The organism is Burkholderia sp. 8Y (genome assembly GCF_902506145.1).
Classification (GTDB): Bacteria; Pseudomonadota; Gammaproteobacteria; order Burkholderiales; family Burkholderiaceae; genus Caballeronia.
The window spans coordinates 974270-1432806 of sequence record NZ_LR733520.1; the positions used below are offsets into that span (position 1 = coordinate 974270).

Consider the following 458537-nt stretch of genomic DNA (forward strand, 5'->3'; position numbering starts at 1 on the left):
CTGCGGCCAATAAATGAATGACCAATAGGCTTTACGTTCCATGCGGATTTTTTTTTCAGGCAGCGCCGAAGCGTTCAGTCGCGCGGCAGTGCGTTTGCGCTCACGGCCTGCCTGAGCTCCGCCGGAAAAAAGTCTGTTGGGGCTTGACGGGGCGCGCCGGTGCGGACAAACAGGCAAGTCCCGGCCGGTAACACGCATTGGCGTCTGTTCGGGGAATGACGCAAGACACGGCGAAGGCTCTCTATTCGCAAACGGGGTGTACGGGGTGTACGGGGTGTATAGGCGATGCATGACGACCGAGTGGTCGATGCCACACTCGGTTAGCGATGCTGCGCGCCTAGTTCCGTTTTTTGTGTTTTCCTTTGAACGTGGATGCGCCCTTGCCGTCTGAGCATGCTGCACATGGCGATATGTGGGTTACCGACCATTGATAACGACAAGACCGCTGTTCTTCTCCATTGCGATTGCCGCGGGGCGCACGGCAATACGCTATTCGAAGAGTCAAATATGAAAGAGATCGTCCATATAACAGAAGCGTTCGGAGGCGGGGTTCTCTCGATGCTCACCCAGCTTTCGAATCGCGCAGCGGCCGCAGGAGTCGGCGTAACGATCCTTCATTCCATCAGGCAGGAAACCCCAGAAAACTTCGAGAAGCTGTTCCACCCGGCGGTCAGACTCCGGCACGTCAGCATGTGCCGCGAAGTGCATCCGAAGAACGACTGGATCGGCGTGCGCGATCTGTCCCGCGCGCTGCGCGAATGCGATCCGTCGGTCGTGCATCTGCATTCGTCGAAGGCCGGCGTGCTCGGACGCGTCGCCGCGCGCATTGCCGCGCCGAAAGCGCGCGTCTTCTATTCGCCGCATGGTCTCTCGTTCTTGCGTCGCGATGTCTCGCCCACCAAGCAATTCGCGTATCTCACGTTCGAGCGCATCGCGGCGCGCATGGGCGGAACCATCGTCGCGTGTTCGACGAGCGAGTTGCGCGAGATCGAAACGAAGGTCAACCCGCCTGACGCGCGAATGATCGAGAACGGCGTGAACGTGGCCGAGATTCCGCCTCGCATCGAGAAGACGGGCGGCGAGCTCGTCATCGGCATGAGCGGGCGCGCCTCGTACCAGAAGAATCATGAAGCATTTGTGAAGCTGGCCACAGACTTGCACGCGCCTTCGGTTAAGTTCTTGTGGATAGGCGGCAATGTCGAAGAACTGCCGGGCCAGTCGCGCGGCGACGTGACATGCAGCGGATGGGTGACGCGCGAGCGCGCGCTGGAACTGACATCGGAACTCGACATCTATGTGCAGACATCGCGCTGGGAAGGCATGCCCATCGCGCTGATCGAAGCGCAGGTGGCCGGCATCCCGGCCGTCGTCACCGATGTGGTCGGCAATCGCGATGTCGTGCAGCACGGCGTGACGGGCTTCGTCGCGAAGAGCGCCGAAGAGATGGAAGGCTATATCGTGCGTCTGCGGGATGATGCCGAGTTGCGCAAGCGCATGGGCGCCGTCGCGCGAGCGTCGGCATGCAAACGGTTTTCGATGGACGCGATCTTTCGCCAATGGCTTTCGATGTATGAGTTCGGCTCCGACCGACATTCGCGCGAACCGCTCGGCACGAACGAAGTCGCATCGTATGAGACCAGCTCCGATTCACAGTTCTGACGCGTAAGACATGGATACTTCCTTCGCCCCCAACAAGCTTGTCTACAACGGCCGCTTCACGAGCCAGAAAACCACCGGCGTGCAGCGCGTCGCGCGCGAGCTCGTTGCCGCGTTGATGAAGCTGCCCGAAGGCTCGCACGTGACGCTGGCCGTGCCGCCGCAAGCCGGCCTCGTGCCGGTGGACGGCGTCCCGACCGTCGAACTCGGTTTCGGCAAGGGCGTGTTCTGGGAGCAGATCGTACTGCCGCTTTTCGCAGGGCGTTCGCGCATCGTCAATCTCAGCAACTCAGGCTCGATCTTCCGGCCGAACCAGATCATCTACATGCACGATGCCGCGGTGTTCGACACCCCCGCGCATTTCTCGTGGAAGTTCCGCATGTGGTATCGCGTGATGTTCTGGATTCTCGCGCGCACGTCGAGCTGCGTGATGACGAACTCCGAGTTCTCGCGTGACCGTCTTGCGCATCATGTCGGCGTCGATCCGCGGCGTATCGGCGTGGTGCCGCTCGCGGCGGATCATCTCGATCACATCGTGCCGGATACATCGGTCATCGGCGATCTGAAGCTCACGCCGAACCGCTACGTTCTCGCTGTCAGCAGCATGAATCCGACGAAGAACTTCAAGCGCCTCGTCGAAGCGTTCATGCGACTGAACGATCCGTCCATCGATCTCGTCATCGTCGGCATGAAGAACGCGACGATCTTCGGCAAGGCGCAGGACTTGTCGAGCGCGCCGAATATCAAGCAGGCGGGCTACGTGAGCGATGAAAAGCTCAAGGCGCTCTATCAGCATGCCGCCTGCTTTCTCTACCCTTCGATTTACGAAGGCTTCGGCATTCCGCCTCTGGAAGCCATGCGCAACGGCTGCCCCACGCTGGTGGGACGCGCAGCCGCGCTGCCGGAAACGTGCGGCGATGCGTCCGTTTACTGCGATCCTTTCTCGGTCGAAGACATCGCCGCGAAGCTGCGCGAACTGCTGGACTCGCCGCAACTGAGCGACGAACTCAGACGCCGGGGACTCGCGCATGCAGAGCGGTACCGCTGGACCGAAAGCGCGCGAATGCTGATGCAGTTCATAAATAGACGATGAAGCCCGCAAACGCGTGCGACAGGGGAAAGACAGTGAACGTTGGAATTTATTGCGACTCAGGCATCAACGGTGGGCACGAGGAGATGCTCAAGCGTTTCATGCTCGCGCTCATTTCGAGCGGTAACGTCGATACGATCCAGATACTCGTGCCGAAGGGCAACGCGGCGCTTTATCGCTACGTGAGCGATCTGAGCCGCCAGAATGCGAAGGTCCGCACGATCGGCCTCGCTTACACGGCGGAATCGATTCGTGGCGACCTCTTCGCGCTGCTGCGCGCGATTCGATCGACGGCGGCGACGCTGCGCACGCTGCATCTTTCAAAGCTGCTGATTGCGCAAGGCACGATTGCGTCGGGTATCGCCGGGCTTCTGGCGGCGCGTTATGCGCGCGTGCCGACGCTGAGCTATCTGCCGCTCGTGGACGAAGTGCCCGAGAACCCAGGCGTTACCGGCAAGATCAAATGGCTCATCAAGCGCGTGCTGCACCGCATGCCCGATGAATTCGTCACGCTCAACGAACATCTGCGCGGCAAGTTGCGCGCGCTCGCGCCGCAGGCGCGCACGATGATTCTCGAGAACTATGTCGACGACCGCTTCAGCCGTACGATGCTGACCAAGCCCGAGGCCCGCGCCGCGCTCGGTTTGCCGGACGATGGAACCACGATCATCGCGCATATCGGCCGCATCAACTTCAAGCAGAAGCGTCAGGACTTCCTGATGGAAGCCATCGAGCGGCATGCGGACGCGTTCAAACACACGATCGTCCTGATCGTCGGCGAAGGACCGGATGCGGCGCGCCTCGCCCGGATGGTCGATGCAAGTCCGGTGCTGTCGGCATGCGTGCGGATTGTCGGGCCGAAGAACGACGTGCTGCCCTACATCGTCGCGAGCGATACGCTCGTGTTGCCGTCGGCCTTCGAAGGCGTGCCGCTCGTGATGATCGAAGCGGTGCTCGCGGAGCGGCCTATCGTCGTGTCGCGTATTTCGGGTCTCGATTCGTACCTGCCCAATACGCTCCTCTTCCGTCCTGGCGACCACGGCGCGTTCGTCGAGCGCATCTTCGCCGCACGCGATGTCCCGATGACCGCGCTTGCCAGCAGCTTCCGCCGCCGCTTCTCGCGCGAAGCGTTCGATGCTCAGGCGCAAAACGTGATGATGCCCGCAATGCCGTGCCGCGGCGCATTCGAACCGGCATCGCCGCAACGCTCCGATGTTCCGGGCTGATCAGGCTTTCTCGTGAGGGATGAATGTTGAAGCGAAGGCTGTGGGTGGCGATCTCGTTTGTCGGCGTGCTGTTGTGCGGCTCGTCGGTGGTGCAGGCGCGAACCGGCGCGGTGCAGTCCGCACCATCCGATGCGCCGAAAGTGCAATGCGGCGACCGCACGAAGGGCGTGTTTTACGGCGTTGTCGGCCATCTCGAACATCGCGGCGCGTATCGCACGACCGACTTCGATCTGCAGATTTCGCAACTGCGCGATCTCGGCGTGACGATGTACGCGCAGGACGTATCGAGTGAAGACAGCGCGCATCTCGTCGCCGATTTCGCGCGGCGGGCCGCGAAATCCTGCATTGGCGTGCTGGCGCTCGTGACGCCGTTCGAACCGCAGAAGCGCGCGAACGAGCAGGAAACTTTCGAGCGCGGCTATGCGCTCGGCAAGACGGCGGGCCGCGTGCTGAAGGGTCTCGTCACGTACTACCAGGTCGGCAATGAGTACGACAACTGGACCATCCTGGGCTCCGACCGCAGCGGTGAGCATCCCTCGGACTATGACAACGCGCGGTTCATGAAAGCGCGCGGGTCGATACTGGGTCTGATCAAGGGCATACGCGAAACTAACCCGGACGCGAAGATTCTGCTCACGTCCTTCGGATGGCTGCATTACGGCTTCACGGACATGCTCTTTGCCGGCACGCAGCCGGACGGCACCAAGGGTCATCCCATTCCGCGCTGGGACATCACCGCGTGGCACTGGTATTCGAACATGGGCTCGATCACGGCGGCAGGCCCGCAAAAGGTCAATGTGCTCGAACGCCTGCGCGACAGCTACGGCAAGCCGATCTGGATCACGGAATTCGGCGTGCGCCCGGATCACGCGGACCCCGGCGGCTATTTGACCGGCAAGGATGCGCTTGCCGGCTTCGTCAAGGCGGCTAAAACGTACGACATTCAGAACGTCACGCTTTACGAACTCTACGACGACGAACGCTTCGGCGGCGACGGGAATTACGGCGTGATTCACGACGACGGGCAGACGCGCAAGCCGCGCTTCGGTGTCGTGCGCGACTTCATCAAAGCAAATCCGATGCCGTAGCGGAAAAAAGGTTAGGTATGAGGAATGGCGTTCGAGCCGAATCAGTAATTATCGCTTCAAACGCCTTTCGTGCAAGTGCCATAACCGCCACTTCGCAGTGTATTTCGTTCGCTACTTAACAGACGTAAGCACTTCGAGGCTGGAAGATTAGTCTGACGCTAAATAATTTTTGGGCGTATGGTGTCGATTCGCACACGCACGTGGGGCGAACACCCTTCCGTTGCAGATCGATAGAGCGCCGCGCCGATTCGCGCTCTCCTCGTTCGAGCGCAACTCGACGAGCCACACCGCCTGAAGCCTTGGGTCTCCCGGCCACGCCGGACACACAACACGAACGACGTAACGCGGCCAACCGCGCGGGCTTTGCGTTCCTGTCTGGCCCGGAAAACCACGCTCAACATTCGAACAGAGGATGCCGCCTTTGAACACGCTATACGTCAACTCTGGATCTTCGCGTCCTGGCAAGGACGACAATGAATTCACTGCGGGCGACATGATCAAGCTGCTGCGCGATCACATCGGCATGTTGCTGATGTTCATCGCCGCAGCCGCCGCGCTTGCCGCCGCCTATGCGTTCCTCGCGGAACCGATCTATTCGGCCGACGTCGTCGTGCGCGTCGATCCTCCCGATCCCAACGCACTCGGCATCGCGCCGCAGAATCAGATGCAGGGACAACAGGAGCAAGTGTCGCCCACTCAGCTCGCGCCCGCCGAAATCTCGGTGATGAAGAGCCGCTCGGTGCTGGAGCCTGTCGTCAACCAGTTCCATTTCGACGTCAAGGTCAAGCCGCATACGATGCCGGTGCTCGGCTGGATCGCGGGCATGTTCGCCAAGCGCGGCCAGCTCGCGCCCGCATGGTTCGGCATGAACTCGTACGCGTGGGGCGGCGAAGACCTGCGCATCACGCGTCTCGACGTTCCGCCCTCGCTCGAAGACGCGAAGCTCGACTTCACGCTGCTCGACAACAATCAGTATCAGCTCGAAGACCCGGACGGCAACGTCCTGTTGCGCGGCACGATCGGCAAACCCGCATCGGCGCACGGCGTGTCGATGCTCGTGGATGGCGCCGTCGGTCATCCGGGCGTGCACTTCGCGGTGACGCGCTACAACACGCTCGACGCCATCGATCTGCTGCTCAAGTCCATCAAGGTCGCGGAGTCCACGAAGGACACGGGCATCGTGGAGATTTCGTATAACGGCGACGATCCCGATCAAACCGCCGATGTCGCGAACGCGCTGGGCCAGGCTTATCTCGCGGCGGCTGTCGCAAGCCGTCAGGCCAACGACACGAAGACGCTCGAATTCATTCGCTCGGAACTGCCGCGCCTCGAACGCGACCTGAAGGACGCCGAGGGCCGCCTGAGCGCCTTCCGCGCGAAGTCGCAGTCGGTGCAGCCGATCAACGAAGCGCAGGCGTATCTGCAAGGCAGCATCACGTCGATGCAGCAGCTCGCGATGCTCCAGTTGCAGCGCACGCAAGCGTTGCAGCGCTTCACGCCGGACAGCCCGCAAGTTCGCAACCTCGACCAGCAGATCTCGCAATACGAGCAGACCAACAAGCAGATTCAATCGCGCTTCGACAGCATGCCCGCTTCCGAACGCCAGAGCGCCGAACTCACGCGCGATGCGCGCGTCGCGGAAACGGTCTACCTCGGCATGATGAACAAGGCCGAAGAGCTGTCGATCCGTCGCGCGAGCACGAGCGGCGGCGCGCATATCGTCGATAACGCGCTGCGTCCGCATCGTCCGGTGAAGCCGAACAAGCCGCTCGTGATCGTCGCGGGCACGGCGCTGGGCTTCTTCGTCGGCACGTTCTTCATCTTCCTGCGTCGTCACGCGATGATCGGCGTCACCGATCCGATGTTCGTCGAACGTACCCTCTCGGTGCCGGTGCTCGGCGAGGTGCTGTTCAGCCGCCAGCAGCAGTTGCTCGATCACGAAATCTCGGTTTCGCCGGTCGGACACGCGCTCGGTCACTCGGGCACGCAAGCGGGCAACGCGCCGAAGGCGTTGCCGCACATCAAGCGGGAAGCGCACGACGACATCACGATGCCGAATCTCGGCGATACCGACCGCGACGCCTTCGTGCTCGCGACGCGCTATCCGCACGATCCGGCCGTCGAAGCACTGCGCGCGGTGCGCACGGAGCTGTATCGCGATCTCGTGAATGCGCCGAACAACATCGTGATGCTGACCGGTCCGATTCCGTCGGCGGGCAAGAGCTTCGTCGCGGCTAATCTGTCCGTGCTGCTTGCGGAAATCGGCCTGCGCGTGCTCTTGATCGACGGCGACTTGCGCCGCGGCCATATCGCGTCGTTCTTCAAGCAATCGAATCCGGGCGGTCTCGCCGAAGTGCTGAAGGGCCAGGTGAGCACGGCCGACGCGATCCGTCAGGTCGGCGTGCCGGGGCTGTCGTTCATGTCGTGCGGCAGCTATCCGGAGAATCCTTCCGAACTGCTGATGATGCCGGGCTTCCGCGACATGCTCGCGCGCCTGAGCGACCAGTACGATCTCGTCATCATCGATACCCCGCCCTTCCTCGCCGTCACGGATGCGGCCATCGTCGCAAGCGATGCGGGCTCGACGGTTCTGGTCCTGCGCTCGGGCATCCAGAGCGAAGAGGAGATCGAAGAGACCGTCAAGAAGGTGCATCGCGCGGGCGGACGTCTGGTCGGCTCGGTGTTCAACGCCATTCCGAAGCGCCGCAGCAACCGCCGCACGTACGGCTATGCGGCGGCCTACACGAGCACCTTCAAGTCGGTGAACTGATGCACGTCTCGAAGCACCCGGCATGATTGCCTGAGCGAAGCGCCGCGTGCCTGTCACGCGGCGCTTCGTTTCAGGGTACGGCTTTTCGCGGCATCGCAATCATCGTCGCCGGCACGTTCGCGCGATGCGACAGCCACGCAAAACAAAAGACGCAGCAACCACTCTCTACGATGAAAGACAAAGCAACGCTGATCGACTCGTACTACCGCATCTGGGCCTTCGCGATGCCGGTCACGTCGTTCCTCGTGATTCCTTCCATTCAGGGCACGACGATCGGCTATCTCATGTGCTTCCTGTCCGTGCCGCTCGTGCTGCTGTTCGGCGGACGGTCGCGCAAGAGCTGGATGCACTTCGTGGGCGCGGCCATCTTCGTCTGGCTGCTGATGCTGTGCACGACGCAGCTTGCGGACGTGATGGCCCCGTTCGATCCCGACTTCAGCAAGATCGCGCTCGTTGACGACAAGGACCCGCTCACGTTCATCCTGCGCAAGAGCATGTTCACGCAGTCCATTTACGTGGCGGCGGTCGTGCTGTATGCGGCTTACGTGTACTACTACTATCGGCCGACGTGGGATCAGTGGATCTTCGCGGCGGTGACGCTCTTCGCCCTCTACGGCATCTATGAAGTCGTCTTCTACGTGCTGACGGGCTCGCCCGGCGACTTCATCTCGAACCGCGCGTTCGGCGACCAGTTCGGCCGAGGCATCGTGCGTTCGGACGGCACGGTGAACGGCAGTTCGTTCCAGACCGTGAGCGCGGGCGGCCTGTCGATACAGCGTCTCAAGGCGCTGACCGGCGAACCGTCGATGTACGCCATGTCCATCTTCCCCTTCTGGATCTACTTCAACGCGACGGCGCGCGTGCGCTGGCCAGTGTGGATCATCGGGCTGTCGCTCCTCATGAGTACGTCGTCGACGGTGCTGATCGGCTATGCGGTCTTCGCGCTCATCCGCATGCGCAAGCTCGGCATCAATCCGATCAAGGCGCTCATCGGCGTGTTTCTGCTCGCGGTGGTCGCGTTCGTTTTGCAGGACTACATCGCCGACCTGTTCCAGCAGATGGTGATGGACAAGCTCGAAGGGAAGAACGAGTCCGGCTCGGACCGCGCCATGCTGTTCTTCGAATCCTTGCGCTTGTGGGTGCATGCCTCGCCGCTCAACCAGCTATTCGGCATCGGCTTCGGCTATATCCGCTCCACTGACCTTTTCTCGACATTGCTCGTCAACACGGGCGTCGTCGGTCTCGTCGGCATCAGCGTGCTCATGCTCTACCCCGCGTTTAAGCTCGACTGGGACGCGCGCGGCATGGCGCTGCGCCAGTGCTGCGTGGCCACCTGGACCATGATGATGGTGTCGGTGCCCGAGTTCGCGTATCTCGCGCCGTGGACGTTCATCGCCATGGCGTACGTTCGCGTGCGCGCGCTCAAGCTCGCCAGAAAGGACACGCGCGAGGCCGTGCCGGGCAATGCGATGGAGTCCTCGTATATCAGCACCGACTTCGGCGTCAGCGTGAGTCCGAATGCCGGCGCGCGGCTCGGTTCGCCGATGAGCGCGAAGCGGCCGCGCATCCGCAGCCGCATGAATCCGCCCGGCCGTCACACCTGATCGCCGTGACTCGCTTCGTTGCCACGCTCTACAATGGTGGTTTCGACCATCGGCGTAGAGCCGTGCAACCAGGAGCAAGCAATGTCGACAGTCACGACCGATTCCGGTCTCAAGTATGAAGACGTCACCGTCGGCGAAGGCGCCGAAGCCGTCGCGGGCAAGACCGTCAGCGTGCATTACACCGGCTGGCTGACGGACGGCCAGAAGTTCGATTCCAGCAAGGACCGCAACGATCCTTTCGCCTTCGTGCTCGGCGGCGGCATGGTCATCAAGGGCTGGGACGAAGGCGTGCAAGGCATGAAGGTCGGCGGCGTGCGCCGTCTCACCATTCCGCCGCAACTCGGTTACGGCGCGCGCGGCGCGGGCGGCGTGATTCCGCCGAACGCCACGCTCGTCTTCGAAGTGGAATTGCTCGACGTCTGAGCATCGCGCATGAACGCGCCGGTCCATCGCCCTACCGTCTCGCTGCGCCGCTATGAAGCGGTGCAGGCGTCCGACGAGCACGACTTTCATCAGATCGTGCTCGGTTTCGATGGCGCGATGGGCATGGCGGTCGAGGGCGATGAATCGCATATCGACCGTCATCGCGCGTGGATCATTCCCGCCGGCGCGCGTCACGAGTACTGGGCCGAAGGCTTGAACCGCCAGCTCGTGCTCGATCTCCCCGCTTCATCCGTCGCGGTGCCGGCGCGCTTTTTCGAGCGTGCGCGCACCGTCGATCTCGATCCATCACTCACGCAGCTGGTCGCGAGCGTCGCAGTGCGTCTCGATAGCGGCGATAGCGCCCTGCCCGCGCACCTCGGATGGCAGGCGGCCACGCATCTGTGCGGCGCGTTGATGGCCGACGCGGGAGCATCGCTGACTGCGGACTGGCGCGGCCTCGACTTCGCGCGCATCGACCGATGGCTGCGCGCGCATCTCGGCGAGCCGCTGCGCATCGCGGACCTCGCCGCGCATTGCGGCTTCGGCATGCGGCGCTTTCACCAGTTGTTCAGCGAAGCGTTCGGCGAGACGCCGCATCGCTATCTGCTGCGCTTGCGCCTCGACGCCGCGCTGACCTTGCTCGCCGATCCGCGTGCGTCGCTCACGCATGTCGCGCTCGAAGTCGGTTTCGCGGACCAGAGCGCGTTCACGCATGCGTTCTCGAAACGCTTCGGCATCGCGCCGGGACAATGGCGAAGCGGCGGTTCCATGCGCGAGCAACAGACGCAAAAAAGCCCGCTCGTCTGATCGACCGAGCGGGCTTCTTCCAGCCAACCGCGAAGGCTTATTCCACCGACAGTTGCAGGTGCAATTGCGAACGCGCGGGACCGCCCTCCAGCGCCTCGCCCGCGATGTCGCGGTCCGTCTGCTCTTGCGGCGCGAGACGCGCGGTCTCGATGCGGTCGAGATAGTCCGTGGTGACGTCGCCGGTGATGTAGTTACCGTCGAAGCACGACGCCTCGAAATCCTTCAGCGCCGGATTGATGTCGCGGATCGCGCTCTTGAGGTCTTCGACGTCCTGATACACCAGATAGTCCGCGCCGATCATGCGCGCCACTTCCTCGTCGCTGCGGCCATGCGCGACGAGTTCGCCGCGCGTCGGCATGTCGATGCCGTACACGTTCGGAAACTTCACCGGCGGCGCAGCGGACGCGAAAATGACCTTGTTCGCGCCCGCGTCGCGCGCCATCTGCACGATTTCGTGCGAAGTCGTGCCGCGCACGATGGAATCGTCCACGATCAGCACGTTCTTGCCCTTGAACTCGATGCCCATTGCGTTCAGCTTCTGGCGCACGGATTTCTTGCGCACCGCCTGGCCCGGCATGATGAACGTGCGGCCCACGTAGCGGTTCTTGAAGAACCCTTCGCGGTATTCGACGCCGAGCTTCGCGGCCACCTGCATCGCGGCGGGGCGCGACGAATCGGGAATCGGCATCACGACGTCGATCGGCACGTCCGGCAGCACGCGCTTGATCTTCTCGGCGAGATAGTCGCCCATGCGCAAACGCGCGTTGTAGACCGGCACGCCGTCGAGGCACGAATCCGGACGCGCCAGATACACGAGCTCGAAAATGCACGGATTGAGCACCGGCTTTTCGGCGCATTGATGACTGTGCAGATTGCCGTCGGCGTCGATGAAAATGGCTTCGCCCGGCTCGATGTCGCGCACGAATTCGAACCCGATGCCTTCGATCGCCACCGATTCCGACGCCACCATCCACTCGACGCCCGTTGATGTTTCGAGCTTGCCGAGCACGAGCGGGCGGATGCCGAACGGATCACGGAACGCGACCAGCCCGTAGCCCGCGATCAGCGAAACGATCGCGTACGACCCCTTCACGCGCCGATGCACGCCCGCGACCGCCTTCCACAGCGCGGCTTCGTCCAGTTCCAGCCCGGAGCTGGCCAGTTGCAGTTCGTGCGCGAAGACGTTGAGCAGCACTTCGGTGTCGGAAGCGGTATTGATGTGCCGGCGATCGATGCGGAACATCTCGTCCTTCAACTGCATCCAGTTCGTGAGATTGCCGTTGTGCGCGAGGATGATGCCGAACGGCGCGTTCACGTAGAACGGCTGCGCTTCTTCCTCGTTCGACGCGGAACCCGCCGTCGGATAACGCACCTGGCCGATGCCGACGGTGCCCGGCAGGCTGCGCATGTTGCGCGTGCGGAACACGTCGCGCACCATACCGTTGGCCTTGTGCATGTGGAAGTTGTTGCCGTTCGCTGTCGCGATTCCCGCCGCATCCTGCCCGCGATGCTGCAGCAACAGCAGGCTGTCATAGATCAGCTGATTGACGGGGCTTTGGGAAACTACACCTACGATGCCGCACATGGCATGGTCCTTCAAAGAGTCGAAACGGTAGAAAGGCGTGCCGGCATTCACGCCGTGTCGAACGAGACCCGCGAACGGGCGCGTTCGGCGGCGACTGGCCGTCGCGCGTTCCTCGTGTAGCCTGCCGTTCGTCTATTGTGCGGCGCTTGGCGCCGTGTCGCCTGATTGCGGTGCGACGTGCACATACGCGGCGAGCGTATCGGGGAGGAGCGGTTTCAATTCGCGCACGCCTTGCTCGGCCGTGGGCCGCAGCAGCGCGTTACGCCAAAAATCCTTCTGCGGCAATTCAGTCAGACCTGCGAGCGCGACCAGAATCACCACCAATATAGCGCCTCGGACGAGGCCGAACAGCAAGCCCAGCGAGCGATCCACGCCGCGCAGGCCGGTCACTTCCGTGATGCGCGTGAGCAGCGCCGACAGCACGCTCGACAGCAGCAGCACCGCGCCGACCACCAGCAAAAACGCGACGAGCCATTGAGTCAGCGCGCCGCCTGGCCAGCTTGCCGGGATATATGGCACCACCACGCCCACGAAGCGGCCCGCGACCAGAATGGCGGCGATCCATCCGACCAGCCCGAACGCCTCGGCGAGCAGTCCGCGCCACATGCCGCGCAATGCTGACAGGCCGATCACGGCCATCACGGCGTAGTCGAAACTCGTGAACATCGGCGCTTAGTTCGACGCCGACCGCTTGCCGCCGGCAAGACCCGCCTGCCGCACCTTGACGAGCGCGGCGGACGCCGACGCGCGATCCGGGAACGGCCCCGCACGCAACAGCGCGCGGGAGGAACCATCCGACTGCTGACGATGTTCGAGATATGCGGGCACGCCCGCGGCTTTCAACTTGTTGACCCAGTTCTGCGCGGCGGTGTCGTCGTCGAACGTGCCGATCTGGAGCACGAAACGACTTCCTGCGGGCGACGCGGGCGTGTTCGCCGCGCTCGATGCCGGGCTTGCCGTGCTGTCCGTTTCCGGCGCCGGTTGAGTCTGCGGCCTGGCGGTTTGCCTGGCGACCGCCGCCGGTTTGCTGTCCGGCTTCGCTTCGGGCTTCGCTTCTGCCTTCGCTTCGGGCTTCGCTTCTGCCCGCGCTGCGGGCTTAGCCTGCGCCGCCGTAGCGGGCGTCGAGGCCGACGGTGTCGGCTGCGTCACGCCTGCGGCCACGTTGCCGGTGTCGGCAGCCGCGGCAGCGGGCGCGTCATGCGCGACGCCTGCTTGCGTGTCGGCGTCGTTGGCCTCGCGCGATGGCTTCGCGCTGGGCGTGGCGCGGCTCGGAATATCGATGGAAATATCGTCGGCGACCGGCTTCGGACGCGAATCCAGCACCATCGGCAGAACAATGACCGCCGCCAGCACCAGCGCGATGGCGCCAACCAGCCTGCGGCGTGCGCGCTGCTTCTCGGGAAGCGTGGGGTCGAGCATCATGGCGTCGGCATCGGGACGCTCGGTACGGCGCGTGCGGCGCTCAGTGCGAACGGTATGACGCGAGCCGCGCGGGGAATCCGAGTATGCGTCGCTCGCGGCGCGTGCGTCGTCTTTCTTGCCCAACGAGAAAAGTCCCATGTATGGCTTAATGCGAAAAGCTCAGACGGCCAGCCGTCTCAGTGATGCTGCGATTTGCGGTAGGCCATGACGCCAGCCACCGTATAGAAACTACCGAAAACCACGATTCTATCATTTTCGGACGCCCGGCTTAACGCATCTCGAAATGCATCGGCCGGGGTGTCGAATCGTGCAACGCTGCTGTCGGGGCCGTCGTTGACACCGGCATCGCGCAGAACGGCTTGAAGACGGTCGGCTGCGGCCGCACGCGGCGTCGGCAGCGCGGTCACGTTCCAGTGGTCGATTTCGCCCGCGAGCTGCTTCACGATGCCCTCGATGTCCTTATCGCCCATCGCGCCGAAAACCGCGTAGGTGTACGGGAAATAGCCCATGTTGCCGAGGTTTTGCGCGAGCACGGCGGCGGCGTGCGGATTGTGCGCGACATCGAGGATGATTTGCGGCTTGCCCGGCAGCACCTGGAAGCGTCCGGCCAATTCCACGTTCGCGAGCCCGAGACGAATGTCCTGCGCGGAAACCGGCAGCCGGTCGCGCAGCGCCTCCAGCGCGGCCAGCGCCGCCGACGTATTGATGAGCTGGTTCGCTCCGCGCAGCGCCGGATACGCGAGCGCCGCGCGCCGCTGCGTGCGGCCGATATAGCTCCACTGCTGACGTTCGTTGCCCGGTTGCGCTTCGTAGCGAAAATCGCGGCCGACGAGCCACAGGTCCGCGCCCACGGCCTCGGCGTGATCGATCAGACTTTGCGGCGGCGAAGGATCGCCGCACACGGCCGGCTTGCCGGGACGGAAGATGCCCGCCTTCTCGAAGCCAATTTTCTCGCGCGTGTCGCCCAAAAAATCCGTATGGTCGATGTCGATGCTCGTCACCACGGCGCAGTCCGTATCGACGATATTGACGGCGTCCAGCCGCCCGCCGAGACCCACTTCCAGAATCACGGCATCCAGTCCGCGCGACGCGAACAGATGCAGGATGGCGAGCGTCGTGAACTCGAAGTACGTCAGCGAAACGGGATCGGGCAAGCTGGCGCGCGCCTTCTCCACGGCTTCGAAGTGTTCGAGCAGATCGGCATCGGCGGCGTCCTCGCCATCGATGCGAGCGCGCTCGTTGAACGACAGCAGATGCGGCGACGTATGACAGCCCACGCGATAGCCCGCGCGCAGCAGAATGCTTTCGAGGATCGCGCACGTCGAGCCCTTGCCGTTCGTGCCGCCGACGGTGATCACCGGGCAGTCGAAGCGCAGGCCGAGCGCGTCCTTCACGCGGCCGATGCGCGCCAGGCCCATGTCGATGCCAACCGGATGCGCCGCTTCCAGATGGGCGAGCCACGCGTCGAGAGTGGGAAATGTGGTCATGTTCGGTAGTCGGAAAAGCAAAAACGCCGCGCGGAACCTCGCGGTTCACGCGCGGCGCGGCGCGGGCAAAAGCGGCGTCAAGCCACCGAATCGGCCGGCTGTCGCGTCATCAGCGCCATCAGTTGGGCAATTTCCTCGCGCATCTTGCGGCGATCCACGATCATGTCGACCGCGCCCTTTTGCATCAGGAATTCCGCGCGCTGGAAGCCTTCGGGCAGCTTCTCGCGCACCGTCTGCTCGATCACGCGCGGGCCGGCGAAGCCGATCAGCGCCTTCGGCTCGGCAATCACGACGTCGCCGAGAAACGCGAAGCTCGCGGACACGCCGCCCATCGTCGGGTCGGTGAGCACGGAAATGAACGGCAGTTTCGCGTCGGCGAGCTTCGTCAGCATGGCCGTGGTCTTGGCCATCTGCATCAGCGAAAGCAGGCTTTCCTGCATGCGCGCGCCGCCCGACGCCGTGAAGCAGATGAACGGCACGTTCTGTTCGAGCGCGTTGCGCGCGCCGCGAGCGAAGCGTTCGCCGACCACCGAGCCCATCGAGCCGCCCATGAACGAGAACTCGAAGCACGCGACCACGCACGGCAGCGTATGGATCGCGCCGCCCATGACGACCATTGCGTCGGTCTCGTCGGTGTCTTCCATCGCTTCTTTCAGGCGGTCCGGATACTTGCGGCTGTCCTTGAACTTGAGCGCGTCGACCGGCACGATTTCCTGGCCGATCTCATAGCGGCCTTCCGGGTCGAGCAGGCGGTCGAGCCGTTCGCGCGCGCCGATGCGCATATGGTGGCTGCACTTCGGGCAAACATGCAGATTCGCCTCGACGTCGTTGCGGTACAGCACCGCCTCGCACGACGGACACTTCACCCACAGCCCTTCCGGGATGCCCTTGCGGTTCTTGGGATCGGTTTGCTTGATCTTGGGCGGCAGCAGTTTGTCGAGCCAGCTCATCGTTGTTCCTTGACTGATCGGGGCAGCGCCGCGCACCGTCGACGACGGCGGCGGCGGCGAATGTTATTTGACGGAATCGAGCGCCGCGCGAATCTCCGCGATGAAGCTCGTGAGCGACGCGGCGGCCGTTTCCGGCGGCGCCTCTTCGAGCAACTGCACGAGCCGGCTTCCGATGACGACCGCGTCTGCGACTTCCGCGACGGCGCGGGCCGTCTCTGCGTCGCGAATGCCGAAACCGACGCCGACCGGCAGGGGCACATGCGACTTGATGGCCGGGATTTTACTCGCGATGCTGGAAACGTCCAGATTTGCCGCGCCCGTCACGCCCTTGAGCGACACGTAGTACACGTAACCGCTCGCGATCTCGCCGACCGCCGCCACGCGCTCATCGGTCGATGTCGGCGCGAGCAAGAAAATCGGATCGATGCCGGCCGCGCGCATCGACGCGCCGAAATCGCCGGCTTCCTCGGGCGGGTAATCGACGACGAGCACGCCGTCCAGGCCCGCCTGCTTCGCGGCTTGCGCGAACGCGTCCGCGCCCATGCGCTCGATCGGATTGGCGTAGCCCATCAGCACCACGGGCGTGTCGGCGTCCGTTTCGCGAAAGCGCGCGACATCGGCGAGCACGCGCTTGAGCGTGACGCCGCGTGCGAGCGCGCGCTCCGACGAACGCTGAATGACCGGGCCATCGGCCATCGGATCGGAAAACGGCACACCCAGCTCGATGACGTCGGCGCCGCCCTTGGCGAGCGCATGCATGAATTCGACGGTCTGCTCGGGGTTCGGATCGCCCGCCGTGATGAACGGGATTAGCCCTTTGCGGCCTTGCGCGGCGAGCGTCGCGAAAGTGTTCTTGATACGGGACATGAGAATTCTCGTAAGCGTATTCGTTAGCGTCGATCATTCGACGCAATCAGCGACGAAACAGGACTCGCGCGTTATTCGGCGGTTTCGGTTTCGGCGGTCAGCGGCGCATCCAGCTTCGCGAGGCGGTTTTCCGCGATGGCGCAATAGTCCGCGTTGATTTCGAAGCCCGTGAAAGATCGACCGTGGCGCGCGCAGGCGACAGCGGTCGTCCCGCTGCCCATGAACGGATCGAGCACGCGGCCGCCCGGCGGACAGCTCGCCAACACCATGCGCTCGACGATTTCCAGCGGCTTTTGTGTCGGATGATCGACGCGCTCCGCGTGCTGCCGGTGCAACCGCGAGACGGACCAGACATCTTTCGGGTTGTAGCCCATCTCGAGCCACTTGCTGCCTTCGAAAATCTTGCGCGAGCGCGCCTTTTTCGTCGCTGCGTCGTAGGGAATGCGCACCGGATCGAGATCGAAGTAATAGTCCTTTGATACCGCGAAATAGCCGATGTTGTCGTGCACCGAGGTGAATTTACGCGTCGTTCCGCCCATGCTCGGCACGCGCCGGTCCCAGACGATCTCGTTGACCATCGTCATCCGGCGCTTCAGGAACACGAACAGTTCGGGCGAATACTGCCAGGTGCAGAAGATGTACATCGACCCGCTTCTCTTGAGCTTCGGAATCGCGATGTCCAGCCAGCGATACGTCCACTCAAGAAACGCCTCGCCGGACAGCATGTCCGAGTCGTTCCCGTAGTCCTTGCCGAGTCCATACGGCGGGTCCGCGACGATCAGATCGATCGACGCATCGGGAACGGAAGCGGCATCGGCGAGAAAATCGCGGTTCCGAATATTTATGCCAGCGCCTTGCAGCGCGCCGGCGGACATCGGTTCGTCGATAACGGTGCGCATCGGCGGCTTAGAACTGGATACCCGATCGCTCGGCGACCGTGTGCATGTCCTTGTCGCCCCGGCCCGACAGGTTGACGAGCAGCACCTTGTCGCGCGGCAGCGTCTTCGCGAGCTTCGCGCCGAACGCCAGCGCGTGACTCGATTCCAGCGCCGGAATGATGCCTTCGATGCGGCAGCAGTCGTGGAAAGCTTTCAGCGCCTCGTCGTCGGTAATGCCCACGTACTCCGCGCGGCCGGCGTCCTTCAGCCACGCATGCTCCGGACCGACGCCCGGATAGTCGAGCCCCGCGGACACCGAATGCGTCTCGATGATCTGGCCGTTGTCGTCCTGCAAGAGATACGTACGATTCCCGTGCAGCACGCCGGGGCTTCCGCCCATCAGCGAAGCCGCGTGGCGTCCTGTTTCGATGCCGTCGCCCGCAGCCTCGACGCCGATCAAACGCACGGCTTCATCTTCGATGTACGGATAAAAGATGCCCATCGCATTCGAACCGCCGCCCACGCACGCGATGACGGCATCGGGCTGGCGGCCCGTCATTTCGGGCATCTGCACGCGGCATTCGTCGCCGATCACGCGCTGGAAGTCGCGCACCATCATCGGGTAAGGATGCGGCCCGGCCACGGTCCCGATGATGTAGAACGTGTTTTCGACGTTCGTCACCCAGTCGCGCATGGCCTCGTTGAGCGCGTCCTTCAGCGTGCGGGAGCCGGATTCCACCGGCACGACGGTCGCGCCCAGCAGCTTCATGCGGTAAACGTTCGCCGCCTGCCGCTTGACGTCTTCCGCGCCCATGTAGACGACGCACTCCATGCCGAAGCGCGCCGCGATGGTCGCGGTCGCCACGCCGTGCTGTCCCGCGCCGGTTTCAGCGATCACGCGCGGCTTGCCCATCTTGCGCGCGAGCAGCGCCTGCCCGATAACGTTGTTGACCTTGTGCGCACCGGTGTGATTCAGGTCTTCGCGCTTCAGATAAAGCTGCGCGCCGCCGAGCATCTCGCTCCAGCGTTTCGCGTGATAAATCGGGGAAGGACGGCCGACGTAATGCTTCAGTTCGTAGTCGTATTCGGCCTGGAATGCGGGGTCCTGGCGGGCCGCGTCGTAGGCGCGGCGCAGTTCGTCGAGCGCGTGAATAAGCGTTTCGGAGACGAACACGCCGCCATATTGGCCGAAGTGGCCTCTTTCGTCAGGCAAGTTGTACATTGCGTCACTCTCTCGGTGGCAGGCCGCTTTCGGGCCTGCGGTCGGAATCAGTTCTGAATCAGCCGGCGTCCGCTTCGCGCACTGCGCGCACGAACGCGGCCATTCGGGCAGGATCTTTCACGCCCTTCGCGCCCGGCACCTCGATGCCGCTAGAGACATCGACCGCGAACGGGCGCACGCGCCGGATGGCGTCACTGACGTTTTGCGCGTTCAACCCACCACTCAAAACGGCCCGATGCCCGAGATCTGTTGGAATAAGTGACCAATCGAATACCTTTCCACCGCCGCCGAAGCCCTCGACGAGTGCGTCGAGCAAAATACCGCCCGCAGCCGCATAGTTAAGCGACGATTCTACCAAATCGCTTGCAGCCGCATCAGGCCCTACGCGCACCGCGCGCCACCAGGGCAAACCCGCAATCGCGGCGAGTTCGGCGCATTGCTCGGGCGTTTCGTCGCCGTGAAATTGCAGGAGCGACAGCGGCACGTTCGACGTCACTTCGCGCACCCATTCCGGCGTCGCGTTGACGAACAGGCCGACTGCCGAGACAAGCGGCGGCACGTACCGCGAGAGTTCCACGGCTTCGGATACCGTCAGCGAGCGCGGGCTCGGCGGATAGAAGACGAAACCCACGGCGTCCGCGCCCAGCGCGACGGCGTGCTTGACATGCTCAGCGGTCGACAGCCCGCACAGCTTGATTCTGGTTCGATGCAAATCGGAATGGTTCATGGCTGATCGGCCCAAACGGCGCTCCACGGCATGCTGGCGATATGCGGCGGCGGGACCGCGAAACGCTCCGGATAACCGACTTGCGCAAGATAGAGCCCATCGGGCATGAAGGTCGGCGCGGCGGCGCGACGGTCGCGCGCGTCGAGCACCTCGGCCATCCACGATGCGGGATGCCGGCCGCGCCCGATCGCGACGAAGCAACCCATCAGATTGCGCACCATGTGATGCAGAAACGCATTCGCCCGAAAGCGGAAGTGGACGAAATCGCCCTGCTCGCGCACGTCGATCTGATGGAGATGCTTGACCGGCGTCTTCGACTGGCAATCGGCCGCGCGAAACGACGAAAAGTCGTGCTCGCCGATGAGGCAGGCGGCGGAATCGCGCATGGCGGCGACGTCGAGCGGCGTGTGCACCCAGCCCGCGCGTTTCGCCAGCATGGGTGAACGTACCGGATTAACGTACAAAACGTAGAAATAAGTCCGTTCGAAGGCCGCAAAACGGGCGTGGAAGTCGTCGGGCATCGCCTTCGCCCACTGCACGGCGACGGAATTCGGCAAGAAGGCGTTCGTCCCGCGCACCCATGAGAAATCCGTGCGGTCGAGCGCCGTGTCGAAATGCACGACTTGCCCGAGGCCATGAACGCCCGTATCGGTGCGCCCGGCGACCACCGTCTGAAGCGGCGTCTGCGCGAATTCCGCGAGCGCCCGCTCCAGTTCGTTCTGCACCGTATTGCCGTGCGGCTGCGATTGCCAGCCGCAAAACGCGGCTCCGTCGTACTGAACGCCTAGCGCAATCCGCATATCAGGAATGCGGCGCGAGCGTCGACAGCAATCCGGCCGCTTGCTGGCGCGTCGCCTGATCGTTCGATGCAATCACTTCCTGCAGCAAGGTGCGCGCGCCCCCAAGATCGCCCAACTCGATGTATTCGACGGCCAACTCCAGCTTATTTCGCGCGATCGTCGCGAGTTGCGCGGCCGTTAGCGCGGGCAACGGCTCGGTTTGGCTCGACGGCAGGTCGAGATTGAAGTCGAGGCTTAGCGGCCCGAACTGCGTTGCGCCCAGCCCCGCGACCGACGGTGCGCCTGCCGTCCCGGCTTCGATTCGCGCCGCAGCGGACGACTGGTTCTCGTCGGCGACTGACGGCAGCGCGAACGCTTGCGCCTCGTGCGCAATATCCGTCTCGGCAATCGGCTGCGGGACGAAAGGCGCCTGCCCGACCGATGCCGGCGCTTCGTGCTGGGCGGCATGGTCATCGGAAGGCGGCGTGAGCGTCAGTTCCATGCGCGGCGGCAGGCCCATGTCCAGCGAATCCAGCGCCTGAACGGCTTCGGTCGGGAATTTCGGCATCGGAAAGCGATGCGTGGACGTCGGTTCGTCCTCCTGGGCGGCTGCGTCGTGCGGCTGCTGCGCGTCGCGCGCGGCTTGCTCTTCAACGGCCCGCTGTTCCGCTGCGCGCTGCTCCGATGCTTCCTGCTGGGCAGCCAGCGCCTGCGCTTCGCGCAACTCGGCTTCACGGGCGATGATCTCGCGCGCCGCCGCCTCGCGGGCCTGATGCGCCTGCGCTTCCTGTTGCGCGGCTTCCCTCGACGCCTCGTCGCGTCCGGCCAATTCGCGTTCCAAAGCTTCGCGCGCCGCCGCTTCGCGTGCGCGGACTTCGCGCTCCTCCGCTTCTCGCGCGGCGGCCTGCCGCGCGGCGGCTTCGCGCTCCTCGGCTTCCCATTTTTCGGCTTCACGTGCTGCGGCTTCGCGGGCGGCGATTTCGCGCGCGTGGGCCTCCTGCGTCTCGTGTGCTTGCGCTTCGGCCGTTCCCGCATGGGAGAGCGGCGGAACGAACGCGGCGTGGGCCGCTGCCGGCGGATTCGGCATCAATGGCGCGTTGGGTTCCGTCCGATTCGGATGGTCAGCGTGCGTCTCGCGCGCTTCGACCGACTGGGGCGTGTCGTCATCGGACGGCGTGGCGAACGACTGCGCCGCCTCGTAGCTTTCGAGGCTCGCGGCGACGGCGTTCAATTCGGACTGATCGCGCTCGACCGCGTTGCCTTCGAGATTGGCAGCGGATTCGGGACTCGGCGCGACCGGCGCTGGATACGGCGCGCGGGGATGCTGGTCGGCTTGCGTTTCAGTGTCGGCCTCGGCGCGCCGGCGCTTGCTGCGGCGGCGGAGCATGAGAAGCAGCAGCACGACGATAACCGCGGCGACCAGCGCGATCAGCATCGGATCGACGCCGGCGCGGGCTCGCGGTGCGGTCCCGGTCGTGGGCGCGCTGGCCACGGGCGCGACAGCGGGCGTGGCCTCCGGTGCCGCTTGCGATGCCCCCGAAGCCGTAGCCGCGTCGCTCGCGGCCGGTTCGACGGCGGACGCGCCCGGCTGAACCGGCGTCGTTTCAGCGCCCGGCGCCGACTGTGCCGAACTTGCGGCATTCGCCGCCGGCGCGCTCGGCTGTGCAGCCTGCGGCGCAGGCGCGGAAGCCGGCGCAGCGTCGGGCGAAGCGCCCGTATCGGCGCCCGGCACGTTCAGCACCGCCCCCAACTTCAGCCGGTTGATGTCGTGGCCCGCGAATGCGTTCGGATTTGCATCGAACAGGGCGCGCGCCATCTTCTCCTTGACGGCGCGTTCTTTGGAGCCGGTGAGCTCGCCCGCGATGTCGCTCAGGGACTGCCCCGGCTTCACAGCGTATCGCTGCGCCGGCGCGTCGGTGGATGTCGTGGTGGCGGCGGCATCGGCTGTCGCGCCGCTGGCCTGCGCGAGCGCCGCGCCGGAGTTCGTCCAGAGCGCCGCGCACAGGGCGACGCTTGCCACGGCCAAGGCCGCACGCGATGACGGGATGAAGGACCGGCGGGGTCGTCGAATCATTGAAGCTCCAGAGTACGGCGAAGGTTGAAACAGATACCAAGACTGGTGCGCGCCGGCGATCGTATGACCGGCCGATTCGCTCGCAGTCCCAAAAAAGCGGCCCCATAAACAAAAAGCGCCGCGATAACGCGACGCTTTCTGGGCGAGGTGCGCGCTCTCAGGCGCGTAGTTTACTTTACTTGTCCAGCAGAATGCGAAGCATGCGGCGCAACGGCTCGGCCGCGCCCCACAGCAACTGGTCGCCGACGGTGAACGCCGACAGATATTCACCGCCCATCGCGAGTTTGCGCAGACGGCCGACCGGCACCGTCAGCGTGCCGGTAACGACCGCCGGCGACAGATCGCGCATCGACGCTTCGCGTTCGTTCGGCACGACCTTCACCCAGTCGTTCGCCGAAGCCAGAATGCCGTTGATCTCGTCGAGCGGCACGTCCTTGTTCAGCTTGATGGTCAGCGCCTGCGAGTGGCAGCGCATTGCGCCGATACGCACGCACAGGCCATCGACCGGAATGGAACCCGGCTCGCCCATCGCTGGCTTGCCGAGAATCTTGTTGGTTTCCGCGCCGCCCTTCCATTCTTCCTTCGACATGCCGTTGCCGAGATCCTTGTCGATCCACGGAATTAGCGAGCCGGCGAGCGGCACGCCGAAATGGTCGGTCGGCATGGCGTCGCTGTTCATTGTCGCGAGCACCTTGCGGTCGATATCCAGAATGGCCGACGACGGATTCGCCAGATCGCCCGCCACCGACGCGTTGAGCGCGCCCATTTGCGACAGCAGCTCGCGCATGTTCTGCGCGCCCGCGCCCGATGCGGCCTGATACGTCATGGCCGTCATCCAGTCGACGAGGTTTTCGCGGAAGAGGCCGCCGAGCGCCATCAGCATGAGGCTCACAGTGCAGTTTCCGCCGATGAAGTCGCGCCCGCCCTTGACGAGCGAATCCTTGATGACATCGAGATTCACCGGATCGAGAACGATGACCGCGTCGTCCTTCATGCGCAGCGCCGAGGCCGCGTCGATCCAGTAGCCCTTCCAGCCCGCCGCGCGCAGCTTCGGATACACGTCGTTCGTGTAGTCGCCGCCCTGGCAGGTGATGATGGCGTCGCACTTCTTCAGGTCGTCGATGCTCGTCGCGTCTTTGAGCTTCGTCTCGTTTTTGGCGAACGACGGCGCGTTGCCGCCCGCATTGCTGGTGCTGAAAAACACCGGTTCGATCAGGTCGAAATCGCCTTCCTGCTGCATGCGCTGCATCAGCACGCTGCCGACCATGCCGCGCCAACCCACGAGACCTACGTTCATGACTAACCTTATTTGTTGAGGCTTCCCCGCATCCTTACCCGGCGTGGCCGCGCGGGGAAGACGCTCGGACACGAGGGACGATCAGCGAATCGTGATCGCTTTGATGGAGATTTTCGTAATGCGCGTTTTCGACGTGCGGATAACGCCCGGGGTGGCGATGCCGTCGATGCGCGTGACGATGGCGAGACCGGTCGCGCGAGCGTCGATGCCGCGGCCGATGCAATCCGTAGAGAATTGGAAGTTCTTCGCCATGACCAAAGAATATACACGAATTGCGGCGTTTTCGTCGGAAGTACCGTCTTTCCGGCGAAATCGCCGCGAACTGCGCGTCAACCGTACCGACTCGGGCGATCCCGATCCCGAGATGAGTACTAAAGCGCCGCGAGCACCGCGTCGCCCATGTCCTTCGTGCCGACGGTCTTGCCGTCCTGCGTCGCGATATCGCCCGTGCGGTAGCCCTGTTCGAGCACCTTCTTGACCGCAATCTCGATGCGATCCGCCTGCTCCGTCTTGCCGAGCGAATAACGCAGCATCATCGCGGCGGAAAGAATGGTCGCGAGCGGATTGGCCACGCCCTTGCCCGCGATATCCGGCGCGGAACCGTGCGACGGCTCGTACAGACCCTTGTTGTTCTTGTCGAGCGACGCCGAGGGCAACATGCCGATGGAGCCGGTCAGCATCGCGGCTTCGTCCGAGAGAATGTCGCCGAACATGTTGCCGGTCACGACCACGTCGAACGCTTTCGGCGCCTTGACGAGCTGCATCGCCGCGTTGTCGACGTACATGTGCGACAGCTCGACATCCGCGTATTCCTTGGCGACGTCGATCATCGTGTCGCGCCACAGCTGCGACGTTTCCAGCACGTTGGCCTTGTCGACGCTCGTGAGCTTCTTCTGGCGCTTTTGCGCGGCCTGAAACGCGACGTGCGCGATACGGCGCACTTCGGGCTCCGAATAGCGCATGGTGTCGAAGCCCTCGCGCGCGCCTTCGAACGGGCCGTCCGGCGCTTGCCGCACGCCGCGCGGCTGGCCGAAATAGATGTCGCCGTTCAATTCGCGCACGATCAGAATGTCGAGCCCCGACACGATCTCCGCCTTCAGCGACGAAGCGGCCGTCAATTGCGGATAGCAGATCGCCGGGCGGAAGTTCGCGAAGAGTTGCAGATGCTTGCGCAGGCCGAGAATGGCCTGTTCCGGACGCAGCGCGCGTTCGAGCGAGTCGTATTTCCAGTCGCCGACCGCGCCGAACAGAATCGCGTCCGCCTCTTTCGCGAGCGCGAGCGTCTCATCGGGCAGCGGATGCCCCTTCGCCTCGTAACCCGCGCCGCCGACAGGCGCCTCTTCCAGCTCGAACTTCTCGCCGAGCGCGTTCAGCACCTTGACCGCTTCAGCCGTGATTTCCGGACCGATCCCGTCGCCGGGGAGCACTGCAATCTTCATGTCGCTTCCTTCTACGTGTGCGTGTTTCGTTTATCCGATGACGCGATTGTTCAGCCACGGCTGCTTCGCGAGCCGCTCCGCTTCGAACTGCCTGATCTTGTCCGCGTGGCGCAGCGTGAGACCGATGTCGTCGAATCCGTTCAGCAGGCAATACTTGCGAAAGCCGGGTACGTCGAACGCGTACTCGGTGCCGTCGCCCGTGCGAACGACTTGCGCTTCCAGATCGACCGTGAGCGTGAAGCCGACGAACGCGTACGTCTCGTTGAAGAGCTTGTCGACCTGTTGCTCCGAGAGCACGACCGGCAGCAAGCCGTTCTTGAAGCAGTTGTTATAGAAGATGTCCGCGAAGCTCGGCGCGATGATCGCGCGAAAGCCGTACTGCTCCAGCGCCCACGGCGCATGCTCGCGCGAGCTGCCGCAGCCGAAGTTCTTGCGCGTGAGCAGAATCGACGCGCCCTGATAACGCGTCTGGTTCAGCACGAAGTCCGGATTCAGCGGACGGTTGCTGTTGTCCTGACCGGGCTGGCCGACATCGAGATAACGCCATTCGTCGAACGCGTTCGGGCCGAAGCCCGTGCGCTTGATCGACTTCAGGAACTGCTTCGGGATGATCGCGTCGGTATCGACGTTCTCGCGGTCCAGCGGCGCGACGAGGCCGCTATGCACGGTGAATTTTTCCATGATCTGTCTCTGTGTCCCGTTGGATTACGCGAGCTTTCGCACGTCGACGAAATGACCTTCGATGGCCGCCGCCGCCGCCATCGCGGGGCTGACGAGGTGCGTGCGGCCGCCCGCGCCCTGACGCCCTTCAAAATTGCGGTTCGACGTCGATGCGCAGCGTTCGCCCGGCTCCAGACGGTCCGCGTTCATCGCGAGGCACATGGAGCAGCCCGGCTCGCGCCATTCGAAACCAGCGTTGGTGAAGATCTTGTCGAGCCCTTCGCGCTCGGCCTGCGCCTTCACGAGACCCGAACCCGGCACGACCATCGCCTTGCGGATATTCGACGCCACCCGCTTGCCGAGCGACTTCACCACGTACGCGGCGGCGCGCAGGTCTTCGATGCGCGCGTTCGTGCACGAGCCGATGAAAATCTTGTCCGGCTTGATCGATTCGATGGGCGTGTTTGGCTGAAGCGCCATGTAATGCAGCGCGCGCTCCATCGCATCGCGCTTCACGGGGTCTTTTTCGCGCTCGGGATCCGGCACGCGGCCGTCGATGGACGTCACCATTTCCGGCGACGTGCCCCACGTCACCTGCGGCACGATGTCCGCCGCCTTGATTTCGACGACGCGATCGAAGTGCGCGTCCGGGTCCGACTTCAACTGACGCCAGTACTCGACCGCCTGGTTCCACTCGACGCCCTGCGGCGAGTACGGGCGATCCTTCAGATAGTTGATGGTGGTGTCGTCGACGGCGACCATGCCCGCGCGCGCGCCCGCTTCGATCGCCATGTTGCACACGGTCATGCGGCCTTCCATGGTGAGCGCGCGAATGGTGGACCCGCCGAACTCGATCGCGTAGCCGGTGCCGCCCGCCGTGCCGATCTTGCCGATGATCGCAAGCGCGATGTCCTTGCCCGTGCAACCGCGTGGCAGCGGACCTTCCACCTTGACGAGCATGTTCTTGCTCTTCTTTTGCAAGAGCGTTTGCGTGGCGAGCACGTGCTCGACCTCCGACGTGCCGATGCCGTGCGCGAGCGCGCCGAACGCGCCGTGCGTGGACGTGTGCGAATCGCCGCAGACGATGGTCATGCCCGGCAGCGTCGCGCCTTGCTCCGGCCCGATGATATGCACGATGCCCTGGCGCACGTCGTTCATCTTGAATTGCGTGATGCCGAATTCGTCGCAATTGGCGTCGAGCGTGTCGACTTGCAGCTTCGACACCGGATCGGCGATGCCGTGCGAGCGGTCGGTCGTCGGCACGTTATGGTCGGACACGGCCAGATTCGCGCTGATGCGCCAGACGGGACGCTGATGCAGCTTCAGACCTTCGAAGGCTTGCGGGCTCGTCACTTCATGCAGCAGATGACGGTCGATGTAGAGGATCGAGGTGCCGTCCTCTTCGGTGTGGATGACGTGCGAGTTCCACAACTTGTCGTAGAGAGTCTGGGACATGGTGAACGCTTCTCAGATGACTGCGGGGTGGTGCTGCTTCGCTTCGTCGGCAGCTTGTTCGACGATTATGCCACCTCCGCAGCCGCGCGGGGTACTACCCAGACACAAAAAACCTTGTGAAAACATAGGCTTAGGGTAGTGGCGCCAGTACCCGGATGCGCACTACCAGCCTGACCGTCTTGGCGCCTTCAATGCTGAAGCATCGCATTGACACCGAGTTCTTCGGCGACTTTGTGCAAGCGTTTATCACGCGTCCAGATCTTTACGCCAGACCGCAAATGAGCCGACGCCAAAAGCGACGTATCGACATACCCGATTCCGCGATTGAAGAGCCGTTGCCGCTCGATCAGGAAGGACACTTCTTCCGGTGTCGCCACAGGCGCAAGCGGCAGATCGTTCAGCGCGCCCAGCACACCAGTCCGATCGCGGAGACTGCCGAGCGAGATTTCCGCAATGACGAATGGGTGAGCCAGTACGCGGTCCTCGCCGAGCAGATTTACCAGCAAAGGTTCCGATGCGTTGATGTGGTCGATCCACACCGAGGTATCGACAAGAATCATTCGCTTTCCTGGCGACGACGGGAAGCGCCTTCGATGCCCGGCTGACTGCCGCCGAGATTCGCGAGTCGACGAGCTGCTTCGCGTTGCACAAGCGCCTTCAGTGCCTCGCGAACGAGCGCCGATTTTTCCGTCAGGCCGGTATAGGCTTGGGCTTTCTCCAGCAAATCGTCATCGAGCGCAATAGTCGTACGCATATCATGATTCCTCTTTGGTTGACGCATTAATTTTAGCATCAAACGATGCCTGATTTGATGCCTCACATGCGCTCTCCCCAAATGCAAAAAGCCCCGGCAGTCACCCGCCGGGGCCTTCGAAGCGACCTGCAACCGTGAATCGACTTACCGCTGATCGAGCGGCTTTGCCTCACGCGGCGTCTGGCCGATAAACAACTGACGCGGACGGCCAATCTTCTGCTCGGGATCGGCAATCATCTCGTTCCACTGCGCGATCCAGCCGACGGTACGCGCCATCGCGAAGATGCAGGTGAACATGGACGTCGGAATGCCCAGCGCGCGCTGCACGATGCCCGAGTAGAAATCGACGTTCGGATACAGCTTGCGCGACACGAAGTATTCGTCTTCCAACGCGATCTTTTCCAGTTCCATCGCGAGCTTGAAGAGCGGGTCGTCGTGCAGGCCGAGTTCGTTCAGCACTTCGTGGCACGTCTCGCGCATGAGCTTGGCGCGCGGATCGTAGTTCTTATACACGCGGTGGCCGAAGCCCATCAGCTTCACGCCCGAATTCTTGTCCTTCACCTGCTTGATGAACTCGGGAATGTTGTCGACCGAGCCGATCTCTTCCAGCATGTTCAGCGCGGCTTCGTTCGCGCCGCCGTGCGCCGGGCCCCACAAACACGCGATACCCGCCGCGATACACGCAAACGGATTCGCGCCCGACGAGCCCGCGAGCCGCACCGTGGACGTCGACGCGTTCTGCTCGTGGTCCGCGTGCAGGATCAGGATGCGGTCGAGCGCGCGCACCAGCACGTCGTTGACCTTGTACTCTTCGCACGGGTTCGAGAACATCATGTGCATGAAGTTCGCGCTGTACGAAAGCTCGTTGCGCGGATACACGAACGGCTGGCCGATGCTGAACTTGTACGCCATCGCGACGAGCGTCGGCAGCTTCGCGATCATGCGGATCGCGGAGACTTCGCGGTGACGCGGGTCGTTGATGTTGAGCGAATCGTGATAGAACGCCGACAACGCGCCGACCGCCGCCGTCAGCACGGCCATCGGATGCGCGTCGCGACGGAATCCGCGGAAGAAGAAGTGCATCTGCTCGTGCACCATCGTGTGACGCGTGACGGTGTCCACGAATTCCTTGTTTTGCGCGGCGTTCGGCAGTTCGCCCTTCAGCAGCAAGTAGCAGGTTTCGAGGAAGTCGGCGTTCACGGCCAGCTGTTCGATCGGGTAGCCGCGATACAGCAGCTCGCCCTTGTCACCGTCGATATACGTGATAGCGGAATTACACGCCGCCGTCGACATGAAGCCCGGGTCATACGTGAACTTGCCGGTCTGACCGTACAGCTTGCGGATGTCGATCACGTCCGGGCCCATCGTGCCCTTGTAGATCGGCATTTCGACGCTCGGCGAGTTGTCGCTGAACGATAGCGTGGCTTTAACATCTGACGGGGTCATAGCAGATCCTCAATCGAAGTATGGATACAGGTTTTCGATAATTTGCACGACGGAAGCTGCGCGGCACGCTTAAGTAGCGCCGCGGGTGCTTTGGCTAGTTCGTCGCGTGGGTTCCGGCCCGGTTCGTACGCGTATTGTGCAAAACTCCCCGGATCTTTGCCGAAATCACGCCGAGCGCAGCCACTGCAGCAGGCGCAGCACGTCCGGCGTGGCGAGATCGCCTTCCGGTTCGGTGCGCGCGAGCAGCAGGTCCATCAGTTCGTTGTCGCTCAGCTCCAGCAGGCGGGTCAAAGCGGCCACGTCGGCGTCGCTGAGGTCATGCTCATATCGGCTGAAAAAACGCTCGAAGATCAGATCGTTTTCCAGCAAGCCGCGCCGCGCGCGCCAGCGAAGACGCGCACGGCGAAGAGGGTCGGACTGATGCGAGTCGTCTTGCTTGTCGACCATGTCATCGTCCCTTGTCAAACCGCCCGCCGCACCAGCATTTCCCTGATCTTGCCGATGGCCTTGGTCGGGTTGAGACCCTTCGGGCACACATCGACGCAGTTCATGATCGTGTGGCAGCGGAACAGGCGATACGGGTCTTCCAGGTTGTCGAGACGCTCGCCGGTCGCCTGATCGCGGCTATCGGCGATAACGCGGGCATTCGTTCGAGGGCGCGGCGGGTTGTGCGGCGGTCTGCGCGGGTGCTGATGCAGCGGTCTGAGCGGGCGCCGAAGCAGCGTTCTGCGTGGGCTCGGGCGCGGGCGCGGCGATTGGCGACGGCGCTTGCGTCACCGGCATCGGCGCGGGCTTCGGCTCGATTTTGGGTTTGACCTTCGGCTGCGGCTGCGGCTGCGGCTTAGGCTTCGACACGGGCTGCGGCGTCGGCGGCGATTGAACCGCGACCGGCTGCGGCGCGGGCTGCGGCGTCTCGCTGATCAACTGGGCGGTGATCGCCCTGGCTTCGACGGGACGCGGCGGCGGTTCGTGGCGCATCGTCAGCGCGACGCCGAGCAGCCCCGCATGAATCGCGATTACAACCGCGCACGCGGCCGCCACGCGGGGATTCACGCTCGATGACGGCGTGGGCGGAAAAGCGGCGGGAGACGTGGTCGGGGACTGCATTCTTGGACGTTATTTGAGAATCTGCTTGCCTGACGGCCCGTTTCGCTGACATCCCGAGCATGGGCTGAGCCGGGAAGGCGGCGGGCGAAGTCATTTACGAAGAAATCAAGAGCGCAATGAACAGGGGAGCCGCGCCATCTCATTCCCCTTGCGACAACGTTCGATGGCTGACAGACGGTACTCCAGTTGGCTACCGGCGCGGCGCGGCCCAATGGCGCGGATGCGTCAGGCCGCTTGCCGCTCGTAGAACGTGACCGGCGCCGCCTGCACGCCGCAATGCGAGGCGCAGACGCCGCTTTGCGCCATGACATCGCGCACCGTTTCTTGGCATTTCCCGCAGCACATGGCGACGCCGAGTTCGAACTGCAGTTCGTCGAAAGTATCGACGCCGTCCGCGATGGCGGCGCGAATCTTCCGGTCGGACACTGACTTGCAGACACAGACGATCATGATTTCTCGCGATAGCTTCCGTTAATGCGAATTATTATCATTCGCGGAAGCGCGCTTGGCAAGTGGAGGTCGGTGTTTTTTGTAACTGGATGCGGCAGTTAGCCGGTTCGTTCTTCCGAGCCTTGCTGGGCGGGGCAATGCGGCGTTTCGGGACCGCAGGCAATGGAAGAACCCCTGGCGCGCTGTGGTTTTTGGACGAGCGAGTTACGCCGACGCGATGTCGACGTGCCGCACCTTCGCGTCGATTTGCAGCAGCGAGGCCGCGAGCTGCCGCTGGGATTCGCCGTCGGCGGTCGAATAGAAGCGCGGAGCCGTTTCCAATGACGGATCAGCGTTGCGCAGCCCGCTGGCGTCGAGCAGACGTTCAAGCTGCCGCGCCACGGCAACGCTCGTATCGACGATATGGAGGCGCTCGCCGGCGATTTCGCGGATCGCGCGGTCGAGAAACGGGTAGTGCGTGCAGCCGAGCACGAGCGTGTCGGCGCCCGCGTCGAGCATGGGCTTCACATAGCTTTCGAGCAGCGCCATGAGTTCGGGCGACGACGTGTCGCACCGTTCGACCGCCTGCACCAGTCCGTGCCCCGGCTGGCAGATGAAGCGGCAATTGCCGGCATAGCGGTCCAACAGGGACTGGAAGCGCGCGCTGCGCAGCGTCACCTGCGTGGCGAGCACGCCGACCACGCCGGTTTTCGACACCGCCGCCGCCGGCTTCACGCCCGGCTCGACGCCGACGAGCGGGATCGAGAGCCGCTCGCGCACGTGCGCGATGGATTGCGCCGTCGCCGTGTTGCACGCGACGACGAGCGCCTTCGCGCCTTGCCCGACGAGCCATTCGCCGATGGCGGTCGTGCGCCCGGTGATGAACGCGTCGTCGCGCTCGCCGTAGGGCGCGTGCAGCGAGTCGGCCACGTAGATCAGCCGCTCGTGCGGCAGCACGGCGCGCACCGCGCGCAGCACGGACAGACCGCCCAGACCGGAATCGAAGATGCCGACCGGGGCGCTGGCGCGAGCCGGCGCGCGCACGGGCGAGGCAATAGGGGATGCGACGACAGCGGACATCGGTTACTGGCGGCTTATTGCTCGCCCATCATGCTTTGCTGATAGTTCTGGATGCCGACCTTCTCGATCAGGTCCAGCTGCGTTTCCAGCCAGTCGATGTGCTCTTCCGTGTCGTTCAGGATCTTGTCGAAGATATCGCGCGAAACGTAGTCGCGCACCGACTCGCAATACGCGATGGCTTCCTTGCACGTGGACTGCGAAATCTGCTCCAGCTTCAGATCGCACTCCATGATTTCCTTGGTTTCTTCGCCGATCAGCAGCTTGTGCAGGTCTTGCAGGTTTGGCAGGCCGTCGAGCATGAACACGCGCTGGATGAGCCAGTCGGCATGCTTCATCTCGCCGATGGACTCGTCGTATTCGTGCTTGTTCAGTTGCTCGAGGCCCCAATGCTTGTACATCCGGGCGTGCAGGAAGTATTGATTGATCGCAGTCAGCTCGTTCTTCAACTGCGTGTTCAGATATTCGATGACTTTCGCGTCGCCTTGCATGAGTGTCCTTGTTCCGGGCGTGTGAGCATGGGGGAAAGATAAACCTTGGGCATCGGCCTGCCAAGGTTGAGAGGAAATTTTTGTTCCGCCCGAAAGCGAGCGTGAAACGCTTTCTCCGAGCGCGGCGTTGCAAAGAAAAAGCCGGGCGCGGCCCGGCTTTCCGACCGCACGGCGCCGATCACGGGCCGAGCACGCGCCGATCACGCGCCATGCGGTCCGCGTCCGATGCCTACGCCGTGGCGACCGGAATCTTGCCGATCTTCGCCTGCCATTCAGCGGGGCCGGTCTTGTGAACCGACGTGCCGTTCGAATCGACGGCGACCGTCACCGGCATGTCCTTCACGTCGAACTCGTAGATCGCTTCCATGCCGAGGTCTTCGAACGCGAGCACCTTCGCCCCGCGGATCGCCTTCGACACGAGATACGCCGCGCCGCCCACGGCCATCAGGTACGCGGCCTTGTGCTTCTTGATCGCCTCGATGGCGACCGGGCCGCGCTCCGCTTTGCCGATCATCGAGATGAGGCCGGTCTGCGCGAGCATCGTCTCGGTGAACTTGTCCATGCGCGTGGCCGTGGTCGGGCCTGCGGGGCCGACGGCTTCGTCGCGCACCGGATCGACCGGGCCGACGTAGAAGATCACGCGGTTCGTGAAATCGACCGGCAGCTTTTCGCCCTTGGCGAGCATGTCGGCGATGCGCTTGTGCGCCGCGTCGCGCCCCGTCAGCATCTTGCCCGACAGCAGCAGCGTCTGGCCCGGCTTCCACGACGCGACTTCTTCCGGCGTCAGCGTGTTCAGGTCGACGCGCTTGCTCGTCTCCGTGTTCGGCTGCCACGTGACCTTCGGCCATGCGTCGAGCGGCGGCGCGTCGAGCTTGGCTGCCCCGGAGCCGTCGAGCGTGAAGTGCGCGTGGCGCGTCGCGGCGCAGTTCGGGATGATCGCGATGGGCTTGCTCGCCGCGTGCGTCGGTGCGGCCATGATCTTGACGTCGAGCACGGTGGACAAGCCGCCGAGACCCTGCGCGCCGATGCCGAGCGCGTTCACTTTCTCGTGCAGTTCCACGCGCAGTTCCTCGATCCAGTCCTGCGGCCCGCGCGCGATGATGTCCTGAATGTCGATGGGGTCCATCAGCGATTCCTTCGCCATCACCATCGCCTTTTCAGCCGTGCCGCCGATGCCGATTCCGAGCATGCCGGGCGGACACCAGCCCGCGCCCATCGTCGGCACGGTCTTGAGAATCCAGTCGACGATCGAATCCGACGGATTCAGCATCGCGAACTTGGATTTGTTCTCGGAGCCGCCGCCCTTCGCCGCGACCTGCACGTCGACCTTGTCGCCCGGCACGATCTCGTAATGGATCACGGCCGGCGTGTTGTCCTTCGTGTTCTTGCGCGCGCCTTCGGGCGGGCTCACGATCGACGCGCGCAGCACGTTGTCCGGGTTCAGATACCCGCGGCGCACGCCCTCGTTGATCATGTCGGTGACGCTCATCGTCGCACCGTCCCATCGCACGTCCATGCCCACCTTCACGAACACCGTGACGATGCCCGTGTCCTGACAGATCGGCCGCTTGCCTTCGGCGCACATGCGGCTGTTGGTCAGGATCTGCGCGATCGCATCCTTCGCGGCGGGGCTTTCTTCCAGCTCGTACGCGCGGCCGAGCGCCTGAATATAGTCGAGCGGATGGTAGTAGCTGATGTACTGCAGAGAATCGGCGATGCTCTGAATCAGGTCTTCTTGCTTGATGACGGTCATGGCTTGGGCTCTGGGGGACGAAAGACTGCCTGCGTTCTCTTTGACGCTCTAGTGGAGTGCGCTTCTGGGTATGGCGTTTCGGGGCAAGACGTTCTGCGCGACGCTCAGACCGAAATACGGCGGCACCGGCAACCAGCGGCTCATGAAGATGAATCTCGACAGCGCCTTCATCGTGCCGGATTGCGCGGGCGAATCGGGGAAGTGCTTGGGAGCGGACATGGGCAGCGTGTCGGTCGAACGGTCGGCTATGAATCGGGTCTTGTGAGCGTGCAACGGGCTGTTACGGGCTGCTGGCTGTTCCCGGCGCTTGACGGGCGCTTGATAGGCGCGGACACCGTGCTCGTGCGGGAAAGCCCGGTATTGTAGCGCGTCGCGGGGTGCCGCTGCCCGAACGCAGCGACGGCCAATGCGCGCGGCTACACGCCGCTTTCGCGACTCTCGCGTGCGTCGTGCTTCTCGCGCTTGTCGCGGCTCGCGGGCGTCCGGCGCTTCAGGCTCGCCAGAACGATGCCGGCCATCACGCACGCGAGCGCCACGCCATGCGCGATCGTCGGCCGTTCTCCGAGGAACGCGATGCCGTAGAGCGCCGCCGCGATCGGCAGGACGGCGGAGAAGACGCCCGCCAGGCTGCCGGCCACGTGGCGGATGCCCTTCATCCAGAGCCAGAACGAGAACACGCTCGCCGAAAGCGCATACCAGCCGACGAGTGCCCACGTCACCCAGCCGACGCCGCGCCAGTCGAACGCCAGTGCGGACGGCAGCCCGAGCGGCAGCATCAGAAGAAAGCCCAGGCCGTGCGTGTACGCGCAGATGTCGATGGCGGGCAGCGTCTGCGTGAGCCGCCGCGACAGGATCACGTAGAGCGATTCGCAGCACACCGCGCCGACCACCATCAGATTGCCCGAGAGCGACGCGCCGCCACGATCCGCGCCGCCGCCGCTTTGCGCGACGTTGATGACGACGACGCCGGCCACCGCCAGCGCGATCGAAACGAACGCCCGTCCGCCCGGCTTTTCTTTGAGGAAGACCCACGCGAAGAGCGCGACGACGGCGGGCATGGTGCTCGTGATGACGCCGGCCGCGACCGCGCTCGTGCGCGCGACGCCGTTGAGCATCAGGAGCGTGAAGCCGAAGGTGCCGAAGAGCGCCTGCAGGAAGAGGTTGATCCACTCGGCGCGCGCCACGCGCTTCATCTTCGACGGACGCAAGAGCGGCCAGAGCACCGCGAGCGCGATGACGAAGCGCAGCAGCGCGAAGAGCGGTACCGGCACCGACGCGACGATCGACTTGCCAATGCCGACGTTGCTTCCGACGAGCAGCATCGACGCGATGAGATAGAGGGCGTAGCGATTCAAGCTGTGATTTCGTCGGCGGACGCACGACAAGCGCGCGGCGAGTTCAGTTAGGATTGTGGGGACGCATTGTAGAAGCCGTGCCGACTCCGTGTATACCCCGTGCCGCAGCACGCGGCCGCGTAAGAAGCGGGTAAGTTGAGCGGCATATCTTGATATTCATGCGGGCTGCAATGGGTCGGCGAGCGCGGTCTTCCAACGAAGCGCGCTGGCAAGTATGAAGGACCGGAGTTCCGCCGCGTAGCGGGTCCGGTGAAAGGAGACAGGGTTCGGCGAAAAACGCTTCGCGCGTTGCGCTTTCGAACCTCAATAACATGCGGCGTGCCCGCCTCGAGCGTCAAGCGCGCCGCCGGCTTTTGGAATCACCATCGGAGGGGTTGTCGATGTCTGCGATCGAATCGGTTCTTCATGAAAAGCGTGTGTTTGCGCCGTCAGCCAGGGCTTCGTCCGGCGCGGCGATTTCGGGCATGGACGCGTACAAGGCGCTCGCCGCCGAAGCCGAACGTGACTACGAAGGCTTCTGGGCGCGGCTCGCACGCGAGACGCTCTCGTGGCACAAGCCGTTTTCCAGCGTGCTCGATGAAACCAACGCGCCGTTCTATACGTGGTTCGCGGACGGCGAGCTGAACGCGTCGTACAACTGCCTCGACCGGCACGTGGAAGCGGGGCGCGGCAACGAGAACGCGATCATCTTCGAAGCCGACGACGGCACCGTGACGAACGTCACGTATCAGGACCTGCTCGAGCGCGTGTGCCGCCTCGCCAACGCGCTCAAGAAGCGCGGCGTGAAGAAGGGCGATCGCGTCGTGATCTATCTGCCGATGTCCGTCGAAGGCGTCGTGGCCATGCAGGCTTGCGCGCGCATCGGCGCGACGCATTCGGTCGTGTTCGGCGGCTTCTCGTCGAAGTCGCTCAACGAGCGGCTCGTCGATGTCGGCGCGGTCGCGCTCATCACAGCCGACGAGCAGATGCGCGGTGGCAAGGCGCTGCCGTTGAAGAGCATCGCAGACGAAGCCCTCGCGGCGGGCGGCTGCGACGCGGTGAAGGATGTCATCGTGTATCGCCGCACGGGCGGCAACATCGCGTGGAACGAAGGGCGCGACGTGTGGCTGCACGAGATCGTCGAGAACGAAGCGACGCAATGCGAGCCCGAATGGGTGAGCGCGGAGCACCCGCTTTTCATCCTGTACACGTCGGGTTCCACCGGCAAGCCCAAGGGCGTGCAGCACAGCACGGGGGGCTTCCTGCTGTGGGCGGCGCAGACGATGAAGTGGACCTTCGACATGAAGGCGGGCGACGTCTTCTGGTGCACCGCCGACATCGGCTGGGTCACGGGGCACAGCTATATCGCCTATGGGCCGCTCGCGATCGGCGCGACGCAGGTCATGTTCGAAGGCGTGCCGACGTATCCGAACGCGGGCCGCTTCTGGGACATGATCCAGCGCCACAAGGTCACGATCTTCTACACCGCGCCGACGGCCATCCGCTCGCTCATCAAGGTGTCGGAGGCGGACGCGAAGGTGCATCCGAAGAGCTACGACCTGTCGACGCTGCGCATTCTCGGCACGGTTGGCGAGCCGATCAATCCGGAAGCGTGGATGTGGTATCACGAGAATGTCGGCGGCGGGCAGTGCCCGATCGTCGATACGTGGTGGCAGACGGAAACGGGCGGCCACATGATCACGCCGCTGCCGGGCGCCACGCCGCTCGTGCCGGGCTCGTGCACGCTGCCGCTGCCGGGCATCATGGCGGCGATCGTCGATGAAACCGGCCAGGACGTGCCGAACGGGCAGGGCGGCATTCTGGTCGTGAAGCGGCCGTGGCCGTCGATGCTGCGCAACGTCTGGGGCGATCCGAACCGCTACAAGACGAGCTACTTCCCGGAAGAACTCGGCGGCAAGCTGTATCTCGCCGGCGACGGCGCGGTCCGCGACAAGGAGACCGGCTACTTCACGATCATGGGCCGCATCGACGACGTGCTCAACGTGTCCGGCCATCGTCTGGGCACGATGGAGATCGAGTCGGCGCTGGTCGCCAATCCGATGGTCGCGGAAGCGGCCGTGGTCGGACGCCCCGACGACACGACGGGCGAAGCCGTGGTCGCGTTCGTCGTGCTGAAGCGCGCGCGTCCGGAGGGCGACGAAGCGAAGCAGGTGGCCAACGATCTGCGCGCGTGGGTCGGCAAGGAGATCGGGCCGATTGCGAAGCCGAAGGACATCCGCTTCGGCGAGAACCTGCCGAAGACGCGCTCGGGCAAGATCATGCGCCGTCTCTTGCGCTCGCTCGCGAAGGGCGAGGAGATCACGCAGGACGTGTCCACGCTCGAGAATCCCGCGATTCTCGATCAACTGGGCGAGGCGCGCTGAGCCTGCCGCACGCGACCGCCGCCAGATAGGCGGCGGTCGATCCCCGGCGGTCGATCCCGATTGCCGATGCCACGCGGTTTTGGTACATAACCGCATGGTCACGCCGCCCGCCGATCCGCTCACTTCCACGCTTGCCTCGCCGCCGCGCGTGTCGGCGGCAGCCGCGCGCGCGCATCGCGCGTACTGGCGCTTCAATGTCGCGCTGATCGCGGTGCTGCTTGCCGTCGGATTCGTGGTCTCGTTCTGCGTGCCGCTTTTCGCGCAACGGCTGCAGCACGCGCGCATCGTTGGCTTTCCGCTGCCGTTCTTCTTCGGCGCGCAGGGCGCGATCCTCGTCTACGTGACGCTGATCGCCGTCTATATCGTGTTGATGCAGCTTGCCGATGCGCGCCTGCTGCGCGCCGTCGGCGAGGCGAGCGCGGCCGATGGCCCGCCCGACGACGCGCCGCGATGAAGCTCACCAACCGGCTGATCGTCAGCTACGCGCTCTATACGCTCGGGTTCCTGCTGTTCATCTTCGTGATGGAGCGCATCGAGCGCACGGCCGGCGCGGGCATGTGGGTCGGCTATGTCTTCCTGTTCGTGCCGATCGCGGTGTATGCGGTCATCGGTCTGCTGTCGCGCACGTCGGATCTCGTCGAATACTACGTCGCCGGGCGGCGCGTGCCGTCCGCGTTCAACGGCATGGCGACGGCGGCGGACTGGCTGTCGGCGGCGTCCTTCATCGGACTCGCGGGCTCCATTTACGCGAGCGGCTACGACGGCCTGGCCTACATGATGGGCTGGACCGGCGGCTATTGTCTCGTCGCGTTCCTGCTTGCGCCGTACGTGCGCAAGCTCGCGCGCTACACCATTCCCGACTTTCTCGGCACGCGCTTCTCCAGCAACCTCGTGCGCGGACTCGCGGCCATCGCGGCAATTCTCTGTTCGTTCGTCTATCTCGTCGCGCAGATCCAGGGCATCGGGCTGATCGCGTCGCGCTTCATCGGCATCGAGTTTTCGATCGGCATCTTCTGCGGGCTGGCGGGCATTCTCGTGTGCTCCTTCCTCGGCGGCATGCGCGCGGTGACGTGGACGCAGGTTGCGCAGTACATCATCCTGATCAGCGCGATGCTGATTCCGGTGTCGATGATCGCGCATCGCGAAGGGCTCGGCTGGTTCCCGCAGTTCGACTATGGCCGCGTGACGCAGCGTGTGGAGACGCTCGAACGCGCGCTCGCCGTCTCGCCCGAAGAAGCCCGCGCCCGCGCCGATCTTGCGCGGCAGGCGGCGCGCGCGCAGCAGCGTATCGATGCGCTGCCGCAGTCGTTCTTCGATGAGCACGCGCGTCTTGTCGCCGAGATCGCCGATCTGCGGCGGCACAACGGCCCGCTGCGCGAGATCAGCGAACGCGAACGCGAGCTCGCGTCGTTTCCGCGCGATCCCGCCGATGCGCAGGCCCAGTGGTCGCGCGAACGCGATGCCTTGAGCGAGCGCGTCGCCGCGCCCGTGCCGATGACCGACGCGTTCGCGCCCAAGCCCGGCGATAGCAACGCGCGCGCGCATCGGCTGAACTTTCTCTCGCTGATTCTTTGCTTGTCGATCGGCACGGCGAGCCTGCCGCACATTCTCACGCGCTATAACACGACGACCTCGGTGGCTTCGGCGCGGCGCTCGGTCGGCTGGACGCTCTTTTTCGTCGCGCTCTTCTATCTGACGGTGCCGGTGCTTGCGGTGCTGATCAAGCACGAGATCTTGACGGGGTTGGTCGGACATCGTTTCGCGGATTTGCCGCAATGGGTGACGCAGTGGCGGCGCATCGAGCCGTATCTGATCCGGATCGGCGATATCAACGGCGATGGCGTGGTGCGCTGGGCCGGCATCCAGATGCAGCCGGACATGGTGGTGCTTGCGGCGCCAGAGATCGCGGGCTTGCCGTACGTGATTTCCGGCTTGATCGCGGCGGGCGCGCTGGCCGCGGCGCTTTCGACGGCCGACGGCCTCTTGCTCACGATCGCCAACGCGCTGTCGCACGACGTGTACTACTGCATGGTGGATCGCCGCGCGACGAGCCAGCGCCGCGTCACCATTTCCAAAATAGTGCTGCTCGGCGTTGCGCTGCTCGCGTCCTACGTCGCGTCGCTCAATGCGGGCAACATCCTTTTTCTGGTGGGCGCGGCGTTCTCGCTGGCGGCGTCGAGCCTGTTCCCGGCGCTCGTGCTCGGCGTGTTCTGGAAGCGCACGACGCAGCGGGGCGTCGTCGCGGGGATGATCGCGGGCTTGCTCGTGTGCGTGTACTACATCGTGTCGACGTATCCGTTTTTCACGCATCTGACCGGATTCGACGGGCGGCGCTGGTTCGGCATCGAACCGATCAGCTCGGGCGTGTTCGGCGTGCCGGCGGGGTTCGCGGTGGCGATCGCGGTGAGCCTCTTCGATCGCAAGCCGGACGAGTACACGCGCGCGCTCGTCGATTACATTCGTCACCCGTAGGGACTAGGCGGGCGGCGGGAACTTGGTATAATCGCAGTCTTCCGGAGAGATGGATGAGCGGTTTAAGTCGCACGCCTGGAAAGCGTGTATAGGGTAAAACCTATCGGGGGTTCGAATCCCCCTCTCTCCGCCAGGAAAGCCCAATATGAAGCCTCGTGAGTTCAAGGACTTACGGGGCTTTGTCGTTTTTATTTCAAAGATCAGCCGTAGCGGGCGAGGCGGGCCAGTCTCGCCTGTTTCGATTACGCGCGCTGCGTTGGCAACGTACTGCGCGGGTCAAGCCAAAGCCCCTTTCCCACGCAACCACGGGCTGGACTGCAGGAGCATGACAAATCGTGCCTGCTCGGTAGCCGCCGCAGGGCAGCACAATCATTGATGCCGTGACACTAAGACAGGCACCACGGGTCAATCTTCCCTCCTTCGATGACGAAATGCTTGGTATCAGTGCCCGGCTCAAAGAAGCGCCAGTCTTCTTCATCTGGCACGCATCCCGAGATGATGTCTAAGCAGAAGTGGTTCGACATTGCAAGTTGTACGGCTCCGGAACCACTTGCGGATATGCTGCTCACAATCGTCGGCCCATTTGTCACCAACTGCGCGTTAAGCCAGTCCGCAGCTTGATGGGCATCATCGTCAGGTTGACTAAGCATGAATTGAGTCGCTACGATTGATTCTTCTTGCTTGAGCTGCCAAGGACACTGGACATGTAAAGCCCATGCACCGCCTTCTAACACGGTGCCTCGGCGCGATCTGAAGTGCTTTTGGGGGCCGAAATGCAAGGTAAGCATATCTGCCGCATGGCTGACTCCGCTCACATCAAGTCCAATAAGAACTGAGAGGCGCCGAATAATCTCTGCTTTCGTATCAGTCATTCAATCTCCAAACATGTCGAGCGCGCGCTCCATGATTTCGTGATACCCGAGCCCTTGCCTGCTGATTTCCATGTGAAGTTCCTGAGCTTGATCTTTATTGAGTCCCAACGCCTTCACTACTGCTTTGGACTGTTTGTTCTGTGCTTGATTATTGCCCGGCGTCCCTTCGCCGCCAGCCAAGAGATCAACGGCTCCCGCCAAGATCGTCAGGAACATAATCGAATGGCTGCGCGTCACTAAATAGCGATCCGTCGTTTCCTGAATCTCCGAAGCTCTCAAGCACAGAACTGCTTTCGGCGTCCGTGCTGCCTAGCGCAGCCCCGGCGAGCGCGCCGCCAACCGCGTCAATGACGCTCAACCACTCGAAACTACCGCCATCGCTGACGCGAGAAGTGAGATTCCCCACGTCGCTTGATTCGGGCTTGTCAAGCAGGTGAGTGCGGAGACTTGTCTCGCCGTTGGCCATTTTGAGCGCCGCGAACTCTCGCCAAGTGAGAACATCCCGCGATGCTCGCGCTCCGCCGTCCGTGGCCGGCCACTGTTGCGGCGCGTAAAGCTTGGAAACGCGCTGTCCACCGTGCCAGCTCCGCGCAATCACAGGGGTGATAGAGCCGTCTCGAACGGCGGCGCGCTGCACTCGTGTGACGCCTTCGCCGTTGAGCAAATCCCAGTTCGATGCACGCAAATGACGGCTGATGAACTCAACATAATGGCGAAACTCACTGCACGCGCGCGCACCCCGCGAGTCGATACGCATTCGAAACAGCCGGTCGAAGTCTTGGCGATCCTGCTCGATCAGTTCCTTTTGTTCCTTCCTCTTCCTTTGTCGCTCCTCAAACGTCAATTGCCAAGTGCGGTCAACTTGTTGAACTTCCCGCGCGGGCATCAGCGCGCTATGCCATCCTCCCGCCAACGGAACATACAGCGCATTATAGGAGTCTCCCATTCGGGAAATGCCATGCCACCTCCTCTTATTGAATAGGACTGCTGATCTTAGAGCGCGGCGAGACATTGTTAGCGGAGGCGCATCGATTTGTTACGAAAGAAGAGCGGGTTAGTGCGCTCGTGACCATTGCATGAGCGTGTACATCGCGATGGCGAACCGATCAGCGGTCTGCGTTACCTAACGCACATGCAAACATTCATCCAAATCCGCCCCGTTTTGTCTCAATCGGTCAACTTAGGAGCCACCTCACGTTAAAGTCCGACATTCATCGCCGCCTTCGGTCCCTCACCGACAAGCGGCCAGCACCTCCAGTAGCCCAACTCGCAAAAGGACACAAACATGAGCATCTTCGGTGACATCGTGGGCAAGATCTTCCACAAAGCTAAACCCGCCGACCCGGCTCCCGTCGCCCAGCCTGACCCGGCGCCGGCCGCTGCCGTCGACGTGGCGGCTGCCGCGCCCGCGCCGCTGTCCGACATTGACGTGGCCGCCGTGATGGATCAGCTCGCGAGCGAAAGCAGCCAGCAGCTGAACTGGCGCGTCTCCATCGTCGACATGATGAAGCTGCTCGCCGTGGACAGCAGTCTCGAGCACCGCAAGCAGCTCGCCACTGAACTCAAGTACAGCGGCGATATGAACGACTCGGCGTCGATGAACATCTGGCTGCACAAGCAACTGATGCAGGCGCTCGCCGCAAACGGCGGCAAGTTGCCCGCCGACCTCGTCGACTAAGCGCGCAAGAAAGAAAGAGCCCGCGACCAGCAGTTCATCGCTGGTCGCGGGCATTTTCTTTTGCACGTATCGAGGGCGCAATGCATCGTGCACATGTGCGACCGCACGCGAGAATCCTCAGTGCGCGAGGCTTGGTTTCTCGCTGCGGCGCGCTTCGAAACGCTTCATAGACGGTTCCGCTTGGGTCGAGGACGCGCGAACTCGGCAATCGGATCGTCGGCGAACGCGGCGATCGGGTCGGCATCGAACGGCGAAGCGGTCAACGACGATTTCCCACGGCTCGGCTGCGAACCCGCTCGCGTGACCGCCGCGTCCGCCGTCGCGCTTGCCTTCTCGCTCGCGCGCGGCGCCGCCTGCGCGCGCGCGACGTTGGCGCTTCCCAGCCACTCTTCGGTGTACTTCGCAACGGCAGGCGTGGTCAGGGTCGAGAGCGTGAGCAGAAGCACAAATGCAAAACAGGCGTTTCGTACGACCATCATTTCTTTTTGTCGTTATGGATTTAAAACGCGGGACCGCAATGGCGACGCCGCGTGCGTTTTCCGCGCGTCGCCATTGCGGCGTGAGTATCCCCGATGGGAAATGCGCGTTCGACGCGGCAAACCGTCGCTCAGTGCGCGATAACCATCTGTTCCGGCTGGTGATGTTCGGCGTCGAAGTGCAGCGCGGAATTGGCTGCCTGTTCCTGCACGAGGAACTCGCGTGCGGCCTGCATGCCGCGATCGTACGACGCCCGCGCGGTGTGCTCTTCCAGCGCCGCGATCAGCGGCATCTGTTCTTCGGCGACCGAGTGCAACAGGCTCAAAATGTCCCGACGCATGGATTCGGGATACGAGCAGAAGTGTTCGAAGCCGCCGGGCGCCGCCACGATATTGACGAGCGACGTCAGCAGGCGCGCGCGGTTCACGCAATGCTCCTTGATGTGCAGCGAATGCGACATCGTGGCGCGACCGTTCGCGTCGACGGAAATGTGCAGGTCTTTCATGTTATGAGCCTCGTGTGAATAGGAAAATGCGGGAGAACGCGGCATTTAATCGGTTCGCCGGCCAAAATACAGCCGGACTATTCCTATTCGTGCAGTCGGCAACGATCCTTTACGTTTCCCGTCGATGCGTCAAAGAACCGGTTTGAGACAGGCGCGAGCAGCGACGCCGGCCTGTCATCCGGCGTCGCGTCGCAGCCTTGCCAGGCGCGAAGCGCGTTACTGCTTCATCGTTCCAGTCGACTTCGAACCGTGCGCCGGCGGTTGCGACGTATCGGGCGACATGCCTTGTTCGCGCTTTTGCATGAGCGTCCCGCTGCCGGAAGTTCCTGAAGGCGTGCCGCCTTGCGACGCATCGTTCGCGCCGCCCGGCGAGGCGCTTTGTCCTTGCTGCTGCGTCTGCGGGCGCTGGTTCAACTGGTCGCGCGTCATGTCCTGCGCGAAGGAGGCGGTGCTGGCAAGCGCGAGAATGGCGCCTGCGATCGCTGCGGTCGCTTTCATGGCTGTCTCCTGGTATCGGGCGCGAGTTGCGCCGCTGCTATCGATCTAGCATCGGCTGTGCCGCGCGCTCAAAGCGGACATGGCGCTTGTGTCTGAAAACGGTCTACGATAAATATTGGTGCCGCCGATTGGATGCCGGATGCCGATTCATTACAATTCGCGCTCCAAATGAACTTGAGCCGCCCGGATTCGATTCAATGGGCCCAATGCAACGGAGTGTTTCATGTCGATCACACTGAACGATTTATTGGCATGGAGCGAAAGCTTGCCCGATCGCAATAGCGACGAAGCCAAGGTACTCGCCGCGCTTATTGAAAAACGCGAAACCGAATTGCGTTCGCGCATCGCCGATCTGATCGCGGCCGTGAGTCAGCGGGAAAACTGGAAGCTGCATCGATGTGCGGCTACGGCGCGGCGCGTCGAACGAACTTCGACCGCGCATCTCGAAGCGGTTTTCGACTATTTTTGCGATCGCAATGAAGGGCGTTTGCATTTCGAAGCGCGCGAGATTCTCGCCGATTCGTCCATCGACGGCGAGGCAGGCCCCGACCGGCTGTGCGCGCCCGCGATGACGAACGGCGACGCGAATTATGCTATCACCCAAACTTCGCCAGTTGAGCCCATCGTCAACTTGTACGGGCGGATGAAGAATCTGGAGGCGCGGCTCGCCGATACGCCCGGCATCGCATGCGGGATTCAAGGTATCCGAATCATGCGGATGGTGGCGTTGATGTCGAAAGCACGTTCCGCGCAAGTCGCCAATCTCCGCATCAGTGGTATTCAGGCTATCTACCGGCATACGTAATTTTTTGTCGTGCATAAAACGAAAGACGACGTCACGCACGATTTGGCTAATAGATGTGCTTCGGACTTTGTTCTTTGCACGGCTGCGATTGCATCTGAAAATCGCTCGGCTATACTGGATTTCGTCAGCCGAAATTCGTTAGATTGTCATTAACCGCTCGTTCGCCATCCACAATAATCGGTGCCGGCATTGAGAAAACTGAACGCGATTAACGGACACTCGCGCTTTCGGGGACATCGAAACGTAGCGGTCAGTCAACCTTGGAGTCATCGTGAAAAGCCTGCTGAGCAGACGAGGCACATTGCTCGATAACGCGCCGTCGTTTCTTCTCCGCCAGAAGGCGAATGCTCCGGTTCGCTTCGCTGCCCAAAATCAGTCTGACGAACAGGAGTCGTCCGAGAATCCCGCAGCCGTCGCGACGGCTTCGCCCGCGACGCGTGTCACGCCGCTGCGTCCGATAGGCGCGTCGACGCCATCGGCCACGCACGCCTTGCAGGCGGCACAGATCGCGGAAGTCGAGTGGCTCATTCAGCAGTCCTCGCTCGCCGTTTTCCGGACTTTCCAAAGTTTCGCGTATAGTGCGAGCCTGCTTTTCTATCCGCGCGATCTCACTTACTATGCCGTGCTCTATCACGAGGACGCCGTATGGCGCGTGCTGAAAGCGGGCGATATCGACGCTGCGGAGCCCGCGTTCCGTCATTTTGTCGAGCAAGCCGGGCGGCTTGCGGAAGCGGAATTGCGGCGCGCGCACTTGCAGGCGCAAAACGAGCAGTTCGCACGGCTGATTGCCGAGTCGGAAGCGCAGGTGGAGCGATCACGCGTCGATCTGCAGCGCGGCAGCATGCAGGATCAGGAAGTCGCGCTCAGGCAGCAAGAGGTGCGCAAGGATCTCGCGCAACTGGAAGCCCGCCGCGTCGCGGCGCAGGCGCAACTGAACAAGCTGCAACGACAAATGCACCAGCTCACCGCGACCAGCAACGAAACCGTGCCACATCTGCCATCGGGGCGTTGAGGCAGAATCTCGGGCGCTCTCGCGCCGTCGGACGTTCAGCGATCGTCCGTCAATCGTGCCGTCGGTCGGTCTTGTCGGCGTACGGGACGTGAGTTTGCGAAATGTAGCTGCTGAGCCCGCGGCCGGCGCGGGCGCGTTGTTTCATTTGCTCGACGTGAGTGCGTCCGGACTCGCGATAGGTGTAGAGATACGTCCGCCCATCGGCGAAGCGTACGCGAATGCCGTCGCGCAGGATCTCGAATGCCGTCACGCCGGAATTACCCGCGACGTTCCGATATGGCTGCATAAGCGTTTCTCCGCACGTTCCTGCCGCAGGGGCGGGCGGCACGAATTCAAACAAAGCCGGTACTAAAGATTTCTCGATCCCGGCCGATATCGTTGTCATGTATCAGCGGCCGGGGCCAGAAGGGTGTCATGGATAAAGAACAACTGCCGTTTCTCGATTCGAATGATCCGCACTTCCAGCACGCGCGCGCGCTGAGTCTGTCCGTCGGCGCGATCCGCCGCGCGCAGGGCAAGTGCAGTCCCAACGACTTTCCGGTCGGATCGCTCGAATGGCATTTCGCCGTCGAAGAGTTCGCGACCGATGTCCTGCGCGTGCTGATGGGCGACGACGACGCGCAAGATGTCGATCTGCCGCTCGGCGAGCGCCCGCTCGACTGAGATCCGCTACGCGGGCGCGTCCGGCGCTTAAGTGCTACAGCTTCACGCCGCCGGATTCCGGGGCGTCGACGCCGCCGGGCGGAATCGCGCCGGTGCCGGTGACGTCGTTGCTCGTCGCGGCGCTGGACCAGTAGGGCTCGCGGCCGTAGTGCTGATGCACCGTCGTCGCCCAGACGCGATCGGCCATCGACGGCCACGCGTCCTTATCGAATCCCGGCGAATTGCGCACCTGATCGGCCGTCGCGGCGAGGCGAAAGCACCGGTTGTCCGTGTCGAGCGTGAGCGCGCTCCACGGCACGGCCAACAGCTTGTCGCCGATGCCGAGAAAACCGCCGCTCGACAGCACCGCGTACGCCACGCGTCCGCTGGTCACATCCAGCATGATTTCCTTGAGCGAGCCGACGTCATGTCCGTCGCTGCTCAACACCGAATTGCCGTCCAGCGTGCTTGCCGCCATGACGTCCGGGCCCGGGCCCGCGGCCGTCGCCGCACCCTTGCCGATAATCGTTGCGCCACCGGAAGATGACTCCATCGGTCGGTTCATGATCTGCTCCTTGATGGTGACAGGCGTCTGTCTGGCTGACGGTTTGATCGACTGCATGGCAGGCAGCGGACGAACGCCTGATTGACTGCGTCTGCTCTTGTCCGGGCTCTTCTGTGCGAGCAATTCGCGTACCCGTGACCGCGCCCGGTTCTGCTAAGCTGCCGGTTCGTTCATTCTCCACACGGCCCATGATCGAATTCGAGGAACTGCTCGCCGTCGCTTACAAGAAGGAGCGCATGCAGAGCCGCCGCCTCGTGAGGAGCGCGGCGTTTTCCGAGCATGCCGCGTTGGTGAAGACGCTGGAGAAAGCGGCGGGCGCGCAGTCCTTGCGCGAATTGGTGGATGCTCGGCGCGCCGCCCATGCGAGAGCCGCCCATGCGCTGCGCGTGCGCAAGCTGGAACGCGCGAACCGGCCGGCGCAGCGACCGGCGTCAGAGCCGCGTCCCGACGATGACGACGCGTGGATCGGCTGGTTCGACGGCTCCGCGCTGCCGAATCCTGGCCGCATCGGCATAGGCGCGGTGCTGAAGCGTCCGCACGGCGGCTCGATCGAGATCAGCACGACGGCCGGACACGGCGACAGCAGCATGGCCGAGTATCTCGCGCTGACGGCGCTGCTCGAGGCGGCGCAGCGCGAAGGCGCCGCCAAGCTTGCGATTTATGGCGACAGCCGCGTCGTCATCGACGACGTTCTCACTAGCGAAGGCACAGGGGTCCGCTCGCTCGCGGGCCATGCGGCGCGCGTGCGCGCGCTCATCGCGCAAATCGGCGATGTCCGCCTGCAATGGATCCCGCGCGCCCGCAACGCTCACGCCGACCGGCTATCGCGGCAGGCGCTTACGGTCGCCGCTGCGCCGGACTGCGCGGTATCGGCGGCCTGACGTTCAGCCCAGTTTGCGGACATCCGCGGTCGGCACGCCGCCGAAAGCATCGCTCAGCAGATAATCGACGAGCTTGCCCGCCGACTGCTCCGGCGTCGCGAGGTGGCCTTCGCGTTTGAGCGCGTCGAAACGCTCGCGCAGCGGGAAGCGGCCCAGCTCCGTACCGCGGATTTCGGCTTGCATATCGGTATCGACGACGCCCGGCGCGACGCTGCAGATGCGCAAGCCGCCGTTGTCGTCGAGCGCGACGGCACGCGCGTGGTGATCGAGCGCGGCTTTCGTCGCGCAGTAGATGCTCCAGCCGGGGTACGCGTTGCGCGCCGCGCCGCTAGAAACATGGAGGACGCGCCGGTCTGCCGCATGCGCGCTCGCGGCGGCGAAAGCGGCGGCGAGCATCAGCGGCGCCGCCACGTTCACGCTGACTGCGCGGGCGACCGCACCGGCATCCTGATCCGCGAGCGGTCCGACCGGCGCGAGCATCCCCGCATTGTTGATGAGCAGCGCGCGCTCCGCGCCAGCCAGAAAACGGCCGAGCGCGCCGTCCGCGAGCCATGCGCCGAGAGCGGGCAAATCGGCGAGATCGAGTTCCACCTCGTGCAGCCGGCCGGGATACCGTGCCGCGAGCCCAACGTTGCGTTGGCGCGAGATCGCCAGAACGTCGGCGTCGCGCGACAGTAGCGTGTCGGTTAGCGCCGCGCCGAGGCCGCGCGTATGACCGGTGACGATGGCGAGAGTCTTGTGTGGCATGGAGATGTCCGGTGCGTGAAGGAGTCGATGCGCTCTGATTCTATCGGCCCGCGCCGCATGGCGTCTCTCGCATCCCAATAGCGCCGAAAAGCGGAAATGGGAAGGGGTAACACGCATCCGTTGGAAATGGGTCACACACGGGGTCGCGCACACGAACGGACCGCTTTTTTACCTGACAAGATGGGCCGCAAAATCGACAATCGTCAGCCGCGAATCGAATCTGGAGTTTTCCCATGCGCATCCGTCCAACCGCACGCACCGTCGCGCCCTCCGCCGCCAAGGCCGCGCGCTTGAGGCCGCCCGCCGCCGCGCGGCCGAACCTGGCGGCGGCGCTCGCGGCGTGCATCGGATTCATCGGCGTGCCGGGCGCGGCGTGGGCGCAGAGCTCGGTCCAGCTTTACGGCGAGCTCGATGCCGGCCTCGCGTATGTCAGTAACGTCGGCGGCCATGCGCAGTACCGGCTGACGACCGGCACCATCGACGGCAGCTACTGGGGACTGCAAGGCACCGAAGACCTGGGCGGTGGTGCGCGGGCGATTTTCCGGCTCGAACACGGCTATGCGGTGTCGACCGGGCAGGGCCTCAACGATCACCCGATGTACGTCGGCCTCGGCACCGACGCGCTCGGCACGATCACCCTCGGCCGTCAGTACGATTCGATCCACGACTACTTCGCGCCGTTCACGCTGACGGGCGGCACGGGCGGCACGGCCTTCGCGCATGTGCTCGACAACGACAACGCGAACAATTCGTTCCTCGCGGCGAACTCAGTCAAGTACACGAGCGCGACCTACGGCGGCTTCAGCTTCGGCGGCCTTTACGCGTTCTCGAACGCGGCGGGCGGGTTCGCCGACAACCGCGCGTACAGCGTCGGCGCGAACTACACGCTCGGCTCGTTCAGTGCGGGCGCGGCGTATCTGCACAACGACGGACGCGGCAACACGACCGGCGGCGCGTACGACGCGCTCGCGCTGCCCGGCAACGCGCCGGGCGCCGTCGTCGCGGCCAATGTGCAGCGGCAGAACACGTTCGGCGTCGCGATGAGCTACGGCATCGGCGATTTTCAGCTTGCCGGCGCGTTCTCCCGCTCGATCAATTCGGGCGTGAGCGATGCCGATACCGGCGATGCCCTGTCATCGCTCGCGCTCAACAACTACGAGATCAACGGCATCTACAAGCTGACGCCCGCCATTTTGCTCGCCGGCATGTACGTCTACACGAACGGCGGCGGCGCGCACTGGCACGAAGGCGCGTTGCAGGTCGATTACCTGTTGGGCAAGCGCACGGATGTGTATATCGAGTCGATCTATCAGCGGGCGTCGTCCGACGCGCCGGCGGTCATCAATACGAACGACCCGTCGAGCGGCCGCAATCAGTTGATGTTCACGACGGGGATTCGTCACCGCTTCTGAGTCTGCTAAGTTGGCAATATCTGCACGCTCGCCTGGAAGGTGTCCCATGTCGATTCAGACGTTTTCGTTGTTCGTGCCGGCTTGCTTTGCCATCAACATGGCGTTCGGGCCGAACAATATGCTTTCGCTTTCGAACGGCGCGCGCCAGGGCGTGCGCGCGTCGGTGCTCGCGTCGTCTGGACGGCTCGCCGCGTTCGCCATCATGATCGCGATAGCGGGTCTCGGCCTCGGCGCGTTGCTGCTCGCCTCGCAGACGCTTTTCACGGCGCTCAAGCTGGTCGGCGCGGCTTATCTCGTGTGGATCGGAATCAAGCTGATTCGCTCGGGGCCGCAATCGGCCACGCGCGAGGAGGGCGCGGCGCCCGCGGGACTCGCGCGGCTGACGAAGCAGGAGTTTCTCGTCGCGGCCGGCAATCCGAAGGCGATTCTCGTCTTCACGGCTTTCTTTCCGCAATTCGTCGACCGCAGCGCCTATGCGACGAGCTTCGCGATGCTGGGCGCGATATTTCTGCTGCTGGAACTCGTCGCTATCGTCATTTACGCGGCGCTCGGCGCGCGAGTCGGGTCGCTTTCACGCGGCGCTCGCGGCTTCAAGTGGTTTAATCGCGTGAGTGGCGCGCTGATGGTCGGCTTCGGCGTGATGCTCGCGTTGGTGCGGCGTCCGGCGGCCTGAAACGCGGCTGTTCCGGGCAGAGCCGGTCTGCATGCGCGCGTTCTCGTCATTCTGATTCCGACGGTCTTTTCTACTCGCGCCTGACGGGCTCACTAAAAAGCCGCGCGCCTTGATTCGGAATAAGTCGTTGCAGCTTATGCACGCTTCCTCGGGCAGCGATAAGCGATAATCACGTGCTTTTTGCACAGTCGCCGTCCTTTTAGGACGAGTTCGTTTCAATCTCCATGCGTTTTTGAAAGCGCGGTACCGCTTTTGTGGTTGAAGGATAGTCCCATGAATAATCAATCGCCCGCCGCGTCGCAGACGCGCGCGTTTGCGACCGTCTTCCTGATCGAAATGTGGGAGCGTTTCGGTTATTACGGTATGGCCGCGCTGCTCGTGCTGTTCATGATCGATAAAGTCGGCTTTCCCGACGATTACGCCAATCTCACATGGGGCGCGTTTTCCGCGCTCGTGTTCTCGGCGCCTTCGATTGGCGGCTGGATCGGCGACAAAGTGCTCGGTGCGCGCCGCACGATGACTTTCGGCGCAATCGTGTTGTCGCTTGGTTACTTCATGCTCGCGCTTCCGTACGACGCGCTCGGCTTCATGTATGCGTCGCTCGGCGTGATCGTGGTGGGCAACGGGCTTTTCAAGTCGAACGCGGCAAATCTCGTGCGGCGCATTTACGAAGGCGACGACGCGCGCATCGACAGCGCATTCACGATTTATTACATGGCGGTGAACATCGGGTCGACTTTTTCGATGCTCGCGACGCCGTGGATCAAAGACCACTGGGGCTGGCATGCGGCGTTCGCGGTGTGTTGCGGCGGCATGGTGCTAGGCATCGTCAATTTCGCGCTGATGCGCCGCACGCTCGCGCATGTGGGCTCCGCACCGGACGATCAGCCGATCCGTTGGGGCCGCTTCCTCGCCGTGGTGGCCGGCGGCATCGCGCTCGCGGCGGCGACGGTTTTTATCCTTCAGCATCAGGCGGTGGCGAGAGCCTGCGTCTGGGCCGCCGCGCTCGGCATTCTCGCGATCTTCGGCTACATGCTCGTCCGATGCGATCGCAGTGAGCGCGCCGGCCTGCTCGCCGCGCTGATCCTGACGCTGCAGGTGATCCTCTTCTTCGTGTTCTATCAGCAGATGTCGACGTCGCTCACGCTGTTCGCGCTGCGCAATGTCGATCCCGCATTTTCCATTGCCGGCGCGCAACTTTTCACATGGAGCGCGGCGCAGTTTCAGGCGCTCAATCCGATCTGGATCATGATCTTGAGTCCGCTGCTCGCCGTCGCGTATGCGGGCCTCGCGCGGCGCGGCCGCGACGTGTCGGTGGCGGCAAAGTACGCGCTCGGCTTCGTGGTCGTCGCGGTGGGCTTCTTCGTGTTCGGCGTGAGCGGACGCTACGCGGTGGAGGGCCGTGTGTCGTCGTGGTTCATGGTGGCGGGATACGGCCTGTATTCGCTCGGTGAACTGCTGGTTTCCGGACTCGGGCTCGCGATGATCGCGCGCTACGTACCAGCGCGCATGAGCGGCTTCATGATGGGCGCGTACTTCGTTGCGACGGGCGTTTCGCAATATCTCGGCACTGTCGTGGCGAACTTCGCGCGGGTGCCGCCCGGCCATCTCGATCCGATGCAGTCGTTGCCGCTGTACACGCATCTTTTCGTATCGCTCGGCTGGCTCGCGACGGGCGGGGCGGTGATCGCACTCGTGCTGTTGCCGCTGCTCGGCAGGCTGTCGCGGGCGCATCATCGGGCGGCACGGGCAGGCACCAGCGCCGATGCCGCGCAGATGCAGCCGGTTTCGGCATCGTGACATTGTGATCGAAAGAGTGTTTGACTACGTAGAGCAGTCCGGTCTATAATCTTTTTCTTCAGACGCGGGGTGGAGCAGTCTGGCAGCTCGTCGGGCTCATAACCCGAAGGTCGTAGGTTCAAATCCTACCCCCGCAACCAGATTCAAGCACGTTTCCAGCGGCAACCGTAATAAGCCGCTTGGGAACGCTGTCTTCTGCGGCGCAAGCCGTATCTAATTCTCGGGCCTTCGCGCGTCCAGACAAGGCAGCAACAATCATCCTTGCTTCTTCGATAGTACTTCTTAGCAGTTCTCCTCGTTTCCCGGTGTTCCGACGCATGTCGCGCAGCGTGGCTTTAGCCAAGTTGTCGTCTGTTATAACGTGAGAAGCGCGTCTAGCTCACGCTTAGTGAAGCCGCTCGATCAGCCCAGTCGGCTCGGCTCGGCGTGAGCGCCTTGAACGCAACGAACCTTCATCCGTCAGCCCGCCTTCCCGAGTCGAAGCCGTTCGTCTTTGATCGCGAATACTTGTCCATTGCTCGCGCGCGTCGTCTCCGCAAAAGCATCGACAGTTACGTCAACAGCCCACTCCCCAAACACGAAAAGCCTGCATGAGCACCAACTCATGCAGGCTTTCTGCGAATCCCTCAATCATCGTCCGATGGGGCGCACGCGCTAGACGTGCTATCCGCGAGCTTTCGCGCTTGGCGCATCGAGCGCCGATTCAGCGAAACCGCGACCCGCTTGAACTCAGATTGCCGACCGCCACGCAATGCCGAACGACGAGGGCATCAAACCCTACGCCGATAGCTTCTTGCGTCGATCAATAGAATTTCTTCGGCAATTGCGCGCGGCGGATCTGCTTGCGAAGACGGGCGACAGCAGCAGCTTTCTTGCGCTTGCGCTCGGTCGTCGGCTTTTCGTAGGCCATGCGCGACTTCAGTTCTTGAATCAGGCCCGTGCGTTCGACGGTACGGCGAAAACGTCGCATGGCGACGTCGAAAGGCTCATTCTCTTTCAACAGTACTTTAGTCATTGAAATCTCGGTTGATCTGGCCCTGCCAGAATTTGGGGCAAAGCGCAATTGTACACTTTCTGAGAGGCGCGCTGCATCATCTTTCCACGCGAATCTGTGCGGCGCGGCTCGGGATTCACATCCTAGGTCGTTGAATCGAGACGACAAATCCTGACTTACCCGGCCTCCCTCATCCCTAGAACCCGCGCGATCGCGCCGGGCGATTCTCTGGCTCGCGCGGTTTTGCTTCCGGCTGATGGATGACCACATCCGAGCGCGCGACGGCCACGCACGGCAGAATCCAGCCGTCCGCCTTTTCCTCCGCCGTGAGCCCCGGCCAGTCGATGCGATATGCCACTTCACCGGACCGCAACCGGCACATGCACGTGCGGCACGTTCCGTTGCGGCATGAGCGCGGCAGCGACAGCCCCGCGCGCCATGCCGCTTCGAGCAGGGTCGCACCCGGCTGAACCTCGACGACATCGCCGCCAGGCTCGACCGTCATCGTGAAAACACGCGGCTCGCTCACGTTCGCACCTCCGCGTTCGCGCGCCCGTGCGTGAGATCGCGCAGTTCGGCGGCGGCCGATTCTCGCGCGGCGGCGGCGATGCGCACGACGAGCCGCACCGTCATCCCATACGCGCTGTCGACGAGTTCGGCTTCGTGCTGCTCGATCCACCGGCGCACGCGCGCTTCGTCGGCGTAGTCGATCTCGATGCCGAGCAGGGCGCGCTCGATGCGCTCGACGCGCTCGGCCGACTGCATCGCGGTGGCGATGGCGTCGGTGTATGCGCGCACGAGTCCGCCCGCGCCCAGCTTGATGCCGCCGTAGTAGCGCACGACCGCCGCCAGCACGCCGTCCACCTCGTGATGGCGCAGCACTTCGAGAATCGGGCGGCCCGCGGTGCCGGAAGGCTCGCCGTCGTCCGACATGCCCGACTGGCCGCCCGCGAGCAGCGCCCAGCACACGTGCGTGGCCGTCGGGTGCTCGGCGCGCAGGCGTTCGAGTTCCCGCATGGCGGCGTCGCGGTCGGAAACCGGAATGGCGAGCGCGATGAAGCGGCTTTTGCGCACGTCGATTTCGGCGCGGACGGAAGAGGCGAGCGTGTAAGTGGGCAAGGCAGGCGCTTCGAAAAAAGACGAAAAGAAGTCAGGCTGACGCGCGAAGGGCGCGCTGCATCAGCACGGTATCGACCCATTGGCCGAACTTGAAGCCGACGTCGCGCAGCACGCCGACATGTTCGAAGCCGAGCCGTGCGTGCAGCGCGATCGATCCGGCGTTGCCGCTATTGCCGATCACCGCGATCATTTGCCGCCACGGGCCGCGCTCGCATCGCTCGACGAGTGCCGAGAGCAGCGCGAGTCCGATGCCGCGTCCGCCGAAGCCATCGGCGACATAGACGGAATCTTCGATCGTATGCCGATACGCCGAGCGCGTGCGATACACCGAGGCATACGCGTAGCCCGCGACCTCGCCATCCAGTTCCGCGACGAGATAAGGCAGGCCCGCCGCGACGATCGCGGCATGGCGCGCACGCATCCCGGCGACTGTGGGCGGCGCTTCTTCGAATGTGGCGAGCGCATGAAGCACGTAGTGCGAATAGATGCGCGCAAGGGCGTCGAAGTCGCCGGGCGCGGCGTCGCGGATGATAGGCGCTAACGTGCTGCTGGCGGTCATGTCGGTTCCGGAAGGCGGGACGATGGAAGCCCGCACGCGCGTGCTTCGAAGCGGGGATTTTCGCACGTCGCGCCGAGGCGGAAAAATCGCATTCGGCCCGTGCGCCAGCCCACTCAACCTGCGAGTTTTAGCCTAAATAAACGTTGAGTCGCGTCATGGGCGCCCTCTACACTAGGCGCCTGTCGAGCGAGCGGCGTTCGCGCGCCGTTTGCGCCGGCACGCGCGATGATTGCTTCTCACGGCCCGGTTCGCCGCTTTTGCGATCAGCCGTCGCAACGCAATGACGTCAGCGCGAACGAGCGCAACCCTGGCCAGCAACGCGCCCGAGCTTTTCGCCTCGCGGCGCGCGACCACAACACGAAATGAACAAACTCCAACGCGGGGCGCTGGCGGCGCTCCTGATCGTCATCGTGATGATTGCGGCGCTCGCGCCGGCGGGAATCGGCTTGACGCTGGCGGCTCGCAACGAGCGGCAGGCGCGCGTCGAGCGGCTCGGCAGCGTCGCCGACGCGGCGCTCGTTCGCGCGGAGGATTTGACGCGCCGTCTGTCGGGCGCGCTCGGCGAGATCGGCCAGGTGAGCGACGCGCCATGTTCGACGACCTACCTTCGCGCGCTGCGGCGCATCGCGCTCGCCCATGCGCAACTGCGCGACGCCGGCGCCTACGACCGCGACGGCCGTTGGCAGTGCTCGTCGCTGCTCGGCGCGGTGTCGGCGGGAGCGCCCGACGGCCTCACGTTGCCGCCGCCCGACTGGCGCTCAGGCGATGGCGTCAGCGCGTGGTACGGCCTCGCGCGGCTGCCCGGCGGCAAGGACTCGCTCGTGATGGGGCGCGACGGCGTGTACATCGCCGCCGATCCGTCGCTCTATGTGGAGGGCATCGGCGCCGAGATTGCGCGCGCGGGCGATGTCGCCGTCATCAACACCGAAGCGCGGCGCGTGATCGCCGGCACGCCCGCCACCGATGCGTCCGCGGTCCTCGCCGCCTATCGCACGTCGCCGTCGGTGCTCGACTGCGCGTCGGTGGCCGTGCGCCGCTCGGCGACGATGCCGCTCGCCGTCGTCGTCAGCACGCCGCGCGAGACGTGGCGCGCGCGCGCCCGCACGCTGCCGTGGGCGTGGCTGCTCGCGGGCATCGCGACCGGCCTCGTGTGCGCGGGCTGGGCGGCGTACTTCATCGTGCGCAGGCTGTCGCCGCGCGGGCAGTTGAGCGACGCCGTGCGCCGCCACCAGTTCATCGTCGCGTATCAGCCGATCGTCGATCTGGCCACGCGCCGGTGTGTGGGCGCGGAGGCGCTGGTGCGCTGGAAGCATCACGACCGCATCGTGCGGCCGGACCACTTCATTCCGCTCGCCGAGCATCGCGGCCTCATTCAGGCGATCACCGATCAGGTGCTCGACACCGTGCTGCTCGAACTCGGCGACTTTCTCCGGCGCTACGCCGACTATTACATCTCCGTGAATCTGTCCGCGCCGGATCTGACGACGCATCGCTTTCTCGGCGTGCTCAGTCCCGCGCTCGCCCGGCACGGCGTGCGGCCGCAGCAGATTCGCATCGAGGCGACCGAGCGCGGCTTTCTCGACGCCGATGCCGCGAAGGACGTCATCAGCGCGTTTCGCGCGGCGGGCCATGCCGTGTATCTGGACGATTTCGGCACGGGCTATTCGAGTCTGTCGCATTTGCAGAGCTTTCGCGTGGACGGTCTGAAGATCGACAAGTCCTTCGTCGATACGGTCGGACAGGACGCCGCATCGAGCAGCGTCGCTTCGCATATCATCGAGATGGCCGCGACGCTCGGCGTGCAGGTGATTGCCGAAGGCATCGAGCGCGAAGAGCAGGCGGCGTATCTGCATGCGCGCGGCGCGCAGTTCGGGCAAGGCTGGCTCTTTTCGCCGCCGCTCACGGCCGCCGAATTCATCCGCTACGCGGGCACGACACGCGCCCGCTAAAGCCGCAACCGGATCTCTCCATGGACGATCAGACCGCCGTTTCCTTTCTCCGCGATGTGCGGCATCCGCTGCTTGCGCTGCATCGCGCGGTGCTCGCGCATTTGCGTCACGCGCACGAGGCCGAATTCGGGCCGGTATCGCCCGGCGAATTCCTGCAGATCGTGATCAACGGCAGCGGGTATCGCTGGCTTTCGCCGCTTTCGACGCTCATTGCCGCCCTCGACGACGTGCTCGAGGACGACGAAGCCACGCCCGATGCGCGGGTCGCGCACGCGAAGGCGGTCATCGCCATGTTCCGCGCCGAAACACGCGATGCCGCCTTCGCCGAACGCTTCCTGCCGCTCTTGCAGGAAAGCCCGGAGATCGCGGTGGCCAACGGCCATGTCGTGCAGGTGGTCCGTGCGGTGTCTTCGGCCTGACGCCGCCGTGTCGTCCGCTATCGAAAAAGCGACGCAAAAACACGAATTCCGCACGACGCGCCCATGCGGGTTTTCACGGCTGTCGCGCGGGCGCGACGTGGCCACGCGGGCGCACGGACCGCGCGCTTCATCGCAGCGACGAATGGTGCGTCGCAGCAAAACAAGCCATCTTCTTTGAGCGATTGATTTTCGCTTGCGACTATCCGCGCCATTCCAGGAGGCGCGCGCATCGGCAGGACACGCCGCCTCTCATCGACGAAACGACAGGAGGCGCTCATGTCGCTGTACGGCTTCGGCCCGCTGCTTTGGGCGGGCGCAAAGGAAACGCTCGCGCTCGCGATGCTCTCGCTCGCGGTGTCCGTCGTGCTCGGGCTGATCGGCGCATCGGCGAAGCTCTCGCGGCACGCTCTTTTGCGCGGCATCGCGACCGCCTACACGACGCTCATCCGTTCCGTGCCCGATCTCGTGCTGATGCTGCTGCTGTTTTACAGCATCCAGATCGCGATCAACCACGTCACGGACAGCTTCGGCTGGGAGCAGTTCGACATGGACCCGTTCACAGCGGGCGTGCTGACGCTCGGCTTCATCTACGGCGCGTATTTCACCGAAACGTTTCGCGGCGCGTTTCTCGCGGTGCCGCGCGGTCAGCTGGAGGCGGGCAGCGCGTACGGCATGAGCGGCATGCGCGTGTTCGGCCGCATCATGTTCCCGCAGATGATGCGCTTCGCGCTGCCGGGCATCGGCAACAACTGGCAGGTGCTCGTGAAGGCGACGGCGCTCGTGTCGATCATCGGCCTCGCGGATGTCGTCAAGGCCGCGCAGGACGCGGGCAAGAGCACGTTCAACATGTTCTTCTTCATTCTGGTCGCCGCGCTGATCTATCTCGCGATCACGACCGCGTCTAACGTCGTGCTGATGGCGCTGGAGCAACGCTATTCCAGCGGCGTGCACCACGCCGATCTCTGACCCGGAGCCCGACCATGATCTCGATCTTCGCCGAATACTGGCGTCCCTTTCTGTATTCCGACGGCATGCGCGCCTCGGGCCTCGTCGTGACGCTGTGGCTGCTCGCGGCGTCGATTGCGATCGGCTTTTGCGCCGCCGTGCCGCTCGCGTGCGCGCGCGTCTCGAAGCGCCGCTGGCTCTCGACGCCCGTGCGGCTCTACACGTACGTCTTTCGCGGCACGCCGCTCTACGTGCAGTTGCTGCTGCTCTACACGGGCATGTACAGCCTGGAATTCGTGCGTACGCAGTCCTTGCTGGAAGCATTCTTTCGCAGCGGCTTCAATTGCGCGGTGCTCGCGTTCGCGCTGAATACGTGCGCCTACACGACAGAAATCTTCGCGGGCGCGATCCGCGCGATACCGCACGGCGAAGTCGAAGCCGCGCGCGCCTACGGCATGGGCACCTTCACGATGTATCGCCGCGTGATCCTGCCGTCCGCGCTGCGCCGCGCCTTGCCTTTGTACAGCAACGAAGTGATCCTGATGCTGCACGCGACCACCGTCGCGTTCACGGCGACCGTGCCGGACATACTCAAAGTGGCGCGCGATGCGAATTCCGCCACGTATGAATCGTTCGGCTCGTTCGGCATCGCGGCGCTTTTATATCTGGCGATTTCGTTCGCGCTTGTCGCGGCGTTTCGGCGCGCGGAACGTCGCTGGCTCGCGTATCTGAGCCCGGTGCGCGGCTGACGAGCGGTAAAATTCGAAGCGTGCGGAGCATCATGTCATCACCCGAGGAGAATGCGTTGGAGCCGAAAGCCAAAGACGTCGCGACGAAGCTCGTCGCCGAGGACATTCACAAACGCTACGGCGATAACGAAGTGCTCAAAGGCGTGTCGCTCGCGGCGCGTGCGGGCGATGTCATCAGCATCATCGGCGCGAGCGGCTCCGGCAAGAGCACGTTTCTGCGCTGCATCAACTTCCTGGAGAAGCCGAACGCGGGGCAGATCGTCGTGGATGGCGAAGCCGTGCGGACGAAAACCGACCGCAACGGCGCGCTCGAAGTCGCCGATCACAAGCAGCTTCAGCGCGTGCGAACGAAGCTCGCGATGGTCTTTCAGCACTTCAATCTCTGGTCGCACATGACGGCCATCGAGAACGTGATGGAAGCGCCCATCCATGTGCTCGGCATCTCGAAGAAGGAAGCCGAGGAACGCGCACGCGAGTATCTGGAGAAAGTCGGCCTCGCGCCGCGTGTCGAGAAGCAGTATCCGTCGCATCTGTCGGGCGGGCAGCAGCAGCGCGTCGCGATTGCACGCGCGCTCGCCATGCACCCGGACGTCATGCTCTTCGACGAACCCACGTCCGCGCTCGATCCCGAACTCGTCGGCGAAGTGCTCAAGGTCATGCAGCGGCTCGCCGAAGAAGGCCGCACGATGATCGTCGTGACGCACGAGATGGGCTTCGCGCGCAATGTGTCGAACCACGTGATGTTTCTGCATCAGGGACGCACGGAAGAAGAGGGCGCGCCGTCGGACGTGCTGAGCGCGCCGAAAAGCGAGCGCCTGAAGCAGTTCCTGTCGGGCAGTCTCAAGTAACGTGGCGAGTGCTTCGGGCCCGGCGCGCGGGCCGCTGCAAGTGGCGATCGTCGCGCTCCCGCCGGTGTCGATGAGCGGCATCGCGCCGATCATCGACAGTCTCGCGCTCGCCAACGACATCGACGGGCATCGTCTCTACGACTGGCGCATCTGTTCGTGGGACGGCCGTCCGGTGCCGCTTTCGGGCGGCGCGCAGCTTCCCGCCGATTGCGCTTTCAACGACGCCGTCCATTGCGACTGGCTGATCGTCCTTTCCGAACGCTACCAGCAGTTCGCCGACTACCGGCTCTTTCTCGCGAGTCTTGCGCGCGTCGCGCCGCGCACGCCGCTCGTCTCGGGCATTCATCACGGCGTATGGTGGCTCGCGATGGCCGGGCAACTCGCGCAGTATCGCGTGGCCGTGAACTGGGAGACGTATCAGCAGTTCACCGAGCAGTTCGAGCGCGCCATCGTCTCGCAGCAGATCTTCGAAATCGACCGCGATCGCGCGACGTGCGCGGGCGGCCAGGCGAGCATCGACTTCATGCTCGCGATGATCGCGCGCGATCACGGTCAGGATCTCGCGGAGCGCATCGCGGATTCGCTCGGCGTCGGCGCGTTGCGCGCGGGCACCGAGCGGCAGCGCATTCCGTTCGTGACCGCGCCGGGCGAGCGGCATCCGCGCCTGAACGACGCGCTGCAACTGATGGAAGCGAATATCGAAGACCCGCTGTCCACAGATGAAATCGCCACGCTCGTCGATATTTCGCGCCGGCAACTGGAGCGGCTCTTTCGTCAGTATCTGGGCGCGATGCCGTCGAAGTACTACCTCAATCTCCGTCTGACCAAGGCGCGCACGCAGTTGCAGCGCACGAGCAAGTCCGTGGTGCAGATCAGTCTCGCGTGCGGGTTTTCATCGGCGGCGCACTTTTCCAACGCGTATCGCGACCGCTTTGGCGTGACGCCGCGCGAGGAGCGGCGCAACTGGATCGAAAAGCAGCGCGGCGCGCTCGACGAACCGCGCGGCGGCGCATTGATCGAGCCGCCGGAAGGGCGCTAAGTCTCGCTGAATCGGCGCGTGAAAGCGCATGAAAGCATGTCGCGAACGCGCAAGACGGAACGCACGCAATTGCCTAATATCGAAAGCATTGCAATACGACTGCAGCAAGAACCCGTAGAGGAGTGGCACATGACCGACATCAATGTGAATCGCGGTACGTTCGACGAAGTAATGGTTCCGGTTTTCTCGCCCGCCGATTTCGTCCCGGAGAAGGGCCGCGGCTCGCGCGTGTGGGACACCGAAGGGCGCGATTACATCGATTTCGCCGGCGGCATCGCGGTGACGGCGCTGGGCCACGGACACCCGGAATTGCTCAAGGTGCTGCACGAGCAGGGCGAGAAGCTCTGGCACATCGGCAACGGCTACACGAATGCGCCGGTATTGCGTCTCGCGAAACGCCTGACCGACCTGACTTTCGCGGACCGCGCGTTCTTCGCGAATTCGGGCGCCGAGGCGAACGAAGCGGCATTGAAGCTCGCGCGCCGTTATGCCATCGACAAGTTCGGTCCGGAGAAGATCGAAATCATCTCGTTCACGCAGTCGTTTCATGGCCGCACCTTCTTCACGGTGAGCGTCGGCGGCCAGCCGAAATACGCGGAAGGCTTCGGGCCGCAACCGCAAGGCATCCGCCATCTGCCGTACAACGATCTCGCGCAGGCGCTGGAAGCCATCGGCGAGAAGACGTGCGCGGTCATCGTCGAGCCGGTGCAGGGCGAAGGCGGCGTGCTGCCCGCCGATCCCGCGTTCCTGAAGGGCTTGCGCGAAGCCTGCGACAAACACGGCGCGCTCCTGATTTTCGACGAAGTGCAAACCGGCGTTGGCCGCACCGGCACCTTCTACGCGTACATGCAGTACGGCGTGACGCCCGACATTCTCACGACCGCGAAGGCGCTCGGCAACGGCTTTCCCATCGGCGCGATGCTGACCACCGATGACATCGCGCAGCACTTCAAGGTCGGCGTTCACGGCACGACGTACGGCGGCAATCCGCTCGGCGCGTCCATCGCGGAGAAAGTGGTCGAACTGATTAGCGATCCGAAAGTGCTGGAAGGCGTCGGCGTGCGCAGCGAGGCGATCAAGACGCATCTCGCGCGCATCAACGAGCGGTTCGGCATGTTCACGGAGATTCGCGGCCGTGGTTTGCTCATCGGCGCGGAACTCACCGACGCCTACAAGGACCGCGCGAAAGACGTGCTCAACGCGGCGGCGGCCAACGGCGTCATCATGTTGATCGCGGGGCCGAACGTGCTGCGCTTTGCGCCGTCGCTCATCATGCCGATGGCCGATCTCGACGAAGGCTTCGCGCGCATCGAGAAGGCGATCGAGCAGGTCGCGGGCGCGACGGCCGTCGCACGCTGAGTTCATCGTTGACCACCGCTTTACAGGAAACGGCGATGCTATTCGTTCGTCCGGCAAGACTCTCCGATCTCGACGAGCTGGAACGCATGGCGCGCTCGGCGCTGCCCGTGCTGCACTCGTTGCCGCGCGACCGGCGCGCACTGGAGACGCGCGTCGCGCTCTCCGAAGACTCGTTTCGCGCCGAAGTCGACTTTCCCGGCGAGGAGTTCTATCTCTTCGTGCTGGAAGACGCGCAGACGGGCAAGCTCCACGGCACGTCGAGCATCGTCGCGTCGGCGGGATACTCCGAGCCGTTCTACACGTTTCGCAACGACGCGCTGATTCACGCGTCGCGCGAACTCAAGGTGAACCGCAAGATTCACGCGCTCACCATGTCGCACGAACTCACGGGCAAGAGCCGGCTGACGGGCTTTTATATCGATCCGTCGCTGCGCACGCCGGAAGGCGAAGCCACGGCGCATCTGCTGTCGCGCGCCCGCATGATGTACATCGCGGCGAACCGCAAGCGTTTTTCGAGCGAAGTGTTCTCGCTGATGCTCGGCGTCACCGACGACGCCGGCGTGTCGCCGTTCTGGGAAGCCGTCGGCCGCAAGTTTTTCGGCCGCGACTTCGAGCAGGTCGAACTGGAATCGGGCGGGCGCAGCCGCACGTTCATCGCGGAAGTCATGCCGACGTATCCGCTCTACGTGCCGCTTCTGCCCGGCGAGGCGCAGCGGGTGCTGGGCGAGCCGAACGCGAGCACGCTGCTCGCCTACGACATTCACCTGGAAGAAGGCTTCGAGCCGGACCGTTTCGTCGATATCTTCGACGCCGGTCCGGTGCTGACCCTCGCAGTGGACAAGAGCGCATCAGCGACTTCGGGCGAATTGCGCCCGGTGCGCGAGGGCGCGGACACGAAGGGCGCGGCGTATCTGATCGCGGCGGGCGGGGCGCACGAGTTTCGCTGCGTCGTCGCGGAATTGACGGGCACGCGCGCCGACGGCGCCGCATTGAGCGCGCAGGCGTGCGGTGCGCTCGGCGTCGCGGAAAAAGACACGGTGCGCTGCGTGCCGCTGCATCAGGCTTCGGGAGAATTGCAATGATCGTCGTGCGCTGCGTGCAGCCTGGAGATGTGGACGCGCTCGTCGCGCTCGCGCTGGAAACGGGCCCGGGGCTCACCACGTTCAAGCCGGATCGGGCCGCGCTCGCCGGGCGCGTCGAGCGTGCGCGCCGTACGCTTGCAGGCGAGGTCGAGCCGTTCGAAGCCGGCTACTTCTTCGTGATGGAAGACACCGCCACCGGCGATGTCGCGGGCGTGTGCGGCATCGAAACGGAAGTCGGGCTGGAGCAGCCGTTCTACAACTATCGCGTCTCGACGGTCGTCCATGCGAGCAAGGACATGGGCGTGTGGACGCGTATGTCGCTGCTTAACATATCGCACGATCTCACGGGTTACGCGGAAGTCTGTTCGCTCTTTTTGAGCCCGCGTTATCGCACGGCGGGCGTGGGCGGGCTGCTGTCGCGCTCGCGCTTCATGTTCATGGCGCAATTCCGCGAACGCTTTCCGCAGCGGCTCTGTGCAGAATTGCGCGGCCACTTCGACGACAACGGCGAATCGCCGTTCTGGAACGCGGTCGGCTCGCACTTTTATCAGATCGATTTCAACGAAGCGGATTACCTCAGCTCGCACGGCAAGAAGTCGTTTCTTGCGGAACTGATGCCGCGCTTTCCGGTGTATCTCGACTTGCTGCCGGAGTCCGCGCAGCGGACGGTCGGCGTCACGCACCGGGACACTGCGCCCGCGCGCAAGATGCTCGAAGCCGAAGGGCTGCGCTATGAGAATCACGTCGATATTTTCGACGCCGGTCCGGTGCTCGAATGCCACGTCGCGGACTTGCGCACGGTGCGCGAGAGCGTGCTCGCGACCGTGCGCATCGGCGAGCGCGACGACGCGCAGAGCGATGCGAAGAGCCTCGTGTCGAACACTTCGCTTGGCGACTTCCGCTGCGGCGCAATCACCGGCGCAACCACCGGCGCAATCACCGGCGCAACCACCGGCGCGGTCGAAGACGGCACGTTCCTGCTGAGCGCTGACGAAGCCGCCGCATTGCGCGTGAAGGACGGCGACACCGTGCGCGTGCTGACATCGCAGCGCGCCAGATAATCGAGAGACGTCATGGATATCCGAAACCAGTTGTATATCGGTGGTGAGTGGCAGGACGGGCGGGGCGCGGCGTTCGCATCGCGCAACCCGGCAAGCGATGCAACCGTATGGCAAGGCGCAAGCGCATCCGCCGACGACGTGGATCGCGCGGTGTCGTCGGCGCGGCGCGCGTTCGCGACGTGGTCCGCCGTGAGCTTCGATGAGCGCGTCGCGGTCGCCAAGCGTTTCGCGGCGCTCTTGAACGAGGACAAGGAATCGCTCGCGCACGCCATCGGACGGGAAACCGGCAAGCCGCTGTGGGAAGCGCGGACCGAAGTAGCGTCGATGGCCGCGAAGGTCGACATCTCGGTGCAGGCCTATCACGAGCGCACTGGCGAAAAGCGCGCGCCAATGGCCGAGGGCGTCGCGGTGCTGCGTCACCGGCCGCATGGCGTCGTCGCGGTGTTCGGGCCATACAACTTTCCGGGACACTTGCCGAACGGCCATATCGTGCCCGCGCTGATCGCGGGTAACGCGGTCGTGTTCAAACCTTCCGAACTTGCGCCGGGCGTCGCGGCGGCGACCGTCGCGCTGTGGATCGAGGCAGGGCTGCCAGCGGGCGTGCTCAATCTCGTGCAGGGCGAGAAGGACACGGGCATCGCGCTCGCCAATCACCGGCAGATCGACGGCCTGTTCTTCACCGGCAGTTCCGACACGGGCACGCTGTTGCATCGCCAGTTCGGCGGGCGGCCGGAAATCGTGCTGGCGCTGGAGATGGGCGGCAACAATCCGCTCGTCGTCGCGCCCGTCGCGGACATCGACGCGGCCGTGCATCACACGATTCAATCCGCGTTTCTCTCGGCCGGCCAGCGTTGCACGTGCGCGCGCCGTCTTTTCATTCCGGACGATGCGTTCGGCGAGCGTTACCTGCGGCGCTTCACGGAAGTGAGCGCGGCGATTCGCATCGGCGCCTACGACGACGAGCCGCAGCCGTTCATGGGCGCGGTGATTTCGGCGCGGGCGGCGGCGCGCCTCGTCGCGGCGCAAACGCAGTTGATCGAAGCGGGCGCACGTCCCTTGCTGGAGATGACGCAACGCGCGGCGAATCTCGGTTTCGTCACGCCCGCGATCCTGGATGTGACCGACGCCCGCGACGTTCCCGACGAGGAGCACTTCGGCCCGATGGTGCAGCTCACGCGCTACACGAGCTTCGATGAAGCGATCGAGCGCGCGAACGATACGGCCTACGGCCTTTCCGCCGGCCTGCTCGCCGACGACGAAGCCGCCTGGACGCACTTTCAGCGCACGATTCGCGCGGGCATCGTCAACTGGAACCGGCCGACCAACGGCGCGTCGTCGGCGGCGCCGTTCGGCGGCGTCGGGCGCTCGGGCAATCAGCGGCCGAGCGCGTACTACGCGGCCGACTACTGCTCGTATCCGATGGCGTCGGTCGAAAGCGCGCAATTGCAGATGCCCGCGAGCATATCGCCGGGTCTCACGTTTTAAGCACCGGAATCCGACATGCAGGCACAGCAAGCCAATCAGACCCAGGACGCGCGCGCGGCGAGCGAAGCGAATTTCGACGGCCTCGTCGGACCGACGCACAACTATGCGGGGCTGTCGTTCGGCAACGTCGCGTCGCGCAACAACGAGAAATCCGTCGCGAATCCGAAGGCGGCGGCGAAGCAGGGCTTGCGCAAGATGAAGCGGCTCGCGGACCTGGGCTTTCATCAGGGCGTGCTGCCGCCGCTCGAACGTCCGTCCATCCGGCTCTTGAAGAGTCTCGGCTTCACGGGCTCGGACGCCGCCGTGATCGAGCGCGCCGCCCGCGAAGCGCCGGAACTGCTCGCCGCCGCGAGTTCCGCTTCGGCGATGTGGACCGCCAACGCCGCGACCGTGAGCCCGTCGGCCGATACCGCCGATGGCCGCGTCCACTTCACGCCCGCGAATCTTGCCGCCAAGCTGCATCGCGCGATCGAGCATGGCGAAACGCGCCGCTCCCTTTCCGCGATCTTCCCGGACGAAGCGCGTTTTCGCATTCACCACGCGCTGCCGGGCACGCCCGCGCTCGGCGACGAAGGCGCGGCCAATCACACGCGGTTCGCGCGGGAATATGGCGAGAAGGGCGTCGAATTCTTCGTATATGGCCGCAGCGAATACGCCCAGGGCCCGCAGCCGCAGCGTTTTCCCGCGCGGCAGACGCTCGAAGCCAGCCGCGCGGTTGCGCGCCTGCACGGACTGTCGGATGCCGCGACCGTGTTCGCGCAGCAATCGCCCGATGTGATCGACGCCGGCGTGTTCCATAACGACGTGATCGCGGTCGGCAATCGCACGACGCTTTTCTGCCACGAGCGCGCGTTCGTCGAGCAGCACAAGGTCTACGACGAACTCGCCGCGAAGCTCGCCGCACACGGCGCGACGTTCGCGGCGCTCGAAGTGCCGCAGAGCGAAGTGAGCGTGGCGGATGCGGTCTCGTCGTATCTGTTCAACAGCCAGTTGCTGTCGCGCGCCGACGGCACGCAGGTTCTCGTCGTGCCGCAGGAATGCCGCGAGAACGAGCGCGTCGCGGCGTATCTGGATTCGCTCGCCACGCGCGCGACGCCCATCGACGAAGTGCTGGTCTTCGATCTGCGCGAGAGCATGAAGAACGGCGGCGGTCCGGCGTGCCTGCGCCTGCGCGTCGTGCTCAACGTTGCGGAGCGCGCGGCCGTGAACCCCGGCGTATGGATGAACGACGCGCTTTTCACGCGCCTCGACGCATGGATCGACACGCATTATCGCGATCGGCTCGCACCCGCCGATCTCGGCGATCCGCAACTGCTGGATCAGTCGCGCACGGCGCTCGACGAACTGACGACGCTTCTCGGACTGGGCGCGATCTATGACTTCCAGCACTGAGCTTCTCGACGACTTTCTCGCGTTCTGTCTCGCGGGCAAGGAGCCGCCGGTCCGGTCCGGCACGGCGGTATCCGGCGTGCGCTGGACGTGGCAAGGCGAAGGCGTCTTGCTGTTGGAACCCGCCACGCAACCCGCGACGCACAGCGTGATTGCGTCTGCCGGCATTCACGGCGACGAGACCGCGCCGATCGAAATGCTGTCGCGCCTTGTCGCCGATACCGCGAGCGGGAAGGCCGCGCTTGCAGTCCGCGTGCTGGTGATTCTCGGCAACATCGGCGCGATGCGCGCAGGCGTGCGCTATGCCGACGACGACCTCAATCGCCTCTTCAGCGGCCGTCACGCGAGCCTGCCTTCGAGCGTCGAAGCGCCGCGCGCCGCCGAACTGGAACGCGCGGCAACCGGGTTCTTCGATAGCGTCGCGCATCCGAAGTGGCATATCGACATGCACACGGCCATTCGCGCGTCCGTCTTCGAGCAATTCGCGCTGTTGCCGCACACCGGCGCGCCGCTTTCCCGCGCGATGTTCGACTGGCTGCGCGATGCGCGTCTGCAAGCGGTGCTTTTGCATCGGGAGAAGGGCAATACGTTCACGCACTTCACCGCCGAGCAGTGCGGCGCGCTCGCGTGCACGCTGGAGCTCGGAAAGGTACGGCCGTTCGGTGCGAACGATCTCGCGCGTTTTGCGGCATCGGATGCCGCTTTGCGGCGGCTCGTCGCAGGCCGCGCGCCGGCTGAGCGAGGACCGCTGCGCGTGTTCACCGTCGTCGCGCAGATCGATAAGCATAGCGAAGCATTCGCGCTGAACGTGGCCGCCGACGTGCCGAACTTCACCGCGTTCCCTCAAGGCGCGGAGCTCGCGCGCGACGGCGATTACACCTATCGAGTGACGCACGACGAAGAGCGCATCGTGTTTCCGAATCCGAAGGTGAAGCCCGGACTGCGCGCCGGCCTCATGGTCGTCGATACCACCGACGCGACGCTCGCATCGCTCGAATGAGCTTTCTCGTCGCGCTCGAACTTGCATGAGCGCGACATCCGCTTGCCTGTTTTCATTCCGCTCTTCCCGGAAACACCGCGCGGGCGCGCGCTACAATCGCGGCCCTGTGCATGATGCGGCGCATCAAAACTCTGCGCATGGTTTGAGCGTTTTTATTGACGCCGCGATGCTGGAATGGCCGGCGTTGTGCCGCATCGGACGACAGATCACGAAACATACTGGAAGGAGATGGCAGTAGATGAAATCGCAATGGATCAACCGCAAGCTCGCCGCGCTCGCCGTGCTCGGCGCCATGACCGCCGCGGGCGCCGCGTCGCTTGACGCGCAGGCCGCCGATAACATGAGGGAACTGCGCTTCGGCGTGGAGGCGTCGTACGCGCCGTTCGAATCGAAGACGCCGGCCGGCGCGCTGACGGGCTTCGACATCGACATCGGCAACGCGGTCTGCGCGAAGCTCAAGATGAAGTGCGTATGGGTCGAGAATTCGTTCGACGGGCTGATTCCGGCCTTGCAGGCGCGCAAGTTCGACGGCATCAATTCGGACATGACGATCACCGACAAGCGCAAGGTCGCGATCGATTTCACCGATCCCATCTACTCGATCCCGAACCAGCTCATCGCGAAGAAAGGCAGCGCGATTCTCCCGACCGTCGATGGCCTGAAGGGCAAGCGCGTCGGCGTGCTGCAGGGTTCGATTCAGGAGACGTACGCGAAGGCGAAGTGGGCCCCCGCGGGCATCGACGTCGAGTCGTATCAGGCGCAGGACCAGATTTACGCGGACCTCGCGTCGGGGCGTCTGGATGCGGCGTTCCAGGATGCCGAGGCGGCGTCGAAGGGCTTTCTGAAGCAGCCGCAAGGCGCGGGTTTCGCCTTCGCCGGTCCGGCAGTGAGCGATGACAAGCTGCTCGGCTCGGGCGTGGGCTTCGGCGTGCGCAAGAACGACCACGCGCTGAAGGACGCGCTCAACCGCGCGCTGAAGGAGCTGAAGGACGACGGCTCGATCGACCGGCTCGCCGCGAAGTACTTCGATGTGAAGGTGGTGCTGAAGTAACGTCGGCGCTCACGCACAGCCCGCTCCGGTCGCGGCCGGAGCGGGCTTTTCTGCGTCTTCCAATCGATCACATCGACGGCGCGATCACCACCGTGCACGTCGTCCCGGCCGCGAGCATGACGCCTTGCGGCACGTCGTCGATTCGCACACGCACCGGCACGCGCTGCGCGAGCCGCACCCAGTTGAACGTCGGGTTCACATCGGCGAGGAGTTCGCGGCTTTGCGGATTGTCGCGGTCATAGATGCCGCGCGAAATGCTCTCGACGTGTCCCGTCAGCTCGCCGCCGCTCATCAGGCGAATCTGCGCGCGGTCGCCCACGCGCACGTGCGGCAGCTTCGTCTCCTCGAAGTAGCCGTAGACCCAGAACGAATGGCTATCGACGATGGCGAGTTTCGCCGTGCCCGCCATCGCGTAGTCGCCGCGATACACGTTCAGGTTCGTCACGTAGCCGTCCACCGGCGAATAGACCTTCGTGCGCTCCAGATTGAGCTTGGCCGCATCGAGCGCGGCCTGCGCCTGCTGAAGCTGCGCCGCCGCCGTCGATGCGGTCTGCATCGCGTTTTCCTGCGCTTCCTTCGAGACGACGAGGCTGTCCATGTCCGCGCGCCGCGCCGCGTCGGAGCGGCGCATGCGCAATTCGGCGGCGCGCGCCGCGACATTGGCCTCGGCCTGCTCGACCGCGATCCGGTAATGCGACGGATCGATCTCCATCAGCAGATCGCCTTTCTTCACGAACTGGTTGTCGCGCACCGGCATCTGCACGACCGCGCCCGACACATCCGGCGCGACGTTGACGACATCGGCGCGCACGCGGCCATCGCGCGTCCACGGCTCGTCCATGTAGTGAACCCACAGCATGCGGCCGATGACGAGCGCAGCCGCGAAAATGACGATCGTCATGACGAAGCCGATGATTTTTCTGAGAACCATGATGCAACTCTTATGAACGTGTGTGAGCGTGTGTGGGCGTGAGTGAGCGAATGCCTGCTTTCAGCGATACACCGCGAGCCCGAGCGCGCCGCAGACGCAGACGAGCAGGCTCGCGCGAAACAGCGCCGGATGCCACACCACGCGATAAATGCCCGTCAGCCCGAGCGCGCGGTCGATCGCCCATGTGATGAGCGCGCCCGCCACGAAGATGAGCAGCAGCGTCGGCACATAGGCTTCGAGAATGGCGGTGTCACGCGGCATGGGGCGCTCCTTTGGGCGAATGAGATTCGAGCGTGGCGAACGGCGACTGGCGATCGAGCAGCGCCGTGCGGATGAAATGCAGATGACTCGCGATGCGCTCTAGCCGATGCCGCTCCTCGCGCGGCCGCTCCGACGCGGCGATCAGGCGCTGCACTTCGCCGATGGCCGTTCCCGCGCAGTCCAGCGCGGCATCGAAGCGTTGCGCGTCCGGGCGATCGAAAAGACGCGCGACGGCGTCGAGCGTGGCATCGATCGCGCGCCGCCACGGCAGCGAGGGCGCGTACTCCGGCGAGTCGGTGAGCGCGGCGATTTCCCGCCGCAAGTCGATGACCGCGCGGCCGACTTCCAGCACCGCGAAGAGCCATTGCAGCGCCTCGCGTTGCAGCGCGGGCCGGCCGGCGGCGAGCGCGTCGATCTGCGAGAGCACGTCGCGCGTGCGGCTCTCGAAGCGCGTCGCCACGCTCGTCAGGCGGCCGCGCCGCGCGAGCACGACTTCGCGGCGCAGGTCGCCGAGCAGGAGACGCCGCAGCCACGGCGCATCGGTCGGCAGAATGGTCGCGAAGGCGACGGCCGAGACGATCATCGACAGCACGAGCGCGATGGCGTCGTTCATCAGGCCGGCCGGGTTGTAGTGAACGAGGTTGTCCGGCCCCGCGAGAAAGCAGAAGAAGATGCAGTAGCCGATGCCCACGCCCGCGACCGCGCGCCGCGTGCTGAGAAACGTGCCGAGCAGGAGCGCGGGCACGAGCGCGACGCACATCAGCACGAAGCCGTCCATGTGCGGAAAGACGCCGAACACGACGATCATCCCGACCACCGCGGCGAGCGCCGTGCCGATGGCCATTTGCGCCGACATGAGCGTCGGGCGCGGCGAGGACGACGCGAGCGCGCAGACGGCCGCCGCGTTCAGCACCATCGTGCCGCCGCTCGGCCACGCGGTCGCGATCCAGAACGCGCTCAGCACGAACATCACGATCGCGCCGCGCACGCCGGAGATCGCGGCGGCGACGAGGTTGGTCTTCGGCACGTAGCGCGCGGCCCAGCGTTCGCGTTCATGCGACGGCGACGCCAGCGATGCGTACGTCTCCGCGTAGGCCAGCATGTCGTCGATGAAGCGGTACAGCAGTTCCGTCGCGGTATCGAATTCGAGCGGCGCGAACGCCGGATCGCTCGCGAGCGTCTCGCGCACCGAGCGCACGCGCTTCGGCAGCGCGGCTTTGAAGTCGCGCAAGCGCGCGGCGGCGTGCGCGGCATCGGCGGCATTGCGCACGGGCTCACCGGCGTCGAGAAACAGCGGCGGGACTTCGTGGATGAACGGCGTCAGCGCGGCGATCGTCGTCGCGGAGGCGCTGTCGCGCAGGCGATTCATCAACTGATGCAGCGCGTGAAAGCGCGTCGACGCGGTCATGAATTCGCTGTTGAGGCGCGCGAGCCGCCCGCCGCGCCGCCGCGATTCCGGATGCTCGAACATCGCGACACTGCGCGCCGCCTCGAAGCCGACGATATCCGCGACGAAGCCGAGATTCGCCCGCTCGATCTGCGCGGGCTCCATCTGGCCGGACATCGCGCGGCAGACGTAATCGACGAATTGCGTGAAGCGGCGGCGCACGGTCGCGCGAATCTGCTCGCCCGCGTGCTGCGGAAAGACGAGCGCGCTCACCGTGCCCGCGCAGACGATGCCGAGCGTCACTTCGCCCACGCGTGTGAGCGCCGACAGATATGCGCCGTCCGGATGCTGCGCGGCCGGAATGCCGATCAGCGCCGCCGTGTAGCCCGCGAGCACGAAGCCATACGAGCGGAAATTGCGGTTGCGCGCCGCGCCCGCGGTGCAGACGCCGACCCACAGCGCCGTCGCCGACAGGAAGAGCACCGGCTGCTGCGCGAAGAGGCCGATCAGCGCGAGCATGACGACGAGACCGACCATCGTGCCGCAGAAGCGATAGAAGCTCTTCGCGAGCACCATGCCGCTTTGCGGCTGCATCACGACGAAGACCGTGGTCATCGCGGTGCGCGGCTGCTGCATGTCGAGCCGCATGGCGATCCAGAGCGCGAGCAGCGCCGCGAGCACGGCCTTGAAGATGTAGATCCACGCGAGGCCGTCAGTGCGCGCCCAGGCGGCGAAGGCTTCCATCGGCGATCCGTGCGCGGGTTTGGCAATTGAGGATGACATGGGCGTTTCTCTCTACTTCTCGCCGGCGCGGGCGAACGGCCCGATGTGCTTCGACGGCGCGAGCTTCGCTTCTTCTGGCCCGTTGGCGGGATCATCGATGCCGCCGCCGAGCGCCGCCGTGAGCGTCGCGTAGGCGGCGAGCCGCGCTGCCCGCACGCGCGCCTCGCCGTCCTGCGCGCGCAGCAGTTGCGCCTGAGCGATCAGCACGTTGACGTAGTCGGTCAGGCCGCGTTTGTAGCCTTCGTTGGCGAGGTCGTAGTTCTTGCGCGCGGCGGCGACCGAGCGGCCCGACGCGTCCAGTTGCGTATCGAGCGATTGCACGCGCACGACCTGATCGGCGATGTCCTTGAGCGCCGCGACGAGCGTCGCGTTGTAGTGATCGACCGCCTGATCGTATTGCGCCGACGCCGCGCCCAGTTGCGCGCGCAGCCGGCCGCCTTCGAAGATCGGCAGCGAAAGCGCCGGGCCGAACGCGTAGCCCGTCGCCTTGCTCGTCAGGAAGCTGAGGAGCGCGCCGCCCGCGAACATCTGCGTGACGGACGCCGCCAGATTGATGTTCGGATAGAACTGCGCCTTCGCGACGTCGATGCCGCGCGCCTGCGCCGCGACCATCCAGCGCGCCGCGACAATATCCGGCCGGTGCCCGACCAGTTCGGCCGGCAAGGAGGAGGGCAGCGGCAGCGGCGTCGCGAGCGACAGCGCCGGGCGCGTGAGGGCTTCGCCCGCGCCGGGGCCTTCGCCTGCGAGCGCGGCCAACTGATGGCGCGCGAGCTGAATCGCTTCCTTGTACAGATCGACCTGGCGTTCGTACTCGGGCAACGGCGCTTCCGCCTGACTCACTTCGAGCTGCGTGCCGAGGCCGCCTTTGAGCCGACGCCGCGCCAGTTCGGCAATGCGCTCCTGCTGCGCGTACGTTTGCTGCGCGATGTCGAGCAGCGCGAACGACTGCGAAAAGCCGATGTAGGCGCGCACGACGTTCGTTTCGAGTTCCAGTTGCGCGGCCCGCGCGTCGGCGGCGCGCACGTGGGCGACATCCAGCGCGCGGTCGGCGGCGTGCTCGTCGCGGCCCCAGAGGTCGAGGTTGTAGGAGAGCGTGAGACCGGCGGTGTTGTCCCAGGTGGTCGTATCGGCATAAGGGCCGGGGCCGTAGAACGCGTTGTCCGGCCAGTTCTTGCGCGTGACGCTCATGTTGCCGTCGACATGCGGAACGAGCGCCGAGTGCGCGACGCCCGCCTGTTCGCGCGCCTCGCGCACGCGCGCCGCGGCCATCGCCAGCGTCGGATTACCGGCCGTCGCGCGGGCGATCCATGCGTCCAGTTGCGGGTCGCGATAAGCGCGCCACCATTGCGCGTCGGGCCACGCGGCATCGGCGTCGGCGGCGCGCGTGGCGGCCTCGATCGCGCGGCCGGCGTCGAGCGTCGAAGCGTCTTTCAGCGAGTCCTGCGGCGCGATCTTGCCGGTGCTTGCGCAGCCGGCCATCGTTAGTATTGTTGTAAGCAACGCGGCGCAACTCGCGCTTCTGAACCCCCGGCCTTCCACGTTTCGCTCCCAACCCTCGAGTCGATCAAGCGGCGATTATATTTTTGCAACGATCCGCGAATAACCGGCGCTAACGCAAAGCATTCTTGCAATCCGTGAGAAAGTGCAATCTTGCAGCGCATGCAACAATGCTTAGACGGTCGGACAAATCAGACACGACGGACAAGCACAGTTCAGGGTTGAACAACGTTATGGACACGCTCCAAAACATGCGCGTTTTCGTGCGCGTGGTCGAGGCAGGCAGCTTCACCGGCGCCGCGCAACATCTCAATACGACGACGGCTTACGCGTCGCGGGCGGTATCGGATCTGGAAGCGCATCTGCGCACGCGGCTCTTGAATCGCACGACGCGCCGCATCGCGCTGACGGAGGCGGGCGAGCGTTATCTGCAACGTTGCGAGCAGATTCTGGCTTACGTCGATCAGGCCGAAGCCGAAGCGAGCGATGCTCACGCGCGCCCGGCCGGCCGCCTGAAAGTGCATTCGATGACGAGCTTCGGCCAGCATTACGTCGTGCCGATGATTTCGCGCTATCAGGAGCGGCATCCGTCGGTGCAGGTCGATCTGACGCTCTCGCAACGCATGCCCGATCTGCTCGACGAAGGCTACGACGTTTCGCTCGTGCTTGCCTCCGAGTTGCCCGACTCGGGCCTCGTGTCGGCGCGGCTCGGCACGGTGTTCAGCATCGCGTGCGCGTCGCCGGCGTACATCGAAAAACACGGCGCGCCGCACGTCTTGTCCGATCTCGTGAACCACACCTGTCTGCACCTGATCACGCCGGTGTTTCCGCCGGGCCGCTGGGTCTTCGACGGCCCGAACGGGCAGGAGACCGTGACGCTCGGGCCGTCCACCTTCACGGTGAACGTCGCCGAGGCGATGGTCGTTGCGATTCGCGAGAGCATGGGAATCGGCGTGCTGCCGACTTCCTCCGCGCTGCCCGCGCTGCGCGCCGGCATGCTGGTGCGGGTGCTGCCGCACTACACGATGCAGGAGTTGAGCGTGTATGCGCTCTATCCGTCGCGTCAGTATCTGGACGCGAAGATTCGCACGTGGGTCGAGTTCCTGCGCGAGGCGCTCCCCGCGACGCTTTCCGCCGACGAAGAGTCGCTCAAGGAGTTCGTGGTGACTTGATGGAACGCTGCGCGTCTTTCAGTTACCGAATAAAGCGCGGTGCAACACTTGCTTACTCCCGGAACGCCCGCAGCTTGCTAAGGTCACAGCTCCCCTCAACGCCTCTTTTCGGGAAAACCGTCGAATGAGCACGCCTCTTTTATTCGCCCTTGCCGCGCTTCTGGTGTTGATCGCCGTGCCTGCCTCGCGCGATCTCTTTCAGGCGATGCGCGCCCAGTCGGAGCGGGAAGCGAAGCGCCGCCTCGTGCCCGTTCGCATGGACGACGAGCGCGAGCGTTACCGCCGCTAGGCCGCTTCCAGCGGCTCGATGAGCCGCGGTTCGTCGTTTACCGTGCGGTTGACGTCGGTCGTCACGCGATGCCAGGCGAAGTGCGCGGCAGGCACGCCATCGGTTTTCACGAGCGAATGAAGATCCGCGGGCGTCGCCGTGGCGTCCAGCCAGCGTCTGCCCGCCGAGGGCGAGAAGACGAGCGGGCGGCGGTCGTGGACATCGACGAGGCCTTCGTCCGCCTTCGACGTCACGATCACGAAGCCCGCGCCTGGCATGGCGGCGTCCACGTCGCGAACGATGCTCGTCAGCGCGGCGAGGAACATCGGCTCGCCATCCGCGCGGCGGATGAAGTAGGGCTGCGGGAAGGGCATGTCCGCGCGGTCGCCCGGGCGCCGCTCCACGCGCCACTCGAACCAGCCGTCCGCGGGCACGAGGATGCGCGCGTTGCGCCACAAGTCCCGGAAATACGCGCTGGTCGATGCCGTCTCGACGCGCGCGTTGATCGTCTGCGGCAGCTTCTTTTCTCTAGCCCACGGCGGGCAGTAGCCCCAATGCACGGCGCGAATGGTTTCGTCGGGATACACCGCGAGCGGATGCGTGCCGGGCGAGAGGTTATAGCCGGGGCGGCGGTCGGCGGCATCCACGAGGACGAACGGATTCTTCAGATGCAGACGCTCCGCGTAATGCATCGGCAGTCGGTACTGGCTGATTCGGCCGCACATGGCGTTCCTCCGCTTCGGCGTCAGATTTCGACGACCTTGTCCCACGTGAATTCCGGGTTCTCCCATCGCTGCGTGCGCTTGTCGAAGTAGCCGCGCGGATTGCACACAACGTGCGTGCCGTTCACCGTGTAGTCGAAGGCAGTATGCGTGTGGCCGTGAATCCAGAGCGCGACGGGCGCGCGGGCGAGCGTCGGCATGTGGTTGATGAAGCCGGCCGACACGATGTCTTCCGCGTAGCGCGGCGCGAGGCTTTCGCGCATCGGCGCGTGATGCGTGACGACGATCGTCTGCCCCGCGAACGGCTTCGCCAGTTCGCTTTCCAGCCACGCGCGCGCCTGCACGTGCAGCGCGACCGAATCGTCAGGCGTGAACGCGTGTGGCTCGCCGTCGGGTTCGGGCCAGGCCAGTTGAATCAATCCGCGATAGTCGAGCATCGCCTTCGTGCAGGCGTGCTTCGCTTTCTCGATCTCGTCCGCGCCCGCGCCGAACAGCGCGAAATCGGTCCAGAGCGTCGTGCCGAGCACGCGCCACGCGCCTTTGCGGTCGACGAGCGCCGCGTTGTTCAGATAGTGCACGTTGTCGACACTGCGCGCGGCATCGTGCATCGCGGCTTCCATCGCGCCGAATTCGCAGTCGTAATACTCGTGATTGCCGGGCACGTAGACGACGGGCGCGCCGTTGTCAAAGTTCTCCGCTGCCCAACGCAAGCCTTCGGCGTGGTTGTGAATGTCGCCCGCGAGCACGACGAGATCGGCCTCCGCATACGGAATGGCGAGCGGCTCGTCGCACTCCAGATGCAGGTCCGACAGCACACGAATCTTCATGCGATGTTCTCCTTGCGTGCGTCCGCATTCCAGCGCACGACCTTGCCGGGGTTCATCAGATTGTCGGGATCGAGCGCGGCCTTGATGGTCTGCATCAGCCGCACTTCCACGGGCGATTTCAGGCGCATGGCTTCGTCCACTTTCAGTTGCCCGAGCCCGTGTTCCGCGCTGATGCTGCCGCGATGCCTGTGCACCTGTTCGTACACGAGCGCGTTGATCGGCGTCTGGAACTCGGTGAGGAACGCCTTCTGATCGACGCCTTCGGGCGCCTGCACGTTGTAATGCAGATTGCCGTCGCCAAGGTGCCCGAACGTGACCATGCGCGCGCCCGGCACCGCTCTCGCGATGATCGCATCGGTTTCGTCGATGAAGCGGCCGATGCTCGAAATGGGCACCGCGATATCGTGCTTGATGTTCAGCCCTTCCTGAGCCTGCGCGAGCGGAATATGCTCGCGCAAGTCCCAGAACGCCTGCGACTGCGCGAGATTTTCCGCCACGACCGCGTCTTCGACGATGCCTTCTTCGATCGCCTGTTCCATCAGGCGTTCGAAAAGCGCGCGGGCGTGCTCGTCGCTTTCGCTGTCGGAAAGTTCCAGAAGCACGGTCTGCGCGTGCGGCTCGCCAAACGGGTAGCGCAATTGCGGAAAATGCCGTCCGACGAGACGCATGGAGAAGTCGGACATCAGCTCGAAGCCGGTCAGAAGCGGGCCGGCGTGCTGCTGCGCCATCGCGAGAAAGTCGAGCGCGGCATGCGGCGACGCGAGACCGGCGAGCGCCGTGACCTTGGCGACGGGCGCGGGATGGAGCTTCATCACGGCCGCGGTGATGATGCCGAGCGTGCCTTCCGCGCCGATGAACAGATCGCGCAGATCGTAGCCCGTGTTGTCCTTGCGCAGTCCGCGCAGGCCGTCCCAGATTTCGCCTTGCGGTGTCACGACTTCGAGCCCGAGGCACAGCTCGCGCGTGTTGCCGTAGCGCAGCACGCCGGTGCCGCCCGCGTTCGTCGACAAATTGCCGCCGATCGTGCAGCTGCCTTCCGCCGCGAGACTCAACGGAAAGAGACGTTGCGCGCTTTCGGCGCGCGCCTGGATTTCGGCGAGCACGACGCCCGCTTCGACGGTGATCGTGTTGTTATGCGGATCCACGCCGCGAATGCGATTCAGCCGCCTCAGACTCACGACGGCCTGCGCGCCGCTCGCATCCGGAGTCGCGCCGCCCGCGAGTCCCGTGTTGCCGCCTTGCGGCACGATGGCGACGCCATGTTCGCGCGCGAGCCGCACGACGCCGGCGACCTGTTCCGTGTCGCCGGGCAGCAGCACGGCGCAGGCGTCGCCGCGATACCGCTTGCGCCAGTCGACGCGATACGGCTCGGTGTCATGGTCATCCGTCAGGACGTGCGACGCGCCGATCAGTTGTACGCAGGCGTCGATGAAAGTTGCGGCAGAAGCGGTCATGGGCGAGAGGGATGGGCTGGAATGAAGCGACAGTATCGCGCAGCCGGGCGATGTGCGAACCATCGGCCAAATGGCATAGGCACGCGCCTTCGCTGCGCTTCGCGCCGGGTTTCGTGCTACAAAGCCTCAACCGCAAGCACGAAGCGGCGCGACAGCGGTCATGCCTGGCGTTTCCTTTCACGCGCCTGCGCTCGGGCGGCGCGCTTGAAAGGCGCGACGTACGCCATCGCGCAGCCGAAGAATGCGAGCGCAAGCAACGCTTCGAGCCAGGCGAGCCGCGCTGAGAGGCCGGCGTCGGTCATGCCGCGCACGATGCCTTCAGCGAGGTAGAGCAACACGAGCATGGACGACCATTGCAGCGTGTAGACGTTGCGCTTCGCGACGCCGGGCAGCGCGCACGCGAGCGGCAGCGCCTTCAACGCGAGCACCCACGCGCCGGGGCGCAGCGGCGCGAGCCACAGCTCCCAGAGCAAGGCGAGGACGATCAGCGCGCCGAGGCTCGCGGCGGCGCCGAGTGCGAACGCGCCGTGGTTTCGGTTTTCGTCGGCGGAAGGCGCGTGCATGGCGGGCTCAGTTCGCCTGTGCGCCGCGGGCGAGGTCGCGCGCCGTGCGGGCAAGCCGGGCGCCGAGCGCAATGGCGAGCGCCTTTTCGTCGGCGGAAATGCCTTGCCGCGCCGCCTCGTCGCCGGTGCGCGCATGATGCGACGCGCCGTAGGGCGTGCCGCCGGTTTGCGTCGTGGTGAGCCGCGACTCGGTGTACGGAATGCCGACGATCATCATGCCGTGATGCAGGAGCGGCAGCATCATCGAAAGCAGGGTGCTTTCCTGGCCGCCGTGGAGACTGCCGGTCGATGTGAAGACGCTCGCGGGCTTGCCGGCGAGCGCGCCGGAGAGCCATTGCGGCGTGGTGCCGTCGAGGAAGTATTTGAGCGATGCGGCCATGTTGCCGAAGCGCGTCGGCGAGCCGAGCGCGAGGCCCGCGCATTCCTCGAGGTCGCGCAGTTCGGCGTAGGGCGGCCCTTCTGCGGGAATGTCGGGCTGGGTGGCTTCGCAGACAGTGGAAACTGGCGGCACCGTCCGCACGCGAGCCTGCATGCCGGGCACGCTGTCGACGCCCTGCGCGATGGCGAGCGCCAGCTCGCGTGTCGCGCCGTGGCGGCTGTAGTAAAGCACGAGGATGTCGTTCATATGAGCTTTTTGGTGAACGGCTATTATAGGGATTGGGTCGCCGTCCGTGGGTGAGGCGGCTTGGTGGATGGTGCTGGTTCGCGGTGATGGCTTCGGGCAAAGCGACTACGGTCGGCCGCATAGGAGAAAAGGTTTGCAGCGTCTTTCAATCGATCTCGCGGCAGTGAAGCGCCTCGCCGGTTTCGTCGCGCGGCGCATCGGCGAGGATCGCGTCGCGCAAGTCGCGGGCAGCCTCACGTTCACGAGCGTGCTCTCGCTCGTGCCGCTCGCCACCGTGGCTTTCGCGCTGTTTACGGCGTTTCCGATCTTCGGGTCGTTTCAGGCTTCGTTGCAGGACTTCCTCGCGGATCACCTGATGCCCGCGCAGATCAACAGCCAGATCTTCAAGTACCTGAACGAATTCGCTTCGAAGGCCAAAGGACTCACGACGGTCGGGATGATCATCCTTCTGGTCACGTCCGTCATGACCATGATGACCGTCGAATCCGCGTTCAACGTCATCTGGCGGGTGAAAAAGGCGCGTCCGCTCGCGCAGCGCGTGCTCGTCTACTGGTCGATCATCACGCTCGGGCCGATTCTCTTCGGCTGCAGTCTGTCGATTTCCTCGTACGTCTTCGCGCATTCGGTCGCTTACGCGGGCTCGCACAATCTGATGCCGCCCGTCGTCGAATGGCTGCTCACCGGCGTTTCCCTGCCGCTCACGGTGTTCGGCTTCACGATCACCTACGTGTATATGCCGAACTGCAAGGTCGAATGGCGCGATGCCGTCGTGGGCGGGCTGATCGCGGCGGTCGCCTTCGAGATCGGCAAGCGCGCCTTCGGGCTCTACGTGCGCAGCATTCCTACTTACACGGCCGTCTACGGCGCGTTCGCCTCGCTGCCCGTGTTTCTGCTGTGGGTTTATCTATGCTGGATGATCGCGCTCGTCGGCGCGATGCTGACCTCCGCGCTGCCCGCTATTCGCATCGGGCAATATCATCGGCGCGCGTTTCCGGGCAGCGACCTGCTCGATGCGCTCGAAATTCTCGCGCGGCTCGTCGAGGCGCGCGAGGAGGGCAAGCCCGGCTACACCGCGCTCGAACTGTCGAAGATGGTGCGGTGCGATCTCGATACGTCCACGCGCATCATCGCGCGGCTCGACACGCTCGGCTGGATCGGCAGGCTGGAGGACGCGCGCATGCCGCGCTATGTGATGATCGCCAATCCGAACCAGATTACGCTCACCATGCTGTTTCAGGAATTCGTGATCGACCGCGAAGAGCTGGATTACCAGCTGCGTCTCGATGCAGCGCGGATCGAGCGCGATGTGCTCGTCAACGCGCTCGACAACGAAAAGCTGGAAGCGACGCTCGGCGCGCTGATCGCGGCGCGCACGCAGGCGCAAGCGAGCGCGCCGATGCGCGAGCCTGCGCGTTCGCCGATGCCGCGACAAACGGCGTGATCGCCGCTCAAAGCGAGATTCTGCCGATGCAGATGTCCTTGAACATCACCCAGTCGCCCATCAGGCTGTAGAGCGGATGGCGAAAGGTGGCGGGGCGGTTCTTCTCGAAGAAGAAGTGTCCGATCCACGCGAAGCCGTATCCGCATACGACGGCCGCCGGGAGCCAGAGCCAGTCGCCGGTGGCGAGCGCCATCGCAAGACAGCCGATCACGCCGAGCGAGCCGATGAAATGCAGCCTGCGCGAGACCAGGTTGCGATGCTCTTCGAGGTAGTACGGATAGAACTCGGCGAAGCTCGCGAAATGTTCCCCGTGTGCCGTGTGCGCCATGATGGCCTCCGGTTTTCCGACGATCGCGTCGGCAACATTGATTCTGCGACCGGCAGGGCGAGCATGCAAGCCGCCTTTCAGCGGCTTTCGGCGCACTCCAGCGCAAACGCGAAGAGCGCATCGAGCACGGCGTCCGGCTGTTCCGACATCAGCGCGTGGCCGCCGTCCAGTTCTACCGTGCGTACCCGCGCGCCGTGTTTTCGCAAGGCATCAACAAGGGCGCGGGCGGCGCGCGGCGGCGTCATCACGTCGCGCTTGCCGTAGAGCACGCAGACGGGGCAACGCACGGACGCGGCGCGGTCGAGCGCCTCCGTGTAACCGTTGCAGGCGCTGAAATCGGTGTGGAAAAGCTGCGCTTCGCCCAACGCGCTGACGCGTTCCATCAGCCGTTGATTCACGCCTTGCAGCCAGAACCCGGGCGCGGGACTGGAAGGCTTGGCCGCGATGGTCGAATGCGACCATTGATTCACCATGCCGATGGCCTGCGGCTCGTGCTCGCGGGCGGCGTCGAGAAGGGCGTCGGAGACGGTCATCGGCGCGGCGGTCGCGATCAGCGCGAGCCCGGCGGCGCGGTCCGGATAGCGCGCGGCGGCGTCCAGTGCGATCAGCGAGCCCATGCTGTGGCCGACGAAGATGGCACGGCGCACGGCGGCGGCGTCGAGCACGCGCATCACCCAGTCGGCGAGCGATGCGATGTCGCGTCGCGCGGGGCCGTCGCTGCGGCCGTGGCCGGGCAGATCGAGCGCCAGCACGCCGAAGCCGTGATGCGCAAAGTAGCGCGTTTGCAGCGCCCAGACGCTGTGGTCGTGCTCCGCGCCGTGAAGGAAGACGATGGCAGGGCGCGCCGGATCGAACGGCTTGCCGCCGGTGTAGGCGTAAGCGCGGTGGCCGTCGAGATCGAGGATCATGCGCGGCCCCCGAGCGGCGTCGTGTTCGCGCCGTCGCCGCCCCTCTCGGCGGCCTTTTGCGCCGCCTTCAGGCCGCGCTTCAAGTCGTCGATCAGGTCGTCCGGATCTTCCAGCCCGATCGACAGGCGAATCCGTCCCGGCCCGATGCCCGCGGCGGCGAGCGCGGCGGCGTCCATGCGAAAGTGCGTCGTGGAAGCCGGATGGATCACGAGCGAGCGCGCGTCGCCGACGTTCGCCAGATGCGAGAACAGCGTCAGCGATTCGATGAACGTGCGCGCCGCCGGCACGCCGCCGCGCACATCGAAGCTGAACACCGCGCCCGCGCCGCGCGGCAGCAGCCGCTCGGCGAGTGCATGATCGCGATGCGTCGGCAGTTCGGGATAGGCAACGCCCTCGACCGCCGGCGAACTCAGCAGGAAGTCGATCACCTTGCGCGTGTTGGCCACATGCCGGTCCATGCGCAACGGCAAGGTTTCGATGCCTTGAAGCAGTTGCCACGCGGCCTGCGGATGCAAACACGCGCCGAAGTCGCGCAGCCCCTCGCGCCGGGCGCGCAGCAGGAACGGCGCGACCGTGCTTTCCTCGGCGAAGACCATGCCGTGAAAGCCGTCGTAAGGCTCGGTGAACTCGGGGAAACGGCCGCTTTCGGCGAAGTCGAAAGTGCCGCCGTCCGCCAGCACGCCGCCGATGGTCGTGCCGTGGCCGCCGAGAAACTTCGTCGCGGAGTGATACACGAGGTCCGCGCCGTGCTCGAACGGCCGCAGGAGGTAGGGCGTCGTGAAAGTGGAATCGACGAGCAGCGGCGCGCCGTGGGCGTGGGCGATTTCCGCGACGCTCGCAATATCCAGCACGTCCAGCCCCGGATTGCCGAGCGTTTCGCCGAAGAAAAGCCGCGTGTTCGGCCGGGCGGCCGCGCGCCACGCGTCCAGATCGTGCGGCGGCACGAACGTCGTCTCGATGCCGAAGCGCCGCAGCGTGTAATGCAGCAGGTTGTGCGACCCGCCGTACAGCGCGGCCGACGCGACGATATGCGAACCCGCGCCCATCAACGTGGCGATCGCCAGATGCAGCGCCGCCTGACCGCTCGCCGTGCCGATCGCGCCGACGCCGTTCTCCAGCGCCGCGACGCGCTCCTCGAAGACCGCGACCGTCGGATTCGAAATGCGCGAATACACATGGCCCGAGCGTTCCATGTTGAAGAGCGCGGCGGCGTGATCGGTATCGCGAAAGGAGAACGAAGTGGTCTGATAGATGGGCGTGGCCCGCGCGCCGGTGGCGGGATCGGGCGCGGCGCCCGCGTGCAGCGCGAGCGTATCGAAGCGGTTGGCGGGCATCGTCGGCGGCCGGCGCGGCATGCGTCCGGCGAAAATGTCGGTCGGTCATCCTATCATCGCGGCGGCTCGCGCAAACCTAGGGCGAACGCCTGCGGTCTTGCCGCGAAGCCTTATCCGAAAGGCTAACGCGGGCCTCGTTCGCTTTCCTTTTGCAGGCCTTTCCGATAGCATCGACCCATGGTTTCACAAACGCTTCGGCATCTGAACAGGCATTTCGCGAGGAGAAAGTCATGCGAGTGAGCGACATCTTGAAGGTGAAGGGCAATGCGCTATTCACCGTTACGCCCGATACGCCGCTCTCCGACGCGATCAACGTGATGGCGGCGCACGATATCGGCTCGCTCGTCGTCATGGAATACGGCGATCTGGTCGGCATGCTGACTTTCCGCGAAATCATTGTGACGCTGCGCGACAACGGCGGGGGCGTGGGCACCACGACCATCCGCAAGGTCATGGACGACCATCCGCTCACCTGCACGCCGGAAACCGACGTGAACGAAATTCGCCGCATGATGCTGGAGCATCACGTGCGTTATCTGCCGGTCATGGAAAACCGCGCGCTCATGGGCGTCATCTCCTTCTACGACGTGGCGAAGGCCGTCGTCGAGGAGCAGGGCTTCGAGAATCGCATGCTGAAAGCGTATATCCGCGACTGGCCGGAGGAACCGCAGGGCCAGCAGGAGCAGCAGAACGTTCGCTGAATTTTTAGTGCCGTGCCGCGCGCGTCGTCGTGCGGTAGCCGAACTAAGTGAGATCGAATTAACGAAGTCTCGCCGGACCAACGCAGCGCGCCGAAGGGCGCGTTTTTTTTCGCCCGGCGCTTGAGCACACAAAGACACAATTCTTGCCGAGAACACATGAGTGACAATCCGTTGGGCGCCGAGAACGACGCTGGCGCGCGTGCTTCGCGCGGCTCGCATGCCGCTGGTGAAAGCCAGTTCGGTTTGCTGCGGGAACGCCGCTTCGCGCCGTTCTTCTGGACGCAGTTTCTCGGTGCCATGAACGACAACGTCTTCAAGGTCGGCTTCACGTCGCTGGTGACGTTCCAGGCCGCGCGTTTCTCGGGCGTCGATCCGAAGACGGCGGCGTTCCTGATTTCCGCCGTCTTCATCGTGCCGTTCGTGCTGTTTTCGGCGACTTCCGGGCAGATCGCCGACAAATACGACAAGGCCGTGCTCGCGCGTCTCGTGAAGACTTTCGAGATCGTCGTGATGCTGATCGGCGGCGCGGGATTTCTGCTGCACAGCGCGCCGTTGCTGTACCTCTGCACCTTTCTGATGGGCGTGCATTCGACGGTCTTCGGGCCGGTCAAATACGCTTATCTGCCGCAGCATCTGAACGCAACCGAGCTCGTCGGCGGCAACGGACTCGTCGAAATGGGCACGTTCGTCGCCATTCTGATCGGCACGATCATCGGCGGGGCGGCGGCCGGGGCGGCGAACCGCAGTGCGCTGTTGCTCGCGGCGGCGTGTCTCGCGTTCGCGGTCGTCGGGCGCATCGTGTCGGGCTTCGTGCCGACGTCCGAAGCCTCCCAGCGCGACTTGCGCATCAACTGGAATCCGGTGTCGGAGACGTGGCGCAATCTCAAGCTCGCCCGCTCGGACCGCACGGTCTTTCTGAGCCTGCTCGGCATTTCGTGGCTCTGGTTCGTCGGCGCGACGTTTCTCACGTCCTTTTTTAATTTCGCGAAAGACGTGCTGTCCGCGAATCCCGATGTCGTCACCATCCTGCTTGCGACGTTCTCGCTCGGCATCGGCACCGGGTCGCTGCTGTGCGAACGGCTCTCGAAGCGCCGCGTCGAAATCGGGCTGGTGCCGCTCGGATCCATCGGCATCAGCGTCTTTGCAATCGATCTCTTCTTCGCGAGCCACCGCATCGCGCCGGCTACGCATCTGCTGAACGTCAGCGAATTCCTGCTCGTGCTGCGGCACTGGCGCATTCTCGCCGACCTGTTTCTGCTCGCGATGTTCGGCGGCTTCTACAGCGTGCCGCTCTACGCGCTGATCCAGGCGCGCAGTCAGCCGACGCACCGGGCACGCATCATTGCCGCCAACAACATTCTCAATTCGTTCTTCATGATCGTCTCGGCGCTGATGGCGCTCGCGCTCACGTCGATGGGCGTCGGCATTCCCGGCCTCTTTCTCGTGACGGCGCTGCTGAACGTGCTCGTCGCCGTCTATATCTACTCGCTCGTGCCCGAGTTCCTGCTGCGTTTCATCGCGTGGATTCTGGTGCACACGTTCTATCGCATTCGCCTGGTCGATGCCGCGCGCATTCCCTCGCACGGCGCGGCGGTCCTCGTGTGCAATCACGTCAGTTTCGTGGATGCGGTCGTCATCATGGCCGAAAGTCCGCGTCCGATCCGCTTCGTGATGGATCACCGCATCTTTCGCACGCCGTTCGTCGGCTGGCTGTTCCGTCACGTGAAGGCGATTCCGATTGCGCCCGCGCACGAGGACGCGGAGCTGCTGGAACGCGCGTATGAGTCGTGCCAGCGCGCGCTCGACGACGGCGATCTCATCTGTATCTTTCCCGAGGGCAAACTCACGCGCACGGGCGAGATGAACCCGTTCCGGCACGGAATCTCGGAGATTCTGCGGCGGCATCCGGCGCCGGTCGTCCCGATGGCGCTGCGCGGGCTGTGGGGCAGCGTTTTTTCGCGCGATCGGAATGCGCAGTGGCCGCGTCCCATTCGGCGGGGCGTGATGACGCGCCTCACGCTCGCCGTCGGCGAGCCCATCGCGCCGGAAGACGCGACGCCGCAGCACCTTCAGGACCGCGTGACGGCGCTGCGCGGCGCGCGACGATAGACGGCGCTGGCATAATAGCGGTCTCCCCCCGACACTCTCTTCAGGTCGACGCTCATGTCCGGCAACACCCTTGGCACGCTCTTCACCGTCACGAATTTTGGCGAATCGCATGGACCGGCGATCGGCTGCGTGATCGACGGCTGCCCGCCCGGCATGGCGCTGACCGAGGCCGACATCCAGGTGGAACTGGACCGGCGCCGTCCGGGCACGTCGCGCCACGTGACGCAGCGGCAGGAAGCCGATCAGGTCGAGATTCTGTCGGGCGTGTTCGAGGGCGTCACCACCGGCACGCCCATCGCGCTTCTCATCCGCAATACGGATCAGCGCAGCAAGGACTACGGCAACATCGCCGAAACGTTCCGTCCCGGTCATGCCGATTACACCTACTGGCAGAAGTACGGCGTGCGCGACTATCGCGGCGGGGGGCGGTCGTCGGCGCGGCTGACTGCGCCGACGGTCGCGGCGGGCGCGGTCGCGAAGAAATGGCTGCGCGAGAAATTCGGCATCGAGACGCGCGGTTACATGAGCGCGCTCGGCGAGGTGCCTATTCCGTTCGTCGACTGGAAGCACGTGCGCGAAAATCCGTTCTTCGCGCCGAACGCGGATGTCGTGCCGCAACTCGAGGCTTACATGGACGGACTGCGCCGCGACGGCGATTCGGTAGGCGCGCGCATCGACGTGGTGGCGAGCGGCGTGCCGGTCGGTCTCGGCGAACCGCTGTATGACCGGCTGGATGCCGACATCGCCCACGCGATGATGGGCATCAACGCCGTGAAGGGCGTGGAGATCGGCGCGGGTTTCGCGAGCGTCGCGCAACGCGGCTCGCAGCACGGCGACGAGATGACGCCCGAAGGCTTCGCCACCAACCACGCGGGCGGCATCCTGGGCGGCATTTCGAGCGGGCAGGACATCACGGTGTCCATCGCCATCAAGCCGACGTCGAGCATTCGCACGCCGCGTCAGTCCGTCGACAAGACGGGCGCGCCCGCGACCGTCGAGACGTTCGGGCGCCATGATCCGTGCGTCGGCATCCGCGCGACGCCCATCGCGGAGGCACTGCTCGCGCTCGTGCTGATGGATCATGCGTTGCGGCACCGCGCGCAATGCGGCGATGTGGCCGTCTCCACGCCGAAGATCCCCGCGCACGTTCCGGGCAAGTAACGCCGCATGAAAAAGGGCGCCGGTGCTTTCGACCGGCGCCCTTTGTCGTTTACCGCGCAGGCGTCACATGTTCGGATAGTTCGGCCCGCCGCCGCCCTCCGGCGTCACCCAGACGATGTTCTGCGTCGGATCCTTGATATCGCACGTCTTGCAGTGGACGCAGTTTTGCGCGTTGATCTGCAAGCGGTCGCTGCCGTCGTCAGATTTCACGAACTCATAGACGGCGGCGGGGCAATAGCGGCTTTCGGGACCGGCGTAAGTCCGCAGATTCACGTTGACCGGCACGCTCGCGTCTCTCAGCGTCAGATGCGCCGGCTGATTCTCTTCGTGATTCGTGTTCGAAATGAACACGGACGAAAGGCGGTCGAACGTGAGCTTGCCGTCGGGCTTCGGATAAACGATCGGCTTGCATTGCGACGCGGGCTTCAGCATCTCGTGGTCCCAATGCTGATGATGCAGCGTCCACGGCACGTTGCCGCCCATCACCTTTTGCTCCAGCCCGACCATGAACGAGCCGAGGTACAGGCCCTTGCTCATCCACTGCTTGAAGTTGCGCGCCCGGTGAAGCTCCGTCTTGAGCCAGGAGTTTTCGAATGCTTCCGGATAGGTCGTCAGCTCGTCGCCTTGACGTCCGGCTTGCACGGCGTCGAACGCGGCTTCGGCGGCCATCTTGCCGGTCTTGATCGCCGCGTGGCTGCCCTTGATGCGCGAAGCGTTCAGGAAACCGGCGTCATCGCCGGCGAGCGCGCCGCCCGGGAACGTCAGCTTCGGCAGCGACATCAGGCCGCCCGCGGTGATCGCGCGCGCGCCGTACGACAGGCGCTTGCCGCCTTCCAGAAACGCCCGGATCGACGGATGCGTCTTGTAACGCTGAAACTCCTCGAACGGCGACAGATACGGATTCGAGTACCCGAGCCCGACCACGAAGCCGACGACGACCTGGTTATTGTCCATGTGGTACAGGAACGACCCGCCGTACGTATCCGGTTCCAGCGGCCAGCCGGCGGTGTGAATCACGAGCCCCGGCTTATGCTTGACGGGATCGATTTCCCACAATTCCTTGATGCCGATGCCATACACCTGCGGATCGGCATTCTGATTGAGCTTGAACTTGTCGATCAACTGACGCCCGAGGTGGCCGCGCGCGCCTTCGCAGAAAAGCGTGTATTTCGCGTGCAGTTCCATGCCGAGCTGGAAGTTCTCGGTCGGTTGCCCGTCCTTGCCGACGCCCATGTTGCCCGTCACGACGCCGCGCACCGAGCCGTCGTCCGCATACAGCACTTCCGCTGCCGGAAAGCCAGGGAAAATCTCGACGCCGAGTGCTTCGGCTTGCTGCCCCAGCCAGCGCGTGACGTTGCCCAGGCTGACGACGTAGTTGCCGTGATTCTTGAAGTTGTCAGGAAGCAGCCAGTTCGGCACCTGCTTCGCGCCCGTCGGCGAAAGGAACAGGAAGCGGTCCTCGGTCACTTCGACATCGACCGGCGCGCCTTTTTCCTTCCAGTCAGGGATGAGTTCGGAGAGGCCGCGCGGGTCCATCACCGCGCCCGACAGGATGTGCGCGCCGACCTCGGAGCCTTTTTCCAGCACGCAGACGCCAATTTCGACGCTTTTTTCCGCCGCCAGCTGCTTCAGGCGAATCGCGGCCGACAAACCGGCTGGGCCGCCGCCGACGATCACGACGTCGTATTCCATCGATTCGCGGGGACCGTATTGCTCGATAAGGCTCGCCGGGGTCATCAATGCTCCTCTCTACCGTTAGAATGGCCTTCTAAGATCGCGTATTGTCAGCGAACGTCAGGCGGGCTGCAACCGAAGGTGTCTTGATCCGCACGATCGTACTATTTTTCGTGATACCGTGGTATTGGTGTCTACGCCAAGTGGCGCGACCGTGCGCCTCGCGCTGCCCGCGTCCCTCGCAAGGCTGAATCAACCGTACAAGAAGGAAGCACAATGGGCCGTTCGATCAACCTGGAAGGCAAGGTCGCGCTGATCACCGGCGCGTCCAGTGGACTCGGAAAGCGTTTTGCGCAGGTGCTGTCGCAGGCGGGCGCGAAAGTCGTGCTCGCGAGCCGCCGCATCGAGCGGCTGAAGGAATTGCGCGCCGAAATCGAGGCGTCGGGCGGCGCAGCGCATGTCGTATCGCTCGACGTGACGGACTACCTGAGCGTGAAGGCGGCGGTTGCGCACGCGGAGACGGAAGCCGGTACCATCGATATTCTCGTCAATAACTCGGGCGTCTCGACCACGCAGAAGCTGACCGAAGCGACGCCGGCCGACTTCGAATTCGTCTTCGGCACGAACGTGCGCGGCGCGTTCTTCGTCGCGCAGGAAGTCGCCAAGCGCATGATCATGCGCGGCAACGGCGCGTCGAAGCCGGCGTACCGCATCATCAACGTGGCTTCGGTGGCAGGACTGCGCGTGTTTCCGCAAATCGGCCTCTACTCCATGAGCAAGGCCGCCGTCGTGCAAATGACCAAGGCCATGGCGATGGAATGGGGCCGCCACGGCATCAACGTCAACGCCATCTGTCCGGGTTATATCGATACCGAGATCAATCACCACCACTGGAAGACCGAGCAGGGCCAGAAACTCGTGTCGATGCTGCCGCGCCGGCGCGTCGGCGCGCCCGAGGACCTCGACGGCCTCTTGCTGCTGCTCGCGGCGGACGAATCGCAGTTCATGAACGGCTCGGTCATTTCAGCGGACGACGGTTTTGCACTGTGAGAATCGCGCGCACGAGCTTTTGCCGCGCGCGGTGCGATGTTTTCAGACACTGGAAGGATGAATGAGCGACACCAATACGCCCACGAACGCAAACCCTGAGTTTCACACCGTTTTCGAAATGTCCATGCCGATCCGCTGGGGCGACATGGACGCCTTCGGGCATGTCAACAACACGGTGTACTTCCGTTACATGGAGCAGGTCCGCATTTCGTGGTTCGAGCAGATCGGCGCGGCGGGCGGTAATGGCGAAGGCCAGGGGCCGGTCATCGTCAATGCGTCGATGGAATTTTTGAAGCAGCTTCACTATCCCGGCGACGTGATCGCGCGGATGTCGGTCGGCAAGCCGGGGCGCAGCAGTTTCGACACGCGCTTCGAGCTGTATCGCGCCGACGCGCCGGGCACGCTGTACGCGCGGGGCGCGGCGAAAGTCGTGTGGGTGGACTACGCGGCGGGTAAGTCGATGCCGATTCCCGATTTGCTGCGCCAGATCATCGAAACGGCTGCGCCCGTCGCGTCCTGACAGCGCGGGTCAATTGCCGAGCAGCCGCTGCAGAAGCTCCGTCGCGTTGCCGGTGTCGTATTTGCGCATGAGCCGCGCGCGGTAAATGTCCACGGTGCGCGGGCTGATATCGAGCACGCGGCCGATCTGCTTGCTCGTTTTTCCCGTGACGAGCTGCGCGGCGATTTCCCGCTCGCGCGGCGTCAGTTCGATCGCGACGCGTCTCGTCGCGCTCAGGTCCTCGAAGGTCCAGACGCCCGCCGCATGGGGCGCGTCACGGTCGAGCGCGCGGCCGGTCACGTGGCACCAGAAGAGTTCGCCGTTCGCGCGTTTCATGATGCGGTCGTCGCTATAGGTGCCGCGGCTGCTGATATGTGCCGCGATGCGTTCGCCGATGCGCGCGAATTCATCCGGCGTCGGATACAGCACCTCGAACGACCGGCCGATGAGCGTCTCGCGCGCGGCGCCGAAAATCGCGCAAAGCTGCTCGTTGCAGTCCTCGATGGTGCGTTCTCGCGACAGCACGAGCCCGACGGGCGCGAGATGAAACGCGGTTTGATAGTCCAGTTCACGCATGTCGACTCGGGCGCCCGGCCGGGCGTCGCAGGCAACGACCGGGCGCGGGCAATGACTTATGTATTTTTGCGTATTGTGCAGGATGGACCGCCCAGCGTACGCTTTTGCCCAGATCAAAACGCCGCTGCACGCTGTCCGGCGGCGCGAAAAACGGTTCTCAGTCGGGTTTACACATGGAAGGGACAAACAGATGAACAAGGTCTATCCCAGCGCGAAGGCGGCGCTCGATGACATCGTCAAGGACGGCCAGACGTTCGCCGTCGGCGGATTCGGGTTGTGCGGCATTCCGGAGGCGCTGATCGCCGCGCTGCGCGATTCGGGCGTGAAGGACATCACGTGCATCAGCAATAACGCGGGCGTCGATGGCTTCGGCCTCGGGCTGCTGCTCGAGACGCGCCAGATCAAGAAGATGATTTCGTCCTACGTGGGCGAGAACAAGGAATTCGAGCGGCAGTATCTGGCCGGCGAACTCGAACTCGAATTCACGCCGCAAGGCACGCTCGCCGAAAAGCTGCGGGCGGGCGGCGCGGGCATTCCGGCGTTCTTCACGAACACCGGCTACGGCACGATCATCGCGGAAGGCAAGGAAACGCGTCAGTTCGGCGAAAATCACTACGTGCTGGAGCATTCGCTGACGGCGGACGTCGGGCTCGTCAAGGCGTGGAAAGCCGACAAGTCGGGCAATCTGATCTATCGCCGCACCGCGCGCAACTTCAATCCGATGTGCGCGATGGCCGGCAAGATCACCGTCGCGGAAGTGGAAGAGATCGTCGAAGTCGGCGAACTCGATCCGGACGCGATCCACACGCCGGGCATTTTCGTGCAACGGCTCGTCCTGAATGCGCAGCCGGAAAAGCGCATCGAACAACGCATCGTCCGCGCGAAAGGAGAATGACCATGGCTTGGACTCGTGACCAGATGGCCGCCCGCGCGGCGAAGGAATTGCAGGACGGCTTCTATGTGAACCTCGGCATCGGCTTGCCGACGCTTGTCGCCAACCACGTGCCGCCGGGCGTCGAAGTGTGGCTGCAATCGGAAAACGGGTTGCTCGGCATCGGGCCGTCGCCGACCGAGGAAGAAGTCGACGCCGATCTCATCAACGCCGGCAAGCAGACCGTGACGACGCTGCCGGGCTCGTCGATCTTTTCGTCGGCGGATTCGTTCGCGATGATCCGCGGCGGTCACATCAACCTCGCGATTCTCGGCGCGATGCAGATCAGCAAGAGCGGCGACCTGGCCAACTGGATGATCCCCGGCAAGATGATCAAGGGCATGGGCGGCGCGATGGACCTCGTCGCGGGCGTGAAGCGCGTCGTCGTGCTGATGGAGCACGTCGCGAAGGGCGACCAGCACAAGATTCTTGAAGAATGCACGCTGCCGCTGACGGGCGTGGGCGTCGTGGACCGCATCATCACGGATCTCGGCGTGATCGACGTCACCGAAAACGGCCTGAAACTCGTCGAACTGGCCGATGGCGTGACGGTCGAGGAGATTCAGCAAAAAACCGGCGCGTCGCTCGACGTCAGCGGCGTGAAGTAAACAAGCGGTAGACGGCGGTCCGAAAGCGGGCGGGGCGGAAGGCTTCGCCCGCTTTGCTTTTGGATCGCGCGAAGCATCGTCCGTTCGGCTAACGGCGCTCGGCCGCGCGCCGAACGCTTTAGAATCGTTCGGACATCTTCCACGAGGACTATCAATGAGCGCATCCATCGTCGTCGAAGCATCGCATTCCACGCTCACCGCGCCGCGCCAGCGTTTCGTGCAGTGCGCAAGTCCGGCGGGGCTGCATCGCATGGCCTACACGGAGTGGGGCGATCCGGCCAATCCGCGCGTGCTGCTGTGCGTACACGGCCTGACGCGCTCGGGCCGCGATTTCGATCAGGTCGCAGAGGCGTTCGCGAGCGACTATCGCGTGGTGTGTCCGGATGTGGTCGGCCGGGGACTGTCGGACTGGCTCGCGGATTCCCGGTACTACGGCGTGCCGCAGTACGTCGCGGACATGGTCACGCTGATCGCGCGGCTCAACGTGGAATCGGTCGACTGGTTCGGCACCTCGATGGGCGGGCTGATCGGCATGGTGCTCGGCGGAATGCGCCATACGCCGATCCGCAAGCTGCTGTTGAACGACGTCGGCCCTCACATCGAGCCCGTGGCGCTCGAGCGTATCCGCAGCTACCTCGGCAAGCCCGCGCGTTTTGCGTCGCTCGATGAAGGCATCCGGCAGGCGGCGGCGCTAGCGGCGTCGTTCGGGCAGCTCACCGACGAGGAGTGGGCGAGCATCAACGCGCCGCTCCTGCACGAGCGCGACGGCGCGTGGACGTTCCGCTACGACCCCGGCATCGCCGCGCCATTCGCTGCGGCCACGGACGAGCAGAACGCCGCTGCCGAAGCGTTTCTGTGGCACTCGTTCGCGTCGATCGCCACGCCGGTGCTCGTGGTGCGCGGCGAGAGCTCGGACTTGCTGTCGCGCGCGACCGTGGCGCAGATGGTGGAAAAGGGACAGGCGGTATCGAGCGTGGAAGTGCCCAATGCCGGCCATGCGCCCGCGTTTCTCGACGGCGAGCAGATCGCCGTCGCGCGACGCTTCTTTCTCGAAAACGAGGCTCGCGGGGCATAATATCGGGCTGAGCGCGTGACGCTCTGTCTCGTTTTTGAACCCTTCACAGGACTGGATAAGCACATGGCAGTTACTCGTCATCACGTCGGCGCACGCCTTTCCGAGATCGCCATTCATAACGGCACCGTGTATCTCGCCGGGCAGATCGCGGAAGACACGGAGCAGGACATCACCGGCCAGACGCGCGAAGTGCTGGGCCACATCGACCGTTTGCTGGAAGAGGCGAACAGCGACAAGTCGCACCTGCTGTCCGTGCAGATCTACATCTCGGACATGGTGCACTTCGCCGGCATGAACGCCGTCTGGGACGCGTGGGTCGCGCCGGGTCACACGCCGCCGCGCGCCACGGTCGAAGCGAAGCTCGCGAATGCGGCCTGCCTCGTCGAAGTCGTCGTGGTGGCCGCGCAGCGCAGTTGATCTGACCAGCCGCGCGTCTGTCGCGGCTTTAACGTATGACCGAGAGCACCGTCCCCGCTGACACGCTGCCCGAGCCGTCCTTCGACGACGCGCTCGCCTTCGTGCGCGAGCACGCGAAGGACGCGCGGCTCTCGACGGGCGAACTGCTCGCGGATCACGCGGCGGGCACGGCGCGCATCGTGCAGACGCTCAACGTCGACCCGCACGCGGTCGCCGCCGCCGCGCTGTTTGCGCTCGCGCCGCATCTGGATGATCCCGAGACTTTGATCGCCGAACACTTCGGGCCCGAAGTGCAGCGGCTCGTGAGCGATGTGCGCAAACTGTTGCGGCTCGGCTCGGTCAGTTCGCGTGCGACGCTCGCCGCCTTGCCCGACAACACGCGCGATGCGCAGGCGGCGCGGCGGGCGCAAGTCGAATCGCTGCGCAAGATGCTGCTCGCGTTCGCGCAGGACATTCGCGTCGTGCTGATCCGGCTCGCTTCGCGATTGCAGACGCTGCGCTATCACGCCGCGCAGAAGATCGATCCGTCGCCCGACGTGCCGCGCGAGACGCTCGACATCTACGCGCCGCTCGCGAACCGCCTCGGCATCTGGCAAGTGAAGTGGGAACTGGAAGACCTGTCGTTCCGCTTCGAAGATCCCGCCACTTACAAGCGCATCGCCAAGCTGCTCGACGAGAAGCGTATCGAGCGCGAATCGTATGTGACCGAGGCTATCGCGCGGCTGCGAAAGGAACTGGACACGGCCCACATCGCGGCGGAAGTGAGCGGCCGGCCGAAGCATATCTACAGCATCTGGAAGAAGATGCGCGGCAAGCATCTCGACTTCTCGGAACTGAACGACGTGCGCGCGTTTCGCGTGATCGTCGGCGATATCAAGGATTGCTACACGGTGCTTGGCATCGTGCATAACCTGTGGCAGCCGGTGCCGCGCGAATTCGACGACTACATCTCGCGGCCGAAGCCGAACGGCTACAAGTCGCTGCATACGGTGGTCGTGGGCGACGACGGGCGCGCGTTCGAAGTGCAGATTCGCACGCACGACATGCATCAGTTCGCGGAGTACGGCGTGGCGGCGCACTGGCGCTACAAGGAAGCGGGTGCGCGCGGCTATGCGGGCCAGGTGATGGCAAGCGAGAAGTACGACGAAAAGATCGCGTGGCTGCGCCAGCTTCTCGCCTGGAAGGACGACGTGGAAGGCGATCGCCCCGGCTGGCAGCAACTGCGCGACGCCACGCTCGACGACGACCACATCTACGTGCTGACGCCGCAGGCGCGCGTGATCGCGCTGCCGCACGGTTCGACGGCGGTCGATTTCGCGTATCACCTGCATAGCGAACTGGGGCATCGCTGCCGGGGCGCGCGAGTCGATGGCGCGATGGTGCCGCTCAACACGCCGCTCCAGAACGGGCAGACGGTTGAGATCGTCGCGGTGAAGGAGGGCGGGCCGTCGCGCGATTGGCTCAATCCGCAGCTCGGTTATCTGCATAGCCCGCGGGCACGGCAGAAAGTGCGCGCGTGGTTCAACGCGATCGACGCCGCCGAGAATGTCGCGCAGGGCCGCGCGATCGTCGAGAAGACGTTGCAGCGCGAAGGCAAGACATCTGTCAATCTGGATCAACTGGCGGCCAAGCTCGGCTTCAAGGCGCCGGAGGACTTGTACGCGGTCGTCGCGAAGGACGAGTTCAGCCTTCGGAACATCGAGCAGGCGCTCTCGGACGCGCCGCCGCCGGAGCCGGAGCCCGAGGCGCCCGCGCACTTCGAAAAGCGCAGCAGCGGGCAAAGCGTCGCGCACGGCGCTTCGACGGGCGTGCTGGTGGTCGGCGTCGACGCCTTGCTCACGCAGCTCGCGCGCTGCTGCCGTCCCGCGCCGCCCGATCCCATCGCGGGTTTCGTCACGCGAGGCAAGGGTATGTCGATCCATCGCACCGACTGCGCGACGTTCCAGCGCATGGCGCAACGTTCGCCGGAGCGCGTGCTGCATACGACGTGGTCCGCCGAGGTCATGAACGGGCGCGGGTCGTCGGTGTATCCAGTCGATCTGTCTGTCGAGTCGGCGGACAGGCAGGGGCTTCTGCGTGATATTTCGGAGGTGTTCGCGCGCGAGAAGATGAACGTGATCGGCGTCAAGAGTCAGAGCCGGCGGAACGTCGCGTTCATGCAGTTCACAGTCGAGGTGTCGAACGCGGCGCAGGTCCAGCGTGCGTGCACGCTGCTCGGCGAAGTCCCGGGCGTCATCCGGGCATCGCGGCGCGCGTAAGGCTCGCTGCGCGAGAATTTGAATGGATCGGCGAAGAATTTCGCGATTCATGTACAGAAACACTTGCCAAGATCCGAAACGCTCCATATAATCTCACTTCTTTCAGGCTCGTAGCTCAGCTGGTTAGAGCACCACCTTGACATGGTGGGGGTCGTTGGTTCGAGTCCAATCGAGCCTACCAACGAAAACGAGACTTCGGCGAATCATCGGTTCACGGAGTTTCACTCCGCAAGAAGCGCGAAGGCGCAAAAGGCGAACAAAGAAATGGCACTTCGAACGTTGACCGAAACACATTCGGAGCGACGCTAGTCGAGGACCTCTTTCGCCTTCTGCCCTTTTGTTTCGCGGTATGTGTGAAAAGTGAATGCGGCCCCTCGAAAGCGGGGCCGCATTTTTTTCGTCCCTCGGTTTCTGCTTGTCGATACCGCGAGACAGTGCTTTATTCGAACTCGCTCGGCGTGCGCCGGCGTCCTGGAGAACGAAATGGTTTCGGTACGTTTGCCTGATGGGTCGGTCCGTCAATACGACCACCCGGTGACCGTCGCGGAAGTCGCGGCATCGATCGGCGCGGGCCTCGCCAAGGCGGCGCTCGCCGGCAAGCTGAACGGCGAACTCGTCGATACGTCGTTCTTGATCGACCACGATTCGTCGCTGGCCATCGTCACCGACAAAGACCCGGAAGGCGTCGATGTCGTTCGCCACTCCACCGCGCACCTGCTCGCCTACGCGGTCAAGGACCTGTTCCCGGAAGCGCAGGTAACCATCGGGCCGGTCATCGACAACGGCTTCTACTACGACTTCTCCTACAGCCGCCCCTTCACGCCCGAAGACCTCGAGAAGATCGAGAAGCGCATGCAGGAGATCGCGAAGAAGGACGAGCCGGTGTCGCGGCGCGTGGTCTCGCGTGACGAAGCGGTGGAGTACTTCAAGAGCATCGGCGAAGAGTACAAGGCCGAAATCATCTCGTCGATTCCGCAATCCGACGAGATTCGGCTCTACTCGCACGGCAATTTCATCGACCTGTGCCGTGGCCCGCACGTGCCGTCCACCGGCAAGCTCAAAGTCTTCAAGTTGATGAAGGTCGCGGGTGCGTATTGGCGCGGCGATTCGAAGAACGAGCAGTTGCAGCGCATTTACGGTACCGCCTGGACCAAGAAGGAAGATCAGGACCAGTACCTGCATATGCTGGAGGAAGCGGAAAAGCGCGACCATCGCAAGCTCGGCAAGCAACTCGATCTGTTCCACCTGCAGGACGAGGCGCCGGGCATGGTGTTCTGGCATCCGAAGGGCTGGTCGCTGTGGCAGCAGGTCGAGCAGTACATGCGCCGTCGCGTGAACGAAGCCGGCTATCTGGAGATCAAGACTCCGATGGTCATGGACCGTTCGCTCTGGGAAGCCTCCGGTCACTGGCAGAACTATCGTGAAAACATGTTCACGACCGAATCGGAAAAGCGCGACTACGCGATCAAGCCGATGAACTGCCCGGGGCACGTGCAGGTGTTCAACCACGGCCTGCGCTCGTACCGTGACCTGCCGTTGCGCTACGCGGAGTTCGGCTCGTGCCACCGCAACGAGCCGTCGGGCGCGCTGCACGGTCTCATGCGCGTGCGCGGGTTTGTTCAGGACGATGCCCATATTTTCTGCACCGAAGACCAGTTCATCGCCGAGTCGATCGCCTTCAACACGCTCGCCATGAGCGTGTATAAGGATTTCGGCTTCGAGCACATCGACATCAAGCTTTCGCTGCGTCCCGAGCAGCGGGCGGGCACCGACGAGACCTGGGATCGCGCGGAGCAGGGGCTGCGTGAAGCATTGACCGCCTGCGGTCCGAAGTGGGAAGAACTCGCGGGCGAGGGTGCGTTCTACGGTCCTAAGATCGAATATCACATCAAGGACGCACTCGGCCGGTCCTGGCAGTGCGGCACGCTGCAGCTCGACATGGTGCTGCCGGAGCGTCTCGGCGCGGAGTACGTCGGAGAGGACAACAGCCGACGCCGCCCGGTCATGCTTCACCGCGCGATCGTCGGTTCGATGGAGCGGTTCCTCGGTATTCTGATCGAGCACCATGCCGGTGCAATGCCGCCGTGGCTCGCGCCCGTGCAGGCAGTCGTGCTGAATATTGCTGAAAGTCAGGCCGAATACGCTGCATCTCTTGTCCAATCGTTGCAAAAACAAGGGCTTAGAGTAGAGGTCGATTTGCGCAACGAGAAGATTAGCTATAAAATACGCGAGCACACGCTGCAAAAGGTTCCGTATTTGCTGGTCGTCGGGGACAAGGAGCGTGAAGCGCAAACCGTGGCCGTGCGTGCTCGTGGCGGTGTCGATCTCGGCGTCATGCCGGTCGACGCATTCCTCGAACGTCTGCAGCAGGAAGTGCGGGCGTTCAAGTAAGTCACTCGCAGCGCGGCTTGTTTTTTCACTTTTAGAGGAAACGTAACATCGCTACTGATAAGTCGTCACATCGCATCAACGGTGAAATCACTGCACCGGAAGTGCGCTTGGTCGGAGTGGACAACGAGCCGCTCGGAATCGTGAAACTGGCCGAGGCGTTCCGTCAATCGGAACAGCTCGACGTGGATCTCGTCGAAATCGCGCCGCAGGCCTCGCCGCCTGTCTGCCGTTTGATGGATTACGGCAAGTTCAAGTACTCGGAAGCGAAGAAGCAGCACGAGGCAAAACTGAAGCAGAAGATCGTGCAGGTGAAGGAAGTCAAATTCCGCCCCGGCACGGATGACGGTGACTACAACGTCAAGCTGCGCAACCTCACGCGCTTCCTCGAAGACGGCGACAAGACGAAAATCACGTTGCGTTTCCGCGGACGCGAAATGGCGCACCAGGAAATCGGCATGCGCATGCTCGAACGCCTGAAGGCCGATCTGGATGAAGTCGGCCAGGTCGAGCAGATGCCGAAGATGGAAGGCCGCCAGATGATCATGGTTCTGGCGCCGAAAAAGAAGGCGAAGCAAGCATAGGTAGTCAGGCGATGGATCGCGCGCCGCCCGGTCTGTGAACAGGGCGGCCAGCGCGGCATTGCCGGTGGTTTCAGAAGCGCGCCGGTTGAGTGGCGCGGTTCATGAAAAGCGGCGGTCTCGAAGACCGTTCGCATACAAGTGGCGCGTGGGTTTCGAAGGGCGGGAAGGGATCTTGGCCAGTACGGGCGGATCAGCCGCACACCCATGACCATCTAATAAACTGGAGTAGTTTCATGCCGAAGATGAAGACCAAGAAGAGTGCTGCGAAGCGCTTCGTGGTGCGTCCGGGCGGTACCGTCAAGCGCGGTCAGGCCTTCAAGCGCCACATTCTTACCAAGAAAACCACCAAGAACAAACGCCATCTGCGTGGCGCCACGGCCGTTCATGATTCCGATCTGAACTCCGTCCGCGCAATGCTGCCGTTCGCCTAACCTCATCTAACTTAAGGAGCGCAACATGCCTCGAGTAAAACGTGGGGTTACCGCACGGGCCCGTCACAAGAAAATCATTCGTCTGGCCAAGGGTTACCGCGGCCGTCGCAATAACGTCTATCGCATCGCCAAGCAGGCGGTCATGCGCGCTGGGCAATACGCCTATCGCGATCGCCGCAACAAGAAGCGTGTGTTCCGCGCATTGTGGATCACGCGTATCAACGCGGCGGTGCGTCAGCACGACATGACCTACAGCGTGTTCATCAACGGCCTGAAGAAGGCTTCGATCGAACTCGACCGCAAGGTTCTGGCTGACATGGCTGTGTTCGACAAGGCTGCTTTTGCTGCGATCGTCAAGCAGGTGAAAGCCGCCGTTGCAGCCTAATTGCAAAATTAGTACTGCGTGGTTCGCCTGAGCGTTGCCGTGACGTAGACGGCTGCGCAAAGGCAGAAAACGGGGCTCTCACCGAGCCCCGTTTTTGTTGGCCGGACGGTTTTGCGCATGACTTGATTGTTCGCAGGTCACGCCCAAAACCGTTAATCAGAATAGAACTTTCGACGTTGAAAAGATGGGATCAATGGATCTGGACCAGATTGTCGCCGACGCGAAAAGCGCCTTTGAAAACGCCACCGATGCCACGACGCTCGAAAACGAGAAGGCCCGCTTTCTCGGCAAGTCCGGCGCGCTGACGGAACTGCTGAAGGGCCTGGGCAAGCTCGATCCCGAGGCGAAGAAAACTGAAGGCGCGCGCATCAATCTCGCCAAGCAGCAGGTCGAGGCCGCGCTTAACGCGCGCCGTCAGGCGCTGGCCGATGCGCTGTTGAACCAGCGCCTCGCCGCTGAAGCGATCGACGTCACGCTTCCCGGGCGCGGCGCGGGCGCGGGCACGCTGCATCCGGTGATGCGCACGTGGGAACGCGTCGAGCAGATTTTCGGCTCGATCGGTTTCGACGTGGCCGACGGTCCCGAGATCGAGACCGACTGGTATAACTTCACCGCGCTGAACAGCCCGGAGAACCATCCGGCGCGCTCGATGCAAGACACGTTTTACGTCGATGGCAAGGACGCCGAAGGACGCCCGCTCTTGCTTCGCACGCATACGAGCCCGATGCAGGTGCGCTACGCGCGCATGAACAAACCGCCGATCAAGGTGATCGTGCCGGGCCGCACGTATCGCGTGGACAGCGACGCCACGCACTCGCCCATGTTCAATCAGGTCGAGGGTCTGTGGATCGAAGAGAACATCAGCTTCGCGGACCTCAAGGGCGTCTATACCGATTTCCTCAAGAAGTTCTTCGAGCGCGACGACATCCTCGTGCGCTTCCGCCCGTCGTATTTTCCGTTCACCGAGCCGTCCGCCGAAATCGACATGATGTTCGAACACGGCAAGAACGCGGGCAAGTGGCTGGAAATCTCCGGCTCGGGTCAGGTGCATCCGACCGTCATCCGCAACATGGGTCTGGACCCGGAGCGGTATATCGGCTTCGCATTTGGCAGCGGCCTCGAGCGTCTGACCATGCTGCGTTACGGCGTGCAGGACTTGCGCCTCTTCTTCGAAAACGACCTGCGTTTTCTGCGCCAGTTCGCCTGACGCCGCACAGCCCGCGACGCCCGGTCTTCACGGAACATCGGGCGAGAGACACCCCCTCATTCGAACGTAGACACACATGCAATTCCCCGAATCATGGCTCCGTAGCTTCGTCGATCCCAAGCTCTCCACCGACGAACTCGCTCACGCGCTGACGATGGCCGGTCTCGAAGTCGAAGACCTGCGCCCGGTCGCGCCGCCGACCGCGAAGATCGTTGTCGGGCAAGTGCTGGAAGTGGCGAAGCATCCGAACGCCGACAAGCTCAACGTCTGTCAGGTCGATGCTGGCACGGGCGAGCAGTTGAACATTGTCTGCGGCGCGCCGAATGTGTCGCCGGGCATCAAGGTGCCGGTCGCGCTGATCGGCGCGGTGTTGCCGCCGGTGGAAGCGGGCGGCGAGCCGTTCGCCATCAAGCCGACGAAACTGCGCGGCATCGACAGTCAGGGCATGCTGTGCTCGGCGCGCGAACTGAAGCTGTCGGAAGATCACAGCGGTCTGCTGATTCTCCCGGCGGACGCGCAAGTCGGCCAGGACATCCGCGAAGCGTTGAATCTCGACGACACCGTCTTCGAAATCAAGCTCACGCCGAACAAGGCGGATTGCCTCTCGGTGTTCGGCGTCGCCCGCGAAACCGCTGCCATCACCGGCGCGCCGCTCAAGACGCTCGACATGCCGCCCGTCAAGACGACGCTCGACGAAAAGCTGCCGGTCAAGGTGCTGGCGCCGGACTTGTGCGGCCGCTTCTCGGGCCGCGTGATTCGCGGCGTGAACGCGCACGCGAAGACGCCGCAATGGATGGTCGAGCGCCTTGAGCGCGCGGGCCAGCGCAGCATTTCCGCGCTCGTCGATATCTCGAATTACGTGATGCTGGAACTCGGCCGCCCGACGCACGTGTTCGACCTCGACAAGATTCACGGCGGCATCGAAGTGCGCTGGGGCAAGAAGGGCGAATCGCTCAAGCTTCTGAACGGCAACACCGTCGAACTGGATGAAACCGTCGGCGTGATCGCGGACGATCGCCACGTTGAGAGTCTCGCGGGCATCATGGGCGGCGACAGCACGGCCGTCTCGCTCGATACCACGAACATCTATCTCGAAGCCGCGTTCTGGTGGCCCGACGCCATCCGCGGCCGTGCGCGCAAGTACAACTTTTCGACGGACGCGGCGCACCGCTTCGAGCGCGGCGTCGATTACTCGACGACGGTCGAGCACATCGAACGCATCTCGCAACTGATTCTCGATATTTGCGGCGGCGAGGCCGGTCCGGTCGACGATCAGATTCTCAACGTGCCAGAGCGTCGTCCGGTGACGATGCGCGTCGAACGCGCGCATCGCATCATTGGCGTGAAGATCGGCGCGGAAGAGATCGCACAGATTTTCACGCGCCTGAACCTCGCGTTCGAACGTGACGGCGACACCTTCAAGGTCACGCCGCCGCCGTATCGCTTCGATATCGAGATCGAGGAAGACCTGATCGAGGAAGTCGCGCGCATCTACGGCTTTGAGAAGATTCCGGCGCGGCCGCCCGTCGCGGCAAGCGAAATGCGGCGCACGAACGAGACGAGCCGCTCCATTCACGTGCTGCGTCATGCCGTTGCCGCACGCGATTATTCCGAGACGGTCAACTTCAGTTTCGTGGACGCCGAGTGGGAGAAGGACTTCGCCGGCAATGAGAATCCGGTGCGGCTCATCAACCCGATCGCGAGCCAGCTTTCGGTCATGCGCACGACGTTGTTCGGCAGCCTGATCGACGTGCTGCGCTACAACCTGAACCGCCGCGCAGACCGTATTCGCGTGTTCGAAGCGGGGCGCGTGTTCCTGCGCGACGCGTCGGTGAAGGCGGGCGAACTCACGGTCGAGGGATTCGCGCAGCCCAAGCGCATCGGCGGTCTCGCGTACGGTCCCGCGCTCGACGAGCAGTGGGGCGTGGCGTCGCGCCAGGTCGATTTCTTCGACGTGAAGGGCGATGTCGAGGCGTTGTTCGCGCCGGTCGTGCCGCGCTTCGTCAAGGCCGAGCATCCGGCGCTGCATCCGGGGCGCAGCGCGCGCATCGACGTGGCGGGGCGCGCGGTCGGCTGGATCGGCGAACTGCACCCGCGCTGGCTGCAAAAGTATGACCTGCCGCACGCGCCGATTCTCTTCGAGATCGACGCCGAAGCACTGATGGACCGCGCGTTGCCGACGCCGTCCGACGTATCGAAATTCCCGCCGGTGCGCCGTGATATTGCCATCGTCGTGGATCAGGCGGTGCCCGTGCAGGCGCTGCTCGACGAGCTGGAAAACGCCCGTTCCGAGCCCCCCTGCAAGCACGTCACGAGGGTTGCGCTTTTCGACGAATTCCGTCCAAAATCAAACACTTCCGGCGGTTTGGGAGCGCATGAGAAAAGTCTTGCCTTCCGTGTAACGTTGCAAGATACTGGCGGCACGCTTCAGGACGAAACGGTCGACACGGCCATCAAAACGCTGGTGGATCGCCTGGCTCGAGTACACGGCGCGCGGTTGCGCGGATAGCCCGCAGTTGGCCCCTCCGTCTCAATTGCATTTGCCGTTTTACCGATATGAACCAAATGAACTCGAGTGATTTCGAAGCCCTTCTTTCGGCGCAGCGTAGCGCCATGACCCGAGACAACACCACTTCGGGCGCGTTGTCGAATGACACGCCGACGCTCACCAAGGCCGAACTGGCGGAAATGCTGTTCGACCACGTCGGTCTGAACAAGCGCGAAGCGAAGGACATGGTCGAAGCGTTCTTCGAGGTCATCCGCGACGCGCTCGAAAGCGGCGACAGCGTCAAGCTGTCGGGCTTCGGCAACTTCCAGTTGCGCGACAAGCCGCAGCGCCCGGGGCGCAACCCGAAGACGGGCGAAGCCATTCCCATTGCAGCGCGGCGCGTCGTCACTTTTCATGCAAGTCAGAAACTGAAGGCGCTGGTCGAAACAGGAGCGGAGACGAGTCTGACTCGCTGACGCTTATCTCGCGCCGATAGGCGCATCCCGCTGTCCGACCGCCGCGCTTCATCGACATCACTCACCACGATGGTTGATCGACGATGGAAAAAGTCGTCTTGCCTCCGATCCCGGCCAAGCGTTATTTCACGATTGGCGAAGTCAGCGAGCTGTGCGGTGTCAAGCCGCACGTGCTGCGCTATTGGGAACAGGAGTTCACGCAGCTGAGGCCGGTCAAGCGGCGCGGCAATCGCCGGTATTATCAGCATCACGAAGTCTTGCTGATCCGGCGCATTCGGGAGCTGTTGTACGAGCAGGGCTTCACGATCAACGGCGCGCGCAATCGGCTCGATGCGCAAGGACGCGCCAATGGCGACGACGCCCTGTCCGCCGAGTCGTCCGCGGCGGGAGAAGCACAACAGCCGGCGGTCGATGTGGATCAGCTTCGCAAGGAGATCATGCAGGTGATCGATCTGCTCGGCGAGTGAGCGCCCGTCTCTCGGACACGAAAAAAGCCGCGATCGCGTATCGCGGCTTTTTCTTTTGTATCGAGCGTGCGCTCAACGCCGGCTGTACGATAGTCGCGTCTCTTTCTCGTTCTCTTCCAGGAGGGCTTATGCGAGTGTTGATCGTGGGCGCGACGGGATTGCTGGGCTCGGAGATCGCGCGGATTTTGGCGCCCGAGCACGAAATCATCACGGCGAGCCGCAAGGGCTCGGAGGTCGCCGTGGATGTGTCGGACAAGGCGAGCATCGCGGCGATGTACGCGAAGCTGGGCAATGTGGGCGCGGTGCTATGCGTTGGCGGGACGGCGAAGTTCGCGCCCCTCGACTCCCTTTCCGACGACGACTACGCGTTCAGTCTCGCCCACAAGCTGATGGGGCAGGTCAACCTCGTGCGCTGCGCGATCGGACACGTGGGCGAGGGCGGCTGCATCACGCTGACGAGCGGCACGCTCGCTCAACAGCCGATGGTCGGCAGCGCGGCCGTGAGTATCGTCAATGCGGGCGTCGAAGGATTCGCGCGTGCGGCGGCGTTGGAATTGCAGGGGAAGATGCGCGTCAACGTGGTGAGCCCGGGATGGGTCGCCGAGACGCTTCAATCGATGGGCAAAGATCCGTCTGGCGGCATCCCGGCTGCGGATGTGGCGAGGGCGTACAAGCGCACGATCGACGAACCGATGACCGGACAAGTGCTGCTCGCCGCCAAAGGATGAGCGGTGTCAGCCCGGTGCGGCCTCGACGCTTTTCGACGAGGCCGCGACGGACGAATACACGATGCTTGGCCCGATTCCGGGTGGCGGATAGATGCGCCAGTCGTTCGCGCCGTGGTGGAAGAAGTAGAGCGCATAGAAGCCGCCGCGCTCGATGTCCGGCGCGCTCACGCAGACGTAGCGGCTTCCGCCGAAATAGATGCGGCCGAAGCGCGTGACGCGCGCAGCACTTCTCGCATCGAACCTTCTGGCGATCTCAGTGCGCAACGAGGATGGGGTGTAACCGGGCCGGGCGCGCCGTGCATGGACGGGCGTGCAAGCGGACAGAGGCATTGCGGTGCCGCTCCTTAAGTGTCAGGTGAACATTAGAGCTTAAGTCGCTGTTACGCAAGTGAATTCTGCGCACGGCAACGGTTGGGACGTGGCCTTGGCCGAGCGGCGGCGTAGCCTCGGGCGGTTGAGTTCTGAACCGCCAGAAAGACAAAAGGCTCTCCGGCCAGAAGCCGGAGAGCCTTTTGAATTTTGGTCGGGGCGAGAGGATTTGAACCTCCGACCACCTGCATTCCATGCAAATTCGCGAGCTTTGTCCCACATTCTTTGTTGCTTCTCGTGCGTTCCATGAAGCGGCATGAAATGTCGGTTACTTATGCCGTATTTTCCTTCTCGCGTTTGTCGCTCGTGCTTGGGCGAGATCGGCTCGTGTTGGGGAATGGAATCGGTGAAGCGAGGTAATGAGGGGTGCCTGTCATTATTGAGATGACTCTCCGGTGCAGAGTTTCCAACCCGCTACGATTTGCACTCCAGTCAAAGACGGAGGTGACATGTCGTTTCCCGAATGGGGGCATTCAACCAACGCGCTTTATGTGCCGTTGCGGCAATGGGGTTGGCAATGCGCGCTAATGCCAGCGTGTGAAGTGAAAGAAAAAAGCAGCTTCAACGGATCACTGTCGTTCGACGAGCGCGAGAAGAAGCGGAGAGAACGGAAGAAGCAGATGGGGCAGGATAAGGAAGACTTTATTCGACTGTTCAGGGTGGATATCGATCCACGCGACGCAGCAGGCTCTTTCGAAGTCAGACACTACGCGGACTTCATCCGCGACACGCGACGGGCGTCGGATGGAGGCTTGCGCGATGGCGACGGCATCACGCGCGTGCTGCGCAATGCCGCGCGTGACGGCCGTATCATCCCCGTGATTAATCGCGCGTGGTACGGCAGCCAGCGGGTGTTTAGGCACTACGCTCCGCAAGATTAGTCGCGCGACGGCAGCGGTGTTTCATTTTTCGCTAGCACCGGCGGGGCGAATGCGCCGACAGGTCGGTTCACTGGCCCGTTCGCAGCCGCCATGCACGCGGCAGACACAGTGATGAATAGCAGACTCCCCGGCACCAGTCGCGTCTTTAGCGGCGCGGGAGCCGGCGGTAGCGGTAGTGGCGGATTCGACTGGCTTGGCGCTGCGAAATCGGTTGCCGGAGCGGTATTCGGCGGCGAAGATTCGAGAGACGATAGCGGCGGTGATTCGATGCTCAAGAGCTTGTGCGAATCCGATGACGACGGCTCGTTGCTTGGTGATGCGCAGCCGTTCGAGTATCAGCCGGACATGCCAGACGGTAATGTATTCGACATTGCCAAGACGCCAAATGACGGTGAGTCGGGAACTTGGTACACGAATTCGGGCAGTGGCCAGATGCGATTGTACAGAAGCGACGGTCAGCCTGTTGTGGATTTCGACTTCGATCACGATCATGGGCAAGGCGTACCGCACGCCCACAATTGGAGCGTTAACCCGCTCACAGGAAAAAATAATCGCGGCTCGGGCGTTCCGTTCTCGATTCTTCCATAGGCTTCAAGATGAAAACTCCCAATTACGCATGCGTTAAAGATGGCGCTGTGCTTCCTAGCTTCCACGATGCCGAACTCATCTCGCTAGAACACGATCCGGGCGCAAGGTCTCTTGTTCTTCGATTGAAAAGAGCGTCTGGTCCGGTCGAAACGCTATTGTTCTCTGGAGTTGTTGCCCAACGAATGATTGACTTTGCGGATCAGAATGTCGCCTCTCGGCTATTGATTTCTCCGATGCGTAACTTCTCCATTGATGATTTATCTGTGTGGGTTCGCTGGATGTACAGCCGGGACGACGCCAAGGCACCAGAACCGAGTCGCGCAATCATCGAGCAATTTCATCGGGACGTTATAGACGGACGCAAAGCGCTCTTCATTCTCGACCCTTCGTGTGGCGCGGAAATGGCGGTGCTGTGTGAATCGATCTCGATCCTGACTTGACCTGAAGGACACGGAGCGCTACAAGACGAGCGGCGGTGGCAGATCGAACAACGCGCCAGCGCAGATAAGAAAGATTCGGACAAAAAGAAGGGCCAGCACGAAAGACCCAAGTGGGAATGTGCAGCGATCACAACCTTCGTTCGTCGCTCCATAAGGGAACGCAAGGTTGGTGCGCGCGGCTCCGGTAGCGCTCTCCGTCCTTGACCACGCGCGCAACGCCTTGTGAGGGCGCTGTGAGGGTCATGGCCTTGAATGCGAAAAAGGACTTAGCCCGGTTAAGAGCTAAGTCCTTTAATTCTTTGGTCGGGGCGAGAGGATTTGAACCTCCGACCACCTGCACCCCATGCAGGTACGCTACCAGGCTGCGCTACGCCCCGAAAGAGCGAAAGTATATCAGAGCGAAACGAATAGTAGAACTGCTTCAGCGATTTTTACGGCAAACATCGAAGAATCCACTTCTGCCGCTCAAGGTCTCACGACGCCGCAGCCGTCGATCCCTCGGCGCTCGACATTTCCGTCGCCGCAACGCGCGAATTGGCGCTGCGTTGCCGCCGGCGGAAGCGCAGCGCCAGCACCAACGACACCGCGCACGGCACGACATAACTCAGCAGCCGCGTGCTCCATGCCGTGCGCGACCCGACGGCCTCGTACTGCGTATGCGCATGGAAGCTCGCGGATGCAAACACCATCGTCAAGGTGAAGTCGAGCACCATTGCCAACAGGCAAAAGACGAAGTAGATCAGTGCGCCGTTCCAGACCGCTTCGCCAATCGCAGCATTGGCCGTGCGGCACGCGAAGAGCACGACGCCCATCAATAACAGATTGAAAAACAACGGAATCCAGGGGAAGTCCATGTGCGGGATGCCTCATGCGCTGAAGTAATCGACGGTCCGCCTACCGGACGCCGGCGCGATCTTCACACGCAGCCCTGTTTCGCTTGAATAAGAGTATTCCTAATCAGTTTGGCCGATCCGCCAGCGACTCGGAGACAAAATCGATGAACGTGCGGACCTTCGTCGTCATGTACTTGCGGCTCGTGTAGACCGCGTAGACCGCTGGCGCAAAGGCCGCGTAGTTCGGCAGCACGCGCACGAGCGCGCCGGAAGCCAGTTCCGGTTCGACGATCCACACCGGAAAATACGCGAGCCCGATGCCCGCCTTCACGAGCTGAAGCGCCATCGACGTGTCGTTTGTTTTCAACACGGCTTGATTTTTGACGGTGAACGCGCCGTCCGGTCCGGTCAGCGTGACGGACTCGATGTTCGTATAGGTCGGCAAGACGATGCGATGCCGCGCGATATCGTCCGGGCGGCGCGGCTCGCCGTGACGTTCCAGATAAGCGGGTGAGCCCGCCAGCACGAACGGCATCGTGCACAGCGGCCGCACGATCAGCGAAGGCGACGGCTCCGAGGTCGCGCGCAACGCCATGTCGTAGCCTTCCTCGACCAGATCGACGAAGCGGTTCTCGAGCCGCAAGTCCACCAGCACGCCGGGATAGCGCGCCTGATAAGCGACGAGCAAATCCGCAAACCGGCGATTCGCGAACCAGCCGGGCGCCGTCACTTTCAGCACGCCCTGCGGCTCGCCGCGCTGCGCGCCGACCGCCGCCTCGGCCGCCTGCAATATGTCGAGCGCCTCGCGGCACTGTTCGTAATACACGCTGCCAGCTTCGGTCAGGCTCAGGTGCCGGGTTGTACGATTGAGCAGCCGCACGCCGAGTTGACGTTCGAGATTGGCGACGTGCTTGCTCGTCATCGCCGTCGAAATGTCGAGGCGCTCGGCGGCCTTCACGAAGCTGCCAGCTTCGACCACTTCACGAAACACGCGCAGGCTGGTGAGCGCATCCATCGGTCAGATTCCGCGGGAAAGCAAAAGCGCGATCTTAGCCCGATCACTTCGGCCATTCATCGAGCGCGTCGTTGAAAAGCGAGGCGACGACGCCGCGCAGCCACGTCGTGCGCGGATCGTTGTGATATTTGCGATGCCAGTGCTGCCTGAGATCGAAGCGCGGCAGCGCAAGCGGCGGCTCGGCGAGCGTGATCGACGCGTGTTCGGCGACATACGCGAAGCCGATCGCGTGCGGCACGGTCGCGATGAGATCGGTGCGCGACAGGATGAACGGCAGGCTCATGAAGTGCGGCGTCTCCAGCACGGCGCGCCGCCGCACGCGCTCCTTGTCGAGATAATTCTCAAGGATCTCCTGGCTGCGCCCTTCGGCGCGCACGACCGCATGGCCGCATTCGATGAAGCGTTCCAGCGTGAGCGGCGCGTTTGCAAACGGATGATCGCGCCGCATGAGACAGATGAAGCGATGCGAGAAAAGCCGCTGCTGGAAAAAATTGTTGCCGTGCAGATCGGGGAAATAGCCGACCGCCAGATCGATGTCGCCGGACGTGAGCCCGCGTTCGACTTCGCCGTGCGATGCCGACACCGAGCGCAGATTCGCGTGCGGCGCCTCCTTCGCGAAAGCCTGCAACAGACGCGGCAAGAACACGATCTCGCCGACATCCGAGAGGGCGATGGCGAAGGTATCGGTGCTGGAGGACGGATCGAAATGCTGCGTATCCAGCAGGCCGCGCTCGATGCGGCTCAGCGCCTCGCGCGCGGCGGGCACGAGCGCGAGCGCACGCGGCGTCGGTTCCATGCCGCGCGACGTGCGCACGAAAAGCGGGTCGTTGAAGTACTCGCGCAGCCGCCCGAGCGCCGTCGAAACGCGCGGCTGGCTCACGCCGAGCCGTTCGGCCGCGCGGCTCACATTGCGCGTCTCCTCGATGGCGACGAGAAACGGGATGAGGTTCAGGTCGAGGTCGTTCATGGATGTGACCGGCGTCCGCCGTCAGCCGCGTCGCGCGACCATCTCGGACACGCGCTGCGCCGCCCTTTGCAATGGGTCGAGAAACGCCTTCGCCATTTGCTTCGCGTTCTTGCGCTGCGCGTTGCCGCTGATATTGAGCGCGGCGATCACGCGGCCCTGCCGGTCGCGAATCGGCGCGGACATGGAAATCAGACCTTCCTCCAGTTCCTGATCGACGATGGCCCAGCCCTGACGGCGCACGAGCGCGATGGCGTCCTTCAAGGCGTCGCGGTCGGTGATCGTATGCGGCGTCCTCGCGACGATGTCGCTGGCGTCGAGCGCCGCGTCGAGCTGCGCGTCGTCGAGCGCGGCGAGCAGCACGCGGCCCATCGACGTGCAGAACGCGGGCAGGCGGCTGCCGATCGACAGATTCTGCGTGATGATCTTGTGCGTCGGCACGCGCAGCACGTAGACGATCTCCGCGCCGTTCAGCACGGCGGCCGAGCAGCTTTCGTGGACCTGTTCGACGAGGTCTTCCATCACCGGCTCCGCCAGATTCCAGAAGGGCATCGAAGTGAGATACGCGAATCCGAGATCGAGAATCTTCGGCGTCAGTTGAAAGAGCCGGCCGTCGGCTTCCACATAGCCGAGCGACTGCAGCGTAAGCAGAATGCGCCGCGCCCCGGCGCGCGTGAGGCCGGTCGCGGCGGCGACATCGGTCAGCGTCTGCGCCGGGCGGTTCGCGTCGAACGAACGGATGACGGCCAGGCCGCGAGCGAACGATTGCACGTAGGCGTCGCCGGGACGCGACGGCGCGTCCTGCACATCGGTGTCGGAGGAGGACACTGGAAGATTCTTCATGGCGTTTCGAAAACGGACGCGGGCTCCGTACAAACCCGCGAATTGCACAGGCTTCGTTGACACTGCAACGAACGCGGGACTACCATTCGGCTGTTCGCTAAACGAATCCATGTTCGCATATCGAACATGCTCACGCAAGCGTCACCGACGCAGGTAAACCCGAAGTTCGACAGCAGGCGCAGCGTTTGCCCGCTCGGACGGGACCGGAGAAGAACGGCAATGATCAACAAGATTTTCGAATCGCTCGCGCCCGCAGTCGCGGATGTTCACGACGGAGCGACCATCATGATCGGCGGATTCGGCACGGCGGGCATGCCGTCCGAACTGATCGACGCGCTCATCGAGCAGGGCGCGCGCGAACTCACCATCGTGAACAATAACGCGGGCAACGGCGACACCGGGCTGGCCGCGCTCCTGAAGGCGAAGCGCGTGCGCAAGATCATCTGCTCGTTCCCGCGCCAGACGGATTCGCATGTGTTCGACGCGCTCTACCGCGCGGGCGAAATCGAACTGGAACTCGTGCCGCAGGGCAACCTCGCGGAGCGCATCCGCGCGGCGGGCGCGGGCATCGGCGGTTTTTTCACGCCGACCGGCTACGGCACGAAACTGGCGGAAGGCAAGGAAACGCGCGAAATCGACGGCAGGCATTACGTGCTCGAAGCGCCGCTGCACGCGGATTTCGCGCTCATCAAGGCGTTCAAGGGCGACCGCTGGGGCAATCTGGTCTATCGTAAGACGGCGCGCAACTTCGGGCCGATCATGGCGAGCGCCGCGAAGACGGCCATCGTGCAGGTGTCGAAGGTCGTGCCGCTCGGCGAACTGGACCCGGAAAACATCGTGACGCCTGGCATCTTCGTGCAGCGCGTCGTGGAAGTGCCGCAAGCGGTGCATGCCGCCGAACTCGCCGCCGAAGCTCCATAAAGGACACCAAGCCATGAAGAAACTGACTCGCGACGAAATGGCCAAGCGCGTGGCCGCGGACATTCCCGAAGGCGCGTACGTGAATCTGGGCATCGGCGTGCCGACGCTCGTCGCCAACCATCTCGCGGCGGACCGCGAAATCTTCCTGCACAGTGAAAACGGACTGCTCGGCATGGGCCCGGCGCCGGAGAAGGGCTGCGAAGACGACGAACTCATCAACGCCGGCAAGCAGCACGTGACGCTGCTGACGGGCGGCGCGTTCTTCCATCATGCGGATTCATTCGCGATGATGCGCGGCGGCCATCTCGACTTCTGCGTGCTCGGCGCGTTCCAGGTTTCGGCGAAAGGCGATCTCGCGAACTGGCACACCGGCGCGCCCGACGCGATTCCGGCTGTCGGCGGCGCGATGGACCTCGCCATCGGCGCAAAACAGGTCTACGTGATGATGGAACTGCTCACGAAGCAAGGCGAAAGCAAGCTCGTGGCCGAGTGTTCGTATCCGGTGACGGGCGTGCAGTGCGTGGACCGCGTCTACACGGACCTCGCCGTGTTCGACGTGACGCCGAATGGCTTCGTCGTGCGCGAGATCGTCGACGGCCTGTCGTTCGAGGAATTGCAGAAGCTGGCCAACGTGCCGCTTCAGTACGCGCCCGTTTCCGAGGCAGCCTGAGAGACCTAAACAGCATTGGAGCAAGCGATGAAAGATGCATTCGTATGTGACGCGATCCGCACGCCGTTCGGCCGCTATGCCGGCTCGCTGTCGTCGGTGCGCGCGGACGATCTGGGCGCCGTGCCGCTGCGCGCGCTGATGGAGCGCAACAAGGAAGTGGACTGGGACGCGGTCGAGGAAGTCATCTACGGCTGCGCGAATCAGGCGGGCGAGGACAATCGCAACGTCGCGCGCATGTCGGCGCTGCTCGCGGGCCTGCCGGTCGGCGTGCCGGGCTCGACGGTGAATCGCCTGTGCGGCTCGGGCATGGACGCCATCGGCATCGCGGCGCGCGCCATCAAGTCGGGCGAGGCGGGGCTGCTCGTCGCGGGCGGCGTCGAAAGCATGAGCCGCGCGCCGTTCGTGATGGGCAAGGCGACGAGCGCGTTCTCGCGTCAGGCCGAGATCCACGATACGACCATCGGCTGGCGTTTCGTGAACCCGCTGATGAAGAAGCAGTACGGCGTCGACTCGATGCCCGAGACCGCCGAGAACGTCGCGGACGACTACAAGGTGAGCCGCGAAGATCAGGACGCGTTCGCGCTGCGCAGCCAGCAAAAGGCGGCGCGCGCCCAGAAGGACGGCTCGCTCGCGCAGGAAATCACGCCGGTCACGATTGCGCAGAAGAAGGGCGACGCCATCGTCGTCGATCGCGACGAGCATCCGCGCGAAACGAGCCTCGAAGCCCTGGCGAAGCTCAAGGGCGTCGTGCGGCCGGAGGGCAGCGTGACGGCCGGCAACGCGTCGGGCGTGAACGACGGCGCCTGCGCGCTCCTCATCGCCGATGAAGAGAGCGCGAAACGCCACGGCCTGACGCCGCGTGCGCGCATTCTCGGCATGGCGACGGCCGGCGTGCCGCCGCGCGTGATGGGCATCGGTCCCGGCCCCGCGTCGCAGAAGCTGCTCGCGCGTCTTGGCATGACCATCGACCAGATGGACGTGATCGAACTGAACGAGGCGTTCGCCTCGCAAGGGCTCGCGGTGCTGCGCATGCTCGGCGTCGGCGACGACGATCCGCGCGTCAATCCGAACGGCGGCGCGATCGCGCTTGGCCATCCGCTCGGCGCGAGCGGCGCGCGGCTCGTCACGGCGGCGACCTATCAACTGGAACGCACCGGCGGCCGCTTCGCGCTCTGCACGATGTGCATCGGCGTGGGGCAGGGCATCGCGATGGTCATCGAGCGCGTCTGACGACATGTTCGGACGCCTGACCGACCTCATCTGCGGCAACGAAGCGGCCAACGCGGTGTGGTCGCCGCGCGCCACCGTGCAGGCCATGCTCGATGTGGAAGCCGCGCTCGCGCGCGCGTCGGCGCAAACGGGCGTGATCCCGGCGAGCGCCGTCGATGCAATCGTCGCCGCGTGCGACGCCGACAACATCGACGCCGCCGCGCTGATGGCGGGCGCGGCAGCCGGCGGCAATCTCGCGATTCCGCTCGTCAAGCAGCTCACCGCCGTCGTCAAGGCGCGCGATGCCGAAGCCGCGAAGTACGTGCATTGGGGCGCGACGAGCCAGGACGTGATCGACACGGGCGTGGTGCTGCAATTGCGCGCGGCGCTCGATCTGCTCGACGCCGATTTGCAGACGCTCGCCCACGCGCTCGCGGATCAGGCGGACAAGCATCGCGCGACGCCGATGATCGGCCGCACGTGGCTCCAGCAGGCGCTGCCGATCACCCTCGGCCTCAAGTTCGCGCAATGGCTCGATGCGGTGACGCGTCATCGCGCGCGTCTTGCCGATCTGCGCGAACGTGCGCTCGTGCTGCAATTCGGCGGCGCGGCGGGCACGCTCGCGAGCCTGCGCGACGAGGCACTGCCGACGGCGCGCGCGCTCGCCGACGACCTGCGCCTCGCGCTGCCCGCGCTGCCGTGGCATACGCAGCGCGATCGGATCGCGGAAGCGGCGTCGTTCCTCGGCATGCTGACGGGCACGCTCGGCAAGATCGCGCGGGACATCTCGCTGATGATGCAGACGGAACTCGGCGAAGTGGCCGAGCCGTCGGCGGCGGGCAAGGGCGGCTCGTCGACGATGCCGCACAAGCGCAATCCGGTCGGCTGCGCGGCCGTGCTCACGGCGGCCACGCGCGCGCCGAATCTCGTCGCGACGATCTTCGCGGGCATGGTGCAGGAGCACGAGCGCGCGCTCGGCGGCTGGCAGGCCGAATGGGAAGCGTTTCCGGACCTCGCGCGGCTGACGGCGGGCGCGCTCGCGAACGTGAAGGACATCGTGCCGGGGCTCGAAGTGAACGTCGGGCGGCTCTCGGCGAATCTCAACGCGACGAACGGTCTCGTGCTCGGCGAAGCCGTGATGCTCGCGCTCGGCGACGCGATCGGCCGGCTCGACGCGCACAAGCTGGTCGAAGGCGCGTCGAAGGCGGCGGTCGCGAGCGGTCAATCGCTCTTTAACGTGCTCTCCGCGAACAAAACGGTCAGCGCGCATCTCTCGCCAGAGCGCCTCGAGCAGTTGCTCGATCCGGCGAACTACGTCGGTCAGGCGCAGGCGTTCGTCGATGCCGCGCTCACGCAGCATCGAAAGTATCAAGACACGGAGCACTAACAGCATGCCTTTCGCCGCTATCAACCAGACCCGCATTCACTACCGGATCGACGCCACCGCCGGCAACGACGCGCCGTGGCTCGTGCTCTCGAATTCGCTCGGCGCGGACGTGTCGATGTGGACGCCGCAAATCGAGGCGTTCGCGAAGCACTACCGCGTGCTGCGCTACGACACGCGCGGTCACGGCCATTCGGACGTGCCCGCCGGTCCGTACACCGTCGATCAACTGATCGGCGATGTCATCGCGCTGATGGATCATCTCGGTATCGAGCGCGCCAGCTACTGCGGCCTCTCGATGGGCGGGCTCACCGGCATCGGCCTCGCCGCGCGTCACCCGGAGCGGTTTTCGCGCGTCGTGTTGTCGAACACGGCCGCGAAGATCGGCTCGGACGCCGTCTGGACGCCGCGCGCCGCGAAAGCGCGCGAGACGAACGGCATGGCCGCGCTCACCGATAGCGTCATCGCGCGCTGGTTCACGGCGCCGTTCATCGACCGCGAGCGGCTCGTGCTCGCCGCGATCCGCGATGTGTTCCGCCATACGTCGGGCGACGGCTACGCGTCGAATTGCGAGGCGATCCGCGACGCCGATCTGCGCGAAGAAGCGAAGACCATCGCGTTGCCGGTGCTCGTGATCGCGGGCACGCACGACATGTCGACGACCGCCGAGCAGGGCCGCGAACTGGCGGGCGCGATCGGCGGTTCGCGTTACCTCGAACTGGATGCCGCGCATCTGTCGAATATCGAGAAGCACGACGACTACACGCACGCCGTGCTCGACTTCCTCGGAGAACAGCAATGACCGACGACGAACGCTACGAAGCGGGCTTGCAGGTGCGCCGCGCGGTGCTGTCCGACGCGCACGTGGACCGCTCGCTCGCGAACCGCACCGAGCTCACGGCCGAATTCCAGAACTTCATCACGCGCTACGCGTGGGGCGAAATCTGGACGCGCGAAGGCTTGCCGCGTCACACGCGCAGTCTCATCACCATCGCGATGATGGTGGCGCTCAACCGCAGCGAGGAACTCGCGCTGCACCTGCGCGCCGCGAAAAACAACGGCGTGACGCAGGATCAGATCAAGGAAGTGCTGTTGCAGACCGCGGTGTATTGCGGCGTGCCGGCAGCCAACTCGGCGTTCCACCTCGCGCAGAAGATTTTCGAGGAGGAGGCGCGCGCGGGCGGGCAGTAATCGCGCGACCTTCGATAACGCCGTCTCCGATCTGCCGGAGACGGCTTTTGCGTTTCTAGAACGCGTAGTACGGCCCGTTACCCGCCGGCGTCGGGCGGGCTTCCAGCGCGGTGAACACGCGGCGGCCGTAGAAGAACGGCAAGCCCCAGTCGAAGAAACCGCTCGCGGGTCCGGCCAGATCGCTGAATGCGTAGTTGCCGCTGGACAAAAGCGTCGTCGACTTGCCGACGGAAAACGACACGCCCGCCGACGCGCCCGTCGTGGAACTGAGCGTCGCGCTCAGCGATTGCGTCGTCGCCGGGCAGTACCACACGCCGCAGGACGTGAGCGTCGTCGATGGAAAGAAGAGGCCGTTCGATCCGCTGTCGATGAAGCTCGAGCCGTAGTCGCTGCCGCCGAAATTCGTCGAGACGTAGCCTGTGATGGAGTTGGATTTGAGCACCGTCGCTGCACCAAGGCCATTATTCGCCTGCGATCCGATGCCGAACGTCATCGTTCCCGCGACCGTGGATGCGCCTTCGGGCGGCACCGCCGGCAGTTCGATCAGCACGCCGTTGTTGTCGGTGGAAAAGCGCGCGATGGGATTCGTCACCTGCTGCGCGACCGCGACCGTGCTCGCCGAACACGCCGTCGGCGTGCAGTTGTAGTACCAGCGCGGCATCGCGGACACGGCGCAGCCGCCGCCGCAATCGGCGGTGAACGGTCCGACGCCCAGAATGCCGTTGCCGCGCAGGTTGGCTGCGGTGAGCATCGGCAGGCCGGACTGCGTGCAATCCGTGGCTGCGGCCGGGACGGCGGAATCCGCGATCAACTGGACGGACGTCGTGCTCGCCACCTGTCCGGCGAGCCGCACGTCGGCCTGGCGCACCGCGCCCCACGTGTAGCCGGACCCCAAGACCGCGCATTCCGCGACCACGGAATTGCCCGCGTTGCCTCCGACGAGCGGCAGCGCAATGGACGGATCGAGCGCGGACGCGAGCACCCGCAGCCCTTGCGATCCCGTATCGACCTGAATGTTGTCGATGGTCTGACACGTGTTCGTGCCGGGCACGCACAGCGTGACGCTCGTTCGCAGCATGTTGCGCGTGCCGGTGGCGGTTCGCGTGACCTGAATCGGCTGCACGTTGGGCGTCGTGGATGGGACGACGACGTTGCTCGCCGCGCCCGGTGAACTCGCGGCGACCGGGGCGCTCGCCGGTGTCGGCGTGCTCGCGGCCGATGGCGCGGGCGCAGGCGGCGAAGCGGTGGTGCTTGCGGAGCCACCGCCGCCGCATGCATGAAGCAGCACGCAGAGTGCGAGCACGGGTAGACGAAAGAACGTGCGAATGGTCATGGCGGGTCTCTCGCGCTTTATTGGATATCCGCCGCCGACACGCCCGCCGGCAATGCGCTCGCGAGCCACGCGCGCCCGCTGAATTCGCGCAGCCGGGTGCGATTCTCGACGATCAGGTCCCCGTCCGAGACGCGCGCGGTGTGCAGGCCGGCATCGCCCGCCGTCGCGCTCGCGCCCTCGCGAAAGCGCGGAAAGTACGCGCCGAGCAGCGCCTCGACGTTCGGCATCGCGGGCCCGCGCCACGACACGGCGTAGACGGTGCCCGCCGGATCGACGTATTCGCGCAGCACGATCCCGTGCGCGTCGGTTGTTTCGCGATAGGTCAACAGCCCGCTTTGCGCCCGATGGATCACCGCGCCGTCCGAAGCATCCGGCGCGCGTTTGGTGGCGCCGAGTTGCGCGTGGCAGAGCGTGCTGACGCCGAGCGCGAGAAATATCGCGGCGGCGAGGTACTGAGGATGTCTTATGTTTCGCATCGTTCTCTCGATTGGTATAGGAGCAGTCCTATTTTTGAGACCGAATTTTAAGATGAATGCGAACGCGGGCGATATGGGAGCGGGGCAGCCCGTAAGAGCGCCGAAGAAAGGCGATTAGCGCCGCAGAAACAAGAGGTTGCGAAAACCGTCAAGGCGCATTGACGAATTGCGCGAGTGTCATAAATTGTCAAATGTGGGCCGGAGCGGTCTAACAGTCATGGCGCTCGACGCGATTTTCGCGCGGCATTTTCTTGGACGGCGGTCCGCAATGCGATGCGGAATGCGGACGGTGCGCAGCGACCACCGAGCGTCCCCGACGGGCCGCTCACGCCTGTTTTTGCACGGGGCTGCGCCGGACCGGTAAAATGCTGGGTTGATCCACGGACGACCCCGTGGCGTAGCGGAAGGACTTTCCAGACATGACAGATTTTCGTGTAACGAAGCGGATGGCTGCGCTTTTGGCGGTGGCCGGAATCGTGGCGGGTTGCGGCACTTCTTCGCCCACCGCGATCAACTACAAGAGCGATCAACGCTCGAAGCAATCGTCGCTCGCCGTTCCGCCGAACCTTCTCGACGAAGCCGTCGACCAGCGGTCGCTGCCGCCGCAAGGCGGCCAGGCGTCGCTCTCGGATCTCCAGCAGGTTCAGAAAGTCGCGCCGAGCGCCCCCACGGTGGTGCCGCCGGTCTCCGGCATGCATATCCAGCGCGACGGCGCGGAGCGTTGGCTCGTCATCGACAACAAATCGCCCGATCAGGTCTGGCCGCAAATCCGCCGCTTCTGGCAAGAGCAGGGCTTTCTGCTCGTCGTCGATTCGCGCGACAAGGGCGTGATGGAAACCGACTGGAACGAAACCCATCCGCAGATTTCCGACGGCCTGATCCGCGACACGCTCGCCAAGGCCACCGGCAACTCGTATGTCACGGCCGAGCGCAACAAGTACCGCACGCGTCTCGAAGGCGCATCGAACGGCGGCACGTACGTGTTCATCAGCCAGAAGGGCATGCGCGAGGCGCTGACCGGCATCAACAACGACACGAGCCAGTGGCAGGCCCGCCCGAACGATCCGGCGCTCGAAAACGAATATCTGAAGCGGCTGATGTCGTCGCTCGCGCTGGCCGATTCGCGTCAGACGGCAGGCGTCGCCGGCGCGGCTGATACCGCTCCCTCCGCGAACACGCAGCCTGCGAAGGGCGGCGATACGAAGGCGGCTGCGGCCGCCGCGCAAAACGTGGCGAACGCGGGCAACAGCCCGATTCGCAACGAGACCGTGCCGCAAGCTGAGTCCGCGCAACTGACGTTGCCCGAGGCGTACGACCGCGCGTGGTTGCGCGTGGGCATCGCGCTCGACCGGGCGAACTTCACGGTGGACGATCGCGACCGGGCGCGCGGCGTGTACTTCGTGCGTTATGTCGATCCGAACGACAAGTCGGCGCGCGAACAAGGCTTCTGGAGCCAGGTCTTCCACGGCCGCAAGGAAATTGCCGTGAAGCAGTATCAGGTCAACGTGCGCGCGATCACGGAAGGCGAGACGCGCGTGGCGATCCTCGACGACAAAGGCCAGGTCGATTCATCTCCGCAAGCGCGGCAGATCATGGCGCTGCTGGCGGGTCAGATCAGCTAACCGGCATCAACCGCGCGACCGCATTTCACGCGATGCAAACCGCCTCTTCACGAGGCGGTTTTTTTTCGCCGTTCAAGCCGCGCCGCGCGAACTCCGCGACGCGATGAAAAGTGCGCCGCCAGACGAATCGCGTGCGAAATACACGCTTATATTGCGCAGAGGATTCTTTTCATCGCGCAATGTGCGCAATAGCTTATAAAAGAATGCGCGGGGACAGTACATTGCGTTCATGGCGCGATTGACACACCGCGCCGGTCAGCCAAAGCAGCAAAGCGCCCGCAACAAGACAACAGATAACGGCTCGCGGCACGCGAGCCCCGATGGCCCCGTCGCCTATCCTCGTAGGGCGACGGCTTTTGCCCGCGTTCCACCCGGATCGCGGGTTTTTTCTTTGCGCGATTGATTCGTCACCGGCGCGATTTTCGGCGTGCGTTTATGCTTCGCTTTTAATCGTTTATTGAAGTCAGGAGAGTACGCGTATGTCAGAAGTCGCCGTCGTCGCTATTTTCGTCGCCAAGCCGGGCAAGGAAGAAGAACTGAGGCATGTGCTGGAAGCCAACGTCGGACCGACGCGCCAGGAACCCGGCGCGCTGCAGTACGACCTGCATCGCGACATCAAGGAGCCGCGCCGCTTCATCTTTGTCGAACGGTGGGAAAGCGAAGCGGCGCTCGCGGAACACGGCAAGACGCCGCACATTCAGGCCTTCAGGGCCAAGTCGCCGGAACTGTGCGAGCACGGCGACGTGCACGTGGCAAGCAAGCTGGTTTAGCCAGGCTCACGTGCGGCGGCGGGCATCAATGCGTTTCGTGCGGGACATCCAGAATGAGAATGATGGTCCAGTCCGCTTCGCCGTCATGGTGATACTGACGTTCCGCAACGATAAACGGCTGTTGCTTGCCTGCCGGCCCGAGGAACAGCACATCGCCTTCCATCGGCAGGCATTCGACCGGCGGCAGCGCCAGAAACGCGTCCTTGTTGGCATTGCGCGGCATTAGTTTCTCGATCTTGCGCGATGCCGCGTCCGTCCATTCGATATCGAGTTGGATATTGCTCATGCTGTCGTTCGCACCGGAGTGCGCTCCACGGTTGAATCGTTGAAAAAGACGATGCGCAATGTAGCACACGCCATGCGTTCCCCGAGATGCGCCTGCAATGCGAGAACGGCCCGCGGGCGTGAACCCGCGAGCCGTTCTTCATACCGCGATCAACGACGCAAATCAGATTTCTTCGTACAGCGGCAGCGTGAGAAATTCGGTGAATTGCTCGGACGTCGACATCGTTTCGAAGATCTTCGCCGCGCGTTCATACGGCTTCGTATCGCCGCCCGCGCCGCCAACGCTTTTCTTCACCTTCTCCAGTTCGTCGATGATGATCTCGCGCACCATCGCGGCGGTGACCTTGCGGCCGTCTTCGAGCTTGCCCTTCGGCGAGCGAATCCATTGCCAGACTTGCGAACGCGAGATTTCCGCGGTGGCGGCGTCTTCCATCAGGTTGTGGATCGGCACGCAGCCATTGCCCGCAAGCCACGATCCGAGGTAATGGATGCCGACGTTCACGTTGTTGCGCAGACCCGCTTCCGTGATCGGCGCTTCGGGGCGGAAGTCGAGCAGATCGTGCGCGGTCACTTGCACGTCGGGGCGCTGCTTGTCGATCTGATTCGGCTTGTCGCCGAGCACCTTGACGAACTCTTCCATCGCGACCGGCACGAGCCCCGGATGCGCGACCCAGCCGCCGTCGTAGCCGTCGGTGGCGTCGCGCGCCTTGTCGGAGCGCACGCCGCCCATCGCTTTGTCGTTCGCGGCGGGATCGTTCTTGATCGGAATCAGCGCGGACATGCCGCCGATGGCGGGCGCGTTGCGCTTGTGGCACGTCTTCAGCAATTCGAGCGCGTAGGCGCGCATGAACGGCACGGTCATCGTGATCTGCGAACGGTCCGCGAGGCAGAAGTCCGGATCGTTCTTGAACTTCTTGATCGCGGAGAAGATGTAGTCCCAGCGGCCGGCGTTCAGACCGGAACTATGTTCGCGCAGCTCGTAGAGAATCTCGTCCATCTCGAAGGCGGCGAGAATCGTCTCGACGAGCACGGTCGCGCGAATCGTGCCGCGCGCGATGCCGACGCCTTCCTGCGCCGCGATGAAGACATCGTTCCACAGACGCGCTTCGAGATGGCTTTCCATCTTCGGCAGATAGAAGTACGGGCCGCTGCCGCGAGCGATCAGTTCCTTCGCGTTGTGAAAGAGATAGAGCGCGAAGTCGAAGATGCCGCCCGACACGCGCTGTCCGTCGACGGTGACGTGCTTCTCGTCGAGATGCCAACCGCGCGGACGCACGATCAGCGTCGCGATCGTGTCGTTGAGCGTGTACGACTTGCCGTTCTGCTCGAGCGCAATGGTGCGGCGCACGGCTTCTTTCAGGTTGATCTGGCCGACGATCTGGTTTTCCCACACGGGCGCATTCGAATCCTCGAAGTCGGTCATGTAGGAATCCGCGCCCGAATTCAGCGCGTTGATGATCATCTTGCGCTCGACCGGGCCGGTGATTTCGACGCGCCGGCGCTGCAGGTCTTTCGGCAGCGGCGCGACGGTCCAGTCGCCTTCGCGGATCGCCTTCGTTTCGTTCAGAAATCCGGGTCGCTCGCCCGCGTCCAGACGCTTGGTGCGCTCGACGCGCGCGGCGAGCAATTCCTGGCGGCGCGGCTCGAACCGGCGATGCAGCGCGGCGACGAGCGCGAGCGCCTCGGGCGTCAGGATGGCTTCGAAGCCGGGCTTGATCTCGGCCGAAATGGCCATGCCCTCGGGCAGCGCGATCGGGTTCGAAGGGTGCGTCATGTGTTTTCTCCTTGGTCGGTCAGACGGTTTTGCTTTTGGGGTTGAATTGTGTTCGTGCGCTGACGGCCGTGTTCACGCGCCCGCGCGGCGGCGTGCGGAACGTGCGCGATCGGCCGCGAGCGCAATGGGCTGCTGAGCGCATCCGCCTTCGATGAACGCGACGAGTTCGCTCATGCCGCGCCCCACCGCGCGCGGCGCGACGCCGAGTTCCTCAACCGGCAGGCCCGCGCGATCGAGCCAGAACGTCGCGTAGCCGAACCACGTCGCGCCCGCGACGTCCCATCCGTTCGACGACACGAATACGATCTCGCGCGCCGCCGCGCCGAACGCGCGCGGGCCGAGTTCGTACGCGGCGGCGGCCGGCTTGTAAGCGCGCACGGCATCGACCGACAGCACGTGATCGAAGAGGCCGGTCATGCCGGCGCTTTTCACGGCGATATCGAGCATCGGCGGATTGCCGTTCGAAAGAATCGCGAGCGGCACACTGTGGCGTTCGCGCAGTGCTCGCAGCGCGGGAAGCGTGTCGGGGAACGCGGAGAGGCAGGCGTATTCGTCCATCAGACGCTTTTCGGCGGCGGCTGTCAGCGCGTCGGTCAGACCGAGGCGCGCGGCAGCGTGGCGCAGCGCATCGATCGTGATATCCCAAAAGGGCGTGTAATGGCTGCCGGATGGATCGGCGAGCGTGCGCAACTGCGTGTATTCGATCTGCTTTTGGCGCCATAGTTGAGACAGCGCCTGCCCGTTGCCGGGGAAAAGCTGCTCGGCTGCGGCGATCACCGAGTGAACGTCGAAGAGCGTGCCATAAGCGTCGAAGATGACTGCGCGGGGAACGAGCGAGGGTGTGGACGATGCGTGTGTCGTTATGGCCGACATAGCCGTGCGCTCCAGGTAGAGGTCGGGGTCGATTCTATTGTTGATCGAACTGATGGAAAAAGCCTCGCTCGATCACTTGATCTTTTACTTTTTCGTACCTAATCTGTGCGGCAGTTCCCGGCATTGACGAGCAAAGCGCATGGATCGGTTCAAGCAGATAGAGACGTTCGCGTCCGTCGCGGCGAAAGGCAGTCTTTCGGCGGCGGCGCAAGCGGAGGGCATCGCGCCGGCGGTCATCGGCAGAAGGCTCGACGCGCTGGAAGAGCGCCTCGGCGTCAAGCTGCTCGTACGCACGACGCGCAAGATCACGCTCACGTTCGAAGGCTCCGCGTTCCTCGAGGACTGTCAGCGCATCATCAACGACATGCAGAACGCGGAGGCGAGCGTGTCGGCAGGCGGCGTGAAGGCGAGCGGACATTTGCGCGTGTCGGCGCCCGCGGGCTTTGGCCGGCGTCACGTCGCGCCGCTTCTGCCGGCGTTCACCACGCTGCACCCGGATGTCTCCGTGAGTCTCGATCTCACCGACCGCATGGTCGATCTCGTCAACGAGGGATTCGACTGCGCAGTGCGGCTCGGCGAGTTGCCGGATTCGTCGCTGGTGTCGCTCAAGCTCGGCGAAAACCGGCGCGTGTGCGTGGCGTCGCCCGCGTATCTGGAGAAGCGCGGCAAACCGGCCACGCTGAGCGCGCTCGCCGATCACAACTGTCTCGCGCTCGGCGCGTCCGCCAATCAGCAGCGCGGCTGGGTCTTTCAGCAGGACGGCAAGGTCGTCACCATCAAGGTTTCCGGCACGATGGAATGCTCGGACGGCGCCGTGCTTCATGAATGGTGTCTCGAAGGACGCGGCCTCGCCTGGCGGTCGTGGTGGGAAGTGGGCGCGGATATCGGCGCGGGACGGCTCGTGAGCGTGCTCGACGTTTTCGCCGCGCCGCCGATCGGCATTCACGCCGTGTTCCCGCAGCGCCGGCACTTGCCGTTGCGGGTGCGGCTGTTTCTCGATCTGCTGAAGCATACCTATGCCGCTCCGGGTTACTGGGAGGCGCTCGCGCCCTGAGAAGACTCGCTATGGAATCCTACTTAACAGTCAGCGACGAATCGTCCGAGCCGCCGCCCGCGTACTGACTACAATGAATGCGTGCCCCGCCGTTCAAAGGAGGACGCGATGTTCAAGCACATCCTGGTACCCACCGACGGCTCCGAGCTGTCGCAGAAAGCCATCGACGGCGCCATCGATCTCGCGCAGTCCGTCGGCGCGCGCATCACCGCTTATGCGTGCCTGCCGCAGTATCCGTACTCGCCGTTCGCGGATGTCGCCGTGGAGCCGCCCGACGACTTTCACGCCCGCGCCGAACGCGAGGCGCGCGAACATCTGCGGGCGGTCGAGCGAGCCGCCGAGGAGGCGGGCGTGCCGTGCGACAGCGTGACGAGCATCGAAGCGGCACCGTATATCGGCATCATCGACGCGGCGGAGCAGAACGGCTGCGACGTCATCCTGATGGCCTCGCACGGCCGTCGCGGGCTTGGAAGCCTGCTTATCGGCAGCGAAACACAGCGCGTGCTCACGCATACGCGCATTCCGGTCATCGTTTATCGGTGAGAATCGCGGCGGCCGCGACGCGCTTGGAATGCGCGCCACGGCCGCCGCTCTTTTCACCGCTCTCCCTGATTCAGCCTGCCCTCGGGCGTTCGTCACGCCACTTTCTTGTCGAAGAACTGCTCGTCTTCGGTCGATCCGTGCAGCGCGGTCGTCGACGCTTCGCGCTCGACCGTCTGCGTGACAGCATCGAAATAGCCCGTGCCGACTTCGCGCTGATGCTTGACGGCCGTGAAGCCCTTGTCGGCGGCGGCGAACTCCGCCTGCTGCAACTCGACGAACGCGCTCATCTGCGTGCGCGCGTAGCCGTGCGCGAGGTTGAACATCGAGTAGTTCAGCGCGTGGAAGCCCGCGAGCGTGATGAACTGGAACTTGTAGCCCATCGCGCCCAGTTCGCGCTGGAACTTGGCGATGGTCGCGTCGTCGAGATTCTTCTTCCAGTTGAACGACGGCGAGCAGTTGTACGAGAGCAGCTTGCCGGGGAACACCTTGTGGATGGCCTCGGCGAATTTCTTCGCGTATTCGAGGTCCGGCTTGCCGGTTTCGCACCAGACGAGATCGGCGTAGGGCGCGTAAGCGAGGCCGCGCGAGACGGCCTGATCGAGACCGGGCCGCGTGCGGTAGAAGCCTTCGACGGTGCGCTCGCCGGTGAGGAACGGCTTGTCGTTGTCGTCCACGTCGGAGGTCACGAGATCGGCGGCTTCGGCGTCGGTGCGCGCGACGAGCAGCGTCGGCGTGCCGCAGACGTCTGCGGCCAGACGCGCGGCGACCAGTTTCGCGACGTTCTCGCGCGTCGGCACGAGCACTTTGCCGCCCATGTGGCCGCACTTCTTCACGGAGGCGAGCTGGTCCTCGAAGTGAACGCCCGCCGCGCCGGCTTCGATCATCGCCTTCATCAGCTCGAACGCGTTGAGCACGCCGCCGAAGCCGGCTTCCGCGTCCGCGACGATCGGCGCGAAATAGTCGATATAGCCTTCATCGCCCGGATTCTTGCCTTCGGACCACTGGATCTGGTCCGCGCGCGTGAACGTGTTGTTGATGCGCTTCACGACGAGCGGCACCGAGTTCGCCGGATACAGCGACTGGTCCGGATACATTTCGCCCGCGATGTTCGCGTCGCCCGCCACTTGCCATCCGGACAGGTAGATGGCCTTCAGGCCGGCCTTCACCTGCTGCATCGCCTGATTGCCGGTCAGCGCCCCGAGCGCGTTGACGAACGGCTCTTCCTGAATTAGCGACCAGAGCTTCTCCGCGCCGCGCCGCGCGAGCGTGTGCTCGACGGGCACCGAGCCGCGCAGACGCACGACGTCTTCGGCCGAGTAGCCGCGCTTGATGCCTTTCCAGCGCGGATCCGTTTCCCATTGCTGACGGAGTTGCTGGGCTTGTTGTTGACGTGACGTCATGGCGTTTCTCCTTGAGATCGGGCTGTACGACGAAACGATGGCTGGTTTTGGTCGCGGTGCGAGCAGTGCGCAACTCTTATATAAGAGTGTAGGCCGGTCGGTTTCGGAGTAGAAGCCGTCGCAAGCAGTTTTAACGATAGAGAATTCTGTGCAAAATCAATAGTGTATCAGCGATATTTCATAAAGCGGAAGGTGCTTTTCCATGCTGCAATCGGTTTCGTTGTGCCGCGCAGCAAGGCTTTTGCGACGCGCAAGACCGTTGCACATTATGAAATGCAGCGATGGGCGAAAAAAAACCGATGCACGCGGCATCGGTTTTCTTGTCCTTCGGCGAAAGGCGGCATAGACACGCCGCTCATGCACTTACATCAGTTGCCGCGACGCGGTGCGCGCGGGCCGTCGTTGCGGCGTGCGCTGTAGCCGTCACGTTGGCCGAAACCGCCGTCGCGATTGCCGCCACGATAGCCGCCTTCGCGATCGCCGCTGCCGGCGTTGCCGCCGCGATAACCGCCTTCGCGATAGCCGCCTTCACGCGCGCCGGCGCTCGGCTTGTTGCCGTAGCCGCTGGCGTTGGCCGCGCCGTAGCCGCGTCCGCCGCCATTGCCGCTGCCGAAGCGCCGGCCGCCGTTACTGCCGCCCGGACGGCCGCGGCCGCCGAAGCCACCCTTGGGCGGCGCCTTGCGCGGCTCGAAGCCGACGACGACGTTCACCGGCAGCGGTGCGTGCACGAAACGCTCGATGCGCTTGAGCGCGCCCATTTCGGCATGATGCACGAGGCTCACAGCCGTGCCGCTGCGTCCCGCGCGGCCCGTGCGGCCGATACGGTGCACGTAGTCTTCGGCGAACTTCGGCAGGTCGTAGTTGAACACGTGTGTGATGCCCGGGATGTCGATACCGCGTGCCGCGACGTCCGTTGCCACCAGCACGCGCACGCGGCGCTCGCGCAGCGCGCGGATCGTGCGGTTGCGCGCGCCTTGCGGCAGGTCGCCGTGCAGCGCGGCCGATTCGAAGCCCGCATCCGACAGACGATTCGCGATCAGATCGGCGTCGCTCTTCGTGGCCGTGAACACGATGGCCTGATCCAGATCGGTATCGCGCAGCAGGTGATCGAGCAGGCGATCCTTATGATCGCGGTCATCGACGTAATGCACGGTCTGCGCGATGTTGCTGCGCGCTTCCAGCTTCTGCACGATCTCGATACGCTCCGGATCCCTCAGCAGGCGACCGGTCAGCGACGCGATCTTGCCGTCGATGGTGGCCGAGAACAGCAGCGTCTGGCGCGTGGCCGGCGTGGCGGCGACGATCGTCTCGATGTCTTCGATGAAGCCCATGTCGAGCATGCGGTCGGCTTCGTCGAGCACGAGCATGTTAAGGTTCGACAGGTCGATGCGGCCGCGCTCCAGATGGTCGATCAGACGGCCCGGCGTCGCGACGAGGATTTCAGGGTTCTTCGCGAGCAGCATCAATTGCTGGCCGTACGCGACGCCACCGAGAATGCTGACCGTGCGCAGGCGGCGCAGATGGCGGCCGTACGTGGTCGCGGCGGCGGAGACTTGCATCGCGAGTTCGCGCGTCGGCGTGAGCACGAGCAACTGCGGGCGCGCGATGGGCTGCGGACGGCGGCCGGGACGCGCGTTCGGATCACGCGGCTGACGCGGCTGCTGCGCTTGCAGCTTCTCGAGCTGCGCGAATTTTTCGATGGCCGGCAGCATGAACGCCGCCGTCTTGCCGGAGCCGGTCGGGCTCGAAACCAGCAGGTCGCGGCCGGCGAGCGCGGCGGGAATCGCGCGCTGCTGCACGGGCGTCGGCGACTGGTAGCCGGCGTCGGTCAATGCGGAGACGATATCGGCGGAGAGGCCGAGGGATTCGAAACTGGGGCCGGCGGGTGCGGCGGGTGCTGCGGCTGCGGCCGGTGCCGTCTCGGCTGCGGGTGCGGCCGTGTCAGCGTCGGGGGAAATGCCAAGCGTTTGTGCTGCGATGTTGTCCAACGGGCTGGGGGTGAAGCTCGAAGTCATGTCGATCCTTGAAACGGGAAATAAGGCGTCGGCGCCAATCGGCATACCCAAGTCGTTGGATTCAGCGAGCGAAGAAACAGCGAGCAAATCGAAAAACGGGGGCAACTCGCGCAAACAGACGGCGAGCATCGTTGTTAGAAGCTGTATCGGATACGTCAGGGCGCTTAAGCACTGACGTCAGCCTGGATGACGGGCCGCGAAATGATTAGCGCACAAACGATGCGCTACGGCCTGGCAGGGAAGGGACAGTTTCTAAACTGGATTGGAGCGAAACGCTACGAAGCACTTTGATAGCTGCTTGGCGAGCAGTATATCGGAATTTGCTGCACCGCGCCACACTTTGACGCATGCGCGCGCCATCAGAGAGCATCGACGGCGCGCGGCAGGTGCAGCGTCGATCACCCCGCTTCGCCGCGTTTGAGCGATTCGACGAGCTCGACATAACGGGCTTTGGCGGTGTCGCCCGGTGTGCCTTTCAGCGCGGCCCAGGCTTCGTGCTTGTACTTGCCGGCGATGTCCGTGAAACCGGGCGCGTCGTCTTGCACATCGCCGACGCTCGCCTGTTTGTAGAGTGCGTAGAGACGCAGGAGCGTGAGATTGCCGGGGCGCTCGGGCAACTGCGTGGCGTCGGCTTGCGCCTGGGCGAATTGCTGGTCGATGTCGGTCATGCGGGGCGTCCTTTGCTTTTTGAGATGCGGGCGATCTTAGCAAGCCGACAGGGGCGGCCCGTGGAAGCATTCTTCGAATCGCAAGCCGCGACGAACGCGGCGCATGATCGCGAAGAGAAGTCCGCCGACGAACGCCGGATGTCACGCGAGCCGCAAAAGCCGGCGCAGTCCCGCATTACAATACCGGCTATGACACGCACCGTACTGCTCGCTCTCGATACCTCGACGGAATTCTGCTCCGTCGCGCTCCTGCTCGACGATTCCGCGACGAAGCCGTCGTCTGCTGCCGCGCCTGCTTATGTGAGCGGCGATACATCGGTCTGGTTTCGCCACGAAGCAACGGGCGCGGTGTCGAGCACGCGCCTCTTGCCGGCGGTGCGCGAACTGTTCGACGAAGCCGGGCTCGCGCTCGCCGACTGCGACGCGATTGCGTTCGGCGCAGGGCCGGGGTCGTTCACGGGCCTGCGGACCGCGACCGGCGTCGCGCAAGGACTCGCGTTCGGCCTGAACGTGCCGGTGGTGCCGGTGAGCACGCTGCTCGCCTGCGCCGAAGCGGCGCGGCTCAACGATGAGTCAATGCCGGCCCGCGTGCTCGTCGCGCTCGATGCGCGCATGGACGAAGTTTATTGGGCCGAGTATGAGTATGACGCGACGCTCGGTGCAGACGCAGACGCAGACGCAGACGCAGACGCCAGCGCCAACGCCGACGCAAAGGCCGACGCCGACGCAAAGGCCGACACCAACGCAGACGCAAACGCAGACGCAGACGCCAACGCAGACGCAAACGCAGACGCCAACGCAGACGCAAACGCCAACGCAAACGCAAACGCCAACGCCAACGCCAACGCCAACGCCAACGCCAACGCCAACGCCAACGCCAACGCCAACGCCAACGCCAACGCCGATGCCAACGCCAACGCCGATGCCAACGCCAACGCAGCCCGACCCGGCGACTGGCGCGAACTCCACGCCGCATCGCTCGATGTGCCCGCCGCGCTGCCGCTTCCTGCTGCGCTGTTCGCGCTCGCGGGCAACGCGGCGGCGGCGTTCGGCGATCGGCTGCCGGCGCTCGCAGCCGCCGCGCATGTGGATCGCGCTGCGCTGCCGCACGCGCTGCCTGTCGCGCTGCTCGGCTTGCGCGCGTGGCGGGCGGGGCGCGCGGTCGCGCCTGAGCTTGCCGCGCCGGACTACGTGCGCAACAAGGTCGCGCAGACCACGGCCGAGCGCACCGAAGCCCGCGCCGCCGGCGCCCGATCCGCCGTCGATTCGGCCAGCGCGGAGGCGCTTCGGTGAGCGGCGTATTGCTTGCGGATCGGTATCTGACGCCGATGACCGAAGCCGACCTCGACGAAGTCGCCACCGTCGAGAAGCTCGCCTACGAGTTTCCGTGGAGCCGCGGCAATTTTCAGGATTCGCTGCGCAACGGCTATTACGGCGTGTGCCTGCGTCATGTGACCGGCACGCTGATCGGCTATTGCGTGCTGATGCCGGTTGTCGATGAGATGCATCTGCTGAATCTGTGCGTCGCGCCGTCCGCGCAGCGTGCGGGCGCGGGTCTGACGCTGCTGCGCGAAGCCGTGCGCGTCGCGCGTGCGGAGAAGCTCGAAGGCATGCTGCTTGAAGTGCGGCCGTCGAATCCGCGCGCGATTCAGCTCTACGAGCGGTTCGGCTTCACGGCCATCGGGCGCCGCAAGAATTATTACCCCGCGCGGCATCGGTCGCGCGAGGACGCAATCGTCATGCGTCTGTCGTTCAAGGAGAGTGCGCATGGCGCTCGATGAATCGCTGATCGAGGAACTCGGACTCGGGCTTCGTTGGGTGAGGAGAAAGACGAGCGCGCCGGCGCCGGATGCGGTGGAGGCGACAGCACGTGCCGCGACCGCGCCGCAAGTTGACGCGTCTCAAGCGGTGGCGCCGGATGCCGTGGATACGACGCCGCACGCTGACCCGGCAGTCGCCGCGAGCAGCTTGCAAGCGCCGATGCCGCCGTTCGACGCGTCTCACACGGCGGCGCCGGATGCCGACGCGGCCCGTGTCGGAAGGCGCCCACAATCATCGACGCCGCCGTTCGACGCCTCTCGCCCGGCGACGCCGGATGCCGCGAATTTGGCACCGTACGCAGAACAGGTGAGCCGCCCACAGTCATCGATGCCGCCGTTCGACGCCTCTCGCCCAGCGGCGCCGGATGCCGCGAATCTGGCACCGTACGCAGAACAGGCGAGCCGCCCACAGTCATCGATGCCGCCGCTCGACGCCTCTCACGCGGCGGCGCCGGATGCCGCGAATTCGGCGCCTTACGCAGAACAGGCGAGCCGCCCACAGTCATCGACGCCGCCGCTCGACGCCTCTCGCCCAGCGGCGCCAGATGCCGCAAATATGGCACTGCACGCCGAGCCGGCGAGCCGCCCACAATCATCGGCCTCGCCGTTCGACGCCGCTCGCGCGCAGCCGGAGCCCGCAGCCGCATCCGCGAAAGCACGCACCGCGCCGCCGTCGCCAGCCGATACGCAGCCTTTCGATACCGTGCCGTTCGATGCCTACGACGACCTCCCGTGGACCGACGACGCGCCATCGCCCGCAACGCCCGTCGCGCCGGCCGTCCCCGACGACGTCGGCACGCTCGACTGGACGACGCTGGCCGACCGCGTTTCGGCTTGCGAGCTGTGTCGCCTGTGCGAGCGCCGGACGAACGCGGTCTTCGGCGTCGGCGATCGCGAGGCCGACTGGATGCTGATCGGCGAAGCGCCCGGCGAGAACGAGGACAAGCAGGGCGAGCCGTTCGTCGGGCAGGCGGGCAAACTGCTCGACAACATGCTGCACGCGCTCGGCCTCTCGCGCGAATCGAACGTCTACATCGCGAACGTCATCAAGTGCCGGCCGCCCGGCAACCGCAATCCCGAACTCGACGAAGTCGCGCGTTGCGAGCCGTATTTGCAGCGTCAGGTCGAACTGGTGAAGCCGAAGATCATCGTCGCGCTCGGGCGCTTCGCCGCGCAGAGTCTGCTGAAGAGCGAAGCGAGCATCGCGGCGTTGCGCGGGCGCGTGCACGAATATCGCGGGGTGCCGGTCGTCGTCACGTATCACCCGGCGTATCTGTTGCGCAGCCTGCCCGACAAGGCGAAGGCCTGGGCCGATCTCTGCCTCGCGCGCAAGACGCACGCCGATGCGCTCGCCGCGCTCGGGGTCCAGCCGGGAGCCGGGAAGGGCGCGCGCGGATGACCGCCCTGTCGCGCCTCGTCGATCGTTTCGAGGACGCGACCGTGCGGGATCTGGCGTGGCTGCTTTTCTCGCCCGATCTTCTGCGTGAGCGCGCGGCCGGCGCGCCGCTTGCCCAGCCGTTCGAATCCGCCGATGCGCGCGATGCCACGCTCGCCTGGCTCGCCGCGCTCGACGCCGCGCCGGACGCGCTGCATGTCCGCTCACGCAATCCCAAATCGACGCGCCTCGGCATTTACGCCGAAAGCCTGCTCGAATTCTTTCTCGCGCACGGGCCGGCGGCGCGGCTCATCGCGGCGAACGTCCCGCTGCGGCATCAGCGCCGCACCATCGGAGAGTGCGATTTTCTGCTAGAGACGGCGACCGGCGCGCGGCTCCACTGGGAACTGGCGGTGAAGTTTTATTTGCACATCGGCGATGGCGTGGAGCGGGCGGCGCGTCTGTCGGATTACGTCGGGCCGAATCTGCAAGACCGCTTCGATCTGAAGCACGCGCGCCTCCTGACGCATCAGCTCGGCCTGACGTCGCGACCGGAGTTCGCCGCGCTCGGGCTGGAGGGGCCGTGGCATCCGCAGGTGTTCATCAAGGGGCGGCTCTTTTACCACGACGAAGGCATCGTGCCCGCGCCGGAAGTGGGCGAAGCGCACATGCGCGGCTGGTGGCTGACGGCGACGGGATGGCGCGAGCGGCACGGAGGGAAAGGGCAGCACGAAACCCACGATACTCGCGCATGGGTCATCCAGCCCCGGCTCGCGTGGCTCGCGCCGCGCCGCCTGAGCGCATCGGATGCGCAATCGCTGATGTCCGAAGCCGCCGCCATTCATACGCGTCTTGCGGCCATCACCGCGCCGACGATGGTCGCCGCCTACGTGCGCGATGCGGCGGGCGGTTGGACGGAGGAATCGCGCGGCTTCATCGTTCCGGACGACTGGCCCGAGCGGGCAAGGGCGTTCGCCGCTTCCGCGCTTCCGGCGCTTCCCACCCCCGCGTGACTACCACCAGCGATAGAAGTGATGCACCGGCCCGACGCCGTGGCCGACTTCCAGGCGCGCGCTCGCCTCGATCGCCCCGGTGAGATACCGCTTCGCTTCGGCGGTGGCGCTCGCGAGGTCCCCGCTCTGGGGGATCAGCGCGGCAATCGCCGCCGACAGCGTGCAGCCCGTGCCGTGCGTATTCTTCAGCGCCACGCGCGCACCCGACAGCCGCAGCGCGCCCGTCGTTTCGATCAGCCAGTCAGGACTGTCCGAGGAGGCCAAATGCCCGCCCTTCATCAGCACGGCGCGAGCGCCCGACGCGAGCAAGGCTTCGCCCTGACGCACCATCGCGTCTTCATCGGCGGCAGGCTGCGTGCCGAGCAGCGCCGCGGCTTCAGGCAGATTCGGCGTGACGAGCGTGGCGAGCGGCAGCAGTTCGTCGCGCAGCGCGGCCACCGCTTCCGGCGCGAGAAGCGCGTGGTTGCTCTTCGAAATCATCACGGTATCGAGCACGACATGCGCCGGGCGATGCCGCCTGAGCGCGTCGGCGACGGCGCGCACGATGCCCGCGTTGGCCAGCATCCCGATCTTCACCGCGTCGATGCGGATGTCGTCGAACACGGCGTCGAGCTGCGCCGCGACGAACGCGGGCTCCGGCGCATGCACGGCCGTGACGCCGCGCGTGTTCTGCGCCGTCAGCGCCGTGATGACGCTCGCGCCGTAGGCACCGAGCGCGGAAAACGCCTTGAGATCGGCCTGAATGCCCGCGCCGCCGCCCGAGTCGGAACCGGCGATCGTGAGCACGTTGGGAATGGGTTTCGTCAAAGGCATGAGAAAAGTCAGGATTGAGCGCGGGTGAGAGTCTCGCGCAGCGCGGCTGACGCGTCGCGCGGATTCGCAGCCTTGCAGATCGCCGAGACGACCGCGAGTCCCGCAGGTTTCGCGCGCATGACGTCGGCGGCGTTATGCGCCTGGATGCCGCCTATCGCCACGGTCGGGAAGCGCGCGCTCGCGCACATCGCCGCGAGACCGTCGATGCCGCAGGGCGCGGAGGCGTCCGTCTTGGTCGGCGTCGCGTAGACCGGTCCCGCGCCGACATAGTCGATGACGCCGACAAGCCGGTTCGCGTCGGCGACTTCCGCGAGATCGGACACCGACAGGCCGATCAGCGCATCCGGCCCAAGCAGCCGCCGCGCGTGCTGCGCCGGCAGATCGCGCTGGCCGACGTGAACGCCGTCCGCGCCGGCCGCGAGCGCGACATCGACATGATCGTTGATGACGAGCGGAACGCCGCGCGCACGCGTCAGCGGCAGCAAGTCAAGGGCGAGCGCGAGCCACGCTCGCTTGTGCCACTCGGGCGCGCGCAGTTGCAGCAGCGTCACGCCGCCGTCCAGCGCCGCGCGTGCGACGGCAAGCGCCGCGTCATGGCCGCCGCACTGCACGGGATCGAGCACGAGGTAGAGCGAAAGATCGAAGGCGCGCCGCATGGTCAGGAGAGCGCGACGTCGCGCTGCACGAGCGTCGCGTCGAACGCGTGCGAATCGACCGACGCGAGGCGGTCCAAATACGCGACGGCGAAGCTCCCCGGCCACGCACCGTCGCGGGCGGCGAGTTCGCCGGCCACGGTCGAATACGCGATCGCGGCGATCGTCGCGGCCCAGTGTTCATCGCGCGATGCGGCCGCGCCGACGAACGCCGCGACCGTCGCCGAGAGCGCGCAGCCGACGCCTGTCACGCGGGTCATGAGCGGCGAGCCGTTGGACAGCGCGACGACGCGGCGGCCGTCGGTGATGTAGTCGGTCGCGCCGGTGACGGCGACCACGGCCCCCGTTTGCAGCGCGAGGATCTGCGCGGCGTCGAGCGCGGCGTCGGTGGCGGCGGTGCTGTCGACGCCGCGCCCGCTTGCCGCGCCGCCCGACAGGCTGATGATCTCCGACGCGTTGCCGCGAATCACGGCGGGCTTCGCGTCGAGCAGATCGAGGGCGAATTCAGTGCGAAACGTGAGCGGGCCGACCGCGACCGGATCGAGCACCCACGGCGTGCCCGCGTCGTTGGCGGCATCCACGGCGGCGCGCATGGCGCGCATCTGCGGCACGTCGAGCGTGCCGAGATTGACGAGGAGCGCATTGGCGAGCGGCGCGAATTGCGCGACTTCCTCGCGCGCGACGACCATCGCCGGAGCCGCGCCGATGGCGAGCAGCACGTTGGCCGTGAAATTGGTGACGACGAGATTCGTCAGGCAGTGAACGAGCGGCGCGCGCTCGCGCACGCGCGTGACGAACGAGAAAAGATCGGCAGCAAGCATGATGAAGAAAGATTAGCCCGATCGGCCAATGAGCGCAGCCGAAACGGAAGCCAAAACGGCAGCGTCAGTGCCGCGCTTCGCCGATCAGCGCAACCGAATCGAACGCGCGCTGGTTCGCCTGATGGCGGCGCATGACGAAGTACATCATCAGACACACGAACGAGCCGAACATCACGATGACGAACTGGATCGGCATGTCGAGCCAGACGAGCACGGCGTACAGGCAGAGCATGATGAGCACGGACAGATTCTCGTTGAAGTTCTGCACGGCGATCGAGTGCCCGGCCGAGAGCAGCACGTGCCCGCGATGCTGCAAAAGCGCGTTCATCGGCACGACGAAAAAGCCCGAGAGACCGCCCACGACCATCAGGAACAGATACGCGATCAGCAAATAGCCCGGAAAGTGCATCCTGCCGAAGTAGACGCCCCAGTGCGCGGGAAAGAGATGCCGCGTGTAGAACGCCATCAGCATGACGGCGAGCCCCATCGCGATGCCCACCGGCAGCACCGAGAGCGAGCGCTTGAGCGGCACGCGCGCCGCCGCGAGCACCGCGCCGACCGCGACGCCCACCGCGATCACCGCCTGCAGAATCGCGGCCTGCGAAAGCGTCATGCCGAGCGACACTTCGGCCCACTTGAGCACGATGAACTGCAGCGTCGCGCCCGCGCCCCAGAAGAGCGTCGTGACCGCGAGCGAAATCTGGCCGAGCTTGTCGCGCCACAGCGTGAGAAAGCAGTCGGCGAAATCGGTGATGAGCTTGACGGGCCGGTGTTCCTGCTTCGGATAGCGCGCGCCGGTATCGGGAATGCGCAGGTTGAAGATCGCGGCGATCACGTACATCAGCATGATGACAAGCATCGCGGCTTCGGCGGCCGTGTGGATGCGCGGTATGTGCAGCGTCAGCAGGTGGCTCGCGATATGCGGGCTGATGAGCGCGCCGCCCATGACCGTGCCGAGAATGATGGAGCCGACCGTCGTGCCTTCGATCCAGCCGTTCGCCGCGACGAGCCGGTCGGGCGGCAGCAGCTCGGTGAGAATGCCGTACTTCGCGGGCGAATACGCCGCCGCGCCGAAGCCGACGATGCCGTATGCGAGCAGCGGATGCGCGCCGACCAGCATGGTCACGCAGCCGACCACCTTGATGGAATTGGTCACGAACATCACGCGGCCCTTGGGCCGCGAATCCGCGAAAGCACCGACGAACGCCGCGAGAACCACATAGGAGAGCACGAAGAACAGCTTGAGCAGCGGCGTCATCCAGTTCGGCGCGTGGAGGTCTTTCAGCAATGCGATGGCAGCGATCAGTAATGCGTTATCGGCCAGCGATGAGAAAAACTGCGCGGCCATGATGGTGTAAAAACCTTTTTTCATCTGATCCGAAGCTTTCCTCACTGCCGGGAATCCGCCCCCGCCGCCGCCGGTGCTGCCGGTCGCGCGTTCGGGCTTATGCCGTTCGAAATGGGTTGTGCGCACGGCTTTATAACACGAAAATAGGCACATTCTGACTAGCAGTAATCTCGATTACGCGCGCGACACCACGTCCGCATGCGTGATTCGTCATAAGGTACTGATTCGCAAGGTGTCTCGACCGGCGAACCGGCTGCTCGCCCCGTTGGCGTATGCTTGCCTTTCCGCCTGAACCGCATTTCTGACCAAAACTCATGCCGCGCCCCCTTTCCGCAACGATTCACACCGCCGCTCTCGCCAACAACCTTGCCATTGCGCGCAAGTACGCGCCGAAATCCAAGATCTGGGCCGTCGTGAAGGCCAATGCGTATGGCCACGGTCTCGCGCGAGCGTTCCCCGGACTTCGCGCAACGGACGGTTTCGGTCTTCTGGACCTCGAAGAAGCGGCGAAGTTGCGCGAACTCGGCTGGGCGGGTCCCATTCTGCTGCTCGAAGGCTTCTTTCGTCCGACGGACATCGACGTGATCGACCGCTACAGCCTGACCACGGCGATCCACTGCGACGAGCAGTTGCGTATGCTGGAAATGGCGCGGCTCTCGAAGCCGGTCAACGTGCAGTTGAAGATGAATAGCGGCATGAACCGGCTCGGCTACACGCCGGAGCGGTTCCGCGCGGCGTGGGAGCGGGCGCGCGCCTGTCAGGGCATCGGGCAGATCACGCTCATGACCCATTTCTCCGACGCCGACAGCGAACGCGGCATCGCGCATCAACTCGAGGCGTTCGAGCGCGGGGCGGAAGGCATCGCGGGCGCGCGCAGTCTGTCGAACTCGGCGGCGGTGTTGTGGCATCCAAACGCGCATTTCGACTGGGTGCGCCCGGGCATCATTCTCTACGGCGCGTCGCCGTCAGGCGTGACGGCCGATATCGCCGATACCGGCCTGAAACCCGCGATGACGCTTTCGTCGGAACTGATCGCCGTCCAGACGGTCCAGCCGGGCGACAGCATCGGCTACGGCTCGACTTACACGGCGGGCCGGCCGATGCGCATCGGCGTGGTCGCGTGCGGCTACGCGGACGGCTATCCGCGTGTCGCGCCCGAGGGCACGCAGGTCATCGTCGATGGCGTGCGAACGGCGCTCGTCGGCCGCGTCTCGATGGACATGCTCACCGTCGATCTGACGCCGTGCCCCAACGCGGGCGTCGGCTCGCGCGTCGAATTGTGGGGCCCGAACCTGCCGATCGACGACGTGGCGGCCGCGTGCGGCACCATGGGCTATGAGCTGATGTGCGCGATCGCGCAGCGCGTGCCGGTCCGCGCGGAATGAGCGCATCGGAATCGCGCCGGCATCGCGCGAGAAGCAATGAATCTTGAAAGGCAATACGTGGCAAAAGCAGCGAAGGCAAAGACGCTTTACATCTGTAGCGAATGCGGCGGACAAGCGCCGAAGTGGACCGGGCAGTGTGCGGCGTGCGGGGCGTGGAACACGCTGGTGGAATCGGTGGAGCAGGCGCCGTCGGCGCATCGTTTTCAGGCGCTCGCCAAGAGCTCGCCGGTACAGCGCCTCGCCGACATTGAAGCGGCGGACGTGCCGCGCTTCACGACCGGCGTCGGCGAGTTCGATCGCGTGCTGGGCGGCGGCCTCGTGCCGGGCGGCGTGGTGCTGATCGGCGGTGATCCGGGCATCGGCAAATCGACGCTCCTCTTGCAATCGCTTGCGGAAATCGCGCGCGAGCGGCCGTCGCTGTACGTGAGCGGCGAGGAATCCGGCGCGCAGATCGCGCTGCGGGCGCAGCGGCTCGGGCTGCTCGGCGGCTCCGCGAGCGCGGCGGCGGACCTCGCGCTGCTCGCCGAAATCCAGCTCGAAAAGATTCAGGCGGCCATCGACGAGCAACGTCCGGAAGTCGCCGTCATCGATTCCATCCAGACCGTCTATTCCGAGGCGCTCACGTCCGCGCCGGGTTCGGTCGCGCAGGTCCGCGAATGCGCGGCGCAACTGACGCGCATCGCCAAGCAGACGGGCACGTCGATCATCATGGTCGGTCACGTGACGAAGGAAGGCAGCCTCGCCGGCCCGCGCGTGCTCGAGCATATCGTCGACACGGTGCTGTACTTCGAGGGCGATACCCACTCGTCGTTCCGGCTCGTGCGCGCGTTCAAGAACCGCTTCGGCGCGGTGAACGAACTGGGCGTCTTCGCGATGACCGAGAAGGGCTTGCGCGGCGTGGCGAATCCGTCGGCGCTTTTTCTGTCGCAGCATGAGCAGAGCGTCGCGGGCTCGTGCGTGCTCGTGACGCAGGAGGGTTCGCGGCCGCTGCTCGTCGAAGTCCAGGCGCTCGTGGATACGGCGCACGTGCCGAATCCGCGCCGGCTCGCGGTCGGGCTCGAACAAAACCGGCTTGCGCTGCTGCTCGCGGTGCTGCACCGGCACGCGGGCATCGCGTGTTTCGATCAGGACGTGTTCCTGAACGCGGTAGGCGGCGTGAAGATCACCGAACCTGCCGCCGATCTCGCGGTGCTGCTCGCCATTCACTCGTCGATGCGCAACAAACCGCTGCCCAAGGGCTTGATCACGTTCGGCGAAGTAGGGCTCGCGGGCGAAATCCGGCCGTCGCCGCGCGGGCAGGACCGCCTGAAGGAGGCGGCCAAGCTCGGCTTCTCCGTCGCGCTGATTCCGAAGGCCAATGCGCCGAAGCAAGCGGTGGATGGTCTCAAGGTGATTGCCGTCGACCGCATCGAGGAAGCGATCGACCGCGTGCGGGATCTCGAATGAACGGATCGGACCCTCGGTAACGGACCGTAAGAATGTCGCGCGCCGCTGTAACCTGGCGCGGGCGCGGTTTTCATATCCTTTCGGGACCCAGGACCGGCGGATGCGCCATGAGGTGCTATCACGCGCTATCACGCGCCGCCGCGCCGAAGTGACTGAAGGATCAAGAGGATCACGCTTTGAAACATCTCAAAACAGCCCGGCCCGCGCCTGCGTTTCACCTGCGCGGCTGCCGCGTTTCGGCGCCCCTGCAGCAGCCTTTTGGCAGCGGATGCCGGATTGTCGAATGGATCGATGGCGAAGGGCAGATTTCGCGGCGCGTCGTATCCGCGGATGTGACGGAGGCGGAAGTCGTCGCCACCATTCGCCGTCACGTCACAGGCCGCAAACACGTGCTTATCGACGACGAACGGCAGCCGCGCCAGACCTTGCCACGACGCTAGTTTCCCTCGCCGCGAAAGAGCGGATGCACCGCCGCTTCCGCCGGCGTGAGCACCGGCGCGACGCAACAATCGAGCGGTTCGAAGAGCGCCATCCATTCGTCGCGCGTGCGCTCGCGCAAGCACGCGGCGAGGTGCGCCGTGAGTTCCTTCGCGTCCGCGCCGCCGATTGCCTGCCCGAGACTCCAGTGCCGAGCGGCCCAGTCCGGGCGTCCGAGCGCGGTGCACAGCGTCTGCCAGAACTTCAATTCCAGCGCGCCGACGGCCACGAACTTGTCGTCCAGTGTGCGGTACACGTTGTAGCAGGGCACGCCGCCGTTGAGCAGGCCCGCGCCCGCGCGCGTGGTCGCATCGGCCGAATTGGCGAGCGCGACATGCGCCATCACGTTGTGGTCATGAACGGCGTGCGTCATGGAGACATCGAGAAACCGGCCTTCGCCGCCGCGCGCAACGTGCCACAGCGCCGCGAGCATGTGCGTGACGGCAGCGAGTGCGCCGCCGAGCAGGTCCGCGAGCTGAAAGTTGGGCACGATCGGCGTACCGTCCGCAGCGGCAAGCTGATTCAGCACGCCCGCATACGCGACGTAATTCAGGTCGTGCCCCGCCTTGTCGGCGAACGCGCCTTCACTGCCGAAGCCCGTGATCGCGCAGTAGACGAGCTTCGGATTAGCCTGCCGAAGCACGTCGTAACCGACGCCGAGCCGCGTCATCACCGATGGCCGGAAGCTCTCGACGAGCACGTCCACATCGCGCGCGAGTTCGATCAGTTGCGCGCGGTCCGCTTCGGTCTTCAGGTCGAGCGTCAGCGACCGCTTGCCGCGATTCACGATCCGATAGAAGGCGCTCGGCGTGCCGCTCGCGCGGTCCGCGTCGCTTTGCAGCATCGAGCGGGCGTAGTCGCCAACGCCGGGCGGCTCGATCTTCAACACGTCCGCGCCGAGTTCGGCGAGGCGCAGCGTGGCGACCGGACCGGGCAAGAGCCGCGTCAGATCGAGGACGCGAAGACCGGCGAGAGCGGGGGGTGTCGTCAAGTCGTCGGTCTCCGTGAGTTGTTACAAGCCGGGTTAGGAGCCGAGTTGCTCCAGTTCCTCGTGCGCGTCGAGCCACTCCAGTTCCAGCGTCTCGAGCCGCGCGTTGACTTCGCCCTGACGGCGGATCGTGTCGGTGAGCTTCGCCTTCAGCGCGGCGTCATAGCTTGCGGGATCAGCGACGAACGCATCGAGCGTCGATTTCTCGGCGTTCAGCGCGTCCATTTCCTTCTCGATCTTCGCGATGCGCGATTGCAGCGGCTTGCGCAGATGCGAGAGCTTTTGCCGTTCCTGCGCCTCCTGCCTGCGCTGCTCCTTGCGATTGAGCGCGCTGTCCGGAGCGTTGCCGTCAGCCGACGCGGCGCCGTTCGCCTCCTTCGCCGCCGCCCGCGTGTCGGCGGCATGTTGCAGGAGCCAGTCGCGGTAATCGTCGAGATCGCCGTCGAATGGACTTAGCCGGTGCTTCGCCACGAGCATGAACGTGTCGGTGGTGGCGCGCAGCAGATGCCGGTCGTGCGACACGAGAATGAGCGTGCCTTCGAATTGCGCGAGCGCCATGGTCAGCGCGTGGCGGGTTTCGAGGTCGAGGTGGTTGGTCGGTTCGTCGAGCAGCAGCAGATTCGGCTTCTGCCAGATGATGAGGGCGAGCGCGAGCCGGGCCTTCTCGCCGCCTGAGAACGGCGCGATCTTCGCGGTGGCCATGTCGCCCGAGAAGTTGAAGCTGCCGAGAAAGTCGCGCAGTTCCTGCTCGCGCGTATCCGGCGCGAGGCGCGCGAGATGGGCGAGCGCGGAATCGTCGGGGCGCAGCGTTTCCAGTTGATGCTGCGCGAAATAGCCGATCTGCAAGCCCTTGCCTTGCCGCGCCTGACCCGACAGCGGTTCGAGCGTGCCGGCGAGCGTCTTGATGAGCGTGGACTTGCCCTGACCGTTCGCGCCAAGCAGTCCGATGCGCTGCCCGTTCTGGATGGACAGCGTCACGCCTTCGACAATCGGTATCTCGACGCCCTCGTCGGTCGTGTAGCCGCAGCGCACGTCTTCCATCACCATCATCGGATTGGGCGCGGCATCCGGCGTGCGAAACTCGAAGGTGAACGGCGAGCTGGCATGCGCGGGCGCGATCAGCTCCATCTTTTCGAGCGCCTTCACGCGGCTTTGCGCCTGCTTGGCCTTGGTCGCCTTGGCCTTGAAGCGGTCGATGAAGCTTTGCAGATGCTGCATCGTCCTCTGCTGCTTCTCATAGGCGCTTTGCTGCAACGCGAGTTGTTGCGCGCGCAGCACTTCGAACTGGCTGTAGTTGCCGCCGTAACGCTTCACCTGCCGGTTCTCCAGATGCAGCGTGACGTTGCAGACCGCATCGAGGAATTCGCGGTCGTGCGAGATCACGACGAGCGTGCCCGGATAACGGCCGAGCCAGTCTTCGAGCCAGACGATCGCGTCGAGGTCGAGGTGGTTGGTCGGTTCGTCGAGCAGCAGCAGGTCGGACGGACACATCAGCGCCTGCGCCAGATTCAGGCGCATGCGCCAGCCGCCCGAAAAGCTCGCGACCGGCTCGCGCGTCTGTTCGAGCGTGAAGCCGAGCCCGAGCAGGAGAGTTTCGGCACGCGCGGGCGCGGTGTAGCCGTCCGCATCGGCGAATGCGGCGTGGGCCTCGGCTTCGGCCGCGCCGTCGTGTGCGGCGGAGGCCGACGCGATGCGCGCTTCGATGGCGCGCAAGTGCGTGTCGCCGTCGAGCGTGTAGTCGAGCGCAGTGCGATCCACGGCGGGCGTTTCCTGCGCGACATGCGCGATGCGCCACGATGGCGGCATGGAGAAGTCGCCGCCGTCCGCGTGAAGCTCGCCGCGCAGCACGGCGAAGAGCGTGGACTTGCCCGCGCCGTTCGCGCCGACAAGACCGGCTTTCTCGCCCGGATTGAGCGTGAAGCTCGTCTCTTCGAAGAGCGGCTTGGTGCCACGGGACAGGCTGAACTGGTTGAAGCGAATCACGTCGGAGGGCGGCGGCAGAGCGCGGACTGGAGGAAACCGCTATTTTAGACCGGGCGCGCACCCGGCAAGGGGTCGTCCGTTTGGCTAATGGCGGGCAAACGCGCGGGGGAGTAGCATCGCCTGACTTTCACCACTTCAATGCGCGGAGCACGGCATGAATTCGACCACCGACAGCATCTACGGCTTCACGGCAGCGCGGCTCGACGGCACGACCGTCAGCCTCGACACCTACCGCGGCAAGGTGCTGCTGATCGTGAACACTGCTAGCGAATGCGGTTTCACGCCGCAATACAAGGGCTTGCAAGAGCTCTACACGCTCTACGCGGGGCGCGGCTTCGAGGTGCTCGGTTTTCCGTGCAACCAGTTCGGCAAGCAGGAGCCCGGCGACGCGGCGCAGATCGGCAGCTTCTGCGAGACGAACTACGGCGTTACCTTTCCGATGTTCGCGAAGATCGACGTCAACGGGCCGAACGCGCATCCGCTCTTCAAGTACCTGACCGAAAAGGAGCCGGGCGTGCTCGGGCTGGAGGCCATCAAATGGAACTTCACGAAGTTCCTGATCGACCGCAACGGGAACATCGTGAAACGCTACGCGCCGATCACGAAGCCGGAGTCCATCGCGGACGACATCGAAAAGCTGCTCTGACGCGCTCAGAGGATCGGGGAAAACAGCCGGGCGACGTGCATCGCCATGCGACGCCAGAACGCGGCGCCGCGATAGTCGTCGCCGTCGATTTCATAGGCATGCGCGAAGTCCACGAGCAGCATGCTTTCCACTTCGCGGGCAAAGTCGTGGTCGACGGTCAGCACCGTGATCTCGAAGTTCAGCCGGAACGAGCGGTTGTCGAGATTTGCGCTGCCCACCGACGCGGCGATGTCGTCGACGAGCACGACTTTCTGATGCAAAAAGCCCGGCTTGTAGCGGAAGATGCGCACGCCCGCCTGCACCAGGTCGTACGCGTACAGCTTCGAAGCCGCGAACACCACGCGGTGATCGCGCCGGCTCGGAATGAGAATGCGCACGTCCACGCCGCGCATCACGGCGAGCCTGAGCGCGGAGAACACCGCTTCGTCGGGAATCAGATACGGCGAGGTGATCCAGATCCGCTCGCGCGCCGCGTTGATCGCCTCGACAAAGAAGAGCGAGCAGGTCTCCTGTTTGTCGGCGGGGCCGCTCGAGAGCACCATGCAGTGCATGTTCTCGTCCGTGTGCGGCGCCGGGCCGAGTTCGGGCAGGCGCTGCGTCGCCCAGTACCAGTCTTCGGTGAAGACGAACTGGATGCTCGCGATCGCCGGCCCGCGCACTTCGACATGCGTGTCGCGCCACGGCGAGAGCCGCGGATTGCCGCCGAGATACTCGACGCCCACGTTGTGCCCGCCGACGAACGCGCGCTTGCCGTCCACGACCACGATCTTCCGATGATTGCGGAAGTTGATCTGAAAGCGGTGCACGAACTTGCGCTTGGTCGCGAAAGGATGCGCCTCGACGCCGCCCGCGCGCAGCGCGTGCACGTAGCGATGCGGCAGGTCGAAGCTGCCGATGCTGTCGTACAGGAAATAGACGCGCACGCCGGCTTTCGCTCGGGCGATGAGCGCGTCCTTCAGCATCTCGCCGAGCGCGTCGGCGCGCACGATGAAGAATTGCACGACGACATACTGTTCGGCGGATTCGATGGCTTCGAGAATGGCGGAGAACGTCGCGTCGCCGTTGACGAGCACGCGCACCGCGTTGCCACGCAGAAACGGCATGCCGGAGAGCCGTTGCAGCGTGCGGATGGTCGGATTGCCGAGGTATCGCGCGGGTCCGGTGTCGAGTTCGCCGCGCGCGCCGGCAGCATCGACAAGCGCCGTGTTGGCCGGCGATGCGTCGCTGCGGTCGGTCGAGTCCCACTCCATCGGCTTCGAGCGGTTGCGCAGGATTTCGGTTTCCAGCCGGCGTTCGTCGATATAGCCGGCAAATTTGCTGCGCCCGAGGAAGAGGTACGGAATGAGCGTGAGATAGGGCATCGCGACGAGCGAAACCGCCCACGCGACCGCGCCTTGCGAGGTGCGTGTATTGATGATGGCGTGCACGGCTGCGATCACGCCGAGCACATGCGCGGCCATCACGAGCGTGCCGACGTGGAGCCAGTCTGCTGCTTGCATAGAGATGCGTTCGGTTCGGAGCGTTTCGCGCGTGATCGGCACGCGAAGCCAGACGACGAACGCCACCGCGAGCGGCGGCGATGCGTCATCTTACCTGCGCGGCGTCGCGTCCCGTGCGACGTCTGTGCGCGCCTCGTGCTCTCCTCGTGCGATTCAGGCGGGAAGATCGGCGGCCTGAATCAGGAACACGTTGTCGTCGCCGGCGCTGGTCGACAGCCAGACGAGATCGAGCCCGCCGAGCGCGGCCTCGACGTTTGCCCGCTCGTTGCCGATCTCGACGACGAGCACGCCGTCTTCGGTCAGCCACTTGCCTGCATCGCGCACGATGCGCCGCACGACGTCCATGCCGTCGGTCCCGCCCGCGAGCGCGAGTTCCGGCTCGTGACGGTATTCCTCCGGCAGCGCCTGCATCGCGGCGGCGTTCACGTAGGGCGGGTTGGTGATGATGACCTCGTAGCGGGCGGCGCCAAGCGGCGCGTACAGGTCGCCTTCGTGGAGCGTGATGCGCTCCTGCAGCCCGTAGTCGTCGACGTTGCGGCGCGCGACCGCGAGCGCATCGGCGGAAATGTCGACGGCATCGACATCCGCGTTTTCGAAGGCTTGCGCGGCGAGAATCGCGAGGCAGCCGGAGCCAGTGCAGAGTTCGAGCACGCGCGTGACGTGATCGGGATCAGGCACGTACGGTTGCAGGCCGTCCTGCAACAACTCGCCGATGAACGAGCGCGGCACGATCACGCGCTCGTCCACATAGAAACGCCGGCCGTGCATCCACGCTTCCTGCGTGATGTACGCCGCCGGCACGCGTTCCTTGGCGCGTCGCTCGATCACCTGCATGACGGCGTCGATTTCGGTGTCGAGCAGGCGGGCGTCCAAGAACGGTTCGAGCGTGTCGAGCGGCAAGTGCAGCGTATGCAAAATGAGATACGCGGCTTCGTCGTAAGCGTTGGTCGAGCCGTGACCGAACGACAGGCCGGCTTCGGTGAAGCGCGAAACGCCGAAGCGCAGCAGGTCGCGGACGGTGGTGAAGGGTAGCGCCATCGAAGGCTCCTTGTTTTTTACGGGTAAAGATTTATGCGATCAGTTCTTCGAGCACGCGCCGGTAGACGTTCTTGAGCGGCTCGATGAAGCGCACTTCGACATGTTCGTCGATCTTGTGGATGCTGCCGTTCGGCGGACCGAATTCGACGACCTGCTCGCAGATGCGCGCGATGAAGCGGCCGTCCGACGTCCCACCCGTGGTGGACAATTCGGGACGCACGCCGGTTTCGTCGTGAATGGCTTGTTCGAGCGCGTCCGACAGCGCGCCGCGCGGCGTGAGAAACGGCAGGCCGCTCACCGTCCACGTGAGATCGTAATCGAGCGCGTGTTCGTCGAGAATCGCGTGGACGCGGCTTTGCAAGCCTTCCACCGTGCTCGCCGTCGAGAAACGGAAGTTGAACATGAGCTCGGCGTGGCCCGGAATGACGTTGGTCGCGCCGGTGCCCGAGCGCAGGTTGGACACTTGCCAGGTCGTCGGCGGGAAATACTCGTTGCCGTCGTCCCAGCGTTGCGCCACGAGTTCGGCGAGCGCGGGCGCGAGCAGGTGGATCGGATTGCTCGCGAGATGCGGATACGCGATATGCCCCTGCACGCCCTTGACGACGAGCTTGCCGGACATGGAGCCGCGCCGCCCGTTCTTGACCATGTCGCCGAGCGTTTCGTTCGACGTCGGCTCGCCGACGATGCAGTAATCGAGCCGCTCGCCGCGCGCCTTCAACGCTTCGACCACCTTCACGGTGCCGTCGGTGGCGGGGCCTTCCTCGTCGCTCGTGATGAGCAGGGCGAGCGAGCCGCGATGCTCCGGATACTTCGCGATGAACTCTTCGCTCGACACGACGAACGCCGCGAGCGACGTCTTCATGTCGGCGGCGCCGCGCCCGTAGAGCTTGCCGTCGCGATGTGTCGGCGTGAAGGGCGGCGAGGTCCACTGATCGAGCGGGCCGGTGGGCACGACATCGGTATGTCCGGCGAACGCGAGCAGCTTGCCCGACGCGCCGTCCGTTCCGCGCCTGAGCGCCCACAGATTCGTCACGCCGCCCGACTCGATGGTTTCGCACTCGAAGCCGACGGCCGACAGACGCTCGATCATCAGCGCCTGGCAATGGCGGTCGTCGGGCGTGACGGACGCGCGCTCGATCAGGGCTTCGGTAAGGGACAGGGTGCCGGACATGGTTTCAGCCTGCTTTTCTTTTCGACAGCGATAAAAAATGCCGGCGCGGGGCCGGCAAGCGGTTTGGCGTGATGCGACGGCGTGAGGTTCGCAGCCATCGCACGGACGTCACGCGAACAGCGTCTCGTATTGCTCGGCCGAGAAGCCGAGCGTCTTCACGCGGCCATTCACGACGACGACCGGCCGCTTGATGATCGACGGCTTGTGGATCATCAGCGCGATGGCGCCGGAAGTCGTGTCGGCTTCGGCCTTGTGCACGTCCGAGAGGCCGCGCCAGGTCGTGCCGCGCTTGTTGATGAGCTGGTCGAGCGGCACGTCCTTCAGCCAGTCCTCGACCAGCTTCTCGTTCACGCCGGCCTTCTTGAAGTCGTGGAATTCGAACGGCACGCCGTGCTCTTCCAGCCACACGCGCGCTTTTTTCACCGTGTCGCAATTCGGAATGCCGTAGACGACGGTCGTGGCAACAGAGCCGCGCGCCACGATCAGTCGCCTCGCAGCAGTTCGTTCAGGCCGACCTTCGCGCGGGTCTTCGCATCGACCTTCTTCACGATCACCGCGCAGTACAGGCTGTGCGAGCCGTCCTTCGAAGGCAGGTTGCCCGCGACGACGACCGAGCCCGCCGGAATGCGGCCGTAGCTCACCTGACCGGTTTCGCGGTCATAAATCTTCGTGCTCTGGCCGAGGTAGACGCCCATCGAGATGACCGAGTTTTCCTCGACGATCACGCCTTCCACCACTTCCGAACGCGCGCCGATGAAGCAGTTGTCCTCGATGATGACCGGGTTCGCCTGCAACGGCTCCAGCACGCCGCCGATGCCCACGCCGCCCGACAGATGCACGTTCTTGCCGATCTGCGCGCACGAGCCGACGGTGGCCCACGTATCGACCATCGTGCCTTCGTCGACATACGCGCCGATGTTCGTGTACGACGGCATCAGCACCACGTTCTTCGCGATGAACGAGCCACGGCGCGCGATGGCCGGCGGCACCACGCGAAAGCCGCCCGCCGCGAAATCTTCGGCGGTATAGCCGGCGAACTTCGAGGGAACCTTGTCGTAGAACTGGCTGTAGCCGCCCGCGGGCATCGGCACGTTGTCTTCCAGACGGAACGACAGCAGCACCGCTTTCTTCAGCCACTGATTCACGACCCAGTCGCCGTCGCGTTTTTCCGCGACGCGCAGGGCGCCGCGGTCCAGTTGCTCGATCGCGTGCGCGACGGCTTCGCGGACTTCCGCGGGCGCGGCTTTCGCCGACAGCTCGGCGCGGTTTTCCCAGGCGTTGTCGATGATGCTCTGAAGTTGTTCCGACATAGTGATATCAAGAATGGAGAAAGGGACCGGCAGCGCGTTTCAGGACCGTTCAGGCCGCAAGCGTGCGGCAGAATTCGACGATGCGGCGGGCGCCTTCGATACATTCCTCGGTCCCGGCAACGAGCGCGATACGCACGAACCCTTCGCCGGGATTCGTGCCATGCGCGGGACGAGCGAGATAGGAGCCCGGCAGAACCGTCACATTATAGTCGGCGTACAGGCGCGCGGCGAACTCGGTGTCCGTGAGTCCGGTGCGCGAAACGTTCGCCCAGAGATAGAACGCGGCGTCGGGCAGACGCACATCGAGCACCTCGGCGAGCATCGGCGTGACCGTGCGGAATTTGCTCACGTAGAGCGCGCGGTTCTCGCGCACGTGCGCTTCGTCCTGCCACGCGGCGATGCTCGCGCGCTGGAACACGGTCGACAGCGCCGCGCCGTGATACGTGCGATACAAGAGGAAGCTCTTGAGCACGGAAGCGTCGCCGGCGACGAAGCCCGAGCGCATGCCCGGCACGTTCGATCGCTTCGACAGACTCGACAGCATCACGAGGCGCTCGAAGCCGCGGCCCAGCAGGCGCGCGGCTTCGAGACCGCCGAGCGGCGGCTCGGCTTCATCGAAGTAGATCTCGGAATAGCATTCGTCGGAGGCGATCACGAAGCCGTGCTTGTCCGACAGCGCGAAGAGTTCGCGCCAGTTGTCGAGCGTGAGCACCGCGCCCGTCGGATTACCGGGCGAGCAGACGTAGAGCAGTTGCGTGCGCGCCCAGATGTCGTCGGGCACGGCCCAGTAATCGCACGCGAAGTTGCGCGCCGGGTCACTGTTCACGAAGTACGGCTCCGCGCCCGCGAGGAGCGCCGCGCCTTCGTAGATTTGATAGAACGGGTTCGGGCAGAGTACGATCGGCGGTTTCGCGCCCGCCAGTTCCGCCGTGCTGCGGCTGTCGATGACCGTCTGCGCGAGCGCGAACAACGCTTCGCGCGAGCCGGCGACCGGCAGCACTTCGGTGGCCGCGTCGATAGACGCGAGGCCGTAGCGCGCCTTCGCCCACGCGGCGATGGCTTCGCGCAGCGGCTCGCTGCCGAGCGTCGCCGGATAAGCGGCGAGCCCGCCGAGCGCGTCGATCACCGCGTCGCGGATCAGCGCAGGCGTAGCATGTTTCGGCTCGCCGATGCCGAAGCTGATCGGCGTGAATCCGGCGCGCGGCTCGATGCCCTTGAACAGCACGCGCAGCTTTTCGAAGGGATAGGGCTGGAGTTTCTGAAGAAGTGGATTCACGGCGTGTCGATTGGGCGATGAACGTCGGGCGGCGGCAAGCGCCATGCGGCCGCAGCGACTTGCGCGGCGGCATGAGAAAGACATCAGAAAACGGGCGATTATACCGCGCGCCTTTGCGCTCCACGGCGCGCGGCGGCAAGGACAACAGACGCATGACACGTAGCGAAACAGCATCCGAACAAAACCGCGGAACCCGCGCCGGAGCGCCGCGATGACGCGCCGCCTGCACGACGCGCTGCCCACGCTCGCCATCATGATCGGCGCGTCCGTCTGGGGCTTCGTCTGGTATCCGATGCGCCTGCTGGCGTCGATGGGACTCACCGGCACGGCCGCGAGCGCGACGACGAGCGGTGCCGCGTGTCTCTTCGTGCTGCTGCTCAAGCGCCGCTCGATCCGCACGGTGTCCTGGCACTGGTTGCTCGTGGGCTTGGGCCTCGCGGCGGGCATGACGAGCGTGGGCTTCGTCTGGGGCGCGATACACGGGCAGGTCATGCGCGTGCTGCTGCTCTTCTATCTGACGCCCGCGTGGACCGCCGGGTTCGCGCATTTCATTTTGCGTGACCGCCTCACGCGCGCCGACGCCGCGCTGTCGCTGCTGTCGCTCGCGGGCGCGGTCACGATGCTCTGGTCGCCCGAACTCGGCGTGCCGCTGCCCGCGAATCTCGCCGAATGGGCCGGGCTCATGGGCGGCATGGGCTTCGCGATGAGTAACGTGCTCGTCGTCAAGATCACGCGTGTCATGCCCGCCATGAAGCCCGAGATGCGCACGGCCGTGATCTTCGGCGGCGCGGCGATCGTCGCGTCGCTCGCCACGTTCTTCGAGCCGATGCCCGCGCCGCCCGCCGCGTCGCAAATGGGCACGGTCGCGTTCATCGTAATCGCGCTGGGCGTGGTGCTCGCGGTGAACAACGTGATCGTGCAGATCGGGCTCGCGCGCGTGCCGGCCAATCGCGCGTCCATCATCATGCTGTTCGAACTGGTCGTCACGGCGCTGTCGTCGTGGCTCATCGCGAACGAGGTGCCGGGGCCGCGCGAGTGGGCGGGCGGCGCGTGCATCGTGGCCGCGTGCGTGCTGTCCGCATGGGCGCACAGGCAGGGCCGCGAAGCACCGCAAAGCCCGCCGGACGAGGCCGAACCCGGAAAGAAATCGACACGCGCGATGGTATGATGGTGTCCGCTCGCGCCGCGGCAGGCGGCTTCAGGCGCGCATGAGACGCTCATCCGCGACCGGCCGCGCTGCGGCTTGTCTGCCGTTCATCCTCCGTTATTCACTTCAAACAGCGATATCGCCGTGCGTCTGACTTCGATCAAACTCGCTGGTTTCAAGTCCTTCGTCGATCCCACGCATTTCCAGGTACCCGGCCAACTCGTCGGCGTCGTCGGGCCGAATGGCTGCGGCAAGTCCAACATCATCGACGCCGTGCGCTGGGTGCTCGGCGAATCGCGCGCGTCCGAATTGCGCGGCGAGTCCATGCAGGACGTGATCTTCAACGGATCCACCGCGCGCAAGCCGGGCAGCCGCGCGAGCGTCGAACTGATTTTCGATAACGGCGACGGCCGCGCCGCCGGTCAATGGAGCGCCTACGGCGAGATCGCCGTCAAGCGCGTACTCACGCGCGACGGCACCTCCAGTTACTACATCAACAACCTGCCCGCGCGACGCCGCGACATTCAGGACATCTTTCTCGGCACGGGTCTCGGCCCGCGCGCCTACGCGATCATCGGACAAGGCATGATCGCGCGCATCATCGAGGCGAAGCCCGAAGATCTGCGCGTATTTCTCGAAGAAGCCGCGGGCGTGTCGAAGTACAAGGAGCGCCGGCGCGAGACGGAGAATCGTCTGCACGATACGCGCGAGAATCTCACGCGCGTGGAAGATATCGTGCGCGAGTTGACGGCCAATCTGGAAAAGCTGGAAGCGCAGGCCATCGTCGCGACGAAATACAAGGCATTGCAGGCTGAAGGCGAAGAGAAGCAGCGTCTGCTGTGGCTCTTGCGCAAGAACGAAGCGGGTAACGAAGCCGAGCGCCAGCAGCGCGCCATTCGCGACGCGCAAATCGAGCTCGAAGCGCAAACGGCGCGTCTGCGCGAAGTGGAAGCGCAACTGGAAACGCTGCGCGTCGCGCACTACAGCGCAAGCGACGCGATGCAGGGCGCACAGGGCGCGCTCTACGAAGCGAATGCCGAAGTGAGCCGGCTCGAAGCGGAGATCCGCTTCATCGTCGAGTCGCGCAATCGCGTGCAGGCGCAGATCGCCGCACTCGCCGCGCAGCGCGAGCAATGGCAGATGCAGGCGCAGAAGGCGCGCGACGAAATCGAAACGGCGTCCGAAGCATTGGCCGAGGGCGAGGAGAAGGCCGCGATCGCGCAAGAGAACGCCGCCGCGAAGCACGACGCGTTGCCCGCGCTCGAAGCCCGCTGGCGCGACGCGCAGGCGAAGCTGAACGAAGAACGCGCGGGCATCGCGCGGGCGGAACAGGCGCTGAAGCTCGAAGCGGCGCATCAGCGCAACGCGGATCAGCAGCTTCAGCAATTGCAGCAGCGTCAGGAACGCCTGAAGAACGAAGCCGGCGGCCTCGATGCCCCCGACGAAGCGCAACTCGAAGAACTGCGCATGCAGCTTGCCGAGAACGAAGAGATTCTCGCCGAAGCGCAGGCGCGTCTCGCCGAGGCGCAGGAAACGGTGCCGCGCCTCGACGCCGAGCGCCGCGCCGCGCAAGAGCGCGTGCAGGCGGAAAGCGCGCAGATTCACCAGCTTGAAGCGCGCCTCGCCGCGCTGAAGGCGTTGCAGGACAGCGTGCAGACCGAAGGCAAGATTCAGCCGTGGCTCGACAAGCACGAACTCGGCGGACTGCCGCGTCTGTGGAAAAAGCTGCACGTCGAGGCCGGCTGGGAGCCGGCGCTCGAAGCCGTGCTGCGCGAGCGTCTTGCCGCGCTCGAAGTCTCGAATCTCGACTGGATCAAGGCGTTCGCGAGCGACGCGCCGCCCGCGAAGCTTGCGTTCTTCGCGCCCGCCGCAGGCAAGCCGCTGGACGCGCCGCAGGGCTTGCGGCCGTTGACTTCGCTTCTGCGCATCGACGACCCTGGCATCCGCGCGGTGCTCAACGAATGGCTCGGCAACACGTTCATCGCCGACGACATCGCGCAGGCGCTCGCCATGCGCAACCAGTTGCCCGAAGGCGGCGCGTTCGTCGTGAAGGCGGGTCATACGGTCACGCGCGTCGGCGTGCAGCTCTATGCGTCCGATTCCGAGCAGTCAGGCATGCTGGCTCGCGCGCAGGAAATCGAGAACCTTGCGCGGCAAGTGCGCGCGCAGGCGCTGCTCGCCGACGAAGCGAAGGCCAACGCCGTGCGCGCCGACGCGGCTCACACGCAGGCATCGCAGCTTCTTGCGGACGCGCGTTCCGCCGCCGAGCGGGCGACGCAGCGCGTTCACGCGTTACAGATGGACGTGCTGAAGCTCACGCAGGCGCACGAGCGATACACCCAGCGCAGCACGCAGATCGGCGAGGAACTCGAAGAAATCGCCGCTCAGATCGACGAACAGCGCGCGCTGCGGGCCGAATCCGAAGCCGCGTTCGAGCAGCACGACGCCGAAATCGCGCAATTGCAGGCGCGCTTCGAAGAGAACCAGCTTGCGTTCGAATCGCTCGACGAAGCCCTCACGAACGCGCGCCACGAACTGCGCGAACTGGAGCGCGCGGCCAGCGACGCGAACTTCGCGGCGCGCGGTCTCGCGGCCAAGATCGAGGAATACAGGCGCAGCATCGACACGGCGCACGAGCAGAGCGAACGCGTCGAAGGCGCGCTCGAAGATGCGCGGGCCGAACTCGAAACCATCAACGCGCAGACGGCGCAGACCGGCTTGCAGGACGCGCTCGAAGTGCGCGCGGCGCGCGAAGAGGCGCTGCACGCGGCGCGCGTCGAACTGGACGATCTCACCGCGCGGCTGCGTCAGGCCGACGAGCAGCGTCTTCAGACCGAGCGGTCGCTCCAGCCGCTGCGCGACAAGATCAACGAATTGCAGTTGAAGGAACAGGCCGCGCGCATCAGCGGCGAACAGTTCGTCGAGCAGTTGCAGGCGGCGGGCGTCGATGAAGCCGAGTTGCAGGCGAAGCTCACGCCCGACATGAAGCCGTCGTATCTGCAGGGCGAAGTCACGCGCCTGAACAACGCCGTGATCGCGCTCGGGCCGGTCAACATGGCCGCGCTCGAAGAACTCGCGGCGGCGACCGAGCGCAAGCACTTCCTCGACGCGCAATCGGCCGATCTGAACGACGCCATCGGCACGCTGGAAGACGCGATCCAGAAAATCGATCAGGAAACGCGCGCCCTGTTGCAAGGCACGTTCGACGAAGTGAATCGCCATTTCGGCGAACTGTTCCCGCGCCTGTTCGGCGGCGGCCAGGCGAAGCTCATCATGACCGGCGACGAAATTCTGGATGCCGGCGTGCAGGTCATGGCCCAGCCGCCCGGCAAGAAGAATTCGACGATTCACCTACTTTCGGGCGGCGAAAAGGCGCTCACCGCGACGGCGCTCGTCTTCGCGATGTTCCAGCTCAATCCCGCGCCGTTTTGCCTGCTGGACGAAGTGGACGCGCCGCTCGACGACGCGAACACGGAACGCTTCACCAATCTCGTGCGAGCCATGTCGAGCAAGACGCAGTTCCTCTTCATCTCGCACAACAAGATCGCGATGGAGATGGCGCAGCAACTGATCGGCGTCACCATGCAGGAGCAGGGCGTGTCGCGCATCGTCGCGGTGGATATGGAAGCCGCCGCGGGCTTCGCCCAAAACGGCTGACGCGGTTTTAGAAGCCGGTTTTAGATGAATGGAGGCCGGACGTGGAGCCGGCCAGGCGCGCAGGCGCGGAGTGGCGCGCATCGGCGAGGCGGCGGGAACGCCCGAACGCCTCGGATGCGCGCGACAGATCGCGCGGCGCTTCGTAACTCAAAAGAATGATGGAGCGTGCATGGACGAGTTGACACTCGGATTGATCGGAGCGGGAGCTGTCGTGGTGGGCGGCGTGGTGGTGTACAACGCGTGGCAGAGCGCCAAAGTGCGGCGCAGGATGCCGCGCCCGATGCCCGACGAAGCCGCCGATGCGCTCGCGCGCCAGGAAACCGACGACGAGCAGCCGTTCATTGAGCCGGTGCGCCCGGCGCGGCGCGAGCCGGTCGCGGGCGATGCGCAGGAAGATGCACGCGTCGAACCCAGCTTCGGCGGTGTCCCTGTATCGACCGAACCTGCGGCGGTAGCGCCAGCCATCGCGCCTGCGGATACGCCCGTCGATCTGCAGGCGGAAGCGACATCCGCGAACGGCGTCGCCGACGAACCCGCGCTCATCGAGGAAGACGAGCGCAGCGAGCCGGTCATGCCCGCCGCCACGACCATTTCTTCGACGCCGCCCGCGGTCGTCGACCGGCGCATCGACTGCGTCGTGCCGATCCGGCTCGCCGCGCCGGTGGCGGGCGACCGCGTGATTCCGCTCGCACAGCGGCTGCGCCGCGCGGGCACGAAGCCCGTGACCATCGAGGGCAAGGCGGAAGGCGAGAACACGTGGGAGCTGCTGCGCCACGGCGTGCGCTACGAAGAACTGCGCGCGGCCGCCCAGCTCGCGAATCGCAGCGGCCCGCTCAACGAACTCGAATTCTCGGAATTCGTGACGGGCGTGCAGCGCCTGGCGGACGCCATCGACGGCGCGCCGGAATTCCCCGACATGATGGAAACCGTGGGCATGGCGCGCGAGCTCGACGCGTTTGCCGCCCAGTGCGACGCGCAGTTGTCCATCAACATTCTCTCCGACGGCGCGCCGTGGTCCGCGAACTACGTGCAGGCGGTCGCGTCGCAGGACGGCCTGCTGCTCTCGCGCGACGGCACGCGCTTCGTCAAGCTCGACGCGAAGCAGAACCCGGTGTTCATGCTCCAGTTCGGCGACACGAATTTCCTGCGCGACGACCTCACGTACAAGGGCGGCCAGATGATCACGCTGGTGCTGGACGTGCCCGTCGCCGACGAAGACATCCTGCCGTTCCGCTTGATGTGCGATTACGCGAAGTCGCTGTCCGAGCGCATCGGGGCGCGCGTGGTCGACGATCAGCGCCGGCCGTTGCCTGAATCGGCGCTGCTCGCCATCGAAAAGCAGTTGATGACGCTGTATGCAAAGCTGGAGCAGGCGGGCATGCCGGCCGGCTCGCCCGCCACGCGCAGGTTGTTCAGCCAGTAACGCCTTCGCTTCTAGCCTGAATTCGATGCTTCGATCGCGCCCCTTACCGGGGCGCTTTCCGTTGGTGCGCGCCGCCACATGGCCATCTGGCCTAGACCGTTCGGCCGATGCCGCGATGACCGATCTTCTGAGACAATCGAACGACCGGTTGAACTGACTCATCTCATTTCTCGAAAGCCGCATGTCCGCAAAAACTAAAGCCGAATCCGCCGCTACCGCCAAGTCGTTCGCGCCCGTGCCCAGCGCCGACCGGCCGGAGGAGCGCGCCGCCTGGCTTCGCACGGAACTGGAACGCGCGAACTACGCGTACTACGTGCTCGATCAGCCGGATTTGCCCGATGCCGAGTACGACACGCTGTTCAAGGAATTGGAGCGCATCGAGGCTGCGCATCCCGAACTCGTGACGCCGGATTCGCCGACGCAGCGCGTGGGCGGGCAGGCGGCAGAAGGCTTTGCGCCGGTCGTGCATGACGTGCCGATGCTTTCGCTCAACAACGGCTTCGCGGACGAAGACATCGCCGCGTTCGACAAACGCGTGTCCGACGCGCTCGGCCACGCGCCGGTGCAGTACGCGTGCGAACTCAAATTCGACGGCCTCGCGATTTCGCTGCGCTACGACGACGGCCGCTTCGTGCAGGCCTCGACGCGCGGCGACGGCGCGACGGGCGAGGACGTGACGGCCAACGTGCGGACCATCCGCTCGATTCCGCTCACGCTGAAAGGCGCGCACGTGCCGAAGCGTCTCGACGTGCGCGGCGAAGTGCTGATGTTCAAGCGCGACTTCGAGCGCCTGAACGCCCGCCAGCGCGACGCCGGCCAGCGCGAGTTCGCGAATCCGCGCAACGCGGCGGCGGGCAGCCTGCGCCAGCTCGATCCGAAGATGACGGCTCAGCGGCCGCTGTCGTTCTTCGCGTATGGCATCGGCGTGCTGGAAGGCGCGGACATGCCCGACACGCACGCGGCGTTGCTCGACTGGTATCGGGACATGGGGCTGCCGGTGAACGCGGAGCGCGGCGTGGTCGAAGGCGCGGAAGGCTTGCTCGGGTTCTTCCGCAAGACCGGCGAGAAGCGCGAGAAGCTGCCGTACGACATCGACGGCGTCGTCTACAAGGTCAACCGCCGCGAGGAACAGGACAAGCTCGGCTTCGTTTCCCGTGCGCCGCGTTTCGCGCTCGCGCACAAGTTCCCGGCGCAGGAGGCGCTCACGCAGCTCCTGGCCATCGACGTGCAGGTCGGCAGAACGGGTGCGATCACGCCGGTCGCGCGGCTCGCGCCGGTGTTCGTCGGCGGCGCGACGGTCACGAACGCGACGCTGCATAACGAAGACGAAGTGCGGCGCAAGGACATTCGCATCGGCGATACGGTGACGGTGCGCCGCGCGGGCGACGTGATTCCCGAAGTCGTCGGGGCGATACTCGAACGCCGTCCCCCCGACGCCCGCGAATTCGTCATGCCGACGCAATGCCCGGTCTGCGGCTCGAAGATCGAACGCCTGCCGGACGAAGCCGTAGCGCGCTGCACGGGCGGGCTCTTCTGTCCCGCGCAGCGCAAGCAGGCGCTGTGGCATTTCGCGCAGCGCCGCGCGCTCGACATCGACGGTCTCGGCGAGAAGATCATCGACCAGTTGGTCGAACAGAATCTCGTTCGCACGCCCGCAGACCTGTTTAATCTCGGTTTTTCGACGCTCGCGGCGCTCGACCGCTTCGCCGACAAATCGGCGCAGAACCTGCTGGATTCGCTCGAAAAGGCGCGTCACACGACGCTGCCGCGTTTCATTTATGCGCTCGGCATCCGGCACGTGGGGGAATCGACCGCGAAAGATCTGGCGAAGCATTTCGGCTCGCTGGACCCAATCATGGCGGCATCGGTCGAAGAGTTGCTGGAAGTCAATGACGTCGGCCCGGTCGTCGCCGAGGCCATTCACAACTTCTTCAGCGAAGCGCATAACCAGCATGTGATCGAACAGTTGCGCGTCAAGGTGTCGTGGCCGGAAGGGCCGCCCGCGCCGAAAGCGCCGCAAGGCGCGCTCGCCGGCAAGACCGTGGTGCTGACCGGCACGCTGCCGACGCTCTCCCGCGAGGAAGCGAAGGAAATGTTGGAGGCGGCCGGCGCGAAAGTGGCCGGTTCCGTCTCGAAAAAGACCGACTACGTGGTGGCGGGCGCCGAAGCGGGCAGCAAACTCGCGAAGGCGGAGGAACTCGGGGTTCCCGTCGTCGACGAAGACGGCATGAAGAAGCTTTTGGAAGGAGTCACGCCATGATCCGGGAAATTCTCAAGATGGGCGATCCGCGTCTTCTGCGCATCGCCCAGCCTGTCGAACATTTCGACACGCCGGAACTGCACACGCTCGTGCAGGACATGTTCGACACCATGCGCGATGCGAACGGCGCGGGGCTCGCCGCGCCGCAGATCGGCGTCGATCTGCAGGTGGTCATCTTCGGGTTCGGACACAACGAGCGTTATCCGGACGCGCCGCCCGTGCCGGAGACCGTGCTCATCAATCCGATCATCACGCCCAACGGACATGACATGGAGGAGGGCTGGGAAGGGTGTCTCTCCGTGCCGGGACTGCGCGGCGCGGTGCAGCGGTTTTCGATGATCCGCTACCAGGGCTTCGATCAGTACGGCAACGCGATCGAACGGCTCGCGGAGGGCTTTCATGCGCGCGTCGTGCAGCACGAGTGCGATCATCTGATCGGCAAGCTCTATCCGATGCGCATCACCGACTTTTCGAAGTTCGGCTTCACCGACGTGCTCTTTCCCGGACTCGATCCGGCGTGCGACGACTGACTCAGGCGACGAAGGCGCGCTGAAGGAGAAAACCCGCGTGCTGGTAGACGCGGGTTTTCTTGTTCAAGCGAACGTTTCCGGGTCGCGGGTCGTATCGGACTGGCGAAAGAGCGCGACGTGCCTGGGATTGGCCGAGCCTTGGAGACGTCCGTCGGGCAACCGTGCAAACACCATTTCGCCGATGCCGGGGCTCGTCACGACGACTTCATCGCGCAGGGCGAGCAGGGCTTCGAGCCGTCGTCGGCCGCTCACGATTTCAAGACCTGTTTGGGTCGCACGAACAATGATCTCAACTGACATGGCCATTTCTCCTCGAAGCCGTTGATTGCTGATTGCCGTTATTCCGATGTCCCAGCGCCCGCGAGCCGCACGCGTCGCCGTATGTCAAAAGTTCTCGGACATTCCGTATCTAACGGACATTTGACCGATTTTCTTTAGCCTAAATGCGGACAAAAAAAACGGCGCGATCGATGAGCGATCGCGCCGTTATTCGTGCTTCGAATGTCGCGTTTTCGCGACGTCTGCTGAATCAGAAGTTCTCGTTGGGTGCGAGATAGCGCCACTGGCCCGGCGGCAGCGCGCCGAGCGTCACGTGTCCCATGCGAATGCGCTTCAGGCCGACGACCTCCAGCCCGACGAGTTCGCACATGCGACGGATCTGGCGCTTCTTGCCTTCGCGCAGCACAAAGCGAAGCTGCTCGCCGTTTTGCCAGCTGACCTGCGCCGTTTTGAGCGGCACGCCGTCGAGTTCCAGGCCGTGACGCAGCAGCGCGAGCTTCTCCTCGGGCAGGTGCTGGTCGACATCGACGGCGTGCTCGCCGTAACGCACGCGCACGAGATACTCCTTGTCGACTTCGGAATGTCCGCCAATCAGTTGCTTCGCGATGCGGCCGTCCTGCGTCAACACGAGCAGGCCGGTCGAGTCGATATCCAGACGGCCGGCCGGCGCGAGCGTGCGCAGATGTCCGGGCGAAAAGCGAATTCCCGAACGATCCTCGTCCCAGTGATTCGACGGATTGATGAGGGTCACGGCGGGCTCGTAGCCGTCTTCGGCCTGACCCGAGACATAGCCCACCGGCTTGTGCAGAAGGATCGTGACCAGTTGCGACTGCGCCGAGCGCGCGGCGGGCAGGACTTCGATGTTCTGATCTGGACGGATGCGGGAACCGAGCGTGTCGATCACTTCGCCATCGACGAGCACCCAGCCCTTCTCGATCCACTCGTCGGCTTCGCGGCGCGAACACAGGCCGAGCTCCGACATGACTTTCGACAGGCGCACGAGGTTGTCGCCGTGGGCGTGGGGTTTCTTGTGCGCGTCGGGGCTCGCTGAAGCGCGGTCGTCTTCCGCGCGATGCCCGGCGTGTCCGGGATCGCGGCGCTCGGGTGCGGAAGCGCGCGGGCTGCGGCTCGGGCTTTCGGCCGAGCGTGCTTCGGATGGCTTGCGTGGGGCGCGTTCGCTGGACGCGGCTCGGGGAGCATCGCTCCTCGGTTTGGATGGGCGACGGTCGTCGGGGCGGGAGTCGTGCTCGCCGCGTGCTTCGGTCGTCCGACGCGGACCGCGATCACCGAACGCAGGGCGTGAGTCGTCGCCGCTTGGTTTGAATGCACGCCGCTGGTCGGTGCGGGAATCGCGCTCGCCGTGCGCTTCAGGCGCCCGACGCGGACCCCGATCGCCAAACGCAGGGCGCGAGTCGTCGCCGCGTGGTTTGAATGCGCGCCGCTCGTCGCCACCGGGACCGCGCTCTCCGCGTCCTTCAGGCGCACGACGCGGACCGCGATCACCGAACGCAGGGCGCGAGTCGTCGCCGCGTGGTTTGAATGCGCGCCGCTCGTCGCCACCGGGACTGCGCTCGCCGCGTGCTTCCGCCGCCCGACGCGGACCGCGATCACCGAACGCAGGGCGCGAGTCGTCGCCGCGTGGTTTGAACGCACGCCGCTCGTCGCCACCGGGACCGCGCTCTCCGCGTCCTTCAGGCGCACGACGCGGACCACGATCGCCGAACGAAGGGCGCGAGTCGTCGCCTCGCGGTTTGAACGCGCGCCGCTCGTCTCCACCAGGACCGCGCTCTCCGCGTCCTTCAGGCGCACGACGCGGACCGCGATCACCGAACGCAGGGCGCGAATCATCACCTCGCGGTTTGAACGCGCGCCGCTCGTCTCCACCAGGACCGCGCTCTCCGCGTCCTTCAGGCGCACGACGCGGACCGCGATCACCGAACGCAGGGCGCGAATCATCACCTCGCGGTTTAAACGCGCGCCGCTCGTCTCCACCAGGACCGCGCTCTCCGCGTCCTTCAGGCGCACGACGCGGACCGCGATCACCGAACGCAGGGCGCGAGTCGTCGCCGCGTGGTTTGAACGCACGCCGCTCGTCGCTACGGGGATCGCGCTCGCCGCGTCCTTCGGTCGTCCGACGCGGACCGCGATCACCGAACGCAGGGCGTGAGTCGTCGCCTCGCGGTTTGAACGCACGCCGCTCGCCCGACGCATCGCCGCGTCCAGTTGAAGCCGCCCGCGCGTCAGCGGGCTTGCCGCGCTTGACGAGCGCCTTGTCGGGCGCAGCGTCGCGCGAAGGCTTGCGCCCGGTGGTCGTTCCGGAGCGAACCGGCGATCGCGTCGCCGACGTGGGACGCGGATGTTTGGCTGTCAGTTTGACGCGCATAAAGTCTCAGGCTGCGATCGCGCGCAGCAGTTCGGTTTCGACCTGGATCTGGGTGCGGTTCGACGACAGGCCTTTGCCATCGAGCAGAAACACGTCTTCGACGCGTTCGCCGAGCGTGTTGATGCGCGCCGCCTGCACGCCGATCCGGTGTTGCGCCAGCACGCGCGCGATCGAATAAAGAAGGCCCTGCCGGTCGTTCGCCGACACGGACAGGATGTAGTACTGGCCACGCTCGTCGGGGCGCAAATCCACGCGCGGCGTGACCGGGAAACTGCGCACGAGCCGCGAGACGCGGCCCTTCGACGGCTCCGGCAGAATGCTTTCGTCCGTCAGGCGCGCGCTCAATTGCTGCTCGACCAGATTCGCGATATCGCGATAACTCCCGTCGTGATCGGGATGCGCGACCAGGAAGTTGTCGAGCGCGTAGCCGTGGCGCGTCGTCGTGATGCGCGCATCGAGCACGGACAAGCCGTTTTTGTCGAAGTACGCGCAGATGCCGGCGAAGAGATCCGGCCGGTCGCGCAGATAGACGAGCACCTGCAGCGCCGCGCCAATAGGCGAGGGGCGCGCGCGCACGATCGGCGCGTCGCTTTCCACGTGCCGGTACAGCACGCGCGTCTGCCAGGCGATATCCGCCGGATCGTGGCGCAGGAAATAGCCGACATCGAGTTGATCCCACAGCCGCTTTTCCGCGCCTTCCGGCACGGTTTCGAGGCGCAGCAGCGCGAGCGCGGACTCGCGCCGCGACTTGAGTTCGGAATGCGCGTCGGGCCGCGCGCCGCCGAGCACGGCGAGCGTCGCGCGGAACAGGTCTTCCAGCAGCTTGCCCTTCCAGTTGTTCCAGACCTTCGGGCTCGTGCCGCGAATGTCGGCGACGGTCAGCAGATAGAGCGCGGTCAGCCGCCGCTCGGTTTGCACCACCGACGCGAACTGCTTGATGACTTCAGGATCGCTCGTGTCCTGCTTCTGCGCGACGTGGCTCATCGTCAGATGCTGCTGCACCAGCCACACGACGAGTTCGGTGTCGTCCGCGCCGATCTCGTGCTCGCGGCAAAAGCGGCGCGCGTCGACCATGCCGAGCGTCGAATGATCGCCGCCGCGTCCCTTCGCGATATCGTGAAACAGTGCGGCGACGTAAAGCACCCACGGCCGCTCGAAATTGCCCATCAACTGGCTGCAGAACGGATACTCGTGCGCGTGTTCGGCAATTGCGAAGCGGCGCAGATCGCGCAGCACCATCAGGATGTGCTGATCGACCGTGTAGACGTGATAAAGGTCATGCTGCATCTGTCCGACGATGCGCCGGAAATTCACCAAGTAGCGCCCGAGCACGCTCGTCTGGTTCATGAGTCTCAGCGCGTGCGTGATGCCTTCGGGCTGCTTCAGGATCTCCATGAAAAGACGCCGGTTTTCCGGGTCGCGCCGCCAGTTGCGGTCCATCAGTTCGCGTGCGTTGTAGATGGCCCGCAGCGTCCGCGCAGACAAGCCCTTGACGCCGCGCGTCTGCTCGTAAAGCAGGAACGCTTCGAGAATGGCGTGCGGCTCGCGTTCGAAGACGTCGTCGCGGGCGATTTCCAGCATGCCTTGCTTCTCGACGAAACGGTCCGACAGCACGCGCGTGATGCCCGACGTCGACGGGAAAAGCTGCGCTTCGACGTTCTGGATCAGAATGGTCGCGAGCTGCGTGACGGCCTTGGCCGCCCAGTAATAGCGGCGCATCAGCTGTTCGCTCGCGCGCTTGGCGGCGGTCGCCTCGAAGCCGAAGCTCTCGGCGAGCGGCGTCTGAAGATCGAAAACGAGAATATCTTGTCGCCGCTTCGCAATCACATGCAGGCGAGCGCGCAGCGTCTTCAGGAAACCTTCGTTGCGGCGCAGTTCGCGCGCCTCCCGCTCGGTAATGAGATCGCGCGCTTCCAGTTCGCGCCAGCTCGAGCCGAACCCCGCCGCTCGCGTGATCCATAGAATCAGTTGCAGGTCGCGCAGCCCGCCCGGGCTTTCCTTGATGTTTGGCTCCAGGCTGTACGGCGTGTCCTGGAATTTGGCGTGACGCTGGCGCATCTCCAGCACTTTGGCCTGGAAGAAGGCGCGCGGATCGAGCGTCTCACGGTAGCGTTCCATGAAGCGCGAGAACAGCGCGGCGTCGCCGCACAGGCGCCGGGCTTCCAGCAGCGATGTCAGCACGGTCACGTCGTTGCTCGCTTCCGCGATGCATTGCTCGACGGAGCGCACGCTGCTGCCGATATCGAGCCCGAGATCCCACGCCATGCCGATGAAACGCTCGACGCGTTCGTTTAGTCCGCTGTCGTCCCGGTCCGGCTCCGGCGCGGCGTCCGGCAGGAGCACGAGAATGTCGACGTCGGAGTAGGGCGCGAGTTCGCCGCGCCCGTAGCCGCCGACCGCGACGAGCGTGGCATTCGCGGGCATGTCGGAGGCTGACCAGGCGCCTTTGAGGGCGTCGTCGGTGATGCGGGCAAGCGCCTGCATCAGCAATTCGACGTTCGATGCCGTCTCGAAGCGTTCGATGAGTGCCGCCTTCGCCGCCTTGTAGGCGGCGCGCAGCGTTTCGCAGGGCGAGGCGACGGCGGCAGTGACGCTCATGGGACGGATCGGCGAGAGTTAAAAAGAACGGCGGAAGACGGATCGGAGAAGCGGCTGCGCGCGGCATGCGCAGCCCTTGGGCGCGCCGCTCAGGCCGTGGCCGCGATGAGTTGCGACGGCGCCTGCGTGCCGGCGGACACCGTCAGCACGTCGTAGCCGGTCGGCGTCACGAGCACCGTGTGCTCCCATTGCGCGGACAGACTGCGGTCGCGCGTCTTGACGGTCCACTGGTCCGGCATTGTGCGGATGTCGCGGCGGCCGGCGTTGATCATCGGCTCGACGGTGAAAATCATGCCCGGCTGCAACTCGATGCCCGTGCCCGGCCGCCCATAGTGCAGCACTTGCGGCTCCTCATGGAACACCGTCCCGATGCCGTGGCCGCAGTATTCGCGCACGACGCTGTAGCCTTGCGCCTCGGCGTGCTTTTGAATGGCGTGGCCGATGTCGCCCAGATGCGCGCCCGGACGCACCTGATCGATGCCGAGCCACATGCAGTCGAAGGTCGTCTGCACGAGGCGCCTGGCGAGAATCGAACCTTCGCCGACGATGAACATGCGGCTCGTGTCGCCGAAATAACCGTCCTTGATCACCGTGATGTCGATATTCAGCGCGTCGCCGTTCTTCAACACCTTTTCGCCGGGAATGCCGTGGCAGATCACGTCGTTGACCGAGATGCAGGTCGCCTTCGGATACGGCGGGTAGCCCGGCGGCTGGTAATTGAGCGGTGCGGGAACCGTGCCCTGTTCCTTCACCATGTAATCGTGACAAAGGCGGTCGAGTTCTTCCGTGGTCACGCCGGGTACGATATGCGGCGTGATGAAGTCGAGCACTTCGCTCGCGAGCCGGCAGGCGACGCGCATCTGCGCGATATCGTGTTCGTTTTTCAGCGTGATGGACATGACTGGCTCTGAATGCGCGGTTTTGGCGGGAAGGCGGGCGTGAGCCGCGAAAGCCGGCATTATCGCACCTTAGGAAACGCGCCGCAGCGCGATTCTGCGGCGGCGAGAACGCGCGCGCCGGTTTCCGCGCCGGTCTCGCGGCCATCGGGCGGCTTGAGCCGTGTAATCGTAACATGCTATACTCATGGGCTAAGTCTTAGTCCGCTCGGTATGGCAAGAGGATGTGGCAAGACTTAGGGGCGTTCGCGGTTCATCGAGCGGCGCTTGTTTCGAAACTCAAGCCGGCGCACCCAGGGTGTCCGGCGTCCGGAAAGCGAGGAATCGCTCAAAACCGGGCGCGGGATGCGGCAGCCGGCTTAAGACCCAACCCTCGCGGAGAATTTTCATGGCAGTCACGATGCGTCAAATGCTGGAAGCCGGTGTCCACTTCGGTCACCAAACGCGCTTCTGGAACCCCAAGATGGCCCCGTATATCTTCGGTCATCGCAACAAGATTCACATCATCAACCTCGAAAAGACGCTGCCGCTCTACAACGACGCGCTGAAGTACGTGCGCCAGTTGGCAGCGAATCGCGGCACGATCCTTTTCGTCGGCACGAAGCGCCAGTCGCGCGACACCATCGCGCAAGAAGCGGCGCGCGCCGGTATGCCGTATGTCAACGCGCGCTGGCTCGGCGGCATGATGACCAACTTCAAGACGCTGAAGGTTTCGATCAAGCGCCTGAAGGACATGGAAGCGGCGCTGGAATCGGGTGAAACCGAGCGCATGAGCAAGAAGGAAGCGCTTCTGTTCGAACGCGAAATGGTCAAGCTGCAAAAGTCGATCGGCGGCGTGAAGGACATGGGCGGCATTCCGGACGCGATGTTCGTCATCGACGTCGGCTACCACAAGATTGCCGTGACCGAAGCGAAGAAGCTCGGCATTCCGGTCATCGCCGTGGTCGACACGAACCACTCGCCGGAAGGCATCGACTACGTGATCCCGGGTAACGACGACGCGTCGAAGGCCGTGGCTCTCTACGCCGAAGGCGTCGCGGACGCGATCCTCGAAGGCCGCGCGAACGCGGTGAACGACGTCGTTCAGGCCGTGCGCAACGGCGAAGGCGACGAGTTCGTCGAGGTCAACGCAGAGGCGTAATCGAGCCCTGTGGCCGACAAAAAAGGGGGCTTTGCGAAAGGCCCCTTTTTTTTAGTCGGCGCGATGGCTCAACCAATTTTTGCCGTGGGTGCAGTTGCCGGCGGCACGTATCAAACAGACTCAAGGAGCGAATGATGGCGGCAATTACCGCAAGCATGGTGGCAGAACTGCGCGCGAAGACCGATGCGCCGATGATGGAATGCAAGAAGGCGCTGACCGAAGCCGACGGCGACATGGCGCGCGCCGAAGAGCTCCTGCGCGTGAAGCTCGGCAACAAGGCGAGCAAGGCGGCATCGCGCGTGACGGCTGAAGGCATCGTCGTGGCGCACGTCGAAGGCGGCGTGGGCGCGCTCGTCGAGCTGAACTGCGAAACCGACTTCGTCGCGAAGAACGACGACTTCATGGCGTTCGGCAAGGGCATCGCCGCGCTCGTCGCGAAGAGCAACCCGGCTGACGTCGCCGCGCTGTCGGCCATGCCGTTCGAAAGCAACACGGTTGACGCCGTGCGCCTCGCGCTCGTCGGCAAGATCGGCGAAAACCTGTCGATCCGCCGTTTCGTGCGTTTCGAAACCACGAACAAGTTGGCGTCCTACCTGCACGGCACGCGCATCGGCGTGCTGGTCGAATTCACCGGCGCGGACGAACAAGTCGGCAAGGACGTCGCGATGCACATCGCCGCGATGAAGCCGGTATCGCTGTCGTCGGACGAAGTGCCAGCCGATCTGATCGCCAAGGAACGCAGCATCGCCGAGCAGAAGGCCGCTGAATCGGGCAAGCCGGCTGAGATCGTTGCGAAGATGGTCGACGGCAGCATCCAGAAGTATCTGAAGGAAGTCTCGCTGCTGAACCAGCCGTTCGTGAAGAACGACAAGCAGACGATCGAACAGATGCTGAAGGCAGCCAACGCGTCGGTGCAGAAGTTCGCGCTGTTCGTGGTGGGCGAGGGCATCGAGAAGCGCCAGGACGACTTCGCAGCCGAAGTGGCAGCGCAAGTCGCGGCGGCCAAGCAGTCGTAAGCAGTATCCGCGGCGCCTGCGCCTGAATGGCGCGGCGCCGCGTCGAAGCGAACACCCGCGGCGGATCGCGTCCTGATCGCATCTGCCGCAAGATTCAAGGCGTTTCCGGTTCGCATTCCGTGGCGGGCGCGGTGGGTTCGGGTTAACCCGTGCGTGCCGCGCCCGTCGTTCCGATCCGGTCCGCTTGCGGTAAGTATTGTTTCACCCCTACAGTTCTACGTTGTTGCAACCCTCCTCGGCGCGATCGGAACCTCATATGCCCACAGCCTACAAACGCGTACTCCTCAAACTCTCCGGCGAAGCCCTCATGGGCGACGATGCGTTCGGCATCAATCGCGCAACAATCGAAAGGATGGTGGCGGACGTCGCTGAAGTGGTGCGCATGGGAACGCAGCTGGCCGTCGTGATCGGCGGCGGCAACATTTTCCGCGGCGTCGCGGGCGGCGCCGCCGGCATGGACCGTGCGACGGCCGACTACATGGGCATGCTCGCCACGATGATGAACGCACTCGCGCTGCAAGACGCCATGCGCCACGCGGGCATCGAGGCGCGCGTGCAGTCGGCGCTGCGCATGGACCAGGTGGTCGAGCCGTACATTCGCCCGCGCGCCATCCGCCAGTTGGAGGAGGGCAAGGTCGTGATTTTCGCGGCCGGCACGGGCAATCCGTTCTTCACGACGGATACGGCCGCCGCGCTGCGCGGCTCAGAAGTCGGCGCCGAAGTGGTGTTGAAGGCGACGAAGGTCGATGGCGTATACTCCGCCGACCCGAAGAAAGACCCGAGCGCCACGCGCTACAGCACGATCAGCTTCGACGAGGCGATCGGCCGCAATCTGCAGGTGATGGACGCCACGGCTTTCGCCCTGTGCCGCGACCAGAAACTGCCGATCCGCGTGTTCTCGATCACCAAAGCCGGCGCGCTCAAGCGCATCGTGCAAGGCGACGACGAAGGGACGCTCGTCCACGTGTAAACTCTCGCGTAATCGGGCGCCGCGCGCACCCCGGCGTGAACCGCGCCGGGAGAGGGCGAAGCGGGCGCCTGCATCGCCAGTAAATCAGGTTTTGGAGGTTCAAATGAGTGTGGCTGACATCAAAAAGGGCGTCGATCAGAAGATGCAGCGATCGATCGAAGCATTCAAGGCCGATCTCGCCAAGATCCGCACGGGCCGCGCGCACACCGGCCTGCTGGATCACATCCAGGTTGACTACTACGGCTCCAACGTGCCCATCTCGCAAGTGGCGAACATGACGCTCGTCGACGCCCGCACGATCGGCGTGCAGCCGTGGGAAAAGAAGATGGTCGCCGTCGTCGAAAAGGCGATCCGCGAATCGGATCTCGGCCTCAATCCCGCCACGCAAGGCGATTTGATCCGCGTGCCGATGCCCGCGCTCACCGAAGAGCGCCGCCGCGAGCTGACCAAGGTCGTGAAGAGCGAAGGCGAAACGGCTAAGATCGCTGTGCGCAACCTGCGCCGCGATGCGAACGAGCAACTGAAGAAGCTCGTGAAAGACAAGGAAATTTCGGAAGACGACGAGCGCCGCGCAAGCGACGACGTCCAGAAGCTCACCGATAAATTCGTGGCAGAAATCGACAAGCTCGTTCAGACGAAAGAAGCCGAAATCATGACGGTGTGAGGCCGAAAGCCGGTCCTGCCAGCCTCGGTGACAGACACTCGGGCTGGCGTTTCACTTCCCGTCGATTACAAGATTCAGCGGCCATGACCTATACCAGCTCTACCGTTCGCGTGCCCGATGTCGCGGCTGTCCCGCGCCACGTCGCGATCATCATGGACGGCAACGGCCGTTGGGCGACCGAGCGGCGTTTGCCGCGTGTCGCCGGTCATACGCGCGGCGTCGATGCGGTGCGCGCGACCGTCGAAAGCTGCGCGAAGCGTGGCGTCGAATTCGTCACGCTGTTCGCGTTCAGTTCCGAAAACTGGCGTCGTCCGACGGAAGAAGTATCGTTTCTCATGCGGCTGTTCGTTACCGCGCTCGAACGCGAGATCGGCAAGCTGCACGCGAACGGCATTCGTCTGCGCGTAGTCGGCGATATTGCCATGTTCGACGACCGCATCCGTGCGTTGATCCAGCGCGCCGAAACCAAGACGGCGCGCAACACGCGCCTCACGCTGACCATCGCGGCGAATTACGGCGGCCGCTGGGACATCATGCAGGCGACGAAGAAGCTCATCGCGCAATCGCTCGAACAGGGCACGCCGGCCCGCGTGGACGACGAGTCCTTCGCCGAGCATCTCGCCATGGCTTACGCGCCGGAGCCCGACCTCTTCATTCGGACGGGCGGCGAGCAGCGCATCAGCAATTTCCTGCTGTGGCAGCTGGCGTACACCGAGTTCTATTTCACCGACACCTATTGGCCCGATTTCGATGCCGACGCCCTCGACCGCGCGATCGCGTCGTATGGCGGCCGCGAGCGGCGTTTCGGGCGCACCAGCGCTCAACTCGCGTCACAATCGCAGAAGGCCGACACCCTTTCATGCTAAAGACCCGGGTCATCACGGCCATCGTGCTGCTGGCGGTTCTGGTGCCGGTCACGCTGTTCGCGCCGATCGGCGCATTCGGCGCGCTGATCGGGTTCGTCGTCGTGTTCGCCGCGTGGGAGTGGGGGCGGTTGCTGAAGCTGAACGGCGCGGGGCCGGTGGCGTACGCGCTGGTCGCGGGGCTCGCGCTCATTTTCAGCACCTACCTCGGCGTCGCACCGAAGGCGCTTTTCCAGATGGCGGTGATCTTCTGGGTGCTCGCGGGCCCTTACGCGCTGTTGCGCAAGCCGGTTCTGGCGGCCAGCGTGTGGCGCGCGTTCCTGCTCTTCGCCGGCATTATCGTGTTGGTCGCCTGCTGGCATGCGGTCGTCGCGGCGCGCACCGTGGGCGTGGCATTCGTGCTATCGCTTCTCCTAGTCGTCTGGCTGGCTGACATAGGCGCATACTTCGCCGGAAAAGCATTGGGCCGCCACAAGCTCGCGCCGTCGATCAGCCCGGGCAAGACGTGGGAAGGCGCCATCGGCGGCTGGCTGGCCGTGATGGTGATCGGCTCGCTGGCAGCGGCCACCGGCGCGTATGCGCCGACTGTGTTTTCGGCTTTCGTCGGACATCTCGGCTGGCCGCGTGCGCTCGTCGCGCTCACCGTGCTGGTGGCGTTCAGCGTGGTCGGCGATCTGTTCGAATCGCTCCTGAAACGCCAGGCGGGCGTCAAGGACTCGAGCGGTCTGCTGCCGGGGCACGGCGGCGTGCTCGACCGCATCGACGCTTTGTTGCCTGTATTGCCGATCGCATTGCTCATGCTCGGATAGATCGGCCAGAGAAGATTTCATGCAAAAACGTCTCACATTGCTCGGCTCCACGGGCTCGATCGGCGACAGCACGCTCGACGTCGTGGAGCGGCATCCGGACCGGTTCTCGGTCTACGCGCTCACCGCTCACCGCAACGGCGACAAGCTCGTCGCGCAGTGCTTGCGCTTTCGGCCGGAAGTGGCGGTCGTCGGCGACGCCGAAACCGCCGCGCGTGTCGCCGCGGCCTTGCGCGCCACCGGCAGCACGACCGAAGTGACGCACGGCCCCGACGCGCTCGTCGACGTGGCGCGCGCCGGGCAGTGCGATACCGTGGTCGCGGCGATCGTCGGCGCAGCGGGCCTCGCGCCCACGCTCGCCGCCGCGCGCGCGGGCAAGCGCATCTTGCTCGCGAACAAGGAAGCCCTGGTGATGTCCGGCCAGATCTTCATGGACGCGGTGCGCGACAACGGCGCCGTCCTGCTGCCCGTCGACAGCGAGCACAACGCCGTCTTCCAGTGTCTGCCGCCTTGCGCCGACAGCGAGGCGCGACTGCACGGCGGCGTGTCGAAAATCATCTTGACGGCATCCGGCGGCCCGTTCCGGACGCGCGAGCCTTCCACGCTCGTCGACGTGACGCCCGACGAAGCCTGCAAGCATCCGAACTGGGCCATGGGCCGCAAGATCTCGGTCGACTCCGCGACGATGATGAACAAGGGCCTCGAAGTCATCGAAGCCCATTGGCTGTTCGATCTGCCCGGCTCGCGCATCGAAGTGCTGATACATCCGCAAAGCGTGATTCACTCGATGGTGTCCTACGCCGACGGCTCCGTGCTCGCGCAGCTCGGCAATCCGGACATGCGTACGCCGATCGCGCATGCGCTGGCGTTCCCGGATCGCGTGGATTCGGGCGTCGCGCCGCTGGATCTGGCGCAGATCGCGTCGCTGACCTTCGAGAAGCCCGACTTCGCGCGCTTTCCGTGTCTCGCGCTCGCCATCGACGCGCTCGAAGCAGGCGGCATCGCGAGCGCGGCGCTGAACGCCGCGAACGAGATTGCCGTCGAAGCGTTCCTCGCGCGCCGCATCGGCTTCATGTCGATCGGCGGCGTGGTCGAGCGCGTGCTGAATGCCTTGCCGAACACGAGTGCCGCATCGCTCGACGACGTGCTCGCCGCCGATGCCAGCGCGCGCCGTCTCGCGTCCGGTTTCGTCGCAGAGCTCACTGCGAGCGCGCCAGGCGCGGAACCCATCGCCCATTGAGGCCGTCATGAACTTCCTGACCGAAATCGTCGCCTTCGTCGTTGCGATTGGCGTGCTTGTCGTCGTCCACGAATTCGGTCACTACAGCGTCGCGCGAATGTGCGGCGTGAAAGTTCTGCGGTTCTCGGTCGGCTTCGGCAAGCCGCTCGTACGCTGGGTCAGCAAGAAGACCGGCGTCGAGTGGACCATTTCGGCGCTGCCGCTCGGCGGCTACGTGAAAATGCTGGACGAGCGCGAGACGGAAGACAGCATCCCGTCCGAGGACTTGCCGCGCGCGTTCAACCGGCAGCCGGTGATCAAGCGCATCGCCATCGTGGCCGCCGGGCCAATCGCGAACTTTCTGCTGGCGATCGCGTTGTTCGCCGCGGTCTTCGCGGGCGGCGTGACCGAGCCGCAGGCGATCGTTTCCACGCCCGCGCCCGCGACGGCGGCCGCGCGCGCCGGCTTCGAAGGCGGCGAGAAGATCGTGTCGATGCGCGACGCGCAAGGCGGCGAGACGCAGCCGATCCGCTCGTGGTCCGACCTGCGGTGGAAGCTGCTCGACGCCTCGTTCGACCACCGGCGCATCGTGCTGATGGCGAAGACGCACGACGGCACGTTCGACTTTCCGGTGAGCGTGGCGGGCATCACGGACGCGGACGCCGATCAGGATTTCATGGACAAGCTCGGCTTCACGCCGGGCGGCGGCACGCTGACGGTCGCGGGCGTCGAGCCGGGCAGCGCGGCCCAGAAGAGCGGTCTCGCCGCCGGCGACAGGCTGCGCGCCATCGACGGCCAGCCGGTCGACAACGCGACGCGCTTCATCGACTACGTGAAGGCGCATGGCGGCAAGCCCGTGACGCTCGTGATCGAGCGCGGGGAGGGCAGCAATGCGCAGCGCGCGTCCGTGCAGATCGTGCCCGACGTGAAGCGCGACGCGGCGACGGGCAAGGACGTCGGGCGCATCGGCGCTGCGCTCGCGAATCAATTGCCGACCGTCGACGTGCGTTACGGCCCGCTCGAAAGCCTGCGTCTCGGCGTCAATCGCACGTGGGACATCAGCGTGTATTCGCTGCGCATGTTCGGCCGCATGATTGTCGGCGAGGCGTCGCTGAAAAACCTGTCCGGACCGGTCACCATCGCGGACTATGCGGGGAAGAGCGCGAGGCTCGGTCTTGCCGCGTTCGTGTCTTTCCTCGCGCTCGTCAGCATCAGCCTGGGTGTGTTGAACTTGTTACCGATTCCGGTTTTGGACGGTGGGCATCTGTTATATTATTTGGTTGAAGCCGTTACCGGCAAAGCCGTGTCCGATCGCTGGCAGCTGGTTCTGCAGCGGGCGGGGCTGGTCTGCATCGTCGCTCTGTCGATGATCGCGCTCTTCAACGACCTGACTCGCCTGATCCGTTTCTGATCCATTTTGATAATTTCTGGCGGCGCTCAAGAAGCGCCCGCCGGAACGAATGCAGCTTTAAATACTGGGGAAGCACGTTGTTCAAACCTCATCGCTTTGTTCCTAAGTCGGCTGTGGCCGCGGCGCTCGCCGCAACGGGCATGGCGGCACACGCCACCACGCCGTTCGTCGTGCAGGATATCCGGATCGAAGGTCTTCAACGCATCGAGCCCGGCTCCGTGTTCGCCTATCTGCCGATCAAGCAAGGCGACACGTTCACCGACGACAAGGCCTCCGAAGCGATTCGCGCGCTGTATGCAACCGGCTTCTTCAACGACGTACAGATCGCGACCGAAGGCAACGTGGTCGTCGTGCAGGTGCAGGAGCGGCCGGCCATTTCGAATATCGAATTCACGGGCCTGCACGAATTCGACAAGGACACGATCAACAAGGCGCTGCGCTCGGTCGGCCTGTCGCAAGGCCGCTCCTACGACAAGTCGCTGCTCGACAAGGCCGAGCAGGAACTGAAGCGCCAATATCTGACGCGCGGCTACTACGCGGCCGAAGTGACCACCACCGTGACGCCGGTGGACCGCAATCGCGTGTCGATCCTCTTCTCGGTGGCCGAAGGCCCGAGCGCGAAGATCCGCCAGATCAACTTCGTCGGCAACAAGGCGGTCAGCAGCGGCACGCTATTGAGCGAAATGCAGCTGTCCACGCCGAACTGGTTCTCGTGGTACACGAAGAGCGACTTGTACGCGAAGGAAAAGCTGACGGGCGACCTGGAGAACGTGCGTTCGTACTACCTGAACCACGGGTACCTCGAGTTCAGCATCGACTCCACGCAGGTGTCGATCTCGCCGGACAAGAAGGACATGTACCTGACCATCGCGGTGCATGAAGGCGAGCCGTACAAGGTCGCGAGCGTCAAGCTCGCCGGCAATCTGCTCGACCGCGAGGCCGAGCTGAACAAGCTCATCACCGTGAAGCCAGGCCAGCTTTTCTCGGCGGAGAAACTGCAGGCGACCACCAAGGCGATCGTCGACAAGCTCGGTCAGTACGGTTATGCGTTCGCGCAGGTCAACGCGCAGCCGGAGATCGATCAGGCGCATCACACGGTCGCGCTCACGCTGCAGGTCGATCCGAGCCGCCGCGTCTATGTGCGCCGCGTGAACATCGTCGGCAACACGCGCACGCGCGACGAAGTCGTGCGCCGCGAAATGCGCCAGCTCGAAAGCTCGTGGTTCGATTCGAGCCGCCTCGCGCTGTCGAAGGATCGTGTCAATCGCCTCGGCTATTTCACGGACGTCGACGTGACCACGACGCCGGTCGAAGGCACCAACGACCAGGTCGATGTCGACGTCAAGGTGGCCGAAAAGCCGACCGGCGCCATCACGCTGGGCGCGGGCTTCTCGTCGACGGACAAGGTGGTGCTCTCGGCGGGTGTTTCGCAGGACAACGTCTTCGGCTCGGGCACGAGTCTCGCGGTCAACGTGAACACCGCGAAGACCTACCGCACGCTGACCGTCACGCAGGTCGATCCGTACTTCACCATCGACGGCATCAAGCGCATCACGGACGCGTACTACCGCACGTACGAGCCGCTGTATTACTCGACCGATTCGAGCTTCAAGATCGTGACGATGGGCGCGGACACGAAGTTCGGCATTCCGTTCTCCGAGCAGGACACCGTGTTCTTCGGCGTCGGCGCCGAACAGAACACGATGGACGTGGACAGCAGCACGCCGGCGTCCTACCAGAAGTACGTGCAGGACTTCGGCCGCGTGGTGAACAACTATCCGCTGACGATCGGCTGGTCGCGTGATAACCGCGACAGCGCGCTCGTGCCGAGCCGCGGCTACTACATCCAGTCGAACGCGGAATACGGCACGCCGCTCGGCAACACGACGTACGCCAAGTTCGACGCGCAGTTCCAGTATTACTACTCGTTCGCACGCGGCTTCGTGCTGGGCTTTAACCTGCAGGGCGGCTACGGCAAGGGCTTCGACGGCCAGACGTATCCGATCTTCAAGAACTACTACGCGGGCGGTATCGGCTCGGTGCGCGGCTACTCGCCGAGCTCGCTGGGTCCGCGCGACGCGAAGACGAACGACCCGATCGGCGGCTCGCGCATGGCGGTCGGCAATATCGAGCTGACGTTCCCGCTGCCGGGCACGGGCTACGACCGCACGCTGCGCGTGTTCACCTTCCTCGATGCCGGTAACGTGTGGGGCGATCCGAACCAGGGCGGCACGAGCTCGGGCGCGAACGGTCTGCGCTACGGCTACGGTGTGGGTCTCGCGTGGATTTCGCCGATCGGCCCGCTCAAGCTGAGCCTCGGCTTCCCGCTGCAGAAGCACACGGGCGACCAGTATCAGAAGTTCCAGTTCCAGATCGGTACGGCCTTCTAAGAGACGGCGCGACGTGAACGAACGCGGACTTCATTCAAATCGACGTGACGTGAGGAACACTTTGCGAACCGGTAAGCTTTCGAAACATGCGGCGCTGGCGCTGGCGTTGTCTATGGTCCTCGGCCTCGGCGCCGTCGCGAAAGCGGACGCTCAGGAAGCGCGCATCGCAGCCGTGAATTCCGACCGCATACTGCGGGAATCGTCGGCGGCCAAGGCTGCGCAGTCGAAGCTGGAGCAGGAATTCTCCAAGCGCGACAAGGCGCTGCAGGACATGGCGCAGCGGCTCAAGGCGATGTCGGACAACATCGACAAGAACGGTGCGTCCATGTCGCCGATCGACCGCGCCGCGCGTCAGCGCGATCTCGCGCAGCTCGACGCGGACTTCCAGCGCAAGCAGCGCGAATTCCGCGAAGACCTGAACCAGCGCCGCAACGAGGAACTGGCGGCGGTGCTGGATCGTGCGAACAAGGTCATCAAGCAGATCGCCGAGCAGCAGCACTACGACCTGATCGTGCAGGAAGCGGTGTATGTGAGCCCGCGCATCGACATTACGGATCAGGTGCTGAAGGCGCTGGCGGCGACGAGCCAGAACGGCGGCACGAGCCCGAACTGACGAGGAGTTTTCACAGGCATGGCATCAGGCATGGCGATCACGCTCGACGAACTGGTCCGGCGCTTCGGCGGCGAGGTGGTCGGCCAGGGAACGCATCGCGTCGAAGGGCTCGCGCCGCTCGACAAGGCGGGGCCGGCGCAACTCGCGTTTCTGGCGAACCAAAAGTACCTGCCGCAGGTCGAGACCACGCGCGCCGGCGCGGTGCTGATTTCCCGCGCGGATCTCGACAAGCTCTCCGCGCCGCGCGAAGGCAGCAATTTCATTGTCACGCCGAATCCCTACGCGTATTTCGCCCGCGTGGCGCAGGCGTTCATCGAACTGACCTCGCCGAAGGCGGCGCCGGGCGTGCATCCGAACGCGTGGATCGACCCCGCCGCAAAAGTGGCCGCGAGCGCCATCATCGGCCCGCACGTCACGGTGGAAGCGGGCGCGGTCGTCGGTGAGCGCGTGCGGCTGGATGCGGGCGTGTCGATCGGGCGCGGCGTCACCCTCGGCGACGACGTTCATCTGTATCCCAACGTCACCGTCTATCATGGGTGCAAGCTCGGCGCGCGCGTGATCGTGCATGCGGGCGCGGTGATCGGCGCGGACGGCTTCGGGTTCGCGCCGGATTTCGTCGGCGAGGGCGAGGCGCGCACCGGAAGCTGGGTGAAGATTCCGCAGGTCGGCGCGGTGGATATCGCTGACGACGTGGAGATCGGCGCGAACACGACCATCGACCGCGGCGCCATGGCGGACACGGTCATCGAAGCGTGCGTGAAGATCGATAATCTGGTGCAGATCGGCCACAACTGCCGCATCGGCGCCTACACCGTGATTGCAGGCTGCGCGGGCATCGCGGGCAGCACGAACATCGGGCGGCATTGCATGATCGGCGGCGCGGTGGGCATCGCGGGCCACGTGACGCTGGCGGATCACGTGATCGTCACCGCGCAGTCGGGCGTCTCGAAGTCGCTCACGCGGGCTGGCATGTACACGAGCGCATTCCCGGCTGTGAATCACGCGGACTGGAACAAGAGCGCCGCGCTCGTTCGCAATCTGGACAAACTGCGCGATCGCATCAAGGCGCTCGAAGCGGCTTTGGACCAGAAGAACAGCGACACGAATGGCCACCAGACAGGCGGCAAGCAGGGCGACGAAGCATAAGCGCAGGGCTGCCGGATGAGCGCGCAGGCGAACACCGGCAACACAGCAAGATTCACGAGCGGGCGCAGGACGCCCGCAGTCAATTTCCGCGCAGGCGATGCGCGCGAGCAGAACCACCATGAGCACAGAAAAAATCAACCTCGATATCCATAAGATCCTCACGCTGCTGCCGCATCGGTATCCGATCCTGCTCGTGGATCGCGTGCTGGAACTGGAGCCGCACAAGAGCATCAAGGCGCTGAAAAACGTGTCGATCAACGAACCGTATTTTCAGGGGCACTTCCCGACGCGGCCCGTCATGCCCGGTGTACTCATCCTCGAGGCGCTCGCGCAAACCGCGGCATTGCTGACGTTCGCCGAAGAGCCGCATGACCCGACGACCACGCTGTACTACTTCGTCGGCATCGACGGCGCGCGCTTCAAGCGCGTGGTGGAACCCGGCGATCAGCTGATCCTTAACGTCAACTTCGAGCGGTACATGCGGGGCATCTGGAAGTTCAAGGCGCGCGCCGAAGTGGACGGCGTGACCGCCGCCGAAGCCGAGCTCATGTGCACCGTGAAGAACACGGACGCCAGCGCATAACGGCAGAAACACAGCATACAGAGGCGAGGCGCATGACCATCATTCACCCCACCGCGATCATCGAGCCGGGTGCGCAACTGGACGATTCCGTCGAGATCGGGCCGTACGCGGTCGTCGGCGCGCATGTCGTCATCGGCGCGGGCACGACCATCGGCTCGCATAGCGTGATCGAAGGTCACACGACCATCGGCCGCGAAAACCGTATCGGCCATTACGCGTCGATCGGCGGACGGCCGCAGGACATGAAGTACCGCGACGAGCCGACGCGTCTCGAAATCGGCGACCGCAACACCATTCGCGAATTCACCACGCTGCACACGGGCACGGTGCAGGATCAGGGCCTGACGTCGATCGGCGACGATTGCTGGATCATGGCGTACGTCCACGTCGGTCACGACTGCCGGCTGGGCAACCACGTCATCATGTCGAGCAACGCGCAACTCGCCGGACACGTGACGGTCGGCGACCACGCGATCGTCGGCGGCATGTCGGGCGTGCACCAGTTCGTGCGAATCGGCGCGCATTCGATGCTCGGCGGTGCGTCGGCGCTCGTGCAGGACGTGCCGCCGTTCGTGATCGCCGCCGGCAACAAGGCGGAGCCGCACGGCATCAACGTCGAAGGTCTGCGCCGCCGCGGCTTCACGCCCGACGCCATTTCCGCGCTGCGCCAGGCATACCGCATCGTCTACAAGAGCGGTCTGTCGCTCGAAGAAGCGAAGGCGCAACTGAAGGAATTGGGCGCGGCAGGCGGCGACGGCGACGCGCCCGTCAAGGCATTCACCGACTTCATCGCGGCGTCGCAGCGCGGCATCATTCGCTGAACGCGCGATCAATGACGCTCATCACCACTGCACCGCGTATCGCGATGGTCGCGGGCGAGCCGTCCGGAGACCTGCTCGCGGCCTCGCTGCTCAAGGGCTTGCAGGAACGCCTGCCGGCCGCCACGCGCTATAGCGGCATCGGAGGCCCGCGCATGACCGCCACGGGCTTCGAGGCGCATTGGCCGATGGACAAGCTGACCGTGCGCGGCTACGTCGAGGCGCTGCGGCATATCCCCGAGATTCTCGGCATTCGCAACGAGCTGAAGCGGCAGTTGCTGGCCGATCCGCCGTCGGTATTCATTGGCGTCGATGCGCCGGACTTCAACTTCGGGCTCGAGCAGCCGTTGCGCGAGGCCGGCATTCCGACTGTGCATTTCGTGTGTCCGTCGATCTGGGCGTGGCGCGGCGGGCGCATCAAGAAGATCGCGAAGGCCGTCGATCACATGCTCTGCGTGTTTCCGTTCGAGACCGCGCTGCTGGCGAAAGCGGGCGTCGCGGCGAGCTATGTTGGCCATCCGCTTGCCGATGAAATCCCGCTCGAGCCCGATACGGCGGGCGCGCGCCGCGAGCTGGGTATCGCGCAAGGCGGGCCGGTCATCGCGGTGCTGCCCGGCAGCCGCCGCTCGGAAATTGCGCTGATCGGTCCGACGTTCTTCGACGCGATGGAGCTGATGCAACTTCGCGAGCCGGGCGTGCGCTTCCTGATGCCGGCCGCGAACCCGGCGCTGCGCGAGTTGCTGCAGCCGCTCGTGGAGGCGCATCCGAATCTGTCGCTGACCATCACGGACGGCCGCGCGCAAACCGCGATGACCGCCGCCGACGCCATTCTCGTCAAAAGCGGCACCGTCACGCTGGAAGCGGCGCTCCTCAAGAAGCCGATGGTCATCTCGTACAAGGTGCCTTGGCTCACGGGCCAGATCATGAAGCGGCAGGGCTATTTGCCGTACGTGGGCTTGCCGAACATTCTCGCGGGGCGCTTCGTCGTGCCGGAGATTTTGCAGCATTTCGCGACGCCCGAAGCCCTCGCCGACGCCACGCTGAAACAGTTGAACGACGACGCAAACCGCCGTACCCTGACCGAGATTTTCACCGAGATGCACATCGCGCTGCGCCAGAACACGTCGCAGCGGGCGGCCGAAGCCGTGGCGCGGGTGCTCGATACGCGGAGGCCGCAATGAAGGCTGCGAACCGGTCGGCGCAAGGCGGACTCGACTTCAGCTCGCCGTTCGACATCGTCTGCGGCGTCGACGAAGCCGGGCGCGGCCCGCTCGCGGGACCGGTCGTGGCGGCCGCGGTCATCTTCGATCCGGCGAAGCCGCGCATCAACGGGCTGGACGATTCCAAGGCCCTTTCCGCGAAAAAGCGCGAGGAACTCTACGAGAAGATCGTGGATCGCGCGCTCGCGTATTGCATCGCGTCGGCGAGCGTCGAGGAAATCGACACCATCAACATCCTGCACGCGTCGATGCTCGCGATGAAGCGCGCGGTCGAAGGCTTGTCGGTTGCGCCGACGCTCGTGAAAGTGGATGGTAATCGCTGCCCGGTGCTGTCGATACGCTCGGAAGCCGTGATCGGCGGCGATGCGCTCGTCAAGCAAATTTCGGCGGCGTCGATTCTCGCGAAAGTCACGCGCGACCGCCTGCTCTGCGAGCTGCACGAGACGCATCCCGTGTACGGCTTCAACGTGCATGCGGGCTACGGCACGCCGCAACATCTCGCGGCGCTGCGCGAGCACGGGCCTTGCGAGCATCACCGGCGCTCGTTCGCGCCGGTGCGCGAGGCGCATCTTCGCTTCGGCTCCGTGCTGCCGCACATCGCGCCCGAGGTCATTCAGGCCACCGCGGCGCTCGACGCCGATCCCGAAGCACATCCGTTCTGAGCGGCCTCGCTGCTCCATTCCAACGTGAAATCCGTCACTTCGCGGGACAACCCGCTCTACAAGCGCCTGAAGGCGCTTGCCGGCTCGACCGCGCAGCAGCGCCGTAGCGGTCACGCGCTGCTCGAAGGTCTGCATCTCGCCGCAGCTTATCTCGACGCCGCCGGTCAGCCGGATACGTGCGTCGTCACCGAGGGCGCGCTGACGCACGCGGAAGCACGCGAAATCGTCGCGCGTATCGAAGAAAAACGCGTGGTCGTGCTGCCGGATGCGCTTTTCGGACAGTTATCGAGCGTCGTGCACGGCGTGGGCATGCTGCTGCTCGTCGAGAAGATCGAAGCGGCGATGCCCGAACGCGTCGGCGAGACGTGCGTGGTTCTCGACGGCATTCAGGACGCGGGCAATGTCGGCTCGATTCTGCGCAGCGCGGCGGCGGCGGGCATCGGACGCGTGTTCTGCGCGCCGGGCACGGCGTACGCGTGGTCGTCGAAAGTGCTGCGCTCGGGCATGGGCGGGCATTTTCTGCTCGATATCTTTGAAGACGTCGAGCCGTCCACACTCATCGCGCGGCTTGACGTGCCGGTCGCGATCACGGATTCGCACGGCGCCGTCGCTCTCTACGATTGCGATCTGTCGGCGCCGCTCGCGTGGGTTTTCGGCAACGAGGGCGCGGGCGTGTCGCAGGTCTGGCGCGATGCGGTCACGCATCGCGTGACCATTCCGCAAGCCGGCGGCATGGAATCGCTCAACGTCGCGGCTGCGGCGGCCATCTGTCTTTTCGAGCAATGCCGCCAGCAGCGTTGAATCAGTAGTAGGACGGCCGTTCCGGCTTGACTTCCTGAAGAATCGTCGTCGCGATTTCCTCGATCGATTTGTGCGTCGAGGACAGCCACTTGATGCCTTCGCGCTTCATCATGCTTTCGGCTTCGTTGATCTCGTAGCGGCAATTTTCGAGCGCCGCGTACTTGCTGCCGGGCCGGCGCTCGTTGCGAATCTCCGCGAGGCGCTGCGGATCGATAGAAAGGCCGAACATCTTGTCGCGATGATCCAGGAGCGGCGTCGGCAGCTTGCCGCGCTCGAAGTCTTCCGGAATCAGCGGATAGTTCGCCGCTTTCACGCCGTATTGCATCGCCAGATAGAGGCTCGTGGGCGTCTTTCCGCTACGCGACACGCCGACCAGAATCACGTCTGCCTCGGTCAGGTTGCGGTTGGACTGGCCGTCGTCGTGAGCGAGCGAGAAGTTGATCGCCTCGATCCGGTTCTTGTACTCCTCGGTGTCCGCGTTCTGATGGACGCGGCCCATCGCGTGCGTCGACTTGATCTCGAATTCGTGTTCGAGCGGCTCGATGAACGTCTGGAACATGTCCAGCACGAGCGCGTTGCAGCGTTTGACGATTTCGTTCGATGCGCTGTCCACGAGCGTCGTGAACACGATCGGGCGGCGTCCGTCGAGCGATACCGCCTCGTTGATCTTCTCGACGGTGGCATGCGCCTTATCGATCGAATCGACGAACGGCACGCGCACGAGCCGGAATTTCTGGTCGAACTGGGCGAGGATCGAATGCGCGAACGTTTCGGCGGTGATCCCGGTACCGTCGGAAACAATGAATACGGAAGGCGGCATCGGCGGTGAACCAGTGGAACGAGTTGGAAAGAGCGCGCTCAAACGGTAGCGCCCGCAGTCAGGCAGTAACGCTTTAGCCTGTGTTACATTGAGCAGCCCAATGCGTGTGCGCGGGCGAACCAAGAGGCGTGAAAGACCTCGATTTTGCCGTGGATTTACTGTCCGTGCCCGGACAAATTCGAGAATCGGCACGGTAGAATAGCGGCAACCTGTTCGATAAGCAATTGCGTCGAAATTGAGCCTGTTCTTCCTCAATTGACTGGTAGTTCGTGCGTTTTCGCCGCATAAACGCATCGTTATCGGCGAATCGGAGTGCGGTTCCTTCACTGCCGCGAAGGCTTATCAAACAGGTTGTACGAGATGCGCCGGTGCTTCCAATGAGCGCCGCCGCATGCGAGCCCACTCGTGCGATCGTGAATTCCATCCACCTTAGGGGCTTGTATGACCAACGCAGTCAATGTCGCGAACGATGTCGCAAAGGATCAGGCGTATGTAGTTCCATTCGAGCAGTTGCGAATGACCGACGTGGAAATCGTCGGTGGCAAGAACGCGTCGCTCGGCGAAATGATCAGCCAGCTTTCCGAAGCCGGCGTCAGCGTGCCGACGGGCTTCGCCACGACCGCGCTCGCATTCCGCGACTTCCTCCATCACAACGAACTGACGGACCGCATCGCCAAACGTCTCGAAACGCTCGACGTCGACGACGTGAAGGCGCTTGCCGAGGCGGGCAAGGAAATCCGTCAGTGGATCGTCGACGCGCCGCTGCAGCCGCGTCTTGAAGACGAAATCCGCCGCCAATTCGAAGTCCTGCAAAAAGGCTCGCCCGAAGAGCTTTCGTTCGCCGTGCGCTCGTCCGCGACGGCCGAAGACCTGCCCGACGCATCGTTCGCGGGGCAGCAGGAAAGCTATCTGAACGTGGTCGGCATCGAAGACGTGCTCGATCGCATGAAGCACGTGTTCGCGTCGCTCTATAACGACCGCGCCATCTCCTATCGCGTCCACAAGGGCTTCACGCATGCCGAAGTCGCGCTGTCGGCTGGCGTGCAGCGCATGGTGCGCTCGGACGTCGGCGCCGCGGGCGTGATGTTCACCATCGACACCGAATCCGGCTTCAAGGACACGGTCTTCATCACGTCGAGCTATGGCCTCGGCGAAACGGTGGTGCAGGGCGCGGTGAATCCGGACGAATTCCACGTCTTCAAGACCACGCTCGCACAGGGCAAGTATCCGATCATCCGCCGGTCCATCGGCTCGAAGCTCATCAAGATGGAATTCACGCAGCCGGGCGAGCCGGGCCGCGTGAACACCGTGGACGTGTCGCACGAGCAGCGCAACCGTTTCTCGATCACGGACGAAGACGTGATCGAACTCGCGAAATTCGCGGTCATCATTGAGCAGCACTATCAGCGTCCGATGGATATCGAGTGGGGCAAGGACGGCCGCGACGGCAAGCTGTTCATCCTCCAGGCGCGTCCCGAAACGGTGAAGAGCCAGGCCGCGGGCAAGGCCGAAATGCGCTTCAAGTTGAAGGGTCAGTCGAACGTGATCGCCACCGGCCGCGCGATCGGCCAGAAGATCGGCGCGGGCCCCGTGCGCGTGATCTACGATCCGTCGGAAATGGAGCGCGTGCAGCCGGGCGACGTGCTCGTCGCCGACATGACCGACCCGAACTGGGAGCCGGTGATGAAGCGCGCATCGGCCATCGTGACGAATCGCGGCGGGCGCACCTGCCACGCGGCGATCATCGCGCGTGAGCTGGGCGTGCCGGCGGTGGTCGGCTGCGGCGACGCGACCGACGTGCTGAAGGACGGCGCGCTCGTCACCGTGTCCTGCGCGGAAGGCGACGAAGGCAAGATCTACGACGGCCTGCTCGAAACCGAAGTGACCGAAGTGCAGCGCGGCGAGCTGCCGCAGATTCCGGTCAAGATCATGATGAACGTCGGCAATCCGCAGTTGGCGTTCGACTTCGCGCAACTGCCGAACGCAGGCGTCGGCCTCGCGCGGCTCGAGTTCATCATCAACAACAACATCGGCGTTCACCCGAAGGCCATTCTCGAGTACCCGAACGTCGACGCGGACCTGAAGAAGGCGGTCGAAAGCGTCGCGCGTGGTCATGCGTCGCCGCGCGCGTTCTACGTCGACAAGCTGACGGAAGGCATCGCCACGATCGCGGCGGCGTTCTATCCGAAGCCCGTCATCGTGCGTCTGTCGGACTTCAAGTCGAACGAGTACAAGAAGCTGATCGGCGGTTCGCGCTACGAGCCGGATGAAGAAAACCCGATGCTCGGTTTCCGCGGCGCATCGCGTTATATCGCGGAAGACTTCGCCGAGGCGTTCCACATGGAATGCATCGCGCTCAAGAAGGTGCGCGAGGAAATGGGTCTCGACAACGTCGAAATCATGGTGCCGTTCGTGCGTACGCTGAAGCAGGCGGAACGCGTGGTCGGGCTGCTGGAGAAGTTCGGCCTGAAGCGCGGCGTCAACGGCCTCAAGCTCGTGATGATGTGCGAAGTGCCGAGCAACGCGATTCTTGCCGAACAGTTCCTGGAATACTTCGACGGTTTCTCGATCGGCTCGAACGACCTGACGCAGTTGACGCTCGGCCTCGACCGCGACTCCGGCATGGAGCTGCTCGCGGCGGACTTCGACGAGCGCGACGAAGCGGTCCAGTTCATGCTGAAGCGCGCCATCGAAACGTGCCTGCGACTGAACAAGTACGTGGGCATTTGCGGTCAGGGGCCGTCGGATCATCCGGATCTGGCCGAGTGGCTGGCGAAGCAGGGCATCGGCTCGATGTCGCTGAATCCGGACACGATCATCGAAACGTGGCAGAAGCTCGCGACCACATTGTCAAAATAAGTCGGTCACGCCTTTCCGGATGCTTTCGGGAAGGCGCTGCGTGCTATAAAAAACACCCCGGACGTTCCGGGGTGTTTTCGTTTGGAGACTGGCATGGCGACCCATGGACTCATCTGGTGGATGGCAGCCGGCGCGCTCATCGTCACCGAGCTTTTCACCGGCACGTTCTATCTGTTGATGATCGCGCTCGGCATGATCGCGGGCGGCATCGCGTTCGCGGTCGGGCTTGCGCTGCATCTGCAGTTGGGCGTCGCGGCGCTCGTCGCGCTGGTCGCGGTCGCGGCGTTGCGGCGTTCGCGCTTCGGAAGCTGGAAGCGGCGCGACGCCTCGCGCGATGCCGCCGTGAATCTGGACATCGGCGCGACGCTGGAAGTCGCGGAATGGCGCGACGGCCGCGCCCGCGCGATGTATCGCGGCGCGCAGTGGGACGTCGAGCTTGCACCGGGGGAATCGGAGGGCGCACGCTGGTATCGCATTACCGCGCTCGATGGAAACCGGCTGGTGGTCGCCGCCAAACGCTGAAGCACGCACACGCTGAACAAGTACTGAAGGAGTCACACAATGATTTTCGCTGCCGTCCTGCTCGTTATCGCAATCGTGATCGTGGTCAACACGGTCAAGATCGTTCCGCAACAGCACGCGTGGGTGCTGGAACGCCTCGGCCGCTATCACGCAACGCTCACGCCGGGCCTGAACATCGTGTTGCCGTTCGTCGACCGCATCGCTTACAAGCATGTGCTCAAGGAAATTCCGCTCGACGTGCCGAGCCAGGTCTGCATCACGCGGGACAACACGCAGCTTCAGGTGGACGGCGTGCTGTATTTCCAGGTCACCGACCCGATGAAGGCGTCGTACGGTTCGAGCAACTTCGTGCTCGCCATCACGCAACTTTCGCAGACGACGCTGCGTTCCGTCATCGGCAAGCTGGAACTCGACAAGACCTTCGAGGAACGGGAATTCATCAATCACAGCATCGTGAATTCGCTCGACGAGGCCGCGTCGAACTGGGGCGTCAAGGTGCTGCGCTATGAAATCAAAGACTTGACGCCGCCGAAAGAGATTCTCCACGCGATGCAGGCGCAGATCACCGCCGAGCGCGAAAAGCGCGCGCTGATTGCGGCGTCGGAAGGGCGCAAGCAGGAGCAGATCAACCTCGCGTCGGGCGCGCGCGAAGCGGCCATCCAGAAGTCCGAGGGCGAGCGCCAGGCGGCGATCAATCAGGCGCAGGGTGAGGCGTCGGCGATTCTCGCGGTGGCCGAGGCCAACGCGCAGGCCATCGAGAAAGTCGGCGCGGCCATTCAGTCGGCGGGCGGCATGGACGCCGTGAACCTCAAGGTCGCTGAACAATATGTCGGCGCATTCGCGAACATCGCGAAGACCGGCAACACGCTGATCGTGCCGGGCAACATGTCGGACATGAGTTCGATGATCGCTTCTGCGCTCGCCATCGTGAAGGGCGAGGGCGGCGGCGTCATCAGAAAGAGTTGATGCAACAAGGGGCGCCTGCGAGCGCCCCTTGTTGTCTGCCACCTCGAACGATCAGCGCGCGGCGGTGCGCATCAGACGGGCCCGCTCGCGTTCCCAGTCGCGCTTCTTCTCGGTCTCGCGCTTGTCGTGCAGCTTCTTGCCCTTTGCCAGGCCGATTTCGCACTTCACGCGGCCTTCCTTGTAATGGAAGTTGAGCGGCACGAGCGTATGGCCGCGCTGCTCCACCTTGCCGATCAGTTTGTCGATCTGCTCGCGATGCAGCAACAGCTTGCGCGTACGCACCGGGTCCAGATTGGCGAACTTCGACGCTTCGGGCAGCGGGCTGATATGCGTGCCGATCAGGAACAGTTCGCCGTTCTTGATGACGACATAGCCTTCCTTGATCTGCCCGCGGCCCGCGCGCAGCGCCTTGACTTCCCAGCCTTCGAGCACGAGACCGGCCTCGTAGCGTTCTTCGATGAAGTAATCGAAGAAGGCTTTTCTGTTGTCAATGATGCTCATGAATGGAAAGTGCCCAACTCGTTTAAAATCACGATTTTAGCAGCGCGCCGCTTGTCAGACGATGGGCAAACGAAGCTCATCATCCGGGCCGCACGCGCTGCCACCCGATCCCGTCACCCGCTGCGCCCTTTATGGCCGACGTCCAGAAAACCGTATTGATCCGCCATTCAGCGGAAGAAATGTTCGACCTCGTCACCGATGTCGCCGACTACCCCAATTTCCTGCCGTGGTGCGGCGGCGTCGAACTCGGCCGCCAGGACGAGAACGGCATGGAAGCGAAGATCGACATCAATTTCAAGGGCATCAAGCAGCATTTCGCGACGCGCAATGTCCAGAAGCGCCCGACGAACATCGATATGGAGTTCCTGAGCGGTCCGTTCAAGAAGTTCACGGGCTACTGGCGCTTCACGCCGCTGCGCGCGGACGCGTGCAAGATCGAGTTCGCGCTGCACTACGAGTTCTCGAACCTGATTCTCGAGAAGATCATCGGGCCGGTGTTCAGTCACATCGCGAACACCTTCGTCGATTCCTTCGTGAAGCGCGCGGATCAGCGATACGGCAAGAAATGAATCTGCATATCGATGTCTGCTACGGTCTCCCGGACGGCAAGAGCTTTCTCGCGCGCGTCGATCTGCGCGACGGCGCGACCGTGCGCGAAGCGATCGAGGCGAGCGGCGTTCTAGTGGCGCATCCGGAGATCGATCTGGCGACGCGGAAGGTCGGCGTGTTCGGCAAGCTGCAACCGCTCGATGCGGCGCTCGCCGATCTGGACCGCGTCGAGATTTATCGGCCGCTGAAGGTCGATCCGAAGACGGCGCGCCAGCGCCGGGTCGACAAGGCGCGCAAAGCAGGTTCCATCGAGGGACGCAAGTGGCAGTCGAAGGATTCGCGCTGACCGGCCGGGCGCATCAATGCGCGGGCGCTTCCTTCGATGCCGCGGCCGGCTCGACCGTATGCTGCCGCACCGACCAGCTCACGCCCGCGAGCAGCAGCACGATAGCCAGCATCTCCGGCACGCGCGGCCAGCGGCCGTCGTAGACGAACGCGTAGAGCAGGGCGAAGAGCGTTTCAAACGCGATCATCTGCCCGGAGAGCGTCAGCGGCAGGCGTTTCGCCGCCGCGTTCCACAGCATGTTGCCGAGCCACGAACCGCCCGTCGCCAGCGCAAAGCACACGATCCAGAACAAATGCCAGCGCGTGTCCGGCACGGCCGACTGCACGGTTCCCGCAGGCAGCATCCACACGATCGCCCCGAGCGCCGCGCCGAGTACGCCGGTCACGATGCCCCAGAGCACGGACCATTCGTTGCCGTCGAAGTGACGGTTGGCCTGGAGATAGCGGGCGTTGACGACCGCATACCACGTCCACGTCGCGAGCGCGCCCACCGCGCACGCAAGCCCGGCGACGCGCGTGAGCACACTGCCGGCGGCCGCGTCGCCATGATGCGCGAGGACGTCGCTGAAAACGTCCAGATTGATGCATGCGATGCCCGCGAGCACCAGCAAGAGCGGCGCGGCGAGGCGCTTCAGTTCGACTGCGCCGTGATCGCGCCGGCCCGCAAGCGTCACCGTCACGGGCAGGATGCCGACGATCAGCGAGGACGGCGCCACGCCGACGAGTTGCACCGCGCTTGCCAGCAGCATGTAGTAGAGCAGGTTGCCGACGAGCGCGAGCTTCACGAGCGCGATCACGTCGGCGCGCGTGAGCTTCGCGGCGAGCCGTCGCGCAAACGGCAGCGCGACGGCCAGCGAAACGGCACCATACATTACATAGCGCCCGATGCTGAGCATGAGCGGCGAAAAATCCGGCAGGAGGCGCGGCGCGAGAAAAATGAAGCCCCAGATCGCTCCCGCCAGCATTCCGTACATCACACCGCGCTGCATTGCCCGACTCCCGACTTACATTCGATTGACGCGAGAGCGTAGCGCGGCGCGCCGCCCGCGTCTTGTTCAAACCTGCACCGCGAAGCGCGCCGCCGAGAGTCCGGATTTTGCGGCAAGCCGCCGTAACCTGCTGTTCGGGCAGTGAAAATGCGGGGAACTATCGGTATAATCTGCTTTTGCGCCCATAGGATTTGCCATGCGTCTGATCCAGAAAGCACTCACGTTCGATGACGTGCTCCTCGTGCCCGCGTTCTCCAGCGTTCTTCCGCGCGACACCAGCCTGAAATCCCAGCTGACTCGCAACATTTCCCTGAACATGCCCCTCGTGTCCGCCGCCATGGACACGGTCACCGAAGGCCGGCTCGCCATCGCGATGGCGCAGATGGGCGGCATCGGCATCGTCCACAAGAATCTCACCGCGAAGGAACAGGCGCGCGAAGTCGCGAAGGTCAAGCGGTTCGAGTCCGGCGTCGTGCGCGACCCGATCACCGTGCCGCCGCAAATGCGCGTGCGCGACGTGATCGCGCTCACGCAGCAGCACGGCATTTCCGGTTTCCCGGTGGTGGAAGGCGCGCAACTGATCGGCATCGTCACCAACCGCGACCTGCGTTTCGAAGAGCGGCTGGACGAGCCGGTGCGCAACATCATGACGCCTCGCGAGCGCCTCGTGACGGTCAAGGAAGGCACATCGCTCGCCGAAGCCAAGGCGCTGATGCACAGCCATCGCCTGGAACGCGTGCTGGTGGTCAACGACGCCTTCGAATTGCGCGGGCTGATGACGGTGAAGGACATCACGAAGCAGACCGAGAACCCCGACGCCTGCAAGGACGAGGACGGCAAACTGCGCGTGGGCGCGGCGGTCGGCGTGGGCCCGGACAACGAAGAGCGTGTCGATCTGCTGGCGCAGGCGGGTGTCGACGTGATCGTCGTGGATACCGCGCACGGTCATAGCCAGGGCGTGCTGGAGCGCGTGCGCTGGGTCAAGCAGAATTACCCGCGCGTGCAGGTGATCGGCGGAAACATCGCGACGGCGGCGGCGGCCAAGGCGCTCGTCGAGTACGGCGCGGACGCGGTGAAGGTCGGCATCGGCCCGGGCTCCATCTGCACGACGCGTATCGTCGCGGGCGTGGGCGTGCCGCAGATCACGGCCATCGCGAACGTGTCCGAGGCGCTGCGCGGCAGCGGCGTGCCGGTGATCGCGGACGGCGGCGTGCGCTTCTCCGGCGATGTCTCGAAGGCGCTCGCGGCAGGCGCGAACGTCGTCATGATGGGCAGCATGCTCGCGGGCACCGAAGAATCGCCGGGCGACGTGTTCCTGTTCCAGGGCCGCCAGTACAAGGCGTATCGCGGCATGGGTTCGGTCGGCGCGATGAAGGACGGCGCGGCGGACCGCTACTTCCAGGACAACTCGGCGAACATCGACAAACTCGTGCCGGAAGGCATCGAAGGCCGCGTGGCCTACAAGGGCTCGGTCAACGCCATCCTGTTCCAGGTCGTCGGCGGCGTGCGCGCGAGCATGGGCTATTGCGGCTGCCGCACGATCGCGGAACTGCACGACAAGGCGGAATTCGTGCAGATCACGGCGGCCGGCATGCGCGAATCGCACGTGCATGACGTGCAGATCACGAAGGAAGCGCCGAACTACCACGTCGACTGACCGCTTGCCTGCGCCGTTTTTCGACATTTCCGCCGATAACCTCGTGGACCGATCATGAAACCGTTGCTGCGCGTCGTGCTGATCGTCAATGCCCTCATTTTTCTGGTGTTCGGCGTGCTGTTTCTGCTGACACCGTGGGGCGGCCTGTACGACGCGTTGCAGCTGGACGCGATGCGAGTCGAACCGGCGTTCGCCGGGCAGGTGCTCGGCATCGCACTCTTGGGCTTCGCGTGGCTGTCGCTGCACGCGGCCATCGACGGTGCGCTGACCGCGGCGGCGGCGAGGGCATCGGGCCATGTCGAGTGGCTGTCGGGCATCGTCGTGCTGGTCTGGCTGCTCGGGCTGCGCACGCCGGAGGTCGACGGCCTCGGGCAGGTCGGCGCGGCGCTCGTCGGCATCGTGCTGCTGGTGTTGGGGCTCGGAAGCGTGAGGCTCGCGGGCGCGGTGCGGCGGCGGGAACGCGCGGCGCTGGCGGGCGCGGCGTCGGCGGAGCGCGCGGAGAAGAAGGCGGCGCAGAAGCGTGATGAAACGCGGCCGCCCGCGACTACCGCCGTGCCGCCGTCGGATATGGCGGCTCGTCCAGCGGCGCGCGCGCCGGAAGCGACGGCCATCGATCCCGTCACGGGCCGCGCGGTCGACCCGGCGGGGCGTCCGACTGATACCGCGTCATCGCCAGCCCGTACGCGCACCGAAGCCGGCGTCGTCGATCCGGTCACGGGCCGCACGCTCGATCCGCAGACGGGCCGCGAAATTGATCCGGCCACGGGCAGACGCATCGACCCGGTGATCGGCGGTGACATCGATCCGGCGACGGGCCGGCGCGTCGATCCGCTGACGGGGCGCGTCGTCCCGGACCCGGCGAGCGGGGCGCCACGCTGAAGCGCCGCCCACATGCGCGAGGTCAGCGCGGCGGCGTGCGCAAGCAGCAAACACAAGGACGGTCGGCCTTCGCGCCGGCCGTCAATTTATTGGCGGACGAACCCGGCAGCACCGGGACCGGCCGCCCACACCATTCGTTCACTTAGCCTTTGGCCGCAGCCATGCACGACAAAATCCTGATTCTCGATTTCGGCTCCCAAGTCACCCAGCTGATCGCCCGTCGCATCCGCGAGTCGCACGTCTACTCGGAAATCCATCCGTACGACGTCGACGAGACGTTCATCCGCGAGTTCGCGCCGAAGGGCATCATCCTGTCGGGCGGCCCGAATTCGGTCACCGAGGCGAAGTCGCCGCGCGCGCCGCAGATCGTGTTCGATCTCGGCGTGCCGGTGCTCGGCATCTGCTACGGCATGCAGACCATGGCCGACCAGCTCGGCGGCAAGGTCGAGCTCGGCAAGGTGCGCGAGTTCGGCTACGCGGAAGTGCAGGCGTTGAATCACACCGGCTTTCTGGAAGGCATCGAAGACTTCAGGAACGCTGCGGGTGAGTCGATGCTGAAGGTCTGGATGAGTCACGGCGACAAGGTGGCCGACCTGCCGGCCGGCTTCAAGCTGATGGCCTCGACGCCCGCGTGCCCGATCGCCGCGATGGCCGACGACGACCGCCGCTTCTACGGCGTGCAGTGGCACCCGGAAGTCACGCACACGGAGCAGGGCCGCGCGATGCTCGACCGCTTCGTGCTGGAACTGTGCGGCGCGAAGGCCGACTGGGAGATGGGCCACTACATCGATGAAGCCGTCGCGAAGATTCGCGCGCAAGTCGGCGATGAGCACGTCATTCTCGGCTTGTCCGGCGGCGTGGATTCGTCGGTGGCGGCGGCGCTTTTGCATCGCGCGATCGGCAATCAGCTGACGTGCGTGTTCGTCGATCACGGCCTCTTGCGCGAGAACGAAGCCGAGCAGGTCATGTCGACCTTCGCGGATCATCTGGGCGTGAAGGTCATCCATGTCGATGCAAGCGAAGCGTTTCTTGAGAAGCTCGCCGGCGTGACCGATCCGGAGGCGAAGCGCAAGATCATCGGCGCGGAGTTCATCGAAGTGTTCGACGCCGAATCGCACAAGCTCACCGACGCGAAATGGCTGGCGCAGGGCACCATTTATCCGGACGTGATCGAATCGGCGGGCAAGGGCAAGAAGGGCGCGCATACGATCAAGAGCCATCACAACGTCGGCGGGCTGCCCGAGACGCTGAAGCTGAAGCTGCTCGAACCGCTGCGCGAGCTGTTCAAGGACGAGGTACGCGAACTCGGCGTGAAGCTCGGCCTGCCGCCCGCGATGGTGTATCGCCATCCGTTCCCCGGCCCGGGCCTCGGCGTGCGTATTCTCGGCGAGGTGAAGCGCGAGTTCGCGGATCTGCTGCGCCGCGCGGACGCCATTTTCATCGAGACGCTGCGCAATACCATCGACACGGAAACGGGCAAGTCGTGGTACGACCTGACGAGTCAGGCGTTCGCAGTGTTCCTGCCGGTGAAGAGCGTCGGCGTGATGGGCGATGGCCGGACGTACGATTACGTCGTCGCGCTGCGCGCCGTGCAGACGATGGACTTCATGACCGCGCACTGGGCGCATCTGCCGCATGAACTGCTCGGGCACGTGAGCAACCGCATCATCAACGAAGTGCGCGGGATCAATCGGGTGGTGTATGACATTTCGGGGAAGCCGCCTGCGACGATTGAGTGGGAGTGAGGGCGGTCGCGCAGCACTGAACGGGAGCCGGGCGTTTGGCCACCCCTCGCCCTGATCGCCCCACCGACTCCCTCTTCTTCGCCGTCTACCCCGATGCCGCGGCCGTCGCGCGCATCGGCGAGCGGGCGGGGCGGCTTCGCGCCGAGCTCGCGCTCAAAGCGCGGCCCATTCCTCCCGAGCGCCTGCACATCACGCTTCACTATCTCGGCGCCTTCGCGGGCGTGCCTGCCGATACGCTCGCCGCAGCGCGCGCGGCGGCGTCATCGGTTCACATGCCGTCGTTCGACGTGACGCTCGACCGCGTCGAAACGTTCGCCACGCGCCGTCCGAAGCGGCCGCTCGTCATAGCGGGCGAGCCGGGCGACGCGTTTTCCGCCTTCGTCGATCGACTCGACAAGTCGCTGCAATCGGTCGGCATCTTCGTCAAATCGCATCCGCGCTTCATTCCGCACGTGACGTTGCTCTATGGTGAGCCGCGCGTCGCTCCGCAAGCCATCGAGCCGATCACATGGACGGTGCGCGAGTTCGCGCTGGTGCGCAGTCTGCTCGGGCGCTCGGAGCACCACGTCATCGAACGCTGGCCGCTCGACGCGTCAGAGCCCGCACCATCGGAATATCGGGAATAAACTGTTTCGCGGATTTTTCGTCCGGGTTAAGGTTGATGGGTTCGACCCAAGGATTCCGATTACATGACTCGATCCCGTCTGCTGCCCGTCACGCCCGAAACGCATCACGTCCAGATCGACCTCGTCTACGCGACCGATCGCAATCTCACCGGCAAGCCCATCTACAAGGCGCAGCACTGCCTGCTGCTCGAACCCGCCGAAGCGGCGCTGCGCAAGGCCGTCGGCATCGCACGGAGTTTCGGCGCGACGCTCAAGATCTTCGACGCCTACCGCCCACCGCAAGCGCAGGAAGTGCTGTGGAATTTCCTGCCCGATCCCAACTTTATCGCCGATCTCGGTCGCGGCTCGAATCACAGTCGCGGCACGGCCGTGGACCTCACGCTCGTGGATAGCGACGGCATCGAGTTCGACATGGGCACCGGCTTCGACGCGATGGTGCCGGAGTCGGGCCACTTCCACACGGGTCTGCCGGCGCACGTGCAGCGCAATCGCACGCTCTTGCTCGGCGTGATGCACGGCGCGGGCTTCGCGCATATTCCGAGCGAATGGTGGCATTACGAATTGCCGGGATCGCGCGAACTCGCGCTCATCGACAGCGAAGAAAGCGGCCCTCTGCGGCTGATGTGACGGGATATCGACCATGACACTCACCGCACGAAAGGCACTTGTCGCGATCACGCTGGCGTTGAGCTGCACCGGCGCAGCGCACGCGGCGACTCCGAAAGACATGTTCGTGATGGCGACGCTGCTCGACGAATTCACCACGCTCGATCCCGGCGAAGTCTATGAACTCGTGCCGGAAGAATACGTCGCGAACACGTACGACCGGCTCGTGCGCGTCGATCTGAAAGACCCGTCGAAGTTCAACGGCGACGTCGCGCAGTCGTGGACGGTCAGCCCGGACGGGCTCACGTTCACGTTCAAGATCCGCTCCGGCCTCAAGTTCCATTCGGGCAATCCGCTCACGGCCGATGACGTCGCGTGGTCCATCCAGCGCACGGCGCTCATCGACAAGGGCGCGGCGGCGGTGCTCGCGGGCATCGGCATCACGAAGGCCAACGCGCTCCAGAACGTGAAGAAGATCGACGACAGCACGGTGTCCGTCACGACGGATCAACGCTACGCGCCGACCTTCGTGCTGAACGTGCTCGGCGCGTGGCCGGCGTCGGTGGTGGATCGCAAGCTGCTGGAATCGCATGCCAAGGGTAACGACTACGGCAACGACTGGCTCAAGACCAACGAGGCCGGCTCGGGCGCGTACAAGCTCGTCAAGTGGACGGCGAACGACAGCATCGTGCTGCAACGTTTCGACGGTTATCGTATGCCGCTCGCCATGAAGCGCATCGTGCTGCGCCACGTGACCGAGGCCGCGAGCCAGCGGCTGATGATCCAGAACGGCGATATCGACGTGGCGCGGGATCTCAGCCCCGACGACCTCGACACGCTCTCGAAGAACGGCGTCATCAAGGCGACCGCCGTGCCGCAGGCGACGCTCATGTATCTCGGCCTGAACAACAAGAATCCGTATCTGGCGAAGCCCGAAGTCTGGGAAGCGATGAAATGGCTGATCGACTATCAGGGCATCCAGAAGAACGTGATTCGCACGACGTACAAAGTCCACGAGACGTTTCTGCCCGAAGGCTTTCTCGGCGCGCTCAACGAGAATCCGTATCACCAGGATGTCGCGAAGGCGAAGGCGCTGCTTGCGAAAGCCGGGCTCGCGGATGGCTTCACCGTGAAAATGGATGTGCGCAACGACTATCCGTACAGCGAAATCGCGCAGGCGGTGCAGGCCAATCTCGCGCTCGCGAACATCAAGGTGCAGCTCATTCCGAGCGACAACAAGCAGACGCTCGGCCGCTATCGCGCGCGCGCGCATGACATCTACATCGGCGAATGGTCGGCGGACTATATCGATCCGCACAGCAACGCGCAGGGCTTCGCGTGGAATCCGGACAACTCGGACGCGTCGAGCTTCAAGATGCTCGCGTGGCGCAACGCGTGGAATATTCCAGATCTGACGAAGGAAACGAACGCGGCGCTCGCGGAAAGCTCCACCGCGAAACGCGCGCAGATGTACGAGAAGATGCAGCGCGACATGCTCGCGAAGTCGCCGTTCGTCATCATGTTCCAGAAGGTGTCGCAGGTGGCCGCGCGTCCGGGCGTGACCGGCCTCGAAGTCGGGCCGATCAACGATCTCGTGTCCTATCGCAACATCAAGAAGCAGTGACGCAATGACGCCGCATCCGACCGTGCTCGATCGCCTGCGCGCCGCGAACGGCAATCGCGGCGGCGCGCGGATCGCGCTCGCGTTCGCGCGCTGGATCGCGATGCTCGCCGTCACGTTCACCGGCCTGCTCGCGATCACGTTCTTCATCGGGCGCAAGATTCCGATCGACCCGGTGCTCGCGATTCTCGGCGACCGCGCATCGGCGAGCGCGTATGCCGCGGCGCGCGTGCAGCTCGGGCTCGACAAGCCGCTCGTCGATCAATTCCTGATCTACGCGCGCGACGTGCTGCACGGCAATCTCGGCGTGTCGCTGCTGACGGCCAATCCCGTCATCGACGACATCCGGCGCGTGTTTCCCGCGACGCTCGAACTCGCGACGCTCTCGACCTTCATCGGCGTCATGATCGGTGTGCCGCTCGGCGTGATCGCGGCGGTGCGGCACAACCGCATGGTCGATCACGTCGCGCGCGTGATCGGTCTCGCGGGCAGTTCCGTGCCGGTGTTCTGGCTCGCGCTGATGGGGCTGCTCTTGTTCTACGCGCGGCTGCATTGGGTGTCGGGGCCCGGCCGCATCGATCCGATGTACGACGGCATGGTCGATACGCGCACCGGCAGTCTGCTGCTCGATGCGCTGATCGCCCGCGAGTGGGACGTGTTCGCCAACGCGTTCTCGCATATCGCGCTGCCGGCGGGGGTGCTCGCGTTCTACTCCATCGCGTATCTTTCGCGCATGACGCGCTCGTTCATGCTCGAACAACTCAGCCAGGAATACGTGACGACCGCGCGCGCGAAGGGCCTGCCGGAGCGCCGCGTGATCTGGCGTCATGCGTTCGGCAATATCGCGGTGCCGCTGCTCACGGTCGTCGCGCTCGCGTACAGCTATCTGCTGGAAGGCTCCGTGCTGACGGAGATCGTGTTCGCGTGGCCGGGCATCGGCTCGTACTTGACCGGCGCGCTTCTGAACGCCGACATGAACGCGGTGCTCGGCAGCACGCTCGTGATCGGCGCGACGTTTATCGCGCTCAACCTGCTGACGGATGCGCTCTATCGCGTGTTCGATCCGCGCGCTCGCTGAGCGTTGACCGGGGAGGACTTCGCCGCATGCATTCGCCCGCCAAGCGCACGTCGATGACACCCGCGCCGGCCACGTGGCGCGCGTGGCTCTTGACCGACACGCCCGCGTCCCCGCGACAGGCCGCGCTCGGGCGGGCGTACCGGCGCTGGCGGCGGTTTTCATCGAATCCGCTCAGCATGCTGGGCCTCGCCATTCTGGTGCTGCTCGTGGTGGCGGCGGCAGTCGGGCCGCTCCTGGTCGCGCAGGACCCGCTGCGCCAGGTGCTCGCCGACCGTCTGGCGCCGCCGGGCGCGATGCACTGGTTCGGCACGGATCAACTGGGCCGCGACATTCTCTCGAGACTCGTGCACGGCTCGCGTCTCACGCTATCCATCGCGATGCTCGTCGTCGTGCTCGTCGTGCCGGTCGGGCTTCTGATCGGCACGGTGGCGGGCTATTGCGGCGGCTTCGTCGATGCGGCGCTCATGCGCGTGACCGATGTCGCGCTCGCGTTCCCGAAGATCGTGCTGGCGCTCGCGTTCGCCGCGGCGCTCGGGCCGGGCGTGCTGAATGCCGTCATTGCCATTTCCATTACCGCGTGGCCGCCTTATGCGCGGCTCGCGCGGGCCGAATCGCTGCGGCTCGCGCAGGCGGATTTCATCCACGCGGCGCGGCTGGCGGGCGCATCGCACACGCGCATTTTGCTGCGCTATATCGTGCCGCTGTGTTCGTCGTCGGTGATCGTGCGCGCGACGCTCGATATGGCCGGCATCATTCTCGCGGTCGCGGGGCTCGGCTTTCTCGGGCTGGGCGCGCAGCCGCCGAGCCCGGAATGGGGCTACATGGTCGCGTCGGGCCGCAACGTGCTGCTCGACGCCTGGTGGGTCGCGACCATTCCCGGTCTCGCGATTCTCGCGGTGAGCCTCGCGTTCAATCTGCTCGGCGACGGTCTGCGCGATGTCTTCGATCCGCGTCATGGAGGCTGACATGGAAGTCGATACCCGCGCGCCGCTTGCCGAAATCGACGATCTGCAAATCGCCTTCGCGGGTCACGATGGCGTGGCGATGCCCGCCGTGCGCGGCGTCTCGCTGACGGTACGGCGCGGCGAGCGGCTCGGGATCGTCGGGGAATCCGGCTCCGGGAAGTCGCTGACCGGGCGCGCGCTGCTCGGACTCCTGCCGCCGGAAGCGCGATGGTCCGCGAACGGTTTGCGCTTCGACGGCCACGACCTGCTCGCGATGAAACCGGCAGTGCGCCGCCGGCTCTGCGGCACGCAGATGAGCATGATCCTGCAAGACCCGAAGTACTCGCTCAATCCGGTGATGACGGTCGCGCAGCAAATGCGCGAGCCGCTCGCGCGGCAAGACCGCGGGTTGAGCCGGCGCGCGATGCGTGCGCGCATCGTGGATGCGCTCGCGGCCGTGCATATCCGCGATCCGGAGCGCGTCGCCGACGCGTATCCGCATGAACTGTCGGGCGGCATGGGCCAGCGCGTGATGATCGCGATGATGGTGAGCGCCGGCCCGCGCCTCCTGATCGCCGACGAACCGACGAGCGCGCTCGATGTGCTCGTGTCGATGCAGGTGCTCGCCGTGCTCGACGAGATGATCGAACGCCATCGCACGGGGCTCGTGTTCATCAGCCACGACTTGCCGCTCGTGATGTCGTTCTGCGACCGCGTCGCGGTGATGTACGGCGGCCGCGTCGTGGAAACGTGCCCGGCGCGTGAGCTTGGACAAGCGCGGCATCCGTACACGCGCGGGTTGCTCGCGGCCAGCCCGCCGTTGACGAATCCGCCCGACGAACTGCCGACGCTGCGGCGCGATCCCACTTGGCTCGCGGATACGTTGGAGGAAGCCGCGCGATGATCAAAATCGACCGCGCGCACATCCGCTTCAAGACCAAGACCGGCTATGTCGATGCGGTGCGCGACGTCTCGCTGCGCGTCGAGGATGGCGAAGTGTTCGGCCTCGTCGGCGAATCGGGCAGCGGCAAGTCGACGCTCTTGCGCGCGCTCGCGAGCCTCGTGCCGCTCGCCGGGGGCGCGATAAGCATCGACGGGCAGGGCGTCGCGCATCGGCCGCAGCGCGACGTGCAGATGGTGTTTCAGGACCCGTACGGTTCGCTGCATCCGCGCTTCACCGTCGACAAAACATTGCGCGAACCGCTCGCGATCAACGGCATCGGGAATCAGGACGCGCGCATTCTGGACGCGCTCGCCGAAGTCGGGCTCGGGGCCGCGTTCCGCTTTCGCTATCCGCACCAGTTGTCGGGCGGGCAGCGGCAGCGCGTATCCATCGCGCGTGCGTTGATCGTCGAGCCGCGCGTGCTGTTGCTGGACGAGCCGACCTCCGCGCTCGACGTCTCCGTGCAGGCGGAGATTCTGAACCTGCTGCGGCGTCTGCATCGCGAACGCAAGCTCACGATGATCCTCGTGAGCCACAATCTCGCGGTCGTGGGCTTCCTCTGTCAGCGCGTCGCGGTCATGCGCAATGGCGAAGTGGTCGAGCAACTCGGCGTCGAAGCGGTGAGGGCGCGCGACGTTAAGCACGAGTACACGAGGCGGTTGCTGCTCGCGACACAAGGCTACACGCGCGAGCCAGTGAACCCGTGAGCGCAACCACCCGCGCTGCGGCAAGCGATGTCGCGAAAACCGCGCCTATTCTGCTCATACGCGCGACGGCTGCGAACGGCCGTGCGCTGGCCGATCGCGTGGCGCCGCCGCTGATAGAATACGAGATGGATTGTCGAGACGGACCGAACCACGCGCGAGCGCGTTTTTCCGGCTGCTTCGACTTCACGCTAACCCCGCAAATCGTGACAGACCGCTTCGGCGTCATATGAAAGCCGGTCGTAATCCCCGATGAAATTGCTAGATGCTCTGGTCGAACAGCGGATCAACGAAGCCGTGTCTCGCGGCGAATTGAACAACTTGCCCGGCGCAGGCGCGCCGCTCCAGTTAGACGACGATCTCCTCGTTCCCGAGGAAGTGCGCGTCGCCAATCGAATTCTCAAGAACGCGGGCTTCGTCCCGCCCGCCGTCGAGCAGCTTCGCGCGCTGCGTGGCCTGCAGGACGAACTCGACAAGGTCACGGATCCCGCCGCGCGCTGCCGCATCCAGGTGAAAATGCTCGCGCTCGACATGGCGCTCGAATCGCTGCGCGGCGGCGGCTGCGTGCCGCACGAATACCGTCGCCGCATCGCCGAGCGGCTCTCGGAGCGCGTCGCGGCGCGGGGCGACACCGAGCCGGAGCAGCCTTGACGCTCAACGAGCCGCCGCCCCGCGCGATTCCCGAATTCGAAGATACCGATCCCGCGAGCGAGCGCGATCGCCGCTTCATGGCGCTCGCGCAGCGCGCCGCCGACGAAGCGCGCCGCGCGGGCGAGGTGCCGGTGGGCGCTGTCGTCGTGCTGGGCGATGACGTGATCGCCACGGGTTTCAATCATCCGATCCGCGGGCACGATCCGTCCGCGCACGCGGAAATGGCCGCGCTGCGGGCTGCGGCGCAGACGTTGCAAAACTACCGGCTGCCGGGCTGCGAGCTGTATGTGACGCTGGAGCCGTGCCTGATGTGCGCCGGCGCGATCATGCACGCGCGCATCGCGCGGGTCGTGTACGGCGCAGCCGATCCGAAGACCGGCGCGTGCGGCAGTGTCGTCGACATGTTCGCGAACGAGCGCCTGAACCATCACACGGCCGTGACGGGCGGCGTGCTCGCCGACGAATGCGGCCACGCGCTCAAGAATTTCTTCGCCGAGCGCCGGCGGCTCGCGCGCGAGGAACGGGCCGCGCGGGAGGCACGACAGCACGCGCACGCCGTCACCGATTCCATCACCAAAACGAACTGAACATCGTGAAATCACGCACCATCGACCTCATTGCGCCTTCCGGCTATCCGAGCGATCCCGCCGCCGTCGAGCGGGGCATCGGGCGATTGCGGGCGCAGGGTCATCGGCTCGAAAATCTCGATGCGACGCGCCGGCGCTACCAGCGATTCGGCGGCACCGACAGCGAACGCGCCGCCGATCTGAACCGCCTCGCCGATCCGTCGCGGCCGCTGCCGGATATCGTGCTGGCGGTGCGCGGCGGCTACGGCGCGTCGCGCATCCTGCACGGACTGGACTACGACGGCCTGCGGCGCCTGGCCGACGAACCGGTCGCGCTCGTCGGGCATAGCGATTTCACGGCGATTCAATGCGCGTTGTACGCGCGTTCGGCGGTGAAGAGCTTCGGCGGCCCGATGTTCGCGGGGAATTTCGGCGCGGAGCACCTGAGCGCCTTCACGATGCATCACTTTTGGCAGGCCGTCTCTCATCCGAGCTTCACCGTGACGAGTCACACGCCGCAGCGACAGTCCGTGGATGTCACCGGCATGCTGTGGGGCGGCAATCTCGCGATACTGGCCGCGCTCGTCGGCACGCCGTATCTGCCGCCTGTCGACGGCGGGATTCTGTTCATCGAAGACGTGAACGAGCACCCGTTTCGGATCGAGCGGATGATTTATCAGCTGCATCAGGCGGGCGTGCTCGGGCGTCAGCAGGCGGTTGTGATGGGCGAGTTCTCGGGCGGTCGTCTGTCCGATTACGACAACGGCTATTCGCTCGACGCGGTGATCGAGCAGATGAGGGCGGCGACCGGCGTGCCGTTCGTGACCGGCTTGCAGTTCGGACACGTCGACAATCTGCTGACGCTGCCTTTTGGTGCGACTGCACATCTGATCGCGAACGAACGCGGCTTCACGCTTGCGCTGTCGGACTATCCGCATCTGGCTTGAGTTTGCGGCAAAAGGCGCTCTAAGTCAGCGCCTTTATGTTCGATCACGCTTGCAACTAACGGTCGGTTTTTCGGCACACCGCGAGTTGCCGTGCACCAATTGAGCGCCTCAGATTGTCGACAAAAATCAGCCGACAATGCCGACAAAAAGTAGCGTATTTGTCCCTGACCCGCACCCTCATTGACTTCCGGGCCGGCAACGTCCCGCGACCGACCCCGATTCCGCAAGATTTTTATTTTGGATTGTTGACAATCTTTATGTCGATTCTAAGATGGTCAACATGCAAGCGAGCACATCATGTCCGACCGTAAATCGAGTGCTGCATTGAACGCTTCCGCCGCTTCGCCAGCTGGAGCCACGGCGGCGAGCCCCGAGTCGATCGCCGAGAACATCCGCGCCGCGATCCTCGAGCATCGGCTCGCGCCCGGCGCGAAGCTGACCGAAGCGCAACTGTGCGAAGTGTTCGACGTGAAGCGCGGCGCCGTGCGCCAGGCGCTCTCGCAACTGGCGAGCGAGCGGCTCGTCGATCTCGAACCGAATCGCGGCGCCTTCGTCGCGAGTCCGTCGCTGCAGGAAGTGCATGACGTCTTCGAGATGCGGCGCATCGTCGAGCTGGCTGTCGTCGAGCGCATCTGTAAAGGGCATGGCACGCGGCGCCTAAAGTCGATCGGCGCGACCATCGGGCGGGAGAAGCGGGCGTTCGAGAACCGCGACTTTTCGGCGTGGATTCGTCTGTCGGGCGAGTTTCACACCGAACTGGCCGCGCTCACCGGCAACACCGTTTTGTGCGATTGCCTGTCCGGACTGGTCGCGCGCTCGACGCTGATTTCGGCGCTGTACGAATCGCTCGGCAAGAGCTCGTGCTCGTTCGAGGGTCACGAAGCGATCCTCGCCGCGCTCGATGCCGGCGACGCCGCGAAAGCCGCGGACCTGATGGCGCAACATCTGCGCGATGTCGAACTGAAGATGCTGGAGCGGCCCGCCCGTGGCGCGGTCGACCTGAAGGAAGTGTTTGCACGATCGACCGAACGCGAGAAGGCGTTCGGCGCATGAACAAGCCGTAGGACGGACACAAAATTGGAGACTGCGCCCGCGCGCATGCGGCGGGCGCGTAGCGAGACGCACGCGCGAAAAAGACCGCAGCAGGCGCCGCACTGAACGAGACGCTCATCGAAGAGCGTGCAATGAAAAACGCCTGACGGCGAGCGAGCGGGCTGAAGCCCGTTCGCTCTCGGCAACACGCCGCAGGCGATAAAGCAAATCTGAAGAATACCGCGCGAGGCGTGGGGATCAGCACGCTCGCGAAGGTATCCGACGACGCTTGGCCCCCAAGCAATTGCCGCTTTTTCATGACGCAAGCCGCCCATCCAAGGAGAGGTCATGGCTCAGTTCAGTGCAACGCCCGGCAGTTCAGCATTGCCGCCGTATGAAGCAGGATACGAATCTTCAGAGCATGAGTCCGGCTTGCCTGCCGGCTACAGCGATCGTCTGTACAACGAAGATCTCGCGCCGCTGAAGAATCAGACCTGGGGCGCGTACAACATCTTCGCGTTCTGGATGTCGGACGTGCACAGCGTCGGCGGATATGTGTTTGCGGGCAGTCTCTTCGCGCTCGGCCTGACGAGCTGGCAGGTGCTCGTGTCGCTCTTGATCGGCATCGGGCTCGTGAATCTGCTGTGCAATCTTATCGCGAAGCCGAGCCAGGTCGCGGGCGTGCCGTATCCCGTCGCGTGCCGCGCGACCTTCGGCGTGCTCGGCGCGAATATTCCCGCCGTCATTCGCGGGCTGATCGCGGTCGCGTGGTACGGCATTCAGACCTATCTGGCGTCGAGCGCGCTCGTGATCGTCGTGCTCAAATTCGTGCCCTCGCTGATGCCCTATGCGGACGTGCATCGCTATGGTTTCGTCGGGCTGTCCGCGCTCGGCTGGGCGGGATTCATGCTGCTGTGGGTGCTTCAGGCGGTCGTGTTCTGGCGCGGCATGGAGATGATCAAGAAGTTCATCGACTTCGCCGGCCCCGCCGTGTATGTCGTGATGTTCGCGCTCGCCGGATACATGGTGTGGCGCGCGGGCATCCGCAATATCGGGCTGAATCTGGGCGGCGTGAAGTATCACGGCATGGAAGTCGTGCCGGTGATGATTACCGCGATCTCGCTCGTCGTGTCTTACTTCTCCGGACCGATGCTGAACTTCGGCGACTTCTCGCGCTATTGCAAGAGCTTTCGCAGCGTGAAGCGCGGCAATTTCTGGGGTTTGCCGGTGAACTTCCTCGCGTTCTCGCTCGTGACGGTCATCACGACGGCCGCGACCTTGCCGGTGTTCGGACAACTGATTACCGATCCGGTCGAGACGGTGGGCCGCATCGATCATCCGACGGCCGTGATTCTCGGCGCGCTGACGTTCACGATTGCGACCATCGGCATCAATATCGTGGCGAACTTCGTGTCGCCGGCCTTCGACTTCTCCAACGTCGCGCCGCGTCTGATTAGCTGGCGCATGGGCGGGATGATGGCCGCGACCGCGTCGATCTTCATCACGCCGTGGAATCTCTTCAACAATCCGGCCGTGATTCACTACACGCTGGACATTCTCGGCAGCTTCATCGGACCGTTGTACGGCGTGCTGATCGTCGACTTCTATCTGCTGAAGCGCGGCAAGCTGGCGGTGAACGATCTCTACACGACCTCCGACACCGGCAAGTACTGGTACACGAAGGGCGTGAATCGCCGCGCGGTGATTGCGTTGTTGCCCGCCGCGGTCATCGCGATTCTGTGCGTGATGCTGCCGTCGCTTGCAGGCGCCGCGAACTTCTCGTGGTTCATCGGCGCGGGCCTTGGTGCGTTGTTTTACTGGGTACTGGCGGATCGCAAGCACGCCGCCTGAACCAATCGGAACCTGAGCCGCCGCGACGCGTCGCGGCGGACGGAATAAGCAGGAGACAGCAATGCGCATCAAACTGATCAACCCGAACACCACGCAGCGCATGACCGAATCGATGGCGCGCTGCGCGCGTGAAGTCGCCGCGCCGGGCACGGAAATCGTCGCGGTCAGCCCGACGATGGGGCCGCCGTCCATCGAAGGCTATTACGACGAAGCGGTTGCGTCGCTCGGGCTGCTCGCCGAAGTCGAGGCGGGCGAGCGGCAGGGCTTCGACGGGTACGTGATCGCTTGCTTCGGCGACCCGGCGCTTTATGCTGCGCGCGAACTGGCGCGCGGGCCGGTCATCGGCATCGCAGAAGCGGCGATGCATGCGGCGAGCGTCATCGCGCCGGGATTCTCGGTCGTGACGACGCTGCGGCGCACCTGCGGCATGGCGTGGCATCTCGCCGAACGTTACGGTATGACGCGTTTCTGCAAGAACGTGCGTGCGACCGACGTCGCGGTGCTCGAACTGGACGAACCGGGATCGGCGGCGCGGCAGACAATCATCGAGGAATGCCGGCGCGCGCTCGACGAGGACGGCTCGGACGCGATCGTGCTCGGCTGCGCGGGCATGGCGGAGTTCTGCCGGGAAGTGGAGGACGCCATCGGCGCGCCGGTCGTGGAGGGCGTGACGGCCGCCGTCAAGTGGGCGGAGGCGCTGATCGCGCTGAAGCTGCATACGGCCAAACGCGGCGACTTCGCGCGGCCGCTTGCGAAACGATACGACGGCGTGCTGTCGGATTTCGGCCCGCGCTAGCCGCGCGAAACCGCGAAACACATACCGGCGACGTGACCCGCAATATCTGCGCCGCTGTATGGGCGCGTCGGGGCGTTTTCGCTACACTGAATCGTCGACATTCCGTTCCCCAACGCCCCGTTTCCTGACCCAGCCATGTCTCTAGATCCGAACTATCCACGCGACCTGATCGGCTACGGCCGCCATCCCGTGCAGGCGAACTGGCCGGGGCGTGCGCGCGTCGCCGTGCAATTCGTGCTCAATTACGAAGAAGGCGGCGAAAACTGCGTGCTGCATGGCGATCCCGGCTCCGAGCAGTTCTTGTCGGAGATCGTCGGCGCGGCGTCGTATCCGTCGCGTCACATGAGCATGGAGTCCATCTACGAATACGGCTCGCGCGCAGGCGTCTGGCGCATCTTGCGCGAATTCGAGAAGCGCGGCTTGCCGCTCACGGTGTTCGGCGTCGGCATGGCGATGGAGCGGCATCCGGAGCTTTCGCGGGCGTTCGTGGAACTGGGGCATGAGATTGCGTGCCACGGTTATCGCTGGATTCACTATCAGGATATGTCGCCGGAGCGCGAAGCGGAGCACATGCGCCTCGGCATGGAAGCCATCGAACGCGTGACGGGCGTGCGTCCGCTCGGCTGGTACACGGGCCGCGACAGTCCGAACACGCATCGGCTGGTGGCGGAATACGGCGGCTTCCTCTATGACTCCGATTACTACGGCGACGACCTGCCGTTCTGGATGGACGTCGACTTGGGCGGAGGCAAGACCACGTCGCAACTGATTGTGCCGTACACGCTCGACACCAACGACATGCGCTTCGCCACGCCGCAGGGCTTCAATACGGGCGACCACTTTTTCACGTACTTGCGCGACGCTTTCGACGTGCTCTACGAAGAAGGCGACGAAGCGCCGAAGATGCTGTCCATCGGCATGCACTGCCGGCTGCTCGGCCGGCCGGGGCGCTTTCGCGGCCTGCAAAAGTTTCTCGATCACATCGAAAAGCACGACCGCGTGTGGGTGACGCGGCGTGTCGATATCGCGCGGCACTGGCGCGAACATCACCCCTACGAACGAACGCAAGAAGACAACGGGACGGCGGCATGAAGGCGATGCAAACCACACTCGATCAACTCAACACCATGCCCGCCGACGCGTTCGTGACCGTGCTCGCCGGCATCTTTGAGCATTCGCCGTGGGTCGCGGAGATCGCGGCGGCCAGGCGCCCGTTCGCGAGCATCGACGCGCTGCACGCGACGATGTCGCAGGCGGTCGAAACGGCGGGCGCGGACAAGCAACTCGCGCTCATCAACGCGCACCCGGAACTCGCGGGCAAGGCGGCGGTGCGCGGCGAACTGACGGCCGAATCGACCCGCGAGCAAAGCGGCGCCGGTCTCAACCTCTGCACGCAGGAAGAATTCGACAAGCTCCAGTCGCTGAACGCGGCTTACCGCGAGAAGTTCGGCTTTCCGTTCATTCTCGCGGTGCGCGGGTATGACCGTCACGGCATCATCGCGAACTTCGAGGCGCGCGTGAACCACGACCGCGCCGAAGAGCTTCGCACGAGTCTCGACCAGATTTACCGGATCGCGCGCTTCAGGCTCGACGACCTGATTACGCAGTGAACCGCATTTCCCCGTATAGACAAGGACGAAGACAATGGCAATTCCGACACTCGATCCCAACGCGCCCGACTTCACGCGCCGCTATGTGAACCTCGCGGACCCGCGTCTGGGCGCGCAGGCACTCGAGGCGAGCGACGATTTCTTCGCGCCGAAGGAACGCATGCTGAACCCCGAGCCGGCCGTGTTCATTCCCGGCAAATACGACGAGCATGGCAAGTGGATGGACGGCTGGGAAACGCGCCGCAAGCGCACGACCGGCTACGACTGGTGCGTCGTCAAGCTGGCGCGGCCGGGCGTCATCAAGGGCATCGATCTGGATACGAGCCACTTCACCGGCAACTTCCCGCCGGCGGCGTCAATCGAAGGCGCGCATGTCGCGCAGGGCGCGCCGAGCCAGTCCACGCAATGGACGGAAGTCGTGCCGTCGACGACGCTGCAAGGCAATAGCCACCACTATCTGGATGTCGCATCGACCGAGCCGTTCACGCACTTGCGCGTGAACATCTATCCGGACGGCGGCATCGCGCGTTTGCGGGTGTATGGTCAGCCGCAACTCGACTGGCGCAACGCGGATCGCAACGAACTGTTCGACCTCGCCGCGATGGAAAATGGCGCGTACCTGGTCGGCACGAACAACCAGCACTTCGGTCTCGCGTCCACGCTTCTGATGCCGGGCCGCGGCGTCAACATGGGCGACGGCTGGGAAACGCGCCGCCGCCGGGAGCCGGGCAACGACTGGTGTATCGTCGCGCTCGCGCAGCCGGGCATCATCAAGAAAGTCGAAGTCGATACGGCGCACTTCAAGGGCAATTTCCCCGATCGCTGCTCGTTGCAGGCGGCGTATGTGAAGGGCGGCACGGACAGCTCGCTCGTCACGCAGGCCATGTTCTGGCCGGTGCTGCTGTCGGAGCAGAAGCTGCAGATGGACAAGCAGCACTTCTTCGAATCGGAACTCGCGGCGCTCGGACCGGTGACGCACGTGCGCTTCAATATCTATCCGGACGGCGGCGTGTCGCGCCTGCGTCTTCTCGGAACGCTTGCATGATGAAGACGCTCGCGATCGAACCGTTGACGCGCACGGCGTTCGAACCTTTCGGCGATGTGATCGAGCTCGAAGGCGCGAAGCAGATCCCGATCAACCTCGGCACGACGATCCGCTTCCACGATCTCTGCAAGGTGGACGTGACGGACGAGGGTGGCCGCACGCTCGTCAATCTCTTTCGCGGACAGCCGCGCGTGCTGCCGTTCGAAGTGAAGATGATGGAGCGTCACCCGCTCGGCTCGCAGGCGTTCATTCCGCTCGACGAGCGGCCGTATCTCGTCGTGGTCGCGCCGGCGGGCGAACTCGACGAGTCGAAGATTCGGGCGTTCGTCACGCGCGGCTGGCAGGGCGTGAACTACGCGAAGGGCGTCTGGCACCATCCGCTGATCGCGCTCGGCAAGGTCAGCGATTTCATCATCGTCGATCGCGGCGGGGACGGGCTGAATCTGAACGAGCAGGACCTGAGAGAGTCGTTGTGGCTGAACGAAGAGGCGTTGCGCTTAAGCATTGCGTGAATCGCTTCTCGCAGTCACGGGAGAGACCGGCGCAGCATGGCCGGTCTTTTTCATTGCGCGCTACACTATGCCGCTCATTCCCGACGAGCGACTCACGATGCCAGCACGCCTGATCGACCTACGCAGCGATACCGTCACCCGCCCGAGCCCAGCGATGCTCGCCGCCATGTCCGCCGCCGAAGTCGGCGACGACGTCTGGGGCGACGATCCCACTGTCATCGAACTCCAGTCCGCGCTCGCCGCCCGCACCGGCAAGGAAGCGGGCCTGTTCTTTCCGAGTGGCACGCAAAGCAATCTCGCCGCGCTGATGGCGCACTGCGCGCGCGGCGACGAGTACATCGTCGGGCAGGCGGCGCACACGTACAAGTACGAGGGCGGCGGCGCGGCGGTGCTCGGCAGCATTCAGCCGCAGCCGATCGAAAACGCGCCGGACGGCTCGCTGCCGCTCGAAAAGATCGCGGCGGCGATCAAGCCGATCGACGATCACTTCGCGCGCACGCGCTTGCTCGCGCTCGAAAACACCATCGGCGGGAAAGTGCTGCCGGCGGATTACGTGGCGCAGGCGACGAAACTCGCGCGCGATCGCGGCCTCTCGACGCATCTGGACGGCGCGCGCATCTTCAACGCAGTGGTGGCGTCGGACCGGCCGGTAAGCGAACTGTGCGCGCCGTTCGATACCGTCTCCATCTGCTTTTCGAAAGGGCTCGGTGCGCCGGTCGGTTCGGTGCTGGTCGGCAGCAAGGCGCTCGTGGCTGTCGCGCACCGCTGGCGCAAGGTGCTCGGAGGCGGCATGCGGCAGGCGGGCGTGCTCGCGGCGGCGTGCCTCCATGCGCTCGATCATCACGTCGACGGGCTTGCGCAGGATCACGAGAACGCGGCGCGGCTCGCGGCGGGGCTCGCCGAAATCGACGGAATCGTGATTCAGTCGCAAGCCACGAACATGGTGTTCGCGCAGATTCCCGAGAAGCATTGCGCGCCGCTCGAAGCGTGGCTCAAGGAGCGGGGCATTCTCACGCAGATGTTGTACGCATCGCGCTTCGTGACGCATCGCGACGTGTCGCGCGAGGATATCGATACCGTCCTGCACGCAGTCAAAGCCTACTTCGCCGCGCAATGAAAAACGGCCCGATTGGGAAAGCCAATCGGGCCGTTTCGCATCGGCGCGGCGTTACTGCACCGCGCCTCCATCGAACCACGCGGCAATCTTCTGACGCTCGGCATCCGTCATTTGCGTGACGTTGCCAAGGGGCATCGCTTTGAGCGTGACCGCCTGCTGATGCACGCGCTGTGCGTTCTGGCGGATCTCGGCGGGCGTGTCGAGCAGGACGCCGGCGGGCGCGCTGCCCATCATCGTCGGATGCGCGGAGTGGCAGACCGCGCAACGCTGCTGAATGATCGGCTGGATATCGGCGACCTTGATCGCCGGCGTGCCTGCCGCCTGCGCGACCGGCACCGTCGGCGCGGGCATCGTCCAGGCGAAGGCGCCGAGCACGAGCACGAGACCGGCGAGCGGCATGTACCACAGCACTTGTCCGCGGTGACGCATCACGAAGAACTGACGGATCAGCGCGCCGGCCAGCATGATGAGCACGAGGATCACCCAGTTGTAGCGGTGCGTGTAGGTCATCGCGTAGTGGTTGGACAGCATCGCGAAGACGACCGGCAGCGTGAAATACGTGTTGTGCACCGAACGCTGCTTGCCGCGCTTGCCGTAGATCGCATTCGGCGTTTCGCCCTTGAGCATCGCGGCGACCATCTTGCGCTGTCCCGGAATGATGACGAAGAACACGTTCGCCGACATGATCGTCGCGATCATGGCGCCCGTGATCAGATACGCAGCGCGGCCCGAGAACACGTGGCACGCCACGAACGCCGCCACCAGCACGTAGATGCCCACGCAAATGCCGAGCAGACGGTCGTTGTTGCCGAGCAGGCGGCAGAGCGAGTCGTAGACGATCCAGCCGGCCATCAGAAAGCCGAGCGCGGCGGAGACCGCGACGACCGGTCCCATGTCGAGCACGTTCTTGTCGATTAGATACGTGCTCGGTGACAGCAGATACAGCACGAAGAAGAGGCCGAAGCCGGACATCCACGTGGTGTAAGACGGCCAGAACGACCAGTGCAGATTCTCCGGCATGTCTTGCGGCGCGACCGAATACTTCTGCATGTGATAGAAGCCGCCGCCGTGAACGTGCCAGAAGTCGCCGAACACGCCGCGCCGGCGCGCATTCGGGTCCTGCGGCGGTTTCAGGCTATTGTCGAGCGCGACGAAGTAGAACGACTCGCCGATCCACGCGATCGCGACGATCACGTGCAGACAGCGCAAGGCCAGGTTGAGCCAGTCGGTGATAAAGCCTTCCATGAACTCCTCCACTACCGATTCGTTATGTGCACGCCGCGCGTTGACGGCGTGCTGATCGTTTCCATTTGCCTGGTTCTAGCTGCCGCGATACGTGCTGTACGCCCAAGGCGACACCAAAAGCGGCACGTGATAGTGCGCAGCCGTATCCGCGATGCCAAAGCGCAGCACGACGCGATCGACGAAGCGCGGCTCGGGCACCTTCACGCCGAGCGCGGCGAAATAGTCGCCCGCGTGAAAGACGAGTTCGTACTCGCCGGTTTCGAGTTCCGCGCCTTCGAGCAGCGGCGCATCGCAGCGGCCGTCGTCGTTGGTGAGCGTGGTCTTGATTGCGCGCCGGGTGTCGCCCGCGAGCGCGAAGAGCTCGACTTGGATGTTCGCGCCCGGGCGGCCGTGCGCGGTGTCGAGGACGTGGGTGGTGAGCTTGCCCATTCGCATGTTCCTTGTGTTGTGCGATGTCCGGCTCGCGCATCGATCCGAAATCCGCACTGGGGAACCGTGCGGCGGCGGCGGATCGAGGCTCCACGTCAGTGGCTACATACCCGTCGGCGTTTCAGATGCGCGCCGTGTACAGCATTGTAGAAATTCGAGACGCGCTGTGCGCCCGCGATAGGAAAGATAATGCCGGACGCATGAGCGCCGCCGTTGGTGCAAGACCAGGGCACGCGGGCATCCGCGCGGCTTTCGGTGCGATGCTACCTGCGCCAAAATTCGGGAATATATCGCCGGGCTGAATGCGACTATGACGGCCCCATGATTGCCGCCGTGTTTTTGGCTACCGACAGTGACACGGCGCGCAATCGAGGCGCGTCCCGAAGACGGCGTTCCACGCTGGGTAACCGGGGCTGTCACTGGTCCTTTTACCCTGATGCAACCCGTTTCGGAGAACATTCGATGAATGCGACACCCCGCAGCCTGCTCGTCAAGAACGCCCACATGCTCGTCACGATGGACGCGCAACGCCGCGAAATCGCCGATGGCGGCCTGTATATCGAAGGCAACCGCATCGTCGCGGCCGGACCGACGAGCGAGCTTCCGCAGACGGCGGACGACGTGCTCGACATGCGCGGGCATCTCGTCATTCCCGGCCTCGTGAACACGCATCACCACATGTATCAGAGCCTGACGCGGGCGGTTCCGGCCGCGCAGAACGCCGAGCTTTTCGGCTGGCTCACGAACCTGTACAAGATCTGGGCGCATCTGACGCCCGAGATGATCTCCGTCTCTACGACGACCGCGATGGCCGAATTGCTGCTCTCCGGCTGCACGACGTCGAGCGATCATCTCTACATCTATCCGAACGGCAGCCGTCTCGACGACAGCATCGCGGCGGCGCGCGAGATCGGCATGCGCTTTCACGCGGCGCGCGGCAGCATGAGCGTCGGCCAGAAAGATGGCGGGCTGCCGCCGGATTCGGTCGTCGAGAAAGAAGACGCGATCCTGAAGGACTCGCAGCGCCTCATCGAGACCTACCACGACGAAGGCCGTTACGCGATGCTGCGCGTGGTCGTCGCGCCGTGTTCGCCGTTTTCGGTGAGCCGCGAGCTGATGCGCGATTCCGCCGCGCTCGCCCGTCAGTACGGCGTGTCGCTGCACACGCATCTGGCGGAAAACGTGAACGATGTCGCGTACAGCCGCGAAAAGTTCGGCATGACGCCCGCCGAATATGCCGAAGACCTGGGCTGGGTCGGCCACGACGTCTGGCACGCACACTGTGTTCAGCTCGACAAGCCGGGCATCGAGCTTTTCGCGCGCACGGGAACGGGCGTCGCGCATTGTCCGTGTTCGAACATGCGGCTCGCGTCCGGCATCGCGCCGATCCGCGCGATGCGCGACGCGGGCGTGCCGGTCGGGCTGGGCGTGGACGGCTCCGCATCGAACGACGGCGCGCAGATGGTCGCCGAAGTGCGGCAGGCGCTGCTGCTTCAGCGCGTCGGCTTCGGACCGGACGCGATGACCGCGCGAGAAGCCCTCGAAATCGCGACGCTCGGCGGGGCGAAAGTGCTGAACCGCGACGACATCGGCGCGCTCGCGCCCGGCATGGCGGCCGATTTCGTCTCGTTCGATTTGTCGCAGCCGGCGTTCGCGGGCGCGCTGCACGATCCGGTGGCGGCGCTCGTGTTCTGCGCGCCGTCGCAGGTGGCGACGAGCGTGATCGGCGGGAAAGTGGTCGTGAAGGAAGGGCGGCTGGAGACCGTAAATCTCGGCGCGGTCGTCGAGCGGCACAACACGCTGGCGCGCGAACTGGCCAACGCCGCACGCTGACAGCGCGCCCCGCACGAGGCGCGCGATGCTGTCAGGGCTGATCGATCAGCGAGCGCGTCGCCTCGGCGACGAGACTGCGCAGCCAGCGCACTTCGTCGGAGTAGTGGCACCGCTCATGCCAGAGCTGGTAATACTGCATGGGCGGGAAGTCGAGCGGCGCGGGCACCACCGCGAGCGGCAGAAACTTCGCGTAATGGGCGGCAAAGAGGCGCGTGGTCGTGAAGACGAGATCCGACTTGATGAGCACGTAAGGCGCAAGATTGAAGTACGGCAGCGTCACGACGACATGGCGTTTCAGGCGCTCGCGCGCCAGATGCACGTCGATTGCTCCGCGCTGACCGACGGAATAGGGCGTCGGCGCGAGGTGCGGCGCGTTCAGGTACTGGTCGAGCGTGAGCCCGCCGCGCTTGGCGAACGGGTGCGTGTTGCTGACGAGACACACGATCTTGTCAACGAAGAGATTGGACAGATGCAGTTGCTCGGGCGGTTCCGGCCAGTTGCCGACGACGATATCGAGCTTGCCGTCTTCGAGCGCCAGTTCGTAATCGAACGCGGGGCCGAGCGAATGAAATTCGAGCGTCGCGTCGGGCGCGGCCTGCCGGAAACGCTCGACGACGGTCGGCACGAAGAGCACGTTCAGGTAGTCCGGACAGCCGATGCGATAGCACCGCACGGACGTCGAAGGGTCGAAGTTGTGCTGCTGGACCTTGATCCGCTCGATCTCGCGCAGCGCGTTCTGCGTCGGTTCGAGCAGGCGCAGGCCGTATTCGGTCGGCACCATGCCGGATTTGCCGCGCACGAGCAGCGGGTCGCCGGTGATGTCGCGCAGGCGGCGCAGCGCGGCGCTGATCGCGGGTTGGGACTGATTGAGCTTGACGGCCGCACGGGTGACGCTGCGTTCCATCAGCAAGGTATGCAAGACGCGCAATAAGTACGTATCGATCGCCTCGCGTTGCTGACTCATGTTATCTCCACTATATGTTCTGGCTGATCGATGCAGGGGTACAACATATCATTTTTAATATGACATGGAGGTGGCGTCAAGGTGTGGCTTACCCGGAAATCGCGGCACTGCGGGCGAGCGCGCGAATTTTGAGTGATCGACTTAGTGTCTCGAATTCTGTAAATTCTGGCCGCGATATGAGTTCGTGCGACAAACGGTGTCCTGCGCGCGCTGTCGCGGTAATTTTCCCCAGTCCGGCCTGCTCGGTGGCCGGGCGCATATTCAGAACTCAATGGGCGACGCCATTCAAGAGTCGACAATGCCACCGCGCCTGGCGTTGTCCGGCATCAGCAAGCAGTACCCGTCCGTCAAGGCGAACGACGGCGTGAATCTCGTCGTCATGCCGGGCGAGATCCACGCGGTTCTCGGCGAGAACGGCGCGGGCAAGTCCACGCTGATGAAGATCATCTACGGCGCGGTGCGCCCGGACGAAGGCGAGATTCGCTGGCAGGGCGAGACCGTCGAGATCGGCAGTCCGGCGGCGGCGCGCAAGCTCGGCATCGGCATGGTGTTTCAGCACTTCTCGCTGTTCGAGACGCTGACGGTCGCCGAAAACATCGCGCTCGCGCTCGACGAGAAGTTCGACATGAAGGCGCTCTCGAAGCGCATCCGCGACGTGTCGAAAGACTACGGGCTCGATGTCGATCCGCAGCGGCACGTTCATAGCCTGACGGTCGGCGAGCGCCAGCGCGTGGAGATCGTGCGGTGCCTGTTGCAGAACCCGCGGCTCCTCATCATGGACGAGCCGACTTCCGTGCTCACGCCGCAGGCGGTCCAGAAGCTCTTCACGGTGCTGCGCCGGCTCGCGGCCGAAGGGTGCAGCATTCTCTATATCAGCCACAAACTCGACGAAATCCAGGCGCTCTGCGAAAACGCCACGGTGATGCGCGGCGGCCGCGTGACGGGCAACGTCGATCCGCGCAAGGAAACGCACGCGTCGCTCGCGCAGTTGATGGTCGGCCACTCGCTGCCGGACTACACGCGCCGCGCCCACACGCCGGGCGATGCCTTGCTCGCGGTCAGGAATCTCTCGGTGGCGAGTCCGGACCCGTTTGGCACGTCGCTCGACCACGTGTCGTTCGAAGTGCGCGCAGGCGAGATATTCGGCATCGCGGGCGTGTCGGGCAACGGCCAGGCGGAACTGCTTGCCGCGCTCTCGGGCGAGATTCGCGATCGCCACGTCGCGCCGGACGCGGTGTCGATCTGCGGGACGCCTGCCGCGCGGCTCACGGCCGGCGCGCGGCGGCGGCTCGGCTTCGCGTTCGTGCCGGAAGAACGGCTCGGGCGCGGCGCGGTGCCGGCCATGTCGCTCGCGGAGAACGGCCTGCTGACCGCGCATCGGCAGCAGATGGTGCGCGGCGGCTGGATACGCGCGGGCGCGGTGCGCGGCTTCGCGGACCGCTGCATCGAGGCATTCGACGTGCGGTGTGGCGGCAGCGGCGCGCTCGCGCAAAGCCTGTCGGGCGGCAATCTGCAGAAGTTCATCGTCGGACGCGAGATTCTGCAGGCGCCGAAGGTGCTCGTCGTCGCGCAGCCGACCTGGGGCGTCGATGTCGGCGCGGCCGGTTTCATCCGCCAGCAACTGCTCGATCTGGCGTCGCGCGGCGTCGCCATTCTGGTGATCTCGGAAGAACTCGAAGAACTGTTCGACATTTGCGACCGGCTCGCAGTGCTCGCGCGCGGCAAACTCTCGCCGGTGCGCGCCACGGGCGAGACGAACGCCGAGGAAATCGGCCTCTTCATGGCGGGGCTTTTCGACGGCAAGCGCACGCCCGCGGCCGAACTCGATTCTTTGAGCAAATAAGCATGATCTTTCCCTATCGACTCGAAGCGCGCCCGACGCCCTCGCGCGCCATGCAGCTTGCAGTGCCGGTCGTGGCCGCCGTGGCGACGCTCGTCATCGGCTTTCTGATTTTCAGCGTCGTCGGCCAGGACCCGTTGCGCGCGATGCACGCGTTCTTCATCGAGCCGCTCTCGACCGTGAACGGCTGGTCCGAACTCGTGCTGAAGGCGTCGCCGCTGTGCCTGATCGGGCTGGGGCTCGCGGTCGGCTACCGCGCGAACGTGTGGAACATCGGCGCGGAAGGGCAGATGCTGCTCGGCGGCATCGTCGCGGGCGGCATCGCGATCCACGCCGGCGATGCGTCCGGCTGGTGGACGCTGCCGCTCATGGTGATCGGCGGTATCGCGGGCGGCATGCTGTGGGCCGCGATTCCGGCACTGCTCAAGAGCCGCTTCAACACCAACGAGATTCTCACGAGCCTGATGCTCACCTACGTCGCGACGCAGCTGCTGATCTATCTCGTGAGCGGCCCGTGGCGCGATCCGGAGGGCATGAACTTCCCGATTTCCGCGATGTTCGTCGACGATGCGCTGTTTCCGCGTCTCTACGGCGACTGGCACTGGAGTTTCCTGAAGGGCACGCGCATCAACGCGTCGGTGTTTCTGACGGTGATCGCGATTCCGCTCGTCTGGCTCTTCATGCGCAAGAGTTTCGCGGGCTTTCGCATGAACGTGGGCGGTCTCGCGCCGCTCGCCGCGCGCTACGCGGGCTTCTCGGACAAGAAGACCATCTGGACCTCGCTGCTGCTTTCGGGCGGGCTCGCGGGACTCGCGGGCATGGGCGAAGTGGCGGGTCCGATCGGGCAGCTTCAGGCAGGATGGTCGCCGGGCTACGGCTTCACCGCGATCATCGTCGTGTTTGTCGGACGGTTGCATCCGGTGGGGATCGTGCTCGCGAGTCTCCTGATGGCGCTGCTGTATCTCGGCGGCGAGGCGGTGCAAACGTCGCTGCAATTGCCGCAGGCGCTCGCAGGCGTGTTTCAGGGGCTGCTGCTTTTTTGTCTGCTCGGCTGCGATCTGTTTGTCAATTACCGCATTAGGCGCAGGACGCCGGCGCACCGCGCCGCTTAAAGACCGCATAAGAGCTTAAGAGAAATCGAAAATGGATATCAATCAAGCCAGCAATCTCGCCTCGAGCGCGGTCATCGCGGCGATCCCGCTGATGTTCGCGGGCGCGGGGGAACTCGTCGCGGAGAAGTCCGGCGTGCTCAACCTGGGCGTCGAAGGCATGATGCTGATGGGCGCCGTCACGGGCTACGCGGTCACGTCGATCACCGGCAGTCCGTGGCTCGGCATTGTGGCGTCGGTGTTCGCCGGACTCGCGATGGCGCTGCTCTTCGGCTTTCTCACCATCACGATGCTCGCCAACCAGGTCGCCACGGGCCTTTCGCTGACCATCTTCGGCATCGGTTTCTCGGCGTACGTCGGCAAGCCGTACACGTCGGCGGCAGTGCGCGCGACCATCGATGTGATGCCGATTCCCGGCCTGGCGTCGATTCCCGTCCTCGGGCCCGCGATCTTTTCGCTGACGCCGCTCGGCTATCTGGCCTTCGTGATGTTCGCCGTGATCGGCTGGTTCCTGTACAAGACCCGCGCGGGGCTCGTGCTGCGTTCGGTCGGCGAATCGCCAGCGGTGGCGCATTCGGTCGGCTTTCCGGTGGTCGGGGTGCGCTATGGCGCGACGCTTTTCGGCGGCGCAATGGCGGGCATCGCGGGCGGTTATTACTCCATCGTCTATCTGCACGTCTGGCAGGAACAGCTCACCTCGGGCCGTGGCTGGATTGCGCTCGCGCTCGTCGTGTTCGCAACGTGGCGGCCGGGGCGTCTTTTGATCGGCGCGCTACTGTTCGGCGCGGTCATGGCGTTGCAGTTCTACGCGCAGGCCATCGGCGTGCCGGTGCCGACGCAGTTTCTCGCGATGCTGCCGTATATCGCGACCATCGTCGTGCTCGTGCTGATCTCGCGCAACCCGAACACGATCAAGCTCAACGCGCCGGCATCGCTTGGCAAGCCGTTTTTCGCGGCGAGCTGATTCATGCAGCGCGCCGGCATTTTGCATTCGCGGTGCCGCATGCAGAGCGTTGGCATTCTGCATTCGCGGTGCCGCATGCAGCGCGCTGGCATTTTGCATTCGCGGTGCCGCATGCAAAGTGCCGCATTCAATCGTGCGCGGTCGGGCGGTGTGTTGTTCCGCTACCGCACCGCGCGCGCCTGATGTCCCCGCCGCCTTTTTTGGCAGACGAAACTTCAGGCGTGGCGTTTTTCGTTTTTGCATACAACATCCAAAGAGGAGAATCACAATGCAGAAAACCTGGCTGAAGGCGATCACGGCCACTGTCGCGCTGTCCGCGACGCTCGCCGCCGCGAGTGCGCAAGCCGCGGACGCTCCAGGCGTCGCGTTCGTCTATCTCGGCAATCCGGGCGATGCCGGCTGGACCTTCGCGCACGACGCCGGCAGCAAGGAAGCCGAAGCGAAGTTCGGCAACAAGATCAAGATCACGCGCGTGGAGAACGTGCCGGAATCCGCGGACTCGGAACGCGTGTTCCGCGATCTGGCGAACAAGGGCAACAAGATCATCTTCGGCACGAGCTTCGGCTATCAGGACTTCCAGCTGAAGGTCGCAAAAGACTTTCCGGACACCATTTTCCTGACCGCGACGGGCTTCAAGAAGGCGAAGAACTTCGGCACATATGACGTTCGGATGTATCAGGGCGCGTATCTCGCGGGCGTCGCGGCGGCTTACGTGACGAAGACGAACACGCTGGGCTTCGTCGCTTCGGTGCCGATTCCCGAAGTGGTCCGCAACATCAACGCCTATACCTTGGGCGCGCGGTCGGTGAACCCGAAGATTCATACGAAGGTCATCTGGATCAATAGCTGGTTCGATCCGGGCAAGGAAAAGCAGGCGGCCGAAACGCTGATCGGGCAGGGCGCGGACGTGCTGTTGCAGAACACCGATTCGAACGCGACGCTCAACACCGCGAACGAGAAGCACGTTCACGCGTTCGGCTGGGATTCGAACATGAAGAAGTTCGGTCCGGACGCGCATCTGGGCTCGGTCGTCGCGCACTGGGGCGTGTATTACGACGACGTGATCCAGAAGGTGCTCGACGGCAAGTGGAAGAACGATCCGGTCTGGCTCGGGATTCCGCAGAAGGCCGTGGACCTCGAAGACCTGAACACGACGGCCATTCCCGCGAAGGCGGTGCAGGCTGTCGCCGCGAAGCGGGACGAACTGCATTTCGGCAAGTGGGATGTATTCAGCGGCCCGATCAAGGACCAGTCCGGTGCGGACAAGGTGCCGGCAGGCAAGACGCTGTCGGATCCGGAACTGCAGCGTCTCAACTGGTATGTGGAAGGGGTGGACGGGTCGCTGCCGAAGTGAGTGGGCGTCGTCGTTACCTGAAACGAAAACCGCGCCCTCGGGCGCGGTTTCTACTGATGGCATTCAAAACGCCATCTTCAATCCTCAATCGTCGATGCGCAGCCCCACCTTGATCGTCACCTGCCAGTGCAGGACTTCGCCGTTTTCGATATGCCCGCGCGTTTCCGTCACTTCGAACCAGTGCATGTTGCGCAGGGTCTTCGACGCCTTGGCGAGCGCGACGCGCACCGCGTCATCGCTGGATTGAGTCGACGAGCCGGTAAGTTCGATCTGCTTATAGACGTGTTCCGACATGGTGTTCTCCTTGTGGTGTGCTCGGAATGCGATTCCAGCAAGGCGCGCGCCACGGCGCTAAGGAACGGCCGCCGCGTCACGAGAAGGCATTAACGCGTCCCGACAGACAGCCACGACGCGACGAGGCTCAACGCAGCGGACGTGAAGCGGCGTCGCCCGCGTCCTGACGGCGCGTGCCGCGACGCCGGCGCGCGGAAACGGTCGCACCGAACTCGCTCAGAATCTGCGTGCGGGCGCGGCTTGCGAATACCAGGAAGCCGAAGCCATTGGCCTCGTACCAGTAGCCGCCGTTCTCGAGCCCGTCGAGCGGCTGCTCCAGTGCATTCGTGATGGATTCGACGCAGCGCCGATGCAGCTCGTCGATGGCCGGGTAGGGCGGCTGGGCGCCGCGCACGCTGCACAGCAGGACATCGAGTCCTGGCAGCGCATGTGTATACAGCACCGGTTCGTCCTGCGCGCGAGCGCGTGCAATCTTGGTGTCGAGCTGGCCGAACGGCTTGAAATGCCGCAGCACGGCGAGAAAAGACTCGTCGCCATCAGCCTTCACGCGTCTACGCTTTTTCGGGAAGGACATAAAAACTCGCCTGAAAAAGAATTGCAAGAAACGCAGCGTCCTCATGCGGCCACTCCCGTCTTGCGTGCCGCACGTCGATCTTTTATAGCGCATCGATGTGATCAGGTCACGGTGATTCGAGCCTCCGGAACGCGCGACCGGCACATTGCCGATAGGCGTCAAAAGCGCACGAATCATGCCGATGACCTGTTGGCGGCCCGCTGGCATCCCCTCGGCATTCCCCTATGGGCATCTATCTGACATCTGTCTCAATAATAGTCCTGCTCCTAGCCGCGCGAACAGCCTGGACGAAGAAAAAAAAGCGGCCACGCTAACTAAAGGCGGATGGCGTGCCCTAAAGCGGGGCTCTCGCCCCTTCCGCTGCGCTCATTCGTCTAGACGCGCGGCGTCTTTCTGAGTTCATCGCGGATGTCGCGCAGCAGCAGCACGTCTTCGGGCGGTGCGGCGGGGGCCGGCGTCTCCGTGGGCTTGCGCAGATTGTTGATGAACTTGACCATCAGAAAAATGATGAATGCGAGGATCAGGAAGTTGATCAGCACCGTGATGAACGAGCCGTAGCCGAAAACCGCCACGCCCGCCGTCTGCAGATCCTTGTACGAATCGGGGTTGCCTTTGAAGGTCGGCGGTATGTGGCCGAGCCGGATGAAAAGATTGGAGAAATCGAGGCCGCCCGTCGCGAGGCCGACGACCGGCATGATCAAATCCTTGACGATGGAATTGACGATGGTCGAAAACGCGCCACCGATGATGACGCCGACCGCGAGGTCCATGACGTTGCCCTTCAGCGCGAAGTTCTTGAATTCGTCGATCATGCTCATGCGGGGATTCCTCCTTTTCAGGTGCGAAACGATTGTTCTGAGCGTGCAGCGAAACGCCATTGCACGCTGCTCCATATGTACAAGCGAAACGACGCGTGAAGCGCGTTTCGCTCGCGGGCAAGGCAATGATAGACAATCCGTTCGCGCGCCGCGCAGCGGGTGACTCGTCAGACGACACGCACGGCTAGGCGGCCTGCACGCGCCCGACGCTGATCGCCGCGCAGAACGCCGCGTGATCGGCCACGGTCTGCGCGCCGTACCGCTCGGCCCAGACTGCGTAGGCGGCGTCGAGCTTGTCGGACGTGCCGCAGTAGCCGGCAATGAGCGCGGCGTCGCCGGTGCGGGCGTGCGCGCGGGCGAGCAGCAGGCCGAGACACCACGCGTAGAAGTCGAAGGTCGCGCCGTGAAGCCAGTCGACGGGAACGGAGCCGCGAATCTGCTTCATCTGCCGCACGTAGAAATCGCGCCCGGCGATGGTCGTCCAGCCGAGCAACGCATCGGATGAACTCTGCAGGAGGCGCTGGCCATGCACGACGCGCCTGCCCTGATGACGAAACGGTTCGTCGAGCGGCGGCACGAACGGCGCGGCGGCCGGCACGATGCCTTCCTTCACCTGCATGAAGATCGGGTCGCCGAGCGCGCGGCCGATCATCAGCACCAGATAGGCGCGCGTGCCGACGCTTCCGACACCCACCACGCGATGCGCGACATCCACCACATCGTAGCGTTCGAGCATCATGCGCCACTCGCCCGCGATGGTCTGCAAGTACGCCTTGAAGCCGTCGATCACGTGGTTCTTTTCGGCGGCGTCGAGTTCCGTCAGGATCGGCGGATCGACCTTGAAGCGCCAGCTCTTGCCGGCGGGCTCCGCGACCTTCGCGAGCATCGTCGCGTGCGAGCGTTTCATGGCGCGCTCGACCGTGCGTTCGATGGTGCATTTCTCGTCGGCGGTGAGGCGCGTGGGCGCGTCGATGTGCAGCGCGCTCGCGTAGGAACGCATCTGCCACAGGTCGTACGGGCTCACTTGGCGCAGCGCGTTCATCGTCGTGCGGTACGCCTCGCAGGCCGAACGCACCGCGCGCTCGCGGCCTTCTGCATCCACGCCGTTTTCGCGGGCGGCGACGTTGATGCTCGCGGTCAGGCGCTTCAGGTCCCACTCCCAGGGAGCGACGAGCGTCTCGTCGAAATCGTTGAGATCGAACACGACGTCCTGACGCGGCGTGCGAAAGAGGCCGAAATTGTTGATGTGCGCGTCGCCGTCGATCATCACGTTGTGCCCGATCGATGGCGACCTCGCGAGATCCCACGCCATGACGGTCGCGGCGCCGCGCAGGAACGCGAACGGCGATTCGGCCATGCGCGACATGCGCAGCGGCACGAGCCGCTCCTGGCGTCCTGCATTGACCGCGAGCACGCGCTCGACGGGATCGGGCCGGTCCGGCTCCGGCTTCCAGTTCGCGTGCGCGTCGAAGGGGATGGCGTCGCGCAGCGCGCGGCCGGCGGCGCGGCTTTCCTCGGCCGTGCCGTTGGCTTGCGATGTCGTCGGAATGGAGCTGGGGCGCGTGGACAAGCGGATCTCCTTTCGGCGAGCGATTGCTGCGGGTGCGATGACTGGCCAGCATACAGCAGTTCGCGCGCTGTTTTGGGCTTCTCGATCGCGCCGGCCATGGCGTGCGGCATGACGAGCCAGCCAGTCATGTGGAGGTAGTTACATAAGCAGTTGACCGTCACGCGTCGTCGCCGGGCACGGGCCTTGCTCAATCCGAATCCGCTTATGCCGTGCAATGCGGCACCCTTACCCCGCGCAACGCGCGTCACTCTCTGCCGAACATCTCATGCCGAACCAATTCCGCATTGCCGAAGGATCCCCGTTTCCGCTTGGCGCGACGTGGGACGGAAACGGCGTCAACTTCGCCCTGTTTTCCGCGAACGCGACGAAAGTCGAGCTGTGCCTCTTCGACGAGAAGGGCGAAAAAGAAACGCAGCGCATCGAGTTGCCCGAATACACCGACGAGGTGTGGCACGTCTATCTGCATGGCCTCGCGCCCGGCGCCGTGTACGGCTATCGCGTGCACGGACCGTACGAGCCGGAAAACGGGCATCGCTTCAATCCGAACAAGCTGCTGCTCGATCCGTACGCGAAGGCGCACGTCGGCGAAATGAAGTTTGACCCGGCGCTCTTCGGCTACACGCTCAACGCCGAAGGCGACGACCTCACGTTCGACGAACGCGACAGCGCGCCGTTCATGCAGAAGTGTCAGGTCATCGACCAGAGCTTCACGTGGACGCACGCCACGCGCGTGCGCGTGCCCTGGGAACACACGATCTTCTACGAAACGCATGTGCGCGGCTTCACGAAGCGGCATCCGGCGGTTCCCGAAAACATGCGCGGTACCTTCGAAGGGCTCGGGCAGAAGGAAGTGGTCGATTACATCAAGAGCCTCGGCGTGACGTCCGTGGAACTGCTGCCGATCCACGCGTTCGTGAACGACAGCTATCTGCTCGACAAGGGCCTGACGAACTACTGGGGCTACAACACCATCGGCTTTTTCGCGGCCGATCCGCGCTATTTTTCGCGCGGGGCGGGCGTCGTCGCGGAGTTCAAGGAGATGGTCGACCGGCTGCACGAAGCCGGCCTCGAAGTCATTCTCGACGTGGTCTACAACCACACCGCCGAGGGCAACGAACGCGGGCCGACGCTGTCGTTCCGCGGCATCGACAACGCGTCGTACTACCGGCTGATGCCTGACCAGACGCGCTACTACATCAACGACACGGGCACCGGCAACACGCTGAATCTCTCGCATCCGCGCGTGCTGCAAATGGTCACCGACAGCCTGCGCTACTGGGTGACGGAGATGAACGTCGACGGCTTCCGTTTCGATCTCGCGACGATTCTCGGCCGTGAACCGTATGGTTTCGACGAAGGCGGCGGCTTCCTCGACAGTTGCCGGCAAGACCCGATTCTCTCCAGCGTGAAGCTCATCGCGGAACCGTGGGATTGCGGTCCGGGCGGCTATCAGGTCGGCGGCTTCCCCCCGGGCTGGGCAGAATGGAACGACCGCTATCGCGATACCGTACGCGGGTTCTGGAAGGGCGACGAAGGCGAATCCGCGGAACTGGCGAAGCGCATCACCGCGTCGGGCGACAAGTTCAACAAACGCGGGCGTCGTCCGTGGGCGAGCGTAAATTTCATCACGGCGCACGACGGCTTCACGCTCAACGATCTCGTTTCCTACAACGACAAGCACAACGAGGCGAACGGCGAGGACAACAAGGACGGTCATTCCGACAACAAATCGTGGAACTGCGGCGTCGAAGGGCCGACGGACGACGCCGAGATCCGCACGCTGCGCGAGCGCCAGAAGCGCAATCTGCTCGCCACGCTCCTGTTCTCGCAAGGCACGCCGATGGTCCTCGCGGGCGACGAATTCGGCCGCACGCAGCAGGGCAACAACAATGCGTATTGTCAGGACAACGAGATTAGCTGGCTGGACTGGGAAGGCATCGACGACGACGGCCGCGCGCTGACCGAGTTCGTGCGCAAGCTGACGACGCTGCGTCACACGCTGCCGGTGCTTCGACGCCAGCGGTTCCTGACCGGCGAAGTCCGCCAGGATATGGACGTGGCCGACGTCAAATGGCTGAGCCCGAGCGGCGACGCGCTCACGCCCGAGCAGTGGGACGATCCTGGCATGCACTGCTTCGGTCTCGTGATCGACGGCCGCGCGCAGGCCACGGGCATTCGCAAGCCTGCGTCCGACGCGACGCTTTTGCTGATCGTGAACGCCTATCACGATGTCGTCGATTTCACGTTGCCGGACATTCCCGGCCCCGATCAGTGGAGTTGTCTGATCGACACGAACGCGCCGGTCCGCGAGGAATTGCCGCAGTTCGATTCGGGCGATGTCTATCAGGTCACGGGCCGCTCGCTGCTGCTCTTCGCGCTGCAGGCGCGCGGCGCGACGCGGCGCGTGTTCGAGCGGCTGGAGGAGGCGCTCACGGACGAAGTGCCGCCGGAGCAGGGCGACACACCGTCCGCCGGTTGACGCATGGCGCTCCCGCCGATAAAGCGGGAGCCCGCGTCGATTGGTTATCATGCGATCTTTGCCATCGCAAAGGCGGCGCAAGCCGTCTTTTTTCTTTTCCACGATGCCTTTTTCAAACCCTTTCGCATGATCCTGCACGCACTCTTGTGGGTGGCGACGTGGGATCAGCTCGAACGCATCTGGGAATTCGTCATCGGCTTCTTCAAGTTCTTGTGGGCGCTGCTGCGTTTCCTGGGCGGTGGCTAAAGCGCGCGCCCATGCAAAAGGCCCCGCGAGCGGGGCCTTGCTGGTCGCTTGAAGTGACTGGTCAGGTATCGCGCCAGTTGTCGTCGTTGCTGCCGAGGTCGAGACCGCCGCCGCCGCCGCCGCTGCCGTCGTCCCAGTCGTTCGATCCGTTGCCGAAGTCCAGGCCGCCGCCGTTGTTGTTATTGTTGCCGAAGTCAAGCCCGCCATTGTCATTGCCGTCGTTGCGGCGTTCGACCGGCACTTCGCGCTCGATCACGCGGTCGCGTCCGTGCGACATCGCTTCGCCGAGCAGCACGCCGGTCAGAAGACCGCCCATGCCGCCGCCGAACCCGCCGCCGCCTTGCTGGATAATGACGGGCGGCTGCTGCCCTTGCTGCGGCGGATACGGTCCCTGCTGCGGATACGGCCCTTGTTGACCATAAGGCGGCTGGCCGCGCCCAAAGCGTTCGGCTTCCTGCGCAAACGGAGACTGGCCGGACGCACCGGGCTGGCCCGCATTCGCCGCATTCGGATCAGGACGTCCTTCGGCGCGCGCCTTCAGGCTCGCCACCTGATTCTCGAGATCGTCGATGGCGTAGGGCGGCACCGGATTCTTCGAGTTCGAGAGCGCCTCGACCATCTCGCGCAGCTGCGTTTCTGTGCCTTCGACATCGCGCAGAAGCGCCTCATGGCCGGGCGCGGTCGACAGCCGCACGTCGAGCTTCAGCGTGCGCACGTCGTTGAGCAACTCGGTGGCGCGCTTGAGCTGCCCGCGACGATCGTCTTCGCTGCGGCCGTCGTCACGCGCGCGGGCGCGTCGCAGGCCCCAGCGCAGCACGAGCGCAATCGCCGCGATCAGCACCGCGAGGCCGATCCACATGCCCATCGACGGACCGTGTTTCTGCGGCGCGGCGGCCTGCTCCTGATTGAACGGATTCAGCGATACCGCGCCGTTCGAGCCGCGATTGGTCGTCGCGTTCGTGCGGCTCGCGTCGTTGCGAATCCGCGCTTCCGTGGACGCGAAGCGCGACGCGTCCGTGAAGCTCAACGACGGATCGAGCGACTTCGCCTGCTGGAGTTGCGAGAGCGCGTCGCTATAGCGGCCTTCGCGGTCCAGCACCTGCGCGTAGAGATAGTGCGCGTGCGCGTTCTTCGGATGCGCGTCGAGCACTTCGCTCAGTTGCGCGTCGGCTTGCTGCCAGTTGCCCTGCGTCATCGACTGCTCGACCTGCTGCGCGGTCGGCACGGCGGCCAGCGCGAGCGGAGAAGCGACCGACAGCGCAAGGGACAGCGCAAGGGACAGCGATAAGGCAAGAGCCGTGAAGGTCTTTTTCATGTGCGGGCCGGGCGTTGCGACGCCCGTCTCCATTCGAAGCTGCGATCGGTGATTGCCAGGACGTCGCAAGGCGGATACCTGAAAGACATGTTCCGCCTGCTCCGGCGGCATGCACCGTGATTACTGCGCCGGCGTATCTAGCTGCTTTTTCAGAGCTTCCAGACGGTCGTCCACCGACGGCCCGCGATTGAGCGCCGCGAGCTTGTCGTCGAGCGCCTTGCCGGACTTCTGATCGGCCGAATTCAGACGCGCGTCGGAGCGGGCGTTCGAGAGCTGGACCTTGTCCTCGAGCTTCTGAAAATCTTCCGACAGATTCTTTCCGCCGATGCCGCCGAGCGCCGTCGCCGCCGTGTCCTTCGCCTGCGCGATTTGCTGCTTCGCCTGAAGAATGTTCGAGCGGGCATTGAGGTCGTTGCGGCGCTGGCGCATGTCGGCGATTTGCTGCTTCAGATGATCGACCGACGGCACGAGCGTAAGCAGTTCGGCCGCGAGCGCGTCGCGTTCGGTCTCGGCGTTGGCTTGCGCTGCGAGCGCCTCGCGCGCGAGACTTTCGTCGCCGCCTTGCAGCGCGCGTTTCGCGCCGTCTTCGTACTTCTTCGCCTTTTCGGCGGCGGCGTCGCGCTTGCTTTGCTGCGTGGCGACTTGCGCCTCGATCTCGATCAGCGAGTTCTCCGCCTTCCCGATGCTGTCGTCGAGCTCGCGCACGATCTGGCGAGCATCGCGCGAGGGATCCTGCATGGTATCGGCGGCATCGTTCAGAAGACCTTTGACGGTGCGCGTGATGGAATCGAAAAGCGACATATATCTTCTCCTGGGTGATGACCACGGCGGGCGCGCCGCGCATCGAATGTGAGGCGCCGCGCCGCGAATGCAAGCGAAGCGGCGCTGCATTCATGCGCGGGTTTACCCGCTTATTAGAGCACGGCGCGACTTAATGTGGACTTAAGCAAGGTGAAGGAATGTAACGGCGAAGCGGGCGCGCGCCGTGAAGAAGAGAAGGAAGGACAGGCTCAGCCGCCGAGGCGTCCGTCTCCGGTCAGCGAGGCGTCCTCGCCGGCGCTTTCGGCGTCGTCGCGGCTGACAGGCACGCTGGCCGTTGCCGCTGTCGATGCCGCGGCGGCCGCAGCCGCGGCCTGCGTCCGCGCGAGGCTCTTGCCCGCGCTCGCGGCGGCTTCGCGCGCTTCGCGGGCTGCTGCCTTCGCGGCGACGCTGCGTAGCGCGACATCGAGCGCATCAGGGGCCTTCGGTGCGCGCAGACGGTCGACGATACCCGCAACCTTGATCTGCTCGCTCGTCGCGTTGAAGTTGAGCACCGCCCGCCGCATGAGTTCGCTCACGCTGATGCCCAGGTCGTCCGCGGTCTTGCTGATGGCGAGCTTTTGCGCGGGGGTCACGAAAACAACGATGCGTTCGGTAGGCTTGGTGGTCATGAGCGGCTCGCAGACAGTAAGGCGATTGCAAACATCGCATGCGCGGTCCCGGCGCGGGGCCGCGTCACTTCGTTACCGCAGGTCGTTCGCCGGTGAAAAAGCCCGGCAATGCGCGTATCCATCATATCGGTTCGCGGGGCCGCTGTGCGTGCTGGCTGACCCGCATCGCCGCCGGATCCCGCGTCTGCGACCAGCGTATGAGCGTGCCCGAAAAAGGACGTCGGATCAACGGCTTGCCTATTTTCTGGTTGTCCACAAGGCTCTCAACACTTTCTGTGGGTAAGCGCACGGTGCCCGAGGCGGGCGATGCGCGCGTCGCGGCGGCATTTGCTTACAAAAAATGCTTGAGCGTTGTGTAGCGGCTCGCCCGAATTCTTTAAAATGTGCCGTTACCCTTCGGTCGGACCGGCTAGCGCATTCGCTCGCCGGTCTTTGCCGCGCCTGCGTCCTTCCGCGCGCGCTTTCATCCGCTTGTAGCGATACGCCGCGCCGTGCGCGCTGCAAAGCGCGCCGAACCATCCCAGTCATGCCTATTATCAAACGCCCCGACTCTTCGAATTCATCGCGACACGATCGCGAGCCCCGCTGGAACGACTCACGTAACGACTCGGGCGCAGGCCGCGACGGCGGCGGCAATGGCCGCAACGGTGGCAATGGCCGTAATGGACGCAACGGCCGTAACGACGGCGAGAATCGCGGCGGGCGCAATGGCGGCCGTTCGGTGTTCGCGCGCATCGCGCTGTGGTTCGCGGGTCTCGCGGCGGTGGCGGCGGTGGTCGGCGCGCTCATCGTGGGCTATGCGCTCGTCGTGATGGAGCCGAACCTGCCATCGCTCAATGCGCTCATCGACTATCGGCCGAAGGTGCCGCTGCGCGTCTACACGGCGGATCACGTGCTGATCGGCGAATTCGGCGAAGAGCGGCGCAGCCTCGTGCGCTTCCAGGACATTCCGGACCAGATGAAAAAAGCGGTCCTCGCGATCGAGGACTACCGTTTCTACGATCACGGCGGCGTCGATTTCGTCGGCATCCTGCGCGCGGGCGTGACCGACCTGATGCACGGCGGCGCATCGCAGGGCGCAAGCACGATCACGATGCAGGTCGCGCGCAACTTCTTCCTCTCCAGCGAGAAGACGTACACGCGCAAGGTCTACGAAATGCTGCTTGCGTACAAGATCGAGCGCGCGCTCACGAAAGACCAGATTCTCGAGCTGTACATGAACCAGATTTATCTCGGCGAGCGCGCGTACGGTTTTTCCGCCGCCGCGCGCGTCTACTTCGGCAAGGATCTGAAGGACATCACGCTCGCCGAAGCCGCGATGCTGGCGGGCTTACCCAAGGCGCCGTCCGCGTATAACCCGGTCGTCAATCCGAAACGCGCGAAGGTGCGCCAGCAGTACATTCTGAAGCGCATGCTGGACCTGAACTTCATCACGCGCGAACAGTACGACCAGGCCGTCGCCGAGGACATCCACACGAAGTCATCCGGCACCGAGTACGGCGTGCATGCGGAATACGTCGCGGAAATGGTGCGGCAGATGATGTACGCGCAGTACAAGGAAGAGACCTACACGCGCGGCCTGACAGTCACGACGACCATCGATTCCGCCGATCAGGACGCCGCCTACCGCGCCGTGCGCAAGGGCGTGATGGACTACGAGCGGCGCCACGGCTATCGCGGGCCCGAGGGCAACATCGCGCTGCCGCCGGCGGCCGATGACCGCGCCGAAGCCATCGAAGATGCGCTCGTCGATCATCCGGACAATGGCGATCTCGTCGCGGCGGTGGTCACGGCGGCAAGCCCGAAGCAGGTGAGCGCGCAATTCGTCGGCGGCGATACGGCGACGATCTCGGGCGAAGGCTTGCGCTTCGTGGCGGCGGCGCTGCGCAGCAATGCGTCGAAGGCACTCGCGATCAGGCCGGGCTCGATCATCCGGCTGACGAAGGACGCCAAGGACAACTGGCAGATCACGCAGTTGCCGCAGGTCGAAGGCGCGCTCGTCTCGATGGTGCCGCAAGATGGTGCGATTCGCGCGCTCATCGGCGGCTTCGACTTCAACAAGAACAAGTTCAATCACGTCACGCAGGCGTGGCGGCAGCCGGGTTCGAGCTTCAAGCCGTTCATCTACTCGGCGGCGCTCGACAAGGGTCTCGGGCCGGCGACCATCATCAACGATGCGCCGCTGTACTTCCCGGCACCCGCAGGCGGCGAACCGTGGGAGCCGAAGGACGACGATCAGCCCGACGGCCCGATGTCGATGCGCGCCGGCTTGCAGAAGTCGAAGAACCTGGTGTCGATCCGCATCCTGTCGTATATCGGCACCGGCTACGCGCAGGACTTCGTCACGCAAAAATTCGGCTTCGATAAGGACAAGACGCCGCCGTATCTGCCGCTCGCGCTCGGCGCCGGGCTCGTCACGCCGCTGCAATTGAGCGGCGCGTATTCGGTCTTCGCGAACGGCGGCTATCGCATCAATCCGTATCTGATCGCGCAAGTCGCGGATGCGCGCGGCACCGTGATCTCGCGCGCCGATCCGCTGACCGCGGGCGCGAATGCCCCGCAAACGCTCGAACCGCGTAACGCGTTCGTGATGAACAGCCTGTTGCATACGGTCGCGACTTCGGGCACGGGCTCGGGCACGAACGTGCTCAAGCGCAACGACTTGCAGGGCAAGACCGGCACGACCAACGACGCGAAGGACGGTTGGTTCGCGGGGTACCAGCATCAGCTCGTCGCGGTGGCGTGGATGGGCTACGACCAGCCGAAGTCGCTCGGCACGAAGGAGTTCGGCGCACAGCTCGCGTTGCCGATCTGGGTCGAGTACATGGGGCGCGCGCTGCGCGGCATCCCGCAACAACAGATGCCGATGCCCGATGGCGTGACGACCATCGACGGCGAACTCTTCTATGCGGACCGCACGCCGGGCGCGGGCTTCGTCGCGAGCATCGGTCTCGACAATACGAATCCGATGGCGGGCGATTCGACGACCGCCGGCGGCGTCGGTCCGGCCGGCATGCAGGCGCCGCCGGTGCCGCAAGTCACGACCGACGAGCGCAAGCAGATCATGGACATGTTCAACCGGCCTTGACCGGGCTTCGGCTCGGCTTCATGAAAAAAAACGCGCCGTGGCTGGCGCGTTTTTTTATTTCCGCTCTGTGACGACTACTTCCCGACCGTCGCGGCCGACTTCACGGCGCAGTCGACGTTGAGCGTGCTCTTGTCGGCGAAGGTGAGGGTAAGCGGAATCGTCGAGCCGATCTTGAGCGGCTTGGCCGGCTCTTCCATCATCAGGTGATAACCCTTCGGCGCGAATTGCAGCGCGCCGTGCGCGGGGACGTCGACGGTATCGACGGGCGCCATCGTGGCCGTGCCGCCCTTGTTCTCCGACTTGTGCATCATCGTCATGCCGAACGCGGGGCTGTTCGCCGCGGTGAGCGTCGCGGGCGTGTCGCCGTTGTTCGAGACGACGAAGTAGCCCGACGACGGCAGGCTCGGCGGCATCGCGCGGACCCAGCAATCATGCGCTTCGAGCGCCGCCGCGTGCGCGGCGCTGACCAAGGTGGCGAACGACGCGCAAGCGAGCGCGCCCGAGAGAAGTGTGTTTTTTTTCATAGCGGCCTCACTTGACCGTAAAGTTGTAGTGACCTTGCGTGCGATGACCGTCGGCTGCGACCGCCGTCCACTGCACCGTATAGACGCCCGGCGCGAGATTGCCGAGGGCGACGCTCATGTGCTTCTTGTCGTTGGCATCGACGGCCGATTTCTCGGTGTTGACCTGCGTGCCGTGCGCGTTCGTGACGAGCATCGAACTGAAAGTCGGCTCCAGCCGTTCGCCGAACTCGATGGAGACTTCGTGCGGCGCGCTGACTGTCGCGCCGGGGCCGGGCTGCTGAAGCTTCGGCAGCGCGTGAGCGAGCGCGAGTGGTGCGGCGGCGGCGAGCGCGAACGCGAGCGCGCCGCGCAACGCGGATCTAAACGTCATGGTGTGTCCCGTCGAAAGCATGATGTCGCGACGCTGGCTCGCCTTCGGATGTGGCGCGCAGGCGTGCGGGTGATGTGCGAATCAGCCGAAGGCGGGCGGTGCGCGCGGCTGGGCGTCCGCGAACCGCCGATGATAGGGCCCGCCGATGGCGCGGGCCGCGGCGAACAATGCGCGCGGCAAGCTCGCCAATGGAGTCGTGCGAGGGAACGTCGGGGGCGCCGGTGCGTGCGCGACGAGGTCGCAATATCCGCAGGCGTCGAGATGGCTGACGGCGGTGTGGCCGGCATGGCGCACCGCGTCGCCGTCCTGCGTATCTGTGCCCGATGCGCAGATAGAAGCGAGCAGGGCGTCGAAGCGTTCGGCTTTGAGCATCTGCGATGCAATGGGCGCGAGCGAGAGAAGCAGCATCGCGCACACCGCCGCCATGCCGCCGATCTTTCCCGTGATGCCGCGCCGCAAGAGATGCATGCCGTGTGTCGAACCCGATGACCGATACGCTGAGCGGACGATTATGCCATGCGCTAAAGCGCGGCCTTCGTGATGTGCGTCATCAACGAAGAGTCGAATCGACGCAGTGCGATGCGCTCTTATCTTGCGTTGATTGAAATCGGCGATTGCTTTTCCATAAGCAATGCCCTATAATCTTTTCTTCGACGGACGCGGGGTGGAGCAGTCTGGCAGCTCGTCGGGCTCATAACCCGAAGGTCGTAGGTTCAAATCCTACCCCCGCAACCACATTCAAGGGGTTACAGTGCTTCGGCCTGTAACCCCTTTCTGTTTTTTCAGCCGTCACTAGAACAAAGCGAAGATCCGTTTGGTTCTACGAACGTCAGTATTCCTACCGAAGCGGCTACCGCCGGCCACGCGCAAACGCGCACCCCACAAGCCCGTGTCAAAATCACACATCCACATCAGACACAACGCTAACCAAGAGGCGTCGCCCATGGACATCCCGCACGACTTGCAAACCATCGCGCATCAGGAAAAAACCCTCGTCTTTCCGCAGTTTCACGCCGAGCAGGCGTGGCAGCTCGGCACGCAGTTGCGGGAGATGGCGCTTGCGCGGGATGCAGCAGTTGTCATCGATGTGCGCACGTTCGGGCAGCGGCTTTTCTTTGCCGCGCTCGATGGCGCGACGCCCGACAACGCCCGCTGGGCCGAGCGCAAATCGAAGACGGTCGAGCATTTTCGTCGCAGCTCCTATGCCATCGGGTTGACGCTGCAACAGGCGGGCACCACGCTCGCGGACAAGTTCGGCCTCGATCCCGCGCAGTACGCGGCGCACGGCGGCGGATTTCCGATCCGCGTGGCGAGCGCGGGTGTCATCGGCTCGGTGACCGTGTCGGGGCTGCCGCAGCGCAGCGATCATCAGATGGTCGTCGAAGCGGTGTGCGCCGTGCTCGGTGAGAGCTTTGCCGCGCTGTCGCTGGGTCGCAGCTAGGGGTTAAGCAACGCTGCGTCCCAGAGGTCATGCCCGCCATCGGCACGTCCAAAGCGTCATCGCGATGGCTTCACGCGCGTGCTGACCGGGCCAGTCGTGGCGGATGCGGCGTTTCGCTCCACCTCTCGACGTCGACGCTGCTCGCGCCGCCGGTGGATATCGCGCAGGATGGCGAGCGCATGCGGCTTCTCGCGCCCGCGCTCAAACGGATACCGCATGGTCAAAGGCTCGCGCAAAGCCAAAGCCCTCTACTTACACCGAACGATCATCGACCGGTTTTTCACGTTCGCCGAGATCACATTGGTGATCCCGCCGCCCGTCGGTCCACCTTCCTCGTTGTCCTTCGAGACGATGTCGTAGCCCGTCGCGCCGCACGCCTTGCCCGCGAGCACATAGCAGCTCGCCCAGCTCGAACCGGCGTCGGCGCCGCTGCAATTGACGGCATAGCCCGTCTGGCCATCCGGCAAATTGATGAGCGACGCCTCATTTGACGACGCGCACGCGCCCAGGCTCGCCATCACGAGCACGGCCGCGCCGAGAGCGGCCGCGCGCAACGCATTCGGCATCGCGCTTGCGCGCGTCGAGAGCCGGCGCATCGGCCGATCGTTTCGATTCATCTTTCCCTCGTTGAAGCAGATTGGGTGACACAGGACGCCGGCAGAATCCAACGATCTGCCGCCGTATTTTTGGGATGAGCATTGTCCCATACGGCGCCTGCGCCACGCGAGAACGCGCCGCCGCGCGAGGCAGCGCGGGCGCAAGCCTTGCGAAGAGTGTGTCGAGAACTCGCGCCCCGCATTCCCGTCATAAGGCCGTGAACTATTTGCCGGGTCACGCGCCTTAATGCTGAGGCATCGGTTGGATTTGCCGTCGAGCGCACGCGCCAGCCAGAACACATACGGAGGCAACAACAATGGTCGAAAGAGTGACGGGCCCGTATCGAGGGTATTACATCAGCGCGTCGGCGCGGCTCGGTTCCACGCATGACGAGAAGGACGGTCACGCCGGCACGCCCATTTACGTCGGTTCGGTGAGTTTCGCCCAGAACGGCCCGGACGCGCCGCGCCACTTCGAGGCGCTCGTCGATCTCGGACCCGAGCGGCGTTTCGCCAGCGAAGACGAGGCGCTCGCGCACGTCGAACAAGCGGCGCGCGACTACATCGACCGATTGCTGCAACCGACATGATGCGTCCGATCCATCTGCGCCACGCGGTGCTCTACGATATCGCGAACTGTCTCGTCGACCTGTTTCCGAACGGCGCGGACATCATCGAGATCGGAGCCGACGTCACGCCTGCGCTCTTCGTGAGCTGGCGCACGGGCGGGGTGGCGAATCACGCGGGCAATATCGGCTGGGGCGTGCATTACCGCTTCGACGCGCGGGTGCTGCGCGACTATCCGCATCTGTCCGATGACGCCCGGCTGCGCGTCTGCGAGCGCGTGCGGGACATGACCCGTTCGCTCGTCTTCAATTACGCGGACCCGCTCGCAAGCTCGCTGCTCGTCGTCGATGTGAACGACGACGTGCTGGACGCCTGAACTCGCCTGCGCGCCGCGCCGCTGGACCGCGCTGCGCGAGCGCGAGTACCATAGTCCGCGAATCGATTCTTGCGCACGGCAGCGGAACGACAACCAAACGGCAGGGAAACGGCGCTTTGCGTACGCCGGCGAGTGCCTGAACCTCATCGCGTGCGGGGCCTTGCGCCGCCCGCCGCGCCCGATCCACGAGAGTCTCATGAACATTCGTTTTCTTTCCGACGCGCCCGATTACCGCGACTCCAATCTCACGATCGAATTCGCCGCGCTGGTCGATGGCCGGCGCGTGCCGTGCGCGATTTCGGTCGAGGCGCTCGAAGACCACTTCGGCGCGAAAACGTGCGACAGCACGGGCTGGATCGACGCATTCGATGCAGGTCGCGCGCGCATTGAAGCGGTGGCGCGTGAACATCTGCAAGTCACGAACGGCATGCCGGTGCTGCTGAAGAGCGGTCATTTTCCCCCCGGGCGCGTGATCGCCGCGTGAGGCGCTGATCCGCGCGACGCGTGAGCCGGCCGCCACACCCGCGAATTACCGCCGGCCAACGCTTTCGCGCGGCGCATCAACGGAGTAACATCGCGTCAATGTGCCGCATGCGATGCGATTCGCGCGGCACGTAACTTGCTCCGAGGCATTCGCTTCACGAGAGCAGCCATTATAAAAATCGCGCGGGGTCGTCATGCTTCTTTCTTTCCTGCACTCGCTCGTCGAGTCCAATGCACTTTGGCTCATCTGGGCGGCAGTCGGTGTCCTGATTCTCGGTTTCTGCATCGTGTTCGCGTCGGTCGTGTTCGCGTCGGTCGTGCTCGGCGATTCGGACGAGCCGCTCTATCGCGCGGCATCCGCATCGCGCCGCGACGACGACGGCCAGATGATGGTCTAACGGGCGCGGGTGCAGAGACTCACGACCGTCACGCCACCGTCACTTCCACCGCGAATCCACAAAGGCATGAGTCTCGACGACGCACGCGCGCGCCAGTTACGGCAGCAGAAGCAGCAGCAGCGCAACGCGCTTCGTGAGCGCATACTCGACGTTTCGCGCGGCATCGTCAAAAGCGAAGGGCTCGCGTCGCTCTCCATGCGCAGGCTCGCGGAGGCGATCGACTACTCGCCCGCGGCCTTGTATCTGCATTTCCGAAGCCGAGGCGAGATTGCCCGGGCGTTACGCGATGAAGGGTACGCGCAACTGCGCGCGGCTTTCGCGCCTCACGCGGGCACCACGGACGCCGCCGCGCGTCTGAAAGCGATGGCGCGCGCCTACGTGGACTTCGGGCTCGCGGAGCCGCAAACGTATCGCCTGATGTTCATGGACGGCTCGCAAACGACCGATGACAACGCCGCGATGCTCGCGCTGATCGCGGACGCGTTCGTCGAAATGCGCGCGGCGAACCGGCTTGTCAGGCTGCCGTCCAGCGCAGCGCCCGCCGCATGCGCGCGGGCTTTCTGGGCCAACCTGCACGGCATCACCGCGCTACAATTGAACGGCGCGGCGAGCGCCGGCGTCGCGGCGGCAGAGCTTGTCGAATTGTCGCTCGATGCGTGGCTCGCCGCCTGCTGAGTGAAGTGACCGTACGGACCGTTTCGACCTCACGACACGATGACCACCGAAGACATTCGTATTGACACAGCCAACGGCATCGGCTTCATTACGCTCGATCGTCCGAAAGCTCTAAACGCGCTGACGCCCTCGATGCTGCACGCGATCGGCGAGGCGCTGCGGGCGTGGCGTCACGATCAGGCGATTCGCGCTGTCGTCGTCTACAGCCCGCACCTGCGCGCGTTTTGCGCGGGCGGCGACATCCGTTTCCTCTATGAAGCCGCGAAAACCGGCGACCGCGATTCCATCGACGCGTTCTTCACGGAAGAGTACAAGCTCAATCACGCCATTTTCACGTTCCCGAAGCCGTATATCGCGGTGGTGAACGGCGTCGTGATGGGCGGCGGCATGGGCATTTCGCAAGGCGCGCATCACACGGGCGGACTGCGCATCGTCACGCAGTCCACGAAGATGGCGATGCCGGAAACACGCATCGGACTCTTTCCGGATGTCGGCGTGAGCTGGTTCCTCGCGCGTGCGCTCGGCGCGATCGGCCGCTACCTTGCCGCGACGGGCGCGAGCATCGGCCCCGCCGACGCGCTTTACGCCCGCCTGGCCGACGCGTATCTCGACGACGGCGCGCTGCCCGGCCTGATCGAATCGCTGCGGCATCAGCGTTTTCTGGATGGCGTCGCGATCGTGCGCTTCGTCGAGAACGAGACCACGAAGTACAAGGTCTCGCCGATTCCGGACACGAGCGCCCTCGCGCAGGCGCGCGCGCTCATCGACAAGCATTTCGCGGCGGGCAACGGCGCGGCCATTCTGGCGTCGCTGGAGCGCGACGCGGATGCGTCCGGCAACGAATGGGTCCGCGCGACGGCGGCGGCATTGCGCGAGCGTTCGCCGCTGTCGGTAGACGTTTCGCTTCAGCAAGTGGACCGTGCGCGTTTCTCGACGATGGCCGAAACGCTGCGCCGCGATCTGGATCTCACGCGTTCGGTGTTCGAGCGGGGCGACGTGCTCGAAGGCATCCGCGCGCGCATCGTCGACAAGGACGATCAGCCGCAATGGAAAGTGGCGCGCGCCGAGGACGTGCAGGCGCAACAGGTCGACCGCATGTTCGACAGCGCGTGGACGCCGGCGACGCACCCGCTGCGCTCACTGAAAGACTGAAGCGTCGGGCGGCCCTTCGTGGCCGCCTGCGTGTGCGGCTCAGCGCGCTTCGCTGCCCGCCATGAATGCGCGCATGAAGACGAGCGCGCCCCAGCCCCAGATGGCATTTGCGATGAAACCGGGCGCGAGACGCGGCAGCATGTTGCCGCTCGGCCAGATGCCGCGCGCCGGATCGATCACGAACACGCTCACCGCCGTGAGAACGATGCCGCCGAACACGAGCGCGCCGATCCACGGCGCGCGGTGTTCCGGCGCAACGCGCAGCAGCCACGCCATCACCACGCCGAAGACCGCGCTCCACAGCGCATTGGCGATGAACTCGGGAATGCCGAGCGGCAGAAACGGTGCGGTTGAAAAACCGGCGGCGTCGATCAGCCCGGCCGCATGCAGCAGCGCGAGCGTCGATTCGCGAAAGAAGAGTGCGGCGAGAAAACCGGAGACGAACGGCAGAATGAGTTTTTGCATTGGCTGGACCGCTGGCGGGCGAGAACGCGGTTCGCGCGATGATCGGGACGAGCGCCATTATAGGGGCGCACGCCCGCCAGCCGGTGCCGGCGCTTATTTCGCGATGGCGTCGCTCGCGGGACTGTGATGCAGCATGCGGTCGCTGTTCGGCGGCGCGGCGGGGCGCTTGACCGGCATGTTGTCGGGATTGTCGGGGCGCGCGGCGCTCGCTGCGGGCGAACCGGGCGCGCTCGGCGGCTTGACCATCGATGCGCCTTCGTCCGGCCGCGCGGTTTGCGCGTGTGCGGCCAGCGCCGCGCAGAGCAGCGCGCTCGCCGCGATCCATAGCTTCGTCATGTGAGTCTCCGCGAGGGCCGACGCACACAGGCGTCGTATGTTCGTGTGACAGCCGTGCGCGCGAAAGATTCTGGCAGGGGCCCGACGAAACACGCGTGTCGCACTGCGGTAAAATCGCCGATTAGCCGAAACCGACGTCTGCCATGCCCGCCGCTCTCAAAACCAGTCCCCGCCGAGTATCCGTTGCACCGATGATGGACTGGACTGATCGCCACTGTCGCTCGCTGCACCGGGCCATCTCGCGGCACGCGTGGCTGTACACCGAGATGGTGACGACAGGCGCGCTGCTTCACGGCGATGTCGCCCGGCATCTCGCGTTCACGCCAGATGAAGCGCCCGTCGCGCTGCAACTCGGCGGCAGCGAACCGGCTGATCTGGCGAAGAGCGCGAAGCTCGGCGAACAGTGGGGCTACGACGAGATCAACCTGAACTGCGGCTGTCCGTCGGAGCGCGTGCAGCGCGGCGCGTTCGGCGCGTGCCTGATGAAGGAGCCGCAACTGGTCGCGGCTGGCGTCAAGGCCATGCGCGATGCGGTGTCGATTCCGGTGACGGTCAAACATCGCATCGGCGTCGATGCGGTCGAGGACTACGCGTTCGTGCGCGATTTCGTCGGCACGGTGGCGCAAGCGGGCTGCGAGGTGTTCATCGTCCATGCGCGCAACGCGATTCTCAAGGGCCTGAGCCCGAAGGAGAACCGCGAGATTCCGCCGCTCAAGTACGAATACGCGTACCAGTTGAAGCGCGACTTCCCGCACCTGGAGATTTCGATCAACGGCGGCATCACGACGCTCGACGAAGTAGACGAGCACCTGAAGCATGTCGATGGCGTGATGCTCGGGCGCGAGGCGTATCACAATCCTTATGTGCTGGCGGGCGTCGATACGCGTTTTTACGGCGCGACGACGCCCGTGCCGACGCGCGAGGAAATCGAGGCGCAGTTGATCGACTATGCGCGCACCGAACTCGCGCGCGGTACGTATCTCGGCGCGGTGACGCGGCATGCGCTCGGTCTTTATCGCGGTGTCGCGGGCGCGCGCGGATGGCGGCGCACGCTGTCGGACAATCGCCGGCTCGCGAAGGGCGATCTGACCATTTTCGACGAGGCGCGCGCTCACTTGCGCGAAGCCGCGGAAGCGGTCGAGCAGTAGCCGCACGCTTCGTCGCAAAAGAATGCTCGGCGGGGCTAGGCAAGCGAAAACTTTGTTCGTATAATCTCGCTTCTCGATTGGCAGGCAATCTTGCCGATGCGAGAAAGCGTGAAGCAGTAGTCAGCATTAGTCAGCGGTGGCTGTAGCTCAGTTGGTAGAGTCCAGGATTGTGATTCCTGTCGTCGTGGGTTCGAGTCCCATCAGCCACCCCAAAAGAATTCATACGAAAAGCCCAGTCATCGCGACTGGGCTTTTTGCTTTTCCGGCCTCCAACACAGCACACGCGTTCAACGTTCATCGTGCTAGCATCAACAGACCACCACCCCGAACGACGACCATGGAGGCAGCTATGGCTACTTTGGCGATCGACGGCGTGCGTTGGGTCAACGACCGCGTGACCAACGTGCGCTGGGGCAGCTTCGATTCCGCCACGAACGACTGGGCGGCGCCGACCACCATCGTGGATGTCCATCAAGTCGTGGACGCCATCAAAAGCGGCAAGGAAGTGCGCACACTTTTCAGGCTGGGCGGGCGCACGTTTCTCGGACCCAAAGTGACCGCGCTGCCGTACTCGAACGGCCACGTCGGCATCGAGGCGCGCGTGCAGGAAGGGCAGATCGAGAAGTCGCTGGAAGACCTGCCGCCCGTCTGAGTCCGGTTTGAGAGGAAGGCGTTGAATCCCGAACAGGCGCACAGGTTCGAAACCGACATCTTGCCGCGCATCGCCGAGGGCGTGGCCCGCGTGGTCGATCAGAAACTACGCGTGGAAATCATGCCCGGCGGCAACCCGCACGAACCGGCGCGGCTGCGCGTGAGCGCGCCTCCGTCGGACCTCGACGCGCGCACGCGCCGTTATCCTTTCGATATGAACGTCATCCTGACCTGGGACGACGAAGAGATCGCGCGATTGCTGCGTCCCGGCGGCGACGCGCGCCTGCAACGTTATCTCGATGCGCTCGGCGACAAGCTGCGCGCATGGCAGGACGCACGCGAAGTCGATGTTCCGACGCGCTCGCAAGCGGAGCCGTCGGTGCTGCTCGGCGGTCTCGACTTTGAGGCGTGACCGTCGAGATCGCTCGCGCCGTGCTTGCCGGAATCACTTACGCGAACGTGGAGGATGAGATGGCATCGTCGAATGAAGGCAAGCTGCGTGCATTCGTGCAAACGGCGGAACAGGCGGGCGGCTTCGTGTGGGTCATCACGCTCGTCGATTTCGCGGCGGGCGAAGTCAAACGCGCGATGGTGTCGGAAGACAATTTCGCGACCGCCGACGCCGCGCGCGATGCGGGCAACGATCGCCTGAAGGCGATGTCAAGCGACCGTTAATGCGTTGAGCGTGGACAGCGACGAGGCATGACCGAGGATCGAAAGCAAGACGCCGCCGAAGCGCGGCAAGCGCGTTTTCGCCGCTACGAAGCGGCCGGGGAAGCGTCGATCCGCGCAGATCTGGAAGAAGCCGCGCACGCCGACTCTGAAACCGCGGACAAGCGGGCATGGCTGCACGCGAAGGACGCCGCGCGCCACGACGAACAGTTTCGGGCGATGTTCGCGTCGGTGTCATCCGCGAACGACGCCGCGCAGCTCGCCCGCGAATCCGCGGAAGCCTCGCGCCGTTCGGCGTTCTGGACGATGATCGCGGCGCTGGCGGCCGCCGCCGGCGTCATCGTCAACATGGCGATTGCGCTCGGGTGGCTCGACGGACTGAGACGCTAGACGCCTGCGAAGCCTAGATCGTCCACCACGCGCGCGCGCTCGGCTCGCCGTCGAGCGCGCGGAGGAAGTCGTCCGCGAAGGCGTCGGTGGCGGTGTGCCATTCGGGCGTGCCGGTCGGCAGCTCGTCGGGATTCTTCAGCTCGCGCGCATGGCGGATAACGGCGACCGCTTCGCTCAGAGCGGCCAGGGATTCGAGGCTTTGCAGGTTCATACGCGCGTTTACGGCGGAAGGGCGCAAACCTTTAGCGGCGTCTGGGCGGTCCGAACGACCGTTCCCGGCCCTGGAAGCCTCTTAAACCGTGCAAGCCTTCCAAGCGTTTCAAGCCCTCATGCGCTGCAAGCTTTCCAAGCCTCGCAGCCCCCAATCGCTCAGGACCGATCGAGCTCTCCGCGCGCTTGCGCCTCCTATCCCTCACGCGCCTCACCGCTCCCAGCCTTTCCCTTCCCATGCCCCGAAACCAGTGCACCGGCGTCCTTCGGAAGACGGCGCAGATCGATCACGCCCAGCGCCCCGACAAGCGCCACGATCAAAAACGCCACGCCAAAATCCTCTGGCCCGATGGAATGCGCGTCGTGCCCGTGCAGCCATTCGCCGATACGCAGAGCAATCGCGCCGACCGCGACGCCCACGCCCATCGACATCTGAAACAGCGTGCTCGATAACGCCGACGCGCCGCTCATCTGCGTCTTCGGCACATCCGCGAAACTGAGCGTATTCAGCGCGGTGAACTGCAACGAGCGCGACAAGCCGCTCGCGAACAGCACGGCGACAATCACGAGCCGGGGCGTGGAGGGCGCGAGCAGGCTCATCGCGGCGAGCGAGAGCGCGGCAATCAGGCCGTTGACGACCAGCACCGGCCTGAAGCCGAAGCGCCGCATGACGGGCGTGGTGACGACTTTCATCGCGAGATTGCCGGCGAAGACGGCGAGCGTGAGAAGGCCCGACTCGAACGCGTTCATGCCGAAGCCGACCTGAAACATGAGCGGCAGCAAAAACGGCGCGGCGCTGATCGCGATCCGAAAGAGCGACCCGCCGCCCATCGCCACTGCGAAGGTGTGCACCTTCAGCGCCGACAGATCGACGACCGGCTGTTTCGCCTGCGCGAGATAGCGCCACGATGCGAAGCCCGCCACAGCGCCCACCGCGACAAGGGCGCCGACGAGCGTCCACGGCGCGTCGTTGCGGCCGACGAGTTCCATCGCATAGAGCAGCGTCGTGCAGGCGATGCCGCAGAGCGCGAAGCCCGGGAAATCGAAGCGGCGGCTGGCGTCTTCGCGCACGTTGCCGATATGGCGCAGCGTCAGCAGCAAGCCGATCACGCCGAGCGGCACGTTCAGATAGAAAATCCAGCGCCAGGACGAGTACGTGGTGATGAACCCGCCGAGCGGCGGCCCGATGACCGGCGCGACGAGCCCCGGCCATGTGATGATGGCAATCGCGCGCATCAGTCCGTCTTTCGGCGTCGCGCGCAGCACGGCCAGGCGTCCGACGGGCACCATCATCGCGCCGCCGATGCCCTGCAGCACGCGCGCCGCCGCGAACGCCGGCAAGGTGGACGTCGCGCCGCACAGCACGGAGGCCGCCGTGAAGACGGCGATCGCGCTGCCGAATACGGTGCGCAGGCCGAAGCGGTCGGCCGCCCAGCCGCTGATCGGAATGAACACCGCCAGCGTCAGGAGATAGGCGGTAATGCCGAGGCTCATGTCGGCCGGATGCACGCCGAACGAGTGCGCCATCTGCGGCATGGCCGTCGCGATGATCGTGCCGTCCAGGTTCTCCATGAAGAAAGTCGCGGCGACGAGGGAAACGATCAGCGACGAACCGGGTTTCGCGTCGTCGGACTGGCTGGGCGTCGTGGAGGATGACATCGGCTGCGTCGGTTTCGTCGTTGGAGGGCGATATCCGCGAGCCGCATCAAGCGAATTGCAAGCTTGACGACCGGTCCTGCGGCATCGCGAAGCCTTGCATTCTAGCGGCGGAGCAGACCTTGCGCGCCTATGGTAGTTTCTGCGGTTGTCGGCCATGCCGCCGTGGATTTTCGCCAGCAGGCACCAACAAAAAGGAACCAAGCGATGAAGTATCGGAAACTGGGCGATTCGGGCGTCGACGTGAGCCTCATCGGGCTCGGCACCATGACCTGGGGCGAGCAGAACACCGAAAGCGAGGCGCACGAGCAGATCGACTATGCGCTCGCGCAAGGCGTGAACCTGATCGACGCCGCCGAGATGTACCCGGTCCCGCCGCGCCCGGAAACGCAGGGGCGCACCGAAGAGGCCATCGGCACGTGGCTCGCGAAGAACGCGGGCAAACGCGGCGACATCGTGCTCGCCACCAAGATCGCCGGGCCCGCGCGACAGCCGCACAATCCGCGTCACATTCGCGGCGCGGGCAACCAGTTCGACCGCAAGAACATCAACGAGGCGATCGACAGCAGCCTCGAGCGCCTGCAGACGGATTACGTCGATCTGTATCAATTGCACTGGCCGGACCGCAGCACGATGACGTTCGGCCGTCCGGCGTATCCGTACATCGACGACGAATACACGGTGCCGATCGAGGAAACGCTCGCCGCGCTCGGCGATCTGGTGAAGGCGGGAAAGATTCGCTCCATCGGCGTGTCGAACGAAACGCCGTGGGGCGTCTCGCAATTCCTGCGCGCAGCGGAGAAGGCCGGGCTGCCGCGCATCGTCAGCATTCAGAATCCGTACAGTCTCGTGAATCGCACGTTCGAACTGGGCCTGTCCGAGTTCACGCACAAGGAAGGCATCGGGTTGCTCGCATATTCGCCGCTCGCGTTCGGCTGGCTGTCGGGCAAGTACGAGGGCGGGGCGCGTCCGGCGGGCGCGCGCATCACGCTTTTCGAGCGGTTCCAGCGTTACAGCAAGCCGCAGGCGATCGCCGCGACGACGTCCTACGTCGAACTGGCGAAGCGCCACGGTATGAGCCCGGCGCAGCTCGCGCTCGCGTTCGTCAACTCGCGGCCGTTCACGACGAGCACGCTCATCGGCGCGACGTCGATGGCGCAGTTGAAGGAGAATATCGCGAGCGTGGACATCGAACTGTCCGATGAAATTCTCGCGGAGATCGAGGCGCAGCACGAACGCCAGCCGAACCCCGCGCCGTAAATCCGGCCACCGCGCCGCGAATGTGTCAGCATTGACGTTCCCATGCTTTCGCGGCTCTTGAAGCCGCTTGCACGATCCGGGCGAGGCTTGATCGCATCACGCGATGAAGCCTCGCCCGGCTGAAACACCGGACGCGCAGCGAAGGCCGCGCGTTCGCGTCCTGCCGAAAGCCGCCGCGCCAGCATGAAACGGCTGCGCGCGACCGCTCGCACTCGGGCGCGGCGCCTGTTGCCAAGGCACTGCGCTTGCTCGATGGTCCTGGTTGCCGCTGAGGCGCCCCTCGTGCCTCAGCGCGCTCTTCGAGAAAGGAGTCGTCGCTCATGTCTCAAGCAACACCTCAGTCCCAAGATCTGGATCGCCTCACGATCGACACGATCCGCACGCTGTCGATGGACGCCGTGCAGAAGGCCAATTCCGGCCACCCCGGCACGCCGATGGCGCTCGCCCCCGTCGCGTTCCATCTCTGGCAATACCATCTGCGCTATGACCCGGACGCGCCGCTCTGGCCGAACCGCGACCGCTTCGTGCTCTCCGTCGGGCACGCGTCGATGCTGCTGTATTCGCTGCTGCATCTCGCGGGCGTGAAGGAAGTGGACGAGAGCGGCAAGCCGACCGGCAAGCCCGCCGTGTCGCTCGACGACATCAAGCAGTTCCGTCAGCTCGACAGCAAGACGCCCGGGCACCCGGAATTTCGCATGACAACCGGCGTCGAGACGACGACCGGGCCGCTCGGGCAGGGCCTCGGCAACAGCGTCGGCATGGCGATGGCGGCACGCTGGAAGGAAGCGCACTTCAACAAGTCGGGCGCGCCGCTCTTCGACTATCGCGTCTACGCGCTCTGCGGCGACGGCGACATGATGGAGGGCGTCTCGCACGAGGCGGCATCGCTCGCGGGGCATCTGAAGCTCTCGAATCTGATCTGGATCTACGACAGCAACCGCGTGACCATCGAGGGCCACACGGACCTCGCGTATAGCGACGACGTGGAATCGCGCTTTCGCGGCTACAACTGGAACACGCTGCACGTCGACGACGCCAACGACGCGAACGCGCTCGAAGCCGCGCTCAAGGAGGCGAAAGCGACGACCGACAGGCCGACGCTGATCGTGGTGAAGAGCATCATCGGCTGGGGCGCGCCGAACAAGCAGGACACGGCGGCGGCGCACGGCGAGGCGCTCGGCGAAGAGGAAATCAAGCTCGCGAAGAAGTTCTACGGCTGGCCGGAAGACGCGCAATTTCTCGTGCCCGACGGCGTCATGCAGCACTTCGCCGAAGGCATGGGCGCGCGCGGCAAGGCGGCGCACGCGCAATGGAAGCAACGCTTCGACGATTACGAGAAGCAGAACCCGGATCTGGCGAAACAGCTCTGGCAGATGCTCGAATCGAAGCTGCCTGACAACTGGGACGCCGACATTCCCACGTTCGAGCCGGACGCAAAGGGCATCGCGACGCGCGAATCGTCGGGCAAGGTGCTGAACGCGATCGCGCAGCGGGTGCCGTGGATGATCGGCGGCGCGGCGGACCTTTCGCCGTCGACCAAGACGAATCTCAAGTTCGAAGGCGCGGGCAGCTTCGAGCACGACAACTACGCCGGGCGCAATCTGCACTTCGGCATTCGCGAGCACGGCATGGGCTCGGTCGCCAACGGGCTCGCGCTCTCGAACATGCGGCCGTTCGCGTCCACGTTCCTCATTTTCAGCGACTACATGAAGCCGCCGATCCGCCTGTCCGCGATCATGGAAGTGCCGGTGATCTACGTGTTCACGCACGATTCCATCGGCGTCGGCGAGGACGGCCCGACGCATCAGCCGATCGAGCAGCTCGCGTCGCTGCGCGGCGTGCCGGGCCTCTGCACGCTGCGCCCGGCCGATGCGAACGAAGTGAGCGAGGCGTGGCGCGTTGCGCTGTCGTTTCCGAAGGAGCCGTCGTGCATCGTCGTCACGCGCCAGCCGCTGCCGACGTTCGACCGCACGAAATTCGCGTCGGCCGAAGGCGTGCGGCGCGGCGCCTACGTGCTCGCGGACGCCGACGGCGGCAAGAAGCCGGAAGTCCTGCTGCTCGCGACGGGCAGCGAAGTGTCGCTGTGCGTCGAAGCGTGGGAGAAGCTCACGGGCGAAGGCATCGCGGCGCGCGTCGTGTCGATGCCGTCGTGGGACATCTTCGAGAAGCAAGATCAGGCGTACAAGGATTCGGTGCTGCCGCCGGACGTGCATGCGCGCGTCGCCGTCGAGCAGGCCGCGACGCTCGGCTGGGACCGCTACGTGGGGCGCTTCGGCGCGACCATCGTGATGCATACGTTCGGCGCGTCGGCGCCGTTGAAGGCGCTGAAGACGAAGTTCGGCTTCACGCTCGAAGGCGTCTACGAAGCGGCGAAAAAGCAGATCGAGCGCGTCAAATCCGTGGCCGGGGAGTGATCGACATGCAAATTGGCATCGTAGGTTTGGGACGCATGGGCGGCAACATCGGCCGCCGCCTCATGCGGGACGCACATGAGTGCGTCGTGTACGACCACAATCCGCAGGCCACCGACGCGCTCGCGAGCGAAGGCGCGACCGGCGCGAAGGATCTGGGCGATCTCGTGTCGAAACTCGCCGCGCCCCGCGTGATCTGGCTGATGCTGCCTGCCGGCAAGATCACCGAGGACACGCTTGCCGATCTGCACAAGATCCTGCAAGCCGACGACGTGGTGATCGACGGCGGCAACAGCTTCTACAAGGACGATATCCGCCGCGCGGCGCAGTTCAGGGAACAGGGCGTGCATTACGTGGATGTCGGCACGTCGGGCGGCATCTGGGGGCTGGAGCGCGGCTACTGCATGATGATCGGCGGCGACGAGGCCGTCGTGCGGCGGCTCGATCCGATCTTCGCGACGCTCGCGCCCGGACGCGGCGACATTCCCGCGACGCCCGGCCGTGAAGGACGCGATCCGCGCGTCGAGAACGGCTACATGTATTGCGGGCCGGTCGGGTCGGGGCACTTCGTGAAGATGGTGCACAACGGCATCGAATACGGGCTGATGCAGGCGTACGCGGAAGGCTTCCACATCCTGAAGCACAAGGAATCGCCCGATCTTCCGAAGAACGAACGCTATTCGCTCGACCTCGCGGATATCGCGGAAGTCTGGCGGCGCGGCAGCGTGGTGTCGTCGTGGCTCCTGGACCTGACGGCGGGCGCGCTCGCCAGCGACGGCGAGCTCGAACGCTTCTCGGTCGAAGTGGCCGACAGCGGCGAAGGGCGCTGGACGATCGAAGCGGCCATCGAGGAGGCCGTGCCCGCGCAGGTGCTGTCGGCGGCGCTGTACACGCGCTTCCGTTCGCGCGACGCCGAACTGTTCCCCGAGCGCATGCTTTCCGCGATGCGTTTCGGCTTCGGCGGCCACAAGGAGTTTCCGGTGAAGTGACGCGCTGCGCTTCATGACACGGCGATGGACCGCGACGGTCCATCGCCGTTTCTTATTTCATCATGCGTCGCCGGAACAGCCATGCGCAGGCGAAGAACGGCAGCACGGCATACGCGGTCAGCACGCCCGCATGCAGCGCGAAGCCATCGAGCGGACGGCCGAGCATCGCGGGGCGAATCAGTTCGACGGCGTGGACGAGCGGCAGCGCCTGCGTCACGTGCTGCGCGAGCGCGGGCAACTGCGCCACGGGAAAGAACACGCCGGAAAGCAGCAGCATCGGCGTGAGCGCGAGCGTCTGATAGAACATGAAGAAGTCGTAGCTCGGCGCGAGCGCGGTGACGATCATCGCGGTGCTCGCGAAGGCGAGCCCCGTCAGCACGATGACGGGCAGCGCGATGAGCATCGACGGAAAACGGGCGTAGCCGAGCGCGCCCGCGACCAGCATGATCGCGACGCCCGACAGCACGGACTTGCTCGCGGCCCAGACCACTTCGCCAAGCACGATATCGCCTAGCGTGAGCGGCGTGTGCATGATCGCCTCCCACGTGCGCTGCACGTGCATGCGCGAGAAGCCGGAGTACATCGCCTCGAAACTCGCGGACATCATCACGCTCGACGCAACGGTGCCGGCTGCGAGAAACGCGATATACGACACGCCCTCGACGTGCCCGACCATCAGCCCGAGACCGAGTCCGAGGCCGAACAGATAGATCATCGGGTCGGCGAGATTGCCGATCATCGAGGCGACAGCGAGTTTCTTCCAGACGAGGTAGTTGCGCCGCCAGACCGACATCCAGTGCGTCGCGTTGGCGGGCAGCGCGTTGGTGAACGGCGCGACCTCGCGCGGGCGCGCGCTGGCGTTCCGGGTTGCGACGCGCGGTTGATCGTAGGTTTCCATCGCGTTTCAATCCACCATTTCGCGCCCGGTCAGGCGCAGAAAGACGTCTTCCAGATTCGCCGGACGATGCAGATAACGCACGCCTTCGCGCCCCTTGACGCGCGCATGCACGGCTTGCGGATCGTCGACGTAGCAAAAGAGCGTCTCACCGCTCACTTCCATGCGCTCGACGAGCGGCGCCAATTCCGCGGCGAGCGCCTGCGGATCGGGGCCGTAAATCTCGATCACGTCTGAGCCGATCACCGACGCGATCAGGTCGCGCGGCCGTCCTTCCGTGATCTTTCGGCCTTCTTCGATGACGCAGACGCGGTCGCACAGGCGCTCGGCTTCTTCCATGAAATGCGTCGTGAGCAGCATGGTCTTGCCGCGCGCGAGCAGCGAGCGCAGCCGCTCCCAGATCAGATGGCGCGCTTGGGGATCGAGGCCGGTCGTGGGCTCGTCCATGATCAGGACGTCGGGATCGTTGACGAGGGCGCGCGCCAGCGTGAGGCGCCGCTTCATGCCGCCGGACAATTCGCCGACGCGCGCATCCGCCTTGTTTTCGAGCCGCGCGAATTCGAGCAGCGACGGCACGAGCGCGTCCATGCGCGCGCCCGCGATGCCGAAGTAGCGGCCGAAGACGACGAGGTTCTCGCGCACGCTGAAGTCGGGATCGAGGTTATCGAACTGCGGCACGACGCCGACGCGCTCGCGGGCGAAACGCGCACGCGACGGCACCGGTTCTCCGACGAGCCGGATCGTTCCGTGATCGGGCGATGTCATGCCGAGCAGCATCTTGAGCGTCGTCGTCTTGCCCGCGCCGTTCGGGCCGAGCAGGCCGAAGCATTCGCCTGGGCGCACGTCGAAGGACAGGCCGTCGACGACGTTTTTCGCGCCGTAGCGTTTTACGACTTCGCTGAATTCGATTGCGGGCGCGCCGTCCGATTCGGCCTCGCGCTCGAGCGATGTGCGCTGTGTCATGCGTTTCCTGCGGGGGAAATCCAGCGAGCTAGTGTAATCGAATGCACCAGTGCGGCGCTTGAGTCGAGCCGAAGCGGTGCTTCTCATTCGTGACGAGAATTGGCCGATGTCGGGGAATCCTTATACGGCGGGCGTTGCGGGCGTCTGGCACGGAGCCAGCTAGCGATTTGTCGGGCAAAGTGCGCGTCGGCGCGCCGCTGCAGGAAGTTAGCGTTTTCCATCGTTGCCACGTCCGTCGCGGCACAGGATCATGAAGTTAAGCCGCAGTCAATCTGCGCTGCGGCAGGGAGGCATGATGACAAGTTACAGAAAAATTCTGCTGTGCTACGACGGTTCCAGAGAAGGCCGCAAGGCGCTGCGCCAGGGCGCGAATCTGGCGCTCGATCTCAACGCCGAAACGCACGTGCTCGCCGTGGTGGACATGCGATCGAGCATCGCGCAGAGCGCCGGATTGCTCACCGACATGGCGTGCGGGCGCTTCGAAGATGCGGCGCGCGACATTCTGCAAGAAGGCGTCGACTGGCTTCGCGAGCGCGGCGTGCCCGCGCAGGGACATTTCGCGTTCGGCCATCCGATCGACGAGATTGCCGCGCTGGCCGACAGCCTCAAAGTCGATCTCGTCGTGGTCGGACACCGTTGCCGCAGCGGGCTCGCACGATGGTGGATGGGCGCGGGCAACACGCCGTTGCTCGATCGCGTGTCGTGCAGCATTCTCGTCGCCGTGTGTCAGGCGGGCGAATCGGCCGAAGCAGAAGACGCCGCCGCGTATGCCGCCAAGCCAGTGAAGGCCGAAGCGGGCGCCTGAGCGTCCGACTCGACGGTCCGTGAAGGCGCGTCAGCCGTTGAGATCGACGGCGACGAGCTTCCACGACACCAGGCCGCAGCGGTGGAAGATGGCGGAATAGCGGGCATCGCCGGCGCCGTGCTGGTAGGTCACGACGAACGTGTTGATGTCGCGATAGCCAGCCGTTGTCTGCGGCGGTTGCCGGGACACGTCCGGCGCGGGCGCGCTCGCGGGCATGGGCGCGGGCACGGGCACATGCGCATCGGCTTGCCGGGGCGCGGGCGGACGTTCACCGGGATTGCCGCGCGGCGGTATGCCGTTGAGGATTGCTGCGACCCCGTCCGGCGTCGCATACGAATCCACGAACGGGCCGACCAGCGCCGCACCGATCATCGCGCCGATCATCGCGAGCGGGTTGCCGCTCTTCTGCACATCGATGCGCCGGGTGAGCAGCGCGGCGATCTGATCCTTCAGGCTTGCGCGCAGCGCCGGGAAATCGACGTATTCGTTCACTGCTTGGGCGTCTCGCGCGTCGGCGGCGCGCTTGACGCGATCCAGTGCGATATACGGCGACGCGTACACGAAACCGAGCGCCGCGACGACGAGGACAACAGCGAGCGTACTGGCAATGAAGCGAGCGGTGCGGGACATGCGAAGGACAAGCCTCTATCGGAACTCGATGCAGAATTGACCATGCCGACGCCCGATAGATTCCGCGACCGCAACGCCAACTGAGCGCCGCAAGCTCAGGCGAGGGTTCCGCCCGCGAGGCCGGCGCGCTCTTCGTCGATGCAGCGGTCGATCATGCGCGACACTTCGCCAATGTTGCCAACCATGATGAGCCGCGACTCGCTTCGATAGACCCGCACCGGCGCGGGCCGTGCCGGCTCCACGTGGACCGTCTGCGTAAGCGACACCCGTGCGAAAGCGGGCTGACGCGACGGCAGCGCGGGCATGGAATCGAAGAGATCCGGCGCGGCTTCCGCCCGCGAAGACGCGGCGCTCCCGCAGGAGATCAACGCACGCAGATGGCGCAGACGGCCGAATTGACGAAAGGGCAGCAAACGGGCAAAACGTTCCATCATGACTCTCCAGACGATAGGACGCACCGCGGCATGCCGCGAGCGGCTGCCGTTCGTGCTAGATGTACTCGAAACGCGCCGCGTCTTGCGTGGCGTGGAATAGGCGTAAGCGACGATTCGTAGCCGCTGCCGCCCCTGACTAGAATTCGCCCGAGCGGATCAGGCCGACCGCAATGCCTTCGAGCGCGAATTCCCCGCTGCCCGAGCGCACGAAGATATTCTCGTAGTCCGGATTCTCCGCGATCAATTCGACGCCGTCCGGGCGTCGCTTCCAACGCTTGACCGTGACGTCGTCGCCGAGCCGCGCAACGACGATTTGCCCGTCTTTCGCTTCCGTGCGCTTCTGAACCGCAAGCAGGTCGCCGTCCAGAATGCCGGCGTCGCGCATGGATAGGCCGCGCACTTTCAGCAGGTAGTCGGGCTTGCTCGAGAACAGCGCCGGATCGCACGCGTAATGTTGAGAGATGTGCTCTTGCGCGAGGATTGGACTGCCCGCCGCCACGCGCCCGACGAGCGGCAACGAAAGCTGCATGATGCTCGCGTGGGGCAGTGTGAACTGGTGCGGAACGTCTTCAGAGCGGCCCGCGTCCCCGATCAGGCGGATGCCGCGCGAGGAACCCGCCGCCAGTTCGATCACACCCTTGCGCGCCAGCGCCCGCAGATGTTCTTCCGCCGAGTTGGCAGAGCTGAAGCCAAGCTCGGCGGCAATCTCCGCGCGTGTCGGTGGAAAGCCGGTGCGCTCGATTGCGCGCTGGAGCAGTTCGAAGACCTGCTGCTGACGCGCGGTAAGTTTTGAGGTTCTGGTCACTGGCTCGGGCCTCTCATGCACTGTATGGATCAACAGATGACTGTATTTTTATACAGTATTCCGCGCTTTTCAAGCATTACTTTAAGTTCTACTCGAAACGTCCCCGGTCAGAAGCGTTCCGGGTTGCGCGCGCGTCGCGACGACGCTTTAGCAGCTTTGAATATAAAAGACTGAAAAACGATTATTTCTATTCATATAGGAGCGTCGATAGACTGATTCCGTCAATTGGATAAGACGGAGAACGGGGAATGCAAAGCATCAAGGCGGGATTGGGGACCAGCTTACGAAGGGCCTTGACGGCGCTCGCGCTGACGGCTGCCGGCATCGGCGCACTCGCCGCGACGAGCGCGCCGACGCAAGCCCAGACATCGTTTCTGAATGTGTCGTACGACCCGACGCGCGAGTTGTATCAGGACTTCAACCAGGCGTTCGCCAAGAAGTGGAAAGCGCAGACGGGCGAAACCGTCACGTTCAAACAGTCGCACGGCGGCTCGGGCGGACAGGCGCGCGCGGTGCTCGACGGCTTGCAGGCCGACGTCGTGACACTCGCGCTCGCCTACGACATCGACGCGCTCGCGGGCAAGGGACTCGTCGCCGCCGACTGGCAAAAGCGTCTGCCCGACAACGCCTCGCCGTACACGTCGACGATCGTGTTTCTCGTGCGCAAGGGCAACCCGAAGCACATCAAGGACTGGGACGATCTCGCGAAGCCGGGCGTTTCGATCGTGACGCCGAACCCGAAAACCTCGGGCGGGGCGCGCTGGAACTATCTCGCCGCATGGGCCTACGCGCAGCACAAGCCGGGCGGCAACGAGCAGACCGCGAAGGACTTCGTCGCGAAGCTGTACAAGAACGCGGGCGTGCTCGACTCCGGCGCACGGGGAGCCACGACGAGCTTCGTGCAGCGCGGCCAGGGCGATGTGCTGATCGCGTGGGAGAACGAGGCGTTTCTCTCGCTGAAGGAGTTCGGACCCGAGAAGTTCGAGATCGTGGTGCCGTCGGCGAGCATCCTGGCCGAGCCGCCCGTCGCCGTGGTGGACAAGGTGGTCGACAAGCACGGCACGCGCAAGCTCGCCGACGCGTACCTGAAATATCTGTATAGCGACGAAGGCCAGCAGATCGCCGCGCGCAACTTCTATCGTCCGCGCTCGGACAAGGTGCCTGCCGACCTCACGAAGCAGTTCCCGAAGATCAAGCTCTATACCATCGACGACACCTTCGGCGGCTGGGCCAAGGCGCAGAAGAGGCATTTCGCCGATGGCGGTGTGTTCGATTCGATCTATCAGCCGCAATAAGCGCAAAACGTAAGCAAACCGAAGCGGCGCGCCATGACGCCGCCGGTCACACAAGCATTCGATGACACGCGCTCCCCGGCGCACTGGAACAGGACGAAAGCAAGGATGACGACTTTCACTCTGCGCAAGCCGAGCGCGCTACCGGGCTTCGGCCTGACGCTCGGCATCACGCTCGCGTATTTGAGCCTCGTGGTGCTCATTCCGCTTGCCGCCACGTTCGCGAAGACGGCGACGCTCGACTGGACGCAGTTCGTGCGCGCGGTGACAGCGCCGCGCGTGCTGGCGTCGTATCGGCTGACCTTCAGCGCGGCGCTCGGCGGGGCGCTCATCAACGCGGTATTCGGCTTTCTCGTCGCGTGGGTGCTCGTGCGCTATACGTTTCCGATGAAACGCATCGTCGATGCCATCGTCGATCTTCCGTTCGCGCTGCCGACGTCCGTCGCGGGCATCTCGCTCGCGGCCGTGTACGCGGGCAATGGCTGGATCGGGCAATATCTCGCGCCGCTCGGCATCAAGGTTGCGTTCACGCCGCTGGGCGTGCTGGTCGCGCTGACCTTCATCGGCTTGCCGTTCGTGGTCCGAACGGTGCAGCCGGTGCTGGAGGACTTTGAGCGCGAGCAGGAAGAAGCCGCCGCGTGCCTCGGCGCGACGCGCTGGCTGACGTTTCGCCGCGTCGTCTTGCCGTCGCTCTTTCCCGCGCTTCTGACTGGCTTCGCGCTCGCTTTTGCGCGTGCGCTCGGCGAATATGGCTCGGTGATTTTCATCGCGGGCAACGTGCCGATGAAATCGGAAATCACGTCGCTTCTCATCATCACGAAGCTCGAACAATACGACTATGCAGGCGCGACCGCGCTCGCTGTCGTCATGCTGTGCGTGTCCTTTCTGATGCTGCTGCTCATCAACACGCTGCAATGGTTCCTGCAACGGCGCACGAGCCGCACGGGCGCCATCCCCGCGCACGCTGCGCACGTCGCTTCCGCGCAAGGGAGCCACGCATGAGCACGCCCGACACCAAAGCCATCGCGATCAACACCGCCGCGCCGCGCGACGCGCGCACTCTCGATCCGGTGACGGAGTCCCGCGCGGTGCGCTGGCTGCTCACGGGCATCGCGCTCCTTTTCCTCGCGCTCTTTCTCGTGGTGCCGCTCGTCGCGGTGTTCGCGCAGGCGTTCGCCAAGGGCATCGACTATTACTTCGAGTCGCTGAAGGACCCGGACGCATGGTCCGCCATCAAGCTCACGCTGATGACGGCGGCGATTGCCGTGCCGCTCAATGTCGTGTTCGGGCTCGCGGCGTCGTGGGCCATCGCGAAGTTCGAGTTTCGCGGCAAGGCGCTGCTGACCACGCTCATCGACTTGCCGTTTTCCGTTTCACCCGTGATTTCCGGCCTGATCTACGTCTTGATGTTCGGCGCGCAGGGCTGGTTCGGTCCGTGGCTCGCGGCGCATGACGTCCAGATCATCTTCGCGGTGCCGGGCATCGTGCTCGCGACCATCTTCGTGACGTTTCCGTTCGTCGCGCGCGAGCTGATTCCGCTGATGCAGGCGCAAGGCAACGACGAGGAAGAAGCCGCGCACGTGCTCGGCGCCTCGGGCTGGCAGATCTTTCGTCGCGTGACATTGCCGAACGTGAAGTGGGGCCTGCTGTACGGCGTGATTCTCTGCAACGCGCGCGCGATGGGCGAATTCGGCGCGGTGTCGGTCGTATCGGGCCATATTCGCGGACAAACCGACACCATGCCGCTGCACGTCGAGATCCTCTACAACGAATACAACTTCTCGGCCGCCTTCGCGGTGGCCTCGCTGCTCGCGTTGCTCGCGCTCGTGACGCTCGGCTTGAAGCTCGTCGCGGAACGGCGCATGTCGCGAACGCTCGCCGATAGCGGCGCAAAGAACTAAGGGACACGAAAAATCATGAGCATCATCGTTCGCAATCTGCAAAAGCGTTTCGGCGATTTCACGGCGCTCGACAACGTCTCGCTCGACTTTCCCGCGGGCGAACTCGTCGCGCTGCTCGGGCCGTCGGGATGCGGCAAGACCACGTTGCTGCGCGTGATCGCGGGCCTCGAATATGCCGATGCCGGCCAGGTCGTGCTGAACGGCGAGGACGTGGCGCAAGTCGGCGCACGCGACCGGCAAGTTGGCTTCGTCTTCCAGCATTACGCGCTCTTCAGGCACATGACCGTGTTCGAGAATGTCGCGTTCGGGCTGCGCGTGAAGCCGCGCCGCGAGCGTCCCTCGGACGCGGTCATCCGCGAGAAAGTGCATGAATTGCTGAAGCTCGTGCAACTCGACTGGCTCGCGCAGCGATTTCCTTCGGAGCTGTCGGGCGGACAACGGCAACGCATTGCGCTCGCGCGCGCACTCGCCGTCGAACCGAAAGTGCTGCTGCTCGACGAGCCGTTCGGCGCGCTCGACGCGAAGGTGCGCAAGGAACTGCGTAGCTGGCTGCGCCGCCTGCACGACGACCTGCATATCTCGACGCTTTTCGTCACGCACGATCAGGAAGAGGCGCTCGAAGTGGCGGATCGCATTGTCGTGATGAATCATGGGCGCGTGGAACAGGTCGGCAGCCCGCAGGATGTGTACGATCATCCGCAGACATCGTTCGTGTACGAGTTCCTCGGCGCGGCGAACCGCCTTCAGGGACATGTCGATGCCGGCGGTTTCGTCGCCGATGGCGCGGCGCAAGCCATCGCCGCGCAGGCGCATTTCAGCGGTCGCGCGCTCGCTTATGTGCGGCCGCATGACCTCGCGCTGTACCGCGCCGACGATGCCGAGGGCTTGGCGCATCGCGACGGCATCGTGGTCGGCGTGCGGCGCGTGGTGACGCTCGGCGGTTCAGTGCGTGTGGAACTGCAAGGCGACGCGGGCGGCGTGCTCGAAGCCGAACTGGACCGCGAAGCCTGGCGCGCGCTGAAGCTCGATATCGGCGATGGCGTGCGCGCCGTGCCGCGCGCGCTGCGCGTCTTTCCGGCGCAATGAGACATTCATAAAACGGCAGCAAGACAAGAGAGGCGGACCATGAACTTCCAGCAACTGCGCTTCGTGCGCGAGGCCGTGCGTCAGAACATGAACCTGACGGAAGTGGCGAACGTGCTGTATACGTCGCAGTCGGGCGTGTCGAAGCAGATCAAGGATCTCGAAGACGAACTCGGCGTCGATATCTTCATTCGTCGCGGCAAGCGGCTGACGGGTCTCACGGAGCCGGGCAAGCAGGTGCATCAGCTGATCGAACGGATGCTGCTCGATGCCGAGAACCTGCGCCGCGTCGCGCGCCAGTTCGCGGATCAGGACAACGGGCATCTCGTCGTCGCCACGACGCACACGCAGGCTCGCTATGCGCTGCCGAAGGTAATCCGTCAGTTCACCGAAGTATTCCCGAAGGTGCATCTCGCGCTGCGGCAGGGCAGTCCGCAACAGATCGCACAGATGATCGTGAACGGCGAAGCCGATATCGGCATCTCGACGGAAGCACTCGACCGCTATCCCGACATCGTCACGTTTCCGTGCTATTCGTGGCATCACACGGTGGTCGTGCCGAAAGATCATCCGCTCGTCGGGCGTCACGACATCACGCTGGAGCAGATCGCCGAATATCCGATCGTCACTTACGATCAGGACTTCACGGGACGTTCGCACATCGACCAAGCCTTCACGAGCGCGGGCGCGATGCCCGATATCGTGCTCACCGCCATCGACGCGGACGTGATCAAGACGTATGTCGAATTGGGCATGGGCATCGGCATCGTCGCGGCGATGGCCTATGACGCGAAGCGCGACACCGAACTCGTCGCGCTCGATACGCAGCATCTTTTCGAGGCGAGCACCACGCGCGTCGGCTTGCGCAAAGGCGCGTTCCTGCGCGCTTACGCGTACCGGCTCATCGAAATGTTCGCGCCGCAACTCGAAGAAGCGCAGATCGCCGCGCAACTGCGCGAAGCAGCCTGAAGCACGCGTGCCGGCTGATTTACAATCGCCGGCATGAACACACAGACTCTTCCTCGCGTCGCCGTCCTTGCAACGGGCGGCACGATTGCCGGACAGGCCGGCGATGCTTCTTCCACGGCCGGTTATCAGGCAGGCGTCGTCGGCGTCGACAAGCTGCTGGAGGCCGTGCCTGCGCTCGCTTCCGTCGCGCGGATCCATGCTGAACAGATCGCGAGCATCGACAGCAAGGATATGAGCCTTGCGCTATGGACGACGCTCGCCACGCGCATCGATCAACTCGCCGCGCAGGACGATATCGACGGGATCGTCATCACGCATGGCACGGACACGCTGGAAGAAACGGCGTATCTGCTGCATCTCACGGTGAAGAGCGCGAAGCCGATCGTGCTGACGGCCGCCATGCGGCCATCGACCGCGCTTTCCGCCGACGGCCCGCTGAATCTGCTGAACGCGTTGACGGTCGCGGCTTCGGAACAAGCAGCGGGGCGGGGCGTTCTCGTCGCGTTCAATAACCAGATTCACAGCGCCCGCGATGTGACGAAGACGAGCACCTATGCCGTCGATGCGTTCCGCTCGCCCGAAACAGGCGTGCTCGGTTTCGTGCAGGACGGGCGCGTGGAATTCCAGCGCGCGGTGTTGAAGCCGCATACGACGGCAAGCGAATTCTCGGTGGCGCAACACTGGCCGGTGGTCGAGATCGTCGCAAGCTATGCAGGCGCTTCGCGCGTGGCAGTCGATGCGCTCGTCGCGGCGGGCGTGAAGGGGATCGTGGTCGCGGGGACGGGCAACGGCTCGATGCATGCGAGCATCACGGAAGCCGTCAGCGATGCGTTGAAGGCGGGCGTCGCGGTGGTGCGGGCATCGCGCGTCGGGTCGGGACATGTGATGCGCAACGGCGCGGCCTGCGACGATGCGCTCGGCACGGTGAGCGCGGGCACGCTGAATCCGTACAAGGCGCGCGTGTTGCTCGCGCTGGCGTTGTCTGCCGGCGTGAAAAACGCAACGGCGATGCAACGCCTGTTCGATACCTACTGAACGTCAAATCCGACGCGGACACCCGACGGCAAACCGTCTGACCGACCAAGGCTAACCCGGCGCGCCGCCGGATGCCGCTCTCGGACCCCACTTGCCGCCCTCAGCCCAGAGCGGCATTTGTCCCGCGTGCCCATACGCGGGACGCCCCACGGTTCAGGTGCGAGCTTACGCGGCAGCCTTGGCTTGCTGCGGTTCTTCCGCCACCTGGAAGTTCGACATGATCTCCAGCGCGCGCACGAGCGCCGAGTGATCCCACGCTTTACCGCCATTGGCCGCGCACACGCTGAACAACTGCTGCGCGCTCGCGGTGTGAGGCAGGGCGAGGCCCATCTTGCGCGCGCCGTCGAGCGCCAGATTCAGGTCCTTCTGATGCAGTTCGATCCGGAAGCCGGGGTTGAACGTGCGCTTGGTCATGCGTTCGCCGTGCAATTCGAGAATGCGCGATGCCGCGAAACCGCCCATCAGCGCCTTGCGCACACGCTCCGGGTCCGCGCCGGAACGCGCCGCGAATAACAACGCTTCGGCGACCGCTTCGATATTCAGCGCCACGATGATCTGATTCGCGACCTTGCACGTCTGGCCCGCGCCGTTATCGCCGATATGCGAAATGTTCTTGCCCATCAGTTCGAAGAGCGGCTTGGCGATGTTGAACGACTTCTCCGGACCGCCGACCATGATCGTGAGCGTCGCTTCGCGCGCGCCGACTTCGCCGCCGGACACGGGCGCATCGAGGTAATCGCAGCCGAGCGCGTTGATCTGCTTCGCGAAGTCCTGCGTGTCGAGCGGATTGATCGAACTCATGTCGATCACGAGCTTGCCCTGGCTCAAGCCGTTGGCCACGCCGTCATCGGCGAACAATACGTTGGCGACATCGGGCGTGTCCGGCACCATCGTGATGACGATCTCGCTTGCCTGCGCGACTGCCGTCGAGTCCGCGACGACTTTCGTGTGCGCACGGATATCGTCCGGCACCGGATACTTGCCGTTCACGACGAGCGCGTGACCGCCCTTGATGAGGTTGCGCGCCATATGCGCGCCCATGATGCCGAGGCCGATGAAACCGATCGTTGCCATACTGTGTGCTCCTCCTTTGTGTGCTGTGTTCACGCAGCGGCGCGCGCCTTGTCCGATACAATCGAGCGAAGCCAGCCGAGGCCCGCTTCGGTGCCCGCGAGCGGCTTGTACTCGCAACCGATCCAGCCGTCATAGCCGATCGAATCGAGCAGGTCGAACAGAAACGCGTAGTTGATTTCGCCGGTGCCGGGCTCGTTGCGGCCGGGGTTGTCGGCCAGTTGAATGTGCGCGATCGACGGCAGGTTCTTCTTGATGGTCGCGGCCAGCTCGCCTTCCATGCGCTGCATGTGATAGATGTCGTACTGCAGGAAGAGATTGTCGGAACCGACCGCGCGAATCACGTCGAGCCCTTCGTGCGAACGGTTCAGCGCAAAGCCGGGAATGTCGTACGAGTTGCACGGTTCGACGAGCAGCCGGATGCCTTCCTGCTTCAGTGCATCGGCGGCGAAGCGAAGATTCTCGATGATCGTTTCGCGCGCCTGTTGCGCCGAGACGCCCGCCGTCGGAATGCCGACGAGGCAGTTCAGTTGCGGCACATTCAGCGCCTTCGCATACTCGATCGCGCGCGGCACGCCGTCTCGAAACTCGGCGACGCGGTCCGGCAGACACGCGATTCCGCGCTCGCCCGCTTCCCAATTACCGGCGGGCAGGTTATGCAAGACGATTTGCAGGCCGTTGTCCTGCACGCGCGCTTTCAGATCGTTGATCGAAAACGGATACGGGAACAAAAATTCGACTGCCTCGAAGCCCGCATTCGCCGCCGCCGCGAAGCGGTCGAGGAACGGGACTTCGTTGAAAAGCATCGTCAGATTTGCGGCAAATTTTGGCATTGTTTTTTTCCTGATGGTCGGTCAGTGAGTCGTTAGCTGATGCTTCAGTCGAGCGGCGTGACGGCGGTCGGCGCGTCGGCACGGGTCTCGGCGAGTTCCTCGAATTCGTTGATGGCGTCGATCTCGGTGCCCATCGCGATGTTGGTCACGCGTTCGAGAATCATCTCGACGACGACCGGCACCTGATGCTCCGCCGCGAGCGCTTGGGCCTGCTTGAGCGCACCGGCGACGTCTTCGGGCTTGTGCACGCGCAGCGCCTTGCAGCCGAGACCTTCTGCCACCGCGACGTGATCCACGCCGTAGCCTTCCAGTTCCGGCGCGTTGATGTTGTCGAACGCGAGCTGCACGCAGTAGTCCATGTCGAAGCCGCGCTGCGCCTGACGGATCAGGCCGAGATACGAGTTGTTCACGACCACGTGCACGTAGGGCAGCTTGAATTGCGCGCCGACCGCGAGCTCTTCGATCATGAACTGGAAGTCATAGTCGCCCGAGAGCGCGACGATCTTGCGCTGCGGGTCCGCCGCACGCACGCCGAGCGCGGCGGGAATCGTCCAGCCGAGCGGGCCGGCCTGACCGCAGTTGATCCAGTTGCGCGCCTTGAACACGTGCAGGAACTGCGCGCCGGCGATCTGCGACAGACCGATCGTCGTCACGAAGCAGGTATCGCGGTCGAACGCGAGGTTCATCTCTTCGTAGACGCGCTGCGGCTTCATCGGCACGTTGTCGAAGTGCGTCTTGCGCAGCATCGTGCGCTTGCGCTGCTGGCAGTCTGCGACCCACGCGCCGCGATCCTTAAGCCGGCCCGCGGCCTTCCATTCCTTCGCCACTTCGACGAACAGTTCGAGCGCCGCCTTCGCATCCGACACGATGCCGAGGTCCGGTCCGAAAACGCGCCCGATTTGCGTCGGCTCGATATCGACGTGCACGAACTTGCGGCCCTTCGTGTAGACCTCGACGCTGCCCGTGTGGCGGTTCGCCCAGCGATTGCCGATGCCGAGCACGAAGTCCGACGCGAGCATCGTCGCGTTGCCGTAGCGATGCGACGTCTGCAAGCCGACCATGCCGGCCATGAGCGGATGATCGTCGGGAATCGCGCCCCAGGACATGAGCGTCGGAATGACGGGCACGCCCAGCGTTTCCGCGAACTGCACGAGCAGGTCTTCCGCCGCCGCGTTCAGCACGCCGCCGCCGGAGACGATGAGCGGCTTCTCGGCGTCGTTGAGCATCGCCAGCGCCTTTTCGATCTGCGCGCGCGTCGCCTTCGGCTTGTACACCGGCAGCGGCTCGTACGTGTCGATGTCGAATTCGATCTCGGCGAGTTGCACGTCGATCGGCAAGTCGACCAGCACGGGACCGGGGCGGCCCGAGCGCATCAGATGGAACGCCTGCTGGAACACGCGCGGCACGAGCGCCGGTTCGCGCACGGTCACGGCCCACTTGGTGACGGGCTTGGCAATCGACTCGATGTCGACCGCCTGGAAGTCTTCCTTGTACAGCCGCGCGCGCGGCGCCTGCCCGGTGATGGCGAGAATCGGAATCGAATCCGCTTGGGCCGAGTAAAGGCCCGTGATCATGTCCGTGCCCGCCGGCCCCGATGTGCCGATGCATACCCCGATGTTGCCGGGCGCGGCGCGCGTATACCCTTCGGCCATATGCGATGCGCCTTCGACGTGGCGCGCGAGCACGTGGCTGATGCCGCCCGACTTCTTCATCGCCGAGTAGAACGGGTTGATGGCGGCGCCCGGCACGCCGAACGCGGTGTCGATACCTTCCTTTTCCAGCACGAGGACGGCTGCGTCGACGGCTCTCATCTTGGCCATGATTGTCTCCTTCCTTCAGTCTCTATTCGTTTATCGCTGTCTGCATCGAAGCAGGGTTCCATCGCACTTTAAGATTGTGAAAAAGGTTTGATAAGATCAGTCGGAGTCGTTTTTTCCCAAACAAAAAGTTTCGAATTCACGTAACGCGCGGCTTCGCGGATGGAGACGAAGATGGACCGCTTCAAGCAGATAGAGACGTTCGTGCGCGTGGCGGAAGCCGGCAGTCTCGCGGCGGCGGCGCTGGAGGAGGGCGTGTCGCCGGTCATCCTGGGGCGACGCATCGACGCGCTGGAGAAGCGCCTCGGCGTCAAGCTGATGTATCGCTCGACGCGGCGGCTCGTCGTCAGCGAAGAGGGCGCGGCATTTCTCGACCGCTGCAAGAATCTGCTCGCCGAGTGGGATCAGGCGGAAAACGAGCTCGCGGCGGGCCGGCGCGCGGTCGGCGGGCATCTGATCGTGTCGGCGCCGGCGGCATTCGGGCGCATGCACGTCGCGCCGCACGCGCCGGCGTTCGTCAAGGACAAGCCCGAATTGCAGATGTCGTTCAATCTGACCGACCGCGTCGTGGATCTGGTGCGCGAGGGCTACGATCTGTCGATTCGCATCGGCGGAACGGTCGATCCCAACTTCGTCGCTGTGAAACTGGCGAGCAACCGGCGCGTGGTCTGCGGCACGCCCGCGTATTTTCGCAAGCACGGCAAGCCGAGATCGCTCGACGATCTCCCGAATCACAACTGTCTCGCGTTCAACCTGCAGGGCGGGCAGAACCGCGGCTGGTACTTCCGGCGCAACGGCAAGCTCGCGACTGTGCGCGTGAGCGGCAATCTCGACTGCAACGACGGCGAACTGCTGCACCGCTGGGTGTCCGAAGGGCTCGGGCTCGGCTGGCGCTCGACGTGGGAGATTCAGCGGCAACTGGCGGCGGGCGAACTCGAAACCGTGCTGGACGAATACGAACTGCCCGACTACGACATCCTCGCCGTCTACCCGCAGCAACGCTACGTGCCGGCGCGCGTGCGCTACTTCATTGATTATCTGAAGGAAATCTACGCGCAGCCGGGTTATTGGAGCCGTCCGGTCGAACCGCCCGGCGAAACGCATCGGGAAACAGCCGCACGCGCGCTAAATGATTGAAAAAACGGCGAAAGTCAGTCGGAAAACTCCGGTTTGGCTTGCTGTCTGACGGCCAAGCGGTATATACTCGCTGGCTTCTCACTTGCCGCACCGGTCCGACGCCCGGGCGGCTTATATCCAAAAGTCACACAAGGAGTGAACATGCGTCATTACGAAATCGTCTTTATCGTGCATCCCGATCAAAGCGAGCAAGTGCCCGCGATGATCGAGCGTTACAAGAGCACGATCACGTCGCACGGTGGCCAGATCCACCGTATCGAAGACTGGGGCCGCCGCCAACTGGCCTACATGATCGAGAAACTCGCGAAGGCTCACTACGTCTGCATGAACATCGAATGCGACCAGGCGACGCTCGAAGAACTGGAACACGCGTTCAAGTTCAACGACGCCGTTCTGCGCCACCTCATCGTCAAGATGAAGAAGGCCGAAACCGGCCCGTCGCCGATGATGAAGGAAGTGCAGCGCGAAGAAGCCAAGAAGGCGGCCAGCCAGCCGTCCGAAGCGCAGGCTTAAGGACAGTTCAACACTGTCAAGCCACCAGGGAACCGAAACTTACTCGTGAACCGGCTGCAACTGACAGCGAGCGTCGTGGAACGCGAACCGGTGCGATACACGCCCGCCGGCATTCCGATCGCAAGCTGCACGTTGCAACACGCGGCAGAAGTCGTCGAAGCGGGCATCGCCCGGAAGATCGAGCTGACACTGCCCGCCGTCGCCGCCGGAGAAGCGAGCGGCAGGCTGGAAAGCTGTCCGATGGGCGTCGAAACGCGCTTCACCGGCTTTCTGGCGAAAAAAGGCCGTAATTCCCGAACCCTGGTGTTTCACATCACAGAATTGCAGGACATTGGAAAGGACTGAACATGCCCCGCCCGACTGGTAAGAAATTCGACAAGCGTCGTCAGCAACAAAACCCGCTCTTCAAGCGCAAGAAGTTCTGCCGTTTCACGGCAGCCGGCGTCGAGTACATCGACTACAAGGACACGGAAACGCTGAAGGACTTCATCGGCGAAAACGGCAAGATCACGCCGGCTCGTCTGACTGGCACGAAGGCGCACTATCAGCGCCAGCTCGACACGGCAATCAAGCGTGCGCGTTTCCTCGCGCTCCTGCCGTACACCGACCTGCACAAGGCCTAATCAGACGACGCATAGGGAATAGCCAAAAATGCAAATCATTCTTTTGGAAAAAGTCGTCAATCTGGGCAACCTGGGCGACATCGTCCGCGTCAAGGACGGCTACGCACGTAACTTCCTGATCCCCGGCAAGAAGGCTCGCCGCGCGACCAAGGACGCCATCGCCGAATTCGAAGTTCGCCGCGCCGAACTCGAAAAGAACGCCGCTGAAAAGCTGGCGGCAGCGCAGGCACAAGGCGACAAGCTGAACGGCTTCACGGTTCAGATCTCGCAGAAGGCTGGCGTGGACGGCCGTCTGTTCGGCTCGGTCACGAACGCGGACATCGCTGAAGCCCTGAAGTCGCAAGGCTTCGCGGAAGTGGAAAAGGCGCAAGTGCGTCTGCCGCAAGGCCCGCTGAAGACGGTCGGCGACCATCCGGTTCAAGTGGCGCTGCACACGGACGTCCTCGTCGACGTCACCGTGTCGGTGCTCGGCGAACACGCCTAAGTTTCACGCGGAGTTCAGGCTCCGCGAGCAGTAAGAAAGGGCAGGAACCTTCGCGGGTTCCTGCCTTTTTTGTTTGTCCGATCAATACACCGCCTACCCGATTTCGTCGATAATTCCACCCCATGAACGCACCGTCCAAAGATCCGCAACTCGACGCGCTGAAGGTCCCGCCGCATTCGATCGAAGCCGAGCAATCGGTGATCGGCGGCTTGCTGCTGGACAACGCGGCATGGGACCGCATCGCCGATGTCATGTCGCAGAGCGACTTCTATCGCTACGACCATCGCATCATTTACGAGCACATCGGCAAGCTGATCGCGTCGACGCGGCCCGCCGACGTGATCACGGTCTACGAAGCCCTCACGATGGCCGGCAAGGCCGAGGAAGTCGGCGGTCTCGCGTACCTGAACGCGCTCGCGCAGAACACGCCGAGCGCGGCGAACATCCGCCGCTACGCCGAAATCGTGCGCGACCGCGCGGTGCTGCGCCGTCTCGTATCGGTGGCCGACGAGATTTCCGCCGACGCATTCAATCCGCAAGGCAAGGAAGTCCGGCAGATTCTGGACGAAGCGGAAGCGCGCGTGTTCTCCATCGCCGAAGACGGTGCGCGCGGCACGCAAGGCTTTCTCGAAATCGGTCCGCTGCTGACGCAGGTGGTCGAGCGCATCGACACGCTTTATCACACGGCCAATCCGAGCGATGTCACCGGCACGCCGACCGGCTTCGTCGACCTCGACCGCATGACGTCGGGCATGCACGGCGGCGAGCTGATCATCGTGGCGGGGCGTCCGTCGATGGGTAAGACGGCGTTTTCGATGAACATCGGCGAATACGTGGCCGTGGAGTACGGGCTGCCTGTCGCGGTCTTTTCGATGGAAATGCCCGGCACGCAACTGACCATGCGTATGCTCGGTTCGGTCGGACGGCTGGATCAGCACCGGATGCGCACGGGCCGCCTGACCGACGAAGACTGGCCGAAGCTCACGCACGCGGTGCAGAAAATGAGCGAGGCGCAGCTTTTCATCGACGAAACCGGTGGTCTCAATCCGATGGAACTGCGCTCGCGGGCGCGGCGCCTGTCGCGCCAGTGCGGCAAGCTCGGGCTGATCATCGTCGACTATTTGCAGCTGATGTCCGGCTCCGGCGGCGGCGAAAACCGCGCGACCGAAATTTCCGAAATCTCGCGCTCGCTGAAGGGGCTCGCGAAGGAGCTGGACGTGCCGGTGATCGCGCTCTCGCAGCTCAATCGCGGTTTGGAGCAGCGTCCGAACAAGCGCCCAATCATGTCCGACCTGCGCGAATCCGGTGCAATCGAGCAGGACGCGGACGTGATCCTCTTCATCTACCGCGATGAAGTCTACAACCCGGACAGCCCGGACAAGGGCACGGCGGAAATCATCATCGGCAAGCAGCGTAACGGTCCTATCGGGCCGGTTCGCCTGACATTCCACGGCCAATACACGAAGTTCGACAACTTCGCCGGCGTCCAGAGTTTCTACGGCGGCGAATAGCCCTTTTTAGCGCAGCCCTGTCAAGCCTGCTGGTGTCAGCGAGCGCGCGGCGTCCGAGCGCGGTGCGCCGGCTGCTGCGCACAGGTACAATATGTCGGTTTGATGTCAGCCTCATTGACCCATCTATCGGGACTTTCATGTTCGGTCGTTTCATGCCCACCGAGGGCAAATTCTTCGAGATTTTCAACGCGCACGCGAAATGCATGGTCGATGCCAGCCGCGAGCTCGAACTGCTGATCGATAACCTCGACGAAGCCGAGGTCCACAAGCAGAACGTCCAGACGAACGAAAAGCGTGCTGACAAGCTCACGCACGAAACCATCGATCTGTTGCACAAGACGTTCATCACGCCGCTCGATCGCGACGAAATCCACAAGCTCATCACCACGATGGACGACATCCTCGATCTCATGGAGGACGTCGCCACCGCCATTTCGCTTTACGATGTACGCGCGGTGACATCAGAGGCGAGCCAGCTCGCGCATATCTGCACGGCCACCTGTCTGCGCGTGCAGCAGGCCGTGGGTCTGCTCGAAGACATGAAGCGCGCGAGCGAAATCCTGAAAATCTGCGAAGAAATCGACCGCCTGGAGTCGGACGCGGACCGCGTGCTGCGCTCGGCGATGTCGAAGCTCTTTCGCGAGGAAGACGACGTGAAGACGCTCATCAAGCTCAAGGCGATCTACGAGCTTCTGGAGACGATCACCGACAAGTGCGAGGACGTCGCCAACATCATCGAAGGCATCGTGCTGGAAAACGCCTGATCATGCCGCCCGAGCCCGCTCGCGCAGGGCAGCTCGCGCGGCGGGCGATGACGACACAGACCGGTTTGCCGTGCAGCGCCGGTCAAAACAACACCAACTGATGCATTCGATTCAACTCGCTATCTGGGCAGTCGCCACGCTCGTCATAGTCGCACTCGTGTTCGACTTCATGAACGGCTTCCACGACGCCGCCAACTCCATCGCGACGGTCGTTTCGACCGGCGTGCTCAAGCCGCAGCAAGCCGTCGCGTTCGCGGCCGCGTTCAACGTCATTGCGTATTTCATCTTCCACCTGAAGGTCGCCGCGACCGTCGGCAAGGGAACGATCGACCCGGATATCGTCGATCACTACGTCATCTTCGGGGCGCTCGTCGGCGCGATCGGCTGGAACATCGTCACGTGGGTGTACGGCATTCCGTCGAGTTCGTCGCATGCGCTGATCGGCGGGCTGGTGGGCGCGGCGCTCGCCAAGTCCGGCTGGGGCTCGCTCAACTGGGACGGACTACTGAAGACCGTCGCGTTCATCTTTATCTCGCCGCTGCTCGGCTTCGTCCTCGGCTCGTTCTTCATGCTGCTCGTGTCGTGGCTGTATTTCCGCACGCCGCCATCGAAGGTGGACCGGCGTTTTCGGCGGCTGCAACTCGTTTCGGCGGGGCTGTATTCGCTCGGACACGGCGGCAACGACGCGCAAAAGACCATCGGCATCATCTGGATGCTGCTGATCGCGACGGGCTACGCCTCCGTCGGCTCGGACGCGCCGCCCATCTGGGTCATCGGGCTGTGTTATCTGTCGATGGGCCTCGGCACGCTGTTCGGCGGATGGCGCATCGTACGCACGATGGGCCAGAAGATCACGAAGCTCAAGCCGGTAGGCGGCTTCTGCGCGGAGACGGGCGGGGCGATCACGCTTTTCGTCGCGTCGTTCCTGGGCATCCCGGTTTCGACGACGCACACGATCACCGGCGCGATCGTGGGCGTTGGCGCGACGCAGAAGTTCAGCGCGGTGCGCTGGGGCGTCGCGGGCAACATCGTGTGGGCGTGGATTCTGACGATTCCGGCTTCGTCGGCGCTCGCCGCCGCAGGCTGGTGGCTCGGACACCGCTTCCTGTAAGCAGTGCGTTTGGCCTGCGGCCCGCGTGAGAACGCGGGCCGCGGCGCATCAGATAATCGGCGACGACACCCCGTCCATCGGGACGATCGCGCCCGACACATAACTCGCGCGGCGGCTCGCCAGAAAGAGGGCGACGTCGGCGATTTCCTCCGGTTTTGCGTAGCGCCCGAGCGGCACTTTGGCCTGACTCTCGGCAAGCACCTGATCGCGCGTGACGCCTTGCCGCTGTGCCTCCAGTTGCAGGGCTTCCTCGACGCGCTCGGTGAGCGTCGCGCCCGGATTGATCGCGTTGATGCGAATGCCGAGCTTCGCGTAGTGATGCGCGAGGCCGACGGTGTTGAGCATCAGCGCCGCGTTGGCCGCGCCGCCCGCGATATGGATGTCCGTCGCAATCTTGCCGCCCATGCCCACGATGTTCACGATCGCGCCCGGCTCCGCGCCGGGATCGTTGCGCAGGCGTTCGGCCATGCGCTTGAGCACGACCTGTTGCGGATAGACGTACGAGAAGTACTTCGCGTCCATCGCGGCTTTGTAGGCGGCGGCGTCGAGCGTATCGGGATCGTAGCGGCGAGCGGCGCCTGCGCTGTTGATCAGGATATCGATGGGGCCGAGCGCCGCGCTCGCTTCTTCGACGACGTCTTCCGCGCTGTGCGCCTCGTGCAGGTCCGCGCGGGCGAGGTGAACGTGATGACCGTCGGCGGCGAGCTGTTCGCGGGCACGGGCGAGATTCGCGGCATCGCGCGAGACGATCGCGACTTTCGCGCCTTCGCTCGCGAACGCCTTCGCGCATGCAAAGCCGATTCCCTTGCTGCCGCCCGTGATCAGCACAATCTTGCCGGCCAGTCCCAAATCCATGATCTTGCGCTCCTATCGGTTCTTTGATGCCGCTGTCGAGATGTATCGGACACGATAGCAGAGCGGGGACGCGGGGTGTGGTTCGGAGCGTTCACGCGCTTGGTGGCGCGTCAGTTGATGCCCGCAGCGAACCGGGCGATGGGGTCGTCGTTCGGTGCGGCGCGAGGCGCGGCGAGCGAGCCCGTGGACGCCCGCATTACGCGGACTGGTGCTTCGGCGGTCTCGGGCGACATGGCGGCGTGCGCAGCCTGCGCTTGTTGTCGCGCGGCGTGCGCCAGCGGCGGGGGAGGCTCGTAGGCATCGGCGGCGGCCTGAATCGGATCGGGAGCTTCGCTCGTGGAGGCGGCTGTTCTCGCGCCGGCTCGCTGGGACTGACGCTCTGCGGCGCTGATCGATGCGGGCGGTGGTTCGAAGGCGTCTGCGCCGGCGGTTGCGGTTGGCGTCTGGCGCGCGTAAGCCGAAGCCGACGATTGGCGCTGCGCCGCGCTAATCGATGCGGGCGGCGGTGCGAAGGCGTCTGCGTTGGCGGCTGCCGTTGGCGTTTGGCGGGCGTAAGCCGAAGCCGAAGCGGACGATTGGCGATGCGCGGCGCTGATCGATGCGGGCGGTGGTTCGAAGGCGTCTCCACGGGCCGCAGCGGCGGGCACTCGGCCCGCGTAAGCCGACGCCGACGATTGCCGCTGCGCGGTGCTAACCGAAGCCGGCGGCGGCTCGAACGCGTCCGCGTTGGCTGCCGTTGCAGTCGATTCGCCCGAGTAAGTCCCAGCCGACGATTGGCGCTGCGCGGCGCTCAATGATGCGGGCGGCGGTTCGAACGCGTCCCCACGGGCCGCAGCGGCGGGCACTCGGCCCGCGTAAGCCGAAGCCGACGATTGCCGCCGCGCGGCGCTAACCGATGCCGGCGGCGGCTCGAAGGCGTCGGCGCTGGCTGCCGTCGCGGTAGATCGGCGCGTGTAAGCCGAAACCGCAGCCGGCAATTGCCGCTGCGCGGCGCTAATCGACGCGGCCGGCGGCTCAAACGCGTCTGCGCTAGCCACACGACCAGGCGCTTGCCGCGCGTAAGCCGAAACCGCACCCGACGATTCCCGCTGCACCGCGCCCACCGCCGTGGACGACCGCTCCCCCGCCTCACCCCAATCCCCGCTCGTCCCAGGCGACGCCAAGTAAGTCGGCGCATCGAACGGCGTCGGCGCGGCCTTCGGCGGCGCGACGCGGCGGATGCCATCGAACCGCTTCGCCCAATACGGATTCGTCAGGTAGTCGAGTCGCACCGTGCCGCCCGTCGACGGCGCGTTCACGAAACGCAGCTTCCCCACATAAATGCCAACATGCGAATGCGGCCGCCCGGTCGTGTTGAAGAAAATCAGATCGCCGGGCGCGACTTCGTCCGGCTCGACGGACTCGCCGCGTCCGCTCATCTCGGCGGTCGTGCGCGGCAGATTCACGGACGCCGCGCGATCCACGACATAGCGCACGAGCCCGCTGCAATCAAAGCCCGCCTCAGGCGTGTTGCCGCCCCAGCGGTAGGGCACGCCGACGAGCGACATCGCCTGAATGGAGATTTCTTCGCGTCCGACACTGTGGTCGACAAAATTTGGAAAGCCCGGCGGCGGCTTATAGGCGCGCGGCGTCGTGCTGGCCGAGACCGCAGGTTTGCGCGCCGCCTGCTGCGGCGCGCTTCCACACGCGGCAAGCAGGACGGACACGACAAGCGGTAGCCAGATTCGACGCATGAGAAGACCGGCGAACGCGCTCGCCGAAGAGCAGACAGTCCGCCGATACTAGCCCGCCGCACGGCCGTGCGGCAAGACATCGTGAGGTTCCACTTTAAGATTGTGCGATAAGTGTTGCAGCTGCGGAACGCGCGGACAACAAAAAACCCGGCGGATCGCTCCGCCGGGCCGTCCTATCAAAACGTGGATGTTGTTACAAGATGTCGGAAGCGTAGTCCGCCAGCCGCGAACGCTCGCCGCGCGCAAGCGTCACGTGGCCGCTATGCGACCAGCCCTTGAAGCGATCGACCACGTACGTCAGCCCGGAACTGCCTTCGGTCAGATAAGGCGTGTCGATCTGCGCGATATTGCCGAGGCACACGATCTTCGTGCCCGGACCGGCGCGCGTGACGAGCGTCTTCATCTGCTTGGGCGTCAGGTTCTGCGCTTCGTCGATGATCACGTACTTGTCGACGAAGGTCCGCCCGCGCATGAAGTTCATGCTCTTCACTTTGAGGCGCGAGCGAATCAGTTCCTGCGTGGCCGCGCGGCCCCATTCGCCGGCCGCATCGTCGGTCTTCTGCAGGACCTCAAGGTTGTCGTCGAACGCGCCCATCCACGGCTGCATCTTCTCTTCCTCGGTGCCCGGCAGAAAGCCGATGTCCTCGCCCACAGGCACCGTCGCGCGCGTCACGATGATCTCGTTGTACCGCTTGTCGTCGAGCACTTGCGCGAGGCCGGCGGCGAGCGCCATCAGCGTCTTGCCGGTGCCCGCCTGACCGAGCAGCGTGACGAAATCGACTTCCGGATTCATCAGCAGATTCAGCGCGAAATTCTGCTCGCGATTACGCGCCGTGATGCCCCACACGTTGTTCTTGTGATGCCCGTAGTCGCGCAGCGTTTGCAGCAGCGCAGTCTTGCCGTTCAGTTCGCGCACGACCGCATGGAACGACGGCTCGCCGTTTTGCGGCTCCAGATAGACGAACTCGTTGACGAGCATGGACGAGCAGAGCGGTCCGGTCACGCGGTAATACGTGGTGCCGGTTTTCGTGTCCTGCCAGCTTTCCATGCCCTTCGCGTGCTTCGTCCAGAAGTCCTGAGGCAGCGCGCGCACGCCCGAATAGAGCAGGTCCTTGTCTTCCAGCACCTGATCGTTGAAGTAGTCCTCGGCGGGCAGCCCCAGCGCGTGCGCCTTGATACGCATGTTGATGTCTTTCGACACCAGCACGACCTGGCGATCCGGCCGCTCCTTCTGAAGCGCGCGCACGACGCCGAGAATCTGGTTGTCCGCCTTGCCGACGGGCAGCCCTTCGACCGGCTCGATATCGGTCAGCGTCGTCTGGAAGTACAGGCGGCCGAGCGCGTCGCGGTTGCCCTGCGCGGCGAGCGGAATGCCCTCCGACATCTGGCCCGCGTGCGCAACGAGCGCGTCCAGCGTGCGGCTCACCTGACGCGCATTGCGCGCGACTTCCGACATGCCTTTCTTGTGATTGTCGAGTTCTTCCAACGTCATCATCGGCAGATAGACGTCGTGTTCCTCGAAGCGGAAGAGCGAGCTCGGATCGTGCATCAGCACATTGGTGTCGAGCACGAAAAGCTTGCGCAATTCGTCCTCCACCGCGCCGCGCTGACGGCGTTTGTTTTGCGTGCGCGCGTCGTTGGCGGGCGCGGCGCTCGGGGCCGGCGTGGCGGCGGGGGCGTCGCTGCGCGCTTCGCGTTTGGCGGGGCGGGCTTCTTCGCGCGTTTCTTCGTCGTTCTGACGCGCAGCCGGCACCGGTTGCAGCAGTGCGGCGGTCTGCTTCGTGCGCCTGCCGCGCGCAGCGGGCGCGGCAGGGGCGGGCGTCTCGGCCGATGCGTCCTGCGGCGCCTGCGCCAGCACGTCGCTCGCGATGGAGCGCAGCATGTTCGCGGCGTTCGCGGAATTTGCGGCGGCAGGACGCTCGGCTGCGACGGTCTCGACGGAGCCGATCGCGTCGTCGTCGCTCGCCGCAGCCTGTTTCTTCGGCTGCTTCGAAGGCCGGGCTTTGGCCTTGTACTCTTCGGCCGGAAGGAGATGGCCGAGCTTGGCCGGGGCGGTAGGCAAAGGCATGGTGTTCCCTCGAAAGGAATCGGGTCGTGTATCGTGCGCCGCCTGTCGCATCCTGCTCGTCCGCCCGTAAGCTACGTGTGCCGCAGTTTGCGCCCGGTGGCGCGCTTCGTTGTCGAAAACGCCGGTTCGCCTAGGTTTCGATCTGCTCCTTGAGGTTGCGTCCGTCGCGTCGCGCGCGCCGCACAAGCGGCGAAAACGCGCGACACCAATAAAAAAGCCGCCGTTCCGGCTACCGGAACCAGCGGCTGACTTCTCTTTCAGAGCGCCTGCGCCGTGCCCGTTCCACGTAGCCCGGGTCCATGCCGACCGCGCCGAAAGGCGCACGGCGGCTCGCGCAAAGGCTTGAGGAATGGGGTGGACAGGCGCTCATTGCGAACCAATATAGCGTGCCTCAAATGGCTTGTACAGCCTCGACGATAGCCTCTACGTGCCCTGGCACCTTGATGCCGCGAAACTCGCGCCGCAGCACGCCGTCGGCGTCGAGCAGAAAGGTCGATCGCTCGATGCCGCGCACTTCCTTGCCGTACATCTTCTTCATCTTGATGACATCGAAAAGCGCGCAGATGGCTTCGTCGGAATCGGAGACGAGCGTATAGGGCAGTTCCAGCTTCGCCTTGAAGTTGTCGTGCGACTTCACGCTGTCACGCGAGATGCCGACGATTTCCGCGCCCGCGGCCTTGAACTGCTCGTAGTGGTCGCGAAATTGCAGGCTCTCCGTGGTGCAGCCCGGCGTGTTGTCCTTCGGATAGAAGAAGAGCACGACTTTCGTGCCGCGCAGGCTCGAAAGCGTGAACTCGCCGCCGGTGGCGGGCGCGGTGAAGTCGGGAACGGGCTGGTCGACTGCGACTGGCACGAAGGTTTCTCCTGTTGTTGGCTCGTGTGTTTCTTCTGGATTGGCGGCGCGTGCGGTCTTCGAGAGGCGCGTCAGCCCGGCTGCACGATCAGCTCGCCCGCGCGGCCCGGGATCTCGCCCCACGTCACGGGATAAGACGGCAAGCTCGCGCGGTCCAGGGTCGCATGATAGTCGCCCATCGTGGCGAAGCCGTGTCCCTGCGCGCGCCAGCCCGCAAGCAACTGCTCGAACACCGGCGCGAGTTTTTGCCCTTCGAGTTCGGCGTGCAGCGTGAACACCTGATCGTGCGGATTGTTCGCCGTATGACGCAAGACATGCGCGGCGACGTTGCGCTCGTCGACGCCGTCGACGCCGAGCACTTCGTCGAGCGTCGGCAGCGTGGTCGGCATCTGAATGTGAGCGAGCGCGCGGCCGTCGAGCACGGGAATGTACGGCGTGTGTCCGCGTCCATCGGAGGCATACCGCATGCCCCACGCGTCGATCTGCTCGAACGCATGACCGTTCATCTGCCAGCCGGCCGCGCCGTGCGTGACGGGCGGCGCCCCGAAAATCTCGACGAAGCGCGCGTGACTCTGCTGCATCTGGCCGACGGTCCACGCGCGGTCGCGCGAGCGCACGTTGTCCTGCCAGTACACGTGGTCCCACGTATGGATGCCGCACTCGAAGCCGGCTTCGTGGATCGCGCGCATCTCCGATACCGCGCGCCGGCCGATGTCCGGCCCCGGCAGCAGCACGCCGTACATCAGCGTCTTGATGCCGTAGTGCTCCACCACCGACGTGCGCGACACTTTCTGCAGGAAGCCGGGCCGGAAGACGCGCCGCAGCGCCCAGCCCGTGTGATCGGGTCCGAGGCTGAAGAGGAACGTCGCGCGGGCGTTGTACTTGTCGAGCAGACGCCCGAGGTTCGGCACGCCTTCGCGCGTGCCGCGCAGCGTATCGACGTCGATCTTGAGGACGATGCGGGCCACGCGCTGTCTTACGCCTGTTCGACCAGCTTGCGGGCTTCGCCCACATGTGCGCGATACGCCTCGAAAATCTTGCGCAGCGCGTCGTCCATGGTGGCTTGCGGCGCCCAGCCAAGCTCCTGCATGGTGTTGTCGATCTTCGGCACGCGGTTCTGCACGTCCTGATAGCCCGCGCCGTAATACGCGCCTGACGAGGTTTCGACGAGCTGCACCTGCTTCGCCGTGTCCGCATACTCGGCGAACTCGCCCGCGAGCGCGAGCATCTTGTGCGCCAGTTCGCGTACCGAGAAGTTGTTCTTCGGATTGCCGATGTTGTAGATCTTGCCCGTCGCCACGCCGCTCTTGTTTTCGATGATCTTCATCAGCGCGCCGATGCCGTCGTCGATATCCGTGAACGCGCGCTTCTGCGCGCCGCCATCCACGAGACTGATGTTTTCGCCGCGCACGATATGGCCGAGGAACTGCGTCACCACGCGCGACGACCCTTCCTTCGGCGTGTAGATGGAGTCGAGGCCCGGGCCGATCCAGTTGAACGGGCGGAAGAGGGTGAAGTTCAGCCCCTCCATGCCGTAGCCCCAGATCACGCGGTCCATCAGCTGCTTCGAGCACGCGTAGATCCAGCGCGGCTTGTTGATGGGACCGTACGAGAGCACGGATTCTTCCGGATCGAACTGCTCGTCGGTGCACATGCCGTAGACCTCGGAGGTCGACGGAAACACCAGATGCTTGCCGTACTTCACGGCCGAACGCACGATCGGCAGGTTCGCCTCGAAGTCCAGTTCGAACACGCGCAGCGGCTGCTTCACGTAGGTCGCGGGCGTGGCGATGGCGACGAGCGGCAGGATCACGTCGCACTTCTTCACGTGATACTCGACCCACTCCTTGTTGATCGTGATGTCGCCTTCGAAGAAATGCATCCGCTCGTGATTCGCGAGGTCGCCCAGGCGATCGGTTTGCATGTCCATCCCGAAGACTTCCCAGTCGGTGGTTTCGAGGATGCGCTTGGACAGGTGATGGCCGATAAAGCCGTTGACGCCCAGGATGAGAACTTTTTTCATGAATGACGAGAGGATTGAATGAGTCGGCCGAATTCGGCGGTGTCAACGGTGCGTTCTTCGCCCACGGGTTGGGACGCGCTGTCGAGCAGCCGATGCCGCAGCTCGTACACGGCGATCACGCGGCCATCGCCGCAGACGCCAAACAGCGCATTATCCGTCACCGTCAGCCCCGGCGGCAAACTGGCCATTGCCGCGAGCCGCGCGTGCGGCAGACCGGGCGCGCCGGTTTGCGGGACGAGCCGCGCGCGCGCCACGATGAAGCGATGCTCGCCTATATCGGTGAAGGCGCCGGGATAAGGCGGCGCGACCGCGCGGATCAGGTTGTAGACCCGCTGCCCCGGCTGCGTCCAGTCGATGCGGCCGTCTTCCGGCTTGCGTCCGCCGTAATAGCTGCCGGCCGCGAGGTCGTTCGGCAGACGCGGCGCGTCGCCCGCGAGCAGGGCGGGCAGCACGCGCCAGAGCGTCTGCTCGGCGGCGACGACGGTTTTGTCGAAGACCTGCGCGGCTGTATCGTCGGGCAGGATCGGCACGGGCGTTTGAGCCACGATCGCGCCGGCGTCGGGCTTTTCCGCCATTTCGTGCAGCGTCGCGCCGGTTTCGGTCTCGCCGTTGAGCACTGCCCAGTTCGTCGGCACACGGCCGCGGTACTTCGGCAGCAGCGAGCCGTGCATGTTGTACGCGCCGCGCTTCGCGAGCGCGAGGAGCGCGACGGGCAGCATGTGCCGGTAATAGAACGAGAAGATGAAATCGGGCGCGGCTTTCGCCACGGCTTCCTGCACGTCGGACGCTTTCGGATCGGCGGGCGTGATGACCTCGATCCCGCGTTCCGCCGCAATCTGCGCGACGCTGCCGAACCAGATGTTCTCGCTCGCGCTGTCCACGTGCGTGACGACGAGCGCGACATCCACGCCGCGCGCGAGCAGCACTTGCAGACAACGCACGCCGACGTTGTGATATGCGAAGACGACGGCGCGCGGCTTCATCGCGCCTGTTCCTCGCGGCCGATGACGGCGGCGGCGACCGGCTGCACCGCTTCCTGCATCGGCTTGTTGGCGATGGAAAGCCCATCGCGTTGTTCGAGGATCGTCTGCACGAGATAGCGCGGGCGGGCGCGCACCTGCTGATAGATGCGGCCGATGTATTCGCCGAGCAGCCCGAGCGCGAAAATGATGACGCCCAGCATGAAGAACGTGATGGCGAACAGCGTGAACACACCCTGAACTTCCGCGCCGAACATGAAGCGGCGGATCAGGAGCAGCACGAAGAGGCCAGCCGATCCGACCGACAGAATGACGCCGATGAACGACAGCCATTGCAGCGGCACCACCGAAAAGCCGGTGACGAGGTCGAAATTCAGGCGGATGAGGCTATAGAGCGAATACTTCGATTCGCCCGCGAAGCGTTCCTCGTGCGCGACGTCCACTTCGATCGGATTTTGCGCGAACGTGTACGCGAGCGCCGGAATGAACGTGTTGATCTCGCCGCAGCGGTTGATCGTATCGATGATGTGCCGGCTGTACGCGCGCAGCATGCAGCCCTGATCGGTCATGCGAATCTTCGTGATGCGCTCGCGCAGACGGTTCATCGCGCGCGACGCCTTCTTGCGCCACAGGCTGTCCTGGCGCTGCTGGCGAATCGTGCCGACGTAGTCGTAGCCCTCGCGCATCTTCGTGACGAGCTTGCCGATTTCCTCCGGCGGATTCTGCAAATCGGCGTCGAGCGTCACGACAATCTCGCCGCGCGACTGCTCGAAGCCCGCGAGAATCGCCATGTGCTGGCCGTAGTTGCCGTTGAGCAGGATGACGCGCGTCGTGTCGGGGCGCGCATGGAACTGCTGCGCGAGGAGCGCCGCCGATTTGTCGCGGCTGCCGTCGTTGATGAAGATGACTTCATACGACGCGCCGAGCGCATCCAGTGCCGGGTACAGACGCTCGAAAAGGGCGGCGAGACCGGCCTCCTCGTTGTACACCGGGATGATGACCGAGACCTCGGGCGAATTCGCCGGAAAATCCGTATGACTCATGTGGCTGTGCGTTTCCTTAACGATTGTGTCCATACTGCTCGCAGATTTCGTCGACGGACTTCGCGACATGCGCGACATCGTCCGCGCTCATGCCGGGGAAGAGCGGCAAGGTCACGGTGCTCGCACCGAAGCGTTCCGCGTGCGGGAACATGCCTTCCCTGAACCCGCGCTCACGATACAGCGTGAACAGATGCAGCGCCGGATAATGCACGCCGCTGCCGATGCTGCGCTCCTTCAACTGCGCCATGAATTCCGCGCGCGTGAGGCTCAGGTTCTCGAGCGGCAGCGCGATCTGGAACATATGCCAGTTGCTGTCAGCGAAGTTCTTCACCGGCAGCCCGACGCCGAGCCGCACTGCCGCGCCGCCTTCGAACGCGTCGAAGTAGAGACGCGCGAGTTCGCGGCGCCGCTCCGTGATCGATTCGATCTGGCGCAGCGAACCGAGACCGACGCGCGCCGCGACGTCCGTCAGATTGTATTTGCCGCCCAGCACGTCGCAGTCCATGCCGTCGAAGCCGGTGCGCGTGATGCCTTGCAGCCGGTATTTGCGCGCGAGCTCCGCTTCGTCCTCGTTGTTCATCACGAGCGCGCCGCCTTCAATCGACGTCACGTTCTTGTTCGCGTGAAAGCTGATCGAAATCAGATCGCCGAACGAGCCGATGCGCTTGCCGCCCCAGCTTGCGCCGACGGCCTGCGCCGCGTCCTCGATCACGCGCAGCTTATGCGCGCGCGCGATCTCGTACAGCCGGTCCATGTCGACCGGCAGGCCGGCCAGATACACCGGAATGAGCGCCTTCGTGCGCGGCGTGATCGCGCGTTCCAGCAAGTTCAGGTCCACGTTGCGCGTGACCGGGTCGATATCGACGAACACGGGCGTCGCGCCCACTTCCAGAATGACGTTCGCGGTCGAGACCCAGGTCATCGGCGTCGTGATGACTTCGTCGCCCGGACCGACGCCCGCGATGCGCAGGGCGATTTCCATGGTGCAGGTGCCGGAATTGAACGCGCGTACCGGGCGGCCGCCGAAGTAGGCCGACAACTCCGCTTCGAACTGCTGATTCTGCGGGCCGGTGGTGATCCAGCCGGAGCGCAGCACGTCGACGACGCCCTGAATGGTCTCTTCGTCGATCTCCGGCTTGACGAAGGGCAGGAACGGCCGCGAGGTCTGAGTCATGGAGTGTTTGCTTAAAGATGGTGGAGAGAATCCGGGGTCAGCCGCGCGCCAGCACGGCCACGCCGACGAGGATGATGCCGATGCCGACGAGCCGCTGCACCGACAGCACTTCGCCGAACAAATACCATGCCGCGAACGCGTTGACGACGTAGCCGAGCGAGAGCATCGGATAGGCGATCGACACGTCCACGCGCGACAGGCCGACGATCCACACGACGACGCTCACGACATAGCACGCGAGGCCGCCGATGATAGGCCACTGCGTCGCGATCTTGAAACCAACGGGCAGAATGTTCGCCGGCGTCATGTCGAAATGGCCGACGGCATTGACGCCCGCCTTGAGCAGCAACTGGGCGCACGCGTTCAACAATACGCCGATGACGATGCAAGTGAGGGAAATCGGGTTCATCGATGAAGAATAAGGATACTCGGTTCGCCGCCGGATGCCGAACGGCCGTGCGCCGGCGGCATCGTGGCGGAAAGGCGCCGCGCCATCAAGGCTGCGGCTTTTCGACAATCACGCGGCGCGCGTCGCGGGCGATGACCTGCATCGGCACGTGGCGCGCGACCATTTCGTCATAGCGCGACGGCGGCAGAAGCGCAAGCGCGTAGCGGTGCGCGTCCCATTGCCGGACCCAGTCGTCGAGCGTCGGCAGCCACTTCTGCGGCTCGGCATGAACGCCGAAATTCAGCTCGTCGGCTTCCTGGACCATGATCATCGTATGGCCGAGGTAGAAGGGCATCGTGTGATCGAGCTTCGCGACCGAATAGAACGGCGTGTCGGGCGGCAGTTTCGCCATCGCGGCCTTCACGGCGGGAACGAGCTTCACGCCCGAGCTGTCGGTGCCGAAGACGTCGTGCCCCGTGCCGGCGATCGTGCCGAGCAGCAGCCACGCCGCGCCGAGTCCCGCCGCGCCCGCGAGCACGCCGCGCCGGTTCAGCCACACCGCGACGAGCGTCACGACGAACGCGACCGCGAGCCCCGCATATACCCACACCTGAAACGCGCGATATAGCGCGTTCGGCGTATTGGCGCTGCCGGCCCGGCCGATGAAGATCGCGCCGAACGCCGCGGCGATCAGGAACACCGCGTAGCCGATCAGATGCCGGCGATACTGGCTGCGCGTGAGCGACGGCAGATAGAGACCGAGCACGAGCGCGAGGGCCGGCGCGATGGGCAGCACATAGGAAATCAGCTTCGAATGCGACGCGCTGAAGAACACGAAAATGAACGCCGACCAGATGAGCAGCAGTGTCACCGGCGCGAAGCCGTTCGGCTGGCGCGGCGTCTGGATGCCGTGCCGCACGCTTTGAAACGCGATGGACAGCCACGGCAGGAAGCCGACGATCAGCACCGGCACGAAGTAATAGAACGCGCCGGGGCGGTTCTGCTCGGGCGTCAAATAACGCTGGAACTGCTGAACGATGAAGAAGAAATTGAAGAATTCGGGATTTCTCATCTGCACGAGCACGAACCACGGCGCGGCGACGACGAGAAACACGATCAGCCCGCTGCCGATGTAAAGCCGCTTCCATAGCGCCCAGTCCCGCGAAACCGGCGAGTAGAGAACCAGCACCGCGCCCGGCAGAATCAGGCCGACGAGACCCTTCGAGAGCACGGCGGCGGCCATCGCGGCCCAGCAGAGCCACATCCACAGGCGCACCTGCCGCGTCGGCAGACCGGGACGCTGCGCGAGCAGCAGCGCGCAGAGCGTCACTTCCATCCAGAACGATAGGCCCATGTCGAGCGTGTTGAAGTGGCCCATCAGGTTCCAGTACGGGCACGTCGCGAGGATCACGGCGGCGGCGAAACCGGTCATCGCGTTGAAGACGCGCGTGCCCGTGTAGCCGACGAGCAGCACGCCCGCGAACCCGGTGAGCGCCGTATAGAGCCGCGCCTGCCATTCGCCGATGCCGAAGCACGCGAAGGTCAGCGCGTTCGCCCAGGTCTGGAGCGGCGGCTTTTCGAAGTATTTGTAGCCGTTGTAGCGCGGCGTGATCCAGTCGCCGGTCACGAACATCTCGCGCGCCATTTCGGCGTAGCGGCCTTCGTCGCTCGGCACCAGATGACGCAAGCCGAGCGGCGCGAACCAGACGATCGCGAGCGCGAGTACGAGAAGAATGAGCGAAAGACGTGTGAGCGGTAGCCGCGAAGGCGTATCGTTCATGAAGTCGACCTGTCCGATGCCGCTATCTGCGGCGCTAGTGAAACGAAATGGCTTGGGGCATACCGAGGCGCGATGTTGACCCCTCGCGTGCTCAGGCACGTATTCGCCGTGCGAGTTCGTTCTCGACGGGCAAGCGCGTGCGGGAAGCGGTGTCGCGCCCGCCGCGCCAAGGCTGGCCGCGCGACGCGCGCCGGGCGGGAGTGTATCGCACGGACAGCCGCGATTCGTCAATTTGGCGCACGGAAAGGCGTGCGCGCCGCCCGTCGACGCCGCGCGAGTGTGCCTCACGCGGGCTTATCGGACGCTTAATCCGCGTTCAGGCTTCGATCAGCAGCGCCGCAGCCACGCGCCGGCCCTCGGACATCAGAATGTTGTAGGTCCGGCAGGCCGCGCCGAAGTCCATCGTCTCGACGCCGATGTGATGCTTCGCCAGCTTCGCGATGAGGCGCGGATGCGGAAAGCGCAGCTTCGAGCCGCTGCCAAAAATCACGACCTCCGGCGCGGCGGCGACGAGGGCATCGAAATTTTCGGGAGTGAGCGAGTCGAACGCGGCGACGGGCCAGCTTTGCACGGGCGCATCCGGCACCACGATCACGCTGCCTTCGTGGCGCTGGAGATTGACGGCCACGAAACCTTCGCCGTAGCTCGTGATGGTGTTGAGGGCGCCGCTGGATTCCTGATGAAGTTTCAAAACGATGATCCGGCAAGGGAAGAGGAGGCAGACCCGGTTCCGGCTGGCGAAGAGCGGCCGATCCGGCGCCGCGCTATCAGACGGCGGGTCGTTGCCGCCGTTGGTGCATTGCGGAACTGATCCATAATCAGTAAATTATAACTTTCCGGCCGCCGGCTTCGCTTGCGGCGCCCGTTGCGTTTCGCGTGCCGCCACAAGCCGCCATCGACTCGCCATCCGGCCGGCAGCGCCCTCGCCCTATCCGGCCCGGCGTCATTCGCGGCGCCGGCCATGCGTGCAGTCGAACGCCTTGGTCGGCCGCACCACGCCGCAACACCCCGTTTTGCTCGATCGCTGCCTTTTCGTCCATACTTCGCCGATGCTTTCGAAGCCGTGCCGCGCGCCCGGAAGGCAATGTGCGGTGGCCGCATCGGCGCCCGCATCAGCAGTCGCAAATCAGCGCACCCGACAGTCCGTTCATCACCAGAGCCGCTAGCCGTGAAACCGATTCTTAAATCCAACAAGCTGCAAAACGTCTGCTACGACATTCGCGGGCCCGTGCTCGAACACGCGAAGCGTCTCGAGGAAGAAGGGCATCGCATCATCAAGCTGAACATCGGGAATCTGGCGCCGTTCGGCTTCGAGGCGCCGGACGAGATAATTCAGGACATGATCCGCAATCTGCCCGGATCGTCGGGCTATTCGGACTCGAAAGGCGTGTTCGCCGCGCGCAAGGCGATCATGCACTACACGCAGCAAAAGGGCGTGACGGGCGTCGAACTGGACGACATCTTCATCGGCAACGGCGCGTCCGAGCTGATCGTGATGGCCATGCAGGCGCTCTTGAACGACGGCGACGAAGTGCTTCTGCCCGCGCCCGACTATCCGCTGTGGACCGCGGCCGTGAGCCTCTCCGCAGGCACGCCGCGCCATTACATGTGCGACGAAGGCAACGGCTGGATGCCCGATCTCGACGATATCCGCGCGAAGATCACGCCGAACACGAAGGCGCTCGTCGTCATCAATCCGAACAACCCGACGGGCGCGCTGTATTCAGACGAACTGCTGCTCGAACTGATCGGCATTGCGCGCGAGCACGGTCTCATCATTTTCGCGGACGAGGTCTACGACAAGATCGTCTACGACGGCAAGACGCATACGTCGATGGCCGCGCTGTCCGAAGACGTGATCACGGTCACGTTCAACAGCTTGTCGAAGAGCTATCGCTCGTGCGGCTATCGCGCGGGGTGGATGGCGATTTCCGGGCTCATCGAGGAGAACCGTCGCCGCGCGAAAGACTATCTGGAAGGGCTCGGCATTCTCGCGTCGATGCGCCTGTGCCCGAACGTGCCCGGCCAGTACGCCATTCAGACGGCGCTCGGCGGCTACCAGAGCATCAACGACCTGATCGTGCCCGGCGGGCGGCTCTTCAAGCAGCGCGATCTCGCGTACGACATGCTCACGGCCATTCCGGGCGTGAGCTGCGTCAAGCCGCAGGCGGCGCTCTACATGTTCCCGAAGCTCGATCCGAAGATGTACCCGATTGCCGACGATCAGCAATTCATCACGGACCTGCTGCTCGAAGAACGCGTGCTGCTCGTGCAAGGCACCGGCTTCAACTGGCCGACGCCGGACCATTTCCGCGTGGTCTTCCTGCCGAACATCGACGATCTGGCCGATTCGATCAACCGCATCGCGCGCTTCCTCGACGGCTATCGCAAACGGCACTCCGCTTAATTTCCCTTTATAAGACTCGCGCAGTATGGAACCGATCAAAGTAGGACTCTTGGGCTTCGGCACGGTGGGCAGCGGCACCTTCACGGTACTGCAACGCAACCAGGAAGAAATCAAACGACGCGCGGGCCGCGGCATCGAGATCGCGCGTATCGCGGTTCGGACGCCGGCCAAGGCGAAGGCCGCGGAGGGCGTCGCGATTACCGACGACTTCCACGCGGTCGTCGACGATCCTGCCATCGATATCGTGTGCGAAATGATCGGCGGAACGGGCTTCGCGCGTGAACTGGTGCTGCGCGCGATCGCCAACGGCAAGCATGTCGTGACCGCGAACAAGGCGCTGCTCGCGGTCCACGGCACCGAGATTTTCGAAGCGGCGCGCGCCAAGGGCGTGATGGTCGCGTTCGAGGCGGCGGTCGCGGGCGGCATTCCGATCATCAAGGCGCTGCGCGAAGGGCTGACCGCGAACCGCATCGAGGCCATCGCGGGCATCATCAACGGGACGACGAATTACATACTTTCGGAGATGCGCGACCGCGGCATCGACTTCGCGACCGCGCTTTCGGCCGCGCAGGAGCTGGGCTATGCGGAAGCCGATCCGACCTTCGATATCGAAGGCGTGGACGCCGCGCACAAGATCACGATCATGAGCGCGATTGCGTTCGGCGTGCCGGTGCAGTTCGACCGCGCGTACGTGGAGGGAATCAGCAAGCTCGCGGCCATCGACATTCGCTACGCGGAAGATCTCGGCTATCGCATCAAGCTGCTCGGCATCGCGCGGCGCACGGAAAAGGGCATCGAGTTGCGCACGCATCCGACGCTCGTGCCGGAAAAGCGTTTGCTCGCCAACGTCGAAGGCGCAATGAACGCGGTCGTGGTGCACGGCGACGCGGTCGGCATGACGCTCTACTACGGCAAGGGCGCGGGCGCGGAGCCGACGGCTTCCGCCGTGGTCGCCGATCTCGTCGACGTGACGCGGCTGCATACCGCCGACCCGGAGCATCGCGTGCCGCATCTGGCCTTCCAGCCGGATAGCCTGTCGAACACGCCAATCCTGCCGATCGACGAAATCACGAGCGGCTACTACCTGCGGTTGCGCGTGGCGGATGTCACGGGCGTGCTCGCCGACATCACGCGCATTCTCGCGGACAAGGGCATTTCCATCGACGCGCTCTTGCAGAAGGAGTCGCAACAGGTCGACGGCGCGCACGAAGGCGAGACGGACATCATTCTCATCACCCACGAGACGGTGGAGAAGAACGCGAACGCCGCGATCGCGGAGATCGAGGCGCTCGCGACCGTGGTCTCGAAGGTGACGAAGCTGCGCATGGCAGCCCTCAACTAAGCGCAGGAACGCGACATGAACTACATCTCGACGCGCGGCGCCGGCACAGGCGAGCGCCACACGTTCTCCGACATTCTGCTCGGCGGTCTCGCGAAAGACGGCGGCTTGTACCTGCCGGCGCAGTACCCGCGCGTATCGGCCGATGAACTCGCGCGCTGGCGCACGCTGTCGTACGCGGATCTCGCGTTCGAAGTGCTGTCGAAATTCAGCGACGACATTCCCGCGGACGACCTGCGCTCGCTCACGCGCAAGACGTACACGGCGCAGGTGTACAGCAACGTGCGCCACGAAGAGAGCGCCACGCAGATCACGCCGCTCAAGACGCTCGGCGTGGAGAACGGCGCGCCGCTCTCATTGCTGGAACTCTCCAACGGTCCGACGCTCGCGTTCAAGGACATGGCGATGCAACTGCTCGGCAATCTCTTCGAGTACGCATTGGCCAAGCACGGCGAGACGCTCAACATTCTCGGCGCGACTTCGGGCGATACCGGCAGCGCCGCCGAATACGCGATGCGCGGCAAGACTGGCGTGCGCGTGTTCATGCTGTCGCCGCACAAGAAAATGAGCGCGTTCCAGACCGCGCAGATGTTTTCGCTGCAAGACCCGAACATCTTCAATCTGGCTGTGGAAGGCAACTTCGACCACTGCCAGGACATTGTGAAGGCCGTATCGAACGATCACGCGTTCAAGGCTGCGCACAAGATCGGCACGGTCAACTCGATCAACTGGGCGCGCGTCGTGGCGCAGGTCGTCTATTACTTCAAGGGCTATTTCGCCGCGACGCAGAGCAACGACGAGCGCGTGTCGTTCACCGTGCCGTCCGGCAACTTCGGCAACGTCTGCGCGGGGCACATCGCGCGCATGATGGGCCTGCCGATCGATCAGCTCGTCGTCGCGACCAATGAAAACGACGTGCTCGACGAGTTCTTCAGGACGGGCGTGTATCGGGTGCGCGGCGCGGCGGAAACGTATCACACCACGTCGCCGAGCATGGACATTTCGAAGGCGTCGAACTTCGAGCGTTTCGTGTACGACCTGCTCGGCCGCGATCCGGCGCGTGTCGTGCAGCTTTTCCGCGACGTCGAGGAGCAGGGCGGCTTCGATCTCGCGGCGAGCGGCGACTTCGCGCGCGTGAAGGAGTTCGGCTTCGTGTCGGGCCGCAGCAGCCACGACGACCGCGTGCAGACCATCCGCGACGTGTTCCAGCGTTATGACACGATGATCGACACCCACACGGCGGACGGCGTGAAGGTGGCGCGCGAAAACCTGAAACCGGGCGTGCCGATGATCGTCCTGGAAACCGCGCAGCCGATCAAATTCGGCGAAACCATCCGCGAGGCGCTCGATCGCGAGCCCGAGCGGCCGGCGGCGTTCGTGGGCCTTGAAAAACTGCCACAAAGGTTCGATATCCTTCCTGCCGATGCGGCTGTCGTGAAGGCTTATATCGCCGAGCGGACCTGAGGGTTCGAGAGCGACACGACGCGCGGGGGCGCGGCCTGGACGAGGGCCGCGCCCCCGCGCTGCTTTCAGCGCGTGAACCGCGGCAATGTCGCATCATCGCGGGCATTTTGCCGGACACCTCGCCGGCCGTTTGCGCTCAGAAAGGCTTCAGACGGCGAAAAAGCCGTCAAAAGCTGCTAAAATCTCAGGTTTTTCGCCGTACTCCATTCGAAAGGACGCGCCGTGCTGTCTACCGCCAATATCACCATGCAATTCGGGCCCAAGCCCCTCTTCGAGAACATCTCGGTCAAGTTCGGCGAAGGCAACCGCTATGGACTGATCGGGGCGAACGGCTGCGGCAAGTCGACGTTCATGAAGATTCTGGGCGGCGACCTGGAACCGAGTTCCGGCAACGTCATGCTGGAACCGAATGTCCGTCTCGGCAAATTGCGTCAGGACCAGTTCGCGTACGAAGACATGCGCGTGCTCGACGTCGTCATGATGGGCCACACCGAAATGTGGGCCGCGATGACCGAGCGCGACGCGATCTACGCGAACCCCGACGCGACGGACGACGACTACATGCGCGCCGCCGAACTCGAAGCGAAGTTCGCGGAATACGACGGCTACACCGCCGAAGCGCGCGCAGGCGAACTGCTGCTCGGCATCGGCATCAACATTGCCGACCATAACGGGCCGATGAGCAACATCGCGCCGGGTTGGAAGCTGCGCGTGCTGCTCGCGCAGGCGCTCTTTTCGAAGCCCGACGTGCTGCTGCTGGACGAGCCGACCAACAACCTCGACATCAACTCGATCCGTTGGCTGGAAGACGTGCTCAACCAGTACAACTCGACGATGATCATCATCTCGCACGATCGGCACTTCCTGAACCAGGTCTGCACGCACATGGCGGACATGGACTACGGTACGCTGAAGATCTGGCCCGGCAATTACGACGACTACATGCTCGCGAGCACGCAGGCGCGCGAGCGCCAGCAGGCCGCGAACGCCAAGGCGAAGGAGCGTGTGGCCGACCTGCAGGACTTCGTGCGCCGCTTCTCGGCCAACAAGTCGAAGGCGCGCCAGGCCACGAGCCGCCTGAAGATGATCGACAAGATCAAGATCGAGGAATTCAAGCCGTCGTCGCGGCAGAATCCGTTCATCCGCTTCGACTTCGAGAAGAAGCTGCATAACATCGCGGTGGTGGCGGAAAGCATCACGAAGAAGTACGACCGCACCATCTTCCAGAATTTCAGTCTGAGCGTGCAGCCGGGCGAACGCATCGCGATCATCGGCGAGAACGGCGCGGGCAAGACCACGCTGCTCAAGGCGGTGAAGGGCGCGCTAGAACTCGACGGCGGCACGGTCAAGTGGGCGGAAAACGCAAACGTCGGCTACATGCCGCAGGACACGTACGAGGAGTTTCCGAAGGACGAGACGCTGACCGAATGGGTCGACCAGTATCGTCAGGAAGGCGACGACGACCAGATGGTGCGCGGCACGCTCGGCCGTCTGCTCTTCAATGCAGACGACATCAGAAAGAACGTGAAAGTGCTGTCGGGCGGCGAGAAGGGTCGCATGATCTGGGGCAAGCTGATGCTCGGCCGCCACAACGTGCTGCTCATGGACGAGCCGACCAACCACATGGACATGGAGTCGATCGAGTCGCTGCAGATCGCGCTGGACAAGTACGAAGGCACGCTCATTTTCGTGTCGCACGACCGCGAATTCGTGAGCGGGCTGGCGAACCGGATCATCGAAGTGCGCACGGATGGCACGCTGCGGGACTTCGGCGGGAATTACGAGGATTTCCTGGCGAGCCAGGGGATTCAGTAAGTCCGCGGTTTTCGCCGCAGAACGGAAAAAAGCCGCGTTTGCGGCTTTTTTCGTTTGCAGGCGCCGATTTTGTTGAGTCAGGAAACCGGCAAACTTCGCATCGGCTGCCCGTCTCAGGTTTCGCCATGATGCACGCGGGTGTCGCTTTCTGGGTCCGCAGCATGGCAAGCGGCGCTGCCGGCGCGATCAATCAGGCCAACGCTCACAGCTTGTCGTTCCGAAACCGCATGGCCGTTCCCTCGCGCGTGATCCGCTCCCAGATCGCGCGCTTCTCCTCGTCGCTCAGAAATACCCAATTCGACACTTCGCCCGCCGTGCGGCCGCAGCCTTTGCAGACTTCGTCGAAAAGCGTGGAGCACACGCCGATGCAAGGGCTGTCGGGAAGGTCGTGGAGAATCGAAGACATGAGCGGGATCGTCGGGAAAAGAATCAGCGGGCAATACTGTAGCCTATCCGCGCAATCCAGTGATGCCGCTGGTTGTAATCCAGAATGTCCTCGCCGTAGCCGTTGAAGTAGCTCACGAACACATAGCCGCCCCACGCACTGCCAATCAGCTTCGCGAGCGGATACGTCAGTTGCGAATCGACGCTGCCGTACCAGTGCTTCGTGCCTTTGCGCAGCGTCGTCGCGAGTTGCCAGCTATCCGGGCTGCCGTACTTCACGAGGAAATCCACGTAACCGCGGTAATCCGCGATATCTTCGTTGCCGCTCTTCGACAGGTAGTAGTAGAACTTCGGCGAGAGCGTCAAATGATTGCGCGTGATGTCGCCGAAATCCCACGTCGGGCGCACGAACGCGATGTTGATCGCGCGTGACTCCGGACCGCTTCGCCCGTTCGATTCGTGCCCGATGCCCGCCTCGACGCCCATGCGCGTGAAAAGCGGGCTCTTCCAGCCGGTATCCTGCACGTAGTAGAAAAGCTGCGGCTGATAGCTCGTGTCGCGAAAAGGCGCGGAGGGCGCGGAAAGATTCCAGATGGACGTCTGCGTGTACGCGAAATACAGGTTGTCCAGAAAGCCGCGCGAGCGCGGATCGTCGGGCAGATGCAGCCGGTATTTGAAGCTGAACTGGAATTTGGCGAGATTGTCGCCGTTGCGGCCGTCGGCGAAGTAGATCGGCTCGAAGGTCGAAAAGCGGCCCGACAGCATGGTGTCGCTCGTCGTGGTCGGCACGTCCGTCGTGTTGGCAACGGCGGTCGCGCTCGCCAGCTGCGCCGGCGTCGCGGCTTGCGTCTCGCGCTGCTCGGCGGCAACCACCTGCGTCTGTTCCGCGCCGCGATTGAGCGTGACGAGCATCGGCGAGGCATCGAAGCCCACCGGATCGATCTTGATGGTGCCGCGCGCCGAATCGGGCCACGGCGCCGAAAAGCGCACGCGCCGATACTGTCCTGGCGCGAGCCGCAGGCGGTCCGGTGTCTTCGGATCGCGGACGAGTGCGAGCGGCGCGGGCGGCAAGTCGCCGTTGGTCAGGCGCACGGTGAGTTGCTTCGGCACATCCACGGTCAGCGGCGTGGTGTCGTCGTCGATGTACAGCAGCGTCAGTTCGAGCGGCTCAATGGCCGCCGCTTCGCGGGCCGGTTGCAGCACGGCGACGGTCGCGTGTGCGGCGCTGACGATCAGCAGGCCGGCAGCAAGGCAGGACCACCGCAGAGCGCGGCGGCGCGTTTCGACGTTGATGCAGATCGCAAGCGGTCGTGGGCCTAGAGCCATGTAGTCGGCATCCTGTTTCGCAAAAGGGGAGTGTCGGACGGCGGTGAGACAGCGTCCGAGCAAAGAGCACGAACCTTCGATCCTAAACGGATGACGCCGATCGTGCCCGCACGCCGGCGCGTCGGCACACCGGCGCGTCGCGCAGGGCTCAGGCGCGGCGGCCGCCGTCAATGGCCCGTCGCGGCCTGCCAGAGCATCGCGGCATTGAGCGCGACGATGACCCCCGCGCAGCCCCAAGCGAGCGCGAGCGGCACGCGCGCGACGCGCCAGCGCCCCATGAGCCCCGCGTCGGAAGCGAAGCGCACGAGCGGGATCACCGCGAGCGGCAATTGCAGGCTCAGCACGACCTGCGTGGCGACCAGCAGCGCGTTCGAGCCGTGCTGACCGAAACTCGCGACCGCCGCGAGCGCGGGGCCGATCGCGAGGCCGCGCGTGAGCAGCGCCCGCGCCCAGCGCGCCACTTTCAGGTTCAGGAAGCCTTCCATCACCGCCTGGCCGGCGAGGGTGCCCGTGACCGTGGCGTTCAGGCCGCACGCGAGCAGCGCCGTCGCGAACGTGATGCCCGCCCAGTGACTGCCGACGAGCGGCGCGATGAGCCGATGCGCGTCAGCGAGATCGTTGACTTCGGCGTGGCCCGCCGCGTGAAAGACGGCGGCGGCCACCACCAGCAGCGACGCATTGACGATGAACGCGATCGCGAGCGAGGCGAAGGTGTCGATGTTCACGCCATTGAGGGCGTCGCCGATGGCTTCGTCGTCGCCGGACCGCGCGTGATCGCGCACGAGCGAGGAGTGCAGATAGAGGTTATGCGGCATCACCGTCGCGCCGAGCACGCCGGCCGCGAGCCAAAGCATGCCGGCATCGCACAGAAGGGCGCGCGGCGGCGTGAAGCCCGCGAGCGCCTCGCCCCAGGCCGGATGCGCAAGCGCGAGCTGGATCACGAAGCAAAAGCTCACGAACAGGATCAGTGCGGTCACGGCGCGCTGCAAGGGCCGCTTGCCGCGGCTTTGCAGCGCGAGCATCGCGAAGGTGCCGACCGCCGACATGAGCACGCCCGCCGTCAGGGAGACGCCGAAGAGCATCTGCAATGCGACCGCGCTGCCGACGACTTCCGCGACGTCGCAGGCGATGATCGCGACTTCGCACGCGAGCCAGAGCACGATGGTCGTGCGGCGGCTGTAGCGTTCGCGGCAGAGTTGCGCGAGGTCGCGCCCGGTGACGACGCCCACGCGGGACGCGACCCACTGGAGCAGCATGCCCATCAGGCTCGCGAGCAGCACGACGAAGAGCAATTGATAACCGTAGCGCGCGCCGCTCGCCAACGCCGTCGCCCAGTTGCCCGGGTCCATGTAGCCGACGGCGACGAGCGCGCCCGCTCCGGCGAACGAGTACCAGCGGCCGCGAGGCCGCCGGGGCGGAATGTCGCGCATGCCGGGGCGGGAAGGTGCGCCGGACTTCGAGGCGGAGAGCTGGGCAAGCGCGGACGGGTTGGTGTTCATGCAGACGTTGGCCTCGGAGTGCGGTGCAACGGCGCGCTCGGGCGGCTCCCGAGGCCGCCGTTTCAGCGTGCGTGACGGATAAGCGTGACGGATGCCACGACGGCGACGCTTTCCCGCGACGCACGCGGCAAGAGAGTTAGCAACGACTGTTCCGCTGGCTGTCCTTCAAGCCTGGCAGCGCCGCGCGGCTCCTTGTGCGATGGGGCAAAAGAGGCGCCCGACGGCGACCGAACGACCATCACGAATAATCACATTACCGCGGGCTTTCGGCGCGGCGTCGCACCGGAGCGCGTGGTTTTATCCGGTGTCGCCCGGGGCGATTAGGGGCTAAAATGCGCGCACTTTTGCGGGCGGAGGCCGTCGGCGCCGTCCCCCGTGTGCTTTGCGCGACAAGCGGCCGATTATTTTTTGTCGCACTTCGGTTTAGTGGTAGTTTTCGGGGTTTTACAGGCAGTCGCGGGTCGTTCGACCGGAAAAGGCGACCCGCGTGGCGCGACGCATCGAGAAGTCGGAACAAGGGAGAATCGAGATGAACAAGAAACTGGCGAGGCTCGCGGGCGCGCTCGGATGCGCGACGATGCTGCTTCCGTTCGCGGCATCGGCGAAAGATACGCAACTCAACGTGTACAACTGGTCGGATTACATCGCCAAGGACACGATCCCGAACTTCACCAAACAGACCGGCATCAAGGTGAAGTACGACAACTACGACAGCGACGACACCCTGCAAGCCAAGCTGCTCACGGGCAACTCCGGCTACGACATCGTGGTGCCGACGAGCAACTACGCGGGCAAGCAGATCGCCGCGAACATCTTTTCGCCGCTCGACAAGTCGAAGCTGCCGAACCTGAAGTATCTCGATCCCGCGCTGATGCAACTCGTCGCGGGCGCGGATCCCGGCAACAAATACGTGGTGCCGTGGGCGTACGGCACGACGGGCCTCGGCTATAACGTCGACAAGGCCAGGCAGATTCTCGGCGCGAACGCCGAACTCAATAACTGGGACATTCTCTTCAAGCCCGAAAACATCTCGAAGCTCAAGGCGTGCGGCGTATCCGTGCTGGATGCGCCCGACCAGATGTTCGCCGCCGCGCTGCATTACATCGGCAAGGATCCGATGAGCACGAACCCGGCGGACTATCGCGAAGCACTCGCGATGTTGAAGAAGATCCGCCCGTACATCACGCAGTTCAATTCGTCGGGCTATATCAACGACATGGTCGGCGGCGACATCTGCTTCACGTACGGCTGGTCGGGCGACGTGGTGATCGCTAAGCACCGCGCCGTCGAGGCGAAGAAGCCGTTCAAGATCGAGTACTACATTCCGAAGGGCGGCGCGCCCGTGTGGTTCGACGTGATGGCGATTCCGAAGGACGCGAAGAACAAGGAAGCCGCGCACGAGTGGATCAACTACATCGAGACTCCGCAGGTGCATGCCGCGATCACGAACGCGGTCTACTACCCGAGCGCGAATCTCGAAGCGCGCAAGTACGTGGACAAGGACGTGGCCAACGACCCGGCGGTGTATCCGCCGCAGGACGTCATCAAGACCTTGTTCCTGCTGAAGCCGCTGCCGCCCGAGATTCAGCGTTTGCAGACGCGGCTGTGGACCGAGTTCAAGTCCGGCCGATAAGTCGAGAGAACCGGTTATTCATTGAAATGACGAAGCCCTCGGACCTCCGGGGGCTTTGTTCGTGATCCGTCGGCGTAGATGGAGCCGCGAACATAGACGCAGGAGTCGAACAGGCAATCATGAGTGAGCAGTCGAGCGCGTTGAAGCCAGCGCCAGAATCGGGCCGGCCGCAGCCGGGAAGTGCGGCATCGGGTCCGGGCACGGACGACAACTTCGTGCAGATCGTGAACGTCGTCAAGAAATTCGGCGAGACGGTGGCCGTTCGGGGCGTCGATCTGTCGGTGAAGAAGGGCGAGCTTTTCGCGCTGCTCGGCAGTTCCGGCTGCGGGAAATCCACGCTGCTGCGGATGCTCGCGGGCCTCGAATCCGTGACGGAAGGGCAGATCCTGATCGACGGCGAAGACCTCGCGAAGATGCCGCCGTATCGCCGGCCGGTCAACATGATGTTTCAGTCGTACGCGCTCTTTCCGCATATGAGCGTGGAGTCGAACGTCGGGTTCGGATTGAAGCAGGAGGGCGTGAAGGGCGGCGAGTTGAAGGACCGCGTGCATAACGCGCTGCAACTCGTGCAGATGGCGCAGTACGCGAAGCGCAAGCCGCATCAGCTTTCGGGCGGCCAGCAGCAGCGTGTGGCGCTCGCGCGCAGTCTCGTCAAGCGCCCGAAACTGCTCTTGCTCGACGAGCCGATGTCCGCGCTCGACAAGCAGATCCGCCAGCGCACGCAGATCGAGCTCGTGAACATTCTCGATCAGGTGGGCGTCACCTGCATCATGGTCACGCACGATCAGGAAGAAGCCATGACGATGGCCAATCGGCTCGCCGTGATGAGCGAAGGGCGGATCGTGCAGCTCGGCACGCCGCACGAGGTCTACGAATATCCGAACACGCGCTTCTCGGCGCAGTTCATCGGATCGACGAATCTCTTCGACGGCAATGTCGTCGAAGACGAGCCGGACCACATTTTTGTCGAGTCTTCCGAGCTGCCGGTGCGCCTTTACGTGAGCCACGGCATCACCGGGCCGCTCGGCATGCCGGTGACGATCTCCGTGCGCCCGGAGCGCATCGCGCTTACGCGTAAGCCGCCTGAAGGCGCGTTCAACTGGGGGCGCGGCAAGGTCAGCAACATCGCGTACATGGGCGGCTACACGCTCTATCACGTGACGCTCGACAGCGGCAAGACCGTGGTCGCGAACCTGTCGAGCCTCGCGATCGGTGAGATCGAATCGCCGACTTTCGACGACGAGGTCTACGTGCGGTGGAGCGCGTCGGCGGGCGTGGTGCTGACGTCATGATGACGAACGTGCTCAAGCGCATCGGCGTGAGCGGGCGCACCGCGGTCATCGCCGGGCCGTATCTGTGGCTGTTGATGCTGTTCTTCGTGCCGTTTCTGCTGGTCGTGAAGATCAGCTTCGCGGACAGCGAACTCGGCATTCCGCCGTACACGCAACTCGTGGCGATGAAAGACGGCGTGATGAACATCGCGCTGGATTTCTCGCATTATGCGTTTCTGTTGACCGACAGCCTGTACTTCGCGACCTACATAAATTCGCTGCTGGTCGCGGCGGTCTCGACGGTGCTGTGCCTCGTGATCGGCTATCCGATGGCGTATTACATCGCGCGCTCGAATCCCGCCACGCGCAACGTGCTGATGATGGCCGTGATGCTGCCGTTCTGGACGTCGTTCCTGATTCGCGTGTACGCGTGGATCGGCATACTGAAGAACAACGGACTTCTGAACAATTTCCTGATATCCATTGGCTTGATTCATACGCCGATCGAGCTGTATCACACGAATATCGCCGTGTATATCGGCATGGTGTATTCGTATCTCCCGTTTCTCGTGATGCCGCTCTACGCGCATCTGGTGAAGATGGACCTGACCTTGCTCGAAGCCGCCTACGACCTCGGCGCGAAGCCGTGGAAGGCGTTCGTGCAGATCACGCTGCCGCTGTCGAAGAACGGCATCATCGCGGGATGCCTGCTCGTGTTCATTCCGGCGGTGGGCGAGTACGTGATTCCCGAACTGCTCGGCGGCGCGGACACCTTGATGATCGGCCGCGTCATGTGGAACGAGTTCTTCGATAACGCCGACTGGCCGATGGCTTCGGCCGTGACCTGCGCGATGGTCCTGCTGCTGCTCGTGCCGATGGCGCTCTTCCAGCACTTCCAGGCGAAGCAACTGGAGGAAAAGCGATGATCAAGCCGAGCCGTTCACTGCAGATCACGTCGTTGGGCATCGGGTTCGCGTTCCTGTATATCCCGATCATCAGCCTCATCGTGTACTCGTTCAACGACTCGCCGCTCGTTACCGTGTGGACCGAGTTTTCGCTGAAGTGGTATCGCGCGCTCTGGTCCGACGACGAACTGATCAACGCCGCGTGGCTCTCGCTTCGCATCGCGTTCCTGACGGCGTGCGCGTCGGTCGTGATCGGCACGTGGGCGGGCTTCGTGCTCGCGCGCATGGGGCGCTTTCGGGGCTTCACGCTCTACACCGGCATGATCAACGCGCCGCTCGTGATTCCCGAAGTCATTCAGGGCATTTCGCTGCTGCTCTTGTTCGTCGAGATGGCGAAGCTGATCGGCTGGCCGGCGGGGCGCGGGCTTTTCACGATCTGGATCGGGCACGTGATGCTGTGCATTTCGTATGTCGCGATCATCGTGGAGTCGCGCGTGCGGGAGCTGAATCCGTCGCTGGAAGAAGCCGCGCTAGACCTCGGCGCGACGCCGCTGCGCGTGTTCTTCTCGATCACGCTGCCGCTCATTTCACAGGCGCTCGTCGCGGGCTGGCTGCTGTCGTTCACGCTGTCCATCGACGATCTCGTGTTGTCGGCGTTCCTGTCGGGACCGGGATCGACGACGCTGCCGCTCGTCGTGTTCTCGCGCGTGCGCCTCGGGCTGAATCCGGAGATGAACGCGCTGGCGACGCTCTTTATCGCGCTGGTGACGGTGGGGGTGATCGCGGCGAATGTCTTCATGCAGCGCAGTGAGCGGCGGCGGCTCGCTGCCGTGACTTGACCGTTCTGCGCCATGAAACGAAAACGGCCCCGGAACGGGCCGCTTGCACATCAGGGCGTCGCCATGTGCTTGGCGAACGTATCGGCGTCGGTGTTCGTCCCGCAGAGCAGCACGCCGACGCGCTTGCCTTGCAGGGGCTCACGCAACGGCCCGAGCAGGGCGGCGGTGGCAGCCGCGCACGCCGGCTCGACCGCGAGCTTCAGCTCGTTGAACAACTGCCGCATGCCGTTGCGCAACTCGCTGTCCGAGACGGTCACGACCGCGTCGATATGACGGCGGCACAGTTCGTAGCTGTACTGCTCGGTATGCGGAGCCATCAGCGAATCGGCGATGCTGTGCATCGCGCCCATTTTCACCGTATGGTTCGCCGCGAAGCTGCGGCTCATTGCATCCGATCCTTCCGGCTCGACGCCGTACACGTGCAGCGAGGGATTCGCGAGGCGCATCGCGGTCGATACACCCGCCGCGAGCCCGCCGCCGCCGATCGGCACGATGACCGCATCGAGATCGGGCGCCTGCGAGGTCCATTCGTAGCCGAGCGTGGCCGTGCCGAGCACCGTGCGGTAGCCGTTGAACGGATGGATGAATACGCGTCCTTCTTCCGCCTCGACGCGCCGCACGACATCGAACGCCTCGGCGACGTTCTCCGCGAACACGATCTCCGCGCCGAAGCGCCGGCACAATTCGACGCGCGCCGGATTCGCCGTCTTGATGATGACGACCTTCGCGCCGACGCCCATGCGCTGCGCCGCGTACGCGACCGCCACCGCATGATTGCCCGCCGACACGCAGGTGACGCCCGCCGCGCGCTCGCTCTCGGTCAGCGCCAGCAAGTTCGAGAACGCGCCGCGCGCCTTGAACGTGCCGCTCGCCTGCAACAACTCGAACTTGAACGTGACGGGCGTGCCTTCCAGCTTCGGGAAGTCGTGCCGCTCGAAAACCGGCGTGCGCGCGACCCACGGCGTCAGCGCCATATGCTGCTCGGCGATCTCGTCGAGCGTCGGGATCGGCGTGCCGTCGATCGTGTTGTCGGTTGGCTGTATCGCGCTGGACATGGCGTGCAATGCGTTTTGTTCGATGGAGCGATCAGCGCGCCTGCGCGTCGACCGACATGCTGTGGATGAACTTGCCGAGGAAGGCTTCGCAGGCCGCGAGCTGTTCCAGCGACACGTACTCGTTCGCCTTGTGCGCCTGCTCGATGTTGCCCGGCCCGCACACGATGCTCGGCACGCCCGCGAGCGCGAACAGTCCCGCCTCGGTGCCGTAGGCGACCTTGCGCTTCTCCTGGTTGCCGGTGAGCGCGCGCACGAGCTGCGTGATGGCGGCCTGCTCGGTGGCGTCGAGCCCCGGCGCGGACGCGATCTTGGAAAACTCGATGGCGCCGTTCGCGTGCTCCTTCTGCATCTTCGGCACGAGCGTCTCGCGCGTGTACGACTCGATGCGCGCGAAGATGGCTTCGGGGTCCATCGTCGGGAGATTGCGGAATTCGAAGTCGAACGAACATTCCGCGGGCACCGTGTTCAGCGCGTTGCCGCCCTTGATGGTGCTCGTCTGCGCGGTGGTGAAGGGCACGTCGTAGAGTTCGTCGAACGGGCCTTTGGCGCGGAATTCATCGGCGACATCGCGAATGAAGCAAATCAGGCGCGCCGCATATTCGATGGCGTTCAGGCCCTTCGGCGTCAGCGACGAATGCGCCGCCGCGCCGCGCACGCAGCAGCGGAACGCGTTGATGCCCTTGTGCGCGATGATCGGGCGCATGGAGGTCGGTTCGCCGACGATGCAGCCGTCCGGGCGCACGCCGCGCTTCTTGAGATCCTCGATCATGAGCGGAGCGCCCGCGCAGCCGACTTCTTCGTCGTAGGAAAGCGCGAAGTGGATGGGCTTGGCGAGCCGGGTCGCCTGCATGGCGGGCAGCATCGAAAGCGCCGCGCCGATGAAGCCTTTCATGTCGCACGCGCCGCGGCCGTAGAGCAGGCCGTCGCGGACTTCCGGCTTGAACGGATCGCTCGCCCAGTCCTGGCCGTCGACCGGCACGACATCCGTATGACCTGACAGCACGATGCCGCCGTTGGTTTCGCCGTCATGCGCGGGCACGGTCGCGAAGAGATTCGCCCACTGGCCGCGCGGATCGTTCGTGATGACCGCTTCGATGCCCGATTTGCGCAGTTCGTCGCGGACGGTTTCGATCAGGCCCAGGTTCGGATTGCGGCTTACCGTATCGAAGGACATGAGCCGTTCGATCCACGGCAGGGATTTCGGACTGCTCGACGAAGATGCGGCTTCCTGTTGCCGATGCGCCGGGTCAGTGACCTGTGACATGTTCTCTCTCCTGCGGGTAGGTTTCGATCATAGCTGAAAAGAATTGGTCAGGTCGGAAGGGGATTTTTGTCTGCAGCGGGTTTTGTCGTGGGGCTTGTTTTTGGATCGGTCTGTTGGCTTGCCCGTTGCTGAAGCGGGCATAGGTCGTTCTCTCGGAGTTTCCGATCCTTCGGTTTGCCTCGTCGGGAGATTCGTCGTCTTGTCGGTCTGTTGGTGTTGTCTCCTTCCCGGGGCGGGCATATATTCTTCTCTCAGCGTTCCCGGTAGGTCAGCTCGGCTCGTCGCGAAAACTTGTTTCGTGTCGGTCTATTAGCGTTGCTCCTCCTCGGGGCGGGGGTCACTTTCTTGGCTGTCGACCAGAGTAGGCGCTTTGGCGCCGTACTCTGGCCCCATGTGTATAGACCGGAGACATGGGTAACACCTTCTCCAGGACATGGGTAACACTTCGGACGAATGGTTCGTCCGGAGTCGATCATGACCTGGGATAGTAAAAACATCATGGAACTGCGGCTTGAATTCGTGACGTTCGCCACCCAACAAGGGGCCAATCGACGCGCCTTGTGTCGCCAATACGGCATTAGCGCGAAGACCGGCTACAAGTGGATCAGGCGCTACGAGCAAGGCGACACCGCGCTGGTCGATCGATGCCGGCGGCCCATGCATAGCCCGTCGCGCACCGCGGCCGAGGTCGAGGCGCGCGTGGTCGAGCTGCGTCAAGCGCGGCCTGCCTGGGGCGCGCCCAAGATTGCCCGTCGCATCAGCGATCTCGGTTGCGATCGAACCCCGTCGCCCAGCACCGTGACGCGCATCCTGCATCGGCACGGCCTGATCAGCGCCGAGAGCAGCACCGCGGCCTTGCCGTGGCAGCGCTTCGAACACGCGCATCCCAACGATCTGTGGCAGATGGACTTCAAGGGCGGCATCGAACTGGACAGTGGCGCACGCTGCGCGCCGTTCACCGTGCTGGACGATCACTCGCGCTTCGATCTGGCGCTCGATGCGTGTGGCAGCACGCCCACGCGGGTCGTGCGCGAGCACTTGCGCGCGGTGTTTCGCCGCTATGGCTTGCCGCTGCGCATCAATGCGGACAACGGTCCGCCCTGGGGCAGCCCGGCGCGATCGGGCCAGTTGACGGCGCTGGCGATCTGGCTGATTCGCCTGGGCATCCGGATTTCGTATAGCCGGCCTCGGCATCCGCAGACCAACGGTAAGGACGAACGGTTTCATCGCACGCTCAAGGCCGAACTGCTCGCGGGCCGACGCTTCAAGAACCTGAAGAGCGCCCAGCAAGCGTTCTACGTGTCACGCATGTCTTCGGTGTACACAACTCTTCTGAGTAGCTCCGAATACCAAGAAAAGACTTTCGTTCGACCGACTTTCGCCCACCGCAGTGAGCATTTCCGGTCCGATCTTCATTGTCGTCTGCGCTCGCCGATAGCAGCAAGAGTTGCCTCGAAGGACAAGAGCGGTGGCTGCTCGAATGCAGCGTCGCGCTGCCGGTCCAATCGTTGACCGGGATCACCCCAAACGTACGGTGCGCACGCCTTTGCAGACCGCGTGCTTAAACACCACCCATGTTTGTCACGTTTTATTGCAGCAAGGGACAAGCGAGCGTTTAGGATGGCAAACTGCTTTACATCCGTCCCCGCTCGATCCCATGCCACTCCGATCCCCAGTCCCGAGCATCACTGTAGCGTTCGGTCGCTTTGGCGAGAGTCGATAGCCATGGACCCGCGCTTTCTCGAGCAGTATCTGGAGCAGTTGCGCTATATCGAAGCAGGCGCGCATGAGTTTGGCAAAGACCATCTCAAGATCGGCCGACGGCTCGGCATCAACGAGAATGAAATCGCCGATCCCTTCGTGCAACGGTTGCTTCAGTCATTCGCCTTCGTCATGGCGCGTGGCGCGCAGCGCATTGAGGACGCGTTCCCTGCATTCATTCAGCCTTTGTTGGCGGTGACGTATCCGAACTACGTCACGCCCATTCCTTCGATGGCCATAGCGCGTGCGTTCCCTAAGGATGGCGACGGTCATCGTCACGACGGCCTCCTTTTGCCGCGCGGCACCGTGTTCAGTTCCTCGGTGTTCGAGGATGGGCAGACCGCCTGCGAATTCCGCAGCAGTCAGGACGTGAGGATTTTCCCGCTGGACATCGCGCGGGTTCGGGCGATCAACGCCCCGCCGCCCGACATCCCGATGCTCTATCGATACGCGCCGGCAGACCAGGCAGTGGTCGGGGCACTGCGCATCACGCTGCATACGGTCAACGGCATGCCGATTTCCGGTCTGAGCGGCCTAGACCGCTTGCCGGTGTATCTGGCAGGCGATCAGACCACGGCCTCACACCTGTTCGAACTGCTGCATACTGCCAGTATCTCAACGGTCATCGCCGCGCCCGGCGCGTTCGCCAATGGCAGGCTGCACTGCGTCACGCGCGATGCCGTCGTTCATGAAGGGCTGGAGCCTGAGCAGAGCCTCTTGCCGCGTGTGCCGGACCGCTTCCACGGCCACAATCTGTTGCACGAGTGGTTTTGCTTCCCGGCGCGCTTCGGCTTCTTCACGCTGACCGGATTGGGCAAGGCGCTCGCGTCGATTCATGGCCCCGAGGCCGAGATCGTCATTTTGCTCGATCGGCCGTTGGGGGCGCTTGCGGAGCGGATCAGCGCGGCGGACTTCGCGCTTCACTGCACGCCGCTCGTCAACCTGTTTGCGCGGACGGTCGGGCCGCTCAAGATCGATTCTGCCGCCCGTGAGCATGTTCTGACGCCGGTGCCCGACGCCCCGCGCGACTACGAAGTGCATTCAGTGCAAGCGGTGCGCGGCCAAGCCGGGCGAGACTCGCCGCCGGTTGCCTTTCACGATTACCACGCCGCTTATCGGGACGACCGCCTGCGCGATGCGCGCTACTACGCGCTGCGCCGCGTGCTCAACCAGACCGATTACGACGAGCGCCAGTACAAAACCCGCCGCCCTTTCACCGAGACGCGCACGCTGCTCGCCCTGATGGACAAAGAAGGCCAGCCGCTCGCCGAAGTCACCGGCTATCTGACACTCGACGCGTGGCTCACCAATCGCGATCTGCCGTGTCTGATTGCATGCAACGGGCATCACGATGTCGCGGCCGACCGCACGCTGCCGGTCACGGGCATCGGGCTGATTCGCGCGCCCACCGCGCCGAAGCCGGCCATGGCGATCGGCAAGCGGGCGTGGGAGTTGTACGGGCAACTGAACCTGAGCTATCACACGCTCAATACATCGTCGCCTGGTGAGACGTCAGGCGAAGGCTTGCGCCGCCTCTTGCGGCTGTACTTTAACGACGACTCGCCAACGCAGCGCCGTCAGGTCGATGCCCTCGTCGGGGCGCACACGCAACCGGTGGCCTGCCTGCTGTCGCCCGAACTGGATCAGCCGTACGGACGCGCGATCGAATGCGCGCTCACCTTCGATGAAACGCGGATGGACGGCGTCAGTCCGTACGCGCTCGCCTTGGCGTTGGAGCGTTATGTCGCGCGGCACGTGTCCACGCACAGCTACACGACCACGGCGCTCAGCTCCGTGCAGCGGGGACTGGTCACGCAATGGCAGCCACGTATGGGTACGCGAGGCATCGCTTGAGTTTCACCAAGCAAAAACAAAAAGAAAGGAATTGCAGCATGAGTTGGTTCGATCAGCCGCGCACGCTGGCCTTATCAGGCAGTGCGCTGCCGCAATGGCTCGATGAGCCGTTGCTCGTCGTCTCGCGCGTCAAGGGCACGGAAGAACTGGGGAAGCTCTACCAGTACGACGTCGAGCTCAGCACGCTCGACGATGCTCACCTGAGCGTGCACGCGGCGCAGGCGCTGGTCGATCTGGACAGACTCGCCGGTAAGGAAGTCACGCTATCCATTGCCATAGAGGGCAACGGCACCTGGGTACAAGGCGCAACGAGCGCCTCGATGCTCAACGTCGGCGCGGATGTGCGCAAGATCACCGGCGTGATTGCCGAGGCGCAAGCCATCGGTGCGGACGACCGGCGCGCGTTCTATCGCTTCAGGCTGCGCCCGCGCCTGTGGATTGCGACGCTCAACCGCGATAGCCGAACGTACCAAAATCGAGATATCAAGCAGATTTCGTCGGAAATTCTGAACCGGCTGAGCATCCCGTTCGAGTTTCGTCTGACCGGGCCATTTCTCGGCAAGCGCGGCTATCCGGCACGCGACTATCAGCGTCAGTGGTGGGAGTCGGATTATGAATTGCTTGACCGGCTCTGGCAGGAATGGGGCATCACGTATTTCTACGACGACGCGACGCTCGTGCTGTGCGACTCGCCAGGCTCCTTCAAGCAGCACGGCCCGGCGTATCGGACGGTGCGCTATCTGGACCGCGGCGGCCAGCGCATCGACGAGGAGCATGTCCACGCGTTCAATGTGACGCGCCGCATCACGACCGGCAAGGTGTCGCTGGTGGACTACGACTACACGCAGTCGGTCGCGAAGCTCACCGCGCAGCGCACGCAGCACAGCGAGAGCACGCAGGACAACGCCGAAGAGTACGCGTGGGGCGACTACGCGCAGCCGCTGGCGACGCCGCTTGGCGTCTCGGGCCGCCCCAACGACGCGAAGTTCGAAGCCGAGCATCTGGCGCAGGTGAAGGTGGAGGCGCACCGCGCGCAAAGTCGGCTCGCAAGCGGCTCGGGCAACTTGCGCGGATTGATGACCGGCCACACGTTCCGGCTCGAAGGCTATCCGCTCACGCCGGGCGACGGCGAGCATCTGGTCGTCTCGACGGAGTTGGAAATCGTCAACAACGACACGGTCACGAACCGCGGCACGCTCGAGCGTCGCTATCAGTGCGAGACGCACTTCACGGCGGTGCCCGCCGACACGTTCTACCGCACGCCGCAGACGGCGGTGAAGCCGCGCGCTCACGGCGAGATGGCGGTGGTGGTCGGCTTCGACGATCAGGACAAGATTCTCACCGATCCGTATGGGCGCGTAAAAGTGCATTTCGTCTGGGACCGCGTGAGTCCGCTCAACGACACGGCCAGTTGCTGGCTACAGGTGGCGTCGCCCTGGCAAGGGCCGGGCTATGGCGCGCTGTGGACGCCGCGCGTGGGCCAGATGGTGCAGATCGGTTACTTCGATAGCGATCCGGACCGGCCTTTCGTGGTTGCCGCGCACAGCACGGAGAACCATCAGTTGCCGTGGGAGTTGCCGCGCAATAGCGTGCTGTCGGGCTGGCGTAGCAGGGATTTGCAAGGGCAGTCGGCTAACAGCGTGCTCACCGACGACACGCCCGGCAAGCTGCAAGTGCAGGTGGCGAGCGATCACGCGCAGTCGCGGCTGGTGCTGGGGTCCAATACGCGCATCGACGGGCATAAGGGACGCAGCGAGGCGCGCGGCGTTGGATTTGAGCTGGCGACCGAGGCGCATGGCGTGCTTCGGGCGAACGCTGGGCTGCTAATGACGACGGAGGCGCGCACCGGTGCGACCGCGCCCGTCAAGGACATGGGCGAGACCGTGGCGCGGCTCACGCAGGCGCGCGGGCAGCATGAGGAGCTCGGGCGGCTCGCGCAGCAGCATCTGGCGCAGACCGTCGACATGAGCCAGGCCGACGCGGCGCAAGCCATCAAGACGCAAAACGAGGCGATCAAGGGCGGGGCGAAGGCACACGACAACCCGTCGCCGGAGATGACGCGGCCGGACGCGGTGCTGGCGAGCAGCGCGGGGATCGCCACCACTGCGGCCGAGAGCACGCATCAGGCGAGCGGTGAGGACCATGCCATCACCGCCGCACGCGATATGAGTCTGTCGCTCGGGCGGTCGTTGTTTGCCTCGGTGCGCGGGGCCATTTCGATGTTTGCTTATCAGCTTGGGCTTAAGTTGATCGCGGCGAAAGGCAAGGTCGAGATTCAGGCGCAGAGCGACCAGATGGCGCTCCAAGCGTTGAAGGACATCACCGTCAGCAGCACGGACGGGAAGATCGTCATTACCGCGTCCAAGGAAGTGTGGATTGGCGCGGGGGGATCGTATGTCCAGATCAACGGTAGCGGGATCACCAACGGGTCGCCGGGGGCGATTCTGGAGAAAGGCGCGTCGTGGAGCAAAGACACTGCCGATGCAGTGCGCTTGTTTACTCCCACCCTGCCGAATGGTGATGTGTTCCACGAGCAGTTCCGCCTGCTAGACGAGGATGGGGAAACGCCTCTGGTACGTCGATATTACGAGATACATGGCGAGTCGGGAGCGGTGTGGTCGGGGTACACCGATAATCAAGGATTGACCGAGCGAGTATTTACCGATCAACCCGAGACACTGACACTGAAATTTTAGAGCACGAAGACGATGACGAAGCCTCATAGATCACATCATCGGGCCAAGCCCGGCAGAACAAACGGCAATGCTGACTCGTTAGTGAAAGTCGTGGTGACGAACGACTCGGGTGAATGGGTTAGACCGAACTCCGGCGAAAAATTCTATATTGACGAGGAAGCTACTTTCCCAGAGGTTTTTTTCGAACTAAGGTCCGACTCAGCGCCCCCATACCAATGGCAGTGGACGATCGAATGGAACGCGCATGTTAGCGGACTGAAGGAGGGCGTTCGCACTGGCAAGAAGTTGAGAAGTTTCGTGGAGTCTGGCAATTTTTCTTCGCATGATAAAACATGGAAAGTTGGTCTCAATTCTAAGGTGCTTGGAGGGAAGCTTACTGTGACGGTGAATGTGGCAAGCGATACGTTCAAACGGACCGTCGTAATTCTCGGAAGAAATCCGAGCGAAGACCAAGTGAGAGGGTTCCTCGCTGGAATTCCGAACGTTACTGGCTTCGACAAGTTGCTTGCACAGGAGAGCAGGTTCAAGAACTTTATGAATGCGGACAACGAACCTGTGGTGGCGGGAGACGCCGGCTACGGAATGACGCAGTTAACGCACCCTTCACCGACTTACGAACAAGCGTGGAATTGGAAAGCAAACGTTCGTGGCGGTGCAGCGCTCTATCAACAAAAACAAGCCAGCGCAAAGGCGTACCTTGGCCAACAAGGTAGGCGCTATACGGACGTCCAATTGGCTCATGAAACGATCAGTCGTTGGAACGGCGGAAGTTATCACAAGTGGGACGAGCATACGCAGACGTGGGTAAGAACTCCCGAGATGCTTTGTGACCCACAGACGGGGAATATGGGATGGGACACGGGCGTGCCTGCGAATCAGAATAAATCCACGGGCGAACTTCATCAGCGAGACAAAGGTGAGTATGGAAAGATGAGAGCGGGCCAAACAGCGGACCATCCTTGGAAATACAGCGGAGTTTGTTATGCGGATCATGTTGAAGGAAGCGAGTAAATCGCTGTGTCTCGTTGCCGCTGTGGCACTCGCGCATGATTCGTTTGGTGCGCAGCAGTCACCGGCCAGCGTGATGGTCTCTGACGGAAAGAGACTCACAGTAAGCGATGGGAGAGTTGTCGTCGCTGCACCGGGTGACAAACGGATTCTCAAGTTGCCGCCTTCCCTCCAGCGAGCGTTGCGAACTTCAGCGGAGATCGTTTTTCCCGAAGCGTTGTCGCGTCGCATGGGTGGGAGGGACTTTATACTTGTCGTCTTGAAATCTCCGTCGTCTAACTCGCCAGGCAGCTATTGTGGCGCCGGAACTGAGGACGAACTCTACGTTTTGGATATAGATGGCCGCACCGCAAAGATAGGGCTGTCGGCTAAGGTCAGTAGCTGCCTCGACAATATCGAACTGGAGGACAATGGGGTAGATTCCCCCTACTCGTCAATTAGATGGGTAGGCAGTCCGGCTGGTGTTTCGGTCTCGTGGGCAAGAGATCGGAAGGGAGTTAAGCGGACCGGGCTGTACAAGATGGCTAACGGCCGCTTCGTAGAAAGTGGAAATTGAAAGTCAGAGACTCGATGTGCACTCTTAACGATCTCTATCCCAATGCGCATCCCGTAGGTTATGCCGAATGAACAATCTCCTTAAGATAGCGATGCTTATTGTCGCGGAGGAATAACTTTGGCAGCGCTGTCGAGACCACCGAATCCCTACACCTTCCGAGAGCGGATACTTTCGACCGAACATAGTCGCTTGGCTTGCCAAGCTAGATGGGGGATGATAGTTCAACAATGCTAAAACACAACCGTCGCCGACTCGGAAAAAGATCAGAGCGATCTTCTCGAGTGCAGAGGAAACGGACGGTGGTCCCTGTACCATTCTGGGCAGAAAGTATCTAGAAGACGGGAACAGCATGCTGCCGGAGTTGCAGACGGTTTGCCAGGCTGGATCAGCTGACCTGCCTGAGTTCTTCGGACCGTTTTAATCTTGGAGAACGGCCTCGATTGCTTCAGTTGAACAATACCGCTGCTTGAACTCGTCGGGCGTCAGGTAGGCCAGGCTTGAATGCGGCCGGATGGCATTGTAGTGACGCCGCCACTGCTCGATCACACCGACACGCGACGGCGCGGGCGTTTGCGTGGCACCTGCAGGCCAGCAAGACGCCACAGCCGCCATGCCCGGTCAGCGCTCATCGGATGACCTTGCCGCTCCAGAAAGATCTGGATGCGACGATAACCATAACGCGGATATTGCGCCGACAGGATGCTCATTGCTGCAAGCACCGGCGCGTCCCGCACCGCGAGCGTCGACTCGTAATGCAACGCCGATCTGGCGATCGACATCAGCGCGCACGCACGCCGCTGCGACAGGCCCCGCGCTTGTGCGTACGCGACCTGCTGGCGTCGGGCGGGCGCGCTCACCACTTTTTTGCGTTGATCTCTTTCATTACATCCAGTTCGAGATCGCGCTCGGCCAGCATCTTCTTCAGCCGCGCGTTCTCCTGCTCGAGTCGCCTGAGCCGCTTCACGTCGGTCGCCTCGAGCCCGCCGAAATGCTGTCGCCAGTTGTATATGGTCTGGTCGCTGATCCCGTACTTCTTCGCGACATCGGCAATCGGCGCCTTGTCCGCCTCCCGCAGGATCGTGACCATCTGCTCTTCGGTAAACCGGCTCTTCTTCATGACTTCCTTCTCTCCGTAGGAAGCCATTCTCTCAAGTTTCAGCTGGTCCGAAAATTCCAGGGCAGGTCACAGCAGTGACATGAAGCTGAACGATGTAAGGCAACGACTAATTAACGGTCAGTTGATAGCCGCTCGTGCAATCGGTAGAGGCGGAATTGGCCAATGGATTCGGTTGCTCCCAGCGCAGCGACGCCACTCAACACCGATTCCTCACACGATGGCAAAAAAGTGCCTTCCGCTCGGGAACCGGTAACGCCAATAGACGGACTTGGTACACGTTTCACGAAGGAAGCCGTACACCCGAGCGTTAGGGCAAGAGCGACACTGCCCCCGGAAGGGCTACGCTAGAAAAACCAACACGAGAGCGAGCGTCACTCAAAAAACCGTCACTAGCGCACACCAGCAGTCGCAACCCCCTGCCGCACCGGCCCCCCAAGCGCCCTCAAAGTCTCCTTAACCGTAGCAATCCGCACCGCCAAATCCGGACTGCGCGTCTCGATGCGCAGCTTGTCCTGTCCCGCGAGCTTGATGTGCTTGTTCTTCTGCACCATCTCGATGATCTTCATCGCATCCACAGGCGGATTCGGCACGAACTGCAACGCGATGGAAAGCTCGGCCGCGTCGATCTTCGAAATGCCGAGCGGCTTGGCGGCGAGACGCAGTCGATGCGTCTCCACAAGCGCATGCGCCTGCGGCGGCAGCTTGCCAAAGCGGTCGACGAGTTCTTCGAGAATGCCGTCGATCGCATCGCTCGATTCGCAGTTCGCGAGCCGCTTGTAGAGCGATAAACGCTCCTGCACGTCGCCGCAATAATCGGCGGGAAGAATGGCGGGCGCGTGCAGATTGATCTCGGTCGTCGCGGCGAGCGGCGCGTTAAGATCCGGCTCGCGGCCATCTTTCAGCGCGCGCACCGCGTCGTTCAGCATGTCGGTGTAGAGCTGAAAGCCGATCTCGTGAATCTCGCCCGACTGCTTGTCGCCGAGCACTTCGCCCGTGCCGCGAATCTCGAGGTCGTGCATCGCGAGATAGAAGCCGGAGCCGAGTTCCTCCATCTGCTGGATCGCTTCGAGCCGGCGCTGCGCCTGCTTCGTCAGCGACTGCGGATCATGCACGAGCAAATACGCGTACGCCTGATGATGCGAGCGCCCGACGCGCCCGCGCAGTTGATGCAATTGCGCGAGCCCGAACTTGTCCGCGCGATGCATGATGATGGTGTTCGCGCTCGGCACGTCGATGCCGGTCTCGATGATCGTCGTGCACAGCAGCACGTTCGCGCGCTGGCCGACGAAATCGCGCATCACGCGCTCCAGTTCACGCTCATGCATCTGCCCGTGCGCGACCGCGATGCGCGCCTCGGGCACGAGCGCCTCGAGCATCGCGCGGCGGTTCTCGATGGTCTCCACTTCGTTGTGCAGAAAGTACACCTGGCCGCCGCGCTTGAGTTCGCGCAGCATCGCCTCGCGGATCACGCCGTCTTCCTCCCGGCGCACGAAAGTCTTGATCGCGAGGCGCTTCTGCGGCGCGGTCGCGATCACGGAGAAATCGCGCAGACCTTCGAGCGCCATGCCGAGCGTGCGCGGAATCGGCGTCGCGGTCAGCGTGAGGACGTCGACTTCCGCACGCAACGCTTTAAGCGCCTCTTTCTGCCGCACGCCGAAGCGGTGTTCCTCGTCGATGATGACGAGCCCGAGCCGCTTGAACTTCACATCGCTCGACAACAGCTTGTGCGTGCCGATCACGATATCGACGGTGCCTTCGTTGATCTGCTGCACGGACTGCGACACTTCCTTCGTGCTCTTGAACCGCGACAGCTCCGCGATTCGCACCGGCCAGTCCGCGAAGCGGTCCGTGAAGGTCTGCGTGTGCTGTTCGGCGAGAAGCGTCGTCGGCGAGAGAATCGCCACCTGCTTGCCCGCCATCACCGCGATGAACGCGGCGCGCAGCGCGACTTCCGTCTTGCCGAAGCCGACATCGCCGCACACGAGGCGGTCCATCGGCTTGCCGCTCGTCATGTCTGCAATGACCGAGGCAATCGCCGCCGCCTGATCCGGCGTTTCCTCGAAGCCAAAGCTCTCCGCGAACTTCGTGTAGTCGCGCGGATCGAGCTTGAACGCAAAGCCTTCGCGCGCGGCGCGGCGAGCGTAGAGATTCAGCAGCTCGGCGGCCGTATCGCGAATCTGCTGCGCGGCCTTGCGCTTGGCCTTTTCCCACTGACCCGAGCCGAGCGTGTGAAGCGGCGCGCTTTCGGGGTCCGCGCCGCTGTAGCGCGAAATCACGTGCAACTGTGCGACGGGCACGTACAGCTTCGATTCGTTCTGGTATTCGAGGTGAAGGAACTCGGTTTCGCCTTCGCCGAGGTCCATCGACACCAGACCCATATACCGGCCGATGCCGTGCTGCGCGTGCACAACCGGATCGCCGACCTTCAGCTCGGCGAGATCGCGCACCATCGAATCGACGTTGCTCGCCTGTTCCTGACGCCGCCGGCCGGCGCGGCGGGCGAGCGGCCCATACAACTCGGTTTCCGTGATGATCGCGAGTTGTTCGGCGGGCAGCGCAAAGCCGTTCGCGAGCGGCGCGATGCCGAGCGTGAACTTGGCATCGGTCGTGAGCCATTCCTGGAACGTGTCGTGCAATTCGCCGCGCAAGCCGTTATCCGCGAGCAATTGCTGAATGGTCTCGCGCCGCCCCGCCGATTCCGCGACGAGCATCACGCGGTTTTGCGTCTGCTCCAGATAGTGACGCAACGCGAGCAGCGGTTCTTCCGCGTGACGGTCGATGGCGAGTCCCGGCAGCGGCACGGCCCAGCCGCCTTCGGGCGTCGCGGGAAACTTCAGTTGCGCGAACGGTTTGGCGAACGTGAAGAAGTCGTCGTCCGTCAGGAAAAGACGGCGCGGCTCCAGCAGCGGACGCTCGCGGTCGTGCGAGAGGAATTCGTAACGCTGCTTCGTGTCGTGCGTGAACCGCTTGATCGCGGCGTCCAGGTCGCCAATGAACGCGAGCTGCGAGCCTTGCGGCAGATAGTGGAAGAGCGTCGCGGTTTCATCGAAAAAAAGCGGCAGATAGTATTCGATGCCCGCCGACGGCACGCCGTTGCCGATGTCCTTGTAAATCTGTGAGCGGCTCGGATCGCCTTCGAAGACTTCACGCCAGCGGCTACGAAACGCGGTGCGCGCGGCTTCGTCGAACGGGAACTCGCGGCCCGGCAGCAAGCGCACGTCGCGCACCGGATAGAGGCTGCGCTGCGTGTCGGGGTCGAACGCGCGGATCGAATCCACCTGATCGTCGAACAGGTCGATGCGATACGGCAGCGGCGAGCCCATCGGATACAGGTCGATCAGAGAGCCGCGCACGCAGTATTCGCCCGGCCGAACGACCTGGCTCACGTGCTCGTAGCCCGCGAGCGTCAACTGTGCTTTCAGCTTGGCTTCGTCAAGACGCTCGCCTTGCGTGAAGGAGAACGTATAGGCCGCGAGAAACGACGCGGGCGGCATGCGATAGAGCGCCGTCGTCGCCGGCACGATGAGAATGTCGCAGCGTCCTTCGCCGAGATCGTGCAGCGTCGCGAGCCGCTCCGACACGAGATCCTGGTGCGGCGAAAACGTGTCGTAAGGCAGCGTTTCCCAGTCCGGCAAGAGCCGCACGCGGGCGTCCGGCGCGAAGTAGGGCAGTTCGACCGCGAGGCGCTGCGCATCGACAGCGCTCGCGCAGACTACCGTCAGAAGCGGCACGGCCTCGCGATGCGCGGCGAGATAGCGCGCGATGGCGAGCGCATCGGCGGAGCAGGAAGCGCCGTCGAAGACGAAACGCTGAGCTGCCTTGACGAGCGCGATGGGGGAAGTGGACTGCGCGTTGACGGCTTTCGAAGACATAAGGTGTGCATTGAACCGCCCGCGCTGCCGCTGGATAGCCGCGCGCCGGACGTGGTCGCGAAGGACCTATTATAAAATCCGGGCTTCACTTTGACTTGGCCACATGATTCTCTCGTGACTTCGCCCGCCGCCCCGTCTACCGCTGCGCGTCTTTTCGCGCTCATTCCCTGCGCCGGAACCGGCAGCCGCTCCGGCGCGCCGATGCCCAAGCAATATCAGACGGTCGCGGGACGGCCGATGCTCGGCTACACGCTCGCCGCATTCGACGCGTGCTCCGAATTCTCTCAGACACTCGTCGTCCTCGCACCGGACGATCATCACTTCGACGCGCGCCGCTTTGCCGGCCTGCGTTTCGTGGTGCAGCGGCGTGGCGGGGCGTCGCGGCAGGCGTCGGTCTATAACGGCCTCGTCGCGCTGGCCGAATTTGGCGCACGCGACGACGACTGGGTGCTCGTGCACGACGCCGCGCGCCCCGGCATCACGCCCGAGCTGATTCGCAAGCTCGTCGCCGAATTGCGCGACGATCCGGTCGGCGGCATTCTCGCGCTGCCGGTCGCGGATACGCTCAAGCGCGTCGCACCGACCATGCCCGATGCGGCGGCAGGCGGGGCGCGCATCGCGCGGACCGAATCGCGCGACGGCTTGTGGCAGGCGCAGACGCCGCAGATGTTCCGCCTCGGCATGTTGCGCGAAGCGATCGATCGTGCGCGCCATGACGGCCATGATCTCACGGACGAAGCCAGCGCCATCGAGTGGCTCGGCCACTCGCCGAAGCTCGTGCAGGGCAGCCTGCGCAACTTCAAGGTGACTTATCCGGAAGACTTCGGTCTCGCCAGCGCCATCCTCTCGGCGCGCGCCTGACGGACCGCTCACTCTCTACTGCTAGGTGGCATCGATGGATTTCAGAATCGGACAAGGGTACGACGTTCATCAGCTCGTCGAAGGGCGCGAGCTCATCATCGGCGGCGTGACGATTCCCTACGAACGCGGCCTGCTCGGCCATTCGGATGCCGACGTGCTGCTGCACGCGATCACCGACGCGTTGTTCGGCGCGGCGGCGCTCGGCGATATCGGCCGGCATTTTCCGGATACGGCCACCGAGTTCGCCGGCGCGAACAGCCGCGTGCTGCTGCGCGAGGCGGTCAAGCGCGTGTCGGAAGCGGGCTTTGCGATTGCGAACGTCGACAGCACCGTGATCGCGCAGGCGCCGAAGCTGAGCCCGCATATCGAGGCGATGCGCGAGAACATCGCCGCTGATCTGGATCTTCCGGTCGATCGCGTCAACGTGAAAGCGAAGACCAACGAGAAGCTCGGCTATCTCGGCCGCAAGGAAGGCATCGAGGCGCAGGCGGCCGTGCTCTTGCGGCGCACGTCCATCGACCATTGAGCGAGCGACGCCACGCGCGAACGCGGTGGCGTCTTCGGCTAAATTACTTGCCTTCGGCTTCGATCGTGAGCGCCACCGCGCCGATCACCGCGGCAATGCGGCCGACATCGCGCAGCTGCGTCGTCGACATGCCCTCGGTCACGAGATTCTCGTAGTGCGACTTCACGCAGAAATGGCACTTGCCGATGATCGACGCCGCGAGCGCATACATCTCGAAGCGCCGCTTGTCCACGCCGCCATGCGACGCGTACGCGTTCATGCGAAGTCCCGCAGGCTGCGTCTTCAGGTCGGCGTTGTCGGCCATCTCCAGATACGGATACCAGACGTTGTTCATGCCCATCAGCGCGGCGGCCGTGAGCGCCGCGTTCGTTTCCTCGGGCGAGAGCACGCCGGCATTGCGGATGATCGACACGAGCTTCGTCGCCTTGGCCGCGTAAGCGGCGGCGAGCGCGACGCCCACCGCGTCATTGCCTTCGAGCGACGAACGGGCGATCGTGCCGTCGACGTTCAGGCGAATGTCTTTCGCGTAGTCGGGAACCAGCTCCTTGATCGAAGACAGGAATTCCATTGATTTCTCCTATTCGATGGCGTTGAAAAAGCCCGCCGGCTCCCGGCCATGCACTCGAAAGAAGGCGGGCTCACGCATGCGCTCGAGCGCCTCGGCCTCAGGGCTTAGAGCGTCGCGCCGCCGACCGCGCGGTTGCATGGGCACAGTTCGTCGGTTTGCAGTCCGTCCAGAATGCGTAGCACTTCTTCGGGATTGCGGCCCACGTTCAGGTTATTGACCGACACGTGCTGAATGACGTTGTCCGGATCGACGATGAACGTGGCGCGCAACGCGACGCCCGCTTCCTTGTCGCGCACGCCGAGCTGGTCGATCAGTTCGCCCTTCACGTCGCCGAACGAATAGTGGTTCAGCTTGTTCAAATCCTTATGCTCGCGGCGCCACGCGAGCTTGACGAATTCGTTGTCGACGCTGCCGCCCATCAGCACGGCATCGCGGTCCTCGAAATCTTGCGCGAGCTTGCCGAACTCGACGATTTCCGTCGGGCACACGAACGTGAAGTCCTTCGGATAGAAGTAGATGATTTTCCACTTGCCCGGAAACGACTGCTCGGTGATTTCCTCAAAGGCGGACTGGCCGTTTTCCTCGTGGTTGTTGAAGCCGGGTTTTGCAGCGGTGACGGTGAATGCTTCGACTTTATCGCCAACGGTCTTCATGCAACGCTCCTGTGTTCGTTGAAAGGACAACTCAGACCAAACTATCGGAAAGCGGTAACGCGCGCATGACAGCTTGGCCGCCCATGCCGCGCGTGAAACCGGACCATCATAACCCCATGGTGGAACCCGTTCAAAAGGTTTGCCCAATCGCGCGGATAGCTTTTTTCGAACGTGCGGGCTGGTTGCGGGCTGGTTGCCGGCTAGTCGCGCGGGCCGTCGAAGCGCGCGCCCTTCATCTGTGGGAAGTCGATGGTGACTTCGAAGCCGGGCAGCGGCGTGCGATTGCGCAGCCGCAGCGCACCGCGTTGGCGGGTGACGAGCCGCTGCACGATCGCCATGCCGAGGCCCGTGCCGTTCGCCTGCGTGCGCGCGGCGTTCACGCGATAGAAGGGCCGGGTGATCAGCGCCACCTGGTCGTCGGGGATGCCGAGCCCTTCGTCCATCACGGATAGTTCGACGCGCCCATGCGTGACGCGCGTTTGCAGCGTGATGCGTGCGATGTCGTCGCGTTCGCTGCGGCCGTACTTGCGCGCGTTTTCGAGCAGATTGCCGACGACGCGCCGCGCATCGGTCGGATCGCCCTCGATGACCGCGCCGGGCGCGAGGTCCGTTCGCATCACGACGCCTTCGTCGGCCTGGAAGCGCGCGGCCAGTTCGCTCGCGATCATCGAGAGATCGACGGCTTCGGGCATGCGCTGCATCGGCCGCGCGTAATCGAGAAAGCGCCCGATGATCATGTCCATCTGCTCGATGTCGTCGATCATCGCGAGCTTGGTCGCTTCGTCCGATGGACTCATTTCCGTTTCGAGCCGCAGGCGCGCGAGCGGCGTGCGCAGATCGTGCGAGATGCCGGCCAGCATCAGCGCGCGGTCGGCTTCCAGTTGCTCCAGGTCCTGCACCATCTGGTTGAAACTGCGGTTGGTTTCGGCCGCGACGCCCATGCCGCGTTCGGGCAGCGGTTCCGGCGACTGCCCGGAGCCCACCTTGCGCGCCGCGAGCGCCAGCCGCGCGAACGGCCGGTTCACGAGGCTCGTGATGAACGCCGCGCCGAACAGCGACAGCGCGAGCGCGAACACGCCCCAGCCGGCCCATTGCAGGCCGGTGACGGTGTCCAGCTGGTCGCGGTCGAGCGCGACCCAGTAGTCGTCATCGTCGATCTTGAAGCTGATCCAGACTCCGGGGATGTCGTTCACCGACTGCGCGATGATCGTGTCGTTGCCGAGCCGCCCGCGCACGTCGCGCTCGATCAGCCGGTTGAGCGATTCGTCCGGCTGGAGCTTGTACTTGTCCGTGGTCTCGCGCGGATACACACGAACGCCTTCGTTGCTTTCCAGATCCTGAAGCAGCGCGCGGCGCAGATCGGGATCGGAATAGAGAAGGGCGGTGCGCGTGAGCTTGACGACGGCGACGAGCTGAAGCGCCACGCGCTGGGCGCGCGGCTCGCGTTCGATCACGCGAAAGCTCTGAAACCAGGCGGTGAGGCTGACCGCGATGAGCAGCGCGATCAGCGCGAAAGTTCGCCAGAACAGGCCGCCGAACGCAAGCGCCAGTAGCCGCCTGTCGATTCGCATGGGTCTATCGGGTTCCGCTCGGTGAAGGGGATAAAGCGTATCGGACTCGCTTGAAGTGCGTATGACGGAGCGGCGCAGAATGCTTATGCCGCGCCGTCGGGAATGAAGACGTAGCCGAGGCCCCACACCGTCTGAATGAAGCGCGGGCTGCTCGGATCCGGCTCGATCAGCTTGCGCAGACGCGAAATCTGCACGTCGAGACTGCGGTCGAACACTTCGTATTCACGGCCGCGTGCGAGTTCCATCAGCTTTTCGCGCGAAAGCGGCTGGCGCGGATGACGCGCGAACACCTTGAGCACCGAGAATTCGCCGGTGGTCAGCGGGATTTCCTGACCGTTCTTGGTCAGCGTGCGCGTGGCCAGATTCAGCGCGAATTCGCCGAACTCGAAGACTTCCGTGGTTTCGGAGGGCGCGCCGGGCAGTTCCGACGGCGTCTGACGCCGCAGCACCGCGTGAATGCGCGCGACGAGTTCGCGCGGATTGAACGGCTTCGGCAGATAGTCGTCCGCGCCCATTTCGAGGCCGACGATGCGGTCCACGTCCTCGCCCTTCGCCGTGAGCATGATGATGGGCGTGCGGTCATTGCTGCCGCGCAGGCGCCGGCAGATGGAAAGGCCGTCTTCGCCGGGAAGCATGAGGTCGAGCACGAGCAGGTCGAAACGCTCGCGCACCCATAGCTTGTTCATCGACGGGGCGTTTTCCGCGACATACACGTTGAAGCCCTGCTCGCCGAGATAACGCCGAAGCAGATCGCGCAGGCGCGGATCGTCGTCGACTACCAGTATTTTTGAAGGATTTTTGGTTTCCATGGCGGCATCTTAGCGCGTTTGGTCAAACGCCGAGTTTGTAACAAAAGCGAGTGTAACAGTTAGTTACAAAATTTACGGAGCCTGTGGCACGGGTCTTAAGTTCTCTGCGTACACTGCTTTACCTAAGCCCGCCATTCGGTAGATACTCCATTAGACCAGTGGCTTGCGTGGCGCGACCAGGCCGCGCGAGACGCGTGAAAAGAACGAGGCTGTCCGGTTGTCGAGCAACGAAGGGAACAACATGAAGGGAGCGCGGCGGCGCGGACCTGTGCGCACCGAGCGCATTCTCACAAAGACGTTAGTGGCAAGTGCGCTGTACGCCGTACTGAGCGCACAGCATGCCTATGCTCAATCTTCCCGCTTCGCGCCGTCTCCGTCGTCCAACGAGTTTGACCGTTCCGTCCATATGCCCGCCAGCCGCTTCGACGGCCGCATGATTCGTGCGCAGGAACGCACGAGCAAAGGCTCGAACAAGCGCGATCGCGACACCCGGTCCCCCGCGCTGCAACCCGTGCAGCAGGTCGACGACACACCGCCCGCGCGCCCGCCGCGCCACACCGTCATGACCGCCGACGAGCGGCGCCTCTTGCGTCAGCACATCGAAGAGGCCGTGCGGGATCTCTACAAACGCTGATCCACACACGGGGACGAGTGCGATGAACAGACGTGAGTTCCTGTCGATCGCAAGCGTCGTCGCTATTCAGCCTGCTTCCTTTTGCTTGGCTTCGGAAGCGCGTCGTCCGATGAAGGCGCTCGTTCTCATCGATTTCAACGGCGGCAACGACGGCCTGAACACCGTCATCCCCATTGCCGATGCCCGCTATCACGCGCTGCGGCCCACGCTCGCCATTTCCCGCCATGACGCTCTGCCTATCGACGCGCGCACGGGCCTGCATCCGTCGCTGCGACAGCTGATGCCCGCGTGGCATGCCGGCGAATGCGCGATCGTGCAGGGTGTCGGTTACGCAGAGCCCAACCGCTCGCATTACCGCGCGCAGCAGATCTGGCATACCGCGTCGGATGCGAACGAATATCGTCGTGACGCGTGGCTGGCGCGCGTGCTTGTGTCGCGGTCCGCTCTGATTCATCCGGCGAGTACGCCTTTCGATACGCGGTCTTTTACTGCATCGTGCGAGGCGGCGGCGCGCGTCATCGCGGCCAACCGCGCGCAAAGCGGCGTCACAGTGATACGGCTCACGCTCGAAGGTTTCGATACGCACGAGCACCAGGCGGCGCGTCACGCGGCGCTGCTTGCGCAGTTTGCTGATGGCGTCGCTTCGCTGCGAAGCGCGTTGCTCGCCACGGGTGACTGGCGCAGCACGCTCGTGACAACTCGTTCGGAGTTCGGAAGATCGGCGCGCGAGAACGACACGCGCGGTACCGACCATGGCGCGGCCGCGCCGCAGTTCATGTTGGGCGGGGCGGTGCGCGGCGGCCTTTTCGGTGAGGCGCCGAGACTGGACCGGCTGGACGGCGAGGGCGGGCTGGCGGCTGCCGTCGATTTCAGACGGCTCTGCGCCACGGTACTCGATGCGTGCTGGGCCGTAGACTGTGCCGCGGTTCTCGGGCGGCGGTTCGAGGCGCTGCCGGTTATCCGCGCGTGAGCTGCGGTTTTCGGGCGGTCGCTTGCGATGCTGCCGATCATCCGCGCTGAGACGCGTGCTCACCGCGTGCGTCACCGTTCTCCGGTGGCGTTTGCGCTTTTGCTCATCATCCGCGTCAGAGATGCGTGCTCACCGCGTGCGCCACGGTTCTCGCGCGACCGTTTGCGCCCCTGCCGATCATCCACGCCCGATATGCGTGCTCACCGCGTGCGCCACGTAATCCACAGCTTGCGAATCGGCGTGAGCGAGATGCGCTGGTGCAGCACCCGAAACCCTTCGCGCTCGATTTCATCGAAGCGCGCGAGCGATAGCGCCGCCTGCGCCCGCAACACGCGCTGCGAGCCGCGCTCGGCGGCTGGAATCGCGGCAACAGCTTCGTCAAGCGAGCGGCGCGCGCGCTCGGTCTGGAAGCGCATGAGGTCGGTGAAGGCGTCGCTGTACTTGCGGTTGATGATGTCCGCCGCCGTGACATTGAACCGCTGCAATTCGTCGATGGGCACGTAGACGCGGCCGTTGCGCGCGTCGTCGCCAATCTCTTGCACGCGTTCGGCAAGCAGCAGCGCGGAGCCGAGCGGCGCGGCCCACGGCGACACGTCCGCTAGATGTCGGGCGCTCGCTCGGGCGACGGCGGTCGCGAACGCGCCGCCCGTCTGGTCCAGATAACGCCGCAGGCCCGGCCAGTCGAGATAGCGCGCCTGATCCAGGTCCATCGCGAAACCGTCGACGAGCATCGCGAGCGATGCGCGACCTTCCTGGTCCAGCACGCCGCTTTCGTCGGCATGGGCTTGCAGCGCCTTGGTGACCGGATGCGTCGACTGACCGCGATACAGCCGCTCCAGCTCGCTCTGCCACCACACATGCTTGGTGCGGCCGATGGTCGGATCGCTCGTCTCCTTCACCGTTTGCTCGAGCTCGCGATAGAGCGCGTAGAGCGCGGTGAGAAGCGGCTGACGCGCAGCCGGGGCGCGGCGCAGCGCGTAATACGTGCCGGAGCCTTCGGGGGCGGCCTTTTGCTGGCAATAGTCGTCGAAATTCACGGACGGGGCTTTGAGTGGGATGACGAAGACGCGGATGGATTGTGCTGGGCCCGGGTTTCGCAAGTCGAGCGCGGCGGGCGCTCATTTTATCCGCCCGGCGCATGCTTCGCAGCCGGAGCGCCGCGCGCTGCATTCGCATGTGCGCCGAACCACCGACACCGCGAGCATCGCGCGCAACACTGCGCAAAACACGCAAAACGACGCGAGACCAACGGAGACCGCAGCCATGCCGCTCAGCAAAACGGAAAACAGACAGTTCGGCGACAAGTGCCTGCCGCTGCTCGTGAAAAGCGTCGCGACCGGCTTCGGCTTCGACTTTCGGGTATGCCCGCGACAGATGAGTGTGTCGCCGACGCTCGGACTGCACATCACGGCGGCGCGTAGTGCTAACGCGAAGCTGTCGTATCCGCTCAACGTGTTCGTGCACTTGCCGCCGTCGAGCGTGCGCCAGTTGCTGTCGAATCTCGACCGGCCAATTGCCGCCGCGCGTGCGAGCGATCGCGTGCAGGAAGAGATCAGGAAACTGATGAGTCAGACGGGCGTGGATTTCGCGGGACGATCGCAGGAGAAAGGCGAAGTGATGATGGTCGAACTCAGCGACATCGCGCTGTAGCCGCTGTGAATCAGCGGTGTTGAAGTGGTGCGAGGAGGGGGACTCGAACCCCCACACCCTTGCGGGCGTCAGGACCTAAACCTGGTGCGTCTACCAATTTCGCCATCCTCGCAGCACGGGGGGCTTCGCGAGACAGCGGTTCAACCCTGCCGCAACTGACACATCCCCGTGTCCGGCACCGGTCCACAGTGCCAAGCCGCGCATTCTAACGCATTCGTCAGGCGATGTCTGGGAATTTGCGTGCCTTTGGCAATCGTCGCCCGGTGACGCGACATGACGCCGCGCGCCATACACGCGATATGCGCGCGCACGTTGCGGTGAGGGCGGCGTCTGCCTAGAATTCCCGTCAACTTCTCCGATCCGCTCTCCCATTTCCCAATGACTCGCAACGCGCGCAATCGCTTCGTCGCATGGCTCGGCATCGCCGCCATGTGGCTCGCCATTGTCGCGCCGGTCATCAGCCAGAGCATCGCGGCGCGCAACGAGGCGCTCGATCCCGAGGCCGCGCTCTGCACCGTCGATACGCTCGCCACCGTTCTCGCGCCAGGCGGTGGGCACGTATCTCACCACGCTTCGCACGCGGACACCGACGAACACGTAGGCCTACATGACGCCCGCGCCGCCCATCATGACACCGCCGGCCATCTGGACGCCTGCGCGTATTGCGGGCTGCTCGCGCATCATCTGCCGGTTGCTCCCACGGCGGCGCACTCGGTCACGCAGATCGAGCGTGTCACGCGTGTGGCGTCGATCGCGGCCGTCGACGCCGCCTGCACGAAGTCCTTCAATGCCGCGTGTCCGCGCGCGCCGCCCGTCGTTTCCTGAAGCCGTTTCCCGTCCGATCGCATCGACGTTCGCCCGGCGCCTGAGCGCCCGGCGACGCGCGCGGTCGCTCGTCAGCTCGTTCAGGAACTCACCATGTTCACGCTCCTCACCCGAGCGCGACGGCATTCGCGCCGGCGCGCCGCCGCGTCTTCGCGCGCGTTTTTGCACGCCATATTGCCGCTGTCGTTCTTCGCTCATGCCGCGTGGTCCGCCACGCCCGTCGTCGCCGCTGCATCGCCCGCGTCCGACGCCGAAACCACGCTCGCGCCGGTGATAGTGACCGCGCAGTCATCGCCCGCGCGCTCGCCGCTCGATCCGAACTTGCCCGCGAGCGTCTCCACCGTGACCGCGGACGAGTCCCAGTACTGGAACGTGATCACGCCCGAGGACGTGCTGAAGTACGCGCCCAACATGGCCGTGCGCAAGCGTTTCATCGGCGACGTAAATGCGCCGATCGCCGTGCGCGGCACGAGCAACGCGCAGACGGCGCGCGGCCTGGTGTACGCCGACGGCCTGCTGCTCAGCAATTTTCTCGGCAACACGTTCACGTTCGCGCCGCGCTGGTCGATGGTGTTCGCCGACGACATCGCGCGCACGGACGTCATCTACGGGCCGTATTCGGCGCTCTATCCGGGCAATTCGATCGGCGCGACCGTCGCGATCACGACGCGCATGCCGACACAGTTTCAATCCGACGCCAAGGTGCAGGCTTTCACGCAGCACTTCGATCTCTTCGGCATCAACCGGAGCTTCAACGGCACGAATACGACCGCGACCGTGGGCGACCGCATCGGCAAGCTGTCCTTTCTCATCGGCGTCGATCATCTCGAGAACACGGGGCAGCCGCTGCAATTCGCCACGCTCGCGCAGTCGCAAACGCCCGCCACCGCGGCCGACCGGCCCGTGACCGGCGCGTTCTTCTACAACGACCAGAACAACGCGCGCACGGCGGTGCTCGGCACGTCGGCCGAGGGCATCGAGCGCACCTTTCAGGATCAGTTGCGCGTGAAGCTGGCCTACGACATCACGAACACGCTGCAGGCGGGCTTCACGCTCGGCTACTGGCACCAGAAGTACAACAGCGATACAACGACCTTCCTGCGCGACGCAGCGGGCAATCCCATTTATAGCGGGCGCGTGAACATCGGCGGCTTCGAATACGCCATTCCCGACGCGACGTTCGCGCCGAGCATGGGATCGAGCGAGAACGTCCTCTACGGCCTCTCGCTGCGCACGCACAACGACACCGGCTGGAACGCGGAGGCCGTTGCTTCATACTTCGACATCACGCAGAGCATCGCGCGCACGGCGAATTCCGGCGTGCCGGGCGACGGCCCCGGTACGCTCACCGACGGCTCCGGATCCGGATGGAAGTCGCTCGACCTGCGCACGAGCTGGACGCCGACGGCGCGCTCGGGACTTGCCGCGCATGCGCTGTCGTTCGGCTACCACTACGACAACTATTTTCTCGATAACGTCACCTCGAACACGGCGGCCTGGCGCGATGGAGCGGGCGTCTCCTTCGCCAATGCGTTCGGCGGGCGCACGCGCACGCAAGCCGTCTACGCGCAGGACGCGTGGCGCTTTTTGCCGCGCTGGGCGTTCACCTACGGCATGCGTTACGAGGATTGGAACGCCTACGACGGCACGCGGGCGGTAGGCGCGACATCGCTCCAATACAGCGGTGCCAGCCAGAGTCACTGGTCGCCCAAGGCGTCGCTCTCGTTCGACGCCACGAACGACCTCACGCTGCGCGCATCGATCGGGCGGGCGTATCGATTTCCGACTGTCGGCGAGCTGTTCCAGGGGCAAATTAACGGGGTGTCGATCGTCAATAGCAATCCGAACCTGCGGCCGGAAGACGATCTCTCGAAAGAGCTGACCGCGGAATGGGCGCACGGCAACGACCTGTACCGCTTCACGCTCTTTCAGGATGACGTCAAGAACACGATCCTGAGCCAGACCAACACGACTGTGATTCCGAACGTCACGAACTTTCAGAACATCGACAAGGTGCGTTCGCGCGGCGCCGAAGCGAGCTACGAAGGGCAGGACGTGTTGCTGCGCGGGCTCGATCTGGCGGCGAACGTCGCGTACACGCAGTCGAAGATCCTCGCGAACAGCGGCAATCCGGCGTCCGTGGGCAAGTACTTCTATCGGATTCCGCTGTGGCGAGCGAACGCGGTGGCGACGTATCGCGCGAACGCGAAAAGCGCGGCGACGCTCGCCGTGCGCTATTCAGGGCGCCAGTACAACACGCTCACCAACACGGACGTCAATCCCGACACGTATGGCGGCACGAGCACGTACGCCGTCGTCGATGCCAGATTCACCTACAAGCCCACGAAGCGCAGCGAGCTGGGCGTGGGCGTCGACAACCTGTTCGATCGCCGCTACTACGTGTTTCACCCGTATGCGGGGCGCACGTTCTATGTCGAAGGACGCATCGGCATCTGATCCTCAATCATTCAAATCATCAGGGCACCTAATGAACGCACAACCATTCCCGCCGGCCTCGACGGAAGGCGACGCCATCGCCGAGCGCCGCACGCTGTGGCGCTGGCACTTCTACGCCGGCCTCTTCGTGATGCCGCTGCTCGTCGTGCTCGCCATCACCGGCACGCTGTATTGCTTTCAGCCGCAGATCGAGCCGATGCTGTATCGCGACCGCATGGTCGTCGCGGATACACACGGCCCGCGTCTTTCCACCGATGCGCTTCTTGCGAAAGCCGTCGCCAGCGAGCCGCGCGGCGCGGTGCCGACGCTCGCGCAGATCGACACGCGTCGCACGCGCAGCGCCGAGTTCGTGTTCCGACTGCCTTCGGGCGAAAGCGAAAGCGTGTATGTCGATCCGTACAACGGCGCGGTGCTCGGCACGCTCTCGGTCGAGCATCGGCTGATGAAGCAGATTCGCAATCTGCATCGCGGGCTCATGCTCGGCAAGACGGGCGAACTCGCGATGGAACTCGCCGGATGCTGGACGCTCGTGATGATCGGCACGGGCGTCGCGCTGTGGTGGCCGTGGGGCGGGGCGAGCCGTCGCGCGGGCGGCGTATGGCTGCCGCGTCTCACGCTGAAAGGGCGCGCATGGTGGCGCGATCTGCACGCAGTCGGCGGTCTCTGGCTCGCCGTCGGCGCGCTTTTTTTCGTGCTGAGCGGATTGCCGTGGTCCGGGTCGTGGGGCACGCAGTTCAAGGCGCTGGCGACTTCGGCATCGCTCGGCTATCCGAAAGGCGCATGGGGCGAGGCGCATGTGCATTCGAGCGCGCCAGTCGATCACGCGATGCACGGCATGTCGATGAAAATGGACGATCTTCCGCTGCACCAGACGCCGTGGGCGGTCGGCGCGACGAACGTCCCCCAGAGCGCGGACGCGGCGACGCCGTCGCGCCTTTCGCTCGACGATGTGATCGCGCTTGCCGCGAAACACGGCGTGACGAGCGACTACGGCATCGCGCAGCCCACATCGCCGACGGGCGTCTACACGGTCTCGTATTTTCCCGCCGATCCGCGCGCGGAACGCACGCTGCATATCGACCAGTACAGCGGACGCGTGCTCTCCGATATCTCCTATGGCACGTACGGCACAGTCGCCCGCGTCATCTCGTATGGCACGTCCTTGCACATGGGGCGATATTTTGGGCTCGCGAATCAGCTGGTGTGTTCAGCGATCTCGCTAGGACTGGCCGCGCTTTCCGTGACCGGCTTCGTGATGTGGCTTAAGCGGCGTCCGTCGCGCGCGCTCGGCGCACCGTCGCGGCCCGCTAAGCGCCCGCCGATGCGTGCGTGGCGCACCGGCCTCGCGCTCGTCGGCGCGGTTTTTCCGCTGATGGGCCTGACGATGCTCGCTGTCTGGTGCCTCGACCGCATCACGTTTCGCGCACGGGCGCAAGCGCAGACCTGACGCATTTGTGCGACGCCGCGGATGGCGACATCGAGCATCATCGGGAGCGAAGCGCGGCGCGGTCATAGGCGCGAACCTCCCGCCACCTCTTTCTCACGCGACGCCGAACTTCAAGCGCGTCAGTTGCGCTGCTTCGTTCGCAAGCAAACGCGTGGCGTCGCGAATGGCGACATCGAGCGTAATTGGGCCGGGCGCGGGCGAGAAGCATCCGCTGAAGTATTCGGAGAGGCGCGGCAGCGCCGCCGGATCGACCGCGCCGGAAAGCAGCGTCGCCGGCACGCCCGCCGCCCGCGCGTGCTTACAGGCGATGAACGGCGCCTTGCCGTGCAGCGTCTGCACGTCGGAGCGGCCTTCGCCCGTGATAAGCCAGTTCGCGCCTTCCAGCGCGGCATCCAGACCGATTTCCCGCGCGACGACTTCCGCGCCGGTTTCGAAGCGCGCGCCCAGCATGTGCAGCGCGAAGCCGAGGCCGCCTGCCGCGCCCGCGCCCGGTTCGTTTCGTTTTGCGAGGCCCATCGCCGGTTCGATCCGGTCCGCGAAATGGGCGAGGGCGGCATCAACCGTGGCGATCTGCTCCGGCGTCACGCCTTTCTGCGGCCCGAAGACGGCGGTCGCGCCGTGCTCGCCGGTAAGCGGATTGTCCACGTCCGACATGCCGACGAACTCCGCTTCCTTCACGCGCGGATCGAGCCCCGACGCATCGACACGCGCGATCTTCGCCAGCGCCGAGGGCACCGGCTCCAGCTCGTTGCCGTCGGCATCGAAGAGCTTCACGCCGAGCCCGACGAGCAGCCCCGCGCCGCCGTCGTTCGTGCTGCTGCCGCCAAGCGCGACGAAGAACCGGCGCGCGCCGGAGTCGAGCAGCGCGCGAATCGCCTCGCCCATCCCGAGCGTGCTGCGTTCCGTGACGGGCACGGCCATGCCGTCCGGGTCCGTGATGCCGACGACCTCCGCCGTCTCGATCATCGCGCTGCCGTCTGCGAGCAGTCCGGTCGCGGCGTCGCGCCGTGCCGCCGCCGCGCCGCGCACGTTGAGCATGCGGCGCTCGCCGCCAGCCGCGAGCATCGCGTCGAGCGTGCCTTCGCCGCCATCGGCCATCGGGCGAATCCGAATCTCCGCGTCGGGCCGAACCCGCCTGATTCCTTCCGCGATGGCGTTCGCGACGCCTTCCGCGGAGAGCGATCCCTTGAACGAATCGGGCGCGATGACGACGACGGGAGCGGGCGTGGCGTTTGGCATGGTGTCTCGAATGTTCTGTTTGAAAAGGGCATCGGAAAGCGGCGGCGGCGCGCCGGCTTTGCGCAGGATGCCGCCGGACAGGCCGCGCGCCGGATTGGTCGACGACGCGCGGCAAGCTTAGCAGCGCGCCGCGAGCAGCAAAATAGCCCGGATGCGATAGCGGGAATTGTGCGCGGGCGCGACCGTCCGGAAAACGGGGATTTACGCCGTATCCGGGCCCTAAATCCGCCAAAACCGCCGAGAAACGCTGCATGCCTGTTCCCGCGAACAGGGCGGCGCCATTTGTTTGCTAAAATGCTGGGCTCTGTTGGCTGACTTGCTCGGCGACGGTCCGAGCGTCTTCGGAATGCGCGACAGTTGCGCTTTCGTGAATCGGGCGTCGCAGCGTGGCGAGCGCCGGCAAGCTCAACGGACCCGCGCCTTTAGAACCGCGGAAGAACCGACCACCGAACGAACACCGAATTACTCTAGGACGATTGAAGCCATGGCTAACGTAGTTGAAAACCTCGGCAAGCTCGAACGCCGCCTGACCATTTCCCTGCCGAAAGACTCGATCCAGAAGGAAGTGGATTCGCGCATCCGTCAGTTGGCCAAGAACGTGCGCATGCCGGGCTTCCGCCCGGGCAAGGTGCCGCTCAAGATGGTGACGCAGCAGTACGCCGGCCAGGTCGAGGCCGAAGTGCTGAGCGACAAGGTCGGCAAGGAGTTCTTCGATGTCACGCGCGCCGAAAACCTGCGCGTCGCGGGCCAGCCGAGCTTCGCGCCGAAGGCCGAGCCGGCTGCCGACGCCTACGCGTTCGACGCGACCTTCGAGGTGTACCCGGAAGTGAAGCTGGGCGACGTCGCCACCGCTGAGATCGAGCGCACCGTGACCACCATCTCGGAAGCCGAAGTGGACCGCACGCTCGAAATCCTGCGCAAGCAGCGCGTGCATTTCCACGCGCGCGGCGAAGGCGGCGAGCACGGCGACGGCGGCGCGGACACGGCGGCGCAAAACGGCGACCGCGTGACGCTCGACTTCGTCGGCAAGCTGGACGGCGTGGAATTCGAAGGCGGCAGTGCCCAGGACTTCGCGTTCGTGCTGGGCGAAGGCCGCATGCTGCCCGAGTTCGAGCAGGCGGCGACCGGCCTGAAGGTCGGCGAAACGCGCGAATTCGACCTGAAGTTCCCCGAGGACTACCACGGCAAGGACGTGGCGGGCAAGACGGCGCAATTCGCGATCACTGTGAAAAAGATCGAATGGCCCCATATGCCCGCAGTGGACGCGGAATTCGCGAAGTCGCTCGGTATCGAAGACGGCGACCTCACGAAGATGCGTGCCGAGATCAAGGACAACCTGGAACGCGAAGCCAAGCGCCGCACGCAGCAGATCGTGAAGAATCAGGTCATGGATGCGCTTCTGAAGATTTCGGAGCTGGACGTGCCGAAGGCGCTGATCGAGCAGGACCAGCAGCGTCTCGTGGAAATGGCCCGTCAGGACCTGCAGCAGCGTGGCGTGCCGAACGCAGCCGACGCGCCGATTCCGGCCGAAATGTTCGCCGAGCAGGCCGAGCGCCGCGTGAAGCTGGGCCTCGTGCTGGCCGAACTGGTGAAGGCCAACGAACTGCAGGCGAAGCCCGAACAGATCCGCGCTGAAGTGGACGAATTCGCGAAAAGCTACGAAGACCCGAAGGAAGTCGTCCGCTGGTATTATTCGAACCAGCAGCGCCTCGCTGAAATGGAAGCGTACGTCGTGGAAAGCAACGTCGTCGAATTCGTGCTCGGCAAGGCCAAGGTGACCGACAAGGAAGTCAGCTTCGAGGAACTGGCCAGCGCAACGGCGCAAGCCTGACGCGGTGGGCAAGGGGCGTGCGGGGTCGTCGATGGCGGCCCGCACGCCTTTTTTGCATTAAAGTTGTCCATGCACACGCCGTTCTAATGGATGTTCCTTCGTCGTTCAGTACCCCTATTCCGAACAAGGAAATTGCATGACCTTTCGCGCTGAATTGCTCGATACGTTGGCGTCCCACGCTCCGCGGGACTTCGAAGCCCAGGCGCTCGGCCTCGTCCCGATGGTCGTGGAAACGAGCGGCCGTGGCGAACGTGCCTATGACATCTACTCCCGGCTCCTGAAGGAGCGCGTGGTGTTCCTCGTCGGCGAGGTCAACGACCAGTCGGCGAATCTCGTCGTCGCCCAGTTGCTGTTCCTTGAAAGCGAGAATCCCGACAAGGACATCAGTCTGTACATCAACAGCCCGGGCGGATCGGTTTCGGCCGGCATGGCGATCTACGACACCATGCAGTTCGTGAAGCCGGACGTCTCCACGCTGTGCATGGGGCTTGCTGCCAGCATGGGCGCGTTCCTGCTGGCTTCGGGCGCGAAGGGCAAACGCGTCGCGCTGCCCAACGCCCGCGTGATGATTCACCAGCCGCTCGGCGGCGCACGCGGCCAGGCGTCGGACATCGAAATTCAGGCGCGGGAAATTCTGTACCTGAAGGAACGTCTCAACCAGTTGCTGTCGCATCACACGGGTCAGCCGGTCGAGCGCATCGCGCGCGACACGGATCGCGACAATTTCATGTCGGGCGACGACGCGCAAGCCTACGGCATCGTCGACCAGGTGCTGCACAAGCGTCCCTGAAGGCGTCCGGAGCGGCGCCGCACCGGCTCTTTGAAACGAAAGCCGGGCAATGCGGATGGCGCATGCGGCGCAACGCCAAAACGCCCTTCGTGGCAGGCGCGCAGGCCTGAATCTGCGTGGCCGGATCGAAGGGCGTATCATGTAACAAGAGTGTCCGGAGGCTTACACACTTATGGCGGACAAAAAAAGTTCCAGCAGCGAGAAGCTGCTGTACTGCTCGTTCTGCGGAAAGAGCCAGCATGAGGTGAAGAAGCTCATTGCCGGCCCGTCGGTGTTCATCTGCGATGAATGTATCGATCTGTGCAACGAGATCATTCGCGATGAAGCGGCCGGCGCGGCGGAAGAGGCTGGGCTGACCAAGTCCGACCTGCCAAGCCCGCAGGAAATCAGCGACATCCTGAATCAGTACGTCATCGGCCAGGAACGCGCGAAGAAAATTCTCGCGGTGGCCGTCTACAACCATTACAAGCGGCTCAAGCACCTCGACAAGAAAGACGACATCGAGCTGTCGAAGAGCAACATCCTGCTGATCGGGCCGACCGGCTCGGGCAAGACGCTGCTCGCGCAGACGCTCGCCCGCATGCTGAACGTGCCGTTCGTGATCGCGGACGCCACCACGCTCACCGAAGCGGGTTATGTCGGCGAAGACGTCGAGAACATCATTCAGAAGCTGCTGCAGAACTGCAACTACGAAGTCGACAAGGCGCAGCGCGGCATCGTCTATATCGATGAAATCGACAAGATCAGCCGCAAGTCGGACAACCCGTCCATCACGCGCGACGTGTCGGGCGAGGGCGTGCAGCAGGCGCTGCTGAAGCTGGTCGAAGGCACGATGGCATCGGTGCCGCCGCAGGGCGGGCGCAAGCATCCGAACCAGGACTTCATCCAGGTCGACACGACCAACATCCTGTTTATCTGCGGCGGCGCGTTCGACGGTCTGGAGAAGGTCATTACGGACCGCACGGAAAAGACCGGCATCGGTTTCGGCGCGAGCGTGAAGAGCAAGCAAGATCGCGACGCGGGCGAAGTGCTGCGCGAAGTCGAGCCGGAAGATCTGATCAAGTTTGGCCTGATTCCGGAACTGATCGGCCGCCTGCCCGTCGTGGCGACGCTCGGCAAGCTGGACGAAGCCGCGCTCGTGAAGATTCTGATCGAGCCGAAGAACGCGCTGGTGAAGCAGTATCACAAGCTCTTCGCCATGGAGCGCGTGGAACTGGAGATTCGTCCCGCCGCGCTTCAGGCCATCGCGCAGAAAGCGATTCGCCGCAAGACCGGCGCGCGCGGGCTTCGCTCGATTCTGGAACAGGCGTTGCTCGACGTGATGTACGAACTGCCGACGATGAAGGGCGTCTCCAAGGTGATCGTCGATGACAACACCATCGACGGCGACGGCAAGCCGTTGCTCATCTATGAAGACGCGCCGAAAGTAGCAGGATCGAATTAAATCGGGCTGTGTGTCGGCGAGAGGCCGTTCATGGCAACGTGAACGGCCTTTGTTTTTATTTTTCGGTTTATCTTGTGGACGTTACTGACGAACTTGGACTACCGACTTTTCCCTTCCGATAAAGGCTTGCAATAGCTCTTAACGGCCTTACTTACGAACGAACCGATTCCATTAATGGGGAAATGAAATGTCAGGAACCCAACTCCTCCCGCAGGAACGCATCACGCTGCCGCTGCTCCCGCTGCGCGACGTGGTCGTGTTCCCGCACATGGTGATTCCGCTCTTCGTTGGGCGGCCCAAGTCGATCAAGGCACTCGAAGCCGCGATGGAAGGCGGCAAGCACATCATGCTCGTCGCCCAGAAAACGGCGGCGAAGGACGAGCCGACCGAAAAAGACATGTACGAAGTGGGATGTGTCGCCAACATCCTGCAAATGCTGAAGCTGCCGGACGGCACCGTGAAGGTGCTCGTCGAAGGCTTGCAGCGCGCGAAAACGCTCTCCATCGAAGAGCAGGAAACCCAGTTCTCGTGCGACGTGATGCCGCTCGAACCGGACCACGCCGACAGCGCCGAGACGGAAGCCCTGCGCCGCGCGATCGTCTCGCAGTTCGATCAGTACGTGAAGCTCAACAAGAAGATTCCGCCTGAGATCCTGACCTCGCTGTCGGGCATCGACGAGGCGGGTCGCCTGGCGGACACCATCGCCGCGCATCTGCCGCTCAAGCTCGACCAGAAGCAGCACATTCTTGAGATGTTCCCGGTCATCGAGCGGCTGGAGCACCTGCTCGCCCAGCTCGAAGCGGAAATCGACATTCTTCAGGTCGAGAAGCGCATCCGTGGGCGCGTCAAGCGTCAGATGGAAAAGAGCCAGCGCGAGTATTACCTGAACGAACAGGTCAAGGCCATCCAGAAGGAACTGGGCGAAGGCGAAGAGGGCGCGGATCTCGAAGAACTCGAGAAGCGCATCGCCGCCGCGCGCATGCCGAAGGAAGCCAAGAAGAAGGCCGACGCCGAGCTTAAGAAGCTGAAGCTGATGTCGCCGATGTCGGCGGAAGCGACCGTCGTGCGCAATTACATCGACACGCTGATCGGCTTGCCGTGGCGCAAGAAGAGCAAGGTCAACAACGACCTCTCGAACGCGGAACGCGTGCTGGATGAAGACCACTTCGGCCTCGAAAAGGTCAAGGAGCGCATTCTCGAATATCTCGCGGTTCAGCAACGCGTCGAGAAGGTGAAGGCGCCGATCCTGTGCCTCGTCGGGCCTCCGGGCGTCGGCAAGACCTCGCTCGGGCAGTCCATCGCCCGCGCGACGAACCGCAAGTTCGTGCGTATGGCGCTGGGCGGCGTGCATGACGAGTCCGAGATTCGCGGCCACCGTCGCACGTATATCGGCTCCATGCCGGGCAAGATCCTGCAAAGCCTGGCGAAAGTCGGCGTGCGCAATCCGCTCTTTTTGCTCGATGAAGTCGACAAGATGGGCATGGATTTCCGCGGCGATCCGGCCTCCGCGCTGCTCGAAGTGCTCGACCCGGAACAGAACCACACGTTCGCTGACCACTACATCGAAGTGGACTTCGACCTGTCGGACGTGATGTTCGTCGCGACGTCCAATTCGCTGAACATTCCGCCGCCGCTGCTCGACCGGATGGAAGTGATTCGCCTGTCGGGTTACACCGAGGACGAGAAGGTCAGCATCGCGCAGCGTTACCTGTTGCCGAAGCAAAAGCGCAATAACGGCCTGAAGGAAGGCGAGATCGACGTGGCGGAGCAAGCCATTCGCGACATCATTCGCTACTACACGCGGGAAGCGGGCGTGCGTTCGCTCGAGCGTGAAGTGTCGAAGATCTGCCGCAAGGTCGTGAAGATGCTGCTGCTGAAGAAGGCGGAAGGCGCGGTGAAGGTCGACGGTTCCAACCTCGACACGTTCCTCGGCGTGCGCAAGTACGACTTCGGTCTTGCCGCGAAGGAAAACCAGATCGGTCAGGTGACGGGACTCGCGTGGACGGAAGTCGGCGGCGATCTGCTCACGATCGAAGCGGCGGTCATGCCGGGCAAGGGCGGCGTGATCCGCACGGGTTCGCTCGGCGACGTGATGAAGGAATCCGTCGAGGCGGCGCGCTCGGTTGTGCGGTCGCGTTCGCGGCGTCTGGGCATCACGGATGAGTCGTTCGAGAAGAAGGACATTCACATCCACGTGCCCGAAGGCGCCACACCGAAGGACGGTCCGTCCGCCGGTATCGCGATGACGACGGCGCTCGTGTCCGTGCTGACCGGCATCCCGGTGCGCGCGGACGTGGCGATGACCGGCGAAATCACGCTGCGCGGCGAAGTGCTGCCGATCGGCGGGTTGAAGGAGAAGCTGCTGGCGGCGCATCGCGGCGGCATCAAGCTCGTGCTGATCCCGGAGGAAAACACGAAGGATCTGGCCGACATTCCCGACAACGTGAAGAACGCCATCGAGATCGTGCCGGTACGCTGGATCGATCGCGTGCTGGAACTGGCGCTGGAACGTCTGCCGGAGCCGTTGCCGGAAGAGGAAGCGAAAGCAACTCCGGTCGCGGCGGAAGCGCAGAAAGACCAGCCCGCCACGGGCGACGTCGTGAAGCACTGACGCGTTTCAAGGCATAAAAGGAAAACCCGCGGCTTAGTCCGCGGGTTTTTTTTCGACGGCCACTTCTAAATTGCCTCGGAACGGCGCCGGATCAGGCGCAACCCTCGTTGACATGGCGGTTTCGGCTGCGTTTAATGGCCGCGCATCGACTTGAGTGCGATGCGGTTCGCCACCTGCGAACGGGAAGCATCGATTACAACGTGCCAACACGGATTCGGGGAACACAATGAACAAGACGGAATTGATCGACCATATCGCGCAGCAAGCCGATATTTCCAAGACTGCAGCCGCACGGGCGCTCGAAGCCGTGATCGGCGGCGTGCGCGCGACGCTCGAAAAGGGCGATTCGGTGACGCTCGTCGGCTTCGGGACGTTCGCGGTGGGCGAGCGCATCGCCCGCACGGGCCGCGATCCGCGCACGGGCGCGGCGATCACCATCGAAGCGGCAAAAATTCCCAAGTTCCGTGCTGGCAAAGCCCTGAAGGATGCGCTAAACTAGCGGACTCGCTGGGAACGGTGCATCACCGGCTCCGCTGCTTCAGGCAGGGATTCGGGTGCTTAGCTCAGTTGGTAGAGCGGCGCCCTTACAAGGCGTAGGTCGGGAGTTCGAGCCTCTCAGCACCCACCACTTCCAGCGGCGTCATGCAGTAATCCAGCAGCATCTTGGAGCGGTAGTTCAGTTGGTTAGAATACCGGCCTGTCACGCCGGGGGTCGCGGGTTCGAGTCCCGTCCGCTCCGCCAAGAACAATTGAGAATCCCGTAAGCTTCGCGGCTTGCGGGATTTTTGTTTTTGGCGTCGTTCATTAAGTGTCCTTAGTATTGCAGGCAATGCAACGATCCGCTCGACGATAAGTACAGCGCGTCTCGGGTAATCTCGAAGCCGTCACCGAAGCCCCCGGCCGCATCAAAAAGCGCAAAACGCCGTCGGCTTTCGCCTTTTCCCCTCCCGCTGTTGTAATATCGAGCGTTTTGTCTATCCACGCAGCGCAACGCATGCTCGACTTCTTTCGCAACCACCAGCGCCTGATGATGGCCCTGTTGATCCTCATCATCGTGCCCGGACTGGGTATCGTCGGGATCCAGGGCTTCAGCAACTTTTTCGACGAAAGCGCGTACGTCGCCAGCGTGAATGGTCACAAGATCACGCGTGCCGAGTACGAGAGCGCCTTCAGGCAGCAGGTCGACCGCGCCCGCGCCATGCTCGGCGCGCAGTTCGATCCCAAGATGTTCGATTCGCCCGAGACGCGCAGCGCGATGGTCAACAGCCTCGTGCAGCAGCGCGCGATGGCCGACGAAACGCAGCGCCTGCACCTCACGGCCTCCGACGACGCCGTGCGCCGCGCGCTCTTGTCCGATCCCGGCATCGCGTCGCTGCGCAAGCCGGACGGCACGATCGACCTCGACCGTTACAAGCAGCTTCTCGCGATGCAGGGCATGACGCCCGCGCAATACGACGAACGCATGCGCTACACGATCGCCAACGACCAGATTCCGTCGAGCATCCAGCAGAGCGCGTTCACGTCGAAATCGCTCGCGCAGAACCTGACGGAACTGGCCGAGCAGCGCCGCTCCGTGCAGGGCCTGGCGCTGCGCACCGCGGACTTCACGGCGAAGGTGCAGCCGACGGACGCGCAACTGCACGCCTACTACGACGCGCATCGCAATGAATTCGCGACGCCCGAGACCGCGACGATCCAGTATCTCGTGCTGTCGCCGGCCACGCTCGCGGCCGCGTCGAAGCCGAGCGACGCCGATCTCAAGAAGTTCTACGACGACAACATCCAGCGTTACCGCACGCAGGGCGAAGTGCGCGCGAGCCACATCCTGACCAACGCGCCGAAGGACGCCAGCGCCGCTGACAAGGCCAAAGCCAGGCAGAAAGCCGAAGCCGTGCTGGCGCAAGTCAAGGCGCACCCGGACCAGTTCGCGGAAATCGCGAAGAAGAATTCGGATGATCAGGGCTCGTCGGAAAAGGGCGGCGATCTCGGTTACTTCGCGCCCGGCCAGATCGCGGGCGGCAAGGCATTCGACGACGCCGCCTTCAGCCTGAAGAAGGGCGAGGTAAGCAACATCGTCGAGTCGGACTTCGGCTATCACATCATTCAGGCGACAGATGTCAAGCCGGCCGTCACGAAGCCGTTCGATCAGGTGAAGGACGCCGTCGCGAAGGACTACGCGGCGCAGCAGGGCTCGAAGGGCTTCGCGGACAGTGCGCAAGGCTTCACCGATCTCGTCTATGAGAAAGAGAAGTCGCTGCAACCGGCTGCCGACAAGTACAAGCTGACCATTCAGACGGCCACGGTCGGGCCGAAGCCGAATCCGCAGTTGCCGCCCGACAATCCGCTCAACAACGCGAAGTTCCTCGCGGCCGTGTTCGCGCCGGATTCGGTGAAGCAGCACTACAACACGCAGGCGGTCGATGCCGGCAACAATACGCTGATCGCGGCTCGCGTGACCGACTACAAGGCGCCCACCGTGCCCGCGTTCGACGCCGTCAAGGATGCCGTGCGGACGAAGGTTGTCGCAGAGCAGGCTGCGGCGCTCGCGCACAAGGAAGGCGAGGCGAAGCTTGCTGAGTTGCAGAAGTCGAAGTCGGCGGAAGGCTTCACGTCGGCAATCACCGTGTCGCGTAACGACGCGCAAGGCTTGCCGCCCACTGCGCTCGCCGCGATCTTCAAGGCAGATGCATCGAAACTGCCGGCGTATGTCGGCGTCGATCTGGGCGCGGACGGTTACGCGATCTACCGCGTGAATGGAATCGAGAAGGCCGCGCCTGCCGCAGCGGACCGCCTCGCGGGCGCGCAGCAGCAGATCGCGCAAGTGTATGGGCAGGCCGAGATGGAAGCCTATATCGACTCCCTCAAGGCGCGTTCGAAGGTCAAACTCAGCGCGGCGCCTGCGCCGTCGGCCAACGAATAAGCAACATAGCGCGTCGATAACGAAAAGCCCCCGCGTCCGAAAGGAGCGGGGGCTTTGTTTTGGCACAATCCTGCATTCAGCTCTCTGCGATGTCTCGGCACATCGCTGGGCGAAAGCGCAATTACAGGCAGCCTTGAATGTCGCCGGTCGTGTCGCTGCCCGCTGCGCCCGCGGCGCGGAAGCCCACCCACGAACCCGGACCCGACGGGGACGGACGCACCACGGCCGCTGCGCCGTTAGGCGGTTGCTGGCCCGGAACGAACACGTCGACGGCCTGATCGTTCGCGAGCGTGTCCTGCGAAATCACTTGCTGCTGCGACTTCGTGGCCCACTGCTGAGAGATGCATTGCGCGACCACCTTCGGCGCCTTCTGGCTCGTGCCGACTTGTTGCATGCCGGCAGGCGGCTGAGCGGCACAGGCAGAAATCGCAACGGTCAATGCGAGCAAGGGGAAGTATTTCACGTGACCTCCTTGTAGAGTCGCTCGATGTCGAGCGGGTTATAAGAGTGACGCGAGAGTCTCGGATACGGGAATCGTGGCCGCGTTTCGCGTTTTTCGTCGTGCTGTCGCGGTTGCATCGCGGCTACTGCGACACGCTTGCGCCCAGCAAGGGTTTCAACGTTGGCCAGACGTTGTTCAACAGCAAAGGCTGGGCCTGCACCGTCGGATGAATCTGGTCCGACTGAAACATCGACGGCTTGTCTTCGATGCCTGCGAGCAGAAACGGCACGAGCGCCACGTGCTTGTCCTTCGCGATGCGCTCGTACACCGTATGGAACTTTTGCGAGTAGTCGGGGCCGTAGTTGGGCGGCACATACATGCCGATAAGCAGCACTTTTGCATGCGCGGCCTGCGACGCATCGACAATGCCGCGAAGGTTCGCTTCCGTGGTCGCGAGCGGCACGCCGCGCAGCGCGTCGTTGGCGCCCAGTTCGACGACGACGACCGCCGGCTTGATGCGCGCGAGCACGGCGGTGAGCCGGGCGCGTCCGCCGCTCGTCGTGTCGCCGCTAATGCTCGAATTGGCGACGCTATAATCGAGACGCTCTTTGGCCAGCCGCTCGCGCAGCAGCGCGACCCAGCCGGTATCGCGCGGCAGGCCGTATTCCGCGGAAAGACTGTCGCCGAGCACGACGATGGCTGGCTTGGTCTGCGCATCCGCTGCGTCGGCAGGCGACAAGGCGGCCACAGAGCACAGCATCATGCTCGCCATCGCGGCCCTCACGAAACCGCGCGCGCTCCAGTTCTTATTCAAGGTGTCCATGCAAAACAATATCGAGCCGGTCATCGAAGTTCGGGGATTGAGCAAACGGGTGAAGGACGCCACGGGCGAGCTGACGATTCTGGACAACATCGATTTGTCCATCGCGAAGGGTAGCAGCGTGGCGATCGTCGGGGCATCGGGGTCGGGCAAGTCGACGTTGCTCGGCCTGCTCGCGGGTTTGGACAGCGCGAGCGACGGCTCGGTTCGCCTGCTCGGCGAGGAGCTGTCGGCGCTGAATGAAGACGAGCGCGCCGCGCTGAGAAGCGGCGCGGTCGGGTTCGTGTTCCAGTCGTTCCAGTTGATGCCGCATCTGACCGCGCTCGAAAACGTGATGCTGCCGCTCGAGTTGCGCGCCGAGGTGCCGCACGATCAGATTGCGCAACGCGCGCGGTCGCTCCTCGATCAAGTCGGGCTCTCGCAGCGCACCGGGCATTATCCGAAGCTGCTGTCGGGCGGCGAACAACAGCGCGTCGCGCTTGCACGCGCCTTCGTCACGCATCCCGCGATTCTTTTCGCCGATGAACCCACCGGCAGCCTCGACGCCGCGACCGGCTACGCGATCATCGACCTTATGTTCGCGATGAACGAGCGCAACGGCGCGACGCTCGTGCTCGTCACGCACGACGCCGAACTGGCGCAACGCTGCGACGCGACCGTGACGATCGAAGCCGGACGGCTCGTCAACGGCCTCGCCGTCTAGACGCGAAAACGCCCGCATCGGCAACGATGCGGGCGTCATCGCTAACGGCAATGTCGCGCGACGCTTCAGCGTTTGAGCGCCTTGCGCGCGCGCTCGATCAACGCGGACGTCGACGAATCGTGCTTCGCCGGATCGGCGCTTGCCGCCGTGATATCCGCCTCGACGACCTTGCCGAGAATCTTGCCCAGTTCGACGCCCCACTGGTCGAACGAATTGATGTCCCACACCGTTCCCTGTACCAGCACCTTGTGCTCGTAAAGCGCGATCAGCGCGCCGAGCGACTGCGGCGTGAGCGCGTCGAGCAGGATCGTCGTGGTCGGCCGGTTGCCGGGGAAGCTCAGGTGCGTGGCGAGTTCTTCCTTGCCCGGCCCCGCGACCTTCTTCGCTTCTTCGAGCGTGCGGCCGAGCATCAGCGCCTCGCTCTGCGCGAAGCAGTTGGCAAGCAGCTTCGCGTGATGATCGACGAGCGGGTGCTCCGGCGTCAGCAAGGCGATGAAGTCGATCGGAATGATGGTCGGCCCTTGATGCAGCATCTGGAAAAACGCGTGCTGGCCGTTCGTGCCCGGCTCGCCCCAGATCACGGCGGCGGTCGGGTAGTCGACCATGCCGCCGTCGAGCGTCGCGGATTTGCCGTTGCTCTCCATCTCCAGTTGCTGAAGATACGACGGCAGATACTCCAGCGCCTGCGAATACGGCGCGACGAGATCGCTTTGCGAACCGAAGAAGTTGCGATACCAGATGCCGATCATGCCCATCAGCACCGGCAGGTTTTGTGCGAGCGGAGCGGTGCGGAAGTGCTGGTCCATTGCGTCGGCGCCTTGCAGCAGCGACTCGAAAATCTGCGGCCCGACCGACAGCATGATCGACAGCCCAACCGCCGACCATAGCGAATAGCGCCCGCCGACCCAGTCCCACATCTCGAAGACGTTTTCCTTCGCGATGCCGAACTTCACGACCTCCGCCGTATTCGCCGACACGCCGACGAAGTGCTTCGACAGCTGGTCTTCCGGGCAGCCTTGGCTTGAGAACCAGTCGCGCATGGAGTGCGCGTTGGTCATGGTTTCGAGCGTGGTAAAGGTCTTCGAGACGACGATGGCGAGCGTCTCTTCGGCGTCGATCTGCTGAAGGACGCTGTAGAGATCGGCGCCATCGACGTTGGAGACGAAGTGCGTATCCAGTTCCTTCGACGCGAGATGATGCAGCGCATGCACGACCATCTTCGGTCCGAGGTCCGAGCCGCCGATGCCGATGTTCACCACATGGCGGATGCGCTTGCCGGTATAGCCGGTCCACGAACCGTCGCGCACCTTGTCGGCGAACGCGGCCATCTTCGCCTTCTCTTTCTGCACTTGTTCGTGAAAGGGCGCGTCCGGCGACTGCGCGCGCAGCGCGGTGTGCAGCGCGGCGCGGCCTTCCGTGACGTTCACGGTTTCGCCGGCGAACATCGCGTCGCGGCGCTTCGTGACGCCGGTTTCTTCAGCGAGTTGCACGAGCAGTTCGAGCGTGGCGTCGGTGATGCGGTTCTTCGAGAAATCGATCGTGAGGCCGCCGCCTTCGAACGTCAGGCGCTCGGCGCGCGTCGGCGCCGTGTCGTTTTGCGGCGCGAACCAGTCGCGCAGGCGCTCTCCGGAGATGGCATCGTAGTGCGATTGGAGCGCCGACCAGGCAGGGTGCGATTTGAGCGTCATAGCGGTCTGATAGTCCAGAGTGACAGTGGGAAACGTCCGTGCGGATGCGGTTTGCCGAGGCTGCGTACTGCGACCATCGAAGGTTCGTGAACGCGGTGCGTGCCGCCGCGGATGCCCGAATCGAAGCAACGAATCAAGAGGAGTATAGCGACGATGCGTGAATGGATGCTTGCAAGCCGTCACAAGCCCGGCCGCGCTATCCTGCGCTATGCGTTCGGCGGATAAAACAGGCGGTTGATGAGACCGCGCACCTCGGGCGCGAGTTCGCCCGCCGTGAGTCCCGCCGGTCCGATGCCGCGACCGGTCAGCGTCTGCGCCGCGAGTCCGTGCAGATAGACGCCCGCGAGCGCCGCCTCGTACTGCGGCAGCTTTTGTGCGAGCAATGCGCCGATCAGGCCGCCGAGCACGTCGCCGGTGCCGCCTGTGGCGAGTCCCGCGTTGCCCGTCGGGTTCACGGCGACGCGGCCATCCGGCGACGCGATCACGGTGCCGGATCCTTTCAGCACGACGACGGCCACATAGCGCGCCGAAAGCTGCCGCGCGGCGGCGATGCGGTCCCCCTGCACGGCTTTCGCGTCGGTCGCAAGAAGGCGCGCGGCTTCCAGCGGATGCGGCGTCAGAACGCACGGGTCGCCCGCACGGCCGCGCGCCGCGACTTCGCCCGCCAGCGCGTCGTCCTTCGCGACGAGATTCAGCGCGTCGGCATCGAAGAGCTTCGGCATGTCGAGCTTCAGCACATCGGCGAGCACGCGCTTCGCGCGCTCGCTCTTGCCCATGCCGCAGCCGATGGAGAGCGCGTCCATCTTGTCGAGCGCGAAGCCGTCGACGTGATGCAGCATCAGTTCCGGATGCGGCGGATCGTAGGGCGGGCCGCCTTCGCCCAGAAACGCGACGTTGACCTTGCCCGCGCCCGCATAGAGCGCCATGCGCGCCGCGAGGATCGGCGCGCCGCACATGCCCGTGTCGCCCCCGACGACGGCCAGCGTGCCGAACGTGCCCTTGTTGGTCGCGAAGTCGCGCGGCGGCAGGCTCGCCCGAAAGAGCGATGTGGCGTTGAGCACGACCGAAGGCGCGGCGGGCGGCTCGACTTCCAGCGTCGCGACGTGCAGCCTGCCGCACAGATCGCGGCCTTGCGCCGTGATGAGACCCGGCTTCCCGCCGATGAACGTGATCGTCGCGTTCGCGCGCAGCGCCTCGCCGCCACCGACAGGCGCGCCGGTATCGCTGTCGAGGCCGCTCGGCACGTCGAGCGCGAGCACGCGGCCGGACTGCTGCGCGCGACGCGACATGCGCGCGGCGAGCGTCGCGAAGACGCCATCGAGCGGGCGCGTGAGGCCGATGCCGAACATGCCGTCGACGAGCCAGCCGAAACCGTCAAACGAGGCGGGCGGGTCGCTTTCCATTAGCACGCCCGCCGCTTTTGCCGCATCGAGCGCCCAGCGCGCGTCGTCGGGTTTGACGGCTATCGGCATGCAGACCTTCACGGCCACGCCCTCGCGATGCAGATGTTCCGCGACGACGAGCGCATCTCCGCCGTTGTTGCCCGGACCGGCGGCAATCCACACGGGCAGCGCGCGGGCGTCGGGATCGCGGGAGAGGGCGTCGAGAAGATACTGCGCGGCGGCTGCGCCCGCTCGGGCCATCAGCGTATGCGGGGGCAGCGCGGCGGCGGCACGCGCCTCGAGACTGCGCAACTCCGCGAGCGTGAGAAGCGGGAGCGCGTCGTCGTCGGGCATGAAGTAGGAAGCGGATGTGCAAGCGGATGCGGTCATGGCGGCGCAGGAACGGTCGGCGAAAGGTCGGCTCGCACCGTTCATGCCACGCCGCACCGGCACGGCGATTCGCGCGTCAAAAACGTTCGACGCCGATGGCCGCGAGCGTCTCGGCGGGAAGATCGGGCGTGGAACCGGAGACGAGATCCGCGACCACTTTAGCAGACCCGCACGCGAGGCCCCAGCCCGCCGGACCGTGCGCCGCGTTGACGAAAAGGCGCGGATGCCGCGTCGCGCCGACCACCGGCAGTCCGTCGGCAGAAAGCAGGCGCAGGCCGTCCCACGAACGCGCCGCCGACACACGCGCAGCACCGGGAATCCAGTCGTGGGTGCCTTGGCCGAGCAGATCGAAGGCGCGGCGCGCGAGCCCGGAGTCCGTCGGTTTATCCGCTTTCGCGAAGCTCTGAAAAATACCCGCGCCACCGACGCGCAGCCGCTGATTCACCCGCGACATCGCAATGCGCTTCACCGAATCGACCACGGTGATGTGCGGCGCGCGCTCCTCGTAGGCGACGGGCGCCGTCAGCGTATGCACGCGCAGCGGGTAGAGCGAGGGCGTCGAACGGTAGCCGCCGACGAGCGCGGGCGTATCCGCGCCCGCCGCGACGACGAGCGCATCGGCGGACACTACTGCGGCGTCGGCGCGGGTTGTCTTGTCGTCCTTCGCGCGGGCGAGTTCGACCGCGGCACGCCGGTCTTCCAGGCGCAGCGACGCGACTTCGCAGTTCATGCGGAATTCCACGCCAGCCTCTTCAAGCAACTGCTTGAGCTGCTTCGTGAGAAGCGGGCAATTGGCCGTGCGCGCGTCGGGCAGCAGCACGCCGCCCGCAAACGCCGGGTCGTCCGGCACCGAAGGCTCGGCCCGCACGCATTCGTCGGGTTCCAGCCGCCGGTGCGGCACGCCGAAGCGCTTGAGAAGCTCAATGGCTGCTTGGGCGTCGTCGAGTTCGCGGGCGTGCCGGAACACGTGCAGCATGCCGACGCGCTGTTCGAAGTCGAGCTCGAACCGCGCTTCGATATCGGCGAGCGCGCGCCGCGACAATTCGACGAGCGGCTGCAAGAGCGCGTATTGCGCCGCGAACGCCTGCGGATTGCGCAACTGGCCGAGCCGTTTCAGGAAATCGCGTGCGGCGCCGTCGAAGCCGGTCTTCACGACCATGCCGCTTTGCTTCGCGCGGCTCGACGCCATGAACGTCGGTCCGAACCAGACATCGAGCGGCGAGGGCAGGAGCGCGCCGCCCTGGCCGTAGGTCGCGCCCTGCGCGACGGTCGCGTGGCGCTCGATGACGCACACCCGATGCCCGGCCGCATGCAATTGATACGCGGTGGCGATGCCGGCGATTCCTCCGCCGATGACGATGACATCCATGACTTTTTGTGCCCGAAGGCGGGAGAAAGCACGCGCGGCGCGACGCATCGAGCGCCCCGCAAAGCCGCGTGTCCTGACGGTAAGACGGCGGGCGCGGCGGCATGCCGCGCCCGAAGAAAGCGCGCCATGATAGCGCCAAACGCGCCGTCCGGGGATGGCCGTTTCCGATCCGCTCGCCTGCAAAAATATGTGTCGCGCAGCGCCGCAACGGCGCGACGAATTTTCAGCGAGTTTTCAGGATAAGCGACGTAACGCCCCGTTCCGCCAGGCGCGAGCGCGGCGGCGCTGCCCGCCCATTCCTGGCCGATTTCGAGACGCATCCGGGTTATAATCGCGGTCTTCACTCCGCCTCACGCCGCTTTCGCGCACTCGGCGCGCCGAGTGCCATCGAGCGGCTCACAGACGTCATCGACGCACCGTCACAATGGCCCACTTCTCGTGTTTCCCCGGCGCTTCGGCCCTCTCCGATTTCCGTCAGACCCGCCTTCTCGAAACGCTCGTCCGCATCGACGCGAACATCGTCAGCGTGCGCGGACAATTCCTGCATTTCGTCAACGCGTCCGAGCCGCTCAGCGACGAGGACACGAACCGCATCCACGCGCTGATGCACTACGGCACGCCGTTCGAGGACCAGAAAGAGCGTGGCCACGTCGAGACGTTCCTCGTCGTGCCGCGCTTCGGCACCGTGTCGCCGTGGGCGAGCAAGGCCACCGACATCGCGCATCACTGCGGTTTGACGCAGGTGCGGCGCATCGAGCGTGGCGTCGAGTATTCCGTCGTCATGAAAAGCGGTCTGCTCGGCGGCAAGAAGGCGCTGTCGGACGAGGCGCGCGCGCAGGTTGCCGCCGCGCTGCACGACCGCATGACAGAGAGCGTCGCGGCATCGCGCGATCAGGCACTGCATCTCTTCGATGAACTGCCCGCGAAGCCGCTGCAGACGGTCGATATCATCGGCACGGGACGCGCCGCGCTCGAAGCCGCGAACGTCGAACTGGGACTCGCGCTGGCGGACGACGAGATCGACTATCTGGTGAACGCGTTCCAGAGCCTCGAGCGCAATCCGACCGATGTCGCACTGATGATGTTCGCGCAGGCGAACAGCGAGCACTGCCGCCACAAGATTTTCAATGGCGAATGGACCATCGACGGCGAAAAGCAGGACATGTCGCTGTTCCAGATGATCCGCAATACCGAGAAGCTGAATCACGAAGGGACCATCGTCGCGTATTCGGACAACTCCGCGATCATGCAGGGCGGCATGGCGGAACGCTGGTTCCCTCGCGGCGAGAGCGAGCACTACGGGCGGCACGTCGAGCTGACGCACACGCTGATGAAGGTCGAGACGCACAACCACCCGACCGCCATCTCGCCGTTCGCGGGCGCGGCGACGGGCTCGGGCGGCGAAATCCGCGACGAAGGCGCAACCGGCCGCGGCGCGCGTCCGAAAGCAGGTCTCGCGGGCTTCACGGTGTCGAATCTGGATCTCCCCGACGCGCGCCAGAAATGGGAGAACGCCCGCGACAGCGCCACGCCGCCGGCCGCGCGCAATCCCGCCGACGCGCACGAGCCGTATGGCCGCCCGAACCGCATCGCCTCGCCGTTGCAGATCATGATCGACGGCCCGATCGGCGCGGCGGCGTTCAACAACGAATTCGGCCGGCCGAATCTCGGCGGCTATTTCCGCGCCTACGAGCAGAACGTCGCAGGCCGCGTGCGCGGCTATCACAAGCCGATCATGATCGCGGGCGGCATCGGCAATATCTCGGACCAGCACACGCACAAGCACGATCTGCCGGCCGGCACGCTGCTAATTCAGATCGGCGGGCCGGGCATGCGCATCGGCATGGGCGGCGGCGCGGCTTCTTCGATGGCGACCGGCGCGAACACCGCCGAGCTCGACTTCGATTCCGTCCAGCGCGGCAATCCCGAAATTCAGCGCCGCGCGCAGGAAGTGATCAACGCGTGCTGGCAGATGGGCGAGCGCAATCCGATTCTGTCGATCCACGACGTCGGCGCGGGCGGCATCTCGAATGCGTTCCCCGAACTCGTCGACGGCGCGGGCAAGGGCGCGCGCTTCGAGTTGCGCCGGGTGCAGCTCGAAGAAAGCGGCCTGTCGCCGCGCGAAATCTGGTCGAACGAGGCGCAAGAGCGTTACGTGCTGGCGATTGCGCCCGCCGATCTGTCCGCGTTCGAAGCGATCTGCGCGCGCGAGCGTTGCCCGGTCGCGGTCGTCGGCGTGGCGACGCAAGAGCGCCAGCTCAAGCTGATCGACGACGAGAATGAAGGGCAGCCGCCGGTCGATATGCCGATGGACGTGCTGCTCGGCAAGCCGCCGAAGATGCATCGCGACGTGAAGCGCGAGCGCGCGCAGTTCGAGCCGGTCGATGTCACGGGCCTCGTGCTGTCGGAGGTCGCGCTCGACGTGCTCAAGCATCCGACGGTTGCAAGCAAGTCGTTTCTCATCACCATCGGCGACCGCTCGGTGGGCGGCACGACCGCACGCGACCAGTTCGTGGGTCCGTGGCAGGTGCCCGTCGCCGACTGCGCGATCACGACGATGGACTACGCGGGCTTTCGCGGCGAAGCGATGACGATGGCCGAGCGCACGCCGCTCGCCGTCATCGACGCGCCCGCGTCGGGCCGCATGGCCGTCGGCGAAGCGGTGACGAACATCGCGTCCGCGCCGATCGAATCGCTCAACAAGCTCAAGCTCTCCGCGAACTGGATGGCCGCGTGCGGCAGCGCGGGCGAAGACGCCGCGCTCTACGCGACGGTGAAGGCCATCGGCATGGAACTGTGCCCGGCGCTCGGCATCAGCATCCCGGTCGGCAAGGATTCACTGTCCATGCGAACCAAGTGGCAGGATGCGCGGGGCTTCGAGAAGGAAGTCGTGTCGCCGGTGTCGCTCATCATCTCGGCGTTCGCGCCGGTCGAAGACGTGCGCCGCCAACTCACGCCGCAACTCGTCGCCGATACGAACACCGTGCTGATCGCAATCGATCTCGGGCGCGGGCGCAATCGCCTCGGCGGCAGCATTCTGGCGCAGGTGACGCAGCAGGTCGGCGACGCCGTGCCCGACGTGGACGACGCGGAAGACCTGAAACGCTTCTTCGCCGCGATCCAGTCGCTCAATGCCAGCGGCAAGCTGCTCGCGTACCACGACCGCTCCGACGGCGGCCTTTGGGCGACGGTCTGCGAAATGGCGTTCGCGGGCCACGTGGGCGTGTCGCTGAACGTGGACATGCTGACGCTCGACGCCGAGCACGAATCCGACTACGGCGACGCGAAGGACTGGGCGAAGCAGACGAGCGGCCGGCGCGACGACCGCACCATTCGCGCGCTCTTCGCCGAAGAACTCGGCGCCGTCGTGCAGGTGCGTGCAGCGGACCGCGACGCGGTGTTCGCCGCGCTGCGCGAGCACGGTTTGTCGGCGTGCTCACATGTGATCGGCAAGCCGAACGAGCGCGATGCCGTCGAAATCTATCGCGACGCCAAGAAGATTTTCGACGCGCCGCGCGTGGAACTGCATCGCGCGTGGAGCGAGGTGAGCTGGCGCATCGCGCGCCTGCGCGACAACCCGGCCTGCGCCGACGCTGAATACGACGCGCTGCTCGACGCGAGCGATCCGGGCCTCTCGCCCGCGCTCACGTTCGATCCGGCGGAAGACGTGGCCGCGCCCTTCATCGCGACGAACAAGCGTCCGCGCGTGGCGATTCTGCGCGAGCAGGGCGTGAACTCGCATCTGGAAACGGCTTACGCGTTCGACCGCGCCGGCTTCGACGCGCACGACGTCCACATGAGCGACCTGCTCGAAGGCCGCGCGACGCTCGCCGATTTCGCGGGCGCGGTGGCATGCGGCGGCTTCTCGTACGGCGACGTGCTCGGCGCGGGCGAGGGCTGGGCGAAGACCATCCGCTTCAATCCGCGCCTCGCGGACATGTTCGCGGCGTTCTTCGCGCGCCAGGATACGTTCGCGCTCGGCATCTGCAACGGCTGCCAGATGATGTCGAGCCTGGCGTCGATCATTCCGGGCGCCGAAGCCTGGCCGAAGTTCACGCGCAACAAGTCGGAGCAGTTCGAGGCGCGCTTCTCGCTGGTGGAAGTGCAGAGCTCGCCGTCGATCTTCTTCGCCGGCATGGAAGGCTCGCGCATTCCGGTGGCGGTCGCGCACGGCGAAGGTTTCGCGGACTTTTCGCAACAGGGCGATGCGGCGCGCGCGCTCGTCGCGATGCGTTTCGTCGATCATCGCGGCAACGCGACGGAGCAGTATCCGTTCAATCCGAACGGTTCGCCGCAGGGCATCACGTCCGTCACGACGCCCGACGGCCGCTTCACGGTGCTGATGCCGCACATGGAGCGCGTGCATCGCAATGTGCAGATGAGCTGGACGCCCGCCGACTGGACCACCGACGCAAGCCCGTGGCTGCGCGTGTTCCAAAACGCGCGACGGTTTCTCGGCTGATCGGGCTTGAGCGTGGAGAAACGCCCCGGAGCCTTGGCTTTCGGGGCGTTTTTTCGGACTCCGCGGCTTCGAAACGACAAACGACAAAGCCGCCCGAAGGCGGCTTTGTCGCTTATTACGCGCGTCGCGGCGAACGAGCCGCTTACTTGATCACCGCTTTCTTGCGCAGATTCTCTTCGAACGCCTGCAGCTTTTCCTGCTGCATCTGCTGCGCGATCTGCGGCTTGACCTGCTCGAACGGCGGCGGCGCGACCTCGCGGCTGTCGTCCAGACGGATGACGTGCCAGCCAAATTGCGTCTTCACCGGCGCGGGCGTGACTTCGCCCTTCTTGAGCTGCTCCGCCGCTGCGCCGAACTCCGGCACATACGCCGACGGCGCCGACCAGTCGAGATCGCCGCCGTTCTTGCCCGATCCCGGGTCCTTCGAATACTGCTTCGCGAGGTCTTCGAAGCTCGCGCCGCCCTTGATCTTCGCGATCAGATCCTTCGCCTGCGCCTCGTTATCCACGAGGATGTGATGCAGATGCAGTTCCTTGCCGCCGCCTTGCTGCTTCACGAGCTGGTCGTAGCGCGCCTTGAGCTCGGCATCGGTCGGCTTGTTCTTGGCGACGAAGTCTTCGATCATCGCGCGCAGCACGACGGTCTGCTGCGCGACCGCCAGTTGCGCCTTCACGTCCGGCCGGTTCGCGACACCTTCGCGGGCCGCTTCCTGCATCAGAATTTCGCGGTTGATGAGTTCTTCGCGCACGGCCTGTTGCAGTTGCGGCGAATCCTGCTGACCCTGCTGGACGAGTTGCTTCACGAGCGCATCGGCGCGCGCGGTGGGAATCGGCGTGCCGTTGACCACAGCAATGTTCTGCGCAAACGCGGGAGCCGCCGCGAACGCAGCCAGCAACACCCAGACGCGGGTTTTTTTCAAAGTCATCGGAGGTTCCTAACTGAACAAACAGACGCCTTCGCAGGCGGGTTTAGCGAGATTGAAGCCAGGCGCCGGCCGCGGCGGACTGGCGCGAACGGGCGAACCGCGATCTATTCGAATTGTTCTGCGAATTCTTGCGGCGTATAAGCCCGGATGGCGAGCGCATGCACGCCGCGCCGCATTTCCTCGGCCAGCGCATCATACACCAGCCGATGCCGCGCCACGCGGGCCTTGCCGGCGAAGCGTTCCGCGACGATCGTCACCGTGTAATGACTGCCCGACGCCGCGCCCGCGTGCCCCGCGTGCGCGGCGCTGTCGTCCTCGATATGGACCGACTGCGGATCGAGCGAGACATTCAGACGCGCTTCGAGGTGCGCGATTTTTTCCTGGGCGCTTGCGGCCATGAAATCGAAAGGCGCGGTCACTGGTTGTCCTCCTTCATGTACTTGGCGAGCCAGAAACTCTGCGCGACGATGAAGAGCACGAGGCAGCCGGTCGCGCCGAAGAGCTTGAAGTTGACCCACTGATCGGTCGTGAAGTGATAGGCGACGAAGAGATTCACGATGCCGAGCAGCGCGAAGAACACCGCCCACGCGACGTTCAACTGTCCCCATACGCGATGCGGCAGAACGATCTGCTTGCCCATCATCGCTTCGATCAGGTTCTTCTTGAAGCCGAGTTGCGCGACGATCAGCGCGAAAGCGAACAGCCAGTAGAGCGCCGTGGGCTTCCACTTGATGAACGTGTCGTTGTGCAGCACGAGCGTCGCGCCGCCGAACACGACGACGACGCCGAGGCTCACCCACAGCATCGGATCGACCTTGCGGTGCCGGAACGCGACCCAGGCAATTTGCACGAGCGTCGCCGCGATTGCCACGGCCGTCGCCGTATAGATGCCCCAGATCTTGAAAGCGACGAAAAAGAGGATGATCGGAAACAGATCGAACAGGAATTTCATTGGCGTCCGGAAGTGAGGCGAATCGTGGGGTGCGGGGCGCGCGATACCGCTAAACGAACGCCCGCTCGGGAGAGCGGGCGCGGGCCGGGCGGCGGCTTCCAGCGAGCGTGCTGGACCGTCTCGCCACAGGCATCGAACCCGGTTACTTGGGTTCGAATTGTAGCGCAGCCGAGTTGATGCAATACCGCAGGCCCGTGGGCGCGGGGCCGTCCTCGAACACGTGGCCGAGGTGCGCGCCGCAGTTCTTGCACTGCACTTCGATGCGCAGCATGCCGTGCGAGCGGTCGGTCTTTTCCTGGATCACTTCGCCGTTGATCGGCTTGAAGTAGCTCGGCCAGCCGCAGCCGGCGTCGAACTTGGTGTCGGATTCGAAGAGCGGCGTGCCGCAACACACGCAGTCGTACACGCCGCGCTCGAAGTGATCCCAGTATTCGCCGGTGAACGGCCGTTCGGTCGCCGCGTGGCGCGTGACCTGATATTGCATGTCGTTGAGTTCGCGGCGGTAGGCCGCGTCGTCTTTTTGCAGCGGATGCTCGGTGGCGCCGGGGGTGTCGTCTCGGTTCATGGTCTTCCTTTCGGTGCTTGTGGCGATGTAGTTGGGGGCGGGCTCAGGAAGAACAACTCACTTCGAGATCGCTCGCCCAGTCCGGCGGCAGGCCGGCGTAAGCCTCGTTTTCCGGTTGTTCGTCGAAGGGGCGGCGCAGCACGTCGAGCAGGCGCGCGACTTCCGAGAAGTCTTTCTCGTTTGCCTGACGGATGGCCTGCTCGGCTAGATGATTGCGCAGCACGAATTTCGGATTCACGCGATTCATCGCCGCCGCGCGGGCCGCGTCGTCGCGCGTTTCGTGCGCGAGACGCTCGCGATACTGCACCGCCCACGCGTCGAAGGCCGCGCGATCGAGGAACAGATCGCGCACGGGCGCGTCGCCCGAAGCATCCGCTTTCGCGAGCTTCGACAGATTGCGGAACGTCAGCGTGAAGTCCGCGCGGTTGCCGTGCATGATTTCGAGCAGGCCGTTGGCGAGTGTGTCGTCGCCTTCGCGCGCCGTCTCGAGGCCCAGCTTCGCGCGCATCTTCGCTTCCAGCGCCGGCGCGAAATACGTCTTATAGCGTTCGAGCACCTTCTGCGCTTGTTCGACCACACGTTCCGCGCGGCCTTCTTCCGGCAGCTTCGCGCCGAAAAGCGGCACGAGCGCCTGCGCGAGACAGAAGAGGTTCCAGTACCCGACCTGCGGCTGCCGGCTATACGAATAGCGGCCCTGCGTATCGGAGTGATTGCAGATGTGATGCGCGTTGAAGCCGTCCATGAAGCCGAACGGACCGTAGTCGATCGTGAGGCCGAGGATCGACATGTTGTCGGTGTTCATCACGCCGTGGCAGAAGCCCACGCCTTGCCACTGCGCCATGAGGTCCGCCGTGCGGCGCACCACTTCGTCGAGAAGCGCGAGGTAGGGATCGTCCGCGTCGCGGCACTGCGGATAAAAACGCTCGATCACGTGATCGGCCAGCGTCTTCAGATCGTCGACGCGCTCGTTCGCATAGAAGTGCTCGAAGTTGCCGAAGCGCACGAAGCTCGGCGCGATGCGCGTCGCGATCGCCGCCGTCTCGATGGTCTCGCGGCGCACCGGCAAGTCCGAGCCGATGACGGCGAGCGCGCGCGTCGTCGGAATGCCGAGATGATGCATCGCTTCCGAACACAGGAATTCGCGGATGGACGAGCGCAGCACCGCGCGGCCATCGCCCATGCGCGAATACGGCGTGCGGCCCGCGCCTTTCAGCTGCACTTCGAGGCGCGCGCCGGGACCGTCGACTTCGCCCAGCGTGAGCGCGCGGCCATCGCCCAGTTGACCGGCCCACACGCCGAACTGATGCCCCGAATAGACCGCCGCGTAGGGCAGCGCCTCGGGCGGCCACTCGCGCGTCGGATTGCCCGCGAAGTAATCGGCGAACGCGGCGTGTTCATCGTCCGCGATGCGGGCGTCGAAGCCGAGCAGTTCCGCCGCCTCGCGCGAGACGGCGACGACGTACGGATTGGGAACGGGCGTGGCGGGAAGGCGAGTCAGGAACGCGGGACCGAGCGCCGCGAACGAACCGGGGCGTTGGCTCTGGATGGCATCGGCGACCGTCTGCATGGACTGCGCGAGGGACTCGGGGGCATCGAGTTCGGTCGTTGCGCGCACGGCATTGCTTGGGGAAAACGACATATTGAGCGCCTCAGAGTTAAACGATATTGTAATTCCGCGCCCGCGGGCCTGCAGGGCGGCACGCGGGCAGGTGTCGGGATCATCCACTCGTCGAGGACTTCACACATGGCGGCACCGCTTTACGGTCAGATGATGGACATTCCGCTGCTCGCGTCGTCGTTGCTCTCGCATGCGGCGCGCCACTTCGGCGATACGGAAATCGTGTCGAAGCGCATCGAGGGCGACATCCATCGCTACACGTATCGCGATTGCGAAAAGCGCGCGAAGCAACTCGCGCAGGCGCTGATCGCGCTCGGCGTGGAGCAGGGCGAGCGCGTCGGCACGCTTGCGTGGAACGGCTACCGGCATCTGGAGTGCTACTACGGCGTCAGCGGCATGGGCGCCGTGTGCCACACCATCAACCCGCGGCTCTTTCCGGATCAGATCGCGTTCATCATCGACCACGCGGACGATTCATACGTCTTCTTCGACATGACGTTCGGCCCGCTCGTGGAACGCATCGCGCCGCATTGTCCGAACGTGAAGGGCTGGATCGCGCTCGGCGACGCCGCGTGCATCGCCGAACATCTCAGCGACATGAGCGTGCCCGTCTTGAGCTATGAAAGCCTCATCGCGCCGCAGGACGGCGCCTTCGAATGGCCGGTGCTCGACGAGCGTCAGGCTTCGTTTCTCTGCTACACGTCGGGCACGACAGGCAACCCGAAGGGCGCGCTGTATTCGCATCGTTCGACCGTGCTGCATGCGTACGCCGCCGCGCTGCCCGATGCAATGGGCGCTTCATCGAGCGATGCCATTCTGCCCGTCGTGCCGATGTTCCACGTCAATGCCTGGGGCATTCCGCACGCGGGGCCGCTCGTCGGCGCGAAGCTCGTGTTCCCCGGCAAGGACCTCGACGGCAAGTCGCTCTACGAACTCATGGAAGCGGAAGGCGTCACGTATTCGGCGGGCGTGCCGACGGTATGGCTCGGACTGCTGAATTATCTGAAGCAGTCGGACAAGCGTTTCTCGACGCTCAAGCGCACCGTGATCGGCGGCTCGGCGTGTCCGCCCGCGATGCTGCGCGCGTTCGAGGACGAATACGGCGTCGAAGTGATTCATGCGTGGGGCATGACGGAGATGTCGCCGCTTGGCACGCTGGCGCGCCTCTCGTTTCGCCAGAAGCAGCGCACGCCGGAGCAACAGCGGGCATCGCGCGAAAAGCAGGGCCACGCGCTCTTCGGCGTGGACATGAAAGTGGTCGGCGACGACGGCCGCGAACTGCCGTGGGACGGCGAGTCGTTCGGCGATCTGCACGTGCGCGGGCCGTGGGTCATCGACCGCTATTACCGGCGCGATGAATCGCCGCTTATCGACGGCTGGTTCCCCACCGGCGACGTCGCGACCATCGACGCGGACGGCTTCATGCACATCACCGACCGCAGCAAGGACGTGATCAAGTCGGGCGGCGAATGGATCAGCTCGATCGATCTGGAAAACATCGCGATGTCGCATCCGCAAGTCGCGGAGGCGGCGTGCATCGCGTGTTCGCATCCGAAGTGGACCGAGCGGCCGATGATCGTCGCCGTGCTGCGGCCCGGCGCGACGCTCACGCGCGAGGAACTGATCGCGCACTACGAAGGCAAGGTCGCAAAGTGGTGGATTCCGGATGACGTCGTGTTCGCCGACGAGCTGCCGCATACCGCCACGGGCAAGCTCCAGAAAGTGCGGCTGCGCGAGCAGTATCGCGATCACGTGTTGCCCGTCGCGGCGGAAAAGGCAATGTGAGCGCGTTGCCGCTGTCCTCGGCGGCGCTCGTCTGATACGCCCCGCACTGCGGGGCGTTTTGCGTTCAGAGATAAGCGCATCGCCGAATTGAACGGCCGTTCATCTTTCGTTATCCTTGGCCGATCAGCCACAATGAGCTATCGCGCGACAGGAGAAGCATTCATGGCAGTGAACTACATGATCCGCGAAGGCGTGGCCGTCATCACGCTCGACAACCCGCCGGTCAACGGCCTCGGACATTCGACGCGGCTTGGCATCGTCGAGGGCATCGAGCGTGCGCAGGGCGATGCGTCGGTGTGCGCGGTTGTCCTGATCGGCGCGGGCAAGGCGTTTTCGGGCGGCGCGGACATCACCGAATTCAACACGCCGAAAGCAACGCAAGAGCCGACGCTCGCCACTGTCATCAAGACCATCGAGGGCAGCGGGAAGCCGGTCGTCGCGGCGATTCACGCGGTCGCGATGGGCGGCGGGCTCGAACTCGCGCTCGGCGCGCATTACCGCGTCGCGTCGCCGGGCGCGCAGATCGCGCTGCCCGAAGTGAAGCTCGGCCTCTTGCCCGGCGCGGGCGGCACGCAGCGTCTGCCGCGCGTGGTCGGACTGGAGCGGGCGCTCGACATGATCGTGTCGGGGACGCCGGTGCGTTCGGAGACACTCGCGGACACCGCGCTTTTCGACGAAATGGCGCAAGGCGATCTGCTCGATGCCGCCATTGGCTTCGCGCGCCGCGTTGCCGATCGAAGAGGCCCGCATCCGAAAGTGCGCGATCGCCCGATTGCGCACGTTGACGCCGCGCGTTGCTTCGAGTCGGCGCGTCAAGCCATTGCGGTGAAGGCAAAGCACTTTCCCGCGCCGCACAAGTGTATCGACGCAATCGAGATGGGCGCGAAGGAAGGTTTCGATCGCGGTCTCGCCTTCGAGCGCGAATGCTTTCTTTTTCTCGTGCAGACGCCCGAAAGCCGCGCGCTGCGGCACGCGTTCTTCGCCGAGCGCGCGGCCAGCAAGATCGCCGACGTGCCGTCGAACACGCCGCTCAGGAGAATCGAGCGCATCGGCGTGATCGGCGCGGGCACGATGGGCGGCGGCATCGCGATGAACTTCGTCAACGCGGGCTTGCCGGTCGTGCTGCTGGAAACGAAACAGGACGCGCTCGACCGCGGCCTCGCCACCGTGCGGCGCAACTACGAAGCGCAGGTCAAGAAGGGCAAGCTCACGCCGGAACAGCTCGACGCGCGTATGCGGCTTCTTCAGCCGACGCTCGCCTACGCCGATCTCGCGCAAGCCGATCTGATCGTCGAAGCGGTGTTCGAAGACCTCGACGTGAAAGCGCAGGTGTTCCGTCAATTGGATGCGATCGCGAAGCCGGGCGCGATCCTCGCGTCGAACACGTCGACACTCGATCTCGACAAGATCGCGGCGTTCACCGGGCGTCCCGGCGATGTCATCGGCATGCACTTCTTCAGTCCCGCCAACGTCATGAAGCTGCTCGAAGTGGTGCGCGGCGAGAAGACGGACAAGGACGTGCTCGCGACCGTCATGCAGCTCGCGAGAAAGATCGGCAAGACAGCGGTGGTGGCGCGCGTATGCGACGGCTTCATCGGCAACCGCATGATCGAGCAGTATGTGCGGCAGGCGCTTTTCATGCTCGAAGAAGGCGCGTTGTCGGCGCAGATCGACCGCGCCATCGAAAACTTCGGCTTCGCGATGGGCCCGTTTCGCATGAGCGATCTCGCGGGCAACGACATCGGCTGGGCGATCCGCAAGCGCCGCTATCGCGAGCAGCCGCAGATGCGTTATCCGGCCGTGGCGGACCGGCTGTGCGAAATGGGCCGCTTCGGACAAAAGACGGGCGCGGGCTGGTACGACTACGAGGCGGGCTCGCGCGAAGCGAAGCCGTCGCAAGCGGTGAACGACATGATCGTCGCTTATTCGCAGGAAGCAGGCATCGCGCGGCGCGACATCGGCGACGACGAGATCGTCGAGCGGCTCGTGCTGTCGCTCGTGAACGAAGGCGCGAAGATTCTGGAGGAAGGCATCGCGGCGAAGGCATCGGACATCGACATGGTGTATCTGACGGGCTACGGCTTTCCGCTCTGGCGCGGCGGGCCGATGTTTCACGCCGACACGCTCGGCCTGCCGAACGTCGAGCGCGCCATGCGCAAGTACGCAGCGCAGTGCAACGGCGAAGCGTGGCAGCCGGCGGCGCGCGTGACTGAACTGGCGGCCAGCAACGGGCGCTTCAATGCGTGAATCTGAGAGATGAAATCAGCGGAAGAAGTGCTGCTTGTCGTCGATGTGCAATACGACTTCATGCCCGGCGGCGCACTCGCGGTCGCGCGGGGCGATGAAGTCGTGCCCGTCATCAACCGGCTCGCGAAGGCGTTTTCGCATGTCGTGCTGACGCAGGACTGGCATCCGGCGTCGCACGTGTCGTTCGCGACGAACCATGCGGGACGCGCGCCGTTCGAGACCATCGCGATGCCTTACGGCGAACAGGTGCTCTGGCCGCCGCATTGCGTGCAGGGCTCGCCGGGCGCGGCGCTGCATCGCGACCTGGACGTGCCACATGCGCGGCTCGTCGTGCGCAAAGGCCATCACGAGCGCGTCGACAGCTATTCGGCCTTTGTCGAGGCGGATCGCGCGACGCCCACGGGCCTCGCCGGCTATCTGCGCGAAGTGGGCGCGAAGCGCGTGTGGCTCGCGGGTCTTGCGACCGATTATTGCGTCGCGTGGTCCGCGATCGATGCGCGCGCGGCGGGCTTCGAAGCGAGCGTGATCGAGGATGCGTGCCGCGCCATCGACCTGAACGGCTCGCTCGAGCGCGCGTGGTCCGACATGCGCGCGGCGGGCGTCGCGCGCGTGCGGTCGGACGATGTGCTACGACAAGGCTGATCGCGATTTTTGCTACGCTTGGCGCTTCGTTCGTTTATTCGCATAAGAGGAGCCGCCGTGCTACGTCACATCGTCATGTGGAAGCTGAAGGAGTTCGCCGAGGGCGCGAGTCGCGCGGAAAACGCGCAAAAGCTGAAGGCCAGGCTCGAAACCTGCCGCAGCCTCGTGAAGGGGCAGGGACACTTCGAGGTCGGCATCGCGCAGCCGGGCTTCGACTGCACCTACGACGTCGTGCTCGTCTCCGACTTCGACGACACTGCGTCGCTTGCCGCCTATCAGGTTCATCCGAAGCATCTCGCGGTGAAGGACTTCGTGGCGGCCATACGCGAAGCGCGTCAATGTCTCGACTACGAAGTGTGACCGCGATGACCGATACGCAAGACAAGTCCCCGAACCGCGGCACCGCGATAGAAAGCCCGTTCATCGACGCGCTCGGCGTGCAGCTCGTGAAAGCCGGCGATGGCGAAGGCGAAGTGCGCCTGCCGCTCGGTGACGCGCATCTGAACACGTGGGGCATCGCGCACGGCGGCGTAACGATGACCCTGCTCGACGCGGCGCTGGCCCTTGCGGCGCGCAGTGTCGCTGGCGATGGCGTCGGCGTCGTCACCGTCGAAATGAAGGTGAACTTCATGCAGCCGGGGCGCGGCGAGTTGCGCGGCTACGGCCGCGTGCTGCATCGCTCGACGACGATGGCCTATTGCGAAGGCGAAATCCGCGACAGCGAAGGACACTTCGTCGCGAAGGCGCTCGGCACGTTCAAATACATGAAACGGCTCGCGGTGGGCCGCGACGTGGTGCGCCAGAAGCTGCGTTCCGATCCCGAGGCCACGCCCGGCCCGAGCGACGCCTGATCAGGAGACTTTCCATGGCAGAAGCACAGATCAACCGTCAGATTCTTCTCGTTTCGCGTCCGCAAGGCGAAGCGTCGGCGGACAACTTCAGGCTGGTGGAGACGCCGCTCGCGCCGCTCGGCGAAGGCCGGGTGCGCGTGCGCAATCACTATCTCTCGCTCGATCCGTACATGCGCGGACGGATGAACGACACGAAGTCGTATGCGCCGCCGCAACCGCTTAACGAAGTGATGATCGGCGGGACGGTCGGCGAGGTCGTGGAATCGCGCAATCCGGCGTTCAAGCCCGGCGACAAGGTCGTCGGCATGTTCGGCTGGCAGGAATACGGCACGTCCGATGGAAAGGGGATGCAGATCGTCGATACGACACACGTGCCGCTTTCTGCGTATCTCGGGCCCGTCGGCATGCCGGGCGTGACGGCGTGGTACGGGCTCAACCGCATCATCGAGCCTGAGGCGGGCGAGACGGTCGTCGTGTCGGCGGCGAGCGGGGCGGTGGGCAGCGTGGTCGGCCAGCTCGCGAAGGCGGTGGGCTGCCGCGCGGTCGGCATCGCGGGCGGCGAGCAGAAGTGCCGCTATGTGGTGGAGACGCTCGGCTTCGATGCCTGCGTCGACTACAAGGCGGGCAATCTGCGCGACGATCTGAAAGCCGCCGCGCCGAATGGCGTCGATGGCTACTTCGAGAACGTCGGCGGCGAAGTGCTCGACGCGGTGCTCGCGCGCATGAACGCGTTCGGACGCATCGCGCTGTGCGGCATGATTTCCGGCTACGACGGCAAGCCTTTGCCGATGAAAGCGCCCGCGCTCTTGCTCACGCAGCGGCTGAAGCTGCAAGGCTTCATCGTCAGCGAGCACATGGACGTGTGGCCGCACGCGTTGAAAGAACTGGGCGTTGCGGTCGCGACCGGAAAACTCAAATATCGCGAGACGATCGCAGAAGGCATCGAAAGCGCGCCGGAAGCGTTTCTCGGCCTGTTGCGCGGCAAGAACTTCGGCAAGCAACTGGTGAAGCTGAGCTAACGACAGCAAAGGATTTCGCGTGGACAGCTTCGAAGGGAAGGTCGCCGTCATCACCGGCGCGGGCAGCGGTTTTGGCCGCGAGTTCGCCCACAAGGCCGCGTCGCTCGGCATGAAGCTCGTGCTCGCCGATATCGACGCCGCCGCGCTCGCCGCCACCGTCGACGCCGTGCGCGCGCAAGGTTGCGACGCGCTCGGCGTGCGCACGGACGTATCGGATGCGGCGCAAGTCGATGCGCTCGCACGCGCCGCGCTCGATGCATACGGCGGCGTGCATCTGCTCTTCAACAACGCGGGCGTGGGCGCGGGCGGCTTCATCTGGGAGAACAGCGCGAACGACTGGCAGTGGGTCTTCGGCGTCAACGTGATGGGCGTGGCGAACGGCGTGCGCGTGTTCACGCCGATCATGCTCAGGCAGGCGGAGCCGGCGCATATCGTGAACACGGCGTCGGTCGCGGGGCTGCTGGCCGCGCCCGCGATGGGCGTCTACAACGCATCGAAGCACGCGGTCGTCGCGCTCACCGAGACCCTTCATCACGACTTGCGGCTCGCGGGCGCGTCCATCGGCGTGTCGCTGTTATGCCCGGCGTTCGTGCCGACGGGCATCGCCGATGCCGAGCGGTCGCGGCCCGACGCGCTTCTCAACGACGCGCCGCTGACGGCATCGCAAAAAATGGCCGCGAGGCAGTTGACGCGCGCAGTGGAAAGCGGCCGGCTCTCGGCGCGCGACATCGCCGAGATGACGTTCGACGCGGTGCGCGACCGCCGCTTCTACGTGATCACGCATCCGGCCATCATGGCGTCGATTCGGCTGCGCCTCGACGATATCGCGCAACTGCGCAATCCGAGCGATCCGATGTCCAACAAGGCCGAAACCAAGCGCGGCTCGTGACGATCGTGGCATCATCGTGAGCCTTCGTATCCGCTTCCTGCTTGCCTCATGCCGCTCAATCCCAAGATCGCGCAGATCCTCGACATGGTCGCGCGTGCGAACCGTCCGCCGTATCACACGTTGACGCCCGACGAGGCGCGCGCCGCGTATGCGATGAGCGCGCCCATCCTCGATATCGCGCCGTTGCCGCTCTACAGCGTCGAGGACATGCGCCTCGCCACGCGCGATGGCGGCGAGATCGGCGTGCGCGTCTATCATCCCGCCGCGCCGAGTTGGGCCGAGCCCGCGCCGGCGCTCATGTATCTGCATGGCGGCGGCTTCACGGTCGGCAGCATCGCGACGCACGATGCGCTCTGCCGCAAGTTCGCGCACGACGCGCCCTGCGCGGTGGTATCCGTCGATTACCGGCTCGCGCCGGAGCACAAATTTCCCGTCGCCGTGAACGACGCGTTCGACGCGCTGCAATGGCTCGCGCGCGAAGCGCCGACGCTCGGCATCGATCCGGCGCGGCTCGCGATCGGCGGCGACAGCGCGGGCGGCACGCTCGCCACGGTCTGCGCGGTGCTTGCGCGCGACGCGGGCATCGCATTGCGGCTGCAACTGCTGATCTATCCGGGCACGAGCGCGCGGCAACAGAGCGATTCTCATGCGCGGCTCGCCGAGGGCTATTTGCTGTCGGGCGAGACGATTCAGTGGTTTTTCGCCCAATACCTGCGCGATGACCGCGATCGCGACGACTGGCGCTTCGCGCCGCTCGATGCGGCAGGCGGCCAGCCGGATTTCGCGGGCGTGGCGCCGGCGTGGATCGCGGCGGCGGACCATGATCCGCTATATGACGAAGACGTTGCGTATGCGGCGAAACTCGAAGCCGCGGGCGTGCGCGTCACGCTCGCGCGCTATGAAGGCATGATCCACGAGTTCTTCAAGATGGGCGGCTTCGTGCCGGAAGTGGCGCGGGCGCACGCGGATGCGGTGCGGGCGTTGAAGGGCGCGTTTGGAAGCTGATGCTTGGCATATCGAACGTCTCACGGCCTGGGAAAGCGAACTGTCCGTCGTCGCTGCGTTGCATGGTCTACAAGTTAATCGAGATGGGCGGCCTGGTGCCGAAAGGGACGCATCTCGATGCGGTTCGCGGGCGCTGGGAAGCTGACGCTCATCCTTAGTTCATCGAACGCGCGCTCGATGTTTCGCGTGCCGAAGATGCGAACCGTCGTCGCTGCGTTGCACGATCCTCGAGTCGCGCCGGAAGCGGCACACGCCGATGCGGCGCAGGCTCCGACAGCCGCGCTCCAAAGCTGCCGCTCAAGTAACCTCGAACGAAAACGCGCGCTCCACATTTCCCGGCCTGACGACGCGATGCGAACCGTCGTCATCGCTGCGCTCCTTGATCGCCAGTGAAACGCCGCTTGCAGCCGGCATCACGCGCAGCGCGGTCGTGCTGCGCGTGCCGTATTCGGGCGTCTCGATGAACGCCGCCGACAGCACGCGCTCCCGCTCGATCGAAATGCCGGTGGACGGCAGATGCGCGTCGTCGGCGATGCGCGGATCGCGCAGTGTTTCGATCAGCGCATCGAGCGTCGGATGTTCGTCCGCATCGATCAGATCGCTGAGCGCCTGCCGTTGCGCGACGAGCTTCGGCCACGGCGTGTTCAGAAGACTGTTCGAGAGACCGTGCACGCCGGCTTCGAGCAGCGTGGGCGGCGCGTCGGCGCGATTGCCGTACCAGCCGAGCTCGCGTCGCGTGAAATCGCCGCACAGCAGATTGAAGCCGTTATAGCGATGCCCTTGCTCGGCCACCCGCCGCAGATAATTCAGCGGCGTTTCGCGCTGGCCCGCGAGGAACGCGCTCACGAGCGTGCCGCGCGTCGGGGCATCCGGGCGCATCTCGTCCGGCGCGCGATAGTTCGTGAGCGCGGCGAAGCGGCCGTCGCGGCTCACGCCGAGCCACGTGCCGCCGCCCGTCAGATCGCGGCCGGCCAGCACGCCGGGCGCGTCGGTCCACCAGTGCATCGGCTCGGCGTCGCGGCGAAAGAACTCATCGCGGTTCGCGGAAAGCGTCAGCAGCGCGCGATCCTCTCCGGGGCGCGCGTCGGGTTGCCAGTCGAGGACGATCAGGCACATGGGCGCTCAGACGTCCGAAGGAAACGCATAGGGCAGCGGCAGAAAGTCGAGGCGCGGGCCGTCGACGGAACCGACGTGCACCGAGCCGTTATCCAGCGCGGCGAGCTTGATTTCGACGAGACAGTCGACGCCGCCACTTTCGGCGGGCGCGGCATTGACGACCATGCCGCACGGCTGGCCGGGGTCGTCGGCGTGAAAAAGCGCCGCGCCGGGCGTCGCCGCTTCGCAATGCGCGAGCGCCGTGCGCCGCTTGATGGTCCCGCGATACTGACTGCGCGCGACCACTTCCTGCCCCGGATAGCAGCCTTTCTTGAAGTTGACGCCGCCGAGCACGTCGAAGTTGACCATCTGCGGGACGAATTGCTCGACCGTCGGCTGCGTGATGCGCGGCTCGCCCGCGTGGATGTCGAGCCAGTCCCACAGTTCGGCGGGCGCGCGCCGCAGTTTCTCGTCGAGCGTCGGCAGTTGCGCCTCGATGGCCGCCTTCGGGCCGACCCACAGAAAGCGCGGACGGCCTGCCGCGTCCGGCACGCGGATCAGTGAGCCGTGCGGACCTTCCACCTTGACGTGGATGCCGTCGGGCAGCGCATCGAAGATGCCGGAGAGCGCCGCGCGCACATCGCCCGCGAAGCCGACGGCGGCGACTTCGGGCGTCGCGTCGGAGAGCTTCGCCTTCGAGCGCAGCACGAACATCGACAGGCGCTTTTGGACAGGCGCCTGAATGTCCTGCGCGATCAGCAGACGCACGGCGTCCGATGTACGCCACATCAGGAACGAGCCGAGCAGCCGGCCCTTCGCCGAGCAATAGCCCGCGAGGCGCGCGGTGGAGGCATCGAGATGCTGGACGTCGTTGGTGAGCTGGTTATGCAGGAAGGCGACGGCGTCTTCGCCCTTCACGTCGATCACGCCGAACTGCGTGAGCGGCATGTGGACGCCCGCGCTTCTGAGGGCTTCGAAATCGGCGGCGGCGAGGGAACTGGTCTGGGAATTCATAAGGACGATGGGTCGATGCTAGGGACGCGGCCGGTGCATCCGGCCCCGCGCAGGTGGGCAAGTCATTATATTGATGTTGGGCGGGGCGTGTTTTTGCGCGGGCGGCGGGATGGGGGATGCGCGCGGTTTCGGTTTGTTGGCGAGTGCGGCTTTCGCGGAATGCGCCGCAGTTTTCTGTCGACAACGCCCGCGCCGCGCGATGGTTACAGATACGTCGGCGAGGTGCTCGTTCGTGACGCTCAACGGGGCGAGCGGGGTGGCTGGCGCGGGCTAAAGGGGCGGGTCAAGCCGTCGCGTGATGCGCCGCTGCTGTCATGCACAACGACGCCCGCGCCGCGACCATCACTTCGACGTGCGCGCCGCCTGTTTGCGGCAATCGACGGGAAAAACGGATCGACCGGCGCGTAACCGTCGGGCATTGAGCCGTTGTTTCCATCAACGAGCACACCCGCGCCGCTCGCCGGTCACGTGTCCGTCGGCGATACGCTCGTTCGTCAAGGTCGATGGTGCGAGCGGGGCTGACTGGCCCAGGGCCAGAGGGCGAGCTTAGCCGTCGTGGAATGCGCCGTTGCTTTCGTGCACAACGGCGCCAACGCCGCGCGACCCGCATGTCGACGTGGGCGCGGCTCGTGTCTGCGGCAATCGACGAAGAAAGCAACCTATGGGCGCGGAGCAAACCGGCGCGTAGCCGTCGCGAAACGAGCCGCTGTTTTCATGGGGCAACGACCCCGCGCCGGTCGCAGATCACGCGTACGTCAGCGAAGCACTCGTCGTTCGTGGCAACTAGCGACGCCAGCGCCACTGACCCGCCCGCAGCGAAAAGCCGCCGAGCCTGCGTCCGATCCCCGCCGCCGCACACCGCAGCGCGCCGAGCCGCCCAACCGACGACGCGCCGGCCCGCGACTCGCCGACGCGCACCTTTCGAGCCCCGGTCTACCCCGAAGGAGCCATCACTCCCGGCAACTGGCCGCCCTCAACCCCTACTGCGCGGCCGGCGACTTCACACTCGGCGTCGCAAGCGTGTTGTTGCTCGTCGGAGCGGCGGTGGTCGCGTTGCCGCTCGTGCTGCTCGGCAGGCCCGAGTTCGGCGCCCGGGTGGACATGCCGCTGTCGGAGCCGGTCGCGCCCGGCGAGCCGTAGCCGCCCGTCGCGCCGTTGACCTGATTCGCCGGGCTGGCCGTGCTGCCCGTCGAACCGCCGTTCGAACCGCCCGCCGATCCGCCGCCGCCCGCCTGTGCGAACGCGCCGCCAGACAGCGTCAGTGCGGCGACCGCCGCGATCAATGTGCTCATTGCCTTGCTCATGATCTCTTCCTCCTTGATCGTTCTCCAGAACTAGAGGCAGACGCTCACGCCTGCTCAGCGAAATGAGTCGCAAGTGCCGTGCCGCGTTCTGGCAGCGCCCGGCGGCACGCTCTGACCGAAGCATGGCCGCATCTATACAATACGGGTCGAAATCAGCCGAACGGCTGCAAAGCGGCGGAGTCGCAGCTGCGTCTCCGTCAACATCTCACTACTGCCTCTAATCGTCGTGTCTTTTCTGAAGAAATGCGTCGTGGCCGCGCTGCTCGTCGCGATACTCGCAGCGGCCGTCGCGGGCGGCGTCTATTACTGGGCCAATCGGCCGATGACGCTTTCCCCCGCCGAACTCGATGTCACCATCAAGCCTCACAGCAGCCTGCGCAGCGTGAGCGCCCAGTTGAATCGCGGCGGCGTACCCGTCGAGCCCGAGCTGTTCGTGCTGATGACGCGCGTGCTCGGCCTGTCCGCGCAGCTCAAATCCGGCAATTACGCGTTCAAGAGCGGCATCACGCCCTACGAGGTGCTGCAAAAAATCGCGCGCGGCGACGTGAACGAATACGTCGCGACCGTCATCGAAGGATGGACGCTGCAGAAGATGCGCAGCGAACTCGACGGCAATCCCGCGCTCACGCACGACACGGCCGGCATGAACGACACCGACCTGCTGAAAGCCATCGGCGGGACGGAAACGGACAAGGCATCGGCGGAGGGCCTCTTCTTTCCCGACACCTATCTCTTCGACAAGGGCACGAGCGACCTCGCCGTCTACAAGCGGGCGTACCGCACGATGCAAAAGCGCCTCGCCGAAGCGTGGGCGACGCGCGCGCCGAATCTGCCGTACAAGACGCCGTACGAGGCGCTCATCATGGCGTCGATCGTCGAGAAGGAAACGGGGCGGGCGTCGGACCGGCCGCTCGTGGCGGCGGTGTTCGCGAACCGCCTGCGGATCGGCATGCCGCTCCAGACGGACCCGAGCGTGATTTACGGACTCGGCTCGACGTACGAGGGTCATCTGAAGAAAAAGGATCTGCAGACGGACACTCCGTACAATACCTACACGCGCATGGGCCTGCCGCCGACGCCGATCGCGCTGCCGGGCGTGGCCGCGCTCAACGCCACGCTGAACCCCGCGCCGAGCAGCGCGCTCTACTTCGTGGCGCGCGGCGACGGCAGCAGCATCTTTTCCGACAATTTGGGCGACCACAACAGGGCCGTCGACAAGTACATCCGGGGTCAATGATGGCGCGCGGCACATTCATCACGTTCGAAGGCATCGACGGCGCGGGCAAGACCACGCATCTCGACTGGTTCCGCCAGCAACTCGACGCGAAGATCGCGCAAAGCGGCCACCATGTCGTGATGACGCGCGAACCCGGCGGCACCGCGCTCGGCGAAACGCTGCGCGGCATTCTGCTCAATCAGCCGATGGACCTCGAAACCGAGGCGCTTCTGATGTTCGCGGCGCGCCGCGAGCATCTCGCGCAGGTGATCGAGCCGGCGCTCGCGCGCGGCGACTGGGTGCTGTCGGACCGTTTCTCGGACGCCACGTTCGCCTATCAGGGCGGCGGGCGCGGTCTGCCGCGCGACAAGCTGGAGGCGCTGGAGCGGTGGGTGCAGGGCGGCTTTCAGCCGGACCTGACCGTGCTTTTCGACGTGCCGACGGAGACTGCGAGCGACCGCCGTTCCGCCGCGCGGGCGCCGGACAAGTTCGAAAGCGAGTCGGACGCGTTCTTCGAGCGCACGCGGGCCGAATATCTGCGCCGCGCGGCGGAATCGCCGGAGCGTTTCGTCATCGTCGATTCGACCCAGCCGATCGACACGATCCGCGAGCGTCTGACAGACGTGATCGCGGGCCTCTGAATCCTCACCCCGTGAAACCGATGATCTACCCCTGGCAAACCGACGACTGGCAACGCCTGCAGCAACTGCGCGCGCACTGGCCGCACGCGCTGTTGCTGCACGGAGAAGCGGGCATCGGCAAGCTGGCCTTCGCGCAGCATCTCGCGCAGGGGCTCTTGTGCGAGACGCCCGCCGGCAACGGCGAGCCGTGCGGCACATGCCCCGCGTGTCTGTGGTTCTCGCAAGGCAATCACCCGGATTTTCGCGCCGTGCTGCCCGAGGCGCTCGCGGGACTCGCCGGACCGGCTGCGGCGGACGACGCGTCCGCCGACAAAGCCGACGACGGCGAAGGCAAAAAGTCCCGCGCGCCCAGCAAGGAAATCAAGATCGAGCAGGTGCGCGCGCTGCTGGATTTTTGCAGCCTCGGCTCGCATCGCGGCGGGTTGCGCGTCGTGCTCCTGTATCCGGCCGAGGCGCTCAACGTCGCGGCGTCGAATGCGCTTTTGAAGACGCTCGAAGAACCGCCGTCGGGCGTCGTGTTCCTGCTGGTGTCGGCAAGAATCGACCGGCTGCTGCCGACCATCATCAGCCGCTGCCGTCAATGGCCGATGAGCCTGCCCGACGCCGGCGAGGCGCGCGCATGGCTCGCGTCGCAAGGCGTGGACGATGCTGCCCACCTGCTCGCCGAAGCGGGCGGCGCGCCGCTCGCCGCGCTTTCGCTTTCGCACGACGAAAACCGCGCGCTGCGCGACTTCACGCTCGCGCAACTGGCCGCAGGCCCGAACTGCGATGCGTTCGCGTGCGGCGAAAACCTTCAGAAGCTGCCGGTGCCGATGGTCCTCGGCTGGCTGCAACGCTGGCTCTACGACGTGCTCGCGCAACGCGCGGCCGGCCGCCCGCGCTATTTCCCCGGCGCGGGCAAGGCGCTCGCGCGCTGCGCGCAAAGCGCCGATCCCGCCGCGCTGGCCCGCTGCATCAAGGCCGTCACGCGCCAGCGCGCGGTGGAAAATCATCCGCTGAACGCGCGGCTCGTGTTCGAAGAACTGTTTCTCGCGTATCGCGGGATTTTCACCGCCTGATTTTTGCCTCGTCTCCCACGCCATCGCCCATGAGTCTCACGTATCGCGACGCCACCCTCGACGACCTGCCCGCCATCGTCGCCATCTACAATTCGACGATCGCCTCGCGACAGGTGACCGCGGACCTCGATCCGGTCAGCATCGAAAGCCGTCTCGCCTGGTTCCATTCGCACGGCCCGCACGCGCGGCCGCTGTGGGTAGTGGAAGAGGGCGGCGCGGTGATCGCGTGGCTGAGTTTTTCGGATTTCTACGGCCGCCCGGCGTATGCGCGCACCGTCGAAGTCAGCATTTATCTGGACGAGCGCGCGCGCGGCAAGGGCCTCGGCAGGCAGTTGCTGCGCGAGGCACTCGATCAAGCGCCGTCGCTTAAGGTCGATACGGTGCTCGGCTTCGTCTTCGGGCACAACGAGCCGAGCATTAAGCTCTTCACGAGCTTCGGCTTCGAAGCGTGGGGCACGCTGCCGCGCGTCGCGGTGCTGGATGGCGTGGAACGCGATCTCGTCATTCTCGGCTTGCGGCTGAATAGTGCGCCGAAGCCGCGAACGGCGGCCTGAATCAGAAACAGCAGCAAGGAGCACGGGATGTTCGTCGATTCGCACTGTCACATCAATTTCGAAGGCTTGGCCGACCGTCTGCCGGACGTGCTCGACAAGATGCGCGCGCACGCGGTCACGCATGCGCTGTGCGTGTCGGTCGACCTGGAGACGCTGCCCTCGGTGCTCGACATCGCCGAGCGATGCGAAAACGTCTATGCGTCGGTCGGCGTGCATCCGGACCACGAGGACGCGAAGGAGCCGAGCGTCGCGGAACTGGTCGAACTGGCGGCGCATCCGAAAGTGTGCGCGATCGGCGAGACGGGACTCGACTACTATCGGCTCGAAGGCCGCGGCATCGCCGAGATGGAATGGCAGCGCGAGCGGTTCCGCACGCACATTCGCGCGGCGCACGCGACGGGCAAGCCGCTCATCATCCACACGCGGTCGTCGTCGGAAGACACGCTGCGCATCATGGAAGAGGAGCGCGCGAGCGTGCCGGGCGGCGTCATGCACTGTTTCACCGAGCCGTGGCACGTGGCCGAAGCGGCGCTCGCGCAGAACTTCTACATCTCGCTGTCCGGCATCGTCACGTTCAAGAAGGCGACGGACGTGCAGGACGTCGCGCGGCGCGTGCCGCTCGAGCGTCTCTTGATCGAAACCGACTCGCCGTATCTCGCGCCGGTGCCGTATCGCGGCAAGCCGAATGAACCCGCGTACGTAAGTTATGTCGGACGTTTCATCGCGCAATTGCGCGAGCAGACGGACGAAGCGGTGGCCCAAGCGACCACCGACAACTTCTTCCGGCTTTTCAAGATCGCGCGTCCGGCTGCCTGAGCCATGAGTCAGGCAAGCGGCGCGGTTCACCGTTTCATCGCAATTCGAAGGTCCACTATGAACACATCCCCGATGGTTTCCACTCAGTCCGCCACGCACGCACACACGCAACCGGCCGCCTCGCGCGGGGGCCGGCGCGCGGCCGTGCGCGGGCTTTTCGCGGGCGCGCTCATCGCGGCGTGCGCGGTCGCGCAGCCGGTCTGGGCCGCCTCCGTGGACTCGCTCATCAAGGCGGTCAAGTTCGACGACGTATCCGAGGTCAAGAAACAGCTCGCACAGGGCGCAGACCCGAATACGGTCGATAACACCGGCGCGCCGCTCCTCGTGATCGCCGCGCGCGAAAAGTCCGACAAGGTCGGCAAGCTGCTCGCCGACAATCCGAACACGGACCTCGAGAAGCTGGATCCCGCCGGCGAAAACGCGATGATGCTCGCCGCGCTCAACGGCGACGCCACGTTCGTGAACCTGCTGATCGCGAAGGACGCCGAAGTGAACAAGAAGGGCTGGACGCCGCTGCACTACGCGGCGACCAACGGCCACGACGACATCGTGAAGATTCTGCTCGACCATTCCGCCTACATCGACGCGGGATCGCCGAACGGCACGACGCCGCTCATGATGGCGGCGCGCGGCGGCCACTTGTCGACCTGCAAGCTGCTGCTCGACCAGGGCGCCGACCTGCGCGTGAAAAACCAGATCGGCATGACGGCCGTGGATTTCGCCCGCAAATACAACGAGAAGGACGTCGCCGAAGGCTTGCAGGCGCGCCTCGACGCGATGCAAGGCGGCGCTGCTCAAAGCGGCGCAAATGGGTCAAAATAGCACCGCTACGCCTGAAACCGGGCGAGCGCGGTCAGGCGCGGCCGCCTCGCCCGAATACGCCGCCGCTCAACACAAAAGGAAGACCATGCTGCGGGAATTCGCCATCGCCTGTGCTCTCGCGACGCCCGTGTGCGCGTTCGCATTCACCGGCAACGATCTCAACAAGCTCTGCATCAAGACCGACCCGAACTCGCGTACCGCGTGCGCCGCCTATATCGAAGGCGCGGCCGACGGCGTCTACAACACGATAGAAGCCATCGGCGGCACGACGGGGCCGCAGGTCGGCCAATACTTCTGCCTGCCGGCCGACGTGAAGCCGCAGCAATTGACCGACGCGGTGCGCAAGTACATCGCGGACAATCCCGACAAGGCAAATTTCAACGCCACGACGATGGTGTCGCTCGGGCTCGGCAAGGCGTTTCCCTGCAAAGCGGAACGTTGAACGAACGCCGGTGCGTGCCGTGAGTCCGTCACGGCGCGCTTTATCGCGCCTCTTGCAGCGGCTCGGGTGATCGGACGCGGCGCGGAAACCCGCACGCCGTTTGCTAGTCGAACTTCAGACAGCGATCACCGCATATCACACAAAAAACACGCAAGAGGAACGCATATGAGCCGTCTCGTCGTCGTATCCAACCGGGTCGCCACGCCGACCGAAACGAAGGGCTCGGCCGGCGGGCTCGCCGTCGGCGTGTTCGGCGCGCTGAAAGACAGCGGCGGCGTCTGGTTCGGCTGGAGCGGGGACGTCGTGAGCGAGACGGTCGCGAACCAGGGACCGACGCTCGAGCAGGACGGCGCCGTGACCTTCGCCACCGTCGGCCTGCCGAAGAAGGACTACGACCAGTACTACCGCGGCTTTTCGAACGCGATGCTGTGGCCCGTGTTCCACTATCGCAACGACCTGGCCGTCTACGACCGCGACGAATACGCCGGCTACCGCCGCGTGAATTCGTGGCTCGCGCACAAGCTCATCAAGCTGCTCCAACCCGACGACGTCATCTGGGTCCACGACTACCATCTGATTCCGTTCGCCGAGGCATTGCGTAGCGCGGGCATCACGAATCGCATCGGCTTCTTTCTGCACATTCCGTTTCCGTCGCCGCAGATTCTCCTCAACATTCCGCCGCATGAGGAACTGGTGCGCTCGCTCTGTTGCTACGACGTCGTCGGCTTTCAGACCGAGGGCGATCAGACCGCGTTTCACGATTACATCGTGCGGCACGCCCACGGCACCGCGACCGAAGACGGCCACATCGAGGCGTTCGGCCGCACGCTGAAGACGGGCGTGTACCGCATCGGCGTGTTTCCGGACGAAATCGCGGAACAGGCGCAGCGCGGCGAGGCGCGGCAGGACGTGATGGATCTGAAGCAGAGTCTCGAAGGCCGCAAGCTCATCATGAGCGTGGACCGGCTGGATTATTCGAAGGGGCTCGTCGAACGATTTCGCGCGTTCGAGCATTTTCTGGAGAAATCGCCCGAATGGCGCGGCAACGTCACGCTCGTGCAGATCGCGCCGCCTACGCGCTCCGATGTCGAAACGTATCAGCAAATCCGCCAGAATCTGGAGTACGAGGCAGGGCGCATCAACGGGCGCTATTCCGGCCTCGATTACACGCCGATCCGCTATCTGAACCAGCGTTATGACCGCTGGAAGCTGATGTCGCTGTTCCGCGAATCGCAGATCGGGCTCGTCACGCCCTTGCGCGACGGCATGAATCTCGTCGCCAAGGAATACGTCGCCGCGCAGAATCCGGACGATCCCGGCGTGCTCGTGCTGTCGCAGTTCGCGGGCGCGGCGGGCGAAATGACGGGCGCGGTGATGGTGAATCCGCACGATGTGGTCGGCATGAGCGACGCGCTCGCCCGTTCGCTCGCCATGCCGCTCGCCGAGCGCCAGCAGCGTTACGAGACCAACATGGCGGCGCTTCGCAAGCACAATCTGGGCGTCTGGCGCGACGACTTCCTCGCCGATCTGCGCGGCGTGCGCCGGAAGTAACACGGCCTCGAAACGGTTGTTTCCGCTCTGTAACAGAGCGATGAAAGTGCAAGGGAACGCGGGCGCGCCGCATCTCGCGGTCGATAATGAATCGTCGCGCAGCCGTCCGCCGCGCTCTTGTCCGGCGATCGAGGGAAACCCTCGTTAGCCGGCTGACAGTCTGCTGTCATACTCGGTCTCGCGCGACTCATTACGAATACGAGCACACGCTCGAACGTCGAAGTCCGCATGGAGACGAGAACGATGAGAATTGCCCAGATTGCCCCGTTGACCGAATCGGTCCCGCCCAAGCTCTATGGCGGCACGGAGCGCGTCGTGTCCTACCTCACGGAGGCGCTTGTCGAACTCGGCCACGATGTCACGCTGTTCGCAACCGGCGATTCGCAGACGAGCGCGAAGCTCGAAGCCGTCTGGCCGCGCGCGCTGCGGCTCGACCCGGCGATTCGCGACCGCATCGCGCCGCATATGCTGCTGATGGAACTGGTGCGCCGCCGCGCCGAGGAGTTCGACGTCCTGCATTTCCACATGGACTATTACTCCTTCTCGCTCTTTAACCGACAGGACACGCCGTTCGTCACGACGCTGCACGGGCGGCTCGATCTGCCGGAGCAGCAGCCGGTGTTCGACACGTTCAACACGGCGCCTGTCGTTTCGATCTCGGATTCCCAGCGTCATCCGTTGCCGCAGGCGAAGTGGATCTCGACGGTCTATCACGGCTTGCCGGAAACGCGCTACATGCCGCAGCCGGTCGAGCAGAAATATCTGGCGTTTCTCGGGCGCATCTCGCCGGAAAAGCGCGTGGATACCGCCATTCGCATCGCGGGGCGCTGCGGGCTGCCGATCAAGATCGCCGCCAAGGTCGATGCAGCCGACCACGAGTACTTCGAGCGCGAAATCGCGCCGCTTCTGGAGTTGCCGTACGTCGAATTCATCGGCGAAATCAGCGACGCGCAGAAGGCGGATTTTCTGTCGGGCGCGCACGCGCTCGTGTTCCCGGTGGATTGGCCAGAGCCTTTCGGACTCGCGATGATCGAGGCGATGGCCTGCGGCACGCCGGTCATCGCGTTCAATCGAGGCGCGGTGCCGGAAGTGGTGGACGAGGGCGTGTCGGGGTTCGTCGTCGAGGACGAGATCGGCGCGGTCGCCGCGGTCAACCGGCTGCACACGCTCTCGCGCGAAGGCGTGCGCAGGCGCTTCGAGGAGCGTTTCACGTCGCACCGCATGGCGCGGCAGTATCTCGAAGCCTATCAAGCCGTGGTGCGCGCGCAGAAACGCTCGCGCTTCAAGCTGATCGATCGCGCGGCGACCTGACTTTTTGCGTCGGCAAGAAAAAAACCGCCGTGTGGCGCGACCTGAGTCGCGCCACACGGCGGTCATGCTTTTCCGCCGAGACAGTGAGACGGTATGCGCCGCGTTACATCTTCAGGCGCGTGACCTTCGTGCCCTGAAGCGACACGTCCGCCATCAGGCCCGCGTTGGTCAGCACGAATGCTTCGACCGGGTTCGTGGCGGTGGTGGTATCGACCGCGCCGTTCGCGCCCATCTTGACGAGCGCCACTGACGCATCCGCGCCTGCCGACCAGCCGTCCGAGTTGCGGAACTTGTCGAGCGCGTCCTGCGTCATGAACAGGAAAATGATCGACTTCGACTGCGCGCCGGCCTGCAGGCCGAAGGAGCCGGAGGTCGTGCTGTAGTAGCCGACCGTGCTGCCGCCCACGCGCAGCGAGCCCTTGCCGTACTGCGCGCCGACGATGAAGCCCGCCTGGATCACGGACGGGAACACGAGCACGCCACGCGACTTCGCGACCAGTTCGCGCGAGCCGGGGACCGTTGCATACAGCCGCTGGATGGTGCTGTCGACGTCCGCGTCGATGCTGCGGCGGTCGTCGGCGGTGCCTGCGGCCTTTTCAGCGCCGGTGTTCGAATTCGTCGTGCAACCGGCAAGCGCGAGGCCTCCCAGCGCCAACACGGCCGTCGACTTGAGCATGAAGTTTCGTCTTTGCATCATTGTTCTCCATCGTGGAATTTAGGAAACCCCATAGTGCGGGAGGGTGAGGCACGCCAAGTTATAGCACAGCGACGAGAAAACGCGACGCTCGCACCGGACACTGATACCGCCATCCAGCCGTGCCGCGCAAGCCTCGCGTTGCAGTCCGCAAGCCGTCGAATCGATTCGACGCTCATGCTGGCCAATTCGCCCGCTCTGCCGCCTGAAGCCCTGTATTAATTTCGCCGCACCGTTCACGGTTCTGGCAGGAACGCCGCGTAGCGAGTAGCAACGACCGTACCCGACGCGGCGGCGTCACTGGCTCGTCGTTTTTACTTTGGTCGGAGGAGTCGGTTCCGGTGCGCGGACCGGCCGGCGCAATGCACGCCTGATGCCGCCGATCACGAGCCCCAGTGCGAACAGAAACGCCGCCGGCACGATCCAATAGCCGACGAACGCGTGCCAGAGATAATCGGCGAGCGTCGCCTTGCGATGCGCGTATTCATCGAGCGCGTCCTGATGACGCGCGGCGTTGGCGCGGAGAACCTCGGCGGGGCAGCCGGCGGCGCGCGCTTCGTCCGGCGCGCCGTGACAGCGAGCGCCTGCCCCGGCGGACCGCTGAGCATCGGTCAGTTCCCAGGTGGAGAGCGCCTTCTGAAGATCGACCGTGTTGTAGGCCATTTCTTCGCGCACCTCGTTGACCGCGACGATCATCACGGGCACGGCCCAGAAGGTGATCGTCACGAGCCACCGGCGGAACCAGCGGTTCTTGTGTCTCCATGCCATCCGTTGCCTCCATGCGAGGCTTGTCGCCACGCTAGACGAGCGGCGGCCGATGGCGTGATTCTTGTATTCGTGAAAGGCCGCCTTCGCGCCATCTTATGAGAAAACGACGGCTGTGCGAATGACTTGCTTGGGTGCAGTGCAATATCGCGAGAAGGAAGGAAACAGCGCGCCGCGATGTACAGAACGCGGCGCGCGCTGGCGATCAGCTCTTGCTGCTCAGACAGCTCTTCATGAATGCCTTGCGGTCGTCGCCTTTCTTGCCGGACGCCTGGCTGTTGCATGCCGTCATGCGCTGCTGCTGGGTCATCGGCGCGGAAGCGGCGGCGGGCGCGGCGGGCGTGGCTGACAGGCAACTCTTCATGAACGCCTTGCGGTCGTCGCCTTTTTTGTCGCCTGCCTGCTTGTTGCAGTCGCTCATCTTCGACTGCTGGCTGTTTTGCTGAGTATTCGCTGCAAACGCCGTATGCGCGCCCAGCGTGAGACTCAACGCAGCGATGAGGGCAGTGGCTCGGATAGTCATGTGATGCTCCCTGAGTGATTGACGATTCTTCTGGAATGAGCGAGTTTCGACGTCTCGCCCGCGCATTATGGCAAAGCAGATTTCAACTGAGTGTGCGATAAGTCGAATCTCTCGAACGCCGCGCGCGGGGCTCGCAGCAGCCAAGCAGCAGGCTTGCAACGCGCTTTCGCCGGCGAGCGGACGCAGTGTTTGGTTATCCGGTTGCCTTGATCCTTCCATCAACGACGCGTTTTCACGTTTCCCCGACAGGAGCCGCTTCATGTCCACACCGCTCGCCGATCACTACAAGGGCTATGCCATTCAGGTGCAGGCCATGCGCCGCGCGAAAGAGCGCGACGAGCCGGACGACGGCCCGCGCCACTTCGACATTTTCGTGACCATTTCGCGCAGCGCCGCCGGGGAAAGCGGCCGCTCCATCATGTTCGGCGTGCCCGAGCAGGAACCGTTCGAAAGCCCGATCGAAGCGACCCGCGCCGGCATCGAATATGGGCGCAAGATCATCGACAACGAGATCGAGGGCGAATCGGTCGCGGAGCTTTGAGCGCCCGCCGCAACGGTGGAACGCGCGCGGCACCACATTCGGCGTGCGTCCGAACCGCCCACTTCACGTTAGCCCGATTGACCGCGCGCGTGGCACGAACGAGAATCGACGGCGGCAAACGTTGAACCGCCACGCTCGCATGCCAAGCGAAGCCCAGCTAAGCCAAGCAGACAACATCAAATGAAAACACTGGAGGAGAACCGCATGAAGTCAGCCATTCGCCGTCGCGTCCTGTCAGCCGCCGTCGCGCTCGCCGCGTGCACGGCGCTGCCTTTTGCCGCATCGCCCGCGTTCGCGCAGAACGCCGGCAAGCCGAAGGTCGCGCTCGTGATGAAATCGCTCGCCAACGAGTTCTTCCTCACGATGGAAAACGGCGCGAAGGACTACCAGCAGCACAACACCGACAAGTTCGACCTCATCACCAACGGCATCAAGGACGAAACCGATACCGCCGCGCAGATCCGCATCGTCGAGCAGATGATCGTCTCGAAGGTGGATGCGATCGTCATCGCGCCGGCCGATTCGAAGGCGCTCGTGCCGGTGATCAAGAAGGCGGCGGACGCGGGCATCATCGTCGTGAATATCGACAACCGGCTCGATCAGGACGTGCTCAAGTCGAAGGACCTGAACGTGCCGTTCGTCGGCCCGGACAACCGCAAGGGCGCGCGCAAGGTCGGCGACTATCTCGCCAAGCATCTGAAGAAGGGCGATGAAGTGGGCATCATCGAGGGCGTCTCGACGACCACGAACGCGCAGCAGCGCACCGCCGGCTTCAAGGACGCAATGGACGCAGCCGGCATGAAGGTCGTCGCGCTCCAGTCGGGCGACTGGGAAATCGACAAGGGCAACGCGGTCGCGTCGCAGATTCTCAACGCGAACCCGAACGTCAAGGCGCTCCTGTGCGGCAACGACAACATGGCGATCGGCGCGGTCTCGGCCGTGCGCGCGGCGGGCAAGACGGGTAAGGTGCAGGTGGTCGGCTACGACAACATCGGCGCGATCAAGCCGATGCTGAAGGACGGCCGCGTGCTCGCCACCGCCGACCAGTACGCGGCGAAGCAGGCCGTGTTCGGCATCGACGTGGCGCTGAAGGCCATCGCCGGGCACAAGAAGCAGTCCGAGCTCTCGACCGTGGTGGAAACGCCTGTCGATCTCGTGACGAAGTAAGCAGCTGCGAGCGTTGCGCCGCGAACCGTTCGTTCTCAAGTTCGCGGTCATCATGCCGTTAAGACACGCACGAGCGCGGGTTGACGGACGGCGGCGGAGCACACCGGCCGCCGGCCCGCCGCAGCGCATGACCCACCTGCCGAGGATGCACCGACCGCCTTGAGCGACCCTACGCCACTATGAAAGACGCGCACGACGCCAGCGTGCTGACCGTCACGGGCATCGGCAAGACCTATGTCGAGCCGGTGCTGGCCGACGTATCGCTCGGACTTTCGCCGGGCGAGGTGCTGGCGTTGACCGGCGAAAACGGCGCGGGCAAGAGCACGCTCTCGAAGATCATCGGCGGACTCACGAATCCGAGCGCGGGCACGATGACGCTCGCGGGGCAACCGTACGCGCCGCAAAGCCGCACGGACGCGGAATCGCTCGGCGTGCGAATGGTGATGCAGGAGCTGAATCTGCTGCCGACGCTGTCGGTCGCGGAAAACCTGTTCCTGAACCGCCTGCCGCAGAAAGGGCGCGTGAAAATCGGCTGGATCGACCGCAAGCGGCTCGCGGACGACGCGCGGCACGCGATGGCGCAAGTCGGGCTCGACGCGATCGACCCGGACACGCTCGTCGGCGATCTCGGCATCGGGCATCAGCAGATGGTCGAAATCGCGCGCAATCTGATCGGCGATTGCCGCGTGCTGATTCTCGACGAACCCACCGCGATGCTCACCGCGCGCGAAGTCGATCTCCTCTTCGAGCAGATCGCGCGGCTGAAGGCGCGCGGCGTGGCGCTCGTCTATATCTCGCACCGTCTGGAAGAGTTGCGGCGCATCGCGGAGCGGGCGGCGGTGCTGCGCGACGGCCGTCTCGTCCACGTCGGCCCCATGAGCGCGCTGACGAGCGACCAGCTCGTCACGCTGATGGTGGGCCGCGAACTGGGCGAACGCATCGATCTGGGCGAGCGCAGGCTCGGCGGCGTCGCGCTGAAAGTGGACGGCATGACGCGCGGGCAGGCCGTGCGCGACGTGTCCTTCGACGTGCGAGCGGGCGAGATTTTCGGCATCAGCGGGCTGATCGGCGCGGGCCGCACCGAACTCATGCGCCTCATTTACGGCGCGGATCGCGCGGATGCCGGCACGGTGTCGGTCGCGCGCGGCGGCGAAGGACTGCGCGCGGTGAACATCCAGTCGCCGTCGGATGCCGTGAGAAACGGCATCGCGCTCATCACGGAGGACCGCAAGGGCGAGGGCCTGCTTCTCGGCCTGCCCATCGCCGCGAACGTTTCACTGGGCAATGTCGGCGCGGTGGCGCGTCACGGCGTGATCGACACGCGCCGCGAAGCCGCGCTCGCCGAACGCCAGATCGACGCCATGCGCATTCGCACGTCGGGGCCCGCGCAGGCGGTGTCCGAACTGTCGGGCGGCAATCAGCAGAAAGTGGTGATCGGTCGCTGGCTCGCACGCGACTGCGCGGTACTGCTTTTCGACGAACCGACGCGCGGCATTGACGTCGGCGCGAAGTTCGACATTTACGGGCTGATGGGCGCGCTCGCCCGCGAAGGCCGCGCGCTCGTGGTCGTATCCAGCGATCTGCGCGAACTGATGTTGATCTGCGACCGGATCGGCGTGATGTCGGCGGGGCGCATGACCGGCGTGTTCGAGCGCGCGAACTGGACGCAGGACGCGCTGCTCGCCGCCGCCTTCGCGGGCTACGCGAAGCGCGAGGCGATTCTGCACGAGCCGCTCGCGCCGGACGCGAAGCCGCCCGAACAAGACAATCTGCTGGAGCATTGAATGACAGGTCAGACCGAAGCCAATCTGCCGGCCGATGCACCGAAAAGCGGCAAGCCCGCGAAGGGCGCCGGCACGCGCCTGGGCTTTTCGAACTATCTGGGACTCGCCGGCGCGCTCGCCGCGATGATCGCGCTCTTTTCCGTGCTCAGTTCGCACTTCCTGACGTACGACACGTTCAGCACGATTGCGAACCAGATACCGGATCTCGTCGTGATGTCGGTCGGCATGACCTTCGTGCTCATCATCGCGGGCATCGACTTGTCGGTGGGCTCGGTGCTCGCGCTCGGCGCGTCAGTGGTGAGCGTGGCGGCGCTGAAATGGCACTGGCCGGCGCTGCCGGCGGCGCTCATCGGCCTCGCCGCCGCCGCGCTGACGGGCACGGTGACGGGCCTCGTGACGGTGGCATGGCGCATTCCGTCGTTCATCGTGTCGCTCGGCGTGCTGGAAGCGGCGCGCGGGCTCGCGTATCAGATGACGAACTCGCGCACCGCGTATATCGGCGATGCCTTCGATTTCCTCTCGAATCCGATCGCGTTCGGCATCTCGCCGGCCTTTCTCATTGCGGTCGCGGTGATGATCGTTGCACATTGGGTCTTGACCCGGACGATTTTCGGCCGTTATCTCGTAGGCATCGGCACGAACGAGGAAGCGGTGCGGCTCGCGGGTGTCGATCCGAGGCCGTACAAGGTCATCGTGTTCGCGCTGATGGGCGCGCTCTCCGGACTGGCCGCGCTGTTCCAGATTTCACGTCTGGAAGCCGCGGATCCGAACGCGGGCGCGGGCGTGGAGCTTCAGGTGATCGCGGCGGTGGTGATCGGCGGAACGAGTCTGATGGGCGGGCGCGGCTCGGTCATCAGCACGTTCTTCGGCGTTCTCATCATTTCGGTGCTGGCGGCGGGGCTCGCGCAGATCGGCGCGAACGAGCCGACCAAGCGCATCATCACGGGCGCGGTGATCGTGGTCGCGGTGGTGCTCGATACGTACCGGAGCAGACGCAGGCGCGGTTGAGGCAGCAAGGCAGCACGTCGGTGCCCCGCACGGGGTGGGGCGGCGACGTTAAAAGCAGTGAAATCAAATAGATGACCGGCAGTCCGTTGGCCGTCCAGAGCGGCGAACGGAGGGGAAAGGCTGGGCGCGGGAGGGCCGCGCGCGGCTCGCCTGCCGGTCGATAAAAGAAGTTGGACCAAAGCAAAGCGAAGGACGATGTATGGCGACGATCAAAGACGTGGCAGCCATTGCCGGGGTGTCGTTTACGACGGTGTCCCACGTAGTGAACAATTCAAGGCCGGTGTCGGCCGACGTGCGGGCGAAAGTCGAGCGCGCGATCCGCGAGCTGGACTACGTGCCGTCGGCGGTCGCGCGCTCGCTCAAGGCGAAGTCCACCGCGACCATCGGGCTGCTCGTGCCGAACGCCACGAATCCGTACTTCGCCGAACTGGCGCGCGGCGTCGAGGACGGCTGCGCGAAGAACGGCTACTGCGTGTTCTTCTGCAACTCGGACGACGATCCCGCCAAGCAGCGCAACTATCTGCGCGTCTTGCAGGAAAAGCGCATCGACGGCCTCGTGATCGCATCGGCGGGCGAAGACGCGGTGCTCGCGCAGTGTCTCGCGGGCGCGCGTGAGCCGCTCGTGATCTTGGACCGCAACATCGAAGGCGTTTCGGCGGATCTCGTGCAGATCGACCACGAAAAGGGCGCCTATCTCGCGACGAAGCATCTGCTGCAAATGGGGCATTCGGAGATCGGCTGCATCACCGGGCCGGTGGCGACGGCGGTCAGCGCCATGCGTCTGCACGGCTTCATTCGCGCGATGGCCGAGCGCGGCGTCGAGATCGAGCCGAACGCGATCGTCCAGAGCGACTTTTCAGCGACGGGCGGCTATGCGGCAGCCTCGCAGCTTTTCGACGCGATGAAGCCGACGGCGATCTTCGCCTGCAACGACATGATGGGCATCGGCGCGCTGCGGGCGGCGGCGGAGCGCAAGATTCGCGTGCCGGACGATTGCTCGATCATCGGCTTCGACGATGTCGAGCTGTCGCGCTACACGTATCCCGCGCTTTCGACGGTCGGCCAGTCGGTGCGCGCGCTCGGCGAAATGGCCGCGCAGACGCTGATCGAGCGCATCGTCGGCAAGCTCGGCGGCACGACGCGCCGCCGCGTGGTGGCGCCGCGTCTGGTGCTGCGGGAATCGACCGCGGTCGTGCCTGAATCGCACTGTGCCGAAAGCGGTGCCGTGGCCGACGCGAAAGCACAGTAATCAACCGGAGCGGAATGTATCGCGATGAGCGACAACGCAACTTCTGAAGCCGTCACGCGCGGGCGCGTGGCCGTGGTCGGCAGTCTCAACATGGATCTCGTCACGCGCGCGCCGCGTTTGCCGATGCCCGGCGAGACGCTTGCCGGCTCGGCGTTCGTGCAGGCGCCCGGCGGCAAGGGCGCGAATCAGGCAGTGGCGGCGGCGCGTCTGGGCGCGCAGGTCGCGATGATCGGCTGCGTCGGCAGCGACGCGAACGGCGCGACGCTGCGCGCGGGCCTCGAAGCGGAAGGCATCGACTGCGCGGCGCTCGCGACCAGCGCGGAGGCGCCCACGGGCGTGGCGCTCATCATCGTGGATGACGCCAGCCAGAACGCGATCGTGATCGTCGCGGGCAGCAACGCGCAGGTCACGCCGGCGGCCATCGACGCGCAGGAGGCGCTGCTCGCCCGCGCCGATGTCATCGTCTGCCAGCTCGAAACGCCGCCTCAAACCGTGCGCGCGGCGCTGGCCGCCGGCCGCCGGCTCGGCCGCACGACGATTCTCAATCCCGCGCCCGCGGCGAGCGCCTTGCCCGCCGACTGGTTTGCGCTCATCGACTATCTGATTCCGAACGAACTGGAAGCCGCGACGCTTTCCGGCATTGCCATCGCGACGCCCGACGATGCCCGCCGCGCCGCCCATGCTCTCAAGGCGAAAGGCGCGCGCAATGTGATCGTGACGCTCGGCGCGCAGGGCGTCTTCGCGCTGCTGGGAGACGACGGCGCGGGCCAGCACCTGCCATCGCCCAAAGTGGAGGCGGTCGATACCACCGCCGCCGGCGATACCTTCATCGGCGGATTCGCGGCGGAACTCGCGCGCGGCAGCGCCGTCGCCGACGCGATCGCCTTCGGGCAGCGCGCCGCCGCGCTCGCCGTCACGCGCGAGGGCGCGCAACCGTCCATTCCGCGTCGCAGCGAAGTCACAGCATAGGTTTTCATCATCCGCTGAAAAGCGATGTGCCCAACGCGTCGTTTTCCCTATCAGGGAAAGAACCTTCTCAAGTCCCCTAGCTTGCATGCCGTTTACACGGTCAGCGGATGCGCGTGTGCGTATCCGCCCGATCGCGGCCGTACGCGACGCAACGCCCGCGCGAAACCGAACCGGCATCAGGGACACATAATGAATAAGGCTTTGACGATCAAGGCGCGCCTCGGCATCTCGATGGCGTTTCTCGGCGCGCTCCTCATCGCAATCGGCGCACTGGGACTCGCGGGCATGGGCCGCACGAACGAGGCGTTCCTCAGTACTTACTCCGTGCAGATGCCGGGCGCCATCGCGGTCGGCAACAGCGAAATGTACGCGGCCCGCGAGCGGCTCGTGTTCGACCGCGCGGCGCTGCTCGCGGGCACCTCCGAGGCGGCTGCGACCATCGCGCGTTCACGCATGATGCGCGAGCGCGCCGACACGTTCTGGAAGAGCTATATGTCGCTGCCGCAGACGCCGGACGAACGCCGTCTTGCTGACGCATCGCAGGAAAAGCGGCTCGCGCTTCAGCGCGTCATTGACAAGGGCCTCGTGGCCGTCACGGCGGACGACCACGCGGGCATGATCGAAGCGGCCAAGGCGATGCAGGCCGCCTATAACGAACTCGCCAACGCGAACGACGCGCTGCGCGCGTTTCTCACCGACGCCTCGAAGCAGAGCTACGAAGACGCGCAAAGCCGCTATACGTGGTTCCGCGCGCTGAGTCTTTCGGCCATCGCGCTCGGCCTCGCGGCGGCGGCGTTCGCGTGGTTCGCGTTGCGGCGCGCCATCGCGCGGCCGCTCGAAGCCGCGCTCGCGCACTTCGAAGCCATCGCAGCCGGCGATCTGCGTCGCGACGTCATCGTGACCTCGCGCGACGAAATGGGTCTGCTGCTCGAAGGGGTCGCGAAGATGCGGTCGAGCCTGCTCACAACGGTCCGCACGGTGCGCTCGGGCAGCGAATCGATTGCCTCGGCCACGCAGCAGATCGCGGCGGGCAACACGGATCTGTCGTCGCGCACCGAAGAGCAGGCGTCGGCGTTGCAGGAGACGGCATCGAGCATGGAAGAACTGACGAGCACGGTGCGTCAGAACGCGGACAACGCGCGCCAGGCGAGCACGCTTGCCGCGAACGCGTCGGAGATCGCGGGCAAGGGCAGCGCCGTCGTCACGCAAGTGGTCGATACGATGGGCGACATCAGCCGCAGCTCGGCCAAGATCGCCGACATCATCACGATCATCGAAGGCATCGCGTTCCAGACCAACATCCTTGCGCTCAATGCGGCCGTCGAAGCGGCGCGAGCCGGCGAAGAAGGGCGCGGCTTCGCGGTCGTCGCGGGCGAAGTACGCAATCTCGCGCAGCGTTCCTCGACGGCGGCCAAGGAAATCAAGGAGTTGATCGACAATTCCGTGGCGCGCGTACAGTCGGGCACCACGCTCGTCGACGAAGCGGGCCGCACGATGAACGAAATCATCGGCGCGGTGCAGCGCGTGACCGACATCATGGGCGAGATCGCGGCGGCATCGGCGGAGCAGACGAGCGGCATCGAGCAGGTTTCGCGCGCCGTCACGCAGATGGACGAAGTCACGCAGCAGAACGCGGCGCTCGTCGAAGAAGCGGCGGCGGCTGCCCAGTCGCTCGAAGATCAAGCGGCGCGCCTGCGTCAGGCAGTCGCGGTGTTTCAGGTGACCGAAGGCGCGGCGCTTGCTGCGTCTCCTGTTGCAGCGACGCGCGCCACTGTATCTTCCAAGCCGAAGCACGTCGCGCAGCCGACGGCGAGACCCGTGGCGCGTGTCGCTCCCGCGCCGGCCGCGAAGCCCGCCGCGCTGTCGACGGCGGGCGGCGACTGGGAAACGTTCTGACGCTGTCATGCCGTTGCCCGCATCGCGCGTGAACCTGATGCGGGCAACGTGAAGCACCTTCGGTCCGGCAACCCGTACACTGACGACACTGCGCGTCACCATCTACACGAGGGTATCGACATGACCGGATCGACACTCGCCGCCAAGCTCGTCGCGGCCCGGCGTCAGCATCGACTGATCGAAACGCTGGAGCCTCGCGATCTTCCCGCCGATGCACCCACCGCCTACGCCATCCAGCACGAAGTCCTGCGCGACGCCAAAGCGCGCATCGGCGCATGGAAGATCGGCTCGCGCGCGCCCGATGCGCTCGCGGCGGGCGCGCCCATCGATGCCGAATGTGTCTATGTTTCGCCCGCGCGCCTGCCGTTCGACGGCTTCTTTCACGTGCTGGTGGAACTGGAGATCGCGTTTCGCTTCGCGTATGCCTTGCCCCCCAAAAACGAGGCTTACACGCGCGCGGAAGTGCTCGCGGCGATCGGCGGCATTGCAGTCGCGCTCGAAGTCGTCGATAGCCGTTTCGCGCAGTGGCCCAATCTCGATCCGCTCGCGCAGCTTGCCGATTCGCAGAACAACGGCGCGCTCATCACGAGCGGCATGGAACCTTACGAGGTCGTGGCGCCTGGCTTCGACTTTCTTGCGCCGCGCATCGAACTGACGCTCGATGGCGTGGGGATTGCTCCGGCCACGCTCGGCAATCCGGCGGGCGATCCGCGCGAGCTGCTGCCCTGGCTCGTCAACCATTGTTCGCGCATGGGTTTGACGGTCGAGCCGTTCTGGACCATCACGACGGGCTCTTACACCGGCGCGTATCGTGTGGAAGGGCCGGCGATGGTGCATGGCGCGATCGACCGCATCGGCGAACTGGAGCTGGTGCTGACCTGATGCTGACGTGATGACATGCGCTCACGCCAATGCTTTGGCGGAAGGTCGCGGTGAAGCGATGATATGAGCGCGGCGCAGCGAACATGACGAAGCGGTCATCTAGCGCAGGCTGCAATCATGCGTGACCTGTGTGACCTGTGTGAACGGTGACGAAAAACATCTTGGGACTGAGGATTGTAGGTGAACGAAAATAACCTACCAAGCTAGTGATTGTTCCGAGCAGCTTCTAAGCAAATCATCCAACCAAGTGCGTGAAAAAAAATTCGAAAGGGTTTAGGATGAATTGAAGCGATGTCGTTTCGATTACGCGCGTTGCGCACGACAAGGCTTTCTGACTTCGGCGAGGAGGTAGCATGGATATCTACAGCAGTTTCGCGACCCGCTTCGAAAAAACCCGCGAGGAGGAATTCTCGCTCGAAGAGTATCTCGCGCTCTGCAAGGAAGATCCTGCCACATATGCAACAGCGGGCGAACGCATGCTGACGGCCATCGGGGAACCGGAAATGGTCGACACTCGCCTCGATCCGCGTTTATCGCGTGTGTTTGCAAACAAGGTCATCAAGGTGTATCCGGCGTTCCGCGAGTTCTACGGAATGGAGGAAGTGATCGAGAACGTCGTGTCTTACTTCAGGCACGCCGCGCAGGGTCTGGAAGAAAAGAAGCAGATCCTGTATCTGCTCGGTCCGGTGGGCGGCGGCAAGTCGTCCATTGCTGAACGGCTCAAGCAACTCATGGAGCGCGTACCGTTCTATTCGCTCAAGGGCTCGCCCGTGAACGAATCACCGCTCGGTCTCTTCGATTACGACGAGGACGGTCCGGTGCTCGAGGAACAGTACGGCATTCCGCGCCGTTACCTGAAGAGCATTCTGTCGCCGTGGGCCGTCAAGCGCCTGCATGAGTACAACGGCGATATCCGCAAGTTCCGTGTCGTGCGCCGCTATCCGTCGATACTTCGGCAAATCGGCATTGCGAAGACGGAACCGGGCGACGAAAACAATCAGGACATCTCCTCCCTCGTCGGCAAGGTGGACATTCGCAAGCTCGAAACCTATTCGCAGGACGACGCCGATGCCTACAGCTATTCCGGCGGCCTGTGCCTCGCGAATCAGGGCTTGCTGGAATTCGTCGAAATGTTCAAGGCGCCGATCAAGGTGCTGCACCCGCTTTTGACTGCCACGCAGGAAGGCAACTTCAAGGGCACGGAAGGTTTCGGCGCGATCCCGTTCGACGGCGTGATTCTCGCGCACTCGAACGAATCGGAATGGAAGGCTTTCCGCAACAACAAGAACAACGAGGCGCTGCTCGATCGTATCTTCGTGGTCAAGGTGCCGTACTGCCTGCGCTATAGCGAAGAGGTGAAGATCTACGAGAAGCTTCTGCGCAATTCGTCGCTCGCCGAAGCGGTGTGCGCGCCGGGCACGCTCAAGATGATGGCGCAAATGGCCGTGCTCACGCGTCTGCACGAGCCGGAGAATTCGAGCCTCTTCTCGAAGATGCAGGTGTATGACGGCGAGAATCTCAAGGACACCGATCCCAAGGCGAAGTCGTATCAGGAGTATCGCGATTTCGCGGGCGTCGATGAAGGCATGACGGGCGTGTCCACCCGTTTCGCGTTCAAGATTCTGTCGCGCGTGTTCAACTTCGATTCGACCGAGGTCGCGGCCAACCCGGTGCATCTCATGTACGTGCTCGAACAGCAGATCGAGCGCGAGCAGTTCCCGCCGGAGACGGAGCAGAAGTACCTGTCGTTCATCAAGGACGTACTGGCTTCGCGCTACGCCGAATTCATCGGGAAGGAGATTCAGACGGCTTATCTGGAGTCGTATTCGGAGTATGGACAAAACATCTTCGATCGCTACGTGACGTATGCGGACTTCTGGATTCAGGATCAGGAATTCCGCGATCACGACACCGGCGAGAGCTTCGACCGCGCCGCGCTCAACGCGGAACTGGAGAAGATCGAAAAGCCGGCGGGCATCAGCAACCCGAAGGACTTCCGCAACGAGATCGTGAATTTCGTGCTGCGCGCGCGTGCGAACAACGGCGGCAAGAATCCCGCGTGGATCAGCTATGAGAAGTTGCGCGTCGTGATCGAGAAGAAGATGTTCTCGAATACCGAGGAACTTCTGCCGGTCATCTCCTTCAACGCGAAGGGATCGGCCGAAGAGCAACGCAAGCACGAGGACTTCGTGAATCGCATGGTCGCGAAGGGTTATACGCCGAAGCAGGTGCGTCTCCTGTGCGACTGGTACCTGCGCGTGCGCAAGTCGTCGTAAGAGGCGCGCTTTACCGAAGGGTCAGTAGCAGTCAGGCAGTGCAGGTCCGCGCCGTCCGGGTTCGATGCTTGCATCCGGATGGCGAAGCGGGCAGATTGCGAGCGAGAGGCGCCGGCTTTCGGCGCAAACATGCGGCGCCTCGCACACTCGCCCATTAAGCGGGAGACTGGATGTGCTGCACCAAATCATCGACCGCAGGTTAGCCGGCAAGAACAAGAGCATCGCGAACCGCGAACGCTTTCTGCGACGCGTCAAGAACTACATTCGCCGCGCGGTTTCCGACGCGGTGCGCGATCGCAGCATCAAGGACATTCAAAGCACGCAGAGCATCACGATTCCGAAGAAGGACATCGCGGAGCCGTCGTTCCGGCATGGGCCGGGCGGCAAGCGTGAATACGTGCATCCGGGCAACGCCGACTACGTGCGCGGCGACAAGATTCCACGTCCGCAGGGCGGCTCGGGCGGCGGCGGCAAGAGCGCGAGCAACGAGGGCGAAGGCCAGGACGACTTCGTCTTCGAACTGTCGCGCGAAGAATTCATGCAGTACTTCTTCGACGATCTCGAACTGCCGCGCCTCGTGAAGACGCAACTGCTCGCCGTGCCGACATGGAAGAACGTGCGCGCGGGCTGGGCGGCGGAAGGCACGCCGAACAACATCGACGTGGTGCGGTCGCTGCGCAGCGCGCTCGGGCGGCGCATCGCGCTCGGCTGGCCGCTTTCGGCGCAGTTGCGCGAGATGGAACGCCAGCTCGAACAACTGAAGGAAGAAGACGGCAATCCCGACGACATCGCGCGGCTGGAAGCGGATATCGTCATGATGCAGGGACGGATCACGCGCATTCCGTTCATCGATCCGTTCGATCTGCGTTATATCAACCGCGTGAAGCAGCCCACGCCTTCCAGCAAGGCCGTGATGTTCTGCCTGATGGACGTGTCGGGTTCCATGGACGAGCAGCGCAAGGACCTGTCGAAGCGGTTCTTCATCCTGCTGTATCTCTTCCTGCAGCGGAACTACGAGAAGATCGAGGTCGTGTTCATCCGTCACCATACGCGTGCGGAAGAAGTCGATGAAGACACCTTCTTTCATTCGACGGAAAGCGGCGGCACGGTGGTGTCGAGCGCGCTCGAACTCATGAAGAAGATCATGGACGAACGCTACTCTCCGACTGAATGGAATATTTACGGCGCACAGGCTTCGGACGGCGACAACTGGACCGACGATTCGCCCAAGTGCCGCAAGCTGCTCGCCGAGGACATCCTGCCGAAGGTGCGGTATTTTGCTTATATTCAAGTTGCGCCAGAGGAGCAGAATCTCTGGTTGGAGTATGCTCAGCTTGCAGCCGGCGCGCCTGAACTGGCGATGAAAAAGGTCGATTCGGCCTCGGACATCTACCCCGTTTTCCGCGAACTCTTCGAGAAACAGCAGGCGGCCGCATGACGACGAGGCACGTGAACAACGAAACGCGTGGATATCATCTCGACGGCACGGACGATCGTGCTCCGTCGAAACTCGGACCGGAAGCGGGGCAACGCAATGCGTCCGCCAGGACGCACGAGGTAAGCATGAACGTTGCAGAAAAAAGGCGGCCGCTGCCATGCCCATCGGACTGGAGCGTCGAGCTGATCGAAGAGTACGACGCCGAGATTTCGCGCGTCGCGAATCGCTACGGCCTCGACGTCTATCCCATCCAGCTCGAAATCATCAGCGCCGAGCAGATGATGGATGCGTACGCATCCGTCGGCATGCCGGTGAACTATCGGCACTGGTCGTTCGGCAAGCACTTTCTCTCGACGGAGAAGAGCTATCGGCGCGGGCAAATGGGCCTCGCGTACGAAATTGTCATCAACTCGAACCCCTGCATCGCGTATCTGATGGAAGAAAACACGATGACGATGCAGGCGCTCGTCATCGCCCATGCCGCTTACGGGCATAACTCCTTCTTCAAGGGCAACTATCTGTTCCGGCTGTGGACGGATGCCCACGCGATCATCGACTACCTCGTCTACGCGAAGAACTACATCGCCGAATGCGAGGAGCGGCACGGGCTGGATCGCGTCGAGGAGTTGCTCGACTCGTGCCATGCGCTGATGAACTACGGCGTGGACCGTTACAAGCGCCCGCAAAAGCTGTCGCTCGCGAAGGAAGCCGCGATGCGCCGCGAGCGCGAGGCGTATCTGCAATCGCAGGTCAATGAATTGTGGCGCACGCTGCCGAACAAGAAGGCGCCGTCCGCCGAGGAAACTGAAAGCCGCTATCCGCCGGAGCCGCAGGAAAACCTGCTGTACTTCGCGGAGAAAAACGCGCCGCTTCTGGAGCCGTGGGAGCGCGAAGTCATTCGCATCGTGCGCAAGGTCGGACAGTATTTCTATCCGCAGCGGCAGACGCAGGTGATGAACGAAGGCTGGGCCACGTTCTGGCACTACACGCTGCTCAACACGCTCTACAACGAAGGCCGGCTCGAAGACGGCTTCATGATGGAGTTCCTGCATTCGCATTCGAACGTCGTGTATCAGCCGCCGGTGACGAAGCCGTATTACAGCGGCATCAACCCGTATGCGCTGGGTTTTTCGATGATGAGCGACATTCGCCGCATCTGCGAAAGCCCGACGGACGAAGACCGCGAGTGGTTCCCCGATCTCGCGGGCAGCGACTGGCTGGAATCGCTGCACTACGCGATGCGCAACTTCAAGGACGAGAGCTTCATCGCGCAGTATTTGTCTCCGCATCTGATCCGCGAGATGCGCCTCTTTTCGATTCTCGACGACGACATGCGCGACGCGCTCGAAGTGTCGGCGATTCACGACGAAAGCGGCTATCGTTACGTGCGGCAGGCGTTGTCGCGGCAGTACGACATTCATCACCGCGAGCCGAATATTCAGGTGTATTCGGTCAACACGCGCGGCGACCGCAGTCTCACGCTGCGTCACTTCATGACTGACAACCGCCATCTGTCGAACGACAGCGACGAAGTGCTCAAGCACATGGCGCGTTTGTGGCAGTTCGACGTGTATCTCGAAAGCGTCGATGAAAACGGCACGGTGAGAAAACGCTTCGACTGCCGGTACACAGCGCCGAATTCGCGCTGATTCGGGTCTTGTTTGCAATGAGAAACGGCTCCTTCGCGGAGCCGTTTTTCTTTGCTATTGCGGGTCTTCGTCCTGCGAAAAAATATCCCAGCTCGCCATGAACAGCGCGGCCACGAGCGGCCCGATCACGAAGCCGTTGATGCCGAACAATGCCATGCCGCCGAGCGTCGAGATCAGCACGACCCAGTCGGGCATCTTCGTGTCCTTGCCGACGAGAATCGGACGCAGCACGTTGTCCACGAGACCGATCACGATCACGCAGAACGCGACCAGAATCAGTCCGCGCCAGATTTCGCCGGTCATGAAGAAGTAGAGCGCGGCCGGCGCCCACACCAGCGCCGCACCGACCGCCGGCAAGAGCGAGAGAAACGCCATCAGCACGCCCCACAGCAGCGAGCCGTTGATGCCGAGAATCCAGAAGATCAGGCCGCCCAGGAAGCCCTGCACGGCGGCCACCGCGATGTTGCCCTTGACCGTCGCGCGCACGACGGTCGTGAACTTCGCGATCAGATGTTGCTTCGGCGCCGGATCGAGTGGCAGCGCGCGTCGGATGCGCCGTGCAATCTCGCCGCCATCGCGCAGCAGAAAGAACACGAGGTAAAGCATGACGCCGAAGCTCACGATGAACTGAAACGTGTTCTGTCCGATCAAGAGCGCCTGCGCCGCCGCGAACTGGCTGATGCGCGAGGCGCCTTCCATCAACTTGCTTTGCACGCCGGGGATGTCGTCGAGGCCGTAGCGCCCGAGCAGTTGCTGCACGGACACCGGCAGCGCATGAAGCACATGCTGAAAGTACATGCCGAAGTTCAGATCGCCGCTCTTGATGCGCGTGTAGACGAGCGCGACTTCCTGCACGAGCGTCACCGCGACCACTGAAACCGGAATGATGACGATGAGTATCGCGGCGGCGAGCGTCGTGAGCGCGGCGAGGTTGCGGCGCTTGCCGAAGCGCACGGTGAGCCAACGCTGCATCGGCTGAAAGATCAGCGCGAGAATCACGCCCCAGAAGATGGCGCCGAAAAACGGCAGCAGCACCCAGCCGAGCGCAACGGTCACGACGAACAGCAGGATATGAAAGAAGCCTTGATGGACGGACTGGTTGTTGTTCATTAGGAGAGTGGGGCGGGCAGTCGTTAGCGGGCCATGCTAGCACGCGCTGTCGGCGAGCTTTCACGCAGGGGTTCGAGCATGAAACTCGCCTGCCGTTCGCCCGAATCGCGGCGCGCGCAGCCGCGTCGACTAAAATCCGGCATCCATTTCTTGCAGACGGCTTCCGAAAAGGTTCCGACGGCTTGCCTCTGCCTCACGCATCGAACCATGAATCCAGGCGTCGTCTACGCATTCGCGGCCTTTGTCATCTGGGGCCTTTTTCCGATCTACTTCAAGGCGCTCCATTCGATCGGCGCGATCGAAATGCTCGCGCACCGCATGGCGTGGTCGATGGCCTTCCTGCTGATCGTGCTGACCGCACGGCGGCACTGGCAATGGCTCCGACCGGTGCTGCGCGACAAGCGGCTGCTTGCGCGCTTCGCGGCGAGCGCGGCGCTGCTTTCGGCGAACTGGGGCCTCTATATCTGGGCAGTCAACGACGGCCGCATCGTCGAGGCGAGTCTCGGCTACTTCATCAATCCGCTCGTCAACGTGCTGTTCGGCATGGCGTTCCTGCACGAACGCCTGCGGCCGGTGCAGTGGATCGCCGTGACGGTCGCCGCGCTGGGCGTCGCGTGGCTCACGTGGGCCAACGGCGCGCCGCCGTGGATCAGCTTCGCGCTCGCGCTCACGTTCGGCGGCTACGGCTTGCTGCGCAAGACCGCTTCGCTCGGCGCGCTGGAAGGGCTGACGCTCGAAACCATGCTGCTGTGCCCGGTCGCGCTGCTTTATCTCTTCGTGCTCGGCTCGCACGGGGGAAGCGGCTTCGAACACGCCACGCTCGGCGTCAAGCTGCTGCTCGCGGCGGCCGGCCCGGTGACGGCCGTGCCGCTGCTGCTTTTCGCCGCCGGCGCGCGGCGCATTCCGCTGTCGATGCTCGGACTCATCCAGTACATCACGCCGTCGCTGCAATTGCTGATCGGCGTGGCGATCTATCGCGAGGCGTTCGGGCACGATCAGCTAATCGGCTACGGCGCGATCTGGTGCGCGCTCGCGCTGTATTCGCTTGAAGGCGTCTATCGGGCGCGACGGGCGCGGGCAGCCTGAGCCGGGTGATGCCCGTTAGCGCGACGCATCGCCCCAGCGGTATTCAACGGTCGCATCGTCGAGCTTCGCCTTGATGTCCGGATCGAGCGGTTGATCGGCGGCGGCGAGCGTGTCGTCCAGTTGCTCGGGGCGGCTCGCGCCGATGATCGCCGATGTCACGGCAGGATTTTCAAGCACCCACGCGAGCGACGTGCTGGCAAGCGACCGTCCCGTTGGCGCGACGATCTCCTTGAGTTTCTCGATGGTCTGGAACTCGCGCTCGTGCCAGTACCGCTCCTGATACATCTCGCCCGCCTTGCCGACCGTCGCGGTGAAGCGGCCCTCGGAAGGCGCCGCGTCGTGCCGATGCTTGCCCGTCAGCAAGCCGCCCGCGAGCGGGTTGTACGGAATGACGGCGAGCCCTTCTTCGGTCGCGAGCGGCAGCAACTCGCGCTCGATCTGACGGAACAGCAGGTTGTAGCGCGGCTGCACCGACACGAAGCGCGCGGCGCGCAGCACGTCGGCGCGGCCCAGCGCCCGCGCGAGCCGGTACGCGAGGAAGTTCGACACGCCGATATAGCGCGCCTTGCCGTGCCGCACGATCACGTCGAGCGCCTCGAGCGTCTCGTCGAGCGGCGTGTCGCGGTCGTCCATATGGAGCTGATACAGATCGACGTAATCGGTGTTCAGCCGCCTGAGCGACGCGTCGATGGCATCGAGCAGGTGCTTGCGCGACGCGCCCTTGTTCCACGCGAGCGGCCCCATCACGCCGACTGCCTTCGTCGCGAGGATGAACTGATCGCGCTTGCCCGCGAGCCATCGCCCGACGATCTCCTCCGTGCGGCCGACGATATCGTGCGTGCCGCCGAGCGGATAGACGTCGGCGGTATCGATGAAATTGACGCCCGCTTCGCTCGCCCGGTCCATGATGCTGCGCGACACGTTTTCGTCGGTCTGGAGACCAAAGGTCATCGTGCCGAGGGTGAGACGCGAAACGGTGAGTCCGGTGTTGCCGAATTTGCGGTATTGCACGATTGCGCTCCGGGAAGAGGGATAAGGACGTGCGGCAACGGGCAGGATAGCCCGTATGGTGCGCGGCTGCTTATTGGCTCGCTAGCGGGCCGCAGGCGCGGGCGCGGACGTGCGTGGCGCGGAATCGAGCCGGCGGAACACGACGCCCGACAGCAGCGTGACCACGCCCATGCACGCGAAGCTCAGTTTGAAGCCGAGCGATGCCGACCCGAACTGTCCTTCGAAGACCTGCACGAGCGAGCCGCCGATCGACACGCCGAGACCGATGGCGAGCATCTGCACCATCGAGAACAGGCTGTTGCCGCTGCCCGCATCCTGCTTCGACAAGCCCTTGAGCGTGACGCTGTTCATCGCGGCGAACTGCATCGAGTTGCACGCGCCGAAGAGCGCGAGAATCCCGATCTCGGCGGCGAGCGGCAGCGACGGCGAGAAAGCCGCAAACGCGACGATCGACGCGCCGACGAGCGCCGTGTTCACGAGCAGGAACGTCTCGTAGCCGTAACGCGTGACGAGCCGCGCGATCCATCGTTTCGACACGGTGCCCGCGATGGCGATGGGCAGCATCATGAGCCCCGAATGCAGCGGGCTGTAGCCGAGTTCGAGCTGCATCAGAAGCGGCAAGAGGAAGGGCACCGCGCTCGACCCAATGCGGCAGAGCAGATTGCCGATCAAGCCGACACTAAAGTTCGGCTCGCGAAAGAGCGCGAGCTTGAAGAGCGGATTGCGCCGGTAACGCGCATACGGAACGTAGGCGAACGCCGAGACCACCGCGAGCGCGAAGAGCGCCGCCGACACCGCGCCGCGATGCGTCTGAACGGGCGGATCGAGCGCGAGTGAGAACGCGACCATGCACAGCGACAGCAATCCGCAGCCGATGAAATCGAAGGGCGGCGCATCGTGCAGCGTGTCGTGCGGCAGAAAGCGCCGCACCGCGTACAGGCCGGCCGCGCCGATCGGCACGTTGATGAGGAAGATCCAGTGCCAGGTGAAGGACTGGACGAACCAGCCGCCGAGCGTCGGGCCGAGAATGGGGCCGACCTGTCCGGCGACCGAAATCATCGCGAGCGCGGAGACGTACGCTTCGCCGCTGACGGCGCGCAGGACCGCGAGTCGGCCGATCGGCAGCAGCATCGAGCCGCCGATGCCTTGCAGCACGCGCGCAAAGACGAGTTGGTTCAGCGAATGCGCGCCCGCGCAGGCGAGCGATCCGATCACGAACAGGCTGATCGAGACGAAATACACGCCGCGCGTGCCGAAGCGGTCGGCGAGCCAGCCGGACGCCGGCGTGAGAAGCGCCATGGTGAGCGTGTAGGCGACGACGATGGACTGCATCGCGAGCGGCGCGGCGTGCAGATCCCGCGCGATGGAAGGCAGCGCCGTGTTGACGATCGTCGTGTCGAGCGCCTGCATGAAAAAGCCCACGGCGACGATCCACAGAAGCGCCGTGTGCGAAGACTGTCTGGTCATGGAAGAAGAGTTGGGCCTCGCGCTGGAACCGTTTTCAGCGCATCCGTGAAATAGTAGTGACTGCGGGCGTTATCGGGAAGACCGCTAGCCGCATTGACTGCCATCGGTTTTGCCGATCACAATGCCGCATGCTGAATCCGCTCTGGCTGACTACCTTCGCGACGGTGGCCGCGTCGCACAGCTTTACCGACGCCGGGCGCCAGCTCGGCCTGCGCCAGTCCAGTGTCTCGGAGCATATCCGGCGCCTGGAAGAGAGCGTCGGGCGGCGGCTCTTGCTGCGCGACACGCATTCGCTCGCACTGACCGCCGACGGCGAAGCGATGCTCGTCCACGCCCGCGTCATTCTCGAGGCGATGGCGCACGCCGAATCGCAGTTCAGTTCGCCGCGGCTGCGCGGACGCGTGCGGCTCGGCTCATCGGACGATCTCGCGCTCGGGCCGCTGCCGAGCGTGCTCGCCGCGTTTCGCGACACGCATCCGGATGTCGAGCTGGAAATCACCATCGGCATGACCGGGCGGCTGTATCAACTGGTCGACGCGGGCGAACTCGATCTCGCGGTCGGCAAGCGCCGTCTGGGCGATGCGCGCGGCACGCGGCTTTTCAGCGGGCGGCTCGAATGGCTCGCGAAGCCCGGGACCGTCGTCGATACGAGCTTGCCGCTGCCGTTGATTCTCGTCGCGGAGCCGAGCGTCACGCGCGCCGTCGTGCTCGATTCGCTCGCGCTGACCGGCGCGCGCTGGCAGATGGTGTGTACAAGCAGCAGTCATGCAGGCTGCATCGCGGCGGCGCGCGGCGGGCTCGGGCTCACCGTGCGCTCGCATTTTCTGGGCGGCCGCGGGCTCGCGCCGCCGGTCAATCGCGCGGAGTTGCCCGAGTTGCCGGAAGTGGAGTTCATCGCGTTCGGCGCGAAGCATCCGAGCCGGCCGGCGGAGACGCTGCTTCAGCTTCTTCAGGACAGTGATCTGCGCGGGGAGTGGGACGGGGAGTAGGGAACGCGGCGTGCTGTGGGGGTCGCGCGGGTTGTGCGGATCGCCCTTGATCGTCCGCTTTGTGCGCTTGCTGCCGGTCGTGCCCGATCGTATGGGTTGTGTGGGTTGTGTGGGTTGTGAGCTAGTGTTGGTCAGTCCGGTCGTCCTTGGTCGTGCGCTTCGTGCGCTTCGTGCGCTTTGTTCACTTGCTGACGGCGGTGCCGGTCGTGCCGGTCGTCGGTCGTGTCCGTCGTACCGGTCCCGCCCGCCGCTGCCGGTTGTGCCGCCGCAACGCCGGGCGGCGGCCCCGAATGGCTAAGCGCAAACGCTTCTTATATATTGAGCGGCCATTGAAGTATCCACTCCAGCTCGTGCCTTCATTCTGTCGTCTCTTCCTCGCCGATGCCTGTCGCCGCGCGTGCTGGGCGTCGCTCGTCGCCGCGCTCGCGCTGATGCCGCTCGCGTGCGCGCACGCGGCGGCCTACGTGACCCGGCATTGCGACGACCTCGCCGGCAAGACGGTGCCCGCGTCGATCATCGGTCTGCCGACGCGCGGCGCGTTGATCGTCACGGCATCGGCCATCAAGGCGGCCGCGCCGGGTAATCGGAACGGCGAGTATTGCCGCGTCACCGGCCTGATCCGCGCCATTCAGGAGACGACGCCCGACATTCGCTTCGAAGTGAATCTGCCAAGCCGCTGGAACGGCCGCGCGCTGCAAATGGGCGGCGGCGGCTATAACGGCGTGCTCGTTTCCGGCACGGAGCCGATGCCCTTCGCGCCCGACTCGACGCCGCTCGCACGCGGCTACGCGACCTTCGGCTCGGACTCCGGCCATGTCGGCAACTCGGGCCGCGCGGATTTCGCGGTGAACGACGAAGCCATCGTCAATTTCGGCTTCGCGCATCTGAAGAAAACGCGCGATGTCGCGCTCGCGCTCATCGAAATGGGCTACGGGCGCATGCCCGACAAGATCTACTTCGCGGGCGGCTCGACCGGCGGACGCGAAGGCTTCACCGTCATCGAACGCTTTCCGGACGACTACGACGGCGTGATCGCCAATGCGCCCGCGATCAACTTCTCGGGCGTGCGGCTGCTCGGCGTGAAAGTCGGGCAGGCGTCGTATGCGAAGCCGGGCGGCTTCGTCGGGCTGGCGCAGCAGCGGCGCGTGTACGAGACGGTGATACACGAATGCGACCGGCTCGACGGCTTGGCCGACGGCATCGTCGGCAACGTGGAAGCGTGCCGGCAGCTCGAACCGCAGATCGTAGCCTCCTTGCGCTGCGCGAACGGCCAACGTCCTTCGCTGCGCGACAGTTGCCTCTCCGATGCCCAGCTCGACACGCTCGAACTGCTGCGCGACGGCCTTTCGATGCGCTATCCGCTCGCCTACGGCGTCGCGGACTATCCCGGCTACAACGTGTTTCAGGGCGTGGACTTCTCGGGCGTGCTCGGCTTGGGCGACTCGCCGACGCTCGTGAATCCGCCGACGTTCGCGGCCAACGGCTATCTCTTCGCTCAGGGCGACGCGTATATCCGCCACTTCGTCACGCGCGACGCGGCCTTCAGCGCGCTCTCCTTCGATCTCGACAACCCCGGCCGCTTCAGGCAGCGGCTCATGACGCTCGCATACACGGTCGGCGCGATGAATCCGGATTTTTCCGCATTCATCGCGCACGGCGGCAAGCTCGTCGCGATGCACGGCCTCGCCGACGAAGTCATCAGCCCGAACCAGACCATCGCGTTTTATCGCGGGCTCGCGGAGCGTTATGGTCAGGAGACCGTCGATTCCTTCATGCGGCTCTACATGGTGCCCGGCTTCCAGCACGGCAACGGCGTGTTCATTCCCGCGTGGGACGAACTCGGCGCGCTCGACGAATGGGTGACGAACGGCGTGGCGCCGGAGACGCTCATCGGCACGGACATCGCGCCCGCCACCAACGGGCGCACGCGTCCCATCTGCCGGTATCCCGGTTATCCGCGTTATATCGGCAAGGGAAGGGTGAACCTGGCGGCGAGCTTCCGTTGCGCCGCGCCGTGAGCGCGGCGGCGTTCGAAGCGCGTTCGCCGGCCTTGATTGTGCGCGGTCGAAGCGCGTTCAAAGGCCCTCCACAGCGTCTTCCAGCGCCTTCAATGCGCCTTCAAAACGCGTTCGCCGGCCTTGGTCGCGCGTTCGAAGCGCGTTTGCGAGCCTTCACAGCGTCTCCCAGCGCCTTCACTACACCCTCAGAACGCGTTCACCGCACGCGGCAAGAAGCGAGCGAAAAAGCGCGACCACGCGGGCCTCGGCTGCTTCGCGCGATACGACGTCAGCGACACTTCGACGGCGCGCTCCGACTCCGACGACAGCCACACGCGTTCGCCGCGCGTGAGACGCACGACATCGCCGGGCTCGAGCCAGTAGTCGTAGGAATCCTGATGACGCGTGAGCCATATCGAGGCGTCCGCGCGCAATTCGGCATCGCGCGAAAGCCGCCACGAGACCGTCTGATGTGCAAGCACCTCGACATACACGACCACGCGCGCACCCGACGCGTTGAGCGTGCCCGACGCGACGCCGTGGCGCGCGCCACGCCCTTCCAGCACTTGCGATAGCTCTTCCATCCTCGCTCTCCTTGTGTGAGCAGAACTGTGAGCCGAAGACGGAAGGCCAGGCACGCATGAAACAAAAAAGGCCCCGTCTTGCGGCGGGGCCTTCGGAATCGACTTGCTTGCCTGTCTCGCTAGCGCACGCGTTCTCCCGATGACCCGCCGATGATGGCGTTCACTGGGTTTTTAATCGCGGCGATGGCGAGGAGAAGGATTGCGTGCATGAAACGCAGTATCGATGCGAACGCGCGGCGCTGTCAATATCGAGACAGCGGGCGCATTCGCATTTTCACTGCGCGGACGTCACATGCCCGTGTAACCCTGCGGCTTCGTCGCGTTCTTCTTCGCGACATCCGCGTTCGTCGAAACGACGTATTGCGGCGATTCCGTGAGCGTGAGCGTCACCACGCCGTTCGTGTACGGCGCGCTCGACACATTGCCCATCGCATCGATCAGCTTGACCGTGCCGCTCGTGCCGGCTGCATCGACATTGAGCTTGTAGGCCGTGCTGTACGTCGTGCTGAACGTGCCGTTTGACGCCGGCCACACGGCGTTGTTGTGCGTCCAGAGCGCGGTAATGACCTTGCCGTTGCCGAGTTGCTGGAACGCGTAGGCGTAGACGCCCGAGGGCAGGTTGTTCACGGGACCGAGCGTGGTGGTGCCGTCGAGCACGCGGGTCATCGCGGCGACTTCCATCGCGGCCGGCTTCGGGCTGATGTTCCCCGTGCCGAACTCGGCCTGCGGATGGTCGAGGTCGAAGAACGTGCCGTAGCCCGGCTCGCCGGGGAAGTCCGGCCCGAAGAACACGTAGGTCTGATCCGCGCCTTCGCCGAGCAGGATGATATGCGCGCGCGCGACCACCGCGCCGTGCGCGAACAGGATGTTCGGCGACGGATAGTTCGGACCGTAGTTCGCGCCGAGGTCATAGCTGATGCCCGTCTCGGTGACGAAGAGCTTCATGTTCGGCTTGTAGTCCTTCGTCATTTCCGCGCGCAGATTGCGCATCTCGTTGAGCAGCGAGTTCGCGGCATCGGCGGGATCCGCGTCCGTGTGATGGCGCTCCGGCGGATGCGACGGCGACGTGCCCGCGTCGTAATAGCCATGCGTCGCGATGCCGTCGAGATACTGCGCGAGGCCGAGCGGCGCGAGGCGCTTCAGGCGATCCGTGGTCAGCGACGGGAACGGCTCCGCCGGTCCCATGACGACCGCGTGCGGGTCCTTCGAATGCAGGCCCTGATACGCCGCCTTGTAGAGCGCGACGAAGTTCACGTCCGAGTCCTTCCACTGGACGACCGGCTCCCACGTGACCTGATAGTAGTTCGCCGACATCGTCGGGAAATACCGTGCGCGGATCGCCTCGGTTTCCTGGCCGACGCGGCCCATGTAGTTCGCGTAGTACGTCAGGTCGTTCGGAATATAGCTGTAGTCGGGGTTCAGACCGTGCGCGCTCGCGCCGCCGGGAAGCCCGTCCAGGCGCACGAGCCGCATGATCTTGCCGGACGTGTAGAACGGGTCGAGGTTGTTCGCGTTCGGGTTGAACGTGAAGCGGCCGTTCGGCTCCATGACGGACATCTGGCGGTCGTCGATGGTCGACGAAATGCCGAGCGCGTCGAGCATCGTGCTGTTGCCGTTGAAGCCCTGCATGCCGAAGCGATGCTGCTCCTGCTTCGTGTACGTGACGGCGGGAATCACGCCGCCGAGGTTCGGAATGACGCCGAACGTGGCGATGCCGTTCGGGCGCGTGCCGGCGGTCTGCACTTGCCCGCCGTGATTGGCGAGTGTCGCGGACACGGCGAAATAGCCGGCGAGCGTCGACGAGCAGGTGAGCGTGGTCTTGGTGGCCGCCGCGGGGGCCCCGAAGCTGCCGGTCGCGACGGTCTTGCCGAGCGCATCGGCAATCGCCCATTTGAGCGTGTCGGCGGAACCGGGGCGCGTCGTGATCGCCACCTGGAATTTCGAGCCGGCGGGGAACATGCGCGAGCCGTCGCTGCTCGGCGTATCCGCCGTGATTTGCCCGCTGCCGCCCGATGCCGCCGCTGCCGTGGGCGTGCCGCATGTCATCGCAAGGCCCGTCGCCGCCTTCGCGACGGCGTTCGTGTCGGCGGCTGTGGAGCCGTCTGTCGTTGCGTTGGCCGCGTTCGTGACGGACGCGGGCGAGGAGGCGTCGTCGCTGCCGCCGCAGCCGGCGAGAGCGAGAACGAGCGTCGGAAGCAGGAAAGTATTCTTCTTCATGGATTCATATGCATGGACCGGACGCGCAAAGGCAACCGGCGACGCCTTCGGCATCGGGTTCGGGACGGGCAGGGGAACCGGGCCGCTCGTCTCTTTCGGCCCGAGAGCCGAACTTCGAAGAGACAAACGATTGCGCCGTCGTTCAGGACAAGCGGACGCGCGGCGGTGGCCACCGCCATCACGACGCCCAAGTGAGGGCAAGCGACGTCGAACGGCCGCGCGCGGTAGTAATTGCTGACCCGCGCACCGCGACCAGACGACGGAGGCAAATGCTACGGCATAAATCAGACAATGGCACGCAACGGCTCGTAACGGCTTGTAACATACTACAAATACCCTCTTTCTTCACATTAATCGGCAGCCTTGCGGGTTGCCGTCCGGGCGGCGCCGGTTTAACTTGTGGTCACTTGACTTTCGAGGAGACCGCCGTGGCTTTTCTGTTGCTCATCGTGGAACCCGTCGGGCAGCGCGCGCAGCGCACGGCGGAGGAAGGACAGGAGGCGTATCGGCAGATGGTCGAGTTCGCCGACCAGCTGAAAGCGCGCGGCGTCCTGCGCGCGTGCGAGTCGCTGACATCGCTCGCGGATGCGTCGCGCGTGTCGACCGTGAAAGGCGACGCGCGCATCATCGACGGACCCTTCGCGGAAGCGAAGGAAATGATCGGCGGCTTTTTCCTGCTCGATTGCGAGACGCACGCCGAAGCGGTGAGCATCGCGGCGCAATGCCCGGCGGCGGCCTGGTGCACGGTCGAAGTTCGCAAGCTCGGGCCGTGTTATCTGTGACGCCGTGTCGATTTCCGCGTCGCTCGATCGTCGTCTGAAAAGCAACCAATCCAAACGGAGCCCCGCGCCATGCACAGGCAGATTTTCGTGAACCTGGCGGTTCGCGACCTCAAGCAATCGATGACGTTCTTCAAGGCGCTCGGCCTTCACTTCAATCCGGCTTTCACGAACGACGCCGCCGCATGCCTCATCCTCGGCGAGAACATTTACGCGATGCTCCTCACCGAGCCGTTCTTCAAGACCTTCACCGACAAGACGCTCGTCGATGCCCGCGAAAGCGTGGAGGCGCTGCTGTGCCTGTCGTGCGAGAGCAGGGCGGAAGTGGACGAACTCATCGCGAAAGCCGTGGCCGCGGGCGGGCGCACGCCGCGACCGCCGCAGGACCACGGCGCCATGTACGGCCATGCGTTCGAGGATCTCGACGGCCACATGTGGGAACTCGTGCACATGGACCCGGAAGCGGCGTGAGCGCGTCGTCGGACGAGCGCGAAGCAGCGACACGGCGGACCATCGACGCAATCTGGCGGATGGAATCGGCGAAAGTGATTGCGAGCGTGGCGCGTGTCGTGCATGACGTCGCGCTCGCAGAAGAGCTGGCGCAGGACGCGTTCGTCGCGGCGCTCGAGCACTGGAGCCGCGCGGGCACGCCCGAGAAACCGGGAGCGTGGCTCATGACGACTGCGAAGAACAAGGCGCTCGACCGCCTGCGTCAGCACGCGCTGCACGCGCGCAAGCACGAGGAACTCGGCCGCGATCTGGACGCGCAGGAAATGCACGTCACGCCCGATTTCGTCGATGCGCTCGATGCCGCCCGCGAAGACGACATCGGCGATGATCTGCTTCGGCTCGTGTTCACGGCATGCCATCCGGTGCTGTCGCTCGATGCGCGCGTCGCGCTGACCTTGCGGCTGCTCGGCGGCCTGACGACCGACGAGATCGCGCGCGCCTTTCTCGCGCCGGAACCGACCATCGCACAGCGCATCGTGCGGGCGAAACGCGCGCTGTCGGCGGCCCGCGTGCCGTTCGAGGTGCCGAAGGGCGACGAACGCACGGCGCGGCTGACATCCGTGCTCGAAGTCATCTATTTGATTTTCAACGAAGGCTACTCGGCGACCGCCGGCGACGACTGGATGCGTCCCGCCCTCTGCGAGGACGCGTTGCGGCTCGGGCGCATCCTTGCCGAGTTGATGCCGCTGGAAAGCGAGGTGCACGGGCTCGTCGCGCTGATGGAGATTCAGGCGTCGCGCACTAGGGCGCGGGTGGACCGGGAAGGCCGTCCCGTGCTGTTGCCGGATCAGGACCGCAGCCGATGGGACCCGTTGCTGATTCAACGCGGGTTCGCGGCGCTGCGGCGTTCGGAGGCGTTGGGCGGTGCGCGCGGCGTGTATGCGTTGCAGGCGGCGCTCGCAGCGTGCCACGCGCGGGCGCCGAGCGCCGCCGACACCGACTGGCCGATGATCGTCTCGCTCTACGATGCGCTGATGAAGGTCGCGCCGACGCCGGTGGTCGAGCTCAATCGCGCGGTCGCGGTGAGCATGGCGTCCGGGCCGGAAGCGGCGCTCGCGATCGTGGACCGGCTACGGGATGAGGCCGCGCTGAAGCGCTATCACTGGCTGCCGGGCGTGCGGGCGGATTTGCTCGCGCGGCTCGGGCGCGTGGATGAGGCGCGGGAGGAGTTCGCGCGGGCGGCGGAATTGGCGAGGAATGCGCGGGAGCGGGAGTTTTTGTTGCGGCGGGGTCGGGAGGTTGGTTAGGCCGCTGATGTCGTTTATGTCATTTGACATAAGAAAAATTAGCGCATTTTTGTGATGTAGCGGCTATATCCTAATGTCGTGTTCTGGCTATTTACAGATGTCGGGTTTCAACCGGTGGCAAGCTGGCAGTTGGTCATCCAGCGGGAGCTCAGCCATGTCACCGAACCCACCTGTGAGCTTGACCATGCGCGAATGGGACAGACTGAAGGTTATCGAAGCGCTTGTCGAGACGGGTTTGAAGCCCGGACGCGCCGCTGAGCGCTTGGGTCTGACGGTACCCCNCACCAGCGCATCTCGCAACGCATCGAGGCCGATCGGCTTCACGAGGCACATGGTCATCCCCGCCGCGACGGCCCGCTCGGCGGCCTCGGGCTGCGCATTCGCCGTCAGGCCGACGATGGGCATGGCGCGCGCTGCGAACCCATGCGTCGCTTCGTCGGCGCGGATGGCCGCAGCTAGTTCCTCGCCGCTCATCTGCGGCATCGAGCAGTCCGTGAGGATCACGTCGAACGCGCCCGGATGGTCGCGCCAGCGCGTGAGCGCGCTGCGGCCGTCGACGGCAAGCTCCGTCGCGCCGCCCAAAAGCCGGATCTGTCCATCCAGCACCATGCGATTCGCCGGATGATCGTCCACGATGAGGACGCGCAAGCCCCTGAGCGAGCGCGCAACCTCGGGCGCCGGATCGCGCGTCCGGCTAGCCTCTGGCTGCATCGTCTCGTGCGCTTCCGGAAACGCCGCGCGCACGGTGAAGCGCGTGCCGCGCCCCGGCGCGCTCGACAGCGCGATGCTGCCGCCCATCATCGACACGAGCCGCTTGCAGATGGTGAGCCCGAGCCCCGTGCCGCCGAAATGCCGCGCGCCGCCGTCGTGGGCCTGCACGAACGGCGTGAAAAGCGACGCTTGCCGCTCGGGCGGAATCCCCACGCCCGTATCCGACACGGCGAACGTGACCTCGCGCCTGCCATCGCGAGCCGGCGCGACATCGCACGACAGCGTGACCGCGCCTCTATCGGTGAACTTGATCGCGTTCGACAGCAGATTGCCGACGATCTGCCGCAGGCGCTGCGCGTCGGCCACGATCCACGCGGGGCCGCCGCCCTCGCCGTGCCGCTCGACGACGAGCGCGATGCCCTTCGCCCGCGCCGCCGGCTCGTAGATCGCAGCAACGCTCGCGATCCACGCGAAGACCTCCACCGGCGACGGCGACAGCACGAGCCGCTCGGCTTCGATCTTGGCGACATCGAGCAGGTCGTCGATCATGCCGAGCAGATCGCGTGCAGCATGATGCGCCGTGAGCAGCGACCGCTCCGTTGCGTCGCGGTTGCCGGGCGCCCGCAGTTCGAGTTCGAGCAATCCGAGCACGGCGTTCATCGGCGTGCGGATTTCGTGGCTCATCGTCGCGAGAAAAGTGGACTTCGCGCGGTTCGCGGTCTCCGCTTCCTCCTTGGCGGCGCGCATCGCGCTTTCAGCCGCGATGCGTCGCCGGATCTGCGCGCGCAGCGACACGGCCCACGCGCCCAGCACGAGCACGAGCGCGCCGCCCAGCGCCGCGCCCGCTTCCACGCGCGGGCGCCGCTTTTCCCACAACGTTTCGGGATGCTCGGCAAGTTGCCAGCGCGCACGAATCGCCTCCAGTTCGTGAGGCGGCAGCGCCGTGATCGCGCGATTCAGAATGCCGAGCAGCACCGGCTGATTACGCGCGACGAGAAACACGTGCGGCGACGGCTGCGAGGACAGCACGCCGCTGATGACGAGCCTGCCGCGATACGGATTGCCGATCGCGTAATTCGCGAGCTTCATGTCGAGCACAGTCGCATCGGCCTTGCCGTTCGCGACGGCGGCGAGCTGACTGTCGCCCGGACGCGCATCGACGATGCGCGCCGCCGGCGCTTCTTCGTTCAACATCGGCCCCGCCGGATAGCCGGACGGCAGCGCGACACGCTTGCCCGCGAGCGCCGCGGCATCGGCGAGCGGCGGCGCGCCTTTGCGCGTCACGATGGCGACGAGGCCCTCGCCGAACGGCACGGACGCGACGAGGTCCGGATCGTCCGGATCGCGCGGCACGCTGATCGGCAAGAAGGCGGACTCGCCGGTTTTCACGTCGCGCTCGATCCGCGCGATATCGCGGCGCAAACGGCCTTCGAAACGCAGTCCCGTGATCCGCGAAATCGCCGCGAGCAGGTCCGGCGCGAGACCGGCGGGCTGGCCGTCCGCGTCGCGGAACATGAGGGGCGGAGCGTGCGAGAGCATCGAGTAATAGACGACCGGATGCGCCGCGATCCACGCCTTCTCTTCCGGCGTCAGTTCCAGCGTGCCGTGCGCCGATACCGCCGTCATCGCCACTTCCCAGCGCGCGCGGGCCACGATCACGAAGCGCGGCGGCAGGCGTTCCAGCGCGGCATCGACCCGTTGCGCCAACGCCTCGGCGCCCGGCCGGCGCGCGGCGAACGCGAAGCTGTAGCCGCCCTCGTCGAATGGCGCAAAGCCCGTGACCGCGAGACCCGGCAGTTCCAGATGCCCGATCGAGTAAGCGGCGGCGGTGACGTCGCCCGCGAAGACATCGGCCTGACCGAGCGATACCGCGAGCAGCGCCGACACCGTGTCCGGATAAGCGGCGGGCGTCATCGACGGATACGCGGCTGCAAGGCGCGGCAGCGACGTCTGCGTCTCGACATACGCGATGCGATGCGTCGGCGCGCGCTTCGTGAGCGGCTCCACGATCACCGTCTTGATGGGCAAGTAGGGCCGCGAGAGCAAGAGCGGGACGCCGGGATCGTCGCCGGTCGCGCCGGTCGCCATGTCCATTTCACCGCGCGAGAGCGCGTCGATGAGCGTCGCGCGATCAGGATAGCTTCGCCATTGCGGCTTCATGCCGAGCGAATCGGCGACGGCCTGCCCGAACTCGACGGAGACGCCGCGCGGCGCGGCGTTCGCCGCCGTGCCAGTGGCGACATCGAGCGGCGGGACCATGCCGGGCACCGAGCCGATCACGAGTGGCGCGGCCGCGTGCAGATCGGTGGCCGCGACGCCCGCGATGCTTGCGATTAGCCAGGCGATCGCGAGCAGAAAGCGCAACGCGCGTTGCGGCCATGAGGAATGAGACAAGCTGCACCCCCAATCGAGCGGTGCAGCTAGTGTGTCAGAAAGCGCAGGACGCGCCAATCGGACAGCGGACGGACCTGTGACACGTTCGCGCGTGCCGTTGCGAAAGCTGAAACGGCACGCGCTGCCTTACTGCGCGTTCTCCGGTGAAAGCGCCTTCCCCGCCTTGTCCGCCGTGATCTTCTGCAGCGTGATGATCCGGCTCATGGCCTCGTGGTTCGACGTCGCCTCGCTGTACATCTTCGCGAGATCCGCCTTCAGTTGCGTGCGCGAACCGCCGTCGAGATAGACCATGTGCCCCGACGGATAGAACGTCGCCGAGAGGTTCTGCCGCACCGTTTTGTCGATGAGCGGCATCTGCTGAAGATCGAGGATGGTCTGGTAGAACGGCGTCACGAAGTCGTACATGCCGTTCGCGGACAGCACCTTCAGATCGACGTTCAGCGCCATCACCGCGGCCAGATCGCCCGCCGTGTAGAGCACGATGTTGCCCTTCGCATCGACGCCCTTTTCCTTGCCGGTCGGATCGGTGTGCTTGAAGTCCCAGTTGAGGAAAGCCTGGTCGTTGAGATCCGTGAACGAGGAGGTCGACGTGAACTTCAATTGCTCGTTGAGATACGTGTTCCACATCGACGTGTACACGCCGCTCACCGCCGTCATGGTCGGGTCGTTGCCGCCGGAGTTCGGGTCGATCTTGCCCGCGATGCCCGTCGAAATCGCGGTCACGCGGCCATCGTAAGAGCCGAGCGATTCGCCTTTCGACTTGAGCAGCGTCGTCAGGAAAAGCGAGTTGCCGCGACTGTCGTAAGCGGCGATGTCGAGGCTCCACGCGAGCAGCGTCACCTTGTCGATGCCCGTGTATTCCGCGAGCTTTTCGACCACTTCGTCGTCCGTCTGCGGGAACTTGCGCAGCGCGTTCAGGTAGTCCGTGCGCGCGAATTCCGCGACTTCCTCCATGAAATTCAGCAGGTTCGTGGGCGTCGGATGCACGCCGAGCTTCTTGTGATACCACGCATCGGCGGCGGCGGTCGGCAGCGCGCCCACCGGATTGCCCGCCTGCCGGTAGTCGAGGATCGACGATTGCAGCGTGATGCCGTTCAGATCGACGCCGTCCTCGTGCAGCCGGTACGCGAGCACGCAACTGCGCGCCGTGCCATACGATTCGCCGAACAGGAACTTCGGCGAATTCCAGCGGTTGTTCTTCGTCAGATAACGCTTGATGAACTGCTTGATCGAATTCGCATCCTGATCGACACCCCAGAAGTCGCGGTTCTTGTTCGGCGCGATCGCCGCCGAATAGCCCGTGCCGACCGGATTGATGAAGATCAGGTCGCTCTTGTCGAGCAGGCTGTCCGGGTTGTCTTCCATCTCGTACGGCGCGGGCGGCGTGAAGCTCGGCATGGCCGTCCTGATGCGGCGCGGCGCGAACGAGCCGAGCAGCACGAAGACCGACGAGGAGCCCGGCCCGCCGTTGTAGAAGAACGTGAGCGGGCGCGCTTCCTCCTTCGCGCCGTCCTTGGTGAACGCGACGTAGAACATCTTCGCGTCCGGCTTGGAACTGCTCGGGTCCACCGTCACCAGATGGCCGACAGTCGCGGTGTACGCGATCTTCTCGCCGCCAATATTCGCGGTGTGATGGGTGATCGCGGCGTTCTCGTCGGCTTCGGTGGGTTCCACCGAGTCGTCGGGACCGTTGCCGTAGGCGACCGGATCGAAGTAGGGCTGGTCCTTCTTGCCCGTGGTTTTGGCCGGCGCCTTCGCCGCGCGTTCGCGCGCCGCAGGTTCGTCGCTCGCCTCGGGCGGCCGGGGCGCGACCGCGCCCGCCTCGGGCGCGACGCCCGTGCCGGCATTGCCATGAATCGTCTTCGTTGCCAGTGGATCGGAGTTCATCGTGGTCGCTCCAGAATCGTCGTCGTGGTTGTTGTTCACTGTTGTGCCTCAACTTGTGCTCGACTGCCGTGCCCGGCTGCTCGCGGGGGTGAGCGCGGCGGCGATCTTGCCGCCGTCCGGGCTGCCGAGGCCCGTGCACGCGTCCCATCCCGCCGATGCCGCGAAGCTGCCGTTGTTGCCCTGCGTGATGTCGTGAAACGCGGTTTGCGCCTTGTACAGCTTCGGGTTGACGAAGCCGCACGGCGCCCCGTTGATCGCGTTGATGCGCGCGATCAGCGCGGCCCACAGCGGCGCCACCGCGCTCGTGCCGCCGACGACCGTTTCCTCGCCGTCGATCACGACTTCGTAGCCGGTCTGCGGCGATGCGTCCGCGGCGACGTCCGGCACGCCGCGCTTCGAAAGCGGCGTGCGCTTGCCGCCCGTGTGCGCCACGCTCAGGCCCTTCTGCCATGCGGGCAGCGCGAACACCGCGCTGACCCCGCCGCCGCCCGAGCCGCCCTGATCGCCGTCGTTCCAGACGACTTCATGCGTGATGGACTGCGCCGACGCCGAGAGGCTCGTGCCGCCGCAGCCGAGCACATACGGACTCGAGGCCGGAAAATCGACGTGATCCGTGCCGTCGCCCGCGCCGTCCGACGAACCGCTGTCGCCCGCCGCCGCGCACACCGTCACGCCGAGCGCGGCGGCGCTTTGCAGCACGTCGTTGAACGCGTTGATGGACTGCGCGGTCCAGTTCGCTTCCGGTCCGCCCCAGCTGATTGACACCACGGACGGCTTGTTCGTGTTGTCGTGAATAGCGCGATTCACCGCATCGACAAAACCGGCGTCGCTGTTCGGCGCGAAGTACACCGCGATGCGAGCGCCCGGCGCGACCGCGCCCGCGATCTCGATATCGAGCGTCACTTCGCCGTCGGGGCCGTTCGCATTGCCGGTCGGCGCGTTCTTCGCGTTGTCCACGCTCACCGGCACGACGGTCGGCGATTTGACGCCGAGCTTCGAGAAGTACGCGGAGAGGTCGGCATCGCGATAGCCGCCGCCGAGTTCGACGATGCCGATGCACTCGCCCGCGCCGTCGCCATCGGGAAAGTCGTAGAGACGCGCGAGATCGACCGGCGAGAACGAAGACGGCGTAAGGCCGCGCGCCGGCTTGAACGGCGGCCGGAAGCGAAAATGCGGACGCGCCTGCGGCCGGCTGTCGAGGCCGAGCACGGCGGTGACGGCGTCGTGGATGTCGTCCGGCACGCTCACGGGGCCGCTGCGCCCGCGATACTCGCCGATGTTGTGATGCTGGAAACGTTCGAGCTTCACGTCGAAGGCCTTCTGAAACTGGTCGATGCTGCCCTTCAGCACGACGCTGCGCGTGCTCGGCTGGGCGCGCACGACGGTCAGGCCGTTTTGCGCCGCGAACTTCTTGATCTTCTCGACATCGTGCTCGGATGCGCCGAAGCGCCTGTCGAATTCCTCGCGCGTGACGGATTGCGCGGGCGCGTCGCCCGCGTCGATGCGCGCCATCATCTGGCGAAAGCCCGCTTCGTCCTTGCGCCGCAGCATGACGATCACTTCGATCTGCTCGTGCAGATCGCACGCGCCGATGCACTTCGCGCCCTCGGGATGGGTCCTGTCGCTGCCGCTAACCGGTTGCTTCGCCATGGTATCGATGCTCCTCGTAAGCATTGGAGGTCAGACTTCTCGATCCTGCCGCTTGATGCGCATCCGGCGCGCGTGCCTCGCTCGCGTTATGTTGACCGCGTTTTTCTCCGCGCGAAGCACGCCGCTTATCGTCTTATTTTCCTGACGCGAATGCAATCGGTCGGACCGTTGAGTGAAGGATGCAGTTCCGGCGGGACAATCCGTGTCCCGTTCGATCCGGACACGAACCGACCCGATGCCGCCCGTTCAGCCGCTGCTTTCCGGGCTCACGCCGAGGCGTTCCATCAGGCGGCGGGCATCGAAAGGCGCTTGCACTTTCTGGTCGTTATCGAAGTAGCAGTACACATCGCGCGATGCGCGGCGGCGCGCCGCCGCCGTCGAAATGAGCCGCGCGTCCTCGATCTGCCCGCCCGCGGCCCATCGCTCGATGCGCCGCGTCCAGCCGTCGAGCGCGTCGTCCGAATACGCGCCGCCGTAGAGCGTTTCGGTGCCGTGCAGCCGCAGATACACGAAGTCCGACGTCAAGTCCTCGGCATACGGCCAGTCCGCGACCGAATCGGACACGACGAGCGCCGCGCCGTGCTTGCGCAGGAGCCGCACGAAGGCATCGGTGCAAAAGCTCGGATGACGGATTTCGATTGCATGACGCAGCGCCCGCTTGCGCCGCGCCTCGAACCACGGCTCCTTCACGCGCGTGTCGTGCTGCTGCGCGAGCGCGGCGGCGGCTTCCGTGTCCTTCGGCAAGAGTTCGAGAAAGCGTTCGAACGATTCGGGCTTGAAACTGAAGTTCGGCGGAAACTGCCACAGGAAAGGCCCGAGCTTCCCGCCGAGCGCGAGCACGCCCGAGGCGAAGAAATTGGCGATGGCGGGAATCGCCGTTTCGTCGCGAAAGCGCAGCATGTGGGTCAGATAGCGCGGCCCTTTGACGCTGAACACGAAGCCCTCGGGCGTGGCTTCGTGCCAGGCTCGCCAGCTGGAAAGACGTTGCAGCGAATAGTGGGACCCGTTGATCTCGACCGTCTGCACTGCGCGCGACGCGAATTCGAGTTCGCGCGCCTGCGCGAGCTTCTTCGGATAGAACACGCCGCGCCAGCCGGCATAACGCCAGCCCGAAATGCCGATGCGAATGTGCCCCTTTCCCCCTTCGCGCTCCGGCATGGCGCTCACCTTTTGGGACGGAAGCGTCGGCGACATGCGTTCATGCCGGCCGCTCCCCGGCGTACTCGGGGCGCGCGCCAGCGGGCAGCCACGGTTCCCGGTGCACGCACCAGAGTTCGTAGGTCGGCTCGAAGATGCCGGTCTCATCGAACGCGCCGAGCGGCAAGTCCACTTCCGGGCGGCTCACGAACTCCATGTACGCCACCGATCCGCAGACCGGGCAGAAATGCCGCCGCCCATCTTCCGAACTCTCCCACGTTTTGAGCTCGCCGCTCATGTCGACGTCGTCGCGGGCGAAGATCGCGTAGGCGCCGAACACAGAACCGTGCACGCGCCGGCACGTCATGCAGTGACACAGCGCCACGCGCCGCGGCGTGCCCCTCGCGCGAAAGCGAAACGCGCCGCACGCGCAGCCGCCTTCGTGAATGTCGCTGTTCATCGCGCTTCTCCGCAGCCGAGTCGAATTGTCGAGCATGAAGCACGTCGTGCGCCCGCTCTCCTGAAGTGGCACGGTTTGTTACGATAGCCGTTCACGATCGGAGACGGCACCCATGAGCACCTCTGGCACCATCGGCACCCTCGGCAACGCCATCGCCTTACCCCTTCTGAAGCTGCTTCCCGGACCGGGTTCGGAATTCGGTCCCGCCGCGTCCGACCTCGCCGCGCATGTCCTGTCCCACGCCCGTTTCGACTCCGTGGCGAACGCGGCGCTGCCGCGCGAAACGTTCGCCTCCGTCACCGTCGATGAAGCCATGTCCGACGAATACGTGTTCCCGCTCGGCGACACGGGCCAGTCGGTGGTGCTGACCGGCTACCGGATCGCGGCGGGTTTCATCGCCGAGCGCGCCGCCGACGAATGGCTCGAACTGGCGCACAAAGCGCGCGTGGCGCAAGGGCTGCCCGCCGCGCCGCAAGCCGACGAACCGCCGCTCGCCCCCGATCCCGCCGAAGCCGATCAGTTGCTCGACCGCGCGCTGGAATGCGCGCAGCGCATTCTCGATCCCGTGGCGGGCGCGCCGGTCGCGTCGCTATTCGAGGCGCACTATCGCGGCGGACGCGAGTTCCTGCGTCTGTCGTGGGAAGGGCTGCCGGAAGATCTCGTGCCGGAATCGCGCCGGCCGCTCGCGGCGCTCGCCTCTGCCGTGGACAACGGCGAGCGCCGCGAGAAGCGCGACTACGACCCGTACGGCCTGCAAGGCACCGACGACTACGACGTGGACCGGCCGCTCGCGTATCGCGAGAAAATCGGTCCGCTGCTTTTCACGATGACCTACCGCCACGAGTATCCGCAAGTCGACGACGAGCGGCTCGGCACGGCGTTCGCCGTGTTCCACGAGGCGGGCAGCGATATTGTCGCGGCGGCGGTCGAACTGAAGCTCGTCAAGGTGCCGTCGCTCACGAAAAGCGCCGATCTCGTCTATACGCTCGACACCTACTCCGGCGAGATGCTTTCGCTCGCGCTGGCATCGACGGAGGCGCTCGGACACGAGCGGCTGTGCGAAGTCTTCAGCACGCATCGCGTGATCTACATCAGCCAATGGGAAGTGCGCAAGCCGTGGCGCGGCGAAGGACTCGGCGTGGCGCTCCTGCATCAGGCGCTGGAACGCCTTCCCGCCGATGTCGAAGGCCGCCCGAACGCGCTGTGCGTCGCGCCCGAGCCGTACCAGACGGACATGCGTCACTTCGAACAACTGCCGCCTGTTCTGCGCGAAGAACTGCGCGCGCCCGCGCGGCGGCTGGAAGCGCATCTGACGAACTGGCTCGACCATTCGAAGCTGCCGATCGCCACGCATTTCTTCGTGCCGATGGCGAAGCACGCGGGCATCGGATCGGCGGGCGAAAACGCGCGATGGATCGACCGCATCATGGAAAGCGAGGCGTGACGCGCGTCATGCGACGCCACGCGGCGAGCGCAGCCACGACGCGCTCGATCACCTCGTCCCACTGACCGGGCGCGCGCTGCCGGAACAGACGCGCGCCGGGATACCAGGGCGAGTCGTCGGGGGCGTCGGCGGCATCCAGCCAGCGCCAGCAGGCGTTCGCGCACAGCAGTATCCACACGGGCTTGCCGAGCGCGCCCGCCAGATGCGCGACCGCCGTATCCACCGAAATCACGAGGTCCAGCGACGCGATGATCGCCGCCGTATCGGCGAAATCCGCGACATCGTTCATGGGATCGAGCGGGCGCAGCCGCTCGGGCAGCGTGGCGATCTGGGCGCGCGCCATCGGCCCCTTTTGCAGACTGACGAAGGTCACGTTGGGCGTGGCGAGAAGCGGCTCGCACAGGCGCGCATCGAGCCAGCGGCGGCTGAACGCGCCGAACGAATCGGGCATCCACGGGCGCGGCTCGCCCGACCACGCAATGCCGATTTTGAGCGTGCCGGCCAGGCGGCCGCGCCAATAGTCGATGCGCGATGCGCTCGCGTGCAAATAAGGCGCGGCGCGGGGAATGGTGTCGAGCGTCGTGCCGGCGAGCGCGGGCAGGCTCATCAGAAAGCACCAGTAATCCTGCGGCGGCAACGCGGGAAGCGCGTCGGGCGTGATGCATTGCGCGACGCCATCGACCGATTCGAGCAGCGCGACCAGCGCCGGCGGACACACGACCGTCAACTTTGACGCGCCTTGGGCCTTGAGCATCGGCAGATAGCGAATGAACTGGATGCTGTCGCCGAAGCCCTGCTCCGTCACGACGAGCAGCGACTTGCCCGCGAGCGGTTCGCCGCGCCACTGCGGATAGGCCACGTCCGGCGGGAAGACCGAACGCTGCGAGAGGCGCGCGTCGTAGCGGGCTTCGAAACAGGCCCATCCTTGCGCGAAGTCGCCCGCGCGCAGGAGCGCCGTCGCGAGATTGAGCCGCGCATCGGCGGATTCGGGATCGACGCGCAGCGCCTCGCGAAAGACGGCCTGAGCCTCGGCCGAACGCGCGTTGTCCTCTCTGAGCAGATTGCCGAGGTTCATCAACGCAGCGGCAAAGCCCGGCCGAAGCGCGAGCGCGCGGCGATACAACGCTTCCGCTTGCCCAAGCCGCGCGCGGCGTCCGAGCGCGACATCGCGATAAATCACGTTGGCGAGATTGAAGTGCGCGTCCGCCGAATCGGGCTCGATGCCAAGCACGCGCCGATACACCTCTTCCGCGTCCTTCAGGCAGCCGAGCGCGTCCAGCACGCCGCCGAGATTGTTCAGCGCCCCGGCAAAATCCGGACGCAGCGCGACGGCGGTCCGGTACGCGCGCCCGGCATCCCCGAGCGATCCCTGCGCGTGCTGCGCGTTGCCGAGATTGAAATGCGCGTCCGCCCAGTCCGGGCGAGCGGCGACGGCCTGCCGAAGCTGCGCCACGGCTTCATCGAACCGGCCGGCGTCTTTCAGCAGATTGCCGAAATTGTTGTGCGCTTCCGGATAGCCGGGCCGCGCGGCCAGCGCCTGCCGGTACGCCGCTTCGGCTTCGGGCAGGCGGCGCGCGTGCGCGAGCAGCTTCGCGAGGTTCAGGTGCGCTTCCGCGAAGTCCGGTTTCAGGCGCAGCGCCTGCCGCAAGGTTGCTTCCGCTTCCTCGGGATGGCCGAGCTTCTCCAGCACGTTCGCCAGGTTGTAGTGCGCCTCGGCGAAATCCGGCCGCAGTTCGACGGCCCGGCGATACAGGGTCTGCGCTTCGTTCAGGCGCCCACGGGCGGTCAGCGCGCTGGCGAAGTTGCTGTACAGCCCAGCGTCGTCCGGATGCTCGTTCATTGCGCGCCGCCAACAAACATCGGCCAGTTCTTGCCGATCCGCACGGAACGCGCACATCGCCGCGAGGTTCAGCACGTCGCTCGTCGCGGCCCGGCTCGCGAGCAGCGGCGCGAGCACCGCTAGCGCATCGTCGAAGCGGGCGTTCGAGTAGTGGGAAAAGGCGGCGTGGTAGCGATCGGCGTCGGCTGTCATGGACGAAATTCGGAGCGGATTGAATGCGATTGTGCGTCGCGGGCCGCCGCGAGAACGTCACAAAGTGCGGCTTCGTCCCTGACAAATAGCGAAACGATCGCACGCCGGAGAGAACGCGGAATTACCCGCCTATGCAGTATTTACGTGCAACGTTCGGCACGCCCGTGGCCGGACGCCCGCGCCGCGCACCGTGGCACCCGACTTGCTTAGACAGACCGTCGCGAGTTGCCGAACGTTCGGTCGCCTTACAGTTGGCGCTGTTCCGCCTCGCAGACACCTTGCGCCGCGTGGACCCGGACATTGGCGCTCATCGACCGAAAGTCGCGTCGGTCGCGAGCGATAAGCCCACGAAGACCCGAGCCGGACGGCGCCCTTCCGAACGAGCGAGGAGCTTGCTTTCGCCATGTCCCCAGTCAATAAACCGTCATCTCACGTCGACGACGCGGCGCAAAAGCCGTCGCGCAGGCGCTTTCTTCAATCGGCCGCGGCGGCGGCGGCCGTGACCGCGACGCCGCTCGCGCACGCGCAGCAAGCCGGCCCGCAACAAGCGGACGCGCAGGCTTCCACGCCGATGCCGCCCTCCGCCGCGCCGGTCATGCCAGTGAGGCTCACCATCAACGGCCATCCGTACGAATTGCAGGTCGAAGCGCGCACCACGCTCCTCGATGCCTTGCGCGAATACGCCGGTCTCACCGGCACGAAGAAAGGCTGCGACCGCGGCCAGTGCGGCGCGTGCACGGTCATCGTCGCGGGCAGGCGCATCAATTCGTGTCTGACGCTCGCCGTCATGCACGAGGGCGAAAGCGTGACGACCGTCGAGGGCCTCGCGCCCGCCGCCAATGCGCTCAGCCCGCTGCAACAGGCGTTCATCGAGAAGGACGCGTTTCAGTGCGGCTACTGCACGCCGGGCCAGTTGTGCTCGGCGACGGCGCTCATCGACGAATACCGCAATGGCGACGCGAGCGCCGCGACCGCCGACGTCCGCTTTCGCCCGCCGCAGCTTTCCGACGACGAAATCCGCGAGCGCATGAGCGGCAACATCTGCCGCTGCGGCGCGTATCCGAATATCGTCGCGGCGGTGAAAACCGTCGCTTCGACGCGCGGCTGAGGGAGACGACATGGACGCGATCTCCTATCAGCGCGCCGCCGACATCGGCTCGGCGGTGCAGGCGGGCGGGCAGCCGGGCACGGTGTTCATCGGCGGCGGCACCAACCTGCTCGATCTGATGAAAAACGGCGTGGCGCGCCCGGCGCGGCTCGTCGACATCACGCATATCGACGGTCTCAACGGCGTCACGCCGTTGGCCGATGGCGGCTTGCGCATCGGCGCGCTCGTGCGTAACAGCGACGCCGCCAATCACACCTGGGTCCGCGAGCGTTATCCGCTGCTGTCGCAGGCGCTGCTGGCGGGCGCATCGGCGCAACTGCGCAACATGGCGACCGTCGGCGGCAATCTGATGCAGCGCACGCGCTGCTACTACTTCTACGACACCGGCTTTCCCCAGTGCAACAAGCGCGCGCCCGGCAGCGGGTGCGCGGCGCTCGACGGCAACACGCGCATCCACGCGATTCTCGGCGCGAGCAGCCAGTGCATCGCGACGAATCCGTCGGACATGAGCGTGGCGCTCGCCGCGCTCGATGCCGTCGTGCGCGTGACCGGTCCGAACGGCGAGCGGGCGATTCCGTTCGCGGAGTTTCATCGGCTGCCGGGCGACCGGCCCGATCTCGATACGACGCTGAAACCGGGCGAACTGATCACCGCCGTCGATCTGCCGCCGCCGCTTTTCGCCGAGCATTCGAAGTATCTGAAAATCCGCGACCGGGCGAGCTACGCGTTCGCGCTCGTCTCCGTCGCAGCGGCGTTGCAGATGGACGGCAACACGGTCAGAACCGCGCGCATCGCGCTTGGCGGCGTCGCGCATAAGCCGTGGCGCGCGAGTGCGACGGAAGCGGCGCTCGTCGGCAAGACGCTCGATCGGGCCACGCTGCAAAGCGCCGCCGCGCTCGCGGTGCAGGGCGCCGCGCCGCGCCGCGACAACGCGTTCAAGGTGATGCTCGCAGAGCGGGCGATCGTACGGGCCGTTCAACAAGCCGGAACCGTGTCAGGAGGTGTCGCATGAGTGTCATCGGTCAACCGATGGATCGCACCGACGGCGTGCTGAAGGTCACGGGCCAGGCGCGTTATAGCGGCGACAACAGCGACGCCAAGCTCGCGCACGCGGTGCTCATCACGAGCACGGTCGCGAAAGGCCGCATCGCGTCGATCGACGCCAGCCGCGCGCAGTCGATGCCCGGCGTGCTTTTCGTGATGACGCACCGGAACGCGATGCGCCTGCCGCGCAGCGGCGTTCCCGACACCGAACCGCCTGCGGTGCGCGGCCTCTCGCTCTTGCAAACCAACGAGGTGCGCTATAGCAACGAGCCGGTGGCGGTCGTCGTCGCGGACACGCTCGAACATGCACAGGGCGCGGCGCGCTTCGTCGATATCCGCTACGACGCCGCGACGCCGAACGCGGATTTCGAGCGCGCGCGGCACACGGCGTATCAGCCGGAGAAGATGATGGGCCGCGCGATCACGACCCGGCGCGGCGACGTCGACGCCGGCCTGCGCCAAGGCCCGACGCGCCTGAACGCGGTCTATACGACGCCCAACGAGCATCACAATCCGATGGAGCCGCACGCGACGCTCGCGCGCTGGGACGGCCCGAAGCTCACGCTCTACGACACGACGCAAGGCGTTTCCGGCGCGCGCAGTTCAGTGGCGAAGTTCTTCGGCATTCCGGAAGACGATGTGCGCGTGATCTGCCCGTTCGTCGGCGGCGGCTTCGGCTGCAAGGGCTCGGTGTGGTCGCATGTCGTGCTCGCGGCGATGGCGTCGAAGCAGACCGGCCGGCCCGTCAAGCTCGTGCTGGACCGGACGCAGATGTTCGGCATGGTCGGCAATCGGCCGTTCACCGAGCAGCGCATCGCGGTCAGCGCGCGCGAGGACGGCACGCTGACCGGCATGCGGCACGATGTCGTGTCGACCACGTCGACGTTCGAGGACTGGAGCGAAAGCGCCGCGATCGTCACGCGCATGGCGTACGCGGTGCCGAATCTGTCGACGTCGCACAAGCTCGTGAAGCTGGATGTCGGCACGCCGACCTTCATGCGCGCGCCCGGCGAAATGAGCGGCTCGTTCGCGCTCGAAACGGCGATGGACGAAATGGCGTATCAACTCGCCATGGACCCGCTCGCGTTCCGCATCAAGAATTACGCGAACATGGAGCCGCAGGAAAAGAAGCCGTGGTCGAGCAAGGCGCTGATGGACTGCTACCAGGAAGGCGCGCGCACATTCGGCTGGTCGAGGCGCAGCGCCGCGCCGCGCTCGATGCGTGACGGCAATACGCTCGTCGGCTGGGGCGTGGCGACCGCGACGTATCCCGCCAATCGCAGCGAGTCGTCCGCGATCGCGCGCATTCTCCCCGACGGCACCGCGATGGTCGCTGCCGGCACGCAAGATCTCGGCACGGGCACGTACACGGTCATGACGCAGGTCGCGGCGGACGCGCTCGGCTTTCCGCCCGGCTACGTCAATTTCGCGCTCGGCGATTCGTCGCTGCCGAAGGCGCCCGGCTCGGGCGGCTCGCGATCGGTCGCGAGCGTGTCCCCGGCGGTGCAGGCGGCGTCGAGACAGGCGCGCGATCAGCTCATCGCGATGGCGATCGCCGATCGCGGCTCGCCCGTCGCGGGATTGCCGCGCGACGACGTGACCGTCGCGAACGGCTGGGTCGTGAGCCGCTCGAACCCGGACAAGCGCGATCCGGCGGCGGCCGTCATCGCGCGCAACGGCGGCAAGCCGATCGAAGCGGCCGCGACGACCAAACCCGGCGACGAGAAGAAGGAATACGCGTTCCATTCGTTCGGCGCGGTATTCGCGGAAGTGCATGTCGATGCGGACCTCGGCACGATCCGCGTGCCGCGCATCGTCGGCGTGTACGACGTCGGCAACCTGCTCAACGAAAAGACCGCGCATAGCCAGTTGATGGGCGGAATCGTGTGGGGCGTCGGCTCCGCGCTCATGGAAAAGAGCGATCTCGACCCGCGCTACGGCCGCTACACGAACGCCAATCTGGCGGAGTATCACGTGCCGGTGAACGCGGACATCGGGCAGCTCGACATCGCGTTCGTCGGCAGGCCGGATCCGTTCATCAATCCGCTGGGCGTGCGGGGAATCGGCGAGATCGGCAACACGGGCGTGGCCGGGGCGCTCGGCAATGCGGTGTATCACGCGACGGGCGTGCGCGTGCGGGATTTGCCGATCACGCTCGACAAGGTGATGCCGCGCACCGTCTAAAGCTGCGATGCAAGGGGCCAAGCGCGGCATTCTTCGCGCTTGCCCCGCTTCTCGACGCACTGCACAATCGATGTCTCTTTCTCCCACGAGCCGCGCGATGACCTATTCGTCCACTGCGACCGGCATCCTGCTGGCGGCGGGCCTCGGCACCCGCTTCGATCCTTCCGGCCTGCACAACAAGCTGCTCGCGACGCTGCCGGGCGGCACGCCGGTCGTGTTCCAGTCCGCGCGGCGGCTGCTTTCGGTCGTATCCGACGTGATCGCGGTCGTGCGGCCGGGCGCGGACAAGCTCGCGGACGTGCTCAACGAAGCCGGCTGCGACGTGATTTTCAGCGCGGACGCCGCGCGCGGCATGGGCGCGACGCTCGCCGCGGCCGTGCGCGCGACTGCCGAGGCGGATGGATGGATCGTCGCGCTCGGCGACATGCCGTGGATCGAGCCGGCGACCATCGAAGCCGTCGCGCGGCCGCTGGATGCCGGCGCGGCGCTCGTCGCGCCGTCGTATCGCGGACAGCGCGGGCATCCGGTGGGATTCGGCATGGCGCATCGGGCGACGCTCGCCGCGCTCGACGGCGACGCCGGGGCGCGCGCCATTTTCGCGACAGCCGCGCCGCTCCTCATCGAAGTCGATGACCCGAACGTGCTGCGCGACGTCGATCAGCCGGGCGATTTGCAGCAAGGCTGATTGCACGCGGGCCGCAGCGTCAAAAGGGCGCGATCATCTTAAAAAGATTGCCTAGAAGCCGGAGCCATCGCTAGAATCACTGTATGGATATACAGTACTTTTCGGCATTTTCTGGTTCCGGTTTCCGATGAAAAGCGTCACTCTTGATCCGTCGTTCGCTGCATGGCGCACCGTCGCGCGCTCGCTCGTCATGGAGGGCGTGCCGCCGGAAGACGTGCTGTGGCGGGAGTCGAGCGCATCGGCCACCGTGTTCGGCACGGTTGGTTCGCCGTGCGGCCCGGCGAACCCGAATGCGCCCAAGCCCGTGAAAATCGCCCGCGAATTTCTCGCCATGCTGGGAACGGCGGCGTGTTACCGCGCGCCGGACCGCTGGCCGTTTCTCTACAAGGTGCTGTGGCGCTGGACGCAGGGGGACCGCGCAGTGGCCTCGCCGGAAGACGAAGACGGGCAGCGCCTGTGTCGAATGATCGAAATCGTGGAGGCCGAGGAAACCCGAATGCGCAAGACGTTGCGCTTCAGGCATCGGGATTCGTCGCTCGGGCCGCCGGAGTTCATCAGTTGGTGCGAGCCGGTGCACGACCTGCTGGAGCACGCCGCCATGTATTTCGCCACGCGCATGGGCAGCGCCACGTGGATGATCGCCACGCCGCACGGCGCGGCTTTCTGGGACGGCGCGCTGTTGCGCGTGGACCGCACGAGCGAGCCGGAGGAAAAGCCGATGGACTTCGGCGTGGGTCCGGACGCCATGAGCGGCGAGGCCGTGAGCGGCGACGCCATCGAGGCGTTGTGGCTCGCGTATTACGAGAGCACGTTCACGCCGGCGCAGGAAAATGCCGCCGAAATGGCGTCGCACATGCCGGTGCGCTACTGGAAAAGCCCGGAAAACGAGCGCGCCGATCCCGCGCTGATCGCCCGCGCCGATCCCTACACGCGGCGCGACCGCCATCCGCGCAACGTGCCGGCGGACATGGAAGTCGCGCTCAATACGGACCTGGAGCCGCTCAACGGCACGTCGCTGAAGGAGCCGCCTTCGCTCGACGCGTGCAAACGCTGCTCGCTCTGGCGCAACGCGACGCAGGCCGTGCCGGGCGCGGGCCCGGCGGGCGCGCGCGTGATGCTGGTCGGCGAGCAGCCGGGCGATCACGAAGACCGCGAGGGCAAGCCGTTCGTCGGTCCGGCGGGGAAACTGCTCGACGACGCCATCCGCGAGGCGCAGCTCGAACGCGAGTCGCTGTATCTGACCAACGCGGTGAAGCATTTCAAGTGGGACGCGCACGGACAGGACAGCGAGCGGCTGCACGTCACGCCGTCGCAGCGCGAGCGCGAAGCTTGCCGCCACTGGCTCGAAGAAGAACTGACGCGCATCGGGCCGAAAGTGGTCGTCGCGCTCGGGGCCACGGCGCTGAAGGCGCTCACCGGGCATCGCACGGCGCTTTCCGAGTATCTCGGCAAGACGATCGAGCACAAGGGGCGCATCGTCGTGCCGACCTATCATCCGTCGTATCTGCTGCGCCTGACGGACGACAAAATCCGCGAGGAAGTGTTCGGAACGATCGTCGAGGCGCTCGTGTTCGCGCAGCAGATCGCCGACGGCACCGCCACGGTACGCACGCCGGTAAAGGATCCGACGCGCTGAACGCGGCCGTTTCGCCGGCGAAAATGCAACAACAGGAAACAGAGCGCAACAAGACGAAAGCATCGTCAACGGTCTTGTAAGCAGGGCGTTATACCGGTGTCGCGCCGCTTTGGCGCTTTTCCAGACACGTTCATGGCCGCTCTCCCGCTCGACGCTCTTCAGCAGCAACTCTCCGTGACCGCGCTCGTGCCGAAGTCGGCGCGCCAGTTGCGGACCGAACGCGAGCGCATCGTCGCCCGCGCCGGCTGGCTGCTGCATGCGACCATCGCGCTGGCGCTCGTCGGCGCGGCCCTCGTCGCGTGGCTGCCGTTTTCGCCGCTGCCGCGCGAAATCCGCTTCGGCGCGCAGGAAGTGCTGGCTGTCGCGGCGTTCGCGTCGTGCCTGTTCCTGCTGCACGAGCGCGCCGAACTCATGCTCGGTCTCTACGACTACGAACCGGTCGAGCAGACGACGCAGGGCGAATTGCGGGCGCTGCTGCATCGCGTGCCGGAAGGCGCGTCGTATCAGCAGGCGCTCGCCGCCGACAACCGCACTTTCGTGACCGGCGAAATCGACGGCATCCGGCGGCGCGCCGACGCCTTCACGCCGCAGACTTTGCCCGCCGAGGACGGCCATACCGAAACCTGAGCGGCTTTCTGCATCGGGCGCGCATCGAAAACCGCCGCTCTCGCTCCCGCGAGGCGGCGGTTTTGCTTTGGCGCCTCGTTGCACGACGAAAGCATCGAGAACCGCACTTTCGTGACCGGCGAAATCGATGGCATCCGGCGCCGCGCCGACGCCTTCACGCCGCAGACTTTGCCCGCCGACGACGGCAACACCGAGACCTGAGCGGCTTTCGGCATCGGGCGCGCATCACGAAACCGCCGCTATCGCTCGCGCCCCCGCGAGGCGGCGGTTTTGCTTTCGCGCCTCGTCGCACGACGAACGCATCGAAAGCCGCCGCTCTCGCTTCCTGCTAGGCGGCCGCTTCGTTCTTTTTCGCTTTCGCGCCTAGTTGAACGACGAAAGCATCATGAAACCGTCGCTCTCCCTTCACGCAGGGCGGCGGTTTTGCTTTGCTCTCGCGCCTCGTCGCACGACGAAAGCATCGAGGACCGCCGCCTTCGCTTCCCGCAAAGCGGCGGTTTTGCTTTGCTCTCGCACCTCGTCGCACGACGAAAGCATCGAGAACCGCCGCTCCCGCTTCCCGCAAAGCGGCGGTTTCATTTCGCTTTCGCGCCTCCTCGCACGACAAACTGGGCATGGGACATGCTGCATCCACTCCCGTCACTCGCCGCCGTCCGCGTCCATCGCGGCAATCCGCTCACGCGGCCACGCCATTTGCAGGAGCCAGAATGCGAGCCCATCCCTTTTCACAGCTGACTGACGTGCTCTCCCCGGATCTCGCGCTCGTCCCCGATGCGCCGACCGCCGCGCCCCGGAGCTCGTCCGGCGACATGTCGGACGCGCAATACGACGAACTCGTCGCGTTTCATGGCATCGAGCGCGAGCGGCTCGTGCTGATTCATCCGGGCAGCCACAAGTCCACGCCCGCGTGGGGCGCCGAGCAATACGCCGATGTCGCCGACCAGCTCGCCGCCGATGGCTGGCAGATCGCGATCGTCGGCGACGCGCCCGACCCCGAGCGCACCGCCGGCGTGCTCGGCGCGATGCAGACGGCGGCGCTCTTTCTGGCCGGCGCGGTCGGGCCGCGCACGCTGCCGCGCCTCATCGCCGATGCGCAGCTTCTCGTTTCCGACGACGCCGCCGCGCCCTCGCCCGTCGCCGTCGCCCGCGCGCTCGGCACGCCGCATATCGTGCTGGCAGAGCAGCCGCGCGGCGTCGGCAGCGACGCGATCACGCGCCGCGCCCGCGCCGAGTTGTCCCATGTCGAAGACGCGCATCCGGGCCGTCCGTTCACGCTGCATATGCCGGCCGTGCACGACGCCCTGTGACTTTCCTTCGGAGACCGCGATGAAATTCGACATGCAGACCAGTCCCGTTCCGGACCCGATCGCGGACCCGAACCGCGATCCGGAAGCCGACCCGCTCACGCCGCCGTCGCCCGGACATCGTCCGGACGAGCCGCAGCATCCGGACGCGCCGCCCGACAAGGACCCGATCCGGCGCCTCTGAGCCGCCGCGCGGACCTCGCTTTACGGGTATCCCCGCCCTACAACCGCCGCAGCGCCTGCCGTAAAGCAGGCAAGCGGCGGCGCGCGCCGTCGCTTCGTGGAGACACGTGAATCCAACGAAGACATTGCGGGCGCACCTATGAACAGAATGACATTGAACAAGAAGCTCGGCTCGCTGATCGCCGTGCTGTGGATCGGGCTGATCGCCATCGGCGTGATCGGCGCGTGGCAAAACCGCGCGTCGATGGTCGACGACCGCAAGGAGCAGCTGAAGTCGCTCGTCGGCGAAGCGCATGCGCTGGTTTCGCACTACGCCGCGCTCGCCGCCAACAAGACGCTGACGGACGAAGAAGCGAAAAAACAGGCGCTCGACGCCGTCGGCGCGATCCGCTACGGCACGGACGGTTATCTGTCGATCAACGATTCGCACCCGACCATGGTCATGCACCCGATCAAGCCAGCGATGGTCGGCAAAGACCTGTCGACCTATGCCGATCCGGCGGGCACGCGGCTTTTCGTCGATATCGTCAAGGCGGGCGACCAGCCGGGCGGCGGTTTCGTCAGCTATCTGTGGTCGAAGCCGGGCAGCGACAAGCCGGTGGCGAAGCTCTCGTATTCGCAACGGTTTGCGCCGTGGGACTGGTACATAGTGACCGGCATGTACATGGACGACGTGCAGAGCGCGTTCTATGCGAGCGCGCTGCGCTGGCTTCTGGTCACGGCGCTTCTGGGCGCGGCGGCGACCGTGGCCATGCTCGTGGTCTTGCGCAGCATCAAGCGCAATCTCGGCGGCGAGCTGGAGTGGGCGGTGGGCGCGGCGCACCGCATCGCGCAGGGCGATCTGACGACCGCCGTGAAAGTGCATCCGGACGACAAGACAAGCCTCCTGCACGCGCTTTCCACGATGCAGCGCGGGCTCGTCGAGACCGTTTCGCGCGTGCGCAACGGCACTGAAAACATCAACGTGGGCGCGTCGGAAATCGCGGCGGGCAACACCGACCTCTCGCAGCGCACCGAGGAACAGGCGGCGGCGCTGGTGCAGACCGCGTCGAGCATGGACGAAATGACCGCCAACGTGAAGAACAACGCGCAAAGCGCCGCGCAGGCCGCGCGGCTCGCGGAACAGGCGGCGGACGTGGCGACGCGCGGCAGCGGCGTGGTGAACGAAGTGATCGACACGATGACGCGCATCACGGCGAGTTCGCAGCAGATCGGCGACATCATCGGCGTGATCGACGGCATCGCGTTCCAGACGAACATTCTCGCCCTGAACGCGGCGGTCGAAGCGGCGCGCGCCGGCGAACAGGGCCGCGGCTTCGCGGTGGTCGCGGCGGAAGTGCGCAGCCTTGCGCAACGTTCGGCGACGGCGGCGAAGGAAATCAAGGCGCTGATCGAGACGTCGACGCAGACGGTGAGCCAAGGCGCGTCGCTGGTGTCGAACGCGGGCGCGACGATGGGCGAGATCGTGCAGTCGGTGCGGCGCGTGAACGAGATTCTCGACGAAATCAGCGATGCCTCACGCGAGCAGAGCGCGGGCATCGAGCAGGTGAATCGCGCGGTCGTCGAGATGGATCAGGTGACGCAGCAGAACGCGGCGCTCGTCGAGCAGGCCGCCGCCGCCGCGCATTCGCTGAAGGATCAGGTCGACGTGCTGCGCGAGGCGATCGGCAGTTTCAAGCTGCCGGCGTAGCTCTTTTCAACCAGCCGGGCGGCGAGCGCCGCGCGGTGACGGCGCCAGCTACCGCTTTGCGAGGCGCCGCGCCGACCGGCAGGTTCTTGCCGTTGAAGTCGTAAGCAGCGATCGTCGAGCAAGCCGCCGCCGCGCATTCGCTGATGGATAAGGTGGACGTGCTGCGCGAGGCGATCGGCAGTTTCAAGTTGCCGGCGTAGCTTTTTTCGAGCAGCCTGGCGGCGAGCGCCGCGCGCTGACTGCGCCAGCTACCGCTTTGCGAGGCGCGGCGCCGACCAGCAGGTTCTTGTCGTCGGAGTCGTAATGCGGCATTGGTCGAGCAAGCCGCCGTCGCGCATTCGCTGAAACATCAGGTGGACGTGCTGTGCGAGGCGATCGACAGAGTTTCAAGCTGCCCGCGCAGCTTTCAACACGCCGGGCTGCTCACGCTTCCAGAAAACGCTCCACGAGGCGCGCCCAGTACGCCGCGCCGACCGGCAGGTTCTTGTCGTTGAAGTCGTAATGCGGGTTGTGGACCATGCAGCCGTCCTCGCCCGCACCGTTGCCGATGCGCAGGAACGTGCCCGGCCGCTCCTGAAGCATGAACGCGAAATCCTCGCTGCCCATCAGCAGATCCGCGTGCGCCACGACGTTCTCCTCGCCGACCAGTTCGCGCGCCACCTGCGTCGCGAACTCGGTCTGAGCGTCCGAATTGACGACGACCGGATAGCCTTCGAGATACTTCACCGTCGCCTTCGCGCCGTAGCTCGCCGCCTGCGATTCCACCAGTTCCTGAATGCGGCGCTTGAGCAGCTCGCGCACTTGCGGGCTGAACGAGCGCACCGACAGTTCGAGCGTCGCGCGGTTCGGAATGACGTTGTTGACCGTTCCCGCGTGCATCGAGCCGACCGTCACGACGGCGGGCTGCGCCGGATCGACGTTGCGCGCGACGATCGTCTGCAGCGCCATCACGATGCTCGCCGCGACGACCACCGGATCGACCGACAGATGCGGCCGCGCCGCGTGACCGCCGACTCCTTCGATGGCGATCGACACCTGATCGCCCGCCGCCATGAACGGCCCCTTGCGGAACAGGAACGTGCCCGGCTGCGCGCCCGGATGGTTGTGCACGCCGAACACCGCGTCGCAATGAAAACGGTCGAAAAGGCCCTCTCCGATCATCTTCTGCGCGCCGCTCGGCACGCCGTGCTCCTCCGCCGGCTGAAAGTACAGATGCACCGTGCCGTTGAAGCGCCGCGTGCGCGCGAGATGGCGGGCCGCGCCGAGCAGCATGGTCGTGTGGCCGTCGTGACCGCACGCGTGCATCTTGCCGGGCGTTTCGCTCGCATAGGGCTTGCCGGACTGCTCGAGGATCGGCAGCGCGTCCATGTCCGCGCGCAGGCCGATGCTCTTCGTTCCGTCGCCTGCCTTCAGCGTGCCGACGACGCCCGTGCCGCCGACACCGCGCGTCACCTGCCAGCCCCACGCTTCCAGCTTCCCGGCGACGAGCGCGGCGGTGCGCGTTTCTTCGTAGGACAGCTCCGGATGACGGTGGATGTCGTGGCGAATCTCGCGCAGCGAGCGCGCGTCGTCGGCGAGATCGGCGATTTCGGTATAGCGGTGGTCGGACGAAACGGTCGTCATGGAAGAAAGCCCTTGCTGAGATGAGTCTGGCCGCGCGCCGGCATGATCGCGCGCTGCAAAGCTGAAAGGCGCACATCTTCCTCCAGTCGCGCGCCGCTTGCCAGTTCCGCGTGACGCGCTGTGCGTTTTTTTCACGGCGGCTCGGCGCGTGCCGCGCGAATGGCTCCTCGGGACTTAATGAAATGGCTCTGAACCGAAGGGCCAAATCTCACTATAGTCGGCTCTGTCCTCGCGGCGCCGCCCGCGACCGACTTCCCGACAGAATCGCCGCGCCGACGCGGACATAAGGAGATCTCGCTGTGAACGCCTCTCTCAACAACGCCGACCTGCAAGCCCGCAAGAATGCCGCGACGCCGCGCGGCGTCGGGGTGATGTGCGATTTCTACGCGGCGCGCGCGAAGAACGCCGAGTTGTGGGACGTGGAAGGCCGGCGCTTCATCGACTTCGCGGCGGGCATCGCGGTGTGCAACACGGGGCATCGGCATCCGAAGATCGTCGCCGCCATTCGCGCGCAGCTCGACTGCTTCACGCACACCGCATATCAGGTCGTGCCGTACGAATCTTATGTGTCGCTCGCCGAGAAGATCAGCGCGCGCGCGCCGGGCCAGCACGCGAAGAAGACCGCGTTTTTCACGACCGGCGCGGAAGCGGTCGAGAACGCCGTGAAGATCGCGCGCGCGGCGACCGGCCGGCCGGGCGTGATCGCGTTCACGGGCGGCTTTCATGGCCGCACGATGATGGGCATGGCGCTGACCGGCAAGGTCGCGCCGTACAAGATCGGCTTCGGGCCGTTTCCGTCGGATGTCTATCACGCGCCGTTTCCGAACCCGCTGCACGGCGTATCGGTCGATGACTCGCTCTCCGCCATCGGGCATCTGTTCAAGGCGGATATCGAAGCGAGCCGCGTCGCGGCCATCATTTTCGAGCCGGTGCAAGGCGAAGGCGGCTTCAATCCCGCGCCAGTGGAATTCGTGCGCGGGCTGCGCGCGATCTGCGACGAGCACGGCGTCCTGCTGATCGCCGACGAAGTGCAGACCGGCTTCGCGCGCACCGGCAAGCTGTTCGCGATGGAACACTACGGCGTCGTGCCGGACCTCATGACCATCGCGAAGTCTCTCGCGGGCGGCATGCCGCTGTCGGGCGTCGTGGGCCGCGCCGACGTGATGGACGCCGCCGCGCCCGGCGGGCTCGGCGGCACGTACGCGGGCAATCCGCTGGCGGTGGCGGCGGCGCACGCGGTGCTCGACGTCATCGACGAGGAGCGGCTCTGCGAGCGCGCCGTCACGCTCGGCGACGCGCTGAAGGCCAAGCTGGATGCGTTGAAGCGCGACGTGCCGCAGATCGCGGACGTGCGCGGTCCCGGCGGCATGGTGGCGGTCGAGTTCTGCAAGCCCGGCACGCGCGAAGCGGACGCCGACTACGCCAAGCGCGTGCAGGCGCGCGCCCTCGAACGCGGCCTGTTGCTGCTCGTGTGCGGCGTGTACGGCAACGTCGTGCGATTCCTCTTTCCGCTCACCATCCAGCAAGACGTTTTCGACGAAGCCCTGAGCATTCTCGAAGACGTGCTCACGGAAACCGTCGTCGCGACCGCCTGAGGACGCACCATGACCCTGCGCGATCAACTGAAAGACCCGACGCTTTTGCGTCACGACGCCTATATCGACGGCGAATGGCAATCTGCCGATGACCGCGCGACGTTCGACGTGCGCGATCCGTCCAATGGCGAGCTTCTCGGGCGCGTCCCGCACATGGGCGCGGGCGAAACGCGCCGCGCAATCGAGGCCGCGAACGCCGCGTGGCCTGCGTGGCGCGCGAAGACCGCGAAGGAACGCGCGGCCATCATGCGGCGCTGGTTCGATCTGATGACGGCCCACGCCGACGACCTCGCGCTCATTCTCACGACCGAGCAAGGCAAGCCGCTCGCCGAAGCGCGCGGCGAGATCGCGTATGCGGCGTCGTTCATCGAATGGTTCGCCGAGGAAGGCAAGCGCGTGGCCGGCGATACGCTCGCCACGCCCGCCGCCGACAAACGCATCGTCGTGACGAAGGAGCCGATCGGCGTGTGCGCCGCCATCACGCCGTGGAATTTTCCGGCCGCGATGATCACGCGCAAAGTCGGACCGGCGCTCGCGGCGGGCTGTCCGATCGTCGTGAAGCCGGCGGAAGCGACGCCCTGCTCGGCGCTCGCGCTCGCGGTGCTGGCCGAGCGCGCGGGCGTGCCGAAGGGCGTGCTGAGCGTCGTCACCGGCGACCCGAAGGCGATCGGCGGCGAAATGACAGGCAATCCGATCGTGCGCAAGCTGTCCTTTACCGGATCGACGGCGGTTGGCCGTCTCTTGATGGCGCAGAGCGCGCCCACCATCAAGAAAGTGACGCTCGAACTGGGCGGCAACGCGCCGTTCATCGTGTTCGACGACGCCGATCTGGACGCAGCCGTAGAAGGCGCGATTGCGTCGAAGTATCGGAATAGCGGCCAGACGTGCGTGTGCACGAACCGCTTCTATGTGCACGAACGCGTCTACGACGCCTTTGCCCGCAAGATGGCCGATGCGGTCGGCGCGCTCAAAGTCGGGCGCGGCACCGAAAACGGCGTGGCGTTGGGGCCGCTCATCAACGAAGCGGCGGTGCGAAAGGTGGAATCGCATATCGACGACGCGCTCGCCAAGGGCGCGAGCGTCGCCACGGGCGGCAAACGCCACGCGCTCGGTCACGGCTTCTTCGAACCGACGGTGCTCACCGGCGTGACGCCGGACATGCGAATCGCGAATGAAGAAACCTTTGGGCCGCTGGCGCCGCTATTCCGCTTTTCGTCCGACGAAGAAGTCATTCGCCTCGCGAACGACACCGAGTTCGGGCTCGCGGCGTATTTCTACAGCCGCGACATTGGCCGCGTGTGGCGCGTGGCGGAGGCGCTGGAATACGGCATGGTCGGCATCAACACCGGACTCATCTCGAACGAAGTCGCGCCCTTCGGCGGCGTCAAGCAGTCGGGGCTCGGCCGCGAAGGGTCGCATTACGGCATTGACGATTACCTCGTCATCAAATATCTGTGCATGGCCGTGTGAGCGCGGTTACGGCTATTGTGTGGCCTTCGCTTCGCTGGCAGGCGTCACCTTGACGGCCGCAGCCGATACGAACACGGCCTGAACCGTATCGCCCTTTTTCAACTTCTGCGCTTCCAGCGCCGGCCCGATGTCCAGCGTCTCGGTGCGCCACGGGCCGCGCAGCGTGATGGTGTGGCGCTTGTTGTCGATCTTTTCGACCGTCGCGAGGATTTCCACCCGGCGCGACGATTCGAATCCACTCGTCCCGCCCGGCCCGGACGCGGGTGTGAGCGACTGCGTATCGATGCGCGTACGCACGCCCTTGCCCTTCCCGTTCACTTTTTCGGCGGTCACGAGCAGCGCATTTTTGTAGAGCACGTCCACCTTGTCGCCGACGTGGAGCTGATCGAAATTCGTCACGTCCTTGCTCACGATCAGCGACGCGTCGCCGCGCGGTCCGTGAACCGTCACCATGCGGCTCGCGGGATCGATGCCGGTGATCGTCGCCTGTATGTGGATCGGCTGCGTCGAGGCAATGACTTCCTGCGCTTGCTTGTTCAACTCGTCGTTCCCTTGCGCCGATACCGCGCCTGGCGTTGCAACGATGATCGCGACCGCGGCTGTCGCCGTCGCCGTGAGAAATGAAATCGCGCGCCGTTTCGATGTCATGTTCGTGGCTCCTTGCCGATGTGTGCAGTGCCTGGCATTCAATATCATGTTGCCACGGCGCTGAAAATCGAATCGCCCTATGCGTTCCCGAGGCTCGAAAGAATCGTCTAATCGACTGTGAAAGATCGTGGATTCTGGCGTCATCTGCGCGGAGGAGCGCCGCTCAAGGCGCGATTTTCGTCGAACCGGTAGAATCGGCTGCCTGACGCCGACTGTCTGCGTCGCGTCTTGTCGATTCCACAGCAACCATCTTCCATGGGCGGAGCGCAGCGCAAAAAGCGCCGACCCGGCCCGACAGGGGCGCTATGCGACGGTCCGCATTCTTCATCCGGTTCATCGGTATCGGTGTGCTGTTCCATGTCTACGTCGGCTTGCGGCTCATTCCCGCCGCGCCCGTCGGCATGCCGCTCAAGGTGCTCGGCGCGGCGTGGCTGGTCGCATCGCTCATCCTGATTCCGCTGGGGATGATGGCGCGCAATATCGAGGCGCAGCCGCTTTCCGACCGGCTCGCGTGGTTCGGCCTCACCGCGCTCGGCTTCTTCTCATCGCTGCTTTTGCTGACGTTTGCCCGCGATGTCTTGCTTCTCTGCGTGCATCTCGCCGACTGGTTGCGCGCCGCGCCGGTCGGTTCACCGGCACTCGTCGCGGATAGCGCGCTCGCCGTGCCGGTTCTCGCTGTGCTGCTGTCGGCCATCGGCTTCTACAACGCGCGCAAACGCGCGCCGGTCGTGACCGTCGACGTGCCGATTCCGAACCTGCCGGTCGCGCTCGACGGCTTCACCATCGTCCAGATCAGCGACATTCACGTCGGCCCGACGATCAAGCGGCCCTACGTGGAGCGCATCGTCGCGGCGGTCAACGGCCTCGCGCCGGACGTGATCGCGGTCACGGGCGACGTCGTGGACGGCGCGGTGCCGCACCTCGCGGACCACACGCGCCCGCTCGCCGGCTTGAGCGCGCGGCACGGCGCATTCCTCGTGACAGGCAATCACGAGTACTACTCGGGCGCGGAAAAGTGGATCGCGGAGTTTCGGCGATTGGGGCTGACCGTGCTGCTGAATCAGCACGTGGTCGTGAATCACGACGGCGCGCAGGCCGTAATTGCCGGCGTCACCGATTACGGCGCAGGCAGCTTCGATCCGGCGCACCGCAGTGATCCGGCGAAAGCGATCGACGGCGCGCCCGCCGATGCGATCGTGCGCGTGCTGCTCGCGCATCAGCCGCGCAGCGCCACGGCGGCGGCAGAAGCGGGCTTCACGTTGCAGCTCTCCGGACACACGCACGGCGGGCAGTTCCTGCCGTGGAATTTCTTCGTGCGTCTACAGCAGCCGTTCGTCGCGGGGCTGGTGAAGTTCAACGGCCTCTGGGTCTATACGAGTCGCGGCACGGGATATTGGGGGCCGCCGAAACGCCTCGGCGCGCCGTCCGAGATCACGCGCGTGCGGTTGGTTGCCGGGGGCGCGTGAAATAGCAAAGGAAGTGGACGCGCGTCGATGACGCGCGTCCTGCGCTCAGGGCAAAGCGCGACGTCCGGACACGGGAATGAACGGACGCCCTTCGCTGGCGAGCGGGATCTCTGCCAACGAAGCATCGACAAATTAAAGAAGTGCCGGATCATCGGCCACCAGATATTTCCGAATATCCCGGGCGGCGCGCAGCGGCTTTTGTCGATTGTCAGGGAGTACGAACTTTTTTAGCCTGGCGCTACGTCAGCGCCGCCAAAACCTGCTCGGTCGACCGGATCCTTCCAATGCGCGGAAAGATGGTGCGGCACGTGATTGCATGCGTTTCCGCGTGCAAGTCGCTCATCGCGTCTTCGACGAAGATTTGCTGGTAGCCGCGCTCGAACGCGTCGCGCGCGGTCGACTCGACGCCGATGTGCGTCGCGATGCCGCCGAGCACGATGGTCTCGATGCCCCGCCGCCGCAATTGCAGATCGAGCTCCGTGCCGTAGAACGCGCCCCACTGCCGCTTGACGATGACGAGATCGGATGCCTGCGCGCCGAGTTCCGGGCAAAGCTCGCTCCAGCCCGCCGGCTCGGTTGATGGTTGAGCGCGGCCCGCATCCGTCACCGGCCGCAGCGCGCCCGGACCGCCGGGAAACGCCACTTTGACCAGCACGACGAGCGCATCCATCGCGCGAAACCGGTCCGCGAGCAAGCGCGCGTTCGCCAGCACGCTCGCCGCGCTACGCGGCTGCACGGGCATGGCTGCAATACCGCTTTGAAGGTCGATCAGCACGAGCGCGGTGTGGCGCGCATCGAGCCGCAGTTCCGATGCGTTCATGGCCGCTTGCGTCTCACGTCTGTCTGAACACGAGCGCCGCGCCGTTTATGCAGTATCGCAGGCCCGTCGGATGGGGCCCATCGTCGAATACATGGCCCAGATGACCGCCGCAGCGCCTGCAATGCACTTCGTTCGGCAACGGCACCGACGCTTCGTTCACATGTGTCGCGACTGCGCCGTCCATCGGCACCCAGAAGCTCGGCCAGCCGGTGCCGCTGTCGAACTTCGTGTCCGACGAAAACAGCGGCAGTCCGCAACCGGCGCAGGCAAAGTGCCCTTGGCGGCGCTCGTCGAGGAGCGGACTCGTGAACGGCGGCTCCGTCGCGCCACGACGCAGCACGCGATACTGCTGCGCCGACAACCGCCGGCGCCAGTGCGTGCGGCCGTGCTCGACTTCGAATTCAGAAAGCGCGGCGGGCCGTGTTCCGGCCATTGCTTGACGCCACGGCGCCATGCCGCCCGCTAGCGTCGCCGCCATCGCGCCGAGAAAATTTCGTTTCGTGCGTCTGATGATTTTCATCCGATGAACGCCCTCTTGTTTCCCGTCGCGCGATGCAGCTCTGTGCTATGCCTTCAGCCGATACCCGGTCTTGAAAATCCACGCGACGATAGCGACAAAGATCGCAAGGAACACGAGCGTCATCGCAAGGCTTGTGCCGACTTGCACGTCCGCCAAACCGTAGAAGCTCCAGCGGAATCCGCTGATGAGATAGACGACCGGATTGAACAGCGCGACCGTCTTCCAGAACGGCGGCAGGATGTTGATCGAATAGAAGCTGCCGCCGAGAAACGTCAGCGGCGTCACGATCAGGAGCGGAATGATCTGAAGCTTCTCAAAACCGTCCGCCCATATTCCGATGATGAAACCGAGCAAGCTGAACGTGACCGATGTCAGCAGCAAGAACAGAATCATCCACACCGGATGATCGATGCGCAGCGGCACGAACAGCCGCGCCGTCGCGAGGATGATGAGGCCGAGGAGAATCGACTTCGTGGCCGCCGCGCCGACGTAGCTGATGACGAGTTCCAGATACGACACCGGCGCGGACAGCAACTCGTAGATAGTGCCGGTGAAGCGCGGAAAGTAGATGCCGAAAGACGCATTCGCGATGCTTTGTGTGAGCAAAGACAACATCACGAGCCCCGGCACGATGAACGCGCCGTAGCTGATGCCGTCGACCTGCGGAATGCGCGTGCCGATGGCCGCCCCGAACACGACGAAGTAGAGCGATGTGGAGATGACCGGCGAGACGATGCTTTGCATCAGCGTGCGGCCGGCGCGCGCCATCTCGAAGCGGTAGATTGCACGAACGGCGTGTAGATTCATTTGGTTTCCCTGACGAGGCTCACGAAGATGTCTTCCAGCGAGCTTTGCGTCGTTTGCAGATCCTTGAAGCGCACGCCGGCTTCGTCGACATGGCGCAAGAGCGCGATGATGCGGCCCGGCTCGTCGTGCGCGTCATACGTATAGGTGAGTTCCGTGCCGCTCGCCGACAGCGCAAGACCGTACGGCACGAGCGGCGCGGGAATCGCGGCGAGCGGTTGCTCCAGTTGCAGCGTGAGATTCTTCTGCCCGAGCTTGCGCATGAGTTCGGCTTTCTCTTCGACGAGCACGATCTCCCCGCGATTGATGACGCCGATGCGATCGGCCATCTCCTCGGCTTCCTCGATGTAATGCGTCGTCAGGATGATCGTGACGCCCTTCTCCTTCAGCGCGCGCACGAGGTTCCACATATCGCGGCGCAATTCGACATCGACGCCGGCTGTCGGCTCGTCGAGAAAGAGAATGTCGGGCTCGTGGGCAAGCGCCTTTGCAATCAGCACACGCCGCTTCATGCCGCCCGAAAGCGTCATGATCTTGTTGTCCTTCTTGCTCCACAGCGACAGCGACTTCAGCACGTTCTCGATGTGCGCGGGATTCGGCGCGCGCCCGAACAAACCACGGCTGAACGACACGGTGGCCCAGACGGTTTCGAAGGCGTCGGTCGTGAGTTCCTGCGGCACGAGTCCGATCATCGCGCGGGCGGCGCGATAGTCGGTGACGATATCGTAACCTGCGACGGTGATGCGCCCCTCGCTCGCCCGCACGATGCCGCAGACGGTGGAGATGAGCGTCGTCTTGCCCGCTCCGTTCGGCCCGAGCAGCGCGAAAATCTCGCCGCGCCGGATCTCCAGGTTCACGTCCTTGAGCGCGGAAAACCCCGACGCATACGTCTTGGAGAGATTGGAAATAGTGATGATATTCGGCATGGCGTGGACGATAGCAGATACCGCGCGATTCGGCATGGACGAAGGGGGTAGTCCGAATGGCCGATGTTCGGCGCGCGATGCGGTGCCTACAATGTGTCGGCCAGAGTCAAGGAGCCGACATGCTTTTCGAACAGATTCAGACCGCGTGCCTCAACGACGCGGACTTGCCGTGGGTGCCCTTCACGCCCTACAGCGAACAGGTGATGGTGAAGTACTTCAAGCTCGATCCGATCCGCGGCGAGACCATCGCGCTATTGAAAGCGCCCGCCAAAGGCGAGATGCCGCGGCACCGGCATACGGGCACGGTCATCGTCTATACGGTGCAAGGACGCTGGAAGTATCGCGAGCACGACTGGATCGCCGAGACGGGCAGTATCGTGTATGAAACCGCCGGGTCGAGTCACACGCCCGAGGCAGTCGCGCCGCAGCCGGGCGCGCCGGACATCGTCACGCTGAACATCATTCACGGCGAACTCGTGTTCGTCGACGACCATGGCCGCACGCTCGCCACGGAAAACTGGCGCAGCGGCTGGGACCGATACGCGGGCTACTGCCGCGCGCACGGCCTTACGCCAAAAGACCTGACGGCGTTCGGCTAGCGCGCGGGCGCTTGCATCAAGCCTTGATGAAAAGCGCGTCGAGCGCGTCTGTATAAGCGCGTACGTTGGACTCGTGCAGCGGATCGAGCGTGCGCAGAAACGCCTGCGCGGTCGCACGGTAGGCGTCGAGATTCGCGTCGTGCTCCTTGAACGCCGTGCGCAGCGCGCGGCCGCCGTCTTCGCAGTCGAAACCGTGATAGCGGTAGCCGCACGCCCCGATCAGATGCGAGTTGTGGACGAGCGGGTAGCCGCCGTGAAGCGCCTCGTAATACAGATAGTTTTGCGCATTTTCCCAGTGATGACTGACGACTGCATCGACCTCGCGCGGCACGATCTGCGCAAATGGAAAGCGCGCTTCGAAAGACGCGAGGCTATGTCTGACTACATCCAGACTGCGCGCGAATTCGACGAACGTCGGCTGCTCTTTCAGCTTGGCGGTGCCGTAGACGCGCACCGCGTCGATCACGTTCGGGTCCGCGCGATGCGCGCATTCGCAACTGAGCAGCGGCACGTAGCTCGTCTTCACCATCGAGACGTTCGGTTCGAAAATGCCGACACGCCAGCGCAGCTTGCCCGGCTGATAGCCGAACGTGAGGCCGTCGGGCAGATTGCGCGCGTCCTGTTCGAGGAGCATGGGGCTCCAGATGTGCGGCACGATGGTGACGGGCGCGCGGCCGAGCGCCTGAAAGTACGGTTTGCACGACCGCTCGTACTCGGGCAGCGTCCACACGGCATCGTAAGGCACTTGCGGCACGAGTCCCGCCGGCGGCAGCGAAAAAATCATGCGCTCGATATCGAGCACGTAGTCATTGCCGACGCGCATCGAGACGATCTTCCCGCCGCGTTCGCGGAACTTGAGCACCCACTCGCGCTGAAGCTGCGCGTGCAGTTCGATCATCACGTCGAGACGGCCGAGCGCGGATTCCGGCTCGATGATCGGCGCGGGCGCATCGGCCATGAAGCGTTTCGCGTCCTCGCGCGTGCCGTCGCCGCTCGCGACGATATAGACCGCGTCCACGCGCGGCGAGCGTGCCAGCAGTTGAATAAGGAACAAGGCATTCTGCGCAATGCCGCTTTCGAACATCGACTGTCCGCCCGCGCGGACATACACGGACACGCCCACGCGCAGGCGGCGCGGGGCTTTCTTGCTGGCAGTGTGGAGGGAGCTCATCGTGCGGCGCTCCGGTTGGGTCGGTTCCATAGATGCATCAGGCGATGCGCGTAAGCGTCCAGATTGGCCGGATTGAACGGATCGACGGCTTCGATCACGCGCGCCGCGCGTGCGCGGTAGTCGTCGAGCGCGGCGTCGTGCTCACGCAGCGCGCGCAGCAGTTGGCGCGCGCCCTCCTGCACGTCGAAGTCCGGATAGTAGTAGCCGGCGTCTGCAAGCCACGGCGAGTTGTGGACCAGCGGATAGCCGCCGTAGAGCGCGTCCAGGTAGAGATAATTTTGATCGTTGGCCCATTGATGCGACACGATCGCGTCGCCGTGCATCGCCATGAAGCTCACCACGTCATGCCGCCCTTCGAACAGCGCGCGGTGGTCGCGCACGAGGTCGAGCGCGTTCGCCATATGCAGGAGCGTCGGATGCTCCTTCATGTGGAGCGTGTTCAGCGCGACCATGGACGCGACGCTGCCGCTATCGGCGCGATACGCTTCTTCGCAGATGAGCATCGGAATGGCCGAGGTTTCCTGCACCGAAATGTTCGGCTCCAGCAATCCGACGCGCAGTCCCTGCGCGCCCGCCTCCGCTCGCGTCCGATAGCCGTAGTGGTAGCCGTGTTGCGCGACATGCGCAATGCGCGCCTGCAGGAATTGCGGGTGCCAGATATACGGCACTTCGAACACGTCGCAGCGATGCAGCGTGCGCATGATCGGCGTCGATGGCGCGTCCTTGGAAAGCAGCCAGACTTCGTCGCAGCGGTCCGGGCGCGACATGTGGCTCGGCTTCCCGAACACCGCAGGCTCCACGAGTCCGAGATACGGCTGGCCCACCACATAGAACACCACCTTTCGCCCGCGTGCGCGCATCAGGTCGAGCCAGCCGACGTCGAGCGCGCCGCCCAGTTCGATCACCACGTCCACGGCATCGGTCGCCTCGCGCATGTCGATCACGCGCAGCTTCTTTCCGGCGACGTCGACATCCTGCGGCATGGCAGCGAGCGCGCCGACATCGATCAAGACGACCGACGAAACGAACGGCAGCCGCTGAAACAGTTCCGCAAGAAAGACGATGTTCTGACCCATTCCGTTGGACCAGATGCTATGTCCTTCGTAGCTCGCCATCGAAATGCCGATTCTCATTGACACCACTTTCAATACTCCGAAAAGACGCTGCCGGACACGCGGCGTGGGCACGGCGCAGCGCCGTTCAAGAGCGGCGCGCCTCCGAAAGTTGATCCAGGACAATGACCGAAGCGCGAAACGAACGGAATCGAAGCGACGCTCGAAACAATCATGCTGCGGTGGTTCGAACGCGAAGCGGCGTTTGCGTCGAAACGGGAACCGCGTGATGTCCACGCGGCATCGGATGCAATGACGGGCGAATCAAGGGCCGCGCATTCTATCAACTGCTCGCCGGCCGTCGTTCGATGAACTGAGTGTAGGTCAAAGATTAGGAAATATCGCATCGCCAAGGCGCGGCACGGCGCTGCTGTTTAGAATCAGCGTGGGCACGCGCCACGAAATCTCAACGCATCACAAAACAGGAGGAACGGAGCATGAACATTCAGACCGTCGGTATCGTTGGGGCGGGAACGATGGGCAACGGCATCGCGCAGGTCGCGGCGGTCGCGGGCTTCAAGGTCGTGCTGATCGACGTCACGGACGCCGCGCTCGCCAAGGGCGTCGCCACGCTGACGGCGAGCCTCGAGCGGCTCGTGGCGAAGGACAAGCTCGACGCCGCCACGCGCGACGCGGCCATCGCGCGCATCGGGACGTCCACTGACTACGCGCGGCTATCGGCGGCGGACATCGTCATCGAGGCAGCGACCGAGAACGTCGAACTCAAGCATCGCATTCTCGGGCAGATGGAGGCGGCGGCGCGAGCGGACGCGATCCTCGCGTCGAATACGTCGTCCATTTCGATTACCGCGCTCGCCGCGACGCTCGCCCACCCCGAGCGGTTCATCGGCATGCACTTCTTCAATCCGGTGCCGCTTTTGCAACTGGTGGAAGTCATTCGCGGGGTGCAGACGAGCGACGAAACAGTGACCGCCGTGCGCGAGCTCACCGGGAAGCTCGACAAGTCGCCAATCGGCGTGCGCAATTCGCCGGGCTTCGTCGTCAACCGCGTGCTCGTGCCGATGATCAACGAGGCGTTTTTCGTGCTGTACGAAGGCGTCGCGACGGCCGAGGAAATCGACACGGGCATGAAGCTCGGCGCGAATCACCCGATCGGGCCGCTCGCGCTCGCGGATCTGATTGGCCTCGACGTGTGTCTTTCCGTCATGGATGTGTTCCTGAAGGACTTCGGCGATTCGAAGTACCGCGCGTGCCCGCTGCTGCGCGAACTCGTCGCGGCCGGGCATCTCGGACGCAAGACCAAACGCGGGGTGTACCGGTACGATTAAACGGTCGGGCAGCGCAGTATCATGCATCGGATACCGTATGATCGCGGTCATTTTCTGCAAGACGCTTCCTTGCGCGCCTGCCTTGGTTTATCGCTTGGCGGGCGCGCCCGCGCGCCGCGACCACCGACCTCTTCCGAGACCACGCATCATGCCAATCTCCTCCAACGGGCAGCCGAACCTGAATCCGCGTCAGCCGGTCGACATTGCCCGCATTTTGCTCGTCATCGCCATTCTGTCGGCGCTGGCGGCGGGCAGCCTTTTCATCCTGCGCCCGTTTATTCCGGGTCTCATCTGGGCGACGACCATCGTCGTCGCGACGTGGCCGCTCATGCTCGCCGTGCAGCGCCGCTGCGGCAATCGCCGCTGGATGGCGACCACCGTCATGCTGCTCGGACTGCTCATCGTGATCGTGCTGCCGCTCTATCAGGCGATCAGCACGCTCGCGCTGCACGGCGGCGAGATCATGTCCGCGATCAAGAGCCTGCCGACGTATGCGCTGCCGCCGCCACCGAGCTGGGTCCACGACGTTCCGGTGGTCGGTCAGCGCGCGTCGGCCGAATGGCAATCGCTTTCCGACGCCGGCCCCGGCGGCATGCTCGCGAAGCTCGAACCGTACGTGACCATCGCGGCGCGCTGGATGCTCTCGCACGCGGCAGTCGTCGGCGTTTTCGTGATGCACATGGTCATCACCATCATCATCGCGGGCATTCTGTACACGCGCGGCGAAGCGGCGGGCAGCTTCGTCGTCCGCTTCGCGACGCGCGTCGCGGCGCAGCGCGGCGCCGAAGCCGTCAAGCTCGCCGGGCTGGCCGTGCGCGCGGTGGCGCTCGGCATCGTCGTGACGGCGGTCACGCAGTCGGCGCTCGGCGGAATCGGTCTGTGGATCGCGGGCGTGCCGGCCGCGGGCGTCATCACGGCGGTCATGCTCATGCTGTGCCTCGCGCAGATCGGCCCGCTTCTGCCGCTGCTCGGCGGCGTGGCATGGCTCTTCTGGCACGGTTCGCACGTCGCGGCGGCTTTGCTGCTGGTGTGGTCGCTGATGATTGCGATGCTCGACAATTTTCTGCGCCCGCTGCTGATTCAGCGGGGCGTCAATCTGTCGATGCTGTTGATCTTGTCGGGCGTACTCGGCGGCATGTTCGCATTCGGAATAGTCGGATTATTCATCGGGCCCGTTATTCTCGCCGTCACTTCCACCATTCTGAATGCGTGGATTAACGAGCAGCCGTCCATGCCCCAAGTCGACGCAATCGCCAACGAAGATATTGCTCGCGCCGCGCCGGAAAAGGGTTTGGCGGATGCGTCGCGACCGCGTCCGTGATTTATCTCGAAATGAGTTTTTACAGAATCGAGCAGATCTGTCGGATTAATTCCAAATGTGTACTAGGAGTGTGACTAAAATCGCTGTTGCGCCTTACAGCACACGGCGTTTCGCGCGAATTCGACGGCACACATCCGTTACAATGCGGGTCTTTGATACTTGCCCGCTGAAGGGCGTAGGGGAATGACCATGTCTCTGCGCGACGTGGACGCCATCGATTACATCGGAATCAATATTCTGTTCAAGCAAGTGTATGTCGGGCTTTTCGATGACTTCGACTGGCAAGACGAACAATTGCATCAAGAATTACTGACGAAGAAAATCGACCGCTACACCCGATATATCCGCTCGGGTAAATTGCTGCTGAATTATCCGAAAGTGCGAGGTTATGAAATCGTGATCGAATACGTTTCGATGCACGCCATGCCTCCGTCCGCCGCCGCGTTCTGGAGAACGCGCGAAAGCCTTATCCGCAACGCCGGTTTCACCGTGCGCACGCGCGGCGTCGACGTGCGCCGTTCGCTGGGAATCAAAGCGGAAGAACCGGCGCAAGCCGTGGTCGTGAAAGAAGTCGAGGAACTGGTCGAACCGCCCGCGCTCGAAGTGCTGGACCCCGAGCCGCGCATGCATCTGGCGGAAAGCGCCGACATTTCTTTTTTGCCGCCGCTGATTTCGCAGCAGCGTCGCGCGCATACGCTGCCCATCCTCACGCGGCTGTCGCTGCGGCGCTCCGCTTCGATGTAAGCGTCGACCTGAGCGGGTCCATGTGACAAAAAAGGCGAGGCCCGGTGCCTCGCCTTTTTCACGCCCGCGATACCCGCCGCTTACTTGCCCATGCGCAGCGCGGACGTCGCAATGGACGGCACCGAAATGCCGTTCGTCTTGGCGTACTGCACGGCTTGCGTCAACGTCTGCACGAGCGATTGCAATTGTCCCGGCGCCGATTGCGCGATGTAAGTCGCCGCCTGGGCAGTTGCCGGATTCGATCCCGCCTGCAACAGCGACGACACATTCATCGTGTTCTTCACCGCGCCCAGGTCCGACTGAAGACCCGCGTACTGCTTGACGCCCTGCCCGAGCGACGCAAGTCCGTCCGTGAACGTCTGCTTGCTCGCGGCAGTGGGCGGCGTCGCGGACTTATTGGCGAACGCCTGCATCAGCGATTGCGACACGCTCTGCTGCGTGCCGCCGAGCTGCGACAACATGCTCGTGCTCGGCGCGCCGCCGCTCGTCGCGCTCGACAACATACCCGCCGCCGACTGCGCCTGGCTCGCGACGCTCGACATGCCCATCGCCGATGCGAGACTGGACTGTCCGCTCAATACCTGCTGATTCGCACCGAGGTAGTTCTGCACGAGCGAGCCGAGCGCGGACGGCTGCGCCGCGCTATCGCCGCTCTGGCCCGACGACTCCGACTTGTTGCCGAAGCCGAACTGCTGGAGATTGATTTGTGCGTAAGACGCGGCCGGCGTCGCGAGCGCGCCTGCGAGGGTTGCCGTGACAAGCGCGATCCGTAGCGACCGATTCGACATGATCGGGTTCCTCCTTCAAATGTTCCGACGTGAATGAGCCGTTTCGACCAACGGCCATCCAGACGGTTCGCGGCGCACGGCCCCGCGTTACATTTGCTTGCCAATTCCTCCGACGATGCAACGCTCCGCCGGATCATTTCGCGGCATCGGCCGCGCCTGACTGACGCAGATCGGGGAAATCGTCCTCCCAGAACTCGAATTCACCGCGCGCGCCGTTCTGCGCGCGCGCCGCTTCCTGTCGGCGCAGATCGACGCGGCGGATCTTTCCTGAAATCGTCTTCGGCAATTCGGCGAATTCGATACGGCGGATGCGCTTGTACGGCGCAAGCCGCTCGCGCGAGAACGCGAACACGCTGCGCGCGAGGTCCGGACCGATCGTGAAGCCGTGCCGCAGCGTGACGAACGCCTTGGGCACCGAAAGCCGCAACGGATCGGGACTCGGGACGACGGCGGCCTCGGCAATCGCTTCGTGTTCGATCAGCACGCTCTCCAGTTCGAACGGGCTCAGACGGTAATCGGAAGACTTAAAGACATCGTCGGCGCGGCCGACGTACGTGAAATAGCCGTCCGCGCCGCACGCCGCTACGTCCGACGTGCGATAGAAGCCGCCGCGCATCGCATTTTCCGTGGCGGCGGGGTTGTCGGCGTAACCGGTCATCAGGCCGAGCGGCGGCGGATCGAGCGCGAGCGCAATCTCGCCTTCCTCGGCGCGATTGCCCTCCGGATCGAGCAGCACCACGCGATAACCCGGCAGCGGGCGGCCCATCGAGCCGGGCACGAGCCGCTGGCCCGGCGAATTGGCGATCTGCGCGGTGGTCTCGGTCTGCCCGTAGCCGTCGCGAATGGGCACGCTCCACGCCGCCTGCACGCGCTCGACGACCTCCCGATTCAACGGCTCGCCCGCCCCGACGACCTCGCGCAGCTTCACCTCGTACGACGCCAGCGGTTCCTGCACGAGCATGCGCCACACGGTCGGCGGCGCGCAGAGCGTCGTGACGTCGTGCGTCACCAGCACGTTCAGCGTGCGCGCGGCGTCGAATCTGCTGAAGTTGTAAATGAACACGCACGCCTGCGCATTCCACGGCGCGAAGAAGCAGCTCCACGCGTGCTTCGCCCAGCCCGGCGAGCTGATGTTCCAATGAACGTCGCCGGGTTGCAGGCCGATCCAGTACATCGTCGACAGATGCCCGACCGGATAACTCTCGTGCGTGTGCGCGACGAGCTTCGGCTTCGACGTGGTGCCCGATGTGAAGTACAAAAGATACGGATCGCTGGCTTTTGTTTCGCCGTCCGCATCGAATTCGGGCGAGGCATCGTACGCCGCGTCGTAACCGAGCCAGCCGTCGCACGCACCGCCGACCGACAGCCGCAATCCGGCGAAGCCGATGCCATCGAACTTGTGCGTCTCGTTCGCGTCCACGATGACGTGATGCACGCGCCCGAGCGCGATGCGCTCGCACAGGTCGCCGCTTGCCAGCTGCGTCGTCGCGGGCAGCACGATTGCGCCGAGCTTCATCGCGGCGAGCATCGTTTCCCACAGTTCGACGCGGTTCGGCAGCATCAGCAAAATGCGTTCGCCGCGCTTCACGCCGAGCGCGCGCAGGTGGTTCGCCACGCGCGCCGACCGCTCGCTCATCTCGGCGAACGTGAGGCGCGTTTCGTCGCCGCTTTCATCGACGATGAACAGCGCGGGCGCGTCGTTGCCGCGCGCCATCGGATCGAAATAATCGAGCGCCCAGTTGAAGCGGTCGAGCACGGGCCACGCGAACTCGCGATACGCGGTCTCGTAGTCCGTGCGATGACGCAGCAGAAAATCTCTCGCTTCGATGAAAGGCCCGGCTCGATTCATGGCGTCTCCTCTCTGTATGCCGCTAGACGTTGCGCGCAATCACCATGCGCTGGACTTCGCTCGTGCCTTCGTAGATCTGCGTGATGCGCGCATCGCGATAATGCCGCTCCACCGGGTAGTCCTGAAGATAGCCGTAGCCGCCGTGAATCTGAATCGCGTCCGAACACACGCGCTCGGCCATTTCGGATGCGAAAAGCTTCGCCTGCGACGCCTCGGACAGACACGGCACGCCTTCCGTTCGCATGCGCGCCGCGTGCAGCACCAGAAGCCGCGCGGCGTTGATCTGCGTCTGCATGTCGGCGAGCATGTTCGCGACCGACTGATGCTCGCGGATCGGCTTGCCGAACTGCACGCGATCGCGTGCGTAGGCGCGCGCCGCATCGAAGGCCGCGCGGGCGATGCCGAGCGCCTGCGCCGCAATGCCGATGCGCCCGCCCTCCAGATTCGAGAGCGCGATCTTGAGCCCTTCGCCGCGCGCGCCGAGCAGATTCGCGGCGGGAATCGCGCAGTCGTCGAAGGTGATCGGACACGTATCCGACGCGCGAATGCCGAGCTTGTGCTCCTGCGGCCCGACGTTGAAACCCGGCGTGTTGGTCGGCACGATGAACGCCGAAATCCCGCGCTTGCCCCCTTCGGGGTCCGTTACGGCGAACACAACCGCGACGCCCGCACGCCGCCCGTTCGTCACGAACTGCTTGCTGCCCGAGATGATCCACTGGCCGTCGCGCTCGACGGCGCGCACGCGCAGGTTGTTCGCCTCGGAGCCCGCTTGCGGCTCCGTCAGACAGAACGCGCCGATCACTTCGCCGCTCGCGAGCTTCGGCAGCCATTCGGCCTTTTGTGCGTCGGTGCCGTACGCGAGAATCGGCCCGCAGCCGACGGAATTGTGCACGCTCATCATCGTCGCGCACGACGCGCAGCCGGCGGCGATTTCTTCCATCGCGAGCGCGTAGGCGGAGTAGTCGCTGTAGGTGCCGCCCAGTTCCGCCGGCACGATCATGCCGAGCAGGCCGAGTTCACCCAACTGGCGCACGACGGCGTCGGGAATCGCGCCGTCGCGGTCCCACTGGCCCGCGTTCGGCGCGAGTACCTCGGCGGAAAACTGGCGCGCCGCGTCGCGGATCATGCGCTGCTCTTCGGTGAGAAAACTGTCGATCATGTCTGAACCCGCGGTGGCCTCGAAAGTCGTTCGGATACACTTGCTCGCCGATGCGCGGCTGGGCAGCGGCGGGCGCTTCGCCAGTCTAGGCAATCGTCCGCGCCCGGCCGATGACCAGAACGATCACGCTAACTGAACGCTTTCGCCACCTAGTGACAACCCCAATCCGCAGAAGACAGTTCGAGCGCGATTCGATCGCCGTCAGTCTCGTCGACGCGGCGCTGCGGTGCGCAGAAGTGCGCGGCGTTGCGCGCACCGCGCTGCTGGACGCCGCGGGCATCGCGCGGGCGACGCTGGACTCGCCGCGCGCCCGCGTCTCGCCCGCGCAGTACGGCCGGCTGTGGCACGCGATAGCCGACGCGCTCGACGACGAATTCTTCGGTCAGGACACGCACCCGATGCGGCGCGGCAGCTTCGTGCTGATGTCGCAGGCGGCGCTCGGCGCACGCGACGGCGCGCAGGCGCTGGGACGGATCGCGGCTTTCATGCGGCTCGTGCTGGACGAGTTGGCCTTCGAGCCGCACATCGATGAGACGCGCGTGCGGATCATGCTGCGCGACGCGCACGCGCCGAAGACCATGTTCGCCTACGCGACGGGCTTCATTCTCGTGTACGGGCTGCTGTGCTGGCTGGTCGGGCGGCGCATTCCGGTGCTCGCCGCGAACCTGCGCTGCGCAGAGCCGCACGACAGCGACGAATACCGCGCGATGTTCTGCGACTCGATCCGCTTCGATCAGCCGCACACGTACGTCGATCTGGCGCCCGAGTGCGCGGCGCTTCCCGTGGTGCAGACGGCATCGACGCTCAAGACCTTTTTGCGCGACGCGCCCGCGAATTTCATCGTGAAATATCGCAATCCCGAATCGCTCGCGGCGCGCATCCGCAAGCGGCTGCGAGAGACCGCGCCCGCCGACTGGCCCGACGCGGACCGCGTGGCGGTATCGCTCAACATGGCTGAAGCGACGCTGCGGCGGCGTCTGAAACAGGAAGGGCTGACGCTTCAGGCAATCAAGGACGCGCTGCGGCGCGACCTCGCGATCTCGCGTCTCGCGGACACGAACGAGACCATCCCCGAGATCGCCGCTGCGCTCGGCTTTTCGGAACCGAGCGCGTTTCGGCGCGCGTTTCGCAAATGGACGGGCGTGCGCCCGGCGGATTACCGGTGGGCGCGCTGATGGCATGGCTGCTATATTGAGACGTTCGATTCACATCGCGGAGCGCATCATGAACCAGCCACGTCAGACCGAAGTGACGAAGGAGCAGAATCCGGCAAACGAAGAGGACTTGCTCGACGAAGCCCTCGAAGAGACCTTTCCGGCAAGCGACCCGATCGCGGTGCATCCTGAGCCTGAATCGCAAGCCGAAGACAAGCGAGCGAAGAAGTAAATTAGCTGTCGTTCGGGCCCGGCTCGTCCGGCGTCGAAAGGAGCGCGACGAGTTTCTCCACGTGCTGATGCAAGAGCTTCACGTGCTTGTCGATCTGTTCGAGCCGCCCGGACAGGTCGGCCTTCGCCGCTTCGCTCATGCGGTCGGAGGCGATCAGCTCGTCGGCTCGCGGCAGCATCGGTTCCACTTGCAACAGCCCCAGTTGACGCTCCAGCCGGCGCAGATCCTGTGACAACAGTTCCCGATTCTTTCTGAAAAGCAGATCGCGCCGGTTGACCTCGGCCTGCTGCTGCGCGAGATCGGCGACGCGCCGCGTGGCTTCCGTCTGCGAGAGAAGCGGCTCCGGGCCGCGCAGCACCGAACGCTTCGGCGCGGGGTGCGCCGTGCCGCGAAACACGGCGAACGGCCTTTCCTCGTCGAGCGCGCGCTTGACCTCGGCGGGCACGTCGGCGGCGCTGCGGCGCTCGTCCATCCAGTGCGGCGGCAGGCCGGACACCAGTTCGATGCCGCGCACGAACTCCTCGTTGAAATTCCGCTGCCCCGCCACGATGAGCTTCATGAACGACGGGGAAAAATTCATCATGCGCGCGAGACGCGCCGCGCCGCCTGGCGAACCGACCAGAACGTTCAGGTTCGATCGCCAGACGACAAACAACGTTTCGTCGAAATCTTCCATGGACAGGCTCCCTGCAGACCGGGGCGCGGCACGCCGCTCCTCGCTGTAGCGCGCAATCCGGCCGCGCGCATGCTTATCCTGTTTCCGATTGCCACCGCGCGCCGGGCCCGGCGCGTCGTCTACCGATACATACCGCATAAAACACCATACTACCGTCATCGGCAAGCCGGACGGACTTCGCTGTCCGCGCCGGCCACGCCGGATTGAAGTTGCCGCGCCGGGCGGGCGCGGTGGAAAGCTTACGGTTCGTTACGCAGATACCCTTCCTTGCTCGGGTCCATCATTCTCCACGAGACCAGAAGCGAGATCGCGCACATCACCGTGACGTACCAGTAGAAGCCGGATTCCATGCCCTCCGTCTTGAACTTGAGCGCGACGTATTCCGCGGACCCGCCGAACACGGCGTTCGCCACCGCATACGACAGACCCACGCCGAGCGCACGCACTTCCGGCGGAAACATTTCGGCCTTGATGAGACCGCTGATCGACGTATAGAAGCTCACGATGGCCAACGCGGCCACGACGAGCACGAACGCCATCACCGGGCTCGTCACGTCGCGCAGCGCGTGCAGCAGCGGCACGGTGAAGATCGTGGCGAGCGCGCCGAACCAGAGCATCGACTGGCGGCGGCCGATCCGGTCGGACAGCGCGCCGAACACCGGTTGCAACAGCATATAGACGAGCAGCGCGACCGTCATCACGTTGCTCGCGGTCTTCGCGTGCATGCCCGCCGTGTTGACAAGATACTTCTGCATGTAGGTCGTGAACGTGTAGAAGATGAGCGAGCCGCCCGCCGTGAATCCGACCACGGTCATGAACGCGGCCTTGTGCTGCATCAGGCCCGCGAGCGTGCCGGCTTCCTTGCGTTCGCGGGTTTCGGCGGTCGTGGTTTCATTCAGCGAGCGGCGCAGATACAGCGAAACGAGCGCCGCGCATGCGCCGATGAAAAACGGAATGCGCCAGCCCCACGCCTTGAGTTCTTCCGTCGACAGGAAAAGCTGGAGGACGACGAGCACGAGCAGCGCGGCAAGCTGCCCGCCGATCAGCGTGACGTACTGGAACGACGCGAAGAAGCCGCGCCGGCCGCGCAGCGCGACTTCGCTCATATAAGTGGCGCTGGTGCCGTACTCGCCGCCCACCGACAATCCCTGGAACAACCGCGCGACCAGGAGCAGAAACGGCGCCCATGCGCCGATGCTCGCGTAGGTCGGCAGGAACGTGATGACGAGCGAGCCGCCGCACATCATGAGCACGGAGATCATCATCGCGTTGCGGCGGCCGTGCTTGTCGGCGATCCGGCCGAAAAGCCAGCCGCCGATCGGGCGCATCAGGAAGCCTGCCGCGAACACGCCCGCCGTGTTCAGAAGCTGCACCGTCGGATTGCTGCCCGGAAAGAACGCGGCCGAAAAGTACAGCGCGAGGAACGAATAGATGTAGAAGTCGAACCATTCGACGAGGTTGCCCGACGATGCGCCGACAATCGCGAAAACGCGTCGCCGGGTGTCCTCTGCGGTGTATTGGGGAAGATCGGTCATGTGTGATGAACTCTTTTGTCTCTGTCGAAATGGCAAGCCCGGCGCATGGGCCGGGACGGCGCGCTCTGTAGGCGTGCGGGCGCAAGTTTAAACGACGTGCCGGCGCGCGCGGCGTGCAAAGCGCGTGTCGCCGGATCGGCGCGACGCCCTTTCACGCGCCTTGCAACGAGTTTAAGCACCGCGGACGGCGGACGATCGGCCTTCTTTTCAACGACGACTAGGTGATTTCCCGCATGAGAGACTTTATCGATAAAGTCTCGGTTTCGGGTTGCATCGGACAACGGAAACGCGAGGGTTTGCATGGACAAGCAGAAACCGGTCACGCTCGACGCCGCGCTCGCGTCGAAGTTCGCGCAAGTGGCGCTCGGCCATTTGACGCGCGAGTATCCCAACAAGCTCGATCACGTGCTGGCGAGCGACGCCGACGCGCAAAGCCCGCGCGCGCTGCATCCGATCTTCTACGGCAGCTTCGACTGGCATTCGTGCGTGCACGGCTACTGGCTTATCGCGCGTCTCGTCGATCGCTTCCCCGGCCTGGCCGAAGCCGGGCGCATTCGGGCGGTCATCGACGAGCATTTCACGGAGGCGAACGTCGCCGCGGAAGTCGCCTATCTGCAGCGTCCCGCCTCGCGCGGCTTCGAGCGGCCCTACGGCTGGGCGTGGCTGCTCGCGCTGGCGGGCCAGTTGCACGCGATGCAATCGGAAGACGGCGCGCGTTGGGCGCGCACGCTGCAACCGCTCGCGGATGCCTTCGTCGATCGATTCACCGAGTTCCTGCCTAAATCGACGTATCCGCTGCGCGTAGGCACGCATTTCAACATGGCGTTCGCGCTGACGCTCTCGCTCGGCTATGCGCGCACCGTCCGCAATGCGCCGTTCGAACGCCTGCTCGCGGAAACCGCGATGCGCTGGTTCGAAAACGACGCGGCGTGTCAGGCGTGGGAGCCTGCGGGCGACGAATTCCTTTCGCCCTCGTTGATGGAAGCCGTGCTCATGCGCCATGTGCTGCCCGAAGAACGCTTCGCCGGCTGGCTCGATGCCTTCCTGCCGCGTCTCGCCGACCGCAAGCCTGCGACGCTCTTCGTGCCCGCCACCGTCACCGATCGCAGCGACGGCAAGCTCGCGCATCTGGATGGGCTGAACCTGAGCCGCGCGTGGTGCCAGCGCACGATCGCGCGGGCGCTGCCGGCGGGCGATGCGCGCGTCGCCGTGCTGGAGACGAGCGCCGGCGAGCATCTCGCATCGGGCATCGAACACGTCGCGGGCGATTACATGGGCGAACACTGGCTCGCGACCTTCGCGCTGCTCGCGCTGGAGGCGTGATCGTCACCGTGGTGCGTCAACGCGGCTGAAAGGCGATCACGCACATGCCGACGAGCGCGATCGCCGCGCCCGCCACATCCCACGCGCTCGGCCGGATGCGCTCGACGGCCCACAGCCACGCGATCGCCACGCCGATATAGACGCCGCCATACGCCGCATAAACGCGTCCGGCGGCGGTATCGTGCAAGGTCAGGAGCCACGCGAACAGCGCGAGCGACAGCGCGCCCGGCACGACGAGCCACGGCGATCCGCCGCCCTTGAGCCATCGATACGGGAAATAGCAGCCCGCGATTTCAGCGACGGCGGTCACGACATACAGCAGAAAAGTGGTCATGGAGGCGAACGGGCTGACGAGAGCCGCATTATCGGCTGCGCGCGGGACGTTGCGCCGCCGCCGCGCGGTGACGACAATGTCGCGTCTTCCATCGACGCGCCCCGAACCGCACTTGACCGCTCCCGACGATTCCTCCCAACCCGCCGCCCTGCCGACGCACTGGCACCGCCGCGTCCTGACGCTCGCCTTCCCCATCGTCCTCGCGAATCTGACGCAGCCGATTCTCGGCGCCGTCGACACCGCCGTCGCCGGCCATCTCGACGGCCCGCAATACTTGGGCGGCGTCGCGCTCGGCGGGCTCGTCTTCAGCTTCGTCTTCTGGGGCTTCGGCTTTTTGCGGATGGGCACGACCGGGCTGGTGGCGCAGGCGTTCGGCGCCCGCGATGCCGCCGCGCTGCGCGCACACGTGCTGCGTGCGCTGATGCTCGCGCTCGCGATCGGCGTGGCGGTGCTCGTCTTGCAAGTGCCGATCATCCGCTATGCGCTCGGCGCGCTCGGCGGCAGCGCGGCCGTGCAGCAGACAGCCAGCGCGTATTGTCACGCGCGCATCTGGGCCGCGCCGTTCGCGCTCGGCAACTACGCGGTGCTCGGCTATCTACTCGGCTGCCAGCGCGTGCGGCTCGCGCTCGCGACGCAGGTGCTCATCAACGCGGTGAACATCGTCGCGGTGCTGCTTTTCGTGTACCGCTTCGGCTGGGGCATCGCGGGCATGGGCGCGGCGACGGCTTTCGCGGATTTCTGCGGCTTCGCGTTCGGGCTCGCGCTGCTCTGGCGTCTGGGCGAGCGCGGCTTGCCGCCGCTCGCGATCCGCAGCCTGATCGATGCCCGCGCGATCCAACGCCTCATCGCCATCAATCGCGATATTTTCGTGCGGACGCTGTGTCTGCTGGCTTCGTTCGGCTGGTTCGCGCACGTGGGCGCGCGTCAGGGCGACACGATTCTCGCCGCCAATGCGCTTCTTCTGAATTTCCAGACCTTCATGGCGTTCGGGCTCGACGGCTTCGCGCACGCCGCCGAAGCGCTGGTCGGCGCGGCCGCCGGTGCGCGCGACCGCCACGCGTTCCGTCAGGCCGTCAAGGTGACGATGCTGTGGTCGGCCATCGGCGCGGCGGGCTTTTCCGTCGTCTACTGGCTGGGCGGCGAATGGATCATCGGGCGGCTGACGGATCAGGCCGCCGTGCGCGCGGCGGCGCTGCGCTATCTGCCGTGGGCGGCGATCCTGCCGCTCGCGTCCGTTGCCGGCTTTCAGTTCGACGGCGTGTTCATCGGCGCGACGCGCACGCGCGAGCTGATGCAGGCGATGGCCGCATCGCTCGCGGTCTTCCTGCTCGCGGCGTGGGCGTTCGCGGGCGCGTTCGGCAACCACGGACTCTGGCTCGCGCTCACCGTTTTCATGATTGCGCGGGGCGTCACGCTGCTGGTTCAGCTGCCTTCGGTCGAGCGGGCGTCGTGCGCGGGCGAATCGAGGTAGAACGTCATTCGGCTTTCGGATGCAACGCCGAAAGCCCTTCGAGCAGCGCCTTGTGGAACACCGCCGGCTCCTGCATCTGCGGCGCGTGGCCCGCGTCCGGAAACTCGACGAGCGTCGAATTCGGAATCCGCTCCTTCGCCAGCCTCGCCAGTTCGGGATAGCGCCCCAGCGTCGGCCGAATCTCCGGCGGCGCAAGATCCTTGCCGATGGCCGTCGTGTCCTTGTCGCCGATCAGAAGCAGCGTCGGCGGCTTGATGCGGTCGAATTCGTAGACGACGGGCTGGGTGTAAATCATGTCGTACAGCAGCGCCGAATTCCACGCGACGACATCCTTCCCCGGCCCGCGATACATGCCCGCCAGCATCTGCACCCACGGTTCGTAGTCGTCGCGCCATTGGCCCGCGTAATAGGTGTTCTTTTCGTAATTGCGGATGCCCTCGGCGCTCGTCTTCAGTTCGCGCGCATACCAGTCGTCGATGGAAATGGACGGCACGCCCTTCGCCTTCCAGTCCTCCAGCCCGATCGGATTGACGAGCACCAGTTGCTCGGTCTCCTGCGGATACATGAGCGCGTAGCGGACCGCGATCATGCCGCCAGTCGAATGCGCGATCAGCGTCGCGCGACTCACGCCCAACGCGCCGAGCAGGGCGTGCGTGTTGCGCGCGAGTTGCTGGAAGCTGTACTGATAACGCTCGGGCTTGGTCGACTTGCAAAAGCCGATCTGATCCGGCGCGATCACGCGATACCCTGCGCTGCTCAACGTGTCGATAGTCTCTTTCCACGTCGCCGCGCAGAAGTTCTTCCCGTGCAGCAGCACCGCCGTGCGCCCGTTCGGATGCGCCGGATAAACGTCCATGTACGCCATGCGCAGCACCTGCCGCTGCGACGTGAACGCGAAGCGCGCCACCGGATACGGATAGTCGAAGCCCTGCAACTCCGGGCCGTAGGCGGGTTCGTCGGCGTGTGCGGGCGCTGCGGTCATCAACGAGACGCAGGAAGTCAGAGCCAGCAGCAAGGATCGCGCGAAGCGAGGCATCGATTTCATGGCTGTTTTTATCGAGATGAATGGCCCGAGCGATTCTAGCGCGCGGCAAGCCCTTATACTGTGCCGCCCTCGCTGGCCGCGTTTCGAATTGCAGCGCGGCTGCGGGCGTTTCGAGGCATCGCATTCAGTCGGGATTCTCAAGCATGCAAGCAAGGTTTAAGGCACTCGTGGCCGCGCTTTTCGGCGCCGTGTGCATCAGCGCGGTCGCCAACGACTGCCCGCAGTTCAGCCCGTCCGGGCGCGAACCCGTCGTGACCAACGCGAAGATGCGCGCGGCCACGCAGGAAATCTGCTATTCGGACTTCGCGCTCCTTCACTCGGGCATCACGCACGGGCCGCTGTGGTCGGCGGAACATCTCACGGCGCAGAGCGTCGATGACGCGAAGGACAACACGCGCACCAACCGCTTTTTCGTCGACAAGCGGCTGCCGCGCGGCGAAAGCGCGCAACTCGACGACTACAAGCGCAGCGGCTACGACCGCGGCCACATGAGCCCGGCGGGCGACCGCGCGAGCAAAAAGGGCATGGCCGAATCGTTCTCGCTCGCGAACATCGTGCCGCAAGATCCGTCGAACAACCGGCGCATCTGGTCGCGCATCGAGCAGGCGGTGCGTCGGCTCACGGAGGAATCGGGCGAGGCGTATGTCGTCACCGGGCCGCTGTTCTCGGGCCGGCAATTGCAGACGATCGGCGAATCGCGCGTGTTCGTGCCGACGCAGTTGTACAAAGTCGTGTATTTGCCGCAGCGGCAGATTGCGTTCGCGGTGGTCGTCGAGAACACGCCGACAGATACCTATACGATGAAAACCGTGCGCGAACTGGAAGCAATGAGCGGTCTCGCGTTCCCCGGCATCCCGGACGCGCTCAAAGACAAACGACTTGGAGGATTGAGAGGTGTTTAAACCCTTTGCCAACGATACCGACGCGATGAACATCGCGGGCGACGCCATCAACATCGTCAACGGCAAGACGCGCGTGACGATCAGCGGCGACCTGACCATCGCGCGGGACCAGACCGGGCTCGCCGCCGCGAAGGCGCTGCACGACGCGCTCGGCGCCATCGTCGAGGCGCTCGCCAAGGACGCGCATCTTCCGGCGAAGCTGCCGGACGAACCCGCCGCGCCCACCGGCACGGCCGAGAATCCGTTTATCTGACGGCATCGGCCCGAAGCGCGGAGAACGCAGCGTGATCGAATGCCACGTGCGCCCGAGTCCGCTCGGCCCGATCCTGTATCGCGCCGAGGACGCGTGTCTGACCGGCCTCTTCTTCGTCGGGCAGAAGCACTTCCCGCCCGGCCTGCCGCCGCACGCGGTTTGCCAGGACAACCGAGCCGCGCCGCGCGTGATCGAAGCCGCATGCGATGAAATCGCCGAATACTTCGCCGGCGCGCGGCCGACTTTCTCGGTGCCGGTCAAGCTGCGCGGCACGCCGTTTCAGCAGCAGGTCTGGGATCTTCTGCGCCAGATTCCTTTCGGCGATGCCTGGACGTATGGCGACCTCGCGCGGCGGCTCGGCTTGCCGCCGGGGGCATCGCGGGCGGTGGGCGGCGCGAACGGGCGCAATCCTGTGGCGATCATCGTGCCGTGTCATCGCGTGATCGGCGGCGACGGCGAGTTGACGGGCTATGCGGGCGGCGTCGATCGCAAACGCTGGCTGCTGACGCTCGAAGGCGGCCGGGGACGCGAGCAACTGGCGCTCTTTTGAGCGGCGCGGCGTCGAAAAAAAAAGCTCGCGGACTGTGCGGTCCGCGAGCTTTTTCATGGCGACTACTGAACGCGTTATTGCGTGAGCACGACTTCCACGCGACGGTTCTCGGCGCGGCCGACGCGCGTCGCATTGGATGCGACCGGATGCGATTCGCCGTAGGCCTTCGTCGCGTAGTCCTGCGCTTGCAGGCCGTGGCTCTTCAGATACTCGAGGACGGCGCGCGCGCGACGCTCGGACAACGCCACGTTATATGACGCGGAACCGATCGAATCGGTAAAGCCCTGCACGACCACGGACGAGAACGTCACGCCACGGCCGTCGGCGATGAGCTTATCGAGAATGGCTCGGGCTTTCGGCGTCAGTTGCGCGCTATCGAACGCGAAGTTCGTTTTCTCGTCGAGCGTGACCTTGCGCACCGGCGCAATAGCGGGCGCAATCACGGGCGCGGCAGAAATGACGGGCTGCGGCTCGGCTTGCGGCACGGGCGTCTGCACGGCCACGGCTTGCTGCGGCATGCCGCACGTGAAGACAACTTCGCCCGCGTTGCCCGGCGTGTTCGTGCCTTCGACGTTTTGCAGCACGTTGACCGGCTGATTTCCGCACATTTTCTGCGCGGCTTCCATGCATGAACTGCCGTTCTGGAATACGCCGTGGCATTCGGAACGGAACGCCTTTTGCCCGCTCGAGGTTTGAATTTCGTTGATATTGAACGTGGGTCCGGTAGTACTGGAGCAACCGGCGAGCACAGCGGCGGCAGCGAGAACGATGGCAACGGTTTTTTTAAGCATCTTTGATTCGACTGGAGAACGCGAGACCGGAAACAGCCGCGCTTTGTAATACGGCATGGCGCCTGAATTTCACCCGGTTTGAACGGAGCGGGCGTTTTGAAGCGTTGCGATTCTAGCAACGCGTATGGAATCTCCCGCAGGGATAAATCCCAATTTCCGAACTTTTCCGAGGTCGCGAATGAGGCGCTTATTTCCCCGCTGCGGGAAGATCGCCATCGGCCTGCTTTTGCAATTGCTGCACGCGCAGTTGCAGCGCGCGAAGCTGCGCCTGTGCCGCCGCCTGTTCCGTGCGCAATTGCCGGATGGCGTCCTGCTCTGCTTGCTGATGACTCGCCACTTCGCTTTGCTGCGCGTGAGCGACATCCAGATCTGCCTGCAGGCGATTCGCGCGCTCCTGCTGCGCCGCGATTTGCCGCTCAGCGTAGGCCGTTTCCGCTTCGAGCTTGATGCGGCGAATCTCCGCATCGGCCAGCGTTACCGACGACTTCGCGAAATCCGAATATACCGATTCGGCGCGCGCCTCATTCTGCGTTTTCAATACGCGCCAGAATTTATCGAGTTGAAACAACGCCGCGTAATACGTCATTTGCTCGCGATGATACGCGAGCGTCGCACCGTAACTGCCGTTCAGGGTTCTGCGCAAAATGGTGATTTTGCCGTCGCGAATCAGCGCTTCCAGTTCCGCGACGTCGCCGTTTGCGGAAGCCGCACTGTCTGGCCTGTCAGGCGCGGGGGCGCATTGCGGTTCGCTCGCCGCGGCGCAAACGCTCAAAGATAGCGTGCAAAAGCCCGCGATGAGCGCCAGTTTCGAAACACGCACGCTGTTTATTGCCATTTTCCCGCGCCGTCAACGATGGGATTCGCATGGGATTATGGCGAGACGCGGCGATTAATGCCAGACGGTATAAGCGGCGCTTTACGCCATTTGCTGACGCTTGAAATGCGCTTGCGACGATTTCATCGCTTCACTGCCGGCCGGCGTTTGAAGCGGAGAGAATATGCGCGAATCCGTCGGTGAAACGGTCATCGGCAAGAAAATGCCGCTGTCGGCGCGGAATTCGAATGGCGCGGCGGAAAGAATATGCGGGTCGGGCAACGGCGCGGCCGCTCGCGGCGCGGCGGACGACGAAACGAGATAGGAAGCCAGACAAGCGGCGAGCGCGACGGCGCTCCAGATCGAGTGCGAACGGTTCATGACGTGGAAAGCGAAGACGGGCGCTGCGCGCCGGAAGCGGAGCCGAAAAACGCACGGCATCCAGGACGAAGGCTATTTGACCAGCGACGTCGCCCGCCGCCCATGAGACGGCTCTCAAAATCCTCTTGTCCGCGACAAACGGACGCCGAATCGTCACGGGCTCGGATTATGCGGCGGGCAAACGCGGGTGCGCTTGCAGAATCAGCCGTGCGCCGCAGGGCGGCCGCGTCAGGGGCCGCCGCGCCAAGTGTCACGCGCGAATGCGAGCGATTCAAACGGCGACACACTGCCGATAGTCAGCCATAATTCGCGTTCTGTACGAGACGTTTCGCCGCGTAAAAACGAAAATTTCATGAGCCAAGACGACAATCTCCCGCCCGACCCAACGCCCGAGCGCGCCGCGAACGACGACAACGTCACCACCGGCGTCCCGGGCCTGGACGACATACTCGGCGGCGGCCTTGTCGGAGGCGGGCTCTATCTGATCGAAGGCATGGCGGGCGCGGGCAAGACGATCTTGTCGTCGCAGATCGGCTTTCACCGTGTCGCGCAGGGCGACAAGGTGCTCTACATCACGCTCATCGCCGAATCGCACACGAAGCTGCTGTCGCATTTGCGGGCGCTGTCGTTCTACGACGCCGACGCCATCTCGGACCGCATGCTCTTCGTGAGCGGCTATCACGAACTGATGCGCGACGGGCTCTCCGGTTTCCTCGCGCTGATCGCCTCCACGATCAAGTCGAGCCGCCCGCGCTTCATGGTCATCGACGGCTTTCGCAGCGCACGCGAGTTCAGTGCAACGGAACTCGAACTCTCGCAGTTCATCCATGAACTATCGGCGTTCGTGAGCGCGGCGCGCTGCACGACGCTGATTCTCGCGCCGCTCTCGGGCAACGAGCCGCATCCGGAACACACGCTCGTCGACGGGCTGATCGAACTGAACCGATTCAGCACCGGCATGCGCCGCTCGCGGGAGATCGAAGTGCACAAGCTGCGCGCCCGCGATCATCTGCTCGGCAAGCATTTTTTCAATATTTCGACGAACGGCCTTGTCGTCTTTCCGCGGTTAGAGGCGTCGCCCGCCAACCAGCACGCGCCGCGTCACTTCGATTCCAAGCTCGCGTTCGGATTTCCGGATTTCGACCGCATGATGGGCGGCGGCGTGGCGCGCGGCTCGACGACCACGCTCGTCGGCCCGTCGGGCGTCGGCAAGACGCTGCTCGGGCTCAAGTTTCTGCAGGCGGGCGTCGACCGCGGCGAGCGTTGCGTTTATTTCGGCCTCTATGAATCGCCGGACCGGCTGATCGCGAAGGCGCGCTCGGTGAACATCGATCTGAGCGATGCGGTGAATGACGGGCGCCTCTTGATCGACTGGCATTCGGCGGTCGAGCTGTCCATCGACGAACTCGCCGCGCAACTGCTCACGGTGGTCGGACGCACGAATGCGTCGCGGCTCGTCGTGGATGGCATAGACGGCTTTCGTCTGTCGGCGAACCGCGTCGAACGTTTCGGTCTTTTTCTGAACGCGCTCACGCTGCGGCTGCGCGATGCCGGCGTCACGACGATTCTCAC

425 protein-coding genes, 9 tRNA genes and 7 pseudogenes (1 of these 441 cut by a window edge) are annotated in these 458537 nt (G+C 64.7%); 254 read left to right on the plus strand and 187 right to left on the minus strand.

From position 1 onward, the window contains the following. Positions 1-507: 507 nt before the first annotated feature. From GV035_RS15010 to GV035_RS15045, 8 genes are all read left to right on the plus strand, one after another. Complete coding sequence (locus GV035_RS15010) at positions 508-1659, plus strand: glycosyltransferase (RefSeq protein WP_159835837.1); 1152 nt, start codon at positions 508-510, stop codon at positions 1657-1659. A 10-nt stretch (positions 1660-1669) separates the two neighbouring features. Further along, positions 1670-2749: a glycosyltransferase family 4 protein gene (locus tag GV035_RS15015; protein ID WP_159835838.1), complete on the plus strand. Its 1080-nt coding sequence runs from the start codon at positions 1670-1672 to the stop codon at positions 2747-2749. 32 nt (positions 2750-2781) lie between these two features. Next, the gene (locus tag GV035_RS15020; RefSeq protein WP_159835839.1) at positions 2782-3972 is read left to right on the plus strand and encodes a glycosyltransferase; all 1191 of its coding nucleotides are present in this window, start codon (positions 2782-2784) and stop codon (positions 3970-3972) included. 23 nt (positions 3973-3995) lie between these two features. After that, complete coding sequence (locus tag GV035_RS15025; RefSeq protein WP_159835840.1) at positions 3996-5060, plus strand: glycosyl hydrolase; 1065 nt, start codon at positions 3996-3998, stop codon at positions 5058-5060. Positions 5061-5472: 412 nt separating this feature from the next. Then, a complete protein-coding gene (locus GV035_RS15030) occupies positions 5473-7830 on the plus strand; it encodes a polysaccharide biosynthesis tyrosine autokinase (RefSeq protein ID WP_328698919.1) in 2358 nt (785 codons plus the stop codon). Positions 7831-8000: 170 nt separating this feature from the next. Then, on the plus strand, positions 8001-9434 hold the full coding sequence (locus GV035_RS15035; protein WP_236572618.1) for a hypothetical protein: 1434 nt from the start codon (positions 8001-8003) through the stop codon (positions 9432-9434). Positions 9435-9515: 81 nt separating this feature from the next. Continuing rightward, the gene (locus tag GV035_RS15040; protein WP_040049973.1) at positions 9516-9857 is read left to right on the plus strand and encodes an FKBP-type peptidyl-prolyl cis-trans isomerase; all 342 of its coding nucleotides are present in this window, start codon (positions 9516-9518) and stop codon (positions 9855-9857) included. Between the two features lie 9 nt (positions 9858-9866). Beyond that, positions 9867-10664 (plus strand): helix-turn-helix transcriptional regulator, encoded by a 798-nt coding sequence (locus tag GV035_RS15045; RefSeq protein ID WP_159835842.1) that lies wholly within the window; start codon positions 9867-9869, stop codon positions 10662-10664. Positions 10665-10701: 37 nt separating this feature from the next. Here GV035_RS15045 and purF read toward each other — a convergent pair whose 3' ends face one another. The 28 genes and pseudogenes from purF to GV035_RS15185 all read right to left on the minus strand — a co-directional run bounded on the left by purF (position 10702) and on the right by GV035_RS15185 (position 35918). Further along, a complete protein-coding gene (purF, locus tag GV035_RS15050; protein ID WP_159835843.1) occupies positions 10702-12249 on the minus strand; it encodes an amidophosphoribosyltransferase in 1548 nt (515 codons plus the stop codon). Positions 12250-12381: 132 nt separating this feature from the next. After that, positions 12382-12915, minus strand: coding sequence for a CvpA family protein (locus tag GV035_RS15055; RefSeq protein ID WP_159835844.1), 534 nt, complete (start codon positions 12913-12915; stop codon positions 12382-12384). A gap of 6 nt (positions 12916-12921) precedes the next feature. Next, positions 12922-13809, minus strand: a complete 888-nt coding sequence (locus GV035_RS15060; protein WP_159835845.1) for an SPOR domain-containing protein — start codon at positions 13807-13809, stop codon at positions 12922-12924. A 38-nt stretch (positions 13810-13847) separates the two neighbouring features. Then, the gene (folC, locus tag GV035_RS15065; RefSeq protein WP_159835846.1) at positions 13848-15158 is read right to left on the minus strand and encodes a bifunctional tetrahydrofolate synthase/dihydrofolate synthase; all 1311 of its coding nucleotides are present in this window, start codon (positions 15156-15158) and stop codon (positions 13848-13850) included. Between the two features lie 77 nt (positions 15159-15235). Next, a complete protein-coding gene (accD, locus tag GV035_RS15070) occupies positions 15236-16108 on the minus strand; it encodes an acetyl-CoA carboxylase, carboxyltransferase subunit beta (RefSeq protein WP_159835847.1) in 873 nt (290 codons plus the stop codon). A 63-nt stretch (positions 16109-16171) separates the two neighbouring features. After that, positions 16172-16975 (minus strand): tryptophan synthase subunit alpha, encoded by an 804-nt coding sequence (gene trpA / locus GV035_RS15075; RefSeq protein ID WP_159835848.1) that lies wholly within the window; start codon positions 16973-16975, stop codon positions 16172-16174. A gap of 71 nt (positions 16976-17046) precedes the next feature. Then, entirely contained in the window at positions 17047-17874 is an 828-nt protein-coding gene (locus GV035_RS15080; RefSeq protein ID WP_159835849.1) for a DNA-methyltransferase, read from the minus strand. A gap of 7 nt (positions 17875-17881) precedes the next feature. Then, positions 17882-19075 carry a tryptophan synthase subunit beta gene (gene trpB / locus GV035_RS15085; RefSeq protein WP_159835850.1) on the minus strand — a complete coding sequence of 398 codons (1194 nt, stop codon included), beginning with the start codon at positions 19073-19075 and terminating at the stop codon, positions 17882-17884. A 58-nt stretch (positions 19076-19133) separates the two neighbouring features. Beyond that, entirely contained in the window at positions 19134-19802 is a 669-nt protein-coding gene (locus GV035_RS15090) for a phosphoribosylanthranilate isomerase (protein WP_159835851.1), read from the minus strand. Further along, positions 19799-20602 carry a tRNA pseudouridine(38-40) synthase TruA gene (truA, locus tag GV035_RS15095; RefSeq protein WP_159835852.1) on the minus strand — a complete coding sequence of 268 codons (804 nt, stop codon included), beginning with the start codon at positions 20600-20602 and terminating at the stop codon, positions 19799-19801. Before truA ends, GV035_RS15090 begins: the two co-directional genes overlap by 4 nt. Position 20603: 1 nt before the next feature. Then, entirely contained in the window at positions 20604-22655 is a 2052-nt protein-coding gene (locus tag GV035_RS15100) for a FimV/HubP family polar landmark protein (RefSeq protein WP_159835853.1), read from the minus strand. A gap of 175 nt (positions 22656-22830) precedes the next feature. Beyond that, on the minus strand, positions 22831-23952 hold the full coding sequence (gene asd / locus GV035_RS15105; protein ID WP_159835854.1) for an aspartate-semialdehyde dehydrogenase: 1122 nt from the start codon (positions 23950-23952) through the stop codon (positions 22831-22833). An 81-nt stretch (positions 23953-24033) separates the two neighbouring features. Beyond that, on the minus strand, positions 24034-24285 hold the full coding sequence (locus GV035_RS15110; protein ID WP_159835855.1) for a hypothetical protein: 252 nt from the start codon (positions 24283-24285) through the stop codon (positions 24034-24036). Between the two features lie 38 nt (positions 24286-24323). Further along, entirely contained in the window at positions 24324-25391 is a 1068-nt protein-coding gene (leuB, locus tag GV035_RS15115; protein ID WP_159835856.1) for a 3-isopropylmalate dehydrogenase, read from the minus strand. A gap of 30 nt (positions 25392-25421) precedes the next feature. Then, positions 25422-26072, minus strand: a complete 651-nt coding sequence (gene leuD, locus GV035_RS15120; RefSeq protein WP_159835857.1) for a 3-isopropylmalate dehydratase small subunit — start codon at positions 26070-26072, stop codon at positions 25422-25424. Positions 26073-26096: 24 nt separating this feature from the next. After that, on the minus strand, positions 26097-27506 hold the full coding sequence (gene leuC, locus GV035_RS15125) for a 3-isopropylmalate dehydratase large subunit (protein WP_159835858.1): 1410 nt from the start codon (positions 27504-27506) through the stop codon (positions 26097-26099). Positions 27507-27694: 188 nt separating this feature from the next. Next, complete coding sequence (locus tag GV035_RS15130; RefSeq protein ID WP_159835859.1) at positions 27695-28066, minus strand: type II toxin-antitoxin system VapC family toxin; 372 nt, start codon at positions 28064-28066, stop codon at positions 27695-27697. Next, complete coding sequence (locus tag GV035_RS15135) at positions 28063-28260, minus strand: type II toxin-antitoxin system VapB family antitoxin (RefSeq protein WP_159835860.1); 198 nt, start codon at positions 28258-28260, stop codon at positions 28063-28065. Before GV035_RS15135 ends, GV035_RS15130 begins: the two co-directional genes overlap by 4 nt. 144 nt (positions 28261-28404) lie before the next feature. Next, on the minus strand, positions 28405-29706 hold the full coding sequence (gltA, locus tag GV035_RS15140; RefSeq protein WP_159835861.1) for a citrate synthase: 1302 nt from the start codon (positions 29704-29706) through the stop codon (positions 28405-28407). Positions 29707-29871: 165 nt separating this feature from the next. Continuing rightward, entirely contained in the window at positions 29872-30153 is a 282-nt protein-coding gene (locus tag GV035_RS15145; protein ID WP_159837942.1) for an FAD assembly factor SdhE, read from the minus strand. Between the two features lie 14 nt (positions 30154-30167). Then, positions 30168-30347, minus strand: a pseudogene (gene sdhB / locus GV035_RS15150) (succinate dehydrogenase iron-sulfur subunit); the annotation flags it as partial. Then, complete coding sequence (locus tag GV035_RS15155; protein WP_236572620.1) at positions 30331-30813, minus strand: hypothetical protein; 483 nt, start codon at positions 30811-30813, stop codon at positions 30331-30333. The gene GV035_RS15155 and the pseudogene sdhB, both read right to left, overlap by 17 nt. A gap of 225 nt (positions 30814-31038) precedes the next feature. Then, on the minus strand, positions 31039-31263 hold the full coding sequence (locus GV035_RS15160; RefSeq protein ID WP_159835862.1) for a (2Fe-2S)-binding protein: 225 nt from the start codon (positions 31261-31263) through the stop codon (positions 31039-31041). 204 nt (positions 31264-31467) lie between these two features. Further along, positions 31468-32322, minus strand: a complete 855-nt coding sequence (murI, locus tag GV035_RS15165) for a glutamate racemase (RefSeq protein WP_159835863.1) — start codon at positions 32320-32322, stop codon at positions 31468-31470. A gap of 14 nt (positions 32323-32336) precedes the next feature. Continuing rightward, on the minus strand, positions 32337-32810 hold the full coding sequence (gene bfr / locus GV035_RS15170; protein WP_159835864.1) for a bacterioferritin: 474 nt from the start codon (positions 32808-32810) through the stop codon (positions 32337-32339). A 229-nt stretch (positions 32811-33039) separates the two neighbouring features. Beyond that, positions 33040-34563 carry a fumarate hydratase gene (locus GV035_RS15175; RefSeq protein WP_159835865.1) on the minus strand — a complete coding sequence of 508 codons (1524 nt, stop codon included), beginning with the start codon at positions 34561-34563 and terminating at the stop codon, positions 33040-33042. Positions 34564-34611: 48 nt separating this feature from the next. Then, entirely contained in the window at positions 34612-34782 is a 171-nt protein-coding gene (locus GV035_RS15180; RefSeq protein WP_159835866.1) for a hypothetical protein, read from the minus strand. 197 nt (positions 34783-34979) lie between these two features. Beyond that, a complete protein-coding gene (locus GV035_RS15185; protein WP_159835867.1) occupies positions 34980-35918 on the minus strand; it encodes a DMT family transporter in 939 nt (312 codons plus the stop codon). Positions 35919-36298: 380 nt separating this feature from the next. Between GV035_RS15185 and acs the strand changes: the two genes are divergently transcribed. The 4 genes from acs to GV035_RS15205 all read left to right on the plus strand — a co-directional run bounded on the left by acs (position 36299) and on the right by GV035_RS15205 (position 40886). Then, entirely contained in the window at positions 36299-38281 is a 1983-nt protein-coding gene (gene acs / locus GV035_RS15190) for an acetate--CoA ligase (RefSeq protein WP_159835868.1), read from the plus strand. Between the two features lie 94 nt (positions 38282-38375). Continuing rightward, positions 38376-38735 (plus strand): DUF4212 domain-containing protein, encoded by a 360-nt coding sequence (locus tag GV035_RS15195; RefSeq protein WP_159835869.1) that lies wholly within the window; start codon positions 38376-38378, stop codon positions 38733-38735. Then, the gene (locus tag GV035_RS15200; RefSeq protein ID WP_159835870.1) at positions 38732-40753 is read left to right on the plus strand and encodes a sodium:solute symporter family protein; all 2022 of its coding nucleotides are present in this window, start codon (positions 38732-38734) and stop codon (positions 40751-40753) included. Before GV035_RS15195 ends, GV035_RS15200 begins: the two co-directional genes overlap by 4 nt. A 43-nt stretch (positions 40754-40796) precedes the next feature. Further along, a tRNA-Ser gene (locus GV035_RS15205) sits at positions 40797-40886 on the plus strand. 253 nt (positions 40887-41139) lie between these two features. Here GV035_RS15205 and GV035_RS15210 read toward each other — a convergent pair. From GV035_RS15210 to GV035_RS15220, 3 genes are read right to left on the minus strand one after another with little or no spacing between them, the layout of a single operon-like run. Then, complete coding sequence (locus tag GV035_RS15210; RefSeq protein WP_159835871.1) at positions 41140-41625, minus strand: hypothetical protein; 486 nt, start codon at positions 41623-41625, stop codon at positions 41140-41142. Continuing rightward, entirely contained in the window at positions 41626-41841 is a 216-nt protein-coding gene (locus GV035_RS15215; protein WP_159835872.1) for a hypothetical protein, read from the minus strand. Beyond that, positions 41810-42571 (minus strand): hypothetical protein, encoded by a 762-nt coding sequence (locus tag GV035_RS15220; RefSeq protein ID WP_159835873.1) that lies wholly within the window; start codon positions 42569-42571, stop codon positions 41810-41812. The genes GV035_RS15215 and GV035_RS15220 overlap by 32 nt, the downstream gene beginning before the upstream one ends. A gap of 339 nt (positions 42572-42910) precedes the next feature. Between GV035_RS15220 and GV035_RS15225 the strand changes: the two genes are divergently transcribed. Further along, positions 42911-43303, plus strand: a complete 393-nt coding sequence (locus GV035_RS15225) for a DUF3597 domain-containing protein (RefSeq protein ID WP_159835874.1) — start codon at positions 42911-42913, stop codon at positions 43301-43303. Between the two features lie 164 nt (positions 43304-43467). On the opposite strand, the gene GV035_RS15230 is transcribed toward GV035_RS15225, so the two are convergent. The 3 genes from GV035_RS15230 to GV035_RS15240 all read right to left on the minus strand — a co-directional run bounded on the left by GV035_RS15230 (position 43468) and on the right by GV035_RS15240 (position 44783). After that, positions 43468-43782 carry a hypothetical protein gene (locus tag GV035_RS15230; protein WP_159835875.1) on the minus strand — a complete coding sequence of 105 codons (315 nt, stop codon included), beginning with the start codon at positions 43780-43782 and terminating at the stop codon, positions 43468-43470. A gap of 128 nt (positions 43783-43910) precedes the next feature. After that, entirely contained in the window at positions 43911-44285 is a 375-nt protein-coding gene (locus GV035_RS15235; RefSeq protein WP_159835876.1) for a hypothetical protein, read from the minus strand. Between the two features lie 216 nt (positions 44286-44501). Further along, positions 44502-44783 carry a hypothetical protein gene (locus GV035_RS15240; protein ID WP_159835877.1) on the minus strand — a complete coding sequence of 94 codons (282 nt, stop codon included), beginning with the start codon at positions 44781-44783 and terminating at the stop codon, positions 44502-44504. 223 nt (positions 44784-45006) lie between these two features. On the opposite strand from GV035_RS15240, the gene GV035_RS15245 reads away from it, so the two are divergent. Continuing rightward, a complete protein-coding gene (locus GV035_RS15245) occupies positions 45007-45588 on the plus strand; it encodes a hypothetical protein (RefSeq protein ID WP_159835878.1) in 582 nt (193 codons plus the stop codon). A gap of 271 nt (positions 45589-45859) precedes the next feature. Next, a complete protein-coding gene (locus GV035_RS15250) occupies positions 45860-46600 on the plus strand; it encodes a DUF2968 domain-containing protein (protein WP_236572621.1) in 741 nt (246 codons plus the stop codon). Positions 46601-46649: 49 nt separating this feature from the next. Here the strand turns inward: GV035_RS15250 and GV035_RS15255 are convergent, their stop codons facing one another. Next, positions 46650-46985 (minus strand): hypothetical protein, encoded by a 336-nt coding sequence (locus GV035_RS15255; protein ID WP_328698920.1) that lies wholly within the window; start codon positions 46983-46985, stop codon positions 46650-46652. A 29-nt stretch (positions 46986-47014) separates the two neighbouring features. Between GV035_RS15255 and GV035_RS15260 the strand changes: the two genes are divergently transcribed. Beyond that, positions 47015-47263: a hypothetical protein gene (locus tag GV035_RS15260; protein ID WP_159835879.1), complete on the plus strand. Its 249-nt coding sequence runs from the start codon at positions 47015-47017 to the stop codon at positions 47261-47263. Positions 47264-47297: 34 nt separating this feature from the next. Here the strand turns inward: GV035_RS15260 and GV035_RS15265 are convergent, their stop codons facing one another. Further along, complete coding sequence (locus GV035_RS15265; protein WP_159835880.1) at positions 47298-47807, minus strand: PRC-barrel domain-containing protein; 510 nt, start codon at positions 47805-47807, stop codon at positions 47298-47300. A gap of 188 nt (positions 47808-47995) precedes the next feature. Here GV035_RS15265 and GV035_RS15270 point away from each other — a divergent pair, with 188 nt between their 5' ends. Beyond that, entirely contained in the window at positions 47996-48688 is a 693-nt protein-coding gene (locus GV035_RS15270) for a ribonuclease HI family protein (RefSeq protein WP_159835881.1), read from the plus strand. A gap of 3 nt (positions 48689-48691) precedes the next feature. Here GV035_RS15270 and GV035_RS15275 read toward each other — a convergent pair whose 3' ends face one another. After that, entirely contained in the window at positions 48692-49435 is a 744-nt protein-coding gene (locus GV035_RS15275) for an SDR family oxidoreductase (RefSeq protein ID WP_159835882.1), read from the minus strand. Positions 49436-49668: 233 nt separating this feature from the next. Here GV035_RS15275 and GV035_RS15280 point away from each other — a divergent pair, with 233 nt between their 5' ends. The 4 genes from GV035_RS15280 (at position 49669) to GV035_RS15295 (ending at position 53460) form a co-directional block, all read left to right on the plus strand. Beyond that, a complete protein-coding gene (locus GV035_RS15280) occupies positions 49669-50847 on the plus strand; it encodes a porin (RefSeq protein ID WP_159835883.1) in 1179 nt (392 codons plus the stop codon). A gap of 46 nt (positions 50848-50893) precedes the next feature. Further along, positions 50894-51520, plus strand: a complete 627-nt coding sequence (locus GV035_RS15285; protein ID WP_159835884.1) for a LysE family translocator — start codon at positions 50894-50896, stop codon at positions 51518-51520. Between the two features lie 273 nt (positions 51521-51793). After that, positions 51794-53320: a peptide MFS transporter gene (locus tag GV035_RS15290; protein WP_159835885.1), complete on the plus strand. Its 1527-nt coding sequence runs from the start codon at positions 51794-51796 to the stop codon at positions 53318-53320. Between the two features lie 63 nt (positions 53321-53383). Further along, positions 53384-53460, plus strand: a tRNA-Met gene (locus GV035_RS15295). 662 nt (positions 53461-54122) lie between these two features. Here GV035_RS15295 and rpsU read toward each other — a convergent pair. From rpsU to GV035_RS15315, 4 genes are all read right to left on the minus strand, one after another. After that, the gene (gene rpsU / locus GV035_RS15300) at positions 54123-54335 is read right to left on the minus strand and encodes a 30S ribosomal protein S21 (protein WP_006999077.1); all 213 of its coding nucleotides are present in this window, start codon (positions 54333-54335) and stop codon (positions 54123-54125) included. A gap of 175 nt (positions 54336-54510) precedes the next feature. Then, positions 54511-54843, minus strand: coding sequence for a 2Fe-2S iron-sulfur cluster-binding protein (locus tag GV035_RS15305; protein ID WP_201303979.1), 333 nt, complete (start codon positions 54841-54843; stop codon positions 54511-54513). Continuing rightward, positions 54840-55433 (minus strand): IMPACT family protein, encoded by a 594-nt coding sequence (locus GV035_RS15310; protein ID WP_159835886.1) that lies wholly within the window; start codon positions 55431-55433, stop codon positions 54840-54842. The genes GV035_RS15305 and GV035_RS15310 overlap by 4 nt, the downstream gene beginning before the upstream one ends. Positions 55434-55464: 31 nt before the next feature. After that, positions 55465-55992 carry a GNAT family N-acetyltransferase gene (locus GV035_RS15315; protein WP_159835887.1) on the minus strand — a complete coding sequence of 176 codons (528 nt, stop codon included), beginning with the start codon at positions 55990-55992 and terminating at the stop codon, positions 55465-55467. A 362-nt stretch (positions 55993-56354) separates the two neighbouring features. On the opposite strand from GV035_RS15315, the gene GV035_RS15320 reads away from it, so the two are divergent. The 13 genes from GV035_RS15320 to GV035_RS15380 all read left to right on the plus strand — a co-directional run bounded on the left by GV035_RS15320 (position 56355) and on the right by GV035_RS15380 (position 70368). Continuing rightward, positions 56355-57941, plus strand: a complete 1587-nt coding sequence (locus GV035_RS15320) for an EAL domain-containing protein (RefSeq protein WP_159835888.1) — start codon at positions 56355-56357, stop codon at positions 57939-57941. A gap of 20 nt (positions 57942-57961) precedes the next feature. Next, on the plus strand, positions 57962-58360 hold the full coding sequence (locus tag GV035_RS15325) for a hypothetical protein (protein ID WP_159835889.1): 399 nt from the start codon (positions 57962-57964) through the stop codon (positions 58358-58360). Positions 58361-58636: 276 nt separating this feature from the next. Continuing rightward, the gene (locus GV035_RS15330) at positions 58637-59326 is read left to right on the plus strand and encodes an ABC transporter permease (protein WP_159835890.1); all 690 of its coding nucleotides are present in this window, start codon (positions 58637-58639) and stop codon (positions 59324-59326) included. Between the two features lie 14 nt (positions 59327-59340). After that, positions 59341-60054, plus strand: a complete 714-nt coding sequence (locus tag GV035_RS15335; RefSeq protein ID WP_159835891.1) for an ABC transporter permease — start codon at positions 59341-59343, stop codon at positions 60052-60054. Between the two features lie 32 nt (positions 60055-60086). Beyond that, complete coding sequence (locus GV035_RS15340) at positions 60087-60902, plus strand: ABC transporter ATP-binding protein (protein ID WP_201303980.1); 816 nt, start codon at positions 60087-60089, stop codon at positions 60900-60902. 70 nt (positions 60903-60972) lie between these two features. Next, positions 60973-61941, plus strand: coding sequence for a GlxA family transcriptional regulator (locus GV035_RS15345; RefSeq protein ID WP_236572737.1), 969 nt, complete (start codon positions 60973-60975; stop codon positions 61939-61941). A 129-nt stretch (positions 61942-62070) separates the two neighbouring features. After that, a complete protein-coding gene (locus tag GV035_RS15350; protein ID WP_159835893.1) occupies positions 62071-63300 on the plus strand; it encodes an aspartate aminotransferase family protein in 1230 nt (409 codons plus the stop codon). Between the two features lie 35 nt (positions 63301-63335). Beyond that, a complete protein-coding gene (gene aruF / locus GV035_RS15355; protein ID WP_159835894.1) occupies positions 63336-64382 on the plus strand; it encodes an arginine/ornithine succinyltransferase subunit alpha in 1047 nt (348 codons plus the stop codon). Further along, positions 64379-65443, plus strand: coding sequence for an arginine N-succinyltransferase (gene astA, locus GV035_RS15360; protein WP_159835895.1), 1065 nt, complete (start codon positions 64379-64381; stop codon positions 65441-65443). Before aruF ends, astA begins: the two co-directional genes overlap by 4 nt. Before the next feature lie 12 nt (positions 65444-65455). Further along, complete coding sequence (gene astD, locus GV035_RS15365; RefSeq protein ID WP_159835896.1) at positions 65456-66928, plus strand: succinylglutamate-semialdehyde dehydrogenase; 1473 nt, start codon at positions 65456-65458, stop codon at positions 66926-66928. 15 nt (positions 66929-66943) lie between these two features. After that, positions 66944-68320, plus strand: coding sequence for an N-succinylarginine dihydrolase (gene astB, locus GV035_RS15370; protein WP_159835897.1), 1377 nt, complete (start codon positions 66944-66946; stop codon positions 68318-68320). Beyond that, positions 68304-69317, plus strand: coding sequence for a succinylglutamate desuccinylase (gene astE, locus GV035_RS15375; RefSeq protein WP_159835898.1), 1014 nt, complete (start codon positions 68304-68306; stop codon positions 69315-69317). Before astB ends, astE begins: the two co-directional genes overlap by 17 nt. 238 nt (positions 69318-69555) lie before the next feature. Continuing rightward, positions 69556-70368 carry an ABC transporter substrate-binding protein gene (locus GV035_RS15380; protein WP_159835899.1) on the plus strand — a complete coding sequence of 271 codons (813 nt, stop codon included), beginning with the start codon at positions 69556-69558 and terminating at the stop codon, positions 70366-70368. A 67-nt stretch (positions 70369-70435) separates the two neighbouring features. Here GV035_RS15380 and GV035_RS15385 read toward each other — a convergent pair whose 3' ends face one another. The 4 genes from GV035_RS15385 to GV035_RS15400 are packed head-to-tail and all read right to left on the minus strand — an operon-like array spanning position 70436 to position 75209. Then, a complete protein-coding gene (locus GV035_RS15385; RefSeq protein ID WP_159835900.1) occupies positions 70436-71299 on the minus strand; it encodes an efflux RND transporter periplasmic adaptor subunit in 864 nt (287 codons plus the stop codon). Between the two features lie 60 nt (positions 71300-71359). Continuing rightward, the gene (locus GV035_RS15390) at positions 71360-71560 is read right to left on the minus strand and encodes a DUF1656 domain-containing protein (RefSeq protein WP_159835901.1); all 201 of its coding nucleotides are present in this window, start codon (positions 71558-71560) and stop codon (positions 71360-71362) included. Further along, entirely contained in the window at positions 71550-73730 is a 2181-nt protein-coding gene (locus tag GV035_RS15395) for an FUSC family protein (RefSeq protein WP_159835902.1), read from the minus strand. Before GV035_RS15395 ends, GV035_RS15390 begins: the two co-directional genes overlap by 11 nt. Positions 73731-73742: 12 nt before the next feature. Continuing rightward, a complete protein-coding gene (locus tag GV035_RS15400; RefSeq protein WP_159835903.1) occupies positions 73743-75209 on the minus strand; it encodes an efflux transporter outer membrane subunit in 1467 nt (488 codons plus the stop codon). A 251-nt stretch (positions 75210-75460) separates the two neighbouring features. Here GV035_RS15400 and GV035_RS15405 point away from each other — a divergent pair, with 251 nt between their 5' ends. After that, positions 75461-76399 carry a LysR family transcriptional regulator gene (locus GV035_RS15405; RefSeq protein ID WP_159835904.1) on the plus strand — a complete coding sequence of 313 codons (939 nt, stop codon included), beginning with the start codon at positions 75461-75463 and terminating at the stop codon, positions 76397-76399. A gap of 124 nt (positions 76400-76523) precedes the next feature. Continuing rightward, entirely contained in the window at positions 76524-76688 is a 165-nt protein-coding gene (locus GV035_RS15410; RefSeq protein ID WP_159835905.1) for a hypothetical protein, read from the plus strand. Here GV035_RS15410 and GV035_RS15415 read toward each other — a convergent pair. The 5 genes from GV035_RS15415 to wrbA form a co-directional block, all read right to left on the minus strand. Beyond that, positions 76685-77392 carry an SOS response-associated peptidase gene (locus GV035_RS15415; protein WP_159835906.1) on the minus strand — a complete coding sequence of 236 codons (708 nt, stop codon included), beginning with the start codon at positions 77390-77392 and terminating at the stop codon, positions 76685-76687. The genes GV035_RS15410 and GV035_RS15415 overlap by 4 nt on opposite strands. 20 nt (positions 77393-77412) lie before the next feature. Continuing rightward, a complete protein-coding gene (locus tag GV035_RS15420; protein ID WP_159835907.1) occupies positions 77413-78216 on the minus strand; it encodes a metallophosphoesterase in 804 nt (267 codons plus the stop codon). Then, positions 78213-79670: an FAD-binding oxidoreductase gene (locus GV035_RS15425; RefSeq protein WP_159835908.1), complete on the minus strand. Its 1458-nt coding sequence runs from the start codon at positions 79668-79670 to the stop codon at positions 78213-78215. Before GV035_RS15425 ends, GV035_RS15420 begins: the two co-directional genes overlap by 4 nt. A 158-nt stretch (positions 79671-79828) precedes the next feature. Beyond that, positions 79829-80233, minus strand: coding sequence for a DUF2069 domain-containing protein (locus tag GV035_RS15430; protein ID WP_159835909.1), 405 nt, complete (start codon positions 80231-80233; stop codon positions 79829-79831). 7 nt (positions 80234-80240) lie between these two features. Then, on the minus strand, positions 80241-80858 hold the full coding sequence (gene wrbA / locus GV035_RS15435) for an NAD(P)H:quinone oxidoreductase (RefSeq protein ID WP_159835910.1): 618 nt from the start codon (positions 80856-80858) through the stop codon (positions 80241-80243). Positions 80859-80991: 133 nt separating this feature from the next. On the opposite strand from wrbA, the gene GV035_RS15440 reads away from it, so the two are divergent. Continuing rightward, positions 80992-82299 carry a YihY family inner membrane protein gene (locus GV035_RS15440; protein ID WP_159835911.1) on the plus strand — a complete coding sequence of 436 codons (1308 nt, stop codon included), beginning with the start codon at positions 80992-80994 and terminating at the stop codon, positions 82297-82299. Between the two features lie 7 nt (positions 82300-82306). On the opposite strand, the gene GV035_RS15445 is transcribed toward GV035_RS15440, so the two are convergent. The 3 genes from GV035_RS15445 to GV035_RS15455 all read right to left on the minus strand — a co-directional run bounded on the left by GV035_RS15445 (position 82307) and on the right by GV035_RS15455 (position 84869). Beyond that, positions 82307-82627: an Mpo1-like protein gene (locus GV035_RS15445; RefSeq protein WP_159835912.1), complete on the minus strand. Its 321-nt coding sequence runs from the start codon at positions 82625-82627 to the stop codon at positions 82307-82309. 77 nt (positions 82628-82704) lie between these two features. Then, entirely contained in the window at positions 82705-83535 is an 831-nt protein-coding gene (locus tag GV035_RS15450) for an alpha/beta fold hydrolase (protein WP_159835913.1), read from the minus strand. Next, positions 83532-84869: an O-acetylhomoserine aminocarboxypropyltransferase gene (locus tag GV035_RS15455; RefSeq protein ID WP_159835914.1), complete on the minus strand. Its 1338-nt coding sequence runs from the start codon at positions 84867-84869 to the stop codon at positions 83532-83534. The genes GV035_RS15450 and GV035_RS15455 overlap by 4 nt, the downstream gene beginning before the upstream one ends. Before the next feature lie 230 nt (positions 84870-85099). Here GV035_RS15455 and GV035_RS15460 point away from each other — a divergent pair, with 230 nt between their 5' ends. The 3 genes from GV035_RS15460 (at position 85100) to aroC (ending at position 88840) form a co-directional block, all read left to right on the plus strand. Beyond that, positions 85100-85570: a CBS domain-containing protein gene (locus GV035_RS15460; RefSeq protein WP_159835915.1), complete on the plus strand. Its 471-nt coding sequence runs from the start codon at positions 85100-85102 to the stop codon at positions 85568-85570. A gap of 156 nt (positions 85571-85726) precedes the next feature. Then, the gene (locus GV035_RS15465) at positions 85727-87679 is read left to right on the plus strand and encodes an MFS transporter (RefSeq protein ID WP_159835916.1); all 1953 of its coding nucleotides are present in this window, start codon (positions 85727-85729) and stop codon (positions 87677-87679) included. Between the two features lie 54 nt (positions 87680-87733). Continuing rightward, positions 87734-88840: a chorismate synthase gene (aroC, locus tag GV035_RS15470; protein ID WP_159835917.1), complete on the plus strand. Its 1107-nt coding sequence runs from the start codon at positions 87734-87736 to the stop codon at positions 88838-88840. A 63-nt stretch (positions 88841-88903) separates the two neighbouring features. Here the strand turns inward: aroC and GV035_RS15475 are convergent, their stop codons facing one another. Then, positions 88904-90577, minus strand: a complete 1674-nt coding sequence (locus GV035_RS15475; RefSeq protein ID WP_159835918.1) for an electron transfer flavoprotein-ubiquinone oxidoreductase — start codon at positions 90575-90577, stop codon at positions 88904-88906. Positions 90578-90790: 213 nt separating this feature from the next. Here GV035_RS15475 and GV035_RS15480 point away from each other — a divergent pair, with 213 nt between their 5' ends. After that, a complete protein-coding gene (locus GV035_RS15480; protein WP_159835919.1) occupies positions 90791-91564 on the plus strand; it encodes an SDR family oxidoreductase in 774 nt (257 codons plus the stop codon). Between the two features lie 61 nt (positions 91565-91625). Then, a complete protein-coding gene (locus tag GV035_RS15485; RefSeq protein ID WP_159835920.1) occupies positions 91626-92084 on the plus strand; it encodes an acyl-CoA thioesterase in 459 nt (152 codons plus the stop codon). A 9-nt stretch (positions 92085-92093) separates the two neighbouring features. On the opposite strand, the gene GV035_RS15490 is transcribed toward GV035_RS15485, so the two are convergent. Then, on the minus strand, positions 92094-92639 hold the full coding sequence (locus tag GV035_RS15490; protein WP_159835921.1) for a LuxR C-terminal-related transcriptional regulator: 546 nt from the start codon (positions 92637-92639) through the stop codon (positions 92094-92096). Between the two features lie 190 nt (positions 92640-92829). On the opposite strand from GV035_RS15490, the gene GV035_RS15495 reads away from it, so the two are divergent. From GV035_RS15495 to GV035_RS15565, 15 genes are all read left to right on the plus strand, one after another. Further along, complete coding sequence (locus GV035_RS15495) at positions 92830-93534, plus strand: CoA transferase subunit A (RefSeq protein WP_159835922.1); 705 nt, start codon at positions 92830-92832, stop codon at positions 93532-93534. A gap of 2 nt (positions 93535-93536) precedes the next feature. After that, the gene (locus GV035_RS15500; RefSeq protein ID WP_159835923.1) at positions 93537-94178 is read left to right on the plus strand and encodes a CoA transferase subunit B; all 642 of its coding nucleotides are present in this window, start codon (positions 93537-93539) and stop codon (positions 94176-94178) included. Between the two features lie 154 nt (positions 94179-94332). Beyond that, positions 94333-95253, plus strand: a complete 921-nt coding sequence (locus GV035_RS15505) for an alpha/beta fold hydrolase (RefSeq protein WP_159835924.1) — start codon at positions 94333-94335, stop codon at positions 95251-95253. Between the two features lie 63 nt (positions 95254-95316). After that, entirely contained in the window at positions 95317-95670 is a 354-nt protein-coding gene (locus GV035_RS15510) for a RidA family protein (RefSeq protein ID WP_159835925.1), read from the plus strand. A 35-nt stretch (positions 95671-95705) separates the two neighbouring features. Continuing rightward, the gene (locus GV035_RS15515; protein ID WP_159835926.1) at positions 95706-97928 is read left to right on the plus strand and encodes a RelA/SpoT family protein; all 2223 of its coding nucleotides are present in this window, start codon (positions 95706-95708) and stop codon (positions 97926-97928) included. Positions 97929-98032: 104 nt separating this feature from the next. After that, a tRNA-Val gene (locus GV035_RS15520) sits at positions 98033-98109 on the plus strand. 302 nt (positions 98110-98411) lie between these two features. Beyond that, entirely contained in the window at positions 98412-100319 is a 1908-nt protein-coding gene (gene thrS / locus GV035_RS15525; protein WP_159835927.1) for a threonine--tRNA ligase, read from the plus strand. Between the two features lie 47 nt (positions 100320-100366). Continuing rightward, positions 100367-100900, plus strand: coding sequence for a translation initiation factor IF-3 (gene infC, locus GV035_RS15530; protein ID WP_159837952.1), 534 nt, complete (start codon positions 100367-100369; stop codon positions 100898-100900). A gap of 233 nt (positions 100901-101133) precedes the next feature. Next, entirely contained in the window at positions 101134-101331 is a 198-nt protein-coding gene (gene rpmI / locus GV035_RS15535; RefSeq protein WP_004191477.1) for a 50S ribosomal protein L35, read from the plus strand. Between the two features lie 25 nt (positions 101332-101356). Continuing rightward, positions 101357-101716, plus strand: a complete 360-nt coding sequence (rplT, locus tag GV035_RS15540; protein WP_008350196.1) for a 50S ribosomal protein L20 — start codon at positions 101357-101359, stop codon at positions 101714-101716. 193 nt (positions 101717-101909) lie between these two features. Beyond that, positions 101910-102923: a phenylalanine--tRNA ligase subunit alpha gene (pheS, locus tag GV035_RS15545; protein ID WP_201303982.1), complete on the plus strand. Its 1014-nt coding sequence runs from the start codon at positions 101910-101912 to the stop codon at positions 102921-102923. Between the two features lie 76 nt (positions 102924-102999). After that, on the plus strand, positions 103000-105432 hold the full coding sequence (pheT, locus tag GV035_RS15550) for a phenylalanine--tRNA ligase subunit beta (protein WP_159835929.1): 2433 nt from the start codon (positions 103000-103002) through the stop codon (positions 105430-105432). A 47-nt stretch (positions 105433-105479) separates the two neighbouring features. Beyond that, a complete protein-coding gene (locus GV035_RS15555) occupies positions 105480-105887 on the plus strand; it encodes an integration host factor subunit alpha (protein WP_159835930.1) in 408 nt (135 codons plus the stop codon). Between the two features lie 83 nt (positions 105888-105970). Beyond that, entirely contained in the window at positions 105971-106354 is a 384-nt protein-coding gene (locus tag GV035_RS15560) for a MerR family transcriptional regulator (protein WP_159835931.1), read from the plus strand. Positions 106355-106482: 128 nt separating this feature from the next. Beyond that, complete coding sequence (locus tag GV035_RS15565) at positions 106483-107082, plus strand: short chain dehydrogenase (protein ID WP_159835932.1); 600 nt, start codon at positions 106483-106485, stop codon at positions 107080-107082. A 6-nt stretch (positions 107083-107088) separates the two neighbouring features. On the opposite strand, the gene GV035_RS15570 is transcribed toward GV035_RS15565, so the two are convergent. After that, positions 107089-107412, minus strand: a complete 324-nt coding sequence (locus GV035_RS15570; RefSeq protein WP_159835933.1) for a hypothetical protein — start codon at positions 107410-107412, stop codon at positions 107089-107091. A 488-nt stretch (positions 107413-107900) separates the two neighbouring features. Here GV035_RS15570 and GV035_RS15575 point away from each other — a divergent pair, with 488 nt between their 5' ends. Further along, complete coding sequence (locus tag GV035_RS15575) at positions 107901-108332, plus strand: hypothetical protein (protein ID WP_159835934.1); 432 nt, start codon at positions 107901-107903, stop codon at positions 108330-108332. Positions 108333-108353: 21 nt separating this feature from the next. Here GV035_RS15575 and GV035_RS15580 read toward each other — a convergent pair whose 3' ends face one another. After that, positions 108354-108824, minus strand: coding sequence for a hypothetical protein (locus tag GV035_RS15580; RefSeq protein WP_159835935.1), 471 nt, complete (start codon positions 108822-108824; stop codon positions 108354-108356). Positions 108825-108928: 104 nt separating this feature from the next. Here GV035_RS15580 and GV035_RS15585 point away from each other — a divergent pair, with 104 nt between their 5' ends. Continuing rightward, the gene (locus tag GV035_RS15585) at positions 108929-109360 is read left to right on the plus strand and encodes a hypothetical protein (RefSeq protein ID WP_159835936.1); all 432 of its coding nucleotides are present in this window, start codon (positions 108929-108931) and stop codon (positions 109358-109360) included. A 300-nt stretch (positions 109361-109660) separates the two neighbouring features. Here GV035_RS15585 and GV035_RS15590 read toward each other — a convergent pair. The 5 genes from GV035_RS15590 to GV035_RS15610 form a co-directional block, all read right to left on the minus strand. Then, a tRNA-Pro gene (locus GV035_RS15590) sits at positions 109661-109737 on the minus strand. Positions 109738-109833: 96 nt separating this feature from the next. Then, entirely contained in the window at positions 109834-110214 is a 381-nt protein-coding gene (locus tag GV035_RS15595; RefSeq protein ID WP_159835937.1) for a hypothetical protein, read from the minus strand. Between the two features lie 103 nt (positions 110215-110317). Beyond that, entirely contained in the window at positions 110318-111208 is an 891-nt protein-coding gene (locus tag GV035_RS15600) for a LysR family transcriptional regulator (RefSeq protein WP_159835938.1), read from the minus strand. Between the two features lie 43 nt (positions 111209-111251). Then, entirely contained in the window at positions 111252-112175 is a 924-nt protein-coding gene (locus tag GV035_RS15605; protein ID WP_159835939.1) for a LysR family transcriptional regulator, read from the minus strand. 21 nt (positions 112176-112196) lie between these two features. Next, positions 112197-113015 carry an IclR family transcriptional regulator gene (locus GV035_RS15610; protein ID WP_159835940.1) on the minus strand — a complete coding sequence of 273 codons (819 nt, stop codon included), beginning with the start codon at positions 113013-113015 and terminating at the stop codon, positions 112197-112199. 219 nt (positions 113016-113234) lie between these two features. Here GV035_RS15610 and GV035_RS15615 point away from each other — a divergent pair, with 219 nt between their 5' ends. Genes GV035_RS15615 through pcaC form a run of 6 tightly spaced genes read left to right on the plus strand, consistent with a single transcriptional unit; the run spans position 113235 to position 118390 of the window. Then, positions 113235-113936 carry a 3-oxoacid CoA-transferase subunit A gene (locus GV035_RS15615; RefSeq protein ID WP_159835941.1) on the plus strand — a complete coding sequence of 234 codons (702 nt, stop codon included), beginning with the start codon at positions 113235-113237 and terminating at the stop codon, positions 113934-113936. Between the two features lie 13 nt (positions 113937-113949). After that, positions 113950-114606: a 3-oxoacid CoA-transferase subunit B gene (locus GV035_RS15620; RefSeq protein WP_159835942.1), complete on the plus strand. Its 657-nt coding sequence runs from the start codon at positions 113950-113952 to the stop codon at positions 114604-114606. Between the two features lie 27 nt (positions 114607-114633). Continuing rightward, positions 114634-115836, plus strand: a complete 1203-nt coding sequence (gene pcaF / locus GV035_RS15625; RefSeq protein WP_159835943.1) for a 3-oxoadipyl-CoA thiolase — start codon at positions 114634-114636, stop codon at positions 115834-115836. Positions 115837-115840: 4 nt separating this feature from the next. After that, positions 115841-117202, plus strand: coding sequence for a 3-carboxy-cis,cis-muconate cycloisomerase (locus GV035_RS15630; protein ID WP_159835944.1), 1362 nt, complete (start codon positions 115841-115843; stop codon positions 117200-117202). A gap of 4 nt (positions 117203-117206) precedes the next feature. Continuing rightward, entirely contained in the window at positions 117207-118001 is a 795-nt protein-coding gene (pcaD, locus tag GV035_RS15635) for a 3-oxoadipate enol-lactonase (protein WP_159835945.1), read from the plus strand. Continuing rightward, positions 117998-118390, plus strand: a complete 393-nt coding sequence (pcaC, locus tag GV035_RS15640; RefSeq protein WP_159835946.1) for a 4-carboxymuconolactone decarboxylase — start codon at positions 117998-118000, stop codon at positions 118388-118390. The genes pcaD and pcaC overlap by 4 nt, the downstream gene beginning before the upstream one ends. 55 nt (positions 118391-118445) lie before the next feature. Here pcaC and GV035_RS15645 read toward each other — a convergent pair whose 3' ends face one another. Together GV035_RS15645 and GV035_RS15650 are read right to left on the minus strand one after the other, a co-directional pair. Next, positions 118446-119723, minus strand: a complete 1278-nt coding sequence (locus GV035_RS15645) for a DUF3443 domain-containing protein (RefSeq protein WP_159835947.1) — start codon at positions 119721-119723, stop codon at positions 118446-118448. Between the two features lie 17 nt (positions 119724-119740). Beyond that, positions 119741-120199 (minus strand): DUF2844 domain-containing protein, encoded by a 459-nt coding sequence (locus GV035_RS15650; protein ID WP_159835948.1) that lies wholly within the window; start codon positions 120197-120199, stop codon positions 119741-119743. 419 nt (positions 120200-120618) lie between these two features. Between GV035_RS15650 and bamC the strand changes: the two genes are divergently transcribed. Further along, on the plus strand, positions 120619-121821 hold the full coding sequence (bamC, locus tag GV035_RS15655; RefSeq protein ID WP_159835949.1) for an outer membrane protein assembly factor BamC: 1203 nt from the start codon (positions 120619-120621) through the stop codon (positions 121819-121821). Between the two features lie 479 nt (positions 121822-122300). After that, complete coding sequence (locus GV035_RS15660) at positions 122301-122591, plus strand: putative quinol monooxygenase (RefSeq protein WP_159835950.1); 291 nt, start codon at positions 122301-122303, stop codon at positions 122589-122591. A gap of 25 nt (positions 122592-122616) precedes the next feature. Here GV035_RS15660 and GV035_RS15665 read toward each other — a convergent pair whose 3' ends face one another. The 3 genes from GV035_RS15665 to GV035_RS15675 all read right to left on the minus strand — a co-directional run bounded on the left by GV035_RS15665 (position 122617) and on the right by GV035_RS15675 (position 125523). Then, a complete protein-coding gene (locus GV035_RS15665; RefSeq protein WP_159835951.1) occupies positions 122617-122877 on the minus strand; it encodes a DNA-binding protein in 261 nt (86 codons plus the stop codon). A 162-nt stretch (positions 122878-123039) separates the two neighbouring features. Continuing rightward, positions 123040-124650: a malate synthase A gene (aceB, locus tag GV035_RS15670; RefSeq protein ID WP_159835952.1), complete on the minus strand. Its 1611-nt coding sequence runs from the start codon at positions 124648-124650 to the stop codon at positions 123040-123042. Between the two features lie 72 nt (positions 124651-124722). Next, positions 124723-125523, minus strand: a complete 801-nt coding sequence (locus GV035_RS15675) for a haloacid dehalogenase type II (RefSeq protein WP_159835953.1) — start codon at positions 125521-125523, stop codon at positions 124723-124725. Positions 125524-125662: 139 nt separating this feature from the next. Here GV035_RS15675 and GV035_RS15680 point away from each other — a divergent pair, with 139 nt between their 5' ends. After that, positions 125663-126577, plus strand: a complete 915-nt coding sequence (locus GV035_RS15680; RefSeq protein WP_159835954.1) for a LysR family transcriptional regulator — start codon at positions 125663-125665, stop codon at positions 126575-126577. A gap of 108 nt (positions 126578-126685) precedes the next feature. Then, positions 126686-127120: a universal stress protein gene (locus GV035_RS15685; RefSeq protein WP_159835955.1), complete on the plus strand. Its 435-nt coding sequence runs from the start codon at positions 126686-126688 to the stop codon at positions 127118-127120. Positions 127121-127212: 92 nt separating this feature from the next. Here GV035_RS15685 and aceA read toward each other — a convergent pair whose 3' ends face one another. From aceA to GV035_RS15700, 3 genes are all read right to left on the minus strand, one after another. Then, positions 127213-128520 (minus strand): isocitrate lyase, encoded by a 1308-nt coding sequence (gene aceA / locus GV035_RS15690; RefSeq protein ID WP_159835956.1) that lies wholly within the window; start codon positions 128518-128520, stop codon positions 127213-127215. Positions 128521-128888: 368 nt separating this feature from the next. Next, positions 128889-130535: a DEAD/DEAH box helicase gene (locus tag GV035_RS15695; protein WP_159835957.1), complete on the minus strand. Its 1647-nt coding sequence runs from the start codon at positions 130533-130535 to the stop codon at positions 128889-128891. Positions 130536-130933: 398 nt separating this feature from the next. After that, positions 130934-131203: an acyl-CoA-binding protein gene (locus GV035_RS15700; RefSeq protein WP_159835958.1), complete on the minus strand. Its 270-nt coding sequence runs from the start codon at positions 131201-131203 to the stop codon at positions 130934-130936. Positions 131204-131392: 189 nt separating this feature from the next. Here GV035_RS15700 and tsaB point away from each other — a divergent pair, with 189 nt between their 5' ends. The 4 genes from tsaB to GV035_RS15725 all read left to right on the plus strand — a co-directional run bounded on the left by tsaB (position 131393) and on the right by GV035_RS15725 (position 135411). Then, complete coding sequence (gene tsaB / locus GV035_RS29495; RefSeq protein WP_236572623.1) at positions 131393-132496, plus strand: tRNA (adenosine(37)-N6)-threonylcarbamoyltransferase complex dimerization subunit type 1 TsaB; 1104 nt, start codon at positions 131393-131395, stop codon at positions 132494-132496. Next, complete coding sequence (rimI, locus tag GV035_RS15715; RefSeq protein WP_159835959.1) at positions 132493-132984, plus strand: ribosomal protein S18-alanine N-acetyltransferase; 492 nt, start codon at positions 132493-132495, stop codon at positions 132982-132984. The genes tsaB and rimI overlap by 4 nt, the downstream gene beginning before the upstream one ends. 457 nt (positions 132985-133441) lie before the next feature. Further along, the gene (locus GV035_RS15720; RefSeq protein WP_442859591.1) at positions 133442-134422 is read left to right on the plus strand and encodes a uracil-DNA glycosylase family protein; all 981 of its coding nucleotides are present in this window, start codon (positions 133442-133444) and stop codon (positions 134420-134422) included. Beyond that, entirely contained in the window at positions 134419-135411 is a 993-nt protein-coding gene (locus GV035_RS15725; RefSeq protein WP_159835960.1) for a DUF1853 family protein, read from the plus strand. Before GV035_RS15720 ends, GV035_RS15725 begins: the two co-directional genes overlap by 4 nt. On the opposite strand, the gene thiD is transcribed toward GV035_RS15725, so the two are convergent. From thiD to lplT, 4 genes are all read right to left on the minus strand, one after another. Then, entirely contained in the window at positions 135412-136218 is an 807-nt protein-coding gene (thiD, locus tag GV035_RS15730) for a bifunctional hydroxymethylpyrimidine kinase/phosphomethylpyrimidine kinase (RefSeq protein ID WP_159837956.1), read from the minus strand. Between the two features lie 14 nt (positions 136219-136232). Continuing rightward, entirely contained in the window at positions 136233-136880 is a 648-nt protein-coding gene (thiE, locus tag GV035_RS15735) for a thiamine phosphate synthase (protein ID WP_159835961.1), read from the minus strand. Between the two features lie 2 nt (positions 136881-136882). After that, a complete protein-coding gene (gene thiM / locus GV035_RS15740; protein ID WP_159835962.1) occupies positions 136883-137698 on the minus strand; it encodes a hydroxyethylthiazole kinase in 816 nt (271 codons plus the stop codon). A 64-nt stretch (positions 137699-137762) separates the two neighbouring features. Then, the gene (lplT, locus tag GV035_RS15745) at positions 137763-139070 is read right to left on the minus strand and encodes a lysophospholipid transporter LplT (protein WP_159835963.1); all 1308 of its coding nucleotides are present in this window, start codon (positions 139068-139070) and stop codon (positions 137763-137765) included. A 290-nt stretch (positions 139071-139360) separates the two neighbouring features. Here lplT and alr point away from each other — a divergent pair, with 290 nt between their 5' ends. The 3 genes from alr to GV035_RS15760 all read left to right on the plus strand — a co-directional run bounded on the left by alr (position 139361) and on the right by GV035_RS15760 (position 142317). After that, complete coding sequence (gene alr, locus GV035_RS15750) at positions 139361-140431, plus strand: alanine racemase (protein WP_159835964.1); 1071 nt, start codon at positions 139361-139363, stop codon at positions 140429-140431. A 36-nt stretch (positions 140432-140467) separates the two neighbouring features. Next, positions 140468-141877: a DNA repair protein RadA gene (gene radA / locus GV035_RS15755; RefSeq protein ID WP_159835965.1), complete on the plus strand. Its 1410-nt coding sequence runs from the start codon at positions 140468-140470 to the stop codon at positions 141875-141877. Between the two features lie 176 nt (positions 141878-142053). Next, positions 142054-142317, plus strand: a complete 264-nt coding sequence (locus GV035_RS15760) for a DUF2866 domain-containing protein (protein ID WP_159835966.1) — start codon at positions 142054-142056, stop codon at positions 142315-142317. Here the strand turns inward: GV035_RS15760 and GV035_RS15765 are convergent. Together GV035_RS15765 and GV035_RS15770 are read right to left on the minus strand one after the other, a co-directional pair. After that, positions 142314-143345 carry a CaiB/BaiF CoA transferase family protein gene (locus GV035_RS15765; protein ID WP_159835967.1) on the minus strand — a complete coding sequence of 344 codons (1032 nt, stop codon included), beginning with the start codon at positions 143343-143345 and terminating at the stop codon, positions 142314-142316. The genes GV035_RS15760 and GV035_RS15765 overlap by 4 nt on opposite strands. 33 nt (positions 143346-143378) lie before the next feature. Continuing rightward, entirely contained in the window at positions 143379-145325 is a 1947-nt protein-coding gene (locus GV035_RS15770; RefSeq protein ID WP_159835968.1) for an ATP-binding cassette domain-containing protein, read from the minus strand. A 154-nt stretch (positions 145326-145479) separates the two neighbouring features. Between GV035_RS15770 and GV035_RS15775 the strand changes: the two genes are divergently transcribed. Then, complete coding sequence (locus tag GV035_RS15775) at positions 145480-145971, plus strand: glutathione peroxidase (RefSeq protein ID WP_159835969.1); 492 nt, start codon at positions 145480-145482, stop codon at positions 145969-145971. A 5-nt stretch (positions 145972-145976) separates the two neighbouring features. Here GV035_RS15775 and cls read toward each other — a convergent pair whose 3' ends face one another. The 6 genes from cls to dapC form a co-directional block, all read right to left on the minus strand. Then, positions 145977-147470 (minus strand): cardiolipin synthase, encoded by a 1494-nt coding sequence (cls, locus tag GV035_RS15780; protein ID WP_159835970.1) that lies wholly within the window; start codon positions 147468-147470, stop codon positions 145977-145979. Positions 147471-147623: 153 nt separating this feature from the next. Next, positions 147624-148508: a 50S ribosomal protein L3 N(5)-glutamine methyltransferase gene (prmB, locus tag GV035_RS15785; RefSeq protein WP_159835971.1), complete on the minus strand. Its 885-nt coding sequence runs from the start codon at positions 148506-148508 to the stop codon at positions 147624-147626. Positions 148509-148539: 31 nt separating this feature from the next. Then, entirely contained in the window at positions 148540-149679 is a 1140-nt protein-coding gene (gene dapE / locus GV035_RS15790) for a succinyl-diaminopimelate desuccinylase (RefSeq protein WP_159835972.1), read from the minus strand. 108 nt (positions 149680-149787) lie between these two features. After that, on the minus strand, positions 149788-150159 hold the full coding sequence (locus GV035_RS15795; RefSeq protein WP_159835973.1) for an ArsC family reductase: 372 nt from the start codon (positions 150157-150159) through the stop codon (positions 149788-149790). Between the two features lie 2 nt (positions 150160-150161). Continuing rightward, a complete protein-coding gene (gene dapD / locus GV035_RS15800; protein ID WP_159835974.1) occupies positions 150162-150989 on the minus strand; it encodes a 2,3,4,5-tetrahydropyridine-2,6-dicarboxylate N-succinyltransferase in 828 nt (275 codons plus the stop codon). Between the two features lie 49 nt (positions 150990-151038). Continuing rightward, entirely contained in the window at positions 151039-152310 is a 1272-nt protein-coding gene (gene dapC / locus GV035_RS15805) for a succinyldiaminopimelate transaminase (protein ID WP_159835975.1), read from the minus strand. Positions 152311-152476: 166 nt separating this feature from the next. On the opposite strand from dapC, the gene GV035_RS15810 reads away from it, so the two are divergent. The 5 genes from GV035_RS15810 to def all read left to right on the plus strand — a co-directional run bounded on the left by GV035_RS15810 (position 152477) and on the right by def (position 161282). Next, complete coding sequence (locus tag GV035_RS15810) at positions 152477-153433, plus strand: DMT family transporter (protein ID WP_159835976.1); 957 nt, start codon at positions 152477-152479, stop codon at positions 153431-153433. A 123-nt stretch (positions 153434-153556) separates the two neighbouring features. Beyond that, entirely contained in the window at positions 153557-157069 is a 3513-nt protein-coding gene (smc, locus tag GV035_RS15815; RefSeq protein ID WP_159835977.1) for a chromosome segregation protein SMC, read from the plus strand. A gap of 169 nt (positions 157070-157238) precedes the next feature. Continuing rightward, positions 157239-158492 carry a cell division protein ZipA C-terminal FtsZ-binding domain-containing protein gene (locus GV035_RS15820; RefSeq protein ID WP_159835978.1) on the plus strand — a complete coding sequence of 418 codons (1254 nt, stop codon included), beginning with the start codon at positions 157239-157241 and terminating at the stop codon, positions 158490-158492. 181 nt (positions 158493-158673) lie between these two features. Continuing rightward, positions 158674-160752 (plus strand): NAD-dependent DNA ligase LigA, encoded by a 2079-nt coding sequence (ligA, locus tag GV035_RS15825; protein ID WP_159835979.1) that lies wholly within the window; start codon positions 158674-158676, stop codon positions 160750-160752. After that, the gene (gene def, locus GV035_RS15830) at positions 160749-161282 is read left to right on the plus strand and encodes a peptide deformylase (RefSeq protein ID WP_159835980.1); all 534 of its coding nucleotides are present in this window, start codon (positions 160749-160751) and stop codon (positions 161280-161282) included. Before ligA ends, def begins: the two co-directional genes overlap by 4 nt. A 63-nt stretch (positions 161283-161345) precedes the next feature. Here the strand turns inward: def and GV035_RS15835 are convergent, their stop codons facing one another. The 4 genes and pseudogenes from GV035_RS15835 to map form a co-directional block, all read right to left on the minus strand. Beyond that, the gene (locus GV035_RS15835; protein ID WP_159835981.1) at positions 161346-161582 is read right to left on the minus strand and encodes a hypothetical protein; all 237 of its coding nucleotides are present in this window, start codon (positions 161580-161582) and stop codon (positions 161346-161348) included. A gap of 229 nt (positions 161583-161811) precedes the next feature. Next, positions 161812-163035 (minus strand): annotated as a pseudogene (locus tag GV035_RS29935) (pseudouridine synthase); the annotation flags it as partial. Between the two features lie 915 nt (positions 163036-163950). Next, positions 163951-166542 carry a [protein-PII] uridylyltransferase gene (locus tag GV035_RS15845; protein ID WP_159835983.1) on the minus strand — a complete coding sequence of 864 codons (2592 nt, stop codon included), beginning with the start codon at positions 166540-166542 and terminating at the stop codon, positions 163951-163953. An 89-nt stretch (positions 166543-166631) separates the two neighbouring features. Continuing rightward, positions 166632-167441, minus strand: coding sequence for a type I methionyl aminopeptidase (map, locus tag GV035_RS15850; protein ID WP_159835984.1), 810 nt, complete (start codon positions 167439-167441; stop codon positions 166632-166634). 385 nt (positions 167442-167826) lie between these two features. Between map and rpsB the strand changes: the two genes are divergently transcribed. The 16 genes from rpsB (at position 167827) to GV035_RS15930 (ending at position 183761) form a co-directional block, all read left to right on the plus strand. Continuing rightward, positions 167827-168579: a 30S ribosomal protein S2 gene (gene rpsB / locus GV035_RS15855; protein ID WP_159835985.1), complete on the plus strand. Its 753-nt coding sequence runs from the start codon at positions 167827-167829 to the stop codon at positions 168577-168579. A gap of 134 nt (positions 168580-168713) precedes the next feature. After that, positions 168714-169595: a translation elongation factor Ts gene (gene tsf / locus GV035_RS15860; RefSeq protein ID WP_159835986.1), complete on the plus strand. Its 882-nt coding sequence runs from the start codon at positions 168714-168716 to the stop codon at positions 169593-169595. A 256-nt stretch (positions 169596-169851) separates the two neighbouring features. Further along, on the plus strand, positions 169852-170565 hold the full coding sequence (gene pyrH, locus GV035_RS15865) for a UMP kinase (protein WP_159835987.1): 714 nt from the start codon (positions 169852-169854) through the stop codon (positions 170563-170565). Between the two features lie 103 nt (positions 170566-170668). After that, positions 170669-171229, plus strand: coding sequence for a ribosome recycling factor (gene frr, locus GV035_RS15870; RefSeq protein ID WP_159835988.1), 561 nt, complete (start codon positions 170669-170671; stop codon positions 171227-171229). Positions 171230-171312: 83 nt separating this feature from the next. Further along, positions 171313-172095, plus strand: coding sequence for a polyprenyl diphosphate synthase (gene uppS / locus GV035_RS15875; protein WP_159835989.1), 783 nt, complete (start codon positions 171313-171315; stop codon positions 172093-172095). Further along, a complete protein-coding gene (locus GV035_RS15880) occupies positions 172089-172901 on the plus strand; it encodes a phosphatidate cytidylyltransferase (protein WP_159835990.1) in 813 nt (270 codons plus the stop codon). Before uppS ends, GV035_RS15880 begins: the two co-directional genes overlap by 7 nt. A 19-nt stretch (positions 172902-172920) precedes the next feature. Further along, the gene (locus GV035_RS15885; protein ID WP_159835991.1) at positions 172921-174138 is read left to right on the plus strand and encodes a 1-deoxy-D-xylulose-5-phosphate reductoisomerase; all 1218 of its coding nucleotides are present in this window, start codon (positions 172921-172923) and stop codon (positions 174136-174138) included. Between the two features lie 7 nt (positions 174139-174145). Further along, complete coding sequence (gene rseP, locus GV035_RS15890; RefSeq protein WP_159835992.1) at positions 174146-175528, plus strand: RIP metalloprotease RseP; 1383 nt, start codon at positions 174146-174148, stop codon at positions 175526-175528. Positions 175529-175605: 77 nt separating this feature from the next. Next, complete coding sequence (bamA, locus tag GV035_RS15895) at positions 175606-177918, plus strand: outer membrane protein assembly factor BamA (RefSeq protein ID WP_159835993.1); 2313 nt, start codon at positions 175606-175608, stop codon at positions 177916-177918. A 112-nt stretch (positions 177919-178030) separates the two neighbouring features. After that, positions 178031-178531: an OmpH family outer membrane protein gene (locus GV035_RS15900; protein WP_159837958.1), complete on the plus strand. Its 501-nt coding sequence runs from the start codon at positions 178031-178033 to the stop codon at positions 178529-178531. Between the two features lie 30 nt (positions 178532-178561). Next, positions 178562-179677, plus strand: coding sequence for a UDP-3-O-(3-hydroxymyristoyl)glucosamine N-acyltransferase (gene lpxD, locus GV035_RS15905; protein ID WP_159837960.1), 1116 nt, complete (start codon positions 178562-178564; stop codon positions 179675-179677). Between the two features lie 118 nt (positions 179678-179795). Next, entirely contained in the window at positions 179796-180260 is a 465-nt protein-coding gene (fabZ, locus tag GV035_RS15910; RefSeq protein ID WP_159835994.1) for a 3-hydroxyacyl-ACP dehydratase FabZ, read from the plus strand. Positions 180261-180292: 32 nt separating this feature from the next. Further along, a complete protein-coding gene (gene lpxA / locus GV035_RS15915; protein ID WP_159835995.1) occupies positions 180293-181081 on the plus strand; it encodes an acyl-ACP--UDP-N-acetylglucosamine O-acyltransferase in 789 nt (262 codons plus the stop codon). 11 nt (positions 181082-181092) lie between these two features. Then, positions 181093-182259, plus strand: a complete 1167-nt coding sequence (lpxB, locus tag GV035_RS15920) for a lipid-A-disaccharide synthase (RefSeq protein ID WP_159835996.1) — start codon at positions 181093-181095, stop codon at positions 182257-182259. Beyond that, positions 182256-182960, plus strand: coding sequence for a ribonuclease HII (rnhB, locus tag GV035_RS15925; RefSeq protein ID WP_159835997.1), 705 nt, complete (start codon positions 182256-182258; stop codon positions 182958-182960). The genes lpxB and rnhB overlap by 4 nt, the downstream gene beginning before the upstream one ends. 24 nt (positions 182961-182984) lie before the next feature. Continuing rightward, positions 182985-183761: a TrmH family RNA methyltransferase gene (locus GV035_RS15930; protein ID WP_159835998.1), complete on the plus strand. Its 777-nt coding sequence runs from the start codon at positions 182985-182987 to the stop codon at positions 183759-183761. A 1-nt stretch (position 183762) separates the two neighbouring features. On the opposite strand, the gene ppsR is transcribed toward GV035_RS15930, so the two are convergent. Next, positions 183763-184581: a posphoenolpyruvate synthetase regulatory kinase/phosphorylase PpsR gene (ppsR, locus tag GV035_RS15935; protein ID WP_159835999.1), complete on the minus strand. Its 819-nt coding sequence runs from the start codon at positions 184579-184581 to the stop codon at positions 183763-183765. A 441-nt stretch (positions 184582-185022) separates the two neighbouring features. Here ppsR and ppsA point away from each other — a divergent pair, with 441 nt between their 5' ends. From ppsA to GV035_RS15950, 3 genes are all read left to right on the plus strand, one after another. Next, positions 185023-187440, plus strand: a complete 2418-nt coding sequence (ppsA, locus tag GV035_RS15940; RefSeq protein ID WP_159836000.1) for a phosphoenolpyruvate synthase — start codon at positions 185023-185025, stop codon at positions 187438-187440. A gap of 93 nt (positions 187441-187533) precedes the next feature. Beyond that, a complete protein-coding gene (locus GV035_RS15945) occupies positions 187534-187962 on the plus strand; it encodes an NfeD family protein (protein ID WP_159836001.1) in 429 nt (142 codons plus the stop codon). A gap of 39 nt (positions 187963-188001) precedes the next feature. Continuing rightward, positions 188002-188928 carry an SPFH domain-containing protein gene (locus tag GV035_RS15950; protein WP_159836002.1) on the plus strand — a complete coding sequence of 309 codons (927 nt, stop codon included), beginning with the start codon at positions 188002-188004 and terminating at the stop codon, positions 188926-188928. Between the two features lie 51 nt (positions 188929-188979). Here the strand turns inward: GV035_RS15950 and smpB are convergent, their stop codons facing one another. After that, positions 188980-189429, minus strand: coding sequence for an SsrA-binding protein SmpB (gene smpB / locus GV035_RS15955; protein ID WP_035969475.1), 450 nt, complete (start codon positions 189427-189429; stop codon positions 188980-188982). A gap of 131 nt (positions 189430-189560) precedes the next feature. Here smpB and GV035_RS15960 point away from each other — a divergent pair, with 131 nt between their 5' ends. Both GV035_RS15960 and GV035_RS15965 read left to right on the plus strand, forming a co-directional pair. After that, entirely contained in the window at positions 189561-189998 is a 438-nt protein-coding gene (locus GV035_RS15960) for a type II toxin-antitoxin system RatA family toxin (protein WP_159836003.1), read from the plus strand. Further along, complete coding sequence (locus GV035_RS15965) at positions 189995-190324, plus strand: RnfH family protein (protein ID WP_159836004.1); 330 nt, start codon at positions 189995-189997, stop codon at positions 190322-190324. Before GV035_RS15960 ends, GV035_RS15965 begins: the two co-directional genes overlap by 4 nt. 13 nt (positions 190325-190337) lie before the next feature. Here GV035_RS15965 and GV035_RS15970 read toward each other — a convergent pair whose 3' ends face one another. Further along, on the minus strand, positions 190338-191312 hold the full coding sequence (locus tag GV035_RS15970) for a DMT family transporter (RefSeq protein ID WP_159836005.1): 975 nt from the start codon (positions 191310-191312) through the stop codon (positions 190338-190340). Positions 191313-191508: 196 nt separating this feature from the next. Here GV035_RS15970 and guaB point away from each other — a divergent pair, with 196 nt between their 5' ends. From guaB to ltaE, 21 genes are all read left to right on the plus strand, one after another. Beyond that, the gene (gene guaB, locus GV035_RS15975) at positions 191509-192969 is read left to right on the plus strand and encodes an IMP dehydrogenase (protein ID WP_159836006.1); all 1461 of its coding nucleotides are present in this window, start codon (positions 191509-191511) and stop codon (positions 192967-192969) included. A 54-nt stretch (positions 192970-193023) separates the two neighbouring features. Beyond that, positions 193024-193848: a hypothetical protein gene (locus GV035_RS15980; protein WP_159836007.1), complete on the plus strand. Its 825-nt coding sequence runs from the start codon at positions 193024-193026 to the stop codon at positions 193846-193848. A 161-nt stretch (positions 193849-194009) separates the two neighbouring features. After that, a complete protein-coding gene (guaA, locus tag GV035_RS15985; RefSeq protein ID WP_159836008.1) occupies positions 194010-195593 on the plus strand; it encodes a glutamine-hydrolyzing GMP synthase in 1584 nt (527 codons plus the stop codon). A 35-nt stretch (positions 195594-195628) separates the two neighbouring features. Continuing rightward, positions 195629-196219: an RNA 2',3'-cyclic phosphodiesterase gene (gene thpR, locus GV035_RS15990; RefSeq protein ID WP_159836009.1), complete on the plus strand. Its 591-nt coding sequence runs from the start codon at positions 195629-195631 to the stop codon at positions 196217-196219. Positions 196220-196282: 63 nt separating this feature from the next. Beyond that, a complete protein-coding gene (gene ddpX / locus GV035_RS15995) occupies positions 196283-196846 on the plus strand; it encodes a D-alanyl-D-alanine dipeptidase (RefSeq protein WP_159836010.1) in 564 nt (187 codons plus the stop codon). 13 nt (positions 196847-196859) lie between these two features. Then, positions 196860-198449: an ABC transporter substrate-binding protein gene (locus GV035_RS16000; RefSeq protein WP_159836011.1), complete on the plus strand. Its 1590-nt coding sequence runs from the start codon at positions 196860-196862 to the stop codon at positions 198447-198449. 4 nt (positions 198450-198453) lie between these two features. After that, positions 198454-199524 carry an ABC transporter permease gene (locus tag GV035_RS16005; protein ID WP_159836012.1) on the plus strand — a complete coding sequence of 357 codons (1071 nt, stop codon included), beginning with the start codon at positions 198454-198456 and terminating at the stop codon, positions 199522-199524. A 26-nt stretch (positions 199525-199550) separates the two neighbouring features. Next, positions 199551-200489, plus strand: coding sequence for a nickel transporter permease (gene nikC / locus GV035_RS16010; protein ID WP_236572627.1), 939 nt, complete (start codon positions 199551-199553; stop codon positions 200487-200489). Continuing rightward, complete coding sequence (locus GV035_RS16015; protein WP_159837962.1) at positions 200479-201372, plus strand: ABC transporter ATP-binding protein; 894 nt, start codon at positions 200479-200481, stop codon at positions 201370-201372. The genes nikC and GV035_RS16015 overlap by 11 nt, the downstream gene beginning before the upstream one ends. Then, positions 201369-202118, plus strand: a complete 750-nt coding sequence (locus GV035_RS16020; protein WP_159836013.1) for an ABC transporter ATP-binding protein — start codon at positions 201369-201371, stop codon at positions 202116-202118. The genes GV035_RS16015 and GV035_RS16020 overlap by 4 nt, the downstream gene beginning before the upstream one ends. 249 nt (positions 202119-202367) lie before the next feature. Next, positions 202368-202766 (plus strand): DnaJ family domain-containing protein, encoded by a 399-nt coding sequence (locus GV035_RS16025; RefSeq protein ID WP_159836014.1) that lies wholly within the window; start codon positions 202368-202370, stop codon positions 202764-202766. Next, positions 202763-203353 carry a tRNA adenosine(34) deaminase TadA gene (gene tadA / locus GV035_RS16030; RefSeq protein WP_201303984.1) on the plus strand — a complete coding sequence of 197 codons (591 nt, stop codon included), beginning with the start codon at positions 202763-202765 and terminating at the stop codon, positions 203351-203353. Before GV035_RS16025 ends, tadA begins: the two co-directional genes overlap by 4 nt. A gap of 2 nt (positions 203354-203355) precedes the next feature. Then, entirely contained in the window at positions 203356-204279 is a 924-nt protein-coding gene (ldcA, locus tag GV035_RS16035; protein ID WP_236572738.1) for a muramoyltetrapeptide carboxypeptidase, read from the plus strand. Between the two features lie 297 nt (positions 204280-204576). Continuing rightward, positions 204577-205332, plus strand: coding sequence for a GntR family transcriptional regulator (locus GV035_RS16040; protein ID WP_159836016.1), 756 nt, complete (start codon positions 204577-204579; stop codon positions 205330-205332). Between the two features lie 327 nt (positions 205333-205659). Beyond that, the gene (locus tag GV035_RS16045) at positions 205660-207162 is read left to right on the plus strand and encodes an NCS1 family nucleobase:cation symporter-1 (protein WP_159836017.1); all 1503 of its coding nucleotides are present in this window, start codon (positions 205660-205662) and stop codon (positions 207160-207162) included. Between the two features lie 61 nt (positions 207163-207223). Continuing rightward, positions 207224-207958: an aspartate/glutamate racemase family protein gene (locus tag GV035_RS16050; RefSeq protein WP_159836018.1), complete on the plus strand. Its 735-nt coding sequence runs from the start codon at positions 207224-207226 to the stop codon at positions 207956-207958. Between the two features lie 135 nt (positions 207959-208093). After that, entirely contained in the window at positions 208094-209050 is a 957-nt protein-coding gene (gene puuE, locus GV035_RS16055; RefSeq protein WP_159836019.1) for an allantoinase PuuE, read from the plus strand. Continuing rightward, positions 209047-209568, plus strand: a complete 522-nt coding sequence (gene uraD / locus GV035_RS16060; protein WP_159836020.1) for a 2-oxo-4-hydroxy-4-carboxy-5-ureidoimidazoline decarboxylase — start codon at positions 209047-209049, stop codon at positions 209566-209568. The genes puuE and uraD overlap by 4 nt, the downstream gene beginning before the upstream one ends. 34 nt (positions 209569-209602) lie before the next feature. Next, positions 209603-210613, plus strand: coding sequence for an allantoicase (gene alc, locus GV035_RS16065; protein ID WP_159836021.1), 1011 nt, complete (start codon positions 209603-209605; stop codon positions 210611-210613). Next, entirely contained in the window at positions 210613-211125 is a 513-nt protein-coding gene (locus GV035_RS16070) for an ureidoglycolate lyase (RefSeq protein ID WP_159837968.1), read from the plus strand. Before alc ends, GV035_RS16070 begins: the two co-directional genes overlap by 1 nt. A gap of 109 nt (positions 211126-211234) precedes the next feature. Further along, a complete protein-coding gene (gene ltaE / locus GV035_RS16075; RefSeq protein ID WP_159837970.1) occupies positions 211235-212242 on the plus strand; it encodes a low-specificity L-threonine aldolase in 1008 nt (335 codons plus the stop codon). Between the two features lie 51 nt (positions 212243-212293). On the opposite strand, the gene GV035_RS16080 is transcribed toward ltaE, so the two are convergent. Both GV035_RS16080 and uraH read right to left on the minus strand, forming a co-directional pair. Next, complete coding sequence (locus tag GV035_RS16080) at positions 212294-213487, minus strand: urate hydroxylase PuuD (RefSeq protein WP_159836022.1); 1194 nt, start codon at positions 213485-213487, stop codon at positions 212294-212296. Positions 213488-213562: 75 nt separating this feature from the next. Beyond that, entirely contained in the window at positions 213563-213916 is a 354-nt protein-coding gene (gene uraH / locus GV035_RS16085) for a hydroxyisourate hydrolase (protein WP_159836023.1), read from the minus strand. Positions 213917-214378: 462 nt separating this feature from the next. On the opposite strand from uraH, the gene GV035_RS16090 reads away from it, so the two are divergent. Next, on the plus strand, positions 214379-215749 hold the full coding sequence (locus tag GV035_RS16090; RefSeq protein ID WP_159836024.1) for an 8-oxoguanine deaminase: 1371 nt from the start codon (positions 214379-214381) through the stop codon (positions 215747-215749). Positions 215750-215780: 31 nt separating this feature from the next. On the opposite strand, the gene GV035_RS16095 is transcribed toward GV035_RS16090, so the two are convergent. Then, the gene (locus tag GV035_RS16095; RefSeq protein ID WP_159836025.1) at positions 215781-216713 is read right to left on the minus strand and encodes a LysR substrate-binding domain-containing protein; all 933 of its coding nucleotides are present in this window, start codon (positions 216711-216713) and stop codon (positions 215781-215783) included. Positions 216714-216984: 271 nt separating this feature from the next. On the opposite strand from GV035_RS16095, the gene GV035_RS16100 reads away from it, so the two are divergent. The 4 genes from GV035_RS16100 (at position 216985) to GV035_RS16115 (ending at position 221980) form a co-directional block, all read left to right on the plus strand. Beyond that, positions 216985-218556 carry an ABC transporter ATP-binding protein gene (locus GV035_RS16100; RefSeq protein WP_159836026.1) on the plus strand — a complete coding sequence of 524 codons (1572 nt, stop codon included), beginning with the start codon at positions 216985-216987 and terminating at the stop codon, positions 218554-218556. A gap of 2 nt (positions 218557-218558) precedes the next feature. After that, complete coding sequence (locus tag GV035_RS16105) at positions 218559-219665, plus strand: ABC transporter permease (protein ID WP_159836027.1); 1107 nt, start codon at positions 218559-218561, stop codon at positions 219663-219665. 31 nt (positions 219666-219696) lie between these two features. Beyond that, positions 219697-220626, plus strand: coding sequence for an ABC transporter permease (locus tag GV035_RS16110; protein WP_159836028.1), 930 nt, complete (start codon positions 219697-219699; stop codon positions 220624-220626). Between the two features lie 268 nt (positions 220627-220894). After that, entirely contained in the window at positions 220895-221980 is a 1086-nt protein-coding gene (locus tag GV035_RS16115) for a BMP family ABC transporter substrate-binding protein (RefSeq protein WP_159836029.1), read from the plus strand. Positions 221981-222064: 84 nt separating this feature from the next. Here the strand turns inward: GV035_RS16115 and GV035_RS16120 are convergent, their stop codons facing one another. From GV035_RS16120 to GV035_RS16135, 4 genes are all read right to left on the minus strand, one after another. Further along, complete coding sequence (locus GV035_RS16120) at positions 222065-222274, minus strand: dodecin (protein ID WP_159836030.1); 210 nt, start codon at positions 222272-222274, stop codon at positions 222065-222067. Between the two features lie 127 nt (positions 222275-222401). Continuing rightward, positions 222402-222893: a hypothetical protein gene (locus tag GV035_RS16125; protein WP_159836031.1), complete on the minus strand. Its 492-nt coding sequence runs from the start codon at positions 222891-222893 to the stop codon at positions 222402-222404. Positions 222894-223222: 329 nt separating this feature from the next. Further along, positions 223223-223666, minus strand: a complete 444-nt coding sequence (gene mscL, locus GV035_RS16130; protein WP_159836032.1) for a large conductance mechanosensitive channel protein MscL — start codon at positions 223664-223666, stop codon at positions 223223-223225. Positions 223667-223850: 184 nt separating this feature from the next. Continuing rightward, the gene (locus GV035_RS16135; protein ID WP_159836033.1) at positions 223851-225236 is read right to left on the minus strand and encodes a DUF2252 domain-containing protein; all 1386 of its coding nucleotides are present in this window, start codon (positions 225234-225236) and stop codon (positions 223851-223853) included. Positions 225237-225501: 265 nt separating this feature from the next. On the opposite strand from GV035_RS16135, the gene glgX reads away from it, so the two are divergent. Continuing rightward, positions 225502-227715, plus strand: coding sequence for a glycogen debranching protein GlgX (glgX, locus tag GV035_RS16140; protein WP_159836034.1), 2214 nt, complete (start codon positions 225502-225504; stop codon positions 227713-227715). A 3-nt stretch (positions 227716-227718) separates the two neighbouring features. Continuing rightward, positions 227719-227961, plus strand: a complete 243-nt coding sequence (locus tag GV035_RS16145) for a hypothetical protein (RefSeq protein ID WP_159836035.1) — start codon at positions 227719-227721, stop codon at positions 227959-227961. Positions 227962-228022: 61 nt separating this feature from the next. On the opposite strand, the gene GV035_RS16150 is transcribed toward GV035_RS16145, so the two are convergent. The 3 genes from GV035_RS16150 to GV035_RS16160 form a co-directional block, all read right to left on the minus strand. Further along, the gene (locus GV035_RS16150) at positions 228023-229276 is read right to left on the minus strand and encodes a tetratricopeptide repeat protein (RefSeq protein ID WP_159836036.1); all 1254 of its coding nucleotides are present in this window, start codon (positions 229274-229276) and stop codon (positions 228023-228025) included. 120 nt (positions 229277-229396) lie between these two features. Further along, positions 229397-230077: a PspA/IM30 family protein gene (locus GV035_RS16155; RefSeq protein ID WP_159836037.1), complete on the minus strand. Its 681-nt coding sequence runs from the start codon at positions 230075-230077 to the stop codon at positions 229397-229399. Positions 230078-230286: 209 nt separating this feature from the next. Then, positions 230287-230706 (minus strand): plasmid mobilization protein, encoded by a 420-nt coding sequence (locus GV035_RS16160; RefSeq protein WP_159836038.1) that lies wholly within the window; start codon positions 230704-230706, stop codon positions 230287-230289. Positions 230707-230744: 38 nt separating this feature from the next. On the opposite strand from GV035_RS16160, the gene GV035_RS16165 reads away from it, so the two are divergent. Continuing rightward, entirely contained in the window at positions 230745-231065 is a 321-nt protein-coding gene (locus tag GV035_RS16165; RefSeq protein WP_236572629.1) for a hypothetical protein, read from the plus strand. A 167-nt stretch (positions 231066-231232) separates the two neighbouring features. Beyond that, a complete protein-coding gene (locus GV035_RS16170) occupies positions 231233-233794 on the plus strand; it encodes a penicillin-binding protein 1A (protein ID WP_159836040.1) in 2562 nt (853 codons plus the stop codon). Between the two features lie 74 nt (positions 233795-233868). Here GV035_RS16170 and GV035_RS16175 read toward each other — a convergent pair whose 3' ends face one another. The 3 genes from GV035_RS16175 to GV035_RS16185 all read right to left on the minus strand — a co-directional run bounded on the left by GV035_RS16175 (position 233869) and on the right by GV035_RS16185 (position 235156). Next, entirely contained in the window at positions 233869-234318 is a 450-nt protein-coding gene (locus GV035_RS16175; RefSeq protein WP_159836041.1) for a copper chaperone PCu(A)C, read from the minus strand. A gap of 7 nt (positions 234319-234325) precedes the next feature. After that, a complete protein-coding gene (locus GV035_RS16180) occupies positions 234326-234688 on the minus strand; it encodes a copper resistance CopC family protein (RefSeq protein WP_159836042.1) in 363 nt (120 codons plus the stop codon). 81 nt (positions 234689-234769) lie between these two features. Then, positions 234770-235156 carry a DUF2946 domain-containing protein gene (locus GV035_RS16185; protein WP_236572630.1) on the minus strand — a complete coding sequence of 129 codons (387 nt, stop codon included), beginning with the start codon at positions 235154-235156 and terminating at the stop codon, positions 234770-234772. Positions 235157-235346: 190 nt separating this feature from the next. Between GV035_RS16185 and GV035_RS16190 the strand changes: the two genes are divergently transcribed. Both GV035_RS16190 and GV035_RS16195 read left to right on the plus strand, forming a co-directional pair. Beyond that, positions 235347-235423 (plus strand) — tRNA-Met (locus GV035_RS16190). A gap of 208 nt (positions 235424-235631) precedes the next feature. Continuing rightward, positions 235632-236129 (plus strand): heme-degrading domain-containing protein, encoded by a 498-nt coding sequence (locus tag GV035_RS16195; RefSeq protein ID WP_159836043.1) that lies wholly within the window; start codon positions 235632-235634, stop codon positions 236127-236129. A gap of 248 nt (positions 236130-236377) precedes the next feature. Here GV035_RS16195 and GV035_RS16200 read toward each other — a convergent pair whose 3' ends face one another. Continuing rightward, positions 236378-236725 carry a hypothetical protein gene (locus GV035_RS16200; RefSeq protein ID WP_442859592.1) on the minus strand — a complete coding sequence of 116 codons (348 nt, stop codon included), beginning with the start codon at positions 236723-236725 and terminating at the stop codon, positions 236378-236380. A 317-nt stretch (positions 236726-237042) separates the two neighbouring features. On the opposite strand from GV035_RS16200, the gene GV035_RS16205 reads away from it, so the two are divergent. The 6 genes from GV035_RS16205 to GV035_RS16230 all read left to right on the plus strand — a co-directional run bounded on the left by GV035_RS16205 (position 237043) and on the right by GV035_RS16230 (position 240376). Then, positions 237043-237315: a hypothetical protein gene (locus GV035_RS16205; RefSeq protein WP_159836045.1), complete on the plus strand. Its 273-nt coding sequence runs from the start codon at positions 237043-237045 to the stop codon at positions 237313-237315. Then, a complete protein-coding gene (locus tag GV035_RS16210; RefSeq protein WP_159836046.1) occupies positions 237312-237668 on the plus strand; it encodes a hypothetical protein in 357 nt (118 codons plus the stop codon). The genes GV035_RS16205 and GV035_RS16210 overlap by 4 nt, the downstream gene beginning before the upstream one ends. Before the next feature lie 196 nt (positions 237669-237864). Continuing rightward, a complete protein-coding gene (locus tag GV035_RS16215; protein WP_159836047.1) occupies positions 237865-238152 on the plus strand; it encodes a DUF1488 domain-containing protein in 288 nt (95 codons plus the stop codon). Positions 238153-238345: 193 nt separating this feature from the next. Further along, the gene (locus GV035_RS16220) at positions 238346-238549 is read left to right on the plus strand and encodes a hypothetical protein (protein WP_159836048.1); all 204 of its coding nucleotides are present in this window, start codon (positions 238346-238348) and stop codon (positions 238547-238549) included. A 66-nt stretch (positions 238550-238615) separates the two neighbouring features. Then, complete coding sequence (locus tag GV035_RS16225) at positions 238616-239224, plus strand: TetR/AcrR family transcriptional regulator (protein ID WP_159836049.1); 609 nt, start codon at positions 238616-238618, stop codon at positions 239222-239224. A gap of 39 nt (positions 239225-239263) precedes the next feature. Then, the gene (locus tag GV035_RS16230) at positions 239264-240376 is read left to right on the plus strand and encodes an enoyl-CoA hydratase/isomerase family protein (protein WP_159836050.1); all 1113 of its coding nucleotides are present in this window, start codon (positions 239264-239266) and stop codon (positions 240374-240376) included. A 39-nt stretch (positions 240377-240415) separates the two neighbouring features. On the opposite strand, the gene GV035_RS16235 is transcribed toward GV035_RS16230, so the two are convergent. Both GV035_RS16235 and GV035_RS16240 read right to left on the minus strand, forming a co-directional pair. Next, the gene (locus GV035_RS16235; protein ID WP_159836051.1) at positions 240416-240841 is read right to left on the minus strand and encodes a hypothetical protein; all 426 of its coding nucleotides are present in this window, start codon (positions 240839-240841) and stop codon (positions 240416-240418) included. A 93-nt stretch (positions 240842-240934) separates the two neighbouring features. Then, positions 240935-241177 (minus strand): hypothetical protein, encoded by a 243-nt coding sequence (locus GV035_RS16240; RefSeq protein ID WP_159836052.1) that lies wholly within the window; start codon positions 241175-241177, stop codon positions 240935-240937. A 143-nt stretch (positions 241178-241320) separates the two neighbouring features. On the opposite strand from GV035_RS16240, the gene dusA reads away from it, so the two are divergent. From dusA to GV035_RS16270, 6 genes are all read left to right on the plus strand, one after another. Further along, the gene (dusA, locus tag GV035_RS16245) at positions 241321-242325 is read left to right on the plus strand and encodes a tRNA dihydrouridine(20/20a) synthase DusA (protein ID WP_159836053.1); all 1005 of its coding nucleotides are present in this window, start codon (positions 241321-241323) and stop codon (positions 242323-242325) included. 136 nt (positions 242326-242461) lie between these two features. Then, positions 242462-242537 (plus strand) — tRNA-His (locus GV035_RS16250). A gap of 137 nt (positions 242538-242674) precedes the next feature. Beyond that, positions 242675-242977 carry a hypothetical protein gene (locus GV035_RS16255; RefSeq protein WP_159836054.1) on the plus strand — a complete coding sequence of 101 codons (303 nt, stop codon included), beginning with the start codon at positions 242675-242677 and terminating at the stop codon, positions 242975-242977. A gap of 21 nt (positions 242978-242998) precedes the next feature. Next, positions 242999-243388 carry a DUF5594 family protein gene (locus GV035_RS16260; RefSeq protein ID WP_159836055.1) on the plus strand — a complete coding sequence of 130 codons (390 nt, stop codon included), beginning with the start codon at positions 242999-243001 and terminating at the stop codon, positions 243386-243388. Positions 243389-243447: 59 nt separating this feature from the next. Then, positions 243448-243651 carry a hypothetical protein gene (locus GV035_RS16265; RefSeq protein WP_159836056.1) on the plus strand — a complete coding sequence of 68 codons (204 nt, stop codon included), beginning with the start codon at positions 243448-243450 and terminating at the stop codon, positions 243649-243651. Positions 243652-243678: 27 nt separating this feature from the next. Further along, positions 243679-244038: a hypothetical protein gene (locus GV035_RS16270; protein ID WP_159836057.1), complete on the plus strand. Its 360-nt coding sequence runs from the start codon at positions 243679-243681 to the stop codon at positions 244036-244038. 13 nt (positions 244039-244051) lie between these two features. Here the strand turns inward: GV035_RS16270 and GV035_RS16275 are convergent, their stop codons facing one another. Together GV035_RS16275 and GV035_RS16280 are read right to left on the minus strand one after the other, a co-directional pair. Next, positions 244052-244249: a hypothetical protein gene (locus GV035_RS16275; protein ID WP_159836058.1), complete on the minus strand. Its 198-nt coding sequence runs from the start codon at positions 244247-244249 to the stop codon at positions 244052-244054. Positions 244250-244443: 194 nt separating this feature from the next. Further along, the gene (locus GV035_RS16280) at positions 244444-245907 is read right to left on the minus strand and encodes an MFS transporter (protein WP_159836059.1); all 1464 of its coding nucleotides are present in this window, start codon (positions 245905-245907) and stop codon (positions 244444-244446) included. Positions 245908-246111: 204 nt separating this feature from the next. Here GV035_RS16280 and GV035_RS16285 point away from each other — a divergent pair, with 204 nt between their 5' ends. The 3 genes from GV035_RS16285 to gnd all read left to right on the plus strand — a co-directional run bounded on the left by GV035_RS16285 (position 246112) and on the right by gnd (position 250564). Then, positions 246112-247164, plus strand: coding sequence for an NADP(H)-dependent aldo-keto reductase (locus GV035_RS16285; protein WP_159836060.1), 1053 nt, complete (start codon positions 246112-246114; stop codon positions 247162-247164). 320 nt (positions 247165-247484) lie between these two features. Further along, a complete protein-coding gene (gene tkt, locus GV035_RS16290) occupies positions 247485-249578 on the plus strand; it encodes a transketolase (RefSeq protein WP_159836061.1) in 2094 nt (697 codons plus the stop codon). Positions 249579-249583: 5 nt separating this feature from the next. Beyond that, a complete protein-coding gene (gene gnd, locus GV035_RS16295; RefSeq protein ID WP_159836062.1) occupies positions 249584-250564 on the plus strand; it encodes a phosphogluconate dehydrogenase (NAD(+)-dependent, decarboxylating) in 981 nt (326 codons plus the stop codon). Positions 250565-250616: 52 nt separating this feature from the next. Here the strand turns inward: gnd and GV035_RS16300 are convergent, their stop codons facing one another. Then, complete coding sequence (locus tag GV035_RS16300; RefSeq protein ID WP_159836063.1) at positions 250617-251462, minus strand: ABC transporter permease; 846 nt, start codon at positions 251460-251462, stop codon at positions 250617-250619. A 6-nt stretch (positions 251463-251468) separates the two neighbouring features. Beyond that, entirely contained in the window at positions 251469-252422 is a 954-nt protein-coding gene (gene nodI / locus GV035_RS16305) for a nodulation factor ABC transporter ATP-binding protein NodI (protein WP_159836064.1), read from the minus strand. Between the two features lie 295 nt (positions 252423-252717). Here nodI and GV035_RS16310 point away from each other — a divergent pair, with 295 nt between their 5' ends. Further along, a complete protein-coding gene (locus GV035_RS16310) occupies positions 252718-253227 on the plus strand; it encodes a universal stress protein (protein WP_159836065.1) in 510 nt (169 codons plus the stop codon). Positions 253228-253257: 30 nt separating this feature from the next. On the opposite strand, the gene GV035_RS16315 is transcribed toward GV035_RS16310, so the two are convergent. The 3 genes from GV035_RS16315 to lexA form a co-directional block, all read right to left on the minus strand. Further along, on the minus strand, positions 253258-253857 hold the full coding sequence (locus tag GV035_RS16315) for a DUF2939 domain-containing protein (RefSeq protein ID WP_159836066.1): 600 nt from the start codon (positions 253855-253857) through the stop codon (positions 253258-253260). 95 nt (positions 253858-253952) lie between these two features. After that, on the minus strand, positions 253953-254288 hold the full coding sequence (locus GV035_RS16320) for a hypothetical protein (protein ID WP_159836067.1): 336 nt from the start codon (positions 254286-254288) through the stop codon (positions 253953-253955). 139 nt (positions 254289-254427) lie between these two features. After that, entirely contained in the window at positions 254428-255096 is a 669-nt protein-coding gene (gene lexA / locus GV035_RS16325) for a transcriptional repressor LexA (protein ID WP_159836068.1), read from the minus strand. A 248-nt stretch (positions 255097-255344) separates the two neighbouring features. Here lexA and GV035_RS16330 point away from each other — a divergent pair, with 248 nt between their 5' ends. The 6 genes from GV035_RS16330 (at position 255345) to GV035_RS16355 (ending at position 261376) form a co-directional block, all read left to right on the plus strand. After that, a complete protein-coding gene (locus tag GV035_RS16330; protein ID WP_159836069.1) occupies positions 255345-256391 on the plus strand; it encodes a sulfate ABC transporter substrate-binding protein in 1047 nt (348 codons plus the stop codon). 105 nt (positions 256392-256496) lie between these two features. Then, positions 256497-257390, plus strand: a complete 894-nt coding sequence (gene cysT / locus GV035_RS16335) for a sulfate ABC transporter permease subunit CysT (protein WP_159836070.1) — start codon at positions 256497-256499, stop codon at positions 257388-257390. Continuing rightward, positions 257387-258289, plus strand: a complete 903-nt coding sequence (gene cysW, locus GV035_RS16340) for a sulfate ABC transporter permease subunit CysW (protein ID WP_159836071.1) — start codon at positions 257387-257389, stop codon at positions 258287-258289. The genes cysT and cysW overlap by 4 nt, the downstream gene beginning before the upstream one ends. Positions 258290-258304: 15 nt before the next feature. Then, the gene (locus GV035_RS16345; protein ID WP_159836072.1) at positions 258305-259375 is read left to right on the plus strand and encodes a sulfate/molybdate ABC transporter ATP-binding protein; all 1071 of its coding nucleotides are present in this window, start codon (positions 258305-258307) and stop codon (positions 259373-259375) included. A gap of 39 nt (positions 259376-259414) precedes the next feature. Then, positions 259415-260341 (plus strand): CysB family HTH-type transcriptional regulator, encoded by a 927-nt coding sequence (locus GV035_RS16350; protein WP_159836073.1) that lies wholly within the window; start codon positions 259415-259417, stop codon positions 260339-260341. 33 nt (positions 260342-260374) lie between these two features. Beyond that, positions 260375-261376, plus strand: a complete 1002-nt coding sequence (locus GV035_RS16355; RefSeq protein ID WP_159836074.1) for an asparaginase — start codon at positions 260375-260377, stop codon at positions 261374-261376. Between the two features lie 165 nt (positions 261377-261541). On the opposite strand, the gene GV035_RS16360 is transcribed toward GV035_RS16355, so the two are convergent. Genes GV035_RS16360 through gcl form a run of 3 tightly spaced genes read right to left on the minus strand, consistent with a single transcriptional unit; the run spans position 261542 to position 265100 of the window. Continuing rightward, positions 261542-262450, minus strand: coding sequence for a 2-hydroxy-3-oxopropionate reductase (locus GV035_RS16360; protein ID WP_159836075.1), 909 nt, complete (start codon positions 262448-262450; stop codon positions 261542-261544). A gap of 29 nt (positions 262451-262479) precedes the next feature. Further along, positions 262480-263280, minus strand: a complete 801-nt coding sequence (gene hyi, locus GV035_RS16365) for a hydroxypyruvate isomerase (protein ID WP_159836076.1) — start codon at positions 263278-263280, stop codon at positions 262480-262482. 44 nt (positions 263281-263324) lie between these two features. Continuing rightward, positions 263325-265100 carry a glyoxylate carboligase gene (gene gcl / locus GV035_RS16370; RefSeq protein ID WP_159836077.1) on the minus strand — a complete coding sequence of 592 codons (1776 nt, stop codon included), beginning with the start codon at positions 265098-265100 and terminating at the stop codon, positions 263325-263327. Positions 265101-265271: 171 nt separating this feature from the next. On the opposite strand from gcl, the gene GV035_RS16375 reads away from it, so the two are divergent. From GV035_RS16375 to GV035_RS16410, 8 genes are all read left to right on the plus strand, one after another. Beyond that, positions 265272-266234 carry a LysR family transcriptional regulator gene (locus tag GV035_RS16375; protein WP_159836078.1) on the plus strand — a complete coding sequence of 321 codons (963 nt, stop codon included), beginning with the start codon at positions 265272-265274 and terminating at the stop codon, positions 266232-266234. Positions 266235-266375: 141 nt separating this feature from the next. Beyond that, a complete protein-coding gene (gene rpsF / locus GV035_RS16380) occupies positions 266376-266747 on the plus strand; it encodes a 30S ribosomal protein S6 (protein WP_061117413.1) in 372 nt (123 codons plus the stop codon). A 45-nt stretch (positions 266748-266792) separates the two neighbouring features. Next, the gene (priB, locus tag GV035_RS16385; RefSeq protein WP_159836079.1) at positions 266793-267092 is read left to right on the plus strand and encodes a primosomal replication protein N; all 300 of its coding nucleotides are present in this window, start codon (positions 266793-266795) and stop codon (positions 267090-267092) included. Positions 267093-267094: 2 nt separating this feature from the next. After that, a complete protein-coding gene (rpsR, locus tag GV035_RS16390; RefSeq protein ID WP_007000150.1) occupies positions 267095-267370 on the plus strand; it encodes a 30S ribosomal protein S18 in 276 nt (91 codons plus the stop codon). A gap of 28 nt (positions 267371-267398) precedes the next feature. Continuing rightward, positions 267399-267854 (plus strand): 50S ribosomal protein L9, encoded by a 456-nt coding sequence (gene rplI, locus GV035_RS16395; protein WP_159836080.1) that lies wholly within the window; start codon positions 267399-267401, stop codon positions 267852-267854. A gap of 122 nt (positions 267855-267976) precedes the next feature. Beyond that, the gene (locus GV035_RS16400) at positions 267977-269365 is read left to right on the plus strand and encodes a replicative DNA helicase (RefSeq protein ID WP_159836081.1); all 1389 of its coding nucleotides are present in this window, start codon (positions 267977-267979) and stop codon (positions 269363-269365) included. A gap of 137 nt (positions 269366-269502) precedes the next feature. Beyond that, positions 269503-270129 carry a DUF47 domain-containing protein gene (locus GV035_RS16405; RefSeq protein ID WP_159836082.1) on the plus strand — a complete coding sequence of 209 codons (627 nt, stop codon included), beginning with the start codon at positions 269503-269505 and terminating at the stop codon, positions 270127-270129. A 100-nt stretch (positions 270130-270229) separates the two neighbouring features. Further along, positions 270230-271240, plus strand: coding sequence for an inorganic phosphate transporter (locus tag GV035_RS16410; protein ID WP_159836083.1), 1011 nt, complete (start codon positions 270230-270232; stop codon positions 271238-271240). A gap of 48 nt (positions 271241-271288) precedes the next feature. Here the strand turns inward: GV035_RS16410 and GV035_RS16415 are convergent, their stop codons facing one another. The 12 genes and pseudogenes from GV035_RS16415 to GV035_RS16470 all read right to left on the minus strand — a co-directional run bounded on the left by GV035_RS16415 (position 271289) and on the right by GV035_RS16470 (position 284828). Beyond that, on the minus strand, positions 271289-272095 hold the full coding sequence (locus tag GV035_RS16415) for an SDR family oxidoreductase (RefSeq protein WP_159836084.1): 807 nt from the start codon (positions 272093-272095) through the stop codon (positions 271289-271291). 671 nt (positions 272096-272766) lie between these two features. Then, positions 272767-273828 (minus strand): annotated as a pseudogene (locus tag GV035_RS16420) (NlpC/P60 family protein); the annotation flags it as partial. 193 nt (positions 273829-274021) lie between these two features. Next, the gene (locus GV035_RS16425; protein ID WP_159836085.1) at positions 274022-275896 is read right to left on the minus strand and encodes a PhoH family protein; all 1875 of its coding nucleotides are present in this window, start codon (positions 275894-275896) and stop codon (positions 274022-274024) included. A 391-nt stretch (positions 275897-276287) separates the two neighbouring features. Then, on the minus strand, positions 276288-276749 hold the full coding sequence (locus tag GV035_RS16430) for a peroxiredoxin (RefSeq protein ID WP_159836086.1): 462 nt from the start codon (positions 276747-276749) through the stop codon (positions 276288-276290). Positions 276750-276820: 71 nt separating this feature from the next. Then, entirely contained in the window at positions 276821-277717 is an 897-nt protein-coding gene (locus tag GV035_RS16435; RefSeq protein WP_159836087.1) for a polysaccharide deacetylase family protein, read from the minus strand. Between the two features lie 8 nt (positions 277718-277725). Continuing rightward, the gene (locus tag GV035_RS16440; RefSeq protein ID WP_159836088.1) at positions 277726-278772 is read right to left on the minus strand and encodes a bifunctional UDP-4-keto-pentose/UDP-xylose synthase; all 1047 of its coding nucleotides are present in this window, start codon (positions 278770-278772) and stop codon (positions 277726-277728) included. Beyond that, positions 278769-279755, minus strand: coding sequence for a formyltransferase (locus GV035_RS16445; RefSeq protein ID WP_159836089.1), 987 nt, complete (start codon positions 279753-279755; stop codon positions 278769-278771). The genes GV035_RS16440 and GV035_RS16445 overlap by 4 nt, the downstream gene beginning before the upstream one ends. Beyond that, entirely contained in the window at positions 279752-280795 is a 1044-nt protein-coding gene (locus tag GV035_RS16450) for a glycosyltransferase (protein WP_159836090.1), read from the minus strand. The genes GV035_RS16445 and GV035_RS16450 overlap by 4 nt, the downstream gene beginning before the upstream one ends. Positions 280796-280811: 16 nt before the next feature. Beyond that, positions 280812-281969 (minus strand): DegT/DnrJ/EryC1/StrS family aminotransferase, encoded by a 1158-nt coding sequence (locus tag GV035_RS16455; RefSeq protein WP_159836091.1) that lies wholly within the window; start codon positions 281967-281969, stop codon positions 280812-280814. 37 nt (positions 281970-282006) lie between these two features. Further along, a complete protein-coding gene (locus GV035_RS16460) occupies positions 282007-282378 on the minus strand; it encodes an SMR family transporter (protein WP_159836092.1) in 372 nt (123 codons plus the stop codon). An 85-nt stretch (positions 282379-282463) separates the two neighbouring features. Further along, positions 282464-284137 carry a glycosyltransferase family 39 protein gene (locus GV035_RS16465; protein ID WP_159836093.1) on the minus strand — a complete coding sequence of 558 codons (1674 nt, stop codon included), beginning with the start codon at positions 284135-284137 and terminating at the stop codon, positions 282464-282466. 316 nt (positions 284138-284453) lie between these two features. Then, positions 284454-284828, minus strand: coding sequence for an Mth938-like domain-containing protein (locus GV035_RS16470; protein ID WP_159836094.1), 375 nt, complete (start codon positions 284826-284828; stop codon positions 284454-284456). 477 nt (positions 284829-285305) lie between these two features. Between GV035_RS16470 and GV035_RS16475 the strand changes: the two genes are divergently transcribed. The 4 genes from GV035_RS16475 (at position 285306) to GV035_RS16490 (ending at position 291162) form a co-directional block, all read left to right on the plus strand. Continuing rightward, the gene (locus GV035_RS16475; protein ID WP_159836095.1) at positions 285306-286544 is read left to right on the plus strand and encodes a pyridoxal phosphate-dependent aminotransferase; all 1239 of its coding nucleotides are present in this window, start codon (positions 285306-285308) and stop codon (positions 286542-286544) included. Positions 286545-286569: 25 nt separating this feature from the next. Continuing rightward, the gene (locus GV035_RS16480; protein ID WP_159836096.1) at positions 286570-287886 is read left to right on the plus strand and encodes a homoserine dehydrogenase; all 1317 of its coding nucleotides are present in this window, start codon (positions 286570-286572) and stop codon (positions 287884-287886) included. Between the two features lie 15 nt (positions 287887-287901). After that, complete coding sequence (thrC, locus tag GV035_RS16485) at positions 287902-289347, plus strand: threonine synthase (RefSeq protein ID WP_159836097.1); 1446 nt, start codon at positions 287902-287904, stop codon at positions 289345-289347. 222 nt (positions 289348-289569) lie between these two features. Then, positions 289570-291162 carry an ABC-F family ATPase gene (locus tag GV035_RS16490; RefSeq protein WP_159836098.1) on the plus strand — a complete coding sequence of 531 codons (1593 nt, stop codon included), beginning with the start codon at positions 289570-289572 and terminating at the stop codon, positions 291160-291162. Between the two features lie 202 nt (positions 291163-291364). Here GV035_RS16490 and GV035_RS16495 read toward each other — a convergent pair whose 3' ends face one another. The 3 genes from GV035_RS16495 to GV035_RS16505 form a co-directional block, all read right to left on the minus strand. Continuing rightward, positions 291365-291568, minus strand: coding sequence for a DUF1289 domain-containing protein (locus tag GV035_RS16495; protein WP_159836099.1), 204 nt, complete (start codon positions 291566-291568; stop codon positions 291365-291367). Between the two features lie 23 nt (positions 291569-291591). Beyond that, on the minus strand, positions 291592-292872 hold the full coding sequence (locus GV035_RS16500; protein WP_159836100.1) for a phospholipase A: 1281 nt from the start codon (positions 292870-292872) through the stop codon (positions 291592-291594). Between the two features lie 167 nt (positions 292873-293039). Then, positions 293040-294371, minus strand: coding sequence for an Nramp family divalent metal transporter (locus tag GV035_RS16505; protein ID WP_159836101.1), 1332 nt, complete (start codon positions 294369-294371; stop codon positions 293040-293042). 577 nt (positions 294372-294948) lie between these two features. Between GV035_RS16505 and GV035_RS16510 the strand changes: the two genes are divergently transcribed. From GV035_RS16510 to GV035_RS16525, 4 genes are all read left to right on the plus strand, one after another. Beyond that, positions 294949-296004: a polyamine ABC transporter substrate-binding protein gene (locus GV035_RS16510; protein ID WP_159837974.1), complete on the plus strand. Its 1056-nt coding sequence runs from the start codon at positions 294949-294951 to the stop codon at positions 296002-296004. A 119-nt stretch (positions 296005-296123) separates the two neighbouring features. Then, a complete protein-coding gene (locus GV035_RS16515) occupies positions 296124-297296 on the plus strand; it encodes an ABC transporter ATP-binding protein (protein ID WP_201303986.1) in 1173 nt (390 codons plus the stop codon). Further along, a complete protein-coding gene (locus GV035_RS16520) occupies positions 297293-298201 on the plus strand; it encodes an ABC transporter permease subunit (RefSeq protein WP_159836102.1) in 909 nt (302 codons plus the stop codon). Before GV035_RS16515 ends, GV035_RS16520 begins: the two co-directional genes overlap by 4 nt. Next, a complete protein-coding gene (locus GV035_RS16525) occupies positions 298201-299019 on the plus strand; it encodes an ABC transporter permease subunit (protein WP_159837978.1) in 819 nt (272 codons plus the stop codon). Before GV035_RS16520 ends, GV035_RS16525 begins: the two co-directional genes overlap by 1 nt. 50 nt (positions 299020-299069) lie before the next feature. Here the strand turns inward: GV035_RS16525 and GV035_RS16530 are convergent, their stop codons facing one another. After that, entirely contained in the window at positions 299070-300074 is a 1005-nt protein-coding gene (locus GV035_RS16530) for a threonine/serine dehydratase (RefSeq protein ID WP_159836103.1), read from the minus strand. A 31-nt stretch (positions 300075-300105) separates the two neighbouring features. Further along, on the minus strand, positions 300106-301338 hold the full coding sequence (gene argE / locus GV035_RS16535) for an acetylornithine deacetylase (RefSeq protein WP_159836104.1): 1233 nt from the start codon (positions 301336-301338) through the stop codon (positions 300106-300108). A gap of 474 nt (positions 301339-301812) precedes the next feature. Between argE and GV035_RS16540 the strand changes: the two are divergent. The 4 genes and pseudogenes from GV035_RS16540 to GV035_RS16555 all read left to right on the plus strand — a co-directional run. Continuing rightward, positions 301813-302634 (plus strand): annotated as a pseudogene (locus tag GV035_RS16540) (IS481 family transposase); the annotation flags it as partial. A 429-nt stretch (positions 302635-303063) separates the two neighbouring features. Further along, positions 303064-304953 carry a type VI secretion system baseplate subunit TssF gene (gene tssF, locus GV035_RS16545; RefSeq protein WP_159836106.1) on the plus strand — a complete coding sequence of 630 codons (1890 nt, stop codon included), beginning with the start codon at positions 303064-303066 and terminating at the stop codon, positions 304951-304953. A gap of 38 nt (positions 304954-304991) precedes the next feature. Then, positions 304992-307649, plus strand: coding sequence for a type VI secretion system Vgr family protein (locus GV035_RS16550; protein ID WP_159836107.1), 2658 nt, complete (start codon positions 304992-304994; stop codon positions 307647-307649). Positions 307650-307661: 12 nt separating this feature from the next. Further along, complete coding sequence (locus tag GV035_RS16555; protein WP_159836108.1) at positions 307662-308660, plus strand: hypothetical protein; 999 nt, start codon at positions 307662-307664, stop codon at positions 308658-308660. A gap of 970 nt (positions 308661-309630) precedes the next feature. Here the strand turns inward: GV035_RS16555 and GV035_RS16560 are convergent. Further along, positions 309631-310330, minus strand: a pseudogene (locus GV035_RS16560) (transposase). A 389-nt stretch (positions 310331-310719) separates the two neighbouring features. Continuing rightward, positions 310720-314202 carry a transcription-repair coupling factor gene (mfd, locus tag GV035_RS16565; protein ID WP_159836109.1) on the minus strand — a complete coding sequence of 1161 codons (3483 nt, stop codon included), beginning with the start codon at positions 314200-314202 and terminating at the stop codon, positions 310720-310722. 201 nt (positions 314203-314403) lie between these two features. Here mfd and ispD point away from each other — a divergent pair, with 201 nt between their 5' ends. Both ispD and ispF read left to right on the plus strand, forming a co-directional pair. Beyond that, the gene (gene ispD / locus GV035_RS16570) at positions 314404-315063 is read left to right on the plus strand and encodes a 2-C-methyl-D-erythritol 4-phosphate cytidylyltransferase (protein ID WP_236572633.1); all 660 of its coding nucleotides are present in this window, start codon (positions 314404-314406) and stop codon (positions 315061-315063) included. Positions 315064-315097: 34 nt separating this feature from the next. Next, positions 315098-315589, plus strand: coding sequence for a 2-C-methyl-D-erythritol 2,4-cyclodiphosphate synthase (gene ispF, locus GV035_RS16575; protein WP_159836111.1), 492 nt, complete (start codon positions 315098-315100; stop codon positions 315587-315589). Between the two features lie 43 nt (positions 315590-315632). Here ispF and GV035_RS16580 read toward each other — a convergent pair whose 3' ends face one another. From GV035_RS16580 to ompR, 4 genes are all read right to left on the minus strand, one after another. Then, entirely contained in the window at positions 315633-316157 is a 525-nt protein-coding gene (locus GV035_RS16580; protein ID WP_159836112.1) for a carboxymuconolactone decarboxylase family protein, read from the minus strand. 104 nt (positions 316158-316261) lie between these two features. Beyond that, a complete protein-coding gene (locus GV035_RS16585) occupies positions 316262-316810 on the minus strand; it encodes a peroxiredoxin (protein ID WP_159836113.1) in 549 nt (182 codons plus the stop codon). Between the two features lie 200 nt (positions 316811-317010). Then, positions 317011-318381, minus strand: coding sequence for an ATP-binding protein (locus GV035_RS16590; protein WP_159836114.1), 1371 nt, complete (start codon positions 318379-318381; stop codon positions 317011-317013). 83 nt (positions 318382-318464) lie between these two features. Beyond that, entirely contained in the window at positions 318465-319190 is a 726-nt protein-coding gene (ompR, locus tag GV035_RS16595; protein WP_008349770.1) for an osmolarity response regulator transcription factor OmpR, read from the minus strand. A 241-nt stretch (positions 319191-319431) separates the two neighbouring features. On the opposite strand from ompR, the gene GV035_RS16600 reads away from it, so the two are divergent. Further along, entirely contained in the window at positions 319432-319824 is a 393-nt protein-coding gene (locus GV035_RS16600; RefSeq protein WP_159837980.1) for a hypothetical protein, read from the plus strand. Positions 319825-319933: 109 nt separating this feature from the next. Further along, the gene (locus GV035_RS16605) at positions 319934-320794 is read left to right on the plus strand and encodes a DUF1501 domain-containing protein (protein WP_236572635.1); all 861 of its coding nucleotides are present in this window, start codon (positions 319934-319936) and stop codon (positions 320792-320794) included. A 200-nt stretch (positions 320795-320994) separates the two neighbouring features. Here GV035_RS16605 and GV035_RS16610 read toward each other — a convergent pair whose 3' ends face one another. Further along, positions 320995-321831 (minus strand): squalene/phytoene synthase family protein, encoded by an 837-nt coding sequence (locus GV035_RS16610; RefSeq protein WP_159836116.1) that lies wholly within the window; start codon positions 321829-321831, stop codon positions 320995-320997. 226 nt (positions 321832-322057) lie between these two features. Here GV035_RS16610 and GV035_RS16615 point away from each other — a divergent pair, with 226 nt between their 5' ends. Next, positions 322058-322444: a hypothetical protein gene (locus tag GV035_RS16615; RefSeq protein WP_159836117.1), complete on the plus strand. Its 387-nt coding sequence runs from the start codon at positions 322058-322060 to the stop codon at positions 322442-322444. A 25-nt stretch (positions 322445-322469) separates the two neighbouring features. Here GV035_RS16615 and GV035_RS16620 read toward each other — a convergent pair. Beyond that, a tRNA-Leu gene (locus GV035_RS16620) sits at positions 322470-322556 on the minus strand. A 266-nt stretch (positions 322557-322822) separates the two neighbouring features. Here GV035_RS16620 and GV035_RS16625 point away from each other — a divergent pair. The 3 genes from GV035_RS16625 (at position 322823) to GV035_RS16635 (ending at position 327173) form a co-directional block, all read left to right on the plus strand. Continuing rightward, positions 322823-323269, plus strand: coding sequence for a DUF2946 family protein (locus GV035_RS16625; protein ID WP_159836118.1), 447 nt, complete (start codon positions 322823-322825; stop codon positions 323267-323269). Positions 323270-323362: 93 nt separating this feature from the next. Next, positions 323363-325726 (plus strand): TonB-dependent receptor, encoded by a 2364-nt coding sequence (locus GV035_RS16630; RefSeq protein ID WP_159836119.1) that lies wholly within the window; start codon positions 323363-323365, stop codon positions 325724-325726. A 31-nt stretch (positions 325727-325757) separates the two neighbouring features. Beyond that, positions 325758-327173 carry a PepSY-associated TM helix domain-containing protein gene (locus GV035_RS16635; protein WP_159836120.1) on the plus strand — a complete coding sequence of 472 codons (1416 nt, stop codon included), beginning with the start codon at positions 325758-325760 and terminating at the stop codon, positions 327171-327173. A 93-nt stretch (positions 327174-327266) separates the two neighbouring features. On the opposite strand, the gene GV035_RS16640 is transcribed toward GV035_RS16635, so the two are convergent. Next, a complete protein-coding gene (locus GV035_RS16640) occupies positions 327267-328412 on the minus strand; it encodes a glycerate kinase (RefSeq protein WP_159836121.1) in 1146 nt (381 codons plus the stop codon). A 484-nt stretch (positions 328413-328896) separates the two neighbouring features. On the opposite strand from GV035_RS16640, the gene tig reads away from it, so the two are divergent. The 8 genes from tig to GV035_RS16680 all read left to right on the plus strand — a co-directional run bounded on the left by tig (position 328897) and on the right by GV035_RS16680 (position 338008). Continuing rightward, positions 328897-330243: a trigger factor gene (tig, locus tag GV035_RS16645; protein ID WP_159836122.1), complete on the plus strand. Its 1347-nt coding sequence runs from the start codon at positions 328897-328899 to the stop codon at positions 330241-330243. A 136-nt stretch (positions 330244-330379) separates the two neighbouring features. Continuing rightward, on the plus strand, positions 330380-331033 hold the full coding sequence (gene clpP / locus GV035_RS16650) for an ATP-dependent Clp endopeptidase proteolytic subunit ClpP (RefSeq protein ID WP_014191278.1): 654 nt from the start codon (positions 330380-330382) through the stop codon (positions 331031-331033). Between the two features lie 172 nt (positions 331034-331205). Beyond that, positions 331206-332477, plus strand: coding sequence for an ATP-dependent Clp protease ATP-binding subunit ClpX (gene clpX, locus GV035_RS16655; RefSeq protein ID WP_159836123.1), 1272 nt, complete (start codon positions 331206-331208; stop codon positions 332475-332477). Between the two features lie 187 nt (positions 332478-332664). Continuing rightward, positions 332665-335088 carry an endopeptidase La gene (gene lon / locus GV035_RS16660; RefSeq protein ID WP_159836124.1) on the plus strand — a complete coding sequence of 808 codons (2424 nt, stop codon included), beginning with the start codon at positions 332665-332667 and terminating at the stop codon, positions 335086-335088. 154 nt (positions 335089-335242) lie between these two features. Beyond that, the gene (locus tag GV035_RS16665; RefSeq protein WP_159836125.1) at positions 335243-335587 is read left to right on the plus strand and encodes an HU family DNA-binding protein; all 345 of its coding nucleotides are present in this window, start codon (positions 335243-335245) and stop codon (positions 335585-335587) included. A gap of 53 nt (positions 335588-335640) precedes the next feature. After that, a tRNA-Val gene (locus GV035_RS16670) sits at positions 335641-335716 on the plus strand. 37 nt (positions 335717-335753) lie between these two features. Further along, positions 335754-335830 (plus strand) — tRNA-Asp (locus GV035_RS16675). A 252-nt stretch (positions 335831-336082) separates the two neighbouring features. Next, on the plus strand, positions 336083-338008 hold the full coding sequence (locus tag GV035_RS16680; protein WP_159836126.1) for a SurA N-terminal domain-containing protein: 1926 nt from the start codon (positions 336083-336085) through the stop codon (positions 338006-338008). Positions 338009-338129: 121 nt separating this feature from the next. Here GV035_RS16680 and GV035_RS16685 read toward each other — a convergent pair whose 3' ends face one another. Beyond that, positions 338130-338471, minus strand: a complete 342-nt coding sequence (locus GV035_RS16685; RefSeq protein WP_159836127.1) for a hypothetical protein — start codon at positions 338469-338471, stop codon at positions 338130-338132. Positions 338472-338592: 121 nt separating this feature from the next. Further along, positions 338593-339273, minus strand: coding sequence for an arylesterase (locus tag GV035_RS16690; RefSeq protein ID WP_159836128.1), 681 nt, complete (start codon positions 339271-339273; stop codon positions 338593-338595). Between GV035_RS16690 and GV035_RS16695 the strand changes: the two genes are divergently transcribed. Continuing rightward, positions 339272-339973 carry an ABC transporter ATP-binding protein gene (locus GV035_RS16695; protein ID WP_159836129.1) on the plus strand — a complete coding sequence of 234 codons (702 nt, stop codon included), beginning with the start codon at positions 339272-339274 and terminating at the stop codon, positions 339971-339973. The genes GV035_RS16690 and GV035_RS16695 overlap by 2 nt on opposite strands. Positions 339974-340038: 65 nt before the next feature. Here GV035_RS16695 and pgi read toward each other — a convergent pair whose 3' ends face one another. The 3 genes from pgi to GV035_RS16710 form a co-directional block, all read right to left on the minus strand. Continuing rightward, positions 340039-341661: a glucose-6-phosphate isomerase gene (gene pgi, locus GV035_RS16700; protein ID WP_159836130.1), complete on the minus strand. Its 1623-nt coding sequence runs from the start codon at positions 341659-341661 to the stop codon at positions 340039-340041. A 206-nt stretch (positions 341662-341867) separates the two neighbouring features. Next, complete coding sequence (locus tag GV035_RS16705) at positions 341868-343433, minus strand: NAD(P)H-hydrate dehydratase (RefSeq protein WP_159836131.1); 1566 nt, start codon at positions 343431-343433, stop codon at positions 341868-341870. 76 nt (positions 343434-343509) lie between these two features. Then, the gene (locus GV035_RS16710; RefSeq protein ID WP_236572637.1) at positions 343510-344802 is read right to left on the minus strand and encodes an FAD-dependent oxidoreductase; all 1293 of its coding nucleotides are present in this window, start codon (positions 344800-344802) and stop codon (positions 343510-343512) included. 424 nt (positions 344803-345226) lie between these two features. On the opposite strand from GV035_RS16710, the gene purL reads away from it, so the two are divergent. Continuing rightward, positions 345227-349264, plus strand: coding sequence for a phosphoribosylformylglycinamidine synthase (gene purL / locus GV035_RS16715; RefSeq protein WP_159836133.1), 4038 nt, complete (start codon positions 345227-345229; stop codon positions 349262-349264). 142 nt (positions 349265-349406) lie between these two features. Here the strand turns inward: purL and GV035_RS16720 are convergent, their stop codons facing one another. The 5 genes from GV035_RS16720 to GV035_RS16740 all read right to left on the minus strand — a co-directional run bounded on the left by GV035_RS16720 (position 349407) and on the right by GV035_RS16740 (position 353345). Next, positions 349407-350189, minus strand: coding sequence for a peptidylprolyl isomerase (locus GV035_RS16720; RefSeq protein ID WP_159836134.1), 783 nt, complete (start codon positions 350187-350189; stop codon positions 349407-349409). A 104-nt stretch (positions 350190-350293) separates the two neighbouring features. Next, positions 350294-350608 (minus strand): BolA family protein, encoded by a 315-nt coding sequence (locus GV035_RS16725; protein WP_159836135.1) that lies wholly within the window; start codon positions 350606-350608, stop codon positions 350294-350296. Next, positions 350605-351141: a septation protein A gene (locus GV035_RS16730; protein WP_159836136.1), complete on the minus strand. Its 537-nt coding sequence runs from the start codon at positions 351139-351141 to the stop codon at positions 350605-350607. Before GV035_RS16730 ends, GV035_RS16725 begins: the two co-directional genes overlap by 4 nt. Before the next feature lie 142 nt (positions 351142-351283). Further along, a complete protein-coding gene (gene msrB, locus GV035_RS16735; protein WP_159836137.1) occupies positions 351284-351706 on the minus strand; it encodes a peptide-methionine (R)-S-oxide reductase MsrB in 423 nt (140 codons plus the stop codon). 43 nt (positions 351707-351749) lie between these two features. Continuing rightward, the gene (locus GV035_RS16740; RefSeq protein WP_159836138.1) at positions 351750-353345 is read right to left on the minus strand and encodes a protein adenylyltransferase SelO; all 1596 of its coding nucleotides are present in this window, start codon (positions 353343-353345) and stop codon (positions 351750-351752) included. A 105-nt stretch (positions 353346-353450) separates the two neighbouring features. Between GV035_RS16740 and GV035_RS16745 the strand changes: the two genes are divergently transcribed. The 8 genes from GV035_RS16745 (at position 353451) to GV035_RS16780 (ending at position 361762) form a co-directional block, all read left to right on the plus strand. After that, positions 353451-355109, plus strand: a complete 1659-nt coding sequence (locus GV035_RS16745) for a 3-(methylthio)propionyl-CoA ligase (protein WP_159836139.1) — start codon at positions 353451-353453, stop codon at positions 355107-355109. A gap of 162 nt (positions 355110-355271) precedes the next feature. Next, a complete protein-coding gene (locus tag GV035_RS16750; RefSeq protein ID WP_159836140.1) occupies positions 355272-357356 on the plus strand; it encodes a 3-hydroxyacyl-CoA dehydrogenase NAD-binding domain-containing protein in 2085 nt (694 codons plus the stop codon). Positions 357357-357365: 9 nt separating this feature from the next. After that, a complete protein-coding gene (gene pncA, locus GV035_RS16755; protein ID WP_159836141.1) occupies positions 357366-357998 on the plus strand; it encodes a bifunctional nicotinamidase/pyrazinamidase in 633 nt (210 codons plus the stop codon). Positions 357999-358055: 57 nt separating this feature from the next. Next, entirely contained in the window at positions 358056-358358 is a 303-nt protein-coding gene (locus GV035_RS16760; RefSeq protein WP_159836142.1) for a Dabb family protein, read from the plus strand. A gap of 5 nt (positions 358359-358363) precedes the next feature. Further along, on the plus strand, positions 358364-358849 hold the full coding sequence (locus GV035_RS16765) for a PaaI family thioesterase (protein ID WP_159836143.1): 486 nt from the start codon (positions 358364-358366) through the stop codon (positions 358847-358849). Positions 358850-358863: 14 nt separating this feature from the next. Continuing rightward, positions 358864-359868 carry an NADP-dependent oxidoreductase gene (locus GV035_RS16770; protein ID WP_159836144.1) on the plus strand — a complete coding sequence of 335 codons (1005 nt, stop codon included), beginning with the start codon at positions 358864-358866 and terminating at the stop codon, positions 359866-359868. Positions 359869-359887: 19 nt separating this feature from the next. After that, positions 359888-360757 (plus strand): SDR family oxidoreductase, encoded by an 870-nt coding sequence (locus GV035_RS16775; protein ID WP_159836145.1) that lies wholly within the window; start codon positions 359888-359890, stop codon positions 360755-360757. A gap of 48 nt (positions 360758-360805) precedes the next feature. Then, positions 360806-361762 (plus strand): alpha/beta hydrolase, encoded by a 957-nt coding sequence (locus GV035_RS16780; protein ID WP_159836146.1) that lies wholly within the window; start codon positions 360806-360808, stop codon positions 361760-361762. 297 nt (positions 361763-362059) lie between these two features. On the opposite strand, the gene GV035_RS16785 is transcribed toward GV035_RS16780, so the two are convergent. The 3 genes from GV035_RS16785 to GV035_RS16795 form a co-directional block, all read right to left on the minus strand. Continuing rightward, on the minus strand, positions 362060-362878 hold the full coding sequence (locus GV035_RS16785) for an NRDE family protein (protein WP_159836147.1): 819 nt from the start codon (positions 362876-362878) through the stop codon (positions 362060-362062). Between the two features lie 6 nt (positions 362879-362884). Next, positions 362885-363871 (minus strand): CAF17-like 4Fe-4S cluster assembly/insertion protein YgfZ, encoded by a 987-nt coding sequence (gene ygfZ / locus GV035_RS16790; protein ID WP_159836148.1) that lies wholly within the window; start codon positions 363869-363871, stop codon positions 362885-362887. Positions 363872-364851: 980 nt separating this feature from the next. Then, positions 364852-365175, minus strand: coding sequence for a hypothetical protein (locus tag GV035_RS16795; protein ID WP_159836149.1), 324 nt, complete (start codon positions 365173-365175; stop codon positions 364852-364854). Between the two features lie 226 nt (positions 365176-365401). Between GV035_RS16795 and mltG the strand changes: the two genes are divergently transcribed. The 9 genes from mltG (at position 365402) to GV035_RS16840 (ending at position 373586) form a co-directional block, all read left to right on the plus strand. After that, on the plus strand, positions 365402-366412 hold the full coding sequence (gene mltG, locus GV035_RS16800) for an endolytic transglycosylase MltG (RefSeq protein ID WP_159836150.1): 1011 nt from the start codon (positions 365402-365404) through the stop codon (positions 366410-366412). After that, complete coding sequence (gene tmk / locus GV035_RS16805; protein WP_159836151.1) at positions 366412-367032, plus strand: dTMP kinase; 621 nt, start codon at positions 366412-366414, stop codon at positions 367030-367032. The genes mltG and tmk overlap by 1 nt, the downstream gene beginning before the upstream one ends. Before the next feature lie 20 nt (positions 367033-367052). Beyond that, complete coding sequence (locus GV035_RS16810) at positions 367053-368090, plus strand: DNA polymerase III subunit delta' (protein ID WP_159836152.1); 1038 nt, start codon at positions 367053-367055, stop codon at positions 368088-368090. 29 nt (positions 368091-368119) lie between these two features. Next, on the plus strand, positions 368120-368644 hold the full coding sequence (locus GV035_RS16815) for a GNAT family N-acetyltransferase (protein WP_159836153.1): 525 nt from the start codon (positions 368120-368122) through the stop codon (positions 368642-368644). Between the two features lie 27 nt (positions 368645-368671). Continuing rightward, positions 368672-369460: a TatD family hydrolase gene (locus GV035_RS16820; RefSeq protein ID WP_159836154.1), complete on the plus strand. Its 789-nt coding sequence runs from the start codon at positions 368672-368674 to the stop codon at positions 369458-369460. A 57-nt stretch (positions 369461-369517) separates the two neighbouring features. Then, positions 369518-370282, plus strand: a complete 765-nt coding sequence (locus tag GV035_RS16825; protein WP_442859567.1) for an ankyrin repeat domain-containing protein — start codon at positions 369518-369520, stop codon at positions 370280-370282. 85 nt (positions 370283-370367) lie between these two features. Beyond that, entirely contained in the window at positions 370368-370724 is a 357-nt protein-coding gene (locus GV035_RS16830; protein ID WP_159836155.1) for a Rap1a/Tai family immunity protein, read from the plus strand. A gap of 165 nt (positions 370725-370889) precedes the next feature. Continuing rightward, positions 370890-372275 carry an alpha,alpha-trehalose-phosphate synthase (UDP-forming) gene (otsA, locus tag GV035_RS16835; protein ID WP_159836156.1) on the plus strand — a complete coding sequence of 462 codons (1386 nt, stop codon included), beginning with the start codon at positions 370890-370892 and terminating at the stop codon, positions 372273-372275. A gap of 243 nt (positions 372276-372518) precedes the next feature. Continuing rightward, positions 372519-373586, plus strand: coding sequence for a glycosyltransferase family 4 protein (locus GV035_RS16840; protein WP_159836157.1), 1068 nt, complete (start codon positions 372519-372521; stop codon positions 373584-373586). 103 nt (positions 373587-373689) lie between these two features. Here GV035_RS16840 and GV035_RS16845 read toward each other — a convergent pair whose 3' ends face one another. The 3 genes from GV035_RS16845 to GV035_RS16855 form a co-directional block, all read right to left on the minus strand. After that, positions 373690-374280 (minus strand): BPSL1445 family SYLF domain-containing lipoprotein, encoded by a 591-nt coding sequence (locus GV035_RS16845; RefSeq protein ID WP_159836158.1) that lies wholly within the window; start codon positions 374278-374280, stop codon positions 373690-373692. Between the two features lie 297 nt (positions 374281-374577). Further along, the gene (locus tag GV035_RS16850; protein ID WP_159836159.1) at positions 374578-375048 is read right to left on the minus strand and encodes a hypothetical protein; all 471 of its coding nucleotides are present in this window, start codon (positions 375046-375048) and stop codon (positions 374578-374580) included. A 202-nt stretch (positions 375049-375250) separates the two neighbouring features. Beyond that, complete coding sequence (locus tag GV035_RS16855; RefSeq protein WP_442859593.1) at positions 375251-375568, minus strand: PsiF family protein; 318 nt, start codon at positions 375566-375568, stop codon at positions 375251-375253. 259 nt (positions 375569-375827) lie between these two features. Here GV035_RS16855 and GV035_RS16860 point away from each other — a divergent pair, with 259 nt between their 5' ends. The 11 genes from GV035_RS16860 (at position 375828) to GV035_RS16910 (ending at position 390427) form a co-directional block, all read left to right on the plus strand. After that, positions 375828-376109 (plus strand): hypothetical protein, encoded by a 282-nt coding sequence (locus GV035_RS16860; RefSeq protein WP_159836160.1) that lies wholly within the window; start codon positions 375828-375830, stop codon positions 376107-376109. 204 nt (positions 376110-376313) lie between these two features. After that, the gene (locus tag GV035_RS16865; RefSeq protein ID WP_159836161.1) at positions 376314-377276 is read left to right on the plus strand and encodes a sugar ABC transporter substrate-binding protein; all 963 of its coding nucleotides are present in this window, start codon (positions 376314-376316) and stop codon (positions 377274-377276) included. A gap of 179 nt (positions 377277-377455) precedes the next feature. Beyond that, the gene (locus GV035_RS16870; RefSeq protein WP_159836162.1) at positions 377456-379060 is read left to right on the plus strand and encodes a sugar ABC transporter ATP-binding protein; all 1605 of its coding nucleotides are present in this window, start codon (positions 377456-377458) and stop codon (positions 379058-379060) included. After that, positions 379061-380068 (plus strand): ABC transporter permease, encoded by a 1008-nt coding sequence (locus tag GV035_RS16875; protein ID WP_159836163.1) that lies wholly within the window; start codon positions 379061-379063, stop codon positions 380066-380068. 199 nt (positions 380069-380267) lie between these two features. Further along, on the plus strand, positions 380268-381317 hold the full coding sequence (locus tag GV035_RS16880) for a LacI family DNA-binding transcriptional regulator (RefSeq protein WP_159836164.1): 1050 nt from the start codon (positions 380268-380270) through the stop codon (positions 381315-381317). 24 nt (positions 381318-381341) lie between these two features. Next, entirely contained in the window at positions 381342-382286 is a 945-nt protein-coding gene (gene rbsK / locus GV035_RS16885; protein WP_159836165.1) for a ribokinase, read from the plus strand. A 189-nt stretch (positions 382287-382475) separates the two neighbouring features. Then, a complete protein-coding gene (locus tag GV035_RS16890) occupies positions 382476-384182 on the plus strand; it encodes a methyl-accepting chemotaxis protein (RefSeq protein WP_159836166.1) in 1707 nt (568 codons plus the stop codon). A gap of 120 nt (positions 384183-384302) precedes the next feature. Next, positions 384303-385064 carry a 2-keto-4-pentenoate hydratase gene (locus tag GV035_RS16895; protein ID WP_159836167.1) on the plus strand — a complete coding sequence of 254 codons (762 nt, stop codon included), beginning with the start codon at positions 384303-384305 and terminating at the stop codon, positions 385062-385064. A 353-nt stretch (positions 385065-385417) separates the two neighbouring features. Beyond that, complete coding sequence (locus GV035_RS16900; protein ID WP_159836168.1) at positions 385418-387340, plus strand: PrkA family serine protein kinase; 1923 nt, start codon at positions 385418-385420, stop codon at positions 387338-387340. Between the two features lie 172 nt (positions 387341-387512). Next, entirely contained in the window at positions 387513-388778 is a 1266-nt protein-coding gene (locus GV035_RS16905; RefSeq protein WP_159836169.1) for a YeaH/YhbH family protein, read from the plus strand. Continuing rightward, the gene (locus GV035_RS16910; protein ID WP_159836170.1) at positions 388775-390427 is read left to right on the plus strand and encodes a SpoVR family protein; all 1653 of its coding nucleotides are present in this window, start codon (positions 388775-388777) and stop codon (positions 390425-390427) included. Before GV035_RS16905 ends, GV035_RS16910 begins: the two co-directional genes overlap by 4 nt. A 54-nt stretch (positions 390428-390481) precedes the next feature. Here GV035_RS16910 and GV035_RS16915 read toward each other — a convergent pair whose 3' ends face one another. Then, positions 390482-391537 (minus strand): AI-2E family transporter, encoded by a 1056-nt coding sequence (locus GV035_RS16915; RefSeq protein ID WP_159836171.1) that lies wholly within the window; start codon positions 391535-391537, stop codon positions 390482-390484. A 207-nt stretch (positions 391538-391744) separates the two neighbouring features. Here GV035_RS16915 and rarD point away from each other — a divergent pair, with 207 nt between their 5' ends. Further along, entirely contained in the window at positions 391745-392623 is an 879-nt protein-coding gene (gene rarD / locus GV035_RS16920; protein WP_159836172.1) for an EamA family transporter RarD, read from the plus strand. Positions 392624-392638: 15 nt separating this feature from the next. Here rarD and GV035_RS16925 read toward each other — a convergent pair whose 3' ends face one another. Together GV035_RS16925 and GV035_RS16930 are read right to left on the minus strand one after the other, a co-directional pair. Next, positions 392639-393634: an aldo/keto reductase gene (locus GV035_RS16925; RefSeq protein ID WP_159836173.1), complete on the minus strand. Its 996-nt coding sequence runs from the start codon at positions 393632-393634 to the stop codon at positions 392639-392641. Between the two features lie 81 nt (positions 393635-393715). Continuing rightward, positions 393716-395119, minus strand: a pseudogene (locus tag GV035_RS16930) (DHA2 family efflux MFS transporter permease subunit); the annotation flags it as partial. A gap of 110 nt (positions 395120-395229) precedes the next feature. Between GV035_RS16930 and GV035_RS16935 the strand changes: the two are divergent. Beyond that, positions 395230-396090 (plus strand): LysR family transcriptional regulator, encoded by an 861-nt coding sequence (locus GV035_RS16935; RefSeq protein ID WP_159836175.1) that lies wholly within the window; start codon positions 395230-395232, stop codon positions 396088-396090. A 428-nt stretch (positions 396091-396518) separates the two neighbouring features. After that, the gene (locus tag GV035_RS16940; protein WP_442859594.1) at positions 396519-398108 is read left to right on the plus strand and encodes a tannase/feruloyl esterase family alpha/beta hydrolase; all 1590 of its coding nucleotides are present in this window, start codon (positions 396519-396521) and stop codon (positions 398106-398108) included. A gap of 185 nt (positions 398109-398293) precedes the next feature. Here GV035_RS16940 and GV035_RS16945 read toward each other — a convergent pair whose 3' ends face one another. Beyond that, positions 398294-398671, minus strand: coding sequence for a DUF2917 domain-containing protein (locus GV035_RS16945; RefSeq protein ID WP_159836176.1), 378 nt, complete (start codon positions 398669-398671; stop codon positions 398294-398296). A 288-nt stretch (positions 398672-398959) separates the two neighbouring features. Continuing rightward, on the minus strand, positions 398960-400888 hold the full coding sequence (locus GV035_RS16950; protein WP_159836177.1) for a hypothetical protein: 1929 nt from the start codon (positions 400886-400888) through the stop codon (positions 398960-398962). 428 nt (positions 400889-401316) lie between these two features. Between GV035_RS16950 and GV035_RS16955 the strand changes: the two genes are divergently transcribed. The 3 genes from GV035_RS16955 (at position 401317) to GV035_RS16965 (ending at position 403424) form a co-directional block, all read left to right on the plus strand. Continuing rightward, positions 401317-401670, plus strand: coding sequence for a YciI family protein (locus GV035_RS16955; RefSeq protein ID WP_159836178.1), 354 nt, complete (start codon positions 401317-401319; stop codon positions 401668-401670). Positions 401671-401739: 69 nt separating this feature from the next. Further along, positions 401740-402138, plus strand: coding sequence for a VOC family protein (locus GV035_RS16960; protein WP_159836179.1), 399 nt, complete (start codon positions 401740-401742; stop codon positions 402136-402138). 59 nt (positions 402139-402197) lie between these two features. Then, positions 402198-403424: an RNA polymerase sigma factor gene (locus GV035_RS16965; RefSeq protein ID WP_159837988.1), complete on the plus strand. Its 1227-nt coding sequence runs from the start codon at positions 402198-402200 to the stop codon at positions 403422-403424. 282 nt (positions 403425-403706) lie between these two features. Here the strand turns inward: GV035_RS16965 and GV035_RS16970 are convergent. The 5 genes and pseudogenes from GV035_RS16970 to GV035_RS16990 form a co-directional block, all read right to left on the minus strand. After that, a pseudogene (locus GV035_RS16970) lies at positions 403707-406394 on the minus strand (ATP-binding protein); the annotation flags it as partial. A gap of 261 nt (positions 406395-406655) precedes the next feature. After that, positions 406656-408416, minus strand: a complete 1761-nt coding sequence (locus GV035_RS16975) for a S10 family peptidase (protein ID WP_236572639.1) — start codon at positions 408414-408416, stop codon at positions 406656-406658. 48 nt (positions 408417-408464) lie between these two features. Next, complete coding sequence (locus GV035_RS16980; protein ID WP_159836181.1) at positions 408465-410066, minus strand: S53 family peptidase; 1602 nt, start codon at positions 410064-410066, stop codon at positions 408465-408467. A 246-nt stretch (positions 410067-410312) separates the two neighbouring features. Beyond that, on the minus strand, positions 410313-411224 hold the full coding sequence (locus tag GV035_RS16985; RefSeq protein ID WP_159837992.1) for a DUF72 domain-containing protein: 912 nt from the start codon (positions 411222-411224) through the stop codon (positions 410313-410315). A 40-nt stretch (positions 411225-411264) separates the two neighbouring features. Then, positions 411265-411663 carry a GFA family protein gene (locus GV035_RS16990; protein WP_159836182.1) on the minus strand — a complete coding sequence of 133 codons (399 nt, stop codon included), beginning with the start codon at positions 411661-411663 and terminating at the stop codon, positions 411265-411267. A gap of 112 nt (positions 411664-411775) precedes the next feature. On the opposite strand from GV035_RS16990, the gene GV035_RS16995 reads away from it, so the two are divergent. Further along, positions 411776-413107 carry an inositol monophosphatase gene (locus GV035_RS16995; RefSeq protein ID WP_159836183.1) on the plus strand — a complete coding sequence of 444 codons (1332 nt, stop codon included), beginning with the start codon at positions 411776-411778 and terminating at the stop codon, positions 413105-413107. Here GV035_RS16995 and GV035_RS17000 read toward each other — a convergent pair. Further along, positions 413088-415139 (minus strand): tetratricopeptide repeat protein, encoded by a 2052-nt coding sequence (locus GV035_RS17000; RefSeq protein ID WP_159836184.1) that lies wholly within the window; start codon positions 415137-415139, stop codon positions 413088-413090. The two genes, GV035_RS16995 and GV035_RS17000, sit on opposite strands and share 20 nt — an antisense overlap. Positions 415140-415542: 403 nt before the next feature. Here GV035_RS17000 and GV035_RS17005 point away from each other — a divergent pair, with 403 nt between their 5' ends. The 9 genes from GV035_RS17005 to GV035_RS17040 all read left to right on the plus strand — a co-directional run bounded on the left by GV035_RS17005 (position 415543) and on the right by GV035_RS17040 (position 425600). Next, the gene (locus GV035_RS17005; protein WP_159836185.1) at positions 415543-416247 is read left to right on the plus strand and encodes a 2Fe-2S iron-sulfur cluster-binding protein; all 705 of its coding nucleotides are present in this window, start codon (positions 415543-415545) and stop codon (positions 416245-416247) included. A 10-nt stretch (positions 416248-416257) separates the two neighbouring features. Beyond that, positions 416258-417259: an FAD binding domain-containing protein gene (locus tag GV035_RS17010; protein ID WP_159836186.1), complete on the plus strand. Its 1002-nt coding sequence runs from the start codon at positions 416258-416260 to the stop codon at positions 417257-417259. Then, positions 417256-419475, plus strand: coding sequence for a xanthine dehydrogenase family protein molybdopterin-binding subunit (locus GV035_RS17015; protein WP_159836187.1), 2220 nt, complete (start codon positions 417256-417258; stop codon positions 419473-419475). Before GV035_RS17010 ends, GV035_RS17015 begins: the two co-directional genes overlap by 4 nt. 97 nt (positions 419476-419572) lie before the next feature. Continuing rightward, on the plus strand, positions 419573-420160 hold the full coding sequence (locus GV035_RS17020; protein ID WP_159836188.1) for a nucleotidyltransferase family protein: 588 nt from the start codon (positions 419573-419575) through the stop codon (positions 420158-420160). Between the two features lie 127 nt (positions 420161-420287). Continuing rightward, positions 420288-421796, plus strand: a complete 1509-nt coding sequence (locus GV035_RS17025; protein WP_159836189.1) for a UdgX family uracil-DNA binding protein — start codon at positions 420288-420290, stop codon at positions 421794-421796. Between the two features lie 132 nt (positions 421797-421928). After that, positions 421929-422423 carry a hypothetical protein gene (locus GV035_RS17030; RefSeq protein WP_159836190.1) on the plus strand — a complete coding sequence of 165 codons (495 nt, stop codon included), beginning with the start codon at positions 421929-421931 and terminating at the stop codon, positions 422421-422423. Between the two features lie 707 nt (positions 422424-423130). Beyond that, entirely contained in the window at positions 423131-423730 is a 600-nt protein-coding gene (locus GV035_RS17035) for a glycosyltransferase family 9 protein (RefSeq protein ID WP_159836191.1), read from the plus strand. 19 nt (positions 423731-423749) lie between these two features. Further along, the gene (locus GV035_RS29125; RefSeq protein WP_174258043.1) at positions 423750-423911 is read left to right on the plus strand and encodes a hypothetical protein; all 162 of its coding nucleotides are present in this window, start codon (positions 423750-423752) and stop codon (positions 423909-423911) included. Between the two features lie 147 nt (positions 423912-424058). Continuing rightward, entirely contained in the window at positions 424059-425600 is a 1542-nt protein-coding gene (locus tag GV035_RS17040) for a methyl-accepting chemotaxis protein (protein ID WP_159837994.1), read from the plus strand. Here GV035_RS17040 and GV035_RS17045 read toward each other — a convergent pair. Both GV035_RS17045 and GV035_RS17050 read right to left on the minus strand, forming a co-directional pair. Next, the gene (locus GV035_RS17045; protein WP_159836192.1) at positions 425584-425787 is read right to left on the minus strand and encodes a hypothetical protein; all 204 of its coding nucleotides are present in this window, start codon (positions 425785-425787) and stop codon (positions 425584-425586) included. The two genes, GV035_RS17040 and GV035_RS17045, sit on opposite strands and share 17 nt — an antisense overlap. A 236-nt stretch (positions 425788-426023) precedes the next feature. Beyond that, on the minus strand, positions 426024-427223 hold the full coding sequence (locus tag GV035_RS17050; protein ID WP_159836193.1) for a M20 aminoacylase family protein: 1200 nt from the start codon (positions 427221-427223) through the stop codon (positions 426024-426026). Between the two features lie 299 nt (positions 427224-427522). Between GV035_RS17050 and gabT the strand changes: the two genes are divergently transcribed. Then, entirely contained in the window at positions 427523-428818 is a 1296-nt protein-coding gene (gabT, locus tag GV035_RS17055; RefSeq protein ID WP_159836194.1) for a 4-aminobutyrate--2-oxoglutarate transaminase, read from the plus strand. Positions 428819-428827: 9 nt separating this feature from the next. Continuing rightward, the gene (locus GV035_RS17060; RefSeq protein WP_159836195.1) at positions 428828-430288 is read left to right on the plus strand and encodes an NAD-dependent succinate-semialdehyde dehydrogenase; all 1461 of its coding nucleotides are present in this window, start codon (positions 428828-428830) and stop codon (positions 430286-430288) included. A 12-nt stretch (positions 430289-430300) separates the two neighbouring features. On the opposite strand, the gene GV035_RS17065 is transcribed toward GV035_RS17060, so the two are convergent. Then, a complete protein-coding gene (locus GV035_RS17065) occupies positions 430301-430936 on the minus strand; it encodes a hypothetical protein (RefSeq protein ID WP_159836196.1) in 636 nt (211 codons plus the stop codon). A gap of 305 nt (positions 430937-431241) precedes the next feature. Here GV035_RS17065 and GV035_RS17070 point away from each other — a divergent pair, with 305 nt between their 5' ends. Next, positions 431242-432402, plus strand: coding sequence for a metallophosphoesterase (locus GV035_RS17070; RefSeq protein WP_159836197.1), 1161 nt, complete (start codon positions 431242-431244; stop codon positions 432400-432402). Between the two features lie 238 nt (positions 432403-432640). Here GV035_RS17070 and GV035_RS17075 read toward each other — a convergent pair whose 3' ends face one another. From GV035_RS17075 to GV035_RS17090, 4 genes are read right to left on the minus strand one after another with little or no spacing between them, the layout of a single operon-like run. Beyond that, the gene (locus GV035_RS17075; protein WP_159836198.1) at positions 432641-433222 is read right to left on the minus strand and encodes a hydrolase; all 582 of its coding nucleotides are present in this window, start codon (positions 433220-433222) and stop codon (positions 432641-432643) included. Between the two features lie 13 nt (positions 433223-433235). After that, positions 433236-433742, minus strand: coding sequence for a peptide-methionine (R)-S-oxide reductase MsrB (gene msrB / locus GV035_RS17080; protein WP_159836199.1), 507 nt, complete (start codon positions 433740-433742; stop codon positions 433236-433238). Positions 433743-433787: 45 nt separating this feature from the next. Beyond that, positions 433788-434549: an ABC transporter permease gene (locus GV035_RS17085; protein ID WP_159836200.1), complete on the minus strand. Its 762-nt coding sequence runs from the start codon at positions 434547-434549 to the stop codon at positions 433788-433790. After that, positions 434546-435472: an ABC transporter ATP-binding protein gene (locus GV035_RS17090; protein WP_159836201.1), complete on the minus strand. Its 927-nt coding sequence runs from the start codon at positions 435470-435472 to the stop codon at positions 434546-434548. The genes GV035_RS17085 and GV035_RS17090 overlap by 4 nt, the downstream gene beginning before the upstream one ends. 119 nt (positions 435473-435591) lie before the next feature. Here GV035_RS17090 and GV035_RS17095 point away from each other — a divergent pair, with 119 nt between their 5' ends. Further along, positions 435592-436071, plus strand: coding sequence for a 2,4'-dihydroxyacetophenone dioxygenase family protein (locus GV035_RS17095; RefSeq protein ID WP_159836202.1), 480 nt, complete (start codon positions 435592-435594; stop codon positions 436069-436071). 16 nt (positions 436072-436087) lie between these two features. On the opposite strand, the gene GV035_RS17100 is transcribed toward GV035_RS17095, so the two are convergent. Together GV035_RS17100 and GV035_RS17105 are read right to left on the minus strand one after the other, a co-directional pair. Further along, entirely contained in the window at positions 436088-437242 is a 1155-nt protein-coding gene (locus GV035_RS17100; protein ID WP_159836203.1) for a DUF2827 domain-containing protein, read from the minus strand. Next, on the minus strand, positions 437239-438375 hold the full coding sequence (locus tag GV035_RS17105) for a DUF2827 domain-containing protein (protein WP_159836204.1): 1137 nt from the start codon (positions 438373-438375) through the stop codon (positions 437239-437241). The genes GV035_RS17100 and GV035_RS17105 overlap by 4 nt, the downstream gene beginning before the upstream one ends. Positions 438376-438692: 317 nt before the next feature. Here GV035_RS17105 and GV035_RS17110 point away from each other — a divergent pair, with 317 nt between their 5' ends. The 3 genes from GV035_RS17110 (at position 438693) to GV035_RS17120 (ending at position 441708) form a co-directional block, all read left to right on the plus strand. Beyond that, complete coding sequence (locus GV035_RS17110) at positions 438693-439643, plus strand: 3-hydroxybutyryl-CoA dehydrogenase (RefSeq protein WP_159837996.1); 951 nt, start codon at positions 438693-438695, stop codon at positions 439641-439643. 148 nt (positions 439644-439791) lie between these two features. Further along, positions 439792-440964, plus strand: coding sequence for an AI-2E family transporter YdiK (gene ydiK / locus GV035_RS17115; RefSeq protein WP_159836205.1), 1173 nt, complete (start codon positions 439792-439794; stop codon positions 440962-440964). Positions 440965-441153: 189 nt separating this feature from the next. Beyond that, positions 441154-441708: a DUF6572 domain-containing protein gene (locus GV035_RS17120; protein WP_159837998.1), complete on the plus strand. Its 555-nt coding sequence runs from the start codon at positions 441154-441156 to the stop codon at positions 441706-441708. Between the two features lie 80 nt (positions 441709-441788). Here the strand turns inward: GV035_RS17120 and GV035_RS17125 are convergent, their stop codons facing one another. From GV035_RS17125 to GV035_RS17135, 3 genes are all read right to left on the minus strand, one after another. Next, positions 441789-442496: a hypothetical protein gene (locus GV035_RS17125; protein WP_201303988.1), complete on the minus strand. Its 708-nt coding sequence runs from the start codon at positions 442494-442496 to the stop codon at positions 441789-441791. A 133-nt stretch (positions 442497-442629) separates the two neighbouring features. Then, positions 442630-444345 (minus strand): AMP-binding protein, encoded by a 1716-nt coding sequence (locus GV035_RS17130; protein ID WP_159836206.1) that lies wholly within the window; start codon positions 444343-444345, stop codon positions 442630-442632. Positions 444346-444367: 22 nt separating this feature from the next. Further along, positions 444368-445501, minus strand: coding sequence for an acyl-CoA dehydrogenase family protein (locus GV035_RS17135; protein ID WP_159838002.1), 1134 nt, complete (start codon positions 445499-445501; stop codon positions 444368-444370). A gap of 155 nt (positions 445502-445656) precedes the next feature. Here GV035_RS17135 and GV035_RS17140 point away from each other — a divergent pair, with 155 nt between their 5' ends. Further along, positions 445657-446679, plus strand: coding sequence for an AraC family transcriptional regulator (locus GV035_RS17140; RefSeq protein WP_236572640.1), 1023 nt, complete (start codon positions 445657-445659; stop codon positions 446677-446679). A 49-nt stretch (positions 446680-446728) separates the two neighbouring features. Next, positions 446729-446890: a hypothetical protein gene (locus GV035_RS29130; RefSeq protein WP_201303990.1), complete on the plus strand. Its 162-nt coding sequence runs from the start codon at positions 446729-446731 to the stop codon at positions 446888-446890. Between the two features lies 1 nt (position 446891). Here the strand turns inward: GV035_RS29130 and GV035_RS17145 are convergent, their stop codons facing one another. Continuing rightward, positions 446892-447566: a hypothetical protein gene (locus GV035_RS17145; protein ID WP_201303991.1), complete on the minus strand. Its 675-nt coding sequence runs from the start codon at positions 447564-447566 to the stop codon at positions 446892-446894. Between the two features lie 239 nt (positions 447567-447805). Beyond that, complete coding sequence (locus tag GV035_RS17150; RefSeq protein ID WP_159836209.1) at positions 447806-449101, minus strand: MFS family transporter; 1296 nt, start codon at positions 449099-449101, stop codon at positions 447806-447808. Between the two features lie 300 nt (positions 449102-449401). On the opposite strand from GV035_RS17150, the gene GV035_RS17155 reads away from it, so the two are divergent. After that, on the plus strand, positions 449402-450424 hold the full coding sequence (locus GV035_RS17155; protein WP_159836210.1) for a DUF2891 domain-containing protein: 1023 nt from the start codon (positions 449402-449404) through the stop codon (positions 450422-450424). A 16-nt stretch (positions 450425-450440) separates the two neighbouring features. On the opposite strand, the gene GV035_RS17160 is transcribed toward GV035_RS17155, so the two are convergent. After that, the gene (locus tag GV035_RS17160; protein WP_159836211.1) at positions 450441-450758 is read right to left on the minus strand and encodes a YnfA family protein; all 318 of its coding nucleotides are present in this window, start codon (positions 450756-450758) and stop codon (positions 450441-450443) included. Between the two features lie 76 nt (positions 450759-450834). Here GV035_RS17160 and GV035_RS17165 point away from each other — a divergent pair, with 76 nt between their 5' ends. After that, positions 450835-452229: an MATE family efflux transporter gene (locus GV035_RS17165; protein ID WP_159836212.1), complete on the plus strand. Its 1395-nt coding sequence runs from the start codon at positions 450835-450837 to the stop codon at positions 452227-452229. A gap of 4 nt (positions 452230-452233) precedes the next feature. On the opposite strand, the gene GV035_RS17170 is transcribed toward GV035_RS17165, so the two are convergent. Continuing rightward, on the minus strand, positions 452234-453211 hold the full coding sequence (locus tag GV035_RS17170) for an alpha/beta fold hydrolase (RefSeq protein WP_442859595.1): 978 nt from the start codon (positions 453209-453211) through the stop codon (positions 452234-452236). 206 nt (positions 453212-453417) lie between these two features. Between GV035_RS17170 and GV035_RS17175 the strand changes: the two genes are divergently transcribed. Genes GV035_RS17175 through GV035_RS17185 form a run of 3 tightly spaced genes read left to right on the plus strand, consistent with a single transcriptional unit; the run spans position 453418 to position 454979 of the window. Next, positions 453418-454176, plus strand: coding sequence for a DNA/RNA non-specific endonuclease (locus tag GV035_RS17175; protein WP_159836213.1), 759 nt, complete (start codon positions 453418-453420; stop codon positions 454174-454176). Beyond that, on the plus strand, positions 454169-454429 hold the full coding sequence (locus GV035_RS17180; RefSeq protein WP_159836214.1) for a hypothetical protein: 261 nt from the start codon (positions 454169-454171) through the stop codon (positions 454427-454429). Before GV035_RS17175 ends, GV035_RS17180 begins: the two co-directional genes overlap by 8 nt. Positions 454430-454460: 31 nt before the next feature. Continuing rightward, positions 454461-454979 carry a methylated-DNA--[protein]-cysteine S-methyltransferase gene (locus GV035_RS17185; RefSeq protein WP_159836215.1) on the plus strand — a complete coding sequence of 173 codons (519 nt, stop codon included), beginning with the start codon at positions 454461-454463 and terminating at the stop codon, positions 454977-454979. 74 nt (positions 454980-455053) lie between these two features. Here the strand turns inward: GV035_RS17185 and GV035_RS17190 are convergent, their stop codons facing one another. The 3 genes from GV035_RS17190 to GV035_RS17200 form a co-directional block, all read right to left on the minus strand. Beyond that, positions 455054-455770 (minus strand): OmpA family protein, encoded by a 717-nt coding sequence (locus GV035_RS17190; RefSeq protein ID WP_159836216.1) that lies wholly within the window; start codon positions 455768-455770, stop codon positions 455054-455056. 187 nt (positions 455771-455957) lie between these two features. Continuing rightward, entirely contained in the window at positions 455958-456605 is a 648-nt protein-coding gene (locus tag GV035_RS17195) for a DUF2968 domain-containing protein (protein WP_159836217.1), read from the minus strand. An 81-nt stretch (positions 456606-456686) separates the two neighbouring features. Continuing rightward, entirely contained in the window at positions 456687-456965 is a 279-nt protein-coding gene (locus tag GV035_RS17200; RefSeq protein ID WP_159836218.1) for a hypothetical protein, read from the minus strand. Positions 456966-457317: 352 nt separating this feature from the next. On the opposite strand from GV035_RS17200, the gene GV035_RS17205 reads away from it, so the two are divergent. Next, positions 457318-458537 carry the 5' portion of an ATPase domain-containing protein gene (locus tag GV035_RS17205; RefSeq protein WP_159836219.1) on the plus strand. Its footprint extends 292 nt past the window's final position, so only the first 1220 of its 1512 coding nucleotides appear in the window; the start codon lies at positions 457318-457320; its stop codon lies off the right edge, out of view.

Bases quoted from the DNA above. Each gene is read 5' to 3' on its own strand.
- GV035_RS15610 (WP_159835940.1), bottom strand. From the start codon at position 113,015: ATGAAGAATCTTCCAGTGTCCTCCTCCGACACCGATGTGCAGGACGCG.
- guaB (WP_159836006.1), top strand. From the start codon at position 191,509: ATGCGTCTGATCCAGAAAGCACTCACGTTCGATGACGTGCTCCTCGTG.
- rseP (WP_159835992.1), top strand. From the start codon at position 174,146: ATGAACTTCCTGACCGAAATCGTCGCCTTCGTCGTTGCGATTGGCGTG.
- GV035_RS15560 (WP_159835931.1), top strand. From the start codon at position 105,971: ATGGAAAAAGTCGTCTTGCCTCCGATCCCGGCCAAGCGTTATTTCACG.
- GV035_RS16495 (WP_159836099.1), bottom strand. From the start codon at position 291,568: ATGTCTTCGATTCTCCACGACCTTCCCGACAGCCCTTGCATCGGCGTG.
- GV035_RS15460 (WP_159835915.1), top strand. From the start codon at position 85,100: ATGCGAGTGAGCGACATCTTGAAGGTGAAGGGCAATGCGCTATTCACC.
- pheT (WP_159835929.1), top strand. From the start codon at position 103,000: ATGCAATTCCCCGAATCATGGCTCCGTAGCTTCGTCGATCCCAAGCTC.
- GV035_RS16350 (WP_159836073.1), top strand. From the start codon at position 259,415: ATGAACTTCCAGCAACTGCGCTTCGTGCGCGAGGCCGTGCGTCAGAAC.
- GV035_RS17035 (WP_159836191.1), top strand. From the start codon at position 423,131: ATGCGAGCCCATCCCTTTTCACAGCTGACTGACGTGCTCTCCCCGGAT.
- GV035_RS15380 (WP_159835899.1), top strand. From the start codon at position 69,556: ATGAAATCGCAATGGATCAACCGCAAGCTCGCCGCGCTCGCCGTGCTC.
- GV035_RS17000 (WP_159836184.1), bottom strand. From the start codon at position 415,139: ATGACAGCCGACGCCGATCGCTACCACGCCGCCTTTTCCCACTACTCG.
- GV035_RS15950 (WP_159836002.1), top strand. From the start codon at position 188,002: ATGATTTTCGCTGCCGTCCTGCTCGTTATCGCAATCGTGATCGTGGTC.
- GV035_RS16220 (WP_159836048.1), top strand. From the start codon at position 238,346: ATGCTTCTTTCTTTCCTGCACTCGCTCGTCGAGTCCAATGCACTTTGG.
- trpA (WP_159835848.1), bottom strand. From the start codon at position 16,975: ATGTCCCGTATCAAGAACACTTTCGCGACGCTCGCCGCGCAAGGCCGC.
- pcaD (WP_159835945.1), top strand. From the start codon at position 117,207: ATGCCTTTCGCCGCTATCAACCAGACCCGCATTCACTACCGGATCGAC.
- GV035_RS17005 (WP_159836185.1), top strand. From the start codon at position 415,543: ATGTCCCCAGTCAATAAACCGTCATCTCACGTCGACGACGCGGCGCAA.
- mscL (WP_159836032.1), bottom strand. From the start codon at position 223,666: ATGAGCATGATCGACGAATTCAAGAACTTCGCGCTGAAGGGCAACGTC.
- GV035_RS15465 (WP_159835916.1), top strand. From the start codon at position 85,727: ATGAGTGACAATCCGTTGGGCGCCGAGAACGACGCTGGCGCGCGTGCT.
- GV035_RS15575 (WP_159835934.1), top strand. From the start codon at position 107,901: ATGTCGTTTCCCGAATGGGGGCATTCAACCAACGCGCTTTATGTGCCG.
- GV035_RS16740 (WP_159836138.1), bottom strand. From the start codon at position 353,345: ATGTCGTTTTCCCCAAGCAATGCCGTGCGCGCAACGACCGAACTCGAT.
- GV035_RS15015 (WP_159835838.1), top strand. From the start codon at position 1,670: ATGGATACTTCCTTCGCCCCCAACAAGCTTGTCTACAACGGCCGCTTC.
- argE (WP_159836104.1), bottom strand. From the start codon at position 301,338: ATGTCACAGGTCACTGACCCGGCGCATCGGCAACAGGAAGCCGCATCT.
- GV035_RS15055 (WP_159835844.1), bottom strand. From the start codon at position 12,915: ATGTTCACGAGTTTCGACTACGCCGTGATGGCCGTGATCGGCCTGTCA.
- gnd (WP_159836062.1), top strand. From the start codon at position 249,584: ATGCAAATTGGCATCGTAGGTTTGGGACGCATGGGCGGCAACATCGGC.
- guaA (WP_159836008.1), top strand. From the start codon at position 194,010: ATGCACGACAAAATCCTGATTCTCGATTTCGGCTCCCAAGTCACCCAG.
- GV035_RS16280 (WP_159836059.1), bottom strand. From the start codon at position 245,907: ATGTCATCCTCCACGACGCCCAGCCAGTCCGACGACGCGAAACCCGGT.
- GV035_RS16310 (WP_159836065.1), top strand. From the start codon at position 252,718: ATGACAAGTTACAGAAAAATTCTGCTGTGCTACGACGGTTCCAGAGAA.
- GV035_RS16850 (WP_159836159.1), bottom strand. From the start codon at position 375,048: ATGGCATGGAGACACAAGAACCGCTGGTTCCGCCGGTGGCTCGTGACG.
- frr (WP_159835988.1), top strand. From the start codon at position 170,669: ATGAGTGTGGCTGACATCAAAAAGGGCGTCGATCAGAAGATGCAGCGA.
- ispF (WP_159836111.1), top strand. From the start codon at position 315,098: ATGGATTTCAGAATCGGACAAGGGTACGACGTTCATCAGCTCGTCGAA.
- GV035_RS15395 (WP_159835902.1), bottom strand. From the start codon at position 73,730: ATGTCATCCTCAATTGCCAAACCCGCGCACGGATCGCCGATGGAAGCC.
- rplT (WP_008350196.1), top strand. From the start codon at position 101,357: ATGCCTCGAGTAAAACGTGGGGTTACCGCACGGGCCCGTCACAAGAAA.
- tssF (WP_159836106.1), top strand. From the start codon at position 303,064: ATGGACCCGCGCTTTCTCGAGCAGTATCTGGAGCAGTTGCGCTATATC.
- wrbA (WP_159835910.1), bottom strand. From the start codon at position 80,858: ATGAACGACATCCTCGTGCTTTACTACAGCCGCCACGGCGCGACACGC.
- gcl (WP_159836077.1), bottom strand. From the start codon at position 265,100: ATGGCCAAGATGAGAGCCGTCGACGCAGCCGTCCTCGTGCTGGAAAAG.
- aroC (WP_159835917.1), top strand. From the start codon at position 87,734: ATGTCCGGCAACACCCTTGGCACGCTCTTCACCGTCACGAATTTTGGC.
- GV035_RS15585 (WP_159835936.1), top strand. From the start codon at position 108,929: ATGAAAACTCCCAATTACGCATGCGTTAAAGATGGCGCTGTGCTTCCT.
- GV035_RS15035 (WP_236572618.1), top strand. From the start codon at position 8,001: ATGAAAGACAAAGCAACGCTGATCGACTCGTACTACCGCATCTGGGCC.
- GV035_RS16195 (WP_159836043.1), top strand. From the start codon at position 235,632: ATGGACATCCCGCACGACTTGCAAACCATCGCGCATCAGGAAAAAACC.
- GV035_RS16165 (WP_236572629.1), top strand. From the start codon at position 230,745: ATGCGCGGTCCCGGCGCGGGGCCGCGTCACTTCGTTACCGCAGGTCGT.
- GV035_RS16555 (WP_159836108.1), top strand. From the start codon at position 307,662: ATGACGAAGCCTCATAGATCACATCATCGGGCCAAGCCCGGCAGAACA.
- GV035_RS15960 (WP_159836003.1), top strand. From the start codon at position 189,561: ATGGCCGACGTCCAGAAAACCGTATTGATCCGCCATTCAGCGGAAGAA.
- GV035_RS15400 (WP_159835903.1), bottom strand. From the start codon at position 75,209: ATGGCCGGCTGCGCAAGCACCGGCAAGATCGCGCCGCAGGACTCGCTG.
- lpxA (WP_159835995.1), top strand. From the start codon at position 180,293: ATGACCATCATTCACCCCACCGCGATCATCGAGCCGGGTGCGCAACTG.
- GV035_RS15195 (WP_159835869.1), top strand. From the start codon at position 38,376: ATGGTCACGCCGCCCGCCGATCCGCTCACTTCCACGCTTGCCTCGCCG.
- GV035_RS17145 (WP_201303991.1), bottom strand. From the start codon at position 447,566: ATGGAAGATTTCGACGAAACGTTGTTTGTCGTCTGGCGATCGAACCTG.
- GV035_RS16300 (WP_159836063.1), bottom strand. From the start codon at position 251,462: ATGGAAACCTACGATCAACCGCGCGTCGCAACCCGGAACGCCAGCGCG.
- GV035_RS17030 (WP_159836190.1), top strand. From the start codon at position 421,929: ATGGCCGCTCTCCCGCTCGACGCTCTTCAGCAGCAACTCTCCGTGACC.
- GV035_RS16580 (WP_159836112.1), bottom strand. From the start codon at position 316,157: ATGGAATTCCTGTCTTCGATCAAGGAGCTGGTTCCCGACTACGCGAAA.
- rplI (WP_159836080.1), top strand. From the start codon at position 267,399: ATGCAAATCATTCTTTTGGAAAAAGTCGTCAATCTGGGCAACCTGGGC.
- GV035_RS16445 (WP_159836089.1), bottom strand. From the start codon at position 279,755: ATGAAGCCGCGCGCCGTCGTCTTCGCATATCACAACGTCGGCGTGCGT.
- GV035_RS15230 (WP_159835875.1), bottom strand. From the start codon at position 43,782: ATGATGGTCGTACGAAACGCCTGTTTTGCATTTGTGCTTCTGCTCACG.
- GV035_RS16160 (WP_159836038.1), bottom strand. From the start codon at position 230,706: ATGACCACCAAGCCTACCGAACGCATCGTTGTTTTCGTGACCCCCGCG.
- ompR (WP_008349770.1), bottom strand. From the start codon at position 319,190: ATGGAAACCAAAAATCCTTCAAAAATACTGGTAGTCGACGACGATCCG.
- GV035_RS16840 (WP_159836157.1), top strand. From the start codon at position 372,519: ATGAGAATTGCCCAGATTGCCCCGTTGACCGAATCGGTCCCGCCCAAG.
- GV035_RS17020 (WP_159836188.1), top strand. From the start codon at position 419,573: ATGACCTATTCGTCCACTGCGACCGGCATCCTGCTGGCGGCGGGCCTC.
- GV035_RS15600 (WP_159835938.1), bottom strand. From the start codon at position 111,208: ATGGATGCGCTCACCAGCCTGCGCGTGTTTCGTGAAGTGGTCGAAGCT.
- GV035_RS16765 (WP_159836143.1), top strand. From the start codon at position 358,364: ATGACCGATACGCAAGACAAGTCCCCGAACCGCGGCACCGCGATAGAA.
- tmk (WP_159836151.1), top strand. From the start codon at position 366,412: ATGGCGCGCGGCACATTCATCACGTTCGAAGGCATCGACGGCGCGGGC.
- GV035_RS16330 (WP_159836069.1), top strand. From the start codon at position 255,345: ATGCAAAGCATCAAGGCGGGATTGGGGACCAGCTTACGAAGGGCCTTG.
- GV035_RS16050 (WP_159836018.1), top strand. From the start codon at position 207,224: ATGCGCATCAAACTGATCAACCCGAACACCACGCAGCGCATGACCGAA.
- GV035_RS15965 (WP_159836004.1), top strand. From the start codon at position 189,995: ATGAATCTGCATATCGATGTCTGCTACGGTCTCCCGGACGGCAAGAGC.
- GV035_RS16425 (WP_159836085.1), bottom strand. From the start codon at position 275,896: ATGCCTTTGCCTACCGCCCCGGCCAAGCTCGGCCATCTCCTTCCGGCC.
- GV035_RS15945 (WP_159836001.1), top strand. From the start codon at position 187,534: ATGGCGACCCATGGACTCATCTGGTGGATGGCAGCCGGCGCGCTCATC.
- GV035_RS16170 (WP_159836040.1), top strand. From the start codon at position 231,233: ATGCCTATTATCAAACGCCCCGACTCTTCGAATTCATCGCGACACGAT.
- GV035_RS15405 (WP_159835904.1), top strand. From the start codon at position 75,461: ATGGACACGCTCCAAAACATGCGCGTTTTCGTGCGCGTGGTCGAGGCA.
- GV035_RS17060 (WP_159836195.1), top strand. From the start codon at position 428,828: ATGACCCTGCGCGATCAACTGAAAGACCCGACGCTTTTGCGTCACGAC.
- GV035_RS15320 (WP_159835888.1), top strand. From the start codon at position 56,355: ATGAACAAACTCCAACGCGGGGCGCTGGCGGCGCTCCTGATCGTCATC.
- GV035_RS16730 (WP_159836136.1), bottom strand. From the start codon at position 351,141: ATGAAATTCCTGTTCGATCTGTTTCCGATCATCCTCTTTTTCGTCGCT.
- astE (WP_159835898.1), top strand. From the start codon at position 68,304: ATGACTTCCAGCACTGAGCTTCTCGACGACTTTCTCGCGTTCTGTCTC.
- GV035_RS16180 (WP_159836042.1), bottom strand. From the start codon at position 234,688: ATGACGTTTAGATCCGCGTTGCGCGGCGCGCTCGCGTTCGCGCTCGCC.
- GV035_RS15555 (WP_159835930.1), top strand. From the start codon at position 105,480: ATGAACCAAATGAACTCGAGTGATTTCGAAGCCCTTCTTTCGGCGCAG.
- GV035_RS15695 (WP_159835957.1), bottom strand. From the start codon at position 130,535: ATGACTTCGAGCTTCACCCCCAGCCCGTTGGACAACATCGCAGCACAA.
- GV035_RS15245 (WP_159835878.1), top strand. From the start codon at position 45,007: ATGTCGATCACACTGAACGATTTATTGGCATGGAGCGAAAGCTTGCCC.
- GV035_RS15630 (WP_159835944.1), top strand. From the start codon at position 115,841: ATGTTCGGACGCCTGACCGACCTCATCTGCGGCAACGAAGCGGCCAAC.
- GV035_RS15615 (WP_159835941.1), top strand. From the start codon at position 113,235: ATGATCAACAAGATTTTCGAATCGCTCGCGCCCGCAGTCGCGGATGTT.
- GV035_RS15215 (WP_159835872.1), bottom strand. From the start codon at position 41,841: ATGTTCCTGACGATCTTGGCGGGAGCCGTTGATCTCTTGGCTGGCGGC.
- GV035_RS16230 (WP_159836050.1), top strand. From the start codon at position 239,264: ATGACCACCGAAGACATTCGTATTGACACAGCCAACGGCATCGGCTTC.
- GV035_RS16410 (WP_159836083.1), top strand. From the start codon at position 270,230: ATGCATTCGATTCAACTCGCTATCTGGGCAGTCGCCACGCTCGTCATA.
- GV035_RS16590 (WP_159836114.1), bottom strand. From the start codon at position 318,381: ATGCGAATCGACAGGCGGCTACTGGCGCTTGCGTTCGGCGGCCTGTTC.
- acs (WP_159835868.1), top strand. From the start codon at position 36,299: ATGTCTGCGATCGAATCGGTTCTTCATGAAAAGCGTGTGTTTGCGCCG.
- GV035_RS16515 (WP_201303986.1), top strand. From the start codon at position 296,124: ATGAGTGAGCAGTCGAGCGCGTTGAAGCCAGCGCCAGAATCGGGCCGG.
- GV035_RS16910 (WP_159836170.1), top strand. From the start codon at position 388,775: ATGACGACGAGGCACGTGAACAACGAAACGCGTGGATATCATCTCGAC.
- thiM (WP_159835962.1), bottom strand. From the start codon at position 137,698: ATGCTTGCTGCCGATCTTTTCTCGTTCGTCACGCGCGTGCGCGAGCGC.
- GV035_RS15275 (WP_159835882.1), bottom strand. From the start codon at position 49,435: ATGCCACACAAGACTCTCGCCATCGTCACCGGTCATACGCGCGGCCTC.
- tkt (WP_159836061.1), top strand. From the start codon at position 247,485: ATGTCTCAAGCAACACCTCAGTCCCAAGATCTGGATCGCCTCACGATC.
- GV035_RS15845 (WP_159835983.1), bottom strand. From the start codon at position 166,542: ATGAGCGTCACTGCCGCCGTCGCCTCGCCCTGCGAAACGCTGCGCGCC.
- mfd (WP_159836109.1), bottom strand. From the start codon at position 314,202: ATGTCTTCGAAAGCCGTCAACGCGCAGTCCACTTCCCCCATCGCGCTC.
- GV035_RS15885 (WP_159835991.1), top strand. From the start codon at position 172,921: ATGCAAAAACGTCTCACATTGCTCGGCTCCACGGGCTCGATCGGCGAC.
- GV035_RS15980 (WP_159836007.1), top strand. From the start codon at position 193,024: ATGAAACCGTTGCTGCGCGTCGTGCTGATCGTCAATGCCCTCATTTTT.
- GV035_RS16945 (WP_159836176.1), bottom strand. From the start codon at position 398,671: ATGGAAGAGCTATCGCAAGTGCTGGAAGGGCGTGGCGCGCGCCACGGC.
- GV035_RS16145 (WP_159836035.1), top strand. From the start codon at position 227,719: ATGGCGCTCCCGCCGATAAAGCGGGAGCCCGCGTCGATTGGTTATCAT.
- msrB (WP_159836137.1), bottom strand. From the start codon at position 351,706: ATGAACCGAGACGACACCCCCGGCGCCACCGAGCATCCGCTGCAAAAA.
- GV035_RS17070 (WP_159836197.1), top strand. From the start codon at position 431,242: ATGCGACGGTCCGCATTCTTCATCCGGTTCATCGGTATCGGTGTGCTG.
- cysW (WP_159836071.1), top strand. From the start codon at position 257,387: ATGAGCACGCCCGACACCAAAGCCATCGCGATCAACACCGCCGCGCCG.
- prmB (WP_159835971.1), bottom strand. From the start codon at position 148,508: ATGGCGCTACCCTTCACCACCGTCCGCGACCTGCTGCGCTTCGGCGTT.
- tsf (WP_159835986.1), top strand. From the start codon at position 168,714: ATGGCGGCAATTACCGCAAGCATGGTGGCAGAACTGCGCGCGAAGACC.
- GV035_RS15240 (WP_159835877.1), bottom strand. From the start codon at position 44,783: ATGAAAGCGACCGCAGCGATCGCAGGCGCCATTCTCGCGCTTGCCAGC.
- GV035_RS17015 (WP_159836187.1), top strand. From the start codon at position 417,256: ATGAGTGTCATCGGTCAACCGATGGATCGCACCGACGGCGTGCTGAAG.
- bfr (WP_159835864.1), bottom strand. From the start codon at position 32,810: ATGCAAGGCGACGCGAAAGTCATCGAATATCTGAACACGCAGTTGAAG.
- trpB (WP_159835850.1), bottom strand. From the start codon at position 19,075: ATGTACAACTTGCCTGACGAAAGAGGCCACTTCGGCCAATATGGCGGC.
- GV035_RS17105 (WP_159836204.1), bottom strand. From the start codon at position 438,375: ATGAGAATCGGCATTTCGATGGCGAGCTACGAAGGACATAGCATCTGG.
- GV035_RS16625 (WP_159836118.1), top strand. From the start codon at position 322,823: ATGACTCGCAACGCGCGCAATCGCTTCGTCGCATGGCTCGGCATCGCC.
- uraD (WP_159836020.1), top strand. From the start codon at position 209,047: ATGAAGGCGATGCAAACCACACTCGATCAACTCAACACCATGCCCGCC.
- glgX (WP_159836034.1), top strand. From the start codon at position 225,502: ATGCCGAACCAATTCCGCATTGCCGAAGGATCCCCGTTTCCGCTTGGC.
- pheS (WP_201303982.1), top strand. From the start codon at position 101,910: ATGGATCTGGACCAGATTGTCGCCGACGCGAAAAGCGCCTTTGAAAAC.
- GV035_RS16965 (WP_159837988.1), top strand. From the start codon at position 402,198: ATGGAATCGGCGAAAGTGATTGCGAGCGTGGCGCGTGTCGTGCATGAC.
- GV035_RS16510 (WP_159837974.1), top strand. From the start codon at position 294,949: ATGCTGCTTCCGTTCGCGGCATCGGCGAAAGATACGCAACTCAACGTG.
- pgi (WP_159836130.1), bottom strand. From the start codon at position 341,661: ATGACGCTCAAATCGCACCCTGCCTGGTCGGCGCTCCAATCGCACTAC.
- GV035_RS15385 (WP_159835900.1), bottom strand. From the start codon at position 71,299: ATGGTTCTCAGAAAAATCATCGGCTTCGTCATGACGATCGTCATTTTC.
- GV035_RS17195 (WP_159836217.1), bottom strand. From the start codon at position 456,605: ATGGCAATAAACAGCGTGCGTGTTTCGAAACTGGCGCTCATCGCGGGC.
- GV035_RS15620 (WP_159835942.1), top strand. From the start codon at position 113,950: ATGAAGAAACTGACTCGCGACGAAATGGCCAAGCGCGTGGCCGCGGAC.
- accD (WP_159835847.1), bottom strand. From the start codon at position 16,108: ATGAGCTGGCTCGACAAACTGCTGCCGCCCAAGATCAAGCAAACCGAT.
- rnhB (WP_159835997.1), top strand. From the start codon at position 182,256: ATGAAGGCTGCGAACCGGTCGGCGCAAGGCGGACTCGACTTCAGCTCG.
- GV035_RS16830 (WP_159836155.1), top strand. From the start codon at position 370,368: ATGCTGCGGGAATTCGCCATCGCCTGTGCTCTCGCGACGCCCGTGTGC.
- GV035_RS15130 (WP_159835859.1), bottom strand. From the start codon at position 28,066: ATGATTCTTGTCGATACCTCGGTGTGGATCGACCACATCAACGCATCG.
- GV035_RS16205 (WP_159836045.1), top strand. From the start codon at position 237,043: ATGGTCGAAAGAGTGACGGGCCCGTATCGAGGGTATTACATCAGCGCG.
- pncA (WP_159836141.1), top strand. From the start codon at position 357,366: ATGAAATCAGCGGAAGAAGTGCTGCTTGTCGTCGATGTGCAATACGAC.
- GV035_RS15025 (WP_159835840.1), top strand. From the start codon at position 3,996: ATGTTGAAGCGAAGGCTGTGGGTGGCGATCTCGTTTGTCGGCGTGCTG.
- GV035_RS15485 (WP_159835920.1), top strand. From the start codon at position 91,626: ATGAGCGACACCAATACGCCCACGAACGCAAACCCTGAGTTTCACACC.
- GV035_RS17095 (WP_159836202.1), top strand. From the start codon at position 435,592: ATGCTTTTCGAACAGATTCAGACCGCGTGCCTCAACGACGCGGACTTG.
- GV035_RS15595 (WP_159835937.1), bottom strand. From the start codon at position 110,214: ATGGACTTCCCCTGGATTCCGTTGTTTTTCAATCTGTTATTGATGGGC.
- GV035_RS15340 (WP_201303980.1), top strand. From the start codon at position 60,087: ATGTCATCACCCGAGGAGAATGCGTTGGAGCCGAAAGCCAAAGACGTC.
- alr (WP_159835964.1), top strand. From the start codon at position 139,361: ATGCCGCGCCCCCTTTCCGCAACGATTCACACCGCCGCTCTCGCCAAC.
- GV035_RS15410 (WP_159835905.1), top strand. From the start codon at position 76,524: ATGAGCACGCCTCTTTTATTCGCCCTTGCCGCGCTTCTGGTGTTGATC.
- GV035_RS16115 (WP_159836029.1), top strand. From the start codon at position 220,895: ATGCAGAAAACCTGGCTGAAGGCGATCACGGCCACTGTCGCGCTGTCC.
- GV035_RS17155 (WP_159836210.1), top strand. From the start codon at position 449,402: ATGGACAAGCAGAAACCGGTCACGCTCGACGCCGCGCTCGCGTCGAAG.
- purF (WP_159835843.1), bottom strand. From the start codon at position 12,249: ATGTGCGGCATCGTAGGTGTAGTTTCCCAAAGCCCCGTCAATCAGCTG.
- rpsB (WP_159835985.1), top strand. From the start codon at position 167,827: ATGGCAGTCACGATGCGTCAAATGCTGGAAGCCGGTGTCCACTTCGGT.
- GV035_RS29125 (WP_174258043.1), top strand. From the start codon at position 423,750: ATGAAATTCGACATGCAGACCAGTCCCGTTCCGGACCCGATCGCGGAC.
- GV035_RS16780 (WP_159836146.1), top strand. From the start codon at position 360,806: ATGCCGCTCAATCCCAAGATCGCGCAGATCCTCGACATGGTCGCGCGT.
- otsA (WP_159836156.1), top strand. From the start codon at position 370,890: ATGAGCCGTCTCGTCGTCGTATCCAACCGGGTCGCCACGCCGACCGAA.
- GV035_RS17065 (WP_159836196.1), bottom strand. From the start codon at position 430,936: ATGACATCGAAACGGCGCGCGATTTCATTTCTCACGGCGACGGCGACA.
- GV035_RS15720 (WP_442859591.1), top strand. From the start codon at position 133,442: ATGCCGCCGCTCGACGCCTCTCACGCGGCGGCGCCGGATGCCGCGAAT.
- GV035_RS16950 (WP_159836177.1), bottom strand. From the start codon at position 400,888: ATGAAGAAGAATACTTTCCTGCTTCCGACGCTCGTTCTCGCTCTCGCC.
- GV035_RS17100 (WP_159836203.1), bottom strand. From the start codon at position 437,242: ATGAGCTCCCTCCACACTGCCAGCAAGAAAGCCCCGCGCCGCCTGCGC.
- GV035_RS16450 (WP_159836090.1), bottom strand. From the start codon at position 280,795: ATGAGTCATACGGATTTTCCGGCGAATTCGCCCGAGGTCTCGGTCATC.
- lpxB (WP_159835996.1), top strand. From the start codon at position 181,093: ATGACGCTCATCACCACTGCACCGCGTATCGCGATGGTCGCGGGCGAG.
- puuE (WP_159836019.1), top strand. From the start codon at position 208,094: ATGTCTCTAGATCCGAACTATCCACGCGACCTGATCGGCTACGGCCGC.
- GV035_RS16320 (WP_159836067.1), bottom strand. From the start codon at position 254,288: ATGGAACGTTTTGCCCGTTTGCTGCCCTTTCGTCAATTCGGCCGTCTG.
- lon (WP_159836124.1), top strand. From the start codon at position 332,665: ATGTCAGGAACCCAACTCCTCCCGCAGGAACGCATCACGCTGCCGCTG.
- pcaC (WP_159835946.1), top strand. From the start codon at position 117,998: ATGACCGACGACGAACGCTACGAAGCGGGCTTGCAGGTGCGCCGCGCG.
- GV035_RS16855 (WP_442859593.1), bottom strand. From the start codon at position 375,568: ATGACTATCCGAGCCACTGCCCTCATCGCTGCGTTGAGTCTCACGCTG.
- GV035_RS16360 (WP_159836075.1), bottom strand. From the start codon at position 262,450: ATGGCAACGATCGGTTTCATCGGCCTCGGCATCATGGGCGCGCATATG.
- GV035_RS15650 (WP_159835948.1), bottom strand. From the start codon at position 120,199: ATGCGAAACATAAGACATCCTCAGTACCTCGCCGCCGCGATATTTCTC.
- GV035_RS16875 (WP_159836163.1), top strand. From the start codon at position 379,061: ATGACAGGTCAGACCGAAGCCAATCTGCCGGCCGATGCACCGAAAAGC.
- GV035_RS17120 (WP_159837998.1), top strand. From the start codon at position 441,154: ATGTCTCTGCGCGACGTGGACGCCATCGATTACATCGGAATCAATATT.
- GV035_RS15645 (WP_159835947.1), bottom strand. From the start codon at position 119,723: ATGACCATTCGCACGTTCTTTCGTCTACCCGTGCTCGCACTCTGCGTG.
- GV035_RS17165 (WP_159836212.1), top strand. From the start codon at position 450,835: ATGTCGCGTCTTCCATCGACGCGCCCCGAACCGCACTTGACCGCTCCC.
- folC (WP_159835846.1), bottom strand. From the start codon at position 15,158: ATGACCACATTTCCCACTCTCGACGCGTGGCTCGCCCATCTGGAAGCG.
- GV035_RS15820 (WP_159835978.1), top strand. From the start codon at position 157,239: ATGGACGAGTTGACACTCGGATTGATCGGAGCGGGAGCTGTCGTGGTG.
- GV035_RS15685 (WP_159835955.1), top strand. From the start codon at position 126,686: ATGTTCAAGCACATCCTGGTACCCACCGACGGCTCCGAGCTGTCGCAG.
- GV035_RS15510 (WP_159835925.1), top strand. From the start codon at position 95,317: ATGGCAGTTACTCGTCATCACGTCGGCGCACGCCTTTCCGAGATCGCC.
- GV035_RS16275 (WP_159836058.1), bottom strand. From the start codon at position 244,249: ATGAACCTGCAAAGCCTCGAATCCCTGGCCGCTCTGAGCGAAGCGGTC.
- GV035_RS16210 (WP_159836046.1), top strand. From the start codon at position 237,312: ATGATGCGTCCGATCCATCTGCGCCACGCGGTGCTCTACGATATCGCG.
- GV035_RS15265 (WP_159835880.1), bottom strand. From the start codon at position 47,807: ATGAACCGACCGATGGAGTCATCTTCCGGTGGCGCAACGATTATCGGC.
- ddpX (WP_159836010.1), top strand. From the start codon at position 196,283: ATGACTCGATCCCGTCTGCTGCCCGTCACGCCCGAAACGCATCACGTC.
- ppsA (WP_159836000.1), top strand. From the start codon at position 185,023: ATGACCAACGCAGTCAATGTCGCGAACGATGTCGCAAAGGATCAGGCG.
- GV035_RS16355 (WP_159836074.1), top strand. From the start codon at position 260,375: ATGAACACACAGACTCTTCCTCGCGTCGCCGTCCTTGCAACGGGCGGC.
- radA (WP_159835965.1), top strand. From the start codon at position 140,468: ATGAATCTTGAAAGGCAATACGTGGCAAAAGCAGCGAAGGCAAAGACG.
- GV035_RS15455 (WP_159835914.1), bottom strand. From the start codon at position 84,869: ATGCCCGCCAACCGCTTCGATACGCTCGCGCTGCACGCGGGCGCCGCG.
- GV035_RS16935 (WP_159836175.1), top strand. From the start codon at position 395,230: ATGCTGAATCCGCTCTGGCTGACTACCTTCGCGACGGTGGCCGCGTCG.
- fabZ (WP_159835994.1), top strand. From the start codon at position 179,796: ATGAGCACAGAAAAAATCAACCTCGATATCCATAAGATCCTCACGCTG.
- dusA (WP_159836053.1), top strand. From the start codon at position 241,321: ATGCCCGCCGCTCTCAAAACCAGTCCCCGCCGAGTATCCGTTGCACCG.
- dapC (WP_159835975.1), bottom strand. From the start codon at position 152,310: ATGGCGCTTGCCGCCGCCCGACGTTCATCGCCCAATCGACACGCCGTG.
- GV035_RS15350 (WP_159835893.1), top strand. From the start codon at position 62,071: ATGACCGACATCAATGTGAATCGCGGTACGTTCGACGAAGTAATGGTT.
- GV035_RS15810 (WP_159835976.1), top strand. From the start codon at position 152,477: ATGACGCGCCGCCTGCACGACGCGCTGCCCACGCTCGCCATCATGATC.
- GV035_RS16585 (WP_159836113.1), bottom strand. From the start codon at position 316,810: ATGAAGACCGTTGGCGATAAAGTCGAAGCATTCACCGTCACCGCTGCA.
- clpX (WP_159836123.1), top strand. From the start codon at position 331,206: ATGGCGGACAAAAAAAGTTCCAGCAGCGAGAAGCTGCTGTACTGCTCG.
- GV035_RS16635 (WP_159836120.1), top strand. From the start codon at position 325,758: ATGAACGCACAACCATTCCCGCCGGCCTCGACGGAAGGCGACGCCATC.
- GV035_RS16415 (WP_159836084.1), bottom strand. From the start codon at position 272,095: ATGGATTTGGGACTGGCCGGCAAGATTGTGCTGATCACGGGCGGCAGC.
- GV035_RS17125 (WP_201303988.1), bottom strand. From the start codon at position 442,496: ATGTCGAATCGGTCGCTACGGATCGCGCTTGTCACGGCAACCCTCGCA.
- GV035_RS16015 (WP_159837962.1), top strand. From the start codon at position 200,479: ATGGAGGCTGACATGGAAGTCGATACCCGCGCGCCGCTTGCCGAAATC.
- GV035_RS16400 (WP_159836081.1), top strand. From the start codon at position 267,977: ATGAACGCACCGTCCAAAGATCCGCAACTCGACGCGCTGAAGGTCCCG.
- GV035_RS15210 (WP_159835871.1), bottom strand. From the start codon at position 41,625: ATGACTGATACGAAAGCAGAGATTATTCGGCGCCTCTCAGTTCTTATT.
- GV035_RS15235 (WP_159835876.1), bottom strand. From the start codon at position 44,285: ATGAAAGACCTGCACATTTCCGTCGACGCGAACGGTCGCGCCACGATG.
- GV035_RS15835 (WP_159835981.1), bottom strand. From the start codon at position 161,582: ATGTCAGTTGAGATCATTGTTCGTGCGACCCAAACAGGTCTTGAAATC.
- GV035_RS15030 (WP_328698919.1), top strand. From the start codon at position 5,473: ATGCCGCCTTTGAACACGCTATACGTCAACTCTGGATCTTCGCGTCCT.
- GV035_RS15450 (WP_159835913.1), bottom strand. From the start codon at position 83,535: ATGATCCTCGATCTCGACGGCCACCGCGCTTACGCCTACACCGGCGGC.
- bamC (WP_159835949.1), top strand. From the start codon at position 120,619: ATGACAGATTTTCGTGTAACGAAGCGGATGGCTGCGCTTTTGGCGGTG.
- GV035_RS15390 (WP_159835901.1), bottom strand. From the start codon at position 71,560: ATGCCGCGTGACACCGCCATTCTCGAAGCCTATGTGCCGACGCTGCTG.
- GV035_RS15045 (WP_159835842.1), top strand. From the start codon at position 9,867: ATGAACGCGCCGGTCCATCGCCCTACCGTCTCGCTGCGCCGCTATGAA.
- GV035_RS15225 (WP_159835874.1), top strand. From the start codon at position 42,911: ATGAGCATCTTCGGTGACATCGTGGGCAAGATCTTCCACAAAGCTAAA.
- GV035_RS15880 (WP_159835990.1), top strand. From the start codon at position 172,089: ATGCTAAAGACCCGGGTCATCACGGCCATCGTGCTGCTGGCGGTTCTG.
- rbsK (WP_159836165.1), top strand. From the start codon at position 381,342: ATGAGCGACAACGCAACTTCTGAAGCCGTCACGCGCGGGCGCGTGGCC.
- GV035_RS16265 (WP_159836056.1), top strand. From the start codon at position 243,448: ATGGCATCGTCGAATGAAGGCAAGCTGCGTGCATTCGTGCAAACGGCG.
- GV035_RS17175 (WP_159836213.1), top strand. From the start codon at position 453,418: ATGCAAGCAAGGTTTAAGGCACTCGTGGCCGCGCTTTTCGGCGCCGTG.
- GV035_RS16550 (WP_159836107.1), top strand. From the start codon at position 304,992: ATGAGTTGGTTCGATCAGCCGCGCACGCTGGCCTTATCAGGCAGTGCG.
- GV035_RS16285 (WP_159836060.1), top strand. From the start codon at position 246,112: ATGAAGTATCGGAAACTGGGCGATTCGGGCGTCGACGTGAGCCTCATC.
- GV035_RS16680 (WP_159836126.1), top strand. From the start codon at position 336,083: ATGCTCGACTTCTTTCGCAACCACCAGCGCCTGATGATGGCCCTGTTG.
- aceB (WP_159835952.1), bottom strand. From the start codon at position 124,650: ATGACGCACCCTTCGAACCCGATCGCGCTGCCCGAGGGCATGGCCATT.
- ygfZ (WP_159836148.1), bottom strand. From the start codon at position 363,871: ATGAATTCCCAGACCAGTTCCCTCGCCGCCGCCGATTTCGAAGCCCTC.
- GV035_RS16640 (WP_159836121.1), bottom strand. From the start codon at position 328,412: ATGCCAAACGCCACGCCCGCTCCCGTCGTCGTCATCGCGCCCGATTCG.
- GV035_RS16465 (WP_159836093.1), bottom strand. From the start codon at position 284,137: ATGAACGATACGCCTTCGCGGCTACCGCTCACACGTCTTTCGCTCATT.
- dapD (WP_159835974.1), bottom strand. From the start codon at position 150,989: ATGTCGGAACAACTTCAGAGCATCATCGACAACGCCTGGGAAAACCGC.
- GV035_RS16100 (WP_159836026.1), top strand. From the start codon at position 216,985: ATGGGCGACGCCATTCAAGAGTCGACAATGCCACCGCGCCTGGCGTTG.
- GV035_RS16820 (WP_159836154.1), top strand. From the start codon at position 368,672: ATGTTCGTCGATTCGCACTGTCACATCAATTTCGAAGGCTTGGCCGAC.
- cysT (WP_159836070.1), top strand. From the start codon at position 256,497: ATGACGACTTTCACTCTGCGCAAGCCGAGCGCGCTACCGGGCTTCGGC.
- clpP (WP_014191278.1), top strand. From the start codon at position 330,380: ATGACCTTTCGCGCTGAATTGCTCGATACGTTGGCGTCCCACGCTCCG.
- GV035_RS16505 (WP_159836101.1), bottom strand. From the start codon at position 294,371: ATGAACACCAACCCGTCCGCGCTTGCCCAGCTCTCCGCCTCGAAGTCC.
- ppsR (WP_159835999.1), bottom strand. From the start codon at position 184,581: ATGCCGCCTTCCGTATTCATTGTTTCCGACGGTACCGGGATCACCGCC.
- GV035_RS16150 (WP_159836036.1), bottom strand. From the start codon at position 229,276: ATGAAAAAGACCTTCACGGCTCTTGCCTTATCGCTGTCCCTTGCGCTG.
- GV035_RS16705 (WP_159836131.1), bottom strand. From the start codon at position 343,433: ATGACCGCATCCGCTTGCACATCCGCTTCCTACTTCATGCCCGACGAC.
- GV035_RS16175 (WP_159836041.1), bottom strand. From the start codon at position 234,318: ATGAAAAAAAACACACTTCTCTCGGGCGCGCTCGCTTGCGCGTCGTTC.
- GV035_RS17050 (WP_159836193.1), bottom strand. From the start codon at position 427,223: ATGACGACCGTTTCGTCCGACCACCGCTATACCGAAATCGCCGATCTC.
- GV035_RS15660 (WP_159835950.1), top strand. From the start codon at position 122,301: ATGTCAGAAGTCGCCGTCGTCGCTATTTTCGTCGCCAAGCCGGGCAAG.
- GV035_RS15135 (WP_159835860.1), bottom strand. From the start codon at position 28,260: ATGCGTACGACTATTGCGCTCGATGACGATTTGCTGGAGAAAGCCCAA.
- GV035_RS16240 (WP_159836052.1), bottom strand. From the start codon at position 241,177: ATGACGAAGCTATGGATCGCGGCGAGCGCGCTGCTCTGCGCGGCGCTG.
- GV035_RS15175 (WP_159835865.1), bottom strand. From the start codon at position 34,563: ATGACCGTCATCAAGCAAGAAGACCTGATTCAGAGCATCGCCGATTCT.
- GV035_RS16745 (WP_159836139.1), top strand. From the start codon at position 353,451: ATGGCGGCACCGCTTTACGGTCAGATGATGGACATTCCGCTGCTCGCG.
- uppS (WP_159835989.1), top strand. From the start codon at position 171,313: ATGACCTATACCAGCTCTACCGTTCGCGTGCCCGATGTCGCGGCTGTC.
- GV035_RS15700 (WP_159835958.1), bottom strand. From the start codon at position 131,203: ATGACCGACATCGACCAGCAATTCGCCCAGGCGCAAGCCGACGCCACG.
- GV035_RS16980 (WP_159836181.1), bottom strand. From the start codon at position 410,066: ATGGCGAAGCAACCGGTTAGCGGCAGCGACAGGACCCATCCCGAGGGC.
- GV035_RS15970 (WP_159836005.1), bottom strand. From the start codon at position 191,312: ATGCAGCGCGGTGTGATGTACGGAATGCTGGCGGGAGCGATCTGGGGC.
- GV035_RS15100 (WP_159835853.1), bottom strand. From the start codon at position 22,655: ATGATTCGACGACCCCGCCGGTCCTTCATCCCGTCATCGCGTGCGGCC.
- rpsU (WP_006999077.1), bottom strand. From the start codon at position 54,335: ATGACTAAAGTACTGTTGAAAGAGAATGAGCCTTTCGACGTCGCCATG.
- pcaF (WP_159835943.1), top strand. From the start codon at position 114,634: ATGAAAGATGCATTCGTATGTGACGCGATCCGCACGCCGTTCGGCCGC.
- GV035_RS16530 (WP_159836103.1), bottom strand. From the start codon at position 300,074: ATGTCCAGCGCGATACAGCCAACCGACAACACGATCGACGGCACGCCG.
- GV035_RS15420 (WP_159835907.1), bottom strand. From the start codon at position 78,216: ATGAAGATTCGTGTGCTGTCGGACCTGCATCTGGAGTGCGACGAGCCG.
- GV035_RS15345 (WP_236572737.1), top strand. From the start codon at position 60,973: ATGAGCGGCATCGCGCCGATCATCGACAGTCTCGCGCTCGCCAACGAC.
- alc (WP_159836021.1), top strand. From the start codon at position 209,603: ATGGCAATTCCGACACTCGATCCCAACGCGCCCGACTTCACGCGCCGC.
- GV035_RS16375 (WP_159836078.1), top strand. From the start codon at position 265,272: ATGGACCGCTTCAAGCAGATAGAGACGTTCGTGCGCGTGGCGGAAGCC.
- astD (WP_159835896.1), top strand. From the start codon at position 65,456: ATGGATATCCGAAACCAGTTGTATATCGGTGGTGAGTGGCAGGACGGG.
- GV035_RS15570 (WP_159835933.1), bottom strand. From the start codon at position 107,412: ATGCCTCTGTCCGCTTGCACGCCCGTCCATGCACGGCGCGCCCGGCCC.
- gltA (WP_159835861.1), bottom strand. From the start codon at position 29,706: ATGACCCCGTCAGATGTTAAAGCCACGCTATCGTTCAGCGACAACTCG.
- rpsF (WP_061117413.1), top strand. From the start codon at position 266,376: ATGCGTCATTACGAAATCGTCTTTATCGTGCATCCCGATCAAAGCGAG.
- GV035_RS15725 (WP_159835960.1), top strand. From the start codon at position 134,419: ATGACCGCCCTGTCGCGCCTCGTCGATCGTTTCGAGGACGCGACCGTG.
- GV035_RS15565 (WP_159835932.1), top strand. From the start codon at position 106,483: ATGCGAGTGTTGATCGTGGGCGCGACGGGATTGCTGGGCTCGGAGATC.
- GV035_RS16110 (WP_159836028.1), top strand. From the start codon at position 219,697: ATGGATATCAATCAAGCCAGCAATCTCGCCTCGAGCGCGGTCATCGCG.
- rpsR (WP_007000150.1), top strand. From the start codon at position 267,095: ATGCCCCGCCCGACTGGTAAGAAATTCGACAAGCGTCGTCAGCAACAA.
- msrB (WP_159836199.1), bottom strand. From the start codon at position 433,742: ATGAAAATCATCAGACGCACGAAACGAAATTTTCTCGGCGCGATGGCG.
- GV035_RS15505 (WP_159835924.1), top strand. From the start codon at position 94,333: ATGAGCGCATCCATCGTCGTCGAAGCATCGCATTCCACGCTCACCGCG.
- GV035_RS16845 (WP_159836158.1), bottom strand. From the start codon at position 374,280: ATGCAAAGACGAAACTTCATGCTCAAGTCGACGGCCGTGTTGGCGCTG.
- GV035_RS16455 (WP_159836091.1), bottom strand. From the start codon at position 281,969: ATGACTCAGACCTCGCGGCCGTTCCTGCCCTTCGTCAAGCCGGAGATC.
- GV035_RS15515 (WP_159835926.1), top strand. From the start codon at position 95,706: ATGACCGAGAGCACCGTCCCCGCTGACACGCTGCCCGAGCCGTCCTTC.
- GV035_RS16480 (WP_159836096.1), top strand. From the start codon at position 286,570: ATGGAACCGATCAAAGTAGGACTCTTGGGCTTCGGCACGGTGGGCAGC.
- dapE (WP_159835972.1), bottom strand. From the start codon at position 149,679: ATGTCCGGCACCCTGTCCCTTACCGAAGCCCTGATCGAGCGCGCGTCC.
- ispD (WP_236572633.1), top strand. From the start codon at position 314,404: ATGCCCAAGCAATATCAGACGGTCGCGGGACGGCCGATGCTCGGCTAC.
- GV035_RS16785 (WP_159836147.1), bottom strand. From the start codon at position 362,878: ATGTGCCTGATCGTCCTCGACTGGCAACCCGACGCGCGCCCCGGAGAG.
- GV035_RS15090 (WP_159835851.1), bottom strand. From the start codon at position 19,802: ATGAACCATTCCGATTTGCATCGAACCAGAATCAAGCTGTGCGGGCTG.
- GV035_RS16500 (WP_159836100.1), bottom strand. From the start codon at position 292,872: ATGGCTCTAGGCCCACGACCGCTTGCGATCTGCATCAACGTCGAAACG.
- GV035_RS16815 (WP_159836153.1), top strand. From the start codon at position 368,120: ATGAGTCTCACGTATCGCGACGCCACCCTCGACGACCTGCCCGCCATC.
- GV035_RS15495 (WP_159835922.1), top strand. From the start codon at position 92,830: ATGAACAAGGTCTATCCCAGCGCGAAGGCGGCGCTCGATGACATCGTC.
- GV035_RS16795 (WP_159836149.1), bottom strand. From the start codon at position 365,175: ATGAGCAAGGCAATGAGCACATTGATCGCGGCGGTCGCCGCACTGACG.
- uraH (WP_159836023.1), bottom strand. From the start codon at position 213,916: ATGGGCAAGCTCACCACCCACGTCCTCGACACCGCGCACGGCCGCCCG.
- GV035_RS17150 (WP_159836209.1), bottom strand. From the start codon at position 449,101: ATGACCGATCTTCCCCAATACACCGCAGAGGACACCCGGCGACGCGTT.
- hyi (WP_159836076.1), bottom strand. From the start codon at position 263,280: ATGCCAAAATTTGCCGCAAATCTGACGATGCTTTTCAACGAAGTCCCG.
- GV035_RS16985 (WP_159837992.1), bottom strand. From the start codon at position 411,224: ATGCCGGAGCGCGAAGGGGGAAAGGGGCACATTCGCATCGGCATTTCG.
- truA (WP_159835852.1), bottom strand. From the start codon at position 20,602: ATGCGGATTGCGCTAGGCGTTCAGTACGACGGAGCCGCGTTTTGCGGC.
- GV035_RS16185 (WP_236572630.1), bottom strand. From the start codon at position 235,156: ATGCATCTCTTGCGGCGCGGCATCACGGGAAAGATCGGCGGCATGGCG.
- GV035_RS15775 (WP_159835969.1), top strand. From the start codon at position 145,480: ATGAATTCGACCACCGACAGCATCTACGGCTTCACGGCAGCGCGGCTC.
- GV035_RS17200 (WP_159836218.1), bottom strand. From the start codon at position 456,965: ATGAACCGTTCGCACTCGATCTGGAGCGCCGTCGCGCTCGCCGCTTGT.
- GV035_RS15415 (WP_159835906.1), bottom strand. From the start codon at position 77,392: ATGTGCGGCCGAATCAGCCAGTACCGACTGCCGATGCATTACGCGGAG.
- GV035_RS17085 (WP_159836200.1), bottom strand. From the start codon at position 434,549: ATGAATCTACACGCCGTTCGTGCAATCTACCGCTTCGAGATGGCGCGC.
- GV035_RS16615 (WP_159836117.1), top strand. From the start codon at position 322,058: ATGCCGCTCAGCAAAACGGAAAACAGACAGTTCGGCGACAAGTGCCTG.
- lplT (WP_159835963.1), bottom strand. From the start codon at position 139,070: ATGAAAAAAGGTTTTTACACCATCATGGCCGCGCAGTTTTTCTCATCG.
- GV035_RS16040 (WP_159836016.1), top strand. From the start codon at position 204,577: ATGTCCGACCGTAAATCGAGTGCTGCATTGAACGCTTCCGCCGCTTCG.
- GV035_RS16405 (WP_159836082.1), top strand. From the start codon at position 269,503: ATGTTCGGTCGTTTCATGCCCACCGAGGGCAAATTCTTCGAGATTTTC.
- aruF (WP_159835894.1), top strand. From the start codon at position 63,336: ATGCTATTCGTTCGTCCGGCAAGACTCTCCGATCTCGACGAGCTGGAA.
- GV035_RS16900 (WP_159836168.1), top strand. From the start codon at position 385,418: ATGGATATCTACAGCAGTTTCGCGACCCGCTTCGAAAAAACCCGCGAG.
- GV035_RS16000 (WP_159836011.1), top strand. From the start codon at position 196,860: ATGACACTCACCGCACGAAAGGCACTTGTCGCGATCACGCTGGCGTTG.
- GV035_RS15220 (WP_159835873.1), bottom strand. From the start codon at position 42,571: ATGGGAGACTCCTATAATGCGCTGTATGTTCCGTTGGCGGGAGGATGG.
- GV035_RS16315 (WP_159836066.1), bottom strand. From the start codon at position 253,857: ATGTCCCGCACCGCTCGCTTCATTGCCAGTACGCTCGCTGTTGTCCTC.
- GV035_RS16225 (WP_159836049.1), top strand. From the start codon at position 238,616: ATGAGTCTCGACGACGCACGCGCGCGCCAGTTACGGCAGCAGAAGCAG.
- GV035_RS15145 (WP_159837942.1), bottom strand. From the start codon at position 30,153: ATGGTCGACAAGCAAGACGACTCGCATCAGTCCGACCCTCTTCGCCGT.
- GV035_RS16690 (WP_159836128.1), bottom strand. From the start codon at position 339,273: ATGGACACCTTGAATAAGAACTGGAGCGCGCGCGGTTTCGTGAGGGCC.
- GV035_RS16750 (WP_159836140.1), top strand. From the start codon at position 355,272: ATGGCAGTGAACTACATGATCCGCGAAGGCGTGGCCGTCATCACGCTC.
- nikC (WP_236572627.1), top strand. From the start codon at position 199,551: ATGCATTCGCCCGCCAAGCGCACGTCGATGACACCCGCGCCGGCCACG.
- GV035_RS17170 (WP_442859595.1), bottom strand. From the start codon at position 453,211: ATGACCGCAGCGCCCGCACACGCCGACGAACCCGCCTACGGCCCGGAG.
- GV035_RS16695 (WP_159836129.1), top strand. From the start codon at position 339,272: ATGCAAAACAATATCGAGCCGGTCATCGAAGTTCGGGGATTGAGCAAA.
- murI (WP_159835863.1), bottom strand. From the start codon at position 32,322: ATGTCCGCTGTCGTCGCATCCCCTATTGCCTCGCCCGTGCGCGCGCCG.
- GV035_RS17130 (WP_159836206.1), bottom strand. From the start codon at position 444,345: ATGAATCGAGCCGGGCCTTTCATCGAAGCGAGAGATTTTCTGCTGCGT.
- GV035_RS16975 (WP_236572639.1), bottom strand. From the start codon at position 408,416: ATGAACTCCGATCCACTGGCAACGAAGACGATTCATGGCAATGCCGGC.
- GV035_RS16825 (WP_442859567.1), top strand. From the start codon at position 369,518: ATGAACACATCCCCGATGGTTTCCACTCAGTCCGCCACGCACGCACAC.
- GV035_RS15280 (WP_159835883.1), top strand. From the start codon at position 49,669: ATGCGCATCCGTCCAACCGCACGCACCGTCGCGCCCTCCGCCGCCAAG.
- GV035_RS15475 (WP_159835918.1), bottom strand. From the start codon at position 90,577: ATGACCCCGGCGAGCCTTATCGAGCAATACGGTCCCCGCGAATCGATG.
- GV035_RS16440 (WP_159836088.1), bottom strand. From the start codon at position 278,772: ATGAAAAAAGTTCTCATCCTGGGCGTCAACGGCTTTATCGGCCATCAC.
- GV035_RS16235 (WP_159836051.1), bottom strand. From the start codon at position 240,841: ATGCAAAAACTCATTCTGCCGTTCGTCTCCGGTTTTCTCGCCGCACTC.
- GV035_RS15680 (WP_159835954.1), top strand. From the start codon at position 125,663: ATGGATCGGTTCAAGCAGATAGAGACGTTCGCGTCCGTCGCGGCGAAA.
- GV035_RS17160 (WP_159836211.1), bottom strand. From the start codon at position 450,758: ATGACCACTTTTCTGCTGTATGTCGTGACCGCCGTCGCTGAAATCGCG.
- GV035_RS15290 (WP_159835885.1), top strand. From the start codon at position 51,794: ATGAATAATCAATCGCCCGCCGCGTCGCAGACGCGCGCGTTTGCGACC.
- GV035_RS15675 (WP_159835953.1), bottom strand. From the start codon at position 125,523: ATGTCGGCCATAACGACACACGCATCGTCCACACCCTCGCTCGTTCCC.
- GV035_RS15580 (WP_159835935.1), bottom strand. From the start codon at position 108,824: ATGATCGTGATCGAAGTCGAAATCCACAACAGGCTGACCGTCGCTTCT.
- GV035_RS16255 (WP_159836054.1), top strand. From the start codon at position 242,675: ATGGCTACTTTGGCGATCGACGGCGTGCGTTGGGTCAACGACCGCGTG.
- GV035_RS15335 (WP_159835891.1), top strand. From the start codon at position 59,341: ATGATCTCGATCTTCGCCGAATACTGGCGTCCCTTTCTGTATTCCGAC.
- GV035_RS15155 (WP_236572620.1), bottom strand. From the start codon at position 30,813: ATGCAGTCCCCGACCACGTCTCCCGCCGCTTTTCCGCCCACGCCGTCA.
- GV035_RS16095 (WP_159836025.1), bottom strand. From the start codon at position 216,713: ATGAGTCAGCAACGCGAGGCGATCGATACGTACTTATTGCGCGTCTTG.
- GV035_RS15060 (WP_159835845.1), bottom strand. From the start codon at position 13,809: ATGGGACTTTTCTCGTTGGGCAAGAAAGACGACGCACGCGCCGCGAGC.
- GV035_RS15255 (WP_328698920.1), bottom strand. From the start codon at position 46,985: ATGACAACGATATCGGCCGGGATCGAGAAATCTTTAGTACCGGCTTTG.
- GV035_RS15330 (WP_159835890.1), top strand. From the start codon at position 58,637: ATGTCGCTGTACGGCTTCGGCCCGCTGCTTTGGGCGGGCGCAAAGGAA.
- GV035_RS16080 (WP_159836022.1), bottom strand. From the start codon at position 213,487: ATGGAAGGCTTTATCACCGACTGGCTCAACCTGGCCTTGCGCTGTCTG.
- GV035_RS16960 (WP_159836179.1), top strand. From the start codon at position 401,740: ATGCACAGGCAGATTTTCGTGAACCTGGCGGTTCGCGACCTCAAGCAA.
- GV035_RS16120 (WP_159836030.1), bottom strand. From the start codon at position 222,274: ATGTCGGAACACGTCTATAAGCAGATCGAACTTACCGGCTCGTCGACT.
- GV035_RS15200 (WP_159835870.1), top strand. From the start codon at position 38,732: ATGAAGCTCACCAACCGGCTGATCGTCAGCTACGCGCTCTATACGCTC.
- GV035_RS16090 (WP_159836024.1), top strand. From the start codon at position 214,379: ATGAATGCGACACCCCGCAGCCTGCTCGTCAAGAACGCCCACATGCTC.
- def (WP_159835980.1), top strand. From the start codon at position 160,749: ATGATCCGGGAAATTCTCAAGATGGGCGATCCGCGTCTTCTGCGCATC.
- cls (WP_159835970.1), bottom strand. From the start codon at position 147,470: ATGCAAGCAGCAGACTGGCTCCACGTCGGCACGCTCGTGATGGCCGCG.
- GV035_RS16605 (WP_236572635.1), top strand. From the start codon at position 319,934: ATGAAGGCGCTCGTTCTCATCGATTTCAACGGCGGCAACGACGGCCTG.
- GV035_RS16770 (WP_159836144.1), top strand. From the start codon at position 358,864: ATGGCAGAAGCACAGATCAACCGTCAGATTCTTCTCGTTTCGCGTCCG.
- GV035_RS16045 (WP_159836017.1), top strand. From the start codon at position 205,660: ATGGCTCAGTTCAGTGCAACGCCCGGCAGTTCAGCATTGCCGCCGTAT.
- tig (WP_159836122.1), top strand. From the start codon at position 328,897: ATGGCTAACGTAGTTGAAAACCTCGGCAAGCTCGAACGCCGCCTGACC.
- GV035_RS15480 (WP_159835919.1), top strand. From the start codon at position 90,791: ATGGGCCGTTCGATCAACCTGGAAGGCAAGGTCGCGCTGATCACCGGC.
- GV035_RS16520 (WP_159836102.1), top strand. From the start codon at position 297,293: ATGATGACGAACGTGCTCAAGCGCATCGGCGTGAGCGGGCGCACCGCG.
- map (WP_159835984.1), bottom strand. From the start codon at position 167,441: ATGTCCATCACGCTGAAAAACGAACACGATATCGCGCAGATGCGCGTC.
- GV035_RS15665 (WP_159835951.1), bottom strand. From the start codon at position 122,877: ATGAGCAATATCCAACTCGATATCGAATGGACGGACGCGGCATCGCGC.
- rarD (WP_159836172.1), top strand. From the start codon at position 391,745: ATGAATCCAGGCGTCGTCTACGCATTCGCGGCCTTTGTCATCTGGGGC.
- asd (WP_159835854.1), bottom strand. From the start codon at position 23,952: ATGAACGTAGGTCTCGTGGGTTGGCGCGGCATGGTCGGCAGCGTGCTG.
- GV035_RS16720 (WP_159836134.1), bottom strand. From the start codon at position 350,189: ATGACTTTGAAAAAAACCCGCGTCTGGGTGTTGCTGGCTGCGTTCGCG.
- GV035_RS15080 (WP_159835849.1), bottom strand. From the start codon at position 17,874: ATGCGCACCGTTATCGACGAACCGATGTCCGCCGGCGCGCTGCAAGGC.
- rpmI (WP_004191477.1), top strand. From the start codon at position 101,134: ATGCCGAAGATGAAGACCAAGAAGAGTGCTGCGAAGCGCTTCGTGGTG.
- GV035_RS16865 (WP_159836161.1), top strand. From the start codon at position 376,314: ATGAAGTCAGCCATTCGCCGTCGCGTCCTGTCAGCCGCCGTCGCGCTC.
- GV035_RS15040 (WP_040049973.1), top strand. From the start codon at position 9,516: ATGTCGACAGTCACGACCGATTCCGGTCTCAAGTATGAAGACGTCACC.
- GV035_RS15490 (WP_159835921.1), bottom strand. From the start codon at position 92,639: ATGCGTGAACTGGACTATCAAACCGCGTTTCATCTCGCGCCCGTCGGG.
- GV035_RS16020 (WP_159836013.1), top strand. From the start codon at position 201,369: ATGATCAAAATCGACCGCGCGCACATCCGCTTCAAGACCAAGACCGGC.
- GV035_RS15315 (WP_159835887.1), bottom strand. From the start codon at position 55,992: ATGACCGCCAGCAGCACGTTAGCGCCTATCATCCGCGACGCCGCGCCC.
- GV035_RS16125 (WP_159836031.1), bottom strand. From the start codon at position 222,893: ATGAGGACGCTGCGTTTCTTGCAATTCTTTTTCAGGCGAGTTTTTATG.
- GV035_RS16995 (WP_159836183.1), top strand. From the start codon at position 411,776: ATGAGCACCTCTGGCACCATCGGCACCCTCGGCAACGCCATCGCCTTA.
- tsaB (WP_236572623.1), top strand. From the start codon at position 131,393: ATGACACGCACCGTACTGCTCGCTCTCGATACCTCGACGGAATTCTGC.
- GV035_RS17190 (WP_159836216.1), bottom strand. From the start codon at position 455,770: ATGCTTAAAAAAACCGTTGCCATCGTTCTCGCTGCCGCCGCTGTGCTC.
- GV035_RS16270 (WP_159836057.1), top strand. From the start codon at position 243,679: ATGACCGAGGATCGAAAGCAAGACGCCGCCGAAGCGCGGCAAGCGCGT.
- GV035_RS17010 (WP_159836186.1), top strand. From the start codon at position 416,258: ATGGACGCGATCTCCTATCAGCGCGCCGCCGACATCGGCTCGGCGGTG.
- GV035_RS16710 (WP_236572637.1), bottom strand. From the start codon at position 344,802: ATGGATGTCATCGTCATCGGCGGAGGAATCGCCGGCATCGCCACCGCG.
- GV035_RS16200 (WP_442859592.1), bottom strand. From the start codon at position 236,725: ATGCGCCGGCTCTCGACGCGCGCAAGCGCGATGCCGAATGCGTTGCGC.
- GV035_RS15010 (WP_159835837.1), top strand. From the start codon at position 508: ATGAAAGAGATCGTCCATATAACAGAAGCGTTCGGAGGCGGGGTTCTC.
- GV035_RS15445 (WP_159835912.1), bottom strand. From the start codon at position 82,627: ATGGCGCACACGGCACACGGGGAACATTTCGCGAGCTTCGCCGAGTTC.
- GV035_RS16025 (WP_159836014.1), top strand. From the start codon at position 202,368: ATGAAATTGCTAGATGCTCTGGTCGAACAGCGGATCAACGAAGCCGTG.
- GV035_RS16860 (WP_159836160.1), top strand. From the start codon at position 375,828: ATGTCCACACCGCTCGCCGATCACTACAAGGGCTATGCCATTCAGGTG.
- thiE (WP_159835961.1), bottom strand. From the start codon at position 136,880: ATGCGGCGCGCCTTCGATCTTTCGCTCTACCTCGTGCTCGATCCCGTG.
- GV035_RS15425 (WP_159835908.1), bottom strand. From the start codon at position 79,670: ATGACCGCTTCTGCCGCAACTTTCATCGACGCCTGCGTACAACTGATC.
- GV035_RS16155 (WP_159836037.1), bottom strand. From the start codon at position 230,077: ATGTCGCTTTTCGATTCCATCACGCGCACCGTCAAAGGTCTTCTGAAC.
- GV035_RS15285 (WP_159835884.1), top strand. From the start codon at position 50,894: ATGTCGATTCAGACGTTTTCGTTGTTCGTGCCGGCTTGCTTTGCCATC.
- pyrH (WP_159835987.1), top strand. From the start codon at position 169,852: ATGCCCACAGCCTACAAACGCGTACTCCTCAAACTCTCCGGCGAAGCC.
- GV035_RS17040 (WP_159837994.1), top strand. From the start codon at position 424,059: ATGACATTGAACAAGAAGCTCGGCTCGCTGATCGCCGTGCTGTGGATC.
- ydiK (WP_159836205.1), top strand. From the start codon at position 439,792: ATGCCAATCTCCTCCAACGGGCAGCCGAACCTGAATCCGCGTCAGCCG.
- GV035_RS17075 (WP_159836198.1), bottom strand. From the start codon at position 433,222: ATGAACGCATCGGAACTGCGGCTCGATGCGCGCCACACCGCGCTCGTG.
- purL (WP_159836133.1), top strand. From the start codon at position 345,227: ATGGCCCACTTCTCGTGTTTCCCCGGCGCTTCGGCCCTCTCCGATTTC.
- GV035_RS16915 (WP_159836171.1), bottom strand. From the start codon at position 391,537: ATGAACAACAACCAGTCCGTCCATCAAGGCTTCTTTCATATCCTGCTG.
- astB (WP_159835897.1), top strand. From the start codon at position 66,944: ATGCAGGCACAGCAAGCCAATCAGACCCAGGACGCGCGCGCGGCGAGC.
- GV035_RS16890 (WP_159836166.1), top strand. From the start codon at position 382,476: ATGAATAAGGCTTTGACGATCAAGGCGCGCCTCGGCATCTCGATGGCG.
- nodI (WP_159836064.1), bottom strand. From the start codon at position 252,422: ATGACACAGCGCACATCGCTCGAGCGCGAGGCCGAATCGGACGGCGCG.
- GV035_RS15605 (WP_159835939.1), bottom strand. From the start codon at position 112,175: ATGAACGACCTCGACCTGAACCTCATCCCGTTTCTCGTCGCCATCGAG.
- leuB (WP_159835856.1), bottom strand. From the start codon at position 25,391: ATGAAGATTGCAGTGCTCCCCGGCGACGGGATCGGTCCGGAAATCACG.
- GV035_RS16005 (WP_159836012.1), top strand. From the start codon at position 198,454: ATGACGCCGCATCCGACCGTGCTCGATCGCCTGCGCGCCGCGAACGGC.
- GV035_RS16600 (WP_159837980.1), top strand. From the start codon at position 319,432: ATGAAGGGAGCGCGGCGGCGCGGACCTGTGCGCACCGAGCGCATTCTC.
- leuC (WP_159835858.1), bottom strand. From the start codon at position 27,506: ATGTCCCAGACTCTCTACGACAAGTTGTGGAACTCGCACGTCATCCAC.
- GV035_RS16870 (WP_159836162.1), top strand. From the start codon at position 377,456: ATGAAAGACGCGCACGACGCCAGCGTGCTGACCGTCACGGGCATCGGC.
- GV035_RS15325 (WP_159835889.1), top strand. From the start codon at position 57,962: ATGGACGATCAGACCGCCGTTTCCTTTCTCCGCGATGTGCGGCATCCG.
- GV035_RS16880 (WP_159836164.1), top strand. From the start codon at position 380,268: ATGGCGACGATCAAAGACGTGGCAGCCATTGCCGGGGTGTCGTTTACG.
- GV035_RS16215 (WP_159836047.1), top strand. From the start codon at position 237,865: ATGAACATTCGTTTTCTTTCCGACGCGCCCGATTACCGCGACTCCAAT.
- smpB (WP_035969475.1), bottom strand. From the start codon at position 189,429: ATGAGCATCATTGACAACAGAAAAGCCTTCTTCGATTACTTCATCGAA.
- GV035_RS15900 (WP_159837958.1), top strand. From the start codon at position 178,031: ATGGTCCTCGGCCTCGGCGCCGTCGCGAAAGCGGACGCTCAGGAAGCG.
- GV035_RS16990 (WP_159836182.1), bottom strand. From the start codon at position 411,663: ATGAACAGCGACATTCACGAAGGCGGCTGCGCGTGCGGCGCGTTTCGC.
- GV035_RS15500 (WP_159835923.1), top strand. From the start codon at position 93,537: ATGGCTTGGACTCGTGACCAGATGGCCGCCCGCGCGGCGAAGGAATTG.
- thrC (WP_159836097.1), top strand. From the start codon at position 287,902: ATGAACTACATCTCGACGCGCGGCGCCGGCACAGGCGAGCGCCACACG.
- GV035_RS16895 (WP_159836167.1), top strand. From the start codon at position 384,303: ATGACCGGATCGACACTCGCCGCCAAGCTCGTCGCGGCCCGGCGTCAG.
- GV035_RS16345 (WP_159836072.1), top strand. From the start codon at position 258,305: ATGAGCATCATCGTTCGCAATCTGCAAAAGCGTTTCGGCGATTTCACG.
- GV035_RS17025 (WP_159836189.1), top strand. From the start codon at position 420,288: ATGAAAAGCGTCACTCTTGATCCGTCGTTCGCTGCATGGCGCACCGTC.
- GV035_RS16630 (WP_159836119.1), top strand. From the start codon at position 323,363: ATGTTCACGCTCCTCACCCGAGCGCGACGGCATTCGCGCCGGCGCGCC.
- aceA (WP_159835956.1), bottom strand. From the start codon at position 128,520: ATGACGTCACGTCAACAACAAGCCCAGCAACTCCGTCAGCAATGGGAA.
- GV035_RS15260 (WP_159835879.1), top strand. From the start codon at position 47,015: ATGGATAAAGAACAACTGCCGTTTCTCGATTCGAATGATCCGCACTTC.
- GV035_RS16105 (WP_159836027.1), top strand. From the start codon at position 218,559: ATGATCTTTCCCTATCGACTCGAAGCGCGCCCGACGCCCTCGCGCGCC.
- GV035_RS29130 (WP_201303990.1), top strand. From the start codon at position 446,729: ATGAACCAGCCACGTCAGACCGAAGTGACGAAGGAGCAGAATCCGGCA.
- astA (WP_159835895.1), top strand. From the start codon at position 64,379: ATGATCGTCGTGCGCTGCGTGCAGCCTGGAGATGTGGACGCGCTCGTC.
- GV035_RS16460 (WP_159836092.1), bottom strand. From the start codon at position 282,378: ATGAACCCGATTTCCCTCACTTGCATCGTCATCGGCGTATTGTTGAAC.
- GV035_RS15270 (WP_159835881.1), top strand. From the start codon at position 47,996: ATGATCGAATTCGAGGAACTGCTCGCCGTCGCTTACAAGAAGGAGCGC.
- GV035_RS15160 (WP_159835862.1), bottom strand. From the start codon at position 31,263: ATGATCGTCTGTGTCTGCAAGTCAGTGTCCGACCGGAAGATTCGCGCC.
- thrS (WP_159835927.1), top strand. From the start codon at position 98,412: ATGGTTTCGGTACGTTTGCCTGATGGGTCGGTCCGTCAATACGACCAC.
- GV035_RS17090 (WP_159836201.1), bottom strand. From the start codon at position 435,472: ATGCCGAATATCATCACTATTTCCAATCTCTCCAAGACGTATGCGTCG.
- leuD (WP_159835857.1), bottom strand. From the start codon at position 26,072: ATGGAAAAATTCACCGTGCATAGCGGCCTCGTCGCGCCGCTGGACCGC.
- GV035_RS15430 (WP_159835909.1), bottom strand. From the start codon at position 80,233: ATGCACGCGCCTTCCGCCGACGAAAACCGAAACCACGGCGCGTTCGCA.
- GV035_RS16810 (WP_159836152.1), top strand. From the start codon at position 367,053: ATGATCTACCCCTGGCAAACCGACGACTGGCAACGCCTGCAGCAACTG.
- lpxD (WP_159837960.1), top strand. From the start codon at position 178,562: ATGGCGATCACGCTCGACGAACTGGTCCGGCGCTTCGGCGGCGAGGTG.
- ligA (WP_159835979.1), top strand. From the start codon at position 158,674: ATGTCCGCAAAAACTAAAGCCGAATCCGCCGCTACCGCCAAGTCGTTC.
- GV035_RS15180 (WP_159835866.1), bottom strand. From the start codon at position 34,782: ATGTCCGCTCCCAAGCACTTCCCCGATTCGCCCGCGCAATCCGGCACG.
- GV035_RS16070 (WP_159837968.1), top strand. From the start codon at position 210,613: ATGAAGACGCTCGCGATCGAACCGTTGACGCGCACGGCGTTCGAACCT.